At 35.6% G+C, this 461,373-nt stretch carries 435 protein-coding genes, 18 tRNA genes, 3 rRNA genes, 7 pseudogenes, 4 riboswitches and 1 other annotated feature (2 of these 468 cut by a window edge); of the genes and pseudogenes, 156 read left to right on the top strand and 307 right to left on the bottom strand.

Annotated features, from left to right (window positions below):
• From HUW50_RS14240 to HUW50_RS14220, 5 genes are all read left to right on the top strand, one after another.
• Positions 1–273: the 3' portion of a spore coat protein gene (locus tag HUW50_RS14240; RefSeq protein ID WP_066323637.1), read on the top strand. It extends 96 nt beyond the left edge of the window; only the last 273 of its 369 coding nucleotides appear in the window; the start codon falls outside the window, past its left edge; it ends in the stop codon at positions 271–273.
• 18 nt (positions 274–291) lie between these two features.
• Complete coding sequence (locus HUW50_RS14235; RefSeq protein WP_066323635.1) at positions 292–1,428, top strand: zinc-dependent alcohol dehydrogenase; 1,137 nt, start codon at positions 292–294, stop codon at positions 1,426–1,428.
• A gap of 17 nt (positions 1,429–1,445) precedes the next feature.
• Positions 1,446–1,661, top strand: a complete 216-nt coding sequence (locus HUW50_RS14230; RefSeq protein ID WP_066323633.1) for a hypothetical protein — start codon at positions 1,446–1,448, stop codon at positions 1,659–1,661.
• Between the two features lie 2 nt (positions 1,662–1,663).
• On the top strand, positions 1,664–1,963 hold the full coding sequence (locus tag HUW50_RS14225) for a spore coat protein (RefSeq protein WP_066323629.1): 300 nt from the start codon (positions 1,664–1,666) through the stop codon (positions 1,961–1,963).
• Positions 1,964–2,445: 482 nt separating this feature from the next.
• A complete protein-coding gene (locus HUW50_RS14220) occupies positions 2,446–3,015 on the top strand; it encodes a CBO0543 family protein (RefSeq protein ID WP_185652960.1) in 570 nt (189 codons plus the stop codon).
• A gap of 267 nt (positions 3,016–3,282) precedes the next feature.
• Here the strand turns inward: HUW50_RS14220 and HUW50_RS14215 are convergent, their stop codons facing one another.
• Positions 3,283–3,534 (bottom strand): hypothetical protein, encoded by a 252-nt coding sequence (locus HUW50_RS14215; RefSeq protein WP_066323623.1) that lies wholly within the window; start codon positions 3,532–3,534, stop codon positions 3,283–3,285.
• A 1,211-nt stretch (positions 3,535–4,745) separates the two neighbouring features.
• On the opposite strand from HUW50_RS14215, the gene HUW50_RS27545 reads away from it, so the two are divergent.
• Positions 4,746–4,871 carry a DUF3006 domain-containing protein gene (locus HUW50_RS27545; RefSeq protein ID WP_185652959.1) on the top strand — a complete coding sequence of 42 codons (126 nt, stop codon included), beginning with the start codon at positions 4,746–4,748 and terminating at the stop codon, positions 4,869–4,871.
• 171 nt (positions 4,872–5,042) lie between these two features.
• Here HUW50_RS27545 and HUW50_RS14205 read toward each other — a convergent pair whose 3' ends face one another.
• The 6 genes from HUW50_RS14205 to HUW50_RS14180 form a co-directional block, all read right to left on the bottom strand.
• Positions 5,043–5,693, bottom strand: coding sequence for a hypothetical protein (locus HUW50_RS14205; protein WP_185652958.1), 651 nt, complete (start codon positions 5,691–5,693; stop codon positions 5,043–5,045).
• Position 5,694: 1 nt separating this feature from the next.
• Positions 5,695–6,063, bottom strand: coding sequence for a hypothetical protein (locus HUW50_RS14200; protein ID WP_185652957.1), 369 nt, complete (start codon positions 6,061–6,063; stop codon positions 5,695–5,697).
• Positions 6,044–6,934: a ParA family protein gene (locus tag HUW50_RS14195; RefSeq protein ID WP_185652956.1), complete on the bottom strand. Its 891-nt coding sequence runs from the start codon at positions 6,932–6,934 to the stop codon at positions 6,044–6,046. Before HUW50_RS14195 ends, HUW50_RS14200 begins: the two co-directional genes overlap by 20 nt.
• A 1,116-nt stretch (positions 6,935–8,050) precedes the next feature.
• Positions 8,051–11,041, bottom strand: a complete 2,991-nt coding sequence (locus HUW50_RS14190; protein WP_185652955.1) for a type I restriction endonuclease subunit R — start codon at positions 11,039–11,041, stop codon at positions 8,051–8,053.
• Between the two features lie 12 nt (positions 11,042–11,053).
• Positions 11,054–12,352, bottom strand: a complete 1,299-nt coding sequence (locus HUW50_RS14185) for a restriction endonuclease subunit S (protein ID WP_185652954.1) — start codon at positions 12,350–12,352, stop codon at positions 11,054–11,056.
• The gene (locus tag HUW50_RS14180; protein WP_185652953.1) at positions 12,349–14,358 is read right to left on the bottom strand and encodes a type I restriction-modification system subunit M; all 2,010 of its coding nucleotides are present in this window, start codon (positions 14,356–14,358) and stop codon (positions 12,349–12,351) included. Before HUW50_RS14180 ends, HUW50_RS14185 begins: the two co-directional genes overlap by 4 nt.
• Positions 14,359–15,442: 1,084 nt before the next feature.
• Here HUW50_RS14180 and HUW50_RS14175 point away from each other — a divergent pair.
• The 4 genes and pseudogenes from HUW50_RS14175 to HUW50_RS14160 all read left to right on the top strand — a co-directional run.
• Positions 15,443–16,213 carry a rolling circle replication-associated protein gene (locus HUW50_RS14175; RefSeq protein WP_185652952.1) on the top strand — a complete coding sequence of 257 codons (771 nt, stop codon included), beginning with the start codon at positions 15,443–15,445 and terminating at the stop codon, positions 16,211–16,213.
• Positions 16,197–16,400, top strand: a complete 204-nt coding sequence (locus tag HUW50_RS14170; RefSeq protein ID WP_185652951.1) for a helix-turn-helix domain-containing protein — start codon at positions 16,197–16,199, stop codon at positions 16,398–16,400. Before HUW50_RS14175 ends, HUW50_RS14170 begins: the two co-directional genes overlap by 17 nt.
• Entirely contained in the window at positions 16,384–17,079 is a 696-nt protein-coding gene (locus tag HUW50_RS14165) for a hypothetical protein (RefSeq protein ID WP_185652950.1), read from the top strand. The genes HUW50_RS14170 and HUW50_RS14165 overlap by 17 nt, the downstream gene beginning before the upstream one ends.
• Positions 17,080–17,350: 271 nt before the next feature.
• Positions 17,351–17,719 (top strand): annotated as a pseudogene (locus HUW50_RS14160) (transposase); the annotation flags it as partial.
• Positions 17,720–17,910: 191 nt separating this feature from the next.
• Here HUW50_RS14160 and HUW50_RS14155 read toward each other — a convergent pair.
• Positions 17,911–19,275, bottom strand: coding sequence for a hypothetical protein (locus HUW50_RS14155; protein WP_185652949.1), 1,365 nt, complete (start codon positions 19,273–19,275; stop codon positions 17,911–17,913).
• A 464-nt stretch (positions 19,276–19,739) separates the two neighbouring features.
• Here HUW50_RS14155 and HUW50_RS14150 point away from each other — a divergent pair, with 464 nt between their 5' ends.
• Both HUW50_RS14150 and HUW50_RS14145 read left to right on the top strand, forming a co-directional pair.
• Positions 19,740–19,928 carry a hypothetical protein gene (locus HUW50_RS14150; RefSeq protein WP_185652948.1) on the top strand — a complete coding sequence of 63 codons (189 nt, stop codon included), beginning with the start codon at positions 19,740–19,742 and terminating at the stop codon, positions 19,926–19,928.
• A 7-nt stretch (positions 19,929–19,935) separates the two neighbouring features.
• Positions 19,936–20,940: a hypothetical protein gene (locus tag HUW50_RS14145; RefSeq protein WP_185652947.1), complete on the top strand. Its 1,005-nt coding sequence runs from the start codon at positions 19,936–19,938 to the stop codon at positions 20,938–20,940.
• Between the two features lie 494 nt (positions 20,941–21,434).
• Here the strand turns inward: HUW50_RS14145 and HUW50_RS27125 are convergent, their stop codons facing one another.
• Together HUW50_RS27125 and HUW50_RS27120 are read right to left on the bottom strand one after the other, a co-directional pair.
• Positions 21,435–21,626: a reverse transcriptase domain-containing protein gene (locus HUW50_RS27125; RefSeq protein WP_260445497.1), complete on the bottom strand. Its 192-nt coding sequence runs from the start codon at positions 21,624–21,626 to the stop codon at positions 21,435–21,437.
• Between the two features lie 44 nt (positions 21,627–21,670).
• Complete coding sequence (locus HUW50_RS27120; RefSeq protein ID WP_260445496.1) at positions 21,671–21,988, bottom strand: reverse transcriptase family protein; 318 nt, start codon at positions 21,986–21,988, stop codon at positions 21,671–21,673.
• A 773-nt stretch (positions 21,989–22,761) separates the two neighbouring features.
• On the opposite strand from HUW50_RS27120, the gene HUW50_RS14135 reads away from it, so the two are divergent.
• From HUW50_RS14135 to HUW50_RS14115, 5 genes are all read left to right on the top strand, one after another.
• Positions 22,762–23,997, top strand: a complete 1,236-nt coding sequence (locus HUW50_RS14135; protein WP_185652946.1) for an IS110 family RNA-guided transposase — start codon at positions 22,762–22,764, stop codon at positions 23,995–23,997.
• A 977-nt stretch (positions 23,998–24,974) separates the two neighbouring features.
• Positions 24,975–25,196, top strand: a complete 222-nt coding sequence (locus HUW50_RS14130) for a hypothetical protein (RefSeq protein ID WP_185652945.1) — start codon at positions 24,975–24,977, stop codon at positions 25,194–25,196.
• 1,308 nt (positions 25,197–26,504) lie between these two features.
• Positions 26,505–27,173, top strand: a complete 669-nt coding sequence (locus tag HUW50_RS14125; RefSeq protein WP_185652944.1) for a C1 family peptidase — start codon at positions 26,505–26,507, stop codon at positions 27,171–27,173.
• A 331-nt stretch (positions 27,174–27,504) separates the two neighbouring features.
• Positions 27,505–27,684, top strand: coding sequence for a helix-turn-helix domain-containing protein (locus HUW50_RS14120; RefSeq protein ID WP_185652943.1), 180 nt, complete (start codon positions 27,505–27,507; stop codon positions 27,682–27,684).
• Between the two features lie 22 nt (positions 27,685–27,706).
• Positions 27,707–28,828: a tyrosine-type recombinase/integrase gene (locus HUW50_RS14115; protein WP_185652942.1), complete on the top strand. Its 1,122-nt coding sequence runs from the start codon at positions 27,707–27,709 to the stop codon at positions 28,826–28,828.
• Positions 28,829–28,958: 130 nt separating this feature from the next.
• On the opposite strand, the gene HUW50_RS14110 is transcribed toward HUW50_RS14115, so the two are convergent.
• From HUW50_RS14110 to HUW50_RS14095, 4 genes are all read right to left on the bottom strand, one after another.
• Positions 28,959–29,030: transfer RNA gene (locus HUW50_RS14110), tRNA-Val, on the bottom strand.
• 192 nt (positions 29,031–29,222) lie between these two features.
• Positions 29,223–31,199, bottom strand: coding sequence for a TRAP transporter permease (locus tag HUW50_RS14105; protein ID WP_066323616.1), 1,977 nt, complete (start codon positions 31,197–31,199; stop codon positions 29,223–29,225).
• Positions 31,192–31,710: a DUF1850 domain-containing protein gene (locus tag HUW50_RS14100; protein ID WP_066323609.1), complete on the bottom strand. Its 519-nt coding sequence runs from the start codon at positions 31,708–31,710 to the stop codon at positions 31,192–31,194. The genes HUW50_RS14105 and HUW50_RS14100 overlap by 8 nt, the downstream gene beginning before the upstream one ends.
• Positions 31,711–31,803: 93 nt before the next feature.
• The gene (locus tag HUW50_RS14095) at positions 31,804–32,802 is read right to left on the bottom strand and encodes a TAXI family TRAP transporter solute-binding subunit (RefSeq protein ID WP_066323601.1); all 999 of its coding nucleotides are present in this window, start codon (positions 32,800–32,802) and stop codon (positions 31,804–31,806) included.
• 366 nt (positions 32,803–33,168) lie between these two features.
• Here HUW50_RS14095 and HUW50_RS14090 point away from each other — a divergent pair, with 366 nt between their 5' ends.
• A complete protein-coding gene (locus HUW50_RS14090; protein WP_066323594.1) occupies positions 33,169–33,606 on the top strand; it encodes a GNAT family N-acetyltransferase in 438 nt (145 codons plus the stop codon).
• Between the two features lie 635 nt (positions 33,607–34,241).
• On the opposite strand, the gene metC is transcribed toward HUW50_RS14090, so the two are convergent.
• From metC to HUW50_RS14060, 6 genes are all read right to left on the bottom strand, one after another.
• Positions 34,242–35,426, bottom strand: a complete 1,185-nt coding sequence (gene metC, locus HUW50_RS14085) for a cystathionine beta-lyase (protein WP_066323589.1) — start codon at positions 35,424–35,426, stop codon at positions 34,242–34,244.
• Entirely contained in the window at positions 35,413–36,537 is a 1,125-nt protein-coding gene (locus HUW50_RS14080) for a methionine biosynthesis PLP-dependent protein (RefSeq protein WP_066323586.1), read from the bottom strand. The genes metC and HUW50_RS14080 overlap by 14 nt, the downstream gene beginning before the upstream one ends.
• Before the next feature lie 406 nt (positions 36,538–36,943).
• Positions 36,944–37,044, bottom strand: a riboswitch (SAM riboswitch).
• A 69-nt stretch (positions 37,045–37,113) separates the two neighbouring features.
• Complete coding sequence (locus HUW50_RS14075) at positions 37,114–37,689, bottom strand: SCO family protein (protein ID WP_185652941.1); 576 nt, start codon at positions 37,687–37,689, stop codon at positions 37,114–37,116.
• A 9-nt stretch (positions 37,690–37,698) separates the two neighbouring features.
• Positions 37,699–38,706 (bottom strand): aliphatic sulfonate ABC transporter substrate-binding protein, encoded by a 1,008-nt coding sequence (locus HUW50_RS14070; RefSeq protein ID WP_066323580.1) that lies wholly within the window; start codon positions 38,704–38,706, stop codon positions 37,699–37,701.
• 149 nt (positions 38,707–38,855) lie between these two features.
• On the bottom strand, positions 38,856–39,611 hold the full coding sequence (locus HUW50_RS14065; protein WP_066323573.1) for an ABC transporter permease: 756 nt from the start codon (positions 39,609–39,611) through the stop codon (positions 38,856–38,858).
• Positions 39,595–40,383: an ABC transporter ATP-binding protein gene (locus HUW50_RS14060; RefSeq protein ID WP_066323570.1), complete on the bottom strand. Its 789-nt coding sequence runs from the start codon at positions 40,381–40,383 to the stop codon at positions 39,595–39,597. Before HUW50_RS14060 ends, HUW50_RS14065 begins: the two co-directional genes overlap by 17 nt.
• A 328-nt stretch (positions 40,384–40,711) precedes the next feature.
• Between HUW50_RS14060 and HUW50_RS14055 the strand changes: the two genes are divergently transcribed.
• From HUW50_RS14055 to HUW50_RS14045, 3 genes are all read left to right on the top strand, one after another.
• On the top strand, positions 40,712–41,437 hold the full coding sequence (locus HUW50_RS14055) for an alpha/beta hydrolase (protein ID WP_066323567.1): 726 nt from the start codon (positions 40,712–40,714) through the stop codon (positions 41,435–41,437).
• 82 nt (positions 41,438–41,519) lie between these two features.
• Positions 41,520–42,038, top strand: a complete 519-nt coding sequence (locus tag HUW50_RS14050) for a YjcG family protein (RefSeq protein ID WP_066323565.1) — start codon at positions 41,520–41,522, stop codon at positions 42,036–42,038.
• Positions 42,039–42,464, top strand: coding sequence for a GNAT family N-acetyltransferase (locus HUW50_RS14045; protein WP_066323560.1), 426 nt, complete (start codon positions 42,039–42,041; stop codon positions 42,462–42,464).
• 62 nt (positions 42,465–42,526) lie between these two features.
• Here HUW50_RS14045 and HUW50_RS14040 read toward each other — a convergent pair whose 3' ends face one another.
• On the bottom strand, positions 42,527–43,543 hold the full coding sequence (locus HUW50_RS14040) for a DUF3231 family protein (RefSeq protein ID WP_066323555.1): 1,017 nt from the start codon (positions 43,541–43,543) through the stop codon (positions 42,527–42,529).
• Positions 43,544–43,697: 154 nt separating this feature from the next.
• Here HUW50_RS14040 and HUW50_RS14035 point away from each other — a divergent pair, with 154 nt between their 5' ends.
• Entirely contained in the window at positions 43,698–44,372 is a 675-nt protein-coding gene (locus HUW50_RS14035) for a YetF domain-containing protein (RefSeq protein ID WP_066323549.1), read from the top strand.
• Positions 44,373–44,442: 70 nt separating this feature from the next.
• Here HUW50_RS14035 and HUW50_RS14030 read toward each other — a convergent pair whose 3' ends face one another.
• The gene (locus tag HUW50_RS14030) at positions 44,443–44,670 is read right to left on the bottom strand and encodes a hypothetical protein (protein ID WP_066323545.1); all 228 of its coding nucleotides are present in this window, start codon (positions 44,668–44,670) and stop codon (positions 44,443–44,445) included.
• 177 nt (positions 44,671–44,847) lie between these two features.
• Between HUW50_RS14030 and HUW50_RS14025 the strand changes: the two genes are divergently transcribed.
• Entirely contained in the window at positions 44,848–47,127 is a 2,280-nt protein-coding gene (locus HUW50_RS14025; RefSeq protein WP_185652940.1) for an ATP-dependent helicase, read from the top strand.
• 226 nt (positions 47,128–47,353) lie between these two features.
• Here the strand turns inward: HUW50_RS14025 and HUW50_RS14020 are convergent, their stop codons facing one another.
• The 5 genes from HUW50_RS14020 to HUW50_RS14000 form a co-directional block, all read right to left on the bottom strand.
• Positions 47,354–48,010: a GTP pyrophosphokinase gene (locus HUW50_RS14020; RefSeq protein WP_185652939.1), complete on the bottom strand. Its 657-nt coding sequence runs from the start codon at positions 48,008–48,010 to the stop codon at positions 47,354–47,356.
• 159 nt (positions 48,011–48,169) lie between these two features.
• Positions 48,170–48,424, bottom strand: a complete 255-nt coding sequence (locus HUW50_RS14015; RefSeq protein WP_066323523.1) for a sporulation-specific transcription regulator SpoVIF — start codon at positions 48,422–48,424, stop codon at positions 48,170–48,172.
• A gap of 129 nt (positions 48,425–48,553) precedes the next feature.
• Positions 48,554–48,679 (bottom strand): YjcZ family sporulation protein, encoded by a 126-nt coding sequence (locus HUW50_RS14010; RefSeq protein ID WP_026561090.1) that lies wholly within the window; start codon positions 48,677–48,679, stop codon positions 48,554–48,556.
• An 82-nt stretch (positions 48,680–48,761) separates the two neighbouring features.
• Positions 48,762–48,974 carry a hypothetical protein gene (locus tag HUW50_RS14005; RefSeq protein ID WP_066323520.1) on the bottom strand — a complete coding sequence of 71 codons (213 nt, stop codon included), beginning with the start codon at positions 48,972–48,974 and terminating at the stop codon, positions 48,762–48,764.
• 15 nt (positions 48,975–48,989) lie between these two features.
• The gene (locus HUW50_RS14000) at positions 48,990–49,682 is read right to left on the bottom strand and encodes a DUF421 domain-containing protein (RefSeq protein ID WP_066323518.1); all 693 of its coding nucleotides are present in this window, start codon (positions 49,680–49,682) and stop codon (positions 48,990–48,992) included.
• Between the two features lie 434 nt (positions 49,683–50,116).
• Between HUW50_RS14000 and HUW50_RS13995 the strand changes: the two genes are divergently transcribed.
• Positions 50,117–51,859 (top strand): phospho-sugar mutase, encoded by a 1,743-nt coding sequence (locus tag HUW50_RS13995; RefSeq protein ID WP_185652938.1) that lies wholly within the window; start codon positions 50,117–50,119, stop codon positions 51,857–51,859.
• A gap of 789 nt (positions 51,860–52,648) precedes the next feature.
• On the opposite strand, the gene HUW50_RS13990 is transcribed toward HUW50_RS13995, so the two are convergent.
• The 6 genes from HUW50_RS13990 to HUW50_RS13965 form a co-directional block, all read right to left on the bottom strand.
• Complete coding sequence (locus tag HUW50_RS13990; RefSeq protein ID WP_185652937.1) at positions 52,649–53,266, bottom strand: hypothetical protein; 618 nt, start codon at positions 53,264–53,266, stop codon at positions 52,649–52,651.
• A gap of 193 nt (positions 53,267–53,459) precedes the next feature.
• Positions 53,460–54,662 (bottom strand): glycosyltransferase family 2 protein, encoded by a 1,203-nt coding sequence (locus HUW50_RS13985; RefSeq protein ID WP_185652936.1) that lies wholly within the window; start codon positions 54,660–54,662, stop codon positions 53,460–53,462.
• Positions 54,663–54,724: 62 nt separating this feature from the next.
• The gene (locus HUW50_RS13980; RefSeq protein WP_185652935.1) at positions 54,725–55,912 is read right to left on the bottom strand and encodes a glycosyltransferase family 2 protein; all 1,188 of its coding nucleotides are present in this window, start codon (positions 55,910–55,912) and stop codon (positions 54,725–54,727) included.
• A complete protein-coding gene (locus HUW50_RS13975; protein ID WP_185652934.1) occupies positions 55,902–56,696 on the bottom strand; it encodes a sugar phosphate nucleotidyltransferase in 795 nt (264 codons plus the stop codon). The genes HUW50_RS13980 and HUW50_RS13975 overlap by 11 nt, the downstream gene beginning before the upstream one ends.
• Complete coding sequence (locus tag HUW50_RS13970) at positions 56,696–57,784, bottom strand: glycosyltransferase (RefSeq protein WP_185652933.1); 1,089 nt, start codon at positions 57,782–57,784, stop codon at positions 56,696–56,698. Before HUW50_RS13970 ends, HUW50_RS13975 begins: the two co-directional genes overlap by 1 nt.
• An 847-nt stretch (positions 57,785–58,631) precedes the next feature.
• Complete coding sequence (locus tag HUW50_RS13965; protein WP_185652932.1) at positions 58,632–59,402, bottom strand: cytidylyltransferase domain-containing protein; 771 nt, start codon at positions 59,400–59,402, stop codon at positions 58,632–58,634.
• 126 nt (positions 59,403–59,528) lie between these two features.
• On the opposite strand from HUW50_RS13965, the gene HUW50_RS13960 reads away from it, so the two are divergent.
• On the top strand, positions 59,529–60,554 hold the full coding sequence (locus tag HUW50_RS13960) for an N-acetylneuraminate synthase family protein (protein WP_185652931.1): 1,026 nt from the start codon (positions 59,529–59,531) through the stop codon (positions 60,552–60,554).
• 4 nt (positions 60,555–60,558) lie between these two features.
• Here HUW50_RS13960 and HUW50_RS13955 read toward each other — a convergent pair whose 3' ends face one another.
• The 5 genes from HUW50_RS13955 to HUW50_RS13935 all read right to left on the bottom strand — a co-directional run bounded on the left by HUW50_RS13955 (position 60,559) and on the right by HUW50_RS13935 (position 65,688).
• Complete coding sequence (locus HUW50_RS13955) at positions 60,559–61,218, bottom strand: acetyltransferase (RefSeq protein WP_185652930.1); 660 nt, start codon at positions 61,216–61,218, stop codon at positions 60,559–60,561.
• Between the two features lie 10 nt (positions 61,219–61,228).
• Positions 61,229–62,389 (bottom strand): DegT/DnrJ/EryC1/StrS family aminotransferase, encoded by a 1,161-nt coding sequence (locus HUW50_RS13950; RefSeq protein ID WP_185652929.1) that lies wholly within the window; start codon positions 62,387–62,389, stop codon positions 61,229–61,231.
• 29 nt (positions 62,390–62,418) lie between these two features.
• Positions 62,419–63,573 carry a UDP-N-acetylglucosamine 2-epimerase gene (gene neuC / locus HUW50_RS13945; RefSeq protein ID WP_185652928.1) on the bottom strand — a complete coding sequence of 385 codons (1,155 nt, stop codon included), beginning with the start codon at positions 63,571–63,573 and terminating at the stop codon, positions 62,419–62,421.
• A complete protein-coding gene (gene neuB, locus HUW50_RS13940) occupies positions 63,570–64,607 on the bottom strand; it encodes an N-acetylneuraminate synthase (RefSeq protein ID WP_185652927.1) in 1,038 nt (345 codons plus the stop codon). The genes neuC and neuB overlap by 4 nt, the downstream gene beginning before the upstream one ends.
• A 76-nt stretch (positions 64,608–64,683) precedes the next feature.
• Positions 64,684–65,688 (bottom strand): UDP-N-acetylglucosamine 4,6-dehydratase family protein, encoded by a 1,005-nt coding sequence (locus tag HUW50_RS13935; protein ID WP_185652926.1) that lies wholly within the window; start codon positions 65,686–65,688, stop codon positions 64,684–64,686.
• 82 nt (positions 65,689–65,770) lie between these two features.
• Here HUW50_RS13935 and HUW50_RS27690 point away from each other — a divergent pair.
• Positions 65,771–66,407: pseudogene (locus HUW50_RS27690) on the top strand (transposase); the annotation flags it as partial.
• A 166-nt stretch (positions 66,408–66,573) separates the two neighbouring features.
• Here HUW50_RS27690 and HUW50_RS13925 read toward each other — a convergent pair.
• Positions 66,574–68,010, bottom strand: coding sequence for a capsular polysaccharide export protein, LipB/KpsS family (locus HUW50_RS13925; protein WP_185652924.1), 1,437 nt, complete (start codon positions 68,008–68,010; stop codon positions 66,574–66,576).
• Positions 68,011–68,526: 516 nt separating this feature from the next.
• On the opposite strand from HUW50_RS13925, the gene HUW50_RS13920 reads away from it, so the two are divergent.
• Positions 68,527–69,432: a hypothetical protein gene (locus tag HUW50_RS13920; RefSeq protein WP_185652923.1), complete on the top strand. Its 906-nt coding sequence runs from the start codon at positions 68,527–68,529 to the stop codon at positions 69,430–69,432.
• 942 nt (positions 69,433–70,374) lie between these two features.
• Here HUW50_RS13920 and HUW50_RS13915 read toward each other — a convergent pair.
• The 9 genes from HUW50_RS13915 to gmd form a co-directional block, all read right to left on the bottom strand.
• Complete coding sequence (locus tag HUW50_RS13915) at positions 70,375–71,322, bottom strand: GDP-L-fucose synthase family protein (RefSeq protein ID WP_185652922.1); 948 nt, start codon at positions 71,320–71,322, stop codon at positions 70,375–70,377.
• A gap of 355 nt (positions 71,323–71,677) precedes the next feature.
• Positions 71,678–72,241 (bottom strand): dTDP-4-dehydrorhamnose 3,5-epimerase, encoded by a 564-nt coding sequence (gene rfbC, locus HUW50_RS13910; protein WP_185652921.1) that lies wholly within the window; start codon positions 72,239–72,241, stop codon positions 71,678–71,680.
• A gap of 388 nt (positions 72,242–72,629) precedes the next feature.
• Positions 72,630–73,841, bottom strand: a complete 1,212-nt coding sequence (locus HUW50_RS13905; RefSeq protein WP_185652920.1) for a glycosyltransferase family 2 protein — start codon at positions 73,839–73,841, stop codon at positions 72,630–72,632.
• Between the two features lie 90 nt (positions 73,842–73,931).
• On the bottom strand, positions 73,932–74,792 hold the full coding sequence (locus HUW50_RS13900; protein ID WP_185652919.1) for a hypothetical protein: 861 nt from the start codon (positions 74,790–74,792) through the stop codon (positions 73,932–73,934).
• Positions 74,793–74,969: 177 nt separating this feature from the next.
• Complete coding sequence (gene rfbG / locus HUW50_RS13895) at positions 74,970–76,055, bottom strand: CDP-glucose 4,6-dehydratase (protein WP_185652918.1); 1,086 nt, start codon at positions 76,053–76,055, stop codon at positions 74,970–74,972.
• Positions 76,040–76,813: a glucose-1-phosphate cytidylyltransferase gene (gene rfbF / locus HUW50_RS13890; protein ID WP_185652917.1), complete on the bottom strand. Its 774-nt coding sequence runs from the start codon at positions 76,811–76,813 to the stop codon at positions 76,040–76,042. The genes rfbG and rfbF overlap by 16 nt, the downstream gene beginning before the upstream one ends.
• Positions 76,814–76,863: 50 nt before the next feature.
• On the bottom strand, positions 76,864–77,781 hold the full coding sequence (locus tag HUW50_RS13885; RefSeq protein ID WP_221629136.1) for an NAD-dependent epimerase/dehydratase family protein: 918 nt from the start codon (positions 77,779–77,781) through the stop codon (positions 76,864–76,866).
• Positions 77,778–78,338, bottom strand: coding sequence for a dTDP-4-dehydrorhamnose 3,5-epimerase (rfbC, locus tag HUW50_RS13880; RefSeq protein ID WP_185652916.1), 561 nt, complete (start codon positions 78,336–78,338; stop codon positions 77,778–77,780). Before rfbC (HUW50_RS13880) ends, HUW50_RS13885 begins: the two co-directional genes overlap by 4 nt.
• A gap of 240 nt (positions 78,339–78,578) precedes the next feature.
• Positions 78,579–79,544, bottom strand: a complete 966-nt coding sequence (gmd, locus tag HUW50_RS13875; protein WP_185652915.1) for a GDP-mannose 4,6-dehydratase — start codon at positions 79,542–79,544, stop codon at positions 78,579–78,581.
• 302 nt (positions 79,545–79,846) lie between these two features.
• Between gmd and HUW50_RS13870 the strand changes: the two genes are divergently transcribed.
• Entirely contained in the window at positions 79,847–81,058 is a 1,212-nt protein-coding gene (locus HUW50_RS13870; protein ID WP_185652914.1) for a glycosyltransferase family 2 protein, read from the top strand.
• Positions 81,059–82,501: 1,443 nt separating this feature from the next.
• On the opposite strand, the gene HUW50_RS13865 is transcribed toward HUW50_RS13870, so the two are convergent.
• Positions 82,502–83,533: a mannose-1-phosphate guanylyltransferase gene (locus HUW50_RS13865; RefSeq protein ID WP_185652913.1), complete on the bottom strand. Its 1,032-nt coding sequence runs from the start codon at positions 83,531–83,533 to the stop codon at positions 82,502–82,504.
• Positions 83,534–84,140: 607 nt separating this feature from the next.
• Between HUW50_RS13865 and HUW50_RS13860 the strand changes: the two genes are divergently transcribed.
• Together HUW50_RS13860 and HUW50_RS13855 are read left to right on the top strand one after the other, a co-directional pair.
• The gene (locus HUW50_RS13860) at positions 84,141–84,515 is read left to right on the top strand and encodes a hypothetical protein (RefSeq protein WP_185652912.1); all 375 of its coding nucleotides are present in this window, start codon (positions 84,141–84,143) and stop codon (positions 84,513–84,515) included.
• 163 nt (positions 84,516–84,678) lie between these two features.
• Positions 84,679–85,353 (top strand): sulfotransferase family 2 domain-containing protein, encoded by a 675-nt coding sequence (locus HUW50_RS13855; protein ID WP_185652911.1) that lies wholly within the window; start codon positions 84,679–84,681, stop codon positions 85,351–85,353.
• Positions 85,354–85,940: 587 nt separating this feature from the next.
• Here the strand turns inward: HUW50_RS13855 and HUW50_RS13850 are convergent.
• Complete coding sequence (locus HUW50_RS13850) at positions 85,941–86,819, bottom strand: glycosyltransferase family 2 protein (RefSeq protein WP_185652910.1); 879 nt, start codon at positions 86,817–86,819, stop codon at positions 85,941–85,943.
• Between the two features lie 308 nt (positions 86,820–87,127).
• Between HUW50_RS13850 and HUW50_RS13845 the strand changes: the two genes are divergently transcribed.
• Entirely contained in the window at positions 87,128–87,922 is a 795-nt protein-coding gene (locus HUW50_RS13845; protein WP_185652909.1) for a CsxC family protein, read from the top strand.
• A gap of 57 nt (positions 87,923–87,979) precedes the next feature.
• On the opposite strand, the gene HUW50_RS13840 is transcribed toward HUW50_RS13845, so the two are convergent.
• The 3 genes from HUW50_RS13840 to HUW50_RS13830 all read right to left on the bottom strand — a co-directional run bounded on the left by HUW50_RS13840 (position 87,980) and on the right by HUW50_RS13830 (position 92,758).
• Positions 87,980–90,739, bottom strand: coding sequence for an ICP22 family protein (locus HUW50_RS13840; protein ID WP_185652908.1), 2,760 nt, complete (start codon positions 90,737–90,739; stop codon positions 87,980–87,982).
• A 79-nt stretch (positions 90,740–90,818) separates the two neighbouring features.
• Entirely contained in the window at positions 90,819–91,601 is a 783-nt protein-coding gene (locus HUW50_RS13835; protein WP_185652907.1) for a CsxC family protein, read from the bottom strand.
• Positions 91,602–91,996: 395 nt separating this feature from the next.
• Complete coding sequence (locus tag HUW50_RS13830) at positions 91,997–92,758, bottom strand: CsxC family protein (RefSeq protein ID WP_185652906.1); 762 nt, start codon at positions 92,756–92,758, stop codon at positions 91,997–91,999.
• Between the two features lie 203 nt (positions 92,759–92,961).
• Between HUW50_RS13830 and HUW50_RS13825 the strand changes: the two genes are divergently transcribed.
• Positions 92,962–94,158, top strand: a complete 1,197-nt coding sequence (locus HUW50_RS13825; RefSeq protein WP_185652905.1) for a ParM/StbA family protein — start codon at positions 92,962–92,964, stop codon at positions 94,156–94,158.
• 5 nt (positions 94,159–94,163) lie between these two features.
• Positions 94,164–94,535 carry a hypothetical protein gene (locus HUW50_RS13820; protein ID WP_185652904.1) on the top strand — a complete coding sequence of 124 codons (372 nt, stop codon included), beginning with the start codon at positions 94,164–94,166 and terminating at the stop codon, positions 94,533–94,535.
• 409 nt (positions 94,536–94,944) lie between these two features.
• Here the strand turns inward: HUW50_RS13820 and HUW50_RS13815 are convergent, their stop codons facing one another.
• Complete coding sequence (locus HUW50_RS13815) at positions 94,945–95,511, bottom strand: CotY/CotZ family spore coat protein (protein ID WP_185652903.1); 567 nt, start codon at positions 95,509–95,511, stop codon at positions 94,945–94,947.
• Positions 95,512–95,937: 426 nt separating this feature from the next.
• On the opposite strand from HUW50_RS13815, the pseudogene HUW50_RS13810 reads away from it, so the two are divergent.
• Positions 95,938–96,171 (top strand): annotated as a pseudogene (locus HUW50_RS13810) (hypothetical protein); the annotation flags it as partial.
• 532 nt (positions 96,172–96,703) lie between these two features.
• Here HUW50_RS13810 and HUW50_RS13805 read toward each other — a convergent pair.
• Complete coding sequence (locus HUW50_RS13805) at positions 96,704–97,057, bottom strand: DUF1360 domain-containing protein (protein ID WP_185652901.1); 354 nt, start codon at positions 97,055–97,057, stop codon at positions 96,704–96,706.
• A gap of 325 nt (positions 97,058–97,382) precedes the next feature.
• On the opposite strand from HUW50_RS13805, the gene HUW50_RS13800 reads away from it, so the two are divergent.
• The 5 genes from HUW50_RS13800 to HUW50_RS13780 all read left to right on the top strand — a co-directional run bounded on the left by HUW50_RS13800 (position 97,383) and on the right by HUW50_RS13780 (position 100,201).
• On the top strand, positions 97,383–97,793 hold the full coding sequence (locus HUW50_RS13800) for a spore coat protein (RefSeq protein ID WP_066336256.1): 411 nt from the start codon (positions 97,383–97,385) through the stop codon (positions 97,791–97,793).
• Positions 97,794–97,953: 160 nt separating this feature from the next.
• Positions 97,954–98,235 (top strand): hypothetical protein, encoded by a 282-nt coding sequence (locus tag HUW50_RS13795; protein ID WP_185652900.1) that lies wholly within the window; start codon positions 97,954–97,956, stop codon positions 98,233–98,235.
• A 93-nt stretch (positions 98,236–98,328) separates the two neighbouring features.
• Positions 98,329–98,799, top strand: coding sequence for a spore coat protein (locus tag HUW50_RS13790; RefSeq protein ID WP_185652899.1), 471 nt, complete (start codon positions 98,329–98,331; stop codon positions 98,797–98,799).
• Positions 98,800–99,142: 343 nt separating this feature from the next.
• On the top strand, positions 99,143–99,625 hold the full coding sequence (locus HUW50_RS13785) for a CotY/CotZ family spore coat protein (protein WP_066336260.1): 483 nt from the start codon (positions 99,143–99,145) through the stop codon (positions 99,623–99,625).
• A gap of 177 nt (positions 99,626–99,802) precedes the next feature.
• Positions 99,803–100,201, top strand: coding sequence for a CotY/CotZ family spore coat protein (locus HUW50_RS13780; RefSeq protein WP_066336261.1), 399 nt, complete (start codon positions 99,803–99,805; stop codon positions 100,199–100,201).
• Between the two features lie 117 nt (positions 100,202–100,318).
• On the opposite strand, the gene HUW50_RS13775 is transcribed toward HUW50_RS13780, so the two are convergent.
• A complete protein-coding gene (locus HUW50_RS13775; RefSeq protein WP_185652898.1) occupies positions 100,319–100,843 on the bottom strand; it encodes a CotO family spore coat protein in 525 nt (174 codons plus the stop codon).
• A gap of 539 nt (positions 100,844–101,382) precedes the next feature.
• Here HUW50_RS13775 and HUW50_RS13770 point away from each other — a divergent pair.
• A complete protein-coding gene (locus HUW50_RS13770; protein ID WP_185652897.1) occupies positions 101,383–102,330 on the top strand; it encodes an EAL domain-containing protein in 948 nt (315 codons plus the stop codon).
• 135 nt (positions 102,331–102,465) lie between these two features.
• Here HUW50_RS13770 and fabI read toward each other — a convergent pair whose 3' ends face one another.
• The 10 genes from fabI to mgtE all read right to left on the bottom strand — a co-directional run bounded on the left by fabI (position 102,466) and on the right by mgtE (position 112,554).
• Positions 102,466–103,239 carry an enoyl-ACP reductase FabI gene (gene fabI, locus HUW50_RS13765; RefSeq protein ID WP_185652896.1) on the bottom strand — a complete coding sequence of 258 codons (774 nt, stop codon included), beginning with the start codon at positions 103,237–103,239 and terminating at the stop codon, positions 102,466–102,468.
• Positions 103,240–103,454: 215 nt separating this feature from the next.
• A complete protein-coding gene (thiE, locus tag HUW50_RS13760; protein WP_185652895.1) occupies positions 103,455–104,108 on the bottom strand; it encodes a thiamine phosphate synthase in 654 nt (217 codons plus the stop codon).
• A gap of 296 nt (positions 104,109–104,404) precedes the next feature.
• A complete protein-coding gene (thiD, locus tag HUW50_RS13755) occupies positions 104,405–105,214 on the bottom strand; it encodes a bifunctional hydroxymethylpyrimidine kinase/phosphomethylpyrimidine kinase (protein ID WP_066336275.1) in 810 nt (269 codons plus the stop codon).
• Positions 105,215–105,234: 20 nt separating this feature from the next.
• Complete coding sequence (locus HUW50_RS13750; RefSeq protein ID WP_185652894.1) at positions 105,235–106,251, bottom strand: thiazole biosynthesis adenylyltransferase ThiF; 1,017 nt, start codon at positions 106,249–106,251, stop codon at positions 105,235–105,237.
• Complete coding sequence (locus tag HUW50_RS13745) at positions 106,251–107,018, bottom strand: thiazole synthase (protein WP_185652893.1); 768 nt, start codon at positions 107,016–107,018, stop codon at positions 106,251–106,253. The genes HUW50_RS13750 and HUW50_RS13745 overlap by 1 nt, the downstream gene beginning before the upstream one ends.
• A gap of 4 nt (positions 107,019–107,022) precedes the next feature.
• On the bottom strand, positions 107,023–107,226 hold the full coding sequence (thiS, locus tag HUW50_RS13740; RefSeq protein ID WP_066336283.1) for a sulfur carrier protein ThiS: 204 nt from the start codon (positions 107,224–107,226) through the stop codon (positions 107,023–107,025).
• Between the two features lie 5 nt (positions 107,227–107,231).
• Entirely contained in the window at positions 107,232–108,350 is a 1,119-nt protein-coding gene (gene thiO / locus HUW50_RS13735; RefSeq protein WP_185654016.1) for a glycine oxidase ThiO, read from the bottom strand.
• Positions 108,334–108,954, bottom strand: coding sequence for a thiazole tautomerase TenI (tenI, locus tag HUW50_RS13730; protein WP_066336288.1), 621 nt, complete (start codon positions 108,952–108,954; stop codon positions 108,334–108,336). Before tenI ends, thiO begins: the two co-directional genes overlap by 17 nt.
• Before the next feature lie 92 nt (positions 108,955–109,046).
• Positions 109,047–109,157, bottom strand: a riboswitch (TPP riboswitch).
• Between the two features lie 82 nt (positions 109,158–109,239).
• Positions 109,240–111,087, bottom strand: a complete 1,848-nt coding sequence (locus HUW50_RS13725; RefSeq protein ID WP_185654064.1) for a monovalent cation:proton antiporter family protein — start codon at positions 111,085–111,087, stop codon at positions 109,240–109,242.
• A 99-nt stretch (positions 111,088–111,186) separates the two neighbouring features.
• Entirely contained in the window at positions 111,187–112,554 is a 1,368-nt protein-coding gene (gene mgtE, locus HUW50_RS13720; RefSeq protein ID WP_066336291.1) for a magnesium transporter, read from the bottom strand.
• A 371-nt stretch (positions 112,555–112,925) separates the two neighbouring features.
• Between mgtE and HUW50_RS13715 the strand changes: the two genes are divergently transcribed.
• Together HUW50_RS13715 and prpE are read left to right on the top strand one after the other, a co-directional pair.
• Complete coding sequence (locus HUW50_RS13715; protein WP_066336294.1) at positions 112,926–114,095, top strand: FtsW/RodA/SpoVE family cell cycle protein; 1,170 nt, start codon at positions 112,926–112,928, stop codon at positions 114,093–114,095.
• Positions 114,096–114,357: 262 nt separating this feature from the next.
• Positions 114,358–115,095 carry a bis(5'-nucleosyl)-tetraphosphatase PrpE gene (prpE, locus tag HUW50_RS13710; RefSeq protein WP_185654063.1) on the top strand — a complete coding sequence of 246 codons (738 nt, stop codon included), beginning with the start codon at positions 114,358–114,360 and terminating at the stop codon, positions 115,093–115,095.
• A gap of 87 nt (positions 115,096–115,182) precedes the next feature.
• Here the strand turns inward: prpE and HUW50_RS13705 are convergent, their stop codons facing one another.
• The 4 genes from HUW50_RS13705 to HUW50_RS13690 all read right to left on the bottom strand — a co-directional run bounded on the left by HUW50_RS13705 (position 115,183) and on the right by HUW50_RS13690 (position 118,085).
• Positions 115,183–116,073, bottom strand: a complete 891-nt coding sequence (locus HUW50_RS13705) for an RluA family pseudouridine synthase (protein ID WP_066336299.1) — start codon at positions 116,071–116,073, stop codon at positions 115,183–115,185.
• Positions 116,074–116,093: 20 nt separating this feature from the next.
• Positions 116,094–116,897: an NAD kinase gene (locus tag HUW50_RS13700; protein WP_066336301.1), complete on the bottom strand. Its 804-nt coding sequence runs from the start codon at positions 116,895–116,897 to the stop codon at positions 116,094–116,096.
• A 66-nt stretch (positions 116,898–116,963) separates the two neighbouring features.
• On the bottom strand, positions 116,964–117,599 hold the full coding sequence (locus tag HUW50_RS13695; RefSeq protein ID WP_185654015.1) for a GTP diphosphokinase: 636 nt from the start codon (positions 117,597–117,599) through the stop codon (positions 116,964–116,966).
• 108 nt (positions 117,600–117,707) lie between these two features.
• Positions 117,708–118,085, bottom strand: coding sequence for a UPF0738 family protein (locus tag HUW50_RS13690; RefSeq protein WP_066336310.1), 378 nt, complete (start codon positions 118,083–118,085; stop codon positions 117,708–117,710).
• 195 nt (positions 118,086–118,280) lie between these two features.
• Here HUW50_RS13690 and HUW50_RS13685 point away from each other — a divergent pair, with 195 nt between their 5' ends.
• From HUW50_RS13685 to HUW50_RS27110, 5 genes are all read left to right on the top strand, one after another.
• A complete protein-coding gene (locus HUW50_RS13685; RefSeq protein ID WP_066336312.1) occupies positions 118,281–118,865 on the top strand; it encodes a CYTH domain-containing protein in 585 nt (194 codons plus the stop codon).
• A gap of 12 nt (positions 118,866–118,877) precedes the next feature.
• Positions 118,878–119,516, top strand: coding sequence for a lytic transglycosylase domain-containing protein (locus tag HUW50_RS13680; protein WP_066337308.1), 639 nt, complete (start codon positions 118,878–118,880; stop codon positions 119,514–119,516).
• Between the two features lie 405 nt (positions 119,517–119,921).
• Positions 119,922–120,347, top strand: coding sequence for a globin domain-containing protein (locus tag HUW50_RS13675; RefSeq protein WP_066336314.1), 426 nt, complete (start codon positions 119,922–119,924; stop codon positions 120,345–120,347).
• The gene (locus tag HUW50_RS13670; RefSeq protein WP_185654014.1) at positions 120,334–121,227 is read left to right on the top strand and encodes a ClpXP adapter SpxH family protein; all 894 of its coding nucleotides are present in this window, start codon (positions 120,334–120,336) and stop codon (positions 121,225–121,227) included. The genes HUW50_RS13675 and HUW50_RS13670 overlap by 14 nt, the downstream gene beginning before the upstream one ends.
• Positions 121,228–121,695: 468 nt before the next feature.
• Complete coding sequence (locus tag HUW50_RS27110) at positions 121,696–121,854, top strand: hypothetical protein (RefSeq protein WP_232329067.1); 159 nt, start codon at positions 121,696–121,698, stop codon at positions 121,852–121,854.
• A gap of 298 nt (positions 121,855–122,152) precedes the next feature.
• Here the strand turns inward: HUW50_RS27110 and pepF are convergent, their stop codons facing one another.
• The 5 genes from pepF to mecA all read right to left on the bottom strand — a co-directional run bounded on the left by pepF (position 122,153) and on the right by mecA (position 128,078).
• Complete coding sequence (gene pepF / locus HUW50_RS13665) at positions 122,153–123,979, bottom strand: oligoendopeptidase F (protein WP_066336317.1); 1,827 nt, start codon at positions 123,977–123,979, stop codon at positions 122,153–122,155.
• Positions 123,980–124,117: 138 nt separating this feature from the next.
• Positions 124,118–124,291 (bottom strand): hypothetical protein, encoded by a 174-nt coding sequence (locus HUW50_RS13660; RefSeq protein WP_185654013.1) that lies wholly within the window; start codon positions 124,289–124,291, stop codon positions 124,118–124,120.
• Positions 124,292–124,365: 74 nt separating this feature from the next.
• Positions 124,366–125,553 (bottom strand): competence protein CoiA, encoded by a 1,188-nt coding sequence (locus HUW50_RS13655; protein WP_066336318.1) that lies wholly within the window; start codon positions 125,551–125,553, stop codon positions 124,366–124,368.
• A 130-nt stretch (positions 125,554–125,683) separates the two neighbouring features.
• Complete coding sequence (gene cls, locus HUW50_RS13650) at positions 125,684–127,195, bottom strand: cardiolipin synthase (RefSeq protein ID WP_066336321.1); 1,512 nt, start codon at positions 127,193–127,195, stop codon at positions 125,684–125,686.
• Positions 127,196–127,406: 211 nt separating this feature from the next.
• Positions 127,407–128,078 (bottom strand): adaptor protein MecA, encoded by a 672-nt coding sequence (mecA, locus tag HUW50_RS13645; protein ID WP_066336324.1) that lies wholly within the window; start codon positions 128,076–128,078, stop codon positions 127,407–127,409.
• A 347-nt stretch (positions 128,079–128,425) separates the two neighbouring features.
• Here mecA and HUW50_RS13640 point away from each other — a divergent pair, with 347 nt between their 5' ends.
• Positions 128,426–129,100 carry a TerC family protein gene (locus HUW50_RS13640; protein ID WP_066336325.1) on the top strand — a complete coding sequence of 225 codons (675 nt, stop codon included), beginning with the start codon at positions 128,426–128,428 and terminating at the stop codon, positions 129,098–129,100.
• Positions 129,101–129,395: 295 nt separating this feature from the next.
• Here the strand turns inward: HUW50_RS13640 and spxA are convergent, their stop codons facing one another.
• From spxA to HUW50_RS13625, 3 genes are all read right to left on the bottom strand, one after another.
• On the bottom strand, positions 129,396–129,791 hold the full coding sequence (spxA, locus tag HUW50_RS13635; RefSeq protein WP_066336328.1) for a transcriptional regulator SpxA: 396 nt from the start codon (positions 129,789–129,791) through the stop codon (positions 129,396–129,398).
• Between the two features lie 266 nt (positions 129,792–130,057).
• Complete coding sequence (locus tag HUW50_RS13630) at positions 130,058–130,636, bottom strand: GNAT family N-acetyltransferase (RefSeq protein ID WP_066337310.1); 579 nt, start codon at positions 130,634–130,636, stop codon at positions 130,058–130,060.
• 294 nt (positions 130,637–130,930) lie between these two features.
• On the bottom strand, positions 130,931–132,142 hold the full coding sequence (locus HUW50_RS13625) for a putative glycoside hydrolase (RefSeq protein ID WP_083964711.1): 1,212 nt from the start codon (positions 132,140–132,142) through the stop codon (positions 130,931–130,933).
• A gap of 404 nt (positions 132,143–132,546) precedes the next feature.
• Between HUW50_RS13625 and HUW50_RS13620 the strand changes: the two genes are divergently transcribed.
• Complete coding sequence (locus tag HUW50_RS13620) at positions 132,547–133,824, top strand: IS110 family RNA-guided transposase (protein ID WP_185654056.1); 1,278 nt, start codon at positions 132,547–132,549, stop codon at positions 133,822–133,824.
• Positions 133,825–134,357: 533 nt separating this feature from the next.
• Here HUW50_RS13620 and HUW50_RS13615 read toward each other — a convergent pair.
• The 5 genes from HUW50_RS13615 to HUW50_RS13595 all read right to left on the bottom strand — a co-directional run bounded on the left by HUW50_RS13615 (position 134,358) and on the right by HUW50_RS13595 (position 140,149).
• Positions 134,358–135,296 carry an ABC transporter ATP-binding protein gene (locus tag HUW50_RS13615; RefSeq protein WP_066336331.1) on the bottom strand — a complete coding sequence of 313 codons (939 nt, stop codon included), beginning with the start codon at positions 135,294–135,296 and terminating at the stop codon, positions 134,358–134,360.
• A gap of 1 nt (position 135,297) precedes the next feature.
• Complete coding sequence (locus tag HUW50_RS13610) at positions 135,298–136,341, bottom strand: ABC transporter ATP-binding protein (RefSeq protein WP_185654012.1); 1,044 nt, start codon at positions 136,339–136,341, stop codon at positions 135,298–135,300.
• An 18-nt stretch (positions 136,342–136,359) separates the two neighbouring features.
• Positions 136,360–137,382, bottom strand: a complete 1,023-nt coding sequence (gene opp3C / locus HUW50_RS13605; protein ID WP_066336338.1) for an oligopeptide ABC transporter permease — start codon at positions 137,380–137,382, stop codon at positions 136,360–136,362.
• Complete coding sequence (opp3b, locus tag HUW50_RS13600) at positions 137,382–138,311, bottom strand: oligopeptide ABC transporter permease (RefSeq protein WP_066336340.1); 930 nt, start codon at positions 138,309–138,311, stop codon at positions 137,382–137,384. Before opp3b ends, opp3C begins: the two co-directional genes overlap by 1 nt.
• A gap of 146 nt (positions 138,312–138,457) precedes the next feature.
• On the bottom strand, positions 138,458–140,149 hold the full coding sequence (locus tag HUW50_RS13595) for a peptide ABC transporter substrate-binding protein (RefSeq protein WP_066336344.1): 1,692 nt from the start codon (positions 140,147–140,149) through the stop codon (positions 138,458–138,460).
• A 392-nt stretch (positions 140,150–140,541) separates the two neighbouring features.
• On the opposite strand from HUW50_RS13595, the gene HUW50_RS13590 reads away from it, so the two are divergent.
• Positions 140,542–140,901 carry a DUF3899 domain-containing protein gene (locus HUW50_RS13590; RefSeq protein WP_066336346.1) on the top strand — a complete coding sequence of 120 codons (360 nt, stop codon included), beginning with the start codon at positions 140,542–140,544 and terminating at the stop codon, positions 140,899–140,901.
• A 58-nt stretch (positions 140,902–140,959) separates the two neighbouring features.
• Positions 140,960–141,166 (top strand) — a binding site (T-box leader).
• Between the two features lie 214 nt (positions 141,167–141,380).
• Complete coding sequence (gene trpS / locus HUW50_RS13585; protein WP_066336349.1) at positions 141,381–142,370, top strand: tryptophan--tRNA ligase; 990 nt, start codon at positions 141,381–141,383, stop codon at positions 142,368–142,370.
• Between the two features lie 223 nt (positions 142,371–142,593).
• Here the strand turns inward: trpS and HUW50_RS13580 are convergent, their stop codons facing one another.
• From HUW50_RS13580 to HUW50_RS13565, 4 genes are all read right to left on the bottom strand, one after another.
• Entirely contained in the window at positions 142,594–143,349 is a 756-nt protein-coding gene (locus HUW50_RS13580; protein WP_066336351.1) for a YjbA family protein, read from the bottom strand.
• Positions 143,350–143,521: 172 nt separating this feature from the next.
• A complete protein-coding gene (locus HUW50_RS13575) occupies positions 143,522–144,301 on the bottom strand; it encodes a DUF2268 domain-containing putative Zn-dependent protease (protein ID WP_066336354.1) in 780 nt (259 codons plus the stop codon).
• A 117-nt stretch (positions 144,302–144,418) separates the two neighbouring features.
• On the bottom strand, positions 144,419–145,660 hold the full coding sequence (fabF, locus tag HUW50_RS13570; protein ID WP_066336357.1) for a beta-ketoacyl-ACP synthase II: 1,242 nt from the start codon (positions 145,658–145,660) through the stop codon (positions 144,419–144,421).
• A 173-nt stretch (positions 145,661–145,833) separates the two neighbouring features.
• Entirely contained in the window at positions 145,834–146,766 is a 933-nt protein-coding gene (locus HUW50_RS13565) for a beta-ketoacyl-ACP synthase III (protein WP_066336359.1), read from the bottom strand.
• 215 nt (positions 146,767–146,981) lie between these two features.
• On the opposite strand from HUW50_RS13565, the gene HUW50_RS13560 reads away from it, so the two are divergent.
• Entirely contained in the window at positions 146,982–147,281 is a 300-nt protein-coding gene (locus tag HUW50_RS13560; protein WP_083964713.1) for a hypothetical protein, read from the top strand.
• A gap of 24 nt (positions 147,282–147,305) precedes the next feature.
• Here the strand turns inward: HUW50_RS13560 and HUW50_RS13555 are convergent, their stop codons facing one another.
• The 4 genes from HUW50_RS13555 to HUW50_RS13540 form a co-directional block, all read right to left on the bottom strand.
• The gene (locus HUW50_RS13555) at positions 147,306–147,467 is read right to left on the bottom strand and encodes a ComZ family protein (RefSeq protein ID WP_066337317.1); all 162 of its coding nucleotides are present in this window, start codon (positions 147,465–147,467) and stop codon (positions 147,306–147,308) included.
• Between the two features lie 335 nt (positions 147,468–147,802).
• Entirely contained in the window at positions 147,803–148,756 is a 954-nt protein-coding gene (locus tag HUW50_RS13550; RefSeq protein WP_066336362.1) for a BMP family ABC transporter substrate-binding protein, read from the bottom strand.
• A gap of 88 nt (positions 148,757–148,844) precedes the next feature.
• Positions 148,845–149,642, bottom strand: a complete 798-nt coding sequence (locus tag HUW50_RS13545) for a Rossmann-fold NAD(P)-binding domain-containing protein (RefSeq protein ID WP_066336365.1) — start codon at positions 149,640–149,642, stop codon at positions 148,845–148,847.
• 218 nt (positions 149,643–149,860) lie between these two features.
• Entirely contained in the window at positions 149,861–150,598 is a 738-nt protein-coding gene (locus HUW50_RS13540; protein WP_066336368.1) for an alpha/beta fold hydrolase, read from the bottom strand.
• 250 nt (positions 150,599–150,848) lie between these two features.
• Between HUW50_RS13540 and HUW50_RS13535 the strand changes: the two genes are divergently transcribed.
• Positions 150,849–151,040 carry a YjzD family protein gene (locus tag HUW50_RS13535; RefSeq protein ID WP_066336371.1) on the top strand — a complete coding sequence of 64 codons (192 nt, stop codon included), beginning with the start codon at positions 150,849–150,851 and terminating at the stop codon, positions 151,038–151,040.
• A gap of 78 nt (positions 151,041–151,118) precedes the next feature.
• Here HUW50_RS13535 and HUW50_RS13530 read toward each other — a convergent pair whose 3' ends face one another.
• From HUW50_RS13530 to HUW50_RS13485, 10 genes are all read right to left on the bottom strand, one after another.
• Positions 151,119–151,298: a YjzC family protein gene (locus tag HUW50_RS13530; protein WP_066336374.1), complete on the bottom strand. Its 180-nt coding sequence runs from the start codon at positions 151,296–151,298 to the stop codon at positions 151,119–151,121.
• Positions 151,299–151,593: 295 nt separating this feature from the next.
• Positions 151,594–152,538 carry an ornithine carbamoyltransferase gene (argF, locus tag HUW50_RS13525; RefSeq protein ID WP_066336377.1) on the bottom strand — a complete coding sequence of 315 codons (945 nt, stop codon included), beginning with the start codon at positions 152,536–152,538 and terminating at the stop codon, positions 151,594–151,596.
• Entirely contained in the window at positions 152,535–155,624 is a 3,090-nt protein-coding gene (locus HUW50_RS13520; RefSeq protein ID WP_066336381.1) for a carbamoyl-phosphate synthase (glutamine-hydrolyzing) large subunit, read from the bottom strand. The genes argF and HUW50_RS13520 overlap by 4 nt, the downstream gene beginning before the upstream one ends.
• On the bottom strand, positions 155,617–156,687 hold the full coding sequence (locus HUW50_RS13515) for a carbamoyl phosphate synthase small subunit (protein ID WP_185654011.1): 1,071 nt from the start codon (positions 156,685–156,687) through the stop codon (positions 155,617–155,619). The genes HUW50_RS13520 and HUW50_RS13515 overlap by 8 nt, the downstream gene beginning before the upstream one ends.
• Positions 156,688–156,818: 131 nt before the next feature.
• The gene (locus HUW50_RS13510; protein WP_066336386.1) at positions 156,819–157,979 is read right to left on the bottom strand and encodes an acetylornithine transaminase; all 1,161 of its coding nucleotides are present in this window, start codon (positions 157,977–157,979) and stop codon (positions 156,819–156,821) included.
• Positions 157,976–158,758, bottom strand: coding sequence for an acetylglutamate kinase (gene argB / locus HUW50_RS13505; protein WP_066336389.1), 783 nt, complete (start codon positions 158,756–158,758; stop codon positions 157,976–157,978). The genes HUW50_RS13510 and argB overlap by 4 nt, the downstream gene beginning before the upstream one ends.
• Positions 158,759–158,768: 10 nt before the next feature.
• Positions 158,769–160,025 (bottom strand): bifunctional ornithine acetyltransferase/N-acetylglutamate synthase, encoded by a 1,257-nt coding sequence (gene argJ / locus HUW50_RS13500; RefSeq protein ID WP_066336390.1) that lies wholly within the window; start codon positions 160,023–160,025, stop codon positions 158,769–158,771.
• 191 nt (positions 160,026–160,216) lie between these two features.
• Positions 160,217–161,254 (bottom strand): N-acetyl-gamma-glutamyl-phosphate reductase, encoded by a 1,038-nt coding sequence (argC, locus tag HUW50_RS13495; RefSeq protein WP_066336397.1) that lies wholly within the window; start codon positions 161,252–161,254, stop codon positions 160,217–160,219.
• A gap of 349 nt (positions 161,255–161,603) precedes the next feature.
• A complete protein-coding gene (locus tag HUW50_RS13490; RefSeq protein ID WP_066336399.1) occupies positions 161,604–161,912 on the bottom strand; it encodes a metal-sulfur cluster assembly factor in 309 nt (102 codons plus the stop codon).
• 97 nt (positions 161,913–162,009) lie between these two features.
• A complete protein-coding gene (locus tag HUW50_RS13485; protein ID WP_066336402.1) occupies positions 162,010–162,777 on the bottom strand; it encodes a prolyl oligopeptidase family serine peptidase in 768 nt (255 codons plus the stop codon).
• A gap of 258 nt (positions 162,778–163,035) precedes the next feature.
• Between HUW50_RS13485 and HUW50_RS13480 the strand changes: the two genes are divergently transcribed.
• From HUW50_RS13480 to HUW50_RS13470, 3 genes are all read left to right on the top strand, one after another.
• The gene (locus HUW50_RS13480) at positions 163,036–163,848 is read left to right on the top strand and encodes a Cof-type HAD-IIB family hydrolase (protein WP_185654010.1); all 813 of its coding nucleotides are present in this window, start codon (positions 163,036–163,038) and stop codon (positions 163,846–163,848) included.
• Positions 163,849–163,952: 104 nt separating this feature from the next.
• A complete protein-coding gene (locus HUW50_RS13475; protein WP_185654009.1) occupies positions 163,953–164,105 on the top strand; it encodes a hypothetical protein in 153 nt (50 codons plus the stop codon).
• A complete protein-coding gene (locus HUW50_RS13470; RefSeq protein WP_066336410.1) occupies positions 164,106–164,300 on the top strand; it encodes a DUF3813 domain-containing protein in 195 nt (64 codons plus the stop codon).
• A gap of 40 nt (positions 164,301–164,340) precedes the next feature.
• On the opposite strand, the gene HUW50_RS13465 is transcribed toward HUW50_RS13470, so the two are convergent.
• A complete protein-coding gene (locus tag HUW50_RS13465; protein ID WP_066336412.1) occupies positions 164,341–164,817 on the bottom strand; it encodes a BsuPI-related putative proteinase inhibitor in 477 nt (158 codons plus the stop codon).
• Positions 164,818–164,830: 13 nt separating this feature from the next.
• Positions 164,831–165,673, bottom strand: a complete 843-nt coding sequence (locus HUW50_RS13460) for a YitT family protein (protein WP_066336414.1) — start codon at positions 165,671–165,673, stop codon at positions 164,831–164,833.
• Positions 165,674–165,893: 220 nt separating this feature from the next.
• On the opposite strand from HUW50_RS13460, the gene HUW50_RS13455 reads away from it, so the two are divergent.
• Positions 165,894–166,751 (top strand): DegV family protein, encoded by an 858-nt coding sequence (locus HUW50_RS13455; protein WP_066336417.1) that lies wholly within the window; start codon positions 165,894–165,896, stop codon positions 166,749–166,751.
• Positions 166,752–166,815: 64 nt separating this feature from the next.
• On the top strand, positions 166,816–166,947 hold the full coding sequence (locus HUW50_RS13450; protein ID WP_083964714.1) for a DUF3941 domain-containing protein: 132 nt from the start codon (positions 166,816–166,818) through the stop codon (positions 166,945–166,947).
• 66 nt (positions 166,948–167,013) lie between these two features.
• Here the strand turns inward: HUW50_RS13450 and HUW50_RS13445 are convergent, their stop codons facing one another.
• Positions 167,014–167,193 carry a hypothetical protein gene (locus HUW50_RS13445; RefSeq protein ID WP_066336420.1) on the bottom strand — a complete coding sequence of 60 codons (180 nt, stop codon included), beginning with the start codon at positions 167,191–167,193 and terminating at the stop codon, positions 167,014–167,016.
• 238 nt (positions 167,194–167,431) lie between these two features.
• The gene (locus tag HUW50_RS13440) at positions 167,432–168,292 is read right to left on the bottom strand and encodes a CvfB family protein (protein ID WP_066337319.1); all 861 of its coding nucleotides are present in this window, start codon (positions 168,290–168,292) and stop codon (positions 167,432–167,434) included.
• A gap of 181 nt (positions 168,293–168,473) precedes the next feature.
• Here HUW50_RS13440 and HUW50_RS13435 point away from each other — a divergent pair, with 181 nt between their 5' ends.
• Complete coding sequence (locus HUW50_RS13435; RefSeq protein WP_185654008.1) at positions 168,474–168,965, top strand: YajQ family cyclic di-GMP-binding protein; 492 nt, start codon at positions 168,474–168,476, stop codon at positions 168,963–168,965.
• Between the two features lie 165 nt (positions 168,966–169,130).
• Here the strand turns inward: HUW50_RS13435 and HUW50_RS27540 are convergent, their stop codons facing one another.
• Entirely contained in the window at positions 169,131–169,184 is a 54-nt protein-coding gene (locus tag HUW50_RS27540; RefSeq protein WP_369094754.1) for a hypothetical protein, read from the bottom strand.
• Positions 169,185–169,212: 28 nt separating this feature from the next.
• A riboswitch (SAM riboswitch) is annotated at positions 169,213–169,483 on the top strand.
• 102 nt (positions 169,484–169,585) lie between these two features.
• Here HUW50_RS27540 and HUW50_RS13430 point away from each other — a divergent pair.
• From HUW50_RS13430 to HUW50_RS13405, 6 genes are all read left to right on the top strand, one after another.
• Positions 169,586–171,439: a bifunctional homocysteine S-methyltransferase/methylenetetrahydrofolate reductase gene (locus tag HUW50_RS13430; RefSeq protein ID WP_066336431.1), complete on the top strand. Its 1,854-nt coding sequence runs from the start codon at positions 169,586–169,588 to the stop codon at positions 171,437–171,439.
• Complete coding sequence (gene metH / locus HUW50_RS13425; RefSeq protein ID WP_066336434.1) at positions 171,432–174,854, top strand: methionine synthase; 3,423 nt, start codon at positions 171,432–171,434, stop codon at positions 174,852–174,854. The genes HUW50_RS13430 and metH overlap by 8 nt, the downstream gene beginning before the upstream one ends.
• A 5-nt stretch (positions 174,855–174,859) precedes the next feature.
• Complete coding sequence (locus HUW50_RS13420; protein ID WP_185654007.1) at positions 174,860–175,291, top strand: hypothetical protein; 432 nt, start codon at positions 174,860–174,862, stop codon at positions 175,289–175,291.
• 348 nt (positions 175,292–175,639) lie between these two features.
• The gene (locus HUW50_RS13415; RefSeq protein ID WP_185654006.1) at positions 175,640–176,266 is read left to right on the top strand and encodes an FMN-dependent NADH-azoreductase; all 627 of its coding nucleotides are present in this window, start codon (positions 175,640–175,642) and stop codon (positions 176,264–176,266) included.
• 124 nt (positions 176,267–176,390) lie between these two features.
• Positions 176,391–176,816 (top strand): MarR family winged helix-turn-helix transcriptional regulator, encoded by a 426-nt coding sequence (locus tag HUW50_RS13410; protein ID WP_066336442.1) that lies wholly within the window; start codon positions 176,391–176,393, stop codon positions 176,814–176,816.
• 216 nt (positions 176,817–177,032) lie between these two features.
• Positions 177,033–177,905: an SDR family oxidoreductase gene (locus HUW50_RS13405; RefSeq protein ID WP_185654005.1), complete on the top strand. Its 873-nt coding sequence runs from the start codon at positions 177,033–177,035 to the stop codon at positions 177,903–177,905.
• A 137-nt stretch (positions 177,906–178,042) separates the two neighbouring features.
• Here the strand turns inward: HUW50_RS13405 and HUW50_RS13400 are convergent, their stop codons facing one another.
• Entirely contained in the window at positions 178,043–179,563 is a 1,521-nt protein-coding gene (locus HUW50_RS13400; RefSeq protein ID WP_066336445.1) for an alpha-amylase family glycosyl hydrolase, read from the bottom strand.
• Positions 179,564–179,721: 158 nt separating this feature from the next.
• Between HUW50_RS13400 and HUW50_RS13395 the strand changes: the two genes are divergently transcribed.
• Positions 179,722–181,482 (top strand): alpha-glycosidase, encoded by a 1,761-nt coding sequence (locus HUW50_RS13395; RefSeq protein WP_185654004.1) that lies wholly within the window; start codon positions 179,722–179,724, stop codon positions 181,480–181,482.
• 3 nt (positions 181,483–181,485) lie between these two features.
• On the opposite strand, the gene HUW50_RS13390 is transcribed toward HUW50_RS13395, so the two are convergent.
• The gene (locus tag HUW50_RS13390; RefSeq protein WP_185654003.1) at positions 181,486–182,358 is read right to left on the bottom strand and encodes a helix-turn-helix domain-containing protein; all 873 of its coding nucleotides are present in this window, start codon (positions 182,356–182,358) and stop codon (positions 181,486–181,488) included.
• Between the two features lie 122 nt (positions 182,359–182,480).
• On the opposite strand from HUW50_RS13390, the gene HUW50_RS13385 reads away from it, so the two are divergent.
• Positions 182,481–183,839, top strand: coding sequence for an MATE family efflux transporter (locus tag HUW50_RS13385; protein ID WP_185654002.1), 1,359 nt, complete (start codon positions 182,481–182,483; stop codon positions 183,837–183,839).
• A gap of 196 nt (positions 183,840–184,035) precedes the next feature.
• Here HUW50_RS13385 and asnB read toward each other — a convergent pair whose 3' ends face one another.
• Positions 184,036–185,886, bottom strand: coding sequence for an asparagine synthase (glutamine-hydrolyzing) (gene asnB / locus HUW50_RS13380; protein WP_066336462.1), 1,851 nt, complete (start codon positions 185,884–185,886; stop codon positions 184,036–184,038).
• Positions 185,887–186,100: 214 nt separating this feature from the next.
• On the opposite strand from asnB, the gene HUW50_RS13375 reads away from it, so the two are divergent.
• Positions 186,101–186,661, top strand: coding sequence for a DUF2777 family protein (locus HUW50_RS13375; protein WP_066336466.1), 561 nt, complete (start codon positions 186,101–186,103; stop codon positions 186,659–186,661).
• A gap of 65 nt (positions 186,662–186,726) precedes the next feature.
• Here HUW50_RS13375 and HUW50_RS13370 read toward each other — a convergent pair whose 3' ends face one another.
• From HUW50_RS13370 to HUW50_RS13305, 14 genes are all read right to left on the bottom strand, one after another.
• Positions 186,727–188,589, bottom strand: coding sequence for a sensor domain-containing protein (locus tag HUW50_RS13370; protein ID WP_185654001.1), 1,863 nt, complete (start codon positions 188,587–188,589; stop codon positions 186,727–186,729).
• 204 nt (positions 188,590–188,793) lie between these two features.
• The gene (locus tag HUW50_RS13365; protein WP_066336476.1) at positions 188,794–189,153 is read right to left on the bottom strand and encodes a YisL family protein; all 360 of its coding nucleotides are present in this window, start codon (positions 189,151–189,153) and stop codon (positions 188,794–188,796) included.
• A 335-nt stretch (positions 189,154–189,488) separates the two neighbouring features.
• Positions 189,489–190,340 carry a CPBP family intramembrane glutamic endopeptidase gene (locus HUW50_RS13360; RefSeq protein WP_066336481.1) on the bottom strand — a complete coding sequence of 284 codons (852 nt, stop codon included), beginning with the start codon at positions 190,338–190,340 and terminating at the stop codon, positions 189,489–189,491.
• A 248-nt stretch (positions 190,341–190,588) separates the two neighbouring features.
• Positions 190,589–192,091: a class I adenylate-forming enzyme family protein gene (locus tag HUW50_RS13355; protein WP_185654000.1), complete on the bottom strand. Its 1,503-nt coding sequence runs from the start codon at positions 192,089–192,091 to the stop codon at positions 190,589–190,591.
• Positions 192,092–192,104: 13 nt separating this feature from the next.
• Positions 192,105–193,397, bottom strand: coding sequence for an amino acid racemase (locus HUW50_RS13350; protein ID WP_066336486.1), 1,293 nt, complete (start codon positions 193,395–193,397; stop codon positions 192,105–192,107).
• Positions 193,394–193,960 (bottom strand): hypothetical protein, encoded by a 567-nt coding sequence (locus HUW50_RS13345; protein WP_185653999.1) that lies wholly within the window; start codon positions 193,958–193,960, stop codon positions 193,394–193,396. The genes HUW50_RS13350 and HUW50_RS13345 overlap by 4 nt, the downstream gene beginning before the upstream one ends.
• Positions 193,961–193,974: 14 nt before the next feature.
• Positions 193,975–195,333, bottom strand: coding sequence for an ABC transporter permease (locus HUW50_RS13340; protein ID WP_185653998.1), 1,359 nt, complete (start codon positions 195,331–195,333; stop codon positions 193,975–193,977).
• Positions 195,334–195,365: 32 nt separating this feature from the next.
• Complete coding sequence (locus HUW50_RS13335) at positions 195,366–196,307, bottom strand: ABC transporter ATP-binding protein (RefSeq protein ID WP_066336492.1); 942 nt, start codon at positions 196,305–196,307, stop codon at positions 195,366–195,368.
• Positions 196,304–197,575, bottom strand: a complete 1,272-nt coding sequence (locus tag HUW50_RS13330) for a phenylacetate--CoA ligase family protein (RefSeq protein WP_185653997.1) — start codon at positions 197,573–197,575, stop codon at positions 196,304–196,306. Before HUW50_RS13330 ends, HUW50_RS13335 begins: the two co-directional genes overlap by 4 nt.
• Positions 197,576–197,600: 25 nt before the next feature.
• Entirely contained in the window at positions 197,601–198,716 is a 1,116-nt protein-coding gene (locus HUW50_RS13325) for a 3-dehydroquinate synthase II domain-containing protein (RefSeq protein ID WP_185653996.1), read from the bottom strand.
• 5 nt (positions 198,717–198,721) lie between these two features.
• Positions 198,722–199,507 carry an amidohydrolase family protein gene (locus HUW50_RS13320; RefSeq protein WP_066336498.1) on the bottom strand — a complete coding sequence of 262 codons (786 nt, stop codon included), beginning with the start codon at positions 199,505–199,507 and terminating at the stop codon, positions 198,722–198,724.
• A 50-nt stretch (positions 199,508–199,557) separates the two neighbouring features.
• Complete coding sequence (locus HUW50_RS13315) at positions 199,558–200,919, bottom strand: phenylacetate--CoA ligase family protein (RefSeq protein ID WP_232329064.1); 1,362 nt, start codon at positions 200,917–200,919, stop codon at positions 199,558–199,560.
• A gap of 27 nt (positions 200,920–200,946) precedes the next feature.
• Complete coding sequence (locus tag HUW50_RS13310) at positions 200,947–201,777, bottom strand: class I fructose-bisphosphate aldolase (protein ID WP_066336500.1); 831 nt, start codon at positions 201,775–201,777, stop codon at positions 200,947–200,949.
• A gap of 920 nt (positions 201,778–202,697) precedes the next feature.
• Positions 202,698–203,597, bottom strand: coding sequence for a fumarylacetoacetate hydrolase family protein (locus HUW50_RS13305; protein ID WP_066336503.1), 900 nt, complete (start codon positions 203,595–203,597; stop codon positions 202,698–202,700).
• A gap of 626 nt (positions 203,598–204,223) precedes the next feature.
• On the opposite strand from HUW50_RS13305, the gene HUW50_RS13300 reads away from it, so the two are divergent.
• From HUW50_RS13300 to HUW50_RS13270, 7 genes are all read left to right on the top strand, one after another.
• Positions 204,224–204,394 (top strand): aspartyl-phosphate phosphatase Spo0E family protein, encoded by a 171-nt coding sequence (locus HUW50_RS13300; protein ID WP_083964717.1) that lies wholly within the window; start codon positions 204,224–204,226, stop codon positions 204,392–204,394.
• A 237-nt stretch (positions 204,395–204,631) separates the two neighbouring features.
• Positions 204,632–204,853, top strand: coding sequence for a spore germination protein (locus HUW50_RS13295; RefSeq protein WP_066336505.1), 222 nt, complete (start codon positions 204,632–204,634; stop codon positions 204,851–204,853).
• A gap of 12 nt (positions 204,854–204,865) precedes the next feature.
• Positions 204,866–205,096 (top strand): spore germination protein GerPB, encoded by a 231-nt coding sequence (locus tag HUW50_RS13290; protein WP_066336507.1) that lies wholly within the window; start codon positions 204,866–204,868, stop codon positions 205,094–205,096.
• A 189-nt stretch (positions 205,097–205,285) separates the two neighbouring features.
• Complete coding sequence (gene gerPC / locus HUW50_RS13285) at positions 205,286–205,882, top strand: spore germination protein GerPC (RefSeq protein ID WP_185653995.1); 597 nt, start codon at positions 205,286–205,288, stop codon at positions 205,880–205,882.
• Positions 205,883–206,145: 263 nt separating this feature from the next.
• On the top strand, positions 206,146–206,322 hold the full coding sequence (locus HUW50_RS13280) for a spore gernimation protein GerPD (RefSeq protein WP_066336512.1): 177 nt from the start codon (positions 206,146–206,148) through the stop codon (positions 206,320–206,322).
• Positions 206,319–206,684 (top strand): spore germination protein GerPE, encoded by a 366-nt coding sequence (locus tag HUW50_RS13275; protein WP_066336514.1) that lies wholly within the window; start codon positions 206,319–206,321, stop codon positions 206,682–206,684. Before HUW50_RS13280 ends, HUW50_RS13275 begins: the two co-directional genes overlap by 4 nt.
• A 126-nt stretch (positions 206,685–206,810) precedes the next feature.
• A complete protein-coding gene (locus tag HUW50_RS13270) occupies positions 206,811–207,029 on the top strand; it encodes a spore germination protein (protein ID WP_066336516.1) in 219 nt (72 codons plus the stop codon).
• Between the two features lie 122 nt (positions 207,030–207,151).
• On the opposite strand, the gene HUW50_RS13265 is transcribed toward HUW50_RS13270, so the two are convergent.
• The 5 genes from HUW50_RS13265 to addB form a co-directional block, all read right to left on the bottom strand.
• A complete protein-coding gene (locus tag HUW50_RS13265; protein WP_185653994.1) occupies positions 207,152–207,463 on the bottom strand; it encodes an HNH endonuclease in 312 nt (103 codons plus the stop codon).
• Positions 207,464–207,478: 15 nt separating this feature from the next.
• On the bottom strand, positions 207,479–210,880 hold the full coding sequence (locus tag HUW50_RS13260) for an AAA family ATPase (RefSeq protein WP_066336524.1): 3,402 nt from the start codon (positions 210,878–210,880) through the stop codon (positions 207,479–207,481).
• Positions 210,877–212,058 carry an exonuclease SbcCD subunit D gene (locus tag HUW50_RS13255; RefSeq protein WP_066336528.1) on the bottom strand — a complete coding sequence of 394 codons (1,182 nt, stop codon included), beginning with the start codon at positions 212,056–212,058 and terminating at the stop codon, positions 210,877–210,879. The genes HUW50_RS13260 and HUW50_RS13255 overlap by 4 nt, the downstream gene beginning before the upstream one ends.
• A gap of 120 nt (positions 212,059–212,178) precedes the next feature.
• Entirely contained in the window at positions 212,179–215,898 is a 3,720-nt protein-coding gene (gene addA, locus HUW50_RS13250; RefSeq protein WP_185653993.1) for a helicase-exonuclease AddAB subunit AddA, read from the bottom strand.
• Entirely contained in the window at positions 215,891–219,382 is a 3,492-nt protein-coding gene (addB, locus tag HUW50_RS13245) for a helicase-exonuclease AddAB subunit AddB (protein WP_185653992.1), read from the bottom strand. Before addB ends, addA begins: the two co-directional genes overlap by 8 nt.
• 393 nt (positions 219,383–219,775) lie before the next feature.
• On the opposite strand from addB, the gene HUW50_RS13240 reads away from it, so the two are divergent.
• Complete coding sequence (locus HUW50_RS13240; RefSeq protein ID WP_066336536.1) at positions 219,776–220,912, top strand: MFS transporter; 1,137 nt, start codon at positions 219,776–219,778, stop codon at positions 220,910–220,912.
• A gap of 23 nt (positions 220,913–220,935) precedes the next feature.
• On the opposite strand, the gene HUW50_RS13235 is transcribed toward HUW50_RS13240, so the two are convergent.
• The 3 genes from HUW50_RS13235 to HUW50_RS13225 form a co-directional block, all read right to left on the bottom strand.
• Positions 220,936–222,108 (bottom strand): thiolase family protein, encoded by a 1,173-nt coding sequence (locus HUW50_RS13235; RefSeq protein WP_185653991.1) that lies wholly within the window; start codon positions 222,106–222,108, stop codon positions 220,936–220,938.
• 273 nt (positions 222,109–222,381) lie between these two features.
• Positions 222,382–222,888: a signal peptidase I gene (gene lepB / locus HUW50_RS13230; RefSeq protein WP_066336545.1), complete on the bottom strand. Its 507-nt coding sequence runs from the start codon at positions 222,886–222,888 to the stop codon at positions 222,382–222,384.
• An 18-nt stretch (positions 222,889–222,906) separates the two neighbouring features.
• Positions 222,907–223,524 (bottom strand): TVP38/TMEM64 family protein, encoded by a 618-nt coding sequence (locus HUW50_RS13225; protein ID WP_185653990.1) that lies wholly within the window; start codon positions 223,522–223,524, stop codon positions 222,907–222,909.
• A gap of 143 nt (positions 223,525–223,667) precedes the next feature.
• On the opposite strand from HUW50_RS13225, the gene HUW50_RS13220 reads away from it, so the two are divergent.
• The 4 genes from HUW50_RS13220 (at position 223,668) to HUW50_RS13205 (ending at position 226,856) form a co-directional block, all read left to right on the top strand.
• Positions 223,668–224,027, top strand: a complete 360-nt coding sequence (locus tag HUW50_RS13220; protein ID WP_066336549.1) for a YhjD family protein — start codon at positions 223,668–223,670, stop codon at positions 224,025–224,027.
• Positions 224,028–224,597: 570 nt separating this feature from the next.
• Positions 224,598–225,398, top strand: a complete 801-nt coding sequence (locus HUW50_RS13215) for an amino acid ABC transporter substrate-binding protein (protein ID WP_066336557.1) — start codon at positions 224,598–224,600, stop codon at positions 225,396–225,398.
• A 15-nt stretch (positions 225,399–225,413) separates the two neighbouring features.
• Complete coding sequence (locus HUW50_RS13210) at positions 225,414–226,097, top strand: amino acid ABC transporter permease (RefSeq protein WP_066336563.1); 684 nt, start codon at positions 225,414–225,416, stop codon at positions 226,095–226,097.
• Between the two features lie 12 nt (positions 226,098–226,109).
• On the top strand, positions 226,110–226,856 hold the full coding sequence (locus tag HUW50_RS13205) for an amino acid ABC transporter ATP-binding protein (RefSeq protein WP_066336566.1): 747 nt from the start codon (positions 226,110–226,112) through the stop codon (positions 226,854–226,856).
• 220 nt (positions 226,857–227,076) lie between these two features.
• Here HUW50_RS13205 and HUW50_RS13200 read toward each other — a convergent pair whose 3' ends face one another.
• On the bottom strand, positions 227,077–227,655 hold the full coding sequence (locus HUW50_RS13200) for a competence protein ComK (RefSeq protein WP_083964719.1): 579 nt from the start codon (positions 227,653–227,655) through the stop codon (positions 227,077–227,079).
• Between the two features lie 398 nt (positions 227,656–228,053).
• Between HUW50_RS13200 and HUW50_RS13195 the strand changes: the two genes are divergently transcribed.
• Both HUW50_RS13195 and HUW50_RS13190 read left to right on the top strand, forming a co-directional pair.
• Complete coding sequence (locus HUW50_RS13195; protein ID WP_066336577.1) at positions 228,054–228,287, top strand: IDEAL domain-containing protein; 234 nt, start codon at positions 228,054–228,056, stop codon at positions 228,285–228,287.
• A gap of 199 nt (positions 228,288–228,486) precedes the next feature.
• Entirely contained in the window at positions 228,487–229,095 is a 609-nt protein-coding gene (locus HUW50_RS13190) for a general stress protein (RefSeq protein ID WP_083964720.1), read from the top strand.
• 180 nt (positions 229,096–229,275) lie between these two features.
• Here HUW50_RS13190 and aceA read toward each other — a convergent pair whose 3' ends face one another.
• Both aceA and aceB read right to left on the bottom strand, forming a co-directional pair.
• Positions 229,276–230,556: an isocitrate lyase gene (gene aceA / locus HUW50_RS13185; protein ID WP_066336586.1), complete on the bottom strand. Its 1,281-nt coding sequence runs from the start codon at positions 230,554–230,556 to the stop codon at positions 229,276–229,278.
• A 109-nt stretch (positions 230,557–230,665) separates the two neighbouring features.
• Positions 230,666–232,255, bottom strand: coding sequence for a malate synthase A (gene aceB / locus HUW50_RS13180; protein WP_066336589.1), 1,590 nt, complete (start codon positions 232,253–232,255; stop codon positions 230,666–230,668).
• Between the two features lie 271 nt (positions 232,256–232,526).
• Between aceB and HUW50_RS13175 the strand changes: the two genes are divergently transcribed.
• Positions 232,527–232,979 (top strand): DUF2269 family protein, encoded by a 453-nt coding sequence (locus tag HUW50_RS13175; RefSeq protein ID WP_066336594.1) that lies wholly within the window; start codon positions 232,527–232,529, stop codon positions 232,977–232,979.
• Between the two features lie 123 nt (positions 232,980–233,102).
• Here HUW50_RS13175 and HUW50_RS13170 read toward each other — a convergent pair whose 3' ends face one another.
• The 4 genes from HUW50_RS13170 to HUW50_RS13155 all read right to left on the bottom strand — a co-directional run bounded on the left by HUW50_RS13170 (position 233,103) and on the right by HUW50_RS13155 (position 236,113).
• Positions 233,103–234,374: a M48 family metallopeptidase gene (locus HUW50_RS13170; RefSeq protein WP_066336597.1), complete on the bottom strand. Its 1,272-nt coding sequence runs from the start codon at positions 234,372–234,374 to the stop codon at positions 233,103–233,105.
• A gap of 125 nt (positions 234,375–234,499) precedes the next feature.
• Positions 234,500–234,802: an AzlD domain-containing protein gene (locus HUW50_RS13165; protein ID WP_066336602.1), complete on the bottom strand. Its 303-nt coding sequence runs from the start codon at positions 234,800–234,802 to the stop codon at positions 234,500–234,502.
• On the bottom strand, positions 234,795–235,520 hold the full coding sequence (locus HUW50_RS13160) for an AzlC family ABC transporter permease (RefSeq protein WP_066336604.1): 726 nt from the start codon (positions 235,518–235,520) through the stop codon (positions 234,795–234,797). The genes HUW50_RS13165 and HUW50_RS13160 overlap by 8 nt, the downstream gene beginning before the upstream one ends.
• A 41-nt stretch (positions 235,521–235,561) precedes the next feature.
• Positions 235,562–236,113 (bottom strand): helix-turn-helix domain-containing protein, encoded by a 552-nt coding sequence (locus HUW50_RS13155; RefSeq protein ID WP_066336612.1) that lies wholly within the window; start codon positions 236,111–236,113, stop codon positions 235,562–235,564.
• Positions 236,114–236,254: 141 nt separating this feature from the next.
• Between HUW50_RS13155 and HUW50_RS13150 the strand changes: the two genes are divergently transcribed.
• Positions 236,255–237,004 (top strand): SIS domain-containing protein, encoded by a 750-nt coding sequence (locus tag HUW50_RS13150; protein ID WP_066336615.1) that lies wholly within the window; start codon positions 236,255–236,257, stop codon positions 237,002–237,004.
• Positions 237,005–237,219: 215 nt separating this feature from the next.
• On the opposite strand, the gene HUW50_RS13145 is transcribed toward HUW50_RS13150, so the two are convergent.
• Together HUW50_RS13145 and nagE are read right to left on the bottom strand one after the other, a co-directional pair.
• Entirely contained in the window at positions 237,220–237,945 is a 726-nt protein-coding gene (locus HUW50_RS13145; RefSeq protein ID WP_066336619.1) for a GntR family transcriptional regulator, read from the bottom strand.
• A gap of 147 nt (positions 237,946–238,092) precedes the next feature.
• Positions 238,093–239,550 (bottom strand): N-acetylglucosamine-specific PTS transporter subunit IIBC, encoded by a 1,458-nt coding sequence (nagE, locus tag HUW50_RS13140; protein WP_066336627.1) that lies wholly within the window; start codon positions 239,548–239,550, stop codon positions 238,093–238,095.
• A 366-nt stretch (positions 239,551–239,916) separates the two neighbouring features.
• On the opposite strand from nagE, the gene nagA reads away from it, so the two are divergent.
• Together nagA and nagB are read left to right on the top strand one after the other, a co-directional pair.
• Complete coding sequence (gene nagA / locus HUW50_RS13135) at positions 239,917–241,107, top strand: N-acetylglucosamine-6-phosphate deacetylase (protein WP_066336628.1); 1,191 nt, start codon at positions 239,917–239,919, stop codon at positions 241,105–241,107.
• A gap of 61 nt (positions 241,108–241,168) precedes the next feature.
• Positions 241,169–241,915, top strand: coding sequence for a glucosamine-6-phosphate deaminase (gene nagB, locus HUW50_RS13130; protein ID WP_066336634.1), 747 nt, complete (start codon positions 241,169–241,171; stop codon positions 241,913–241,915).
• Positions 241,916–242,260: 345 nt separating this feature from the next.
• Here nagB and HUW50_RS13125 read toward each other — a convergent pair whose 3' ends face one another.
• The 7 genes from HUW50_RS13125 to HUW50_RS13095 all read right to left on the bottom strand — a co-directional run bounded on the left by HUW50_RS13125 (position 242,261) and on the right by HUW50_RS13095 (position 249,675).
• The gene (locus tag HUW50_RS13125; RefSeq protein WP_066336636.1) at positions 242,261–243,055 is read right to left on the bottom strand and encodes an ABC transporter ATP-binding protein; all 795 of its coding nucleotides are present in this window, start codon (positions 243,053–243,055) and stop codon (positions 242,261–242,263) included.
• Entirely contained in the window at positions 243,030–244,025 is a 996-nt protein-coding gene (locus HUW50_RS13120; RefSeq protein WP_066336640.1) for an ABC transporter permease, read from the bottom strand. The genes HUW50_RS13125 and HUW50_RS13120 overlap by 26 nt, the downstream gene beginning before the upstream one ends.
• Positions 244,026–244,037: 12 nt before the next feature.
• Complete coding sequence (locus HUW50_RS13115) at positions 244,038–245,042, bottom strand: ABC transporter substrate-binding protein (RefSeq protein WP_066336645.1); 1,005 nt, start codon at positions 245,040–245,042, stop codon at positions 244,038–244,040.
• 250 nt (positions 245,043–245,292) lie between these two features.
• Positions 245,293–246,849: a fatty acid--CoA ligase family protein gene (locus HUW50_RS13110; protein WP_066336651.1), complete on the bottom strand. Its 1,557-nt coding sequence runs from the start codon at positions 246,847–246,849 to the stop codon at positions 245,293–245,295.
• Positions 246,850–247,069: 220 nt separating this feature from the next.
• Positions 247,070–247,789, bottom strand: a complete 720-nt coding sequence (locus HUW50_RS13105; protein WP_066336653.1) for a YebC/PmpR family DNA-binding transcriptional regulator — start codon at positions 247,787–247,789, stop codon at positions 247,070–247,072.
• 142 nt (positions 247,790–247,931) lie between these two features.
• On the bottom strand, positions 247,932–248,924 hold the full coding sequence (locus HUW50_RS13100; RefSeq protein ID WP_066336669.1) for a lipoate--protein ligase: 993 nt from the start codon (positions 248,922–248,924) through the stop codon (positions 247,932–247,934).
• A gap of 13 nt (positions 248,925–248,937) precedes the next feature.
• Positions 248,938–249,675: an MBL fold metallo-hydrolase gene (locus HUW50_RS13095; protein ID WP_066336677.1), complete on the bottom strand. Its 738-nt coding sequence runs from the start codon at positions 249,673–249,675 to the stop codon at positions 248,938–248,940.
• Positions 249,676–249,967: 292 nt separating this feature from the next.
• Here HUW50_RS13095 and yhfH point away from each other — a divergent pair, with 292 nt between their 5' ends.
• On the top strand, positions 249,968–250,102 hold the full coding sequence (gene yhfH / locus HUW50_RS13090) for a protein YhfH (RefSeq protein WP_066336679.1): 135 nt from the start codon (positions 249,968–249,970) through the stop codon (positions 250,100–250,102).
• 175 nt (positions 250,103–250,277) lie between these two features.
• Here the strand turns inward: yhfH and HUW50_RS13085 are convergent, their stop codons facing one another.
• The 7 genes from HUW50_RS13085 to HUW50_RS13055 all read right to left on the bottom strand — a co-directional run bounded on the left by HUW50_RS13085 (position 250,278) and on the right by HUW50_RS13055 (position 261,254).
• On the bottom strand, positions 250,278–251,297 hold the full coding sequence (locus tag HUW50_RS13085) for a LacI family DNA-binding transcriptional regulator (protein WP_066336687.1): 1,020 nt from the start codon (positions 251,295–251,297) through the stop codon (positions 250,278–250,280).
• A gap of 197 nt (positions 251,298–251,494) precedes the next feature.
• A complete protein-coding gene (locus HUW50_RS13080) occupies positions 251,495–253,717 on the bottom strand; it encodes a YhgE/Pip domain-containing protein (protein WP_066336691.1) in 2,223 nt (740 codons plus the stop codon).
• Positions 253,718–253,791: 74 nt separating this feature from the next.
• Complete coding sequence (locus tag HUW50_RS13075; protein ID WP_066336693.1) at positions 253,792–254,364, bottom strand: TetR/AcrR family transcriptional regulator; 573 nt, start codon at positions 254,362–254,364, stop codon at positions 253,792–253,794.
• Positions 254,365–254,622: 258 nt separating this feature from the next.
• The gene (locus HUW50_RS13070; protein WP_185654061.1) at positions 254,623–256,092 is read right to left on the bottom strand and encodes a protein adenylyltransferase SelO; all 1,470 of its coding nucleotides are present in this window, start codon (positions 256,090–256,092) and stop codon (positions 254,623–254,625) included.
• Positions 256,093–256,471: 379 nt separating this feature from the next.
• Positions 256,472–257,410, bottom strand: coding sequence for a ferrochelatase (gene hemH, locus HUW50_RS13065; RefSeq protein WP_066336699.1), 939 nt, complete (start codon positions 257,408–257,410; stop codon positions 256,472–256,474).
• Positions 257,411–257,475: 65 nt separating this feature from the next.
• Entirely contained in the window at positions 257,476–258,528 is a 1,053-nt protein-coding gene (gene hemE / locus HUW50_RS13060) for a uroporphyrinogen decarboxylase (protein ID WP_066336708.1), read from the bottom strand.
• Positions 258,529–259,115: 587 nt separating this feature from the next.
• Positions 259,116–261,254 (bottom strand): transglycosylase domain-containing protein, encoded by a 2,139-nt coding sequence (locus HUW50_RS13055; protein ID WP_066336715.1) that lies wholly within the window; start codon positions 261,252–261,254, stop codon positions 259,116–259,118.
• A gap of 141 nt (positions 261,255–261,395) precedes the next feature.
• Between HUW50_RS13055 and HUW50_RS13050 the strand changes: the two genes are divergently transcribed.
• Together HUW50_RS13050 and HUW50_RS13045 are read left to right on the top strand one after the other, a co-directional pair.
• Entirely contained in the window at positions 261,396–261,890 is a 495-nt protein-coding gene (locus HUW50_RS13050) for an antibiotic biosynthesis monooxygenase family protein (protein ID WP_066336720.1), read from the top strand.
• Positions 261,891–262,409: 519 nt separating this feature from the next.
• Positions 262,410–263,798, top strand: coding sequence for a hypothetical protein (locus tag HUW50_RS13045; RefSeq protein ID WP_066336723.1), 1,389 nt, complete (start codon positions 262,410–262,412; stop codon positions 263,796–263,798).
• Between the two features lie 90 nt (positions 263,799–263,888).
• Here HUW50_RS13045 and HUW50_RS13040 read toward each other — a convergent pair whose 3' ends face one another.
• The 12 genes and pseudogenes from HUW50_RS13040 to allC all read right to left on the bottom strand — a co-directional run bounded on the left by HUW50_RS13040 (position 263,889) and on the right by allC (position 278,330).
• Positions 263,889–264,419, bottom strand: a complete 531-nt coding sequence (locus HUW50_RS13040; RefSeq protein ID WP_066336737.1) for a chromate transporter — start codon at positions 264,417–264,419, stop codon at positions 263,889–263,891.
• A complete protein-coding gene (locus tag HUW50_RS13035; protein WP_066336746.1) occupies positions 264,416–264,991 on the bottom strand; it encodes a chromate transporter in 576 nt (191 codons plus the stop codon). Before HUW50_RS13035 ends, HUW50_RS13040 begins: the two co-directional genes overlap by 4 nt.
• Positions 264,992–265,454: 463 nt before the next feature.
• Positions 265,455–265,904 carry an Lrp/AsnC family transcriptional regulator gene (locus HUW50_RS13030; protein ID WP_066336748.1) on the bottom strand — a complete coding sequence of 150 codons (450 nt, stop codon included), beginning with the start codon at positions 265,902–265,904 and terminating at the stop codon, positions 265,455–265,457.
• Positions 265,905–266,008: 104 nt separating this feature from the next.
• The gene (gene ggt, locus HUW50_RS13025; protein WP_066336750.1) at positions 266,009–267,589 is read right to left on the bottom strand and encodes a gamma-glutamyltransferase; all 1,581 of its coding nucleotides are present in this window, start codon (positions 267,587–267,589) and stop codon (positions 266,009–266,011) included.
• The gene (locus tag HUW50_RS13020) at positions 267,586–268,833 is read right to left on the bottom strand and encodes an MFS transporter (protein ID WP_066336758.1); all 1,248 of its coding nucleotides are present in this window, start codon (positions 268,831–268,833) and stop codon (positions 267,586–267,588) included. The genes ggt and HUW50_RS13020 overlap by 4 nt, the downstream gene beginning before the upstream one ends.
• 391 nt (positions 268,834–269,224) lie before the next feature.
• A pseudogene (locus tag HUW50_RS13015) lies at positions 269,225–270,792 on the bottom strand (IS1182 family transposase).
• Between the two features lie 189 nt (positions 270,793–270,981).
• Positions 270,982–271,965, bottom strand: coding sequence for an aldo/keto reductase (locus HUW50_RS13010; RefSeq protein ID WP_066336760.1), 984 nt, complete (start codon positions 271,963–271,965; stop codon positions 270,982–270,984).
• Positions 271,966–272,140: 175 nt separating this feature from the next.
• A complete protein-coding gene (locus tag HUW50_RS13005; protein WP_185653989.1) occupies positions 272,141–273,523 on the bottom strand; it encodes an allantoinase in 1,383 nt (460 codons plus the stop codon).
• Positions 273,524–273,555: 32 nt separating this feature from the next.
• Positions 273,556–274,419, bottom strand: coding sequence for a fumarylacetoacetate hydrolase family protein (locus HUW50_RS13000; protein ID WP_185653988.1), 864 nt, complete (start codon positions 274,417–274,419; stop codon positions 273,556–273,558).
• 141 nt (positions 274,420–274,560) lie between these two features.
• A complete protein-coding gene (locus HUW50_RS12995; RefSeq protein WP_066336779.1) occupies positions 274,561–275,724 on the bottom strand; it encodes an amidase in 1,164 nt (387 codons plus the stop codon).
• A gap of 105 nt (positions 275,725–275,829) precedes the next feature.
• Entirely contained in the window at positions 275,830–277,071 is a 1,242-nt protein-coding gene (locus HUW50_RS12990) for a pyridoxal-phosphate-dependent aminotransferase family protein (protein ID WP_185653987.1), read from the bottom strand.
• 14 nt (positions 277,072–277,085) lie between these two features.
• Positions 277,086–278,330 carry an allantoate deiminase gene (allC, locus tag HUW50_RS12985; RefSeq protein ID WP_260445687.1) on the bottom strand — a complete coding sequence of 415 codons (1,245 nt, stop codon included), beginning with the start codon at positions 278,328–278,330 and terminating at the stop codon, positions 277,086–277,088.
• Positions 278,331–278,544: 214 nt separating this feature from the next.
• Between allC and HUW50_RS12980 the strand changes: the two genes are divergently transcribed.
• Positions 278,545–280,182, top strand: coding sequence for a PucR family transcriptional regulator (locus tag HUW50_RS12980; protein WP_185653986.1), 1,638 nt, complete (start codon positions 278,545–278,547; stop codon positions 280,180–280,182).
• 214 nt (positions 280,183–280,396) lie between these two features.
• Here HUW50_RS12980 and uraH read toward each other — a convergent pair whose 3' ends face one another.
• The 9 genes and pseudogenes from uraH to HUW50_RS12930 form a co-directional block, all read right to left on the bottom strand.
• Positions 280,397–280,750 carry a hydroxyisourate hydrolase gene (gene uraH / locus HUW50_RS12975; RefSeq protein WP_066336807.1) on the bottom strand — a complete coding sequence of 118 codons (354 nt, stop codon included), beginning with the start codon at positions 280,748–280,750 and terminating at the stop codon, positions 280,397–280,399.
• A gap of 12 nt (positions 280,751–280,762) precedes the next feature.
• Positions 280,763–282,249, bottom strand: a pseudogene (gene pucL / locus HUW50_RS12970) (factor-independent urate hydroxylase).
• Between the two features lie 147 nt (positions 282,250–282,396).
• Positions 282,397–283,704, bottom strand: a complete 1,308-nt coding sequence (locus HUW50_RS12960; RefSeq protein ID WP_066337331.1) for a nucleobase:cation symporter-2 family protein — start codon at positions 283,702–283,704, stop codon at positions 282,397–282,399.
• A 342-nt stretch (positions 283,705–284,046) separates the two neighbouring features.
• Positions 284,047–284,769 (bottom strand): hypothetical protein, encoded by a 723-nt coding sequence (locus tag HUW50_RS12955; RefSeq protein ID WP_066336815.1) that lies wholly within the window; start codon positions 284,767–284,769, stop codon positions 284,047–284,049.
• Positions 284,766–285,521 carry a hypothetical protein gene (locus HUW50_RS12950; protein ID WP_185653985.1) on the bottom strand — a complete coding sequence of 252 codons (756 nt, stop codon included), beginning with the start codon at positions 285,519–285,521 and terminating at the stop codon, positions 284,766–284,768. The genes HUW50_RS12955 and HUW50_RS12950 overlap by 4 nt, the downstream gene beginning before the upstream one ends.
• Positions 285,499–286,404, bottom strand: coding sequence for an ABC transporter ATP-binding protein (locus HUW50_RS12945; protein ID WP_311774049.1), 906 nt, complete (start codon positions 286,402–286,404; stop codon positions 285,499–285,501). The genes HUW50_RS12950 and HUW50_RS12945 overlap by 23 nt, the downstream gene beginning before the upstream one ends.
• On the bottom strand, positions 286,401–286,784 hold the full coding sequence (locus tag HUW50_RS12940; protein WP_066336823.1) for a GntR family transcriptional regulator: 384 nt from the start codon (positions 286,782–286,784) through the stop codon (positions 286,401–286,403). The genes HUW50_RS12945 and HUW50_RS12940 overlap by 4 nt, the downstream gene beginning before the upstream one ends.
• 137 nt (positions 286,785–286,921) lie before the next feature.
• On the bottom strand, positions 286,922–287,341 hold the full coding sequence (locus HUW50_RS12935; RefSeq protein ID WP_185653984.1) for a hypothetical protein: 420 nt from the start codon (positions 287,339–287,341) through the stop codon (positions 286,922–286,924).
• 67 nt (positions 287,342–287,408) lie between these two features.
• Complete coding sequence (locus HUW50_RS12930) at positions 287,409–288,053, bottom strand: phosphatase PAP2 family protein (protein ID WP_066336831.1); 645 nt, start codon at positions 288,051–288,053, stop codon at positions 287,409–287,411.
• Between the two features lie 177 nt (positions 288,054–288,230).
• On the opposite strand from HUW50_RS12930, the gene HUW50_RS12925 reads away from it, so the two are divergent.
• Complete coding sequence (locus tag HUW50_RS12925) at positions 288,231–289,436, top strand: M20 family metallopeptidase (protein ID WP_185653983.1); 1,206 nt, start codon at positions 288,231–288,233, stop codon at positions 289,434–289,436.
• A gap of 122 nt (positions 289,437–289,558) precedes the next feature.
• Here HUW50_RS12925 and HUW50_RS27105 read toward each other — a convergent pair whose 3' ends face one another.
• The 4 genes from HUW50_RS27105 to HUW50_RS12905 are packed head-to-tail and all read right to left on the bottom strand — an operon-like array spanning position 289,559 to position 292,670.
• Positions 289,559–289,960, bottom strand: coding sequence for a hypothetical protein (locus HUW50_RS27105; protein ID WP_260445686.1), 402 nt, complete (start codon positions 289,958–289,960; stop codon positions 289,559–289,561).
• A 36-nt stretch (positions 289,961–289,996) separates the two neighbouring features.
• Positions 289,997–290,707 (bottom strand): EcsC family protein, encoded by a 711-nt coding sequence (locus HUW50_RS12915; protein ID WP_066336838.1) that lies wholly within the window; start codon positions 290,705–290,707, stop codon positions 289,997–289,999.
• Positions 290,708–291,937, bottom strand: a complete 1,230-nt coding sequence (locus tag HUW50_RS12910; RefSeq protein WP_066336842.1) for an ABC transporter permease — start codon at positions 291,935–291,937, stop codon at positions 290,708–290,710.
• On the bottom strand, positions 291,930–292,670 hold the full coding sequence (locus tag HUW50_RS12905) for an ABC transporter ATP-binding protein (protein ID WP_066336846.1): 741 nt from the start codon (positions 292,668–292,670) through the stop codon (positions 291,930–291,932). Before HUW50_RS12905 ends, HUW50_RS12910 begins: the two co-directional genes overlap by 8 nt.
• Before the next feature lie 1,227 nt (positions 292,671–293,897).
• On the opposite strand from HUW50_RS12905, the gene HUW50_RS12900 reads away from it, so the two are divergent.
• The 3 genes from HUW50_RS12900 (at position 293,898) to HUW50_RS12890 (ending at position 296,498) form a co-directional block, all read left to right on the top strand.
• Positions 293,898–294,320, top strand: a complete 423-nt coding sequence (locus HUW50_RS12900; RefSeq protein WP_066336849.1) for an HIT family protein — start codon at positions 293,898–293,900, stop codon at positions 294,318–294,320.
• A gap of 294 nt (positions 294,321–294,614) precedes the next feature.
• Positions 294,615–295,700: a 3-phosphoserine/phosphohydroxythreonine transaminase gene (serC, locus tag HUW50_RS12895; RefSeq protein ID WP_396652634.1), complete on the top strand. Its 1,086-nt coding sequence runs from the start codon at positions 294,615–294,617 to the stop codon at positions 295,698–295,700.
• A gap of 273 nt (positions 295,701–295,973) precedes the next feature.
• A complete protein-coding gene (locus HUW50_RS12890; RefSeq protein ID WP_066336859.1) occupies positions 295,974–296,498 on the top strand; it encodes a tryptophan transporter in 525 nt (174 codons plus the stop codon).
• 87 nt (positions 296,499–296,585) lie between these two features.
• Here the strand turns inward: HUW50_RS12890 and HUW50_RS12885 are convergent, their stop codons facing one another.
• On the bottom strand, positions 296,586–296,777 hold the full coding sequence (locus tag HUW50_RS12885; protein ID WP_066336862.1) for a membrane protein YhzF: 192 nt from the start codon (positions 296,775–296,777) through the stop codon (positions 296,586–296,588).
• 378 nt (positions 296,778–297,155) lie between these two features.
• Between HUW50_RS12885 and HUW50_RS12880 the strand changes: the two genes are divergently transcribed.
• Together HUW50_RS12880 and HUW50_RS12875 are read left to right on the top strand one after the other, a co-directional pair.
• Positions 297,156–297,509 (top strand): YtxH domain-containing protein, encoded by a 354-nt coding sequence (locus tag HUW50_RS12880; RefSeq protein ID WP_066336865.1) that lies wholly within the window; start codon positions 297,156–297,158, stop codon positions 297,507–297,509.
• A gap of 255 nt (positions 297,510–297,764) precedes the next feature.
• Positions 297,765–298,355 (top strand): HTH-type transcriptional regulator Hpr, encoded by a 591-nt coding sequence (locus HUW50_RS12875; RefSeq protein WP_066336874.1) that lies wholly within the window; start codon positions 297,765–297,767, stop codon positions 298,353–298,355.
• Positions 298,356–298,365: 10 nt separating this feature from the next.
• On the opposite strand, the gene HUW50_RS12870 is transcribed toward HUW50_RS12875, so the two are convergent.
• Entirely contained in the window at positions 298,366–298,695 is a 330-nt protein-coding gene (locus tag HUW50_RS12870) for a DUF1878 family protein (protein ID WP_066336880.1), read from the bottom strand.
• 356 nt (positions 298,696–299,051) lie between these two features.
• Here HUW50_RS12870 and HUW50_RS12865 point away from each other — a divergent pair, with 356 nt between their 5' ends.
• Together HUW50_RS12865 and HUW50_RS12860 are read left to right on the top strand one after the other, a co-directional pair.
• Positions 299,052–299,588, top strand: a complete 537-nt coding sequence (locus tag HUW50_RS12865) for a DUF3267 domain-containing protein (protein ID WP_185653982.1) — start codon at positions 299,052–299,054, stop codon at positions 299,586–299,588.
• 196 nt (positions 299,589–299,784) lie between these two features.
• Positions 299,785–299,964, top strand: coding sequence for a hypothetical protein (locus tag HUW50_RS12860; RefSeq protein WP_046586239.1), 180 nt, complete (start codon positions 299,785–299,787; stop codon positions 299,962–299,964).
• 68 nt (positions 299,965–300,032) lie between these two features.
• On the opposite strand, the gene HUW50_RS12855 is transcribed toward HUW50_RS12860, so the two are convergent.
• Entirely contained in the window at positions 300,033–300,116 is an 84-nt protein-coding gene (locus HUW50_RS12855; RefSeq protein ID WP_066336888.1) for a YjcZ family sporulation protein, read from the bottom strand.
• A 110-nt stretch (positions 300,117–300,226) separates the two neighbouring features.
• Complete coding sequence (locus HUW50_RS12850) at positions 300,227–300,310, bottom strand: YjcZ family sporulation protein (RefSeq protein ID WP_083964725.1); 84 nt, start codon at positions 300,308–300,310, stop codon at positions 300,227–300,229.
• A gap of 347 nt (positions 300,311–300,657) precedes the next feature.
• On the opposite strand from HUW50_RS12850, the gene HUW50_RS12845 reads away from it, so the two are divergent.
• A complete protein-coding gene (locus HUW50_RS12845) occupies positions 300,658–301,545 on the top strand; it encodes a peptidylprolyl isomerase (RefSeq protein WP_066336892.1) in 888 nt (295 codons plus the stop codon).
• Between the two features lie 93 nt (positions 301,546–301,638).
• On the opposite strand, the gene HUW50_RS12840 is transcribed toward HUW50_RS12845, so the two are convergent.
• The 6 genes from HUW50_RS12840 to HUW50_RS12815 all read right to left on the bottom strand — a co-directional run bounded on the left by HUW50_RS12840 (position 301,639) and on the right by HUW50_RS12815 (position 309,726).
• Complete coding sequence (locus tag HUW50_RS12840; protein WP_066336895.1) at positions 301,639–301,872, bottom strand: sporulation YhaL family protein; 234 nt, start codon at positions 301,870–301,872, stop codon at positions 301,639–301,641.
• A gap of 116 nt (positions 301,873–301,988) precedes the next feature.
• Entirely contained in the window at positions 301,989–302,933 is a 945-nt protein-coding gene (yhaM, locus tag HUW50_RS12835; protein WP_066336898.1) for a 3'-5' exoribonuclease YhaM, read from the bottom strand.
• Positions 302,934–303,087: 154 nt separating this feature from the next.
• The gene (locus tag HUW50_RS12830; protein ID WP_185653981.1) at positions 303,088–306,072 is read right to left on the bottom strand and encodes an ATP-binding protein; all 2,985 of its coding nucleotides are present in this window, start codon (positions 306,070–306,072) and stop codon (positions 303,088–303,090) included.
• Positions 306,069–307,328 (bottom strand): metallophosphoesterase family protein, encoded by a 1,260-nt coding sequence (locus tag HUW50_RS12825; protein ID WP_185653980.1) that lies wholly within the window; start codon positions 307,326–307,328, stop codon positions 306,069–306,071. Before HUW50_RS12825 ends, HUW50_RS12830 begins: the two co-directional genes overlap by 4 nt.
• 252 nt (positions 307,329–307,580) lie before the next feature.
• Positions 307,581–308,834: an ABC transporter permease gene (locus HUW50_RS12820; RefSeq protein WP_066336929.1), complete on the bottom strand. Its 1,254-nt coding sequence runs from the start codon at positions 308,832–308,834 to the stop codon at positions 307,581–307,583.
• Positions 308,827–309,726: an ABC transporter ATP-binding protein gene (locus HUW50_RS12815; protein WP_066336935.1), complete on the bottom strand. Its 900-nt coding sequence runs from the start codon at positions 309,724–309,726 to the stop codon at positions 308,827–308,829. The genes HUW50_RS12820 and HUW50_RS12815 overlap by 8 nt, the downstream gene beginning before the upstream one ends.
• Before the next feature lie 131 nt (positions 309,727–309,857).
• On the opposite strand from HUW50_RS12815, the gene HUW50_RS12810 reads away from it, so the two are divergent.
• On the top strand, positions 309,858–310,043 hold the full coding sequence (locus HUW50_RS12810) for a YhzD family protein (protein WP_066336938.1): 186 nt from the start codon (positions 309,858–309,860) through the stop codon (positions 310,041–310,043).
• Between the two features lie 165 nt (positions 310,044–310,208).
• Here HUW50_RS12810 and HUW50_RS12805 read toward each other — a convergent pair whose 3' ends face one another.
• The gene (locus HUW50_RS12805) at positions 310,209–310,346 is read right to left on the bottom strand and encodes a hypothetical protein (protein ID WP_157094465.1); all 138 of its coding nucleotides are present in this window, start codon (positions 310,344–310,346) and stop codon (positions 310,209–310,211) included.
• Between the two features lie 147 nt (positions 310,347–310,493).
• Here HUW50_RS12805 and HUW50_RS12800 point away from each other — a divergent pair, with 147 nt between their 5' ends.
• The gene (locus tag HUW50_RS12800) at positions 310,494–310,799 is read left to right on the top strand and encodes a hypothetical protein (RefSeq protein WP_066336940.1); all 306 of its coding nucleotides are present in this window, start codon (positions 310,494–310,496) and stop codon (positions 310,797–310,799) included.
• Positions 310,800–310,896: 97 nt separating this feature from the next.
• Here the strand turns inward: HUW50_RS12800 and HUW50_RS12795 are convergent, their stop codons facing one another.
• Entirely contained in the window at positions 310,897–311,673 is a 777-nt protein-coding gene (locus tag HUW50_RS12795) for an enoyl-CoA hydratase (RefSeq protein ID WP_066336945.1), read from the bottom strand.
• 265 nt (positions 311,674–311,938) lie between these two features.
• Between HUW50_RS12795 and HUW50_RS12790 the strand changes: the two genes are divergently transcribed.
• A complete protein-coding gene (locus tag HUW50_RS12790) occupies positions 311,939–312,814 on the top strand; it encodes an AraC family transcriptional regulator (RefSeq protein ID WP_066336948.1) in 876 nt (291 codons plus the stop codon).
• A gap of 77 nt (positions 312,815–312,891) precedes the next feature.
• On the opposite strand, the gene HUW50_RS12785 is transcribed toward HUW50_RS12790, so the two are convergent.
• Complete coding sequence (locus HUW50_RS12785) at positions 312,892–314,391, bottom strand: coproporphyrinogen III oxidase (RefSeq protein WP_066336951.1); 1,500 nt, start codon at positions 314,389–314,391, stop codon at positions 312,892–312,894.
• 271 nt (positions 314,392–314,662) lie between these two features.
• On the opposite strand from HUW50_RS12785, the gene HUW50_RS12780 reads away from it, so the two are divergent.
• Entirely contained in the window at positions 314,663–314,992 is a 330-nt protein-coding gene (locus HUW50_RS12780) for a hypothetical protein (RefSeq protein ID WP_066336957.1), read from the top strand.
• A gap of 207 nt (positions 314,993–315,199) precedes the next feature.
• Here the strand turns inward: HUW50_RS12780 and HUW50_RS12775 are convergent, their stop codons facing one another.
• Complete coding sequence (locus HUW50_RS12775) at positions 315,200–316,114, bottom strand: phosphatidate cytidylyltransferase (RefSeq protein ID WP_185653979.1); 915 nt, start codon at positions 316,112–316,114, stop codon at positions 315,200–315,202.
• Positions 316,115–316,217: 103 nt separating this feature from the next.
• Here HUW50_RS12775 and HUW50_RS12770 point away from each other — a divergent pair, with 103 nt between their 5' ends.
• Positions 316,218–316,763: a hypothetical protein gene (locus tag HUW50_RS12770; RefSeq protein ID WP_066336962.1), complete on the top strand. Its 546-nt coding sequence runs from the start codon at positions 316,218–316,220 to the stop codon at positions 316,761–316,763.
• A gap of 95 nt (positions 316,764–316,858) precedes the next feature.
• On the opposite strand, the gene HUW50_RS12765 is transcribed toward HUW50_RS12770, so the two are convergent.
• The 3 genes from HUW50_RS12765 to HUW50_RS12755 all read right to left on the bottom strand — a co-directional run bounded on the left by HUW50_RS12765 (position 316,859) and on the right by HUW50_RS12755 (position 320,066).
• A complete protein-coding gene (locus HUW50_RS12765; protein WP_066336966.1) occupies positions 316,859–317,728 on the bottom strand; it encodes a Cof-type HAD-IIB family hydrolase in 870 nt (289 codons plus the stop codon).
• A gap of 312 nt (positions 317,729–318,040) precedes the next feature.
• Positions 318,041–318,388, bottom strand: a complete 348-nt coding sequence (locus HUW50_RS12760) for a YlbF/YmcA family competence regulator (protein WP_066336969.1) — start codon at positions 318,386–318,388, stop codon at positions 318,041–318,043.
• Between the two features lie 544 nt (positions 318,389–318,932).
• Positions 318,933–320,066: a DUF445 domain-containing protein gene (locus HUW50_RS12755; RefSeq protein ID WP_066337332.1), complete on the bottom strand. Its 1,134-nt coding sequence runs from the start codon at positions 320,064–320,066 to the stop codon at positions 318,933–318,935.
• A gap of 287 nt (positions 320,067–320,353) precedes the next feature.
• Here HUW50_RS12755 and HUW50_RS12750 point away from each other — a divergent pair, with 287 nt between their 5' ends.
• From HUW50_RS12750 to HUW50_RS12715, 8 genes are all read left to right on the top strand, one after another.
• Positions 320,354–321,718 carry a YheC/YheD family endospore coat-associated protein gene (locus HUW50_RS12750; protein WP_083964727.1) on the top strand — a complete coding sequence of 455 codons (1,365 nt, stop codon included), beginning with the start codon at positions 320,354–320,356 and terminating at the stop codon, positions 321,716–321,718.
• A 69-nt stretch (positions 321,719–321,787) separates the two neighbouring features.
• The gene (locus HUW50_RS12745) at positions 321,788–322,891 is read left to right on the top strand and encodes a YheC/YheD family endospore coat-associated protein (protein ID WP_066336973.1); all 1,104 of its coding nucleotides are present in this window, start codon (positions 321,788–321,790) and stop codon (positions 322,889–322,891) included.
• Positions 322,891–324,264: a YheC/YheD family endospore coat-associated protein gene (locus tag HUW50_RS12740; protein WP_066336975.1), complete on the top strand. Its 1,374-nt coding sequence runs from the start codon at positions 322,891–322,893 to the stop codon at positions 324,262–324,264. Before HUW50_RS12745 ends, HUW50_RS12740 begins: the two co-directional genes overlap by 1 nt.
• Entirely contained in the window at positions 324,251–325,312 is a 1,062-nt protein-coding gene (locus HUW50_RS12735; protein ID WP_066336982.1) for a YheC/YheD family endospore coat-associated protein, read from the top strand. The genes HUW50_RS12740 and HUW50_RS12735 overlap by 14 nt, the downstream gene beginning before the upstream one ends.
• A gap of 44 nt (positions 325,313–325,356) precedes the next feature.
• Positions 325,357–325,566 carry a YheE family protein gene (locus tag HUW50_RS12730; protein WP_066336984.1) on the top strand — a complete coding sequence of 70 codons (210 nt, stop codon included), beginning with the start codon at positions 325,357–325,359 and terminating at the stop codon, positions 325,564–325,566.
• Between the two features lie 57 nt (positions 325,567–325,623).
• Entirely contained in the window at positions 325,624–325,815 is a 192-nt protein-coding gene (locus HUW50_RS12725; RefSeq protein ID WP_066336987.1) for a hypothetical protein, read from the top strand.
• A 206-nt stretch (positions 325,816–326,021) separates the two neighbouring features.
• Positions 326,022–326,921, top strand: coding sequence for a PucR family transcriptional regulator (locus HUW50_RS12720; protein WP_066336989.1), 900 nt, complete (start codon positions 326,022–326,024; stop codon positions 326,919–326,921).
• Between the two features lie 128 nt (positions 326,922–327,049).
• Entirely contained in the window at positions 327,050–328,162 is a 1,113-nt protein-coding gene (locus HUW50_RS12715) for an ABC transporter ATP-binding protein (protein ID WP_066336992.1), read from the top strand.
• Positions 328,163–328,226: 64 nt separating this feature from the next.
• On the opposite strand, the gene HUW50_RS12710 is transcribed toward HUW50_RS12715, so the two are convergent.
• Positions 328,227–328,469 carry a hypothetical protein gene (locus HUW50_RS12710; protein ID WP_066336996.1) on the bottom strand — a complete coding sequence of 81 codons (243 nt, stop codon included), beginning with the start codon at positions 328,467–328,469 and terminating at the stop codon, positions 328,227–328,229.
• Between the two features lie 378 nt (positions 328,470–328,847).
• Here HUW50_RS12710 and HUW50_RS12705 point away from each other — a divergent pair, with 378 nt between their 5' ends.
• Together HUW50_RS12705 and HUW50_RS27100 are read left to right on the top strand one after the other, a co-directional pair.
• Positions 328,848–329,066, top strand: a complete 219-nt coding sequence (locus tag HUW50_RS12705) for an alpha/beta-type small acid-soluble spore protein (protein ID WP_066336997.1) — start codon at positions 328,848–328,850, stop codon at positions 329,064–329,066.
• 229 nt (positions 329,067–329,295) lie between these two features.
• A complete protein-coding gene (locus HUW50_RS27100) occupies positions 329,296–329,418 on the top strand; it encodes a hypothetical protein (protein WP_260445685.1) in 123 nt (40 codons plus the stop codon).
• Between the two features lie 72 nt (positions 329,419–329,490).
• On the opposite strand, the gene HUW50_RS12700 is transcribed toward HUW50_RS27100, so the two are convergent.
• A complete protein-coding gene (locus HUW50_RS12700) occupies positions 329,491–329,808 on the bottom strand; it encodes a YbjQ family protein (protein WP_066337000.1) in 318 nt (105 codons plus the stop codon).
• A complete protein-coding gene (locus tag HUW50_RS12695; protein WP_066337002.1) occupies positions 329,789–329,992 on the bottom strand; it encodes a hypothetical protein in 204 nt (67 codons plus the stop codon). Before HUW50_RS12695 ends, HUW50_RS12700 begins: the two co-directional genes overlap by 20 nt.
• A gap of 213 nt (positions 329,993–330,205) precedes the next feature.
• Here HUW50_RS12695 and HUW50_RS12690 point away from each other — a divergent pair, with 213 nt between their 5' ends.
• The 5 genes from HUW50_RS12690 to HUW50_RS12670 all read left to right on the top strand — a co-directional run bounded on the left by HUW50_RS12690 (position 330,206) and on the right by HUW50_RS12670 (position 336,963).
• On the top strand, positions 330,206–330,523 hold the full coding sequence (locus HUW50_RS12690) for a hypothetical protein (RefSeq protein ID WP_066337004.1): 318 nt from the start codon (positions 330,206–330,208) through the stop codon (positions 330,521–330,523).
• Between the two features lie 206 nt (positions 330,524–330,729).
• Positions 330,730–331,236, top strand: a complete 507-nt coding sequence (locus tag HUW50_RS12685; RefSeq protein WP_185653978.1) for a universal stress protein — start codon at positions 330,730–330,732, stop codon at positions 331,234–331,236.
• A 286-nt stretch (positions 331,237–331,522) separates the two neighbouring features.
• Complete coding sequence (gene nhaC / locus HUW50_RS12680) at positions 331,523–332,896, top strand: Na+/H+ antiporter NhaC (protein ID WP_396652633.1); 1,374 nt, start codon at positions 331,523–331,525, stop codon at positions 332,894–332,896.
• Between the two features lie 172 nt (positions 332,897–333,068).
• Positions 333,069–333,248: riboswitch (cobalamin riboswitch) on the top strand.
• A 142-nt stretch (positions 333,249–333,390) separates the two neighbouring features.
• Positions 333,391–335,676 (top strand): ribonucleoside-diphosphate reductase subunit alpha, encoded by a 2,286-nt coding sequence (locus HUW50_RS12675; RefSeq protein WP_066337024.1) that lies wholly within the window; start codon positions 333,391–333,393, stop codon positions 335,674–335,676.
• Positions 335,677–335,916: 240 nt separating this feature from the next.
• The gene (locus tag HUW50_RS12670) at positions 335,917–336,963 is read left to right on the top strand and encodes a ribonucleotide-diphosphate reductase subunit beta (RefSeq protein WP_066337026.1); all 1,047 of its coding nucleotides are present in this window, start codon (positions 335,917–335,919) and stop codon (positions 336,961–336,963) included.
• A gap of 70 nt (positions 336,964–337,033) precedes the next feature.
• On the opposite strand, the gene HUW50_RS12665 is transcribed toward HUW50_RS12670, so the two are convergent.
• Positions 337,034–337,138, bottom strand: coding sequence for a YhdX family protein (locus HUW50_RS12665; protein WP_185653977.1), 105 nt, complete (start codon positions 337,136–337,138; stop codon positions 337,034–337,036).
• A 246-nt stretch (positions 337,139–337,384) separates the two neighbouring features.
• On the opposite strand from HUW50_RS12665, the gene sda reads away from it, so the two are divergent.
• Positions 337,385–337,549, top strand: coding sequence for a sporulation histidine kinase inhibitor Sda (gene sda / locus HUW50_RS12660; RefSeq protein WP_083964728.1), 165 nt, complete (start codon positions 337,385–337,387; stop codon positions 337,547–337,549).
• A gap of 89 nt (positions 337,550–337,638) precedes the next feature.
• Here the strand turns inward: sda and HUW50_RS12655 are convergent, their stop codons facing one another.
• Positions 337,639–338,058 carry a universal stress protein gene (locus tag HUW50_RS12655; RefSeq protein WP_066337029.1) on the bottom strand — a complete coding sequence of 140 codons (420 nt, stop codon included), beginning with the start codon at positions 338,056–338,058 and terminating at the stop codon, positions 337,639–337,641.
• 262 nt (positions 338,059–338,320) lie between these two features.
• Between HUW50_RS12655 and HUW50_RS12650 the strand changes: the two genes are divergently transcribed.
• Positions 338,321–339,790 (top strand): SulP family inorganic anion transporter, encoded by a 1,470-nt coding sequence (locus tag HUW50_RS12650; protein WP_066337033.1) that lies wholly within the window; start codon positions 338,321–338,323, stop codon positions 339,788–339,790.
• 118 nt (positions 339,791–339,908) lie between these two features.
• Here the strand turns inward: HUW50_RS12650 and HUW50_RS12645 are convergent, their stop codons facing one another.
• The 7 genes from HUW50_RS12645 to HUW50_RS12620 form a co-directional block, all read right to left on the bottom strand.
• Positions 339,909–340,073 (bottom strand): transcriptional regulator SplA domain-containing protein, encoded by a 165-nt coding sequence (locus tag HUW50_RS12645; protein WP_157094466.1) that lies wholly within the window; start codon positions 340,071–340,073, stop codon positions 339,909–339,911.
• Positions 340,074–340,402: 329 nt separating this feature from the next.
• The gene (locus HUW50_RS12640) at positions 340,403–342,031 is read right to left on the bottom strand and encodes an MDR family MFS transporter (protein ID WP_185653976.1); all 1,629 of its coding nucleotides are present in this window, start codon (positions 342,029–342,031) and stop codon (positions 340,403–340,405) included.
• A 301-nt stretch (positions 342,032–342,332) separates the two neighbouring features.
• Positions 342,333–342,929 (bottom strand): undecaprenyl phosphate transporter UptA, encoded by a 597-nt coding sequence (locus HUW50_RS12635; RefSeq protein WP_066337041.1) that lies wholly within the window; start codon positions 342,927–342,929, stop codon positions 342,333–342,335.
• A 155-nt stretch (positions 342,930–343,084) separates the two neighbouring features.
• Complete coding sequence (locus HUW50_RS12630; protein ID WP_066337042.1) at positions 343,085–343,981, bottom strand: YitT family protein; 897 nt, start codon at positions 343,979–343,981, stop codon at positions 343,085–343,087.
• Positions 343,982–344,190: 209 nt separating this feature from the next.
• The gene (locus HUW50_RS27095) at positions 344,191–344,322 is read right to left on the bottom strand and encodes a hypothetical protein (protein ID WP_260445684.1); all 132 of its coding nucleotides are present in this window, start codon (positions 344,320–344,322) and stop codon (positions 344,191–344,193) included.
• 111 nt (positions 344,323–344,433) lie between these two features.
• On the bottom strand, positions 344,434–346,038 hold the full coding sequence (locus HUW50_RS12625; RefSeq protein WP_066337043.1) for a catalase: 1,605 nt from the start codon (positions 346,036–346,038) through the stop codon (positions 344,434–344,436).
• Positions 346,039–346,196: 158 nt separating this feature from the next.
• Positions 346,197–347,180 (bottom strand): Gfo/Idh/MocA family protein, encoded by a 984-nt coding sequence (locus tag HUW50_RS12620; RefSeq protein ID WP_066337047.1) that lies wholly within the window; start codon positions 347,178–347,180, stop codon positions 346,197–346,199.
• A 214-nt stretch (positions 347,181–347,394) separates the two neighbouring features.
• Between HUW50_RS12620 and HUW50_RS12615 the strand changes: the two genes are divergently transcribed.
• Positions 347,395–348,255: a Cof-type HAD-IIB family hydrolase gene (locus HUW50_RS12615; RefSeq protein WP_066337050.1), complete on the top strand. Its 861-nt coding sequence runs from the start codon at positions 347,395–347,397 to the stop codon at positions 348,253–348,255.
• A 1,450-nt stretch (positions 348,256–349,705) separates the two neighbouring features.
• Positions 349,706–350,029, top strand: a complete 324-nt coding sequence (locus HUW50_RS12610; RefSeq protein ID WP_066337336.1) for a YnfA family protein — start codon at positions 349,706–349,708, stop codon at positions 350,027–350,029.
• 77 nt (positions 350,030–350,106) lie between these two features.
• Here HUW50_RS12610 and HUW50_RS12605 read toward each other — a convergent pair.
• A pseudogene (locus HUW50_RS12605) lies at positions 350,107–350,322 on the bottom strand (SpoVR family protein); the annotation flags it as partial.
• Between the two features lie 39 nt (positions 350,323–350,361).
• The gene (locus HUW50_RS12600) at positions 350,362–350,859 is read right to left on the bottom strand and encodes a GNAT family N-acetyltransferase (RefSeq protein WP_185653974.1); all 498 of its coding nucleotides are present in this window, start codon (positions 350,857–350,859) and stop codon (positions 350,362–350,364) included.
• A 138-nt stretch (positions 350,860–350,997) separates the two neighbouring features.
• Here HUW50_RS12600 and HUW50_RS12595 point away from each other — a divergent pair, with 138 nt between their 5' ends.
• The 3 genes from HUW50_RS12595 to HUW50_RS12585 all read left to right on the top strand — a co-directional run bounded on the left by HUW50_RS12595 (position 350,998) and on the right by HUW50_RS12585 (position 352,618).
• The gene (locus HUW50_RS12595; protein ID WP_066337061.1) at positions 350,998–351,321 is read left to right on the top strand and encodes an ArsR/SmtB family transcription factor; all 324 of its coding nucleotides are present in this window, start codon (positions 350,998–351,000) and stop codon (positions 351,319–351,321) included.
• Positions 351,322–351,586: 265 nt separating this feature from the next.
• Positions 351,587–352,453: a permease gene (locus HUW50_RS12590; RefSeq protein ID WP_185653973.1), complete on the top strand. Its 867-nt coding sequence runs from the start codon at positions 351,587–351,589 to the stop codon at positions 352,451–352,453.
• 18 nt (positions 352,454–352,471) lie between these two features.
• On the top strand, positions 352,472–352,618 hold the full coding sequence (locus HUW50_RS12585; protein WP_185653972.1) for a hypothetical protein: 147 nt from the start codon (positions 352,472–352,474) through the stop codon (positions 352,616–352,618).
• 298 nt (positions 352,619–352,916) lie between these two features.
• On the opposite strand, the gene HUW50_RS12580 is transcribed toward HUW50_RS12585, so the two are convergent.
• The 23 genes from HUW50_RS12580 to HUW50_RS12470 form a co-directional block, all read right to left on the bottom strand.
• A complete protein-coding gene (locus tag HUW50_RS12580; RefSeq protein ID WP_185653971.1) occupies positions 352,917–353,192 on the bottom strand; it encodes an adhesin in 276 nt (91 codons plus the stop codon).
• A 21-nt stretch (positions 353,193–353,213) separates the two neighbouring features.
• Positions 353,214–353,642, bottom strand: a complete 429-nt coding sequence (locus HUW50_RS12575) for a protein-tyrosine phosphatase family protein (protein ID WP_185653970.1) — start codon at positions 353,640–353,642, stop codon at positions 353,214–353,216.
• Between the two features lie 14 nt (positions 353,643–353,656).
• The gene (trxB, locus tag HUW50_RS12570) at positions 353,657–354,604 is read right to left on the bottom strand and encodes a thioredoxin-disulfide reductase (RefSeq protein ID WP_185653969.1); all 948 of its coding nucleotides are present in this window, start codon (positions 354,602–354,604) and stop codon (positions 353,657–353,659) included.
• 18 nt (positions 354,605–354,622) lie between these two features.
• Complete coding sequence (gene arsA, locus HUW50_RS12565; protein ID WP_185653968.1) at positions 354,623–356,395, bottom strand: arsenical pump-driving ATPase; 1,773 nt, start codon at positions 356,393–356,395, stop codon at positions 354,623–354,625.
• Positions 356,396–356,416: 21 nt separating this feature from the next.
• Positions 356,417–356,776, bottom strand: coding sequence for an arsenite efflux transporter metallochaperone ArsD (gene arsD, locus HUW50_RS12560; protein WP_066337101.1), 360 nt, complete (start codon positions 356,774–356,776; stop codon positions 356,417–356,419).
• A gap of 94 nt (positions 356,777–356,870) precedes the next feature.
• Positions 356,871–357,290, bottom strand: a complete 420-nt coding sequence (gene arsC, locus HUW50_RS12555) for an arsenate reductase (thioredoxin) (protein ID WP_066337105.1) — start codon at positions 357,288–357,290, stop codon at positions 356,871–356,873.
• Positions 357,291–357,315: 25 nt separating this feature from the next.
• A complete protein-coding gene (locus HUW50_RS12550; RefSeq protein ID WP_185653967.1) occupies positions 357,316–358,614 on the bottom strand; it encodes an arsenic transporter in 1,299 nt (432 codons plus the stop codon).
• Positions 358,615–358,629: 15 nt separating this feature from the next.
• Complete coding sequence (locus HUW50_RS12545) at positions 358,630–358,974, bottom strand: ArsR/SmtB family transcription factor (protein ID WP_066337109.1); 345 nt, start codon at positions 358,972–358,974, stop codon at positions 358,630–358,632.
• Between the two features lie 170 nt (positions 358,975–359,144).
• Positions 359,145–360,560, bottom strand: coding sequence for a SpoVR family protein (locus HUW50_RS12540; RefSeq protein WP_185653966.1), 1,416 nt, complete (start codon positions 360,558–360,560; stop codon positions 359,145–359,147).
• A gap of 159 nt (positions 360,561–360,719) precedes the next feature.
• Positions 360,720–361,580: a PHP domain-containing protein gene (locus tag HUW50_RS12535; RefSeq protein ID WP_185653965.1), complete on the bottom strand. Its 861-nt coding sequence runs from the start codon at positions 361,578–361,580 to the stop codon at positions 360,720–360,722.
• Positions 361,581–361,608: 28 nt separating this feature from the next.
• Positions 361,609–362,322 (bottom strand): phosphonate C-P lyase system protein PhnL, encoded by a 714-nt coding sequence (gene phnL / locus HUW50_RS12530; protein ID WP_066337117.1) that lies wholly within the window; start codon positions 362,320–362,322, stop codon positions 361,609–361,611.
• Positions 362,323–362,346: 24 nt separating this feature from the next.
• Positions 362,347–362,955 carry a DapH/DapD/GlmU-related protein gene (locus HUW50_RS12525; protein WP_185653964.1) on the bottom strand — a complete coding sequence of 203 codons (609 nt, stop codon included), beginning with the start codon at positions 362,953–362,955 and terminating at the stop codon, positions 362,347–362,349.
• Positions 362,956–362,972: 17 nt separating this feature from the next.
• Positions 362,973–364,163 carry an alpha-D-ribose 1-methylphosphonate 5-triphosphate diphosphatase gene (locus HUW50_RS12520; protein ID WP_185653963.1) on the bottom strand — a complete coding sequence of 397 codons (1,191 nt, stop codon included), beginning with the start codon at positions 364,161–364,163 and terminating at the stop codon, positions 362,973–362,975.
• 22 nt (positions 364,164–364,185) lie between these two features.
• A complete protein-coding gene (locus HUW50_RS12515) occupies positions 364,186–365,043 on the bottom strand; it encodes an ATP-binding cassette domain-containing protein (RefSeq protein WP_066337126.1) in 858 nt (285 codons plus the stop codon).
• Positions 365,040–365,900, bottom strand: a complete 861-nt coding sequence (locus HUW50_RS12510) for an alpha-D-ribose 1-methylphosphonate 5-phosphate C-P-lyase PhnJ (RefSeq protein ID WP_269748987.1) — start codon at positions 365,898–365,900, stop codon at positions 365,040–365,042. The genes HUW50_RS12515 and HUW50_RS12510 overlap by 4 nt, the downstream gene beginning before the upstream one ends.
• A gap of 37 nt (positions 365,901–365,937) precedes the next feature.
• Positions 365,938–367,059 carry a carbon-phosphorus lyase complex subunit PhnI gene (locus HUW50_RS12505; RefSeq protein ID WP_066337129.1) on the bottom strand — a complete coding sequence of 374 codons (1,122 nt, stop codon included), beginning with the start codon at positions 367,057–367,059 and terminating at the stop codon, positions 365,938–365,940.
• Positions 367,060–367,692 (bottom strand): phosphonate C-P lyase system protein PhnH, encoded by a 633-nt coding sequence (gene phnH / locus HUW50_RS12500; RefSeq protein WP_066337132.1) that lies wholly within the window; start codon positions 367,690–367,692, stop codon positions 367,060–367,062.
• Positions 367,679–368,116, bottom strand: coding sequence for a phosphonate C-P lyase system protein PhnG (gene phnG / locus HUW50_RS12495; RefSeq protein WP_066337136.1), 438 nt, complete (start codon positions 368,114–368,116; stop codon positions 367,679–367,681). The genes phnH and phnG overlap by 14 nt, the downstream gene beginning before the upstream one ends.
• 175 nt (positions 368,117–368,291) lie before the next feature.
• Positions 368,292–369,158: a PhnE/PtxC family ABC transporter permease gene (locus tag HUW50_RS12490; RefSeq protein ID WP_066337138.1), complete on the bottom strand. Its 867-nt coding sequence runs from the start codon at positions 369,156–369,158 to the stop codon at positions 368,292–368,294.
• Complete coding sequence (locus tag HUW50_RS12485) at positions 369,158–369,940, bottom strand: ABC transporter permease subunit (protein ID WP_066337143.1); 783 nt, start codon at positions 369,938–369,940, stop codon at positions 369,158–369,160. Before HUW50_RS12485 ends, HUW50_RS12490 begins: the two co-directional genes overlap by 1 nt.
• Positions 369,933–370,721 carry a phosphonate ABC transporter ATP-binding protein gene (gene phnC / locus HUW50_RS12480; protein WP_066337146.1) on the bottom strand — a complete coding sequence of 263 codons (789 nt, stop codon included), beginning with the start codon at positions 370,719–370,721 and terminating at the stop codon, positions 369,933–369,935. Before phnC ends, HUW50_RS12485 begins: the two co-directional genes overlap by 8 nt.
• 18 nt (positions 370,722–370,739) lie before the next feature.
• Positions 370,740–371,774, bottom strand: coding sequence for a PhnD/SsuA/transferrin family substrate-binding protein (locus HUW50_RS12475; protein ID WP_185653962.1), 1,035 nt, complete (start codon positions 371,772–371,774; stop codon positions 370,740–370,742).
• An 89-nt stretch (positions 371,775–371,863) separates the two neighbouring features.
• Positions 371,864–372,592, bottom strand: a complete 729-nt coding sequence (locus HUW50_RS12470; protein ID WP_066337157.1) for a GntR family transcriptional regulator — start codon at positions 372,590–372,592, stop codon at positions 371,864–371,866.
• A 636-nt stretch (positions 372,593–373,228) separates the two neighbouring features.
• Between HUW50_RS12470 and HUW50_RS12465 the strand changes: the two genes are divergently transcribed.
• On the top strand, positions 373,229–373,696 hold the full coding sequence (locus tag HUW50_RS12465; RefSeq protein ID WP_185653961.1) for a DUF2243 domain-containing protein: 468 nt from the start codon (positions 373,229–373,231) through the stop codon (positions 373,694–373,696).
• A 26-nt stretch (positions 373,697–373,722) separates the two neighbouring features.
• Complete coding sequence (locus HUW50_RS12460) at positions 373,723–374,184, top strand: hypothetical protein (RefSeq protein WP_066337167.1); 462 nt, start codon at positions 373,723–373,725, stop codon at positions 374,182–374,184.
• Between the two features lie 50 nt (positions 374,185–374,234).
• Here HUW50_RS12460 and hmpA read toward each other — a convergent pair whose 3' ends face one another.
• Entirely contained in the window at positions 374,235–375,458 is a 1,224-nt protein-coding gene (hmpA, locus tag HUW50_RS12455; RefSeq protein ID WP_066337171.1) for an NO-inducible flavohemoprotein, read from the bottom strand.
• A 176-nt stretch (positions 375,459–375,634) separates the two neighbouring features.
• Between hmpA and HUW50_RS12450 the strand changes: the two genes are divergently transcribed.
• Entirely contained in the window at positions 375,635–376,084 is a 450-nt protein-coding gene (locus HUW50_RS12450; protein ID WP_066337338.1) for an RrF2 family transcriptional regulator, read from the top strand.
• Positions 376,085–376,173: 89 nt separating this feature from the next.
• Here HUW50_RS12450 and HUW50_RS12445 read toward each other — a convergent pair whose 3' ends face one another.
• Both HUW50_RS12445 and HUW50_RS12440 read right to left on the bottom strand, forming a co-directional pair.
• Entirely contained in the window at positions 376,174–376,527 is a 354-nt protein-coding gene (locus HUW50_RS12445; RefSeq protein ID WP_066337173.1) for a DUF3889 domain-containing protein, read from the bottom strand.
• A gap of 74 nt (positions 376,528–376,601) precedes the next feature.
• Positions 376,602–377,576, bottom strand: a complete 975-nt coding sequence (locus HUW50_RS12440) for a M14 family zinc carboxypeptidase (RefSeq protein WP_066337343.1) — start codon at positions 377,574–377,576, stop codon at positions 376,602–376,604.
• Positions 377,577–377,740: 164 nt separating this feature from the next.
• On the opposite strand from HUW50_RS12440, the gene HUW50_RS12435 reads away from it, so the two are divergent.
• Positions 377,741–377,980 carry a YhdB family protein gene (locus HUW50_RS12435; RefSeq protein ID WP_066337175.1) on the top strand — a complete coding sequence of 80 codons (240 nt, stop codon included), beginning with the start codon at positions 377,741–377,743 and terminating at the stop codon, positions 377,978–377,980.
• Positions 377,981–378,121: 141 nt separating this feature from the next.
• On the opposite strand, the gene HUW50_RS12430 is transcribed toward HUW50_RS12435, so the two are convergent.
• Genes HUW50_RS12430 through HUW50_RS12420 form a run of 3 tightly spaced genes read right to left on the bottom strand, consistent with a single transcriptional unit; the run spans position 378,122 to position 380,447 of the window.
• Positions 378,122–378,649, bottom strand: coding sequence for an NADPH-dependent FMN reductase (locus HUW50_RS12430; protein ID WP_066337184.1), 528 nt, complete (start codon positions 378,647–378,649; stop codon positions 378,122–378,124).
• A 16-nt stretch (positions 378,650–378,665) separates the two neighbouring features.
• Positions 378,666–379,316: a response regulator gene (locus tag HUW50_RS12425; RefSeq protein WP_066337186.1), complete on the bottom strand. Its 651-nt coding sequence runs from the start codon at positions 379,314–379,316 to the stop codon at positions 378,666–378,668.
• Positions 379,317–379,319: 3 nt separating this feature from the next.
• Positions 379,320–380,447, bottom strand: coding sequence for a GAF domain-containing sensor histidine kinase (locus HUW50_RS12420; RefSeq protein WP_066337188.1), 1,128 nt, complete (start codon positions 380,445–380,447; stop codon positions 379,320–379,322).
• A 190-nt stretch (positions 380,448–380,637) separates the two neighbouring features.
• On the opposite strand from HUW50_RS12420, the gene HUW50_RS12415 reads away from it, so the two are divergent.
• Genes HUW50_RS12415 through HUW50_RS12405 form a run of 3 tightly spaced genes read left to right on the top strand, consistent with a single transcriptional unit; the run spans position 380,638 to position 382,524 of the window.
• Positions 380,638–381,009, top strand: coding sequence for a GntR family transcriptional regulator (locus HUW50_RS12415; protein ID WP_066337189.1), 372 nt, complete (start codon positions 380,638–380,640; stop codon positions 381,007–381,009).
• A gap of 14 nt (positions 381,010–381,023) precedes the next feature.
• Positions 381,024–381,881, top strand: a complete 858-nt coding sequence (locus HUW50_RS12410) for an ABC transporter ATP-binding protein (protein ID WP_198165161.1) — start codon at positions 381,024–381,026, stop codon at positions 381,879–381,881.
• Positions 381,865–382,524: an ABC-2 transporter permease gene (locus HUW50_RS12405; protein ID WP_066337200.1), complete on the top strand. Its 660-nt coding sequence runs from the start codon at positions 381,865–381,867 to the stop codon at positions 382,522–382,524. The genes HUW50_RS12410 and HUW50_RS12405 overlap by 17 nt, the downstream gene beginning before the upstream one ends.
• 10 nt (positions 382,525–382,534) lie before the next feature.
• On the opposite strand, the gene HUW50_RS12400 is transcribed toward HUW50_RS12405, so the two are convergent.
• The 5 genes from HUW50_RS12400 to HUW50_RS12380 all read right to left on the bottom strand — a co-directional run bounded on the left by HUW50_RS12400 (position 382,535) and on the right by HUW50_RS12380 (position 388,137).
• Positions 382,535–382,885, bottom strand: coding sequence for a VOC family protein (locus HUW50_RS12400; protein ID WP_066337203.1), 351 nt, complete (start codon positions 382,883–382,885; stop codon positions 382,535–382,537).
• A 286-nt stretch (positions 382,886–383,171) separates the two neighbouring features.
• Positions 383,172–384,917: a phospho-sugar mutase gene (locus HUW50_RS12395; protein ID WP_066337204.1), complete on the bottom strand. Its 1,746-nt coding sequence runs from the start codon at positions 384,915–384,917 to the stop codon at positions 383,172–383,174.
• A gap of 405 nt (positions 384,918–385,322) precedes the next feature.
• On the bottom strand, positions 385,323–386,867 hold the full coding sequence (locus tag HUW50_RS12390; protein WP_066337206.1) for a bifunctional GNAT family N-acetyltransferase/carbon-nitrogen hydrolase family protein: 1,545 nt from the start codon (positions 386,865–386,867) through the stop codon (positions 385,323–385,325).
• A gap of 45 nt (positions 386,868–386,912) precedes the next feature.
• Positions 386,913–387,572: an HAD family hydrolase gene (locus tag HUW50_RS12385; RefSeq protein WP_066337208.1), complete on the bottom strand. Its 660-nt coding sequence runs from the start codon at positions 387,570–387,572 to the stop codon at positions 386,913–386,915.
• Positions 387,573–387,711: 139 nt separating this feature from the next.
• The gene (locus HUW50_RS12380; RefSeq protein WP_066337210.1) at positions 387,712–388,137 is read right to left on the bottom strand and encodes a CBS domain-containing protein; all 426 of its coding nucleotides are present in this window, start codon (positions 388,135–388,137) and stop codon (positions 387,712–387,714) included.
• A 246-nt stretch (positions 388,138–388,383) separates the two neighbouring features.
• Here HUW50_RS12380 and HUW50_RS12375 point away from each other — a divergent pair, with 246 nt between their 5' ends.
• Complete coding sequence (locus tag HUW50_RS12375; protein WP_066337212.1) at positions 388,384–388,815, top strand: disulfide oxidoreductase; 432 nt, start codon at positions 388,384–388,386, stop codon at positions 388,813–388,815.
• A gap of 1 nt (position 388,816) precedes the next feature.
• Entirely contained in the window at positions 388,817–389,287 is a 471-nt protein-coding gene (locus tag HUW50_RS12370) for a thioredoxin family protein (RefSeq protein ID WP_066337214.1), read from the top strand.
• A 111-nt stretch (positions 389,288–389,398) separates the two neighbouring features.
• Here HUW50_RS12370 and HUW50_RS12365 read toward each other — a convergent pair whose 3' ends face one another.
• The gene (locus tag HUW50_RS12365) at positions 389,399–389,803 is read right to left on the bottom strand and encodes a DUF5365 family protein (protein ID WP_066337219.1); all 405 of its coding nucleotides are present in this window, start codon (positions 389,801–389,803) and stop codon (positions 389,399–389,401) included.
• A 235-nt stretch (positions 389,804–390,038) separates the two neighbouring features.
• Here HUW50_RS12365 and HUW50_RS12360 point away from each other — a divergent pair, with 235 nt between their 5' ends.
• The 3 genes from HUW50_RS12360 to tatC all read left to right on the top strand — a co-directional run bounded on the left by HUW50_RS12360 (position 390,039) and on the right by tatC (position 392,370).
• On the top strand, positions 390,039–390,947 hold the full coding sequence (locus tag HUW50_RS12360) for an RluA family pseudouridine synthase (RefSeq protein ID WP_185654059.1): 909 nt from the start codon (positions 390,039–390,041) through the stop codon (positions 390,945–390,947).
• A 349-nt stretch (positions 390,948–391,296) separates the two neighbouring features.
• Positions 391,297–391,527, top strand: coding sequence for a twin-arginine translocase TatA/TatE family subunit (tatA, locus tag HUW50_RS12355; RefSeq protein ID WP_066337223.1), 231 nt, complete (start codon positions 391,297–391,299; stop codon positions 391,525–391,527).
• A 108-nt stretch (positions 391,528–391,635) separates the two neighbouring features.
• The gene (gene tatC, locus HUW50_RS12350; RefSeq protein WP_066337225.1) at positions 391,636–392,370 is read left to right on the top strand and encodes a twin-arginine translocase subunit TatC; all 735 of its coding nucleotides are present in this window, start codon (positions 391,636–391,638) and stop codon (positions 392,368–392,370) included.
• Positions 392,371–392,451: 81 nt separating this feature from the next.
• Here tatC and HUW50_RS12345 read toward each other — a convergent pair whose 3' ends face one another.
• The 15 genes from HUW50_RS12345 to HUW50_RS12275 all read right to left on the bottom strand — a co-directional run bounded on the left by HUW50_RS12345 (position 392,452) and on the right by HUW50_RS12275 (position 410,814).
• A complete protein-coding gene (locus HUW50_RS12345) occupies positions 392,452–393,030 on the bottom strand; it encodes a class D sortase (RefSeq protein ID WP_066337226.1) in 579 nt (192 codons plus the stop codon).
• A gap of 132 nt (positions 393,031–393,162) precedes the next feature.
• Positions 393,163–393,741, bottom strand: a complete 579-nt coding sequence (locus HUW50_RS12340) for an NAD(P)H-dependent oxidoreductase (RefSeq protein ID WP_066337229.1) — start codon at positions 393,739–393,741, stop codon at positions 393,163–393,165.
• Between the two features lie 194 nt (positions 393,742–393,935).
• The gene (locus HUW50_RS12335; RefSeq protein ID WP_185653960.1) at positions 393,936–396,011 is read right to left on the bottom strand and encodes a GAF domain-containing protein; all 2,076 of its coding nucleotides are present in this window, start codon (positions 396,009–396,011) and stop codon (positions 393,936–393,938) included.
• Positions 396,012–396,235: 224 nt separating this feature from the next.
• Positions 396,236–397,204: a magnesium transporter CorA family protein gene (locus HUW50_RS12330; RefSeq protein WP_066337236.1), complete on the bottom strand. Its 969-nt coding sequence runs from the start codon at positions 397,202–397,204 to the stop codon at positions 396,236–396,238.
• Between the two features lie 232 nt (positions 397,205–397,436).
• Entirely contained in the window at positions 397,437–398,483 is a 1,047-nt protein-coding gene (locus HUW50_RS12325; RefSeq protein WP_185653959.1) for a siderophore ABC transporter substrate-binding protein, read from the bottom strand.
• Positions 398,484–398,923: 440 nt separating this feature from the next.
• Entirely contained in the window at positions 398,924–399,691 is a 768-nt protein-coding gene (locus HUW50_RS12320) for an iron ABC transporter ATP-binding protein (RefSeq protein ID WP_185653958.1), read from the bottom strand.
• Positions 399,688–400,644 (bottom strand): iron chelate uptake ABC transporter family permease subunit, encoded by a 957-nt coding sequence (locus HUW50_RS12315; RefSeq protein WP_185653957.1) that lies wholly within the window; start codon positions 400,642–400,644, stop codon positions 399,688–399,690. The genes HUW50_RS12320 and HUW50_RS12315 overlap by 4 nt, the downstream gene beginning before the upstream one ends.
• Positions 400,631–401,587, bottom strand: coding sequence for an ABC transporter permease (locus tag HUW50_RS12310; protein WP_185653956.1), 957 nt, complete (start codon positions 401,585–401,587; stop codon positions 400,631–400,633). The genes HUW50_RS12315 and HUW50_RS12310 overlap by 14 nt, the downstream gene beginning before the upstream one ends.
• A 433-nt stretch (positions 401,588–402,020) precedes the next feature.
• Positions 402,021–402,410 (bottom strand): ribbon-helix-helix protein, CopG family, encoded by a 390-nt coding sequence (locus HUW50_RS12305; RefSeq protein WP_185653955.1) that lies wholly within the window; start codon positions 402,408–402,410, stop codon positions 402,021–402,023.
• Between the two features lie 270 nt (positions 402,411–402,680).
• Positions 402,681–403,673, bottom strand: a complete 993-nt coding sequence (mgrA, locus tag HUW50_RS12300) for an L-glyceraldehyde 3-phosphate reductase (RefSeq protein WP_185653954.1) — start codon at positions 403,671–403,673, stop codon at positions 402,681–402,683.
• Positions 403,674–403,789: 116 nt separating this feature from the next.
• Positions 403,790–405,121: a hemolysin family protein gene (locus tag HUW50_RS12295; protein WP_066337256.1), complete on the bottom strand. Its 1,332-nt coding sequence runs from the start codon at positions 405,119–405,121 to the stop codon at positions 403,790–403,792.
• A 221-nt stretch (positions 405,122–405,342) separates the two neighbouring features.
• Complete coding sequence (gene yhbH / locus HUW50_RS12290) at positions 405,343–406,518, bottom strand: sporulation protein YhbH (RefSeq protein WP_066337258.1); 1,176 nt, start codon at positions 406,516–406,518, stop codon at positions 405,343–405,345.
• A 291-nt stretch (positions 406,519–406,809) separates the two neighbouring features.
• On the bottom strand, positions 406,810–408,705 hold the full coding sequence (locus HUW50_RS12285) for a PrkA family serine protein kinase (RefSeq protein WP_066337259.1): 1,896 nt from the start codon (positions 408,703–408,705) through the stop codon (positions 406,810–406,812).
• Between the two features lie 403 nt (positions 408,706–409,108).
• The gene (gene trmL, locus HUW50_RS12280; protein WP_157094468.1) at positions 409,109–409,591 is read right to left on the bottom strand and encodes a tRNA (uridine(34)/cytosine(34)/5-carboxymethylaminomethyluridine(34)-2'-O)-methyltransferase TrmL; all 483 of its coding nucleotides are present in this window, start codon (positions 409,589–409,591) and stop codon (positions 409,109–409,111) included.
• A gap of 341 nt (positions 409,592–409,932) precedes the next feature.
• Positions 409,933–410,814 (bottom strand): amidase domain-containing protein, encoded by an 882-nt coding sequence (locus HUW50_RS12275; protein WP_260445706.1) that lies wholly within the window; start codon positions 410,812–410,814, stop codon positions 409,933–409,935.
• Between the two features lie 184 nt (positions 410,815–410,998).
• Between HUW50_RS12275 and mscL the strand changes: the two genes are divergently transcribed.
• On the top strand, positions 410,999–411,358 hold the full coding sequence (gene mscL / locus HUW50_RS12270; protein ID WP_066337267.1) for a large-conductance mechanosensitive channel protein MscL: 360 nt from the start codon (positions 410,999–411,001) through the stop codon (positions 411,356–411,358).
• 118 nt (positions 411,359–411,476) lie between these two features.
• Here mscL and queG read toward each other — a convergent pair whose 3' ends face one another.
• A complete protein-coding gene (gene queG, locus HUW50_RS12265; protein WP_066337269.1) occupies positions 411,477–412,616 on the bottom strand; it encodes a tRNA epoxyqueuosine(34) reductase QueG in 1,140 nt (379 codons plus the stop codon).
• 96 nt (positions 412,617–412,712) lie between these two features.
• On the opposite strand from queG, the gene HUW50_RS12260 reads away from it, so the two are divergent.
• Positions 412,713–413,375, top strand: a complete 663-nt coding sequence (locus tag HUW50_RS12260) for a B3/B4 domain-containing protein (protein ID WP_066337273.1) — start codon at positions 412,713–412,715, stop codon at positions 413,373–413,375.
• Positions 413,376–413,479: 104 nt separating this feature from the next.
• Here the strand turns inward: HUW50_RS12260 and HUW50_RS12255 are convergent.
• Positions 413,480–413,553: transfer RNA gene (locus tag HUW50_RS12255), tRNA-Gly, on the bottom strand.
• Positions 413,554–413,802: 249 nt separating this feature from the next.
• Between HUW50_RS12255 and manA the strand changes: the two genes are divergently transcribed.
• Positions 413,803–414,750, top strand: a complete 948-nt coding sequence (gene manA / locus HUW50_RS12250; protein WP_185653952.1) for a mannose-6-phosphate isomerase, class I — start codon at positions 413,803–413,805, stop codon at positions 414,748–414,750.
• A gap of 208 nt (positions 414,751–414,958) precedes the next feature.
• Here the strand turns inward: manA and HUW50_RS12245 are convergent, their stop codons facing one another.
• The 6 genes from HUW50_RS12245 to HUW50_RS12220 all read right to left on the bottom strand — a co-directional run bounded on the left by HUW50_RS12245 (position 414,959) and on the right by HUW50_RS12220 (position 423,084).
• Positions 414,959–416,539, bottom strand: coding sequence for a response regulator transcription factor (locus HUW50_RS12245; RefSeq protein WP_185653951.1), 1,581 nt, complete (start codon positions 416,537–416,539; stop codon positions 414,959–414,961).
• A complete protein-coding gene (locus HUW50_RS12240) occupies positions 416,517–418,340 on the bottom strand; it encodes a sensor histidine kinase (RefSeq protein ID WP_185653950.1) in 1,824 nt (607 codons plus the stop codon). Before HUW50_RS12240 ends, HUW50_RS12245 begins: the two co-directional genes overlap by 23 nt.
• A gap of 116 nt (positions 418,341–418,456) precedes the next feature.
• The gene (locus HUW50_RS12235; RefSeq protein WP_066337283.1) at positions 418,457–419,743 is read right to left on the bottom strand and encodes an ABC transporter substrate-binding protein; all 1,287 of its coding nucleotides are present in this window, start codon (positions 419,741–419,743) and stop codon (positions 418,457–418,459) included.
• Positions 419,744–419,843: 100 nt separating this feature from the next.
• Positions 419,844–420,671 carry a carbohydrate ABC transporter permease gene (locus tag HUW50_RS12230; protein ID WP_066337285.1) on the bottom strand — a complete coding sequence of 276 codons (828 nt, stop codon included), beginning with the start codon at positions 420,669–420,671 and terminating at the stop codon, positions 419,844–419,846.
• Positions 420,671–421,567, bottom strand: coding sequence for a carbohydrate ABC transporter permease (locus HUW50_RS12225; RefSeq protein ID WP_066337345.1), 897 nt, complete (start codon positions 421,565–421,567; stop codon positions 420,671–420,673). The genes HUW50_RS12230 and HUW50_RS12225 overlap by 1 nt, the downstream gene beginning before the upstream one ends.
• A 392-nt stretch (positions 421,568–421,959) precedes the next feature.
• The gene (locus HUW50_RS12220) at positions 421,960–423,084 is read right to left on the bottom strand and encodes an ROK family transcriptional regulator (RefSeq protein ID WP_066337287.1); all 1,125 of its coding nucleotides are present in this window, start codon (positions 423,082–423,084) and stop codon (positions 421,960–421,962) included.
• A 215-nt stretch (positions 423,085–423,299) separates the two neighbouring features.
• Between HUW50_RS12220 and HUW50_RS12215 the strand changes: the two genes are divergently transcribed.
• The 3 genes from HUW50_RS12215 to HUW50_RS12205 are packed head-to-tail and all read left to right on the top strand — an operon-like array spanning position 423,300 to position 427,021.
• Entirely contained in the window at positions 423,300–424,076 is a 777-nt protein-coding gene (locus HUW50_RS12215) for an SDR family oxidoreductase (RefSeq protein WP_066337291.1), read from the top strand.
• A 42-nt stretch (positions 424,077–424,118) separates the two neighbouring features.
• Entirely contained in the window at positions 424,119–425,642 is a 1,524-nt protein-coding gene (locus tag HUW50_RS12210; protein WP_066337293.1) for an FGGY-family carbohydrate kinase, read from the top strand.
• Between the two features lie 32 nt (positions 425,643–425,674).
• Complete coding sequence (locus HUW50_RS12205) at positions 425,675–427,021, top strand: glycoside-pentoside-hexuronide (GPH):cation symporter (RefSeq protein ID WP_185653948.1); 1,347 nt, start codon at positions 425,675–425,677, stop codon at positions 427,019–427,021.
• 124 nt (positions 427,022–427,145) lie between these two features.
• On the opposite strand, the gene HUW50_RS12200 is transcribed toward HUW50_RS12205, so the two are convergent.
• From HUW50_RS12200 to HUW50_RS12090, 23 genes are all read right to left on the bottom strand, one after another.
• On the bottom strand, positions 427,146–427,598 hold the full coding sequence (locus HUW50_RS12200) for an SRPBCC family protein (protein WP_185653947.1): 453 nt from the start codon (positions 427,596–427,598) through the stop codon (positions 427,146–427,148).
• 238 nt (positions 427,599–427,836) lie between these two features.
• The gene (locus HUW50_RS12195) at positions 427,837–428,160 is read right to left on the bottom strand and encodes a hypothetical protein (protein ID WP_066337298.1); all 324 of its coding nucleotides are present in this window, start codon (positions 428,158–428,160) and stop codon (positions 427,837–427,839) included.
• Between the two features lie 794 nt (positions 428,161–428,954).
• A complete protein-coding gene (locus HUW50_RS12190) occupies positions 428,955–429,959 on the bottom strand; it encodes a DUF3231 family protein (RefSeq protein ID WP_066337303.1) in 1,005 nt (334 codons plus the stop codon).
• A gap of 210 nt (positions 429,960–430,169) precedes the next feature.
• Positions 430,170–430,251, bottom strand: a tRNA-Leu gene (locus tag HUW50_RS12185).
• Between the two features lie 20 nt (positions 430,252–430,271).
• A tRNA-Leu gene (locus tag HUW50_RS12180) sits at positions 430,272–430,357 on the bottom strand.
• Positions 430,358–430,373: 16 nt separating this feature from the next.
• Positions 430,374–430,447: transfer RNA gene (locus HUW50_RS12175), tRNA-Cys, on the bottom strand.
• A gap of 11 nt (positions 430,448–430,458) precedes the next feature.
• Positions 430,459–430,533 (bottom strand) — tRNA-Gly (locus HUW50_RS12170).
• A gap of 63 nt (positions 430,534–430,596) precedes the next feature.
• Positions 430,597–430,671 (bottom strand) — tRNA-Gln (locus HUW50_RS12165).
• Between the two features lie 41 nt (positions 430,672–430,712).
• Positions 430,713–430,788: transfer RNA gene (locus HUW50_RS12160), tRNA-His, on the bottom strand.
• Between the two features lie 15 nt (positions 430,789–430,803).
• A tRNA-Trp gene (locus HUW50_RS12155) sits at positions 430,804–430,877 on the bottom strand.
• An 8-nt stretch (positions 430,878–430,885) separates the two neighbouring features.
• Positions 430,886–430,969 (bottom strand) — tRNA-Tyr (locus HUW50_RS12150).
• Positions 430,970–430,984: 15 nt separating this feature from the next.
• Positions 430,985–431,057, bottom strand: a tRNA-Thr gene (locus HUW50_RS12145).
• Positions 431,058–431,089: 32 nt separating this feature from the next.
• A tRNA-Phe gene (locus HUW50_RS12140) sits at positions 431,090–431,162 on the bottom strand.
• 158 nt (positions 431,163–431,320) lie between these two features.
• Positions 431,321–431,397, bottom strand: a tRNA-Asp gene (locus tag HUW50_RS12135).
• 3 nt (positions 431,398–431,400) lie between these two features.
• Positions 431,401–431,477: transfer RNA gene (locus HUW50_RS12130), tRNA-Met, on the bottom strand.
• A gap of 28 nt (positions 431,478–431,505) precedes the next feature.
• Positions 431,506–431,581, bottom strand: a tRNA-Val gene (locus HUW50_RS12125).
• Between the two features lie 3 nt (positions 431,582–431,584).
• Positions 431,585–431,659 (bottom strand) — tRNA-Glu (locus tag HUW50_RS12120).
• An 18-nt stretch (positions 431,660–431,677) separates the two neighbouring features.
• A tRNA-Ser gene (locus HUW50_RS12115) sits at positions 431,678–431,769 on the bottom strand.
• A gap of 4 nt (positions 431,770–431,773) precedes the next feature.
• A tRNA-Asn gene (locus HUW50_RS12110) sits at positions 431,774–431,848 on the bottom strand.
• Between the two features lie 16 nt (positions 431,849–431,864).
• Positions 431,865–431,980, bottom strand: a 5S ribosomal RNA gene (rrf, locus tag HUW50_RS12105).
• 124 nt (positions 431,981–432,104) lie between these two features.
• Positions 432,105–435,036 (bottom strand): 23S ribosomal RNA (locus tag HUW50_RS12100).
• Between the two features lie 363 nt (positions 435,037–435,399).
• A 16S ribosomal RNA gene (locus HUW50_RS12095) occupies positions 435,400–436,949 on the bottom strand.
• Together the 16S, 23S and 5S rRNA genes with 16 tRNA genes alongside form the textbook arrangement of a ribosomal RNA operon.
• Positions 436,950–437,214: 265 nt before the next feature.
• Positions 437,215–438,087, bottom strand: coding sequence for a nucleotidyltransferase-like protein (locus HUW50_RS12090; RefSeq protein WP_066336082.1), 873 nt, complete (start codon positions 438,085–438,087; stop codon positions 437,215–437,217).
• 264 nt (positions 438,088–438,351) lie between these two features.
• Here HUW50_RS12090 and HUW50_RS12085 point away from each other — a divergent pair, with 264 nt between their 5' ends.
• Positions 438,352–438,711 carry a YgzB family protein gene (locus tag HUW50_RS12085; RefSeq protein ID WP_066336079.1) on the top strand — a complete coding sequence of 120 codons (360 nt, stop codon included), beginning with the start codon at positions 438,352–438,354 and terminating at the stop codon, positions 438,709–438,711.
• A gap of 211 nt (positions 438,712–438,922) precedes the next feature.
• Here HUW50_RS12085 and perR read toward each other — a convergent pair whose 3' ends face one another.
• From perR to HUW50_RS12050, 7 genes and pseudogenes are all read right to left on the bottom strand, one after another.
• Positions 438,923–439,360, bottom strand: coding sequence for a peroxide-responsive transcriptional repressor PerR (gene perR / locus HUW50_RS12080; protein WP_066336074.1), 438 nt, complete (start codon positions 439,358–439,360; stop codon positions 438,923–438,925).
• 426 nt (positions 439,361–439,786) lie between these two features.
• A pseudogene (locus HUW50_RS12075) lies at positions 439,787–440,895 on the bottom strand (aminopeptidase).
• Positions 440,896–440,911: 16 nt separating this feature from the next.
• A complete protein-coding gene (gene bcp, locus HUW50_RS12070) occupies positions 440,912–441,379 on the bottom strand; it encodes a thioredoxin-dependent thiol peroxidase (protein WP_066336068.1) in 468 nt (155 codons plus the stop codon).
• Between the two features lie 67 nt (positions 441,380–441,446).
• Positions 441,447–441,848 carry an ion channel gene (locus HUW50_RS12065; RefSeq protein WP_185653946.1) on the bottom strand — a complete coding sequence of 134 codons (402 nt, stop codon included), beginning with the start codon at positions 441,846–441,848 and terminating at the stop codon, positions 441,447–441,449.
• Between the two features lie 373 nt (positions 441,849–442,221).
• A complete protein-coding gene (locus HUW50_RS12060; protein WP_066336066.1) occupies positions 442,222–443,007 on the bottom strand; it encodes an ABC transporter permease in 786 nt (261 codons plus the stop codon).
• A 4-nt stretch (positions 443,008–443,011) separates the two neighbouring features.
• A complete protein-coding gene (locus HUW50_RS12055; RefSeq protein WP_066336064.1) occupies positions 443,012–443,803 on the bottom strand; it encodes an ABC transporter permease in 792 nt (263 codons plus the stop codon).
• Positions 443,804–443,811: 8 nt separating this feature from the next.
• Positions 443,812–444,828, bottom strand: a complete 1,017-nt coding sequence (locus HUW50_RS12050) for an ABC transporter ATP-binding protein (RefSeq protein ID WP_066336058.1) — start codon at positions 444,826–444,828, stop codon at positions 443,812–443,814.
• A 162-nt stretch (positions 444,829–444,990) separates the two neighbouring features.
• Here HUW50_RS12050 and HUW50_RS12045 point away from each other — a divergent pair, with 162 nt between their 5' ends.
• Complete coding sequence (locus tag HUW50_RS12045) at positions 444,991–446,280, top strand: glutamate-1-semialdehyde 2,1-aminomutase (protein ID WP_066336056.1); 1,290 nt, start codon at positions 444,991–444,993, stop codon at positions 446,278–446,280.
• A 556-nt stretch (positions 446,281–446,836) separates the two neighbouring features.
• Positions 446,837–447,904 (top strand): FUSC family protein, encoded by a 1,068-nt coding sequence (locus HUW50_RS12040; RefSeq protein WP_066336053.1) that lies wholly within the window; start codon positions 446,837–446,839, stop codon positions 447,902–447,904.
• A gap of 134 nt (positions 447,905–448,038) precedes the next feature.
• Here HUW50_RS12040 and HUW50_RS12035 read toward each other — a convergent pair whose 3' ends face one another.
• The 5 genes from HUW50_RS12035 to fabL all read right to left on the bottom strand — a co-directional run bounded on the left by HUW50_RS12035 (position 448,039) and on the right by fabL (position 452,662).
• Positions 448,039–449,781 (bottom strand): ABC transporter ATP-binding protein, encoded by a 1,743-nt coding sequence (locus HUW50_RS12035; RefSeq protein ID WP_066336044.1) that lies wholly within the window; start codon positions 449,779–449,781, stop codon positions 448,039–448,041.
• A 533-nt stretch (positions 449,782–450,314) separates the two neighbouring features.
• On the bottom strand, positions 450,315–450,845 hold the full coding sequence (gene ntdP, locus HUW50_RS12030) for a nucleoside tri-diphosphate phosphatase (RefSeq protein WP_066336031.1): 531 nt from the start codon (positions 450,843–450,845) through the stop codon (positions 450,315–450,317).
• Between the two features lie 146 nt (positions 450,846–450,991).
• Positions 450,992–451,246: a YgaB family protein gene (locus HUW50_RS12025; protein ID WP_066336024.1), complete on the bottom strand. Its 255-nt coding sequence runs from the start codon at positions 451,244–451,246 to the stop codon at positions 450,992–450,994.
• Positions 451,247–451,616: 370 nt separating this feature from the next.
• A complete protein-coding gene (locus HUW50_RS12020; protein WP_066336014.1) occupies positions 451,617–451,826 on the bottom strand; it encodes a gamma-type small acid-soluble spore protein in 210 nt (69 codons plus the stop codon).
• An 80-nt stretch (positions 451,827–451,906) separates the two neighbouring features.
• Positions 451,907–452,662 (bottom strand): enoyl-[acyl-carrier-protein] reductase FabL, encoded by a 756-nt coding sequence (fabL, locus tag HUW50_RS12015; RefSeq protein ID WP_066336011.1) that lies wholly within the window; start codon positions 452,660–452,662, stop codon positions 451,907–451,909.
• Positions 452,663–452,798: 136 nt separating this feature from the next.
• Here fabL and HUW50_RS12010 point away from each other — a divergent pair, with 136 nt between their 5' ends.
• The gene (locus HUW50_RS12010; RefSeq protein WP_066336008.1) at positions 452,799–453,023 is read left to right on the top strand and encodes a cytosolic protein; all 225 of its coding nucleotides are present in this window, start codon (positions 452,799–452,801) and stop codon (positions 453,021–453,023) included.
• 11 nt (positions 453,024–453,034) lie between these two features.
• Here the strand turns inward: HUW50_RS12010 and mutY are convergent, their stop codons facing one another.
• Positions 453,035–454,135: an A/G-specific adenine glycosylase gene (mutY, locus tag HUW50_RS12005; RefSeq protein ID WP_066336000.1), complete on the bottom strand. Its 1,101-nt coding sequence runs from the start codon at positions 454,133–454,135 to the stop codon at positions 453,035–453,037.
• 234 nt (positions 454,136–454,369) lie between these two features.
• Here mutY and HUW50_RS12000 point away from each other — a divergent pair, with 234 nt between their 5' ends.
• Entirely contained in the window at positions 454,370–455,350 is a 981-nt protein-coding gene (locus HUW50_RS12000; RefSeq protein ID WP_066335998.1) for a metal-dependent hydrolase, read from the top strand.
• A 131-nt stretch (positions 455,351–455,481) separates the two neighbouring features.
• Here HUW50_RS12000 and HUW50_RS11995 read toward each other — a convergent pair whose 3' ends face one another.
• Positions 455,482–455,751 carry a YfhJ family protein gene (locus HUW50_RS11995; protein WP_066335996.1) on the bottom strand — a complete coding sequence of 90 codons (270 nt, stop codon included), beginning with the start codon at positions 455,749–455,751 and terminating at the stop codon, positions 455,482–455,484.
• A gap of 111 nt (positions 455,752–455,862) precedes the next feature.
• Between HUW50_RS11995 and HUW50_RS11990 the strand changes: the two genes are divergently transcribed.
• On the top strand, positions 455,863–456,027 hold the full coding sequence (locus HUW50_RS11990; protein WP_066335991.1) for a small, acid-soluble spore protein K: 165 nt from the start codon (positions 455,863–455,865) through the stop codon (positions 456,025–456,027).
• A gap of 29 nt (positions 456,028–456,056) precedes the next feature.
• A complete protein-coding gene (locus HUW50_RS11985; RefSeq protein WP_083964705.1) occupies positions 456,057–456,212 on the top strand; it encodes a YpzG family protein in 156 nt (51 codons plus the stop codon).
• A 33-nt stretch (positions 456,213–456,245) separates the two neighbouring features.
• Here HUW50_RS11985 and HUW50_RS11980 read toward each other — a convergent pair whose 3' ends face one another.
• Both HUW50_RS11980 and recX read right to left on the bottom strand, forming a co-directional pair.
• Positions 456,246–456,563: a YfhH family protein gene (locus HUW50_RS11980; RefSeq protein WP_157094448.1), complete on the bottom strand. Its 318-nt coding sequence runs from the start codon at positions 456,561–456,563 to the stop codon at positions 456,246–456,248.
• A gap of 23 nt (positions 456,564–456,586) precedes the next feature.
• Complete coding sequence (recX, locus tag HUW50_RS11975; RefSeq protein ID WP_185653945.1) at positions 456,587–457,387, bottom strand: recombination regulator RecX; 801 nt, start codon at positions 457,385–457,387, stop codon at positions 456,587–456,589.
• A 99-nt stretch (positions 457,388–457,486) separates the two neighbouring features.
• Here recX and HUW50_RS11970 point away from each other — a divergent pair, with 99 nt between their 5' ends.
• From HUW50_RS11970 to HUW50_RS11950, 5 genes are all read left to right on the top strand, one after another.
• Positions 457,487–458,386 (top strand): TIGR01777 family oxidoreductase, encoded by a 900-nt coding sequence (locus tag HUW50_RS11970; protein WP_066335987.1) that lies wholly within the window; start codon positions 457,487–457,489, stop codon positions 458,384–458,386.
• A 283-nt stretch (positions 458,387–458,669) separates the two neighbouring features.
• Positions 458,670–459,800, top strand: coding sequence for an amidohydrolase (locus HUW50_RS11965; protein ID WP_066335983.1), 1,131 nt, complete (start codon positions 458,670–458,672; stop codon positions 459,798–459,800).
• 451 nt (positions 459,801–460,251) lie between these two features.
• The gene (locus HUW50_RS11960; protein ID WP_066335975.1) at positions 460,252–460,809 is read left to right on the top strand and encodes a GNAT family N-acetyltransferase; all 558 of its coding nucleotides are present in this window, start codon (positions 460,252–460,254) and stop codon (positions 460,807–460,809) included.
• A gap of 137 nt (positions 460,810–460,946) precedes the next feature.
• Positions 460,947–461,075, top strand: a complete 129-nt coding sequence (locus tag HUW50_RS11955; RefSeq protein ID WP_232329061.1) for a YfhE family protein — start codon at positions 460,947–460,949, stop codon at positions 461,073–461,075.
• Positions 461,076–461,320: 245 nt separating this feature from the next.
• A protein-coding gene (locus HUW50_RS11950; protein ID WP_066335972.1) for a YfhD family protein crosses the window boundary here: on the top strand, positions 461,321–461,373 show its 5' portion. It continues 139 nt past the right edge of the window; 53 of the gene's 192 nt are visible here — the first part of the coding sequence; the start codon lies at positions 461,321–461,323; the stop codon falls past the right edge of the window.

The raw sequence follows: 461,373 nt of genomic DNA, 5'->3' as shown, positions 1-461,373 counted from the left end.
GCGGTAAGAAATACGGCTGTGGCTTTAACCGAAACCTCTTCACCTGACTTAAGAGCCATGTTGCGAAAGCAATTAATGCAGAGCATCGCCATGCATCAAGAAATTACTGAGCTTATGGTTGAGAAAAAATGGTTTCATCCACATGATTTAAAAGAGCAATATAAATTGGATCAGCTTTCTGCCAAAAACACAATTATGGTTGGAAACATGAATCTATTTCCTATTGAGACCAATCGAAAAGGTATGTTTGACCGTACACCCGATGAACATTAATATTGGAGGTTATACAGTATGAAGGCCGTAACATATCAAGGCATCAAAAATGTTGAAGTGAAAGAAGTTGAAGATCCAAAAATCCAAATGCCCGATGACATGATTATTAAAGTAACAAGTACGGCGATTTGTGGATCTGATTTACATTTAATCCATGGAATGATTCCAAATATGCAAGAAGACTATGTGATAGGGCATGAACCAATGGGGATCGTTGAAGAGGTTGGTCCAGAAGTAACTAAATTGAAAAAAGGAGACCGCGTCATTATTCCCTTTAATATTGCCTGTGGTGAATGCCAATATTGTAAAAACAACCTTGAGAGTCAATGTGATAATTCAAATGATAATGGTGATATGGGGGCCTATTTCGGTTATTCGGGTAATACAGGTGGTTACCCAGGTGGTCAAGCTGAATACTTAAGAGTCCCTTTTGCAAATTTTACTCATTTTAAAATACCAGAAACCTGTGAAGAACCTGATGAGAAATTAAGTGTTATTGCCGATGCAATGACAACTGGCTTTTGGAGTGTTGATAATGCAGGTGTAAAAGACGGAGATACTGTCATTGTTCTAGGATGTGGACCAGTTGGCCTTTTTGCTCAAAAGTTTTGTTGGTTAAAAGGAGCAAAACGAGTAATTGCTGTAGATTATGTCAAATACCGTTTAGAACATGCGAAACGTACAAATAAAGTAGAAATCGTTAATTTTGAAGACCATGAGAATGTAGGAAGTTACCTTAAGGAAATCACAAAAGGCGGAGCGGATGTTGTCATTGATGCAGTTGGCATGGATGGAAAAATGACCGAAATGGAGTTCCTAGCTACGGGATTAAAGCTTCAAGGTGGTGCCATGAGTGCAATTGTTATGGCTTCCCAAGCCGTTCGTAAAGGAGGGACCATCCAAATTACAGGCGTGTACGGTGGTCGATATAACGGATTCCCACTAGGAGATATCATGCAGCGTAATGTAAATATACGCTCTGGACAAGCTCCGGTGATCCACTATATGCCATACATGTTTGAATTAGTTTCCACTGGCAAGATTGATCCAGGTGATGTTGTCAGTCACGTTCTGCCACTAAGTGAAGCTAAACGTGGTTATGAAATTTTTGACACAAAAACAGACAATTGTATTAAAGTCGTATTAAAACCATAAGGAAGGAGAATATAAGTATGGATTATGCTTTACATGAAGTGCTTGAGGTTCAGGAAATAGCCTCATTTAAAACAACCTGTTTAACAAAGTCCAAAACGATGAGAGCTCTTGTATCCGATCAAGAGTTAAAAGACATCATGCAGCAAGACATTACGATATCAAGTCGTCAGTTAGATGAATATTCTTCTATTTTATCTAAAGCACAAGGAATGCATTATTTAGGAGATGAATAAACATGAACTCAATCGTAGAAAATTTTACTGGCATGAATGCAATGTCTGATCAAGTCATAGCCACTGACTTATTGATTTCAGCAAAAAGCGGTGTTAGAAACTATGCAATGGCAGTTACTGAAGCAGGTACGCCTGAGATTAAACACACTCTTACTCGCCACCTAGAGGAAGCCCTCGACATGCATGAAAAAATATCGAACTATATGGTCTCAAAAGGATGGTATCATGCTTATGATACCAAGGAACAAATTCAACTTAATTTACAAAATATTAATACAGCAATGAATTTACCGACCCTATAACCTAGTAGAGGAACTATTTTTATTAAAGAAAACAGTTCCTCTATTATCATTATAGTTTGAAGCGATTAACGAGCCCATTCAACTCATCAGCCATGGATGATAGACCTTTTGCAAAAGAGCTAATTTCTTCCATTGAAGCAAGTTGTTCCTCAGTTGAAGCAGCAACTTCTCCTGTGCTAAAGGAATTAACTTAATTAGGTATAATAAATGGTCATGGTATTGGAGTTTTATAACAATGTATATGAGTTATTTTCTTTCGCGTATCTTTCAAAGATGGTTTTTCAGAATAAATACAAAATAGGATTACACAAACGTTACTTCTCCAGACCTTCACCCGTTTCAATTTGATACTGGTCTTTTTATCCACCCTCTACTTTTTTTGTGAACTCCGTAGCAATGCAAATTCGCTCGAAGTAATAATAAGGAAAATTTTTTGGGGTTATACTAAATGTATAATTAATAAAAATAAGGAGGAACCATTATTGGATCGTTTACATGAATTTGACAATATTCTTTATGGTAGAAAAGAGAATACAGATTCATTAATTAATTATTGGGTAGACTACTCTAACCCTCTTACGTGGCAATTTTGGATTCTGATTGCTATTCTTTTAGTCCCCTTGATAATTCTTTACTTCAAAATTGATCGGAGCAAAATATTTCTAATAGGTTTTTTTGGGTATAACGTTCATGTTTTTTTTACATTTATCGATCTTTACGGCATAAATAGAGGTTATTGGCATTACCCTTATCAAGTAATCCCTGCTTTGCCAAGCATTTCATTAGATACCGCCTTAGTTCCAGTGGCTTTCATGCTTATCTTTCAATTGACATTAAACCATCAGAAAAATTATTACATATACGCTATAATAATGGCTGCTATATTTGCATTTATTTTAAAGCCGATATTAGTAAATATTGGTCTTTTTAGAATGTACGGTAGTATAAATTACTTTCATTTATTTATCGGTTACATATTTGTCCTATTAATATCAAAATGTATAACTTGGATATTTCATAAATTATATAAACCTAATTTTTCAGCTGAATAAGGATTAGTAAAGTGCTCATAAAATCTGGGTACTTTCTTAATTTGTTATTCTTTATATCACTATTTTTGCAATTTTTGTCAATTCAACAGTAAAAGACGCTTGCTTTTCTAATTAATAGTCCGATTGTATAAACCATTATTGAAGGAATATAGTTGATGAGAAGGTAAATTCCTTTTAAATTGCTTACGAGATGATTAAGTAACAATTTCTCCCTCCCTTTAATAAAAAAGAAAGCATAGCTAGTTGTCATATACTTCATCTTCATCTTTAAATATTTTTATAGTTAAATTTAACAATTTCCCAAAAGTGTTCCATTACATGCGGCTCAAATTGACTACCCACACCAGATACCATTATTTTAAGTGCAGCTTCATGTGACATTGCATCTCTGTAGGGTCTTTTGGATGTTAATGCATCACAAACATGTGCAATTTTCTCATTCGAGGGCTTTTCGAAAAATGGTAGTGAAAAAGAAAATAAGCTCCAATCCCTTATCCACCAAGGGGTTGAAGCTTCCAAATTTGATGATCCGAGAGGGATTCGAACCCCCGACCCCTACCCTGTCAATTCCTATCAGTAAATGTCCTGCCGTTATCTCTAAATTCCTAAATGAGTCATAGCAAGGATACTAGCGGAATCACACTTTCCGCTTGTATCCTCTTTTATCCGCAAATTATTTCGAGTGTGTGACCAGATGCGTGACCAAACACTTAGTTATGGTGTGTGGAGTGTTGACTGTAGGTAAAATAAAAATAGCAGATGTAGCAGTGTTCCCCTTAAATAAAAAGTCTAATACGATAAATAGCCCTTTGGTTTACTGGCTAGAAACTACATCAGTGATACCGAAGAATGATCTTGTAGTTGTCATAAAAAATGCTTACTTTTATTGGAGACAAGCGCACAAGAAGATTTACCTTATTAATGGAACCTAAAAATCACACTACCCACTTTATCCTTTACATATAGTGAGACTTTTCAAATGGAATAAGCTCAAACACTTGATACATATATATTTGGACCTTGTTTATATGTTAGCTGTGAGTGATTAGACAGCCGCCCCTAACCCTGTCAAAGTCTACTAATATATTATTCACCGTCATCTCTTGTTACCGATAGTGTCTATAAATCCTAGTATTTTCAGTCACTTTTATATTCACACTGAAATTTTTGATTATATCAACTTAGGCCCTCTAGGGGTATTTTTTCACTTAAAAGCCAAGCCAACAAAGTGCTTCGAATCGGCGGCAGTGAGCCAATTTTATTCCTCTCACTCCAAATCTAGACTTGTGTCAACTGATAACGGTTAACTTGATTAACAATCAGGTTCTATATTTGATCCCGCCATATCAACTTCTTGGACTAATTAAACCATTTTCAGTTAAGTAGCTATTATTCGGCTAATCAACAAAATTGAAACTGACTGGAGTATAATAGCTTTGTTAATCTTACTTCCTCAATCTGCTTGTCCATCCAACATATCATAAAACTATTATTTTGAGATGAAGAATCCACAATCATTCCAGATTTGCATATTTCACCTTCATGGTAAACAAGTTGCACTCCTTGTAAATTCACTGATACGTCATAGGACTTAATCATTTTTTCAGCACACTAATTTTAACTATTAAGTCATCTACAATCCGGTGAGCTGTATCACGATAACGACCTACCCCATTACCATTTACTAAATTCAGCAATAGAATCTGCCTACTTTTGAATTTGATCATGAAATGATAGATATTCCAAAGAATAAGCTTTCTAAAGGAGCAAAAGTTGGGGTTGTACTTTTATTTGATGGTGAAACGATAACGATTGCCTCAGAGGAAACCCAAAAGTTAAAAAAAGAAATAGGATGATTTATTTGAAGATTTATAGCACATTATAGCCTTCTTCACTAAATGGCGATGGCGAATGGTATTCAAAAGTAATTTGGAAAGATCGTTTCGACTAGGATATGGATGAATCATATTGTAGTAAGTAAAAACCTTTCTATTTTTAAATAGAAAGGTTTTTACTAATAGTTTATATTAAACTAATGAATCACTAAATATTTGATAATTTTCTTCGGATAGTATTTTTTTTAAGATTTCTTTTTTTCTATAGAAACAACTATCTACAGTTTGCGTATGGCTAATTAAAAAAAGTTTAACAGAACTATTTAATAAAGAGTTAAATTTCAATAATGAATTATTTACTTTAAATGGTTCGTCAAAATCATTTCTTGTAAGTATATTTTTTAAAAATTCACTTATTTCATCATCTGCTTTAATATTACTATGAACGAATAAACTACATTCATCATACTGTTGTTCCATCTGGTCAAAAATTAGAGACGCACCTTCAAATTGCTCTAATAAACGTTTAGTATTTTTAAAAAGTTTCATGACTCCCATCGCATCATCATCTTTAAGCTTAAGTAAAACCCTTAAAAAATTCTCTATATAAGATCGTAATATAAAATAATAATACCTTTGGGATTTTTGACATAAAGAATCTATTACAGATAATGCATCCTGTACCAGGGATTTTATATAATGAGTGTCGGATGTACTATCTTCAATATACTTAAAAAACATTGTACTACAAGCTATATTTTTGAGAATTTCTTCATCCCAACCTCTTTCTTTAGCATTAATTAATGTTAAAAATTTCTCTACATCGATATATATAGAATCCATATTATAAACCTTTCAGCCAAGAATCTAATTTTTCATTTGCATTCTTTTTTTGTTTCTTTTTATTAACATTATTTGTTGTTTCATTTTGACTATTTAGCTCGAAGTAATTAAGTAAATTTTTATTTATAATTCTAATTTCATTTTCTTCTTTGTTATATAGCTCTCTTGCTAATTTAGCACATATCAATGTTCTGCTTTTTATTACATATGGTAAATAAGAGACATTAAAAACTGCATCTAGAAATGGAATAATATCTTTATTATTTTTAAATATTTCTGTTGAATATATCAATAGAGTTATCGTACCTATTGTATAATTTTTGTTTGATTGTTTTACATGGTCGTTAAATTCACTTAATAATTTGTTCACTTGAATCATCCTCAGAGATCTTTTCTTCTGTTAAATTCGACAAGAATTCATCCGAAACTTTTTCAATATCTTCACGAGATTTTAGATATTTTGAAGAGATATTTCCTTGATATCCCACCATTAAGTCATTTACAATGGATGTTGAATTTTCAAATATGCCTAGTTCTGATACATCTGAATCTGATTCAAATCGGTTTCTGATTTCTGCTGTCTTCTTAGTTTCTTCATCTTTTCTCATGGTATATATGATACCTAGAGGTTTTATATGTATATCTTCATCATACATTAAATTCTCGATTACAGTCTTTAACATTTTCACTCCTAGAATTGAATATCTATCAACTTTCGCTGGAACAAGATAATAATCAGACGCAAATAAAGCTGCATCAGTATAAAATGAAATTGTTGGAGGACAATCTATAAAAATAAAATCATATAAATCTTTAAGATTATGTTCTGCAATAAATTTATTAAGCCTTTTGAATAGTGATTTGTTTGAAGTATCATCTTTAATGATATCAATTGTTCCACATATTAAATCTATATTTTGTTCATTCTCAAACTTTAAAATAACATCTTCTTTTTCTGGAATTCGTGGTCTCTCAGATATTGTTTTAGTATCTTCAAATATTTTTCTTACTGTTATTCTATGACGATAATCATCCATATAATTATCTTCATTATCTGTTAAATCCATTAAAGATTGTGTAGTATTAAATTGTGGATCCAGATCAATAAAAAGGACTTTTTTCCCTCTATAATTTGCTAAAAATTCTCCTAATCCTAAACATAAAGTAGTTTTTCCTACCCCGCCTTTCATATTAATAAAGGATATAACTTTCCCATTTTTCTCATCAACTGGAATACTCATTTTCAATCTCCTTATTAAAAATTGTTAACCAAATATTGTAATACATTTAAGTTAGATTAAAATCATCACATTATAATTATACCATTTGAGAATAAATATTCTAAAAAATATAAATTCACAAAAAAATATAGTATTTAATTAATAATTCTGTAAGAACTACATCTCTGTTTTTAATCCACTAATAATTAAGTCTCTTAAATACCATCAATGTTCCCATATTGACTACTTTGAGTAAGTATTAATCCAAAACAATCATGTAAACACTCTGGGCCAAAACTTTCCACACAATACTGATTTGATGCAATTATTCTTAAACTTTTGGGTATATCCAGTAATTTGCTAGTTAGGTTGCCATTTTTATTAAACAGGAGTGCCTCGTACCTAGACAAAGGGAAAGATAAAATTGTTAAAAAGGGTGTATCACATGTGGTCAGGTGTCCACATGACCAGTTTGCTGACAGGAGATAAAATATTAATTCAAAAGATTTTTCAAAATTTCATTTAACTTAGAAAACCCCCAATGCCTTAAATACCCATCAGCATAAAATACTGGTTGCAAATTAAACAATAAACGGCGTAACAGGTTGCAAATCCATTACCGAATCTGAACCTTCTTAACCCAGACTCTACACATACTTACAAGATATTTGCAATTCTTCTACTTTCGCAATCGTACCACCGACTGTTATGTTGCCAATGACAATCATACTTTCTTGTACAGGCTTATCTAAGCACCCTGAGCAAATTCCAATCAACTCAGCAACATCTAAAATTCCCCTCAGTCAATAAATCTAAATCACGGAAGTCCACACGACCTTTCGCAGTTAAATAAATACCTAACAGTTCACTGATGTGCATAAGGTAATCTTTCGGCATCGTATTAATGATATTACTAATGCCTTTGATATTGGAAGAGAACATCGAAGGCTGTGTCCAAAATTCCTTTGACTCCTCATGAAAAATCTACTCCTGATTTATTAACTTCCCTATACCACAAACAGCTTGACTTTAAGCTTATATACTCCAATCAAGCCTGAAATAAAAAAGATATCTAAACTCTATTAGAGTAGTTTAGATATCCTTACAGTTTACTGTTAAATTTGTAATCTGTTATATTCAAGAATTAACTTCCTCATAAACCTCATTCATCATATCTTCCATGATTAAGCTCTTGAACTCTTCATTCTCCAATATCTTCATAAAGAACTTCTCGTTACTGCCCATGCGGTCGATAACGAAGTCCATGAATGATTTTTCGAATGCAAATTTGAAGTTATCTTTGGTGTTATTTTTTGCTTTTTGCTTTATGTCTTCACTATTCAGCATGTCTTCTTTTACTTGGTCACGTGATAAGAAGTCCGTTTCTGTGAACTCTGTGCCGAAACGTTCATTCAATTTATCAAGTATAGAAGATAATCGAACTTTTTCTTCCTCTTGCACACCGCTTGTGCCATGCGCAGTCGGCTTTAATTCTGCACCACCTGTTACTTCAAGATCAATACTACCTTCAAATACTTTTTGGTTGCGATAATATTGCAGTGCCACATCATCTGCCATATAAATGTCTTTATCCTTATTGTTCCGAGGAAGCTTGCGTACTAGATAATTTAAGTAAATGTACTGTTTATGCAGCTCAACATCAATAAACGTCGCAATCTGTAATACAAAGGCATACGTACGTGTAAATTTCGTTACAGATGCTTTAAATGCTTCTTGTTCCTCAATAGATAAGTCACCTTTAAAACGCTCTACACCTTTATCAATCCATGCATTGAGTTCTGTTTGCTCTTTTGCAGATTTGTTGAAACCACCTTTAATTTCAAGTTCATTGACTGCACGTACTTCTTCCTCTGTATACACTTGGTACGGTGCAAGCTCAGCTTGTAAATCATATAGAATATTCGGGTCTGTTACTTCCTCAAGCCCTGTTGTTTCATAGTAAGGCTGGAAAGACGCTTTAATATCTTCTGGATCATTCACAAAATCCAGTACGAATGTGTCATCTTTACCAGGGCATGTACGGTTTAAGCGAGATAGTGTCTGAACTGCTTTTATCCCACTTAATGGCTTATCAACGTACATGGTATGAAGCAATGGCTCGTCAAAGCCTGTTTGGTATTTTTCTGCAACAAGTAACACCTTATATTCATCTGAGTTGAATTTATCAGGAAGTTCCTTTTCACTAAAACCATTCATATCAGGCTCTGTGTAAGGAATGTCGCCGTCTTTTACAACGCCTGAGAACGCAACAATCGTTTTTAAATCATCGTAACCCAGCTTGTCGATGTACTGGTCAAATGCAATCTTATAACGAACTGCATGCAAACGACTTGCTGTTACAACCATTGCTTTTGCACGACCACCGATTTTATGACGTGTGAAATTGAGGTAATGCTCAATGATAATTTCCGTTTTCTGCGAGATATTATGTGGATGTAACGACACATATTGTGCCAGCTTTTTTGTTGCCTGCTTTTGTGATACTAGCGGATCATCATCTACATGTTTTGCAATTTTATAAAACGTCTTATACGTTGTGTAATTACTTAATACATCTAGAATAAAACCTTCTTCAATCGCTTGACGCATCGTATATTCATGAAACGCATGTGGCTTTCCATCTGTACCAATCGTACCAAACTTTTCAAGTGTCTTTGGCTTAGGTGTCGCAGTAAAAGCGAAGAACGATACATTATCTTGTTTACCACTTTTCATAATCGTTTCCACGATCTGTTCATCAAGATTATCCATATTTTCTTCTGCAATTCGATCTTCTTCATATGCATCTTCTAATGTCTTATCCGATAAAATATTTGTTAATGCTGTTGAAGCTTTTCCACCTTGTGAAGAATGGGCTTCATCAATAATAACGGCATATTTCTTACGCTCAAGACCCGATACTTTTTCCATAATGAAAGGGAACTTTTGAAGCGTCGTAATAATAATACGTGTTTCACCTGTGATCGCATTTGCGAGTTGGCTGGAGTCTTTATTAATACGTTCAACCATACCAGCTTTATGCTCTAGCTGATACACGGCATCTTGCAATTGCTTATCTAATACACGGCGGTCCGTAATAACGATAACACTACTAAATATTGCTTCATTATCTTCATTATGCAGCTTTGCTAAACGGTGTGAGAGCCAAGAAATCGAATTCGTTTTCCCACTACCTGCACTATGTTGGATTAAATAGTTTTGCCCAACATTCTTATCTTTTACATCCGTTTCAAGTTTACGTACGACATCGAGTTGATGGTACCGAGGAAAGATTAACATCTTCCGCTCGCCAATAATTTCATTATTAGAATCTAAAATATCGTCTTGTTTTACAAAGACAAAGCGGAATAAGATATCTAACAAGCTGTCTGGTAGTAAAACTTCTTCCCATAAATAATGCGTGCGGTAATTATTATAGACAGTTGGATTTCCTTTACCACTATTATTACCTTTATTGAAAGGAAGGAAGTATGTTTTCGATTTTTTCAGCTCTGTCGTCATGAACACTTCATCTGGATCTACCGCAAAGTAGACAATGACACGCTCATTAAATTTAAACAGCTGCTCTTTTGGATCACGGTCTTTTTTGAATTGATTCATTGCATGCTCCACTGTTTGTCCTGTGAATTGATTTTTCAATTCCATCACAACAAGCGGTAAGCCGTTAATAAACACAACCATATCCAAGCTATTATTATGCTTGTCGCTATAATATACTTGGCGACTGACCGTGAAAATATTCTTTTGATACAGCTCATTCATAAGCTGATTCATCGTTGTTGGTGGCTTATTGTAAACAAGCTTCAACGTCACACCACGGTCTTTAATCCCGTGACGTAAACAATGTACAACCCCATGCTTTTTTAAGCTATCACATATACGGCCAAGTACTTTTTGTTTATAGTCCACACCATATGATTTCTCTAACACTTTAAGTTGCTTGTCCTGAGTCGCTTCTAAAAACTCAAACAACTTCTCTACATCAAGTACATACTTTTTAAAAAGACGACTCGCTTCGCCCTCTAACACACGCTTCTCGTAACCATTCATTACAAGGGAAGTTTCAATATTCGTCTCAAACCCTTTTTCTGATGAATCAATTGCCATGCACTCACCCCATTACTGTTCTATTTCAAAATCACGAACATCAATTTTACCTGTTACTGCTTCGTAAATTAAAGACTGGCGGTATTCTTTTAATTTTTGGATTTGATTTTCTATACTCTCAATTGTAGAAAACATTTTAATATCTTTTATTTGTAAATAATTTGCTATTTCAATCTGTTCCTTATAATCAGGTATTGCCCAAATATCATTTTCTACATCTGTTCCAACAATACTTGGCAAAGCAGTCTGAGTCATTATTAAATCCCAGGGATAAACTTTCAACATATAGTAAAACCATTTAGGGTAAGAGTTACTGTTGAACTTTGTAAAGTACATTGTATCTACAGCCCAAAATAAATCATTTACATACATTGGTTTTCCAATAGTTCCCTTACGACCAAATAACACTGATTCCCCACTAAATAAATGTCTATCCGTTTTCTTAAAAATACCGCCAGAACCATACACATTTATTCCATTTTCATCATTTTTCTCTAATTCAATTTCAATTTCTCTTCCATTACATACTTTTAAAGCTCTTTTCAACTGTTTAACTTCCCAATGCTCAGGTATTTCACCAATCCATTCCACACCAGAATCTTTCATTTTTACATTTGGATTTAAACCTTTTGTTACCGCTTCTTTAATCACTGCTTGGCGTTTTTCTTCTAACAATAAGACTAATTTTTTCTTTTCATCAATTAATTTATCTATTTGTCCAACTTTATTATCTAGATATCTAATAATACATTTTTGTTCGTCTATTTTAGGATAGATAAACTCAACACTTCTAAAGTCTTCCTTATTTAATTTAGGTTGAGCACTTGAAGCAGTTGCTTTTAAGAGAAGTTGCTTTTGAATATACTCACTATTAGATATATATACCATAAACTTCACAAGAACTTTTTTTTCATCAAATCTAGCCATCATCATATTCGGTCCAAGAGTTGCTACTCCATCATATTTGGGCATTTGAACAACTAATCCTGCATAAGCTCCAACGTTAGCAATTAAGTATTCTCCACCAAATAAAGCTGATTTCTTCAAAAAATTATAGGAATCTTCATTAACATAAATTCCATCATTACTTAAATTTGAACGTAAATCTGTTAAACGAATTAAACGGGCATAATCAGGTTCACTTAAATATTCAACATTATCTGCCAATGATTTAAACGAACCATTGGCTGTGTAATCCGTTAATACGTCGGTAACGTATCTAAATTTCGACTCTACCCAATGAGATGGAATTTTATTTATACCCATAATTGATGTGGGCTTATATTCATCATATTCTTTTCTTTTACTCATCCCAACACCTTCTTCAACTGATCAGCAATACTCACTTCTAGCTCTTTAATTTCAGCCATGATTTCTTCTGAACTGCGTAGTGCTGTGTATTTGTAAAATTGACGTGTGAATGGAATTTCATAACCGACTTTTGTTTTACTGTGATCAATCCATGCATCTGGTACATGAGGTAACACTTCACGTTCAAAGTATTCGTAGATGTTTTCTTTTAGTGGTACATTTTCTGTATCACGTAAGTCGGCATCTGCTTCGCTTTCATCTTTTTTCTTCATGCATGCATCGGCTGTTTCATCCTTTTCAGAAAGGCTAGCTAAGATTGCTTTTAGTACAGGTGCACCGATTGTAAGTCCTGCTTCTTTAAAAGCTGCTTTTAATTTCTTTTCAAAGTCTTCACGATTTTTATATAGTGTATCGCTTTCAAGGCTACGTAACACTTCGGTAATTTTCACTTGTAGCTCTTTGCCGGCTTCAATTTCAGCAAGTCCGTTATCGCCTTTTTTCTTCGATGTTGCAAGGTTTTGGAAGGCTTTTTGTTCTGCTACTTGCCCGATACGTTCTTCTGAAATAAGGAAGTTTAGTCGTAGTGGGCGTTCTACGGTAATTTTGTGATAGCCGAAATCTTCCTTATCGAAAATCTTTACATAATCGCTTGGTTTGAAGGAACCGTATAAACGAACGATTTCATCAATTTGCTCCTGTGTAATTTCGTTACGTTTATTACCCATACTTTTCTTCATTTTTTTTGAGAAGTCTACAGCATTGATTAATTGAACTTTTCCTTTACGAATGGCTGCTTTGTTATTTGTTAAGATCCAAATGTATGTTGAAATACCCGTGTTATAGAATAAGTCATTTGGTAATGCAACGATTCCTTCTACTAAATCATTTTCAAGTACATATTTACGGATTTCACTTTCACCTGAACCTGCATCACCTGTAAATAGTGGCGATCCATTCATAATAATCGCTAGCCGAGAGCCTTGTGGATTTTCAACTGTTACTTCCTTCATTTTTGAAATTAAGTGCAATAAGAATAAAAGCTGTCCGTCACTTGTACGAGGTGTACCAGGGCCGAACCGACCGTTAAGGCCTTGTTCCTCATGCTCTGCTTTAATTGGCTTTTCATATGACTTCCAGTCCACACCATATGGAGGATTTGAGATTAGATAGTCGAACTTTTCGCCTTTAAATTGGTCATTCGATAAAGTATTTCCTCGACGAATGTTACGAGCATCTTCACCTTTAATTAAGATGTCGGCTTTACAGATTGCATACGATTCCCCGTTGATTTCTTGTGCAAAGAATTCCAGGTCTGCATTTGGGTTTAATTCATGTAAGTATTCTTGTGCAACAGAACCCATACCACCTGTACCAGCAGCACAGTCATATAAAGTTTGGGTTAGACCATATTTCGTTAAAATATCATCATCACGCATGAATAAAAGACTAACCATTAAACGTACGACTTCACGAGGTGTATAGTGATCCCCAGCCTCAGCATGTTCTGAGAAACGGCGGATTAATTCTTCAAAGATATACCCCATCTCTACATTGGAAACAACTTCTGGATGAAGGTCCAATTCACTGAAACGCTTAATCGTTAAGTACAATAAATCATTGTCATTCATCTTGTCGATTTGTTTATCAAACTCAAAATACTCCATAATATCACGTGCTGTTTTTGAGAAACCATTGATATAATCACGTAAGTTATCAGCGATATTATCCGCATCGCTTAATAAGTTTTTAAAGTTGTAGTTACTTGTATTGTGGAAATTTTGCTTGGCGATACGATTTAAAATCGGCTCACGTGCATCTTCATTGATAGATTTCAAGTCAGCAAATTTTGCTAACACATCATCCTTCGTATCTTCTAATACGCAGTCAAAACGGCGTAAAACCGCTAATGGTAAAACCACCTTACCGTAGTCCTCTGGTTTATAAGGTCCACGCAAAACCTCTGCGATTGACCAGATGAAACTTACTTTATCTTGAAAGTTAATCATTGATGTATCTCCTCTTTATTGAAAATGAATTTTATCTTCTTTAAGAATACCGAAATCTATGATAACAAGGAAGTCAAAGAAGGATTTTCCTTAAATACGACAATTAAAAAAGTGCGTGTCTAAACACTCTCTTATACTTATCCTAGTGACTTTTTCAGTTCACTTAAATTTATTTTCATCATGTCCCGAAACGTGCTAATCGCTACCAATCGCTCTTGGATTATAGTCTTTAAATTCTCAAACTAAGATAGCCGATACACCTTCAAAATGCTCTGGTCTGAGCTTTCTCATATTAGGATATATCTCTTATACTTTACTAAAAGCAATTGGCCATAATCTTACTAATAACTCTTTTTCCACTTTATTCACCTTTAATGACATTATTTCTTAAAGTTGCATTATGATCTGCCTAATAAAAAATGTTATACCTTTTATATTCTTTTTCCATACTGCCGATATCTAATTTTATACCCGGTTGCTACTTTCCGATTTTTTCTATTAATTCATTGTCCGAAAAGTAATTAAATGATTGATTTATTTTTCGTTAGATCATTTGTTTCCTTGTATACTTCAAGACCAAATATCCCTTGATGATTTAGTTCTGATGCCTCAACAAAAACTCTTAATAACTTCTTTAGCAAAAACCATTTCCTCAACTCTCTTTTTGGCACCTTCAGGTGGATTTTTATCATCTCTCATTAAATTTTGCTTGTATATACCTTTATAGTGATTCCACTCCTTATACATTGAAAAAACCTTCTAAAAAACACTTCCACAATTTAACATAACGCTGTAATGAATTACATTCTATCTAATTTTTAAGAATTTCAACGTATTTGCAAGTAATTCTAACTATCTAAAAAAAAAAGTAGTGTAATTTCTCTAGTAATAGATATTCATGAGTATATACGGGGAATGATCGAATTACCTTTGAGGAGTCATTATAAGTACAATAAGAGAATGTAAAATTAATCTAAAATACATCAATGTAGACAAGTTTATAAAAGGTACCTTATTAATATAATCTAGATAAATAGGGATTAATTTGACGAAAATCAGGATATTAGAAAAGGAGTATAAACAGATGCCAGGATATACAAAAGTAATAATAAGTAACAAACTAGTAGAAGTGATTAAACAAGAATACTTACCTCTAGATAGAAGAACTTACTCAGGAGGACGTAAGACTTACCCCATTCAAAGTATTGAGGATCATGATACCAATGTAAAAAGAGGGATAAATCGTGCACGAAATCAAATTAGGAGATTGCTAGAGTGCAATTTTACTGATCGTTATGCATTTATCACCCTAACCTTTAATCCAACTGAAGATATTGATGTAACTAATATAAATATCTGTAATAGGTTGTTTGCAAAATTCAAAAAAAGGCTCGCCTACTATTTAAAAACAAACAATTTACCAGATTTTAAGTACCTAGGCGTTACAGAGTTCCAGGATGAGAATCGTCAAGGAACTATTCACTTTCACATTGTTTGCAATCTAACAGAAGTTCCTGTAATAACAATTCAAAAGCTGTGGCAGTACGGTTGTGTTCACAAAGCACTTACAACTTCAGAATCTACAGAAAACGAAAAAATTTCCTTCTATTTAAAGAAAGGGATTGCTGATCCTAGATTAAATGGTCACAAAAGGTACTTCCATTCACACGGTCTAAAAAAACCTATTACCATAGAGGTTATGAATCTTGATGAGTTTTACAATTATCTTATTAAGTGCCAGCCAACTTTAAAACACGACGATACATATCAATCACAGGTTACTGGTGAGACAAAATATGAACAATACTATTTAGAAGATATAAAGGAGTTAATCAAATATGTACAAGAACTATAATGATTACCCAGATATTCTAAATGTATCAGACATTCAAGAAATACTCGGTATTGGTAGAAAACAGGCCTATGAGCTAGTACATTCTGATAAATTTCATGTAATAAATATAGGAAGACGCATCAAAGTTTCAAAAAATGTTCTATTAAAATGGATTGAAGGAGAAAACTATCATGACTCAACAAACTAAATTAGTTCATTGTGGATCTACAACATTTGTATATGATTTCAACAGTAGAAATATTATAAAAAATCTTGGATTTGAGAAGGATAATTTTAAAGGAAGTATTACACATCTAAGGAGATTACTATTAACAAATTTTATTGATGAAAGAATTTTAGTTACATTTAGTCTTACAGTATCACTTAGTGATTATAACGAAATTACTAAAAAGTTATTTAACTTTATTCATGAAATTAAAGAACTGAGTGGTAAGAACCAGATCAAATACTTGGCCTTATTAGAACTTCCTTTAGAAGAAGATAATACCTATGGACAAATAAAACTTGTTACAGATATTGAAATTCTTGAATTAACAATTGCTTTAGAAGAGGTACTGGGAGAGGAATTGGAATATGGATACTTTAAATTAAAATGTGGGGACGATGTGTCTTATGACGTATATTCTCCTAAAGAATTACTAAATGCTTTTTCTTTGGCTTATAGAAACTCATTAACATGTAACCATTTTAAGGGATATCCTAAATTATTTAAAAGCCAACTTCAAGAACCTTTGATTCTTTGGAATGCAGAAGCCGACACTTTCATAAAGGAACAAAATTTAATTAACTGTCCAAAGTACAATTCAGATGAGATTTATGATAACATAGCCGGCTTTGTAATCATAAATGAATATTCTTTATATTAGACTACCTCTTTTACAGAGGAACTACACAATATTAGTCACATAAAATTAAGCAGAATTACCCCATGTTTAAAACAAGGAAATACGAACATTACTTGTTTTTTTAATCTTTACTAGATGCACTAAATTATCATTGAATTACAAAAATCAGGATAACATATATTATCTTCTTGCTAGGTTAAATACATTGTACAAACATATAATGACTTTTCCTTCTCCTTTAAGAGGTTCCCTTTATGGCAAGGGTGTGGCACAAATCTCCAATAGCCGAAGGCTTGGTGAGATAGAACGGTTTAATGATGCCAAAAAGCTAGTTGCATTCGCAGGAGTAGATCCTAGCGTTTACTCTTCTGGAAAGTTTACCGCATCAGTTAATAGGATAACCGAACGAGGTTCTTGTAGACTCCGCCATGCCCTATATATGGCTGTTCAAAGTGGTATTCGTGGTGCCCGTTAAAAGAAAACGACTGATGAGATCATCGCACGCAATAAAAGATTAAGAGAGTTTTACGATAAGAAACGTGAAGAAGGAAAACCATTCAGTGTAGCAGTTATTACATGTGTTAATAAGCTCTTACATTGGATTTTTGCCTTACTAAAAAGCCGAACTTCTTTCCAAGATATAGCTAAAAACTGTATCTAACTAAATACAACAAAACCTTCCAATTACAATATAGAGGAAGGTTATTTGGCATGAACATTTTTAGTATATCATGATGTTATAAATCTTTTTATTGAAAAATGTTGACAACCTATTAGCTGGTTTAGTTGAGGAAGGAGTGTACATTTATAATCAAAAAAAAGAAATTACAGCAAGATAGAAATTTAGGATTTCTACAATTCACCAAGTTTATAACGCATGCTTGAAGGGACGTATGGAGAGATAACCTCTATCATTTGTTTCATCCCTTCTACCGTGATATAGATACACTGATACTTTTTATTATATTTTTTCGAATAGATCTCGCTAACATAACATTCAATTCCAAATTTATCCGACATATGAGCGGCAAGAAGTTCATTGTCCTCCCACGAGAAGTTGAGCGTAAACAGCTTTCCCATTTTTTTCTTCATGTAATGGCCATCATCACACCAGAGTATGGCTAGTCCAAGTGAATCAAGTAGAGGAATAATATCACGTATTACCCGCACTCCTGAACAGTATGTTAAGGTACGAATCTTTTTAATATACATATTAGGGACCGAACAGACATATACTTGCTCAAATGTTTTTCCGTTTGCATCCGTTTCTGTCTCTACCATTCCCGCAAGAGCAATGTATCCACCCAAGATCCCTTTTTTATATTCCAAGTATTCCCTTTGCCCTTCTTTATGCTTCATACGAAGATAAGCACCCATAGCCTGATCATATAGAGTACCGTCGCCCATGGCACTTGCAATAACCAATTGTTTTTGTTCATAAGATAGCTCTGCCTCCAATAAATGAGGCTTGGAAAGATTCCACTCCCAGTTTTCTCGCATCCTTACGCCTTTCCTTTTTAAATGATAAGTTACTGGAAACTTACTGACTCCATACAAGGAGGCTATCTCTCTTGTTGTAAATCCAGCTTTATACAATGCAGTCCATTCATCATATATCTCTTCGGTAAAAGTATTTCCGTTTCTTCGTTCTATCCCTCGAATTTCGAGATGTTTAGCTACGGTTGAAATAGATACGTCAAATTGATCCGCTATTTCTTGTAGGCTCGCCCCATGTTCATATAGCTCCACCCATATAAGATAGGTTTCCTCTTTAAATATTTTTTGACTAGCTCGACTAGGAATCCCCATCTTATTTTGTAGATAATACCTTACAGTTTCCTTGCTTACTTCATATTGTTTGCCAATATACTCATAAGAAAAATCCAACTGGTACTGTTCCGCCCAATCTTGATACACTTCCTGGGGGAAATTTTTAGGTGCGGTAAATCTAATTTCTACACCTAACTCTTTCAATCTGTATGAAACCAGTCTGCGTTCAACGCCAAACTCCTCAGCTATTTCAGAGAGACTCATCCGCTCAATTAAATACATAACCTTCATTTTCAATACATCCACATCTTTTCTTTGTGCTACAGGAGCAATACTTACCCCCAAAGCCTTTAACTCCTTAGAGAGCTTATTTCGATTAATATTCAACAGCTTGCTCAGTTTAGTAACCGATCCATGTTTTTTGTACAATTCTTCAACAGTCTCCAAATGAATCAATCCTTACGGTTTTTTTTATATTTACCGCAAGTAAGGAAAAATACTCCAACAATTCTTAAATAAGGATTTTAAAAACAGGAAAGTGCTGGATTAAAAATTCGATATTACTAGTACGGTAACACATACTGATTTTCCACTAATGAAATATAATAAAACTAACCATCTCCTTTACCTTTAGATGAAGAAGGAAAAAGAAAAAAGGCTGCCGCAGAAACCCCTATCTTTAACTCTTGCACTCGTTAGCTTAACAACGTTTAAGGTTGAATTACTTTCTTATATTCCTCGAGAATACGTTTAAAATGCCATTTAACATTATGCAATTTTTCATTTTTAAATTGTAAAAAAGTGCGAAAAATACAATTTTACTAATTTATAATATTTTGGACTTGTCACATAAAACAAATCCGATAAAACTATACTATTACTAATTTCCATTTATAAGGAGGAGTGAGTCCTTGGGTAGTCTTAAAAATATTGGTAAGAAGCTTTCAAAGGCAGGGAATGAAATAGCTGGTGCAACAGCCAACTTGATTAACGGCACCGTACAAGATTTTCATGTTCTATCATACGGCGCAAGATTGTTTGTCCTCGACTACGGATTGTTCTGTAAAAACGTACCAGAAATACGAGAAATTTTTGATTAATAGTAGGTTGAGAACATTACAACATCATATAGCAATGAACCAGATTCTATTCGAAATGGGTACTATACCACTTGATTTAATTCAGGAAGTATTTGATAAAGTTCAAAATGAGCTTAGAAAAGAGGTTAAACCGGTTATTTACAAAGTAAAAAATCCGAAAGCAGCAGTTTGGGAAGGAAATGTAGAATTAGATGAAATAAGCCTCCCATTTCCATTTCCAGAAAATAGGAGACCTTTTATTTTTATACATGGTGCCTTTAATAAACAAAATAAAGAAACGGCTTTTGACTTTTTTAAACCCTTTGAAAATGAAGTAAAATTGTTTTATGATCCAAATCTTGGCTATTCAGATGTTGATGTTTACATATTAAGTTATGACACCGAATTAACAGATGAGTACGAATGGTCTATCCGAAAAGGGTTTGAAATGATTCTAGGCCCTATTACCGATCCCGAACCTAACCCAGCACCAGATTTATTTGCAGCAGTCTTCTGGCATGAGTTAATGAAGCGTGCGGAGGAAGTAGGTGCAGCTTTGGTACCATTCTTGAAAGGGATATCGGAGTCAGTTTTAATCAACAAGATTGGCAGAGGGACAATTGTTACTCATTCATTAGGTTGTCATGTGTTTGCTCATGCTGCTCAATCGTTTATAAACGAGTCGTCAGGAACAACCGATATTTTTTCGGAATGGCTCTGTATGGCTGCAGCTATACCAATGGGAGCTTTATCTCCAGGTGGAAAGTATAGCGATGCAAATAAAGTATTGAATATATACGCCGATTCATTAGAAGTCTATTATTCAAAGTTGGATAGTCTTTTATCTACAGTTTATTTTGCTGCTACAGGAACCTTAGCCATAGGACAAACTGGTGCATTAGCGTATAACAGTAATATCAATGACATTGATGTAACAATAGATGTGAATGTAACACATAGAGTTAAAGATGGATATTTCGAAAAACTGGGGCAGTTGCTCTACTATAAATTCCACCCTGGGGATGGGGCTTGAAGTTTCTATAACAAGAAGGTTTCAAACTAAAAATTTCCACAAATTGCGCTTGTTTGTTGAAGAGTTACTCTTTTTAGCTGTTTGTATTAAGAACCTACTTACGTTAAATGTAAGTAGATTTTTATTTTTTTATACACTGTTTTGTGTGGTATTAAAGAATTCAGTCTGATCTTTTTTGTCCATTTTTCCATCAGATTCATAACTTAATCTCTCCGGAACTTTTTATTCTTTTCCATAACTTTCCCCTTTCAAAACTAGTTTGTCTATTCACTTTTCTAGATATTTATAAAAGCACCCATCACTATCAGCACTTTCTTCGTAATTTCTCTGCATTTATAATTACATAATTCATCCTTATGTTAGATAAGGCTCATTGACTAAAATAAAAAGCCATTCTTTAGATTCTTTGAGTTTGCCTTGGACTTTCTTCCTGCTCGATTTCCGTTTCACCCGAAATTCCCATTGTTTACTTTTCCCACAATAATGTGTGAACCCTAGAAAATCAAAGGTATCCAGTTTCCTTTAAGAAACCTACCAATTATTCTTAGTAAGTTAGGGTCAGCAATTCGCAGTTTTAAGAACTCCATCATCCATTTGTGGTCAACGTTGTCAAAGAATCCTTTAATATCGACATCAACTACATAATTTACTGATCTCTTTTCAATATAGTAGTTCAGTATTTTCAAAGCATCATGACAACTACGGTTTGGACGAAAACCAAAGGAACAATCTAGAAATCATTTTCATAGATGGTATCTAGTATCTTTGTAATGCCTTTTTGAACAATCTTGTCTTCATGTTCCGGTATTCCTAATGGTCTTTTCTTGTCTGAATTAAGCTTCGGAATATACATTCTCCTTACTGGAACAGGACGATAGCGTTTACTTTTAAGCCTACTTACTAACTCCTCTATGTTTTCTTCTAAATTTTCACCGTATTGCTCTTTAGTAGTACCATTAATCCCGGTTGCTTTCCTATTGGGTAGTTCATGATGACATTGAGCTAGTGCTTGCTTATTTAATAAATATGCAAGTGATGTGAATTTCATTTTAGGATCAGACTTTGCTAATTCTGCTATCCTTAGTAGTTATGTTTCCATTTATTATCCCTACCTCTGTGTGTAGTAAATGTGTCCCTAGTAAGGGTGATAACTGGTAGCTAGCCTTTCCTACATCGGCATTTGGTTTCCTTGCTTGTTATCGCTTGTACACCATACTCTTCAAAAAAAGAAAAGACCGGTAGGGTCACCCGAGTTGCCGTATCATATCAATGTGTAACGTGCCAAGGTCTCTGACTCCAGAGAGGTTTTATCCTTCTTGCCACTATCGAAAGATAAAATGTAGCTTTCTGTAGCGCTTAAAGCATCAGCCCTCTCGTATTACTAACATTATGGAGGTCAATCCCTTCAACCATTTGGCTTTCGGCCCGCCACCTAACTGTCTACGCTTAAAAACTAAAGTTACCTTTAGTCCTCCAAGACTCGCTACGAGCGAATGGCTAATTCTTACTCGACGGGAATCCCACCCGTTATATGATACGACCTAAGCTCGGCCACACAAGCACCCATTCGTATTATAAGGTTAGCCAGAATGCTAAATATTTCTGGTTGACCTTTTTTTATAGGGTCTTATTATAGCAGTAGCCAGGGTAGAACGTAAGCACCCGTGGGACTTAGATCCCGTCAGCTAAACCGTTCACCCCCTACTGGTAGAAACATGTTTGAGGCTGGTTGGGACCGAGATCTCGTATAACAAGCGAAGCTATGATACTACTAGGAGGAATAGGGGTTACTGGCAAGTACATTTGAGTAGGAGATTTAGAATGAATCCAGTCATTGGTCTGGATGTTTCAAAAGGGGAAAGTGAAGTTCAGGCATTTTTAGATAAGGGAAAACCTTACCGTAAAAGCTTTAGTATCAAACATGATCTTGATGGGCTAGGATCATTACTTGAGTTTCTGAAAGATATAAAAGATAAAACAGGTCTCCAACCTTCGGTAGTTTTAGAAGCGACTGGACATTACCATGCACCAGTTGTTCAGTTTCTAGAGGAACATCAGTATTTATTAATCATTGTTAATCCTTTGATCTCTCATAGAGCCAAAAGCTCTAGTTTACGAAAAGTAAAAACTGATGCCATTGATGCCTATCGTCTTTGTGAGCTTTACTACAAAGAGGATTTAGAGCCATACAAGAAACGTGGGATTCAACTCTTGAACCTTCGTAATCTTACAAGACAACATGAGAATATTACAGGAATGTACGTGCAAACCAAACTACAATTTCAAGCAGTACTAGATCAAATATTTCCTGAATATAGAGGCGTTTTTGGTGACTTATATTCTGTTGTGTCTTTGCATATTCTACAAGAGTACCCAGTATCAGAAGATATTTTAGCAGTTAGTGAAGATGCGTTGGCTGATAGAATAAAGGAATTATGTAAAAGTCGTTCGAAAAGATGGGCAGTAGAAAAGTCTCAAAAACTAAAGGCAGCAGCTGCACGGAATCCATTTCAAAAGACACTATATCAGAGTCATTTACTGAGTCTGAGTATGTATATAAATATGCTTCTTCAATACAAAGAGCATCTATCAGAGTTGGACGCTGAGATAGATACTCTAGCAAAGGAAATTGAAGAATATAAGATTATCCAATCTATCCCTGGCATTGGAGAAAAAATCGCGGCAACGATTATTTCTGAAATTGGGGAGATAGATCGGTTTAATCACCCTAAAAAGCTTGTCGCATTCGCTGGAGTTGATCCAGAAGTATTTGAGTCGGGAAAATTTAAAGCTACTCTCGTTCGTATTACAAAACGTGGATCAAGTAGGTTGCGGCACGCCTTATATATGGCTGTTCGTTCTGGCATTCGTGATTGTCGTAAACAGAAAACAACGGATGAAATCATCCCTAGAAACAAGAGATTAAGAGAGTTTTACGATAAGAAGCGTGAGGAAGGTAAACTTTACAAAGTAGCCGTTATTGCTTGTGTAAATAAGCTCTTACATTGGATTTATGCCATATTAAAAAACAGAACCACTTTCCAGGATATAGCCTAATTAAGATTTTTAAGTAAATAAGACAAAACCTTCCAATGATTAGTTAGTGGAAGGTTATTTGGCATCCATATTTTTAGTATATCATGGCTAATTTATATTTTTTATTGAAAAATATTGACAAACTATTAGCTGGTTTAGTTTCAGTACAATACTTGACATTCTCTTCTAATTGACTTGGAATATATGATGGTAATAATACACAAATACTTCATTTGATTTTTATTGGAATTGCTTAATTTTAATATTAAAGCACCGACCTTTCTAATGGAAGAAGGTCGGTTTAAGTTAAGTTCAATTATGCTTCATTATAGATCCCTTTACCGATTGATTTAACCCCCCACTAATGGTGTAGCTGGACGCACAAGAAGTTGTGCAAAATCGTGGCTCTCGACATCAAGGGTGTATTCGAATATATATATTGCAATGAATGCTGTTGATGCATAACTAGTACTTCATTAAATCGAAATCATTCTCTTTAGTTCCAGTAAAAAGATTATTAAAGCACCTATTGTAGAGATATTCCTAATTTTAAATCTAATTAATTTTTTAAAACCTGGACACTATACATTCTTTTTCTTTTTTTGCTTAGTTTAAACTATGCCCTCTAGCTGACATTTCCCTTCTCTACCCTGTATAGATGCAACAAGGGGTGGGGCGCAAAACACCAATAGTCGAAGGTGTGATAATAGCTACAACCTCTCAGAAATTTTTTTATATTTTTTTATATAGAGGGTTAATCTTTTTAATTTTTTCAATCAACTCTTTTATAAAAAAGATTTACTAAAAAATTCTTCTCTACCTACATTATGAATAGATAGAACGCATGAAGATTAAATGAATTTACATTGCATGTAAAAGTGTGAAAAGTTAGGTTTTAGTAAGATTTTTGTTATTATGGTATAAATTTGTTATATATAAAACTCAAATGAATTATGCTTATATTTTATTTTCTTATTCTGTACTGGGAGTGAAGATCAATGACGAATAATAAATATATCTCTTGTAAACGAGAAGAAGCAACACACGTAAAAATAATAAAAAAAGATATACCTAATTTAACTTTTGGTGGAATATATGAATATTTGTATGACAATGATCCTTCAGAGGAAACACACTATATTATAGTGGATGATGGTTTTCCATTTTATGATTTCGAATGTGTAATAGAAGTAGAATATTTAAAAATCATAAATGAATAACATTATGTATTAATAAATTGAAGCAAAATTCCTTCATTCCTTTCCCAGGGATTAAATACCATTTTTTCTAATTCCATCTATTTTCTTGTAAAAAAACATGGGATTTACAAATATTAAGAAAGTATCTGCTTCTAACCTAAAAGGCTAATATTGGTCGTATATATTTAGAATCAAACTATTACTGATCGGAAGTATCTGTTAAAGATGTAATTGTTAAAACGAAATCTAACTAACTTGTAATAGCGGGTACTGTTAATCCATTCTTAATGCACTAATAGAATCTTATTTCTTATTATCTGCATTAATAAAACATATAATCATAAATGGTAAAAGATAAATTATATTTTCAAAAAATAAGAAATAAGAAATAAATCTTTTTTAATAGATTATATGTTTTATCTTTTATTTAAGCAAAAAGTAAGGAGTCATCATTATTGTGATGGCTCTTTCTCTTTTATCTATATTGTGAAGGGAATGGTATTGATAGTGAATGAATTACAAGTGATCATTAATAGAGTTGGATTATTATATGTGCAGTCTACAGCAAGCGGGAGCGTGCTCTTTGTACGGTGTGTGGTAGTTTTTTCATTTGGCGTGCACAGGATTGAGTGATCCACTGATCGAAGATGATGCGTGGTGGACTGGTGCAGTAATAGTAGTCTACTAATGAATTGTGGTCTATTAGTGGTTTACTGTTAATGGAGTATTACTTTTATACAGCGCTCAAACTCCTCAGTTTTGTCGTGGTTGCATTTTAGTAGATAACTCTAATCTTATATTTTGTGATTCCTGATTAATTTGGAAAATCTGTGGCTTGTGATCTACTAATCGCCTCCGGCTAGTGGGTGTGAAACTCTATCGAGTGTGTTATTTAGAAGATAGTATGATTCCAATTGGTGGATATAGCTTATTAGATAGATTATATCTAAATGTACAATACCCCAGTGAATAGAAAGGTTTTAAACTTTGTTTTGATCTTGAAGTTTGTAACAGAAGGGCTCTTTCAAAAAGGACAGACTTCCCCCAAAGGTGCTATAGCATCTAGCACTGTTTTCCTTCTTCTTAAGATTCCTTTCTTGTAAGATTTTTCTTTCTTAGGGTGATTCTAAGCTATCGCCTCTTTAGTATCTGTGGTGCTTTCTTATATGTGAGAAGCTATCTTGATAATGTTTTTATTTTATTGCTCTAAATGCTTACTGTTTAATATGTCAGTATACTTTTAACTAGGGGCAATCCCTTCACCTAATTATGACAAGATAGTTGATGTGAATAAGGTAATACCTTCCAGCGATAGACCATACCCCTAATATGCTACCTGTAAGAAATCAAGGTCAAGAAAATTCTTGTGTTGGTTTTGGTGTATCTGCTTGTAAGGAGTATTTTGACAAAAAGGAATATAGTAAAGATATAATCTTATCTTCTAGATATGTTTATGAAGAAGCTAGAAGAACTGTTGGTATACCTGATGAACAAATAGGAACACCTATCCCTGCTGCTTTGGATACCCTAGTAAAACAAGGTATCTGTGAAGAATCATTTTGGCCTTATACTGAAAACAATAAGGGGACACCTAACAGTGATTATAATGAAAATGCAAAAAAGTATCGCATTAAATCTTATGCAAAAATTACGTCAACTATGGATGCATTCAAGTTTTTAACAACTCATGGTCCTTGTGTAATGTTAGTTCCCGTTTATAAGAGTTGGAGTGAAGAACCTGCCCAATCAACAGGGAAACTCCCTATACCTCCTCTGAACCTTGAATTAGTTAAAAAAGAAAAGTTTCCTGTCTCAGATAAGGATACTCCTGAGGGAATGCATTGTATTTGTATCGTTGGATATAACGATGAAACACAAACATTGAAATTCAAAAACTCATGGGGAAGTTGGGGAGACTGCGGATATGGATACTTACCATATGAATATTTCAGTTTAGATACCATAGAGTGCTACACCATGATTGATATTGTAGGATAAACATAACTAAAAAGAGATAGGACTCCATTTCCATAGGATGGGGCATCGAACTTCACTAATCCCCTTCACCATACAAGGTGCTACCTCCAGAAAATTTTCATAAAAAACCCCACTTTATATGAGCATTTCGCAGGAAAGTAGAGCATACCTAAGATTAATAGATGTGCTCCCCTAATTTAATAACATTTCGAACCTCAAATTTGCTGTATTTCATATGAGATCGGTTCTGAGCAACTTTGTTTAAAATCTTTAATCCTCGTACACTTAAATTATAAGACACTAAAGGATACAACATTGTCAAAAACATTTATAATAAAGGTAGGAATTAGAGATGACAAATTTAGAACTTCAAAATCTAGAACTATTAGATGTTAAAGATGTACAGGCTATTTTACAAATAGGAAGAAGGCAAACATATGAGTTAGTACACTCAAATGTTTTCTACAGTGTAAGGGTCGGTCGTCGAATCAAAATATCAAAACAATCATTTCTTAAATGGTTAAACGGATAATATTTGATCAGGAGGACTCCCAATGGCACAAGGTTCTATTAAGAAAGAAAACAATAACTGGTACTATGTATTCGGCTATCAAGATCCAATTTCAGGAAAACGAAAACAAAAGAAAAAACGTGGCTTTAAAACGAAGAAAGAAGCACAGGCTGCTCTGACAAAAGCACTTAGTCAAGTAAACGAAGGTACATATATCGAGCCTTCTAAGATGGCACTGAATGAATTTCTAGATATTTATATTGAAAATAAAAAGCGTACAGTGAGCATAAACACACAACAAAAATACTACTATACTATTGAAAATCATATTCGACCTTTTCTAGGGCATATGCTAATTGCAAACCTTAAGCCTCTGCATATGTCTCAGCTGTACACTACACTTCATGAAGAAAAACGTAGTGCCGCTACAATTCAGAATGTTCATAAGGTATTAGTAAACATTTATAATCAAGCAGTTAAGCTACAAGTTGTGCCACATAATATTGTTTTAGCTATTTCTACACCTAAACATAAGCCTCAAGAAATGAACATCTGGACACAGGAGCAAGTCCAAATGTTTCTTAAAACAGCTGAGGAAACTCCCTATGAGTTAGTTTATGTATTAGCTCTAAATACTGGTATGCGTCAAGGGGAACTAATAGGCTTATTATGGGATGATATTGATTTTGAGAAGCAAGTCATTAAGGTACGTCACACAATTATTAATGGCTCGAAGAAAATTCAAGAATCCACAAAGACTACCTCTAGCCGCCGTGTAATTGAGCTTTCTAATACGATTATTCGTCTACTAAAGAAACATAAGACAGTACAAGCTGAGCAACGTTTAAAGCTTGGCAACGGTTATCAGAACATGAATCTAGTGAACGCTTCATTAGAGGGTACTCCTATTAATCCTAGTAACCTTCGACGTAACTTTAACAATTTGATTAAAAAAGTAAATGTCCCTAAAATTCGATTTCATGATTTACGGCATACACATGCTTCACTCATGCTCCAATTAGGTGTGAACGTGAAAGTAATCTCTGAACGTCTAGGACATGCTAGCACGAAGATTACGCTAGATCGTTATAGTCATTCATTACCAACAATGCAAAAAGAAGCCGCAACGATATTCGACCAATTCATATATGCAGGTAGAAAATAGGCTGTGTGACCAGTTTGTGACCAGAACACATAATTTCACAAAAAAAGACCATCTGTAGCTACTTTCTACAAATGGTCTCTCTGCCTCACAAACCTTGATACAACAAGATTCATACACTATTTTGTTTTGATGATCCGAGAGGGATTCGAACCCCCGACCCCTACCCTGTCAAGGTAGTGTTCTCCCACTGAACTATCGGATCGATATATTATAAAACTACATTTTAAATTATATTCAAAAGATCAATAAAAGTCAATATAGCAATTAAAAAATGAATCTCCTAATTACGACTACAGTACCCGTTTTAAATCTACACAATTCTCACCATTCGACTTATTTCCCAGAAAATAAATAAACCTGAATACCTCATGTCGAGGATCAGGTTTATTTGACATTATGCTTGAGCTGATATTTTAGGTTTACTATTATTATTACGTTTCCACACATATTGTAAAGTTAGTAACACCACAAACATGATGATTCCTGTGATATCTGATATGCTCTCAGGATAAATTAATAGCAAGCCAACAATAACAGCAATGATTCTTTCCAACCAGTGCATGCCCCTCATCCAATATCCAATAACACCTGCGCCAATTGCGATCATTCCAACCATAGCTGTAAAAACAACCCAAATGACTTCCAACCATGTTGTATCAATCATGAGTAGTTCTGGTGAGAGAACAAAAATGTATGGAATGATAAACGCTGCGATCGCGAGTTTTGATGATTCAATTCCCGTGCGTATCGGCTCGCCTCCTGAAACACCTGCGGCTGCAAATGCCGCTAATGCAACTGGTGGTGTAATATCTGCAATTATCCCAAAATAGAAAACAAATAAATGGGCTGGTAAATCAGGAACACCTAATAAAATCATTGCTGGTGCAGCGATTGTCGATGTAATAACATAGTTTGCTGTTGTTGGTGAGCCCATTCCAAGAATGAGAGCTGCCACCATTGTCAGCATAAGTGTTGGAATTAGATATCCCCCTGACAATTCAATTAAACCATTTGCTAGCTTTAGACCTAAACCTGTTTTCGTTACGATTCCGACAATGATTCCTGCTGCGGCTGTAGCTGCTGCTACAGCCAGTGCAGTACGTGCTCCATCAACTAATGCATAAATAATATCGATGAATTTCATACGCGCCGCTTTATTAATAAATCCAACCACGATTGAAATTAGAATTGAATACAGAGCAGCATGTGTCACCGTAATGTTCGACATAAGTAACAAAACAATTGCCAAGATTGGAATTAATAAATAAATCTTTCCAAACACTTCTTTTCGACTTGGCATTTCATCTTTTGTTAAACCGCGTAATCCAAGTCGTTTTGCCTCAAAATGCGTCATAATCCAAATTCCTGCGAAGTAAAGAATCGCTGGAATTGCTGCAGCTTTAGCTATGTCCCAATAGGTAATCCCGTTTCCAATAAATTCAACCATTAGAAATGCTGCAGCCCCCATAATTGGTGGCATTAATTGTCCCCCAGTTGAGGCTGATGCTTCTACTGCTCCAGCAAATTCCTTCTTATAGCCTAATTTTTTCATCATCGGGATCGTAAAAGCCCCCGATGTTACAACATTGGCTACGGAGCTCCCACTAATTGTTCCTTGAAGGGCACTAGAAAAGATAGCGACCTTTGCGGGCCCCCCAATACTTCTCCCTGCAATAGCGATTGAAAGATCGTTAAAGTATTGGCCAACTCCTGTTCGAATTAAGAAAGAACCAAATAATAAGAATAGGAAGATAAATGTTGATGAAACAGCTAAAGGTGTTCCTAAAATTCCCTCTGTTGTAAAAAACATGGTCTGCACTAGTCTGTCCAAGCTCAACCCTCGATGGGATAAGAATCCTGGCATATACTCCCCGAATATCCCATAAAGTACGAAGATTATCGCGATAATCATAATTGGTAGACCGACTGCGCGTCTAGTAGCCTCTAAAACTAGAAGGATTGCTATTAAGCCAACTGCAAAGTCCAAGTTGGTCAAACGACCAACACTCATGACAAGATCCTCAAAGAATAATGGCCAATATGCACCTACACCAATACTTAAAACAGCTAGTATTCCATCATACCACGTAATCTGAAACTTCCCTTTTTGCCTTTTCTTTCTGTTTCCTGGAAATAATAAAAAGATTAAAGATAATGCAAAGCCTAAATGGACGGTACGTTGAATTTGTGCTGTAAACACTCCAAAAACTGCTGTATATAGCTGAAATAATGAAAAAGCGAGAAGTCCAAAAAAAGCGATGTAACCCAATATTCCAGTTAGTTTCCTTGTCCCTGCTTCAGGATCATATTTTTCTATTAGTTCCTGTTGCTCTTCTTCTGTTAAATACTTAATTTCCTCTTTATCAGCCATTAATATTCACTCCTTTCAATTGTTGCCATATCGTAATTTTTTTCTGCGATATTCTGACCCATGTTCCAGGTTTAATATAATTAGATAATGAATATGTCTTATTCTGATAGATTAATCGATGATTCGCTCTCACTTGTCCAATTCTCAAATCAATAAAAGGGAATGAACGACTCATATTTTTTATATAGTATGTACCATCAATTTCCTCAAATACCTCGTCACCTTCAGCATTAGAAGGCATCCCGACAGCAAAGTCCTCGTATGCAAGCTCTGTTTGGTTGATTTGATTGTCGGATAAACGATACGATTCAAGCACATCTGAGAGATGAATGGAGTGTGTATACTTTATTTGAAAGGTTTTCACCTTTTCTAACGACAAATACGCAAGTAATTTCTCTTGATCTTCGTATGTGAAGGCAATTACTTGTTTATAAGGAAAAAAAAGAAGAAAAATGATGAAAAGTAGTAGAGGAAAACACAGTAATACAACAATAGTCTTCCTTTTCTTCATTAATACCCCACCGATCAAGATAGAATTCTATCTTATTTCAAAATTGAAATCGATAGACCGCAAAAAGCGATCTATCGATTCCTTAATAAATTTTTATTGTGTAATTCCTTTTTCTTCAAAATACTTTGCTGCACCAGGATGCAACTCCATATCACCTAAACCTTCTAGTGCCGTTTCAGGGGTAATGAACTCACCTTTTGCATGAGTAATTTTGTCAGTGTTCTCATATAAAGCTTTTGTCATCTCATACACTAGATCTTCTTTAAGGTCATTTGTGACAACGAGCATTGCTTTTACGGCTACAGTATTAACATCAGCCTCAATATTGTACGTTCCAGTAGCAACTTTATCCTTCGAATAATGTGGATATTGCTTAATTAGCGCATCGATTTTATCATCAGCTATTGGAATAATCACAACATCATTTTGTGCGGATAACGCTTCGACTGCACCAGTTGGTGTTCCTGCAGTAACAAATGCTGCATCAATATTACCTGATTGGATTCCATCTGTAGACTCGTCAAATGAAAGATTTTGTGCTTTAATATCTTCTTTGGTTAAACCATAAATTTCTAGAATTTGCATGGCATTTATATATGCTCCTGATCCAGGAGCACCTACTGAAACTGATTTTCCTTTTAGGTCTTCAACAGATTTAATTCCGCTTTTCTCTGTAGTTACAAGCTGTACCGTTTCTGGATAAATAGAACCGATTGCTTGAATATTGTCAATTGGGTCACCTTCGAACATCTCTTTTCCTTCAATTGCATATGCTGCGATATCAGTTTGTGAAAAGGCAATCTCCGCCTCTCCTGCTCTTAGAGTTTCCATGTTTTCAGCAGAAGCACCTGATGTTTGCGGTGTAATATTCGCGTCTGTGTTATCAGAGATAATTTTTCCAATTTGTCCACCAAGTGGATAATATGTACCTCCTGTTCCCCCAGTTAGAAGACTTAAGTTTTGCTTTTCACCGCTGCTATTTCCACCTTCATCACCAGCAACATCTTCATTACCAGCATTCCCACATGCAGCAATAATCATCGTAAGTATTAACATCATTACAAATAAAAAGCTACTACGAATTTTCTTCATAAATTTTCCCCCTCTGTAATTTTGTGTAAAATTATACAAGTTTATATTAACATAAAAAACAACAAAATTGTTAATTGTGAAGATTCTGAAATCTGTATATCCTAAGTCATACTCTTCTATTTCAATCGTTTTTCTAACGATTTCCAAGTAATAGCTTACTTATTTAAGTATATATGTTTTAGAGTTTCAGTACATGCATAGAGTGGTAAGGAAATAGATTAACTAAATGGATTCTTAATAAAAATCTTATATAAAACATCAAGATAGCACCAATAAGAATTTCTTATATGCTTTCAAAAGTTTTCCGTATTTTTAATAATGAAAATAATTATGTATAATTTTAGCAGAATAGGTAGGGGGAATTAGATGTTAGAAATTAGACAAATTAACCCAGAAGATACATATCTAATAAGACATAAAGTTTTACGTCCAAATCAATCGATTGAAGCTTGCAAATATGAGAATGATCATCAAAAAGACTCATTTCACTTAGGAGCATTTTTTAGAGAGACGTTAATTAGTATCGCCTCTTTTCACAAAGAAAAGCATCCATGTTTTGATGAAGAACTTCAATTTCGCCTTAGAGGAATGGCCACACTACAAGATCACCGCAAACTAAAAGCAGGTAGTTCTATCCTATTACATGGTGAAGAATTACTAAAGGAAAAGAATGTTGAAATATGGTGGTGTAATGCGCGGATTTCAGTGAGTGATTATTATAAAAAATTGGGTCTACATGAATTTGGTGAAGTGTTTACGATCGAACCGATCGGCCCACACAAATTAATGTATAAAAAAATTTAGACTCGGAACAACTTGTTCCGAGTCTTTTTTAAAGGCTCTTTTCTAAAAGATTGTTGTTTTTGAACAAAACTGATTAGGTTGATTGGTGCGGAAAGTGCGAAACTCCTGTGGGAGTAGCGGGACAGATGAGACCCCGCAGGCGCTTCGCGCTGAAGAGGCTCATCGCCCGCCCCACGGAAAGCGAGCATCCTGGAGTGCCAATCAACCAACCCAATACTATTTTAAAAGCAACAAAGTTTGGCGAGTCAGCCTTTCTAAATTATGCAAATCGATAGTAAATAAGCAAAAATGTACTTAACACAAACAAAAAATTCAGTGAGACAAAGATCATTTGATCAAGACGAGTTTTATGAATTTTAATCGGCGGATGATAAATGAGATCCCTTCGATAATAAAAATGAATAGGACTATAATTTTGGAGATTATCTTCTCTATGAACAAAAGCACAGGGCGCCATGATCAGCCCCAGGCAAATAAGATGTTTTAGAATAGAAGGCGTCCTTTGCCTTCAATTCTAAATAAGCTAGACCCTAGAGGGGCTAAGCGCTGGAGCTGGATGTCGTGCTCTTATCCACAGTTCAACGAATTTTATAATTTCCTGGACAACAAAAGAAACTGACCCAAAAGGATCAGTCCTAACGAACACTTTCTTTCTTATTAACTTGTGGTAGCTTCTCTAATGCTTCAGAAAAATCTTTAATTAGGTCATTAACATTTTCTAAGCCGACACTTAATCTAAGTAATCCATCTGAAATTCCTCGTTTTTCACGTTCCTCTGGAGGCATTGCTGCATGTGACATTTTTGCAGGGTAGGATAAAATTGATTCAACCGCACCTAAACTTACTGCAAAAACCGGCAGTTTAACTTGTTGAACAAGCGTCTTCACTGCTTCACCATCAGCAAGCTTGAATGAAAGAACGGCACCTGCTCCATCTGCTTGGTATCGTTGAGTTTCATGTCCTGGATGAAAGCTTAATCCAGGATAATAGACTTCTACAACCTTAGGATGTTCACTTAGAAACTCAGCAATTTTCAGAGCTGATTCAGAGGATTGCTTCAAACGAACATGTAATGTTTTTAATCCTCTTAACACAAGCCAAGCATCTTGAACACCTAGTACTGCTCCAAATGCATTTTGCAGTTTGTATAGGCGATCACCTAATTCAGTATCCCTCACAACAGCAAGACCTGCAAGGACATCACTATGACCTGCTAAAAACTTTGTCGCACTGTGTAACACAATATCTACACCTAACTCTAAAGGTCTTTGTAGCTCTGGTGTCAAAAATGTATTATCTAAAAACGTTAGACAGTTATTTGCCTTCGCAAGGTTCACAATTCCTCGAATGTCTGTAACTTTCAACAACGGATTTGAAGGTGTTTCCATGTAGATTACTTTAGTATTCGGACGAATCTTTGATGCTACTTGATGAAGATCTGTCATATCAACAAAAGTGTGCTCAATCCCGAATCTAGTTAGAACATCTGTTATGATTCGAAAGGTTCCACCATATACGTCCTCAGTCACAAGGACATGATCACCTTGGGAAAGAAGCAGGAATGCTGTTGAAATAGCAGCCATTCCTGAAGAAAATGCCAAGCCTTTTGTTCCACCCTCTAATTCTGCGATCGCTTGCTCCAACGCTTCTCTTGTAGGGTTACCAGAACGCGCATAATCATATTTCCCAAATTCATCTATATCAAATTGATGGAAAGTTGATGAATGGTGAATTGGAACACTAACTGCTCCTGTACCTCTATCTACCTTTGACTCATTATGCAAAAGTTTTGTTTGAAACGACCAATCATGATTGCTCAATTGCTTCAGCCCCCTTCATTTGTTTAAAGCTCTGAGCTAAATCTTCGATAATATCCTCAGCATGTTCTACACCTACTGAGAAACGCAGTAGTCTATTACACACACCATTTGCCATTCTAATTTCCAATGGAATGTCCATATGTGTTTGGGTTGCAGGATAGGTAATAAAGCTTTCGATTCCACCTAAGCTTTCCGCAAAGGTAATCGTCTTAAGACTTTTTAGAAATGGATTCACCAATGTTTCATCCTGCAAACGGAATGACAGCATTCCACCTTTTCCTGGATATAAAACATCGAGAACATCTGGATGTTCTTCTAAAAATTGTGAAACGGCTTGAGCGTTTTGCTCATGCTGTCTCATGCGAAGTGATAATGTCTTCATTCCTCTCATTAAGAGCCAGGAATCAAACGGTGATAAAACCGCGCCGATCGCATTTTGATGTTGGAAAAACTCATCGCTTAATTGCTCACCCTTTGTAACAACTAGACCCGCAAGCACATCATTGTGTCCACCTAAATATTTTGTTGCACTATGGATCACAATGTCAGCTCCATCAAGGATTGGTGTTTGAATAACAGGTGTATAAAATGTGTTATCAACAATCACTAATAAATTATGTTTCTTAGCTAACGTCGCAAGCTCTTTAATATCAGCTTCCTGCATTAATGGATTTGTCGGTGTCTCGATAAATATCGCCTTTGTTTTTTCAGATATTAATTTTTCTGTTTCTGCTGGGTTTGTGAAATCATCATATTGAAATGATAAACCGTACTTTTTCCATTCTCTTTCAAATAAACGATAAGTTCCACCATAGAGGTCAGATGATACGATAAGTTCATCACCACTTTGGAATAATGCCATAATCGTTTGAATAGCAGCCATCCCTGAACTGAATGCAAATCCACGATCACCATGTTCTAAATCGGCAATGGCCTTTTCAACTAATAGTCTTGTAGGATTTCCTGTTCGAATATAATCAAAGCCAGTTGATTCTCCGATTCCAGCATGTCGATAAGCTGTCGAAAAATAGACTGGCGGATTTACCGTACCTGTAACATTTTCACTTCGATTTCCAATTTGCGCTAACTTCGTTTCAATTCGTTGACTCATGTCTGTCACCATCCTAAGTTAAGGTTATTTTTCTTGATTATGCACATGAGAGGAAGCACATTTTTAGACTTTCAAAACAAATTAAAAAGCCTTCCCCGGTAAGAAGAAGACTGTGTATTTGAGTGCGCTTCTTCTTATCTCTCAAGCATAATGCTGGTGTGGCTTGCTGGATTTAGCACCTTGGCACTTGTAGAAGATCTTGGGTGGAGCTTAAGAAATAGTTGATTTGCGGGTTGAACTTAGGAAACTCTATAAGTAGTGTTGTTTGGTTTTTTACAGCACGCAAGTGCTTGCGGCTTGCGTTGCAAGCCTGCGACGGATAAATCAAAATGCCTCGAACAAACAAGGACGCTTTGTTCGATGCATTTTGATTTATCCGTCGGTGCTGTAAAAAACTACCTAAGGTTTCTCAAAAATACGCAAATCAACGGTTACGAGATCTTCACTCGTTTTGAACCGGTTGCTGAGGCTTCATAGGGCCAGTCCCTCTGCCTCTCTTGATAAGAAATGTATGAAATTTTTAAGGTTTACTATTTTTTACTACTTTACATGATTCGAGTGGAGATTGCAACACAATTATTGTAATAGTTTGATATCTTCGACAATTTTTTCATTCGGTACTTCTGACACACCTTCATATTGTTCGAGTATCGTGTTGCCTTTCATAAGATAGATCGATGTGCTGTGAACGAATTGGTTTGAACCTTCTAGCTTTGCAGCAGGTACAAGAAAGCTCGTGTTTGAGAAGGATTCAATTTCTGCTTGTTCATAGCCAGTGAGAAAGTTCCAGTTTTTAAAATCGGCACCGAATTGTTCTGCAAATCCCTTTAACACTTCAGGTGTGTCATGTTCTGGATCAATGCTAAAGGAGACGAGCTCAACATCTACTTTTTCGTCTTGTAATTGCTCTTGAAGTGTTGCGATATGTGCGGTCATTGGTGAACAAACAGTATCACAATTTGTGAAAATGAACGTAGAAAGCCAGACTTTATCTTCATAATCTGACATTTTTACTTTTTCTCCAACTTGATTAACAGCATCTAAAGGCTCAACTGTCCCATTTAAAGAAAAATGCTCCTCTAGGTTGATAGACTGTGAACAGCCTACCAACACTAGAACAGCAAGGAAAGTGATAAAAACAAGTTTTTTCACGATTAACGCCTACTTTGTTAAGAAATGAGTATCGATTAGATCACTAAATTCAGGTTTTTCTTTAAGAAATTTAAGCTCAAATGAAGAATTTGCAAATTCTTGTACAACCTCTGCATTTACTTCTGTTGTGTACGTTACACGCTCCCAAGCACTGTCAACGATTGCTGGATCAAGCTCTTGATCTGTAATATCTTTGATCGCTTTAATTGCAATATCACGTGCCTCTTCACGGTTTTCATTAATAAAGTTAACACCTTTTTCATGTGCTTTTACAATGGCTGCAACTAGTTCTTTGTCTTCTTCAATTAACTTTCCGCTTGTTACTAATACAGTATTAGGAAGTGTTGTTCCGTAAGAAATTTCATCCGTATCAACGATCACTTTCGCTCCATCATTTACAAGCATAGATGCCCATGGTTCTGGAACTGCAGCAAGATCAACTTTTCCTGATTCAAACATTGCTCCATATTGAGCTGGGTTACCAGTTACATGCTTTAATGTTCCACCAATACGTGCTGATGTAATGCCAAAGTCTTGAAGGAATGTCTCCATTTGAACATCATGTGTGCAGCCTACACCAGGTGTAATAAATGTTTTACCTGTTAAATCATCAATTGATTGCACACCACTTTTTTCAGATGCAACGATAACTGTTCCACCTGAAGATGCTCCTGCTAGAATCTTCACATCTGCCCCATTTGCATAGTTATTCATAACAGGGCCAGGGCCAACTAAACCTGCATGGATATCACCTGTTTTTAACGCAGTCATAAATGCTGCTCCATCAGGAAACGTTTTATACGTTACTTTTACATCTTCCCCTAATGCTTCTTCAAAATACCCTTTTTCCTTGGCGATCATCGCAGGTACGTGATCAATATTAGGAAAATAACCAATTACTACTTCCTTTTTACTATCACTTCCACTACCATTTGAACCTGTATTAGCCGTCCCACATGCTGCCAATACACCTACTAATAAAACCGATATAAGTGCAAATAATATACCCTTTTTCATGTTTAAGCCTCCGTCTCTTTTTAATTAGTGTCTAGCTCCAGCGCCTAGCCCCTCGAGTCATAAGCCACTCATGAATTGAAGGTAAAAAACACCTTCATTTCATGAGCGTCTTAAGCTATTCGGGGCTGATCAAGGCGCTTCCGCTTTTCTTAATTATCTAAACCCCATTTTTTCATAACACTTTTTTCTACTCTTTGGAAAAATAGTAAATCGACAATAACTCCGATCACCATAATCATCATCATGATCGCGATAACTAAACTCATATCGCCAAAATCTGACGCGAATTTCAGTTTATAACCAAGTCCTGGTCCAGTACTTAATAATTCACCGGCCATCAATGCTCTCCATGCAAACGCCCACGCTAATCTAGTTCCTGTTACAGCATAAGGAATTGAGGCTGGAAACATGACCTTCCAAAACAAGCTAAATCCTTTATAATCCATCGTTTGTGCCGCTTTTATATAAAGTGGTGGCACATTTTTTAAACCTGTTCTCATGTTGATTGTCATCACCAAGGTTGCACCTAACACGATAATAAACGTTACTGCTGCTTCATTAAGGCCAAACCACATGATTGCAAGTGGCAGCCACACAATACTTGGTACAGACTGTAATGCGATGATAAGTGAGCCTAATGTTTCATCAGCTGTTTTTGATTTAGCTAAGAACACACCAAGGATAAGACCTAGCGCTAATGCAATGGCTAAACCTATCGCTAATCGTCTAAAGCTTGCCACTAAATCGTAAACAAGTGTTAAATCAGCAAAGCCTGTGTAAAGTGATGTAAACACATCTGTTGGTGCAGGCAGCAATGCAGGTGATATTTCTAATACAATCACTGCAACCTGCCAAACAACTAACAGAATTCCGTAAAAAAGTATTCGTTTAACGACTGGTTGCATACTGCTGCTCCTTTTCTATTACTTTATCAATCTCAGACTTAAGTAAGCCCTTAATTCTGTCTTCATATTTCACGAGTTCCTCACGCGCTTGTTCACGTGGTCTTGGAAAGTCAAGCTCAATAACATCTAGTATCCGTCCTGGCTGTGTTCCCATAACAACGATGCGATCTGATAGTTTAAGTGCCTCATGGATACTATGTGTAACAAACAAGATTGTTTTCTTTGTTTCTAGAAAAACTTCTTCTAACACCTCATGTAATCTTGAACGTGTTTGTTCATCCAATGCACCAAATGGCTCATCCATTAGTAACAAGGCTGGATCCATTGCAAGTGCACGAGCAATCGAAACACGCTGCTGCATCCCACCTGATAACTCGTGTGGTGAATGCTTTGCATAAGGACTTAATTGTACGAGAGATAAATATTTATGTGCTCGTTCCAGTGCATCTTTTTTCGATAGCTCCTTGCGTAGTGGAAACATCACATTCTCTTCTACTGTTAGCCATGGAAATAATGCAGCCTGCTGGAAAACCATTCCTCGTTCTTTACCAGGGCCCTTTAATTGCTTTCCCTGTAAAATAAGTTCACCCGTAGTTTGCGGTGTTAACCCAGCAACAATTGAAAGCAAAGTGGATTTCCCACAACCCGAAGGTCCTAAAATCGAAACAAACTCGCCTTCCTTTACTTGTAAATCTATATCAGTTAAAACAGTTTCAGCTTTATTTTCACGGTTTTTAAATTGTTTTGTAACCTTTTCAATTGATAAAAACAATTCCCTCACCTGCTTTTCTTTAATTCTCATCTTTTTTATCGGATTAATATGATTATTATATAAAGATCTGAGAAAATGTCAATGGATTGAATTGGATATCCACAATTTGTTCATAACGTTCAGGTTTCTTTCCTTTATATAATAAGGACTTTATCGAATGAAAGTAAATAATCAAAAGAAGAGGATCGTTTGGACAATGGAAAGGAAACAATATATTAGTCATTAGTTGTGATTGCCAAGTAATCTAGGATAAAATAGAAAAGGGTTACACATCTTTTTATTTTATCCGTGTATTCTCGGTTAACGTTACTGCCTCAGGAGGTTTAACATGAGCAAACAAACAGGTATGATTAAGGAACATCTTTTTTATTCAACTGCGCTTCAGGAAGAATTAACATTACTAATTTATCTCCCAGAAAATTTTTCACCACTATATAAATACAGCTTGCTTATTGCACAGGATGGCCAGGATTATTTTCGGCTTGGACGTGTAGGGAGACAGGTCGAAGCTTTAATGAAAAATGAAGAAATTGAAAATGTTATCGTTGTTGGAATCCCTTATAAGGATGTAGGCGACCGCAGGGAAAAGTACCATCCAGATGGAGCAAAATTTTCAGGCTATGTTCGATTTTTAGCACATGAGCTTGTGCCATTTCTTGATCAAGAATTCCCAACCTACCAGGTAGGCTACGGGCGAGCTCTTATTGGAGATTCACTAGGTGCAACGGTTTCATTACTTACTGGCTTAGCATATCCAAACACATTTGGAAAGCTAATCCTACAATCACCATATGTGAATGATGCAGTGTTACAGGCTGTGAAAGAATTTTCTTCACCTTCTCGTCCAACTATTTTTCATCAAATTGGGAAAAATGAAACAAACGTTAAAACTACCGATGGAGAAATTCTCGACTTTATTACACCAAATCGAGAGTTGAAAACAGCTATTGCTGAAAAAGGTTTTTCCTATACATACGAGGAATTTGATGGTGACCATACATGGAAGTACTGGCAGCCTGCTTTAACACCGATCTTACGGGAAATGTTTGAGTAAGAACTGCTATCATTTCGTACGTATGTTTCTTTTTAAAAATTTGATATACTATCCTTAAAAGAATCGATTAGGAGGGAATGACATGAACTACGGAATTGCCCTTTTTCCATCAAAAAAATTACAAGATTTAGTGAATTCTTATCGTAAGCGCTATGACACAAATTATGCATTAGTTCCACCACATTTAACACTTAAAACAGCTTTTGAAGCGACTGTTGAGAACTTAGAACAGATTACAAAGGAACTTCGTCAAATAGCTGATAAATCTGCACCTCTAACCATTTCGATTAAAAAGGTTAGTTCTTTTTCACCGGTTAATAATGTAATCTATTTAAAAGTCGAGCCAACTGAAGAATTACAAGAATTACATGAGAAGCTTCATACAGGCTCACTAGAAAGTCAGCCAGAATATGCTTTTGTCCCACATATTACAATTGGACAAAATTTATCTGATGATGAACATTCAGACGTATTAGGTAGTCTTAAAATGTTAGAAATGAAGCATGAGGAAGTTGTTGATCGCTTCCACCTACTATATCAACTAGAAAACGGATCTTGGACCGTATATGAAACATTCTTACTAGGAAAGGATTGCAATTAATTGAACGTTAAGCAAGTTACAACTAAAGACCAACTCGAGGATGCCTATTCAGTAAGACGCACAGTATTTGTTGATGAACAACAAGTTCCCGAAGAAGAAGAAATTGATCAATTTGAAGATGACGCTACACATATTGTCTTATATGACAATGAAGTGCCAGTTGGTGCCGCTCGTCTTCGTGTATTAGATGGGATTGGGAAACTTGAAAGAATTTGCGTTCTTTCATCCAGCAGAAAAAATGGTGCTGGCAAATTACTTGTTAACAAGTTAGAAGAAATTGCAATCGAACAAGGTGTCAGCAAACTTAAGTTAAATGCACAGACACACGCAATTCCATTTTATGAACGATTAGGGTATGAAACTGTATCTGATATTTTTATGGATGCTGGTATCCCACACGTTACAATGATTAAACATGCTAATTGATTAGCTTTTTCACATACTAAAAACGAGCTTGGATAACCAAGCTCGTTTTTACGTTTTTCACATTAGCTTTCTTCTTTTCTCGCCAATTTTTCCCGATCCTTCATTCCTGGTGGCTCCTCAAGCCACTGATTTTTTATCATGATTTCAGCTCCAGATTTTGCAAATTGACCTATTTCAACTGATAGACGTTCATAATTAACAATAAGGTCATATCTTTGACTTGCCGCAGCTGCCGTAGCGTAGTTACCCGTACCAGCAGCACTTAACTGAGCCATGTGAAACATCATTAGTTTCTCTGAAAAAATTTGTGATGTTGAATCCGTAATACTAATATTCGGCGAGCCAGGTGAAACAAGATTGCTTTCTGCTAAAGCTGATGTAAAGATCTGAACATGCTTATATGAAATTTCTTTTCCTCTTAACATATACTCTTGAACATCTTTATTTTGTGATGTTTGTGCAAAGCTTAAACATAATCCAATTCCAATCGAATTGGTTTGGATATTCAAAAACAGATGCGAAATTTCGATTGCATTTAGCGGTCTTTCCTTTGTAAATGGATTTATACCACCTAAATACTTCTTATTATCTATATAATCTGTTTTAGCTGGTACATCTATATAAGGGGCTCTAACAAAAATCCCTTTCGAAAGGGCAATTTCTATTGTCTGATTATATAAGTTTGAAACGTCAGAAAGTCCATTGGTAAACATTGTTCGTATATCATATCTTACACTGACAGAAACGAAGCCACTAAACGCAAGCATCGCTAATTTCGACATATGGTTCACATAGATAAGACAAAATGAATCAGAAAATATCTTTGGTGCATCCATTTTTACATCATCATTTGTAAAACCGTTTGGTATTGCAAAATTATCCTTTTGAAAAATATCTGAAAGGATTTTTAGATTCTCATTAAATATGTTATACGTAGTCTGAATCGCTTTTTTTATTTCTGGATCCTCAATATGTTTCAACATATGTCCTACAACACATACACTCATACTTGTATTTAAATATGCAGTCCAGAGAGAAGCAATTTCTGGTGCTGTAAGCTGTGTATGACTCTCTGACATGTTTTTTCCTCCTAAGATAAATAAAATAGTTAGAAATATTCTTACCCATTTTGGTTCAAATTATTTATTTGTTAAAGTTCTAATAATTGATCATAAAAAAAGCTGAACTGGAAAAAACTATTTCATGTGTTAATGATATCGGAGGTTATATTACATGCATTATGCACAAATTTCCATTGAGTTAGTTTTAGGGTTCATTGCACTTTTTGTAATTACAAAAATATTAGGTAAAACACAAATTACCCAAATTACTACATTTGATTTTATTTCGGCATTAGTTTTAGGAGAACTTGTCGGTAATGCAATTTTTGATGATAAGGTTGGAGTTGTCAGAATCATTTATGCGGTTGTAATCTGGGGACTGCTCATTTTCATTTTGGAAATGATTACACAAAAGTGGAGTAGTACACGAGGCTTATTAGAAGGTAGGCCTACGATTATCATTCATAAAGGGAAAATTTTAAAAGAAAGTCTAAAAAAGAGTAAGCTAGATGTCAATCAGCTACAGCATCTAGTTAGGTCCAAAGGTGTATTCTCTATCCGCGAGCTAGAGTACGCAGTTCTTGAAACAGATGGAACGGTCAGTATATTAAAAAAAGCTCCTTACGAAACACCTTCCAAAAAAGATCTACAAGTGATTCTTGAACAAGTTAATCTTCCAATCACCTTTATTAGTGATGGCAAGGTCATTAAAGACAACCTTATAGAAGCTGGTTTTAATATGACCTGGTTAGAACAACAGCTAAAACAACACAACATTTTTCGTGTTGAAGAAGTCATGTTCGCTGAATGGCTAGAAGGTTCAGGTTTGCACGTTCAATCCTTTTAAGTAGGTAAAGGCTGACACTTTTTTCTGTGTCAGCCTTATCTATACTACTAATAGACCCATTTCAACTAGTTTAAGCATATCTGTCTATATACTTCCCTTTTACTATAAATGATTCGGAATTTTTATTCGTTTTCATTGATCTCATTTTATAATCTAAAATATCTTCAAATCTCTGTTTTTTCATGTCCGATTGAACAGCGGTAGGTCGGAGTGTATGTGAATAATGATTTTGAACGGGGACATTTCGATTCGCATATTGAATATACGTATACTGTTGAATTGGCAAAATATAACCCATTTTTCTTCTCCCTTTCGTTATTCCTCAAATTTCCTCGCTTGAACCGAATAACTTAAGCTTTTCGATATGTATCCATTCTGTTAAGATAGATTTTGTCGCCTATTTTTAATAACGTTGTTTATAATCCTTTATTTACATATACGTACGAAGATAATTCTTTATGGGAGGAGGATCACCATGAAAGTTGCAAAAATGAATGAATTTGATCTATCTTTAGAAAATTTGCCTCGAGAAGATTATCAGCGTATCTATGAAGCTAGCCTTAAAGACAACGTAAGTTGCAAAGCTTGTGGGTTGCCAGTTAAATTATATCTTGGATTGAACAAGCCACCCTTTTTCTACCACACGAACAAAGAAGATAACCTAAGGTGTACGGATATCGTTAGCAGTCCTCCTATTCAATCGATTTCAACACAACAACCTAACTTAGAATGCGAATATTCTGAACAAAACGGTTTTCGAATTCCTAAATCTAGGTCGATTGCAACACTTGAAAAGCCCACTGTAACAGAATGGCAAGAGCCACAGGTTCTAAAAGGGCGAACACCTTTCACACTCAAAAGCAAAACACCTTCATCACTACTCGGGATTCCTCTCGATGTTGAACAAAAAGAAGCTGTAACGACAATAGAGGGGCCACTTCTAATCCTAGCTGGTGCAGGAAGTGGAAAAACGCGTGTCCTTACAACAAGGGCGCTATATATGATGGAAGAAAAAGCAATTGATCCAACCTCAATGATGCTTGTTACCTTTACAGCAAAAGCAGCACGAGAAATGCATGAACGCCTTATCAAGCACACAAGGCTAACAGCAAACCAACTAAACCAGCTTGTCATTGGAACCTTCCACAGTATCTTTTACAAAATGCTACTTCATGACAACAGAGAAAAGTGGAATGGACAGCATTTACTAAAATGGGATTGGCAAAAGGAAAGCTACCTTAAACAAGCATGCAGAGAAATGGGTATTGATGAAAAGGATTTTCCTTTTGACCAAGCGATCCAACAAATCGGGTATTGGAAAAATACGATGAAAACTCCTACCGATATCCATCCTGCTGATGAGTGGGAAGAAAAGGCATTATCTCTCTACAATTATTATGAAGAGCAAAAGCGTGAGCGTGGCCAATTCGATTTCGATGATATGCTAGTAAAATGCTATGAAATGTTAAGAGAAAATCCTAGTGTACTAGAAGCCTATCAGAAGCGATTTCGCTATTTTCTAATCGATGAATTTCAGGATATCAATCCAGTTCAATATAAGCTTATTAAGCTATTATCCAATCATACAAATAATATATGCGGTGTTGGCGATGATGATCAAACAATTTATAGCTTCAGAGGAAGCGAGCCATCCTTTATTCTGAATTTTAAAGAGGAATACCCTGAAGCTACTATTATTACGCTTTCCTCAAATTATCGATCAGATCATCATATTGTTTCCTCTGCAAATGAAGTGATTTCGAAAAATAAACAGCGCTTAAGCAAAAAGATGTACGCTCAATTCCAGACAGATCAATTACCTGTTTGTTTTTCTCCATATGATGAAGAAGAAGAAGCAACCTTGATTGTCAATGATATTAAAGAAAAAATTGAAGCTGGTGCATTGCCTAAAGAGTTTGTGATTTTATACCGAACACATACTGGCGGACGAGCAGTTTTTGAACGATTTGTTCAATCAAGTATCCCATTCGTCATTGAAAAAGAGCAGAGTTCATTCTATGAACGAAAAATGGTTCGTGGTGTTCTAAGTTACTTACGACTTAGTGTCGATCCTGATGATTCATCGGCATTAACCGAACTAATTCGCGCTTTATTTTTAAAACAATCTGTTCTTAATGATGTGAAGGCCTTATCCATTCTTCATGATTGCTCACTTGTTGATGCTTTATTATATTTAAATGGGCTTCATGCATTTCAAATGGCAAAGCTCAAAAAAATTGTTCCAAAAATCAGCGCTTTGACAAAAGATAAGCCTGCTAGCGCAATTCAAACCATCGAAAAAGAACTTGGTTTCAATGACTATCTTAAAAAACTAGGTAATGAAGGCAATACAATCGACAAAGGTTCGGATGATCTTAACGATTTAAAAGTAGTCGCGAAGAAATTTTCTACTGTTACAGAATTTCTTCAACATACTGATCATATGACCTTAACTCAAAAAGCATTAAAAGGACAAAAACAGGCAACCGAAGCTGGTGTTCAGCTTATGACGATTCATCGATCAAAAGGTCTAGAGTATAAATATGTATATATCGTAGGGGCTGTAGATGGCTCTATTCCTCATGATTTTGCACTAGAGTCTGCTAGAAAAGGAAACTATGAATTCCTAGAGGAGGAACGTCGCTTACTATATGTAGCGATGACACGTGCAAAAGAACATTTATTCATCTCGACTCCTTCTAAAAGACGAGGAAGAAAAGCTGTAGCTTCAAGGTTTCTTAAGACTTTATTTTAAAAATTTACGCTAGCCTAATAAATTATAAGAAATGCTTAGTAGAACCTCACTTTACTAAGCATTTTTTGTAAGGCTCTTTTCTAGAAGATTGTTGTTTTTTAAATAGTTTCTTGAACAAAAACAATTTTAGGTTTATTGGAGCGAGCATCCTGAAGCGGAAGTCAACCATTCCCCATACTTGTTATATAGCACAAATTTGCGAATACAGCCTTTTGTAAAAAATCCCCTAGATAATAACTCGAGTTATCTCTAGTTTCTCCTTCACTTTATACACCATCATTTCATCGTGAATCCTCTTCATTTTATGATCCAAAAACTGGGCCATTTCCGCAGCTTCTTTTAGTTCATCTTTTACATGCACAGGTACTGATTTATCATATTTATAATAAATTTTATGTTCTAGGCTTGCCCAAAAATCCATTGCGATTGTGCGAATTTGGATTTCAACTTTAACTTGTTCAGTTAGATTTGATAAAAAAACAGGAATTTCAACCAGTAAGTGTAGACTTTTATATCCATTTGGCTTTGGTTCCTTAAGATAATCCTTTACTTTTAAAATTGTAATATCATCTTGACCAGAAATCATGTCATAAATCTTATAAATATCAGATACAAATGCGCAGATGATCCGTACACCAGCAAGGTCATGAATATGTTTCACCGCTTTTTCTTTCGTCAAAGTAAGACCCTTCCTTTGCAGCTTTCTTATTATACTTGCTGGATCTTTTATTCTAGATTTAATATGTTCAATTGGATTATGCTGATGTACAAATTTAAACTCCTCATTAAGGATTTTCAATTTCGTATTGATTTCATCCAATGCAAATTTATAGATTAATAAGAAATTTCTCCATTCTTCTAACCCAGTCCTAACTTGTCTCAATTTTATGATCACCTCTTTTTTATTCCCTTTAACGATAGAATAGATTAGTGAAATTCAGATGAAAATAAGGTGGAAGGGTTTAACACTATTAGAATGATTTCAGCAAAAAACCAGCTAATCAGGTTGATTTAGCTGGTCAACAACACAATTAATATGTGGTTACTTTTTGTTTATCATTTTTGAAATTGTATTAAAATCTAACTTTTCATTACCATTGACAATGGAATTAACAATTTTATCTTCCATTTGCTTTGAAACTGGTTTGTTGGCAATTTGAGAAACTCGTTGGATCACATTTCGGACAGTTTTTTCATCTTTAAAGTTTGCACCCTGTAAAGAATTAGCCAAAGAAAAAACATCATTCATGTTTACTCCTGTTTTATTCTCAAGGTTTTTGAAAAATTTATTATCCATTTTCTAAGCCTCCTTAATTCATGATATATCCTATGACCTTCTAGGCAAAATGTGATAACAATCTCTTGGAAAAAAGAAAGTACGAGCAAAGATTGCTCGTACTTCCAACACACTTAATTGGCTATAACATTAGTTATAGAAAGATGCACCTACAATGATTAATAAGATGAACAATACAACAATTAACACAAATGTGCTGCCGTAATAACCGCCACCACCATAACCATAGTTACCACCACCGTAACCGTAACCCATGTGCTAAGCACCTCCTCTTTGCTATCATCCCTACACTATATGATGAAAGAAGAGGTTTTGTTTGGACGTTTTTTATGGTGAATTATTTTTCTATCTTATTATTTTTTAATATCATTTGTTCCATTTCAGAAGCAGCCAGGTCCATCCTTTGTTCAAATGACTCAGCAAGCTCGTCAATCTGCTTCAAGCCAATCTGTATTTTGCGAAGTCTTTCATCTTCATTCCTTTGAATCCTATCATGCTGGCGATAATTTCTTTCCAATACCTCACTAAACATTTTTTCAAGTAAACTCATACTTTCCCCCACTCTCTACTGTTGCTTGTCGTCATCATAGTAATCTAAATATAAATTCCCAGACGAATCAACCTGACCTAAAAAGACATCTTCTACATTTGCACATTTAAGTTTTAGCTTATTTCTTATCCAATCTATACTATATCCCGCACTATATATTGTCTCATTTAGATAAGTTCCGTCCATAATTACTGTTAGTGGGACCTTATCAGAGGAACCATCTGGAAAGAGATCTCCCCATTTCACAGCTTGCATTTCTTTTTTTAACAGGACACTTAATTCACCATTTGTTTCAAGAATAGCAAACTCGACATCTGAAACGTTAAAAACATCTCTTTTGCGAAGTTGTTCAAGTAATTCATCTGTACTATATTTTTCATTCCTGAGATTTTCCTCCAGTATTTTCCCATCTTGGATAAATGTCGTTGCCTTTCCTTCAACAATGTCTCGAAATTTTTTACTTTTTAATGAAAAGATCGAAATAATAATTGGAAATAACGTCCAGATAAGAATTGAGACTACACCATTTATTACATGTAATTCAATATCCATTGAGAGTGTTCCAGCAATATCACCTACTGTAATTCCTAAAATATATTCAAAAAAAGACAGCTTCGATAACTGCTTTTTCCCCAAAAGCTTAGTAATGAAAAAAAGCCCTAAAATTAGTAGGGTCGAACGAATGATTACCTCAATCCAACTCGGCATAAACCTTCTCCTTCAAACATTCATGATTACGTATCATTTAGTATGAAACATCCGATGTCTCTTTATGTAAAAATATATAATGTTTTATAAATTTGAAAGGCATACCTTAATTCGTTTGCTACCAAATATTAATAAGGGAATTGACCTTTAAGTCAGTCCCTTGGATACTCTTTGTTACACTTAGTTAAAGGAGAAGGATTTCCCCTATGTCCTCTAGCTTTAAAAAGATGAAGATATAATAATCTTTGTTCCCCAATATTTTGTTCTACATATAATAAATGGTGTTATTCTTTTGGTGAAACTAGAACACGGGGATTATTAAATCTATCAATTTTATAAGCTTGGATTATTTTACAATATGATATAAATTTCTACATTAGGGAATAATCCGCTTAAAGAATCACAATCAACGTCAATCAAAAGGAGGAATTAATATGACATGGAAAAAGAAAGTTGAAAATTGGCTTTCTTATAAACTATTGGATAAAGAATTAAGAGAGTTATTACTAGAAATGCAGAATGATGAGAAGGTATTAGAAGACAGTTTTTACAAAAATTTAGAATTTGGTACAGGCGGTATTCGTGGAGAAATAGGACCTGGGACAAATCGTATGAATATCTATACAGTCCGTAAAGCGGCTAAAGGCTTAGCTGATTACATTGTTGAGCAAGGCGAAGAAGCAAAAAGACGTGGTGTGGTCATTGCGTATGATTCCCGGCATAAGTCACCTGGATTTGCGCTAGAAGTAGCAAAAACAGTTGGCCAACAGGGAATAAAGGTCTGCATTTTTGATGAGCTGCGTCCGACACCTGAATTATCATTCGCAGTTCGTTATTTAAACGCTTATGCAGGTGTCGTTATTACTGCAAGTCATAATCCACCAGAATATAACGGTTTCAAAGTGTATGGAGAAGATGGAGGGCAAATTCCTCCAACAGCAGCTAACAAAATCATTCAGTTTGTCGAAGGAGTTGAAAATGAGTTAACAGTTGAAGTAATAGAAGAAAAAGAATTATTGATTAGTGGTTTATTATCTTACATTGGTGAGGATATTTACACTGCTTATCTTGAAAAGCTGATGACTATCCAATTGAACAGCAATATGGTTGATAAATTCAAAAGAGATTTAAAAATTGTTTTTACTCCACTTCACGGTTCATCAAATAAACCTGTTATTGCAGGTTTAAAAGCATTCGGTTTTGAAAATATTACAGTTGTTAAAGAGCAAGAAAAGCCAGATCCGAACTTTTCAACTGTGACTTCACCAAACCCAGAAGAACACGCAGCATTTGAATTGGCTATTCAATATGGAAAACAAATTGACGCTGATATTTTAATGGCGACCGATCCAGATGGTGACCGCCTAGGTGTTGCTGTGAAAAATGAGAAAGGCAATTACGTCATTTTAACCGGTAATCAAATGGGAGCCTTAATGCTTTATTATATGTTGTCTCAAAAAAAAGAAAGAGGGATACTACCTAAAAACGGTGTTGTAATTAAAACGATAGTGACTTCAGAAATTGGACGTGTCATCGCTGATGATTTTGGATTAAAAACCGTCGATACTTTAACTGGCTTCAAATATATTGGCGAAAAAATCAAGGAATTTGAACAAACAAAAAATCATATATTCCAATTTGGTTATGAAGAAAGCTATGGCTATTTAATCAGTGACTTTGTTCGTGATAAAGATGCTATCCAATCTGCCGTTTTTGCAGCTGAAGTCGCTGCTTACTATAAAGGACAAGGCAAATCATTATATCAAGGGCTTATTGAAATTTATAAGAAATACGGTTTCTACAAAGAGTATTTAAAATCATTAACATTAAAAGGAAAAGAAGGTAAAAAGCAAATCTCCAACATTTTAACTTCATTTAGAAAGAATCCGCCAGAAGAAATTGCTGGACTTACAATATCTGTTATAGAAGACTATCAATCAAGTAAACGTTTAAACCTTTTGACTGGAGAGGAAGCTTTTATAAAACTCCCCTCATCAAATGTATTAAAATTCCATTTAGCGGATCTTTCATGGGTTGCTATACGTCCTTCTGGAACAGAGCCAAAAGCTAAGTTTTATTTTTCAGTTAAAAGCACTTCACTGAATGAAAGTGAAAAGTTATTGATGAGACTAGAAAACGATGTGATGAAGATAGTAAAAGATATTATTTCTTTTTGATTCTAGTAACCCAAAAATGTGCAGCGGATAAATTGGAACTTTCACAAGTAATGGATTAGAGTTAATTCATAGAGCTGGCGGTGTAGCCGTTTTAGCACATCCTTTACTCATTCACGGTGATACGATCGTTGGGGAGTTAATGCAATTTCATTTCGACGGAATAGAAATATGGCATCGAAAACAAGGCAAAGAAGACTTAAAACAGTATAAGAGTATAGCAAAAAGGTATAGTAAAATAATGACAGGTGGATCTAATTTTCATACTGGGGGTCATGAAATAGGGAAGTTTGAATTGAGTCATAATCTGGATAGGGGAGAAAGCTAATCTCCCCCCTCAAATCATTCTGTAATAAAAACTATGTATCTTTTGGAGAATCTAATTTGCCACTCGATTTCCCATATGAAGCCCTAAGAAAAAAAGTTGAAAAATGAAGAAGTACGCATTAAGCTTTTAGAAGCAGAAAATGAGTTCCTAAGTTAGAGGAACTTGAAAGGCAGCGTTGATAAAGAAACGTTAATCCCTAGATTCATTTGGAGTGACGAATATAATATGCATTATAGTGCAAGTAGAGTATCATAAAGCTATCCTTGACTATATTAGTGTGATAAAGGTCTAAAATTTATTTTCTTAGGTTTCATTATTTTTTATAATGTTAATTTTTTAACAATTTTGGTCACATACTGCCTTTAGTATATCGTATATTCTCTATCTCAGTTGTATCCTTTTAACTCTGTTAATATCATTTTTAGTCACTAATGATTATTCTTATTTGCACTAATTACTGGCTATTACGGAATCTTTTCAATATTATATTCGTATAACTCACAAAGATTTTCCAACTGTGACATTAAATTTTTATTGCAATTGGCTTTTAAAAAAGAGTAATCCATATCAGGGTGTGATCTTGCGTTTACTTTTTCCTTTATCTTTACATTTTGAAAAATTAATTCCTTATTTTCAAACCGCTTTAAGAAATAAAATAATTTTTCTTCTGGATTTTTATCAATACAGACTTTTAATATAGGTCTTTGTAATTCAATTCGTTTATACCACTCAAGAACACTTTTCACAGCCATTTCTACTTCATTTAGACCATCGAAATTTATATATTTTTTACGATATTCCAAACTTTCCTTTGCTATATTTTCTGTGTAATATGTGCTACATACAATATCAAAAGGGTGCCTAATATTCATAATAATATAATCAAAAATGAAATCTTGCCTGTTAAGTGTATTGTCACAATATACTTGATAATCTTCTACTGCAAACATCCAGCTACTAATTCCATCCTTGCCCATCTTTTCATGTCCAATATCATATCCAAATAACTGAAATAATTTCACCATAAATCCGGTACCACTTCTTGGATGTCCTAAAATTAAAAATTTCCTTTTCTCCACCATTTAAGTTCTACCTTTCAAGAATGATAATTTATTAAAACGACTTTGCTGAACAGCATCCAATTTATTATCAGCATCGATTGCAAGTAGTGTGTCCTGTATAAACCGATTGTTCCTACGAGTTTCCTATTATGATTACGAAGCCAAATAAGGCCCCAACCTATTACCGGAGTTCTTTAATACTTGTGTGTTATTCTTATAATAAAATAGAAATGTTATCAAATACTTGAATTAAGTGAGGATATTGGTTAAGAGATTTAATTTTATTTCGTTCAGAAAGCAATAAATGTTTCCATTTTATTGGATCTTCAATGTCCAATCTATTCAATAATCGATTAATAGGTTTTTGATCTGCCATTAGAACAGCCAGTTCTTTTAACACTGTTAGAAATCCATTTTTAAAATGTTGAAAACTGTCCGGAAAACTTTGACATAGTAATTTGTAGTCACCTACCACAAGATTTTCTTGTATTCTATTTATTTTATTCATTAGAAACAATACATGTATACAGACTTCGAAACTTTGATGTTTTCTTTGGTACCGAAGATAGTTTTTGTACAAATCCCTGTAAAGTTCGTCATATGAAACGGGGTGCTCCTGGTGATAACCAGAAACATTTGAATCGCAACGGAATGTTGCTCCAGCCTGATAAAGTCGATATCCAAGCTCCCAATCCTCAAATCCCCATCCTTTAAACCCTTCGTCAAACCCTCCGACTTTTTGAAGAAGGTTTCGTGGGATTGAAACAAAACCACTCAAAAATAAAACCCATGGTAGATTATAACCATTTAATTTATCACCATATTGTTTAAAAATTTCTGATAAATATGGTGATTCGAATGCTAACAGCTGATATTTCTTAGATAAAATGTCCTGTTTTGATAACAACTGAACCAGATTACCATTCTTTAAGGAAAGCACTTTTTCAGAAAGGGGAATTTTTGCTTTTATTATATTTTTTAGTAAAGACTTAATTTGGTGATGTTGCTCTTTTGTAAATTCAGGATAAAAGCATGAATACACACGTTTATGATACGGCCCACCTGATAAAACCAAATTTGTGTTATTCTGTTGATAATTATAATGATTTTGTACAAAATCAGGATCAACAATCATTTCAGCATCTAAAAATATAATTGTTTTTCCTAATGATCTCTCGATACCGACATTCCTAGCTCTGGATCGCCCGTAATTTTCCTCGTTTCGTATATATTTGAATAAGAAAGAAGGTTTGAACTGCTTAGGTATTTCAGGAGTTTCGTCTGTTGAACCATCATCTATAAGTATGACTTCCATTTTTGATGAATCAAAGGTTTGGTTCTCTAATGAGTATAGTGTTAGTAAATTTTGAGGATAACGATTATAGGAAGGAATAATAATACTTATTTCTATCTCCAAAATAATACACTCCTTATCTATCACATAGTGGATCCAGTAAAACACAACTAACAATCAGCTTTTTATAAACAGATTAAAAAATCAAAAGCATTGACCAATTTATTGAATTCCCCTAAGGAATGAACAGCATTTCGATCAGACTGTGCATGCTTTTTTCTATGATGATTGTCTGCTGCTACAAACAGATTTTCAAGTGGTTTCTCTTCTACTAAAAGTTTAGAAGCAGCCTTCAATAACGATAGAATACTATCTTTAAAATCGAAAAATTTGTCGGGATATTCCTTTTCCAATCTTTTATATTCTTTTAAAATCTCATGGATTTCCAATCGATCATATTGACCCATTAAAATGAATGCAATGACCAAAACATCAATATCTTTATGCTTTTGTTGGAATAGATAAAAGTTTTTTAGGGAAGCTTGCCAATTATGATGATTTGTTACAGGATGTTCTTGGTGATAACTTGCTACATTTTGTTTATAGGAAAATGTAGCTCCGCATTTATATAGCCGATATCCAAGCTCCCAATCTTCGAACCCCCATCCAATGAATGTCTCGTCAAAATGACCAGCAGTCTGTAGTAGCTCTTTTCGTAACGAAACATTTCCAGTTAAAAAGGCTATCCAAGGTAATTGAAATCCAGTCAATTCTTCACCAAACAATGAAATCGTTTTTTGATCAAGAGACGATTGGGAAAAATAAGAAAGCTTTTGAAATCTTAACGTATCAATATCCTCTTTAAAAATCATTTGAATTGGACGCTTGGTTTTAGAATAGGTTCGAAATCGTTTTAAAAAAACTCTATCACCCTGTACAAATCTAGCAATTCGATTTAACTCTTCTTTATTAAATTGTGGAAAAATAAATGAAAACAAAGAATGGTACCCAAGAGCTCCAGTTAATACCAATTTTTTATTGATTTGATGATATTGATAATGGTTTTGTACAAAATCCGGGTTCACAATCATTTCAGCATCTAAAAAAACAATGATTTTCCCATTTGCTTTCTCAATACCAATATTTCTTGCCTTAGAACGACCCATATTATTTTCACATTTGAAATATTTAAATGTAAAAGGAGGATGAAATTTATTGGGGATTTGAAATGTCTCATCGGTTGAGCCGTCGTCAATTAAAATAACTTCCATTTTAGATGGATCAAAAGTTTGGTTTTGTAATGAATAAAGAGTAAGCATGTTTTGTGGATACCGATTATAAGATGGTATAATGATACTTACTTCAATTTCCACTTAAAAATCCCCCCTGATCATTCATTTTTGTAATAGCCCTTGAAAGATCTTCTATTGTTCCGGTATCTAAGTAGTATTCTCCTTTAACTGCACCAATTCGAAATCCGTTTTTTATTGCTTCTCTAAAAACATCCCCTAATACTAATTCCTCTTTTTTTGAATAATTCTTTGTATACTGAGTAAGGAAATCCTGAAACCTCGATTTCCATACAGCTGCCCCCCAAGCATAATCTGTATCTGGTTTTGCCTTCGGTTTATCGATGATTTCTACAACTTGAACGTTACCATCTTTATCCTCTTTTAGTGTTGTCATTCCGAGTTTGTGCCAAGCCTTTGTAGGAAAAACACCTAAAACAATATCCATATCTTCGCTTTGTTTTATTTTTTTCACTAATAATTTGAGCAACGTATCAGGTTTAAAAAACGTATCAGGCATTCCAAACGTAACAAGGTATTCTTCTTCTTTTGGAAGCCAAGGTGTCACTTGAAGAATAGCATCTACCATCCCTTTTGGTTCCATTTGAATTAAATAAGAAAAGTTCATTTCAAACCGATAACCGTTTAAATAATAAGACAGGATATCCGTTTTAGATGAGTTAATAATGAAGAAAACATTGTATATTTCAGCCTTTTTCATAGCTTCCACTAAATATTGCGAAACCGGACAAGGACGAAGCTCCCCTTTATACATTTGATAGCCAACAGGAAACATTTCTTTTGAAAACGCTAATGGCGCTAACCTCGTACCTAAACCAGCAGCTGGTAAAATTCCATACATTTTCATTAACTTCTCCTCCATTTTTTATTACTGAATATTAATTGATGAAGAAAAAATACCAGTTGCCGGTACTGTTTTTTTATTTGTAATCTTCTAATATCTTTTTTCAAATAATACGAACTTGATGTGCGAGTTGTAATCCCTTGGCTATAAAGAAGGAATTCATTCAAACAATTCTGCTCAAAGGAAAGTGATACTACTTTTTCTTGAATTGCCCGTTGAATATCCTGTAACAACCTACTTTTTTCGATGAGATCTACGAAATGGATGTGATAATACATGATTGGATTAAGGTCTTGATGTTTTTGAATAATATAATTGATACTTTGATTACTGTCACTGCCTTGATTACCAAAACGTTTGTGTTCTTGATGATGATTTTTTATAGAAGGATCGACGATTCCCTTTAAACCACCTTTCCAAAGGCGGTAGCCCATTTCCTCATCTTCCCCGCCATACCTTCTTTGAAACTGTTCATCGAATAACCCTATTTGTTTTACATGTTTGGATTTGACAGAACAATTCATCACGATAAAATACATCCATGGAAATTCAAACCCATTAAGATTACTTCCATATTGATTCAGATACCTTTCATAATGCTGAGCAAAGGGCTGTTTGGTTGAAGCATCAAAAAATTTTTCATGCATAATTTCTTCTGGTGTAATAGGGGGAGTATACTCACCTTTTTGTTCATTATAGCGTTGGTCTATTTTATTCCAAAAAGAACCTCCAACAAAAATTTCATTGTTTTTTTCATGATGAAGAACATGTTTCGATATAAATGTTGGTTCAGCAATCATGTCACTATCACTAAAAATAATGACTTCCCCAGAGGCTTCTGCTATACCACTATTCCTAGCACATGCCCTTCCTAGGTTATTAGGGTGGCGAATATATTTTAATGAAAAATCAATATCAATCTGATCAATAAGTTTAAACGTTTCGTCTTTTGATCCATCATCAACAACAATAACTTCAAACTGCTCTTTCGGGAAGTCCTGGTGTTTATAAGAAGAAAGAGCTAAGAATAGTCTATCTTTCGCATTATAAGAGGACAGAATGACACTGGCTTTTTTCTGGTTTGTTTCCATAAAATCAAAAGCTCCTAACTTACTTTTTTAGGGGAAAATATTTTTATTATTATGAGCGTTCCATTTTATATCCTTAAAGGCGGTTGCATCGACTTAGTTTTTAACACAATAACAACGTTAGTAATTTTTATAAAAAATTAGTTCAAAATTAATTTATGCTACTTTCATAAAATAGTTCAAAGGTAATGAATTAAGATTAATATTTCCCTTAAATTAATACTTTAAGAGATCCAAAGTGAAGAAACATCAAGGAATAGACTAGCTTTCTCAAATATGACATTTTTTTTAATAGTGATAATACATTTGATAATCCATTTTTGTTAAAACCACTATCTTTCAGTTATTAGTATTATTAAATAATTAAGTGTTCAAGTATGTATATGTATATATAGAAGGCGAGGTGAAACTTGAAAAAAAAATAGACTGCAATGTTAATAGCAGTCTCAGATTGACGACAAAAGGGGTTTGGAATGGTTTTATTCCGAACCCCTTTTGAGATTTTCTATGAATTTCGCTCAATATTAACGAGAATAGAATGGATCCTTCGAGTCAATTATTTTAGGCCATTTCTGAACCTCGCCATGTCATGATAGCAGCCTCCTTATTCAATTTTCACCTTCCATATATTAGGAGAATCATAGTATCCCACTACACCATAGTAGTTACGGTCCTTTATACTGTGGTTCCAAGTCATGTTAAACGTAGTTGTTCGATTGTGCACTTATTTGGATAATAGAATCTTTGGTTTCTTATTATGAGAAGGGGAACTAAATGGTAGAGGATGTAAAGAATTAATATTTACTTTCAATAACTTCCCCCACGAATATCTAATTTCATAAACCACTTGTCAATCTCCATTCTTTTCTCCTCCCCTAAAAGGATCTAACATTTTCCTTTTCTCTTCTACTGATAATGTTTTTTGCTGAATATGATTATTAATCTTGATTATTTCAGAATTATTTTTTAAGGAATTTATGATGGATGTATAACTATACCATTCATTTTCTTTCAAAGAGTCCGCAAGCTTTGTAATGAACTCAAAATCCTCTGGAGTATCAATCGTTAATCTTGCATGAAATTGATCTCTTGTTTCGGCTTGTATTTCTTTAACTGAAAATATTTGCTCATTTTCAAAAAAAGGCCCCCATATCTCTGTATCAACTACTTGCTTACTATCACATACTTTTTTTAATGCATGATAACTAAGTCCATAGGTAAAGCATCCAATAGGCAACCCAGTTATTTTAATGAAATCTGGTTTTTCCTTTAATGCTTCATTAATAATTCTATGAGTATATTCAATTGAAAAGAATGGGTTATCAGCTGTTACTGAAATAATGTAATCCAATTGATAAAAAGTTGCCGCCTTATATAATCTGAATAAGACATCGTCCGGCTCCCCCATAAAGTAATAAATCCCCAAGTCCTTCGCTCGATCAACGAGAGGCTTATCTTGTGGATAATCAGACGTACATAATATGATTTGATCAACATACTGAACCCTTTTTGCACGCTCAATTACCCAATCAATAATTGGACGGTTTTTTAGCATGAGAATAGCTTTTAACGGCAGTCTTGAAGATTTCAACCTCGCAGTAATTAAGAAACCTATTTTCATAAATTGTTATTCCTCCTCCTCTTTCATTATTTTTACCGTTTAACACCTATTCACCTCATTTCACTCACTTTTTTGCTTTTTAAACATAAATTATTCTTATGAAGGAAAGGAACAGGTGATGTCATTATGAAGGTTAAAGATCTTATAAATAATCATGAGCCATATATCATCGCAGAAACAGCTTATACTCATGAAGGAGATTTTGATTACATTATTCGAATGATTGAAACAAGTAGGAATAACTGCAATGGAATTAAATTCCACCTTTTAACCAATATTGACCAGTATATGAAAAAGCAACACCCTATTTATCAAAAATTAAGAAACTGGACATTTACCAAAGAACAATGGCTGAAAATATTATATCACGCTAAAAATCATGGTTTAGAGACTTTATGTTTAGTAGATGATTTGGATAGTTTAGAAATTCTTGATCAAAGTAACTGTAATGCAATTTGTCTTCATGGTACTTCTATAAACGATGTTTTATTACTGGATAAAATAAGAATGACTGATTTTCCTGTTTTTATTAGTCTGAGTGGCGTTAATACTTATGAACTAGAACGTACGCTTGATTTTCTTACTAAAGAGGACAAGAGCAAAGAAATCTATTTAATGTATGGTTATCAAAACTATCCATCCGATTTTAATAAGTTAGAACTGTCAAAAATAAATAAGCTAAAAGAATACTTTAACCTTCAAATTGGATATGCGGATCATACTGAATGGGATAAAGAAGTGGATATTAAGCTGATGGAATATGCGTATTTATTTGGAAGCAGGATTTTTGAAAAACACATTACTCTTAACCCAGGGATATTACGAACAGATTATGAGTCGGCAGTTCATCCCGATTACTTACCTAAAATCAAAAACTCATTACACTTAACAAAAAAAATAATCAGTCAAAATCATTTTATTAATACTGATCAGACATCACAAAGATTGATCGGACCGATGAAAAAAGCTTTGGTAGCAAGAAGGGATATTCCAAAGGGAGAAATCATAAAAAGTAAAGATTTGCTCTTTAAACGAACAGATTCACTTACTGTCAATGATCCATTCAATTTATATTTTTCAGTTCTTAATAAAAAAGCAAAAGAGGATATTAGAAAAGATGAGATTTTAACATTAGAAAAAACGGTAAATTAATTCTTTATAAATATTTTTCTCCCTTTTCTCTATATCTAATTACTTTAGCTGGTGTTCCATATGCTACAACTTGAGAATCAATATTGTTTAACACCGTTGCTCCAGCACCTACAACAGAGTGAGCACCTATTTTTTTAGAATGAATAACATTAGCTCCTAATGAAATGGCTGAATAACTTCCAACACATACATTTCCACCAAGAGTTGCCCCAGGAGCTATAGATACATAATCATCTATAAAACAATCATGGTCAACTGAACTCATGGTATTTAGGATACAATGTTCTCCTATTTTTGTATGACAATTCACAACAACACCAGCCATTATAACGGTTCCGTCCCCTATTTCAGTTTCCCCCCCTATAACAGCTGAGGGATGAATCACGGTCACAAATTTAAAGGAAGGAAAATCCCCCTTGATTTTTGAAACAATATTACTTCTTATCCAATTATCACCAACTGCAATAACTCCACCATAGATGTTATTCATGATCCCTTTTAGGGAAGCGTGATCCCCAATGTACTTATATTGTAAATCAACTCTATTATCATTATAATAATCATCAATGAACCCATAAATTGTATACTGTCCAGATTTTTCAATAGCGTCCATTACTACTTTTGAGTGTCCACCAGTTCCATATATAATAATTTTCTTTTCCATCACACACCTCTTAATCCTCATTTACATTTAATATATTCTTTATACATTTTATAACTCTATCTTGATCTTTTATTGATAAGTCAGAGCCGGAAGGTAAACAGATTCCTTTATTAAAAAGGTCTTCACTTACACTCCTATTTTTACTATGAGGATAGTATGCATGATTTATAAATAATGGCTGTAAATGTAGAGGTTTCCAAACTGGACGTGCCTCAATATTTTCTTTTTCTAATGCATTGATGATTTGATTAGCATTAATATTCGTTTCCAAAGGATCTATCGTTAATGCTGTTAACCATCTAGTCGCCTTACCAAAATGGGCTTCTGGCATAAATTGAATTCCTTTTATATCAGCCAAATTCTTATAATAGTAGTTGTATACTTTTCTTTTTTTCATAATATGAGTTTCTAAAATTCGTAACTGCCCTCTTCCAATTCCTGCTAAAATATTACTTAATCGATAATTGTATCCCATCTCACTGTGCTGATAATGCATTGCCTGATCACGTGCCTGTGTTGCTAAAAAACGGGCTTTTTCGGTTGCTTCCAAATTGTTTGATACAAGCATTCCGCCGCCAGAAGTAGTAATGATTTTGTTTCCGTTAAAAGAATAAATACCGAATGTACCAAGCGTTCCACTCGCTTTTCCTTTATACGTTGCTCCTAAAGATTCAGCAGCATCTTCTATAATAGGAACATCATAAATTGAACAAATTGCCTTTATTTCATCATAATCTGCACTTTGTCCGTAAAGATTAACCACAATAACTGCTTTCGGTAATTTCCCTATTTTCGCAAAATCTTCAATAGCCTGTTTTAAAGCAACAGGTGACATATTCCAAGAGCTTGGCTCTGAATCTATGAAAACAGGTTCAGCTCCCATATATAAAATGGGATTAGCACTTGCAACAAATGTTAGTGATGAGCAAAAGACGACATCACCCTGTTGAATCCCCAGAAGCCCTAATGCAATATGAATAGCTGCAGTACCGCTGCTTAATGCACATGCCCCTTTTGCTCCTACATACTCAGATAATTCTTTTTCAAAAGCATCCACTTGGGGTCCTAATGGCGCAATCCAGTTCGAATCAAACGCCTCTTTTACGAATCCCCTTTCTTCACCACCCATATGTGGAGGAGAAAGGAAGATTCGTTTGTTTTTTTCTTTCATTTACCTCACGAACCCTTCCTTGATATATTTTAATATGTCAACTTTTTTTGAAGTAAACGATTGTTTATGGAAACATGCCTCAAAACATTTAATACTCGCTCACTTGTATTTCCATCTCCATAAATATTTGATATGAAGTTTAACCTGTTTTTAAAGGTTGCTGATCTGATTCTTTTTAATGCTTTTTCCAATTCTTCTTTATTTGGAAGGATATTAATGGTATTTTCTGATATTTCCCTCCCATTCTGTCTGCTTCCAATATTTATGACGGGTAAATGAAAAGATGCTGCTTCTATAATTCCAGAAGAAGAATTGCCTATTAACGCTGCTGCATTCTTTAAGATAGCTAAATAATCTAAATGTTCAAAGTTTGTTACTAATTGAAGATTTATATTGTCCTCATATTTTTTGTAAACTGTCATAATTTGATTTGTTCCTGCATCTGAATTTGGCAAAATACAAATGATGTCTTTTTTTTCATTTAATAGTACTTCAAGAACAGTAGAAACTTGCTCCTCTATTGAAAATATTTCAGTAGTTACGGGATGATAAACGAATAAATAATAATCCTTAACTCCTGACAAACGATATTTATTTTTAACAAGATCTAATGATGGAAGTCTGGTGTTTATAATCGTTTCAATTCGAGGAGCACCCACACAATGAATTCTCCATTTTTCTTCTCCCATTTTTTCAAGTCTTTTAGCATTGTTCTCTGTGGATACAAAATGGAGATGAGCCATTTTGGAAATAGAATGGCGAACCGACTCATCAATTGATCCCGTTACTTCTCCTCCATGAAAATGTACGACTGGAATATTCATATAGGCACCTGCAATCGCGGCAGCCAGCATCTCCCCTCTATCCCCTAAAACAAAAATAAAATCTGGATTTAGATTTTCAAATGCTTGACTCATTCCTAGAATACCTATTCCTATCGACTTAGCCATATTTGCACCTGTATCACCCTGAAGGAGCATATCAACTGTTGCACCTATATGGAAACCGTCTTTTTTTATCTCATCAATGGTCATACCATATAATGGAGATAAGTGCATTCCTGTAACAAGTAAATTCACATCAAAATGAGGGTCATCATGAAATTTTTGAAGGATCGGTGTATAAATTCCATATTCTGCTCTTGTGCCTGTTACGACAGTTATTCTTTTTACTTTTACTGTCATAATAAGTCTTCCCATGATATTATTTGATCTTCTTTAATTGAGTTTTTTACCTTTCTTCCTATTAGCACATCAATATTTTTAGGAGCAATGCCTCCTCCCGGTCTTTTAAAAGTCATATTATCTTTAGTTAAGATTTCTCCCTTATTAATACATTGATTGGCTACTATGCTTTTTCGAACAATCATTTTATTTTGTTGTTCTGAAGGCATGCATTTCTTTATCCCATTTCCTAAGCTTTTTTCTACGTTTCTGATGCTTTTTACGAGATTGGAGAATTCTTGTGGATTTAAGGAGGATTTATGATCAGGACCTGGGAGTGATTTATCAATAGTAAAGTGCTTTTCGATGATTTTAGCACCTAATGAAACCGCACTGATAGAAACTTCAATTCCTACTGAATGATCGGAATAACCTATTATTTTTCCAAAAGCATTTTTCATGGTAATAATGGCGTTTAAATTTATATCTTCATAAGGTGCAGGATAATTTGACGTGCAATGAAGCAAAGCGACCTCATTGTCTTCTAAAACATTTAGGGCATCTTCAATCTCGCCCAAACTGGCCATACCAGTTGAAAGGATGATGGGCAATTTGTACTGACTAATTTTTTTAAATAAGTGGATATTCGTTAATTCTCCTGATCCAATTTTTAATACATTTACCCCAATATTTTTAAGGAATTCTGCACTATCTTCATCAAATGGAGATGATAAAAATTCTATTCCCTTGTCATCGCAATAATTTTTCAAAAAAATAAAATCGTTAGCCGAAACCTCTAATTTCTGAAGCATCTCGAATTGCGTTTCTTCATCTTGTGTATTTTCTTTTTGATATTGAGCCTTTTCAGCATACTTCGATACTAGTTTGTTACTTTTATATGTTTGAAATTTAACTGCATCTGCACCTGCCTCAAATGCTGCATCTATAGACTTTCTTGCAATCTCTACATCTCCATTATGATTAACTCCTATTTCAGCAATAATATAAGTAGGAGATTTCTTATTAATGATATGATCCTTAATTTTAAATTGCATTTTCTTCACTCCAATAACAATTAAGAGTAAATGATAATAAAAGGAGAAGCTCCTTCTACATTCAAATATTTCCTTGTTAAAATAGTAATTTTTGATCTGATAATAACTTGTAAATATCTTCTTTTGTAAGAAGGGGAGAATTTTTTGATGAGTAACCCTGTTTCTTTACCTTTGTAAATCCTTTAGGAATTTGCCAATCTTTCTTTATTAATGAAGGGATAATATATAAGTTCTCATTTTCATAGGCACGTTCTGATTCACTAATTGTCATTAATTCTTCATACTCTTTTTCACCTGGCCGTACACCGATATTAACAATTTTATTGGTATATTTATTATGATTTTTATGATTATAATCGTGAATTAATACTTCCGCCATATCTTTAATATTTAATACAGGCATTTTTAATACAAATATCTCACCGCCAACAGAGTATTCCATAGCATCAATAATTAACTTAACTGCCTGGGGGATCGACATCATGAATCTAGTCATATTATTACTCGTAATCGTGACAGGTTTATTTTCTTCAATTTGCTTTTTAAATAATGGAATAACAGATCCTCGAGATCCCATGACATTGCCAAATCGAACACATGAGAATGTAACGGGTGAATAGCCTTTATATAGCTCACCTGCCAACAAAAGCTTTTCGGATAATAATTTCGTAGCTCCCATCGTATTTGTTGGATTTACAACTTTATCAGTACTTACTCCAACTAGCTTTTGTACATTGGAATTAATAGATACATCTATAATATTTTGGACTCCAATTACATTTGTTTTAACTGCTTCGAAAGGGTTATATTCACAAGCTGGTACATGCTTTAAAGCCGCTGCATGAAAAATATAATCAATATTTTCACATGCATATTTTAGTCTTACTCTATCCCTAATATCCCCTATTAAATATCTCACATTATCGAAATTGCTTAGTTCTTGTTTTAATTCAAATTGTTTTGACTCATCTCTACTATATACCCTTAAAACGTTTGGATTATAGGATAAAAGTTGCCTTACAATTTCACTACCTATTGAACCAGTTCCACCTGTGACTAAAATATTTTTCCCTCTAAACATATTTATCAATCACCTTTCAAATTTCAAAGAGTGGATTTTATCAAAACCTAATTCTTTTTATTAATTACTTACCACTCTAAAATCCTATTTGTTTCAGCTTGTTTTCTGTCTGATCTTTCATCAAAAAAATTGGTTTGCCATTGTCTCATATAAGAAGAAAGATTGCCTTCCAGGCAAAGATACTGTCTATCTTTTTTTAAATCATTCCAAGTTTGCTTTGAGAAAATCTCTTCTGCATTTTAGTATAGCGACCATTCAAAAGATCAGCATTATTAAGGCAAAGGACCGTCCAAAAGTGCTCAATATCGACGACCCTACGTTTGATCGCAATCGTAGTAAACAGGTATAGTTGCTTTCCCGTTGTTTTGATCATGCTTCTCTTAAAATGCGATTCTATAAAGGATTTGGAATGCTTACATTAGGCTGGTCAGACGGGCATACTTTCGTACCGATTGACTTCTCTTTACTAAGCTCAAAAACGTCTTCCATTAATGGGATCAATGAAGAGGTTAATAAGCGCTGTTCTGGTTATAAGCGTCGTACCAAAGCGCTCCAATCTGCTCCTGACCAAACAAATCCCGGTAATGATTGAACGAGCATTGTCCAAGGTAATTGAAGCCTCTTATGTCTTGATGGACACGTGGTTTACTCAACAACCTCTTATTCAAGCTATCGTCGAACAAGGACTTGATGTGATCGGAATGGTGAAGAATGCCAAGTAACGCTATCAGGTAAATGGACGGTTAAAGATATACCAGAAGAAAGGTTTGATAAACTATTCTATTCTAAATGGCTTTTTAACAGATAGCATTGTTTTAACTGGCTAACAATTAAAAGAGCAAATATCCTTTTTCGTAATGGAAAGTAGATTCATCATTTAGAGACTTAATTAGTGGGCTTAATATATCGGTTGCCAGTTAATTTAAAGATTAGGTCTGAGATTGTTTGAAAGGAATATTCATTTGGGTACCTATTTGAAACAAATTTATTTCTAATATTGTTGTATTCTGTTGCAATTGGGCTTTTATTTGAAAATAATTGCCCAGCCAAATGATTAATACTTTTTGGATCAGAGCTGACAAAACGACCCATATCATCAAAATAATCAAAATGTGAATAAAAATACAGATCAGGACGAATATGATCCTTTGTTTTTAAAAATAAAACGATTGGTTTTTTGAACATCATAGCCTCTAGACCCATCGTTGAATTTGCCGCTACTATTACAAGATCGATATTATAGAGTAGATGATACAGATCAATTTCCCGGGGGACGATTTTTATAGATTGGTGAGCAGAGAGTATTGATTCATATTTTTGAAGTGTATTTCGTGCATATTCATGCGGGTGGGGTTTTATAAGAATTTCAAAGGACGAGTTTTTAGACAGAATTTGAATTAAGTTGGATAATAGATCTATATCGGAATGCGGTTGAGTGGCTACTACAACGGACTTTTTTTGGGCGTTCAATCCCAATTTCTGTTGTAGTGTCGATTTAGGCATTTGGGGTCCCATGAAGATACGATCATGTCTCGGGTGACCTGTTACCTCTATTCTATCTTCGTCAACTCCTCGAGCAAGATACCATTCCTTTTCGTAATTACCAAAGACACAGTTTTTAGTTGCAAATACTGGCATAAATTGGATTTCACCAAATAAACCATGCTGTAAACAAAGACTTGGTATCCCTTTCTTGCCAGCCATAATGGTTAATATTCGGCTAAAAGTATCAGTGGTTGTACCGACAATAACACAGGAAATAGGTACTTTTTCAAAGTAATTGTCAATTTTACCTAATACATTTAATAAAACCGGAATACTCCTTAAAAACATATTCTGAAATCCGGGATTTGAATAAATTGGATGGGATTTGAAATTTCCAAAGATCTCTTTTGCTTTCATGACCAGTTTATCCTTCATTTGGTTCATGTCAACTTCATAATTCTTAAATGTTTCACCTGCATTCACGTGATTCATCATATGAATTTTTGAAGGATCTAAGTACTGTGCAAAAGAGTATGCATGTAGGACAAAATCGTAAAGCATCAATTTGCCATTTTTCTGTTTATTCCCAGTTTTTCTATTCACTAGTGGATCCATTATTAAATTATATTGTTTTTGAATCTCACCTTTCTGATTTATTTTCACTTTTAATTGATCTTTAAATGATGGTTTCGATAATTCAGGATGCAGATTACACCGAGTAAAATAATTTTCTACTTTTATTAATAATGGTAAAGGAATTCCTTTATATTCTATTTCACGAAACTGATGGATAAAATCTAAGTGAAAAGAATAAAAATTTATAAAATATTCTTCCATGGCCTTTCCCCCTATAAATGCAAGAACGATTCTCGCAAATAAATTATTTCCCATTGCCATTTAAACAAGATACATTAACTGAGGTCAAAAGTGTAAAGTATTAATGGACCGAAATATAATGCACCAAGACAGACACTTAAAAGGATTAATATATATTATTACAAGACTATCTTATTGGTCACGTCTAGTGTCATAGTTGATTCAAATTCATTAAATAAAAACATTTAAGTAAATCACATTTTTCAACTATAATTTTCTCCTATCACAATATCGTTTTTCACTTAAATTTATTGACTAAAAATCAAATAAAAAGGGCCTATTTTGATGATTTCACATCACTTTTCAAAAACACTTAAATCAATGGAAACGTAGGTTGAAGCATCAATTTCATATGTTTTATGCAAAAATGTGCTCAATGATAAAGCAATTGTTTTGATTCATACATATTGTATTTAATAAATAATAAATTTTAATATTTAATTCATTGTTTATAAACTAAAAATAGGGGGATAAGTGATGAAGATAAATATTTTTGGAGTTGGCAGATCAGGGACAAAGGCAATACAATTATATCTTTCCTATTTGTTAATAAAAAAAGAAGGCAAGGTTAGAATTAATTATGAACCATATTATTGGATGAACAGAAAAACGCAGCAATTAAATTTTGAAGGGATTTTTCATCACATAACTTCAAATTTATCATTAAATGAGGGGCAACTTTCTAAACAACATACAAACTACTTAAACAGTCTTATCAGTGGTAATAAAAGCGTTGTTACAAAATTCATCAGGGCAAATGGAAGAATCAAAGCAATAAATCAGATCATGCAACCAGATTTAACCATAGTCGTTATAAGAGACTTACATGGGGTTTTAAATTCGTTATCTAAACATGGATGGGATTTGTTAGGGGAAAACTTAGTATACCCCAATGATTGGAGCAGATTTCTACAGGAGATTAAAGAGAAAAATATTATTCCTAATCAAGAATTAGAATATTGCCTAAATCATATCACAGACAGGATGGATCGCAATGCCTTTTACTGGTATATCATGAATATACTTGCAATTGACAGTCATAAATATGTTAACTACTATATTGAATACTCAGATATAAAATTAATAGAAAAAATAGCTACTCAATACAATCTTTTAAAAAAATACTATTCTATCCATGATAAAAGATTCACTGGTTCTAATATCTATAATGAATCTTTCATTACCGAAGTCCATGATGTTCATAATAGTAGGTCTATTCCCCAAATAGGAAGTTATGATGTATTAAGTAAAAATGCTAAAAATATACCCCTAAGTAAGATAATCAATACTAAAAATTTAAACAAAGACTCAAATGATTTTTACGACTATTTAAATAATAATATAAAGAAGAAATTGCTTGAATTAAACAGGAATCAACTGTAACCAGAATACCATCATTACAAAGTTTCATGTAATAAGGACTATGAGTAACTTCATACTAAGAATTTTTGAAGGGATGAAAGTAATACAGTCTTATTTTGGAAAAGATAACCACAACTAGCAGTCACAACGTTCTTCTTTCATACTATAAAAAGAAGCTAGAGCGCTTCAAACCCTTGATGGACTTGAAATGTTCGTAATAAAAAATTACGAATACCATCAACCTTCGTTCACCTATAATAATTGTAATAGAACGAACTGGATTAAATCTTAAAGAAAGGAATTCTAAGGCTGTGCTCCTATTTAATCTATCGTTTTATCTCCTATACTGATTACCCAAAGACTTTTTGTGAACTTCCAAGATATTGTGCCATGACAAAATCTTTGGCATAGTACAAGGGTGGAATCCTCTTAATCGGGTTAGATATTGCATTGGAACATTAGTTCAATATCAAAAAAAGAACTTTTACTATTAACCGTTAGAAGAAATTTCTAGAGGAAGGGACTAATAAGATTAGCAAAAACCATCAATGAATGATTGCATGCGATGCCGATGTTACTAAAAGTGTATTCTCTAAGGAGCGACTGCTAAGTTGACCAAAAGATCGCTACTAGAGTACCCAATGAAGTTGAATACACTTACATTTCTTTCTTATTAAATAGCATGATAAATCCTCTACTAGGATATTTGCTTTTTGCTTACAAGAGCATGTTGTTATCTCTTGTTACATCTCGCATTGTCTTACTTACTTTTTCCATTTCATGCTCTGTTTGCTTATCTTTCTTTGTTTCAATTGAAATCTTTATATACCTAATTAACGTCTTATGAGGGTGTTTATCTAATAGAAGTTATCATTTCATTTTATTAATCACAATTGGTTAATACAAACAACTCTTACAACTTGGTTGTAAGAGTTTGGTACCAACATAATAAAATACATACGTTTAATATTTATTCCGAGACTCAAGATACCATTCTATAGTTTTTTGAAGTCCAGTATTTAAATTAGTTTTTGCTTCAAACCCAAAATAATTTTTCGCCAATTCAACATCCAGCTGTCTACGAGGTTGCCCGTCTGGCTTGCTGTCATCCCAAACAAGTTCCCCTTGGTAGCCTGTCATTAATTTAATTTTTTCCGCTAGATTCCTTATGGAGATCTCCTTACCAGACCCTATATTTACAGGTTCGGATTGATCGTAATTCTTTGTAGCTAAAATAATACCTTCAGCCGCATCCTCTACATAAAGGAATTCTCTGGTTATATTTCCTGTTCCCCAAAGAGAAACACTTGATTCACCTTTAACTTTCGCTTCAATGCATTTCCTAATTATTGCAGGAATAACATGAGAGGATTCAAGATCAAAATTATCACCAGGCCCATAAAGATTTACAGGTAATAAAAAGATAGAATTATAACCATATTGTTCACGATAAGCTTTAGATTGTACAAGCATCATTTTTTTTGCTAAACCATATGGGGCATTCGTTTCTTCGGGATATCCATTCCATAAATCCTGTTCTTTAAAAGGAACAGGTGTGAATTTAGGATAGGAGCAAATTGTTCCAATCGCAATAAATTTCTCAATTTGGTATAATCGGGATTGTTCCATTAATTGAATTCCCATTATGAGATTATCATAAAAGTATTTTCCTGGGTTCTTTTGATTTGCTCCAATTCCTCCTACAGAGGCCGCTAAGTGAATAATTATTTCTGGTTTGAAGGTTTGCAACATCATATCAATATCTTTTTCTTTTCTTAAATCAAACTCTTTGCTTCTTGGAATAAAAATCTTTTTACACCCTTGCTTCTTTAACAAATCAACTACATGCTGGCCTAAAAACCCTGCCCCACCAGTAACTACAATTCTTTTTTCTGATATATCGAGTCCCATGAAATAACCTCCTATATTTTTCAAATCATTTCAGCAAGGAAGAAAGTTTCAAGCATAGCTCTAATCTGGATCAAAAACTTAACCACATAAAAGGTTCTAACTAACTTTAGGAAAAGAGTTATTACCAGTTCAAATCTATTTATATTCAATATTAAGCTATTTCGTTTTCTTGTCCTCGTTAATTCCTACTCTATTTTTTAAAGCAGAATCCTTAATACCTAGGTTGTCAACCTGATTGGTTAAAAAAGTGGTGATAGGATCAAACCATTTAGATGCTGCAATCTTTAAGTTACATTCATTTATCAATACTCACTCTGCAAAACATTTATTAAGGAACCTCCCTAAACATTAGTTACTACAATACTTCTTCTGTAAAATGAAATGGACTATTAAATTGGTTAAATATAGGAAGCTTACTGTCTTTTTCTGATATTTTTGGTGTTTTATTAGGCCAAGGAATATCCAACGATGACCAATGAATTCCATGGTCATATTCAGGACTGAAAACTGTGGAGGTTTTGCAGAGCATGATTGCAGGTTCCTTGCAAACATAAAAACCATGTGCTAATCCTTTGGGGATATATACCATACTTGCTTTTTTTGCTGACAAATGAAACGTCTCAAATACTCCATAAGTAGGAGAACCCAACCTTAAATCTACTACAACATCAAACACCTCACCTGAAATACAACTTACTAATTTCACTTGATCTTTTGGCGGTAGTTGAAAATGTAACCCTCTTAATACATCCTTATCCGAGATTGAATAATATTCCTCAGCAAATTCAACTTCTAGGTGTTTTTCAAGAAAGATATCTTTATGGAATACTTTAATAAGTGTCCCTCTCTTATCTTCAAATTTATCCGGAATAATTTCAAAACAACCCGGCAACTTAGTTTTCTTAATATTAAAGTTCAAGTCGTTCACCACTCTTCTATTTGATTCTCATCTGATTAATTGGGTTTAGGCATATTTTTAATCCAACCAAAAAGGACGGTTAAGCGATGGATGCTTGCTTTTCATACAAATCCTTTTCAGTGAAGAAATCTTCAGCTTTTGAAACATAGCACTATATTAATAAATATAAAAACTCTTTTTATTTCATTCAAAGTTTGAGTTAAAGAAATGAACACTATCAATTTAACTTTTTGCTAATCTATAAATAAAATTTAGAAGGTAAATGTAATGCTTTCAAGGATAAATTTCTTTTTAAATGGAAGGATGTAATTCTATAATCGGAAGCTGTCAAAAAGAGCATCTTTTTCGTTAAAAATGCGCAAAATTAGTTAGTTAGTTAGTTAGTTAGTTAGTTAGAATAATTTGGTGCTGGGAACCTATTTGCATACAACCAATTTTGTATTTGGTCTGGTCCCTGTTTTAAAAGACAGTAAAAATCATACTCTTCCTTTGAAAAAGGAAGAATGTTGTCAACTTGAAAGTCAACGTCTCTTAAATTGAAAGCCCATGGTTCCGTTACCAGCTTAATATCCACGTTCTGTTCATTTGATTGGATAGGAATTTCAATTTCTAAAGATTTTCGATTTTGTTTTATTTTCATTTGATAACGGTCATTTATATAAACATAACAATTAGGAAAATAACTTTTGATTTTTATAACCAGAGTATGCAAAGGAAACCTTTTATCAGTTTCTATTTGAATGTGAAACACTGACGGGGCCAAATCATCTTGATGTTGTTTTCTTGTAATTATTTTTGGAGAGGGACTAAAAATAGAATGGGTTTTAAGTTTTTCCATTAACCAAATTCGACCTTTGGGAAAATTATTAACTGCAAAAGCCCAAACCCAATGGTTTGACACTGTACCAAAGTTCCTATTACTTACTTCAAAAATTTCTAAAAAACCAGTTTCATTCATAACTTTAACGGTTTTCGCATCCGGGTGTAATCTAGAATTAGCGAGAATTTCATCAATATATCCAATCGGATATTTTTTAGCAATTCTCATCCATAAATCATAATCCATGCAAAAATGTAGTTTTTCATCAACTCCATCTACATCCTTAAATACCTTTTTTTTAATAAATGCAGCAGGTTGACATATAATACATGCTTTAAATAAGTTTTCTATCATAAAGGGTTCAACAGGATAAGGATCAGTGGGTTGATTCCGTTCATTTGTAAAGTTCGCTTTTCCATATACCAATGCCCTGCTATCCTGTTCGTTAAAAGAATGAACAGCCTTCTCAATAGCTCCTGGCAAATATGTGTCATCAGAATTTAACCAACCTATAATCTCACCCTTTGCCATATTTAGCCCTTTGTTAATGGCGTGTGATTGGCCACGGTCTTTTTCTGATACAAATCTAAAATTTGCTGCTTGGAGACTGTATCTCTTCAATATGTCCAGAGTACCATCAGTTGAGCCACCATCAATGACAATATGTTCAATATTAGGATAATTTTGGTTTAAAACACTCTCGATTGTTTCTTTAATGAATTGTGCTTGGTTGAAAGAAGGTGTAATCACGCTTACCAAAGGATATTCATCTAGTTTCAATAGCTACACATCCTTTTATATTTCTTTGAAAATATGAAACTGTCGTATCAATGAATAAATAGTTAGTAGTTATTAATAATTTGGGAATTATTACACCGTTGTCTGCTTCCACTGGTTTGTTTTGTAATCCAAAAAATAAGCTCCCTTATTTTTTGATGCTGTATTTGGTGAGTAACAACGCTCAATAAACTTTTTATTAGCGGTTGTAGTAAAATGTACCGAATTAAGTTTATAATATTGATTGGAACCTGTTTTTTTACAACAAAGAGTCCCATCAATTAAATAGATTTTTTTCTTGTCATCTAACATTTCAACTCCTGGAAACGAAAGGTGTAAATTATTATCAAAAAAAGAATTTGAATAAATTCCATGTACTCTATTTCCTTTAAGATGCCTTTCAAAAAATAGCCTTTGAGTTACCATATCTGATACTAATAGATCTCCGTTACTAAGATGATGTCCTGTTTCTTTAGTATAAATCTTGAGATCTTCGTACAACTTGGGATCACTAAAATATTCTTGCTGTAATTTACAAAGATCTTCAATATCTTTTAATGTGGTTATAGTAGTCCATGTAAATTCATATGAAAAATTTCTATATTCTTGCTTGTTTATATTTGTATATAACATAACGTCTGAATCAAACACCCAGCATTCAGGAATTTTATGTTTCCTCATAAAATCTCTTAAAACAAACCATCTTTGGAAGCAAAATAAGTTATAATAATACTCATTAGAACTTAAATGTTTATAAGCTTTGGCAAAATTCGATGCTCCTTCGCTATAATCATCTATCATAAAGTGCTTAGTATCGTTTGAGATATATTTAGCATTTGATTCACTTCCAAGTAAAATTACATCAGAATCTGGATTAGACAATTTGGCCTGTCGTAAAATATAATATAGATAAGCATCATCTGTTCGATGTATAAATATAATTGGTAAAGTCATTTAAAAATACCTCCATATAATGATAAATTTATTTTTATTTACAAAGCAATCTTTTATGGGTCATGCAAAGATCATAGATATACTGCTGTAATGATCCTATTAACACGTTGGGCTTTTTCTTTTCTACTTGTATGAGAATCCACCCTTTTTTATCTTTGTTTTCACACTTTTTGAAATTTAAATATATTCAGAAATTTGATTCAAACAGATTTTTTTTATTTCTTGACCATCTCTATAGGCAATAGCCCACTCAATCACTTTGTCAATCGCCTGATCAATATTCCATCTAGGATGCCAACCTAATTCTTCAATTGCTTTTGAGCAATCTAATTTTAAATTTTTTGCTTCATGAAGGCCACTTGCTTGTTGCAAATCATAAGAAATATCATTATCCCATTTTTTAATCATTTTTTTAATGATCCATTCCACAGACTTTGTGTCATCATCAAATGGTCCAAAGTTCCATGCTTCTCCGTATGTTCGTCCTTCCGAATACAATTTTTCCGCTAACATCAAATAACCACCTAAAGGTTCCAAAACATGCTGCCATGGTCTAACAGCTCCAGGATTCCGAATCTTCAACTTTTCCCCTATCAGAAAAGATCTAATACAGTCCGGTATTAATCTATCTTTTGCAAAATCTCCACCGCCGATTACATTTCCAGCTCTGGCTGTTGCTAACCCAATACCATGAGATTCATAATTGTCAGGGTTAAAAAAAGAGTTGCGATAAGAACAAGTCACCAACTCCGAACAAGCCTTGCTGTTTGAATAAGGATCATAACCACCCAACCGGTCAATTTCTCGATAGCCCCAGTTCCATTCTTTATTTTCATAACATTTATCAGAGGTTATATTAATCACTGCTCTGATCCGATTAGTATTAACCGCCAAACTTTTCACTGCTTCTAAAAGATGAATTGTTCCCATTACATTGACGGCATAAGTTTCTACTGGTGTTTGGTACGATTGATTGACAAGTGGTTGCGCAGCCAAGTGAAAAATTATATCTGGATCTGCTTGGATTAGTACTTTCCGCAACTTCTCCTCATCTCTTACATCTCCAATGACAGAATGTATCGATTTGCTGAGCCCGCAAAGTTCAAACAAGCTAGGTTTAGTTGGCGGATGCAAAGCATAGCCGGTCACATCAGCTCCTAAGGAAAGTAACCAGAGAGATAACCAAGATCCTTTGAATCCCGTATGCCCCGTTATAAATACTTTTTTCCCCCTCCAAAAATTATCAATTAACTTTGCAGCCATGGTGCATTCCCCGATTGCCAAAGAGATTCCAAATATTTCTTATCTCTTACTGTATCCATAGAATACCAAAATCCTGAATGTTTATAGGCCATTAATTGTCCATCTTTTGATAAATTTTCTAATGGATCCTTTTCTAGTACTGAGTCATCTCCTTGAATATATTCAAACACTTCCGGATTCATAACAAAGAATCCTGCGTTTATCCATCCGCCATCCCCTTGCGGCTTTTCTTGAAATCCTTCTACTTGACTATTATCATTTATTTGTAACGCCCCAAAGCGTCCAGCTGGCTGTGTCGACAATACTGTAGCCAACTTTCCATTCGACTTGTGAAATTCTACAACCTTTTGTATATTAGCATCAGTAACACCATCACCATATGTTAATAAAAAAGGTTCATTCCCTATATAATCTTGTATTCGTTTAACCCTACCACCCGTTTGCGTATCAATTCCTGTATCTACAAGAGTCACTTTCCATGCCTCAACTTTGTAATTATGAATAATTCTCTGATTCAAATTTCCAAAATCAAAAGTCACGTCCGATTGATGTAAAAAATAATTAGCAAAATAATCTTTAATGCTGTATCCTTTATAACCCAGACAAATGATAAAGTCATTGAAACCGTAACGTGAATAAATTTGCATAATATGCCAAAGAATCGGCTTATCTCCAATCTCGATCATGGGTTTTGGCTTTAGAATTGATTCTTCACTTATTCTTGTTCCATATCCCCCAGCCAGAATAACAACTTTCATTTAACATCCTCTTTCCAATAAAGAATTTTTTATATCGGTCTATAAGGTTATTAATCTTCAGAACCTAGTTCCATTCTTTTAATTCCTTCTTCTAGGGAAATCTTTGTCTCCCAGCCTGGAAGGCACTTCCCCTTATTCCAAGGTATCATCACCTCATTGTGTCTATAGAGACGTTCTCCCCAATTTATTGATAGACGCTTTCCAGTCACACTCCCATAAATACTAACAATTTCTTTCAAGGGAATCGGGTTGCCAGACGAAACAGCGTATTCTTCCCACTGATTTGATTTACCTTTTTGAAAACGCTCGGCAGCCTTCATAAAAGCATCTACTACATCATCAATATAAACTAGATCAATTAATTGTTCTCCAGGTGACATAGCTAGAGTATTATTTTCATTTGCTGTCTTTCGCAACAGTGTAAATAATTTCGGTCTCGGATCATTCGGACCAAAAGTATCAAATAATTTCAAAGTAATGACCTTTAATAAAGTGGTCTGTGTATAAAAAGTTAAAATTGATTCAAATGCTTGTTTCGTTGCTGCGTATAAACAAACAGGGTTATATTTCTTATTTTGAAAATGCTGCCAAGATGTTCCTGTATTAATCATGCAGCTTGATCCGATAGCTGTCATAGCATCTACCAATTGTGTCCCAAAAGTTATATTGCTCTTTATCATTTCCTCAATATGCTTAGTTTGATGATGGGCCAAGAACAGCGAAGCCAGATGAAAGACAATATCAGGCTTTATTGATTTTAAAATTCCCAACATATTTTCTGCTGAACCATCGTGATAATGAAATGTAACATTGTTTTTAAGATTATCCAATAATGTGAGCTTTGATTGAGGCCGTAAAATAACATGGACACGCCATCCATTCTCAACCAAACGCTTTGTAACATTTGATCCTACAAATCCAGTCGCTCCAGTCACCAGTGCAGTTTTATTAATTTTACTTCTGCTCAAGAGTTTAATTCTCCATTATATACGAATGGGGAAGAAAATTTTGATAACGAGACAAATCCCATGTCTCTATTTGAAAGTATTGGCTGACTAGTTGGCCATGGGATACCTGCAGAGTCCCAATGAATTCCAGTGTCATGTTCTGGTGAGTGACTGCTAGTGACATTGTATACAAGAATTGCTGTCTTACTTAAAACATAAAAACCATGTGCCAAACCGCGAGGAATATATAGCATGTTTCCTGTGTCAGCGTTTAGATTAAAAGTTTCGTATTTTCCATAAGTTGGTGAACCTTTACGTAAATCGACTACAGCATCCAATATATTACCCGTAATCACATATACCAATTTTTCATGATCTGATGGAGGAATTTGAAAATGCAATCCACGTAATACTCCCTGATGAGAAATTGAATAATACTGTTCGATAAAATTGGTTTCTAAATTATATGACTCAAAAAGATTAGAAGAGTAGATTTTAACAAATGCTCCCCTTTTATCTTTAAATTTATCCGGCACAATTTCATAGCAACCGGGAATACTCGTATCTTGAATTATCATATCTTTGTGCACTTCTCCTTTTATATGCTAATATCAAGCACTGTTTTCACTCCAATAATTCTCTTGTTTTATTAATTCATTTTCATAGTATGCTTTATGAATAATATAGGAACGCAGTCATTCCCCCAATCCTCTACCACTTCCATATGGATGAATTAAAAGTTCAAAAGTTTATAAATTTACTGTCTCTCCTAAGATAACTTGATAGATGATAGAATAAATTAACATCAGTATTTAACTTTAATTACTATTCGCAAACCTATTCAAATCACTGTCAACCATCATTTTAATTAACTCTTCAAAAGAAACTTCAGTCTTCCATCCAAGTTTTTCTTTTGCTTTATGAGGATCTCCTAACAGAATATCAACCTCCGCAGGTCGCATAAGTTTAGGATCTTGAACAACATATTTTTTCCAATCTAAACCAACATAGCTAAAAGCAATTTCTACTAACTCCTTTACCGAATGTGTTTCACCTGTTGCAATTACATAGTCATCAGGTTTCTCCTGTTGAAGCATCAGCCACATTGCATTAACATAATCACCTGCATATCCCCAATCGCGCTTTGCATCAAGATTTCCTAAGCGAAGCTCTTTTTGTAAGCCTAATTTAATTCTTGCTACAGCCTTTGTTACTTTTCTTGTAACAAATTCTAGACCTCTTCTAGGGGATTCATGATTAAATAAAATTCCGGAACATGTATACATCCCATAGCTTTCGCGATAGTTGACTGTGATCCAATGACCGTATACTTTTGCTACTGCGTACGGACTTCGAGGGTAAAAAGGAGTCGTTTCTTTTTGCGGAATTTCCAACACTTTTCCATACATTTCACTACTTGAAGCCTGATAAAAGCGGATATTCGGTTTTGTTAACCTGACAGCTTCCAACATATTTGTGACACTTAATCCTGTGGCCTGGCCTGTATAAATGGATTGAACCCATGAATCAGCAACAAAAGATTGAGCGGCTAAATTGTAAATCTCATCAGGATCGGAAATTTTTATTGCGTTAATCAACGAGGGAAAATCTAATAAATCACCAGAGATTAATTCGATTTTATCAAGTAGATGGTTGATGTTTTCAAAATTAGGTGTTGCTGTCCTTCTCTTTAACCCGTATACTTTATAGCCCTTGCTTAATAAAAGTTCAGCTAAATATGATCCATCCTGGCCCGTTATGCCGGTAATCAATGCTTTTTTCATTTTACCAACTCCAGTCACTTCTTTAGACACAAACACAACATATTATAAAGTATGCATTTACTAATACATTGTCTGTATGATTGACCAGTCTTTACTTTACTAGTTTCGTTTTATCTGTTTTTTTCACGATTAGTTCAATTAATACATATAAGTAAATAACGGTACAATTCGTTTTATTGGTGTCTAACCGGAAAAATTAAATCACCCCTTTAAACATGATGAAGATAAAAGAACATTATCTTTATTTGTCATAATTTGAATCGTACATTTACTTTGTTGATTTTAGCACTAGAGGAGGTTGAATGATGATGAATAATAACCTTCCATTAGTTTCCATTATTACCCCATCCTATAATCAGGGGAAATTTATTCGAGAAACGATTGAAAGTGTATTAAAGCAGGATTATATGAAGTTAGAACATATTGTAATCGATGGGGGATCATCTGATGAAACCTTACAAATATTAAAGGAATACAGCAATTTAGATTCAAGATTTCGATTTGTGTCTGAACCTGATAATGGGCAATCCCATGCCATTAACAAAGGAATAAAGTTGGCAAAAGGGGAAGTTATTGGTTGGCTTAATTCTGATGATACTTATCTACCTGGAGCTGTAAATCATGTTGTAAATGGTTTTTTACAGAATCCTAATTGGTCAATGGTATACGGAAGTGCAAATATTACGAATGTAAATAATGAAATTTTATCAAAATTCGTTGCAAGACGGGTCAGGTTAAATGATTTATTCACAAGCTGCCCTATATGTCAGCCAGCAGTATTCCTTCGTAAAAAAACATTAAATGAATTAGGAGGCATTGACGAAAGCTTAGACTTTTGTATGGATTACGATTTATGGATTCGAATTGCAATAAGAGGATATGAGATGGGAAATCTAAATGTTTTTTTAGCTAATTCAAGATACTATCCTGAAAGCAAGTCTGGATCAAAATATGCTGATGTCGGCTTTCCAGAAATAATCAGGACAAGTAAGAAACATTTCGGTGTTGTCTCAGCTACTTGGCTTAATTTATTTTTAAAACATTATCGAAATAAAGGAGTATTTTGGTTTATAAAATTATTTAAATCATTCTCAATCTTTGATAATAGTCCCAACATAAAAGAAACAAATTTAATAGAGAAATCATGGGCACCGCAAAACCTTCAAATCAATATACAAAATATTCCAAGTAAACCGTTGCATTCCATAATTATTAAAGGAATTCAAGAAAAGTTTGACAACATATCATGCAGTTTTCTAATAAATGATCTTTTGATTCAAAAAATAAAAATAAATAAAGGACCTTTTGAATTTCAAATTCCCCTTACTTCAAAAAACACTACAAATAGATTTTCAATTATCTGCGATAAAAGTATAAATGTGGGAATGGAGCATAAAATTTATAAAATTTCCGAAATTCTACCTCTTTCTAAAGAAGAGAACGAATTTATGGAGGAATTTGAAAAAGGAGAGTTATATGTTAAACGCTGGATAAAACGATATTTTATTTACTAGCATCTATTGGAGTGAACAGGAATTTAATAATTTTTCTAGCTATCATTTCATAAGACTTCACTACTTTTTTATCACTATTCATTACAATTGAAGTTGAATACTATTATTTAAAAAGTGCAGAGATAATAATGGTATTTAGCTCTGCGCTTTTTGCAATATAACGTTCTTACATTACATTCACTTTCTTATTAAAGACATTCTCCCCAAAAGCTTTCTGCATTAAAAATAATGATTGTTCAAACATTTCATTTATTCCATAATATCAAAAATTGTTCCAAGTTTTTTAGCCAACGTAAGGTCGTGCAGTATAGGCATGAGCGGTTTCAGTTTCTAATTTTGATTCTGTGAATGCCTTTTTCTTAACTTCACGGATGCCACGAAGTTCCTTTTTAATATTTGTTTTTAAATTGCGATCTTTTTCAAATGATCCAAAAAACCCTTGAGAAATGCATGGATAAAAAAGGGACTCCTTTACTTGAAAAACTGTTCAGAATAGTCAGGATTGTTGATAACTATAAAAGGGATTATCGTCAGGTAGTAAGGTTGTCCACAAGTTTAGGAAGAATTACATATCATTAAACCCTCGAATCGGAAAATAAGTAAAAAGTTGAAAATAGGCTCTCAAATTAAATAAAAGAAATCGAGAAAAAATTGACCAAGGAAGAAGATCTGGAATTCGTGGATAACTTCAAATGTTTTGGGAAAGGGTTATTTGCCTGTTATGATCACCCCATTTTGCAAAGGAACAATAATGACCACGAACTCTCCTTTAAGTAAAACGAAGACATCGCCGGATAACTTGACTATGATCACCGAATCGCTACATTATGTGCCATGGTGAGTATCTTTTATTTGCCGAGAATGCCATAGATAATCCCACTACCATATCTCGGTTAACATCAGTTTCTTACGGTAATTACAAGAATGAAATGGAAAAGTAGGGCGAACCAAACGAGTAAATATTAAACGATTTCAATTTAAACGGGATCATGATCATTTCCTTAAAGAATTGGGAAAAAATAGCTTAACAAATAATTGTGTTAGTTATGCCGTTTTTTTGAAGTAACAAAGTCCTGAATTTTACTATACTATTTTGTGTGTGATCTTTTAATAAAATAATATATGGATAATTCATAATTAATCGGGTTACGAAGTATCGTTATATAAGAAGATGGCTTTTGTATTTGTCGTGAATACCAAACATAAAATGCCCGCTATACATTTAAGTTGAGGATTTTGCTTAATTTTTCTATATTAAATAATTTACAAATTGATTATTAACTTCCTGGAATAATTTATTTTTTCTCTAATAGTACAGTTATTATCCAAAATCCTGTTTTGAGTAGTTCCTACTGTTTTAGGTATGTGAAGAAAAGTATAATACTGTCTTTAAATGCCATTTGTTCACCTCTATCTTAAAATAACCATTAAGATACGTTTATTTTACTGTTTATCATTTAGTATGTCTTTTATTTTATGCTCCAGTGATTTATGACAGACTAACAACCCATCTTCTGTTGAGGCAATGATTAAATCTTCCACTCCAATTACTATTGCTTTTTTGTCCTCTGATTTAATAACGCAATTTTTTGTAGTTAACAGATGGATATCATCACCTTGAACGAGGTTCTCACCATTTTTTTTATTGTTGAGGCGGTCCCATGCACTCCAGTTCCCTACATCATACCATTGCAGATTTACCGGAATCGTATAGATGGTATCCGCTTTTTCTAATATGGCAAAATCAATGGAGATTTTAGGAACAAGAGAATATTGAGTTTTAGAAACTTGTTCACAGTTTTTAAGTTTCTCCCATATATCAGGTCGGAATTTTTCCATATAATAACCAATTGTTGAAGGTTTCCAAATAAATATGCCGCTGTTCCAATAGATATTATCTGTTTTCAATAATTCTACTGCCTTTTTCATGGATGGTTTTTCAATAAAAGCTTTAACCCTAAGTACTTCATTTTTGCTTACTTCATTGTTGCTTACTTCATTCCTCTCAGCTTGAATATAACCGTATCCTGTTTCTGGACGTGTTGGTTTTATACCTAATGTCACAATTGCACATTTATTCTCAGCTATCTCTTCTGCGAGCGAAAATATTTCTGGAAAGACATGATCGTCAGGAATATAATGGTCTGCAGGTACAGCAGCAAAAGCCTCATTGTCATTATCTTTTAAAAAGTGTAAAGCAGTTAATGCAAGACATGGCGCAGTATCCCTTGGTAAGGGTTCCATTATAATCTGATTGTTGTTAATCGAAGGTATCTGCTCTTTAACTAAAGAAAAATATTCCTCAGTTGTTAAAATGTATATTTTTTCAGACGGAAGCCACTTTCTAAATCGATTATACGTTTGTTGCAGCATTGTTTCATTCGACATTAAAGACAAAAACTGTTTTGGTTTATCTTTTACGCTCCAAGGCCAAAATCGGGTTCCCTGCCCTCCTGCCATAATTACAACTTTCATTATTCAACACCTCGACATTCTTATTTACATATCCGACACAACATACTTTACAATATGTGTTTTGATAGAATATCGCGTGGAGTGATGACTATGTTGGCGAAATTGTGTTCTTGTCCTAATGACTAAACTAAAAAAAGAGAAAAGCATCGCTTTTATAAGGGACAGTTAAAGATAGAAGAACGATTTAAATAATGGAAGGTTCAAACTTATTTTCATGTGTGCTCTGCAGTCACACAATCTAGGTGGTTAAAATCCACTCGGTAACTTTACCCTTTAAATAACCGTAGCCGCAATTGAAGAGTTACTTTATGTACAAATAATAGAAGTCACTATGAATAAATGTGTACAAAATCTCCCTTATACATTGAAATGTGTATCAAAGACCTATATAGAAAAATACCTCAATGAAATGTGAAGTGTTCAATTTCCGAGAGCATCATATGTTATGTGAATTGGAGTGAAAAAAAAAAAATGATTCGATAGAGTCATTTACCGTTTCATTTACCAATTCTATCAATATATTACATTAGGTATGAAAATAATTGTTAAGTAGGGAGATTATTTTCGTATACTACTATGGTAATGTTAAGAAAGGAGATTGTTTTCTATGTTTATCCATTCCACAGGACAAATAGGTTCACCACTATTAAATCTTGGCTCTGTTCGCGTTGATGTTATGAATAAGGTTGAAGAGACCACGCAAATAGTGAGTATTTTGTTTTTTAATACTGCAACCTCACCTAAAACTCTTGTAAGTCAGGATACTTTTTCAATTCCTCCAAGTAGTGGTGCATCCCGAACCTTTACTCCTCCAATCTTTCCGAATAACTACGAAATCGTAGTACGAACAAATAATCAAAGAGTAATCCCTTATATTACTGGGATAGATGCCCTTGGGCTAAATCTCAATCCTAGTGTAACATTTAAGTATGGGGACTTATTTGTATATGAAATTCCAGGTACTATTGGATTGGGAAATTAAAGTAACTAATCTAAACAGTTTATATACGAATACTTTTTGATTTTGAACAGACTTTACTCTTTGGTAAGTCTGTTTCTTTTAATTATATGTATAGCTTCCATATCACTTAATTTACATTTATATAACTATATGACGAGTATTACACTTAAAATAGGAGGAAATTATGATTATATCTCATAAACATAAATTTATCTTTATAAAGACTAAAAAAACGGCAGGAACTAGTATAGAGATTAGTTTATCACGATTTTGTAGTGAGGAAGATATCATAACGCCAATCTACCCAACAGAGGATGAAAATATAAGAGCTGAATTCGGGAAATTTCCACAAAACTACGTAATCGAAATTCACGAGAATAACCAAATAGAGAAAAAAGAATTTTATAATCATATTCCTGCTGATGAAATTAAAAAGTTGATAGGAGAAAATATATGGAACTCTTATTATAAATTCTGTTTTGAGAGGGATCCCTGGGATAAAGTTATTTCCGCCTACTACTTTATAGCTACAAAAAAATCAAATGAGAAAATAACTTTTGAACAATTTCTGGATACTTACGTAACATTCCCTTATAACTATCCCTTATATACGATAGATGATCGTGTAGTTGTTGATTTTGTCGGTAAATATGAAAACTTAGAAGAAGATATAATGAAGATTTGTAAAGAAATTGGATTACCATACGATGGGTGGCTCCCAAAAGCTAAAGGAAATTATAGAAAGAACCGAGACCATTATACTAAATTTTACACATTAGAACAAAAACAAATAGTAGAAAGATATTATAAAAAGGAAATTGAGTTATTCGATTATCGTTTCGGTTCTGGTGTTATTTAGAACAATCCATAATCGTAGTTCAACGAATAACTGATTTAATTTCTTCTCTAACGCCTTGAGATTTCCTCAAAAAGCCTATCCCAAGAAATTATAGGTAATTTTTTTAGTATTATCCCTATTCTCTTTTAGATGGGGAGTCTAACTTTGATTCCCATCTTTTTTGAATTTCTAAAGTGTTGATAAAGTCAATATTGGACATGTTAACATCTTTTCCTAATCTCCCCTGTTTGGCTTCTGAAACTTAAAAGTCGAGGGACTTAAAGTAACTGGGAAAACCTTTCTTTATGGTACTAAAAAAGTAAGAAACTCCGCAAATTCATTGCAATTGTTTACAATTTTTTTATCGTTATTATTAAGTTTTTATTCCGGCCTAAATTAAGGGGGATATCATTTTTCTATTGTCCACTAGAATCTTTAGTTGATGATTTCCTATTAATTTCTTCTAAAGAGTAAAGTAATAAAGAGAAAAGACTCTAAACACGATAAAGAATAGTTACTGATTAACAAAATTTATTTTAGGAAATATTATAGAGAAGCTTAAATTAATAAAATGATTTTAAAATTACTTTTATCATAGTGGACATAGTCTAAAAATCTATATGAAATTTCTTAAAATACCAGTCATCATTATATTTTCGTTTTTGAAAATAGCTTTCACGTTGCTTAATAACACCGTCTTGCAGTACTTGTGACTCAATAATTTTTGCTTTACTATTAGTAATGAACATCTTGCATTTTTGTATACGTACATCATTAAAATGAGAAAACGCCATTCTTATTAAATTGTAATAAACATCATCGCTTCTAACTTTATATGGATGGATTCTTCTAAATAAGTGTAAAATTGTTACGTCAGGTAATACATGACAGCGATAACCAAAAAGCCATAGCTTTATCGACAGTTCCACATCTTCATGGCCCCACGTTTTAAAGCCAATCTCAAAGCCGCCGACATCATTAAATACTTTTCTTGAGATGACGAAGCAACCTCCAGGCAATACAGCTGTTTCAAATAAATTGTTTTGTTTAAGATTCCATCCTGTTTCAAGCTTAGGAGATAGAGTTTGCCCGTATCCAATAGCTTGTGGATTTTCCATATCCGCTATGCCTGGTGTAACAGCATCAGATTTCCCGCTAACTAGTGGTTCTAATAATCGGTCGATCCACCAATTCTCAAACTGCAAATGAGCATCACAAAAGATAAGATATTCTCCTGATGCTTTTGCTGCTCCTAAGTTTCTTGCGTTAGCAGCACCGATCCCCTTGGTTTGAACCAACTTTACACGAGCTTTATTTTGATAAGTTTCAAGAAAATTACAGCAGCCATCCGTTGATCCATCGTCAACAACAATTGTTTCAAACGCATAGTTTGTTTCTATTGAAAATAACGATTCAAGTGTTGATCTAACATTTTCTCCCTCATTTTTAACGGGGAAAATTATAGATATTGAGGGTTGTGATTTCATTCTTTTTGTCGCTCCTTTAAAAGATTTCCATTATTAATTTATGATTATTATGAAACATTGTGAGGATGAATTTGTTTTGTATATATGTAAAGGGCGTGAATTAGACTGAAATAGAAAATTTATGGGGTTAATCACTAAAAACTTCAAAAATTATTAAAATTAGTAAATGTATATCGACATGAGTCCATTCCTATTTGTACGTTCAGACATATACAATAGTATGTCAAAAAGAAATCAGTTATAAAAACTCTAGAACGATTTGGAACATATCGTTTCTTTTGACAAAAATAACTTTAGGAGTGAAAAGAATGAAGAGAAATACAGGTTGTGGTTGTAATGATAACCACTCAAAACAACACGGCTGTCCTCCTGGTCCATCTTGTGACGTAGCACATTCAACATCAGGGGAGTGTACAGTTACAGAGTTTCCGGTAGTAGCTGATGAAGAAAGAACGGTTGTTCTTACAGATATTACATTACAAACTATTGTCAAAGCGGATATAAAGCTTCCAACGTTTGCAAGGGAAATTAAATCTATTAGGAAGAATGTTTCATTAACACAGTGTAGAGCTGTCCCTTCTTTCCTAGACCCTTCATTAACTGTTAAATTATGGGTGGAAGGTATTGTACACAAAAATATTCAATATGTAGAGGATTGCAATGGATGGATTAAAGATTATAGCGTAGATGTTCCATTTGACTGTTTTATAGAAGTTCCACTTGAAAACCCTATTTTCTTCCCGTTTGGTCAGTTTAGTCGAAAAAGTTCTGTTGATGAAGTTAGAGAACTTTCTAAGGATGGTCACGGAGCAGACCGTTGTTCATTTGGAACAGTAACATTCGAGGTATTTAATGAACCAATTGGATGTAAATTGCTTTTTGCTGCTGTCAACGAACTAGACGAATTAAGCAATTTTGACAACTGGGGTAGATTTGACAGAGTTACTGAGAAAATGGAAGTCTTACTTGCACTTAAATTATTCCAAAAACAACAGAATTTCACACCTCCAACAATTGCACCAACTACACCACCTATTACTGGAGGAGCTACTTTCGCAGGATCTACTATTTACGACAGTATCAGAAATGTAATGCGTCGCTAATAAAAATTTTGAAAGGGTGTCTCATAAACAAGACACCCTTTCTTATTATTTATGTGTTCAAAGAAAGCTCCCTGCTGAATTAAGATCAATATACTGCTGCTGCAATAGATCGATAGCAAGTTTGGCTCTTCCTTGAATAGAGACCTTTGGCGTCTCTGCCTGAGATCCTACTTCATCATGCCATACAAAGTTGATACTTCGTAAAGAATATTCAATTTGATCTGTAATTTTCTGACAATACTCGTAATGTGAACTAACCTCTCCAGCATCATGTGATCCAAACATAAACTCTCTTTGACTGCTGCTTGATAAGACAGGAGGGTAAAGCCAATTAATAGTAATAATTTTCTCCCATGGAACTGGAACTTTTACTGTATGAAGTGTGTGTGTAAGGTTCTCGTTTACATATTGGATATCTGCTATCAGTATCCCTTTCAAGAAAACAGTAGTTGAAGGTAATAGCACACGGCATTCTAAAGAATCAATCGCCCACTCAATTTTAGTTATATTTGCTATTGGCAATGAAAATTCTAACGAATTAAAAATATCGATATCAATGTTCGTTTTAGCAAGTAAAACAGGAAGTTTTACTATTGGGAGGTGCGATTTTTGTGAACAATTTTCAGAAAGATTTTGCTTTAAAGGAGTTTTGCAAGATTCGTCCTCCCTATTTTCCTCCTTTAAAAGCTCTCTTTCAAAACCATCCTGACTAGAAGCATGCTCATGCTCATCTTCAAGCATTAAAGAAAATTTATCTAGTAAAGAGTCAAATCTATTTAGACTTGAAGTAGCATCTTCAATAAACTCATCCTGAACTGAAGAAGATTCATTCTGTAGTGATGAGACTTCTTCAGCGGTAGGAGCAAACTCATCAAGTACGGAAGAGGTTTCTTCAAGCTTCATTGAAAACTCTTCTTCTAGTGAGTTATCTGCTTCTTTGGTTGATTCAGACTCATCCCACTCGGGAGATCCTTCTTCAAGCATTTCTGAAAACTCTTTTTCTAATGAAGAATCTTCTTCTTTGATTAATTCAGACTCTTCACATTCAGGAGATCTTTCTTCAAGCTTGGCTGAAAACTCTTCTTCTAATGAAGTATCCTCTTCTTTGATTGATTCAGACTCTTCACATTCGGGAGATCTTTCTTCAAGCATCCCTGAAAACTCTTCTTCTAATGAAGAATCCTCTTCTTTGATTGATTCAGACTCTTCACATTCGGGAGATCCTTCTTCAAGCATCCCTGAAAACTCTTCTTCTAATGAAGAATCTTCTTCTTTGATTAATTCAGACTCTTCACATTCGGGAGATCCTTCTTCAAGTTTCTCTGAGAACTCTTCTTCTAATAAAGGATCCTCTTCTTTGATTGATTCAGACTCTTCACATTCGGAAGATCCTTCTTCAAGCATCTCGGAAAATTCTTCTTCTAATGAAGAATCCTCTTCTTTGATTGATTCAGACTCATCCCGTTCGGGAGATCTTTCTTCAAGCATCTCGGAAAACTCTTCTTCTAATAAAGAATCTTCTTCTTTGATTAATTCAGACTCTTCACATTCGGGAGATCTTTCTTCAAGCATCTCTGAAAACTCTTCTTCTAATGAAGTATCTTCTTCTTTGATTAATTCACAATCATCCCATTCGGGAGATCTTTCTTCAAGCATCTCTGAAAACTCTTCTTCTAATGAAGTATCTTCTTCTTTGATTAATTCACAATCATCCCATTCAGGAGATCTTTCTTCAAGCATCACTAAAAACTCTTCTTCTAGGGTTGTGACTTCCTTGTTCATTGATTCAGACTCATCCTCGGGAGATCTTTCTTCAAGCATAGCTAAAAACTCTTCTTCTAGTGATGTGACTTTCTCGTTTATTGATTCGGACTCATCCCATTTGGTAGATCTTCCTTCAAGCATCGCTGAAAACTCTTTTTCTAGTGATGTGACTTCCTCGTTCATTGATTCAGACTCATCCCATTCAGGAGATCTTCCTTTAAGAATCGCTGAAAACTCTTTTTCTAGTGATGTGACTTCCTCGTTTATTGATTCAGACTCATCCCATTCGGGAGATCTTCCTTTAAGAATCGCTGAAAATTCTTTTTCTAGAGATGTGACTTCCTCGTTTATTGATTCAGACTCATCCCATTCGGGAGATCCTTCTACAAGCATCGCTGAAAACTCTTTTTGTAGTAAAGTATTTTCTTTATTGCTTGATTCAGGCTCATCTAGTAAAGAAGTTCCTTTTTCAAGCTTGCTTGAAAACTCTTCCTCCAGCATAGAGGATTCCTCACTGTCAGATGAAGACTTTTCACTAAAGGATGAAGATTCCTCGCGCTTAACAGAGAACTTATCCTGGAAGGAAAAGGATTCTTCGAGCATTGAGGAAAATTGATTCATCATCGAAGAGATTCTTTCCTTCCTTTGAATAAGTTCATCTTCATTCAACTCTTGCTTAATTTTGTTACCTGCTTTACTTAAATTTAAATTAGATGATGTTTTTGGGTGCATGAATTCATTCACATGCTCATTTTCAAATTCTTCTTGTATATTTTTCTTTAGTTTAATCTTTTGTTCCTCCAACTTTGGTCGAGGCAAAATTAAAGGAACTGAATTAATTTGTTTATCTATATTGCTAGTTGAGGATACCTGGTTATTAGTTGCTCCTGTATTCTTATACTGTTTGTCATCTACATTCAAAATTTGTTTGTTACTGTTCTTTTGTCGATCTTCTCCACGATCCATTATGCTGTTTGTAAGATCGCTTGAATTTCTATCTCTTTTCCGACGAAATGGGTAGGATCCTTCATATGCATATCTTTTATTATCCATTTTCTCTGAAAGGTGCTGCTAAGCATCCTCTCCAATCCCCTCCCTGCTACTCAATTCTCGTAGAAACTAACATCTAGTTTTAATCACAATCACAGTCATGGTCATGGTAGCAATCATCATTTGTTGTAGAAGAAACACGAACCTGTTGATTTTGCAGTACCTTTAAGGTAATATCAACAACCATTTTTTCTTCTACTTTAGTAAAGTACCCTTCGCCAATAGGTGCAGAGTTTGGAAGATGAACTCTATCTATTGCTTCATCCCATTCAATTATTTTGCTGGAAATTAATTCACAGAATGGGAGCTCATTAAAAAATTGGGTACTTTCCTGGTGAAACTGAGATAAATCACTTGATAATAATTCATCTTTTTCCGGAAAACCTGAAGGCAATGATTTTGAAACAAAGAAATCAAACTCCTGACGTTTGTTTAATTCTGGCATCACTGGCTTAGATAAAAATTTCTTGATTTCTGTCACACATTGGAACGGAATATCGACAGTATAAGAATGTAGATCTGATGCTACAGTTTTTGACGTACTTTGTTCAATGTCTTTGCTTGGACTAGCATATTGAATATTTTTGCGGACAAATCCTTTTACAAATAGTTTGTTTGTAGGCAGAAGCAATCTACATTGAGTTATTTTCACCTGTTTTTTAATATCTTTTATCTCTAATACTGGCTCTGGAAAATCAATAAGTGCATCTACATTCACCTGTAGAGTAAGCTCTGCTAAAACGACAGGTACCTTTGCAATGATTTTTCCAATACTAACATGTGGTCGATGAGGCTTATTATCACATTCACATTGATTTGTTGAAACCTTACAGCAGTCATGCATTTTTTTATTTGTATCAGACATTTGGTCTCCTCCTAAATTCAAGATAGGGCATCATATGCGTGATAAATGACTATGTTACTGGGCACTTGCCTATAGGCATCACTCTGAACAAGTGATAAATGCCTATAAACTTAAGGTTCAGGTGAAAAAAAAAAATATATAAACTTGAATTTTTGAGCGCATATAAGTCAGAAAAATACATTAAGTAAAAAAAATTAAAAAACTTTTAAGACTATGTTTAATTACACAATCAATTTTTATGAACTTGGAATATGTATATTAGTAGAGGATTACTTGCTTTATAAACAAGAAAGGACAATGCCATGCTTCCTTCCTAGAGGAATTGCCATGATATTGCCTTCCGCCCGAATCCTATCACCACTCGCCAAAGTAAGAAGGATTCAGTTGTTTTCAGTCTATAAAGCTGTAATCCTTACTTGCTGTTTTTGCAAGATTTTAATTGTAAAGCGTAAGAACATTTTTTCTACTATTTCCTGGAATGTTCCTTCTTCGAACGGAGCATTGCCAGGAAGTGGTTTACGATCTATTGCTTCATCCCATTCAGTTATACTGCTTGATAATAACTCGCAGAATGGAAGTTCATTATAGAACTGAGTGCTTTCCTGATGGAACTGGGAAAGATCGCTCGAAAGAAGATGATCTTTTTCAGGGAAACCGTGCCCTAACTTTTGTTCTCTAAAGAAATCAAATTCTGTTCGAGTACCTACTTGCGGCAATTGAACTGGTTCATCTAATGTAACAGTAGTCACACATTCAAACGGAACATCAACCGTAAGAGACTTGATTTCGGAAGACACACACGATCCTGAAGAATTCGGGCAAGGTGTCGCGTATTGGATATTTTTACGAACAAATCCTTTTAAAAATAATTGAAAAGGCCCGGCAGAGAATGTAGGCTCTGCAGTTGGAGCTGGTGGTGTCAAAAGACGACACTGAACAATTTTCACCCTCTTTTTAATATCTTTGATTTCAAGTACAGGGTCTGGAAAATGAATATTTGCAACAAGACTAGAACTAATTTCTCTTTCCGCAAGGGTAACAGGAACTTTTATTATTGTTGTTCCAGCTGGTGCAGTAGCCGGTGGAACAGCAACATTATCACAATGGCTTACAGAAGCAGATTGATTAACATCTACACAATTTTTATCTTTATTCATTTGTTTTTTCCTCCTATTAATTAGGTTTAATTTAACCGAACCTCCTATTGTTTTAGGTTCAAGTTATCCTATGCGAACCTATGGATAAATGCAGTAGTACAAATGTGGAATTTTGGGAATAAAAAAAAGCCCAAATATATTTATAAGTACTTGCACAATGTAACGCCCAATCTGCATAGGATTCAAGAGGAAGGAGTGAGAAAATGGAAAGACTAAACTTTCTTGCCGTTGATTTAGGAAACAGTTGGTATAAGGCTTTGGCTTCTGATCAGGGAATGGTGTGCGAATATCAAATTCCAAATGCCATTGCACAATATGATGGAGAGTTTTATGAAAAACCTTATGATGATGAGGATGTAGTCTTTGAAGAAAACCTTATTGTAGAGGTGAAAAGTCCGGCAATAGTAGATAAAAGGGAAATATTTTATATTGGTAAGGCGGCTGCTAAGCAACGAGATGTAAGTTTAACGACTATTAATAATCAGAAAGTAGATGAGGATCGTACTTACATTCTGCTCTTTGCCCTTGCAGCTTATCATGCAGTGCTACTAAACCCCGAAGAAACTGTGCTATCCTATACGATTGACCAATTAGCTGTTTCTTTACCTACCACTCAATACAAAGAAAAGAAAGACAGCTTTAAGCAGCGTTTAATTGGTACTCATTCCGTTATTTTTCATAAGGTACCAGGCACTGCAGAGCCAAAGGAGTTAGTTGTCAAACTACATGTAAAAGATGTAATTGTTGGTGCAGAAGGAGCATGCGCATATTTAGGTCTTACACGTGACCAAGCAACGTTAGGAATTAAAGATGAATCTCTTATTAGTGAATCACGTAAAGGAATCATTATTGGGGACCTTGGGGGAGATTCAGTCGATTTTGTAGGCATTAAGAATAATAAACCTGTAGCTTCTGTCGAAGGAGAACAGTTCGGAATAAATCAATTTCTAGATAATATCATTCAAAAAATCAGTAAAAATGAACTGTATAAATTCGATTCGAGGTCTGAGCTTGAAGAAAAATTATCAGCAGGACAGTCGGAATGGTTTGTTGAACCGTTTGCAGGCGTAAGAAAAGATATTAGTAAATATATTATTCCACAGTTAAAATCAATGGCAATGAAATACCTTGAACATTTCGATCGAGTCCGTAGCAGTTCAAATGAAGTCAAAGGTGCAGCCCGGTATATTGCAGTTGGTGGGGCTGCAAAATTGGCCCAAAGAGAAATTCAAGAAGCTGCAGTGAAATGGTCTGAAAGAGGGCGCCCGATAGATTTATTATTTCCAGAAGATATGGAAAAGCTTAATGTTCTTGGACTGATGGTCCTGGCGAAAATGAATCAATTCAAGAAAGAAAATGGGATTAATGTTGCTCATGTTGCCGCAAAGGTTAAAGGGTGATCAAGATGGCTGAAATTTTCACCGATTATATAAACAAAACTATTTTAACTCTTCCTGACAAATTCATCGATGTCAAAACAGGAGAGTCACATATTGTATCCCAAAAAATGCAGGAACAAATCGAATACCATACTAATAACAATACACTTATTCACCTTCTGTTATCAGCCCTTAATAGTTACCTTCATCCTAAACTAATACATGGGGGTAACGAGGAAATTTTGTTTGAGTTATCAGAAATAAAAAAAATGATGCAACAGGGGTATACTCAAAAAAATAATTTCCAAGTATCAAACCCTACTAACCATCGACATCATGCACCAATAGACTTAGAGATGAGTGACATAAAGGATGTTCTTGAAGCTTTTGGAGGATAGCTTTAAGAAAAGCGCAAGCGCCTTGTTCAGACTAAGGCAGGCATAAGACGCTCAGGAATAGAAGACGTTCTTTGTCTTCAATTCCTGAGTGGCTTAGACCTAAGAGGGTCTAGGCGCTGGAGCTAGACACCAAAACTAAGTACAAAATTTTATACTATCTTAGCTATTTAAAAAGGTGAACTCAAAAACTACGGTTCACCTTTTTTTATGAAAAACACCCATAATGGTGTTAGTTACTACTTCCATTTAGCTATGATTCTAGCCCACGTTTTTTTTAATAACTAAAGGCATGAAATTGAATTTAAAATGCAACAGTGAAGGCTGTCCCATATAAAGTCATTTTTCTATTTATAGATTACACCTAATATAGAGCCTAGCTTTCTTACTAGGCTCTATATTTTAACCTGATCTATAAATGTACTGCCGGTAAGCATGTTACGGCACAGAAGCAGGAAAGGTCAACATTTATACAAATTCCAGTTTTAACTAAATCATCTACATCTTTATGATCAATTTGACAACATGGTGAACATGTTTCGTCACATCTCTTATATGAATCTTTTTCGCATTTCTTATCAGATTTAAATGTTAATAGTTCAAGAACAGCACAACTATCTTTGATGTCCTTAATTCTAAAGATGAAAGAAGTGATACAAACAAACTTTTTCTTTTTATGATGGGTTAAAATTGTTGTTGCTCCAGATGCTTTGAATGGTGCACAATCACCGCAGTAAAGAATAAAAGGAATCGTGTTTTTCGTCCATTTTTTTGACTCTCCTAATAGTTCTTTAATTGATTCTTTACATGAAGTTCTGCATCCATCATCTCCATCTGCTTTCCTTTGTGCCTTCAGTATTGCCTCCAAAATTTCTTCAACACAACTTTCATGACATTTATCGTGATCTTTGTGGTGATCTTTGTGGTCGCATTTATGGTGATCTTTATGGTGATCTTTATGGTCGCATTTATTACACATAACCGTATTTTCACTCCCTTTAAATTGATTCTTCGAAAACAGTATACGAAGTAAGACTTTTTTTGACTGAGAATTCTGCCTAGGTGAAGAGAAAAACTTCCAGTAGTTTGTAGTTGAACGGAAGGGGCTAAAGAATGTGACTCATAAGTTCTAATTCCTCTAACAATACCTATATAAAGCTTTTGGTTTAATCAAACCATAAATATATTCGGTTGAGGGGTCTGAACCTTAATTTTTAGTCAGCCAGGATGAATTAAAATGCGCATTTAATTTCACTAACCTAATATTAAGATATTCTAGAATCTATTAAATGATTGGGTTGATATATTAGTTAAGAATAAAATGTGTACTAGTTTAATATGGTCAATAACTGGAATTGATTATAATGAAGTAAAGTCCAATATTTTATAAGCATTTGTAACGTTTGCTAAGAAAATGAACTGTGAATTCATTGCTGAAGGTATTGAAACAGAGGCTGAACTTCAAAGGGTTATTGATTTAGGAATTGATTATGGTGAAGGATTTTTTATTGTAAAACAAAGTAATCCAATTCCTTCAATTACTGAAACCGCGAAACAATATATCGACTTCTTGGAACTAAAAAGTAAAAGTAGGTCTGTAACATTTGATATTTCTGATAAAATCATTATTGGGAACTAAAAACAAGTAAGTATAAAAAACCTAGTCCATAAAGGATTAGGTTTTTTAAAAGTTATAGTTCTCGGAATTCGCTTGCACACCCTAAATCAGATTCCTAATTGTTCAATATATTTTTTAATACCTGAATTTGCTCTGACCCGAAAACTCAGTTCAAATGTTTATAAAAAATAAGTGACTTCCACTCAAAGTAAGAGTCACTTCTTCCAGTATATAAGCTTGAAACGTTTTATCCTTAGTAAATGCTGAACAAGCTATTGATTATTAACGCTTCTTGTTCTTTCCGCAACCACAGCCACTTTTTTTAACTTTTTTGGATTGAGAAGTTGAAGTCGAATAGACGGATTGATTTGAGTTACTTGGTCTTAGGGATGAATTCAAGTTAAGTTTACTCATTCCTTTTCCCACCTTCCTGCGCAGTTTTTATAAGTAAGAAAATGTGCGCTAATTCTTTTGCCTCTGCACTATCTTAGTAAAGCTGTAGCCCTATATCATATTTTATGTGAACAATAGTAATTGTTTCTAAGTGAATTGCCTAATCTATAAGCTTCATCACTAGGGTCTCAATCAAACCAGCAACACCTGCAATTGCTAAAATAACGAGTAGTGGTTCCCCTCCTTGAGGCCAAAAAATCCATATTCCATACAAAAATGAAGAACACCACACACCGGTACACCAATAGCAGCTCAATAATTCACCAATCCACGCCCTCAAGCCCGATCCTTTCATTTCGATAAAGACTTCAACAGCACCATCATCACCAATTTCTTCTATTTCCTTATGGAAAGGGCGACGAATAAATTCAGTTATCTTATCAAAGACAAGTAGTCTTGTTAATCGAAAGGACGCGAATGCAAAGATGATAAGTTGTAGCCAAGTTGCCAACAATCTCCCCCCTCTAAACCATGATCCTTATACAGTATGGAAAAGATTCCTTAAATATGAGTAGGTACAGGTCACCTTTAGCAAAATATTTCACCTAGCTGTGTGTATGTCTTTAGATTATGTTCGTCTTGGAGCATTTGCTGAAAAATGGGTGTACATCTGTATGTTTTACTCATTCAAAAGATAGTGAATCTGCATTATATACAAGTAAAGGGAAACACGGCTTTTATATATCTCCTTCACTTGATCCTTCGCGTCCTTAATAGAATGAAATGGCAAAAGCGTGTTTCTCTTCTAACCTCTTAATTAACGAAAGGAGTGAGTTTTTATGTCTACTAGATGGTCTGCTTTAGATGACTGCAAAAATGAAAATACAACACAAGATGCTGTTCAAGTAACTGAAACACTTCAAGCTTCAGAGGAGCTTATTGTTATTAAAGACTCTTGCAATATCGAAGTGAAAACAACTGAAACTCAAGTCGCTGTTTCCTTACAAGCAGCAATTCAAGTTGCAATCGCCTTAGTTATTAATTTAACAATCGCTGATAGTAATCAAGCTGAAAAGGTTACCCAACAACTATTGCAAAACTCTGTTATTAAACAAGCAAACAAACAAAAACTTATTATCGAAAACTCTCGCGACGTTAAAGTAACAACTACTGACACAGATGTTGCAATCTCTCTTCAGGTTCTTATCCAAATCTTACTTGCACTATTAGTTCAAATTGACATTTTATAATATTCATACTTTTGTTTTAGAAAATCCGTTCTAGTTCAACTAGAGCGATCACTTTGTATTCATCAAGACATGCATGATAACCGAGATTGTTTATGGAATTGGGGTACGACCTAACAGATCTACTTGCCCCATTACCATTAATAAAGTGAGGTGAAAAGAAATGGCTAACGAAAAACTAAATCTACAAGAAATTTCATCCACTATGATGCAGCTCTTTGTTCAAGACGTTTTAAGTAAAAATAATATCTCAAACGAAAACAAAAAAACGCTATCAGATGAGCAAAAAGCGCAACTAAAAAAAGTAGTAGAAGACCTTCAAGCACAAGTAGACGAGTTTGTGAAAGGTTCTAAAGAAAAGAAAGTGGAAAATACAGTTGAAAAAGTGGAAGCACCTAAAAATATGACATTACGTGAAATGTTAAAAAATAGAAAAGACAAATAAACTAAAAATGGGTTTTAGTACCAAGATGTTTGTCTTATACAATAATAGATTTTCAGCATTTAATAGTAGTACATTGAAAGGAGGAAAAAAACTATGGAAGCAAGACCATATGAATGGGTAGCATTAGATCGTAATTCTTGTCATCCAACTGAATCTGACGAGGTGGCTGGAATAAATTTCTTTAACAACGATGCAACAGTACAACAAAATGCAGCACAAGTGAGTGAAACTGAACAAATTTCATCAGAAACAATTATTATTAAAGATTCTTGTGACATTAACGTTCATACTACTGACACACAAGTAGCTGTTTCTTTACAAGTTGCACTACAAGTTGCTATTGCTCTTGTTATCAACTTAACAATCGCTGATAGCAATCAAGCTGAGCAAGTTACACAACAATTATTACAACAAGCTGATATGAAGCAAGTAAACAAACAAAAACTTGTCATTGAAAACTCACGCGATGTAAATGTTACAACTACTGATACTGATGTAGCGATCTCTCTACAAGTTCTTTTACAAATCCTTATCGCATTAGTAGTAAACATTGACATTTTCTAATGACCAGATAGAGGCAGGGGAAGCCCCCTGCTTTTTTTGTAGTATCAGAATTTATAACTTTTCTTACTCAGTTTTGGTGTCTAGCTCCAACGCCTAGACCCTCTTAGGTCTAAGCCACTCAGGAATTGAAGACAAAGAACGTCTTCTATTCCTGAGCGTCTTATGCCTGCCTTAGTCTGATCAAGGCGCCTTTAGCTTTTCTTATCATTACATACCATTCACCTAAATTCTTTTCTTAATGATTCATAAACAATAGACTATAACCCACACCAACTAGTCATTACACACATAGTCTGTTAAGGACTAAAGTCAAATAACTATTCTTTAAGGAGATGACTTATCAATGGGTTGCAAAGATAAAAACCGCGACAATAATTGTGTATGTGATGCTGTAGAACAAATTTTAGCGGAACAAGAAGCTGTAGAAGAAATCAGCTGTCCGACTAGCTGCTACAGCAACTTATTAAGTCCTGTAGCTGGACCAACTAGAGATACAATTCCTTTCATCTTAACGAACAAAAAAGGTGAGCTTTTCAAGGCGTTCGGTAATGTTGGTGGATTTACAGGTGACATGACTTGCTTCAAAACAATCTTCTTCCGTGTGGAAGCTGTAGAAGATTGCTGTGCAACATTGTCATTACTACGTCCGGTTGATATGGATGGTAACACAGAAAGCGTATGTGATCCTTGTGATGAAGGATTCTTCGGTCTAGAAAAAACAGACTTCTGTATCGAAGTAGACCTTGATTGCTTCTGCGCTATTCAATGCCTATCACCAGAATTAGTTGACCGCATCGCTGACAGAAAACATCACCATCACAAATAATCCAACATGTAAAGACTGCTGCCATACAGCAGTCTTTTTTTATATGGAAGAATTAAATTAAAACCGTAACGTAATTTACTTTCTGCCCCAATGTTAGAAGATAGGCTAATGACCTAACACCTTTTTTGACCTTGCTACTTATATTAATAGTAAGAATGTTAAAAGGGAGGGAAAAAGATGCGAAATAATAATTGTGTATGTGATGCAGTTGAAAACATTTTAGACCAGCAAGAAGCCGTTAACGAAAAGTGCTCTACTAGCTGTTATAGCAACCTCCTTAACCCTGTTAAAAGTCTTGGAGATACAATTCCATTTATCTTATTCAATGAAAAAGGATCTCTATTTAAAGCCTTTGGCAACGTCGGTGGCGACTGCTTTGAAACTACTTTTTTTAGAGTTGAAAACATAAGAAATTGTTGTGCAACACTGCGACTCTTACTGCCTCTAGATTGTCACGGTCACCTTGCACATGATGTATGTGATGTTAAGAAACTAGTAAAAACAAAAAACTGTGTTGAAGTTGATCTAACATGTTTTTGCGCAATTCAATGCTTATCACCTAGACTTGTTAACTAAAGCATTTGTGGAGCGAATTAGTTGGTCTATTACCTCACATTCTCTCCTTAACAAAGAGGATAACCCATAGCAAAGGCCTCCCCTAAGTCATCCTCTTTTTTATGTTTTAAGTATTATTTAAAACCCTAATAAATTTATTGCTTTAATGTTTTCTAAAGGTAATTCAATAGGTTTGGCATGTGTTAGCGAACGAATTGTAACAATCCCATTTACCTCCGAAATAATGACACCGCGATATTTTTCCTCTGTTGATTCTATTTGACAGAGTGTCCGTGGCATATTCTTAGGTAAATTTGTGAAAAATTCAATCTTCTCTTCAATACTCATTTGTGTTATTGGTTTTCTTTGTTTTCGATATTGTTTCGCTGATTGCTCTTTTTCGACTGGATTTTCTTGAACCGGATTTTCTTGAACAGTTGACGAGATCTCTTCAGGAATTTCTAAAATTTCATTCTCTTCAGGAATTGCCTCCCTTACCAAAGTTTTCGCTTTAGTATCTACACTATCAACTCGTGGCTTTGACTTTGGTTTTGCTTTCTTCACAACAAAGGATTGCATATTGACATTAATGTCTTGATTGTCTGGCTGGACAATATACATAAGAGGTTGCATACGGTATTTTTGTTTTTGCTTATTGCTCATTTCTTTACCTCCAATTATTAAAGAATGTGCACACTCAATATGTTATGCACAAAAAGTAGGTAATGTGCCTAATTCCATTAATGATTAGTGATAAATCATCAAACCTGATTTCAATATCCAAAATCATATTCACTGCAACTAATGACATTTTTTGAGTGAAAAGTGTATTAAAATAACCGCCCCACTAAAAACATTTAATATTTACATTAAATTTACTCTCACTTAACAATTTCTTGTTATTGTCGTATTACGTAGAAATTTAAGAGGAGAAGCCGTTACTGCTTTTAAGAACTTCCCTACATTTTTTCATCTATAAAAATAACATAACAAATACATATTACTTTCCAATCAAAAGAAAATGTATGATTCCTTACAAACCAAACTTTTAGAGAGCGACTTATGCTTTGCTATTTTTACATTCGTCGAATATCGATATATGGATGGTTATCTTAATAAATTTTGTTAGTTCTTTCCCATTTCCTACGTCATGACTAAATATACAATAACCTTCAGTAGTGATGGATCAAAGGAGAAAAATCATGAACAATGTACATACAGACTTTATCAGTGAAAAGGTTTCTTTAAAGGATGAATTTATGGATATCCTTAGGAAGAAACAACTCAGCATTCATTTTCAGCCAATTGTTCATTTTCATAGCCATCAGACATATGGGTTTGAGGCTTTATCAAGAGGGCCACTAAAAAGTTCTTTTTATAGTCCTTCACGTTTATTTCCTTATGCAGAAAAAGAAGGATTGTTATATACACTGGAAAAAATCGCAAGAGAACGTGCATTTGAGGAGAGCAAAGGTATTTTACAAGGTAAAAAACTGTTTATTAACCTAAATTCACGAGTGATTTATGATAGCAAGTTTAATCCTGGTCATACCATTTCTTTACTACAAAATTATGGAATCAACCCTAATAATGTTGTTTTTGAAATTACAGAAAGAAATGCGATTCATGACTTTGCTGCATTTAGGAGTGTATTAAATCATTATCGAGAACAAGGCTTTCAAATTGCAATTGATGATGCTGGGGCTGGTTATTCTTCTTTACAATCGATATCTGAATTGATGCCAGACTATATTAAGGTTGATCGTTCGTTAGTAAGTGGAAGCGATCCAAATGAGGTAAAGTCTAATATTTTAGAAGCATTTGTTATGTTTGCCAAGAAAATGAATAGTGAAATTATCGCTGAAGGTATTGAAACTGAAGCTGAACTTCAACATGTAATTCAACTAGGAATTGATTATGGTCAAGGCTTTTTTATCGCTAAACCCAATAATCCAATTCCTTCTATTACAAATTCAGCCCAAAAATGTTTTGACTTGTTGGAACGTAAAAGTAGAAGTAGGTCTGTAACTGTTGATATTTCTGATGAAATCATTCTTATACAAAACGGGATCGTAATTAAGCGTCAGCCCGCAAGAGAGCTTATGGATGAAAGTAAGATAAAACTTGCAAAGGTTGTTGAGGCATTTTAACAAACGCATGAACTAGGTAGCAATACAGCCATCAAAAATAATACCGCTTTAATCAAAACATTCCTCTTCTTATATAAAACAAAAACCTAAGCCATAATGGATTAGGTTTTTGTTTTAACGTTAAATTAGATTCATTTATCCTAAAATATGATAGCCTGAATCAACATGTAAATTTTCGCCTGTCATACCTCTTGATAAATCACTAAATAAGAATAAAGCTGTATCGCCAACTTCTTCTGGCGTTGTTGTTCTACGTAATGGTGAACGTTCTTCAATTTCTTTTAGGATTGAATTGAAATCACTAATTCCTTTTGCTGAAAGTGTGCGAATTGGACCAGCAGAAATCGAGTTAACGCGAATTCCATCTTTACCAAGGTCACTAGCTAAATATCTTACACTTGCTTCTAATGAGGCTTTTGCTACACCCATTACGTTGTAGTTAGGTAGAACACGCTCTCCACCAAGGTATGTTAATGTAACTATGCTTCCGCCTTCAGTCATAAGACCTCTTGCTTCTTTTGCAACAGCTGTTAAAGAATAAGAACTAATATTTTGCGCTAGTAAGAAACCATCGCGAGTAGTATTTAAATATTCGCCTTGCAATTCTTCTTTGTGGGCAAATGCGATACAGTGTGCAACACCATGGATCACACCTACTTCTTCTTTAATTGCAGTAAAGCATGTTTTTACTTCTTCATCATTTGTTACATCACAAGGTAAAACAATTGAATCATTACGCTCTAACGATTCAGCTAAGTCACGTACAGATTTCTCTAAACGTTCCCCTGCATATGTAAAGATTAGTCTAGCACCAGCATTATGTAAAGAACGTGCAATCCCCCATGCGATGCTACGTTTGTTCGCTACTCCCATAACCACAATATTGCGTCCATTAAGTGATAAGCTCATGTACATCCTCCTAATATTAATACATGTTATTAGTACCTGGTTATAATTATAGCATTAAATTACTCGAAGTGCTAGGAATGAAAAGTAATGGCACCTATTATTAAATGAGACGATGATTTTGCAACTTTGAAGTAGAATTTTGAAACTTTTAAGTGGAATTTTGCAAATCTAAAGGATAATCTTGCAACTATTTGATGGAATTTTGCAACTTCCCACTAAAATCTTGCAAACTCACCTATTTTACGAAAAGCAGCAGCTGCTTGCTTTGGTGATTCTGCTTGACTAATACCACTTATAATAGCAATTCCATTTGCACCAGCCTTGTAAACATTCGTTGCATTATCTAATGTAATCCCACCAATTCCTACAATCGGTAAATCCCTAATTCCTGATGTTCTAATTTGTGTGATAAGTTCAGGTCCTACGACAGCATGTGCATCAGTTTTCGTTTTTGTTGAATACATTGGACCTACCCCGATATAGTTAGCCCCATCCTTCACAGCTAGTTTAGCCTCTTCAACTGAATGTGTAGATATTCCTAACCACTTATCTTGTCCAATTTGCTTTCTCGTAAGTAATGGATCACGGTCATCTTGCCCAATATGAACCCCGTCTGCCCCTAGCTCTATCGCAAGCTCAATATCATCATTCACTATAAAAGGAACTTTATACTCTTTACAGAGCTTTCTTAAGCTGTTTCCTAAATAAATACACTCCTGGCCAACTAAACATCCTACACCCTTTTCTCTAAACTGAAAAAGCGTGACCCCGCCCTCTAATGCCTCATATAACGTTTTCTCAGGATCAAGATCACGGCAATTTGTTGAACCCATAACAAAGTATACCTTTAATGCCTCCACAATGTTCATATCGATTAACTCCTTTTTAAATAGGCTCTTTTAAATTTGACTGTTGTTGCAGCGAGAGGCGTTCGCTTTCTGCGAGCGGTCTGGGAGCGTCCGCTGCGTCTTGCGATTGTAGGGTCTCCCTTTTGACTGGCATTTCAATGCAGAAGTCTCACTCATCCACATTATGCAAAAAGCAACAATCAGCTTTTTACATAGCCTTTAAATAAGAAAAACTGGCTCTAGTACGCATAAACTTTACACAAACTGACAAAAACAAGTCCAATTTGTGTAGAAAACGCAAAAGCCAGTCTTTTTCATTACCTATAAACGTTCCTTTTATTAAAAGCCCAATGATTCGTTGGACCATGACCACTACCAAATCCTAATTGATCCTCTATTGCGGATTGAATAAAGGCCTTTGCTGTTTGGATCGCGTCAAGTACGTTGTTTCCCTTGCTGATTTCAGCAGTGATTGCAGCAGCAAATGTACATCCTGTTCCATGTGTGTGCTTCGTCTCTTTTCGTTCTCCCTCAAAAAGGTGAAATGTATGACCATCATATAGGAGATCAGTAACCACATCATTTGTTGAATCATGACCACCTTTTACCATGACATTCTTTGCGCCAAGATCAACTAATCTTTTAGCCGCATCTTTTCTGTGATCCAGCGTGCGAATCTCCATTCCTGTTAACACCTCAGCTTCAGGAATATTAGGAGTAATCACTTTTGCTAAAGGTAATAAACTTGTAATTAATGCCTCGACCGCTTCTTCTTGTAAAAGCGATTGTCCACCTTTTGCTACCATTACTGGATCGACAATTATATTTTCCCAGCCGTAATGAACGATTTGCTGTGATACTAGACGAATCATGTCAGCGTTAAAAAGCATTCCTGTTTTTATAGCATGTGGTGATAAGTCCTCTGCCACCGAATCAATTTGCGTTTTTAATGCCTCTAAAGTCAGCGGGTATACACCTTGAACACCTAGTGTATTTTGAGCAGTAACAGCAGTAATAGCAGTCATTCCAAAAACACCTAGCTCTTGAAATGTTTTTAAATCAGCTTGAATCCCTGCTCCTCCACCAGAATCAGAGCCTGCAATTGTCAATGCACGAGATACAGTCATCTTAATTTCCTCCTTGCAACTTAACCGATGTAGCGATGATAGATCGTTTTGGCCTCGGCAATATCCTTTGTCCCATGGATAAGTGCGCGTCCATCCTTAAAAAGGACAACTCGATGCTCTCCAAATGTAAACGACATTAAAAATGGATTTTCTAAAAATGCATCTGCTATTGGTTTAATACGTTCAGAAATATTCTCAAATGAGATCTGCTTTCCATTTGTTGGCCTAATCTGAACAGTATCTCTTCCACATAAAACCGCAGCTTTCGTTTCTTTCTCAGCTGTTAAATATGGGTATACTGGATTTGTCCCACAAGTAGGACATGCATCATTTTTTAAACGATCCATATTAATCGAAGAATATTGATTTTTCCAAAGGTCAAATGATACTAGCTTACTGCGAAGATTTTCTTCATCTCCGACAAGTAGCTTTAACACCTCTGCAGTTTGATGTGACGTAACCATGCTAACAATAGGTGAGATGACACCAACAGTATCACAAGTCATCCCATCAAATGGGATATGCTTTAATAAACAATGAAGACACGGTGTTTTCTTCGGGATCACGGTAAAGGATAGACCATAGCTCCCAACACATCCACCGTAAATCCACGGGATGTCATGTTTTAATGAAACATCATTGATCAATAGCCTTGTTTCGAAATTATCAGTTGAATCAACGATGACATCGACTTCATCCAACCACCCTTCAATGTTAGCGGAGGTTACATCTTCAACAAATGCTTGAACTTCAACCTCTGAATTGATTTCATGTAGATGGTTTTTAGTAGCAATCGCCTTCGGAATACGATTGCTTGCATCTTTTTCAACGTATAGCTGTTGTCTTTGTAAATTGCTCCACTCCACATAATCACGGTCAATAATCGTTAATTTTCCGATCCCAGCTCGTGCAATCATCTCAGCATTAGCCGTGCCTAGCGCACCTGCACCAACAATTAGCACATGCTTATTCTTGATCTTTTCTTGACCACTTTCTCCAATTGGAGCAAATAATTGTTGTCTTGAGTAGCGTTCCATTAAGTTGTCATCATTCCTTCTGTTGGACTACTAGCTGTTGCATACTCCTTTTTAGGAATTCTACCAGCTTCAAAGCCAAGTCTGCCGGCTTCAATTGCAAGCTTCATCGCAACCGCCATTTTTATTGGGTCCTGTGCAGCAGAAACAGCTGTATTTAATAAAACTCCATCTGCACCAAGCTCCATAGCTAATGATGCATCAGAAGGTGAACCAATACCAGCATCCACGATAACAGGGACCTTTGATTGTTCAATAATAAATTGAAGATTCAACGGATTGAGTATTCCTTGACCAGATCCAATTGGTGAAGCACCAGGCATAATCGCGTGTACACCTAATTCCTCTAATTTTCTTGCCAACACAACATCATCTGATGTGTAAGGTAATACGATAAACCCTTCATCTAATAACATTTCACTTGCTTTTAATGTTTCTACTGGATCAGGAAGTAATGAACGCCAGCAGCCAATTACCTCTACTTTTATCATGTCACATAAGCCTGATGCTTTTGCAAGTCTAGCAATTCTTACTGCTTCTTCAGCTGTTTTAGCCCCAGCAGTATTAGGTAGTAAAGTATACTTTGAAACATCAAGCTGTTCTAAAAAGTTTGGTTGTGATTCTTCAAAAATATTCATTCGACGAACAGCAAAGGTTAAGATTTCAGACTCAGATTGTGCTACAGCTTCCTTTTGAACCTCAAATGATGGATATTTACCTGTACCTAATAATAATCTTGATTGGAATGTTTTATCAGCAATTTTTAACATGTTATCATCCTCCTCCTACAAAATGAACAAGTTCAACTTCATCACCGTTCTGTATATCAGTTGATTCATATTGGTCTTTTAAAATAATTTCTCGATTATGCTCGACAATGACAAGTCGATCCTCTAGCTTATAAAAAGCTAATAGCTGTTGAATCGTCTGAATGTCACCACTTAATTCTACGATTTCACCATTCAATTTAATGCTCATCTTTTTCACCTCATTGTTTGCACTTGAAGTCTATTAACTGAAAATGCCTTCACATAGTCTTCATTTTGTTTCCTATTTAAAATAAGATCTCTAATCATCAACCCTGTTTTCGGTGCTAATAGGATACCATTTCGATAATGGCCAGTTGCAAAATAAATATTTTCACCTTCAGGATGTTGACCAATGTAAGGTTTTCCATCAATTGGTTGTGGCCTTAAGCCTGCCCATGTATCAATAAGTTGTGCTGAAGAAATGCTAGGTATAATCGGTGTTACTTTTTCTATGAGAGATTGGATTCCACCAATTGTTGGCACTGTACTCCAATCATCCTCAACCATCGTCGCACCAATGACAAATCTCCCATCACCTTTTGGTACAATATAGCAATGATCATAAAAAATTGTTTTTTCCAAGCCTATATCATTGCTTTTAATAGACAGACATTCCCCTTTTACAGGATTTATTCCAGCATCTAAACCTAATTTCTTAAAGAAATGTCCACTCCAAACTCCATTTGCGATGACAATGTTTTTACATACAAAATCAGTTACCGGAGTAGATAGAGTGTACTCATTCGTTACTGTTTTCTTTATTTCATGTACTGGTGTATTCTCTAAAATCGTTGCTCCTAGTAATCTAGCAGACTTGGAAAATGCTGCACAAACATGGTATGGTGACACATGCCCGTCCTCTGGTATGTAAAGTGCACCTTTAATTGTTGCTGATAGAGTTGGTTCACTCTCTAGTACTACCTCTTTTGAGTGCCATTCCACTGATTCATGATACTTCACAACATCTTTTAAAGCAGAAGCCTCAGCATCTGTCATCGCTAGCTTATACATCCCTTTATCTACAAACTGAATATTAATCTGTGATATTTGTGAAAGTTCATCACGTAATACATGGTAGTGTTGTTGACTCTCTTTAGCAAATTGAAAAAATGCATCATTATTTTCTAACTCAGAATTTGCACCAAGCATACCAGCTGCAGCACTTGTCGCACCATTCCCTATCTTATTACTTTCTAAAATAAGGACAGATACGCCTTCTTTTGCTAATTGATAGGCGATCGATTGACCAATGATACCACCACCAATGATTCCTACCTCAAACTGTGTTTTCACGGTTTCTCACCTCTACTAAACTCAATCTTAATTCTTGTAATGCATTCTTTGGATTGTCACTTGCTATTACATAGGACATAACCGCTATGCCACTTAAATTCATCCCTGATAGCTTTGGTATGTTATTAGGAATAATTCCACCGATTGCAATAACAGGAATTCTTACACTTTGACATATTCCAGCTACTTGTTGTACCCCTCGAGGAGCTAGGTTTGGTTTTGAATTTGTTGGAAAAACATGCCCAAATAATAGATAATCCGCACCTGCTTTTTCACATTCAATTGCTTCTTGCAGAGAATGCACAGATCGACCGATCCTTAAATCAGGGTTCATTCGTCTTACCTTTTCGATAGGAAAGCTATGTCCTGGTAAGTGAACATTAGGAATTTCGTGCAAAAGTGCTACATCAAGTCGATCATTAATAACTAGCTTACTCTTTGGTACTCCGTTATTTAGTAAGATCGAGACAATCTCCAGTATTTCCGATACTGATTTCGTTTTTTCACGTATATGGATATAATCTACTTCATCGTGAATCATTACTATTCGTTTTGTTAATTCACAAACTGTCTGTTTCCCGTCAGATATGACATGAATCTCCAACTTTTTCACCTTAATTCATTTTCTTATGCAATTCCTTAAAATATAAAAAAACCACTTTCCGGGTAAGAAAGTGGTTTACATACATAGTTGTTTTATGCCGTAATCCACTTCCCTACGCTGGTACAAACCAGATCAGGTTATAAGGGTTTAAAAAGAAACACTTTCATCTCAGCCCCTTTATTGGGGATCCCCTAGCGGTCTTATTATTGACTTACATCTATCATACCAAATGTTTTTTAACTTTCAAGGAAAACTTCTTAAACATTCAGATAATACATTTGAAAATCAGATAAGCTCAAGCTCTCGTTTTAATTCCTTCACATACTCTCTTGAGCCTGTAACAATTAGACGATCACCAAGCTTTAAATCAGTATCCCCGTGAGGAACAATCGAATCCTTTCCTCTAAAGATTCGAACGAAAATGATATCTCCTGTGAACGGGAAGTTACGTAACAAGATATTATCATATTTTGCATTGTTTAAGTTTATTTGATAAAGCATTGTTTCTTGGTTTGTAATAATCCGCATTACACTTGGTGCTTCAATAAGCGCTCGTAACATTGTTTTTGTAGATAGAAATGTAGAGAAAACATCAATACCATGTTCCTTCATTTTTCCATCTAATTCAGGTGAAGCCACACTGGCAATGATACGATTCACTTGTTCATCTTTTGCAAACATAGCGATTTCAGCATTTCTTTCTTCATCACCTGTTGCAACGACTATCAGATCAACCTCAAACGCATTTTGTTCCTTTAACGTCTCAACCTGAAAATCTTTTAATTCTTTTATTTCAAATAATGATTCAGAAATTTGTTTATCAAGTTTATCTTGCTGAATATGATAAATCGTTGTTTCATATAAATCTGGGTTTAGCTCTCTTGTTACAGGTAATGACATTTGATTCGCACCGATAAAAGCAACTTTAATTTTTGGATTTTCATTTTTGTGCACTGGAAAGAGCTTTTTAAAGAATATCGGTGTGACTATACTCGTGATAACGGCAACTAATATGAGAGCACCTGACATCTCAGAAGTAATAATCTCCATCCTTTCCCCAATTGTTGCTGCAGCGATCACTAATGAAAGTGTTGAGGTTAATAGAAAACCTGATGCAAGAGTTGTTTTCATATCATACCAACGTTTTAAGTAAAGCACTGGAACAATCTTCGAAATTAGCAGGGCAATAATAAGTAAAGGAATTAATAAAAAGATCTTCGGATCCTTAAATAATGCCCAGATGTCTAAGTCTACTCCAACCATTACAAAAAATATTGGAATTAAAAATCCATAACCAAAGGAATCAAGCTTTTGAACCATTTCCTTATTAGGTGATAAAAGTGAAACTAATACACCGGCTAAGAAAGCTCCTAGGATATTTTCAGCACCAATTGTTTCAGAGATAGCTACTAACACAATAATAAGTGTGAATACAGCTCTCGTGCCAATTTGAATTGTTCCTTTTGACATCGTTTCAATAAATGAACGATTCTTGAAGGATTTCCCTAAGAAATATAGTAAAACACCCGCTCCAAACAGAATTAACAATAACCACGTGTTACTGTCTCCTCCACCATAAACTGACGCAAAGACAGCGAGTAAAACCATCGTTACTAAATCGGCAATAACAGCGATTAGAAGGATAATTTGCCCGATATTTGATTTCATAATTTGGGCGTCCTTTAAGGTCGGTACAACAACTCCTAGTGAAATCGTCGAAATAATCAGCGTCATTAAGAAGGCATTATCCATTAGGCCGATCAAGACAAAGAAATAGGAAAGCAGTAATGATAAAACAAAAATCCCTGCAAAAATGACACTCGATACTAAAAATGTATTTGGAGCATTTTTTCCTGAAGGAAGCTTTTCCTTCTTCTTACCTCCAGCGAATGCTGAAAAGTCAATTTCAAGACCACTTAAAAACATTAAGAAAATAAAACCAAGCATTGACAGTGTTTCAAGCCACATATCCTCTGATACGGCATTGAAGCCACTTTTACCAATTATTAATCCGACAATGATTTCAGCAACAACAACTGGCATAAAGTTCATTTTTAAGCGGTGTAACAAAATAGGTGTTAGAAATGCCGCAAGGATAACTATTACTAATGAAGTTACGGATGCACCATGCATCATATCCCTCCCTTATCTATTTGATATCGTTCACCAAAAGTGTTTCTTTATTAAAACAAAGTAAAAGCTTCATGTAAAATGTTAACTCTTCTATAACCACTAAATTAAATATTGCATAAACAAAGTAGCCATGCCAAAGTAAATTAAAATACTAATGATATCATTAATTGTTGTAATAAAAGGACCTGACGCCACCGCTGGATCTACCTTTAATCTGTGCATGATGAGCGGGATAAAGGCCCCTGCAATCGTCGCAACTGTTAAAGTAGCTAAAATTGAAATCCCCACTAAAATTCCTAAAAAGATATCCCCTTGCCAAACAAAAACGACGAGTGTAACAACAATTCCACATATCGTTCCTGTTATCAGACCTGTTCCAGCTTCTCTTAAAACCATTTTAAATGTACTTTGCTCCTGGGCATCTCCAACTGCTATTCTTCTTACTGCAACAGCTAGAGCTTGTGTACCAGTATTTCCTGCCATCCCTGCTATTAATGGAATAAAAACAGCTAAAATGGCTACCTTATCTAAAGTCTCTTCAAATCTGCCAATAAGACTAGCAGTAAACATTCCTAAAAACAGAAGGATAATTAGCCAAGGAAGTCTTTTTTTTGCTGCTGAAAATGGACCACGATCATTTGAATCAACATCTGAGATAGCTGCTAGCTTTGAGTAATCATCACTGGCTTCTTCATCGATTACGTCAACAATATCATCTACTGTAATGATTCCAAGTAAGTGACCTCTAAAGTCTATAACAGGAAGTGCTAAGAAGTTATAATCCTTCATTTTTCGGGCTACCTCTTCTTGGTCTTCTGCAACACTAACGGTATAAACACGTTCATTCATTACCTCAGATATCATTGTATCTGGTTCATTAATGATTAAATCCCTAAGAGAAATGACCCCTGCTAGTTTTTTATCCTCATCAATGACATAAATGTAATAAATGGTCTCTGCATTAGGTGCCTCATTTTTCAAGATCTGCATGGCAGAGTGTAATGTCTGATTTGCATGAATGGAAATATACTCCGTCGTCATAATACTTCCTGCAGTATATTCCTCATAATGGAGAAGCTCGCGGATTTCTTCAGCAGCTTCATCATCCATAATCGTTAAATAGCTTGCAACTTGATCCTTGTCTAGCTCATTTAATACATCTACAGCATCATCAGCATACATTTGTCCAAGCATATGTGCTGCAAATGTAGGATCCATCTCAGACAAAAACATTTCATACTGGTCATCATCATCTTCAATATTTTCAAAAACAGCCGCCATTTCCTCTGGAGACAGATATTTATAAACAGTATTACGGTCTTCCTCTTCTAACTTCACAAAAAGCTTTGCTTGATCATATGGATGCTGCTCTAAAAAAATCTCACGGAATTCATCCATATTCTGACTTGATAACGCAGCTAGTAATGATTCTTCTTCCAATTCTACTTTTTCTCTTTCATCTGACACTATAGGTCCTCCTCTCCATTTAGTCTCTCCCGCTTAGACTATTTCATAAATTACCTGAGGCTTGAGTCATAATTACTTCCATATAATATGGGATAAATAAAATGAAAAAGTAGTGTAAAATAGAGATATACCATTTATTCGACACATTCTTCATCCATTCTACATATTGCGCTACATCTAATAAATACTATAATATTCTATATGAAATAAGTGGCGCATTACAATGAACAACGAAACATTCATAAAAAATTTACATTTTCATATTCTGTGACAAAGGGTTCTTTGCAAATCGTTCACAATCGATTAAGATGGTTAATGATACAATGACAATGTAGAAATTTTCAAGTTTAAAGATTAGAAAGGGATCAACTATGACAACTGAAAAATTCCCTCAACAGCAAATAGATTATACGTTAATTTTTATTATGTTTTTATTAGCGATTATTAGTACATTCGCTATTAACAGTGCAGAAGAAACACTCCCTTCAGTACTTCAAGGTATTAATTTTTCAATGAAACAACTTCAATGGTATGTGATAGGTACAGTAGCTGTTTTCGTAACAATGCTTATAGATTACGATCGCTTTAAACAGCTTTCATGGTATTTATACGGATTTGGAATGCTGCTACTACTCGGTTTAGAGGTTTTGCCTTCAGGAATTGTTCAAACAATTAAAGGTGCTACAAGCTGGTATAAGCTTGGGCCTTTAGGAAACTTTCAACCTTCAGAATTAATGAAGATTTTTATGATCATCGTACTGAGTAAGATTATTGCTGATCACAGAGAAAAATACCCTAATAATACCCTAACAGATGATTTTCTTTTAATAGGAAAGCTTGCAGCTACTGCAGCACCACCTGTTCTTCTGCTAGTTAGACAACCAGATATGGGTATGACAATGGTATTCTGTGCAATAATTGCATCACTTGTTTTAGTATCTGGAATTAAATGGAGAATCATTTTAACAGCAGTTACTTCTGCACTCCTTGCAATCGGAACAGTCTTGATTATCTTTTTTAAGTTTCCTGACTTTTTCCACAAGTATATTTTAAAAGAATATCAACTCGACAGATTTTACGGCTGGTTAAACCCTTACGAATATTCTGGTGAACAAGGCTTCCAGCTCGTAAAATCCTTACTTGCAATCGGTTCTGGGGAGCTTAGAGGAAAAGGTTATGCAAACCTTGAGGTCTATTTACCTGAAGCCCATACAGACTTTATTTTTGCTATCATTTCTGAACAATTTGGTTTTATCGGAGGAAGTATTGTCGTTTCACTCTTCTTCTTATTAATTTACAGAATGATTCATATTTCATTAGAAAGCAACGATCCATTTGGTAGCTATCTATGTACAGGGATCATCGGTATGATCACATTCCAAGTATTCCAAAACGTCGGAATGACAATTGGCCTTCTACCAATCACAGGCCTCCCATTACCATTCGTAAGCTACGGAGGAAGCTCACTCGCAACCTACATGGTCGCAATCGGCATTGTCCTAAACGTAAGATCCCGCACACGAAAATACATGTTTGATTGAAAAGATGGTACCCTAATTAGTGGGTACTATTTTTTTTGAGATGGGGACATTTGAGATGGGGACAGTCCCCATTTGGACACCTTACATATCATCCATCAAAAATAACGACCATTGGGGACAGTCCCTTCAATTGTTGAAACCTTTGTAAGTCTTGAAATTTAATCATTGTAAACTGGTTCTTATACATTTGGGACTTCATTAGGGGACTGTCCCCAAAAAAATGTCCCCAAAAAAAGTTCAAAAAAATATCAGAGGTGATAAAGTGCAAATTGATGTTGTTGGAGATATCCATGGTTGTTTTAATGAATTTGAAGCTTTAACGAAAAAGCTTGGGTATAATTGGGCTTCAGGAATTCCTGTACATCCGGATGGTCGTAAGCTTTCATTTGTTGGAGATTTAACTGATCGTGGTCCAGCTTCTTTAAGAGTAGTTGATGTAATTTATCGCTTAGTCAAAGAGAAACATGCCTTTTATTCACCTGGAAACCACTGCAATAAGCTATATAGGTTTTTTCTTGGTAATAAAGTTCAAATTACACATGGTCTTGAAACAACTGTTGATGAATATGAGGCACTTTCCCATAGCCAACAAAATGAGGTTAAAAAGCAGTTTATTTGGCTTTATGAATCATCACCATTATATCAAGTTCTTGACAAGGGAAACTTAATTGTTGCACATGCAGGAATTCGAGAGGACTATATTGGAAAGGAAAGTAATGCTGTAAAGACCTTTGTCTTATATGGTGATATTACTGGTAAAAAGAATCCAGATGGGACGCCTGAACGTCGAGATTGGGCTCAGCATTATGATGGAAAAGCTCTAATCATTTATGGTCATACTCCAATAAAAGAACCGAAGCGATTAAAACGCACGATTAACATTGACACTGGTGCTGTATTTGGCAACAAGCTTACCGCTTATCGTTATCCAGAGGATCAACTAATTTCAGTCGACTCCACGCTTCCATATGATGAATCAAGATTCCGAGATAGAGGGTAGATCATTCTTTAGTTAATGCCTCTCTTCATTTTTGCTTTCCTTTAAGCTATAGTCTTCTCTAAAACACAAATGAACCCACTAACTCAATTAGTGGGTTCTAGCCAATCTTTCCATATCCTCAGGCAATTCAGATGCAAACTGTACTTCCTTTTCTAACAAAGGGTGCCAAAATGATAATTGGGCACTGTGGAGTGCTTGCCGGTTAATTTCTATAACATCCCCGCCGTATAAAGTATCACCACAGAGCGGATGACCCATTGACGAAAGATGTACACGAATTTGATGTGTTCTTCCAGTTTCAAGCACTAGCTTGATATGTGTTTTGTTTTTAAGAGTCTGAAGAACTTGAAAATGAGTTACCGCTTCCTGGCCATCCTCACGAATTTCCCTCTCTATAATGCTGTCTTTCTTACGGCCAATTGGGCTTGTAATTGTTCCCGCTTGCTGTTCGATCACTCCATGAACAATCGCTTCATATGTACGATGAATTTCCTTTTTCTTTTGCTGATCTGAAAATAATGAGTGAGCAAAACGGTGCTTTGCTACAAGCATTAATCCGGAGGTATCTTTATCTAAGCGATTCACTATATGAATCGTTGAAGGAATTTGCTGCTGTTGATAATAATTTATTAATCCATTTGCTAATGTTCCCTTTACATGGTCGCGGGATGGAATGGATGGTACAAAGGCAGGTTTATCAATTACTAAGCAATGATCGTCTTCATAAACAATTTTAAATGGGACATCATCAGCAATAAGACCTGCCCCTCTTTCTTCCTTAGGAAAAATAACAGTGAGGATATCGTTCTCTTTAAGATTGTAACGTACCGTCACATGATGAGAATTAACTAATAAATCTCCTCCGTTAAATTTAATATCCGTTAAAGCACGCTTTGAGATTTTCTTTTCTTTCACAAAATCCAAAACAGTTTTGCCAACATCTTCACTTAAAATCTTCCAATTTAGTTGAAATGTCATGTTATGAAACCTTCCTACTTTTATCTTCCTATATCCCCTACAAAGGAATCGCGTACCCTTTTCCAAAACGGGAAAGGTTTAAAGCGAGCAAATCTTACATTTTCATTTGCCACTCGACATTGAATCGATTTAACATCCTTATGTAAAAGAGTTAAATGATCAATCGTAATTTGAAAATCAACATCGTTCACTGGCTTCAACATACAAGTGTGATGTTCAGGTAAGATAAGCGGTGATCCGATTGTACGGAACACTCGATTATTGATGGATGCCATTTCGGCCAGCTGAATTGCTCGTAATGAAGGATGAAGAATCGCACCACCTAATGCTTTATTATAGGCAGTACTACCAGAAGGTGTAGACATACATAGCCCATCACCACGGAACGTTTCAAAGGTTTGTCCCTTGATTTCAACATCCATCACAAGAGTACCTTCAATACTTTTCACTGTACATTCGTTTAGCGCTAAATATCTCGCTTCACGACCACCATCATTATGACGAATAATAACCTCTAATATTGGATATTCCACAACCTGGTATGGTGTCTTCGCAATGGCGATAACGAGTTTTTCAATTTCATCAGGTACCCAATCGGCATAAAATCCAAGATGACCTGTATGTACACCAATAAAAGCAGTCTTATCCAATCTGCTACGATAACGATGAAACGCATATAAAAGGGTACCATCCCCACCAACAGAGATAACAATGTCTGGACGATCTTCATCATATTCTAATTGAAAATCCAATAAATAGGTTTTCATTTTTTGCATTATAGAGTTTGAAACAGGATCTCCCTTTGATGAAATGGCAAACTTCATTCAATTCTACCCCTTTATATTTTAGATTCTTTTCCTTCAAACAAGACTTTCAAATAACGCCGACCATTATGTACGATCATTTTCGGTTTTTCTTGAGAAGATAGCTTGAGCCTCTTGGACCTCTCCTCTAATTTGGGACATTTCTTCATCTAAAGAATATGCCGCTTCTGCTGCTCGTTTTAAACGAACCTTTATGTCTTCAGGAATATTCCCACTATATTTATAATTAATTGAATGTTCAATAGTTGCCCAAAAGTTCATTGATAATGTTCGAATTTGGATTTCTACGAGCAGTTTCTTTTCTCCTGCTACTGTTTGAACAGGGTATCTTGCTACTACATGATAGGAACGATAACCACTATCCTTTTTACTCGTAATATAATCTCGTTCTTCAACAATCTCTAAATCATTTCTATTTTTTAGCATATTTACCACTACTTTTATATCATCAACAAACTGACACATCATTCGAATTCCTGCTATATCCTGCATATCATCTTCCAAATTTTCAATTGGAATACCTTTACGTTTGGACTTATCAAGTATACTCGCAATTGGTTTAACACGACCAGTTACAAACTCAATTGGAGAATTTGAATGCTCTAGTTCATATTGTGATCTAATTCCTCTTAATTTTACCTTTAATTCCTCAACAGCTTGGTTGTAAGGAGCTAAAAATAATTTCCATTGTTCGCTTTGCATGTAAAATCCCCCTTAAGCCACCACACAATAAAGCCTAAAAAATGCAGACACTGGTGCTAGACAAGAATACAAAGTATAAAATCTTTGTAGTTACTCATTGTCTATGGATTATGTTAAAGAAAATAACTCAACAACCTTTTTCTCCATCTCTTCACCATAGTTTGCATTTCCCTTGATATTTTCTAACAGATAATCAAGTTCATCAAATAACTCGACTAATTCTAAATTTTGTTCTTTTATTTGTAAGATTACCTTAAGGCCTTTATCTTTTGCTTCTCTTAATTCTGTCCAAATTGTATGTGGTAATCCAGCATAGACAAACTCATCAGCAGTTTCTAAAATATAGATAAATGCCAATTGATCAGAATCAACAAGCATCTGTCCTTTTGCCTGTAATCCTTGCATTTCGATTGAATTGGATTCAGGATGCAGAATTAGGCTATTATTGTCTATCATTGCTTTCGTTAGTTCAACTCTTTTATTCATAAAAAAATCTCCTTCCATTACACGTTCCATGATTATTTTACCATATTAAAAACTCACATGATAACATTGCGAGATGATTAGATTCAGGAGATAATAAAAGAAATGTAAATGTGCAAAAGATCAGTCTTCTCTGAGCTGATACGAGATACAAATTCACGAAACTATAAAATTCATCTATGAGAGGATTCACTTGATATGTCACAGGAAATAGAGATAGAATTCAAAAATTTACTTACCGAAATAGAATTCCGAAAAATAAAAACTGCTTTTCATATAGAGGAACATGAATTTATCAAGCAAGAAAACCACTACTTTGATACTCCTCAGTTCTCTCTAAAAGAGCTTGGAGCAGCCCTTAGAATTAGAAAAAAGCAAGAACATTATGTTATGACATTAAAGGAACCAGCAAAAATTGGTTTGTTAGAAACACACCAAACAATCACAAAGGAAGCTGCTACTGAAATGATTAAAACAGGTCAACTTTTGGCTGGACAAATTGTTGATCAGCTTCGAAAATTAGGTATTGATGACAAATCGATAACTTATTTTGGAACCCTTACAACGATGCGAGCGGAAAAAAATCATCGAAATGGTTTACTCGTCCTTGATCATAGCCGATATTTAACTGTAGAGGATTTTGAAATTGAATATGAAGTACAGGATGAAGCAAAAGGGAAAGTGATTTTTCAAGAAATTTTAAATGAGCTCGAGATTCCAATTCGCCATACAAAAAATAAAATTCGCCGTTTTTATGAGCAAAAATATAAAGAGATGGGGTAAGGTAGCTTGGATATAAAATTGAATTACTATAAAACGTTATTAGAGCTACAAGCATTGCGCAACTTTAATGACAAAACAACTGGTAATCAAGCTTCGGTGTTTGAAACAGATTTCCAAGAATTATTGCAATCATTTTTAAATTCTTCATCTGTTGAGACACCAGTAAAACATTCAGCAACTTCTTTGAATACCTTATCTAATATGTTGGGTAATTCTTCTCAATTAGTCGGATTATCTGCTATTAAAGATGTAACAACACATTCAGTCAAAATATCTGGAAGCATGGACGAGATGATTACGAAAGCTGCAGCGAAATATGGAGTTGATGAAAAGCTTATTCGAGCAGTGATCAAACAAGAATCTGGATTTAACCCTTCTGCAAAAAGCCATGTTGGTGCTGTGGGGCTTATGCAATTAATGCCAGCTACAGCTCGATCATTAGGTGTACAAGATCCTTATGACCCTGCTCAAAACATTGAGGGTGGAACAAATTATTTAAAACAAATGCTTACACGTTATAACGGTGATGTGTCATTAGCGCTTGCAGCCTACAATGCTGGTCCAGGTAACGTTGATAAATACAGCGGAATCCCTCCGTTTAAAGAAACACAAAATTATGTACGTAAAATTACATCTACCTATAATGTTTGAGTCTCACTCTTAAAGTGAGACTCAATTAGTGTCGGGATTTTTTTATCCCTTTCCTGTAGCCCTACTACCGCAGGTTATGGAAAAAGTAGTCTATGTACCACCATCACAATTTAGAGCATATCAATTAATCAAAGCTATATATTGTGATCGGGAGCCTGACCCTTTTTCATGAGACTTAAGGTAACTTTTAGCAGAATTCAATGCCCTTTTCCTTCATACATAGCTGTCTTAAACATATAATAGGACTAAATTATCAAATTCGATAGAGCGGTTTGTTTGAGATATCTATTATCGCTTGTTAAAATAAATACATTGTTAGATTTTGTTTCAAAAAATAATTTTATGCTTTAAGGATGAATCTGGTTCTTTAATCAACATTAAGCAAACGTTAAAGGAGTAATCAACATGACTGAACAAAACATAACACCATATGAGGCGATTGGAGAAGAAACTCTTTCGCATCTTGTTGATTCCTTTTATGGAAAGGTACAAAAACACCCATTACTGTCTCCAATCTTCCCTGATGACTTAACTGAAACAGCTCGTAAACAAAAGCAATTTCTCACACAATACCTAGGCGGGCCACAAATTTATACGGAAGAACACGGACATCCTATGCTAAGAGCACGTCATCTTCCATTTGAGATTACGCCTACTAGGGCAAATGCTTGGATCAGCTGTATGAAGGAAGCTATGAAGGAAGTTGAGCTTGAGGGTGAACTTAGGGATTTTCTTCTCCATCGACTTCAGCTGACTGCACATCATATGGTAAATACTGCAGAGAACGCTGAAATTGGCAATGTTCAGAAAGAGGTTAATGACAATGAATAACAGTCATGAGAAAAAGGACATCTCCCTCTTTTTCTCGCATTGTAGTGGGCACCCAGATAAACCTTTAGAAATCTATATGTTTGTTGATCCACTTAGCCCTGAATGCTGGGCACTTGAGCCCATGATTAAAAAACTACAAATTGAGTACGGACGTCTTTTTACACTAAAACATATTATTAGTGGCCGTCTTGCAACCTTAAATATCACTAAGAGAAAAAGACCTGATAGATTAGCTCAAGCCTGGGAAAAGACCGCTAGTCGAACAGGTATGTCTTGTGACGGTAAGATTTGGATGGAAAATCCTTTATCAACCCCTTACACTGCTTCACTAGCAATAAAATCAGCTGAACTTCAAGGAAAAAAAGCAGGTCTTCGTTTTTTAAGAAAATTACAAGAGCAGCTATTTATCGAGAATCAAAATGTTTCAGATGAAGAAATGTTAATGAAAATTGCAGAAAAAGTCGGATTAGATGTTGCAGAGTTCCAAAAAGATTTACATTCACAAAGTGCTGCCAAAGCATTACAATGTGATTTAAAAATCACTTCAGAGATGGACGTGCAGGAAATCCCAACACTTGCATTTTTTAGTGAAAATGTTGAAGAAGAGGGCTTAAAAATAACAGGCATTTATTCATATGATATGTATGTACAAGTATTACAGGAAATGATCGGAGATGCTATTAAACCGTCCCATACACCTCCATTAGAGATCTTTTTAAAGCATTATCAATTTGTAGCTTCTGCCGAGATTGCTACAGTTTATAATATGACAATGACAGAAGTAGAAAAAGAGTTAAAAAAACTCGTCCTATCTCAAACTGTTGAAAGAATCCAAGCTAAGCACGGTACGTTTTGGAGATATATTGGTGATCATAAATAGACAGAACAGGAAATGACTCGGAAAGTGGTCATTTTCTTTTGTTTTAGTTCACCAATTTATGTAAATAACACTAGACTATCAAGAATACGATATAAATTATTTTCGACAATAAAAAAGACCCTATACAATGTAAAGGGTCTTCTTTTTTATGTCTTAACGACAACAAAGGGGATGGGAGAAATTTTTCACGGTCAAACAAAGGGGTAAATGTTTGTTTGTGATTAACTTCACATCTCTACTATATCAAATCTTGTCGACAATTGACAAGTAGGTGATAGGCTTTTCACAAAAATGTCACAATAGATTCCGCTCAATTCCCGCACTCTTGAGAGTAATAGAGAGACTTATCGGACTTTTACGAGCAGTTTTTTCTTTATTTACTGCCCGTTAAAGTGGGATAAAAGGACATCCTTCATCATATACAATTAATATAGAATACTTTAGGAGGGTGTCTCGAAATTGAAATGGATTATTATCGGAAGTACCGCTACCTTAGTATTGTTTTTTCTTAATTTATTAAGCTTTATGGATATTTTCCCAATTTATATTACATCACCCCTATTATTTATCACTCTTTTCATCACACTTTATCTCATAAATCATCGGAAAACGTTTAAAGGGTTTTAGAGTCAATGGATATCTTTAAATAAGGATGACTCGCCAAACTTTGTTGCTATTACCTAGGAGAACGGTGTGGTTGATTTCCTCTCCAGTTGCTCGCTTTCCACGGGGCGGGCGGTGAGCCTCCTCGGCGTAAACGCCTGCGGGGTCTCACCTGTCCCGCTACTCCCGCAGGAGTCTCGCACATCCGCTCCAATCAACCTAAAAAGTTTTCGTCAAAGAACCTATTTTAAAACAATAATATCTTAGAAAACAGCCATATATAAAAAGGAATGCGCAGATAATCTGGCATTCCTTTTTATTATTAATTATTCATTTTTGTTAAAAGCTCTTCCATCTCATTTAGCTTCTCTTCGAATACTTTACAAGCTTCTTCAATTGGAGCAGAGGATGTCATATCAACGCCAGCTTTTTTAAGTACTTCTATTGGGTAATCAGAGCTACCTGCTTTCAAAAATTCAAGATAACGATCAACTGCTGGTTGACCTTCTTCTAGGATTTGATTGCTTAAGGCAGTTGCAGCACTATAGCCTGTTGCGTACTGATATACATAGTAATTATAGTAGAAATGAGGAATTCTAGACCATTCAAGACCTATTTCTTCATCAACTACAATGTCATCACCGAAATATTTTTTGTTTAACTCATAATATGTTTGTGTCAATAACTCAGGTGTTAATGGTTCTCCATCTTGAGCTTTTTGGTGAATAATATGTTCAAATTCTGCGAACATTGTTTGGCGGAATACTGTGCCTCTGAAGCCTTCAAGGAAATGATTTAATAAGTAGAGACGTTCTTTTTCATCCTCGATAGTATTTAATAAATAATGATTTAACAAAGCTTCATTACATGTTGATGCAACCTCTGCCACAAAAATTGAATAGTTACCATATGGATATGGTTGAGTTTTGCGAGTATAGTAGCTATGAACAGAATGACCAAATTCATGTGCTAGTGTAAATAGATTATTTACATTATCCTGCCAATTCATAAGGATATACGGATTCGTCCCATAAGTCCCTGATGAATAAGCACCACTTCTTTTCCCTTTGTTCTCATGAATATCAACCCAACGATTTTCAAAACCTTCTTTTAAAATAGAGGTATACTCTTTACCTAATGGTTCAAGACCTTTTAATATATAATCCTGTGCTTCATCATAGCTGACTTCCATCTTTACATCTTTAATGAGAGGTGTATAAAGATCGTACATATGAACTTCATCCAGTTTTAATACTTCTTTACGCAGCTTTACATAACGTTGCAGAAGATCTAGATGCTTATGAACTGTACTAATTAGGTTTTCGTAAACAGACTCTGGAATATTATCACTGCTTAATGCAGCTTGTCTTGCTGATTCATAATTTCGAACCTTCGCGCTGAAATTATCCTTTTTCACAGTACCGCTTAAAGTACTTGCAAATGTATTTTTAAACCCACCATATGTTTTATATACAGCTTTAAATGCTTCTTCACGTACTCTGCGGTCTTCACTTTCTAAGAAACGAATGTAGCGGCCATGAGTTATTTCAACTTCCTCACCATTTTCATCCTTAATGCTTGGGAAAGTTAGGTCCGCATTATTTAACATTCCAAATGTATTACTAGAGGAGCCAAGAACCTCAGATGCTTGTGCTAATAATTCCTCTTGTTCAGCAGATAATACATGTGGGCGTTGACGGTTAATTTCATCGAGAGAATGCTCATAAAGCTTTAATTCTTCTTTTTCCTCTAAAAATTGTTTAATCTTTGCCTCATCAATTGTTAAAAGCTCTGGGACAATATATGAACTTATGCTTGATGCTTGTGTATATAAATTTCTTGCACGATCATTTAAAGCTTGATAGCTTGAGTTTGTCGTGTCTTGATCATATCTCATGTGTGCATATGTATAAAGTTTGCCAAGACGCTCCATTACCTTATCTTGATACGTAAGTGCTTCAAATAACGTGTTCGCACTTTCACCAAGCTTACCTTTAAATTCTGCTAGCTTTGGCAAAGCCGCTTTTATTTCTTCATATTCTTTCTCCCATGCTTTGTCGCTTTCAAAAATGTCCTCTAATCTCCACGTATCCTCTGTTTTAATTTCGCTTCTAGTTGGTAGTTTTTTTACTGCAGTTTGTTCTGCCATTGCGCTTCCCCCTTTAGAATGAATTGCAAATGCGGAGCTGGTGCTGATCGAACTTATAAGTGTAAATGCTGTAATGAGAAGTAGTTTTCTTTTGCGCCTCATACTCTTCCTCCGATAGTTTTTCTCCGCATTAGCCATCTATAAATCATTCAGACGATCATCTATCGGATTATTAGAAGAGTATGAATTTATGGTACTATCACTATCTTCACCCTGTATGGCTTCTTTTGTCAAATAGTAAGCTGCAGCACCCGCTCCAAGCAACGAAGCTGTAAACATAAAAGAATTACTTTTTCTTTTCTTATTAAACATATGATCACCTCTTTGTTAATATCTCCCTTTTAATTTGTTCAAAAAATTAATTGCTATTCACCTGAGTTTTTTTGCTAGTCATATTTATATCTAAGTTTTGCATCCGAACGATATAATTCTTCAATCCTTCTCGACCATTCAATGGTACTTTGCTTAATAAATAGATTTTTTTGTTTTTGCTTTAGGATCGAAAAATGGCAGAGCTGAATTAAATACTCTTTAATGACAAAGGAATAATGCACTTCCACACTTAGTAAGTTTCGAATAGAAATAATTCCTTCTTTGACTTTCTCTGCTATATAATGATAAACATCCTGAAAAGTAAATGTGGTATTCAATGATAATGCCTCAATATATAATAAGATCCAGCCTTGCCATACATAAACAGGTGATTCTATTAAGTAATTCGAATTTAAGGGAAAAAAAGCTAGAGATGGCAAATATGTTAAAGGCAATTGTTTAGCCTGATAAAGAAAGAGATTTAAAGCTCTCGTGTCTTTTGATTGAAATCTTAACGCTTTTTGTCGAAATCTTCTGATCTTATCAATCCAAGCTGCCATAATTGTTTTTTTATTTGGTTGTTGGTTGACCAAACTATGATAGGAAATTGATTGAATTTGGTATGTTGAATGGTTAGTAATAACAGAGCGTGGAGAAAAAGGAATGATCGAATGAAGGATGATAAATGATTTTAAATCTGGGCAGTATGAATATAAGGAAAGTGGATCTCGCAAATTTGTCGAACGTGCGAAAAGCCAATGAAAAGAGGAAAGCTGAAATGACATCGTTCCTGTTCTTTTTAGTGATTTTGCTCCTAATATCCACAAGACATTCATATCAAGCTTTCGATACTGTAAAGATCTCTTTATCAATAAATTTGAATCAATTGTAGAGCATTGAAATTCAATCGGAACGACTTGATCACCATTCGAGAACAAAATATCTGGACGCTGTTTAATTGTACTTATATACGGTTCAAGTTGCACATCTGTAAGTAGTGATTGCTTTTGCAGCCATTCGAATAAATCTACTTTCCCCTTCATATGATACTGCGTTTCAGGCTCTCCTTTCATCGTACAACCTGTTAACTTTTTATGTGCAAAATGTGCTGTTATGATTGTACCGATTTTTAACTCTACTTCATTAGAACAAGTAGGACAAACAAAATTATTACGCTCTCTCAGTTTTACTAATCCTTGCTTAGTCCACTTTTTTTCTGCTACATTTACTAAGATTCCTTTCTCATCATAAGCTACAAACAAGCATCATTACCTCCCCCTTTTATACAATTTATTATCCATAGTTTTTTCCTTCTTTCAAATTTAAGAAATCGTGTTTTAGAAGTTAAAAAATAAAAAATAGGCTGACTAATTTACATTAGCCAACCTTCAATTAAAGCAATGGAGACAACAGTCTAGCCGTTGATTCAAAAAGCTTTTTATAAAATGGTCGCTTTGAAAACTCCTCTATGTTTATTGCTCTAGAAAGCTCTATATCCTTCACATACTCATTTACAAGCTTTTGGGTGCTTCCTGTCCGATAAAGGAATGCATTTACCTCAAAGTTTAAATGAAAGCTTCTCATATCCATATTAGCCGTACCTATAGAAGCGAGCTCATAATCAACGATAATGATCTTACTATGCAAAAAACCTTTTTCATATTCATACACTTTTGCACCTGCCTCAAGCAGTTCAGGAAAATAAGAACGAGATGCATAATAAACAATCTTTTTATCAGGTCGCATAGGAACTAACAGTCTTACGTCAATTCCACTAAGTGCCGCAACCTTAAGTGCTGAAAGAATATCCTCATCTGGTACGAAATAAGGTGAGGCAATCCAAATTGATTCTTTCGCAGAAATAATCATTGAAAAAAACAAATTTTTTATGACATCCCACTTATTATCAGGCCCTCCAGCTATAAGTTGCACACCTCCAGTATGCTCAGGCTGCTCAATTGTGGTAGTTAAATATGTATGTGATAACAATTTTTCATCGGTCATGTAATACCAATCCTGTAAAAAGATAATTTGTAGTGTTCTTACAGCCTCACCTTTAATTAAAAGATGGGTATCACGCCAATAACCGAAATAGCTGTTTTTCCCCAAATATTCATCACCTACATTTAATCCCCCAACAAACCCAACAGATCCATCGATCACAATAATTTTTCTGTGATTACGAAAGTTGATTTTGTTATTTAAGAAAGGAATCCGGACAGGTAGGAAGGGAACCATTTCTATACCAGCCATACTTAGTTCCTTAATATAATCTTTTGATAACTTCCAGCAACCAACAGCATCATAAAGAAAACGGACCTCTATACCTTCCCGTGCCTTTTCAATTAATACATCCCTTAATTTCCGGCCTACCTCATCATGCCTGATAATATAGTATTCAAGATGGATATGATGTTTTGCCTTTTTTAATTCATTAAAGATATGGTCAAACGTTTCAATTCCGTCGGTTAGGGCTTTTGTTTTTGTCCCAAACGAGATTGGACTATGTCCTAAACGATGGGCTAGTTTAAACAATAATTGCTGATGATCTCCCATATGCTCCATTTTATCTTGATAGGAAGATCGGTTACCCTCAATTTCTAAAAATGCCTTTTCATCTGTTAACGCTTTTTTCTCAAATAAACGTCTCTTTTTAATATTTCTTCCAAAAAGTAAATAGATAAAGAAACCAACTAACGGAAAGCCACCTAAAACAACCAACCATGTAATGGTATGTGACGGATGACGATTTTCAAGAAATATGACAATACATATAGAAATAATTGATAATGTAAAGAGGACACTTACGGTACCAACTACCATATCCCCCCATAGGTTCTTGGTCAGTAAAATAACGGAAGCAATAACTGCGATAAATAATAAAAAACGAAATGTATTCTTCATTGGTTTCACCTTGACTTTTCTTATTCTTACTTCCCTTTTTCAGATGAAACGAAACCTTTAGGTCGTCTTCCGACATCATCCTGTTGTTTTTAATTTTTCTTAAATATTAAATGCGGTTTCACATATTTTATTACTATGTACGTAAATTAATCCATATATATTTTAATCCCAGATCAAAAAAGCCGATTCCAAATGAAATCGGCTTTCCTAGTTATGAAAAATGCTTTTTAATGACGTTCAATGCATAGTCTTTCGCAATGACATTCCCATATTCTTCAAGACGATGTATCGTCACCTTTGATTCTAATCCATACTCGAGTATTATACTCAATGTATTCTCTATTTCTTCATCGATTACCTCATCATCAAACTCGATATATAAAAAATAGTTTTGGTCAAGTGAGTATAAATGATTCGTCATCTCAGCAGATAACCGATATTTAGACAAGGAAATTAGGTTTTCTAAATCATTAAACCTAAAGACAAATTGTAACTGTTGCTCAAAATCTTCCGTTTGATCATCTTTTGAGTCATCAGGTTTATTAAAATGATGTTCCATCAATGTTTCGATATTTTCATCGATCGGTAGTTCTTTTAATTTATCATCTGAGATTGAAAGTTCCAGCTTTTGTCCATCTTTAGATACTTGAGCCTTTGTTACGATGACTTCCAAGCCTTTATCAAGCGCCTGCACTTGAATCCAAAGAGGACCTTCAACCATAAATTCCTCTTCCTCATGAACTTCATCCATCATTTCCCAGAATAGTTCCTCACTGCGATCACGATTATACCAAATTTCATCACGATCAAAACCACGCTCTTCTATATCCATATACGAAATGTAAAACTTTACGGTATTTTCGTTAATACGTTCAATTTCCATTACTCAACCTTCCCTTCTATTTAAGATGTTGAAGGGACAACCCCCCTCTAGGGTAGTTGTACTTTACTTTACTACACTTTACCCAAAATATTCTATATTTAATCGTGGATAAAGAGAAAGTGTTAGAATTCATCCTCATAAGACATGAGGCGATTCAACACCTTTTTAAAACCTTCAATGATGAAAGAATCTTGTACTCCTATTTTATGATAAAACGTTCTTAAAGGAAATAAAAAAACTCTGATTTTACAAAAACAGTTATTTACCTATATGTTTCTTTAATCATATTTTATGATTGATTTCATATACATGTACGAGCAGTCATTAAGCTGAAAGAGGGTTTATAAATGGAACAAGAGTTTCTATTATCACTATTGGTGATCATCGGAATTGATCTAATACTTGGGGCTGATAATGCAGTAGTTATCGCAATGGCATGTCGTAATTTACCCGTTATTCAGCGAAGTAAGGCAATCATATTCGGAACTATGCTAGCAATTATCTTTCGCATCTTTATAACACTAATTGCTGTTTATTTGTTAGAAATACCTTTTTTACAGCTTGTTGGTGGAGTCTTCCTCATGTATATCGCTTATCATTTACTTACTGGCAAAGATGATGATACAAATAACATAAAAAGTCATGGATCACTTTGGAAAGCAATAAAGACAATTGTGATTGCAGATCTATTAATGGGATTTGATAATGTTATTGCAGTTGCAGGTGCAGCACAGGGGCATATGGTTTTAGTTGCTTTAGGATTATTAATCTCAATACCTATTATAATTTGGGGAAGTAAAATCATTCTTACTTTACTTACAAAATACCCAATGCTCATTTATGTTGGTGGAGGACTGCTCGCATATACTGCTGGAAAGATGATTACCCAGGAGCACCAACTTCAATCCATCTATATGTCACATCCCCTACTAGCACAAAGTATACCTTACTTAACAACAGCGTTCATTCTTTTTGCAGGTGTCTTATATCAACAAATAATAAGCTCACAAGTTGACAAGTGAATCTTAAACGCATTATTTGCTCACATAGATGACTATAAGAGTAGCACAAGCGCCTTGCCTTGTGAAGCTCATGAATAGAGGCGTTCTTTGTCTTCAATTCATGAGTGGCTGTAGACCTAAGAGCGTCTAGGCGCTGGAGCTAGACACCAAAACTAAGTACAAAATTTTATACTTTCTTATCTTTTAAAATAAGCAGAGGCAGACTCTAATGAATACCTATAATTAACATGATGTATTGATATAATCATGTTAATTATAGGTGTATATTTAGAATCTGCCTCTTATATATTTCCGTTTAGTTAACTAAACGCTGTGCTTCTTTAAGCTGATAAGTACGCACACGGCGTGGAAGAAAACGGCGAATTTCATCTTCGTTATAACCTACCTGAAGTCTTTTTTCATCAATAATAATTGGTCGACGAAGCAGACCTGGATTATCTTGAATAAGATTATATAAATCTTGCAATGGCATTGACTCTAGGTTGATATTTAATTTTTGGAAAGTCTTTGAGCGAGTTGAAATAATTTCATCTGTGCCATCTTCAGTCATTCTTAATATTTCTTTTATTTCTTGTTTCGTCAATGGCTCTGAAAAAATATTTCGCTCAGTGTATGATATATCATGTTCTTCCAACCATGCTTTCGCTTTTCTACATGAAGTACAGCTTGGTGATGTATATAATGTGACCATTCATCCTTCACTCCTCTATTATAGAATGAGTTTACAATCAAACCAAAACGTATATTAAAATTAAAATTACTTTAAATAAGAAATCATATTTTGATTATACTATAAAAAAGTAAGTATGCATATAGAAATTAAATTAAAAGTGTGACAAAACCATTACAAACATTAAGAAACCTTAAATATTAAGGATGTTCTTGAAAGACATATTTTTTAAACAATGAAATTTATGTAGCCATTTATTCCATTATCCTTTAGGTATTCATTCTCAATTAACTTAACTCATCGAAAATGTTTTTGTTTTTACCTTCCATATCCAATGACAAAACTTCGCTAACAGGCTGGTACGACTCACCATATAACTCTTTATCTTTGAAGGTATGGATCATGTTGTACGTCTCTTTCATTGCTTCATAAATATGTTCTTCTGATTCATCATTTGGGGCCCAATAAAGGATTTCCATTTTGTTTACTTCATTAGTAGCAAGAGAGCGCCGCTCATAGCCTATGGTATCAGCATGTTTAAAGTCCTCTCTTTGATAAAACTTTAATCTTTTCTCTGAATCTGTGTCTTCATAGTTAACAGGCTCTACTTCCAGGATAATAGGTTTCCCTTTTTTCTTTAACTTTTCTAAAAGCTTATGGCCAAGCCCTTCACCACGAGCATCTTTAGAAACAAAAATGTAGTCGATGAAAATAAAATCATTAAGCTCTGCATACATCATCACATGGTGTTTCCCTTCATCCTTATGATAAATGTCAGCTCTTTCTTTAAGTAAAGCTTCCATATGTGCCTTCGATTTCATTTCTTCAATGGGAAAATACTGATTCAACTTCTCATACCAGTTCATTGATCTACTCCCTTTTGTTTTCATCTTTAATAAATTCTCCCATGTTTTGATATACCCTTCTTTTTTCAGGATAAACATGGTAAATTTATCATTTGTAGCGTTAATAAGTAAGTATGGTGGTAACAAGTAGATGAAGTCGTGATTGCTCCACTTTTTGCATATATTGAACTGCTCTCCAAACTTATTGAGCCCCACTCACTTATTTTTAAACAAGACTCACTTTTTTACTCTTTATCTTGTACAAATTCACATAGAAAAAAGGCTAGATATTTCATCTAACCTAGAGTCTATCGGTCATTTAGTTAAAGGCGTATAGTCAACACCTTGTGTATATGTATTACCAGCATTCCATAAAAGAAACTCGTTAATTCCTTGCTCATTTAAAGCTTTAATTTGAGCTTCAACCTCTTCTTTCCCGTATTGTTGATAATTACCTTTTCCTAAATAGGATGCAGTAAAATCTTGAATCCAAGGTCTGGAAATTGGTTTATTTTTAATTAGTGCAAGTTTTTGACTTTCTAATTTTGCATATTCTGTAATCAGTCGATATGGTTCCAGATCAGGCTTTGCTATTCCAAAATAAGATGTCCAATGACTAGGGTAAATCATTGAGGATATAACATCTACATGCTCAGAAATTTTAGAGAAGTTTTGCCCTATTCCTGGTGCTTCTGGGAGAGTTGCTGTATAGCCAAATATATCAACAGAAACTTTTATTCCATATGGTTTTAATTTTTCTTTAGCATATGAGACAAAATCTGTAACAGCTGTTACTCGTTTTTGAACATTATCTTGATCGGATTTAGCGTATTTTCCTTCATTAAACGTTAATTCATCATCTCTTCGCTCAAAGCCTTCCGGAAACCGAACATAATCAAATTGGATTTCTTGAAAACCAAGCTTCGCTGCCTCTATTGCTATATTTACATTATAGTCCCAAACTTCTTGTAGAAACGGGTTTACAAATGACTCACCTCTGCCATTTTTCCAAACCTTTTCCCCGTCTTTAAACGACCATTCAGGATTTTTAGTCGCTAAAACAGTATCCTTAAAAACAACAACTCTAGCAATCGGATAGATTTGTTCCTTTTCTAACGTTTTAAGAACTTTTTTGGGATCTTTTATATAATTTTTACTTATTGGATAAAAGGGTGATGACTTCTCTGGCAGGTAGGTTAAATTACCATAGTCATCCTTGATATCAATGACCATTGCATTTAAATCTGAACTTTTCACCAAGGAAGTAAGTTTTTCAAACGTTGTCCCCCCTGCTGAATGCCCTGTTACATAAACACCACGAACCGCATCAGGATATGAAAAGGAAAAACCAGAATCAAAAGCAAACCTTGGGATAGGCTTTGGAAGAGTCTTAACTTCTAGAAGTAATTTGTTTTGTACATGTTGTTTAATCCCTAAGTTAGTCTCTGCATGAGAATTTATTGGCAATAAGACGATATATATGAAAAAAATTGTGATGATCATTTGAACCTTAATATAATAACGCATTAGTAATCCCCCATTTTAATTTCTATTTTTATTATATAGAAAATAATCAAGCCTATATAGATTAGTAAGTAGGATTTCTATTACGGATTAATGTAACGGTTTAAAAAAGCTTGTCATTTAGTATATGCAACATGTCCTATGAAGATAAAGAAAACTTTTAGGTTTTAAGTTAGGCTCTTCTCTAAAAGATTGTTGTTTTTGAACAAAACTGATTAGGTTGATTGGAACGGATATGCGAGACTCCTGTGGGAGTAGCGGGACAGATGAGACCCCGCAGGCGCTTCGCGCTGAGGAGCATTCCTGTTTAATATCCTTAAGGCTTCTTGCAAAACAAAAAGTCCTCTTGTATGATGCTTGAGTATCAACGACTAAATTGACTCATCACCATACAGGAGGACCATATGATGAATAGTAATATGAATACCAAAATTAATCAAGTATCTGAAAAAACACTTGTTATTGGAATAGACATTGCGAAGAAAAAACATTACGCATGCGCTATCGATGATCGTGGACGAATTTTGCAAAAACCGTTTCCGTTCATACAATCCCTTGATGGGTTTGAGCAACTACACAATATGATTCATTCTCTACTAGAATCACATGAAAAGACAGATGTCTTAGTCGGCTTTGAGCCCACAGGGCATTATTGGATGAACTTAGCTGCTTATTTAGTCGAAAATAATATTCAATTTGTCATGGTTAACCCTATGCATGTGAATAGAACGAAGGAATTAGATGATAACCTTCAAACTAAGAATGATCAAAAGGACGCTCGCGTTATCGCTTCTTTAATCCGCGATGGCCGGTTCAACTATACACGAATTTTAGAAGGGACAGAAGCCGAACTTCGTAATGGGGCGAGTTTTCGGACTAAAATGCAGGAAGACATCGTATCACTTAAGAATCGAATGATTCGGTGGACAGATCTTTATTTCCCTGAGTTCCATCATGTATTCAAAAGCTTCGGTAAAAACGCATGCGCTGTTCTCGAGGTGACACCTTTGCCAATCGATTTTGATGGGAAAAATGATGAAGAACTTATCTCACTTTACAAAAGGGTTGAAGGAATAAAGTGTCTTTCCGTTTCTAAAATACAAAAGCTAAAATCAATAGCCGGTCAGTCCATTGGTTTAACTGAGGGGCTAGAAATGGCCCGATTTGAAATGGATACATTACTTTCTCAGTACAAAGCTCTTTCAAACCAACTGGAGGTCTTATCATCAAGGTTAAATGACCTCGCTCAACAATTGACAGACTATGAGTATATTTTATCTATTCCTGGTTTAGGCGAAAATACTGTTGTTGAACTACTCTCTGAGATAGGTTCTCTTAGGCAATATCAGCACCCACGCCAATTAATTAAATTAGCGGGGCTCACGCTTAGAGAAAACTCTTCTGGCCAACACAAAGGTCAAAAGAAAATTTCCAAAAGAGGTAGGAGGAAGTTACGGGCTATATTATTTAGAGTCATCCTCCCTATAATTCAACACAACATAGCGTTTAAATCTTTGTACCATTACTATACGACTCGTACTGTCAATCCATTAAAGAAGAAAGAAGCCATGGTTGTTTTATGCGGGAAATTACTAAAAATTCTACACGCTTTGTGTACAAAACGAGTGCACTTTAATGTAAATCATATGTTAACAGATCTCCATTGCCTCAAAGAGGCAGCCTAAGCAACTTCCTAGTTTGTAATCTAGACAATAGGATGACACGGAGAAGTTGGCACGAAATGAGCCATTAGACTAAGAGTCCCTCGAGGAGCATAGCCAGCCTCTGCCTTATGAATAGACCGAACGAAGGAATGTACGCGTTAGACGCCAAGAGACATGGGAGGGTACGTCATCATAAGATTCGCAGAGATCCGAAGTGCATCATATAAGCACTTAGAGTTAATCATTTCCAATTAACTCTAGCGAAGCGTAACCTCAGAATAACAATATTTTGAACTTTTGGAAATTGATGATAATCTGTAGTGAAAATCAGTAAGTGAAAATTTTTTTTCTGTCTATTAAAACAGTTTTAAGCGTTGATATACCAACATTTCTAGAGGGAGGCTCATCGCCCGCACCACGGAAAGCGAGCATCCTGGAGCGTCAATCAACCAACCAATACTATTTAAAAGCTACAAAGTTTGCGAAAACAGCCTTAAGTTAAAATACGACAAAAAAAGATTGCCCCTTTAATATCAAAGGCAACCTCAAATTGTTTATGAATACTGTTTTTTATATTGAGCAAATTCGATTTGTGAACACATGACAAAATGACCTGGCTTCACTTCACGGAATTCAACTTCTTCATCTGGCTTGTAATTGTGCATACTTGGATTATATGTCTTCCTAACACGGGTGCGTTCATAATCGGGATCCGGAAGTGGAATTGCCGATAATAACGACTGTGTATATGGATGAATCGGATTATTGTAAAGTTCATTAGCATCGGCAAGCTCTACTAGCTTTCCAAAATACATAACCCCAATACGATCACTAATGTACTTAACCATTGAAAGGTCATGGGCAATGAATAAATAAGTTAGCCCTTTTTCCTTTTGAAGTTTTCTCATTAAGTTTACAACCTGTGCTTGGATGGACACATCAAGAGCCGAGATTGGTTCATCAGCAATAATAAATTCCGGTTCCACAGCAAGAGCACGAGCAATTCCAATTCGTTGACGTTGTCCACCACTAAACTCATGTGGGTAACGATTTGCATGCTCTTTGTTTAAACCAACTGTTTCAAGAAGTTCGATTACGCGATTCATACGTTCTGTTTTAGATTTAGCAAGACCATGAATATCAATACCTTCAGCAATAATATCTGAGACCTTCATTCGCGGATTCAACGATGCTTGGGGATCCTGAAAGATCATTTGCATTTTTCGGTTGAATTCCTTTAGCTGTGACCTTGATTTTTTCCCATGAACATCCGTTCCATCAAATATGACTTCACCATCTGTTGCATCATATAAACGAATAATTGTTCTTCCAGTTGTTGATTTTCCACAGCCAGATTCACCAACTAATCCTAACGTCTCACCTTTATAAATATCAAATGAAATATTATCAACCGCTTTAACTTCGTTAGGTTTACCTACGTTAAAGTATTGTTTTAGATTTTTTATTTCTACTAGTTTTTCTTTATTCGCCACCTTAGTTTCCCTCCTTTTTTTCAGGGATTTGACGTTGACGTCGCTTTACTGCAGCAGGTGGTTCTACCTTTGGTGCGTCAGGGTGAAGTAACCATGTTGCTGCATAATGTGTATCAGATACTTTAAACATTGGTGGCTGCTCTTCCAAATCAATTTTCATCACATACTCATTACGAGGTGCGAAGGCATCACCTTTTGGAGGATATAATAAATTTGGTGGAGTTCCAGGAATTGCATATAATTCTTCATCTTCACTATCAAGACTTGGCATTGAACTAATTAATCCCCATGTATAAGGATGTTGTGGATTATAGAATACCTCGTCAACTGTACCAATCTCAACAATTTTTCCACCGTACATAACCGCAACTCGATCAGCTACGTTTGCTACCACACCAAGGTCATGTGTAATAAAAACAATTGATGTATCAATCTTTTTTTGTAGTTCTTTCATAAGCTCTAAAATTTGCGCTTGAATCGTTACATCCAATGCTGTTGTTGGCTCATCAGCAATTAAAACCTTTGGATTACATGCAAGTGCAATGGCAATAACGACCCTTTGTCTCATCCCACCAGAGAATTGATGTGGATATTGATTGAAACGAGCTTCTGGTTGTGGAATCCCAACTAATCTTAACAAATCAATCGCACGCTCTTTTGCAGCACTCTTACTTAAATTTTGATGCTTAACAATCGGCTCAATGATTTGCTTTCCAATTTTCATTGTGGGATTTAATGATGTCATCGGATCTTGGAAAATCATTGAAATATCTTTACCACGGATTTTTTGCATTGCTTTATTAGATAACTTGGCTAAATCTTTGCCTTCAAAAAGGATTTCACCGTTCTTAATTTCAGAGTTTGATTCAGGTAACAAGCGCATAATCGCTTTTGTTGTTACAGATTTACCTGATCCAGATTCACCAACAATTGCTAAAGTCTCACCTTTGAGTAAATCAAAATCGACACCTCGAATTGCCTGTACTTCTCCTGAAAACGTATGGAATGAAATGTGCAAGTCTTTAACCTCTAAGATTTTTTCCATTATTATTCACCTACCTTTTTAGTCACGCATTTTCGGATCCAAAGCATCGCGTAGTCCATCTGCAATCATGTTAAAACAGATCATAATTAAACTGATAACCACTGCCGGAATTATCATTTGATAAGGGTATAATTGAAGTACTTTAAAGCCGTCATCAATAAGTGTACCTAATGAAGCTAATGGTGGCTGTAACCCTAAACCAATGAAACTTAAAAATGCTTCGAAGAAAATTGCATTTGGAATTGTAAACATCGTATTAATGATAATTACACCTGCTAAATTGGGAAGTAGATGCTTCCAAATTATTTTCCCATTTGCAAGTCCCAGTGTTCTAGCTGCTAAAACATATTCTTGTTGCTTTAATTTCATTACTTGAGCACGTACTACCCTTGCCATTCCGACCCATCCAGTAATCGTTAATGCAATGGTAATAGATAAAATACCTGGATCTAATACAATAATCATTAGGATTACGACAACAAGGTTTGGAATCCCAACTAATATTTCTGTAATACGTTGCAAAATATTATCTGTTCGTCCACCTACGAAACCAGAAATCGCACCATATATAACACCAATAACCATGTCTATAACTGCAGCTAATACAGCGATATATAAAGAAACTTGTGTTCCTTTCCATACACGTGTAAAGAGATCACGACCTAGACTATCAGTACCTAACCAATAATATTCGTCAACATTCTTTTGCTCATAGGCATTGTAAACATCGCCATTTCTTCTTTCTAAATCACCATCAAATGGTAACCAACTAACATTTTCTAACACTGGAATTCTTGGTGGTAAATTATTGTGTTTTAAATTTTGATCATCATATCCATGATCATTAATGTGTGGACCTACAAGAGCCATAATTGTTAATAGGACTAAGACAACTAAACTAACTATCGCTCCTTTATTTTTCCTCACTCGTAACCATGCATCTTGCCAATAATTAAGACTTGGTTTTGAAATCTCTTCACTTTTGTTAGCATCTATTTGAGCGGGAGTAAACAAGTCTTTTGTTATTTTTTCTTGTGCCATTATTTTTTCCCTCCCGCTAATCGAATCCGCGGATCAATAATTCCATATAGTATATCTACAATTAAGATAACAACAACGAATAGTACCGCAAAAAGGATAGTAGTACCCATGATGACAGGATAATCATTTACTGTAATAGATTTAACGAATTGTTCACCAAGACCTGGAATACCAAATATTTTTTCAATAACTAGTGAGCCCGTCATTAAACTTACAACCAACGGCCCTAAAACAGTGATAACCGGAATTAATGCATTTCGAAGCGCATGCTTAAATGCGATATCAAACCAGCTTGCACCTTTTGCCTTTGCCAGGGTAATGTAATCAGATTCTAACACCTCTACCATTTCGGTTCTAACAAATCTGGCTGCAGTAGCAATCGGGAACATCGCTAAAGCAATTGTTGGTAACACCGTATATTCTGGTCCTCTCCAAAACGCAACAGGGAACCAACCTAATTTTACACCGATATAATATTGCAATAGTCCCGCAAATACGAATGAAGGTATTGATTTCCCTAAAACTGCGATAAATGTTGAGCTATAATCAACCCATGTATTTTGTTTTAACGCTGAGATAACTCCCAAAATAATTCCAAAAATTGTTCCAAATAGAATTGCTTGAAACCCAAGTGTTGCCGAGGGACCAATACTATTTAAAAGAATTTCAGTAACACCTACATTATCGAATTGAAAGGAAACACCTAAGTCTCCTTTCAACATATTCACCATATAGTTCATATATTGAACTGGCATTGGCTCATCTAAACCATACTTGTCTTTCATGATCGTAAGCTGTGTTTCAGATAATTTACCAGCATTCGTAAAAGGCGTACCAGGGATAATTTTCATGAGGAAAAATGTAAACGTGGCAATTAAAAATAGAGTAATGATCATATAAAATATACGTTGAGTTAAGTATTTCACCATATGAGTGCACCTCCCGAAGATTTTGAATTTTCTACAAAGTTCGACAATTTTCCAGCAAGGGAAAAGAGAGTATATTGACAATCAACATACTCTCTTTCAACCAAGGTAGTCATTGTAACAGTTAGACATAGTTAATTAAAAACGTATTATTTTACAGATGTCCATTTAAAGCTATATTCTGGACCTACTAAATGGTAAGTGAATCCATCAACCTTCTCATTTACTAATACGTTTGAAGAACGTTGATAAAGTGGTGCAATCGCAGCGTCTTCTTCAAGTAAAATTTTCTCAGCTTGAGCAAGAGCATCATAACGCTCTACTGGTTGCTGAGCTAAAGTTGTTTGAGCATCTTTTACTAACTTATCGTATTTCTCATTAGAGTAATCCATCTTATTGTTTCCTCCGCCAGTTAACCATAAGTCAGAGAAAGTCATTGGATCTAAGTAGTCAGGACCCCAACCAGCTAATTGGATATCATAATCCTGAGAATTTTCACGGTCTAAACGTACGCTAAATGGTACACTTTCAACTTTAAGTTTTAGACCTGGAAGATTTGTTTCTAATTGGTTTTTAATGTATTCAGCTGTTTTCTTAGCACTTTCAGTATCATCACCTAAGTATCTAACTTCAACTGTATCTGTTCCAATCGCTGCTAAGCCTTTTTCCCAAGCCTTTTTCGCTTCATCTACATTATAAGGTAATAATTCATCACCATTAATTTCTCGGAAATCTTTCCCAGTTTCATCGTTTTTAGCGAATTCTTTAGGAACAGCATAGTTCGCAACAATTGAACCATTGTTTAATACACTGTTAACGTAATCTTCTTTGTTAATTGCTTGTGCAATTGCTTTACGAATATCTGGATTTTTCAATGCATCATTTTCTTTTTGGTTAAATTTAAGCCAGAAAATAGTTGGCTCTAACCAATTAACTAATCTTTCATCACCCTCATATTGAGGAACAATGTCAGAAGAAAGTTTTCCTGTAACGTCAGCTTCACCAGTTTCAAATGCATTTGCAGATGACTGTGAATCCTTCAATACATTCCATTGAACTGTTTCTAGCTTAACTGTTTCTGCATCCCAATAATCTTTATTTTTAGAGTAAGTCCATTCAGATGCTGTACTTCCACCCCAGTCAGATAAAACGAATGGTCCGTTATATACTAGGTTTTCCGCAGTTTTTGCGTAATTTTCACCTTGCTCTTCAACAAACTTTTGGTTTTGTGGATAGAACGTTGGGAACGCCATTAAAGATTTAAAGTAAGGAATTGGTCTTTCTAATGTAACTTCAAGTGTTTTTTCATCAATTGCCTTAACACCTAAAGTGTTAAGATCATATTCTTTTTTCGCTGCTCCAGCTGCAGAAATTTCAGCAGCACCTTTAATTTTCCCATCCATCATGTATGGACCATAAGGTGAAGCATTTTCAGGATTAATTGCTCGTTGCCAAGCATAAACAAAGTCGTTAGCGGTTACAGAATCGCCGTTAGACCATTTTGCATCTCTTAATTTAAATGTGTAGACTGTTCCGTCTTCACTAACTTCAGGATCACCATCAGCCATACCAGGTACTACTTCTTGGTTAGGATCAAGACGATATAATCCTTCCATTACATTGTTCATTGTAGTGAAACTAACTGTATCTTGGGCCATAACGCTATCCATTGATGGAATCGCTTGTGATTCTAATGCTTTAATTTCTTGTGTTGCTTCTTTACCTTCATCAGCACCAGTATCTGTCTCTTTCCCAGTATCCCCGCCACCGTTACATGCTGCTAAGAACATACTGAGTACTAGTGTTAAAGCTAAAAGTAGAAAATATTTCGACCTTTTCACTAATAGACCTCCCTTTTATTTATACAAGTTGTACTTACAACGTTATTATACAAGTATTCAAACAATTGTGCATTTATTTTTTTAATAAAATTTACACAAATGCAACAATATTAAGAATTCAAGAGAAAAAAATAGTTCTAAATACCCACTTAACTTTACATAACCTTTATCATTTTACTTACAAACGCTTTAACGCGTTGACTTGTAAAGGGTTACATAATCTAACAAATATTCTCCCTATCCAAATGCAATTTACTACACAATTCGACAACTATCTTGTGAATATTCATTCAAATTGCATTATCAGAATAACTTTATTTCTATTTTTAGCTCCACCACCTTTCATTTGATATAATGGTTATTAACGTATATTGGAAAGAGAGTGGTTTAAATTGCTCCAAAAAAGAACATTTACTCTATTTATTGTGTCTCTATGTACAACAATCTTACTTTCTTTTTTCATTTACCAAAAATTAACTTTACTATCATTCATTAATATTTCATTTATTATAGCTGGTTCTTTATTATTCTTATCACTTTTAACCATGACTGTTAAAGGTGGCTTCTTTGATGGAATTTCTTATGGATTTCGCAGAATGTTTATATCAAAGGGTCAAGAGCTATCAAAAAAGGAAATTAATGAAATGACCCCTGTCTCTGAGTTATTGAATTTCGATCATTCTCCGATTCTTTTTTGTGGTCTTCTCATGACAGCTATCATGCTAGTAGCTCTTTTTATTTACTATTTATAGCCCTTTTCTTGAAAAGATTTGCAAAAATTCACTCCATTTCTTATAATAAGAAAAAAATAGTTAAGCTATGACAAAGAATAGTACATACAAGATTCATTTAAAGAGAGCCTGTGGTTGCTGTGAACAGGTACTGAACAGTATGGAATGGACTTTTGAGCTTCTGTGCAGAAAATAGTACGTGCAGACGTAATCTTGCGTTAAAGATTGAAGTGATTTCTACTGTTTAGAAATAAGTAGGGTGGCACCGCGGTCCATCGTCCCTATCAATTGGGTACGAGTGGGCTTATTTTATTTGAAAAGCGGAAGCGCCTTGTTCAGCCCCTACAAGCACAAGACGATTATCACAGAAAGGTGTTCGTTACCTTTCAGTGATAATTGGCTTGTGACCTCGAGGGGCTAGGCGCTGTAGCTAGACACGAATACTAAGTACAAAACTCACTTGATTAAAACTTAATACTAATTAAATCAGGAGGATAAACATGAAAACAATTTTTTCAGGTATTCAACCGAGCGGATCAGTTACATTAGGGAATTATATTGGGGCATTGAAACAGTTTGTCGATTTACAAAATGAATATAATTGTTACTTCTGTATCGTTGATCAACATGCAATTACAGTTGCTCAAGATCGACTCAATTTAAGAAAAAACATTAAAAGTCTTGCCGCACTTTATTTAGCTGTTGGCTTAGATCCTGAAAAAGTGACACTTTTCATTCAATCAGAGGTTCCGGCTCACGCTCAGGCAGGATGGATGTTACAATGTGTCGCTTATATCGGTGAACTCGAAAGAATGACACAGTTTAAAGATAAATCTCAAGGTAAAGAAGCTGTTTCAGCCGGGCTTCTCACATACCCACCATTAATGGCTGCAGATATTCTGCTATATAATACTGATCTAGTACCTGTAGGTGAGGACCAGAAACAACATTTAGAATTAACGAGAGATCTAGCTGAACGATTTAACAAAAAATATAATGACATCTTTACAATCCCTGAAGTACGTATACCAAAAGTAGGTGCTCGAATAATGTCACTTGCAGAGCCTACCAAGAAAATGAGTAAATCAGATGCAAACCAAAAAGCATTTATCACATTATTAGATGAACCAAAGCAAATCGAAAAAAAGATCAAAAGTGCCGTAACCGACTCAGATGGAATTGTAAAATATGACAAAGAAAATAAACCCGGTGTTTCAAATCTCTTGTCTATATATTCCATCTTAAATAATGAGTCTATCGAGCAAATTGAAGCAAGGTATGAAGGTAAAGGCTATGGAGATTTTAAAAATGATGTTGCAGAAGTGGTTGTAAACACATTAACACCAATTCAAGAAAGATATAAACAACTAATGGAATCTGATGAATTGGACCGAATATTAGACCAAGGTGCTGAAAAAGCGAATGCTGTTGCAAATAAAATGGTGAGAAAAATGGAAAATGCTATGGGATTAGGTCGAAAAAGGAAATAATGACATAACAATATAACAGCCTAAAGAAATATCAGATCATTATAGTTCCTATCTCAACTTAAGATAGGAACTATTTTTTACAACTGCCCCCAAAACTTTATCATCATGATTTCTCTTTCATAAGTCCTTCAACTATATCCTACATTAAAAACGATGTGAGCTGAACGTTAATCAACATTCAGCTCACATCGTCTTTTTTATATGGTTTCTTAGCTTGTCCACACTAGTTAACCTTTGATTCATGCTCCATATCCCAGAGCTTTTCAAAGAAGGGTTGTCCCTTAATTAAGCGTTCACAAAGTTGAATATGCTTATGAGACCATCCATTCAATGTTTCTTCATATAGCTTTTGCCATACTTCATTAAATTCTCTTTCTTGAATGTCACCATACTTCGTTGGGTTCCATTCAGTGTACCAGTACTTTACCTCTGCTGCATTTTTCGTCCCTTGTAATTGATCAAGAGCCATAAATAAGAGCTGTTTTAATTGTCGTTCTTTTCTTGTTAAACCACGTACATACTCTGGTGCCAACGACAAAATATGATAGTCCTTTTCTTCTGATCCATTTTTAATGAATTCAGTCGAATATTCTTCAGGCTCAATATCCTTGACCATTTCAAATACAAGCTGCTCCTGACGTGGAATAATCCGACTTTTGCGAATTGGAATGGTATATCCAATTGTGTCTACTGCTAATATTCCAATTCCGTCTGTAACAATAAAGCAGTAATCTAGTTGAATTCTCTCATGGTTTTTTCTTATATAAGCCTTTTGAAAAATATCTTTTAATAGACCAGGTGGTAACTCCGATAAGTTATTTTCTATGTAGTCAAAAAGTAAGGAATTAACCTTTAAAAGGGGGACCTGATCAAGGAGTTCAACGCTATCATCCTTTCTCCATTCATGAAAATGACAGACGTTGTACCCGTTCTCTTCACCTTCAAACCAATTTACCCAAACATCATGAAGAAATAACATATTTTTACCCCTCACTTCAGTACCATTTGTCAAACAGTATAGGCAAAAAATAAATAATTTATTCCAATCAATGCAGATAATACATAGATTTATTTCACTTATTTTGTATTTTAACCTTGTCCTTAATTATCACTATGATGCATGTCATGAAGATATGATTAATAAAAAGAGATTAACGTTTTGAATGAGTTAAAAATACTTCAGCAGGTGTACCTAATAGCTCTTTTGCATTTTCACCTGAATGTTTCATATAGTTTTTAACAAGATAATAGCCTACTGCATAGCCAAGCATAGTAGGGTATAAGCCTGTTCCAAACATAAGTTGTGTAAATTTGTGATTTTCTCTAGTTACATCTCGTTGTGGATTTATAATCCTTTCAAGAAATCGTTCACACTGATTATCTGAATAGAGATTTGTCCATGAAGATACATTGCGTTCCCCCATCTTTTCACGAACTGCATTTTCTGCTAGCCCCTCTAGAATCATCGTATCGATTATCGTGAACTTTGTTTCTTGCTTTTTTAAGGCTGCAAGACGACAAACATGATGATATTCATGAATGAATAATGACCTAATATCAATTTTTAATGTCTCCGATGATAAAAACAAAAACAACTTATCCTTAAAGGCTAAGCCCGATCTTCCTTTATATTCTGTTTCGATTTTCCGATTATTCTGATCACAAGGAAAAATGAAAATTGGAATATTCGGCCCATTCCATTCCATTTTCAGCTTTCTTTCTTCTCCTCTTACGAATGAAAAAACTTTTTCTTTTTCCTGGAAATCTATCCACTTATCATGTTGCTGTTTTCCTTTATACATCCCAAATGAATGTAAGTATTTTGCGATCTCACTTTCATTACTATCCGTAAAATAAGTGCTTAATTTTTTACAGATATCTATTTGATTTGGACTTTCCTTTAACCACTCAATTGTATTGATAACACTCATCGTAACACCCCTTCCTTTGTTATCGTATGTGAACTTTAGAAGGAGTGTTCTTTTTTATAGGCTCATCCTTTTAATATACGAAAAAGGACCTAACAAAGGTCAGGTCCCGGATTTTTCTTATGCATCATATTTTTTAAAGATAATCGTTGCGTTATGTCCACCAAAGCCTAATGAGTTACTTAAAGCTGCATTCACTTCTTGTTTTCTAGCCTCATTAGGAACATAATCTAGATCACATTCTGGATCAGGTGTTTGATAATTTATAGTTGGAGGAATAATTCCTTCTTTTATTGCTAAAATGCTAAAAATTGCTTCAACTCCACCGGCTGCACCTAATAGATGACCTGTCATCGATTTTGTTGAGCTAATCGCCAGTTTGTTGGCATGATCTCCAAATACTTCTTTTATTGCTAATGTTTCAAATTTATCATTGTAAGGAGTACTTGTTCCATGTGCATTGATATAATCAATATCTGTAAGGTTAAGTCCACTACCCTCAACAGCTTGCTTCATCGCTCTTGCACCACCCTCACCATTTGGGGCTGGAGCAGTGATATGATGAGCATCACCTGTTGCACCATATCCAACAATTTCAGCATAAATTTTTGCACCACGTGCTAGAGCATGATCTAATTCTTCGAGTACAATAATCCCAGCACCCTCTCCCATTACAAAACCATCACGATCCTGATCAAATGGTCTGCTAGCTGAGTTTGGATCAGGATTTGTCGATAATGCTTTATTTGCAGAAAACCCTGCAAAGGACATTTCTGTCAGCGGGGCTTCTGCTCCACCTGACACCATTACATCGGCTTCGCCTCTTTCAATGACACGAAAAGCATCGCCAATTGAATTCGTTCCTGTTGCACATGCTGTAACAGTACATGAATTAAAACCTTTTGCACCTAATGCTATTGAGACCTGTCCAGTAGCCATATCAGGGATTAGCATTGGTACGAAAAACGGACTTACGCGTCGTGGTCCTTTTTCCAATAAAATTTTATACTGTTGTTCAAATGTCTCCATTCCACCAATACCAGAGCCAATCCAGACTCCAACACGAGGAGCATTTTCGTCCGTAATTTCTAACTCAGCATCCTTCACTGCCATTAATGAAGCAGCTACAGCATACTGTGTGAAACGATCCATTTTTCTAGCATCTTTTTTATCCATAAACTGCTCAACATCAAAATCTTTTAGTTCTGCTGCAACTTTAGCTGGATAATCATCTGGGTTTACACGTGTAATTGGTCCGACCCCTGATACACCGTTTATTGCATTTTCCCAAGTTGTTCGAACATCGTTACCTATTGGTGTTAATGCTCCTAAACCTGTTACAACAACTCGTTTCTTTTCCATAAAAATTGCACCTCACCTTTATAGATAGTTCTTTTAATATGTAAAGATAGACGAAGCAGTTCTCGTCATTCTTCATTTTCTTTTACCATAGCTGTCCTTCATTCCAAAATGAAATCAAAACAATTGTTTATTAGTATAAACATAAGTGAATCTTATTAATAAGTTATTTCTAATTAGCGACCCCAACGAATTGCTATCGCACCCCACGTTAATCCTCCGCCAAAACCAACCATAACAATTACATCGCCATCTTTGATTTTGCCTGCTTCTACTTCTTCTACTAACGAGATTGGGATTGAAGCAGCAGAAGTGTTTCCATATTTATGAACCGTTTTAGACATTTTTTCAACCGGAAGGTCTAATCGCTCCCTTGCTGCTTCCATAATACGAATGTTTGCTTGGTGTGGGATTAAGAAATCAACATCTTCTTTACTTAACCCAGCCTTTTCAAGAACATTTACACTTGATTCACCCATTTGTCTAACAGCAAACTTAAAGACTTCTCTACCATTCATGATGATGTACTCATCTTGATATAGGTGTTTACCACCTGTACCATCTGCTCCAAGTTCAAAGGATAAAATCCCTTTCCCATCGCTAACAGGGCCGATGATTGCTGCTCCTGCACCATCACCAAATAATACAGCAGTGTTACGATCGTTCCAATCTGTAATTTTTGATAGTTTTTCAACACCTACTACTAAAACATGCTTATATGCACCTGTTTCAATAAACTGCTTAGCAGTAATCATTCCGTACATGAATCCGGCACAAGCAGCACTAATATCCATTGCCGCTGCTTTTTTCGCTCCTAATTTTTCTTGAAGCATACAAGCAACAGATGGAAATGGTTGGTCTGGTGTGACTGTTGCAACTAGAATTAAATCCAAGTCCTCAGCAGCAATTCCTGCATCCTCAAGAGCTTTCTCAGCAGCTAAAATGCCCATTTGTGATGTATCCATTGAATCATCTGCAATACGACGTTCTTCTATTCCTGTTCTCGTACGAATCCATTCATCAGATGTATCCATTACTTTTTCTAAATCTGCGTTTGTAACAATCTTTTCAGGTGTGTATCGACCGATACCAATAATTCCTGCATTCATATTTGCAACCCCTTTAAAAAAGTTAGGTATTTTATTCAAAAATTATCTTGTAGTAAACCTACTACTTAAAGTTTATATCAATTATTATGACTTGGTACTAATTTTATCTTATCCAGTTTTTTTTTTCAATATTAATGTTTTAGTATAACCGACTAGAACGAGAATCTTATGTGAACATAAACTAATAGTAATAAAATGTCCATGGGGGTGACATCGTGGAGAATAAAGGACAGTTTGAGAAAAAGGAAGAACATGTAAATAACGAAAAAGATGTAAACTCACCACATATTGACCGTTTTAGTGAGTTTATGTTTGGAGCTAAAGCTTCATCAAGAGAAAAGAAAGAAAACAACCATCAACAAGGGGATTCCGTCCATGATGAAAATAAAACAGCTGAAGTGAATTATTTTACACTTATGGAACAAATCGATGATATTATGAGTTCACTTGAAAATTTAAAACCAATGTTAAAGCAATTCTCTCCAATTATGGACTATATTAAGAAGAAAATATAAAAGCTGCCAAATGGCAGCTGCTTTTTATTGCGCGTCTTTCTTCCCTAATTCATAAGCCTCTCCCATAACCTTTGTGAAAAGCTCCATCATTGGTTGAATAGTTTCCATCGATAATTCAATACCTGAACTTTCTAGCTTTTGTTTAGCCTCTGGTAAATACTTCATTGCAATTTGCATAAATTCCATTGTTTTAGGATGTTGTTCCAATTTATTCACTCCATTTGTTTTTATAATTTCTCTCTCTTAATTTGGTTGTTGATTTACGCTTTGGCGTTCGCTTTCCGCGGGCGGTCCGGGAGCCTCCTCGGTGCTTGCTTTGCACCTGCATGAGTCTCCTTTTGACCCGCACGCAATCCGCAGGAGGCTCACGTATCTGCTCCAATCAACAAAGTGCCAAAATTTTAACAGTGAGTTTTTAACACAGCCTTAATTTATATAAAAGGAAAGAGGACGGAAGCCTCTTTACCATGTTAATAAGAAAGGGTAGTTGTTATCGGTTTGCAATAATAGATATACCCTGTTTATAATTGATTTGGCAGTAGTCCAGTTTTTTTATATTCTTCGATTTGGTCTTTAAGCGATGCTTGAAATTCTTTGTCTACAAGAGGACTAAACTTCCCTAGAGAAATCACGCCGTCCTGAAAATCAAAAAATAATTCTCCACTTTCAAGCTCACCTTTATTAAAGGAATTTGCTACAACCTCATATAAGACATCAACATGTTGAACGGTACTTGTTAACACCGTACCTTTTCCTAAATCAGATTGGTCGGATACAAAACCAATTGCGTACAAGCCTTCCTCTTTTAGTCTTTCAATGACTGAAACATTATATCCATCTCCAGCTACATACACGATGTCAACACCATTTTTGATCATTTCATTAAGAAGTGGAATAGCAATCGATGTATCATTCCAGTCTTGCACATATTGAATTTCTACATGGACATTTTCATTTTGATAATAGGCTCCTTCAAAAAAGCCATCTACCTCAGGTTGCCACTCAAAGGCCGCTAAAACACCAACTTTATCAGACTTTGACATTTCCCCTGCAACCATACCACCAAAAAACCCCATTGCATTTGACTTAAAATTTAAGCTCGTAACATTTTTTCCGTCAGCTTTCCCATTAAATAGCACGAAATGGATGTCAGGATATTCACTACTGATCGTATTAAAAAAGTTAGCATATTCACTTCCATGACCGAAGACAAGATTCACATCATTTTGCTTAAATTCATCAATTGCAGCACGAATTTTGCTCTCATTATTCACTCCTTCTTTATAAAATACATCAACCTTTAGCTCAGATTGAATTTTAAGAAGGCCCATATAGCCCTTCGTTCCCCAAACTTGATCATCAATGGTTTCAGGTACAAGCAGACCTACCTTTTGAAGTTTCCCTTGTGCTGTAGGTTGTCCACAACCGAAAAGCGAAAAAAGTAAAATAAGGACAAGACCGAGCTTTTTGTACATGGGCAACCCTCCTTTTCATTATGTACCTATTATACTTATCCTTTTTATTTTAGCCTTTCCTTATTTAATTGTACAAGTAATAACTGCTTTACGTCTTAAGAATCTCACTATACTTTTCAATAAATTCCTTCTGTGCTTTTAACCCTTTTTCAATACTTGTAGGTTTTTTGATCAAGTACTTTTCGGATCTACAATCATTAAAACATTCCGGATTCACCTTTAATTTTATTAAAAAGGCTGACTTTAGGTTTTGCTTTAAATCATTATGTATAGAATAAGTTTTACCTTGTTGAAAATTCGACAACAAGTCAAAAATAGCATTAACTGCATCTTGAATAAATAGGATAGGCTCGTCTATAATCAGAATTTCATTTTCTTTATTATCTTTGACTAAAAATTGGTGGATTTTTTCTGTTGGAGGTTGAAATGGACCAAACAATATTGGAAGGTGAACCAACATTCTTTTTTCTTTATTTTCGGAAAGATATTGTTCACAAAAAGATACATGCTTATTTCGCAAGTCTTTGTCTACCCTTTTCATTGTTGATATAAAGACATGTGGAACATGTAATTCATTTGAAACTTCTACCGATTGATGCAAAAGTTTACGATCTTGGTCTATCAAAGTGGTTTCTTCACTATCATCACAACAATGTATGATCATATCTACCGTGTTCTCATAATCAGATCTTTCATAGGTTTCTGTTGTTTGAAACAATGCATTTCTCCCAACCATCATCAATCGTTCATCTATTAACCGCTTTTTAATTAAGTCACTCGATTCTAAAAGTACACCTTTCACCTCAATACCTTCATTAACGATCCGTTCACATAGTGCAAAACCAATAAATGTGTGTGCTCCAAAGACAATTACTCTTTTTAACATGCTTTTCCTCCTCATAGACAGATATTCTATCGTATGCATGTCGGTTTGAATTTAGTATTTAGTGAAATAATACAGGATTGAACACGCTGCAATCAACCACACCGCACTACTTGTAAATAGCAACAAAGTTTGGCGAGTCAGCAAAAAAAACACCAAAAATTGAAGGAAACTCCCCTTGCCTTTTTGGTGTTTTTATCTGTACGAAATACCGTTTCATGTTACAAAACCTTCTCATTCTCTTTATAGAATTTAATAATAGTTTGGTTCGTTCGGTAAGGGTTATCTCCAAGATGATAAATGAGATGAATTGGACTGCCCATACTTTTTCTTATCTCTTCATATTTTTTACTATGATCTTGCGGTGGGTATGTGTTAAAATTCATTCTTTGCCAAATCCGAACAGGCTTTTGAGAGGTTATATTATGCATTGAAGGTAAATTTAATGATGATTTTATCATTTTTCCATCAATACCATAGGCTATCGATATTTCCTTTATTAAACGCTTATAAAAGAATTTATGCTCTTTTTCTTTTTCTAGATGGGCTTGGAGGTCAAGGCAAGGATTCATCATTGCCACAGAGCGGATCTTATCAGGTATGGTCTCCATTAATTGTAATGCTGTTAATCCACCCATTCCTTCCGATAACAAATGAACCCGTTCATTTAAAATTTCTTTTTTCATTATCATGTGATAAAGCTGCTTTGCCATTGTTACTGCTCGAGGACTCCCCCAGTTACTACCATATAAATTTGAATGAAACAGTGTGTATCCTTGATTCATTAATTCAGCTATAAGTTGATTTCGTCCATAATGCTGATGCCAAAAGCTTGAGGATTCATCGACAAAATCTGATCGATCTCCTAATATTAAAATTCCAAACCCATTCGGTTTTGTCGGTAAATGGACGACATTCCATTCCGTTTCAAGCTGAAAAAAGCGCTCCGTAATCATCACTTGCCCACCACCTTTCTCTTTTTAGACTTTTAAATAAGGAAAAGAGGTTGTGAAAATATCATATTCCTTTCCCGTTTATATAATGTATGTATACTATGTTAAAAAGAATGGGACTCTATCACAGATCTCGAAAATATAGACCTTTGTCATGTATGGAAAGTTTATGAACAATTCAAAAAGATACTTTTAAAAATGAATTAATATGTGATAATATATAGTGAGATATTGTCTGGAAATAGAGGTGAATGCAGTGCGTTTCTTTTGGACATTTTTTTGGGGCTTTTTATTAATCCACATGGCATCATATGTTGTTAATTCTATGACTGGTGGTCATTACGACTTTATGGCTGCAACTATTTTATCTGTCGTTGCAATCGTTGTCATCTTTATTATCGCTGAAGTTATCCCTAACGAACCAGTAGCGAAGCATGATCATCATTAATAAGTGATTTTCGACTAAAATTCAAAAAACCCTACTTAAAAGTAGGGTTTTTTGAATTTTTTTTGTATTTAGGTAGGTTTATGGTTTTCTTTTATATGTCCATTGGCGATTATCGTTAGCTGTTTCAGGGAAACGATCTCCTGCCTTTAATCTAATTTGACCAGGATTTTTTACATTATCGCCAGTTTCACCTATTTCTACATAAATTCCATTGTTAGGTGCTTTTTGACCTGATCTAAAACGATGCTGTTGGCCCATCCGTATCCCCCCTCTCTTACTTGCTTAGTATCTCCAGACAGGCTATTTTCATGAGTTCATACATAGTTATTTACACAGTCACTTTTTTTGTATTTAATGGTAATTAGAAAAGCGCAAGCGGCTTGATCAGACCCGACAGGCATAGGATGCAAATGAATAGAAGACGTTCTTTGTCTTCAATTCATTTGTGGCTGTAGACCCAAGAGGGGCTAGGCGCTGGAGCTAGACACCAAAACTTACTAAGCAAAGTTAGTACAAAAAAACCTGACACTATTTTGTGCCAGGTCGTAAATTATTATGCAAGTAGTTCCTTCAGCAAAGCTTTTTGAACATGTAGACGATTTTCTGCTTGTTCAAATACTGCTGAGTGTTCTCCATCTATAATCGATGCTGTTACTTCCTCTTCACGGTGTGCTGGTAAGCAATGAAGGAAATGGTAATCTTCCTTCGCATGCTTGACTAACTGATCATTTACTTGGAAGTCTTTAAAAGCAACTAAACGTTTTTGTTGTTCACTTTCTTGCCCCATGCTAGCCCAAACATCTGTATAAATAATATCAGCATCTTTAACCGCTTCAATTGGGTCATGCGTAATCGTAATAGTTGCTCCAGTTTCTGCCGCTAGTTTTTGTGCTTCTTCTACAACAGATTGGTTTGGTTCATAGCCCTTAGGACAACCTAATGAAAAGTCCATTCCAACCTTTGCAGCAGCGATCATTAGTGAATGTGCTACATTGTTCCCATCACCTAAATAAGCTGTTTTTACGCCAACGAACTTTTCTTTTAAGCGATAAATTGTTTTTAAATCAGCAAGTGCTTGGCATGGGTGGAATAGATCGGTTAATCCGTTGATAACAGGAATACTTGCATGCTTAGCAAGTTCTTCTATTTTATCATGACCAAAGGTACGAATCATAATCCCATCAACATATCCAGACAATACCTTTGCTGTGTCAGATACAGGCTCACCTCTACCTAATTGGAGATCCTGACTACTCAAGAATAGTGCATGGCCTCCTAATTGAAGCATACCTGTTTCAAAGGAAACACGAGTTCTAGTTGACGATTTTTCAAAAATCATTGCTAATGTTTTGCCCTTTAATACGGGCTGAAGTGGGTTCTCCTCTAATTTAAATGCTTCGTCAATTAGGTTCAGAATTTCTTCCTTACTATAATCAAGGAGTGTTAAAAAGTCTCTTTTTTCTACTGTTTTTTTCTCTTTTAATTTTACATTACTCATTGCTTAACCACTTCCTTCTTTGTAAGCTGTTGTATTGATAGTACAGTATCGTCACTAGTTGCGATCGCTTGTAAACATGCGTAGTAAGTCGCAAGGTTTGTAAATAGAATCATCCCTTTTTCCAATGCTAATTGACGATCTAATTTCGCCTCATCACTGTCAATTAGTGAAACAAAGATTCCTTTATTTCCTTCAATCCAAGAAGAATACCCACTGGTGTTTACTTGAAGACCCGCTTGCTTTGTTGCTTCAATCGCTTCATCATTCTCTATATCAAAATAAACACTTGTTATATCTTGTAAGTCTTTATAAAAAATCTTACGATACACACTTTGAAGATTTTGTCCTACACACATACCTTCACCTGTTGCCTTCATCTCCGGCCCTAGTGTAATATCGACATCATGTAGAGCATGGCTAGAAAATACAGGGTATTTAACTGCAACCCAGTCGCTTATTTCAGCTGGCTTTATCGTAAGTTCACTTAATGCTTTTCCACATAATAAATAAGTGGCGTGCTTAATAATTGGAATACCCGTTACTTTACTTATAATCGGCGCTGTTCTGCTTGCACGTGGATTTACTTCAAGTATATAGATTTGATTTCCGTTTACTAAAAATTGAATATTCATTATCCCACGGTAATTAAGCTTTTTCACTAATGCATTCGCATATTCTGCTATTACCTGTTTATTGTTGTCAGTTAAGCTTTGAGATGGGAGAATCGCTAGACTATCCCCTGAGTGAACACCTGCTGGCTCTACATGTTCAATATGGGTTGGAATAAAAGCTTCCTTACCATCTGAAATGAGATCAATCTCCCCTTCAAGACCTTGAACGAATTGATCAATAAGTACAGGATATATCATATTTACACTTTCAGATAGTAATTGAGTTAATGTTTCTTCATTATGAACAACTACCATTCCTTTTCCACCAATTACATATGAAGGACGTAAAAGAACTGGATAACTTATTTCATTTGCGCCTTTTACTGCTTCATCTGCATTGTTTGCTGTTAACCCAACAGCATGTGGAATTGAAAGCTCATCTAATAATTGATAAAACTTATCGCGATCTTCTAACCAATCAAGAGTGTCAGTATCCGTTCCTAACAATGTCACACCGGCTGCTTCTAATTGTTCAGCGAGATTAATCGCTGTTTGACCACCGTACTGAACGATGACAGAATCAATTTTTTCTGACTCGACAATATTTAGGACATGCTCAAGAGTAATTGGTTCAAAATAAAGACGATCCGCTGTTTCAAAATCAGTACTAACTGTTTCTGGATTATTGTTAATCATGATTGCTTCATAGCCTAATTGCTTCAAGGCTTTAATTCCATGAACAGCACTATAATCAAATTCAATTCCTTGGCCGATACGAATTGGTCCAGAACCTATAATTAATATCTTTTTCTTATTTGATAATGTAGGCTGTTCATTTTCACCGAAATATGTTGAATAAAAATAATTTGTGCGTGCTTCAAACTCTGCTGCACATGTATCAACATATTTATAAGCAGCCTTTACCCCTACTTCCAGTCGAAGTTTTCTTACATCTGCCTCAGGTGCATGAAGTAACGATGCGATTGTCCTGTCTGAGAAACCCTTCTCCTTTACACTAGCAAGTAATTCACCATTTAGAGTTGAAATTGTTTGTTGTTTCAATTGTTGCTCAAGAGAAACAATCTGTTTAAAGCTTGAGAGAAAATACAGATCCATTTCTGTCAGTTGATGTATTTCTTCAATCGGCATTCCTCTTCTAATTAGCTCCATTACAGCAAAGAAACGACGGTCATCTGTTTTATTCATTAACTCGACAATTGCATTTGTTGATAATTCCGCGAGCTCTGGCAAATGCGTTCCGATATTGTCTAGTTCAAGTGAATCACAAGCCTTTTGGATGGCTGCTTCAAGATTCCGTTCAATTGCCATGACTTCACCAGTTGCCTTCATTTTCGTCCCTAGCTTGCGATCTGCTTTATTGAATTTATCAAATGGCCATCTTGGAAACTTTACAACTACATAATCAAGTGCTGGTTCAAAGCTGGCATACGTACTCATTGTTAATGGATTTTTTAATTCCTCTAATGTATAACCAACTGCAAGCTTTGCTGCGATTTTTGCAATTGGATAGCCTGTTGCCTTTGATGCTAGAGCAGATGATCTGCTAACCCGTGGATTTACTTCAATGACATAATATTGCTTGCTTTTTGGATCTAATGCTAATTGTATGTTACAACCACCGACAACCCCAAGCGCAGAAACGATCTTTACTGCAGCACTTCTAAGCATATGGTAATCCTGATCTGTCAGAGTTTGCGATGGAGCTACAACAATTGAGTCACCAGTATGAACTCCAACTGGATCAATGTTTTCCATATTACATACAGAAATACATGTACCATTTTGATCACGAATCATCTCATATTCAACTTCTTTAAAGCCTGCAATACTTTTTTCTATTAAACATTGGGTAATCGGACTAGCTTGTAATCCGCTTTTTACTAGCTTTTTAAATTCTTCCTCATCATTTGCAATTCCTCCACCTTTACCACCTAGTGTATAAGCAGGACGAATGATAATTGGGAAGCCAATTTTATTCGAAAATACAAAGGCTTCTTCTAGAGTTGTTACAATTGAGCTTTCAGGAATTGGTTCATTTAAATCGTACATTAATTGACGAAACTCGTTGCGATCTTCCCCTTTTCGGATCGATTCAATTGATGTACCAAGTAACTGAACACCATATTTTTCTAAAACTCCTGCTTCATGAAGTTCCATAGCTAGATTTAGTCCTGTTTGACCACCTAATGAAGCGAGTAGTCCATCAGGTCTTTCTTTTGCTATAATTTTTGTTACACTTTCTATCGTTAACGGTTCAAAGTACAGGACGTCTGAAAATTCTTCATCTGTCATAATTGTTGCTGGATTGTTGTTCACTAACACAACGGTGTAGCCCTCTTCCTTTAAGGCTAAACATCCTTGTGTTCCAGCATAATCAAATTCTGCTGCCTGACCAATTATGATAGGGCCAGAACCGATGACAACTATTTTTTTAATTGATTGGTTTTTAGACATAAAGAATATCTCCTTTTGTAGCAGCGACTAAATCTAAAAATTCATCAAAAATCCATTCACTATCTGAAGGTCCTGGATGTGCCTCTGGATGAAATTGTGCTGTTATAATTGGTAATGTTGAATGTGCTAGACCTTCTATTGAGTCATCATTAATATGATAAAACCGAGTTTTCAAATCCGTTGCTTTTAAACTATCCCCGATTACAACATAACTATGGTTTTGCGAAGTCATAAATACTTTATCTGTTTTCAAATCATAAACAGGCTGATTTGCCCCTCTATGCCCAAACAAAAGTTTTTTCGTTTTTGCACCAAAGGATAAGGCGATCAACTGATGTCCTAGGCAAATACCTAGTGTTGGATAGGTGGAAACAATTTCTTTTATTTGGGAAAAGTAGCTTGATAACTGCTCAGGATCCCCTGGACCATTTGATAGTAGAACACCATCGGGTTTTAACTCTGCAACTTTATCCATCATCTTCAATGGAACAGTTGTAACTTTGCATCCACGATTAACTAAAGCTGTTAAAATTGATTTCTTATAGCCAAAATCGATTAAAGCAATATGCTTCTCACCCTCGCCATAAGATTCCAGCTTAGATGAGGTAACTTCAAAAACTCCATCCTCATAAATTGCACATGGCTTAGCTTCCTGATTAAGAGTTGGTGAAATGGTTGCCGCCATAGAGCCATGGCTACGAATTTTTTTTACAACTGCACGTGTATCAATATGATGTATAATCGGAATGTTCCATTTTTGCAAATATTCCTTAAAGCTATATTGTGCTTCATAATGTGAATAGGCGGATGTACATTCATAGATCACCACTGCTTTTACTTGTGGCTGCTTACTCTCGTCATCTGTAATATTGATACCGTAATTCCCAATAAGAGGATACGTAAAAACCACAATTTGATTCTTATATGAAGGATCTGTTAACACTTCCTGGTACCCTGTCATTCCTGTAAAAAATACAATTTCTCCGTTGATGTCTTGTGTTGATCCATGTTCAAGTTCTCCTGTATATACCGAACCATCCTCTAAATGGAGATATCCTTTCATCTGTTCGCACCTCGTTTGCTAAAGTGATACTTCTAAAAGTAGGTCTATATTTCCTACTAACAACCCTTTAATTGGATAAATATTAAAAACTTAGTATTTTTATTCAACACTTTGTAAAAAAAATGCTCAAATTAATGAGCGACCGCAGATTGCTTTAATGTAGAGAATGTCTGATCAATGATTCCAAGTGCCTCGTCAATCTCTTCATATGAAACCGTTAATGGTGGAAGCATACGTATAACATTTGGACCCGCTGGTAAAACAAGTAGGTTATTGTCTCTTAACTGATCGACCATCATACTAACTTGTTCCTTACATTCTATACCAATCAACAAGCCTTTTCCACGTATTTCCTTCACAAGTGGATGATTTCCTATTATACTATTCAACTTATTAACTAAGTATATATTTTTTTCAGTAACTTCGTTTAAAAAATCATCCTGTAGAATCTTCGTCAATGTTGCTTTTGCAGCAGCCATTGCAATCGGGTTTCCCCCAAAGGTAGAACCATGGCTTCCTGCTTGAAAGGTTTCAATCAATGATGATGCACCAATCATCGCTCCAACTGGCATCCCACTTCCTAAGCCCTTTGCAGAGGTTATGATATCTGGGGTTATTCCATAATGTTGATAGCCAAAAGGTTTTCCTGTTCGGCCGATACCTGTTTGAACCTCATCGATTATTAACAAGGCGCCAACACGTTTACAGGTTTCAGCAACTTTATCAATAAATTCTTGCTCTGCCGGAACAACTCCACCTTCACCTTGAACTACTTCAAGCATGATTGCAGCTACATCTTCTTCTAGTTCCTCTAAAGCTTGCGTTTGATTATATGGTAGATAAGTGAACTTTTCGAGAAGAGGACCAAAGCCTTGTTGTATTTTTTCCTGCCCTGTTGCTGACATTGTTGCAAAAGTTCTACCATGAAATGATTGAAGAAATGTCACAATTTTCGTTTTCCCTGTGTGTTTTCTCGCTAATTTAATGGCTGCCTCATTCGCTTCCGCTCCACTGTTACAAAAGAACACTGCTTCTCCATCGCTATGCTCCACTAAAAGCTTAGCTACCTCCTCTTGGATTGGCTGATGAAAAAGATTAGATACATGCCAATATTTTTTAAGCTGATCTTGAACACCCTGCATTACATCATCATCTGCATGACCCAAATTGCATACAGCGATTCCTGATACAAAATCAAGGTACTTCTTATCATTTTCATCTGTTACCCATGATCCTTTTGCTTCTTTAACTGAAACATTCCATCTAGCATAAGTCGGAAATAAATAACTCATGATGACAAGACCTCCTGTTCTCTCACGATTTTTGTTCCTTTAAAACTGTCATTTTCGATAAATGCTTGTTGCCCACTTACAATCATCACTTCTTGACATATGTCTGAAAGTGTTGCCATCGCTGATTGAACTTTTGGAATCATTCCACCTGTAATTACTTCTTTTTCAATGTGTGACTGTATCTCAGAAGGTGTAATTTTTTCGATTACTTGTTTTTCTCCGTCCAATATCCCAGGGACATCTGTTACAAATAAAAACTTTTCTGCCCCTACTGCATGAGCGATTGCTGCAGCAGCTAAATCTGCATTAACATTAAGAGTTTCATATGTCACAGTACGTGCAAGTGGCGCAATCACAGGTATATACCCATTATCCATTAGTAATGAAACACTGGATGTATCTACTGATGTTACTTTGCCAACCAAGCCAAGATTTTCCTTATCTAAATAGCTCGCTTGTAAAAGTTGCCCATCACTACCTGATAACCCAATTGCTTTAAGTCCTTTTTGTTGCAAAAGATTTGTTAGATGCTTATTTATCTTCCCTGCTAAGACCATTTCAGCAATCTCTAACACAGCCTTTGTTGTTTTACGTTGCCCGTTAAAGAACTCTGTTTCAATATTTAAAGCTTTTAGCATGTTTGTTATATCTGGACCACCACCATGAACAATCATGACCTTCCAGTTATTTTCAATCAATACATTTAAACTTTGAAAAAATGATTCTGACAATTGGTGTACTGTACTTCCGCCACATTTTAAAACGACTGTTTTTGACATATCGATCTCCTTATGTTCTGTAACTTGCGTTTATTTTTACATAATCATAGGTTAAATCACAGCCCCACGCCTTACCAGCTGCATCTCCAACTCCTAGATTAACTGAAATTTTCACTTGATCGTTCTTTAAATATTCACTAGCAGCTTCCTCTGAAAACGCCTGTGGGCTATTATTAGTAAAAAGACAAATGTCTTCTAGATAAATATCAATCTTTTCGGGTTCTACTGAAGCTTCACTATATCCGACTGCACATATAATTCTTCCCCAGTTTGCATCAGCACCGTAAACAGCTGTTTTCACTAAGCTTGAACCAACAATTTTCTTTGCAACTACATTTGCTTCCTGCTTCGTTTTTGCACCTGTTACTTCGACTTCAATTAACTTTGTTGCCCCTTCACCATCTTTAGCGATTTGTTTCGCAAGCTCCTCACTAACCATTTGAAAGGCAGCCTTAAAGTCATTCCACTGTGGATGATTTTCATTTAATTGCTTGTTTCCAGCTTGACCATTTGCTAAGACAAGAACCATATCATTCGTTGATGTATCACCATCAACTGTAATTTGATTATATGTTTTATCAGTAATTTCTTTTAAGGCTGATTGTAATGATTTAGAATCAATATTTGCATCTGTTGTCACAAAACCAAGCATTGTTGCCATATTCGGATGAATCATTCCTGAACCTTTTGCAGCCCCACCGATTGTCACTTTTTCCCCATCAATCACTACTTCATAGCATGAGGTTTTCATCACTAAGTCGGTTGTAAGAATTGCTTGTTGGAATTCTACTGCAGCTTCCTTCGAAGCTTGTGGTTTTAGCTCCTCAATCCCTTGACGAATTTTATCCATTTTCAAGAATTCTCCGATAACACCAGTTGAAGCAACAGCTACAAAGTGTTTTTCTATATTAAATAGATCCGCACAGCGCTCTCTCATCTCGTAAGCATCTTTAAGACCTTGTTCACCTGTGCATGCATTTGCATTGGCACTGTTTACTATGATCGCTTGCAGACGCCCTTCTTTTGCAATACTTTCCTGAGTTACTTTCAATGGTGCTGCTTGGAAGTGACTTTGTGTATAGACAGCCGCACAGTTTGCAGGTACTTCACTATAAATAACACCTACATCATTTTTAGAATATCTTAAACCAGCGTGAACACCATCAGCTGAAAATCCTTTTGGTGTAACGATAGATCCATCTTCAATTTTTGTATAGCAAGTGGTTGCCTTTGTTTGTAACACTGCCTTTTCCTCCCCAGTGGTCATTATAGATGGCCCGTTTCGCGATAACATTGAAATATAATGGTGTTTCGCCGATTCCTTATTTTCCCATCTTTTATTTTTTGTTGTGTTAAACTTGATTGATTTCCGCTGCAGGCGTTTGCTTTCCGCGGACGGTCCGGAAGCCTCTTACGTGCTTAGCACCTCCGGGGTCACCCTATTATTCAAAAAAAGCCTTATGGATAAATAGGTGCATGATATAATCCTGTTGTTTCTTCAAAACCGTTCATTAGATTAAAGTTTTGAATCGCTTGACCTGCTGCACCCTTCATTAAATTATCAATTACTGATACGATCGTAACTCTTCCTGTTCGTTCATCTACTTTTAAACCAATATCACAAAAGTTTGATCCGTAAACTTCTTTTGTAGAAGGAAATTCATTTTGCTTTCGAATTCGTACAAATGGAGAATCCGCATAAAAATCCTTATATAAGTCTAGTAATTTTTCAGTTGAATACGTATCTGTTAAACTTGCATAAATTGTTGCCATGATTCCTCGTGTCATTGGCATTAAGTGTGTGTTAAAGGAAATACATGTAATCGCATCATTTAACGTATGAAGCGCTTGTTCGATTTCTGGTATATGTTGGTGCTCATGTACTTTATATATTTTTACATTTTCATTTACTTCTGAGAAATGAGTTGTCTGTGATGCATTACGCCCTGCACCAGACACACCCGTTTTTGCGTCAACAATAATTGATTGTTCGTTAACAAGTTTATTCTCTACGACCGGTGCTAGCCCTAATATGGTTGCAGTTGGAAAACATCCTGGATTTGCGAGTAATTTAGCCTTTGTTATGTCCGCTTTGTATATTTCGGGAAGACCATATACGGCTTTTTCGAGAACATTTTCATCTACACATGGGCGTTTATACCACTCTTCATATTCACTTTTATTTTTTAGCCTTAAGTCCCCAGACAAATCGATAATCTTTACATCTGAATCAATAAATTGAGGTGATAAAGTCCTGGATACACCAGGAGGAGTCGCAAGAAATAAAACCGTTACATTGCTTTTTATTTCTTCAACATCAATATTTTTCAAAATATGATCACTTATTTCAGTTAAATGTGGAAATGAGTTACTATATGGGACATCCATTTCTGAAGATGAATATAATATACATTCATCTACATGTGGATGATTAGATAATATTCGATATAATTCGACCCCACCATAACCAGTGGCTCCGACAATTCCGACCTTCACTAAATCACCTTCTCTTGTTAAATTCGATATCTTCTAAATTATTTCTCATTATAAATATGTATAAAAATAAAATCAAGTGTATAAATAATGTTTTTATAGATTTTTCAAAAAAATCCTTTAATTATAAGAAAATGAATATGGAACAAACAAAATACCATGTTATATATCTATACAGAAGATTGCATAAAAGAATTGTAAAAATGTATATGTTAAGTAGCTTTTTGTTGAGGATTTTAAGAATAGACTAGTAAAGTCATTGATTTTCTACTCTTAGAAGAAAAAAAATAGGTGTAATATGGGTATAAAAAAAATCATCAGCGGAGCATGTACCCACTGATGATTTTGTCTTTTATCGAATTCCTAATGCGATTTTGGCCATTCTGGACATTTTGTCCTTCGTCCACGGTGGACTCCAAACGATTTTAACCTCAACATTTTTCACTTCTGGAATATCATATAGAGCCGCTTTCACTTGATCAACGATTGTTCCTGCTAAAGGACACCCCATTGATGTTAATGTCATTGAAACCACTGTATTTCCTTGCTCATCCATTTGAACATCATATACTAAGCCAAGATTTACGATATCTACACCTAATTCTGGATCTTCAACCGTTTCAAGTGCACCGTAAATATTTTCTTTTAATAATTCATCCATAAATGTTATTCCTCCAACTTTTAAGATTCAACGTCTATTTCTACCTTGAGTATAGTAAAGTAAATAATTTATTTAAAGGATTCTGCTTGAAGTACATCTACAAGTAACGTTCAAACCATTCTGTCAAAGCCAATGCGCCTTCACGGGATACTTTATGGCCTGCTAATGGATCTACAATAAACTTTAGTCTTTCAGGTGTTTTTTCATACATTGGTATAATGTCCTTGTAAAATTGATACGTAGGAGCAAATGGCACCATATCATCACGTTCTCCATGCCAAAATAATAGTGGTCTATTTTGAAGTTTTTCTGTATGAAGACTTAAATCAAAAGGCTCTAAAAGAGAAAGCTGTTCATCAATCTCATCATTGGACAATGGAATTTTCACACCACTTTGCTGCAAAGCAGAAAGCTGACCTTTTAATAATGTTGTATAACAAGGGCTTCCCATTAGACTAACAGCTGCTTTAATCCAATCATACTGTGTTAATGCCCCTAATGTAGTGATGCCACCCATTGAGGTACCTGCTAGACCAATACGTCCTTGATCAATTAAATCATTTACTTCAAAATATTCTTTAATTGTATTCACTTCTGCAATCTCATTTATAACGATTTTCCAAAACCGAAAGCTTAATTCCTTTGTATTGTAATCCTTACTTCTTTCTCCATGATCGAGTGCCTCTGGCAGAACGACTCTTATCCCTTTTTCTGCAAGATAATAAGCATAATGTAAGTTATTTTCCTTTGCACTCGTAAAACCATGAACAAAAATTACAACAGGGGTTTTTTTATCCCTAAGTGAATGATTTACAATATGTAATAGCGGAATGTCTGCTATATTTATTTTTTCAACGATAACCAAACGAAACGGCCTCCCTAACTATTTTGCCACTAATTAATTGTAACATGTAGACATTAAACTTGGAAAAAAGATACACTAAGAACAAAAGCGCAAGCGCCTCGTTCAGCCCCGACAAGCATAAGACGATTTAGAATAGAAGGCGCTCTTTGCCTTCGATTCTAAATTGGCTTATGACCTCGAGGGGCTAGGCGCTGAAGCTGGATGTCAAAGCGCTTATCCACGGTATGCCAAAATCTAACAAGACGAAAAGGAGACTTTATGGAAACGAAACCTTTCTTAATTGCTTTAGACTTAGATGGAACTCTTTTAAAGGACGATAAAACCATTTCATCGTATTCAAAAGAGATAATTGAAAAAGCAAAAGCAGCCGGACATATCGTTTGTATTGCGACAGGAAGACCCTTTCGATCAAGCTCCATTTATTATGATGAATTACAACTTACTACACCGATTGTTAATTTTAATGGTGCATATGTTCATCATCCTAAAAATAATGAGTGGGGAACATATCATACAACACTTGAACTAAACGTAGTAAAGGAAATAATTGAGGTTGCTGAAAAACATAGCATACATAATATGTTAGCTGAAATCATTGATGACGTATATTTCCATTATCATGACGAAAAGCTTTTAGATGTATTTAGCATGGGGAATCCATCCATTAAAATTGGCGATTTACGAGAAAATCTGGGCGATGATGTAACAAGCATCCTCATACATGCAGCAGAAGAAGATGTTGAAAAAATAAGAACTTATTTATCGGATGTACATGCTGAAGTGGTTGATCACAGAAGATGGGCAGCACCTTGGCATGTTATTGAAATAATTAAAGCAGGGATGAATAAGGCAGTTGGTCTACAAAAAATCGCATCCTATTATGACATTCCCGTTGAACGGATAATTGCATTTGGAGACGAGGATAATGATCTAGAAATGCTTAAATATGCTGGCCATGGAGTTGCAATGGGCAATGCAATAGACCAACTCAAAGCTGTTGCTAATAAGGAAACACGGTCAAATGAAGAAGACGGTGTTGCTCTATATTTAAAAGATGTATTATCCCTTTAAATGGTGTTAAATCAGCAACAAATTGCCATTAATATATTCATTTATTTCGTACACAATAAGACAGACGTAAACAAACGTCACCATTAAAAAGGGGGGCTTTTTCAATGGGTAAACGTAACAAATCAAAACGTTTTGTTCAACAAGGCAAAGATACAGTTACTAAGCACGATGAGAGGTTCCCTTACCATACAACATTATCAGAATCAGAAGAACGTAAAGCAAATAATGCCGTAGATACCTCACTTGGAGGGATATAAATGGGAAATCAATTGTTTCAACAAGCTAGAGAATCTGTTGCTTACGCTAGTTCTGTTGCAGGTGGGGCTGTTCAAGGTGATAAGCATGAAGCGATTATGAAAGCAAAAAATGCACTGTCATCTGCATTTGTCAATTCAACAGATGCCGAACGTGCTCAACTTCGTGAGTTTCAGCAAACAATTGAGTCTATTTAAGAAAAGCAAAGCTTTATGAAAAGGAGCTGACTCTCATGAGTCAGCTCCCTTCTTCTGTAACGTGAATAGTCTTCTTTTTTATTAACCCTTCGGTATCTTGCGATAAAATAGATACTTCAACTTCATATTCACCAGGTTTTATACCTTCCCATATTTCTTCCCACTTTATGCTTTCAGCTGGCTTAATTAAGGTAGACTCTAGGGCTTGAGCAAACATCTTTCCTTCTGAGTAACGATATACCTCTTGATTATTTTGCTCAGTAACGATAATTTCATATTTTTGACTCGAAGAAAAATCAAGTTTTTTCGTTTCACTTGAATTGTTTATTAGTGTAATAATAAATTCCGCTTGATTACGTAAGACGTTCACGTCAACCATTAATTCGAGTTCATCAATCTCCACTTTTACCTCCCCCTCTTTTTCTTCAACAAGTGTATTTGCAGTATTCTCATTACCACCTGTACAACCAAATAAAAACATAATCATCATGCTAAACAGTATGATAGATCGTGCCATTCAAAACACCTCATTAATCTTTCCTGAAGAAGCCAAATATCCCTGTTGTTTGGATTATATTAGTAAATGCATTCGGATCTACTTCTTTGATTATTTTTTCTAAATCATACAATTCATACCGAGTAATAACAATAATCATCATATCCTTTGATTCATTCGTAAAAGCACCCTTAGCTGGAATCATCGTAATACCTCTTACTAGTTTCGAATGGATGGCTTTCTTTAAATCATCTGCCTTTTTTGTAACAACCATCGCAGTAAGCTTCACATGTCTAGTATGGATTACGTCAATTACCCTTGTTGTAGCATAAAGCGCAACTAAAGTATATAATGCCTTCTCCCAACCATACAAAAGACCTGCTGTAAAAATAATGACAGAATTCAACATGAAAATATAGGTTCCAACAGGCTTATCTTTCATTCTAGACAGCACCATTGCGATAATATCTAATCCCCCTGTAGAGGCACCATATTTCAATGTGATTCCAACACCAACAGCAAGTATTACCCCACCGAAAACCGCATTAAGTAAAATATCGTTTGATAGAGATTGTAGTGGAATTAATTCTAAAAATACAGTTGTTGCTGCTACACTTAAGAAGCTATATAACGTAAAGGTTTTCCCTACCTTTATCCATCCCAAAATTGCTACTGGAATATTTAGTAGTAATAATAAGATACCTGTGGAAATATAAAAAGGTGTATATTCCTCTAGTATGCTAGAAAGCAGTTGAGAAAGCCCTGTAAAACCACTTGAATATACGTTTGCAGGAATTAGAAATAAGTTCAAACCTATTGCATTTAATAATGCACCAACAAGCACAACAATAATTTTTACTACCTCACCTTTAATCATGAAAAGATAGACCTCCTTTACAATCTAAGTCCCTATATTCTTTGTTCTTCCCATTTTCATGTAAAATGAATACAAAGATTGTATTTTAATTTGGTCATGATAAACTAAAAATGAATTAGACTTATTAGCATGACTGCTTTTTGAAGGAATATAGATATCTTATACTTTCGTATTTAATTGGAAATTTTAAAAAATGAGCAAATACAAATGAGGTGTTTAAATGAATGTACATATCCTAGCAGATAGTGCTTGTGATTTACCCCTAGATTATTTTGAGGAACATTCTATTTCATTTCTTCCGCTTAGCGTAGATATTAAGGGTGAGCAACTACAAGATCAAATAGAAATAAAACCTAAACAGTTATATAATGCAATGCGCGAAGGTGCTGTTGTTAAAACATCACAACCTTCTCCTCTTTTAATAAAGGAATCATTTACAGACCTTGCAAATAAAGGAATACCAAGTCTTTATGTAGCTTTCTCGTCGGAGCTATCCGGAACGTATCAGACAGCGATGATGATTCGAAATGAGGTACTTGAAGAATTCCCCTCATTTGAATTAGCGATTATCGATACAAAGTGTGCCTCGCTTGGACATGGTCTTGCTGTTAGATATGCAGCCGATTTAGCTGAAAGTGGAAAAAGCCTAAGTGAAATTGAGACAGCTGTTAAAAACTATTGTTTAAAGATGGAGCATATCTTTACTGTAGATAATTTAGAATACTTAGCTCGTGGAGGCAGAATTAGCAAAGCATCTGCATTTGTTGGGGGACTTTTAAATATCAAGCCTTTACTTCATGTAGAGGACGGAAAACTTATTCCTCTTGAAAAGATACGCGGACGCAAAAAAGTTTTTCGACGCATTATTGAAATTATGAGTGAACGTGGTGTTAACTTACAAAACCAAACCATCGCCATCAGCCATGGAGATGATGAAGAAGCTGCTTATGAAATGAAAGCATTGATCGAGAAAGAATTTTCACCTAATGAAGTGTATATAAATTATGTTGGGGCAGTTGTTGGAGCTCATGCTGGTCCTGGTACTCTTGCGATATTCTTCTTAAATGACGAGTTGTAGTAACACATATTTAAAGCTCGGAAAGGGCATGATAAAGCTATATTCGTTTGAAAGGAGTTTTTTCATGCCACATACTAGTGATAACGATAAAAAGGCACAAGATAACAATGCTAAGCGCCATGAAAAAAACATGATGCGTGATAAAAATCGCAAGCAAGGTGAACGTCAATATTCTAAGAGAACAGATCATAAATGAACAAAAGGTCTTTTACTTAGGCATGCAACTCATGATAAGTGAAAGACCTTATTGTTCTATAGGTTGTTATTTTTCTGGTTTTACATATATCGTTAGACAATTCGTTTGTAGGTCCATTCTCCCATAATGATATACTTGATCACCAAGCGAAAAAACATTCTTATCTTTTAGATGTGCATATTGCTCTCTTGATAGCTTTAACTTATTATGAATTCCATCTTCAACTGCAAGCACTTTTATTTCCATCCCATACCAATCCTTTATACTAAACATTCTATAAAATCAGTATATTTTGTAGCTTATGAAAGCGTCAAGATTTTGGTTTGAAATGAAAATGAATATACTTATAAAAGTAAGAACCTGTATGACAGGATCTTACTTTTAAATTATCTATCTTATTACGAAATCAACCATCGTCATATTCATATCGCCAATAAAAAACGTCCTCCATTTCTAAATAGAAATGGAGGACGTTTTGTTATTTTTATTGATCCTGCTGTTCTTTAAAATATGTCCAGCCATCTTTTTGATAAACTCTACCATTTTTCATTAAATGCCCTAAAGCTCGTTTAAACGCACCTTTACTTAGTTCAAATCGTTCATATATATCATCTGGATCACTTTTATCATTGAAAGGCATAGCTCCGCCTCTTTCTTGCATATAACCATAAATTCGTTCTGCATCACCACTCAATGCCTCATGCTTACGAGGCAATAAACTGACGTTAAGAGTCCCATCTTCCTTCACGTCAATAACTCGTCCTGTTACTGTTTCACCTAAACGCGGCTCAACGGTTCGCTGTGAGGAATGGATAAAACCTTTATAGCCTTCTTCAGTTAATATGAATGAACCTGCTACAATCATTCTGTAGACAGTTCCTGATATTTCTTTATTAAACAACGAACGATCAGCATCTTTAAAGAGAGGTTCAACAATTTCCTCTGTCGCTAGGCGAACAAAAAAACGGCCATTTCCTGAAACCTTTAATGTACAATAAAGCTTGTCCCCTGGTTTAGGCCATACTTCTCTTAAAAACGGGAGGTGATCCATTGCAACAAGAGCATCCTTACTCAAGCCAATATCCACAAATGCCCCCATATCATCTACTACATCTACCACTTCGACCCAACCATATGATTGATCCGTAATCAGTGGTTTTTTCATTGTTGCATACAATCGTTCTTGAGCATCAATCACGAAAAAGACCTCAATTTTTTCTCCAACCTCGATTTCTCCTATCACTTCGCTTTTATGTAATAGTACACGCTCATCTCCATCTGTTAAGAAGTATCCATAATCAACCTTTTCATCTATCGTTAATATTGCAAATGTGCCTGGCATCATATCATTTATCGTTCCTTTCATCATTTAAGTGAAAATATTATTAGTTCTCACTTTCTCATCATTTATACGTCGTTTTCAGCAAACAATTATACTCAATAATCACCTGAGCGTTTAAAAAGTTGTGAACATTGTTTTATTTTACTATAATCTAACCATATTATATACGTAATGGAGGATTAATATGGCGAAAGATAGTTCATTTGATATTGTATCCAAAATTGAATTCCCTGAAGTGACAAATGCAATTAGTATAGCAATGAAAGAAATTGCTACTCGTTATGATTTCAAAGGGAGCAAAAGTAATATATCATTAGAAAAAGAAGAACTAGTTTTAGTCTCAGACGATGAGTATAAGCTAGACCAACTAAAAGATGTCCTATTATCAAAACTTGTTAAACGAAATGTACCAATTAAAAATATTTCGTATAAAAAAATTGAGAATGCCTCAGGTGGAACAGTTCGTCAAAGAGCAGAATTAGTTTCTGGGATTGATAAAGACAATGCCAAAAAAATAAATACGCTTATTAAAAACGCTGGCTTAAAGGTGAAAACTCAAATTCAAGATGATCAAATTCGTGTAACAGGAAAAAGCCGAGACGATTTACAACAAGTCATTGCTGCAATAAGAGAAGCTGACCTGCCAATTGACGTACAGTTTATTAATTATCGCTAAAAACAAAAGCGCTGGAGCTGGATGTCAAAGTTCCTACCCAAAGTAATCTTATATGATTTTCCCAGGCAGTTCATCAAACAAATCGTTGTCACATGAACTGCCTTTTTTACGTTTCAAAACTTGATTACCACCTTTTCCCACACTTAATATTATGAAAAATATCATTTAACTATTGATATTTTTCATAATATTAGATAAATTAGTTGTAACACTTTTCAATATATTAAAGTAAATACAATAATTTCATATCTTATCAAGAGAAGCTGAGGGACTGGCCCTATGAAGCTTCAGCAACCGGTCCATAACGAGTGAAGACCTGGATTTTAGTTGATTGTTCAAAGAAGAAAATAAACCTTAAGTTGTTTTCTATCCGCATCTACAAAGCTTGCAGGTGCGGATAGAAAACAAACAACAGTATGGTTTACAACCTTTCTAAACAATTTAATCTATCCTACTTATCCTCCGAGTGCCAAGGTGCTAATTCCAGCTAAGCATGTAAGATGCTTGAAAGATAAGGGGAAGCTTTGAATCATTCAGCCTTCTTCTTAAGAGGGCTTTTTTTATTATTATTTCGATTCATCTTTTCTCCTCACACTACTACATAGATCGGAGGCTTTTCTATGAGCTTTTTGGAAGACTTAAAAAGTAAGATTTTAATTGGGGACGGTGCAATGGGAACAATGCTTTATTCCCATGGTGTTGATCGTTGTTTTGAAGAATTAAACCTATCAAAACCTGATGATGTCAAGCGCGTTCATCAAGCATATATTCAAGCCGGTGCTAACCTAATTCAGACGAACACCTATGGGGCAAATGATATTAAACTCTCACGTTACGGCCTAGAGGATGAAATTAGACAAATTAACAAAACTGCTGTTGAAATTGCCAAACGAGCAGCTACTTCTTCGACGTATGTATTTGGAACTATTGGCGGAGTTCGTTCCTTCAAAAAAAGTGCCCATACACTTGAAGAAATTAAACGCAATTTTAGAGAGCAGTTGTTTATCTTACTAAATGAAGATGTAGACGGCCTATTACTTGAAACCTACTATGATTTAGAGGAAATGAAAACAGTACTCCAAATTGCAAAAAAGGAAACAAATAAACCAATCATTGCCAATGTATCCCTCCATGAAGCAGGTGTTTTACAAGATGGAACAGCATTAACAGATGCTTTTTCAACTCTCGAAGAGCTTGGTGCAAATGTAATTGGCTTAAACTGTCGTTTAGGTCCATACCATATGATTCAATCTCTTGAGGAGGTTCCGCTTCTTGAGTCAGCCTATCTATCTGTATTCCCGAACAGTAGCTTACCTGCTTTAAATGAAGGTCGTCTTGTTTATGAATCTGATGAAGGTTACTTTAAGGAGAGCGCTCTGAAATTTAGAGACCAAGGTGTTCGCCTAATTGGTGGCTGTTGTGGAACAACACCAAAACACATTCAAGCAATCGCTGAAGCTGTAGGGCATCTTGCTCCTGTTACAGATAAAAAGGTAAGAGTTCCGAAGCAAGTACAAGTAAATATCACATCTAGTAATACTGACACACTTCCTCCACTTCAGGAGATTGTAAAGGAAAAACGTTCAGTTATTGTTGAGCTTGACCCACCGAAGAAGCTTGGAATGAATAAATTCCTTGAAGGGGCACAAGCGCTTCATCATGCAGGTATCGATGCTTTGACTCTTGCAGATAACTCGCTTGCTTCTCCACGGGTAAGTAACCTAGCTGCCGGAATACTCGCAAAAGAAAAAACAGGTGGCAGAGCATTAATTCATATTACATGTCGTGATCGAAACTTAATTGGCTTACAGTCTCATTTAATGGGTTTACATTCATTAGGACTATCTGATGTACTAGCAATTACTGGTGACCCTTCAAAAATTGGTGATTTCCCTGGGGCAACTTCTGTTTATGATGTCTCTTCGTTTGATTTAATCAGTTTAATTAAACAATTCAATGAAGGTGTCTCTTACTCCGGTAAACCATTAGGTGAAAAAACCAACTTCTCAGTTGCGGCTGCCTTTAATCCAAATGTTCGTCACTTAGATAAGGCTGTTGTCAGACTTGAAAAGAAAATTGCCCATGGTGCAGATTATTTTATCTCACAACCTCTTTATTCAAGTCAGCAAATTGTCGATGTATATGAGGAAACCAGAAACTTAAAAGCACCTATTTACATCGGGATCATGCCATTGACATCAAGCCGTAACGCAGAATTTATTCATAATGAAATTCCTGGAATTAAACTTTCAGATTCGATTCGTGAAAAAATGGCAGCAGCTGGAACAGATAAGGAACAAGCCCGCCAAGAGGGCTTAGCCATTGCAAAGGATCTTATTGATACAGCATTTGATTTATTTAATGGAATTTATTTAATAACTCCATTTTTACAGTACGACCTTACAGTGGAGCTAACCAATTACATCCATGAGAAGGAAAAACAACTGGCTGAAAGGAAGATTACACATGTGTAGCATCAAAAATGAAATAAAAAAACGGATACTTGTACTTGACGGTGCAATGGGTACAATGATTCAAGCTGCTGATCTTACACCTGATGATTTTGGTGGTGAAGACTACGAAGGCTGTAATGAATATTTAACTTTAACAGCACCGAAAACAATTGAAATGATTCATGAAGCCTATCTTGAAGCAGGCTCAGATATCATTTCAACAAACACATTTGGAGCTACTAGTCTTGTTTTAGATGAATACGACCTAGGTTCTTTCGCCCTTGAACTTAATATTGAATCAGCTAAAATTGCAAAAAACGCAGCTGATAAATTTTCCACACCTGAAAAACCAAGATATGTTGCAGGAGCAATGGGTCCAACAACGAAAACGTTATCTGTAACTGGTGGGACAACATTTGATACTTTAGTCGATAACTATGAAGAACAAGCAAGAGGATTAATTATCGGTGGCGCTGACTTACTTCTCCTTGAAACTAGTCAGGATATGCTCAATGTAAAAGCTGGATTCTTAGGCATCCAAAAGGCATTTGAAACAACAGGTAAAGAGCTTCCACTTATGGTTTCAGGAACAATTGAACCAATGGGTACAACATTAGCAGGACAGGATATTGAGGCTTTTTATGTCTCATTAGAGCATATGAAACCAATTTCGGTTGGTCTTAACTGTGCAACAGGTCCTGAATTTATGACAGACCATATCCGTACATTATCCGGATTAGCGAATACAGCTGTAAGTTGTTATCCGAATGCTGGCTTACCTGATGAAGAAGGAAATTACCATGAATCACCTGAGTCACTTGCCAAAAAACTTGTTGGCTTCGCTGAACAAGGCTGGCTAAATTTTGTAGGCGGATGTTGTGGAACAACTCCTGAACATATTAAAGCCATCTCTGATGCTGTAGCAACGATCAACCCACGGAGCATCGAAGACGTTTCAAGTGGTCACACTGTTTCTGGAATCGATGCCCTTCTTTATGAAGATGGCATGCGTCCACTATTTGTCGGAGAAAGAACAAACGTTATCGGTTCTCGTAAATTCAAACGGTTGATTGCAGAACAAAAATTTGAAGAAGCCTCTGAAATTGCTAGAGCACAGGTGAAAAATGGTGCACATGTTATCGATATTTGCTTAGCAGACCCTGACAGAGATGAACTTGAAGATATGGAAGCATTCATTCAAGAGGTTGTTAAAAAGGTAAAGGCCCCTCTTGTTATTGACTCAACAGATGAAAATGTCATCGAAAGAGCATTAAAATATTCTCAAGGTAAAGCTATCATCAACTCAATAAACCTTGAGGACGGTGAAGAACGCTTTGATGCAATTGTTCCCCTTGTAAAAAAATATGGTGGAGCTTTAGTTGTAGGGACCATCGATGAAATTGGGATGGCATTAACAGCTGAAAAGAAGCTTGAGGTTGCGATTCGTTCACATGATTTACTTGTCAAAAAACATGGTCTTAAGGCGAGTGATTTAATCTTTGATCCACTTGTTTTCCCAGTTGGAACTGGTGATGAGCAATATATTGGATCTGCAAATGAAACAGTACGTGGTATTCAACTGATAAAGGAACACTTACCAGAATGCTTAACAATCCTTGGTGTAAGTAATGTATCCTTTGGCCTTCCTCCTGTTGGACGTGAAGTATTGAATGCAGTTTATTTATACCATTGCACACAAGCAGGACTTGATTATGCGATTGTAAATACCGAAAAATTAGAGCGTTTTGCCTCAATTCCAAAGGAAGAAATCAAGCAAGCAGAAGATCTATTATTCAAAACAACTGATGAAACACTTGCTGCGTTTACAGCATTTTATCGAGGAAAGAAAAAGGAAAACAAAAAGCCAGTAAAATCTCTTCCATTAGAGGAAAGACTAGCTCTTTATATCGTTGAAGGAACAAAGGAAGGTCTTCTTCCAGATTTAGAATTAGCTCTTAAAAAGTACCCTGATCCCCTTTCGATCATTAACGGACCCCTAATGGCTGGAATGGCCGAGGTTGGTGTCTTGTTTAATGACAATCAATTAATCGTTGCTGAAGTATTACAAAGTGCTGAAGTAATGAAAGCTTCGGTATCTTATTTAGAACAATTTATGGACAAGAAAGACGATAGTGGAAAAGGTAAAATTTTATTAGCAACTGTTAAAGGTGATGTTCACGATATCGGTAAAAACTTGGTGGACATTATTTTAAGTAATAATGGTTATAAGGTTATTGACCTGGGAATTAAAGTAACACCTCAAACACTTATTCAAGCAGTCAAAGATGAGAATCCCGATATTATTGGATTGTCAGGGCTCTTAGTAAAGTCTGCTCAGCAAATGGTCATTACTGCTCAGGACTTACATGAAGCTAATTGCAACGTACCAATTTTAGTAGGTGGGGCTGCCCTTTCAAGAAAATTCACGAGAATGAAAATCTCTCCACAATATACGGGTCCAGTTGTTTACGCAAAAGATGCAATGGACGGATTATCATTGGCAAATCAATTGCGGACTACTCCAGAGCTGTTTGCTGAAAAAGAAGCGGCAGTTACTGAAGAATCGAAACCAAAAAGTGCACAATCGAAAGCTGTTACTGAGCTATTAGAAAAGCGTGGCAACCTTAGTGAAGCACCAATCTTTACACCAGTTGATACAAAACGTCATCTGCTTAAAGATATTAACCTAACTCAAATTATTCCATATATAAATATGCAAATGCTAATCGGACACCATCTTGGACTAAAAGGAAAAATCAAGGAATTAGTGCAAAAGAAAGATCCAAAAGCATTAGAATTAGTTGAGTTAATTCAAGACCTATTAAAGGATGGCGCCAAAAAGAATTGGTTTAAGCCAGCTGTTGCTTATCAATTCTACCCATCTTATAGCGAAGGGAATAAATTGCATATTTTAGATCCAAATAACACAAATTCAATTTTGGAAACATTTGATTTTCCAAGACAAGAAAAACTACCATACCGTTGTATCTCAGACTATGTTCGCCCTAAGCAGGAAGATGGATTTGATTATGTAGCCATGTTTGCAGTTACAGCAGGTAGCCAAATTCGCGAGTTAGCACAAGGCTTTAAGGAACAAGGCGATTATTTAAAAAGCCATGCTGTTCAAGCTCTTGCTCTAGAGCTTGCAGAAGGACTAGCCGAACGAACACATCAGCTTGTTCGTGATCGTTGGGGCTTCCCTGATGCCCCTGACTTTACAATGGATCAGCGCTTTTCAGCTAAATACCAAGGTCAAAGGTATTCATTTGGCTATCCAGCCTGTCCTGACCTTGAAGATCAAGAAAAACTCTTTAAGCTATTGAGACCTGAAGATATTGGAATTCAGCTAACAGAAGGCTTTATGATGGAGCCTGAAGCATCTGTTACAGCAATCGTCGTAGCCCATCCGGAAGCAAGATATTTTAATGTAATGTAATACTTTTGAAGAAAAGCCCCGAAACTTTACGTTTCGGGGCTTATTCTAATGAATTTATAAAAACGAACGAGAGGTTTGCTGTTGAAAACAGTTGGCTCAAGCTTGATTCATTTTTGCCCAGAACTGGTTCATTCTTTTCTTTAAATGGTTCAATCTTTAGATTTTCTGGTTCAATTATTTGTTCTAGTGATTCAATCCAAGGTGCTCAGCTAAGCTATGGTTCATTTTTGCTCAGAACTGGTTCAATCCTCGCTTCAAATGGTTCAATCTTTAGATTTTCTGGTTCAAATATTTGTTCTAGTGATTTAATCCAAGGGGCTCAGCTAAGCTTTGGTGCATTTTTGCCCAAAACTGGTTCAATCCTCGCTTCAAATGGTTCAATCTTTAGATTTTGTAGTTCAATTATTTTAATCGGTAAACCCAAACCCATGTATTGACCTTGACCTACATCAAAAGTCTTAAGTCTAATTAATGAGCAAACTTCCGACAATCACATGAATTCATTTCTGAAAATAACAGTTATACTATTCCTTAGAAGTTAAGGACTCGTTCAATTGTGGATATTGTTTTGAACTCGAGCTAAACAATTGACATAAAGAGTTTAACTAACTAAAATCAAGGATGTTAAAAAGAAAGTGTAGCAACTTCTTTGATGAACAAAAAAATAACATGAAATTAAACAACCGGTTGCTATAGCAACCAATTGCCATCTTCTCTGTTTTCTCTAAGACAGAGTTCTTATTTTAAAATAGTTGCTATAACAACAAAAATTGGAGGAAACAATTATGTCAAACGTATTATTTATTAAAGCAAATTCACGTCCTGTATCACAGGCTGTTAGTGTTCAATTATATGAGGCTTTCTTACAAAGCTACAAGGAATCCCATCCAGAAGATTCAATCACAGAGCTTGATTTATTCAGTGAAAACTTACCTTATTATGGAGCAGATATGATCAATGGAATGTTTAAATTAGGTAAGGGTATCGAGTTATCTTCTGATGAACAAGTTGCTACAGTCACTGTCAAAAAATATCTAGACCAGTTTTTATCTGCAGATAAAATTGTATTAGCATTTCCACTTTGGAACTTTGCTGTCCCTGCTGTTTTGCATACGTATATGGATTATCTATGCCAAGCTGGAACAACGTTCAAATATACGCCAGAGGGACCTGTTGGTTTACTATCTGATAAAAAAGTCGCTCTTCTTAATGCAAGAGGTGGTGTTTATTCAGAAGGACCTGCTGCTTCAAAAGAAATGGCTGTTAACTATGTCACAACAATTTTAGATTTCTTTGGTGTTAACAATGTTACAAACATCATCATTGAAGGACATAATCAATTCCCTGAACAAGCTAGTGAAATTATTGAAAATGGAATAAGAGAAGCTGCAACAGCTGCAAATACTTTTTAATCAGTTCTTCCTCAGACCAAAAGGCTTACTTTTTGGTCTGATTCTATTTTCCTACAAATTGATATAAGGTATACTTGTAAGTAAATTTATTCATAACAAGTAACAATTTAGGAGATTAGATGTAATGAAGCTATTTTTAGATGATTATATAAGTATATTTATCCATCATTCAGATCTAATGTTTACAAATTATGTGAAAAAGAAATTAGCCCCCTTTAACATTGCACCAGAACAAAATTTAGTCATGATGTTACTTTGGGAACAAGATGGACTCAGCCAAAATGAAATTTCAATTAAGCTAAATAAAGATAAAACGAATATTGCTAGAATGTCGCAAGGTCTTGAACAAAAGGGGTTTGTGAAAAAGGTAATCTGTCCAAAAGATCGTCGCGCGCAAAGGTTATATCTAACAGAAAAAGGTAGGAATCTAAGTGAACATGTCCTGCCTATTGCAGAAGAATTTCACGAAATTCTTTGTGAAAATATATCTGAGGAAGAGCTTATTCAATTAAGAACGATTCTTTCTAAAATGAGGGAGAATTTGCAATAGTATTAGACCTTCATACTAAAAGAAATCTGAAGTTTAAGAGGCAGGTTTCTTTTTTCATTTGCACAAAGTATTCCCTCGTTATTACCATTACCTCATTTCTACTATGTGTTTACCCCCTCCCTTTTTCGGGAATATCAAAACCACTTCACTAGAACATACTTTTAGATGTTTTTTCACATACTACTATACGGCAGTTAATTCGAGGAGGTAATTATATTGAGTAACAATCAAAATCAACCGAAACAAACAATGCCGCCACAGCATCAAGATGTACAGCCAGGTCATGAGGATATGATGAATCCAACACCTAAATTTGATGATTCAACCTATACCGGTAGTGGGAAACTTAAAAACAAGGTAGCGATTATTACTGGCGGGGATAGTGGAATTGGACGAGCTGTTGCCGTATTTTTTGCTAAAGAAGGCGCAGATGTTGTTATTTCCTATTTAGATGAACAAAAAGATGCAGACGAAACAAAAAAGCATGTTGAAGAACAAGGACAAAAGTGCCTGCTTATTTCAGGTGATATTGGTGATGAAAAGGTATGCCAGCAAATCGTTTCAGAAACAATGAACACATTCGGAAGATTAGATATTTTAGTAAACAATGCCGCTGAACAGCATCCACAACAAGGCATTGAAGACATAACAAGTGAGCAGCTTGAAAGAACATTTCGTACAAACATCTTCTCTTTCTTTTATTTAACAAAAGCAGCACTTTCACATTTAAAGAAGGGTAGTGCGATTGTAAATACCTCATCTGTCACTGCTTACGCGGGTAATGAGCAGTTAATTGATTATTCAGCTACAAAAGGTGCTATCACAACCTTTACAAGATCTTTAGCCCTCTCTCTAGCAGGTAAAGGGATTCGTGTAAATGCTGTTGCACCTGGTCCAATTTGGACTCCATTAATCCCTTCTACTTTCCCGGCTGATCAAGTAGCTACATTTGGAGCAAACACTCCAATGAAACGACCTGGACAGCCTGAAGAATTAGCTCCAGCTTATGTTTTCTTAGCAAGTGATGATTCTTCTTACATGTCAGGCCAGATGATTCATGTGAACGGTGGAAAAATAGTTAACGGGTAATAATCTAAAGCGCTAGTTTGATCGAAATCAAGAGGGTCTGAACCATCCAACTGTTCTTTTAACTCACCAAAGAGATGGATGGTCTGACCCTTCTCTTGCAGAACTAAAAGAGCTGATTTATTATCAACTCTTTCCAGTTATGAAATATTCTTTTGTCCACGTTTCTTTGCAGCAATTAAAAATAAAACAAACAAAACTGGCACAACGATAAATACACTAATTAGCGGTAAATTCAGGCCCTGTTTTTCTTTCAATTCATAAACCTCAGCTAATTCGCGGTCGATAATAAACTCATATTCTCCATTTTGCTCTTCAAAGGAATCACCTGTCACTAAGCCTTGAAGCTCCTTATTTTCTGCAATTTCAGAAGCTGGAATTATAACATTTTGTGAAGAAGAAGTATTATTGATGACGACAATAACTGTCTCATCTTCAAATGTCCTTTTAAAAAGAATCATTCCGTCCTTTTCATACAAAACTTTATAATTACCGTTTGTTAAAGCTGGTAAACTCTTTCTAATTGTTGCTAGCTTAGCTATATAATCAATCAGTTCTTCATCCGATTGAAAGTTCATTAATGGTCGATTTTCTGGAGGGTCTCCCCCATCAATTGCAATTTCAGAACCATAATAAACAACAGGGGTGCCCGGAATTGTGTACATATAGGAAAATGCTATTTTTAATCTAATTCCAGGATGTTGTTGATTTTCAATTGATTTTCTTGTAAAACGAACTGTGTTATCACTATCTATAAATGTACTAAGCTTTTTTGATGATTGCTCTACTACTTTAGATACGTCTGTAAAAGGCTGATCAATATTTGCAAACATGTCTGAAGCTTCTTTAAAAAAGCGTTCATTTAAGAGGGAATGGAACCCTGCCTCTTTGTAAACAGATATTGTTTCTTCCCGATTATCTAGCAGTGAACCCAGTAAATAAAAGTTCTTGTTTACCTTTTCAATCTCACCATCAAATATCTGCCAGAATTCCGGTTCAATCGTATCAGCATGGTCAATATAATAGCCATCAATCTTTGTTTCTTCCACCCACCACTTCGCCGTATCAATTAAGTAGGCTCTAGTTTCCGGATTTTCAGTGGCTAAATCAGGTAAACCTTTATACCATCCCTTTAATCTGTTCTCTTCATTCTGCACGTCTGTTAATTCTACTTTGTCATGAAACCATTGCAGTTTTTTTTCGTCCTCTACCCACGGGTGATTAGGTCCAACATGATCTGCAACAAACTCTAGCATAATCTTCATATCTCTTTTATGTGTTTCATTAACTAAATGCTTCAAATCTTCTAAGCTTCCGAAATGCTCTTCTACTTTATTGTGATCCTCTATTAGATCTCCTGCATAGCCGCTTGCCTCATTTGCGAAAATTGATGATAGTGCAATTGTGGTAAAACCCATTTCTTGAAGGTAATCTAATTTCTTTATTATTCCTTCTAGATCACCTCCATGATAAGCATCGGGGTTATCTGGATCAAGATCATCCCCATCATTATGGGGGTTCCCATTATTAAAACGGTCGACTACAACATAATAAATTAATTCTTCCTGCAATGTTTTTTCTTCTTTTTCATCTGCACTTACTGGTAAGGAGTAAAAAAGAAGAAACGGAATAAGTAATAGTTTTAAAGCTTGCCTTCGCATATTCTTCCGTTCCTCCAATAATCGCGAATATTTTGTCTACAATGTTAAGAGTAGCGTTTTCACTCATAGCACGTCAAACTTAATTGGTTATTTTTTTAAATATGTGTCGATTCTATAATAGATCTTAAAATCTGTGAATGGATTGTGAAGGAGGAATTATGCTTAAAGAGGCCATTTACCATCGACCAAAAAATCAATTTGCCTATGCATGTAATGACGATATGATACATATCCAAATACAGACAAAACGTAATGACATAAATACTATTTTTCTTTACTATGGTGATCCTTTTGAATTTGAAGGAAATAAATGGAGACATTCCTTTATTGAAATGCAGAAAAGTGGCAGTGACAATTTATTTGATTATTGGGTTGTAGAAATCATTCCACCACAGCGGCGGCTGCGCTATGCATTTCATTTGAAAAGTAATGAACAAGAGAGTTTTTATACGGAAAGGGGATTTAGCAATACTGTTCACGATGACTTTTCGGCTTATTTCTGTTTTCCCTTTCATCATCCATCAGATCGTTTTACTGCCCCAAGCTGGGTTAAGGACACTGTTTGGTATCAAATTTTCCCTGATCGATTTGCAAATGGGAATTCTCAAAATGATCCAAGCGAAACTCTTCCTTGGAATAGTTCTGATCCAACAACTACTACGATCTTTGGTGGTGACTTAGAAGGTGTAATCCAACATCTCGATTATTTAGTTGATTTAGGAATTAGCGGGATTTACTTTACCCCGATTTTCAAAGCTCGTTCAAATCATAAATATGATTCGATCGATTATATGGAAATTGATCCTCAATTTGGTGATAAGCAAACCTTTAAGCGCTTAGTTTCTGAATGTCATAAGCATGGAATAAAGGTGATGCTCGATGCAGTATTTAATCACTGCGGTGAAGAGTTTCCCCCTTTTCAGGATGTATTAATTAATGGAGAAAGCTCTGCCTATAAGGATTGGTTTCATTTTTCTTCAAATCAACCGGAAGATGAACCACTTCAATATCATACATTTGCATTTGAAAAGTCAATGCCAAAGTTAAACACGCAGAACCCTGAAGTAAAAAAGTACTTGATTGAGGTAGGTCAATACTGGGTAAGCGAGTTTCAAATTGATGGCTGGAGACTGGATGTTGCAAACGAAATTGATCATCAATTTTGGCGAGAATTTAGACAGGCTGTGAAAAAGGTAAATAAAGATGTGTACCTTGTTGGAGAAGTATGGCATGATGCTATGCCATGGCTTCAGGGTGACCAATTTGATGCTGTAATGAATTATCCTTTAGCAAATCACCTGCTTCGCTTTTTTGCTTATGATGCGATCGGTGCTGAACAATTTAGTCTTGATCTTCAAGCCTATTTACACCAATATCAAAAAACTGTTCAGGAGGCGGCGTTTAATCTAGTTGGGAGCCATGATACACCTCGCCTTTTAAACCTTGCACGTATGAATAAACAAAAAGTAAAGCTACTAACCGCTTTTCAGCTTAGCTTTACTGGCTCACCCTCAATTTATTATGGTGATGAAGTTGGACTTACAGGTGAGCAGGATCCCGGATGTAGAAAGTGTATGGTGTGGGATAAAGAGGAGCAAGATCAAGAAATGCTAGAATTTTTTAAAAAGCTACTAAATTTGCGAAAAAGCTATCCAATTCTAGCAAACGAAGGAACTTTTAAAGTTTTGGAAGCTAGTAATGAACATAATTATTTATGTTATAGCAAAGAAAATGACAAACAGCTTTTCCTTGCTGTTATGAATAATCACCCTACTAAGCAAACTCTTCCATTACCACTTGATTTACACGATCAAACCATACTTGATTTATGGAAAATGGAAGAATTCTCAGCACATACTACCCATGTTTCAGTCACGCTGGAGCCATATGATTTTACGTTTTTACTAATAAATAAGTAGTCTTTACCCTCTTCGTTCTCGTCGATGGATCACTTTTCTGTACTCTAATGGGCTTAAGCCCTCTATTCTTTTAAAAAGTTTTGAAAAATAAGTGGAATCGATAATCCCTATCTCTTGAGAGATGCTGGCAACTTTGTCATCTGTTGTTGCCAACATTTTTTTCGCTTCATTCATTCGATACTGGTTTAAATACATATTTGGTGTGACACCAATAACTTTTTGCATACAGCGTGTAATATAATCTGGGTGAAAGTGAAGGTATTTTGCAATATCCTCCATTTTCACTTCTTCTTTAAAATGTTCCTGTATATATTTTACTGTTTCCTCAACAACTCGTTCAGCAGCAGTTGGGATTTTACATGCTTCTTTTTGCAGATGGAGAAGGAATTCTTGAAAATACAGTTGTTGTCTCAGCTGATAATCTGGTGTTTGATGATTCATACTCATTAAGTTTTCAAATATATTTTCTACGAACTTCACATTCTCAATCTCTCCAAAACAAGGCAGACAAAATCGATAGCTTGATGGGGTAACAAGATCGCCCTCCGATTCTTGAATATCAGCCCAATTCTCAATACCTTTTTCAACAAGATCATAATTTGAAGGCATTAAAAAATGAAGCCAATAGTATTCCGTTTTTGTTTGGCTGCCTTTATGACCAAAGTGTTCAAATCCTGGAACTAATATAATGTATTGCCCCGCGCCAACTGTATATGGAATATCATCCTCAGTCATATACAATTCTCCAGACTTAACATAGATCAAGTCAAATACCGTGAAAACCCGTCTAAAGTGTTTTGTTCCCTTCTCAAATACCGCATACCCTCCAGTAATTAAAGTAGGAAATGGTGGAACTTTAAATTCAATATAGGACATTTTTGATCTTCCTTATAGTCGTATTTCTCCAAAAATTATCGTTTTACTCCCTTTCTATTATACTGCAATCTCTGTAAACTAAGTAAGGATTAATAACGTATAAATTAAAGGAGTTGAGAAATATGTCATTAACAAGACAAGATCGTAAAATGACATTATTTGCTCTTACATGGCCTATTTTCATTGAAGTAATGCTCCATATGTTGATGGGGAATGCTGATACACTTATGCTGAGCCAATACTCTGATAACTCAGTGGCTGCTGTTGGTGTATCAAATCAAATTTTATTTCTGTTAATTGTCATGTTTGGATTTATTGCAACAGGAACAACTATCCTTGTTTCTCAATATTTAGGTGCAAATAATTACAAGGATGCAAAAGGGATATCATCTGTATCACTCTCTGCAAACCTTTTAATAAGTATCATAATTAGTGTAGTCATTGTAATTGCAAGTGAAGATATCCTTTTGCTTATGAATCTACCTAGGGAGCTCTTACCCGAAGCAACTGTCTATTTACAGCTTGTTGGTGGATTTTCGTTTATTCAAGCATTGATTATGACTGCTAGTGCTATTCTTAAGAGTTACGGCTATACAAAAGATACGATGTATCTTACCATCGGAATGAACCTAATAAATATTATTGGTAACTATTTGTTCATATTTGGTCCTTTTGGTTTCCCAGTACTCGGTGTTCAAGGAGTTGCGATTTCAACTGTAGTCTCCAGGATAATCGGTTTAATCGTGATCCTTTATATGTTAAAACAACGTGTTCACTTTACAATCAATCTTAAAGAACTTTTCAAGCTACCAACACATCATTTAAAAAACCTATTGCATATCGGGGTACCTACTGCAGGTGAACAACTTTCATATAACACTTCACAAATGGTGATTACGTTCTTTATCACAATGATTGGTACCGAAGCATTAACTACCAAAATCTATACGCAAAATTTAATGATGTTTATTTTGTTGTTTAGTATGGCTGTCAGTCAAGGAACACAAATTATGATTGGATATTTAATTGGTGCCAAGGAATATGATTCAGCTTATAAACGTTGTTTAAGAAGTTTATATTCGGGAATTGTTATCTCGACTCTTATGGCGATTATTTTCACCATTTTTTCCGACCCTCTTCTTGGAATTTTCACTTCCAATGAAAGAATTCTAGAAATTGGTGGGACACTCATCCTCCTAACCATACTACTCGAACCTGGAAGGGCGTTTAATATGGTGATCATCGGGTCATTGCGGGCTGCAGGAGATATTAGGTTCCCGACTTATATGGGAATCCTTTCAATGTGGGGCATTGCTGTACCAATTGCATATATTTTAGGGATTCACTATGATTTAGGCCTTGTTGGGGTCTGGATCGCTTATATTTGTGATGAATGGGTCCGAGGGATCATTATGCTTTATCGTTGGAAATCTCGTGCATGGATGACAAAAAGCTTCTCTCATCGCCCTGCTGTATCCTAAGAAAGGCGGAAGCGCCTTGCTCAGCCTCGGGCAATAAGACGCAAGTGAATAGAAGACGTTCTTTGTCTTCAATTCACTTGTGGCTTAGACCCAAGAGGGGCTAGGCGCTGGAGCTAGACACCGACACTTAGTTCAAATATTTATACTTTATTCTTTAAATTAAAAGGGACTGCTTATTAGCAGTCCCTTCATCTATTTATCTTTCATCAATATTTATCGAATAGTTTTCAAACCATACATGAATCTGAGCTAAGTGTGCCAATAGCTGCGGTCCAGACATTAATTGACCAAACCAAGGTACCTGAAACGCTCTACCCTCTGATTCAATAATGTTAGTTAATGCTTGTTTATTTAAGAGCACATGTAAGATCGAGTCTTTATTGTTGACTAATGATTGAAGCCAATTTTTCACCAATCTTGTATACTCTGGATTATGTGTTTTCGGATATGGGCTTTTCTTACGATACAGCACTTCATCCGGAAGTAACCCTTCTAACGCTTTACGTAAAATACCCTTTTCACGGTCTCCGTGCATTTTCACATTCCATGGGATATTCCAAACGTATTCCACGAGACGATGGTCAGCAAATGGTACACGAACCTCCAAGCTTGCGCCCATACTCATACGATCTTTACGATCTAACAAGTTAGCCATGAACCAATGGATGTTTAAATAAAAGAGTTGTCGTCTTTGCGCCTCTATTTCTGACTCACCTTCAAGTAGTGGTGTTTCATTGACTGTTTCCTGATATCGTGCTTGCACATACTCGTTTAACTTTAATTTATCCTGCCATTCTGGCTTTAACAACTTTATTCTTTCATCAGTTGAACGCATCCATGGAAAAGCTGTTCTTGCTAGATCATCTGGTCGATGGAACCATGGATATCCTCCAAAGATTTCATCAGCACATTCTCCTGATAAGCCAACAACAAAGTCCTTTTTAATTTCTCTGCAAAACCAAAGTAAGGAAGAATCAACATCAGCCATACCTGGTAAATCACGAACAGTTGTCGCCTCTATTAAGTGATCCACTAGTTCTTGTTGGGTAATAATGCTTCGATGGTGAACAGTATTGAATGTTTCACTCATTTTGTCAATCCAAGGAGCATCTGAATTTGGTTGAAACTCATTCGCTTTGAAAAACTTTTCGTTATCCTCATAATCAATCGAATAAGTATGAAGACTTCCTTTTCCTTCTTTTTTATAATGTTCTGCTGCAACTGCTGTTATCGCACTTGAATCTAACCCACCAGATAAAAATGTACATAATGGCACATCAGATACGAGCTGTCTTTGTACGGCATCTGTAAATAAATAACGAACTCTTTCGGCTGTTTCCTCTATTGTATCTTCATGCTGCTTACTTTCAACATTCCAATAGCGCCACTTTTTTAGTCCATCCTTGGTATAAATAAGAGCATGTGCCGGACGTAGTTCGTCAATCCCTTTAAAAACACCAACACCAGGTGTTCTTGAAGGACCAACACCGAAAATTTCAGATAAACCAGTTTTATCCAACACAGCCGAAACAGATGGATGGGCTAATATTGCTTTTAATTCGGAACCAAAAATAAGTGAGCCATTTTCTTCTTTGTAAAATAAAGGCTTCACTCCTAAACGGTCCCTTCCTATGAATAACTTCTGCTTAGTGGAATCCCAAACAGCAAATGCAAAAATCCCATTAAGATGATGCACACACTCTTCTTCCCACTCAATGTAGGATTGCAACAGTACTTCTGTATCTGAATGACCTTTAAACGTGTACCCCTTTGCTAAAAGGACCTTTCTTATATCCTCTGTGTTATAAAGCTCACCATTATAACAAATTGTATAGGAATTCCCCTCTTTCGTGCGAGTCATCGGTTGGATTCCACATTCCGGATCCACTACAATTAAACGTTTATGACCGAATAACACGCGATTTTCTCCCCATATGTTCGTATCATCTGGGCCCCTTTTTGCTAACGTTTCTGTCATTTTTATCACTGTATCTTGTGCAGTGCCTATATTCTCCTTAAAATTAATCCACCCTGTAATCCCACACATTGAAGCATCATCTCCCTAGTGTAATTTTCTTAAGCTTTATACATCACGTCCTATTACCTATCGCAGATTTTATTGTATGCCCAACAAAATAAATTGTTGATTTGTCCTAAGAAAATTTGATCATGCATAAACATTGCTAATTTTGTCTAAAACGAAGAATAAACCACTAAAAAACTCTTGTTACATGTTTCACAATCACTGGAGGGTAAAATGAATGTGTCCTTATAAACGAACAGATCTGTTATTAAATCAAAAACGTTCGTACTTAATTGGTTTGATTGAAGTAACGAACGAACAATATGTTATATATGATGATATGAATGATGAACTTCATTTATTAGAAGAGATTCGAGATTATGATTTTGAAATTCTTAGTCCACTTGGGTGGAAACCTGGAAAATGGATGGGATTGGGTAAGGTGAAAACAGAGCTTGGTTTATTTTCACTAAATTCAGGGGAAACCATACGGATTAGAAAAAGACTTCCTGTTGCACTAGATGAAATGTTAAAGGAATTACGTGACGAGACATTTAACCAGTTTATCAAACATCTTAACTCCTTATCATTTTCACCATATGATTGTGTTTATTCCTACAATCAACATCTATTTTTTGAAAACAAGGTTCATAAAAAAGGCGTATCCTTCTTTCAATTTGATAATGAAGATTGTATTTGTGCAGTTCAACATCACTTTGAGCGGGGAGTTCACTCCTCAGATCGAATAGAATTTACTACTAGTTTAGATGATAGAAGCCTTATTATGTCTAAATATTAACTGAGGACATCATTATTAACTTGAGGTATGAAGCTTGAAACCAGTGATGGGTTTTCAAGCTTTCTTTATTTTAAATTATTTTTTATAAACGCTTCAGTTACATTCACATCCATAGGTTTACAAAAGTAATACCCTTGTCCAATATGACATTTTTTTTCTTTAAGAATCATTAATTGCTCCTTACATTCTATTCCTTCTGCTACTAATTGTAAGTTCAAATTATTGCCCATATCAATAATTGGCTGGACAATGTTTTTCTCATTTGAGTAAAGATCATCTACAAATGATTTATCAATCTTCAAATAATCAATTGGAAGGTCCTTCAGCACACTTAAAGAAGAATATCCCGTTCCAAAATCATCAATCGAAATCTTAACGCCAATTTCTTTTAATTTTTTTAACAAAAATAAAGACTCATCAATGTTCATAAACACACTTTCTGTTATCTCTAAATTTAAATACTTAGGATCCAGTTTATTATTAGTTAAAATTTTTTCTAAATGATTTATAAAATCCTTATGACGAAATTGAATAGGAGAAATATTTACACCCATGGTTATATTTGAAAGTCCCTTTTCGTGCCATAATGTTAACTGACGACATGCTGTATCCAACACCCAATATCCAATTTGAACAATAAGTCCATTTTCCTCTGCTACCGGAATAAATAATACTGGAGAAAGTAAACCTTTTTTAGGGTGATTCCATCTGATCAAGCTTTCAACACCAATGACAGAACCCGTTTCGAGATGAAGCTGAGGTTGATAATATAGAATGAATTCATTTTTCTCCAGTGCCTTTCTAAGCCCATTTTCTAAAGTAAAATGATTATTTAGATCATCACGTAATAGTTGAGTAAATACTTTATATTTATTTTTTCCAGTCTTCTTAGCATAGTACATCGCTGTGTCTGCATTTTCAATCAGAGTGTCTACATCATCACCATCATCCGGATAACAAGTAATGCCAATACTAGGCGTTGTGTAAACCTCGTTCTGATCTATATGTATCGGCTGTTTAAACATCTCAATAATCTGCTGAGCAAATAAATGTGACTGCTCTTTTTTCATATAAGGTATAACAATGACAAACTCATCACCACCAAAACGGGCTACAAGTGCATCCTGATCAACAGAAGCCGACAATCTATTTGCAACTTCCTTTAGCATCTTATCACCGCTACTATGTCCCATTGCATCATTTACAATCTTAAACCGATCCATATCAATAAACATCACAATAAACGGGTAACCCTCTTCCATTTGATTCCCGATTATTTTTTCCATATAAGCATAAAGCTTATTTCGATTTGGCAAACCAGTTAATTCATCGTAAAAAGCTAGATAATTTATTTTCCCAATCGCTTTTTCTCTTTCCGTTACATCTCTGACTAATATATGGTTTGCAGTTTTTCCTTGATAGGTTGTTGCAAAACCCAAGGATTCACAAATAACCTCTTCTCCATTCAGACATTTATACGTGATAATAATAGGCCTTGATTTTCCAAGTGTTTTTGTTTCTTCTATTCTTGCAGTAGCTTTCTCTTTCTCATGAGTTGGAATAAAATCAAATACAGACTTACCTATAATTTGTTTTCTATTATATGCTTTAAGTAGATTTACACCTGCTTGATTAATATAAACAATTTCCCCATCGATATGGATAAGATTTGTTTCAAGAGAATTTTCAATAAGTTGTTGATAAAGTTCTTTTTTTTCGGCAACAATTTCAAAATTTCTTTGAATTAATTTATACAGTAAAAGAGCGTTAATGAATACAAATATCCAACCCTTTAGGATATTTACCCAAGTCATGGTTATATAGCTATTAATTAGAAGGTCAGAAGCAAGTACCCAAACAATACTAATGAATAGATAAATCAATGAAATTCTAATACCTACTCTTTTGCTTGTAGTAATGTCTCTCAATATCAAATGGATCCCCACTCTTTCCTTACACATAGTTCTACTAATCATTATTTAAAACTAGTTTCACCGATCTTAGTATAAATATGTTATATTCTGCTCCAAAAGTTAGAAAACGAATACCTTCCGTTTTTTACTAACGGAAATCAACAACAGAGTAAACAAAAAAGCACTCGCTCTAATAAAGAGCAAGCACTTCATTTTAACCTAGCGAAATAGCCAGAAACCCATAGGGAGGCGAAGTCCTAATAAGATTGTTAAAATAAGGACAACAAAGAATATGATCCAAAACACTTTTGTTGGTTGGCCTTTTTTCAACTTTCCTAAAACCATTTCCATCATACCAATTGTCAAAATACCTAAAATAATCTTACCAATATACTCTCCGCTAAATTTATAAATATCTGAAGCAATGATAATACCTGTTACAATAATTAAAACATAGAATAATCGTAATACCATGTGAACAATTTTAAATGGCTTCTCTTTTCCTGATTTAAATAGTGAGTTAGCTACGAAGAAAAGGATGATCGCTACTACCCATGTCGTAATATGTGCATGTGTCATAATTTTTTCCTCCTTAATAGGTTCAAACAACCCTATTTTAGCATGATTCACCCAAAATATTAATGCATTGCATCAAAGAATCATTTTCATGTGTCTAATTTTTGAAAACTTTTCATAGATTTAGGCTGACTCGCCAAACTTTGTTGCTATTAACCAAGAAGTGCCGTATGGTTGATTTCCACTCCAGTTGCTCGCTTTCCGCGGGGCGGGCGGTGAGCCTCCTCAGCGTAAACGCCTGCGGGGTCTCACCTGTCCCGCTGCTTCCGCAGGAGTCTCGCAATCCGTTCCAATCAACTTAAAATAGTTTTTGTTTTTTAAAGCAACAATCTCTTAAATTAATGGGTAATCGCACCACTCATAAACATCCAAAAGTTAAGTACAAAGTGAAAGATAATTACTGGTAGTAGTCCGTTAGAACGCAAGGTTAGACCAGCCATATAAATGCTTCCTATTGCAAAGCCAATACATCCTATCAAAGGTATCCCTAATGCATAATGATAGAAGCCAAATCCAACACTTGTAACAATTAAAGCAGAAACAGTTCCCATCGTGTCAACAAAACGGCTTAATATAAAGCCCCGCCACACGATTTCTTCTAAAGGTGCATTAATACAAGCAAATAACAAACTATACATAACAAGCTGGATGGTAAGAGTAGAGTCTGGTTTTATTGCAAACATGGTCACAATAAACATCACACTTGTAATGAGAGAAAAAATTGTGATAAACAGCCAAATTGGGGGATGATCAAATCCTTTCCATATCCAAGGAAAGGCTATACGTTCTCTAAAATTACCTATACGCCAATAATGCATTGGCTTTTTATGTTCAAAAGAAGCTGCTAGGAAAAGAAAGACTATATACGAGCATACTAATACTCTTCCTAAGATCACTGCGATTTCTAAAGGGAAATCTTGTTCAAGCATCCAAACCATTAAAGGCTGCTCAAGTAATTTAAAAACAGCGAATCCTCCTATAAATGCACAACATGTTAAAGCAGTCGTCTTATAGTTCGGAAAGATGAAAATACTACCAATCAAACTACATGCTAAAATCATCATATATAAATAGGAAGGATACATTTGCACAGATAACACACTACCTGCAAATAAAAGACAAATACTTAAATCGCGAAAAAATAACTTTCCTTTCAGCTCTGCGATCCTTAGCAGGAGGGAATGGCGCATAGAAATTAACTACTCCTCTCAGATGTAAGTTCCGTATGAAAAGCGCAAGCGCCTTGATCAGCCTCGGGCAATAAGACGCAAAAGAATCGAAGACGTTCTTTGTCTTCAATTCTTTTGTGGCTTAGACCCAAAAGGGGCTAGGCGCTGGAGCTAGCCACAGAAACTAAGTACAAAATTTTATACTTTCTTAACTCTGAAAAAAAATCTGCCAAGAAAAGTGACAGATTCCTCCTAAAACAAGATTACTTTTAAAATAGTACTTCCGAAGTTTTCTCCGTAAGGGATAACAATTTAAACCGATCTGGCTTTCTAGCGGAAGTTAGCGGAATCTCTGATAGAAAATGCCAGAAAACGGGCCTCTTAAACGATGGGAGTTGTTCTTCACACATTCTCTTAATCTCTTTCATCACTTTATGCTTATTTAATCGTTTATCAATCACAACATATGCGATAGGTTGTTGTCCAAATGTGTCATTCTTCTTACCTAGCACCACCACTTCTTTAACACCTGAATATCGGATTAAGAAATCTTCCACTTCTGCAGAATAAAATGAAAATCCACCATGATTTATTTCATCTTGTTTTCTACCTGATAGAAATAGATAACCATCATCATCGAGATACCCATAATCACCGGTACGAACCAAATTTCCATAAAACGTTTTTTTATTTAAGGCAGGATTATTCAAATATTCATCCATCGTATATCGCGAACAAATACTTATCTCTCCAATCTCACCTTTAGGCACTTCTTCCCCATTTTCGTCCACAACACGACAATCTACAAAAAAGGAGGGAATTCCGACAGAACCATGTTTATCAAGCCACTCTGTTTCATCAATAGAAGAAATCCCGCCCACTTCACTCGTCCCATAAAAATCTATGAAGCTAGTATCTGGCATCTGTTCCATTAACCGCTTTTTAAGCAAGTAGCTAGTAGGGTTACCAGTAGTCATGACTACCTCCAAACTTCCTGGCATCTCCTCATTACTCTCTTCCAACCAATCTACTAAGCTAGTGAGATCACTGGGACCAGAGATGATTTGATGAATGTTATATTTATGAGTTAATATCCATATATATTCTTGTGACTTACTAGTTGTCAATACCAGTGTTTTCCCCTCTTGTATAATTGAAATCGCCAATGTTAAATGTGAACGAAAAAACAGCGGCCGAATAATCAAATTGTACTCAGTAGTATCGCGATAATACTCAGCTGGAATTTGCAAGGTAAATGCTTCTGGACTTACAACAATCCCCTTTGGCTTTCCAGTTGTACCAGAAGTAAAAAAAAGGAGAGGAGAGGTAAACTCTTCCTTAGGAACTTCACACTTCGAATATTTGTTGAGATCTGTTTCATAAACATCTTCAATAAAAATAAGTGAATTCCTTCTCCCTTGAAAACTTTCTTTCACTAAACTAGTAAAAGAATTTTCCGTAATCATATAAGCATTCTGATTAAGTTCCATTAAATACTCAATTTCAGATTGTTGATAATGAACGTTTACTGGAATAATTTTAGCATTAATCGTCTCTAAAGCTAAGAACACCTCTAAATAACCAACCTGGTTATTCATAAAAATCATGACAGAATGACCAGAATCTACACCTTTTTCTGTTAGAAAACGGCTCCATTGATTCACTCTTTCAAATAATTCCTTATATGTTAGCTCTGTCTTATCATCGATCACTGCAGGTCGATTTGGATGAGAACGTGCAAAATTTTTTAAAACAGTTGTCAAACGATCCATCTAGTCCCTCCAATTAAAGAACTTCTAGCATCTCTAGATGTTTTTTAGCTAGCTTATGCTCAGGGTTTAGATGTAATGATGAATGTAATGCCTTTCTGCCTTCTTCTACATCCTTTAATTTGATATAAGCTTGTGCTAAAGAAAAATACAGCTCATCATCCTCAAGTCCCTTTTGTAAGCAGTACTGAAACTCTGCTATCGCTTTTTTTACGTTACCACCAAATGCCTCTGGTGTATTTAACAATCTCATTCCATTTACTTTTCGCGCCAATAATAAGTCTGGCGCAATTTCCAATGCCCTGAGCGTTTCTCTTTCAAAGATAGGTAATAATCTCATTTTATTAAGTACGCTTGAGTTTTCAATCAATCTGCCCAATGCGATCGCAAACCATGCATGTGCTTCAGGAGAAACTGGCTCCTGTTTTACTGCATCTTCCATCATGTTTTTTGCTTGTTTAAATTTTCCCTGATCTAGAAGTAGTTTACACTCACTAATAACCTTATCAACGTTATCACTAGAAGTTTCCCTAATTCCTTCGGACATTTGCTGATCATTTTCATACATTACTTCAATTTCAAAACCTGCTGGTATCTGATCGCTTCCTTTTAATTGCTCACTTTCATCCAATTGATCTGCAGCATACATTAACGTCTTTTCTGCTAATAACCGAGTAGTATCGATACAAGGCAATACCGAGTTATGATCATTTATTATGATCGGTAATTCGGTACAAGCTAAAATAACAAGTTGACTCCCTCTATCTTTTAATCCTTCGATCATGAGTTGGGCTTCCTTTACAGTATCTGAATCTACATGATCAAAAAGTAATTCTTCTGCTATTATCGCATCTAATCTTTCCTTCTCCTCTTGAGAAGGCTCAACTAGTTGGATTCCTGCATTTTTTAACTTATCTCGATAAAGGGAAAATTGCATCGTTGGGAACGTCCCTAACACCGATACTTTACTTACCTTTCTTTTAAGACACTCATTAATTGTTAGATCAATGATACTAAGTAAAGGCAGTGGGGAAACAGCTTGCACATCTTCGAAAACGTAATGGGCTGTATTTGCTGGAATAATCGCAAATTCTGCACCAGATCGTTTTACATTCTCAATTGATTCTAAAATTAAACTCGTAATCTTGTTAAAGTCAGCTACATCAAATTCATTTTGAGGGTGAGCATGAATGGAAATTTCCGGGCAGTGCTTGAACCGTTTTATCCCTTCGATTACAATTTCCTTGTAACATAATGCTGCACCAACAGCTGTTACCCCAACAATTCCAACATGTTTATAGGCTTTCATACTAATCCACCGACCTTTTCAGCTCTGATCTCATCTACTGGTGATTTTAGAAAACGATTTTTTTGCAATCGATAATGAATTAAATTTGGATTAAAGTACTCCACTAGTTTTATCCCTGGTTTTTCATTAGATTGGAAGTGTAATTTATACTCCTTAAAAGGAATCATTCCACCATTAAGTTCCTCAGCAAAGATTAATTTTTTCGGATTTCCTGACAGGTCTGAAATTTCAGTTGGTAGACACCAGCCATTTTTCGTGATAATCCGATTTGACAGCACTTCATCATTTTTTAATATCTTGCCAATCACTTCTTCTTTTTCTAAAATCCGCTGATAAAATTCACTTGGAACATGTTCTGGATAAAGCATCATAAAGTTGTGAGAAACAAATAAATTTTGATTGACGGTGTAAAGAAATGATTCTCTATAAATTGTATTATCATGTTTTTCTTGATTAATAACCTCAACATACACCCTTTCACCACACAGTGTTTCTAGCATATCGGTTGTACGTCCATCCGAAACCAACAATAATTCAAATAGCACTTTACTAAGCTCTTCCATTTGTTCACCTCTATTCACTTAACATAGTTCATTTTCCATAAAGAAATAAGCAGGAAGCATATGCCAAAGCCAAGTAACACAATTGAGTTAACAAGAACGTGTTCGAATCCAAGTCCTCTTACTAAAATATCCTGATATCCTGTTAGAGCCCATGCATGTGGTGTAATTAATGCGATATTTTGCATGATATCTGGCATGATGAATAAAGGGACCATCGTTCCACCTAATGCAGCCAATGTTAAGGCGAGCAAAACAGACCATCCTGATATTTGCGAATCTGTCTTAAAAACGGCAGCAATTAACATACCTAAGCAAGAGCTTGCCCATACAAGCGAAAGTGTCACAACGATTAAACCAGTAAAGGATGAACCAAGTGACATATCAAAGACAAAATGTCCGAAAGCAAAGAGAACGACTACTTGAACAATACCGATTAAATAATTTGGAATCATTTTCCCCATAAATAATTGCCAACGATCAACTGGTGCCGCTAAAATTCTTCTAAACGTACCGTCATTTCTTTCATTTAAAAATGAGCGACCCGCATACATAATAATGAAAAACGCATACATGACCGTATAACCCGGTACATTTTGCTGAAAGGCATCGGGTCGTTCGATTACCTCACCCTCTGTAGCGGAGTAGGTTCCTATAGTAATACTTGGGTTACTAAGAGATTCGCTCGCAGTATTTACTAAATCTTCCTTCATTCCAGTAAGGTCTGGCGCCGTTTCTTCTTGTGAGTCTACCTCCACTGAAGCTGGTACAGCTGCATTGTTTGTCAATTGATTTAATTGAGTTGTCAATGCTTCAATTTGATCCTGATACGCAAGTTCTACTTGCTCAATTTCATCAGTAACCATTTGATTGATGTCTGCAACCTGATTATCAACCATTCGACTAACGATATACTCTACCTCAAATGCTTGTGCTACCCCTTCTATCGCTCTTCCGATAATTGAGGTGATATTGGCTTGTGCTGGGTCTTCATACGATACTAACTCTAGTTTTTCACCGTTTTTAATCTTACTACCAAAACCCTCTGGAATAATTAATGCAAAAGGAAATTCTCCATCCTTTACTGCTTGTTTCGCATTTCCCTCGGTATATTCGGTACCATCTTCTTTAGCAAAAGTTAACTTTACACCTTCGGTAGCATCCAATAATTCAATTAATTTGTCAGAATCGTTCGTTTGATCTAGATTTACAATAGGAAGAGTGATTTCTTCACCCTCTCCTCCTTGAAATACTGGCATTAAAGCAAAACTCATAATGGTCATGAGCATTAATGGAAGCATGAACAAAACAACGATTGCTCCAGGATCTTTTAACATGATCCTTAAATCTTTTTTAGCAATTGCCCACCATTGCATAGTAAAATTCTCCTTTTTCAGCTAAATGACTTCTATGAATCTCTTAATTTTTTCCCAGTCTTATATAAAAATAATGTCTCTAAAGAGGGATGCATAATATTTGTAACGCGTGCACTACTCTCTTTACGATTCAACTTTTCAAGTAACACTGCAACGTTTTGATTAATATCCTCAACAACTAATTCGAGCCTTTTTTCCGATATCCGAACATTTTTCACAAATGAGATATCACTTAAGTTTTCTGATAAACCAATAGCTTCTTCATCATTTTCACAAGTGAGCTCTATTACGCCTCCATAAACTTGAGCCACTAACTCTTCTACAGTTCCCAAAGCAATGATTTGACCACCATCAACGATCGCTACCCGGTCACATAACACTGTTGCTTCTTCCATATAATGAGTAGTGTAGACAACTGTAATACCTTGACTTTTTAATAACCTAATCAAATCAAATATTTGATTTCGGGACTGTGGATCAATTCCGACAGTTGGTTCATCCATAAATACGACCAAAGGATTATGAATTAATGCAGCTGCGATATTAATTCTACGTTTCATCCCACCAGAGTAATTTTTTATCGGTTCCTTAGCACGATCTGTCAGACCAACTAACTCTAGTAATTCAGATACCTTTTCTTTAAGTGGCTTCCCTTTTATGCCATATAACTCTCCAAAGAACTTTAAATTATCAATGGCACTTAGCATCGGATAAAGAGCAATATCTTGAGGAACGATTCCAACTATTTTTTTGACTTGTTTTTGTTTCTGTTGAGCATTAAGATCATTAACTATAATATTTCCATCACTTGGAAGAGATTGTGATGTCATCATAGAGATTGAAGTTGTTTTTCCTGCACCATTTGGACCTAATAATCCAAATACCTCTCCTTTTTCTATGATTAAATTCAAATCCTTCACAACATGACGTTCACCATAGCGTTTATTTACTTTTTCACATGTAATCATACTCATAGAGATAGCTCAACTTTCGAATTTTTTTCCTGCAGTTTTATGTATACTGGTTTTAGGCTAATTGTATTTTCAGTAAATAATTGTCGGTTTATTAATTCACCTTTATTAGCCAACCTTACGATTACAGGTAGATCTAAAAATTCTGTTAAATGTTGCTCCATGTTACGTATCTCTGTTACTGATAAAGAGTCGTCTCCAAAATCAACGATTGCAGTTAAATATTCATCTGATTCAACAATCTTCCAAATCAATGGGACTTTTGGTAAACGATAAATAGCTTCGTGAATATCTAAACCTTCTAAAATAGTTCCTTTAGAATTTACAATTCTCTCTTTTGCACGACCATGGACAATGATTTGCCTTCCACTATGTCCACATCGACACTTCGTTTCTTTTACTGTTACGATATCCTCATTTACATACCTGAGCATAGGTGACCCTTGATGTGATAATGTTGTTACAGCTAGTAGACCTTTTTCACCTATCTTTTCTGGCTGCTTCGTCTGTTCATTAAGCACTTCGATCACGAAATCTTCTTCCGAAATGTGCATGTTTCCATATTCACACATTGAAGCAATATTTGCTGTTTCGGTAGATCCATAAAATCCGTACACAGGCACCCCTAGTTTACTTTCTAAATATTTCTTCCTATGATCTCCAAGTAACTCTCCTGCTACACAAGCGGCTCTTAAATTCGGAAAAGCCTCCTGCATACTCAATCCCATCATTTTCGCTGTTTCTATTAAATATTCCAATTCTCTTGCCAAACCCGCAAATACTGAAACATTTAGTTTTTGCATGAGCTCTAACACTTTTACATATGGTGTGATTGTAGTACGGCTACTTGCTGGAACCATTCCTGCAGAAGCTTGCATACATGCCTGTTGCATTAAAAATGCTGTACAGGATAAAGCAAAGGGAAATCGAATTAATACCAAATCTTCATTACTAAGGTTTACCCCCATTTGATTCAACTGATTTCCAGCTGTCTGTAAATCTTCAAGTGTAAACCAGGATGAACTACTTATTCCAGTTGTGCCTGATGATTCATGATAATGAGCGATTTTTGATACCGCCACACCTACTAAATCATAGGGTTCTGCTAATCTTAAATCCTCTTTTGTCGTTAATGGAAGTGAAGGTAGATCATAAAGGGATACATTGTTTAGATTGTAAGTTTCAAGTTTGTTTCTATAAAAAAGGGACTGATTCTTTGACTCAAGCAAACGTGCAAATTTTTGTTCCCTTACTTTAGAAAGTTCTGTCACGATCACAACCTCCTTGGCATATTGTTTACTGTTCCGTTATTGTTTCTAAAATCTTAACGCCCATGTGTCGACCAGGCTCACACATATAAGCCATAATTTTGTCTCCCGGTTTAAAGGTTGTAGCACTTTTTGGATTTCCATCACCATCAAATATTCTAATATGCCAGTCATCCTGAACAATTGCGTTTATTTTCATGCCTTCGTATTCACATTCGATAAGTAACAGTGGTCTAACCTCTATTTTCATTCGTCCCACATTAACCGACCGGCAATTACCATTTAGGTCAACGACTGTGACTTGGTTTCCTACTCGTAAATCAGTTATATATTCTGTTGTATCATTCGGACACCACACATAGGAATGGACAGCACCAGCATTGACACGGAATGGACGAGTATTCATATAAGGAAGGTAATGTGTTTCACTACATACCATTAAGCCGCCTGATGAGGTCGACCCAATTATCATTGCTTCTTCCTTTGTTAATAAACTTGTAGTATCAATACATGCTCGTTCACCGGCATCCAAATGCTCTACTTTGGTTACTGTTGCGCTCACAATATCTAACTGAGTATTGCGCGATTGCTGCATGAATTTATTCATATCCAAAATTTCCTCCATGTTCGTTGTGGTAAGCAGGATTCCATCTGCTCCCACTTCCATTACATCTGAAGATACCCTTCCATCCTCCGTACTCACAACACGCTTAATAATCTCAATTTCATAGTTTTGTAGTTTCGCAATGACTAGTTCTAACGGAATATTTGTTTCATCTTTAAAATCTACAATCAAAATCGGGTTTTCCATTCCATACTCAACAGCTTCAAGCATTGTTTCTTGGTCGATTACTCGAATATACCAACACGTTTTGTACCCCTCTTCTCTTGCAAGCTGGAGCACTCTCAAGTTGGTTGAAACAATTGTCGTTAATGCTTCCTCAGAGCCAAACATTCTACATTGGTCCATATTGTCAACAACGATATGTTTTTCCAAACGAGGTGAAATAGGTAAATGTTCAACCTGGTCATATGTTAATAGGATCCCACGGAAAGAAATACTTTGGTTTACAGTCAATAGAGTCGATTCTATCTGTTCTTCAGTTATATTTCTTGCATCAAATAAGGCCTTCTTAATATTCATATCCGTCACGTCCTTTGTTCAATTGGTATAGTTAATGTTAAAAGTCTTGCAAAGTTCCCACCTAAAATCATTTGTTTCTCTTCGTCAGAAAGTGAAAGGCGATTAATCTTTTCACGTTCAACTATTGCATCTGAAAGTGGAAACTCAGTCCCAAACAATAGTTTTTTTACCCCTGCCTGTTTGATCGCCAATTTAAGCGCGAGGATTGGTGCTAAAGATGTTTCTAAGTAAACATTCGGAAACTCACTTGCCAAATTAATTGCGTGTTGATCAACATCCCCTATCCCCATATGACCGATTATGATCGTCGTGTTAGGATGTTTTGCAACTAATGATTCTAGTGCAAATGTGTTAGTCTCTTCATTGACAGTGACATGCGTGTATAAAGGAATATCATAAGTACTACATAATTCAGCGATCCAATTGACATTGCCCTCTAGGAATGACATTGGGTGGACAAGAGGTGCAAGTTTTATTCCTTTAAACCCCTTTTGAATAGCGAGTTTCACTTCGCTTTCGATATCACGAGCATCTGGCAATGGATTTATACAATAAAATCCAATAAATCTTTCTGGGTATAAGGCAACACAGTGTTCCACATATTCGTTATCTGGTTGAACTGGCTCAGGTCTCTCTCTCAAGGTTGTATATTCTGACATCTTCCGAATATCGAGCATACCACCTGGTACTAGGACAGCTTTGTCTATACCGGCAAGATCCATATCTTGGATTAGTATTTCTGGTTTTGCAGCTGTTCGCTTTGAAATATGTGCATGAGAATCAATGATCATATGAATATTCACCTGTTTCTAAAAAATTGATATTAAAATATGATTTTTATTTATTCAAAAAAGACTCTTTTTGCTTTTTCAAACGTACGCTCGATATGATGATTGATGATAACCTTGCAATTAAATTCAAGAGTGTTGTAAAGATGTGAAGTCACTTTATCTATTAATTGTTCATCTGTAAGTTCAGTTTTGAACGGTTCAACTTCAACTGTTAACTCTTCATTGGATACGATGAACTTGAACCACATGCCTACTTCAGGTATTTCTAACAGAATATTTTCTAATAAAAATGGTGAATAGTCCTCACCATAAAGGCGAATTTGATTTTCTTTTCTACCGCGTAAATGGAGAATATCTGAAGTTATCTCATTTCCACACGAGGATTTCATTAGGTAGCCCATATCGCCTGTTCTGTAACGAATGATCGGCATTCCTTCTCTCATAAGTGTGGTAACAACAATCTCACCAATTTCACCATATTCTAAAACGTCTTCTGTCAGTGGATTAATGATTTCTACTTTCACATGACCAGGTACTACATGGTAACCATGTTGTTCTGAGCACTCGACACCAATCATCCCGCATTCTGTAGAACCATAGAAGAAGGTGGCTTGGCAACCATAAAGCTCTTCAAGACGAGTTCTAAATTGTGGGGAACACCCTTCGCCTGTTAAAATCAAACGACGCAATTTTATATCCTGTCCTAATTTATAACCTAATTTTTCACTCTCTTCTGCAAGTAAGGCCGCATATGATGGTGTTGTTGCTAAAATAGTCGTTTGATATTCTTTCATTAGTTCTAAAGATTTTTCTACTGGGGCCATGTAGCCACCTTTTCCAATCGATATAACCGTCGCTCCAAATACAAATTGATAGACGCGCTGAAATCCTAATCCTGGCTGGGCCACCTCATATGGCAAAGCAACAGCTACAACATCTTCATCACTATCTGGAAATAAGACAGGATACTTCGGTATCACATCATATTTAAATTGATCTGCTAAAGTATAGGATAAGTACATCGGTTTCCCTGTCGTCCCTGAAGTCGAGTGGACTTGTCCAATCTCACTAGTGGGACAGCAAAGTAGCTTCGTCCGGTCACCTGCAATTTCCGCCTTCTTTAAAAAAGGTACATTTGCTAATTCTGATAAATCATTTATATGAGGAGTAACCATTCCAGCTTGCTGCATTTTTTCTCTATAAAAGTCATTCTTGTTCCAAGCATGGTTCAGCGTTAAATTAATTGCTTTTACATGAAATGAATCAATTACCTCACGCGGCAAAGTCTCGATTGTTTGCTGTTGATTATCCAATTGTTCGAAAAAAGGAATAAGTTCCTCTAAATGTGATTGATGTCCCTCAACAAGAGTCGTCATTTTTCTTGGTCTTATCTTGAATTTCGTCATTTCCATATTCCTATTCACCCCTGTTTATTAATTTTAATTAAAAAGCGGTAAAACTTGATGTCCCCTGTATATTTCATATGCTTCACTGCCTGATTGACGCTCATGAACTAGTGCATTTAGTGCTAGTCCCATCGCTAGTGGATTTTCATCTTCAAATACATTTCTACCAATACATAAGCCTTTTGCACCAGCCTCTAAACAATCATCAAGAGATTGAAGCCAATCTAATTTTGAACTTGATTTAATCCCTCCTGCAATTAACACAGGAATCTTAAAGGCAGACATTATTTCAGGTAGCACTTCTAGATGGTCAGGGCACTCTACTTTAACCATGTCAGCACCTAACTCCCCTGCCACTCTAACTGCATGAGCAATTCGTTTCCCATGGTCTAATAAGTTGGTTGTGCGTTCAGCTTTTGTTACATTCATCATGACTAATAATGGTAGTCCCCAATGATAAGCTTGATCACATAATTCTCCTAATTCTTTTAACATTTCAGGCTCATGTAAAACACCAAGATTAGTATGAACAGAAATTCCTGTTACTCCTAATCGCAAAGCGTGCTCTACACTAGTAACCTGTTGCTTAAATGCAGTGTCAGGTCCCATTGATGTTGATGCACTCAAATGTAAAATATAGTCCATACCAGATAAATCTTGATTTTCGGACATCGCCCAATGAATGATGCCTTTATGGGCAATGACTGCTTGATACCCACTATCCTTAGCTTGTCTAATCAAATCAGGAATGTTAAGTAGACCAGTTAACGGTCCCATCGTTGTTCCATGATCTATTGGAAGTAATAGTGATCGCTTTGAACTAGGATGGAAAAGTCGGTGAATACGTAATGTTTTACAATTCATTGAATTACCTCCGATTTAATAGATTTGTTTTGTCCGTTAACGCACTAAATAATCGAATAATGGCAAGCAACACCTCCTTTAGTTGTTTACTTTATGACTTATTAAACATAATTAAATAAACTATTCACATGTGTATACTTGGTTATAAAACCTTAAAATATTACTGTTTTATAATCATTTTTTTATAATAGTTGAGGGTTTTTCGTCCTTATTAAACTGAATGTGTATGGATATAGAAAAATGTATGTACTCTTGATGATGGTTTTTCTGATGCATTGATAAACGATTAAACTAAGTTAACAATGGTAGTGACCTATATTAATCATTCAAGGAGGTATGTCTTAAGTGTGACACAATGATTGATGACAAACTTCATGAGGTAATTTTCCTACAAAATTGTGTTGGAAATGAATTAATTGTTTAATTTTCTGATTTTTTTCTCTTTGTCACTTACAAAATTAACATAAATGAGTAATATTTTGTAAAAACTTTTGCCGAAATTTGAAAAACAAGCAATTATTCCTATTTTTTAAGAATAATAAATTTAATTGTTTTTTATGTGGATTTTACTATTTCATTATATTTCTTAACTAGTGTGTTTTTATTTAGAAAGTACATACTTGTTTTATATATTACATACGAAAGTGCACTATTCCATCCTAATTGAGAAGCTATAAAATCAGTATTTAAAAAAAGTTTATTTCACTTATCTATTTTCTTTACATATAGACCAAAAGACACAGTCAGAATTTTCTCTATCTTATAAGGGTTTTAATTCATTAGGCAATTATTCTTGTACTATTTTCTTACAGAAGTGAAGCGGATATAACTAGTAATATTTAAGCTTGAAAAATACCATTTATTGTGAAAAGATTCAAAAAAAAGAAGCCATCAATATAGCTTCTTCCAATAAACGACCTCTACATTATTCGATTCCTTAACTTCCCAATCCCTTCAATCTCAACCTCAACTGTATCACCTGGTTTCAAAAACTTAGGCGGATTAAATCCTTTCCCAACCCCTGCAGGAGTACCAGTTGCAATAATATCGCCAGGTTCTAGAGTTGTTCCTTGGGATAGTGTTGAAATGATATGTTCGATTGAAAAAATCATATCCTTTGTATGTCCATTTTGTCTTACTTCATCATTGACTCTAGTTGTAACAGTTAAATCATAAGGGTCTTCGATTGCAGATTTATGAACGATATAAGGACCAATTGGACATGAAGTATCTAAGCTTTTCCCTAGTAAAAATTGCTTGTGCTGATTTTGGAGATTTCTAGCTGTAATATCATTAACAATTGTGTAGCCAAATACGTAATCCATTGCAGCTTCTTCGGTTATTTGTTTACCCTTTTTTCCAATCACAACTGCAAGCTCACCTTCATAATCAAGCTCTTTTGTAAGATGTAAATGCGGATCAATTTTATCCTCATGTCCTATAACCGCAGTCGGGGCTTTAGAGAATAGCATGACGTGTTCTGGTACATCTGACTCGCTTCCCATTTCAATTGCATGGTCACGATAGTTTTTTCCTACACAAAAGATATTTTTAGTTGGTCTCGGGATAGGTGAATGTAGTTTCACATCGGTTATTTGGTATAGATAGCTTTCTGATCCCTCTTCAACATTTATTTTATCAACAATCTGCTTAACATCCTGAACAAACTTATCACCTAAGGGGATACAATCAAAAAGGGACTTCGGAAAGGATGTTAACTCAAAAATGTCTTTCTCTGCTTTTTTCAAATCAATGATTTTATCACCGTGTACAAGGCCAATAAACTGGTCATTATGTATTGTAGCTGTTACAAATTTCATAAAAAGCCTCCATTATAAAGATTATTTCAATTACTGGTTAATTTTGCATTTAGCTGATCATTAGGGATAGTAAGAATATTCGATAAGCACTCGCTTATTTCCTTTAGTAAAACATGATTATATTGGTCAAGGTGGATATAGGCATCAATCTTCTATGTTCCTCCTTATTTACTTGCTAAGAATATTATATAGTAAATCAAAAGCTTCATATAATGTGTTAGCTTTTAGTTTTTGGCTCTGTTAAACTTGATTGTTGATTTACGCTTTGGCGTTCGCTTTCCGTGGCAGTCTCACGCCTTCCGCTCCAATCAACAAGGTTCCAAAATCACTAGTGAGCTTTAACAGAGCCCAGTTTTTAAGATCTAACAACTAATCCGTTAAGTTAATAACAAGTTACAAATAACACCATTTACCTAATTTTAGAATTTTTTACTAATATTTTTTACTAGTTAAGCAAAAGTTTTCGTGTAATTCCTGTAGAATTTTGTATCTTTTTTTGTTATTTTAGCGAATATGATATTTTCTAAAAAATCCATTGTATAATAAGCTTGTCCCTATAAATAAGGGTTTTCATTACTTCGAGGACGTTAAAAAATTTAAATATTGAATAGAGATGGAGAAAGTTAATGGTTATTAATGAAATTGAATTAAAAAGAAAAGCATTAATTAAAACAGCAATGCAGTATGGCTTGAACTCTAATAAAACAATTGAATGCAGTCAAGAACTTGATATCTTACTGCTACAGGAAATTAAATGGAGCAAAGATATAACAAAACAAAAACAAGTTACTAACTAATTTTTCACCATGGTAGAAGCTACTTTAAAGTAAAATAAAGTTAATACAACTTGATAATTCATATTTTCTAACTTAACCTTTACGAATGCTCTTCTACTCATTTGAATCTTCTTACCGTGATCTGATTATTCCGCATTTATCACACATTTTTCTATTATTCATAAGGTATATAACATCAGTTCAAACACATTAAATTTTTACCGTGTTTTGCCAAACTTGACAAAAGGGATGTTCAAAATGCCAGCAATTGTAGGTGCCATTAAAGTAAATAGTGTAGGAACAAGTAGTATTGTTCATATTGGAGATGTAATTACTATTTCTCCATATAGTGAAGTTAAAACCTTTGCTGGTGCTGGCTCCTTTAACACCGGTGATGGACTTAACATTTACAATCAAAACTCAGTTACAAATACGTATGACAATGATGTAATCGATCAACCAATTGCAGGAAATCTATAGGGAGTGTTGACGATGAATTTCTATATAAATCAAACAATTTGTATTAATTATTTGCGGGTCGATGCTGTAAGCAATTCTTCTGTCCTACAAATAGGGAGTGCGGGAATCATTAAACCCCTATCAAACCTCTATAATACAGGTAGCTTTACAGAAGCAGCACCACAGATTGAGACAGCAGCGCCTACAGGAGTATCTGAAGAGGAAGGATCATTCGTTGTTCCTCTGACGTCACCGACAGCTTAATAAATCGAGACAAATCGAATATTTACGGCAGTTTCCACCCACCTTCGCTTCCTTGACCCACTTAAGCTAAAGGCAAGGGGGGTGACTTCTTAGTTTGTGTGGAATAAATAGGCATTCACCTATCTCTTGTACCTTGCATATACATTAATTATCAACTATTGTGCGAAGAACTAGAGGTGGGTGATGAGTTTGTATTACGACACTATGAAATACTTACAGCAACTTCATCAATATATCCAACATCAGGATAATAGAATTCAACAATTAAATGAATTGCTAGAAAATATTAGGTCAGAGATTGACCAAATTAAAAATCAACCATTCACAAATATTGAAAAAATAGAATATAAGTTTGACCAACTAAAGGTGGAACATCTTGATGGAACGTTGAATATCGGTTTAAATCCGACGAACCCTGAGCAAATTGATAACTTCGACGTTCAGCAAAAAGGGATGAATGTAAACGGGGTTCAACAACAATTACGAGAACAACTTCTTCAGCAATGTAGTGAAGAAATAAATCAGTTTTTAAATACGGATTGTGTCAGCCTTATCGAGCTAGCCGAGAAACAATATGATCTACGTATAGATGATCCTCACCGTAGACATATCATTGAGGATATACGAAAACAAATCGATAGCCGAATTCAATATTATATTAATGGTCAACCATTAACAGAACATGATTCCCTCTTAGATAAAAAACAAGAAATCCTGATACAAGTTAAAAAAGATGTAGAAAACTCAATTAATCACTTTTTAAATCATTTACCAAAAGATTCATAATAAGAAAAGCGTAAGCGCCTTGATCAGACTAAGGCAGGCATAAGACGCTTAGGAATAGAAGACGTTCTTTGTCTTCAATTCCTGAGTGGCTGTAGACCTGAGAGGGTCTAGGCGCTGGAGCTAGACACCAAAACTAAGTACAAAGTTTTAAACTTAAACTTTCTTAACTAAGAACAAAAGCGCAAGCGCCCGTTTAGCGCCAAAGAAAAAAAAGCACTCTGTATGAGTTTAAGATTAGTTTACGTTAAGGATGTGAATCACATATGAATTTCACAGTTGTTAATCACAATTTGCAGGTTGGTGCAGTTAAAATAGTCGGTGTCTCAAGTTCTTCAGTTTTTTTAATAGGTGATACAAACACAATTTCGCTTTCATCAGTATTTGATACACCGCCTGAATCAATGATTATTGGTGCTTATGTGCCACTGGCTCCACAATGATTAGTCGGTACTCTAACGTAAATACAGCGTATGTTAATTCAGTTGGAATTAGCTCTGTTATTAATATAGGAGATTCTATGGAAATAACTCCTTCTGTTAAAGTATTGGCTGTTCAACGGGAAGAAGAGCGGTATTACGGGTCAGAAGGCGACCTTTCCCAATATGAAATTTTTGAAGAAGAATTCCCTCAGCCTATCTTATATGAGCAAGTGACAACGAATTTTTTCCATAAAAACCCTAAAATCACAGTACACACAATAAATATTACCGCCATCTCAAGCTCAGCAGTTTTTCAGATCGGCTCAACAAAAGATATTGTGTGTGAAACTCGTACAAAACATATTCGTCATTTTAAAGATTGATTAGAAGGCTAAAGGCAAGGAACCCGCTTTATCAAGTTATCTTCTCCTTTTCAGTTAGATCACGAACAAACATGAAAATATATGCATAAAGTAAAGTACCATCGAAAACGAAAAGGATGTTTTTATATGCCCGCAATCGTAGGACCAATAAAGATTAATAGTGTAGGTGGCGGAGTTGTCAACTTCGGAGATTCCTTTTATCTATCTCCAAAAAGCCAGTCAAAAAGTGCCTCTGGCTCTGGAGGAGGAAGCACAGGAGATTTTCATATTATTAACAACGGTATAAGTGCAACAAATATGATTGATCCTGATGTTACAGATCAAAATATGGTAGCAAATAATTAAGTGAATAACATGAAAGCAGGAGTGATATTCTCCTGCTTTTTGTATTTAAAATTCCCCAATTAACTCATTGTCTTTTTCTTCAGAATAAGAAAAGATCTAGCATTCATATGCTAGACCTTTCCTTACAAGTAACGACCTTTTCGCTTTCGTTCATTTGATTTTTTCGTCTTAACTAATTTGCTTGCTGCCTGTTTTCTAATCCATTTTACATAGCTTTTTAGTTTTTCATTCTGCTTTAACTCTTCTATCGTGGATAACCTTGCTGCTAGTTCTTCATTTGTGTAAACTGCATGTATTTGCTTATGACATGGAATGCACAACTTTGCTGTTGGGAGGAATGTGCCACCCATTTCTTTTGGGGTTAAATGATGGATCGTTGTTTCAACTTCTTTTCTGCTACATAATTCACATGTTCCAATTTCTTTTTTCGCCACGGTCTCTACCCTTACCTATAAAGATTCTAAATAGACAGTTGACCCTTTCCCTGATGGTTCAGCAGGTTCTACAATGAGCTTTCTTGGTAATCTTGCCCGAAGTTCTCCAACATGGCTAATGACTCCGACGGATAGGTTTTGAGCTTGGAGTTTTTCAAGCGCCGTCACAACCGTATCGAGAAGATCTACATCTAAAGTTCCGAAACCTTCGTCAAGGAAGAAGAATTGCAACGGATATTCACCTCGTAGTTGAATTTGCGTCGATAATGATAGAGCTAATGCAAGTGATGTTAAAAAGGTTTCCCCACCAGAAAGTGTTGATACAGGCCTTCTAACGCCTCCATTTGCATCATCTCTCATAATAAATCCACCTTGAGAGTCTACTTCAATTGCATATCTGCCACGTGTTAGCTGCCTTAATCGTTCAGAGGCATCACGGCTTACTTGCTGAAGCTGTTCTTCGGCTACATATTCAACAAAGGTATTTCCCTTAAATACAGATTGGAGCTTTTCAAGCTTTTGTAGCATGTCATCAAGCCCTTTTTGTTCATTTTCAATTACCATGAAACGCTCATGTTTCTCCACTAGCATTTGTAGTGTATTATTAGCAGCCCCCTTGCTAGCAACAGCTTCGTCAACCTGGTCTTTCATTTCAGCCTTTATTTGTTGGATTTGCTCCCACTCAGCTAATGTTAACTGTTTACCCGAAAGCTTTTCTTCAATACGATGTAAGTCTGTGTAAAGCTGCTTGATTTTATCCGTATAGAACTCTATTTTCGCCTTCATTTGCTGTTTTTTATCAGCTGGTAATACAGCAGCGAGCGTTTCTTCAATTGTCTTAAAGGAAGTTTCTTCACTGGCTGTAATCCATTTTTGCTCTGCTTCTGCAAGCTTAAGGTTTGTTTGATCATATGACTTTTCAATAGCCACAAGCTGACTTTGAAGCTGGTGAAGTTGATTAGACTTCTGCTGCCATGACTGATACAACTCATTCTCTCTTTCAATTAACAGCTTTAATTGTGTCTCTGTTTCTTCAATTTGCTGACTAATTTGTTGATTTTGATCAACTTCTTTTAGTTTTTCTTGTTTTTCAGCGATTAGCTGCTCACGATTTTTTATCTCAGCAAGTAATTCTATTTCTTGCTCTGTTAGTTTTTGATTTTGTCTCTCCTGCTCTTTTACCATCTCTTCTTGCTCTTCAATAAATGAAATACTTTTTTGAATACGTTCATTTAATTGCTCAAAAGCTTCGTCTTTATCTACTATTTCTTTTTGAAGCTGTTCTAGCTTATCTAAAGGCATTGAGGAGAAACGTTCAGAATAAGATGATAACTCCTGATCATACTTTTGTTGATATGCTTGTTGTTTGCGGGACCATTCATTTGCATCCTGTGTTGCTGATGATATAAAATCAGACCGTCTAATCTCTTCCTGCTGTAGCTCGCGTACCTGTTTCATTAGCTTATCTAAAGTATTTTTTATTTGTAAATAATCCTGATCGATCGCTTTAAACCCAGCATGGAATCTACTGTATCCTTGTTCATGAGTCAGCTCTTGACCGATCGTTATGACTCTATCTATATTAGTTTCGTCTATTTGCTTGAGCTCACGAAGAAACGGAAAATCTGAGACTACTTGTTGTGATAAACTTTCGAGCTTGATCTTTAGTGCATGACTCTCCTGACTTAGACTTTGTAAACGATCAAGCTGGTCCCTTATCAAATCTGATTGTTTTTCAACTTCAGCAGGATTCACTTCATCAAGATGAACAGGACTTGGGTGGCTACTTGATCCACATACTGGACATGGCTCGCCATCACTCAACTGCTTAACAAGCTCTTGGGCCAGCTTTTGACTCTTCGCTTTTTCCTCCTTAGCTAACAAAGCATCAAATTGTTCTTTTACAGAATGAATATATGTTGCATGCTCTCTTTCTCTCTCAGAAACGAGAAAATATAGCTGGTTTAAGCTGACAAATTGCTCTTGAAGCTGTGTTTTGCTATTGGTTACCTGTTCGGTAATAAGGTTGAGCTTTTGCTTTTCCTGATCGATCGCTGTTAGTTTGTTGTTTACTAGTTCCATCGTTTCCATTAAGATCTGCTGTGATTGCTTGACTTTATGTTTTGCTTCTAGGGCTCCCCGAACATGTTCTCGTTCTTTTGCTGTAATTGTTTTTGTTTTTTGTTCTTCTTTTAATACCTGCTGCTTAGCCATAGCCTTTTCAACAAAATGCTGTGCTTTCTTTAATAGAGCATTGCTTATTTCACGTTGTTCCTGAAGTTCACTCTTTTTATGTTGAAACTCCCTTAATAGCTTTTGATCATGCTTCATATCTTCTTCTACTTTTTGCAAATGAAGAAGTTTTTCACGTTTAGTAACTAAACGTGGCTCCTGATCTGCTTTGTTCTTACGAATTTCTTCATAGGAACGACTGATGGTTTCATACTGTTCCTTTATTTCAAGAAACTGTTTTTTTGCTGTAGCAAGATTGATTTCAGCCTCTTGTTTCTCTTGCTTAAGTGCTTGTAAAGACTCTGCATAAGGTTGTAATTCTTTAGCCTCTTCGGCCTCTTTCAACTGATCTTGCAAGTTTTTAATAGAATCTTCTTCTGCTTCTATTCTTATTTTTTCTTTTTCAATATCAGCCCTTTGCTGTTGAAGCTGCCAAATCCCTTGCTTTTCCTCATAGTCTTTCATGACAATTTCTAATTCTGTACTTCGTTTTTGCAAAAGCAATTCGGCTGCTTTAAGTCGTTCTTCAGCCTCTTTCACTGCTTCGGATGAGGCATCCCCTAAGCCTGTCTTCTCTGCTTCTAGCTCATTGCGTTTTATTTTCGTTGTTGTTAATCTCTTTTTCAATTTTTTCATTAACTGATCGCCATATTGCTCTAGATGAAATAAGCGTTGAAGCATTTGTCTTCTTTCTGCACCCTTTAATGACAGGAACTCAGCAAATTTACCTTGTGGAAGAACAACGGCACGAGTAAAATCATCAATTGTTAAACCAAGTAATCCATATACTTGTTCATTCACATCTACCGCCTTATCGGCAAGGACAATTTTCTCTTCACCAGCTTCAATTAAACGGCAAATCGCAGTTTTCACCCTTATTTCATCTGTTCGTTTAAATACACGTTCCACTGTATATTGTTTCTTAGCAGAGGCGTTCTCAAGTTCGAAGGTGAAGGAAACAGTAAGCTGATCTTCTGCATGGTTTAATATCCCATGCGTATTATTCATCGCTCGTTCCACTTTTCCGTATAACGCTAATGTCATCGCATCTAAAATGGAAGATTTTCCACTTCCTGTCGGACCAAAAATCCCGAAGATTCCTCCATCACATAACGAATCAAAATTAATAATCTGTTTTTCTCTGAAACTATGCAACCCAGAAACAGTTAGCTGTAACGGCCTCATTCTTCATCACCTTCCTCAAGATCATCATCCTGTTGGACTAGCTCTAAGAATAGTTTGACTAACTCCTGCTCTGGCTTTGCTCCGCCTGTTTGCTTTTCATAAAACTGTGAAAATAATTGATCAATCGGTAAATTGGCTTGCCTTGTCGTAGCAACCTCCAACTCTTGCTGAAAAACAGGGCGAATATGAATAAAGCCTGGATGCCATTTTCGCAAACGATGAATCTCTTCGATCGATAGAGTTGTAGTTAGATGAATTTCTAAATCAATCCATGCCGAAGAATCACGACCTTCCTCTAACCAGCTGTGAACCTGATTTATCCCTTCATTCGCTTTCCATTTCACAAGCGATTTTCCAGAGGATAACGGAATTTCCTTCATGACAACCGGCTGATTTGGTTCAGCATCTAAAATTGTTACTGACTTCGCATAGCCTATTTCTGAAAAACTATAGGCAAGCGGTGAACCTGAATATCTCGTTAATGTACTCGCTCGGTTTATGTTTTGGGGACGATGCAAATGCCCTAACGCAACATATTGTGCTGCTTCAGGCATACTTGTTGCTGCAACTGTATACGCTCCACCAACCTCGATCGGACGTTCAGAATCAGATGAGCTCCCTCCAGCAACATGAATGTGACTCATTGCCATATTTACCGTATCTGGCTGGAATTGTTTGCTCATAATCGAAAAAAGCTCTCTAATTCTTTCATCATATTTATTTCTTAACAGCACTTCATCATGTGCTTCTGAAAGTACTTGCTCAAGTCTCGCTTCAGATGGATACGCTAATGCAGCAACCATCATTTGTTGTTGCACACGTGGCACATCAATTTTTAGAACCTCGTGACTTGGATATCCGATTAAATGGATTGAATGATTACCTGCTAATGGCGATGCAGCTGATAGGCGATCAGGATTATCATGATTTCCAGCAATTACAATGATCGGACGTTTTCCGTAATCAGATAATCGTGATAGTCCATCGTAAAACAGTTGCTCCGCTGCGGCTGGTGGATTAACTGTATCGAACGCATCACCAGCCATTAAAATAGCATCCACTTTTTCCTCTTCGACAATCTTAACAAGCTCATCGATAAATTGTGCTTGCTCTGCTAAGCGACTGCGACCTTCTAGTGACCGACCTAGGTGCCAATCTGCTGTATGCAATATTCGCATTCGTTCTACATCCTTTCAAATTGAAATGTGCAAGCACTTGACTACCCTCAGGAAATTATACACTTCAAAATAGAAGGCTTTTATGCCTTCTATTTTTATCTAATCTTCCTAATAACGTTTTTACATCTCGATTACATATCCGCCATCAAAGAAAAATAAATATTTTTCAGTAAGAGGTCGGTGAATAATGTCCTCAATTGCTTTTGTATATAAATCAATTTGAACACGATAACGATCTTTTAGTACCTGTTCTGCATCAGCAATACCGTTAGGAAAAAGACCTTTGATTGTATCTGTCTTATAATCCAAAAGTACAGTACCTTCCTCATCCTCAAATAAACAATCAATCACACCTTGTACTAAGACAGGCTCATTTTCCATATCATCATACAGCTGCTCCGCTTCGAGCGCGTAACTAAATGGTACTTCGCGATAGACCTTTTTAGCATGAAGGAGTCTTGCTCCAATAGGTGAAGAGAAAAACTCAACAATTTGAGAAATATTAATAACCTCAGCTAATTCCTTTGTAAGAACTTCTTTACTAACTAGCTCTTGAACTTTATCTATCACATCATCTTTCCTAATCGGCTCACTAAGCGTCAAATGCTGCATAACTGTGTGCATTGCTGTTCCGCGTTCAGCTGCTGAAATTGACTTGCTTTGCATAAAGCTTGGTCGATTATATAAAAGGGCTTGCGATGCCTGCTTCCTAATCAGCTGCTGATCACTATATTCATCTTGAATTTCTCTTTGTCTTTTTAATTCGGATACTGATTGCTTTGATCGATTTCGTGTGGCAGATTTGTAAGGATAGACCCATGTTAATTGATCATTCACCTGTTGCTTTTGTTCACTTTCGATTGCTACTGTTTCACCTTCACTAATTGCCGCTAGAATATCTTGATTAAACTTCTGCTCAGCCTCAAAGGTTTCTTGAAGCTCCTCACTTTTCACGGATTCAATTGTCCATTTTGAAGGATGCTTTGTGATTTCGTCACTTATAGACATTTGCCCATCACTAAGGATTACACAATCTTGATGACGAATTAATGCAGGTCCGATCCAGTCTAAGTAGGTTTTCGCTTTCGCACGTTCGAAGTCTGGTAATAACCACTCTGAATGAGAGAGGTGATTTCGCCAATTAGCAATCGATTTATCAGGATCCTTCAATGTTCCAAGTAAATAAAGCTTCTCTTTTGCCCTCGTCAAAGCAACATATAGCACACGCATTTCTTCTGCGAGAAGTTCCATTCGCATTTTCTTTTTAAGGGCGATATAAGGCAATGTTGGGTAGCTTACACGTAATTTTGAATTGATCAATTTTGTGCCAAATCCTAGTTCCTTATCAAGCAAGTATTTTTTATTAAGATCCATCATATTAAACTGCTTCGAGAGCCCTGCAATAAAGACGATAGGGAACTCTAGACCTTTACTGCTATGAATTGTCATTAACCTGACAACATCCTCCTGCTCGCCAAGGGCACGGGCTGCACCAAGGTCATCACCACGCTCTTGCATTCGTTCAATAAAGCGTAAAAACCTGAATAAGCCTCTAAACGATGTTGCTTCATATTGACGTGCACGATCATATAGCGCACGTAAATTTGCTTGACGCTGTTTACCACCAGGCATTCCACCAACAAAATCAAAAAACTTTGTATCACGATATAGCTGCCATATTAAGTCTGATACAGATCCTTGTCTTGCTTGCTCACGCCAGCCTTGTAAAAGCTCTACAAACGAGCTTAGTTTAATGAAAAGGTTTTGATTCTCTATTGAACCTTTTTCTAATAAAGCTTTAACAGCATCAAAATACGTTCCTTTTTTATCAAAAGTACGTATGTGTGCTAGCTCGTTTGCATCTAAACCAACAACTGGAGATCGCAACACTGATGCTAATGGAATGTCCTGGAAAGGATTATCAATTACTTTTAACAACGATAGCATAATCGCTACCTCTGTCGCTTCAAAATAGCCATTTGAAAGATTCGCATAGACAGGTATTCCCGCCTGTTTAAACTCTTCCATAATTTGCGGTGCCCATGGCATCGAGCGAAGAAGAATTACAATGTCGCGATATGTTACAGCACGAGTACCATCGATACCACGATCATAAATTTGGAACTGTTGATCGATAAGTGACTTTGTTTTTTTTGCCATAAGTCTTGCTTCAAGCTGAACGGTTTCTAGTTCTTGTTCGTCAAAAACTCCTGTTTCTTCATCTTGTTCAGCATCTTCACCATTTCCTCGTTCAATTAACAAAAGCTCTGTTTTCATAAGTTCACTTTCAGGATATGTCGCGCCTAGTTTTAACTCTGCATCATGATCGTAAACAATCTCTCCAACCTTCTCACCCATGATTTGTTTAAATAAATAGTTTGTTCCATCAAGTACTTCTGTTCTGCTTCGGAAATTTTTCGATAAATCAATCCGCATCCCTGTTTGTTCTGCTGTTTGTGTAAATCGCTTGTACTTGCTTAAAAATAAAAACGGCTCAGCTAGGCGGAAGCGATAGATTGATTGCTTTACATCGCCAACCATAAATAAATTCCCTGTTGCTTCTTCATCCTTTGTTACTAACTTTAAAATCGATTCTTGAACAAGGTTTGTATCCTGATATTCATCCACTAATACTTCAACAAACTGTTGTTTATAAAATAATGCCGCTTCACTTGGCCCATTTTCTTCTGTTTGTAAAATTTGTAGGCAATAATGCTCTAAATCTGCAAAATCTACAATACCTTTTTCTTTTTTCATGCCTTCATAAAGGTCAGCGAATTGTTTCACAAGAGAAACAAGCTTTGTGACAACCGGCTTTAATTGATCAAAGTCTTGTAAGTAATTCTTAAGTGTTCGTGAAAACATTTCATCGCGCAGCTGCTCAATTTGTTTCTTTGCAGCATTTCGTAACGATGTCACTTGATCTGTTAAGGCTTTATCATATTGATCACCTTTAACCGTTTTTGCACGAGATAATTTAAACGTCTTAATTTGCTCACTAAGTTCATCCCATGAATTTTTCAATCTCAACAACTCTGAAACTTGTTTTAAATCATCAACTAGGTTTTCTGCACGAGGTGCGGGACCTGCCGGACGTTTTGTTAGCTCCATTGCCTGTTCAAGCTGATCCATTGCACCTAATAGCTGCATTTCAATATCCTGCAGCAAATATTGAACAAAGGGTAATGACTCAATATCCTCTGCATTTTCAAGATCAAACATAGATGTGAGCTGATCTAGCCACAAACTTGGTGTCGGATGCGATCTAGAAAAAAAGTAAAGCTCTCGAATTAATGTTTGTAGCTCAATATCATTTCGATCAGATGTATAACGATCAACAAGGTCAAAAAACTCTACATTGTCCTCACGACTATACTCCTCCTCAAACATCTCATCAAGAACTTCATCAATCAGTAATTGGCCTTCGGTTTGATCAGCTATTCGAAAGCTAGGATCAATATTGATTAAATAATAATACTTCCTTACTACCTGCAAACAGAAGGAATGCAACGTCGAGATCGATGCCTTGTTTAATAATGTTAGCTGTCTACGTAAATGGAGAGAGGATGGATTTTCCTTTAATGCTTTTTCTAACGCTTCTCCGATACGGCTTCTCATTTCAGCTGCAGACGCATTTGTAAACGTCACAACGAGTAAAGCATCGACATCTACGGGATTTTCTTTTGAAAGTATTTTTCTAATGATCCGCTCAACTAAAACGGCCGTTTTCCCAGAACCCGCAGCTGCAGCGACTAAAATGTCCTGTCCACTTGCAACAATCGCCTTCCACTGATCATCTGTCCATTGACTATTTTCAGGCTTTGAAATGATCTCACTCATCACCTCTTACCTCCTCTCTCATACGTTTTAACACCTCTTCATTTTTTTCACTTTTTAATACTCTAAAATTATTTTCTTGTAGTGATTCATCAAATTGGCAAACCGATTTATATTCACAGAACGTGCATGGCATTTTGTCCTTTAGCTTATACGGACTAATATCAATGATTCCGTCCGTGATATTCGTGCCGATTCTTTCAAAAGAAGAGCGGACATGATTTCTTAACAAATCGAATTCATCTTCACTGGCTACACTCGAATTTGCCCGGAATCCACCTTCTTTTTTCAAGCCTGCTGCGATAATATTTGATGTACTTCCTTCACTTAGACTGTTGTCCATTAAACGGACTGCTTCCTCGTCTCCAAGCAATAACCCCTTCATTTTAAACTTTTTAAAAATCTCATCATCAAGCTTGTCCTCTGACAACATTGTATTTGCCTGAATCATCGGATCATGCACATGGAAATATAAAACACCAGCAGGGGTCGCTTTTTCTCCAAGCCACATACTTGAATTAGAGATAATGACGTCTAAATAAGTAAGCATTTGTAGGGCTAATCCGTAATACACCTCAGTTAGTTGAACATTTTTATCACTAGATTTGTAGTCAACGATACGCAGCAGGACACCGTTTGATCCTGTTGCTTTGTCCACTCGGTCAATCCTACCAGCTACCTCCATCGTACAGCCATTTGGAAGAGTAAAACGAATTGGTGGAAGCTCGCCCCCCTTCCCAAAGGCAAGCTCTAAGCCAACAGGTGTAAAGCCACTAGCCTTTGCGTGTTCACTTAAAATAGCTGAAGCGCGAGCAAGAATTTTTTGCAGCTTATGTTTAATATAATGAAATCGATTTGAACTAAGTAGGATCTCTCTTTGCAAGCGCGGGGCAAGTTTTTCAACTGCATCATTTGATAACCGCTCACATTGATCCTTCGTTAGCTCCTTCCAGTCTAGGTTTAACTGCTGTAATCGATCAGATATTAGCTTTAACGCTGAGTGGAACATTTGCCCGATATCAGGTGCTTCTAGCTTGAAAAATTTTCTCTCTTTCAGCTTTAAGCCGTGTGAGGCAAAGTGTGAGAATGCGCAGCTATTAAATTGCTCCATTCGCGAGACACTTCCTTGAATATGCTCACCATATAGCTCACGGCTTACGGATGTTTCTAATTGCTCTGGCTTATTTTGATAGGATAGACTGCTTAATACCCTTTTGGTTAGCAGTTGATATTCCGATGTTATAAAGTGATTATAGGCATCCCACCAAATTGGATGAACTGGATACCCGCGCTTCCATGATTGTAGCTGTGACGTAATATAGGATAAGGTTACATTCTTATTCACAATAAATGAAAGCTGCTCTTCTAAAGATAGCTGTTCAGGCTCATTTAAAAGTCGTTGTTTTTCAACCTTTGGAAACATCTCTTCAATCCGTTTAACAATAACAGAAGGAAGCAATGCTTTACCCTCATCATCTGCCATTGGGTAAGATAAATAAAGATGTTCAGATGGACTAGACAAAGCCATATAAATTGTAAAGTTCTCATCAAGAAGCTGCTGTCTTGCTGTTGGCGCAAGATTTATGCCTTGAAAATGCAGTGCTTCACGGTCATCCTCTGTTAAAATCCCTTCCTCTTTCGGTCTTGCCGGAATCACACCGTCATTTACTCCTACGATAAATGAGCACTTCACATGGAAGAATCTAGATTTTTCAAGATCAGCAATTAATACTTGATCAATTGCTGGTGGGACTAATGAAAACTTCATAGATTCAAGCCCTGTTTCAAGAATTTCAGCAAACAATTTCAAGGAAACATTTTCATCTGAAAGCATTTCAACAAATTCATCTAATAAGTTGATCACTGCCTGCCATACTTGATCATGCTCCCTCGCCTCTAATAAAAGGCCCTTTTCTTCAGCGTTAATACGAAGACTCTCTATTTTTTCAGGTATTTGTAATTCTTCTAAATAAAGATACAAACTTTGAGCAAGATCCCTTCCTGTTTTGCTGCGTTTTATTCTTTTTTGTAAAGCTAAGATCGGCTTAACAACAATAGAACGAAGTTGGTTAAGCTTGTCCTCCATCTGCTTTTCTTCATCTGTCACAACAAAGTCATCGTCAAGTGAATAAAATCGTCGATAGTGCCATTTTTCATCCTTTGTCCACTTAGAACCTTGAATACCATATGATAAACAATAGTTTTCTAATAAGTCCATTTCCTCACGCATTACTTGCCTTTTCATCTCAAATGGAAATAGCAACTCTGTTTTTACAGCTCGGAAAACCGCCTCATGACGCCAATGCCCATTAATGATCTCTAAAGTAGAACGAATGAATTCAACTAATGGATGGTTAAGCATAGATTGCTTTTGATCGATAAAAAACGGTATCTCATAATCACGAAACACTTGTTCAATCACGTCACGATAATCGTTTGCATTGCGGATAAGTAATGCTAGATCACGATAACGATAGCTTCCCTGTCTGATGAGTGTATGAATTTGTCGTGCAATTCCTTCTACTTCTGAACGACGATTTGCCGCTTGAAAGATTGTCAAGCTAGTTTTTTTCTCATAAACACTAGTTGGTCTAGTATCATAAAATTTCTCTAAATGCCCGAGAGAGAGATTACCAGTAAATCGATGCTGCTCTCGCAATACGATTGGCTCGTCAACTTCTTTCCCCGCTTCTAAAGCAGCTTTTAGAATTTTATTGTAAGTTTTTCCAGTCATATGAAATAAATGTAACTCATGAGGTAAATGCTCTTCATATGGCTTATCAGCTGTAAGGGCTATTTTCACATTTGCTGCATTTTTCATTAAAGCTGCAACAACCTCGTATTCCTGAGGAGTAAAGCTATGAAAACCATCAATATAAATATCCGCTGATCGCAAATAGTCTGACTCCTGTACCTTTTCAGCAAGCAAGTGTAAATAATCCTCTGAGTCTACATATTGATTACTAAGTTCAATTTCTAACTGTTTATAAAGTAATGCCATATCATGAAGCTTGTCTGTTAATGACTTTTTATCTAATTCCGTTGTAGCACCTGCCAAGTATTCATCTAACTCTTGTGGTGATAAACAATAACGTTTAAATTCAGTCAGCATAGCTTCAAGTTGCTGGATAAAACCGTTCTTATCACTAGCCTTCGTGAACACTTTAAATTCCTGCTTATATTGTTCAACTAGCTTTCGTAACATCATCTGAATGCCTGTGCTTGAAAGATGATGACGAGTCATCCCACCTGTTTCCTGGAGAATTCTCCATGCTAACCTACTAAAACTAAACGTTTGCGCACGGATCATTCCACCTAAATTCGGTGTCTTTATTAATTCATACTCTGCCCCAAACGTCATTTGATCTGGTACAAGGTAAATGATTGGACGGCCGATTGGTTCTTCAAATAGCTTGTTTCTTATTTCATTTAAGATGGCTTCAGTTTTCCCGCTCCCTGAACGCCCTAGAATAAATTGAATGCTCACGTTTATTCCCCACTAACGTTTTTATTTAGGCGCTGTTAAACTTGGTTGTTGATATACGCTTTGGCGTTCGCTTTTTGCGGGCGGTCCGGGAGCCTCCTCGGTGCTTTGCACCTGCAGGGTATCCCTTGGACTCGCACTCTAAGCAGGAGTCTCACGTATCCGTTCCAATCAACAAGTGCAAAAATCAACAGTGCGCTTTAACAGAACCTATATTAAAAAAGAAATACCACAACTAAAATAGTGTGGCAACAATGTGTGATTTATTTCTACATCTTTATTTATATTTTACTTTACTTTTAAGCGAAATTCTATTTATAGGACATGCCAAGTTTTGTATGGATAAAACACAGATTCTTTAAAATAAACATAATGATATATGAGGAGGTGAGTTTCATGAAAAATCGAGCCATTGACTTGTTTATGTGGATTGCAGCGACTAGTGTGGCAAGCAATATTTATTTGCTCATTCCAATTTACTCAGCTGTTGCAGAAGGATTATCAATTACATATGAAGAGGTTATATTTTCAAGTACATTATTTACATTTTGTTACGCTCTAGGTCTTTTAAGCTTTGGTCCTATTTCTGAATACTTCTCAAAGAAGAGAGTGTTATTTTTCGGAATGCTTGCTTCTAGCCTCTTAACATTTGTTATTACTTTTTCCAATTCATTATTAAGCTTTTATCTTATAAGAAGTTTCCAAGGCTATGTATTAGGTAGTTTTGCACCCGTTGCCTATGCATATTGCTTTGATGTATTTCATGCAAACCGCAGATCCTTTGTCATTGCAGTTATCAACATGGGATTTTTAATGGCGGGTATCCTTGGTCAGCTAATCAGTTCTTCTTTGGTAGCTGCTTATGATTGGAGAGGGATTTTTTATTTTCTTGGTTGTATTTATATTCTTCTAGCTTTTAGCACATTATTTACACTTCCTTCGGTTCCCCACTCTTTTACCAAGAGCTCTTCAAAAGAAACGTCTATTTTTTCTAGCAAACTGCTACAGCCCTCCATTATTTTAGGATTATCCATCACCTTTGTTACTTTAATGTCCTTTGTTGCTTTTTATGATGAATTAGCCCAGCACTATACTGGGGAAGAAGAAGCACTTTTTTATAGTAGATGTATAGGTTTGGTTGGGACACCCCTATCCTTATTATGCGGAAACTGGCTAAAAAAGCATAAAGCTAAAAAGATGCTTCTTATCTGCTTGTCTATTATTATCATTTCACTTTTATTGATGTTACTAACAAATAATCTTGTTATGATCACTTTACTGTCTACCTTATATGTATCGGCAATCGCTGTCTTCATCCCTTCTCTTATTACATTTATTGGAGAAGCGGCTGCTAAAAAACGAGCGGCTGCAATCTCTCTATACTCCTTTACATTACTAATAGGGGCAAGTCTCGGGCCAATCGTTGCAAATGTTTTATCCTTCCAAAGCGTCATTTCTTTATTTTCCATTTTATTTGGATTGGCTTTTATCTTACTTTTATTTACTAAAAATCATCTAATACAAAGAGGCTGACATGAACGCCAGCCTTATGTTTCCTACCCTCTTTCAACAAACAAAGCGACACCAATCCCTCCACCAACACAAAGGGAAGCAAGGCCTTTTTTCACATTTTGTCGTTTCATTTCATGTAAAAGACTTACAACAATTCGGGATCCTGTACAACCAATTGGATGCCCTAGACTGATACCACTACCATTCACATTGACCTTTTCTCGATTTAAATTCAACTGTTTTTCAACAGCTAAATACTGTGCGGCAAAGGCCTCATTGATTTCAATTACGTCCAAATCATCAATCGTCCAATTTAACGAATTTAGCCCCTTTTGAATTGCAGGAACAGGGCCAATCCCCATAACCTTTGGATCGACTCCAGCAACTGAATAATTTGAAATCTTCGCTAAAATAGGCAATCCTCTATTTTCAGCCTCTTCTCTCGCCATTAACACTAGCGCTGCTGCCCCGTCATTTAGAGATGAAGCATTTCCTGCTGTAACGGTTCCATTTTCTTTAAAAATAGTAGGTAATGATGCAAGCTTTTCACTCGTTACCTTTCTAGGACCTTCATCTTGAGAAACAATTACCTCTCCCTTTCTAGATCTTACTGTAATCGGGAGAATTTCTTCTGTAAAGTTTCCATTATTAATTGCAGCTAACGCACGATTTTGACTTGTTAAAGCAAGTTCATCTTGCTCTTCTCTCGAAATCGTAAATTCCTCTGCAACATTTTCCGCTGTTTCACCCATCATAATATGATGGATCGGATCTTCCAATATCTCCCATACACTATCAGTTACCTGTCCATGCTGAAGCCGAGAGCCAAAACGGTGCTGCTTAAGTAAATAAGGACTTGAACTCATTGCTTCCACTCCACCCGCGATCACGATATTGGAGTGGCCAGTTTGAATTTGCATTGCAGCAGATATGATTGCTTGTAGTCCTGATGCACATTGTCTTTGGATGGTGTAACCTGTTGTTTTGTCAGGAAAATCCGCTAAAAGCGCTGACGTACGTGCAGTATTTGGTTCATCTGTTCGTTGAATACAATGACCTAGAATAACTTCCTCTACCTCTTGCTTTTTTAGCTTACTTCTTTTAACAACCTCATCTAATACAGGTACCACTAATTGAGAAGGCAACAACTCCTTGAAAGCGCCACCAAATAAACCGATAGGTGTCCTTACCGCAGCCGTTATGACAACCTCACGCATTTCCCATCCCCCTTATTAAACTCACTATTAATCATAAGAGCTCGTAATTTCATTATAGTATAATTATTTGAAATTATTGCAAAAATTAGCTTTATTTCGGGGACTTATCTTCGATTCCTGGAATTTATCTTCGATTTTTGAAATTTATCTTCGATTTTTCACTTTTATCAACTATTAGACGTAATTCGACAAAATAATCACTCAAAAAAGCGCTAACCCAAAGAGTGAAAACTTCTCCAAATTCCAGAAGTTAGCCCTATTGCGAGTTAGCACCTATTTTCGATCTCCAACTGTCCCGATCAAATTATCCATTTCCACTAAACCAAAATGACGACTATCTCGACTTTGAAGGCGATTATCTCCAATAACAAACATATACCCTTTAGGAATTCTTGTTTTATCTGTAATTTCTTCAAGCGTAAAGTTTCCTGTTTGCTTCGTTACTTCGGGATTCTCCTTCGTTGGTAAAAAAGGCTCATTAACCGCCTTTCCATTTACATAAAGCTGATCGTCCTTGTAATAAAGTTCATCACCAGGTAAGCCGATCACCCTTTTAACATAAATTTTTTCACTATTAGGTGGATGAAAAACAACAACATCAAACCGATCAAGTGAATTAAAATAAATTCCCAACTTATTTATTGAAAGCAACCTTCCTTCCTCATACGTCGGTTGCATTGAAACTCCCTCTACTTTATATTCCACAAAGATAAGGTTCTTTAATATAATAGCCATTAAACAAATTCCTACTGTTGTAAAAGCTATTCCCCGCTTTTTCATGATAACCCCCTACAACGATTAATCGCCTCTTTTTTTTACTGTCATCGATACATTTAAGCGCCTTTCGACTCTTTTACCAATAAACCATAATAAAAAAATGACAATTGCTACAATAATGGATCTTGTTGGCTGTGTAATAAGTGCATGTAAATCCTGACCGATAAAACTCACCATAAAAATCATGACAAACTTTCCAGATAAAACCGCTAAAATAAATTGCCAATGACTTATTCGCGAAAGCCCTGCAACAACATTAATTGCCGCAGATGGCGTAAATGGAAAACACAAAATGAGAAATAACGGACTAAAACCTCTCCGTTCAATCCAAGTTAACAATTTTTTTATCGCCTTTTTCTCTTGTAAGCGTTTAAAAAATCTCCACTCGCCAAGCTTTCTCATCATAATAAATACTATAATAGCACCAGAACAAGCTCCAATCCAAGATAAAAAAAATCCCATCCAAAGACCAAACGAATTAACGTTTGCAACAATGAATACAACAAGCGGTAAAAACGGAAAAAAAGCCTCTAACATTGGTAATAATATCGCAAAAAACGGACCGAACGACCGATACGTTTCAAATAGCTCCATTAATTGTTTTAAAGAAAAAAAATCCTGTAGTGTCTCCGGGCTCATATTATACTCCTCTGATAAATCCTTTGGTATCTATTTTACACATTTATGTCAAAACTTGAAAGATCAAGGTGCACTTGCGAAGTTTAATTTAATCGTGTATGATAATTACGAACAAATGTTCTGTTTAAGAAAGGAGCATTTCTGTGACCAGAATACCGAAAGACATTCGAGCTACAATCGAACAATCCATCTATATACCGATGGTTGTTTCGATCTTAAATCGTGACCTAACAGTGATCGAAAAAAGTCCGTTCAAACTACATCGGCCATATTTAGCACTGGTTGAGGAATCCCTAAAACTTGCACAAAAAGATTTGGCTGTGATTAGACAAGAGCTTCATAGACGAAATATAAAAGTACATGAAGTTGAACGAGATGAGGCTTTTACACTTTACTCCTTCCTCTATAATGGCTATGAAGAAAAACACAATTATTTTAATCCAAGAATACGTAACAAAGTATGTGAACTAATAGAAATATATTTATTTAAGCCACAAAAATAGCCCTACTTCATCCATTCCCACTTTATCAGGGATTTAAAAGAAGAAATCGATTATTTAATTGCTACTTGTCTATGCAATGGAAATAAAAGAGACACCTCACTAATTTTAGCAGGTGTCTCCCCCTTACTTTCTTATGTCCAATCAAAAACTCTTATAATGAACCTGATGGAGTACCAAAGCAGCCTAAACGGAAACAAAATAATTTCAGGAAAGTAAAATAACGCTTCTGTGAGAAAATCAGTAAACGTAAACCTCCCATCCTTCTTTTTTATCTTTCTTTTCTGTTTATATTTCTCTCTCCGTTTATGAAAAGACATGATTTGCCTTCTCCCTTCGTATCTTTTTCTAACCCTGCATAATCTTTAACATTCTGCAAAAAATAAAAAAGCATTCTAATTTAATATTTATACGAATCACTTAAATATTTTGTTTCATTATTATCTTTCTAATGTATTAAGGCATTTTGATTTTCAACTATGAGAAACAACTTAATTGACAACGCTCCTTTTGTTGATTATTCTAGAAAAGTTATTTTTAATAAAACCTATAAACTTACTGGGGGATAACAGCATGAAAAAAACATACATTTCATTCCTGACAATTCTATTTGTTCTCGTTCTATCCGCATGTGGTGCTCAAAAAGATGAGAATACCACTGGGGATACCGCTTCCCTTTACGATCAAATAAAGGAAAAAGGTGAGATTACAATCGGAACAGAAGGAACATATGCACCATTTACATTCCATGACAAATCAGATAAATTAACCGGCTTTGATATCGAAATAGCTGAAGAAGTATTCAAGCGACTTGAGATAAAACCTACTTTTATTGAAACAAAATGGGACGGGATGATTGCTGGTCTTGATGCTAAACGTTATGACCTTGTTGCTAACCAGGTAGCCATTCGTCCGGAACGTTTAGAAAAATATGATATGTCTGAGCCATATATTGTGTCAAAAGCAGTACTAGTTGTTCATGAAGAAAACAACGAGATTAAAAGCTTAGAGGATTTAAACGGGAAAAAAGTTGGACAATCTCTTGATAGCAACTACCGAAAAATTGCAGAAGAGCACGGTGCAACAAATACAGTTGTAGTTGGCTTTAACCAAGCAATCGATCTAATTGTTTCAAAGCGTATTGATGGAACAATTAATGACAGCCTTTCTTACCTTGATTTAAAAAAGCAACGACCTGATCTTCCTATTAAAACAGTATATGAGGAGCCAGATGCAACTAGTAATGCTTTCCTTTTCCGCAAAGGTAGTGATGAATTAGTTGAGGCAGTCAATGGGGCACTTGCAGATATGAAAGAAGATGGTACGTACTTAAAGATTTCCGAAAAATGGTTCGGAACTGATGTATCTAAGTAAAGGAATTGATGTGTAATGTTTGCAGATGAACGAACAGAAAGAATTATAGGAATCCTCAGTGATTCCTTTTTTCCTATTTTAAAGGCCGGTTTATATTTTACCATTCCATTAACATTAATTGCATTTGTATTAGGTCTTATACTGGCATTTCTAACAGCTCTTGCTCGTCTTTCAGGATTTAAGCCTTTGGTGGTTCTAGCAAAATTATATGTATGGATATTTAGGGGAACGCCTTTGCTAGTTCAATTATTTATTCTGTTTTACGGATTGCCGAGTCTTGGAATAACACTGGATCCTTTTCCTGCTGCTGTCATTGGCTTTACTTTAAATAAGGGTGCTTACAGCTCTGAAATTATCCGAGCAGCCATTCTTTCAATTCAAAAAGGCCAATGGGAAGCAGCCTTCTCAATTGGAATGACAAAGTCACAAGCAATGAGAAGAGTCATCCTTCCACAAGCTGTCCGGGTAAGCATACCACCACTTGGGAATTCCTTTATTAGTCTTGTGAAGGATACATCACTTGCAGCAACAATTACTGTTACAGAGCTTTTTCAAAAAGGCCAGCAAATTGCAGCTGTCACGTATGAACCGTTATGGCTTTATATAGAAGTAGCCTTTATTTATTTAATGTTCAGTACGGTTCTCTCATATGCGCAATCAAAACTTGAACATCGCTATGATCGAACAGTTGCTAAGTAATGGAGGTTTACAATGATTCACATACAAAATCTTTTCAAAAAATTCAATGATTTAGAAGTGTTAAAAGGAATTGATTTAACAGTAGAAAAAGGTAACACAGCAGTTATTATCGGCCCATCAGGCTCTGGAAAAACAACTTTCCTTCGGTGCTTAAACCTCCTTGAACTGCCTGAAAAAGGCTCAATATCCTTAGGAGAAAAAGAAATCGAGTTTAACGAAAAGAAGCGACTTTCCTCTTCACAGATTACTTCCTTTCGAAAACAAACTGGCATGGTCTTTCAAAATTATAACCTCTTTCCGCATTTTACGGCTCTGGAAAATGTCATGGAAGGGCAAATCACAGTATTAAAAAGATCAAAAGACGAGGCTCGAAAAAAATCACTTCAACTTTTAGAGAAAGTTGGGCTCAAAGACCGATCTGATATGTATCCACACCAATTATCGGGAGGACAGCAACAACGTGTTGGTATTGCTAGAGCCATGGCAATGGATCCAAATGTGCTACTCTTCGACGAACCTACATCCGCTCTCGACCCAGAGCTAGTTGGAGAAGTCCTTAAGGTAATGAAGGAGTTATCAGAAGAAGGGATGACGATGGTCGTTGTCACTCATGAAATGCAATTCGCACGAGATGTAGCTGATCAAGTCATTTTTATGGACAATGGAGTTGTCGTCGAAAAGGGCACTCCTGATAAAGTGTTCGGTAACACACAAAACCCGCGCACATTGCAATTTTTGAACAAAGTCAATGCTAGGTAATAAGAAAAGCGTAAGCGCCTTGTTCAGCCCCGACAAGCATAAGACGCAAATGAATAGAAGACGTTCTTTGTCTTCAATTCATTTGTGGCTTATGACCTCGAGGGGCTAGGAGCTGGAGCTAGACACCGAAACTGAGTAAGAAAAATTATTAATTCTAATACGAGACAAAGGCTATCCAACAACTGGATAGCCTTTGTTCTGAATAAATAATCATTCAATCTCACCAAGAGAAACGATCCAATTCCCTTATCATCTGTTCATAAATAGCATTCTTCTCTTTCTCATCTTTTGGAATGAGAAACATGTTCAATTTTCGTTGCTCTAATTCAATTCGTGATGATATCATTGTGCGAAGCTGTGCTGTGCGATAGTATTGGTTTTTAAATGATCCAATAGACATTGGTAGAGTGATTTGTTTATCATTTGAAAAGGTTACAATCGTATTATCATGTTCTACTTTTGCGCTATTTTTTATAAAATAATGTGAAAGCCATGCACATTGTGGTCTCGTTGAGGATGTAGTCGGGAAAAAGTAAATCGAATTTGCTGGGTCAATAACGATAGGTGATTTATGGGTAATTCCCATTAGGTTTTTGGTCCCATCCTTTCTTCCAGAGTAACTGCTTCCGAAATATCGACAGCTTTGATCAATTACTTCCATTGGACGTTTTTCGACAACAAACTCTTCCTCATACTCAAGGATTCTAGTACTCATCTTGTTTGAATCAGGTAAAATAGCCATTGTAAAACGATTGATAATGTAATCCTCTACAGTCTTTTTCGTTGCAATCATCATCATTCACCTCTTCTAATTATTAGGTAATATATCCCATACCAAATCTAGCATGTACAAAAATGAATTTCTATAAATTTACAAAAAACACACAAAAAAAGTGACTTCCTTAACATTTCTGTAAAGAAGTCACTCCTCGTTCATTTGTTCAGTTATTGTCTCAGTCTCAATTTTTTCATTGTAGCTGTCAATTCCAACAAGAGGATTTAAAGCAGTTGGTAATAGCTCTAGTTCTTTGTCTTTATTCATTCAAATCACACCCTTTTGCCATAGCTTTTCCAACTTGTTGTATTTCATACTTACTAAAAATATTCCTGTTAAATTTTTTAAAAATTTTAACTATTCGGTTGATTTTCAGTTGTTAATTCCATACAATATAAAAAAGGCATCAGGGGTGATCTTAAATGAAAAATAAAAAGTCGTCTTACACTGAGATCATGAAGTCCCGTAACACAAAAAACGTTCCATCTGAGCATCCTGTATTAGACATGTATATTCAAATGGTTCTAGACGAAGCGTTGTTTAACAGGAAAAGAGATTTGCTAGAAGAACGTATTAATGATGCACTTGACACAAAGAACAAAACATTATTTATGACATTATCAAAAGAATACAAGGTTTTACGTTTGTTAGGATAGAGACTGCCAATTGGCGGTCTTTATTTTTTTCATTTTAACTCTTTTCTTAAACATTAATGCTATTTGTCTTTCGATAACAAACGTGCAGAATTTTTCTACTTCTAAAATATTGAACAAAAAATATGAGTTTATAGATCTGCACTTCGGGTACTTAATTAATAGAAACATCAATACGAATAAGATGAGGAGGAGTTAAAAAGTGGACAACCATAAGAAAAAGATTGTAGGTATTTATGATACAGAACAGGAAGCTATTCTAGCTGTAGAGGATCTTAAAAATCAAGGATATAACACCGAAGACATCTCCGTCATCAGTAGAAATCGTGAAGATGTAGATTATATCTCAGAAGAAACCGGTACAAAAGCAGGCAAAGGGGCTGCTACAGGTGCTGCAGCGGGTGGTACACTCGGTGGGGTAACTGGATTATTAGCTGGAGTAGGGGCATTAGCTATCCCAGGCATTGGACCGATTATAGCAGCAGGACCAATTGTAGCTGCATTGACTGGTGCTGCAGCAGGTGCAGGAGTAGGTGGATTATCAGGAGCGCTCATAGGGATGGGCATTCCAGAAGATGAGGCAAAGCATTACGATGAATCTGTAAAAGATGGTAAGATCTTAGTTCTTGTTGATAAGAAAGATGATTTCATTGACAGAGAGCAAAACATTCCTCCAGAGCTGGATACAACACCAATTGAAGGTAGTAGCGTACGTGAAAATGACTACAATAATTATAAAGATCGAGATCCTTCTTTAACCGATAACAATCATAAAGTGAACACCGGGACCAATACTAACAGGAACTGGTAATTAACACCAACAAAATTGGTCATAATTTTGCATGTGCAGCTTAATATATTATATGACATGAGTCCTTAGATTTTAGGGGCTCATGCTACATATTAATAATTACTTCGAAGTTAATATGTCCAAAATAAATGAATAGAAGCTTGGATTACAGTCATCCAAGCTTCTATTTTTTGAATACTATTAAGCCTCGGTAAACTGAGCCGCCTCAGTAGATCCTTTTAAAGCAGTGGTCGAGGATGTTCCCCCGGAGATTGTTTGCGCCACTTCATCAAAATACCCGGTACCAACCTCACGTTGATGTCTAGTTGCCGTGTATCCATAAACCTCACTTGCAAATTCTCGTTGTTGAAGCTCAGAATAGGCTGCCATACCATGGTCGCGGTAGCCACGTGCAAGCTCAAACATACTGTGATTAAGTGCATGGAATCCTGCAAGTGTTACAAATTGAAACTTATAACCCATTTTAGCAATTTCTTTTTGGAACTTAGCAATTATTTCATCGTCTAGTTTCTTCTTCCAGTTAAATGATGGTGAGCAGTTATAGGCTAATAATTTTCCAGGGAAGCTTTCATGAATTGCATCTGCAAATTTTTGCGCTTGCTCAAGATTTGGTTCTGATGTTTCACACCAAATTAAATCAGCATATGGTGCATAGGATAGTCCTCTGCTAATCGCTTGGTCAATGCCAGCTTTTGTACGGAAGAATCCTTCTACAGTTCGTTCTCCTGTTAAAAATTCATGATCAGCAGGATCAACATCACTTGTAATCAAATCAGCTGCATCAGCATCTGTACGAGCAATAATGATCGTTGGTGTTCCCATTACATCTGCTGCTAAACGTGCTGAGATAAGATTTTTTACAGCTGTTTGTGTTGGTAATAAAACTTTCCCACCTAGGTGGCCACATTTTTTCTCAGAGGATAATTGATCTTCAAAATGAACCCCCGACGCTCCTGATTCAATCATTGATTTCATCAGTTCGAATACATTTAACTGCCCACCAAAGCCCGCTTCTGCATCTGCAATAATCGGTGCAAACCAATCAATAATTTCCTCCCCTTCAAGATGTTGAATTTGATCTGCTCGTTGAAGCGCTTGATTAATTCGTTTAACAACATTAGGAACACTGTTTGCAGGGTATAAACTTTGGTCAGGGTACATATTTCCTGAAAGGTTTGCATCTGCAGCAACCTGCCAGCCACTTAAGTAAATGGCCTTTAAGCCAGCTTTAATTTGTTGCATAGCTTGATTTCCAGTTAAGGCACCTAGTGCATGGATGTAATCCTCTGTTTGAAGACTGTTCCAAAGCTTTTCAGCCCCTCTTCTTGCTAACGTATATTCTATATCGATTGAACCCCTCAATCTGATTACCTCTTCTGAAGAATATGGACGAGTAATCCCTTCCCAACGCTTATCTAGCTCCCAGCTTTCCTGTAATGCTTTAATTCTTTGACCGTTCATTTCCCAGTCCCCCATGTTTACAATTTTAAATGTACTTTATCAATGCGAAAAGTCGGATATTATAATTGTTCGAACCTAAGATAAACCGCTCCCATTATTCCTAAAATAGTCAAAGCTTTTCATAGCTCGGAATTGTTAAGAAATCAATAAATTCATTACGCTTTACTAGCTCATCAAATACTTCAATTGCCTTTTCAAAATTCCCCTTTTGAAAGGCTACTTCACCAACTGCTTCACGTATATTTCTAACCTCTTCCTCTCTCATTTGGTCATAAAGTCCAAATGTGAGCTTACGACCATCCTCAAGTATGCCACGTGGATGGCGAATCCATTGCCATAACTGTGCTCTTGATATTTCCGCTGTTGCAGCATCCTCCATTAAGTTATGGATTGGTGCAGCGCCCCGGCCACTTAGCCATGATGCAAGATAACGGATGCCAACATCGATATTTGTTCTTACTCCCTCCTCTGTAATTGTCCCGTCTGGTACTTCTAATAAATCTTCAGCTGTAACTTCAACATCTTTCCGTTTGCGATAAAGTTGATTAGGTGTTTTCATATGCTCATCAAATACATCCATTGCTACCTTTATGAGTGCAGGATGTGCAACCCATGTACCGTCATGACCTTCTGTTGCTTCTCTTTCTTTATCAGCTCGCACCTTCTCGTATGCTCTTTCATTTTTTTCAGGATTGTTTTTGACAGGAATTTGCGCAGCCATTCCTCCCATTGCATGAGCATTTCGCTTGTGACAAGTTTTGATTGCAAGCAATGAATAAGATCTCATAAACCCAACAGTCATCGTGACCTGTGCGCGATCAGGTAGAATGACAGATTCACAGTTTCTAAGCTTCTTTAAATAACTGAAAATATAATCCCAACGCCCACAGTTTAAGCCTGCAGAATGCTCTTTTAATTCATATAAAATTTCATCCATTTCAAATGCCGCCATTATTGTTTCAATTAGAACAGTTGCTTTAACCGTCCCTTGTGGAATATTTAATTCGTCTTGTGCAAAGCAAAATACCTCATTCCAAAGTCTTGCTTCAAGATAACTTTCCATCTTAGGTAAATAAAAGTATGGTCCGCTTCCTCGTTTAATCAGCTCCTTGGCATTGTGAAAAAAGAATAATCCAAAGTCTACTAAACTGGCAGACATTCTTTTTCCATCTAGCTCAATATGTTTTTCTTCAAGATGCCAGCCTCTTGGTCTTACCTTTAAGATAGCAATTTCTTCATTTAGCTGATACGCTTTACCACTTTCATTTTGATATGAAATCGTTTTGCGAACAGCATCTCTCAGGTTAACTTGACCACCTATTATATTGTGCCAGCTTGGTGAAGTCGCATCCTCGAAATCAGCCATAAACACTTTTGCACCTGAGTTTAGTGCATTGATCACCATTTTTCGATCAACTGGGCCGGTGATTTCAACACGACGATCTTGAAGATCTTCAGGAATTGGCTCTACTGTCCAATCTCCATTACGTATGTGTTCTGTTTCAGGTAAAAAACCAGGTAACTTACCTAAATCGATATCCTGCTGTCTTTCCACCCTTTTCTGTAACAATTCTCGCCTACGTGTGCCAAAATTTCTTTCAAGCTTTTCAATAAATTGCAACGCTTCTGGTGTTAACACTTGTTGAAATTCATGCTTCATTTCCCCAACTATTTTACAACCTGTCATTTGTGTTGCCATGTTTGAAAGAACACCCCACTTTTATTGTTATAACACAGTTTGTTATTACTAAAACTAATATATAACAGAGTGATTAAAAATGGAACAATTTTCTTTAATAAATTTCAAAAAAAGTTTTGACAAGCTTTTTACTATGGTGATAGGCATCCCTATGAGGCATAAGCCACCATAATATAAAAGTCAAAAATTATAGATTTTCTTACTAAAAGGGTTACCTTCACTTTGTAATATCTGTTACTATTAACTCATAAATTTATAGGAGGAAAGTATTATGAGTATTTATGGTTTTATTGTACTAATACATATCATTTCAGCAGTATGTGGATTGGGCGCAGCATTTGCATTGCCAGTCTTAATGAAAAAGCCTGAAACAGTAACCCAAGCCAAATTCGCTTTCAAGGTAAATGCGGGAATTGAAAAGATCGTTAAGATTGGCAGTATTACTCTTTTAGTTACAGGTCTAATTTTGGGTGCACTGAACCCAAGTCTATTTACCCAAATATGGTATATTGTTTCTATTGTTATATTTATAATGGTTCAACCTGTAGTTGCTGTCATTCTTCCAAAGAAACTAGCTGAACTAGAGAAATTATTAAATAGTATTAAAGAAGATAAATTGCCAGATTCATATTTTCAGATTAGTAAGCAAATGGCTCCTTACAATGGTTTTACTCATTTAGCTGCCATCGTCTTAATTATACTAATGGTGCTAAAGCCTTTTTAGTCCATATAAAAAGGACTCTGCGAATACTATGCAGGGTCCTTTTAAAAATATGAATACTAATAAAGTAATGACTAGTTATAAAAATATTTACTTGCAATTCCCTCATGCTTTTAATTAGAACATTTATTCACTACCCGATTCTTTTTCCCCATGCTCTTCCAAGTAAAGAATTCGCTCAAACATTGTAGGATGAGTATAGCGAAATATTTTTACTAAAGCAGGTGGATTTACCTCACTTAACCCAGCTCTTGATAACTCTTGGAACGAGCTTATTGCCGCTTCGTTGTTATTTGTCATTTCAATTGCATACATATCAGCAGACTTTTCTTGATAGCGTGCAACAGTATTTGCTAATGGACTAGAGGCAAATGTCAGCACCCCTAGCAAGATTAAAAATAATGGAAATGCAGTTAACTCTCTAATTGAATTAATTTTCAGCAAAGATCCAAACTGCTTAATCATGAGTTTCATTAAAAGATGAATGATGAATAATCCGAATAGGCTTAAGAATAAATAGCCTGCGATCCCGACATAAATATGATTCATCACGTAATGCCCCATTTCATGGGCCATGATAAACAAAATTTCCTCTTCACTGAGTCTATTTAACGTAGTATCCCAAAGAACAATTCTAGAATTTGATCCTATTCCGGTTACGTACGCATTTAGTGCATTTGTCTTTTCAGACATATTCACTTCATATACATGTTCAGCAGGTATATCTGCCTCATTAGCGATGGCTAAAATTTTTTCTTCCAATTCCTTGTTTTGTAACGGATAAAAATCATTATATAAAGGGTCAATCAAAACTGGTTGAACAAACATTAAAAACATTGAAAATGGGATTGACAGTAACCATGCGTACAGCCACCATCTTTTTTCAAACCTCTTGATAAGCCAATACAGTACAATGACTATTACTGTCATCAAGGCATAATTCACCCAAAAATCAATTAATTGATCCTTCATCCACGCAGAAAATGTTTGTGTTGTGATATTATACGATTTCGAAATTCGAAATCCTAGCAACTCTACTGGAAAAGAAATGACAGATATTAATAGCGATAACCAAAAAAAGTAGACAGCTGATTGTAAGCTAAAAAACCTTGACGTCACATTAGACCATTCTTGCATTTTTCGTGAAATCCCAGTGATAAGAATGACAAATAGTAAAAACCATTCAAATGGTACTGTTACAAAAAAAAGGAAATTTTTTATTGTTGAATATTCCTGAGATAGCAGCAGTTCCCTACCGGACATAAAAGTGGATGGATCTGCAGAAGAGCCCTCATATGGAGCAGGAACACCTGTCCCCGAAAAAATGAATAGATACCAATATACTAATAAACCATATAAAAAATAAAGAAAAATTGATCCTGTTAACCATTTCCTCAACTAGCCATCCCTCCTTGAACAAGCTCTTACTTCTAGTGTAGTTTCGAGCCCTTTTAAATAGAACATGAAAAGGAAAGGCTTTTCTTATCACCATTAAATAGACTCACACTGTTTAATTCTAACACCTACAACATACTATATAGAACAAGCGTACCAATTGCCCCCATTACAACGACAATAACATTTGCTCCGGTAAATGCAATTAAGGTTGCGGCAATAGCTCCGATTATACCAAACATAAGATCCTCACTAATAAGAAAAACACCTGGTACGATCAATGCTCCTAAAGTGGCAAAAGGAACATTCTTTAATACATTCTGTACAAAGACCGGCAGTTTTAATTGACTTAGTGCAACAAGTGGAATCATCCGCGGTATATATGTAACAAGTCCCATTCCAATTATCATAAACAAAATGGTTTTATCCATGCTGATCCACCTCTTTTGTAAATTTCGAATAGATAAGTTCAACAATGACTGCAGACACCAATGTTGATAAAACAATCGACCAACCAGTTGAGATCATCCCTGTTATATAGCAAAGTGAATTAATTATTGCGGCCAATACTGCTAAAAAAAGCACCTTTCGATGTTTTTTCAACGATGGAATTAATAATCCAATAAACATTGCGTATAACGCGATTCCCATACTTTCTTGCACAGTGGTTGGGAGACTGGCACCAATAACAAAGCCAATTCCTGAATTCACAACCCAACTAGCGTATGAAATAAACATTAACCCAAATAAATAGCCTGAATTTACCGCTCCCTCTCTCGTTGATGCAACTGAAAAGGTTTCATCTGTTAAACCAAATGAATAAAGTGCCTTTTTCCATAGCGAGTCGTCTTCAACCTTTTCACTTAATGAAGCAGACATTAAAAAATGACGTATGTTCACAATAAACGTTGTAAAGATGATTTCAATAACACCAGTTCCTACAGCTATTAAGCTTAACGAAATATATTGAGAAGCGCCTGCAAAAACAATTAAACTCATAAGCACTGTTTCTGAAAGGGATAACCCAGTTGACTTCGAAAGGAGCCCAAATGTTAAGGCCACAGGTAAATAGCCAATTGCTATACTGGCACCTCCTTGTATTCCTTGGAGAAAACTAGATTGTTTTTTTACAAGAGTTGTTGTTGCCAACTTCCTTCCTCCTTAACTATGATTGAAAATCTACTCACTATTTAAGGATAGTAAATAAGTAAGTAACAGCTTGTTGTAACTTCTGTATGATTTGCATATGTATGTGATTGATTTGCCTGAAACTTCATTGAATCACCCTTTTTTAACACATACTCCTCACCATGGATCGAAATTGTTGCTTCACCTTCGCATACAAGGACATATTCTTCAACACTTCCGTGGTGTCGCTCAGACGTATGGACACAGCCTGGCTTAAATTCCATAAAATAAATTTCAAACTTTTTCGAAGAATCAAATGGAAAATAAGGATATACTTGAAATAGCTCATTATTTTCTGAAACCGCAGTCTTCTGATTTAAACGTACAACTGATATAGTTGGTTCTGTTTCCTCCACTAATGATGAAAAAGAAACTTGAAGGCCGTTGGCAATTTTCCATAATGTATTTACAGTAGGACTTGACTCCCCCTTTTCGATTTGCGATAACATCCCCTTACTAACTCCTGTTACCTGAGCAAGCTGATCATAACTATAACCTCTAAGCTTTCGAATATTCTTTAAGTTTTCAGCAATTTGCGTTTGAATTGATTTCATAATTTCTCCCATTCCCTCACGATGTATAATATAGTATACATTTGTATTATATAACTAACAACAGCGTTTTTTCACTACTTTCATTTCATTCCTACATAAGGTACATTGATTATAGAAATCTTGTTGATTTGAGGTGAAAACATGTTAACAACATATTTTACAAAATTACAGGAAAAATTGCAGCTAGTTATGGAGAATGAGGCCAAATCAATGGAGATGGTTGCAGCTAAAATAGCTGAGAGCATCCAACAGGGTGGAATTATCCAATTATTTGGATGTGGTCACTCACACATCCTTACTGAAGAAGTGTTTTTTCGAGCAGGTGGACTTGCCCCGATAAAGCCAATTTTAGTTGAACCGCTAATGCTTCATGAGGGTGCAGTAAAATCTTCACAGTTGGAAAGAACAAATAACTATGCTGTTTCATTTATGAAAAAACAGGATATCAAGCCAAAAGACCTCGTCATTGTTATTTCCACTTCAGGCATAAATCCAGTACCAATTGATGTCGCTCTTCTTGCAAAGGAAAAAGGAGCATTTGTAGTGGGGATTTGTTCTTTTAACTATACAAAAGACCAGACCTCCAGACATAAAAGTGGAAAATTCCTCGCTGAAGTTGTCGATATCGCCCTTAATAATTTTTCCGTAAAGGGTGATGCGATTCTTACTCATGAGAAAGTTGGGGTTCCTTTTTCATCATCTTCTACCGTCATCGGGGCTGCTATGTTAAATGGGATATTAGCAGAAGCGATTAAAAAGATGGTGGAGGACGGATTTGAACCACCTATCTTTTTAAGTGGGAATATCGCTGGTGCTGATGAACATAATCACTTATTAATTCAAAAGTATAGTAAACGTATCGAGTTATTAACAATGGGAATTGATGAATAAGAACAAAAGCTCAGGGCGCCTTGACAGCCTCAGGCAAATAAGATGATTAAGAATAGAAAAGAATGCGTTCTTTGCCTTCAATTCTTAATTAGCTAGACCCTAGAGGGGCTAGGCGCTGGAGCTGGATGTCGTGCGCTTATCCAAGTACTAGAATTTTATAGTTTCCTGAATAATATAAAAAGCTCCACCTGTAAATATAGTAGGTGGAGATTCCTTTACTTTCGCTCAATGTCAATTTTAAACTTATATTTATCCGCTCGATATGAAGACCTAACAAGCTCAAGTGGTGTGCCATTTTCTAAAAATGTCTCTCTTTGAATGAGTAAAACTGGAACACCCTTTTTAATCTTTAGATGTTTAATGTCCTCATCATTAACAAGCGCAGCTTCAACTGTTTGAGTTGCATGACCGATGTTTAAATGTAGTTCATCCTCAATATACGTATATAATGACTCCTCTAAAATCTCTGGAGTTAATCCAGGAATCAATTTAACTGGTAGATAACTCGTCTCTAAAGCAATCGGTTCTTCATTGGCTAAACGTAGTCTCTTTATTTTATAAATAAGCTCTTCTTCTCCGAGATCAAGGCGTTCTTTTATATCTTGATCAGCGGGGAAAATTTCAAAATGTAATAATTTATTTCCTGGCACTAATTTACGAGCTTTCATATCTTCAGTAAAACTTGTTAGTCCTTGTAAATTTTGTTCAAATTTTTGATTTGAAACAAAGGTTCCTTTCCCTTTTTCTCTAAAGAGGTATCCCTTATTTACCAAGTTTGTAATCGCTTGTCGGACTGTCATCCGGCTTATTTGATAGCTTTCCGAAAGTTCTCGTTCTGAGGGCAACGAATCACCGGGCATCAATTCCTCAGATTCAATTGTTTGTTTTATATGCTCTTCTAACTGATAGTACAAAGGAAGAGGAGAATTTTTGTCAATCACATATAGATCTCCTTTCAATTTCGCTAATATTCGCTAATGCCATTATAGTAATAGTCCTACTTTTATACAATATTATCTCCTAGAACGTAAACAAAAAACTACCTGTATTTATATACTTACCAGGTAGTTTTTATGTTTTTTTATCTATTAACTTTTACGGATTTTTTCCATTTCATCTGCTACAAATTGAACCTGTGTTCCTACAATAACTTGAATGCTTTGTGGTCCAACAATGTTGATACCAGGAATACCTGTAGATTTAATCTTATTCTGATCAACTACATCCATGTCTTTTACTTCAATTCTTAAGCGTGTAACGCAATTGTCAACAGACGTCACATTTGCATCTCCGCCTAAGCCATCATAAATCTTTGCAGCCATTACAGCAAATTTATTCTCTGTTGTTACTGAGCCTGTAGATTCGCCTTCCTCAAGATCTTCATCAGTATCTGCCTCTCTACCAGGAGTTGCTAAGTTAAACTTCGTAATTAAGAAGCGGAATAATACATAATAAATTACTGCAAAAATTAATCCTTGAAGCAATAGCATAAATGGTTGGTTCGCCAATGGAAGTTTTGAACTTAAAATAAAGTCAACTAGACCAGCACTGAAGCTGAAACCTGCAGTCCAATGAAAAAATGCTGCAACCGCTAAAGAAATACCTGTTAATGCCGCGTGAACTACATAAAGAGCTGGTGCTAGAAACATGAAGGAAAATTCCAATGGTTCAGTAACACCTGTAAAGAATGAAGCAAAACCAGCAGCTAATAATAAGGACGCAGCTTGTTTTTTTCTAGTTGTTTTTGCAGTATGATACATAGCTAGGGCTGCTGCAGGCAATCCAAACATCATCACAGGGAAGAATCCCGCTTGATACATTCCTGTTATTCCCTTTGTTCCAGTCCCAGCCCAGAAGTTACCAATGTCATTAATTCCTGCAACATCAAACCAGAACACTGAATTTAGGGCATGATGTAAACCTGTTGGTATTAATAGTCTATTAAAGAATCCATATAACCCAGCACCTATAAACTCCAATTGACTAATCCATGTACCAAATGTAACTAATCCTGTAAAAATCACTGGCCATGCAAAGAACAATACTGCGGAAACGAGTAACATTGCTATAGCTGTCATAATTGGAACTAGGCGTTTACCACTAAAGAAGGACAATGCAGCTGGTAATTGTACATGACTAAAGCGATTGTACATAATAGAAGCGATGATCCCAGATAGTATTCCAATAAACTGATTTTCTATTTTTATAAAAGCAGGATTTACATTTTCTGCATCAATACCTTGCAGCATCGCTACAGAGTCTGTTGAGAGTAGCGTTGTAACAACTAGAAATGCAACCAACCCACTTAATGCTGCTGATCCATCTTTATCCTTAGACATCCCTAATGCAACACCTACTGCAAATAAGATTGCCATATTGTCAATTACTGAGGAACCAGCTTTAATTAAGAATGCTGCTAAAGGACTACCTGCGCCCCAACCTGCTGGATCAATCCAATAACCAATCCCCATCAAAATTGCCGCAGCTGGTAATACTGCTACTGGTAACATCAATGAGCGACCAATTTTTTGTAAATATTTCATCATTTCCCTTTCCTCCAATCAATTATGCATAATCTAGATGAGACTAAATATAAATCGAATTTTTTTATATTTTAAAACGTAGTAAAAATGTTGGTGCAGGAAATACTGCTATATGAAGCATTTATCACTCTAAACTCTTTGTTAATAAATATGTGTTCTTATCTCTCCCTTCATAGTTGGAAGCGTTTAACACAATCATAGTAACATTTAATAATATAGATGTCTATACCAATTTTCTTGTTTTATATAAGATTTTAGTCCTATTTCTATGAAAATTGCGTATCACTTCCTAAACTGGTATAGACAACTATATATTTTGATGCTATTCTTTAATTATCAAATTAGAAGAAAAAGAAGGAGTACATGGCTATGAATTCATCTTCGAAAAAGGTAATGCTTCAACATGGAACAACTTATGCAGAAAATCAAGTAATTAAAAATAGCTATATTAAAATAGATGATGGAAGAATTACAGAAATTGGACCTACGAATGATCTTTCAGATTCATCAGATTATCAAATAATTAACATACCTGATGGTTTTAGTATTATACCCGGAATGATCGATATTCATATTCATGGAGCAAATGGTGCTGATACAATGGATGCTACGCAAGAGGCTCTTGATATAATGTCATCCACTCTTCCAAGGGAAGGCACTACAAGCTTTTTAGCGACGACAATGACTGAAGATCCTAGTGCCATTGCGAATGCTCTAAGGAATGCTGGAGAATATATCGACTCTTTTCAATCAGAAGGTAATGCAGAAATTTTAGGTATTCACTTGGAAGGACCTTTTATTCATAAGGATAAAGCTGGTGCACAACCAATACACCATATTTTAGATCCTAATTTAGAAACCTTTAAATTATGGAAAGAATTGTCTAATAACCATATTAAGCTTGTTACGCTTGCTCCTGAACTTCCAGGAGGTGGTGAGGTGCTCCAATATTTAAAGAATCAAGGAATTATTGGCTCTATCGCACATTCTCAAGCAACATATGATCAAGTTTTAGAGGCGATCGAAAATGGACTTAATCATGTTACCCATCTTTTCAACCAAATGACAGGTCTTCACCATCGAGATCCTGGAATAGTAGGTGCTGCATTTTTAAGAAATGAATTAATGGTTGAAATAATTGTTGATGGGATTCATGTTCGTCCTGAAATCGTTGACCTTGCCTTTAATCAAATTACCGACGAACGAATGATTTTGATTACAGACTCTATGAGAGCAAAATGGCTTAAAAATGGGGTATATGATTTAGGTGGTCAAATGGTAACAGTGAAGGATGACCATGCATTACTAGATGAAAACACTCTAGCCGGCAGTGTATTGAAAATGAAAGATGCCTTTAAAAACATACAGGAATATGCAGGCTGTGATATTAAAAGCGCCATTAAAATGGCGTCTGAAAATCCTGCAAAGCATTTAAAGGTCTTTGACCGAAAAGGAAGCATATCGATTGGTAAAGATGCGGATATCGTTGTCCTTGATGATCAAATGGATGTTTTTATGACTATGTGTAAAGGGAAAATCGCCTATTCAAAGCAAATGTGATGTTTTCACTTTACCTTTACCGGGGACTGTCCCCTTATCTTTTACACTGGAGTTGACACTAATGAAAATAATTGAAGTTAAAAATTATCAAGAAATGAGTCTTGCAGCTGCACAATATATCATTAATATGTTAAAAAATACTTCCAAATTAACATTAGGTCTAGCGACTGGAGGTACACCACAAGGAGTTTATCAACACTTAATTGAAGATTATAAGAAAAACGGTACTTCATACGCACAGGTCACTAGCTTTAATTTAGATGAATATATTGGTTTATCGAAGGATGATCCAAATAGCTATTATCGCTATATGTATGAAAATCTGTTTAAGCATATCAATATCTCTCTTCAGCAAATAAATATCCCAAGTGGAATGAACACTAATTTACAGTCTGAATGTGAAGAATATGAAAACAAGATCCATCAACATGGCGGTATTGATTTACAGCTATTAGGAATTGGTAGTAACGGGCATATAGGATTTAATGAGCCTGGAACCTCCTTTCAATCAAAAACACATGTTGTGGGCTTAACTCAATCAACAAGAGAAGCAAATGCTCGTTACTTTACAAGTATAGAAGAAGTTCCAACACAAGCTATTACGATGGGAATTCAATCAATCTATAAAAGTAAAGAGATCTTGCTTTTAGCATCCGGTAAAGCGAAACAAGATGCCATGGTTAAGCTTCTAAATGGAGACGTAACTGAAAGCTTTCCAGCCTCTATATTAAAACAACATCCAAATGCAACGATAATCGCTGATGAGGAAGCTTTGTTTGGTGTGAAGGATGTTAGTTTATTTAGGTAAGGTACAAAAGCGCAAGCGCCCGTTTAGCGACGTAGAAAAAAGAGCACTCCGTATGAGATAAAGCGAGACTTCCATCAGTGGGTTATCTGATGGATAGTGAGACTTATCGGACCTTTACGGGCAGTTATTTTCATTTACTGCCCGTTAATGTGTGGCAAAGGAAACACGAAGAGCACGAGCGTTCGATGTTGACTTAGCGTATAAGGAGTGTGAAGTTCATTAGTCGCTGGGCGCTGGAGCTAGATGTCAAAGCGCTTATCCTTAGTACTAGAATTTTATTAATTTTCTAAACGAAAAAAAATCCTGCCCCCAATCACTTTGATGTTGATGTTGGGGCAGGCTTTTTTATATGAGTAACGCCTTATCAGATAAAGAGCTATCAGTCTTAATTTTAGAGAATTCTTCTAACAGAGATTTAACTGTTAATCCCTGCTTTTCTTTCCCCTCTGCTTCAAAAACAATATTTCCTTTATCCATCATGATTAGTCGATTTCCTAGGTCAACTGCTTGCTGCATATTATGGGTAATCATTAATGTCGTTAGATTTCCATTATCAACAAGCTTTTTCGTTAGGTTTGTAATCAACTCAGCTCGTGATGGATCAAGTGCTGCTGTATGTTCATCTAACAGCAAAATATCAGGCTTGGTGAAGGTCGCCATTAATAATGAAAGAGCTTGCCGCTCCCCACCAGACAGTAAACCAACCTTTGCTGATAATCGATTTTCAAGACCTAAACCAAGTAGTTCTAACTGTTCCTTAAAAAACACTCGTCGCTTGGATGAAACACCAGGCCTTAATGTACGTTTGTGTACACGAGAATAAGCAATCGCTAGATTCTCTTCAATTGTAAGTGTAGGTGCCGTACCAGCCATTGGATCTTGAAAAACACGGCCGATGTATCTTGAACGTTTATACTCACGAACATCAATCATTGATTTATCCTTGATGAGGACATCTCCATCATCTGGGGTTATTCGTCCAGCAATAACATTGAGTAAAGTTGATTTTCCCGCACCATTACTTCCTATAACTGTAACAAAATCACCTTCATTTAATGATAATGACAAATGACCTAATGCCACTTTCTCATCAACAGAGCCTTCATTAAACACCTTATAAATTTGCTTTAGTTGTAGCAATGCCTACACCCCTCTTTCTGCGTAAGCTTTTTTTACGTTTATCCTTTTGCTTATCAATAAGTTGTGGAATGACGAGAGCACCCATTACAATACATGCTGTAATTAGCTTCATATCACCGGTTTCAAAGAAGTTAATTCGCAACGCCATTGCCACGATTAAACGGTAAATAACTGCTCCGATAATAACAGCTATCGTCGCACGTACAATCGTTTTTGTACCAACCAATGCTTCACCGATAATAACTGAAGCTAAACCAATTACGATCATCCCAATCCCCATTCCAACATCACTAAATCCATTGTACTGAGCAATAAAAGCACCAGAAAATGCAACAAGTGCGTTTGAAAGGCCTAGACCAACAATTTTCAGCATATCTGTATTCGCTGAAAAGCTTGTGATCATATTTTGATTGTCCCCAACAGCTCTAATCGCAAGACCAAGTTCTGTTTTTAGGAAATAGTCTAATAGATATTTCATAACGAAAATCAGGATCAACATAGTTATCACAACAGACCATGTTTTAGGAACAAATCCTTCAAGACCTATTGAAATGAACATCTGTTTGAGGGCAGCATCGATACCCAGCTTATTCCAGCCCTCTAAAAGCTGCGAAAATACTGTTTCTTCTTGCAATAGTGGTACATTTGATTTCCCCATAATTCTAAGATTGATCGAATACAAGGCAATCATCATTAAGATCCCTGATAAAAGTGGGTTAATATTTCCTTTTGTATGCAGTAACCCTGTCATACAGCCAGCCAAAAAACCTACGAGTAATGCAATTAATGTGGCTACAAAAGGATTAACCCCGTTAACAATCAGTACAGCACTTACTGCTGCACCTGTTACAAAGCTACCGTCAACTGTTAAATCTGGGAAGTCTAATATTCTAAATGATAAATATACTCCAAGAGCCATAATCGCATAAATTAAACCTGACTCTACTGATCCAAATAGGGCTGTAAACATAGCTTCTCACCTTTATTCAAGAATTTCTGCTGCTTCTTTCCATTCTTCCTTAATCTCAATTCCCATGGCTTCAGCTGCTTTTGCATTAATTTGCAATTTAAGCTTTTGTGGGTATTGAACTGGAATTTCACTTGCCTTTTTCTCACCAGTTAAAATGCTAGCAGCCATTTCTCCTGCTTCAAAACCAATATCATAGTAATCAAAACCGTAAGCAGCAAAGCCACCTCGTTTAACAGAATCTAATTCTCCAACAAATAACGGAATATCAGAATCACTTGCGACTCCAATAACACTTTCAAGTGCAGAAACAACTGTATTATCTGTAATTACATATAAAGAATCAACTTTACCAACTAATGATTCTGTTGCTTGTTTAACTTCAGCTGATGTTGAAACAGATGCTTCAACAACTTCTAGTTCTGTTCCTTCCATTGCCTTTTTAACAAGATCAATTTGTGCAACTGAGTTTTGCTCACCAGAGTTATAAATCATCCCTACTTTATTTCCTTCAACATTTTCGTCTATAAATTTAACTGTATTAGGAATTGCATCCGGATGTGTATCAGTCGTACCAGTAATATTTGCGCCAGGCTCATCAAAGCTTTTCACTAAGCTTGCTCCAATTGGATCTGTAACAGATGTAAAGACAATTGGAATCTCAGTAGTTGCATTTAATGCACTTTGGGCACTTGGCGTTGAATTAGCAAAGATTAAATCTACATTATCTCCAGCAAAATTATTTGCGATTGTTTGACTATTATTTTGATCACCTTGTGCAATTTGAACATCATATTCTACATCTAAGCCCTTTTCTTCTAACGCAGCTTTGAAGCCTTCTAATGCAGAATCAAGTGATTGATGCTCAACAATCTGGTTTACCCCGATTGTATATGTTTTCTCACTCTCTGAACTAGAACCCTCAGTACCATCTGATGTATTTTCATTACTACCACAGCCTGAAATTGCTAGAAAACTAGCTAACATCATGCCAACTCCTAATTTCCAACCCTTTTTCATTACTTAATCCCCCTTTTAATAACTTTTTCACGGTTATGCTTTTATGCTTTTATTGATTAAATTATACAGGAACAAGAAAATAGTTCAATATTTTTTGAATATTTTAATACTGATTTTTCTGCAAATTCAAATTTTCCTTTCTTCTAAATAGCGAAAAAACACAGATACAATAAGGGTATCTGTGTTTTTTAAAAATATTAATTTTCATTAATTACTAGTTTTTAATCCATGCAATAATTCTATCAAAATACTATTTCTGTAAAACTTGATCTTTAAGCGCTCTTCGTAAAATTTTCCCTGTAGTATTTTTAGGAAGCTCTTCCAAAAACTCAATTGAACTTGGGACTTTATACTTCGCTAAATGCTTTTTACAATAGTCAAGTAGCATCTTTTCTGTCACTTCAGCATTACTTATCACCACAAAGCACTTTACAGCCTCACCAAAATTCGGGTCTGGAACTCCTAATACAGCGACCTCAACAACAGCTTCATGATCGTAAAGAACCTCTTCCACTTCACGTGGATAAACATTGTAACCACCTACAAGAATCATATCCTTCTTGCGGTCAACAATATAAAAATAACCATCCTCATCTTTTCTCGCAAGATCACCAGTAAAAAGCCAGCCATCACGTATCGTATGAGCTGTTTCCTCTGGCATTTTATAATAGCCCTTCATTACATTTGGACCTTTTACAATTAATTCACCAACTTGGTTCGGAGGTAACTCTTCACCCAGTTCATTTACTACTTTATTTTTTACATTCATAATCTCTGTTCCGATAGAACCTGGCTTTCTTGGGCGATCTAGTGGATTAAAGCAGGTGACAGGTGACGCTTCAGATAATCCATAGCCCTCAGAGACTACAACTTTGAATTTTTGTTCAAAGCCCTTAAGTAAAGCGATTGGCATAGAAGCTCCACCAGAAATACATAGCCTTAGTGTACTTAAATCAGCTGGATTTGCATCTTCATGCTGAAGCAAGAAGTTATACATGGTTGGAACACCAGCAAACACTGTTGCACCATGTGTTTTAGTTAATTTAAAAATCGCATCAGGGCTAAATCTTGGGACAATTAGCAAAGTAGCCCCATTCATTAATGGTGCATTTAGTGAAACAGTTAAGCAGAAAACATGGAACATAGGTAATGTTGTGACAACTATATCTTCCTTTGAAATTTTTAAATAATTCGCTGTATCAATTGCATTACTATATAAATTTTTATGTGTCAGCATTGCCCCCTTTGGTTTTCCTGTTGTCCCTGAAGTATAGAGAATAACTGCAATATCTTCTTCATCAAGCTCAGGTTCTATAAAAGAAACAGATCCTCTTGAAAGCATGGTTGCAAACGGTTTCACTTTTCTGTAAATTGATTGCTTTGTAATATCCACTTTCCCTTCGCTTTCGCTAGAAGGTGTTTCACAAATAATAATCTGCTCAACCTTTGTAAGCTGAGCATCAAGCTTATCAAATAATGGGATAAGAAGATCTAAGGTTACAACGGTTTTCACATCACCATTATTAATAATATAAGCAATCTCATCCATTGTGTAGATTGGGTTTATTGGAATGACTGTTGCTCCAGCTCTTAATGCCCCATACAAAGAGATTACATAATACGGAGTGTTGCCTAATATTACAGCTACATGATCCCCTTTTTTAACTCCTAAGTCATGTAAGCTGCTTGCAAATTGATTTATTGCTTCTTCAAGTTGCAGATAGGACATTTCTTTTCCTTCAAAAATAAACGCTGGTTTGTCACCAAAATCTTTTACAGTTTGTGATAGCCGTGAAGATAAATTCATTCTCCCACCCCTTAGTTAAAATGAATGAATAGCCATTCATTTTTCTATTAAAAAGATCCTTTCTTTATTATATTGAATGTTCAAAGATTATACAATCTATGAGAAGGATTCCACCTATAAGGTCATTTAAGTATTTCTTTCATAGTTATATAGTAAGGCAAAGGGTCAGCACCCCGTTGATTAAGAAAAACAATACGAAGGAGAGTGCTGACCCTTTTGTTTATTCACCTAAATCCACATTGTGGTACACTTGCTGAACATCTTCTAAATCCTCTAATACGTCTACTAATTTTTCAAATTGTGCTTGAGCATCTTCTGGAAGTGATACGTCATTTTGTGCAAGCATTGTTAATTCAGCTACTGTAAATTCAGTAATGCCAACATTTTTGAATGCTTCTTGCACCGCACGGAACTGGTCGGGTTCAGCGTAGACGATAACTTGTTCATCTTCTTCTAAAATATCACGGACCTCTACATCTGCTTCCATTAATAGTTCAAGCACTTCATCCTCAGTTTTCCCTTCAATTCCAATTACTGCAGTAGCATCAAACATATATGCTACAGAACCACTTACACCCATGTTTCCACCATTTTTACCAAATGCAGCACGCACATCTGATGCAGTTCGGTTCACGTTATTAGTTAGTGCATCCACGATAATCATTGAACCACTAGGACCGAAGCCTTCATAACGTAACTCATCAAAGCTTTCCTCCGATCCGCCTTTTGCCTTTTCAATTGCACGGTCAATGATTGTTTTCGGTACACTATACGTTTTTGCACGCTCAAGAACGATTTTCAATGCCTGATTTGATTCCGGATCTGGTTCACCTTGTTTCGCAGCTACATATATTTCTCGTCCAAACTTTGCATAGATACGACTTGTATTTGCATCTTTTGACGCTTTTTTTTCCTTAATATTATTCCACTTACGGCCCATAATGAACACTCTCTTTCTACTTTGAATCTAAGATTAAAGATTACTTTTCACTAGGATATATTATACCTTAATTAATGCATCTTTTGCAGTGATAATCAACAGACAAGTTTAACAGAGCCTTTATATAAAGTAGGCCCTGACCTTAATAAATAAGATTTATAAAATCTGCTTTTTCGATATTTCCAAAGTATTTCTGTATATCTAAATCATCTAATGCTTTTTCGAGGTCTGCCTTTTCGTATCGAGTCCCCATCAACGTCTTTTCAACCTCATCCACATCACCAACTCCAAAAAAGTCACCATAAATCTTACAGTTTTCGATTATGCCCTTTTGAACTTCTAGTCGAACATCAATTTGTCCAACAGGGAAGCGGTGTGAATGTTGATAGTTAAACTTTGGAGATTTCCCATAGTTCCAATCCCAGTTTTGGTAGCGTTCTTTAGAAATTTCATTGATTTTCTTCCAATCTTCCTCTGTTAAAACATAGGTTGGTATCTGATCAACACCTTCAAATATATTAAGAAGTAATAGCTTTCTAAATTGTTCAATTGTAATTTTCTCATCTAAATACTCAACTATATTTGCAACACGACTTCTTATTGATTTAATACCTTTAGACTCAATTTTGTCTTTCTTTACTTTCAATGCGGAAACGACACTATCTATTTCTGAATCAAATAATAGCGTCCCATGAGAAAACATTCGTCCCCTAGTGGAAAATTGCGCATTTCCAGAAATCTTGCGACCGTCCCCTGCAATAATATCGTTTCTTCCGCTCATTTCAGCTTTCACACCAAGCTTTTCAAGTGCCAGGACCACTGGTTCAGTAAATTTTTTGAAGTTATGAAAGCTTTCACCATCATCTTTCGTAATAAAACTAAAATTCAAGTTGCCTTTATCATGGTAGACAGCACCACCACCTGAAAGCCTTCTTACAACATGGATCTTTTGTTCTTCAACGTAAGTAGTATTAATTTCTTCAATCGTATTTTGATTTTTTCCAATGATGATAGATGGTTCATTTATGTAGAATAATAAATAGGTTTCATTTGGATTTAAATATTTAACTGCATATTCCTCAATTGCTAAATTTATTCTAGGATCTGTTATGCCGTTATTATCGATAAAAAGCATGTAAATTCCTCCATTACTTTATGCTCCACTCATATCCTGAGCTTGCGAGTACAACAATTCCAGAGTACAGTTCTTTTGCTTCTTTTACTAATTGATCGTGTTCACCGAAATGTGGCAAATGAGTTAATAGTAATTGCTTAACTCCAGCACCTTTTGCAATACTTGCTGCCTCTTTACTATTCATATGGCCGGCATTAGTTCCATTTTGATTTCCATAAAAGCTCGATTCAGCAATCAGTAAATCGGCACCCTTTGTAAATGGAATAAACGCTTCTTGAAAGCTTGAATCAGCCGTATATACAATCGTTGATTGCTGATCGGTAATCCTCATCGCAAAACAAGGAGCCGGATGGATTGTACGTAAAAAGGTTATCGTAAATGGCCCAATTGTTAATGACTGATTAGGGTAATATTCTATTCCCGTTGTTGCATTCTTATAGGTAAGCTTCTCAAATTCCTCCCGCTCTAATGTATGAGCATAAATTGGTATGTTTTTTTGGAATCCCTTAATGAATGATGAAACATAGCTTGCATATTGTAATGGTCCAATATCTGCAACATGATCATGGTGATAATGAGATAGAATAACAGCATCTAAATCATCTATTGCAATTGTCTCCTGAAGCTTTGACAAAACAGCACTTCCACAGTCAACTAATAATCGAAAGCCGTTTGATTCAACTAAATATCCTGAGGTTGCTTCATTTACTCCTGGAAACCCACCCCAGTAGCCTATAACCTTAAGATTCATGTGCTCATCTTCCTTTCAAATTCCCTATTTCCCTCAATATCCCCATTATACTAAACGACTATGACGAATTCACTTGAACGACCTTAGAAATAACTATTGTAATGTTCTTTCTGGCTGTTTATATTATCAAGCTATTGCAGAAAATTGTTCCACATTGTATAAAGTGCAAAATACCTTTTTTAAACACGAAAAAGTTCCTTTCTCCTCGAAAAATTGTTACAAAACAGTTATTGACTAACTAATGCTGTTATAATACAATAAGGGTAACAAATGACAACGGAGGGGATTCCAAATGATCATGAAATTAACTGAATTTTTCAGAAACTTACCGAAAAAACAATGCAAAGAGTGTGGAAATGAAATTGAAGAACAGCACGAATGCTATGGTAACACATGTAATGAATGTCTACATGTAACAGATCTTTAAAAAGATGATCTGTACTAATACAATTTTTAAAAAAAGTTAGCACACACGAAAAAAGATTGCCTCAAAAACAAAGGGTCTGACCCCTCCAACATGGTATATAGCCTTTCAATTTGTTGAAAGTTACTATATACAAGTTACGTTTGGATGGGTCAGACCCTTTTGAGTCAACCTCTTTTTAAAATGTCGCAACTAGCTTTCTTTTCATCCTTGTTGAGTCACGTACAGCTAACTTAGAAAAAAACTCATACTTTTCGAAGGAACGGTATTGTTTTTTATGTATTTTCTCATAAATTACCTCCATCGATTTTAATGCCATTTCTTCAACAGGCTGTATAACTGTAGTAATCATCGGATCCAAAAGCTCTGTAATTTCCATGTCATCAAAACCAACAACAGCTAGTTCCTTTGGAATGCTCCATCCTTGTTTTTTAGCTTCAGAAATAATTCCTGCCGCAACATGATCGCCTCCGGTAAAGATTGCTGTTGGAATAATCTTCATGTTTGCTATCTTTCTAAAAATTCGTTTACCGTCCTCAACACTAGAAACATTTTCAAAGTAGAATTTCTCTTCAAAGAAGCAACTTGCCTCTGCTAACGCGCGTTTAAATCCTTGCTCCCTTGCCTTCATTCCTTCACTTACAATTCCATTTGAACAATAAGCAATATGTCTATGACCCCTTTCAAGCAAATGCTTGGCCACGATATAGCCACAATTTGCTTGATTCATATACACCGTTGGAATTTCAGCATTCTCTACAATCTCATTGCAAAGCAAGATTGGACCATAATTTAAATAAGACTCAATAATTGACCAGTCATTTTCAAATGAAGTCATGATAACACCATCAACTTGCTTTGTTTTAAGGAGATTTAAATAGTTTCGTTCCTTTTGTTTTGAGAATTGTGTTTGACAAATGATTAGTTGATAGCTTTTTGCAGAAGCAGCCATTTCTAGTCTTTCGAGAAGTTGACTGAAAAACGGTGTAGATATTTTCGGAATTAAGACAGCGATAATGCCTGTTTTTTGATTCCTTAAGCTTCTTGCAGCAGAGTTTGGTACATACCCCAAATGTTCCATCGCCTGCTGAACAAGCCTCTTTTTCTCAACTGAAACATAGGGATGATCATTTAAGACTCTTGACACAGTCGTCCTTGATAACCCTGCTAGTTTCGCGACATCTTCTATGGTAGACAAATTTCTCCCTCCCCATGGCTCTATATTGCCCACCTTGTTCGACACCTGAAAACGTTTTCATATTAAAGTATATGAAAATATCATTTATTTTTCAATCCTTTTTTAATGACAATTTAAACTTACTACTAATAGTCTATTAATTTTATCCTAAAAAAGAGGTGATGATCATTATTATTCACCACCTCTACTTGTATTGTTTATCTAGTTTCTGCTGTTAGTTTTGTATCAGTTCTTTTAAGTTTCAAAGTAAAGTAAATGATTGTTCCTATCATTGTACATAATAAGAATCCGACTAAAACAAGAGCCTGTGACCACATAAAAGCAAAATCACCACTAGAAATAATTGCTTTAAACCCAGCTACTGAATACGTCATTGGTAACCAATGATTTATTTTCTGAAATACATTTGGAAGTAACTCTAAAGGAAATGTCCCTGCGCTTGTTGTTAATTGAAGAATTAACACAATAATTGCAATAAATCGTCCTGGATCAGCCATTGATGTTACCAATAATTGAACGATTGAGATAAACGTTAAACTTGTCAACATACTAAAGAGAATAAATAATCCAACACTTTGCACCTCAATACCTAATCCGTATAAAAGAATAAGATCGGCAAGTATTGCTTGGATCACTGCCACACTAAATAAAATACTAAATTTGCTTATAAACCAAGAAAATCCAGATTTAGGTACATCTGATGGTTTTCGTAGTGGAAAGACAACTGTTAAAAGCAGTGATCCAACAAATAATGCTAACGATAAGAAATACGGTGCAAGACCAGTTCCATAGTTGGGTACCTCTGTTAATTCTTCTGTATTCAACTTAACTGGATCTGCGACCATATCATATAATTCGTCAGAGCCTTTAGCATCCTTTGTATCTTCAGATGCTTCACCTAGCTTCGTTGAAAGCTCGCTTGTTCCGTCTGAAAGCTCTTTTAAGCCTTTATCGACTTGATCAGCACCATCTGCTAGTTTCATAGACCCGTCTTCTAAGGCAACAGAACCATCAGCTAACTGACTAATGCCATTTTCGAGCGCTACCCCTCCATTTTTCAGCTGAGTTGTTCCTGCTTTTGCTTCAGTAATTTTATCACCGAACACACTAAGACCATCAGTGATTTGTGATTGCCCCTCTTGTACCTGAACTGCACCATTGTATAGCTTTTCTTGACCCTCAGTTAATTGATTTACTGCATCCTGTACAGAAGCAGTACCTTCATAAAGCTTTGCAGTACTAGCTGGTAACTGAGCAACATTCTTGTTGAGATCATCTGCTCCTGCAGATAATTCACTTAGATTTGCAGATAGTTCTTTCCCGCCTTGATCTAAAGCATTGAGAGATTCTACTAACTTTACTAATTCTTGTTTCTTTTCTTCTGGAAGAGTCATTGTCTGCAATTCTTTGAGCATATTATTTACTTCATTTGTTACTAGAGATAAATTTTGTGACAAAGCAGAAGCACCGACACTTGCAGAATTGCTTCCATCTGCCAGCTGTTTTGTGCCTTCAGCTAGTATAGGCGCACTACTCTTTAGAATCTCCGTACCATTTGTTAAATTTGGTAGAGCTACTTGTAATTCCTTCATTCCTGATAGAGAATCATTTAACCCTGTTACTAATTGTGATGACCCAGATTCTGCTTTAACAGATCCGTTATATAACTTCTCTTGTCCTTGTTTCATCACACTCATTCCATTATCTAAGCTACTTACACCATTTGCTAGCTTCGAAGAACCATTTGATGCTTCTTGTAGTCCTTCCTTAAAGGTAACAGATTTTGTCACTAATTCATGAAGGCTCTCATCAAGCGTGCTGGAGCCTTCTTTTAGCTCTCCAACACCTTCGTTAATTTGATTGGCACCATCACTTGCTTCATCAATTCCGTCTGCCATTAACTCAATGTTGTCAAAAATAGTTTCGGCATATGTTTTTGTTATAGAAGAGGCAACCTCTTCTTTTATTTTTGCAATAGCACTTTCACCAATTTGCCCTGAAATAAAGTTATAGCCTTTATTCGTTTTGAAAGAAAGCTCTAGATGCTGTGGTTGTTCATCTTGTAATGTTGTCGCATTGCTAGAGAAGTTTTCAGGTATTTCAATCGTCATATAATAATCATGGTTTTTAAGACCTTTTTCTGCAGCTTCTTTATCAACAAAACGCCATTCAAACTTAGCACTTTCCTTTAAGTTCTCTACAAGTTCATCCCCAACATCAAGCTCTTCCCCTTCATATGTTGTTCCAGTATCATTATTTACAACAGCCACAGGTAACTGATCAAGCTTTCCATAGGGATCCCAGAAAGCACTAAGATATCCGCCACTGTACATTAATGGGATAAATAGTACCCCTATTACCGCAATAAGAACCTTTTTATTTTTAAAGAGCGCATTCCACTCTTGTTTAATTAATGACATTTATACCAACCTCCTATATTACAAAATGACCAAATCATTCATTTAGTCATTAAGTTTCAAAAAAGATAGGATTATCAGATCGACAATCCTTTCAGTAAATACTGTTCAAAAACTTGAGCAATTTTTTCTTTTTCTAGTGGTTCATGCTGTTTTTCCCAATCAAATATTAGTGATACATAAAGCTTTAATAAAATAAATGCTGTTAGCTCTGGATCACATGGTTTGATATCCTTATTTTCAATAGCAACGATAATTTTTTGCTTAATATAGTTTAAAACCATCTCTTCCACCTTTTGGACACCCTCATTAACCGTTGGTGTTCCTAGCTCATTGCTTTCTTGAAAAATTTTAATTGTTAATTGGTGCGTTTTCCGAAAATCCAAGATACTATATAACGCTCGGTGTACATTTTCTAAAAAAGGGAACTGTGGATCAAATGCACTCTCTGCAACTTCTTTCATATCAAAGAGTAGTCCTTCAATAATTTCAGAAAATAATTCTTCCTTGTTTTTATAAAAAGTATAAATAGTTCCTTTTCCTACATTAGCTAGCCTCGAGACATGATCCATTGTTGTTGCTTTGTAACCAAATTGTGTAAACGATTTAGTTGCAGCATCAAGAATAAGTTGCTTACGATTTATACTCAAATGATTCACTCCTATAGATAAAATGACCAAATGAACATTTTAGTCATTTTTATAAAAGTAATATATCATGATATTACCTTATTTACAATAACTGTCTCCAATTTAAAAATAGTCTTATTTTTAAGTTGGAGACAGTTATTCAAGAGCTTGTAGCTAATTAGTTTGCTGATGGAAATATCTTCGAATTAAAATAATGCTACCAATGGGTAGCATTATTTTAATTAAAAAACAGAAAGTGCCATCCCTACTCCCCTTATATTATGTACCACAAAAGGTTCGGTAAGGAGTGGTTGTTTGCGCAGGCAGTGTGGAGTACTCAGCCTGTTCGGGGGAGTGCGCATAGGGACTTGATAGAACATCAAGTAGCTTCTCCATAACGCTGTAGTCCCCTTTATTCTCTGCTGCCTCTAGTGCAGCTTCTACTCGGTGATTCCGAGGAATTAGTGCCGGATTGCTGTTTTGCATCAACTGCTGCTGTGAGTCCTTCGATTCCTGCTGCCTACTTAGTCGCGCCTGCCACTGCTCATGCCACCTAGCAAATTCTTGGCTCCCAAACATGTCTGTTTCCTCATGACGATCAAAAGTTAATGCGCGGAAAGTATTCGTATAGTCCGCACGATATTTCTGCATCAAACTTAGAAGATCTTCAATAAGTGATTCATCCTGCCCATCCTCGTTGAATATTCCTAATTTTGCTCTCATACCAGTGAGCCAATTAGTTTGATATAACTTAGTAAAATTTGAAATCGCATCCTGGGCTATTTTGACTGCCTGCTCCTGATCGTCATGCAGCAACGGCAATAAGGTTTCAGCAAATCGTGCGAGATTCCATCCGGCAATATAAGGCTGATTGCCATAAGCATAACGACCTTGAGTGTCAATGGAACTGAATACCGTTTCCGGATCATAGGCATCCATGAAAGCGCATGGACCATAATCAATGGTTTCTCCACTAATAGTCATGTTGTCCGTGTTCATCACTCCGTGAATAAAGCCAACTAGTTGCCACTTGGCAATCAACTCAGCCTGACGCTTGATTACTTCTTGAAGCAGCGTAAGGTATCGACTCTCACCAGCTTCAACATCTGGAAAATGGCGCTTTAGTGTATAGTCAGCCATGATCTGGAGATCCTCGACTGTACCCCATTGTGCAATATATTGAAAAGTACCAACGCGCAGATGACTAGAAGCTACACGGGTCAGAATTGCCCCAGGGAGTTCCCTTTCACGGATTACTCTATCACCTGTTGTTACCACTGCTAGACTACGGGTGGTAGGAATACCGAGTGCATGCATTGCTTCGCTGATAATGTATTCTCGTAGCATTGGTCCAAGCGCCGCTCGACCATCACCCCCGCGGGAATAGGGCGTTCTACCTGAACCCTTGAGTTGAATATCAACACGCTCACCTAGCGGAGTGATTTGTTCGCCAAGCAGCAGAGCCCGGCCGTCTCCCAACATATTAAAATGCCCGAATTGATGCCCCGCGTAAGCTTGAGCAAGTGGTGAAGTACCTTCTAGTATTCGGTTTCCACCAAGCACCGCTACTTCATTCTCACTTCGCAACGCCTGAACGTTCAACCCCAGAGATGTTGCCAACTGATCATTAAGAATGATCAACTTCGGTGACTGCACAGGGGTTGGGTTATGGCTAGTGAAAAATAGTTTCGGAAGACGAGCATAACTATTCTCTAAGTTCCATCCCGTATCAATTATTTCTTTTGTCATCGTATCTCCTCTTCTACTTTTGTCTTTTTTGTCTCCTAGTTTTTCATTTACATAAAACAAAAATAATTGGCATTTTAAACTTTTATACATTCGATTAATTAATAACAAGGCATTTATTTTAGTGTCAACTTCTGCCACTTTATTATACCCTTTCTACAAAGAATGCCCCCTTTATATATTTTGGGTATGTAGGTAATATATTGAGATATAAACTGTTAACTTAAAGTTCATGTTATAAAGCAATTTCACCGTTGTAATATAATAATCTCCAGCACCTATAAATAATTATAAACAGAAAAGGCAATAGATTCTCAATAGAATCTACTGCTTTTTCCTTTAAAATATTTACGAACTTAACTTAGCAAGGCATTCTTTTAATTTAAACAATAGTACTCTGCTTCAACTGTTTCAAAACAACAGTCCCAAGACAAGAAATAAATTCTTGTCTTGCATTTGGCATTTCCGGGCGATAATAACTCGCTCCTAGTTCATCTGTTACAACCTTACATTCATAATCATTGTCAAATAATACTTCAAGATGATCTGCAACAAAACCAACTGGAATATACACAAATGTTTTGTGACCATTCTTATATAAATCTCTTGTTAAATCTTGAACGTCCGGTCCTAACCATGGCTCTGGTGTATTACCAGCACTTTGCCAGCCAATGACATAATCTTTTACTCCTGCCGCTTCTGCGATTAAGTCTGCTGTTTCTTGTAATTGCTGTGGATATGGATCACCATGAGCAATGATTTTTTCTGGAAGACTATGCGCTGAAACAACAAGTACAGCTGTTTCTCTTTCAGAAGGCTTCATGCTTTCGTATGTTTCTTTTACCCTGTCTGCCCAATAGGTAATGAATTTCGGCTCAGTATACCAGCTCTCAACAGAAGTAATTGTTATACCCAGCTTATCTGCTTCTTCTTTCGCACGCCCATTATATGATTTAACACTAAAGGTTGAAAAATGTGGAGCCAAGACGATGCTCACTGCTTCAGTGATCCCATCTTCATGCATTTGCTTTACAGCGTCTTCGATAAACGGTTCGATATGTTTTAAGCCAATATAGAGCTTAAATTCAGTCTCATCTTGGATGTTGTTTAAGTGCTGCTCTAGCTTTTCTCCTTGTTCAACTGTGATTTTTGCTAGCGGAGAAATTCCACCTATTGCCTCATAACGATCTTTTAAGTCCTGAAGCATTTCAGGCGCAGGTTTGCGACCATGTCGTATATGTGTATAATAACGTTCAATGTCTTCCTCTTTATAAGGCGTTCCATATGCCATAACTAATAGTCCCATTTTTTTCTTACTCAAAATGATTCACCTCTAGTTTGTTTCTTATTCCTCATATCATTAAGTTATTAATTTCACAAAAAATATTAAATGCTTACTTTTGCTTTCTTAGAATAGTCATGAATAAAAGTTGTTAATTTCTTAAGATTTTCAGGATTCACTTGGGGAAAAACACCATGTCCAAGATTAAAGATGTATCCATCCTGCTGCATTCCTTGATCTAAAATCTCTTTCGCTCTTTCTTCAATGACTTCCCATGGAGAAAGTAAAATAGCAGGATCAAGATTACCTTGAAGAGTTTTCGTTAGACCCATCGTACGTGCTTCTTGGATAGGAAGTCTCCAATCAAGTCCAACAACATCTAAAGGTAAATCATGCCATTCTTTTGCTAAATGACTTGCACCTACTCCGAACATAATTAACGGTACGTTTTCATTTTTTAACTCACTAAAAATTCGTTCCATCGTTGGCTTAATATAATAACGGTAATCTGCTACATTAAGTGCACCAACCCATGAATCAAAAATTTGAATTGCTTTTGCTCCTGCATTGATTTGTGCTTTTACATATGTAATGCTCATTTCAGCTAGCTTATCCATTAACGCAAACCAAGCTTTTGGCTCTGCATACATAAATGCTTTTGTTTTGTTGTAATTTTTTGAAGGACCACCTTCAATCATATAGCTAGCTATTGTAAAAGGTGCACCAGTAAATCCAATCAAAGGTACTTGAAGCTGTTCCTTCGTTAAGAGCTTGATCGTATCTAGTACATATGGAACATCGCTCTCAGGATCAATTTCTCCTAACTTTTCAACATCACTTAATGAACGAATTGGGTCATCAATGACTGGTCCGATCCCAGATTTAATTTCAACATTTACACCAATCGCTGGAAGTGGAGTCATAATATCTTTGTAAAGAATCGCAGCATCGACATCATACTGTTCTACAGGCAACCTCGTTACATAAGCACATAGCTCAGGCTGATGTGTAATTTCAAAGAGGCTGTATTTTTCCTTTATCGTACGATATTCAGGCTGTGATCTCCCTGCTTGTCTCATATACCAAACCGGAACATAGTCCGTTTTTTCCCCACGACACGCTTTTAAAAACGTATCATTGATTTTCTTTTCAGCCATCCAAAAAGTCCACCTTTCTATTAGAAAAACTTGGCTTATCGCCAAGTCCTAATGGCGAAAGCCTTAGTTTTACTTATACTATCAACCATAAGATATAAATTTTGATAGTTTAAAAAAAGGAGAAAAGCCCCTTTATCAAATAATACTAATTATAATGTAATACTAATTCTATATTAATTCTTCAACACTTTCAACTATAACGTTTTCAACTAATGTTGTATAGCTTAGATGAGCAAATGTCGAAAAATAGTCGAAATAACGTTTCAAAGCAATTTCCTTAACAAATCTTATTTAAAGGCTCTCTCTTTTCTAAGAGCTTGTTGTTTATTAATAGGTTCTTTGACGAAAACTGTTTAAGGTTGATGGAGCGGAAGTGCGAGACTCCTGCGGGCGCAGCGGGACAGGTGAGACTCATGCAGGCGTTTACGCAGAGGAGGCTCACCGCCCGCCCCGCGGAAAGCGAGCATCTGGAGCGGAATCAACCACTCCGCATTACTTGGTAGTTAGCACCTTTCGAAAACAACCTTTATTAAAAAACAATCATCAGGGATACAGACCCCTTCATAAGAATACCTTACTTTATCTCATTAATTAGAAGTAAACAAACTAGGTTTAATGAATTGTTTAGGCTCCCCTTCTTCATGTGTTTGGACATTATATGGTGCAACCTTATACGTACTGTTTGAAAACACATTGACATAAGGAATTTCAAAAACTCCTTCACCCGTAACCTTTCCAACAAGCTTTTGCTCTTTTTCTGTTTGTTCATAGATTCGATATTCAACCCGTTCATCTCGCTGTGCTTCCCATTCTAATGTTAACGTAATTAATCCAAGTGGCTTAAACGTATACCTTGCATCAACCTGTTCTATATCTTTGATACGGATTGGACTATCTAAGTCATTTACACCCTCTGGGACTTTAAATGCTACGTTTTGATCCCACTTTGCCTCTGTTAAGATATCTTTAAACAACTTAGTAGCATATGAACTTCCATTTTTCAGATAATGGTTTTGATCTGTTTTATCGTATCCCATCCAGAGTGCCCCAACTACATTTTCAGTAAACCCAACAAACCATGCATCCTTTGCTGCTCCTTCTATTGCAGAATATGAGGTCGTCCCTGTTTTCCCTGCTATTTCACCTTGAAATACACCATTTTTTGCTGTACCATCACTTACAACATGCTGAAGCATTCTTGTCATATCCCATGCAGTTTGTGGGGAGTACACTTGTTTAACATCAGGAAGGTTTTCAGCGATTATCTTTCCTTCTCTATTCGTTATTTTTTGAATAATGTGATGCTCACTGAAGTTCCCACTTGATGTAAACGTTCGATAAGCATTTGCCATTTGAATTGGTGTTACACCTTCAGATAACCCACCTAGCGCAATTGCTAATCCTTCGTCTTTAATCGATATCCCAACCTCATTTAAATACTCCTTACTTTTTCCAATTCCTAATTCAGATAAAGTCCATACAGCAGCTGCATTTTTAGAGGAGACAATTGCATCAAACATCGATACCTTTCCAGCATACTGATTATCATAATTTTCCGGTTCGTAATCCCCATACTTAAGCCTTTCATCCTTTAGCATAGAATAAGGATGAAATAATTTTGTTTCGATCGAAGGTGCATAAACAGCAATTGGTTTAAATGTAGAACCTGGCTGCCTTGTCACATTTAGTCGGTTCAATCCTTTTGGAACATAATCACGCCCACCGATTGCAGCTATTACTCCCCCCGTTTTATTATCAAGAAGAATAAACGCACCTTGAGCAAAAGCATCTGTACCAGGAAAGTATTCCTTCTTTTGAAACAATTCATATGCAGACTTTTGAATATTTACTTGAAGAGGTACTGTAATGGTGTATCCTCCCCTTAATAATTCTTCATTAGATAGAGCATACTTTTCTTTTGCCTCATCAAAAACCATATCAATATAGGTTGTTAACCATGGGCTTTCCTGTTTCTTGTTTACTTGCAATTTCACCGTTTTCCCTTGTGTTCTTACTACTTCTTCATATGTTATATATTTTTGATCACCCATTAAACTTAAAATGACATTCCTACGGTCCTTACTTTTATCTACATTGGCAATTGGTGAGTAGTTTGAAGGTGCCTTAGGTATACCTGCTAATAAGGCTCCTTCCTCAAGTGTTAGCTCTGACACATCCTTATTAAAGTACAATTTAGCTGCAGACTTAATTCCATATGCCCCATGTCCAAAGTAAACTTGATTCAAATACATTTCTAATAACTTTGATTTACTATACCTTTTCTCCAAATTAATCGCGATAATCGCTTCTTTCGTTTTACGTAAAAGCGTTTTGTCATTTGTCAAAAAGATATTTTTAGCTAATTGCTGAGTAATTGTGCTACCACCTTCAACCTTCCCCCCTGCAAGGATATCCTTATAAAGGGCTCTTCCGATGGCTTGAACATCAATTCCATAATGCTCATAGAAGCGTTGGTCCTCAACAGAAATAAACGCCTGCTGCACATAGTCTGGAATCTCAGAAATATCAACAAGTTCACGATTCTCTATGTAAAGCTTTGTAATCTCATTACCATCTATGTCAGTTAGTTTTGAAGCTGTATCCATCACTAATTTTTCTTCATCCAGCACGTAATTCCCCATGAAAATAATAAATAAATAACCTAAGAAAGCGCAGATTACTGTTAGTAATAAAGTTAGTCCTGATAATAAAAGTTTCTTTTTCATACAGATCACCCCTTTATATCTTTTAGTATTGTTAATAATAGCCAGGTATATGTGTGAAAAACACTAAAATCGGGAAAGGTTGAACAGTAGTTGGTATACTGAAGGGGTCAATAAGCATATTTAATGATGAGGTGATGAGTGATGAAGCTTTACATAACCTATGGAACTGTTGATTATTTAGCTAAACTTGCGAAAGCACATATCGACAAAAACCTGCGACTTATGGCAAACACTGATACTGGAGTCTTATTTCACGAAACTGAGCAAAAGTCTATCTTTAAGGAACCAAAAACTTACGATGTATTAGATTCCACCGGAAAACTTTCAAATGGAAAATATGCTGTACTTAACAATATCCCTGTTTCATATGAAGGAAGACCACTTTTTGAAAAACGATTTAGTGATCGAGCACGCCTGATCGAAAAAGAACCTGGCTTCTCCGCTATTAGAGTGCTACGTCCTTCTAAAGGTGACACCTATATCATTTTAACATTATGGGAAAACGAACATTACTTCACTGCTTGGCAGAAATCTAAATCCTTTGATACTGGTAGTATAAAAAGTAGTGTTGGAATCCCTCAACCATTTTCACATCCACACTATGTCACAAAGTACACTTCAGTTGAAATTGACTAATCATTATCATTCCCTCTGCAAATAATTTGCGGAGGTTTTTTCATTTTTAGCATGATTCTTAGATTTTCATGAAAGTTCCTTTTATTAGGCTCTTTTCTAAAAGATTGTTGTTTTTGAACAAAACTGATTAGGTTGATTGGAACGGATATGCGAGACTCCTGTGGGAGTAGCGGGACAGATGAGACCCCGCAGGCGCTTCGCGCTGAGGAGGCTCATCGCCCGCCCCACGGAAAGCGAGCATCCTGGAGTGCCAATCAACCAATCCAATACTATTTTAAAAGCAACAAAGTTTGCGAAAACAGCCTTTTATTAACATTACTAATATTAGACATCTTGTGCACATCTGACAATATTTCCTTGGAAATGACAACTTGTTTCTACATAACATTACCCTAAAATTCCACAAAATCTCACCATATGTAGGAGTGAAAATTATTTATCTAAACTCATCACATCCTATTTCACTCATTCATACAGTATTAAAAATCTACAATAGGCGTTTGCTGAGGAGTGATACAAATGGAGGTAGATATTACACTCATACATTGGATTTATGTAGCTTTTATCATTGCGATCATAGGTTTTATGCTCTTTCGTCGAGATACAACCATTGTATGTATTGTTGGGATTCTTTCACTTGCGGCAGTATCAACGTTTTCTTTAAATGATTCTATTAGCAGTTTATTTAATAGCTTTATCTTTGCAATAACAGAACTATTACCAACCATTCTCGTTATTTCAATTATTGTCGCAATGAGTAAAATATTAACGATTTCAGGAATTAATGAGGTGATGATCTCACCTTTCTCCAAAGTAATTAAAAATCCAACCACTGCATTTTGGACCACAGGACTGTTAATGATGATCATCTCATCTTTCTTTTGGCCATCACCAGCTGTTGCTTTAATTGGTGCAGTATTATTACCAGTTGCGGTTAGAGCTGGTCTCCCAGCATTAGGTGTTGCAATTTCGATGAACTTGTTTGGACATGGGATCGCTCTTTCAGGTGATTTCATTATTCAAGCTGCACCAAAACTTACTGCTGATGCTGCTGGAATTCCAGTTGGAGATGTTCTTAATGCGAGTATTCCCCTTGTGCTTACAATGGGAATTGTAACGACAATATCTGCTTATTTTATATTAATGAAAGATATTAAGCTTAATAAACCATTTTCAAGTGTCTCACCAACTTACCAAACACAAGAATCTGCTCTTCAGCTATTATCTACAACATCAAAGAAAATCCTCGCTTTGTTGATTCCACTTATTTTTCTATTAGATGTGGTAATAATGTTCACGCTTAATTTACAAGGTGGGGATGCAACAGCATTAATTGGAGGAACTGCACTAATCATTTTAATTATCACCACATGTTTAGCACACAAAAAGCGAGGGCTTGAAGAATCTACTAACTACCTAATCCAAGGATTTCAATTTGGCTTTAGAGTATTTGGGCCAGTCATTCCAATTGCCGCGTTTTTCTATCTAGGGGACGCAGGGTTTTACTCAATAATCGGCGAATATTTACCGCAAAATTCTCAAGGGATTGTGAATGATCTAGGTGTTGCTCTCGCAAATGTAGTCCCACTAACTCCAGAGGTTGGAGCAGTTACATTAACAGGTGTAGGAATTTTAACAGGACTCGATGGCTCAGGTTTCTCAGGCATTTCTCTTGCCGGCTCTATTGCACAATTGTTTTCAACAGCGATCGGTGTAAGTGCCGCTACCCTCACAGCGTTAGGTCAAGTTACCGCTATTTGGGTTGGTGGAGGTACATTAATTCCTTGGGCATTGATCCCTGCAGCTGCGATTTGTGGTGTCGACCCATTCGAATTAGCAAGGAAAAATCTTCTACCTGTTTCAATTGGTTTGGTAGTGACAACGATAGTGGCGATGTTTTTGTTATAATAAGGTTTAACAAAAAAAATCTAACAAAGACTTTTAATTAAGAGTTTGTTAGATTTTTTCTATATATATTTTTAATATGACGAATTCATTTCACGTAATAAAAATGGCTCCATACCCCATCGCCCCAACAATGACAAGAGCTGGGTGTACCTTCCATTTCTCTAATAATAAAAAACTGATAATAATTAAAAAGAGTGATTGCCATAAACCCGAATCCATGTAAGAAGTAGAAAAGAAACTAAAGGCCATGACCCCAAGTAAGACAGCAATGGTCGGTCTAATAAAAGTGGTCATTCTTTTAACCTTTGGTGAATCTTTAAATTTATATAAGAAGCCTAAAAGTAAAATCATTAAGATAAGTGACGGAGCTACAGTTGCAAAAATCCCTACTATTCCTCCAAGGATACCACCTTGTTGATAGCCAATATACCCTGCCATCTTTGTTGCAATTGGGCCTGGAAGGGCATTTCCTAAGGCAAGCACTTCACTAAACTCATTAAGATTCATCCATCCATAGTGATCGACAACCTCATTTTCAACTAAAGGTATTGAAGCTGGTCCACCACCATATCCAAGAATTCCAGGGATAAAAAAGGCGAGAAAGATTTCCCAATAAATCACGAAGCATTACCCCTTTCAATCTTACGTTCTTTTTTAGGATCTTTATCCTTCTTTATGATAGCTGCGAGTAAAAGCCCACCAATTAAAATGGCTGGATGTAATCCAAAGATCTCCATTAAGAAGAAACTAAAAATAATGAGTATAGAAGACTTTAACCATCCTAAGGATTTCTGAGATTTTTTAAAAAAGTCCCATGTTAATGTAGCCAACATGACGCCTACTACCGGTACTACTGCTGCTGTCATTCCCTGAACCCAAGGATAGTCTTTTACTGAAGAGATTGTTGTCAACAAGAAAATCATTAAAATAATTGTAGGTACGATAGTGGCAAGAGTCGCATTAATTAGTCCTACAATTCCCGCTACTCTGTAGCCAATATAACCAGCCATCTTTGTTGCAATTGGACCTGGTAATGTATTACCTAAGGCTAGTACGTCTGCAAACTCATCATCACTCATCCATTTATATTTATCCACTACTTCTTTATGTACAAGTGGAATAGAGGATGGTCCTCCACCATACCCTAAAATTCCTACACGAAAAAAGGCTAAAAATAACTGTAGATGTTTCATATTATCCCCCTTTGCTTTTCTTTTCTATAATTCAGGTAAATAACTAGTAAGATTAAAACATACTTATTATTCCCCTAATTCTTTTTCAACTTAGTTTTAAATTCACATCTAAGATCATTATATTTCCGATTGTTAATAATATTCATAAAAACAACTAACAAAGTAAGGTTAAACTAATTATTTATGATTATATAGTAAATACAATTGATTTTCTAGATACTAAATAGAAAAAATATAATAAATCTCATTTGGAAATAAACAAATAGGCTACTTCTACAAGATTATTGCTTTTACAGAACTCTTTTGGATAAGAAGTAAAGACGAAAGTTCTCTGAAAACAGCCAAAAAATAAGATTGACTCAAAAGCCCCCCTCTCCTTCTCCTATATAAAACAGGAAAATTAATGGAATTTAGCTTTAAGCCAACCTTTACATAAGTCATGTAACTTGAGAGTACTATATGTCTATAATTTCATTCCACTTCTGCTTTTGAAGCGGCGAAGCAATATATGACTTTCTACCCTTGTGATTCCTTCAAGTGAATACAACTCATTATTTATAAACTTTTCTAATGCAATAAAGTCATCAACTAAAACATGCATATGTAATGTGCTCGGGCCTGTCATTTGATAACAACTTGATACACAAGGATTATCAGCAAGCTTTTGGGCAACTTCTACTAAGAATGAAGGCTCACAATCAACTTCAAAGAAGGCTGAAACATTCTTCCCCATTTTCTCTGAATTAATAACAACACTAAACTTCTCAATAACATCATTTTTTATTAATTGATTAACACGTTCACGAACAGATACTCTGGATAAATCTAGCTCTTTCCCTATATCAGAGTAAGACATTCTTCCATTAGCAGTAAGTAGCTCAAGTATTTTCCTGTCAATATTATCTATTTTCAAATTAGACCCATCCTTTAAGAATTTATAGTATGAGTATAATATTAACAGGTAAATGATGAAAGCCTTCCAAAAATATCATGTGTAAAAATATCCTTCAGATAGTTTTACCTTCCAACAGCTGCACCATCACTTCTGGGATCAACACCACCGTGTAAAAAGCCCTGATCGTCTATTAAAATTGCATTTGCATGTCCCATAATACCATCTAGATCATTTACTCTATTTACACTATGTCCAGATTTCATTAGTTGCTCGATTACCTCTAGGCTAACTCGCCCTTCAATTTTAAGTTCTTGTGTTTCTTCACCCCAAGTTCTTCCCCAGACGAATCTAGGCTCACTGATCGCTTGCTGAGGATTCATACCATAGTCAATCATCCTTGTAATCATTACCGTTTGTGTTTGCGGTTGCCCTTCACCACCCTGTGTACCGTAAAGTATCCGCGGTCGTCCATCTTTTAACGCCATCGCTGGCATTAGTGTATGGAAGGTTCTCTTTTTAGGTTCAAGGCAGTTAGCACGTGATGAGTCTAGAGAAAAGAATGATCCTCTATTTTGCATAATGATCCCTGTATCACCTGCTACAACTCCTGATCCAAATTCAAAGTATAAACTTTGAATAAAGGAAACCGAGTTGCCTTCATCATCAACTACAGCTGCATGCGCAGTATCACTTCCTACAGATTGAGTCTGAATATCCTTTGCCCTATCAAATTGAATTGAGTTGGCCATTTCTTCGGCATAGGATTTGCTTAGTAGGTTATCTAATGGGATAGAGTGGAACTCCGGATCAGTTAAAAATTGATTTCGATCTTGAAAGCTTCTTTTTAATGATTCTACTAATAAATGATAATATTCATAAGAACCTTCTTGTATAGATGCAAGATCAAAGTTTTCTAATATATTAAGAGCCATTAATCCCACGAAGCCTTGAGAATTAGGTGGAACCTGATACATATGATAACCTCGATATGTCGTTGAAATCGGTTCAATCCATATACCCTGATGTTCAGCAAAATCCTCCTCGGTGAGCAATCCACCTTTTTCTATTAAACTTGAAATAATTCGCTTTCCCAACTTACCTTTATAAAAACTATCTCTTCCATTTACTGAAAGACCTTTCAAAGTGTTGCCTAAATCTTTTTGGACAAATTTTTCATTTATATTAGGTACTGTTTCATTAGGTAAGAAAATTGCAGCTGAATCTATATCTTTTTGCAGTATATCAATATTTTTCACTGTATTTTCATGCTGATCTATTGAAAAAGGAAACCCTGACAATGCATACTCTATAGCTGGTTCAAGTACTTCCCCTAATGATAATCTTCCATACTCTTTCAGGATAGCATCCCAGCTGTCTACCATTCCGGGTACAGTTATGATACTTTCTATCCCTCTATTTGGAATAGAACTCTTTCCTTTATATACGTCACGCGTTACTTTTGATCCCGAACGACCACTTCCATTATAAGCACGCACCTTTTGATCATTGACACTATAAGTAAGCCAAAAGGAGTCACCTCCAAGACCTGTCATATGTGGATAAACCACAGCAAGACATGCACTAACGGCTACTGCAGCATCAAAGGCATTCCCTCCTTTTTGAAGAATTGTATTTCCAGCTTGTGATGCTAAATAATGGGGACTCACCACCATTGTCTTACTCCCTACAATTGCTTTATTCATCCTATTTTCTCCTCCGTAACTAAGTTACTTTTTATTACGTTTGTTTTAAAATTGGTTGTTGCCTTTACTTTATTGTCAGTAAAGATAAACATAATTGCCCCAATGATCAAAAGTCCTCCAGAAAGGTAAAAACCGAATTCTAGACTTCCAGTTTGATCAGCAAAATATCCTGTAATATACGGTGCAAAAATGGAAGAAAGCATACCACTAAAGTTAAAAAACCCATATACTCTTGAATACATTGAAGATGGTGTAATATCAGCCATATATGATATTAATACTGGATCAAGTGCTAATTTCCCCAGTAATCCATAAAGGCATAATCCTACAAGAAGTAAAGAATAGTTTTCTATATATGGAATGGCAAATTGACACAACGCTCCAGCAAATGCTAATACGATAATTAGTGGCTTTTTGCTTTTTATTTTGTCTGACAAGAACCCAAAGATAATTGCTCCTGGTATGGATGCCCATGGTACTAATGATGCAATGACTCCAGTTTGCGAAGCTTCAACTCCACGCGCCGTTTGCAAGTAGTAAGGAAGCCATGTCAGCATTCCAAAAAATCCATATAATGAACAAAAGATTAATATGTAAACTAAAATATGATTCTTGGTAAATAGCTGTTTGATGCTGCCTTTTTCCTGTATTTCCTTTCCTTGTTTCGGCTCTTTATCCCGATTATCTTGGACAAAGATTCCAATTAAAATCGCGACAATGATAGTTGGTACTGCAAAAACGTAAAATGGAAATTGCCATCCTTTATTTAATGTGTAAGTAAAATAACTAGATGAGATAAAACCAAGAGAAATACCGAACGCCATTCCACTATTAATAAGAGCCGAGACTAGCCCTCTATATTTTTTAGGAGTGATGCTCGAAGAAATTCCATATTGTGAACCATAATATGTACCTTCACCAAGACCAGTCATTGCTCGCATCAATAAGAAAAGACCAAAGCTTGCAGCTAATCCACTCATATATGTTGCAATTCCAAATAAAAGATATCCAACAACTAAAACTTTTACTCTTCCAAACTTATCTGCTAAAAACCCAGTTGGTATCTGCATAAAAGCATAAGCAGCGAAAAACACTGTTGACATTAAACCTAGCTGAGCATTGTCTAACCCCCACTCTTCACCAATGCTCCCCATAACTGGAGATAGTATATTGCGATCTGCATACATAAAGACCCAACCTAAAAAGAACAGAAAAATGACAAAAGCCGGATGTGTTTTTCTCATTATTAAAACTCCCTTCTATTATCTGAATATTGAGATCATTATAGCAACATTTTTTTCAGAGAAGGGAGTTATTGTCATATATTCTCACATGGTTTTTTTACATTTCGAAATCCACTTAACTATTTTTCATTCGTTTCGTAGTTCATTTTCAATTATTTGTTTCGAAATGAAAATATTCATTTAAATCAAATTAGTTTATAAAGTCTATCATGTTAGATTTAGCTACACCGTTCCGCACTGAGCTTGCTACAAAAAGCGAACAATAAACTATATATCTTTTAATTGACAAAAAGAGGCTGGGACATAACTAGCTTCAGATAGTGAGAAAGGTGAATTTGAGGGTACTCAAATTCACCTTTCTCTACTTTTGTGTATAAATTCTTCTATTGCCTTAGTTTCTGGCAGTGAATTTTCTTATATTCACTGCCATTAACGCAAGGCCCATTTCGTTTTCTACCCTCGATTTTCCTCGGACAGAAAATCGAGTGAAACGCAAATTAGCCTTCAAGAATCCAAAAACTGGTTCCACATCGATTTTGCGTTTTCGATAGATGGCACTCGTTTCCTCTTCTGAAAGCTTCACTCTTACATATTCTTTTTGCTGTTCCCATTTTTCATTCACCATTAGTTTTCGATTATTGCCTTCTTTTGCTTTTGTACATGATGAACGGAATGGGCATCCCGAACAGTCTTCGCACTCGTAGATTTTGAAATTCCGTTGGAAACCTGTACGGTCATTACGGACAGAATGATATTGAAATTCAAGACGTTTCTGATTAGGGCATGTATATGTATCTGTTTCTTCATCATACTGCCAGTTGTCGGGATTAAATTTGTTTTGTTTGTACTTTTTCTTTTGTTCCTTCAAATACATGTTATAGGTAATAAGTGCTTCTCGTTTTTGTTCGAAAGGATATCATTAAAGTTTTGTTCACTACCATAACCTGCATCTGCGACAAGGTGTTTCGGTAACTCGAAATAATGCTGCTCGATCTCATCTAGAAATGGAATTAACGTACGCGTATCTGTTGGGTTAGAAAATAAACTATAGGCAAGCGAGTATTGACCTTCCGTTGCGATTTGTACATTGTAACCAGCTTTCAATTGTCCATTTTGCATATGATCATCTTTCATTCGCATAAATGTTGCATCCGGATCTGTTTTAGAATAGCTATTCCGCGTGCCAAAGATTTCAAAGTCTTGTTGGTATTTCTGTTTTCGTAAGACAAAATCAATCAACTGTTTACGGACTTGTTTCGGGTATTTGCGTTCATTTCTTAAGGCTTTTCGTTCTGTCACGTCTGATGATACTTCAATTTGTTTATCATACGCGGTTACGACATTGTCCACTTTTTGAACCAATTGAGTGAGCTCTTCTAATGATAACTGCTCATCGCTTTCACGCTCAATTTCAGGTATGATTTCGTTCTCAAGTAGCTCATTGTATAGCTGGTTTGACTTTTCAATTAAACTTTGATGATATTTCTCAATTGATTTCTTCCAGACAAACGTAAATTTATTCGCATTCGCTTCAATCTTTGTACCATCAATAAAAATCGCTTCTTGATCGATAAGTTTTTCTTCGATTAATCGGCAACGGAATTGGACGAAACATTGGCGAATTATTTCTTTCACTTCAGGTTGCACACGGAATCGGTTGATTGTACGGTAGCTTGGTTCATACCCTTGAGCTAACCACATCATACGGATACTATCATTTAATAAAGCTTCAATTTTGCGCCCTGAAAAGACAGATTGTGTGTAGGCACATAAGATAATTTTAAGCATCATGCGTGGATGGTAGGCAGGACAACCCTCATTTCGAAGAAATGGTTCGAACGCTTCATGAGGGATACTTTCAACTAAATGATGGACATGGAAGGCGATATCATTATTTTGTAATTTTACTTCTAAATCTAAAGGCAAAACTAATTGATTCATGGTATAATTTTTAAACATAAGGACCCTTCTTTCGGATGAAATTTTGTGTGGTAACTTTATTTTATCAGAAGTGGTCCTTATTTTTATTCAAAAAATAATCAAAGCCGGTGAAATTTTACTCGTCGTAAAATTTCACCGGCTTTTTCATCTAAGAGGTGGGTTTTGTCCCAGCCTCTTTTTCAAGTTTATGATTAGGAAAAGTCCTTACTACCTACGAAACTTTTCAAGAAATCTTGTCGGGTATTCACTAGGTAGCTTACTAACTTTGTCAAGGTTATCCCAATGTTCTTCACTTAACTTCCAACCTACACTTCCCATATTTTCTTCAAATTGATCTAAACTGCTTGCCCCAAATATAGGTGATGTAATTTCCTCTTTGTTTAATAACCAGTTCAATGCTACTTGAGCAGGCGTCTTATCAATTTCATGTGTCACTTCTTGTACAGCTTGTAATATTTTAAAGTTCTTTTCATTGGATCTATTTTCCCAACTTGATTCCCCAACACCATTTGAAAGCCTGCCACTTGTCGGGACCTCACCTTTACTATATTTTCCTGTTAAAAACCCTCCACCAATAGGTGCCCAAGGAATCACACCAACGTTTTCTTCTTTACAAAGTGGAAGTACTTCTCTATCCATTTCACGGTTTAATAGACTATATTGCGGCTGAATCGAAATAAATCGGACAAGGTTATGAAAATCACTATAAGATAAAGCCTTCATCATTTGCCAAGCTAAAAAGTTTGAACAGCCTATGTATCTTACTTTTCCTGAGCTAACGAGGTCATCTAACGTTCTTATTGTCTCTTCAATAGGAGTAATATTATCCCAAACATGAAGCTGATATAGATCAATATAATCTGTATTTAAACGCTTTAGACTCTGGTCAACTCCCTCTAAAATACGACGACGCGAATAACCAAAATCATTTGGATGTGGACCTACACGCATTCTTACCTTTGTTGCTAATACAACTTCTGAGCGTCGGTCTTTAATTGCCTTACCAACAATACGCTCAGATTCCCCACCTACATAAACATCTGCTGTATCAATAAAATTCCCACCCTGGTCTAGAAAGCGATGAATCATTTTAGTGGAATCTGCTTCATTTACTTCCTTCCCAAAGGTCATTGCCCCTAAACATAACTCTGACACTAACAAACCACTTTTTCCTAATACTTTGTATTCCATTTTTTACTCTCCCATCTCTTTTTTACTGCCTATTCATTTTTTATATTCGAGATTAGGGTGTTTATTCCTTTAAATTATTAAAATGTGAAATAGTTAAATTTATTAGTGAAAAAAATTTACAAAAGTAAAAAACCTTTCTCTGTTCGAAGAAAGGTATTTTCGCTATCAATAGAGCCTAGACTGATTTAATTGATGCATTTTCACATGGCTTTACCCAACGGCCATTAGGAATCGGAGCCACTATTACTCCCTCTTTAAATACCAAGTTGCCTCTATTAAGAGTTCCCACGATTCGGCATGGGAAAGTATGTCCCATATACAAGCTTTGTTTATGCTTTGCATAAAAGTTTTCTTCCGTAACTGTATGTGATTCATTTAATGTGATAATTGCTAAATCAGCGTCAGCACCTATAGCTATTTTTCCCTTTCGATCCGCTAGTCCGAATCTCTCTGCTGGGGCTGATGCTGTCCATTTTGCGACAGTATCAAATGGTATTTTATACTTTAGGGCAAGCTCAATCATTGATAACAATGTAAACTGTCCGCCACTAATTCCACCCCACGCTTGAAACATATTATACATATTAGGATCTTTTAATTCATAAGGACATGGAGAATGATCTGATGAGATCATATCAAATTTATTTTCTATTAAAAGAGAAATTAATTTTTGTTGCTCTTCTTTTTCACGTAAAGGTGGAGCACATTTAGCAATGGTGCCTAATCCTCTTAAATGTTCATGGTTATATAATAAATAATGAGGACAAGTCTCTACCGTTATATTCATTCCTTTTTGTTTTGCCTGCTCAATCACTTCAATCGCTTTAGCAGAGCTTATGTGTACAAAATGTAGAGGACAGCCAGTAAGTTCTGAATAGTAAATGGCACGTTCTACGGCCTCAACCTCAGCGATAATCGGACGTGATTCTAAATAATCATCAGCACTATATTTGCCTTCATTCTCTTTCTCTTCCTTTAACCAGTTCGTAATTGCATCACTTTCTGAATGAAGAGCTAACACCTTACCCAATTTTGCGATTCTTTTCATACCATTCAATAAAGTTAGATCATCAACTGCCTCAAACTCTTTATTTCCTGTTGAAGAAAGAAACGCCTTAAAGCCTATCACACCAGCTTCAGCAAGAGCTTCTAAATCCTTTTCATTTCCCGGAACAAGACCGCCCCATAAGCTAAAGTCAATAAAGGATTTTCCATTCCCAATCTCTGCTTTTGTAGATAATGCCTCTAGATTTATGGTTGAAGGAATTCCATTTAACGGCATATCAAAATAAGTCGTACATCCTCCAGCCGCCATCATCATTGAACCTGTATGGAACCCTTCCCAGTGTTCTCTCCCTGGTTCACTAAAGTGTACATGTACATCAATCATTCCCGGAAAAATATATTGATTTTCAGTATCCCATTCTATAGCTGCTTTATTCATTATTCCTTTTTCCACAATGGCAATTTTTCCATCTTTTATTCCAATATCAGTTTCTGTTACACCTGTAGGAAGAACAGCTTTTCCATTTTTAATCAGGATATCTAAATGTTCCATACTCACTCTCCTATGATTAATATATGTATTATCTAAGAAACTACCGATACTGGGTTTCGTAACGGTTTAAATCCCTGAATATGACATTCAACCACATCCCCGTCACGAATCACCACAGATCCAGGAGTGCCAGTCATAATAATATCCTCTGGATGTAAAGTCATAATATGAGAAAAGAAGGATATAATCCACCAAGGTTGATACATCATATTCGCAACGACATTACGGTGATGTACTTCTCCATTTAAAACAGTTTCTACAGAAAGATCCTTTATATGAGAAAATTCATCAACAGTTATAAAATATGGACCAAAGCTGAAAAACGTATCAAAGCTTTTTGATCGCTGCATATAACGGGGGTTTTTAGCATGAATATCCTTTGCAGTCATATCTAAAGTAGTAGTAAAGCCAGCGACAACTCTAGAGGCATCCTTAACATTTACATCTTTGCAGGTTTCTCCAATAATGATTGCAAGCTCCGCTTCAGCTGTAACTTCACTAGACTGAGAAGGTAGCATAATGGATTCCTCTGAACCAATTAAGCTAGTATCTGGCTTCATAAAAATGACTGGTTCTTCTTCCGGCGGCTTTCCTGACAATTCTATTGCTTTTTCCATATAGTTCATACCGACTCCCCAGATTTTCCCCGGATTTCGGTAGAGTGGTGCATATTTTATTTCTTCTAAAAAATGAGGGAATTGATCCAATTTATTCCCTCCCTCTTCTTTATACCAAATAGTCATTTCAGCTAATTCGCCCTTTTGTAAAATACTAAAAAGGTCTGTACTCCAGCTTTTTCCGGCTATCTCATTTATCGTATTAATTGTTAGAACTTTATCACCAGAAATAATTGCAGCGACCTCTTCTCCTTCTGCATACACAGTTGCTAGTTTCATATCAATTCTCCTTATATTAATCGTTATATCACTTTATGCCTTTTCACAAGTAATTAAGAGCTTGATTAACAGATTAACTAGAAGTAAAAGGTAGGTAGAATAAGACTATGTGTTCTTTATGAATTTTCAGACATTCATTTTCTAAAAAAATTCTTTCACAAAGCTCAATAATTTCAAGTCTTGATTGTGATTAGCGATAAAAGATAATCCTATCGGCAGCCCATTCACTTTTGTTAGAGGAAGCGTAACCTGTGGTAAGCCAGCCAAGCCAGCAATACATGATAGCTGCATGGTTTTTGCTCGATATTGCTCTGCTTTTTCTCCATGTAAATGAACCAATGGCGCTGCTCCAGGAGCAGTTGGAATGACTAATAACCCTTCTTCTCCTAAAAGGTTTGATAACGATTCGCGAATTTTTTCTCTTAAATCATATCGGGATTTGTTCTCACTCTTTTTCAATGTACTTGTCCAGTGGAATCTTTCTGCAATACCAGGGCCAAATGTTGGATTCTCCTTACGAATCCATTCACCATGTTCTTCCCATATCTCAATTCCTTGAATGATACGAAACGTATTCGCCCATTCTGCTAAACCTTCTTCTGATATATGTATCCACTCACTGTCTTCCATTCTCTCTTCAACTGAAGAAATATAAGCTAATATTGTCTCTTTGTTTTCTTTATCCAACAGCTCCCAAGCATCTTTCCCTAAGAAAATCTTATTAAAATTCCCCTTCCCACTTTGACCCTCTATAAGAATATGACCGACATCAAGTAACAACTTTGGTTGCCTAGCCATCCAGCCAACAGTATCAAAGCTTTTCGCTAAAGGAATAACGCCTTCAATTGGGACTGTACCGAAAGTAGGCCGAAAGCCATAGATCCCACAATAGGATGAAGGGATACGAACAGATCCGCCTGTATCTGTGCCTAGAGAAAAGTCTACGAGCCCAGAAGAAACGGCAACGGCCGATCCACTAGAAGATCCTCCTGGAATATGACCAGGTGCCTCAGGGTTCATAGGTGTACCATAATGAAAATTCTCACCATTCAAGCTGTACATAAGTTCATCAGTCTGTGTAGTCCCCTTAAGCTTTGCCCCATGATTGAGGAGGCGTTTTATAGCCGGTGCATGTTGTTTTGCTGGATCATGTGTTCGAAGCCAATCAGGATTCCCTGCTCCACTTGTATAATCTTCAATCGCAAATACATCTTTTACCGCAAACGTTAAACCGTCTAACTTTCCAGACGCTGTTTGTTCAATGACCAAATCCTTATCTACGAATGCATTCCATTTATCAATCATCATCGTTCCTCCACATGAACAGAAATTGGCTTTCGCTTCAAATCATCTTCCTAAATTATCTCTTGACTCAGACATTTATTTTTATTGCAACCATCCATTTTCACACTACTTCACTATTAAATGAGGTAACTCATATACATTAAGTGCCGCTTGTAATCCTTGCCCTACCTGGACTGAAGCACCGTGACGAATAAGGACACCCTCAAGAGCAGCCAGAACAAACAAGATATTTTCTTTTCGGCAGCTATATCCCATCGTCCCGATCCTCCAAATCTTCCCTTGAAGAGGACCGAATGAACTAGCAATCTCAATTCCAAACTGCCTGAGCAACATCATTCTTACTGACTCACCATCGATACCTTCAGGAATGTTAATGCATGTGACCATAGGCAGCTTCCAGGGAACATCATTAAATAACTTCAAACCCATTGCTTTAATTCCTTCTACAAGTGCTTTTTCATGTAGAAGATGTCGTTCAAATCGTTCTTTTAGTCCTTCTTGTAAAACAATTCGTGTTCCTTCTCGTAATGCATAAAGCATTGAAGTTGCTTCTGTATGATGATTCAATCTTCTAGGTCCCCAATAATCTTGCAGTTGACTTAAGTCAAAATAGTTGCTGCGAATTGGCTGCTTGACATCTAATAAATCATCCTCTGTCGCAATCCCCTTTTCTACTTTTTTCCTTACATTGATGACTTGTTCGATACGATCATTATACGAAATCGGTGCCATACCTGAAGGAACAGACAAACACTTTTGAGTTCCACCTATTACTGCATCAAGCTGCCATTCATCTACTTTTACTTCTGTTCCGCCGATGGTTGCAACTGCATCAACGATACATAACACATTAAGCGCTCGGCAGGCAGGCCCAATCTTATCTAAAGGCTGCATACAACCAGTTGAGGTTTCACCATGTACTATTGCTACTACTTTTGGTTTCACCCTTTTTATCTCATTTATAATTTCCTCTTGATCGAAAACATCTCCCCATTCACATTCCATAATGTGAATATCAGCACCACTTCGCTCAGCTATTTCAGTTAACAAATGTCCAAATCTACCATAAATCGGGATTAACACTCTATCTCCCTGTTCAATAACGCTGCACAACACAGCTTCAATACCCGCACGAGATGTTCCATCGATTGGAAATGCCCATCTGTTTTTTGTTTGGAACACTTGACGAAGCATTTCCATTGTTTCATTCATTATCTGTGTAAAAGCTGGATCAAATTGCCCGAGTACCGGCGTACTCATAGCACGCAAAACTCTAGGGTCCACTTCAACAGGTCCAGGAGTCATTATGGTGCGTAATGGGGTATTTATTTCATTAAAAGCAAACATTGTCTTCTCCTCCTTTAATAAGCTAATTCATATAAAAGCTTTATTAATAGTCGAATTCCTTTTTCTAAATCCTCTGTTCTAGTAAATTCATGCGGCGAATGACTTATCCCTTTATGACTTGGTACAAATAATAAAGAAGTTGCACAAAATGGACTAAACATTTGTGAATCATGACCTGCCCCGCTCGCCATTTTTTTATATGGTATTTGATCTTTCGTTAATATCAACTCAGAAATTTCAATCAACTTCTCGCACATTTTAGTTGGCTTTTCATCCATCCAATTTTTAATTTTTAAATCAGTAGTATGTCTATCAGCAATAGACTGGAACTCCTTAAACAACTTCTTTGAAAATTGGTCAATAACATCCTCATCACTATGGCGAATATCTACCGTAAATGTCGCCTTTCCTGGTATAACATTTGCTATATTCGGCTCTAAATTCAGTTGACCAACTGTTGCTACTAAATCTGAATTTGTTTCTTTTGCTCTCTGAATTAGTAATTGTATAAGCCCAGATGCCACATACATTGCATCTTTACGCCAAGCCATCGGTGTCGTACCCGCATGGTTGCTCTCCCCAATAACTGTGATTTCATATCTTTTCTGACCAACAATATGACTTACAACTCCAATAGGCATTGCTTCTCTTTCTAATACCTCACCTTGCTCTATGTGTAGTTCAATAAAGCAGTCAAGGTCATTCCGCTTAGGTTGTCGATACTTACCTTGACCAAACCCTGAATCCTGCATCGCTTTTATAAAAGAAATATTTTGTAAATCCACTAAATTTTGAACATCTTCAATAGTTCTTACACCAGTGATACTACCAGATCCCCAGTATGTCATCGGGAAGCGACTTCCCTCTTCTTCACATAATGAAACAACTTCTATATTCTTTTTAGGAAGCCCATAAGTTTCATATAAATACTGCAAAGCTATCATACCCGCAATAACACCATATGCACCGTCATACTTCCCACCATCAATGACAGTATCAATATGAGATCCAGTTAAAATAGTTGTTGTATTTTCTCGACTACCTGTTAATCTACCAAATAGATTTCCGACATCATCAAAATAGACATCTAATCCAATTTTGTTCATCCGTTTCTCAAGTGCTTTTTGTGCACATCGCCACTCAGTTGAATACAATTGTCTTGTAACACCATTACTTTTGCTTTTTCCGAATGAACCTAACCATTCCACCATCTCTTCAATTTGTCCAAATAAGGCAGGTGACTTCTCGTTAATTACCAACCTAACCCCCCCTTAGTCCATTCATTTTTTCTATCATAAATTGTTATAAATAATAACATGATTAGTTATATATATTGATTTTAGAATAAACATCCTTTAAAATCATTCACATATATGTAGAACATTTACTAAATTCATTGTTTATAGTATCTAAAAAAATTTCATTATTAATATAAGTAACTTGTAAACATCCAAATTAGCAGGAGGAGAAAACATGAGATTAAGTGAATTATTAGATCTTCCCGTGTTTAATGGCACAGTTTTAATCGCAGGAAAATATGGTGTTGAACGCGAAGTAAATACAGTAAATATGATGGACGCTCCTGATATTATTTACTTTTTAAAAAAGGATGAATTACTCGTTACAACAGCCTTTCATTTCAAGGATGATCTCGATTCACTTTTACTGCTTATTAGAGAGATGAACAAGCAAGGATGTTCAGGATTAGGAATTAAAACAAAGCGTTTTTTACAGGAAATACCAGAATTAGCTATCTCACTTGCAAATGAACTCCACTTCCCACTTTTAGAATTACCTATTCACACTTCACTAGGTGATATTGTAAATAAGTCACTCAGTTACATCCTTGATATTCGCACGAATGAACTGCATCATGCCATGCAAACACATCAACAATTTACAAATCATATTATGAGTGGGCAAGGAATACATAAAATCCTTGATAGTTTATCCTCCCTTATAGATTTACCTGTTGTCCTACTCAATCATCAATTACAGTTAACCGGAAGAAAACAGTTTCACAATCTTCCTTTTTCCGAAAACCTTGAGTCGTTAATATCCACAGGTCATTATTTTCATTTCCCTAAAACAACGATGACCGCTTTTTCATTCGTAAACGGAACTCGAGAGACAATCACACTTTTTCCTGTTTATACACATAAACAGTATAGTTACCTATGTGTATTAGGGTCCGTACAATTATCAGATCGCTCAACGATTTTAACCATTAAACAAGCAACAAATGTTATTGCTTTTGAATTAATGAAAGAAAATGCGCTAAAGCAAAATACAAGACGAATCCAAAATGAGTTTTTCACTAACTTTATTAAAGGTGCATTTACCACCACCGAAGAGGTAATCAGCAGGGCTAAAGAGTTTAAACTAGCAAACGAACAGCGATATATTTGTGCAGTTGGTAAAATAGAAGATGAAGATAAGAATCTTACATTGCTGCAATACCAGACCGAGGAGGAACTGATTCATGATACAATTGAGTCAGAACTTCAACGATTTCACCAAAAAATACACATTTTCACAATTGATCAATCATACCTCTTACTATTGGAAATGAAAGGCGGATGGAAAGAGATTATTCAACCGTTCCTTTCACTCTTAAAGAAAATACAAATGAAAATTCACTCTCACTTCCAAGAGGACCTTTCATTTGGTATTAGTAATTACGCCGAACAACTCATCCATGTACCCGTTTCGTACAAAGAAGCAATTGACGCCCTTTACTACGGAAATATGTCAGGTAAAAAACAATTTATTGACATATACCAACCTAAGGAGGTTCCAGAAATTCTCCGTATGGTTCCATTTGATCAATTAAAAAAGTTTTATACTGATACTTTCCAAGCATTTGCCAATGAACCAAAAAGAGATCATCAAGTACTACTTCAAACATTGGCTGTTTATTTAGAAACACATTGTCAAATGTCCGAAACAGCAAAACGGCTTTATGTACACCGTAATACTGTGATATATCGTTTAGAAAAATGCGAGGAGATTATCGGCAGAAGTTTGAAAGAACCAGAAGAAACATTACGATTGCGCTTAGCTTTTAGAATTAAGTCTTTAATTCAAGGGAACAGCCAGCTATTTCAATAGTAAGGAAATACAATCGAATAAGTGAGGCTGTACTCAGAAAGGGCCAGACCGCGCCAACACAATATATAGTCTCTATAATGAGTTGTAAGCTACTATATAGAGTTACGTTAGGATGGGTAGCCCTCTTTGAGTCTCGCCTCCTCTTTCGGTCAAAAAGTTCAGTAAACACATCCAAAAACTTAAAAGATATTTAATTAATGAGTTGAGATTCTAGTTAACTCCCTCTATAAACTTGATATCCCCATGGCGAAACAAGTAATGGAACATGATAGTGCGCACTTCGATCTGCAATACCGAACCGAATTGACACCTTATCTAAAAACGCAGGCTCCAACAAATCCATACCTTTAGTTCGAAAATAGTCACCAATGCTAAATAAAAGTTCGTATTCTCCCTCTTCGATCTCATCTTCCAATAGAAGCGGCTCTTTTAATCGACCATCCTCATTTGTTGTCGTTGTTTTTAAAATGAAAGTGGATGAGCCTTCAAACCTCGATAATTGTACGGTAACATTCGCTGCCGGGATACCGTGGGTTAAATCAAGAATATGTGTCGTAAGACCTGCCATAGTATCAAATCCTTACTTCGATAGATTATTTGTTGTTGTGACTTCTTGTTTATTCTTTAAGTCTTCCTTCGTCACAGAAAAACGCTGAAAGCCAAATGGTGGACGAGGTTCTGTATAGACTTTTCCAGAAGAGTTTGGAATATCTTCTACAACTGAATCCCAAGTATGATTTTGCGATCGGAAATTCACTTCCTGTAATTGCGGGAATCTCTCTAGCACCCGACAACCAATTAAATAAATTAAATATTGGATCGATGGTGTTTCAAGATCATGGAAAACAGATGATGCAATATCACGGACCTGTTCAGCAGAAACGTAGACAACTGGATCTAACCCTGTTGAATCTTCAACATTCTCATATTTCCAACCGATATTTAAATAGATAAATAGTGGTCGATTACTATCTTCTGGGAGTGTCGTATATTCATCTCGGATAAATCCCACAAATGAATTCCCACGCACTTTGATTAATTGCAGATCTAGTAAACCACTACTCTGATTTACAATTTCAAAGTCTGTACCATTGCGGACTATTTCAACTGATGCTTGCGCTTTTTCATTTCGAGAGTTTTTAAATACGAGATCGCTTTCTGTTAATCCACTAGATGATACTCTGTTTATCGATTCAAACGGAACTTCGTCACCAATTAGTTTAATGGAATCAATATGGTCGTATTTTTTTAAGAATTCTTCTCCAACATAGTGTAAAAATCCTTCAATTGTTGAACCTTCGTAGCTCCCTAAATGTCTTTGAATAAAGTTTTTCATCGAGTCTGTTGCAATCACAAGGCTATTATCACCTTCTGTAAAAGAAGTAAGTAACTGATTCCCAGCAATCTCAACTTTAACATTTACACCAAATACAACATTACTTCTCCCACAAAAAGCAGATTCAGGAATTTGTCTTACTCCTGTTAATGGGGTTAAAAATGTTCGATATGCAAACACATTACCTTTCCCATAAGAAAATACTCGTTTTTGTTTCATAAATCCATCTCCTTTTACTTGTTAATAAGTTCTTTTAAACGAAAGAGGGCTATTTTATATACTTCTGATAGCGCCTTTTCAAACTCGACTGCTTTTTCATTATTAACTCTAAGTTTCATAGCTGAATATATATCCCCTTTTGTCTGACCTCTCACAGCCATGATAAACGGAAAGCTAAACTTCTCCATATATTGTTTATTTATAATGGAAAAACTCTCATATTCTTCAGGTGAAAGCTGATTTAATCCAGCACCCATTTGCTCTTTGACAGAGGATGAACTCATCTCTATACGTGTCCCTAAGTTAGGGTGGGCTTTTATTAGTGCTAGCTTTTCCTCATATGGTGCATCAATCACAATTTGCACCATCTTGTCGTGAAGATCTTCCAATGAAGAAAAAGGGCTGTAATGCAATACTTTTTTAGGAATCCAGGGAGAGTGTTCAAAGATATCTTTAAGGATTTCAACAAAATCTGATTCTTTACATTGATTAAGCTCATTTATCGTAACCATCTCAATTTTTAACTCCTTTTGAATGAGTTTTATAAATTACATTTGAGAATATTTTTTCATGAATTTCTTCTATCTATATTAAATCAATTTAATACCCTCTGATAAATCCAGGGAGGGACATTGAAGGAACTAAATTCCCCCTTCTAGTCATGAAGCAGATCTGTTTTCTTCAAATGTTGCAACATTTTTCTTTGTACGAATTACAAAAAACAAATTTAATAGTATAGCTGTTAAACTACCTGTAATAATCCCATCACTGACAATAATACGAATAGCTTGAGGTAAACCAACAAATAAGTCTGGTACAACTGTAGCTCCTAATCCTAAAGAAAGTGAACAAGCAATAATAAGTAAGTTATGTTGATCAGCAAAATCAACTGCAGCAAGCATTTTGATACCAGATGAAATTACCATCCCAAACATAACAACTGTTGCACCACCTAACACAGCAGGCGGGATAATTGTTGCAAGTCCAGCAATCTTAGGTATAAGCCCTAACACAATTAAAATGAAACCAGCTGCTATTACAACATTTTTTGTTTTTACCTTTGATAATTGGACCAGACCTACATTTTGAGCAAATGTATTATACGGAAAAGCATTAAAGAGTCCACCTAATGTAATAGCTAACCCTTCAGCACGATAACCTCGCACAAAGTCTTTCTCAGTAAGTTTTTGATCACAAATTTCGCTTAATGCTAAAAATACCCCTGTTGATTCAATAATGATAACTACACAAACAATAATCATTGTTAAGATAGGGCCAATTTCAAATGTAGGTGTCCCAAAGTAAAAAATTTCAGGTAGGTGCACCCAAGAGGCATCTGCAACACTTGAAAAATCTACTTTCCCCATAAAGATAGCCACGATCGTACCAGCAATGATGCCAAATAGTACAGATAATGCTTGGGCAAAGCCACTAAAAAAACGATTCATTACCAAAATAATTGCTAATACACCAAATGATAATAATAGATTAGCAGTGCTTCCAAAATCGGGATTTCCAACTCCACCAGCCATATTTTTAATACCTGTTGGCACAAGGGAAAGTCCAATAATAGTTACAACTGAACCTGTAACAACTGGGGGAAATAATTTAGTTATTTTCCCAAAAAAAGATGCAAACACAAAAATGAATAAGCCACCAACAATGATCGATCCATAAATCGCAGAAATACCATATTGTGATCCGATCGCAATCATTGGTGTCACTGCAACAAACGAACTACCTAAAACTACAGGTAACCCAATACCAAGATATTTATTATTCCAAGCTTGCAATAAGGTGGCTATACCACAAGTTAATAAATCAATTGCGACCAAGTATGCCAATTGTTCTGATGTTAAATTTAATGCTCTTCCAACGATCAACGGAACTAATATCGCTCCAGCATACATAGCAAATACATGTTGTAGGCCAAGCGAAAAAATTTTCAACCTTCCTCTATCCCCCACCACACTAATCCCTCCTAATTATGTAAAATTAAATAACACCAAATGTTATAATTTCTTACATGATAATATATTTATTTTAGATTGTCATTGTATATTCTGTTAAAAATGATTAAAAAGTTTGTGCAATTTGTATAAAAAATTAGAAATGTATGGAAAAGAGATTGATTACATTGAGTTTTTTAGAATATCAGGGGTTGTTCGTGGAAAAAGAGGAAAAAGTATATGTTAGAAAACATAACACAAAAAACCCTTTTTCGATATTACTGGGAAAAAGGGCATTTCTAATAGGCTTTTTTTCTAGAGGGTTGTTACATGCTACTGATAAAAGCGAAATAAAAGATCTTATTGAGTGACAAACTGAAAGTCACCTTCTACATTTACATCCTTCGGAACACGAATATAAAGTACATTCTCACCCCAAATATGATCTTCATCTATAAATGAATCTTCTATGCCCTTTTCTTCAGTAAACTGAGTGATTGTAAATTCTTTATCGAATTTCCCGAAATGAATATCTACAGAATGTGTGTTTCTAATCGTTAATTCACCTTCCACTAATTCTAAAGTTAAGGGGGGAATATCATCCGTAATATCAAGGTTTTCAATAATTGTTCTTGTATGATATTGCATTACCTCTACTCTTTTATCATTTACATTTTTTCTTTCTACTAACGTAAACAACGTTCCAAGCTGGTCATCTAATATAGTGACATCAAGCTGTTTTTCTTCGTAAGTAAAATCCCAATGATTTTTTATCTCTACGCCCTCAATGTTTTCCTTGCTTATTTGTTTTCCTTCAGAAGCAGCCATCGTTAATAATCGTCTTGCATTCTCGACTTTCACAAGTTCATCCTGATTATCGACAATTTTATTTGAAGGTCTTTCATTCGGAAGCACATAAAATAATCCAACAGCTACAAGTAACAGAACTCCATAAATACTAAGCATCCATTTCAAGTTAAGCTTTTGTAAAAATGGTACCTTCTTAATAACATTAACCATTTTATAAATTGCTACGATTATTAATAATAAAAGTACTATTGGAATAATTGACGTTAAAATCATTGTCTCACCTCCATCTTATTTGACAGAATAATAGAAACATAAAATAAAAAGCTAGCAGCTACGATTACCTTTAAGAAAAATACGAGTAATGAGGATTCCTCTATAAAAAATTTCCCTATCTCCAATATAAAGGTTGGTTCTCCGTTCATATTCACTCCTAAAAATAAATAACCTATAAATAAAGCAGGAAGGATAATAGTAAACCACTTACTTAATTGCACAAGCATTCCAATAACATATCCTATGGATGCTAATAAAAACATATAAAAGATGCTAGCAATAATCCCTACCATTAATTCTTGAAAACCAATAAATGTTGCCGTCACATTTCCATCATCTAGAATAAAGTTCATGATAATCTTGAAAAAAATTCCAGAAAGCATAGCTGTAATTCCTCCGATGATACTAGCAAATAGTAAAAATACAATATTTGAAAGGTTACTACTTAATCGATTAGACACAAAAACAAAGTCATCGTTTCGATAGGCTTTTGTCGTAATAATAATTGCACTTATCAAAGCCCATATCATTGTAAAAATAATGATTATATCTCCTGTATAATAGCTAACATTCAGTGAAAAACCATTAGAACTAGTACCCATTGAAATTGAACTGCTACCGGTCGTTGATAATAGAATTCCAATGATTTGTATGGTTAGCAATGAACTAAATACACTTAAGTATGCTTTTAGCTTATACATAAACTGTTTCTTCACTATATCAACTAACTTAACCTCTGTTAAAAACATCATCAATCCCCCCATTCGTTTTACTCGTTAAATATGTACATAAATCGTCTGAAGCAACTGAGGTCATTTCAACACCTTTCAATCTATAATTTTCAGTCTCAAACTCTGTAAAGTTATTTTCTACCACAATATAGATACCATCTTTACCTATCCGTTTTTGATGAAGAATTTCTCTGTTACGAACAACTTCCATTACAATATCTTCTTTACCATTTATCCCAATTGCATATTCCTTTAAATCCGCAACTGGTAGATGCAAGCGCTTTTCACCGTCCTTAATAAGCAATACATCCTCTATTAGATCCTCGATTTCATTTAATAGATGACTAGATAGGATGATCGTTCGAGGGTGATCAATATAATCCTTTAGCAAGGCTCTATAAAAATCCTTTCTTACGGAAGAATCCATACCTGTTGTTGGCTCATCTAAAATTGTTAATGGACATCTTGCAGCCAAGCCTATGATCATATTAAAAGTACTCTTCATACCTTTAGAAAGAGTATAATAGTGCTGCTTTGGATGAAAGGAGAAATAGTCAAAGAGACGATCAGCAAGCTCTTTATCCCAATTCGCATAAAATGTACTAGCTGATTGGAGAATGTCTTTTAAGGTTAACGAGTTTGGGAAGTATTGCTGATCATCAATATAGATTCTGTTAGAAGAAACCTTCAAATTGTTAAACGGTTTTTCTGAAAAAACGTGTACATCTCCAGAAGTTTCATGGATAAACCCAGCGATTAATTTCAACAGCGTTGTTTTCCCAGCACCGTTTCGACCGATAAGTCCCGTTATTTTATTTTTTTCTATCGAAAAGGACAATTTATTTAGCGCTTTTTTCTGCCCATATACTTTTGATACCTCATTACAAACGACGACCTTCATCATACATCCCCCTTGTCTTCATTATTTGCTGCTTTAATCATCTGTAGCAGTTCATCTTCACTCACACTTAAACGCTCTGCTTCCATAACAATTTCCCTAACTAATCTTTTTAACGTTCGACTTTTCCGTTTGTTGAGAATATTGAATTTTGCATCAGTAGAAACAAACATTCCAAGGCCCCGCTTTTTATATAAAATCAATTCATCAGCCAAAATATTTAATCCTTTCGCAGCAGTTGCCGGATTAATATTGAACATGTCTGCAAGCTGATATTGTGAATAAATTTTTTCATCCTGTTTGATGTTACCACTCAAAATCTCTGTTTCTAGCCATTCTGCTATTTGAACATAAATTGGTTTTGTACCATCTGTATTTAAAATCAAGCGCAAGCCTCCTTTCAAACCTCATTCCACATAGTGCATTACTGTTGTAATGTACTATATATTAATTTCCAATATAATGCAATAGTTAAACTAATATAAAAAAACCCCTACAGTTAAGTAGGAGTTTTTTTATCGTCCTATTCCATCATATCCTCAATCTTCCCAGAGTCTTTCGTAACCGTATACCAACCATATGTGGCGGTATGTGAAATATCATCATGTGCCACAACCTCATAAACATGAACCACATACCTATTCCCGTCTTCATGATCAATTTCCACATGCAATGTAGTATGTTCTTCCAAACCAAGATGTTCACGAATTAATCTAACAGCGTCCTTTTCATTTACAGGGGGAAGCTTCTTAGCTTTTGACTCCTTTTGATCTTGATCATTTTCATTTGTCAAATCCATTTCAATCTTATCTGTTTGCCCAGATTGTTCTGTTTCTTCTTGGTCGCTAACATTATCTAATGGCTGTCCAGCCATTTCATAAGAACAAGCTACAACAGTCTGTGTCAAAACGATTAGTAAAATAAGACTTAACAGTTTTTTCATGAAGTGATCATCTCCTTGGATCTTCATTTACCAACTTATGAACCTACGTGTTAATATAAAAACGACGTTATAGAGCAACGTCGTTCTTACCTTTTCTTCGTTCTATTTTTGTATGTAAGACCTGATCGATTGAGATCATCCCCATTAATACAAGTCCCCCAGTTATGAAACCACCTATAACGTCAGTAAGAAAATGTTCTCCTTCTAGCAGTCTACTGAAACCAATTATCATCAGTAACAAACTAGTACATATTAGAATTGTTTGTTTCACTTTTATTGTTTGACTTACTCTCACTAAATAGTATGCAATCATGCCAAATAATAGTAGTCCAACCATTACATGTCCACTAGGAAAACTAAAGCCGTCCTCTATATGTTCAGGAAATGTCGGACGTTCTCTTCCAATAAGAGCTTTTAGAAGCTTGTTCCCTACATTCCCAATCAAAACAGATAAAAACAGAATGACTGCTGCTTTAACATTTCTTTGAAAAATGATAAATAATAACATGGATACAAAAAGAACTGTTACAATCCCTACAGTAGAACCTAGCATACCAACCCAATTTATAAAGCTGACTAAAGGTTGATCATGTAAGGTATACAATCCCTTCCCGATAGCTGTGTCAATCACACTGATTGTATTCGCTTTAATAAAAATAATTAGTAGAATTAATGCCAGTGTTAACAAAGACGCAAAATAATATTTTTTCATAATATTCCTCCTACCCTCATTAAATTCTTGTAATTTTCAAACTTTTTAACTACAATCGAGCTAATATAAATTCCTTTTTTATTTTAATACATTTCAATTTCAAGACATATGCTTTTTACACAACTTCTAGATATACAACCATATTATTTACACACTAAATCAATAAGGAGGAAAATTATGCTTGATCATTTATGGTCGTCACTAGATATCCATTTTCCAGAAATGGTAGAGATCCGTCGTTTTTTACATATGCATCCTGAAGTATCCTTCAAGGAAGTGAACACAGCGAGGTATATAGAGGAGTATTATAAGAAACTTGGTGTTGAGGTAAGGTCAAATGTAGGTGGTAACGGTGTGGTGGCAACAATAAAAGGGGATTTACCAGGTCCAACAGTTGCATTAAGAGCAGACTTTGATGCTCTGCCAATTCAAGATGAAAAAGAAGTTGAGTATAAATCAACTGTATCTGGTGTAATGCATGCTTGTGGCCATGATGGTCATACAGCAACACTACTTGTATTAGCCAAAGTTCTGTTCAGCAATCGCCATCTGCTAAATGGTAATATTGTTCTTATTCATCAGCATGCAGAAGAATATGCACCAGGTGGAGCAAATTCAATGATTAAAGCTGGTTGCTTAGATGGAGTAGACGTCATCTTTGGTACCCACCTTTGGGCAAGTGAGCCTGTTGGAAAAATCCAATACCGAGTAGGACCTTTTATGGCCGCGGCTGATCGCTTTGAAATCAATATCTTAGGTCAGGGTGGCCACGGAGCCCAACCTCATAAAACAAAAGATGCAATTCTCATTGGTTCTCAAGTAGTTACCAACTTACAGCAAATTGTTAGTCGCAAGGTTGATCCCATTCATTCAGCAGTCGTAACTGTTGGCTCATTTGTTGCAGAAAATGCCTTTAATATCATTGCAAACTCAGCGACATTAGTTGGAACTGTTCGGACATTTGATGAAGCTGTGCGTTTACAAATTGAACAAGAGATCGAGCATGTCGTGAAAGGTACTTGTTTAATGAATGGTGCCCAATACAATTATCAATTTACTAGAGGATATCCTGCTGTTGTGAACCATCCTGTCGAAACGGCTTTTCTTAAAAACGTTGCCGAGGAAGTACCTGGTGTTTATGAGGTTGAAGAAAGTCCATTACAAATGGGTGGTGAGGATTTCGCTTATTATTTACAGCATGTGAAAGGTACTTTCTTTTTTACTGGTGCAATGCCTGCAAATAAAGATAATGCCTACCCACATCATCACCCAAAGTTTGATATCGATGAAAAAGCACTTCTCATTGCTGCAAAAACTTTATGTAAAGCTACAATTCAGTATCAACTAGATTCAGTGAATAATAAGCCTGTTTCAATATCTTAACTAAATGTTTTAGCACATATCCCAAAATAAAACAGGCGCTTTCTAATTAAAGAGAGCGCCTGTTTTTTGCTACTATTTTATGAGTTTAAGAGATTGTTCGTACCACAGTAATCCCATTTGTTTTAAGATCCCATACTCTTAAGATCATCATCTATTGTTACATCTTCTACTTTGCTATTATCTGAAGTCTCAGTAGCTGTGACTGTAGGTACACCTTGATTTTGATTGCCATTTGACCTTGAAACATATGATTTTAATAATTGAGCTACATCAATTCCTGTCATTTCCTTTAAAGGCTCTTGCATGTCTACCATCGTTCTTGTAATGCTCTTCCCAAAGGATGGGACACCCTGTCCGTTACCTGAATCAATAATCTTAACTGAATCAATATTGTTAAGTGGTTGAGCAATTTTTTCAGCAAATACTCTGGCTAAAATAGAAAAAAAAGGCGCAACACTTATAAATGGTTTACGCCTGTTTATGAAAGAATATATAGTTGACAAATCAATTCCATAATTAAGCAATTTTGCTACGTCATGACAAATTCTCTTTAGTACCATTCAATGATTCGAGAAAATCCTCAATCGATAGCAATTCATCGCGCATTCACCTAACTGCTGAACTAAATGGTAATTAGCAACCCCTCCAACTACCGCTCCGATACCTGGGAGTATTTGCATAAGCTTTATGACATCAATGTAATCCCTATACTCTTGCTGAAAAATACGCCAATCTAAATCCTTTACTTCGTGCTTTTTCGTTTCCCATTGTTCAATTAGGCCAAGAAGTTCTTCTTTATGTGTTTCACTTGAAAAGGCAAGCTGAAAAATGTATAAAAGAAACAATCTTTCCTCATATTCCTTTGTGCTATAACCATATATACTTGCTACCTCGAATAAAAATTTCATTTTAATACTTAGGAATAGTGGAAAATCTGCTAACCCTAATAGAATACCACCAGCACCTGTTGATGCACCTTCTATCGCAGCTGTTTTCTTAAATGTATCGATTGATTTTAGAACTAATTGTTCACGTTCTTCAAATGTTAGGTTTTCAATTTTCTTCGGAAATGTAGTGATATTAGAACCTACAAGTGTGGCCTGAACCATCTTCTTAATACTTTCAGTAATGGTATGATGGACCTTTTCCGGAATAAATTGATTAAACTTAACCTGTGCCTTTTTAGAGGATCTCTCTAAAAATGAAGGCTTTCTCATCAGCTTTTGTTTCCATAATCTAGCCTCTTCAGCCATTTGCGTCTCATAAGTCATTTAGTAGACATCCTTTTCACTCTTATTTAAACGATTTTTCATATAAACAAGAACGAACACACTAACAAACAACACATCCGCACATAAAGTCACCACAAAAATGTAAAGTGTTGATGTAATAAAATTAACAACAGCATATATAATTGTTTGTACAATTAATATCCTGAAAATAATTTTAATAAAACTACGTAATCTATTCTTATCAGCATGTGGATATAGATTTGGTAGTTCCAGTAATTCAAAGTGCTTATACAAACTCATAATTTGAATCCCCGTTAAAAACGTAAACACAACCATAACAATGGAACTCCCGACGAGCTGTTCATTAATAAAAGTTAGAATGAAACTTCCGATAATTGTAAGTCTAATTATTATTCCGAAATAATCGCCTGAACGCAGTAGTGCTCGAAGATATAAATACTCATACACATTTTCTTGATGATAGTTAACTTGCTTCAATATCCAATCAAGATATTTTCGTCGTTTTGCTCTTTTCTTCAATTTCGGAACATCTGTAAACAAATTCGCTATTTTATAAAAGGATTGTTTCTTTTCTTCTTCTTTTTTGATTAACTGATTCCATTTAATTGCTTTCGGCTTCACGAGCTTTGAAAAATAACCATCATATCCAGCCATTAATAGCAATAGGACGAGCACAAATACGTATTGTTGGGAAAGGATAAAAAAGATGACACAAACATTCATTGCAAATCTAACGAGAAGATCACTCCACTTAGCCGCCCAATCTGTAAAATATCCCATTTTCCAGCTTATGCGCAAATTCCAGTACTTAACAATAAGCAACAAAATTAAGCTAATAAGTAGCACACGTCCATTTACATGAGCTACTTTAAAATACAATGGTGAAAACAAAATAATTCCAACAATAATGATAAAGCTTTGAGTAATCAAACTATAGGAAAAAGCTTTCTTAAAATAACTTTTCATTTTATGTTCCATAGGTAGTAAGAAAACCATATCAGCTTCTATTAACAGAGTACGGACATTAGAGGAAATCACAATTAACGAAAATATAATCGTCATGATTAGTATGGCTGGAAAATTTGGAGACAATGTCTCAAGCCATTTTTGATACGTTATTGCCCCACCTGCCGCTAAAAAGATAAAGACAAAAAGAAGGTGGTCATTTAACATATACTTTAAGTATGCCCTTGTTTCATTTATATGGTGATTAACCCTTGTTTTCCAGATTTCATCAATGCTATTCATCTTGATCTTCCTTTGTTAACTGAATATAAAGATCGTCAAGAGTAGCTTCCTTCATTCCAAACTGCTCTCTTAGCTGCAACAATGTTCCCTTAGCGCGGATCTCACCATTATGTAAAATAATAAACGAATCACAATACCTTTCTGCTGTAGCAAGAATATGAGTTGACATTAGGATTGCTGAACCTTGTTTTTTTGCCTTTTCCATCATTTCTAGTAACGAATTTATAGCAAGCGGATCTAATCCTACAAATGGCTCATCAATAATATATAATGAAGGCTCAATTAAAAACGCACACATAATCATAACCTTTTGCTTCATACCTTTTGAAAAATGAGCCGGAAACCACTTTAATCTCTTTTCCATTCTAAATTCCTTAAGAAGCGGTTGAAGTCGTTTTTCAAACGTATCTTTATCTAATCCATATGCCATTGCAGTTAATTCCAAATGCTCACGAAGCGTTAACTCATCATATAAGATTGGTGTTTCAGGAATAAAGCTAAATTGGGAGCGATATGCAGCTGCATCATCAGCAAAGGTGTTATCATTTATTGAGATTTTTCCCTTTTGTGCTTCCATTAATCCAATGATATGTTTGATCGTTGTACTTTTTCCAGCACCATTTAATCCAATTAATCCAACTATTTGTCCTTTATCTACCTCGAACGAGATATCCTTTAAAACCGGATTTCGAGTATATCCACCAGTTAAGTGATCTATTTTTAACAACGTCATTTTTATGTTGTTCTCCTTTTTCTTTTAGCTCTGTTAAACTTGGTTGTTGATTTACGCTTTGGCATTCGCTTTCCGCGGGCGGTCCGGGAGCCTCCTCGGTGCTTTGCACCTGCGGGGTCTCCCTTGGACTCGCACTCTAAGCAGGAGTCTCACGCCTTACGCTCCAATCAACAAAGTTCTAAAATCAACAGTGAGCTTTAACAGAGCCTTTCTTTTTATCTTATCAAAATCAAATACACTTGTCCTAATTGAGATAATTTTTTCGCATAATTAACTCAAGGAGGGACATTATAATTAGTGAGGAAGGGATAGCTTGTCAAACGAAAACCTTAAAAATGAGGTGTTTGTTCCAGACAACAATTTTTCTCAAAAGGGAGTTAACATTCTTAACCATTGAAAGTAAACACTTACGAAATGAGGTGTCTACGGGCCGCAATTCTCTGAATTAGACGCTTGTATTACAACCATTTTGTGAATGAGGTGTTTGTCAAAGACAATTTCTCATATTTGTTAAGCCTATTTCATCACTTAACAAGGGGATGGTCGTTTTGAACAATGGTGATTACCACATCAGATAGCATTTAAATAAATGTTAAATGAGGTGTTTATCAAACACAATTTACTTCTTTAATTGAAGTTATATTGTAACCATTGATTGATAAAGCAACACTTACGAAATGAGGTGTCTACGGGCCGTAATTCTCTGAATTAGAAGCTTGTAATTTACAATCATTTTGTGAATGAGGTGTTTGTCAAAGACAATTTCTCATATTGTTAAGCTTATTTAACCACTTAACAAGGGGATGGTCGTTTTGAACAATGGTGATTTTCACATCAGATAGCATTTAACAAAATGTTAAATGAGGTGTTTATCAAAGATAATACCCAATACTTTGAGTTTTAACTTCCCTTCTTCAGGAACAGGGTGATCATTCGATTCACCCTGTTCTTTTTTGTATTCTCGGAATTTTTAACTTTCCTTACTTAGTTTTGGTGTCTAGCTGCAGCGCCTAGACCCTCGGGGGCATAAGCCACTCAGGAATTGAAGACAAAGAACGTCTTCTATTCCTGAGCGTCTTATGCCTGTCGGGTCTGATCAAGGCGCTTCCGCTTTCCTGTGTAACTATGGTAAAATACGGTTATAATTGAAAAAATAACATACTAGCTATACAAATGATGTTGAAAATTGTTCTTTGGAAAATTTTTTATGAAGGAAGTGTGAAAAACATGGGTGATTGTATTTTTTGTAAAATCATTAACGGAGAAATCCCTAGTGCTAAAGTGTTTGAAAACGAGCACGTCTATGCTTTTCTTGATATTAGTCAAGTAACAAAGGGACATACACTCGTTGTTCCAAAGGTACATACAGAAAATATTTACGAGTTAACACCTGAAATTGCTAGTAAAGTATTTGAGGTAGTACCACAAATTGCGAATTCAATTAAAAATAACTTTCAACCTGAAGGTTTAAATTTACTTAACAATAACGGTGAAAAAGCTGGACAATCTGTTTTCCATTATCATATGCACATTATCCCAAGATACGGAAAAGGTGATGGATTTGGTGCTGTTTGGAAACCTCACACAGATGAATATACTCCTGAACAGCTTAACGAAATTGCCACTTCTATTAAAGACGGGATCTCTTAATTAATGATCAAACCAAAATTGCGAAGCAGTTTTGGTTTTTTGTTTAGGACGATTCTAACTAGACCATGGATTTTTATCGATCGTAAAGAGAATACTTATTTTTGGGTTTAAAAAAGTAGAGAAACAGTCAAATTTCCTATCTCATTTTAATGTGATATGTTTATTTTCTCCCTTTACAAATGTTGTTATCGTTTTCATAATTAACATTCACAAAGATGAAAATATTCAGTCTATATTTCCTTATCTTTTCATGATAGGATATGAGTATTATTTTACGTACAATCAAGGAGGGCAATTAAATTGCGAGCTTATAACTTTAATGCAGGACCAGCAGCTATTCCATTACCTGTGCTAGAACGTGCACAAAAAGAACTAGTGAATTTCCAAAATACTGGAATGTCTGTTATGGAGCTTAGCCACCGTAGCAAAGATTATGAAGAAGTGCACAATCGTGCAAATACTTTATTAAGAGAGCTGCTAGGAATACCTGATACGTATGAAGTATTATTTTTACAAGGTGGAGCAAGTTTACAATTTTCAATGATTCCAATGAATTTTCTTCAAGAAAACAAAACTGCCCACTTCATTATGTCAGGCTCTTGGTCTGAAAAAGCTTTAAAAGAGGCGAAAGTTTTTGGAGAAACACGCATTTTAGCATCAAGTAAGGAAGATAAATATGCTCATATTCCAGGAGATTATTCTTTAGAAGAACTTGAAGATGGAGCATACCTTCACATTACATCTAACAATACAATTTACGGGACGCAATGGAATGAATACCCAACAAGTCCAATTCCATTAATTGCAGATATGTCTAGTGATATTTTATGTAAGGAAATCGATGTTGAGAAATTCTCACTAATTTATGCTGGAGCTCAAAAAAACCTTGGTCCTTCAGGTGTTACTGTTGTGATCGTGAAAAAAGACTTTCTAGAAACGGCGCGTTCGAATGTTCCAACGATCCTAAAGTATTCAACACATGCTGAAAGTAACTCTTTATATAACACACCGCCAACCTTTGCTATCTATATGCTTTCACTAGTATTAGAGTGGGTTAAGGAGCAAGGTGGCGTTAAGAATATACAAAAAATCAATGAAGAAAAAGCTGGCTACATCTATTCTGCAATTGACGAAAGTGAAGGCTTTTATAAAGCCCATGCTACAGAGGACAGTCGTTCTTTAATGAATATTACCTTTACCTTACCTAACGAAGAATTAACGAAGAAATTTCTTCAAGAGGCGAAAGATCGTCAGTTTATCGGTCTTGCTGGCCATCGCTCCGTTGGTGGTTGCAGAGCTTCTACTTATAATGCAGTTCCAAAAGAAGCATGTGCAGCATTAGCTAAATTTATGACTGAATTTAAAAATCAAAATCAGTAAATAATCCTTTTTTAGAGGTTGACTCAAAAGGGTCTGGCCCATCCAAACATAACTTGTATATAGCATCTTTCAAATCACCTTAGAGACTATATATTTTGTTGGATTGGTCTGCTCCTTTGATTTTGAGTCAACCTTTTCGTTTTTTCCATCCAGAAAAGATCTGTACGTTCTTTATTTTTACTGCTATAATATGAAATAACTTCTCTTGCAATAGGAAAATAGTTCACTATTGGAGGGAAAAAAGCTAAGAGATTAGAAGAGGAGAGTTGAGAAATGAATACAAGAGTTTTAGTTACATTATCGTTATTTGCTGCAATTGGGGCTGTGCTCCATATGGTCATGCCGCCTTTCTACAATGGAATGAAGCCGGATATGATGTTGATCATGATGTTTATAGGAATTTTGTTATTCCCAAGTCTGAAAAATGTAACATTACTAAGTATTGTTACAGGGATTTTATCTGCGTTAACCACTACGTTTCCAGGTGGGCAAATTCCTAATATTATTGACAAATTCATTACAGCATTCGTGTTTTACGGATTATTCTTAGTAGTAAAGAAAATTGCACAAAAGGTAGCTACAGCAACTGTATTAGCAGTTATTGGCACAATTGTTTCAGGAACAATATTTTTATCTGCAGCTTTAATGATTGTTGGATTACCAGGCGGTGTCGCCTTCACAACATTGTTTTTAACTGTTGTTCTTCCAGCCACATTATTTAATGGAGCAGCGATGATTGTGATTTTACCAATTGTTCAGGCTATTTTTAAACGCTCTAACCGAATAACAATCGCGTAAAAAACCTATAGCACACAATATTAACCCGACCCCTAAGGATCGGGTTTTTCTATTGTCTATCCAGTCTTAACGCAGAACCGATTAAATCTATTGAAAATAGATTAGCAGAATACCAATCAGCAAAGCTCCCCCTCCTGCTGAAGCAAGAACCGTTACCTTCTGCTTTATTACCTTTTTTGGCGGATAAGATGCTGATTGCTGTAAAAGTCTAAAATAATGAAAAGCTCCAATAAAAAGTAATAAACTTATCACAAAAAATAAAAAGATAACACCTGACATACTCATCCCCCTTTTTAGTGAAATGTGGAAGCTCCTTGGTCAGCCTTTGACAAACAAGACATTATTACAGATAGATACACTTTTCCTTTCAGTGTTTACTGGCTTGTGTCCTTAGGCTGTTACTAGAGTTATACAACCTCTTTTGGATCACTGTGGCAGCAACTAGGGTACAACACTAAAATGACAACCTGTCCCAATGATATCTATCGCTAATTTCCCGAAGAAGAATCCTTCCAAGTCCTATATAAATATTTATGCTCTCAAGCATTTATCTATGTATAATGTTTAATGAAGTCATGTTTGGGTAACTTGTTAAGAAGGATGTTTTAAATTTATGTAGAAAAGTACATATATCTAGTAATGATTGGAGTTGTGAATATGTCAAAAAACAAATCATTATTTTGCGGACTTATAGTTGGTGGAATAATTGGCGGAATAGCAACGTTATTGGCTACCCCATCATCAGGAAAAGAGATGCGAGGTCAACTTACTATCAACCGTAAAATGCTCGAAGACACAATACAACAATTAAAGGCCGAGAGCATCGCATTAAAAAATCAAATTGTGATTACGGCTAAAGAAAGTTCAGGAGTTGTCAAGGAAGTTTCAACCGACTTAAAAAGAACCATAAATCAATTTCAGAAAGAAATTGAACCACATAAAAAAGATTTGCAAAAAGAAATTGAAGAAGTTGAGCTAAAAATTAAACAGCTAGAGAAAACTTTGCAATAAAACTTTTTTCATAGATGAGTGAAATCAGAAACCGGACCCGTTCCCTTCTACAATTTTTGAAATAAATGTTTTTGTTTTTCAGTAAAAAGTGTGTTGGAAAATTCTTTCCACACACTTTTTTTATGCCATGAAGTCTTGGTAAATAAGGAGTTGTGAAAATATTTAAAAATTTCGTAAATTTATATCTTTATTAATCTTTATTTTATTGGCATAATAGAGAATAATACATTCTGGGAAGAGCAGGGGTGACCGGTGATGAAACATAATGAAAAGGAATATACAATGAAAGAAGCCTTATTATTTAGTCAACGCGTTGCGCAGCTAAGTAAAGCATTATGGAAAACGATCGAGAAAGATTGGCAACAATGGATAAAACCGTATGACTTAAATATCAACGAGCACCATATCCTTTGGATTGCTGATCATTTAAATGGGGCTTCCATTTCAGAGATTGCTAAATTCGGAGTAATGCACGTATCTACTGCGTTCAACTTTTCGAAGAAGTTGGAAGAAAGAGGATATTTAGAGTTTTCTAAAAAGGCTAATGATAAGCGAAATACGTATATTAAGCTTACAAAGCAAGGGGAAGACGTACTTTCACAGCTTTTAGAAGATTTTAGTCCAGACAGGAATTCTGTATTTAAAGGGGCTCTCCCACTTCAAAATTTGTATGGGAAGTTTCCTGAAATGATAGAAATGATGTGTATCATCCGTAACATTTATGGCGATGACTTCATGGAAATCTTTGAACGCTCCTTTAATAACATTGAGGATTCATTATATGAGGATAACGGTACTCTTATAAAAAAAGAGAATAAGTCTGAACAATTATTATCCTCAAGTTGATGAATACTTACTACATTAGGGCTATGAAGTCATTCATGAGAGATTTATATAAGCCCTGTTTTGACAATGCTTGAACAGTTTCTACTATTTCAAGCTTTTCATTCAATTGACCCGCAAACTGCGTAAGGAGATCTGTAAAGATCACTAATCCTTGCGCTTTTTGTTCTTCATGAAGGTAAGTCAATTCATCACATATTGCATAAAGTTCTTCTATCTCCTCTCGAGTTAACCCTCTTTCCATGACTAGATGGTAGAAAGGAAATCGATTTGGCTCAATCATTTGCAGCATCAATGTATGATAATATTCTAAAGTAGCCAAACGTTTTTCTAAAGAATCCATGTCGAACCTTCTTTCTCAATACACATTATTGTCCTTTATTGTATAGTATTTCCTTGTTTAAGAAAAGCCAGATCTTATCTCACTTGCAATGAATCCTTGCTAAATAGATGGGCACAAATTCTCCCTCTTCTATGATTCTTAAATGTCTTATTTTCCAATTCTTGAATTATTGTCAAAATGGCCATTAAATTAGCGAAAATAAGAAGATCTTTGACCTTTCGACAAATAAAGACATACTTTCTAAAATTCTTTTTTATTAATGCGCTTCCAACTACTTTTTTCGTATTGATTTTTTTATCACACCGTCGTAAAGTATGGTAGTACTCAGAATTAACAATAGTTTGGACGGTGAGAAGATGAACTGCTGGAAAACCATAAATCTTTCAAAGGACATTGGTATACACAGAATCCTTTTAATATCAATGCTAACAATGATAGTTGTTTTTATTTTAACCTATTTACCTATTAATTTACTATTACCAAACGTTCATCTTGAAGACGAACATTTTTTAATGTTTGTTTTATTATTGGTTACTATGATTCCAATTCATAAATTACTGCATGCCTTTCCTTTACTAATAAGTGGATGTCGCGTTTCATTAAAAGTTAAATTTTATTACCTGTTACCTATTTTCCAAATAAAAGCATGCAATAGTATTAAAAAAAGTAACATGCTATTATCTTTACTTGCACCTTTCATTTTTATCACAACCATTCTATTTTTAGGCAGTCTTTATTTTCCTGCGTATATACACTATTTATGTATCGCTATGGCTTTCCATATTGGCCTTTGCGTACCAGATTTTATTTTTATTAAACATTTATTGTTCGCACCTAAAATGTGTCTTGTTGAAGAATTTGAAGATGGCTATGAAGTACTTGTACAAAAATAACCCTTATAACAATAGCGCAAGCGCCTAGACACCAAAACTAAGTACAAAATTTTATACTTTCCTAACTGTTAAAAAAGTGACGTAAGATCCTTGTCACTTTTTTACATTTGTTTCAATTTACTGAGAGTTTATTGCTATCTTTTTCATAAATAGTTTGGTAATCTAATATGTATAATGAGGGAAGGGGGATCTCCATATGTTAATTTTCTTCATTCTGTTTGCAGTCTTTATCTTGTTTTATATAAACAAGCTTACAAATGCTTTGTGCTTAGTACGTGAGATTCCTGAAGACCGTCAAACAAAGGTTTTTAGAACAATAAATGTTCTTATCACGATTTTGCTAATTTCTTCATACATAGAAATCTTGTTTACTTAGAAAGATTGCTTTTCGGTATTTTTCAAAAATGATAGCTGACAGGAATTCCTGTCAGCTATTTTTTTAGCTTATAACCACGCTGCACCAACGATAATTAACAAGATGAACAATACAACGATCAACGCGAATCCACCTGAATATGTTCCGCCCATTATGACACCCCCTTTACATGTTTACAATATCCTATGCTGTAAAGCCTACATTCGAATAGGCATATGCCACAATAGTGGAGAAATTTATGCACTCGGTCGCTACTTTTTAATTAAAGATAAGAAGCTCCAATGATGATTAACAAAATGAACAATACGACAAGTAATGCAAAGTCGTTTGAAAAACCTTGACCCATAATAAATTACCTCCTTTATCTTTTCCAAATATCCTATGGTCATTTGTTCTCTAATGATTGGACGTTCGCCCAATCTGATGCATTTCTTATAATAAGTGTTGTATTCTTTAATCATCCATCGTTATTATGCGAGACAAATTAAGCTTATAACGCTTTAAATAGCGAACCATCTTGAAAAAACTTTTTGAATTTGTCACATTATGGTATAGTATTTCATGTACTATCCGGATATTTCACTCCAGATAGTATTAGAAAACTGAGTCTTTCGCCATTAGGACTAGGCTTTAAGCCAAGTTTAATCTAATGAGTAAATTTCTAAATATCATAACTAGGAGTTGTATTAGAAGATGAAAAAGGTAGCAATTGCACTAGCAGCAGCAACAACCCTATTCGCATTAAGCGCTTGCAACAATGCAGATTCTGAAGTTGTTGTAGAAACAAAGGCAGGAAATATTACAAAAGATGAATTTTACCAAGCAATGAAGGATCGTTTTGGTGAAGACACGTTAACAGAGCTAGTTCATGAAAAAGTACTAAGTGAAAAATATGAAGTTTCTGATAAGGAAATTCAAACAGAGTTTGATAAATATAAAACACAATTGGGCGCCCAATTTACAAGCATGGTTGAAATGCAAGGTGAAGATGTCGTTAAACAAATTCTAAAAGTAGATCTATTAAGAAAAAAGGCAGCTGAAGAAGAAGTAAAAGTTACAGATGAGGATTTAAAAGCATACTATGACACGCTAGAGGGAAAAGTCAAAGCGAGCCATATATTAGTTGCTGACGAAGCTACAGCAAAAGAAGTTAAGGATAAGCTTGCAGCTGGGGAAAAATTTGAAGATCTAGCTAAAGAACTCTCAACAGATACAGGATCTGCCCAAAATGGCGGTGAATTAGGCTGGTTCGGTAAAGGTCAAATGGTGAAAGAATTTGAAGAGGCTGCCTTTAAGTTAAAAGAAGGCGAAGTAAGTGCACCAGTTAAGACTGATTATGGCTATCATATTATAAAAGTAACCGAAACAGTTAAACCGTTTGATGAAATGAAGGAATCATTAAAAGATGAAGTTCTTAACCAAAAATTGCAGCTACCAGAGACAATCCAAACTGTTCTAGATAAAGAAATGGATGATGCAAACATTGAAGTTAAAGATGAGGATTTAAAAGATCTGTTTAAAGAACCTGAAGCTGAAAAGGAAACTGACACTGAGACAGAAGCTGACACTGAAGAAAAGTAAATTCCAGTGTGTTTCTACAATACAAGCACTTGCTGAAATAGAAAGAAGAGGCTGATGAATCAGCCTCTTCTTTTCTGTTTATATAAATAGATTTTAGCTTGCTGAAATCTTTTCTGTTTCTGGTTGATCATTTTGAACTTTTTGTTGTTCTAACATTTCTTGCTTCTTTTGACGTTCCTGTTCAATTCGTTCAATAAATACTTGGCCTTCCTTCTCGATAAACTCATGATCAACGAGTTTATCCTCACGTGCTGTTTTGAAGGCCATGTATCCACTAACAAGTATTCCGATAATACACACATATATCCACCATGGTAATAAAAGCATCTATTCTCCCCCTTTTAAAACTTGTACACAATGAATGAAACAAGCCCTTTTACAGATACTTATGAAGGAAAAGCAAATAATATTCCATATGAGATAAATGTCAGTTATTTCGGATCTCACTCATGAAAAGTTGGCTTATAAAATGCTCGGTTGTCTAAAGCGAATACTCTCTCTGTATATTCACCAGGCTTAACCCGCTCAAGTGCTCGGTCAAGCATGTTCATCTTAGCATCAAGGTTATCAATGTAGTGGAGGATTTCTGCCTCTTTTATCATTGGCGGTTTTGGACTTCCCCATTCAGCTTTACCATGATGACTTAGAACTAAATGCTGTAGAACTACCACTTCTTCTCCTTCAATTTGTAAATGCTCCGCTGCTTTCGCAATTTCATTCACCATAATTGATATATGTCCTATCAGGTTGCCTTCAACTGTGTAGGTCGTACTAATTGGGCCTGACAACTCAATTACTTTTCCTAAATCATGTAGAATGACACCTGAATATAGGAGATCGGTATCAAGACTTGGATATAATGTTGCGATTGATTTAGCTAAATCAAGCATTGATACAACATGATATGCTAATCCAGATACAAATTCATGATGATTCTTTGTTGCTGCTGGATATTCAATAAAAGCAGCCCCATGTTTTTTCAACAAATATCTTGTTAGTCGTTGAATATTTGGATTTTTCATATCGAATATATATTGTGTGATTTTATCATTCATGACATCCTTCGCAATTGGAGCCGTTTCTAGAAAGTCTGCAATGTCTACAGATTCCTCCTCATGCTTTGGACGAATGTTACGAATTTTTAATTGATTGCGTCCACGATAGTGGTGAATATCACCAAAGATTTTAACGATACTTTGTGGCGAATAGGTAGCTTCATCATCTTGGGAAGCGTCCCAGAGCTTTGCTTCAATTTCACCTGATGTATCTTGTAAGATTAATGTTAAAAATGCCTTCCCATTGCTTGCAATCCCCTTTGTAGAAGATTTGATAAGCAGATGTACATCTACTTGTTCACCTACATCATAATGGAGTATACCTTTTGCCATAAACAAAGCTCCTCTCAGTTTTTTAAGCTACTATTTAAGTTAATTAATGTCTTCATGAACGATATAAGGGTCTTATTCGTTTTGTATGGATAGTATAGCATAGTTATTCGGCCTACGGTTTTATAACAAATTAAAGGTTAAAAAATCTTTATCTCTATCCTACATATAGTTCTGATAAGTTGACCATATTGTTAGAATGGTAGGTTTTTGAGATATGCTGATGGCATGTAAAATAAATGACTTGGTTATCCTGCTTTAGCTCTTGTAAAAGCTGCATAATATTTGCGGTTCGATGATGGTCGAAATGAACAAAACTATCATCAATCATAATTGGTAAGTGAAATTGTTCATTTATTGTTTTTACAAGCGCTAACCGAATGGATAAGTACAATTGCTCAGCTGTTGCTTGGCTTAACTCTTCAGCAAAAAACCTCATTCCATCAGATCGCTCAACAATAAATGATTGCTTATTATTTGGCAAAAACACATGTTTGTATTTATTAGATGTTAATTTTTTAAAGTACTTTTCTATATAAGCTAACAAAGCAGGTAATCTGACTTCACGATGTCGTTCAACCGTTTGATTTAATAGATCCTTTGCAAGCGCTCGTACTACCCATTGCTCCGCATATTCTCTAACTACAGCCTTTTCATTTTCAGTTGCATGTCTAAGCTTTGAATATGTTCCACTTTGCTCGATCTCATTTATTTTGTGTAACACACTAGAATATTCTTGTTGTGTTTTCTTTCCATCCTGTTCACTAAATTCAATTACTTTCTCCAGCTCGAATAGTTTTTCATCAATATCCTCATATTCATCAACTGGTATCGTTTCAAGATTTACATTCATTTCTGTAGTTAGCTGCTTCTCTACCCACATCTTCTGTTTAGTTAATTCTTCTCTTTTGAGATGATTTTTTGCCATTTTACGAAATTCATCTTCATTTTCGACACCAACTCTAATTAATAATTCTTCTTTTTCATCTTTCAAAAAGTTCATTTTATTCGTTAAAGTGTCTATCGCTTCTTCTGTTTCACTTTTTCTATCCATAATTTTCAAGAGCTGATCATTTTTTTCCACCTCTAAGCTAGATAGCTTGAATAACTCATAAACTGCCTCCTCTATTGAATCCTTTTCCAACCCACAAGCTTGCAATGTCTCATTTACTGTATTTTCATACTGAACTATTTCTTGATTAATAATTAGTAACTCCGCAAGATTTTGCTGTCTTTTCAACATGATCTGTTGGATATGTTGCAAAAGATCAAATGCTTCTAATAAAGCGTCAGGTGTCGTACTTTTCTCTAACTGAAGCAGTTTTGCTAATCGTGAGGAACTTTCTGTACTTTTAAAATAATCATCTTCCCATTCCTCATACAGCTTTAAAACTCTATCATACGTTCTTTCATGCTGTTTATGTAAAAGCTGCTCGTGATGTAATGCTTGAATTATTTTATTGTCTTTATCAAGTATCTTCATCAGTTCGGACAATGATTGATAATCTTCTCCACTTTCCTTTAATGATATGATTTCCTGCTCAAGAATTTTCTGCCGACTTGTTAAATGATCAATAAGCGGGTCTTCTTTTGTAATTACCCGTTTTAGTTGTAGTAAAGCTACAATCAATCCAATTATCAGAATTCCAGAAATGAGCCAATCTTGTTCACTAATGAACCAACAAGAACCTATCAATAATAAAAGAGCTAATCCTCCGACTAGGAGTACACGTTGTTTTTTCTCTTTCTTATGCTCTCGTCTTCTACCTTGAATTTGTGATAAGATTTGCTGATGTTCTGCCTTTATATGTGCTGGATTTAATGCTTCTTTTCTAGATACTTCATTTTCCAATGCCTTTCTTTCTTCAGCAGATAATACATTCTTTTGTAGATCACTTATTTTCCATTCCGTTTCTTCTAAAGATTTCTTTGCTTGCTCAAATTGCTCGTCTACCATTTTTTTTCGTTGGTTTAAATGCTGGTCGTCTGCTAAGGCCTTTTTTATTGACTCCTTAATTGGAACTGTCGCATGAATCTTACTTACTTCTTCATCATTTAATTGCGGATATAACCTTTGTTTATATAGATTGATTTCATGTTTAAGCTGTTCAATTCTTTGTTCCTTTAAATGTTCGTTATGCTTTTTTTCTTTATAAAGTGGTAGCTGCTCTCGTATTGAATGTATAGTCGGAAGCAAAGTTAATACTTTATGATTAACTGTAAGTTCTTCTGCTTCTACTTCGTACTGCTGGTTTTTACTTCGTAATGAATGTAGCTGTGCCTCCATCGGCTGGAGAGTTAAAACAAATTGATCAAGTTGTTGTAAGCCATCTTCTGGGAAGCCTGTTGTATCGGGAAGCAGACTCAATTGATCAACACACCAATTTCTTTCCCTGATAAGTGGAAGAATCGCTTTTACCTTTTCAAGTTTCTTTTGCTTTGTAATCTGTTGCTTTTTATTTAAATCTAATGATAAGAGTCGCTCTTTTAAAGAGTCTTTTTCAGTTAAAAGCTGTTGATACTCATTGTTTTTTCCTTTAGCCTCAAGTAATTGTCGATTGCTCTCTTTTAACTTTGATAGTGCCTCATTCAATACCGGCCTTTTTCCACTAGGTTTAAAAAGCATGTCTTGCTGCTTTATAAGTGTATGTTCAATTGTAAATAGCGCTTCCGCTCCATAGATGCTTGAAAGAAAAAGAAACTTTCCAATTTGATCTGAGTTCATCTTATGAATCTGTTGAAGTCCATGAATATCAAAAGAGAAAATTGACTTATATGTTTCCAGGTCAATCCCGCCTAGGATTGTTTGTAAATACTCCTCTTTTTGAACAGTTCCTCCCTCTAATTCAACAATTACCTCTCCCCCAGCCTTTCCTGGACGTCTTTCTATTTTTAATTGTTGATTTTCCTCTGTTCGTATCATAAGATAACCACCATATGCGGATCCTCTTTTTGGCTCATAACGATTTCCAGTTTGTTGTTTAGTTGGAAAACCAAATAAGATGCTGTGAATAAAGGACATAATGGTCGATTTACCAGCTTCGTTTTCTCCATAGATAATCTGCAGTTTTGAATCAGTAAATTCAATGGTTTGATTTTCAAATTTTCCATACCCGTATATCATAAGCTTTTCAATCTTCAAATCTTTTTCACCCCACTTTGTTGCTGCAAAAGTTCACTATGTAAAAGTTGCTCTGCTTCCTTTAGAAGCTGTTGTTGTTCTTCTAACGTAAACTCTGAAATATATTTTTTATAAACAGGGTGCTGTTCAAGCGGTCGTATGACCTCAGAAAATGACTGATAATTTTCTACTGTTGTATGTAAGTCGGTTAAAAATGATACAAGGTTAGGATTATTTTGACTAGGTTCATATGTTTTATTTAGTATTTTAACTACCCAAACAAACTGATCATTTTCACTTTCAACATCATTAAGAGCCTCTAATAAATCTTGGATCGTTTGTGGAGTTTGTAGGAAACTTGATATGTCCCCAGTACCAGTAAAGGCAAATGTTAAACAAGTAGAGCAACCTGTTTGACGAAATTGTTCAATACTATGCTCACACTTCTTAATTAACTCTGAAACACTAGTGAGTCCTTCAATGGAAAGCTCGACTTCTTCCCAAATGACTTCTTCAGTCGAGATAAACGTAGTAGAAGCAGTATCATCTTGCATTTCAACTAGATAACACCCTTTTTTACCTGTTTCTTTACGGTGTCGTCCTTGAATATTTCCTGGATAAGCAATGATTGGATTTTTTTCATGCAGTATTTGACGCTTATGAATATGCCCTAACGCCCAGTAGTCAAACTCTTTATTGATAAGCTCATTTACTTTAAATGGACAATACACATCATGGTCCTTATTTCCCTCTATTGAACCGTGGAGCATTCCTATATGATAAACACTGGAATTCCCCGAATTCCCCTGCTTTTTATACTGTTGTGTCATATTTTCTTGTACGGACCGAGAAGGATAACTATAGCCATAAATATGGGCAACAGGTATCTCGTTTTTAAGATATGTTTTCATTTCTACTACCTTGCTAGAGAAAACATGAACATTGTCTGGCCACTGTAAATCAATCCATTTCCCACCAGTATGATCGTGATTACCATGTATTACGAACACTTCGATACCTACTTCAGCCAATCGATCAAATTCTTTTTTCAACTTCAATTGTGCTTTTAGACTCCTTTCTTCACCATCATATAAATCTCCAGAGAGCAACACAAAGTCAACCTTCTCATTGATCGCACTTGTTATTACTTTAGAAAATGCTAGAAAGGTGCTTTCTCGGATTTTCTCAAATAATTGAGGAGGTAAATACTTTAAACCAACAAACGGACTATCCAAATGTAGGTCGGCTGCATGGATAAATGTAATTGAATTTTTCATAATGATCACCCTTTGTTTAAGTCCCTAACTAGTTACTTACATTTATTTTACCACCGTCAGCATACGAATGCACGTTCCCAATATTATTAAAATAGAAGTAGAACAATAAAAAAAATGGAACTAACATATTTTTAATGTTAAGCCCCATTTTCAATTAAGATATAACCTGACCTATTAGCTTGCACTATATTATTTCCTTATCTTGCAAAACATATTGCTGCTTCACCTTGCAAATAGGTTTATAAAGATAAACTACTTATCCTTCGACATCGTCAAAGCCCTTTTTATATCCTTAATAGATGAAGATTTTCCATATATCAGCACTCCACCCTTATAAACACGAGCACCAAAGATAGCTAGCAGGGCAATTGAAACTAGCAATAAAGCAATTGATAGACCAATTTCCCAAGGTGGAATATTCAACATTCCAACTCGTAAAAACATAATCATTGGCGTAAAAAATGGAATATATGAGCTAATTGTAATAAACGGTGTTTCTGGATTTGTCAATCCAAACATCGCAATCATAAATGCTCCAACAATCAAGAAGATCATTGGTGAGATTAATTGCTGAACATCTTCTATTCTACTTACTAGTGATCCAAGGAACGCAGCTAGGGTCGCAAATAAAAAATAGCCTAGAAGGAAGTAAATGATTGCATAAATGAACGTAGATGTCGGAATGTCACTAAATCCTAAAACCCCACCTGTCATTGCATTCAAATTATCAATTTGCGATTTAATGGATGCATAGCCTACACCAAGGATTACAAACATTTGAGTCAAGCTAAGTAGTCCAATCCCGATTAATTTGGCAAACATTTGTTGCACTGGAGATACACTAGAAATTAAAATTTCCATGACGCGTGAAGACTTTTCCGTTGCTACCTCTGTTGCAATCATACTTGCATAAAAAATAACAGAAAAATAAATGACAAACAATAAAACATATACTAGCCCTCTTGCTTGGTTTAACTCTTCTTCTGTTTTCGCATTATCTTCTAAGGCCACTTTACTGAGTTCAACAGGTGTAAACAATTGGTTTAACTCATCTGAATCTAACCCTAGTTTCTCTCTTCCAAATTCGAGCTTTGTCTGTTGGAGTACTTGTTCGATTTGTGTAAAAACCTCACTATCTGTCATAGATAATGTCTTCACTGTTGCTGTTGGAAGCTGATTTTCATCAAGCTTTAGGATGATCAAGCCGTCCAACTCTTCTTCCAACACTTGTTTATCAAGTTCTGATTCTGAAAGAGTTGATTTTTCAAGTTCAATTTGGATTTGGCTTTCAACAAGATTTTTTTCAAAGGTTGTATAGAATTTATTCGTTTCATCGAGGACAGCAAACGTTTTTGCTTCATCTTTTTTGTCAAAAGCTTCGATAATTGTAGAAATATTTGATAGTCCGAAGATAAGCAATACTGTTATTAACGTAGTAATAAGAAATGACTTCGTTTTTATTTTACTTAAGTATGTGTGTGCTACCATAATCCAAAACTTATTCATAGGAAGCACCTACCTTCTCAATAAAAATATCATTTAATGACGGTTCTTCTAGTGCAAATTTACGAACAAACCCCTTATTTTGTAGCTCCTGAAAAATAACCTGGGCTACATCTTCATTATTAATTTGAAGCTCGGCACCTTCAGAAATTTTCTTATATTTTGTCACACCAGGTACTTCTTCTAAAAAACTCATATCGAAGTCACCTTGGACAAAGACATTCTTCTTTCCAAAGGATCGTTTAATCTCTCGGAGTGAACCATGTACAATTGGCTTACCTTTGTGCATAATACACAAATGCTGACAGAGTTCCTCAACATGTTCCATTCGATGACTAGCAAACACGATTGATGTGCCGGCATCCTTTAATTCAACAACAGCTTTTTTTAATAGCTCTACATTAACTGGATCCAATCCACTAAAGGGTTCATCCAGTATTAAAAGCTTAGGCTTATGAATAACAGCTGCGATAAATTGAATTTTTTGTTGATTCCCTTTTGAAAGCTCCTCAACTTTTTTATTTGCATATTCAGGTACCTTAAATCGCTCAAGCCAATGATTCATTTCTACCAGCACTTCATGTTTTGACATTCCCTTTAATCTACCTAAATAGATAAGCTGCTCCTTTACTTTAAGCTTTGGATAAAGTCCTCGCTCCTCAGGGAGGTAACCAATTTGATCACTTGTCTCATATGAAATTTTTTTATCATTCCATGTAATTACCCCATCTGACGGATTTAACAATCCTAAAATCATTCGAAATGTCGTCGTTTTACCCGCACCATTCGCACCAAGAAATCCAAAAATTTCCCGTTCAGGAATAACGATTGACAACTGATCAACAGCTGTATGTACACCAAAGCGCTTTGTAACACCTTCAATTTTCAAACTCATACTCATCCTCCTTACCTTCTTGTATTACGGATATACTAAGAAAAGGTTTCATTATCATGCAGGAAAATAAATGTGGAGTAAGAATTATAATCATATAATGATAGTATTTAACTACAGGAAGGAATGGGAGAATGGGTTTGTACTATTTAACGGTTTTCGAAAAAAATGGAGAAAAACTTTTAGATGAAAGCTTTGAAGCTCAAACAGAGCAGGAAGCAAAGGAAATAGGGCAACGTAAATTGGAAGAAAATAATTGGATAGACAAAACACATCGGTGTACTTCTGCTGCAGGGAAGCTTGTTTTATTTGGACGTTAAAAGGAAATGGCTAATAAACACTTAAGAATAGAAGGTATCCATTGTCTTCAATCCTTAGGTAGAAGTAGATCCAAAAAGGCAAAGGCATCCGTTTTTTGAAGACATAGACATAACTTCTTCATCCAGTGTAAAAGATAGAGAGTGTATTGACACTCTCTCACTCAATTATGAGCCATTTTTTAGATTTTTTAAAACCAGAGGCATTTTCTTTTCCTCTTTTTTTTCCCTGTTTTGACCTTTATTTTGATTAGGGGCATTTGATCTAAACCTTGCTTGATCCATTCCATCAATAATATTTGTCACTACATACACCTCCTCCTCGACGTTAGTATCCCTTTATTTAAATGATAAAAGTACAGAACATGAAAATAAAACTCATCCGCTTTTATGTTTAAAATGATAGGGAAATACCAAAATAAGAATGATGGATGTAGAAAAGGAGGTTTTACAATGGAAAATACAGAAATCATCGAGAAAATAAATAATGTTAGAACCAAAGAATCTACTCACGAAATCTTTTTTAAAGTAAGACCACCTGAGGAATTTGGTGACGCAGTGAAACTTTTATTAAACAATGACGGAAACACTTTCAGAGCAGTTGTTTTTGATCCAGATACGCTTACTGAATTTTACGAAAAGACTTTAACAGACCAAAAAAGCGCCTATTCATTTATCTCACAAACTCTAGAAGGAAAAAAGACTCAAGCTGAAAAAGAACATGAGTCAGGACAAATAGAGTATATAAATTTAAACTAGGCCTTCAGGAAATATTAACGAAAAATTTTGGTGCGGTGCGATGCCTAGATAAGGGCATCGCTTACTTTAAAGGCTTCAGCCCTTTTCACTTTGTATATTATTCACCTGTAAACTGTGCAGCCCGCTTCTCTAAGAACGCTGCTACCCCTTCACGATGATCATCCGTTCTGCGCATCTCAAGCTGATTCATCGTTTCTAGATTGAGCGTATCCAATAATCGAGGTAATTCTTGCTTACTAAAAATAAGTTTTGAAGCAATCATAGCCTTTAATGGTCGCGCTTCCATTTTCCGCTTCACAAACTCAAGCTGTTCCTCAGTATCCCCTTCATACACCCTATCAACAATACCAACTTGAAATGCTTCATTAGCAGCTATTGATTTTCCTTCCCAAATAACTTGTTTTGCTCGATGCTCACCAAGTCTTTTCTTTAAGAAGAAATGCCCCCCTCCATCTGGAACAAGCCCAATATTAATAAAATTCATAGCTACCTTTGATTGTTTTTCTGCCATTACATAGTCACAAGCTAATGCCAAGCTTAGTCCCAATCCAGCGGCTGCTCCATTTATTAAGCTAACAGTTACAGCAGGCATTGTGTAAAGTGTCACAATCAGGTTTTTAATATTTTCCATCACAGGTTGAAATCCTGTGTCATCTTTATTGGATAACATCGTTTTTAGGTCTCCCCCAGCTGAAAATGCTCGACCTCTGCCAGTGATAAACAAAAGCTTCACTTCAGATGCTGATACCTCTTTCAATACGTTTGTTAACTCCTGAATCATTTGTACGTCCATTGCATTTAATGACTCCACTCTGTTCAAATATAATGTAGCTGTTTTCCCCTCTGTTATGAGTTCAACTGTTTGATATTTCATCCCAATCACCCCTTAATTTTATATCAAAATACCAATTTCGGAGAAACTATAGCAAAATCCTTCTTTTTTTTAAATATCATAAAGGAAATAAGTTTCTTAATGTGCTAAATCGTGTGTATTTTGTTTGCTGCAACTATTACATTTGTTATGTTGTATCATAGCTAACATACTTTGAAAGTGAACGAGCCCTTCATAATTGTGCACGAAATGTCGGGTAGGTACTTACAACACCTGCTATTCTATTGTTGAGAGGGAGGTCATTTATATGGATTTGCTTGAAAAAATGAATGGAGCATTAACCTATATCGAAGAAAATCTTACGAATGATATTGACTTCAAAGAAGTAGCAAGGCTAGCATTTTGTTCGGAATATCATTTTAAAAGAATGTTTTCTTTCCTTGCGGGTGTTACATTATCGGAGTACATCCGCCGCAGACGCCTCACACTTGCGGCATTTGAGCTTAGTAATAGTAACTTAAGAATTATTGATGTCGCGATAAAATATGGATACAGCTCACCTGACTCTTTCACAAGAGCCTTTCAAAGCTTACACGGCGTAACACCGTCAGAAGCCAGAAATAAGGGTCAATCACTAAAAGCCTATCCACGAATGACCTTTCAACTTTCAATTAAAGGAGGAAGTGAAATGAATTACCGGATAGAGGAAAAAGATGCTTTTCACATAGTTGGTATTAAGAAAAGGGTCCCAATTATTTTCCACGGAGTAAATCCTGAGATTGCCGCTATGTGGGGAAATTTAAATAATGAGATAATAAATAGACTTAAGAATCTTTCTAATGTTGAGCCTTTGGGACTTCTTCAAGCATCATCGAATTTTTCTGAAGGACGAATGGAGGAAAAAGGGGAACTCGATCATTATATCGGTGTTGCAACAACTAATGAGTGTCCTGATGATCTTACACACCTTGAAGTTCCTGCTTTAACATGGGCTGTATTCGAATCAGTGGGACCATTTCCTGAAACGTTACAGGATATCTGGGGACGCATCTATTCTGAATGGTTTCCAACAACAAACTATCAACAAACAGAAGGTCCAGAAATCCTATGGAACGAGCATAAAGATGTTTCCTCACCTACTTTTAAAAGCGAAATCTGGATACCAATTTTAAAAAAAGAATAAATAAATTCCAATAACCTAAAATAGCAGTGTAATTCTCACTTAAGAATCGCACTGCTACAGTCTTAAACCAACCTTATTTATTCCTTTATAAATAGCTCTTCTAATATTTTTATTTTTTCATCAGTATAATGCTTAAACCCATCGTTATAGGACTTAGGATCTTTAGGATTCGCAAAATGAGTAATCTTCATCGTTTCCGGGTGAACAAACTTGCTTGCCGCACCACAGCCAATACCAATAATCGTCTGCTGTTCTTCCATAATCATAATATTGTAGATGCTATCCTGTCCTTTAAGTGCATAACCAACATTTTCTAGGTTTCCAAGAATATTTTTTTGACGATATAAATAGTATGGAGCATAACCATGATCGTTTGTCCATGTTACTGCATGGTCCATCATCGTACTAATTTCCTCACGACTTGCTACCTTATATTTATGCTTGTTTTTAGTCATTTCAGATGCGCGTTTAAACGATAAAGTATGGACAGTTAATGATTCAGGCATAAGCTTAGCTGATTCTGATAGAGTATAATCAAATTCTTTAACACCTTCACCAGGTAAACCTATAATCAAATCCATATTAATATTGTTCATTCCCATAGTTCTAGCTAGATGGAATTTTTCAATTGTTTCTTCCACAGTGTGGTGACGTCCAATTGCTTTTAAAGTATCTTGTATATAGGATTGTGGATTAATGCTTATACGGTCAATCTTCCATTTATTTAGAACATCCAGCTTTTCCTTTGTAATGGTGTCAGGTCTTCCGGCTTCAACGGTAATTTCTCTTATGTTTTCAACATTTGGGAATGTTTCGGACATTTCTTCATAAAGCATATCCATCTCCTCTGCCGTAATACTTGTTGGCGTTCCGCCACCATAATAGACAGTTGTAATCTTTATTCCTTTTTCTTTTAACCAGCGCCCTATTTCCTTCATTTCATAATGCAAGCCACCTAAAAATGAAGTAACTGAGCCTTGACGACCGTTGATTGCATAAGCTGGAAACGTACAATAAGCACATTTAGTTGGACAAAAGGGGATCCCTATATAAATACTGACTTCATTTGACAATGAATCAATATCAGGAATAACCTGTAATTGTCGCTCAACGATTTGCTTCATCAGTTGAATCTTTTCATCAGCAAGCAAATATTCCTCTTTAAACATTCGGTGAATCTCACGCTCTGGCATACCCTCTTGTCTTTTTTTATGATAGAGCTTCGTAGGTCTGATACCAGTGAGGATCCCCCACTTTTGAGTCATTCCTGTATAATCCTGAAGCATAGTCAAATAAACATAAGATAGTGTATTTTTCACTTGTCTTAAATGATCCTTGCCCTCAATATGTGAAGCTATTTGTTGGTCTTTACTTGCTACAAATTCTTCTCCATCTTCCGTACGCAAAAAACCTTTTATCGAAACACCATCGTTGTTCTCTTCAATGAAAAACTCTGCCTCAAGGGTTGCATCACCTTCTGTAAAGCAGAGTTCCGTTTCTTCAAAAAACAAATTACCGATTAAACGAAGTGGCCTATGGAAACGTTCGTCATCTATCCCTTTAATATATATTTTCATTAATAATCACCTTATCTTTTTTTCAAAACTTCTTTAAGTGTACAGAAAAGTCTCCGTGCAGGTCAATGTTAGATGTTAGGAGTGTATAAGTAATAACAATGGATTTATTGATTTTGATTTAACGATAATGAGATTGAGTCTGGCTTTGAATAAGGATAACTACCATTCCATAGCCAGGCTTAATTCACTTTTTCAACTAACAATAAGGCATATTCCCACATAGGACAAACATACAATGGTGATAACCAAATTAATTAGGAGGCAACAACTGTTGAAAAAATTTGCTCCTATTTTTATTATTGTTACTACAATTGCCATCATTGGTTACTTTGATTCTGCTCTCTTTGCCGAAAAAGAAGATGCGATTGCAAGTTTTCCTTTACCAGAAGAAGAAATAGCCTCAGCCACCTCTTCATCTGAGCAGGAAAATAATCAGCCTCAGCAAATAGCTTCTCTAGAAACAAAACTAGTTGATGTGACAGAGGATGACGGCTATGTCGTGGAGGTTTATCGCGAATATGAGGTTTTTAAGGATGAAGCAGGCAACATCGTTGAAAGTATACCTACAGAAAATTATCAATATTTGCGGTATAAAGAATAAAAGCGCAGGCGCCTTGATCAGACTAAGGCAGGCATAAGACGCTCAGGAATAGAAGACGCTCTTTGTCTTCAATTCCTGAGTGGCTTATGACCCCGAGGGTCTAGGCGCTGGAGCTAGACAGCAAAACTAAGTAAGAAAAGTAATAAATTCTGATACCTTGAAAAGGGGTTGACTAGTTAATTCTGTCAACCCCTACTCTACATCTACTTACATAAAATCAAAAAAGTATCGAATGACATGAAAAAATACAGGAGAAGTGTATGTTAAGCTATCTACTCTAGTTAAATAGCTTTTTTTCAATGTGTTTAATTTTTCATTATCACCAATCAATAAATCACGCTTCAATACTGAAATAGTTAAACTTCCAAAAAATCCACTTAAGCTAATAAGCACTCCTGACAAAATACCAAACGTTAAATCAAGTGGAGTTAAATAAGAATAAATAAAGTAAGAAATAATCGTTGTAATGAAAGCAGCTCCGATAAATCCTTCCCACGTAATACTAGGATTTGCAGAAGGAACTACTTTTCTTTTACCAAGATAAATCGAAATCAGATAATGAACTACATCGTTTATTTGCGTTAATACGACGAGAAATAGTACTAGATTTGCTCCATATTCCGGTGTTGCAAATTGATAGTAGGCTAAGTGGCTTAGTCCAAAAACCATCAACATTAATCCCCATTGTGTCGAGCTCACTGAACGTAAAAAACCACTTGTTCCTTTTCCTATTAGCCTAGGCAATGGTAAAAATAAGAAGACATAAACAGGAATGAATACGATAAACATGCCATACCATCCTATATAGATCCAATAAAATTGTAATGGAATCGCAAGGTAAGACCAAAGGAATAAACGCCGATCAGCTTTCCTTGTTTTCATCATTGAAAAATATTCTTTTAATCCAAAGAAACAAAGAATCATTAACGAGAGCAACGATACAGCTGGATTAAATAATGTTGCCATACAAAAAACAACAAACATCCCCCACCAAGTTTTTATCCTTAAAGAAACTGCTGAAAAATCCTTGTTTGGCTCTTTCCTTTTCAAAACAATAAACAGAATACTAACGAAAGATAAACCTAGCAAAATGACTGAAAGTGTCCAAATAGTAGTAACCATGTTCTACACCCACTCAAAATAAAATTAGTATGATCATATATTAAAGCATAATGTATAATTAAGAATAGAATAAAATGGAAAAATGTTAAAGAGGGATTTCTAAATGACATCTAAAAGCTATGTTTATCTATTACTTACAGACACTGGAACATTGTTTACAAAGTCGATCAAAAAGTACACGAAGGCACCTTATAATCATGCCTCGATCGCTTTTGATGCGGAATTAAAGGAAATGTATAGCTTCGGTAGAAAAAACCCTAATAATCCAATTAATGGGGGATTTGTAAAGGAAGATATTTTTACTGGAACCTATAGTAAATACCCTAATACAACTTGTGTGATTTATAAGCTCGAAGTATCTGAACGCGAAATTGAAAAAATGAAGCGCGTTTTAAATGTGTTTATAAAGAATCAAAAGAAGTTTCTTTATAATCTTATCGGTGTACTAGGCGTGTCCATAAATGAGCCTGTGGAATTTAGCAATTCCTTCTTTTGTTCACAATTTGTTGCAGAAGTACTTCATCGCTCAGGAATTAAACTCTGGGATAAACTGCCGGCATTAGTTACTCCTGATGATTTTAGAAAACATAAGGAACTAATTTGCGTTTACGAAGGTAAATTATTTGATTATGGGCCTATAAAAAAGTAAGAAGAGGAAGCAATTTCATTCCCCTTCTTACTTTTGCGTTAGCTTTTAACTATGCTTCCTATTTGTCCGAGTCTATCAAGGTTCTTTCGATTTTTTTATTTATCAACCTTAATTTTACGCAAAAAATCTAATCTTTGTTGTTTTCGAAAATGCTCCTTTACCATGTAAGCTACACCTTGTTGATTGTTAGAACGAGTCACCCAATCTGCTGCTCTCTTTACATCAAATGGAGCATTCCACATCGCTACACCCAGCCCTGCTGAAGTAATTATTCCTATATCATCTTCGCTATCTCCAATCGCGACTGTTTTTTCGATTGGAATTTTCAAATGGCTAGCTAGTGCACGTAATCCATTTTCTTTTGAAGCGCCTTTTCTTACGATCTCAAGCTTTTTCGCTTGATTCACTCTAACATCAACTTTATCAAAAGCTTCAATTACTAATTCAGCAGCTTCTTCTTTTTCTTCCTCACTAGAAAAATGCACGTCAATCTTTGTTGCTCCAACTGGCTCATCTCTTAACGAATCTCCTAATGAATCAACAAATTGCACAGGATAAAACATCGAATCTGATGTGTTTAGAATTGATTTACTAAGCAAATTTGAAGCAATTTTTTTTCTATTTCCAATTGAAAAGCGTTCATGCGTAATGCGAATATTACATTTGAAATTTTCAAGCACTTGAACGAGATTAAACGTCATCTCTTCGGAAATTCTTTTTTCAACTATAGGCTCATCAAGATTATCTGAAATAAATGCTCCCCCGTGAGTTACTAATAATGAGTTTAGCTTTAATGCCTTTGCAAGCTTTTTCGCTGATTGAAAATGCCTGTTTGTTACAAAAGTAACATAAACCCCTTTATCCTTAACATACTCAATAGCTTCTTTCGTTGACGGCTGGAGGCGACCATTCGAACGAAGCAATGTTCCATCGATATTTAATGCTAGCAACCGATAATGAGTCACTGTGGTTCCCCCTTCTACTGATGTAAAAAACCTATTAAGAGGTTATGTCCCCCTCAGCAAAAATAGAACAACAGTATGATTTATATATGAGACAAAATAAGAAAAGCTCAGGGCGCCTTGAACATCCTCGGGCAATAAGATGATTTAGAATAGAAGGCGTTCTTTGCCTTCAATTCTAAATTAGCTAGGCGCTGGAGCTAGACACCAAAACTGAGTAAGATAAGTTATAAATTTTGATAATACAAAAAAACAGAATGATAAAAGATCCATTCTGCTTACTTCGTACAACAAATATTATGTATTTTATGCTACTTAGAGACTTCCATACATTTCTTCAAGTGGCTTCATGATGATTTTATTTAACTCTGTTACGACCATGCTTAATCGTTGCTCTGCTGCCATTAGTTGAGCAATCTTTTCATGTTGTTGAACAAGTTGAACAGATTTTTGCGCTTGTTCAATTTCTTCTTGTGTGATTTCTTCTCCAGACATTTGCTTTTGCTGAAGATTTAATTGAATATTACGGAAGCTTTCAAACATTTTGCTTGCTGACTCATCTGCATTAACTTCTTCATAAAGTCGTTTTAACGCTTTAAAATCGTCACTTTCACGTAAGGCTTTCTCTAAATTGTATGCAACATCATATAAATTGTTAGACATATGATGAGCCTCCTTTCAAGTTTTGACCCATGTAGGCTCTTCCTCCACTATAACAAACTATTATTAAATTTGCATTTAATTAAGAAAAGCTCAGGGCGCCTTGGTCATCGCCGTACAAACTGGAGGAGCATCGACTGAGATAAAGCGAGACTTCCATTAGGGCCTCATCCTAATGGATAGCGAGACTTATCGGACTTTTACGGGCAGTTAACTCACAAGTTATTGTTCTTTGATCATTTTTCTACTGCCCGTTAAAGTGGGGCAAAGGAAACACGGTAAGCGAAACGAACCGATGTTGACTTATCGTAGGGAGATGATCTGAAGTTTGATAGGCGATAGGCGCTGGAGCTAGACACTTAGAAAAGCGCAGGCGCCTTGATCAGCCCCGACAAGCATAAGACGCAAATGAATAGAAGACGTTCTTTGTCTTCGGTTCATTTGTGGCTTATGATCTCGAGGGGCTAGGCGCTGGAGCTAGACACCAAAACTAAGTACAAAGTTTTATATTTTCTTACATGTTTACAAAAGTCAAACAATAGATTACTTATAGAAACATCACAACAATAGCTTGTAATCCACCAATAATCCCACCAAGAAGCGCACCTAAATAGGTAATCATTTTAAATTCTCTTCGTGATATTGAAAGAATCATATCTTCTAGTCGTTCTACAGGGAATGATTCTACTTGTTCACGCACTACTTCTTCTAATTTAAGCTGTTTTAGCATTCCATCTAAATGTGTAACAAGGTAACCGGTTGTTATTTCAACAACCTTTGGAAGCCATTCTCCAAGGATTGTTTCCTCATTTGGCTTTAAATAAACGGAAATCGGAGTAGTTAACAGCTCATCAACATTTAATTGCTCAACAATTGTCCCAACCATTTTTGATCCCTTTTGTGCAATTTCCCACTTCTGATCAATATCCTCAAGCGTCATCTCTTGAATGTTATTCCACTCTTTTGCGATTAACGTACTTACAAGGTTTTTCGTTTCTTGATTTTTCAAAAACTTAAGGACTTCTGGTTGAACTTTATCAATGAGACTATCGTTACCTAAAAACATGCCAATCATATTTCCAAGCATTCCTCTTGTTGAAAGAAAATCTTCAATCATTTTACCTAGGCGCTGCTTACCTTCCTTACTCTCAAAATAAGCAATTCCTTTAACTGTAATAAATTCTCCAAGCTTAGGAATAGCTATGTATACATCATCAAGGATTTCCTTCGGTAACATTTCCTGCAGTGATTTATCCTTATTGCCTTCCACTATACCTACAAACTTGCTTTGCAAAAACTTTTTCAATTTAAAGTTTACTAGCTCAGAAGGATTTCCATCTTGAAAAGTAGCAATAAGCTGTGAAGCTGTTTTGTCTGAGTTTGTAAGCTTTCTAACTTGAGTTTCTCCCCAAGAAATTAGCTGTTGCTGAAATTGCGTCTGCATAAACTTACGCTTAATCCCTTCAACTGTTAACAAATGCTCAACAACCATTTTACCCATTTGGTTTGCAAGTTCCTGTCTTCTTTTTGGTATAAGCCCAGGTGTAAAAGGAATTCTCTTCCCAAACAAATATAGCGGCTTATAAGGATGGAAAAGCATCTTAATTGCTAAATGGTTTGTTACTCCACCTATGGCTGCACCCACTACAATCATTACTATTGTCATTGTTAAATTGTTCATATTCATCTACCTTCCACTACTTCACCAATTTTATGCACTAAACTCCTATAGCTTATTACCACACCTGAAATGAATGGATGATTAAATGTTTTTAAAAACCCGTTAATCTAGAGCTAGACAATTTTTTATTGTCATACTAAATCTATTTACGATCTAGTTTGAAAGTACAATTAAAATTAAGCTAGTTCCGTCCCCATTCCTTCATAAAAAACATACGATATTTATAGAACATCTGCCTATGAACATTATAGAGCTTGTCCGTACGGCGATCAAATGAGGGGTTTACCATGAAACAAAAAATCATCGAAATAACACCTTTATTAAATACTTCTAAGCCTTATTTATGTGAAATGAGCGAAAAACTTAGGAACTATTTAGGTCTACCCAAAAACCTATATTCATTGAAAATTGTCTGTGGAATGCATACTGTGAAATGTCCAATCGTATTTATTAATGAGGATAGTCTAAGTTTGTCTCTCAGTGAACAACTTTTAACTGATATTCACCTACCTTTACATTCCTTATCACTTCAAGGAAAGCTAATCAATTACGATCAACTCCAGCTTGGACCTGTGATCGGTCTGTTAACCGAAATAAAAAAAACCGATAAAGACGTAAGCTTTGGGTCTATTCATGAGTTTTGCAAGGAGCTTGCTATATGTTGCGAAGCAATTGGCGCTTTCTTTTATATTTTTTCTCTATCAACTTATAACAAAGAACAAATAAAAGGGTACTACTTCAATCAAAATCAGTGGCAGGAAGCGATCGTTCCATATCCAGATGTGGTACACAACCGTATCCATTCGAGAAAAGTTGAACACTCTAAAACATTTTTACATGTTACGTCTGATTTTATTGAGAATAAGGTCCCTTATTTTAACGATCGCTTTTTAAATAAATGGGAGGTTCATCAAATTTTAGCTGCTAGCGAGCATCTCAAACCTTTTTTACCTGAAAGTCATTTATTAGAATCAAAATCCAATTTTGAGAATATGCTCAAAGATAAAAAAGATCTGTTCATTAAACCGATAAATGGTAGCCAAGGAAAACGAATTTTTCGAGTAAAGGAAAGAGAAGATGGGACCCACCTTCTTGACTACACTACTTTCTCCGGTGAAATGAATAATGAATATGAGAGCTTTCAACAACTATTTTCCGCCCTTTATCCTCGACTAAAAAGAGAAGGCTTTTTGCTGCAAGAGACGATCCACTTAAAAAGGTATCAAGATCGGACACTTGATTTTCGATTCTTATGCCACAAGAAGGATTTTCATCAATGGAAAGTTTCCTCAAGCATAGCTAGAGTTTCAAGCGTAAACCAGTTTGTTGCGAACTTAGCACGAGGTGGTGAGCTTTACCAAATAAAGAGTATTTTAAATGAACTGTATGGAAAAAGTGAAAGTCTTCATCTCAGGAAACTGTTAGCCGAACTTTCACTGGAAATTGTAACTTGTATCTGTCTTCATGCTGGTGGAGAGTTTGGTGAGTTCGGGATTGACCTGGCATTAGATCAAGATGGTCATCCTTGGATCATTGAGGTAAATACAAAGCCATCTAAATCAATAGATGATCAGAGAAAGTTGAAAATCAGACCTTCAGCACATGCTGTCATTAATTATTGTTTATTTTTATCTCACTTTAATGGAGATTGAGAAGACGTTAGTTATTTAACCATGAAGCCTCGCTTTATCTAAGTTAGAGGAGTAAGGAGAAATAAGTGAATGGAGTTGACCAAATTGGAACAACCGACTTTAGGCTTTTTAGTCGTTAATAAACATCATGAGAATGGATATGCGACTGAAATTGCCAAACGTAGTGCACAATTTAACATTCAATTCGTTAGATTTGAGCCTACTTCAATTGAACCTTCCACATTAATGATTAATGGTGAGAAATATGATCAACAGACACAGAGTTGGAAAAATGAGGTGTTCCCTATCCCTTCATTTATTTATGATCGTTGCTTTTATCACCAAAAACAAGCGATTTATAAATGCAAACCAATTGTTGAATGGCTTAAAAAGAATCCACAAACAACCTTTTTAGGATTTGGGTTACCAGACAAGTGGAAAATCTATCAATCTTTACAGAGTGATCCGATTATTAGCAGCTACCTTCCTCACACAGAACTAGTACGAGAACCAAATCAAATTCTCCACCGTTTGAAGGTTGACACCACTTGTTTATTAAAACCTATTAATGGTTCGAGAGGGAACGGGATCATTGCAGTGAAACATCATACTAAAGCGATTATGATCACCTACCATAAAGGTAAAGATAAAAAAACAAAGGATTTTCAATCAATAAAGGAGTTTGCGAGTTGGTGTGAAAAACTTTTAAAACAGCAAACCTATCTACTTCAACCGCTACTTCCACTCCTAGATAATCAGGGATATCCGTTTGATATTCGTTTGTTTCTCCAAAAAAATAAACATGGAAAATGGGGTTTAGTTGGGAAAGGAGTTCGCAAAGGCTATTATGGCTCCTTTCTATCAAACTTAAATAGTGGTGGTGACGCACTAACATACAGTGACTGGTCCTCCACCTTATCATCAAAGCAAAAAGTACTACTCGAGGATGAACTTCGAACGATTAGTACGCACTTACCTACTTCACTCGAAGAAAAAGTAACTCGTTTATTCGAAATCGGGGTTGATATTGGTTATGCAAAAGATGGTTCAGTATGGATTTTAGATATGAACTCAAAACCAGGTAGAAAAACACTTATCGAAACAAATCCTAATGCAGCAGAAAATCTATTTGAAGCTCCATTAGCCTATTGTCATTTTTTACGAAACCAAGCAGCTATAAAGGAGTCGAACTAATGAGTACAACATATTCCATTAAAATAACAAACTCTACAGATCATTGCATTCACTTACCGATTTCTACAATGAAATTCGGACACGTTAATACACTATCATTCGGAACTCTTATGCTTCCTTGTGAGGTTCAATACAGTAAAGAGCTAGAGGAGAGTATCTTATTACCGCTCGTGATGGCAAATCAACTAATGCTTCCTACTAATGGAAAAACACATCTCTTCTTTAATGATGGTACCCTTCATTTAGGACCCTTAATTGGTATTTTCACTGCAGGGTTTACTGAATCTATACTGCGTCCGATTGGTGAACGCTCCTTATTTTTCGCTAAATTTTTATCTCTTGATCAATCGCTAGGACTTTACACATTTGTATTTGGTGCCCACCATATAAATTGGGAGGAAGGCACTATAGATGGCTTTACCTATGGAAAGAATGGCTGGAAGCAAGTAACTTTTCCGTTTCCAAATTCTGTATACGACCGTTTACCGAATCGGCGAATCGAAAATCATCAAGCATTGAGACTCGTAAAAAAACGCCTAACTGAGGAATACTCCATACCTTGGTATAATCCTGGATTTTTTAATAAATGGTCAATCCATAAGCTTTTAGTTCATGACACTCAAGTAGCAAAGTATTTGCCAGCTACTTACCATACTCCTTCCATTAGCAAAATGGAAGAAATGCTCGCTTCTTTCCAAAGCATCTATTTAAAGCCTGCAAACGGCAGTTTAGGTCTAGGAGTCTATCATCTTATGTATTCACGTGAGGATAATCAATATTATTCTAGATATCGAGATGAAAAGGAAGTTAATCGATTAAGAAAATATCCTTCCATTGAACATTTCTTAAAGGCGTCCTTTAAAGACAGACTTCTTTCTAGTTATCTCGCTCAACAAGGCATTAAATTGATTCGTTTAGATGGGAAGCCCATTGATTTTAGAATCCATACAAACAAAGATGAAAACGGCGTATGGAAAGTCACGGCTATTGCAGCAAAGGTTGCGGGAAAAGGGAGTGTTACCACACATTTAAATAGTGGAGGTGCTGTTAAAACACTCGAAGAAATATATCCTGAGCCACAGGATCGAGTAAAAGCCTTTCATGACCTAACAGAGGCAGCAATTATTTTAAGTAATGTCATTGATGACAAGATACAAGGCTTTATCGGTGAGATTGGCTTTGATTTGGGAATTGATCAAAACGGAAGGATTTGGATGTTTGAGGCAAATTCAAAGCCTGGCAGATCGATTTTTTGCCACCCAGAACTAAAAGATGCAGATATTCTCTCACGTAAGGCATCTCTGGAATACGGATTATATTTATCCAAAAAGGCCATTTTTAATCCTGAGGAATTGATTCATGAAGAAGTTTAATTACTCCCCTCTTGTTGGAATTCTAACAAGTAAAGGCAAACTAGAGGATTCCTTTCGCGGTGATCACTCAGTTTTTAAGTCGATCCAAAAGGAACTCATGAAAGTTGGTGGTCTATCCTTTATTTTCACAACAGAAGGCGTCCATAGGGACTATGTTTCTGGCTATATCTATTTGCATCATGATCAAAAATGGGGGAAGCTTTCCTTCCCCTTTCCTGACCTCATCTATAACAAAGTTTCTTCTAGAATAGAAGAAACACATGCCCCATTTTTAGCTCTTAAACAACTATATAAAAAAGAAGGAAAGTATTTTTTCAATCCCTGTTTTTTTAATAAATGGGAAAGCTATTGTTCTCTATCAAAATCAAAGCAACTATCAGCTTATTTACCCAAAACTTGGATTTATACAAATATAAACGATTTACTTTCTAAATTAAGCACCTATCATGCCCTTTACGTTAAGCCTGTAACGGGTCATAAAGGAAAAGGCATTTATAAGCTATCTTTTGATGGATTACATTTCTACCTCCATAGAAAAAATAAAAGGATAAAATATTTCCACTCAGATTTTGTGCAGGACATAGAGACGCTTTTAAAGAACAAGCAGTACCTCATACAAACAGAAATCCATACTGATAAAATTGACAAATGCAAATATGATTTAAGAATCCTCTGCCTATTTGACAATGGTATACATAAAATCTTCGGGGTTGGGGTTCGAAAAGCAGCAGCTCACTCAATTATCACTCATGTTCCAAATGGTGGAGATATTATTTCATTTCAACGTATTGAGCATAAATGTTCTATTTCGCAATTAAATTGGTTAGCTCAAACAGTTGGTGCTCAACTAACAGAAAGCTACGGATTTATCGGTGAATTTTCAATGGATGTTGGGTTAACCCCTCAAGGAGATCCAATGCTATTTGAAGTTAATTCAAAGCCTATGATATTTGATGAAATGACTATCCAAAAAAACCGAATAACCCAGTTAGTAGAATTGTTTACAAAATTAACAAATGTTACCACATTTGTTCAGGAGGATTTTTGAGCATTTCGCCGTATTAATCCTAATATAGGAAAGGGGCGATAAGGTTGATTACACATTTTCAATATAAACCTTTGTTTAAGCAAGTAAATTTACCAGGCTGGCGAATCTCCTTTTACTTTAGAGGAAATCATTACGACGGAACCTACCATAAAAATGGACAAATTGAATGGGGCGTTATGACACCCCCTAAGGAGGTAGTAACAGATATCCAATCGCAAATTCACGAACTAATGCTTTTCCATGTATACGAATAATTATGAATGATGATAGCACCTCCAGCACAAACTACCGTGTATGAGGAGGTTTTAAAAATGACAAAAAAAGATGATGCTGTAAAACAAGATCTGAATTATGAAGGGAAAGACAAAGCTTATTTGGATATTGACCGAATAATAAATGAAGGATTATCTGGCGGTTCTGTTCATATGAGAGAAGACACGACTAATATTGAAGAAGCAAGGGATCTAGTAAAAGAAGAACCACCACATCAAATTGAGGAATAAGGCTGCAATTATTATTGCAGTCTTTTACTTTTCACTTAATTATAGAAAGCAGCCCCCCCTCTAATACTCTAAGCTTAACCACATTTTATCGTTCCTAAGGTTTACAGATAATATTAAGACGTAAACTCACAATACTTAGGCTTTCATGCTTACGCTATCTTTTCTATAATGGATATAAAGAATCCATGCACTAAAGGAGCATTCCGATGTTAGAAAATCTTATGCAACATTATAAAGAAGCCATGACGATTACATATAATCCAAATGATACAAGATTTAAATGGTTCCGAACTGAGATTGGGCAAATCTTTGGTATTCTTAAAACTACCTTAGCAGAAAAAGAAATAGATCTACTCACTTCTCTATTTCAACCAGTTGAATTGCTGAATGAAGATCACTTTACAGTCTCTCAACGTAAATGGTTTGATTATCTATTTACTGAGAGTAAAAATGGTGAATCCCCCCTTCCATCAGATCATGTGACACTCCGGTTTTATTACTTTTATTTAAAACAACCAATAGAGGATAAACAGAACTTTGAAGCAGCAGTTCAAGGTATTATTAACTCCGAACTTGTCATTTGGTTAAGTAGTTCTCATGGTATTATTATCGAGGAAAAACCGACTATAACCTTTGAAGTTGAATCCCTAAAGGATCTAAGTGATACATTAACGACTGATTTTTATGTAGAGCCATATTTTTATATTGGACAACTACAAAAAAATGATCATGCTTTGAGAGACAAATTTTCCTTAGAGCAAAGCTGCTTCCAAACCTTGCACCGTTCTGCTAATCGTGAAAAAGCATTAACCTTTTATGAGGGATTACCCTTACTGATCATGAAGTCTCCATCAAGTGTTAAAAAGGATATTCTATCTAATCATTTAATAGAGGCAATTGAAGATAATGAGCTTCTTTATACGATTGAGGCCTTTTTACAATCAAATTTAAATGCATCATCAACGGCTAAAAGATTATTTATTCATCGTAATAGCCTCCAATATCGATTAGAAAAGTTACTAGAAAAAACGGGTTTGGACATCCGTACGTTTTCAAATGCTACTTTTATTTTCCTAGCAATTATGCTAGTTCGTCATGAAAACTAGCATAGCATTTACAAGTTGCACAAAAGAGCCTAATTTTTTTCGTGCAACTTGTACGTTTACTTCTTTCTATGAAATCCCTTACAATGAAAACAAGTTAAAACGCTTTCAAAAATGGGGAGGAATTAAAAATGGCTGAATTAAGACTAGATAATATTTACAAAATCTATGACAATAAAGTAACTGCAGTAGAAGACTTCAACCTTCATATCCAAGATAAAGAGTTTATCGTATTCGTTGGTCCATCTGGTTGTGGTAAATCTACTACACTTCGTATGGTAGCAGGATTAGAAGAAATCTCAAAAGGTGATTTCTTCATCGACGGAAAACGTATGAACGATGTAGCACCTAAAGATCGTGACATCGCGATGGTATTCCAAAACTACGCTCTTTACCCACATATGAACGTATATGACAACATGGCATTCGGATTAAAGCTTCGTAAACTACCAAAAGACGAAATTGAGCGTCGTGTAACAGATGCAGCTAAAATCCTTGGACTTGAACAATACTTACAACGTAAGCCAAAAGCATTATCAGGTGGGCAACGTCAGCGTGTTGCACTAGGTCGTGCGATCGTTCGTGATGCAAAAGTATTCTTAATGGATGAGCCTTTATCTAACCTTGATGCTAAGCTTCGTGTACAAATGCGTGCTGAAATCACAAAATTACACCAACGCTTACAAACAACAACAATTTATGTAACACATGACCAAACAGAAGCGATGACAATGGCTACTCGTCTTGTTGTACTTAAAGATGGTTTAATCCAACAAGTTGGTTCACCTAAAGAAGTATATGACAAGCCTGAAAATGCATTCGTTGGTGGATTCATTGGCTCACCTGCAATGAACTTCTTTAAAGGTAAACTTACAGATGGTAAATTCTCATTTGGTACTACTTCAGTAGTTGTTCCAGAAGGCAAAATGAAATACCTTCGTGAGCAAGGCTATGTAAACAAAGAAATTCTTATGGGAGTTCGTCCTGAAGAAATTCATGATGAGCCAGTATTCATCGATGCTTCTCAAAATACAAAAATCACTGCAAAAATTGAAGTTGCTGAGTTAATGGGTGCAGAAACTATGCTTTACTCTGAAATTGATGGTCAAACATTCGTAGCGCGTGTTGACTCTCGTACAGACATTAAACCAGGTCAAACACTTGATTTAGCTTTAGATATGAACAAAGCTCACTTCTTCGATACTGATTCTGAACTAAGAATTCGCCCTGCTGGTGAGAAATAAGAAATGGACAAAAAGCCTCGTTCTAATGAACGGGGTTTTTGTTTTTTTCTATAGTGAAACAAAGTCACTCATTTATAGCATTTGTTTCTTCATGCTGACACGTAGGACAATAAAAATAATGAATACATTTATGTTCTTCTAAGGAGTTTGCATTTCCATCAAACAGCTTCATTATATCAATATCCATATATGCACTATAATCATCAAGATAATCAGTGATCTTCCCTCTATCCTCCATGATCCTCTGGCAATTAGGACATTGGATAATTCGCGTCTCCAATCCATTACATAAAGGACACAATTCCATCGACCCATCCCCTTTATTAACTACATATTTTTAGAATCTCTAAACATCATTATTTTATGTAAGAAATGCGGAATACATTGGGCAGCCTTGAGATAAAAGATGATGTGATCACTTTGCATTCAAAACAAGACATCCTTTGTTTCAAACTACAGTTCTTGAAGCAAGTTATTAAGAAAAAATTACCACCTTTTCTTTGAATATTAACGAAAGAATTATCCATAATACTTAGTAACATCAAGCAACAACGCAAGCGCAAGCAACACTTTTTCATGAATGGGTTACGCCAAGTGAGGCAATGAAACCAATAAGGTCTTCATATGTTTGGTGCAATTCCAACTAACCCAACCAATACAACTTTTATGAGGAGATGAATGACAGATGGCACAAAACAGTTCAAACAGCAATTCGTCTAATCAACTTGTAGTACCAGGAGCTTCACAAGCGATTGATCAAATGAAATATGAAATCGCTTCAGAATTTGGTGTAAACTTAGGTGGAGAAACAACTTCTAGAGCTAACGGTTCTGTAGGTGGAGAAATCACTAAACGTTTAGTATCTATGGCTCAACAATCTATGAGCGGTTATTCTCAACAATAACAATTTAATAAATTGGCTAAAGAGGTTGGCACTTTGTGTCAGCCTCTTTACTTTTTAGAAAAGCACAAGGATAAATACCAGTCCCTGATTTAAAACTCAAGGCAATTTACCATGTATCAAACAAGTCTATCTGACCATATATTATAAAAACGTACATGTAATGTTCCCTTTACTAAGCACTTAAATTTTCCATCATGTTCGTTTCACACAATAAAGGGGCTGATCGTTTATGTTTGATGCAGTAGATTGGAAGCTCGTTGGTTTTATCAGCTATACTCTATTCCATGAATATGTTGTTCATATACGCTTTCCGCAATTGTATTATTGGGAGCAAGCAAAGAAGAAGCTATAATTTATAGAATTCCCTAGAAGGCTGACGATGTCAGCTTTTTACTTTTATAAATTTTTATGCTTAGGATAAGTATTATTCTTCGATCAATACTGCGGTTCCATAGGCAATAATTTCAGAAGCATTTTGCATGACAGCAGAGGATTCTAATCTCATACATACTACTGCATTAGCACCTTTTGCCTTTGCATCCTCTACCATCCTTCCAATCGCTTTTTGTCTCGCTTCATCCATCATTTCAGTGTATTCTTTTAGCTCACCTCCAACAATTGTTTTTAATCCAGCCATAATGTCTTTTCCAATATGTTTTGATTGAACTGTACTTCCTTTTACAAACCCTTTGAATTCCTTTGTTTCTTTACCTGGTACTGATTCAGTAGTCACGATAATCATTTTTATCATCCTCCTTTTTCTCATCCATTCTAGTTTTTATAAACACAAAGAGCAACACAAGCAAAGAGAAGAAATAAACATAAAACAGTCCAAATGCAACTTTTATGTTTATAAATAAAAAAATAATACCAGTAATCTGAGTGAAGATTGCAGTAACCATACTAATGTACTTTACTTTTTCCATCTTCAACTTCCTTTCTCACTCACTACTTTTACTATATCTTCATTTAGAAAAAAGATGAACGCTTTTTAACATTGATTCAAATTTTTTAAGTAATAGGTAATAAATAACATAGGGACTATATAACCATTTTCGCTTCTTTGTGTTTTCATTTCAAGTCACAGAGGTATTTAACCATTAACAAATAATACTAACATTTACACTTTGGAGGTATATATGAATAAATTAATGAAGATAAACCTACGTATGAAAAGACAATTAAGAATTGATCAAATATTAAAAATGACTCAATTGGCAAAATCTTATTCAGGAAAAATATATTTTCTTTCAAAAGGTAAAAATGTTATTGATGCTTCTAAATTCCCGTCTTTAATTACCTATTTATTAACTGTAAAAAATGGACAAGCTTTAAATGTCATTATAGATGGGCCTCTACCACATCTAATCGTAAATGATCTCGAAGAAATTTGTTCTTCAACTGCTATAAAACAACGTCAGCAAGTTTTACAGCCTGCCATGAAAATAAAGCTTTAATTGCAATAGATTCCGAATAAAACATCTAGGAGGTGCATGTGACATGCTGAGAACGATATTTATGGTTGTGGGTGCTATTGTGGTCATAGGGTTTTTACTTAATTTGATATTCTAATAATAAATTGCATATAGAAAGGTTACGAACGATTACATTTTTTTAAAATGGGTATTGAAATAACATCAAAGCTTTTGAAAGGATGATCGAAATGAAAGAATTTCAACATTTAGTAGTAGCTTTTGATGGAACTGAAGATAGTAAAGATGCTCTTGAGCTAGGAATTCATATAAGTAAGCAGTTACATTCAGAAATTTCAGTTGTTCATATTCATAAAAAAGGGATCTTCAATGGAGATTCTATTGAAGATAACATGGTTTTTCCAGGAACAAATAGCAGTTACCAAACAAATGACATGAGGCACTATCCAATTATGCCCGTGCCAACCGAACATGAAGACACAGAAGAGCATAGTAAGGAAACACAGGCTTTGGAAAGTGAAGCAAGACGAATATTGGATCATCATAATATTAAAGGAAATGTAAATGTTACCTACGGTGAACCTTCCGAAGCAATTGTTTCATTTGCAACTGAACATAATGCTGATTTAATCGTTGTTGGCAGTCGTGATATTAGTGGATTAAAACGTTTATTATTTGGTAGTGTTAGTGAAAAGGTTTCACATCGTTCTAACATTCCTGTATTAATTGCTAAATGATTATATATGAGGTAGACACTTATGATGTCTATCTTTTTTTATTTAGCAGAATCAATCCCCAACTGCTATTTCAAAAAAATAGCTCTCTTCTTACTTTTTGTTAGTGAAGTGTGAAAATTCAAAACAATACATCAAAAACCCCATATAATCAATGATCAAACAGCACACATTAACATTAAGAACCTTTAGTGATTGACATATATTATTAGATTGATATAATATTTTGTGGTGTACTTTTGTGCAAAAAAGCATAAAAGCGTTTAAGCCATAAAGGAGCAAGTATATGATTAGTGATAAAAAGACTTTTCAGTTTAAAGAAGCAGTTTCAATTTTATTTCTTATTTTGGCCATCATCTTTACCAGTCTATTTGTATTAAAGACAGAACCACATCTTGCCTTACTTAATTGTTTAGTTGTTGTGGCTTCTCTTGGGTTAATAAAACGTTATACATGGAAAGAGTTAGAAACAGGAATGATTAAAGGTATTCAGAGCGGAATTCAACCAATAATTGTGCTCGCATTAATTGGAATCTTAATTGGTGCATGGATGAGTAGCGGAACGATACCTACAGTAATGGTATATGCCCTAACAGTAATTAATCCGAACTACTTACTAATTACTTCATTATTTTCTTGTATGGTTATCTCAAGCCTTGTTGGAAGCTCATTTACTACAGTTAGTACTGTTGGCGTAGCTCTTATGGGTGCTGGAATCGCTATTGGCATACCTGCCCCATGGGTAGCAGGTGCTATCATTTGCGGTGCTTGCTTTGGTGATAAGATGTCTCCAATGTCTGATACAACAAATTTTGCATCAGGTGTTTCATCTGTTGAGCTTTTCACACATATTAGACATATGACCAAAACAACTATTCCTAGCATTCTTATTACAACTTTAATTTTTTTCATAATTGGGAGAATCACTCCTATCCATTCAGCATCACTGTCTGAAATGACAAACATGATAAATATAATTGAAACCCATGTCCAAATAAGTAGTCTTACACTGCTTTCACCAGTATTAGTTATAATTTTAGCCATTCGAAAGGTACCAGTCGTACCAGCATTAATCGTTGGAATTATTACAGCAGGGATAACAGCTATAGGATTTCAAGGAGTAAAATTAAGCGAATTCCTTCATGTTTTACAAAACGGTACAACTTTCACAATTGAAAATGCACAGGTTGTCAATATGATGAACCGTGGTGGACTTCAATCAATGATGTGGTCGATTTCACTCATCCTGATTGCTTTTGCTTTTGGCGGATTACTCGATATGTTAAACATCATTCCGACCCTCTTAAATGGATTGATAGAGCGCGTTAAAACAAAAGGTCAGCTGATTCTATCAACAGCAGCATCTTCGTTTGGGGTGAATTTATTAACAGGTGAACAGTACTTATCAATTCTCATTCCAGGCCAATCTTTTAAAGGCATATATGACAAAATGAAGCTTGAGCGTAAATACTTGTCACGAACACTTGAAGATGCTGGAACTTTGATAAATCCACTGATCCCATGGGGCGTAAGTGGTGCTTTCTTTGCTCAAACACTTGGTGTTCCAGTAATCGCCTTTTTACCTTTTGCTTTCTTTTTGTATCTATCACCTTTCTTTTCGATCCTTTTTGGATTTTTTAGTAAAGTAAAAACCACTTCTTAACGGATCTGACCTAGTAAGTCAGATCTTATTTTTTTCTTCCAAAATTCTATTGAAGTAGATAAATTTCGACAATTAGAAAGTATTGGTTGATTAATTTGCAAGTGTGCCTTATTATGTAAATAGAACAATTAACTACATATTGACAGAATCACAAACGTAAAAACTATATATTGTATCTTTGCAAGCGATAGGCGCCTATAAGGCTGAAAAGGGAATCTGGTGTAAATCCAGAACTGTCCCCGCAACTGTAAGTGTGACGAACTGAGATAGCCACTGTACATTATCATGTATGGGAAGGCCTCGTAGTAGGACGAGCACAAGTCAGGAGACCTACCTAAAGCTTGCTAAAGTTTCAATTTCTTCGGGGACTGAGAAGATGAAACGATAGTAAGTAATTATGGGCTTAACTATATTCCTGCCCTTCTTATCTGTCGTTTTATCCGCTCATTCTCGAGCGGTTTTTTTATTTACCAAAAGATTATGGAGGAATTAACATGAGTACGACAACAACTACACCTATCATTATTGATAGCTTAAATGAAGAATCATTTAACGCAACAAAACTTACTACATTTATTAGCAGTATCCATCAACAATTCCCTTCACTATATATAGATAATTATCTTAACAGGATCAATAACACCCTTCTCCAGAGAGATTCCTATACGACTGAACAGCTCACAAATTTACTTATTTTAGAGGGATTATCTAATATTAATGAACAAGAGCCAGAATGGACTTACTTTTGCGCTCAAATTTATTTAACAAAACTCTACAAGGAAGCAGCAGCTAACCGTGGATATGACAAAAATCAAAAATATGGTAGTTTCAATAATTTAATTGAGATATTAGTTTCAAAGGGTCTTTACCACTCTAAGCTGCTTGATCTTTATACAAAAGAAGAAATTGAACAAGTTGGCTCATTTATCCAACCTGAAAAGGATCAGTTATTCACATATATTGGGCTTCGAACCTTAGCAGATCGCTACTTAACACGTGATTTTACAAAACAAACCTTAGAGCTTCCACAAGAAAGGTTCTTAATTATCGCAATGACACTTATGGCCGAGGAGCATAAAGAAAGACGCCTAGAACTTGTTAAACAAGCCTATTGGGCCATGAGTAATCTTTATATGACTGTAGCCACTCCAACATTATCAAATGCCGGAAAACCTATAGGGCAATTATCTAGTTGTTTTATTGATACGATTGATGATAGCTTACAAGGAATATTTGATAGTAATACCGATATTGCTAATCTTTCAAAATCAGGTGGTGGGATTGGTGCATACCTAGGAAAAGTCAGGAGCCGCGGAAGTGATATAAAAGGTTTTAAAGGTGTTTCATCTGGAATCATTCCTTGGATGAAAATGCTTAACAACACAGCAGTTAGCGTAGACCAACTAGGACAGCGAAAAGGTGCAATCGCTGTTTATTTAGATGTTTGGCATAAAGATATCTACTCATTCCTAGATTCTAAACTTAATAATGGTGATGAACGAATGCGTACCCATGACTTATTCACAGGTGTTTGTATTCCAGATATATTCATGGAGCAGGTTGAAGCCCGCGGGGATTGGTATTTATTTGATCCACATGAAGTTCGAAAAGTAATGGGATATAGCATTGAGGACTTTTACGACGAAGAAAAAGGAAATGGTAGCTTCCGTCAAAAGTACTGGGAATGTGTCGATAACGAACAACTTTCTAAAGAAAAGATTCCAGCTATTGAGATAATGAAACGTATTATGATCAGCCAATTAGAAGCAGGTACACCATATATGTTCTATCGTGATGAAGTGAACAGACAGAATGCTAATTCTCACAAAGGAATGATTTACTGCAGCAATCTTTGTACAGAAATCACTCAAAATCAAAGCGCTACAACTGTTGAGGAGCATTATACAGAGGACGGAAAAATAATTACCGTTAAAACACCTGGTGATTTTGTCGTTTGTAACCTCTCCTCTATTAATCTTGCAAAGGCTGTTACAGATGATGTTTTAGAAAGACTCATCCCTATCCAAGTAAGAATGCTAGACAATGTCATTGATTTAAATACGATTCCGGTTCTGCAAGCAAAGCTAACAAATGAAAAATATCGCGCAATCGGTCTAGGTACATTCGGATGGCATCATTTATTAGCTCTTAAACAAATAAAGTGGGAGCATGAAGAAGCTGTTAAGTTCGCTGACGAGCTATATGAGAAAATATCCTATCTTACAATTAGAGCAAGCATGGAGCTTTCAAAGGAAAAAGGCTCTTATTCCGTTTTTGCAGGTTCAGAATGGGAAACTGGTTCGTACTTCAAAAAAAGAGGCTATCAATCAAAGGAAAGCATATTCGATTGGGACTTATTACAAGAGAATGTAAAAAAGTTCGGAATTCGCAATGGATACTTAATGGCAGTTGCACCAAATGCATCGACATCGATTATCGCAGGAAGTACTGCTAGCATTGATCCAATTTTCCAAAAGGTTTATTCAGAAGAAAAGAAAGACTATAAAATTCCTGTTACAGTTCCTGATTTAAATGCAACAACAACCTGGTTTTATAAATCAGCTTATTTTATTGACCAGCTATGGAGCATAAAGCAAAATGCTGCAAGACAGCGTCATATCGATCAGTCTATCTCCTTCAATTTTTATGTACAAAACAACATTAAAGCCAAAGACTTATTAGATCTGCATATGACTGCATGGAGTGAAGGGTTGAAAACAACTTATTACGTACGCTCAACCTCTAGTGAAATTGAAGACTGCGATTCATGTGCTAGTTAACTTAGAAAAGCGCAAGCGCCTGTTCAGCCCCGACAAGCATAAGACGCAAATGAATAGAAGACGTAATTTGTCTTCAATTCATTTGTGACTTATGACCTCGAGGGGCTAGGCGCTGGAGCTAGACACCGTCACTAAGTACAAAATAAATAATTTCTGGTGGATTAAAAATCCGAAGCTGACCTTACGTAAAAGATCAGCCTCTCTATCTTGATAAATCAAAACGTTAAAAGGAGTCCCCAAATGGAAAACACAGCTTTAATTAAACGAAAAATCATGGATGCTTCCGCTCCAAATCGTTCAACTGCAATTATTAATGGCGAAAGCTCAAATGTTTTAAACTGGGATGATGTCACATACCCATGGGCATATCCACGCTACAAAAAGATGCTAGCAAATTTCTGGACCCCATTTGAGATCAACATGGCTCAGGATATCAAACAATATCCCAATCTAACAAATGATGAAAAAGATGCATTTTTAAAAATCATTGGACTTCTTGCTCTTCTAGATAGTATTCAAACTGATTATGCTGGAAAAGTTTCTGACTACATTACAGATTCCAGCGTCAATGCTTTAATGATTATTCTTGCTCAACAAGAGGTTATTCATAATCATTCCTATTCCTATGTACTCTCAAGTCTTGTTCCTAAGCAGATACAAGATGAGGTATTTGAATATTGGAGAAATGAACCTATTCTAAGAAAACGAAATGAATTTGTAACAGATGGGTATCAAGCCTTTTCTGAACAACCAAGCATTGAGAATCTGTTAAAATCAATCGTATATGATGTCATATTAGAAGGACTTTTCTTTTATTCAGGATTTGCATTCTTTTACAACCTTGCACGTAATCAGAAAATGGTTGCAACGAGCACAATGATTAACTATATCAACCGTGATGAACAAATACATGTCGACTTATTTGTTCAAATTTATAAAGAAGTTTTAAATCAATACCCTGACTATGATACAAAAGAACTTGCTACATTTGTAAAAAATACATTTATTAAAGCTGCTGAACTTGAGATTGAATGGGGAAAATTCATTATTGGAAATAAAATGGATGGGATTAATATGCAGGACCTTGAAGATTATATTAAGTTTTATGCAAATGTCCGATGCCATCAACTAGGCTATGACCGCCCTTTTGAGGGGTACCGAACAAACCCTCTAAAATGGATTAAAGCTTACGAAGAAGTAGATCTAGGTAAATCTGATTTCTTCGAACAAAAATCAAGACAATATACGAAAGTAAACCATGTAGATAATGGCTTTGACGATCTTTGATCACCATTTAGGAGACGGAGAGTGACTAATAAGGGTCTACGCCCGTAGTATTATGTCACTCTCCACTTCTTTACTCTTTGTCTTTTTCTTTATCAACTATTAGCTTAGCTTCACTAATTTCCTTATCTGTTTCTACCTTAATACTTTCTTCCACTCGGATTCGACCTTTTCCCATCAGAGTTCCCTCCTCCCGAAAGCTTACCTACATTATAAAAAAATCATTGTATATGTAAACATAACGAAAGTACTAAATTAAAAGAATTTTCTCAATAGTATATTATTTCCGTCTTATAGAATCTTCTATTTTCTACATTTTATTACAAACTTCAGTTTAGATTCTTTTACTTAGTGGTATGTAAAAGGAAAGTGGTTGAAACAACCATAATATTATAAAAAGCATTAAATTAAAGGATGGTTTTCAATGAGATTTACAAACTTGTCAGATGAAACTTTATTAGTAAGTTTTCGTGAAGCTTGCAAATTACAAATAAGCTCTGACTTTATTAGAATGCTAGAAAAAGAGATTAATGAGAGAGGACTTTCTCTTCCGAACGTCTTTCATAAACAGTTAAAGAAGGTAGATTAGCTTTTTTTGGTTGACCATAGTTAAGGTGATGAGAATTTACATCTTACACTCTCTAGGTCAACCAAATATATAAAAATTCTGAAATTACTTTATTTCACAATCATCACCGGACATTCAACACGTTTCGCAACTTTATGACTTACACTCCCTAAAACCATTTCCTGTAAACCATTAAGACCACGACTTCCTACAACAACTAAATCAAAGTGCTGTTTATTTGCATACTTTACAATCTCTGGACCAGGCTCACCCTTAAGCAATTCCACCTTAAAATTCACACATTGTTTTCTTAGTATTTCCTCAGTTGGTCTTAGCTTCCTCAAACGCTTTTCTAGAACTGCTTCCTTGTTTCCTTCAGATAACATATCGGATTTAGATGTTGATCCATCGATTACATAAACGACTGTAATGATTGCATCTGGATTCATTTTTGCTATTTCAGACGCTTTAATGGCTGCACGTAATGCATGCATCGATCCATCTGTTGCTAATAATATGTTTTTGAACATGTTTCCCCTCTCCAAACCCTTTACTAATATTTTACAACAGCAATTGCTTCATTAATATAAACTTCTTTTTACAAATTTCTGCTTAAAACGGCGAATTTTAAAGATATTAAAAGAAAATAGATGATTAATACGCTTACATAGGACTATTATAATTTATTATTCGGTGGTATAATCATGACCGTTAATAACGGACCCGACTTTCATGAGAGTTGAAAGTCACATATCTTTTCACACAAATTAATATGAAGAAAGAGGTGTTGTTTTGAACACACAAACATTAAAACAACAGTGGTTTGGGAACATACGCGGAGATATTCTCTCAGGTATTGTTGTTGCATTGGCACTAATTCCTGAGGCAATTGCGTTTTCGATTATCGCCGGTGTCGATCCAATGGTTGGACTGTACGCTTCATTTTGTATCGCTGTCGTAATTGCCTTCGTAGGAGGAAGACCGGGGATGATTTCAGCTGCTACAGGCGCAATGGCATTAGTTATGGTTACTTTAGTAGCTGACCATGGGCTACATTATCTTCTTGCAGCGACAATTTTAACTGGAATAATTCAAATTCTACTTGGCGTTTTAAAAGTGGGAAGGCTTATGAGGTTTATCCCTCGCTCTGTTATGGTGGGCTTTGTAAACTCACTAGCTATCCTTATCTTCAGTGCACAATTACCACACTTTGTTGGTGAATCATGGGTAATGTACGCAATGGTAGCTGGCTCACTAGCGATCATTTATATACTACCAAGATTTACGAAAGTCGTTCCTTCACCACTTGTGGCAATCATCGTGATGACAATCTATGCAATTATGTCAGGAGTTTCGGTGCGCACTGTTGGAGATATGGGTGAATTAACGCAAGCTTTACCATTATTTTTAATTCCTCAGATTCCTTTTAATCTTGAAACATTGCAAATTATTCTACCTTATTCAATCGCTTTAGCTTTTGTTGGGTTACTAGAATCACTATTAACTGCACAAATCGTTGATGATATGACAGATACTGAAAGTGATAAAAACAGAGAAGCAAGAGGACAAGGTATTGCTAACATTGTAGCTGGTTTCTTTGGAGGAATGGCTGGCTGTGCAATGATTGGTCAATCTGGTATTAATATTAAATCTGGTGGACGCGGCCGATTATCTACACTTGTTGCCGGTGTTTTTCTAATGGTGCTAATTTTACTACTGAACAACATTTTAGTACAAATCCCGATGGCAGCTTTAGTTGGTGTTATGATCATGGTATCTATTGGTACATTTGATTGGTCTTCCCTAAGAAAGCTAAGAGTAATGCCTATAACAGATTCTTCTGTTATGATTGTAACAGTTGTCACTGTTGTACTTACACATGATTTATCAAAGGGTGTATTAGTAGGTGTTTTACTAAGCGCAATCTTCTTTGCCGCTAAAATTTCAAAAGTACATGTCGAATCAAAACTTGATGAACAAAATCACAAAACATACAGTGTAAAAGGGCAATTGTTCTTCGCATCAGTTACAGATTTAGTATCAGGCTTTGACTTCAAAGAAGATATCCAGGAAGTTGTTATTGATTTTAGTCATGCACACTTATGGGATGATTCCGCCGTAGGAGCTATCGATAAAATCGTCCTTAAATTCAAACAAAATGGTACAAATGTTAGTATCTTAGGTCTAAATAAAGACAGTTCAACACTTGTAAAAAAACTTGCTGTTTACGATAAAGCAAATGCTAAAATGGCAAATCATTAATAAACTAATTTGAAAGAGCCTGATCAAGTTGATCAGGCTTTTTTCGACTTATTTTGCTTTTAGACCTCACAAAACGATAAAAAACACTCAGTTTTAGACCGAACGCTCCTTAGTTAATTTAATCCTTTGAAGAGTTGTCGCCAGATGTTAGGTCATCATTGGACAAAAGATGGTACGATTGCGTCAAGATTAATGCAGACCGATTTTCTTCTTTAGGATGTGGAACAACTTCTGCCTGAGCAAAAACCTCGTTATCATAAAATTCTTCATCTTTAGGGAACATTTTTTCATTCCTTTCTACTTTAGGCAATTACTATCGCTTACATTTTATCCATGTATTTGAGGCTTTATGTAAGAGATAGTATGGCACTTCATTTTTCATTATGGATCGAACCACTTATTTTAAGCGGATAGAACCTGTTTAATCATTTATTGAACCATTTTCTTAGATAATTGAACCTCTTTTTCAAATAATTAGTCCTTCTATTTCTTAAATTGAACCACAATTCTCATTTTTTAAACCAACTGCAATTTATACCTCTCTTTTTATTGCGATTGACAATTTTCCTTGCGTAAACCAAAAAAGTTGAGAGGCATCATCCTCTCAACTTTTTAAACAGGTTGTTTTGTTAATTTTTCTTTCTCATGCTGTTTTCGATGTGTATCGGGAAGGGCATCACTTGAACTTCTTAAAGGTATTTCTTTTAAGAATAAAGTTAAAAAGACCGCTAGGATCATGATAATTGCTGCAGTCATGAACACACCAGATAATGCAAAACTCAATGAGTCCTGAAGCATACTTACAATCTTTTCAAAAAAGACAATCATTTCTTCCGGTAGGCTTTGTTGGATTTCCGCTAACTTCGCATGATCCAATAATAGTTGTGGATTTTGTAGCTCTGCCAGCTTATCTTGCATTTCAGGTGGTACAGCAGCTGCCTGCTTACTGACCTCTGCAAACGATTCAGCCATTTTGTCACTCATTCGCTGATTTAAAACTGTTCCCATTATTGCTACTCCAACTGTTCCTCCAACAGAACGGAATAGCTGTGAAGTTGCAGTTGCCACTCCTAAATAACGCTGATCAACAGCATTTTGCACAGTTAATGTAAAGACAGTCATTCCGACACCAAGACCAAGTCCTACTAATACTAAATAAAAAATCAATAACCACTGAGACGTTCCAGCATTCATTGTTGTAAATAAAAACATTCCAACTGTTGTTACAATTAAACCGATAATTGCTTGTAGCTTATATTTCCCTGTTTTCGTAATAATCTGCCCGCCAACGCCACTTGCAAAAACTAAACCTAATGTCATGGTCATTGTAATAAAACTTGAATGAGTTGCTGAAAATCCTAATACTCCTTGAACAAAATAAGGAATATACATAACACCACCAAACATCGCAACGCCAATTGCAAAACCGATAATATTTGAAATCGTAAAAATACTATTTTTAAACAAATAAAGCGGGAGAATTGGACTCTTTGCTTTTCTTTCTACTAAAATAAACAAAATCAATGAAAAAATAGCACTAGCAAATAAACTAATAATTTGCGTAGAATTCCAATCATATTTTGTACCAGCCCATGAAAATGCTAATAATGCAGGAACAATAGTAGTAGTTAAGAAAATCGACCCTAAATAATCGACAGACTCTCCTTCTTTCTTCTCCGCTTTAGGGAAAAGCTTCCATATTAGAATAGCAGCTACAATTCCTAAAGGTAAGAACACCCAAAATACCCATTTCCATTCTAAGTTATCAACAATATATCCACCAAGAGTTGGACCAAATACACTCGAAATTCCAAATACAGCCCCCATCGCTCCTTGCCAACGGCCACGTTCACGCGGTGCAAAAAGATCGCCAACAGCTGTAAAGGCTGTGGACATAATCATTCCTGCGCCAAATCCTTGAATACCTCGATAAGTAATGAGCTGAATAATATCCTTTGACAAGCCAGATAAAAAGGCACCAACCATAAAAATAAAGATCCCGATTAATATAAATGGCTTACGTCCATATATATCTGATAATTTACCAACTAAAATCGTTGTAATAGCTGATGTTAACATATAGATTGTAAAAACCCAGCTATAGTAATCTAGTCCTCCCAGGTCTGCAACGATCTTAGGGAGAGCATTCCCTACAATTGTTTGGTTAACCGCAGCAAAAAACATTGCGCCAATAATTGCAATCATAATTGTAATTTTTTCTTTCTGACTTAAATGCTCCAATATTCGTTCCCCCTATTCTTTATTTATTCCTCATAATGTTAACTAAATGAAGTATTAATTGATTTAAAAAGTGGAGATCATCTGAATGATTCCCACTTTCGACAGAGCTTTTACCTATTCATTTGTTGGGTTCAACTCATATTTATTCTTCATGCAATAAATACTTAACTTAAATAATATTTCATATAGAAAAATAATAGCAATACTGATTATATTCTGATTCCCTCTAAAATGCAATAAGATATATTTATATTCAAAAAAGGCTTACCATAAAGTAAGCCTAACATAAGATTTACTATCATTAATTTGTCCGTGGAGCTTTAAACTTTTTCACTAAATAGTAAACTACAGCCATTAATAGTGCAAAGCTTATAATTGGTATGAGGTAAGGACGAGCAACCTCTTTTATATACATCCAATTACTCCCTAGCTCAATCCCTAAATATAAAAAGAAAAGTGTCCATGGGATCATCGCTGCAACAGTATATAAAGTGAATTTCCATATTGACATTTTTGCGATCCCAGCAGGTATACTAATTGCATGTCTTACTACTGGGATAAACCTTGCTCCGAATATAACACCAGAGCCATACTTTTCAAACCAGGTTTCTGCTAAATCTAAATGGTGCTTTTTTAAAAGCAGGAATTTGCCATACTTCTCAAGAAAGGGCCTACCCCCGTAGCTACCGATCCAATATAAGATTAATTGAGCAATTGTTCCGCCAATTACACCTGCAGCAAATGCTCCTATGAAACCAACCCTTCCAAGCACTATTAAGTATCCACCATATCCAAGAACGATTTCACTCGGAATAACCTCAAGCATTAGCCCTAGTGCTATACCTACATATCCAAGACCTGTTAGCCATTCTAATATGTTCAGAATCGCTTGCTCCATTTGTTCACACCCTTACCTTTTTAAAGTCCAAGCCATATCTTGTCCTTATAAAGGTATGAAGAAGGATAAGAAATTAGCCCAAAATAGGACCAAATTATGTCATGTAACCTAAAAAAAACTCTGTAGGATACGTTCTCCACAGAGCTGCAACATTATTAATGAATATCCTTTTTCTTAAATCTTCCGCCTCGCACTTCTGCGATGTTTGCAACTGCTAAAAACGCAGACGGATCTAAGTCTTCAACTATAGATTTTAATTTCGCTTCCTCTAGTCGAGTAATGACACAGAAAATAACCTTCTTATCATCTCCTGTATACGCTCCTTCTCCATTAAGGTATGTTACACCACGGCCTAATCGAGCTAAAATAGCGTCTCCAATCTCACGATATTGCTCACTAATAATCCATGCAGATTTTGATTCATCGAGTCCTTCAAGAACAATGTCGATTGTTTTAAATGCTACGAAATAGGCGATTAACGAATACATGGCTCTGTTCCAGCCAAAGACAAAGCCCGCGCTTCCAAGAATAAAAATATTAAAAAACATAATGATTTCACCAACAGAAAAAGGTAACTTCTTATTCGCAAGGATTGCTAAAATTTCAGTTCCATCTAACGATCCTCCATAACGAATAACAATTCCTACACCAACTCCAAGAATAATCCCGCCAAAGACTGTTGCTAGAAGGATATCTTCAGTGAAAGCTGGAACAGGGTGAAATAATGCTGTCGCTATTGATAACACGGTAATTCCAAACAAAGTTGATAGAGCAAATGTCTTTCCAATTTGTTTATAACCTATGAAGAAAAATGGAATATTTAATAGGAATATAAACAAACCAAGACTCATTCCTAGTAAATGGGATAAGATAATGGATATTCCAACAATTCCCCCATCAATAACCTTATTTGGGACTAAAAAAATCTCTAAACCAACAGCCATTAAGATTGCACCAATAAAAATGAAAAAAGCTCTTTTAAATATTTTCGCTTTCGTTAAACCCTGATGTTTTTTTATTTCCTTTTGTACTACCATCGGAATTTCTGTCATAAATGTCCCCCTTTTATTCAAATTTTCTTTCTATCTATTAAGTAGAAAATATCTACTTATTTAAAGTATTATTACTCTATTATAACGTAAACATAGTGAATAGTGGACTAAAACGCTTAAAGCAAAGCAATCTGAGAATTTGATTCCACAAAAAACTTGGATTTGTTCATTTTCGAACAAACCCAAGTTTTTGCTGTTTTTTTAACGCACTATTTTTTTGACCTTTTCTCGTTATGGTTTTTTTCAGCTAAATCATTTCCAAAGTCTTTGTCTGTATTGATTGCGTCACTTGCCTTTTTCATTTTCTTTTGTTGATTTTTGTGACTATCTCGTTCAGCCATATTAATTAGCCCCTTTATAGTTTAGTTTATTGACTAGCATTAAAAAATAGTATGGCCATATTTTTAAAAAATCATTATGTTTAGGCCTTATAATTTTGAAGTGGTCCTCCCTTAATAAGGATCTGCATCGTGACCCTTATCCACAGCTGTTTTAGTTGCTTGATTCCCGTTTTTGTTTCCAAGAGGTTTTTGACTTGATCCTTCCTTAGAAGCGTGAGCCAAACCTTCTCTTAATAGGCGACCGTACTCTTCATCAGCTTCTTCAGCGAGAGCAACCATTTTATCTTGAATTCTTTGGTCACATTTAGAAAGATCTCCTACTAGGTTTGAAATGAGTTCATCTTTTTCCCATTGCTCAAATCTACGATATGTTTCACCCGCTTGTTTTGTATTACTTTGGCGATCAATTGACTCACGGACTAGGTTCCCTTCGACTTTCGGAGTATGCTCTTTTCCATATTGTTTAGCTTCCTTTAATCCACCCAATATTGATGGCTCATAGTTAATATGAGGGTTTTGGTTAGGTGCGCGGTCTACTTTGTATTGCATTTGTCCCCCGCTTTGATTAGTCGCTACTCGTTTTTTAGGGGCATTAATTGGCAGCTGTAAGTAATTTGCACCTACTCGATAACGTTGAGTATCAGAATAAGAGAACGTTCGACCTTGAAGCATTTTATCATCAGAGAAATCAAGCCCATCAACAAGAACCCCTGTACCAAATGCAGCTTGTTCGACCTCTGTAAAATAATCTTCAGGGTTTCTATCTAACACCATTTTCCCTACTGGTAGCCAAGGAAACTGATCTTCCGGCCAGAGTTTTGTATCATCAAGAGGATCGAAATCCAATTCAGGATGTTCGTTATCGCTCATAACTTGGACAAGCAACTCCCATTCAGGATAGTCGCCACGCTCAATTGCTTCATATAAATCCTGGGTAGCATGGTTAAAGTTTTTCGCTTGAATTTCCTCAGCTTCCTTTTGTGTTAAGTTTTTAATCCCTTGTTTTGGTTCCCAGTGATATTTTACAAGAACCCCTTCACCATCACTATTTACCCATTTGTATGTATTAACGCCAGAGCCTTGCATCATACGATAGTTAGCTGGAATTCCCCATGGTGAATAAACAAATGTGACCATATGGAATGTTTCGGGAGAATTACAGCAAAAGTCAAAAAATCTTTCACTATCTTGAATATTCGTAACTGGATCTGGTTTAAAGGCATGAATCATATCAGGGAATTTTATCGCATCGCGGATAAAGAAAATTTTTAAGTTATTCCCAACTAAATCCCAGTTTCCATCTTCGGTATAAAATTTAACAGCAAACCCGCGAGGATCACGGAGCGTTTCTGGAGAATGCCCCCCATGGATAACAGATGAAAAGCGGACAAAAACAGGAGTCCTTTTTCCCTTTTCTTGAAATAATTTGGCACGGGTATATTTCGAAACATGCTCGTTTCCTGCTGTTCCATAAGCTTCGAAATAACCATGTGCACCAGCCCCACGCGCATGAACAACTCGTTCAGGAACACGTTCTCTATCAAAGTGGCTTATTTTTTCAATAAAATCGTAATTTTCCAAAGTTGCAGGTCCACGATTTCCCACTGTTCGCATATTTTGATTATTTGTTACAGGATGCCCCTGCCTGTTTGTTAAGCTATCTTCTCTTTCTTCATTCGTTTTTGAATTTTCATGATTGGATTGATCCTTTGTCATGCCTCGACCTCCTTAGTATGAATGTATACACTGGTATTTTATGGTTTTTCGCTATTTTCATCTTTACTATGTCCCCTTTTTAATAAAATATTCAGTATTAAAAAGGGGACAGTCCCTCACTGCTTTAAAGCAATGAGGGACTGTCCCCAAAAATAGTTTTATTTATCCGCTGGAAAAACCAACCCAATTTGTTTTCTAGTATCCTCTAATATTTTTGCTGTTATTAAGGAATTTTGGTGTGAATTCATTTCTGATTGCTGCTTTTTATGAGTAATTAATTCAACGAATTCTTTTGCCTCATAATACATGCTATCTGAGTCTTGAGTTCTTGTTATGTCTTCAACCGTTCCATCTTTATACTGAATTTTCACACTTTGAGGTGTATTCATTTGATCGATGATGATGCTACCATTTTCACCTTGGATTTCAGATGGCACATATGAGTTTGTAATCTTAGAATACATAATAACCGCATCCATCTCCTCATACGTTAGCAGGATACTCCCCTCACCATCAACACCCGACTCAAGCATATAACTTGAAGCTTGAATTTGCTTTGGCTCTCCAAATAATGCAACAGCAGGATACACACAATAAATACCAATATCCATTAATGCTCCATTAGAGAATTCTGGATTGAAGGCATTTAAAACGATACCTTCTTTATATTTATCATAGCGAGAAGAGTATTGACAATAGCTTGCAAAATAGCGACGAATCTGTCCAATCTTATGTAGATTTTCTTTTATTGTTAAAAAGTTTGGTAGTAAAGTTGTTTTAAGAGCTTCCATTAAGACAACAGTATTTTCATTAGCAACCTTAATCATTTCACTAATTTCCTTCGTATTGGAGGCCATTGGCTTTTCACAAATCACATGCTTCCCATTTTTCATGCATAATATTGCTTGAGAAGCATGAAGTGAATTTGGGCTAGCAATATATACTGCTTCAAATTGGTTGCTACTAGCAAATTGTTCTAAATCAGTATATGTATGTTCAATATCATATTTGCCGGCAAACTCCTCCGCCTTTTCACTTGTTCTAGAATAAACAGCTGTGAGTGAAAAGCCCTCTACTTTACTTGCCGCTTGAATAAAGCTCTCTGTAATCCAGTTAGTTCCGATAATTCCGAAGCGAACCATATTTTATCCCTCCATATCTACTCTATTTCTATTGGTCAGTATAACTTTTTTTTGAATAAAGAAAAAGGGAAGTATTATCTTTTTGTAAATTTATTATTATTTCAATCCTTTTTATAATTAAATAACTGATAATATGTCATAATAGATAATTGAGTTAACATGTACATCATTTACATATATATTGAATCGAAAAGTAGCAAAGGAGACAATTAGTATGAAAAAATTAATTGCGATTGACCTAGATGGAACGTTGTTATCATCTAACATTGAAATTTCTGAGGAAAACGTTCAAGCTATTCAAAAGGCTCAAGAAGCAGGTCATGTTGTCATGATTTGTTCTGGCCGTGCACCAGAGGATATAAAAACAGTTATCGCTCAAACTCCACTTAAATGTCCTGTTGCGGGAAGCAATGGTACAATGGTGCTTGCAGACAATAAGTTATTAAGCCAAATTTCTATAGATAAAAATAACGTAAAAAGTGTTGCAAATATTCTTAATCAAAAAAAATACCCATTCAAAATTTATTCTAGCCAAGGTATTTTGGTTGCTTCAACCTGGACTGAACGCATGCTTGCATTCTTAGAACAAAATCCAGAAGTAAGTAAAGGCTTAACACCTAAGGAATATAAATTTATGACTGAACAACCTAAAGAAACAGATTCTATTAAAATATTCGATCACATTGACGACGTTTTAAATAAAGAGAATATAGCTATTCAAAAATTCTTTATCCCAACCATTTCAGGAAAAACTGAACTCATTTCCACACTAAAAGAAATTGATGGTATTTCAATTACAACTTCAGGTCCATTCAATATCGAAATTATGGACACAAATGGACATAAAGGCAATGGTATCAAAGTAATGGCTGAGTACTATAATATTCCTATCGAAAACACGGTCGCAATCGGTGATAACTTCAATGATGTTCCAATGCTAGAAGTAGCTGGTCTTTCAGTTGCGATGGGAAATGCTGATCCCTCTGTAAAAGACATTGCTGATGTTGTAACCTTAACAAACAATGAACATGGTGTTGCTCACGCTATAGAAAAGTATGTATTAACAAATAACTAAACTATAACGAATCAAGAACTCTTCTTCCTCAAACGAAGTAGGGGCTATAGTGAAATTTGAAGCTAATTTTGGTCGCTTATATTTATTCTTATATCTAACACATTCCCTTCATACTAAAAGCTAACAAGTTCAACTAAGACTTTGTTAGCTTTTTTAACTGCTAATTTAAACACTTTCACTAAAGAAATAAAAGGTAATAGCCAACAATTACACGTTGTCTATTACCTTTTCTGAGTCACCGGCATCCTGATTATAAATCATATTAAATAGTCGATTGGAAATAAAAAACATAAAGAGATGGATTGGAAATAGTAGGTATACGGTTTGTTTGTTTTTGAAAACATTAAATCGATATAATAGATAATCCAATATTGTAATAAAGAAAATTCTGAGGAGCTGAGAATATTTAAATCTAATTTTATATGTTATCAATAATATTGCCGATATTATTAAAGAGTAACACGGAATAATAATAAAGTGCTCTTTCCAAGTATGAACCATTCCTAAGCCTAATTTAAACCTCATACTGAAAATTGAAAGTATAAATAGAACATTCACACTAATAGAAGTAAAAGATAAATATGAGGTGATCCCCCGTGCAATCGGGTTTTTCCCTTTTAATAGCCGATGCCAAATGTCACTCACATTAAAAAATAGGAGCAAAAAAAAGAAAGTATAGAAAGTTTCCCACCATCTTTTCCTAAAGATCTTCCAATGAATAAATAACCGCTCTATTAGGCTGAAATAAATGGTAAATAACAGCTTCCACTTCCAGCCCAAATGAAAAGCTGTAATTGTCGTACCTATGATTGGTATATATATTGCCTGTGAAAATACGGCACCTAAAATATTATCCAATTCTCGATTCTTTAAGATATTGGGCTTGTATGTATATCCCTGGAATAAATTAAGGACAAAATATTCAAAGAGATAGGCAAATCCAATGTTTGACAATAATAATTTACGGTAGATTTTGTCTCTTTTTTTATAAAAAGTAAAGGCTAAAATAAGCGCATGGACGATTAATAGCACAACAAATGGTACTGAATTATTTTTTATCTTTCTCTTCAATCTCATTTTCGCAATCCTACTCCTATTAACTAGATAGTATTTATCTTTCGTATTTTATGTAAATATTATACAAAATGTCTATAAGTCCAAATGAAAGTGAAATTGTAATGTCAAAATCGAAGAAGTCAAAGAGAGCAATACCGCTACCTCTGAAGAAAGTTTAAATGAGGACTTAAAAAAAGTTTGCTGTTCACAGCTGATGCTAAGAATGATTGCTGTTAGACAGCTAAGGTAGAATTGGTTTAAAATCGAAAGGTCTTGTTAAAACGGGACCTTTTATTTTATTTAGGTGGTTCATAAATTGGCATTTAGTTAGTAAAAACAAACTATACATGTATTTATTTCTTTAGAGAAAGAGAATGGTAGGTGTGGATGAGTGATTCTTATTATTACATTATTTTTATTAGCAGGACTAGCGGAAATTGGTGGAGGTTATTTAATTTGGTTGTGGTTACGTGATGGGAAACCATTTTATTATGGGATAGCTGGAGGTGTAGCCTTAGCATTATATGGGGTGATAGCCACCTTCCAATCATTCCCATCATTCGGAAGAGTCTATGCTGCGTATGGTGGAGTTTTCATTATTCTTTCAGTACTTTGGGGTTGGGGAGTTGATAGGAAAACACCTGATACATACGATTTGATTGGGGCAGTAATTTGCTTAATAGGAGTCTCAGTTATGCTCTTACCGTCAAGGGGATAACAAAATCACATGCTCCTTGTTCAGCGACATAGAAAGAAGAGCAATCCTTAAAATTAAGGATTGCTCTTCTTTCTATAGTTGATCTCGGACCGCTTCCCACTCATCTCTTCTGTTGGATTGTTATAGCGCTCCTCAATATCTTCAAAGATTTTTAATCCTAAATAGTAAGGATTAATACTAGTTTTAGATGGCTGAACTACACCTGCGTTTAATTTTGCAAATTCGATTGATTCATCAGATGTTAAATCAAGATCACGGATGATCCGTTGATGCCAATACGAAGCCCAGCCATCCTTTCGCAAAGATGTTCCTGTTAAATATTTTATTATTTATTAACTTACTCCTTGTATATCACTTCTTCTTTCGAGTAAAACAACATCTCTCCATGTACCATTTATCTTTCCAATTCGTTTTCTAATCCCTACTTCTCTGAATCCATTTTTCTTATGTAATGCCAAACTTGCTTTATTTTCTGGAAAAATCCCTGCTTGTAACGTCCAATACCCATCTTCTTCGCTTGCTTTGATTAACGCTTGAAGTAATGAATTCCCAATTCCTTTTCCTTTATCATTCGAATTAACATAAACACTTACCTCAGCAACACCTGCATATACACATCGGCCTGAAACAGGACTTAATGCTGTCCAACCTACTACTTGATTATCAATAGTAGCAATTAATCGGCAATTTGCTATATGTCCAGTATCCCAATCCTCCCATGTCGGTACTTCTGTTTGAAAGGTTGCGTTTCCTGTTGATATTCCATCTAAGTAAATTTTCATTACTTGATCCCAATGTTCTTTTCTCATACTTTGAATAGTTACGGTCATTTTTTCTACTTCCTTTCCATCAAAAAAACCCAAATATAGATAAAATCAATTTTTATTGATTAAATGAGTTGACAATAGAAAATATTGGATATATAGTTAAAATATCAAAAAAAATTGATTTAGAAAAGGTGTTTTTTCATGAATCAAGAAATTAACCTACAAGATGTATCTTTAGAAAAAGTCTTTGAAATGTATGAAGGAAAGTTTAAGGCCATCGCAGATAAAAAGAGACTGCAAATTATGAACCTCCTTACACAAAAAGGCGAAATAAATGTTAATGACCTAGCTCCAATGGTAAACATGACACAATCTAAGTTATCGTATCATTTAAAAATACTTTTGGATGCGAACCTCATTATTAGAGAGACTAGAGGTACATGGAATTACTACAAACTTAATTTAGATGAAGTGAACCACTTATTGTCAGCAGAACTCTGTTGTTTATTTAGACCTACTTGCTGATAAAAATTTTTAGGATAAATATCAATTTTTTTTGATTAATATATCAAAATAATTTGTTTTAGAAGGAGTGACATAATGTTTAATGAGTATGAATTTTATTTGCTTTCAAAATTAAAGAAGGAGGAAATGCTGGATTCCAATCTTCGAAAATCAAATACTTCAAAACAAGTTTTCAAATCCAATGTCAAAGCCGAAGCAAAAACGATACCTTTAGATTCAACACTTTGCTGCGAAATACCTTGCTGCTAAAAGGAGAAGATAAACAATGTGGATCGAGACATTAAAAGATTTTATTTATATCGCTTTAGAGTTAACAGTTTTATTTATTGTTATTTCCTTTCTCATTAGTCTTTTACAAGGGTATATCCCCTATGAAAAGATCGAGAAAAAGTTGGCTGGCAAAAATCGAATAGTAGCTGCTTTAGTGTCCATTGTTTTTGCCTTTATTACACCATTTTGTTCTTGTTCCACCATACCAGTAGTTGTAAATATGTTGAAAAAGAAGATGCCTTTTGGGATTGTCATGATCTTTTTATTTGCCTCTCCAATATTAGACCCAACGATATTAACCATTATGGGTGTGGTACTTGGTTGGAAGGTAACGATTATTTACACTGTTGTTACAAGCATTTTCTCAATCATTATTGGAGTTGTACTTGAAGCACTTGGCTTTGAAAAGTATGTAAAAAATGTTGTGATGTCTGGATATGAGGATAGCAACAAAAAGTTTAACCTTAAACTAGCCTTTAAAGAAACGATGGATTTAATGAAAAGTGTATATCCCTACTTAATCATCGGTGCAGCTATTGGTGCAATCATTCATGGATTAGTTCCGACTGAATGGATTTCATCTGTTTTCGGTGAAGATCATTGGTGGTTAATCCCAATAGCTGCAATCATTGGAATTCCATTATATATACGCCTTTCAAGTATGATTCCTATCTCACAAATTTTAATTATGAAAGGGATGGCGTTAGGTCCTGTTATGGCAATGATGATAAGCTCAGCTGGTGCAAGTTTACCAGAAGTCATTTTATTGAAATCTATTTTTAAAAAAGAATTAGTTGTTACCTTTGTATTATCTGTGGTAGCAATGTCCACAATTTCAGGCTTTATCTTTTATCTAATTTAAAGAAATGGAGATGTTCTTATGTTAAGTTTTTTCAAAAAAGGTTCTAAAAAGGATTCAAATTGCTGTAACGTGCAAATTGAAGAAGTAAAAGAAAGCAATACTTCTACTTCTGTAGAAAAGAATGTGTCTAGTACAAATGAGGACGAAAAGAAAAATTGTTGTTAGAAAAACAAAAAACAAATTGGTTGTAAGGTTTACTGATTAAATAACTTAGAAAGGTCTCATTAAAACGAGACCTTTTATTATTATTAAGGGGTTGTAAATCTTTTACTGTAATTCATGGAGGAACACTAGGAAAAAGTTATTTTCATCTTATATTATTTACACCATTTAGCCATCCATGATGCATATTATTTTTTACTTGTATCACTATAATGCCAGCGTCCTGACTTTGTAACGATTATCGAGAAAATTTTAACAAAGGAAGTCACTGACTCCCTTTGTTAAAAAATAAATATTTCTTTTAACAGCATTCACTAGCCCCTAATAAAACTAATCCTGTACCATTTTCATTTTGTTCTTTATCTAATGTTAATTCATCCGTTCCAGTAATTTGTGAATCGATAGCCACTTTGATTCCGTTAATTGATTTTACGATATCAGATTCCTCTGGTGCATCTAAAGAGATCGTAAATTGAGGACCACAGCACCCAGCAACAGAAGTAAGTCGAATTCCTTCTGCACCTTTTTCATTTAAAAAGTTTTCTAACAATTCTTTCGCTCCATCAGTAATTTTCATTACTTTTCCCCCTATACTTTATTATGCATTTGGATAGATTCTTTTTAACGTTTCTTTCATTTCTGGTTTTACATTAATCTTTGGTCGTGCAGTTTTTGCAATACCTTCTGCTTCTTCGATTGTCTTTGCTTTTCCTAAAGCTAAAAGTGTGCCAATTGCAACAGTACCTGTACGGTTACTACCTCCTTGGCAATGAAAATACACATTTTTCCCTTCATTATATGCATTTACTACATGATCAATCGATTTCTTAACCGATACATCCTGTTGATCAGCGTCATCCACAATTGGACTATGCACACGATTATACGGTGATTCTTCTTTTGGTGCCTCTGCTCTTAAATCATATGCTACATCGACCTTTTCATTTTTCATCACATCATGAATATCATCTGCACCACCGATATAAATACGATCTTTCAATAATTCATGGTAATTCTTTGTTGTCATATTAACTCCTCCTATTACAATGATTTGCTCCAATCATGAACTGCATTTCCTTCTAAATATCTTTCAGCATCTAGAGCTGCCATACATCCAGTACCCGCAGCTGTTATTGCTTGACGGTATTTTTTATCTTGTACATCTCCACAAGCAAAAACACCAGGTATATTGGTTTCAGTTGTTCCAGGTATAACGTTTATATATCCTGTTTCATCGGTATCAATTTGACCATTTAAAAATGATGTATTTGGCGTATGACCGATTGCAACGAAAATACCATCAGTTTGAATAATTTTTTCCTCATTGGTTTCATTATCTTTTACTTTTAATCCTGTAACACCATTTTCTCCTGCCGTTACTTCTAGCGGTGTTTGATTAAGTTCCCAAGATATTTTTGGATTCTCTTTTGCACGATCCTGCATGATTTTTGAAGCACGAAGCTCATTTCTTCTATGAACTATAACAACTTCACTTGCAAACTTCGTTAAGAAATTTGCTTCTTCCATCGCAGAATCTCCACCACCAACAATAATAACTTTTTTACCTCGAAAGAAAAATCCGTCACACGTTGCACAGGTACTTACACCTCTACCTATGTTCTCTTTCTCTCCTGGTATATTCAAAAGTTTTGCGGAAGCACCTGTTGAAAGAATAAGTGATTCTGTCTCGATTTCACCTATACCATTGACTTGTAAGCGATATGGTTTCTTAGATAAATCAACTTCAGTTACCCATCCTCTTTTAAATTCTGCTCCAAAACGCTCTGCTTGCTTTCTCATGTTATCCATTAGTTCTGGTCCCGTAATACCATCAATAAAACCAGGAAAGTTCTCAACCTCAGTTGTTAGTGTTAATTGTCCCCCTGGTTGATCCCCCTCAATAACAATAGGATTCATATTTGCTCTTGCTAAATAGATTGCAGCAGTTAACCCTGCTGGTCCAGTTCCTAAAATGATGACTTTCTCCATAGTGATCCTCCAAATATGTTATGATCTGACATACTCTTTGATTTCGTCATATCCTATCTTCTCTTCGCTAATCCAAGGAATGATGGCAGAACGAGTTGCTAATTCCTCGTTAACCTTTTGGATCCATTTTTTTTCAGATGAAGCTCTACCCATTAAAATAGGATCTTTGGTTTTTGTAGCAAATAAACTTTGATTAATTACCCACCATACTGGTTGAATTTCTGCACGTTTTAAATCCTCTTGAAGTCTCGCAGCTTCTAAAACAGGTGTAGTTTCAGCTAAAGTAACAATTACTACACTCGTTTCTTGTGGTTTTTTTAACCTTGGAAGCAATTTGCTCACACTTTCAGGTACTTCTCCAGTCGAACGAGCAAGTTCTTTATGGTAATTCTGTGCAGAATCTAATAACAACAAAGTGTGTCCTGTCGGTGCTGTATCAATCACGACAATTTCTTGTTCTGATTTTGCAACAACCTCGGCAAATGCTCGAAATACAGCAATTTCTTCTGTACAGGGTGAATTTAAGTCTTCTTGTAAGTAGGCAAGACCCTCTTCATCTAGCTCTTCACTTGCTTTTGAAAGAACTTCTTTCTTGTACTTTTCAACTTCCTCAATTGGATTAATGGCACTAATTGTTAGATCATTATTAATATCACTATTTTCAAACATGTAATGAATATGGGAGGCAGGGTCTGTTGTTGTTAAATGGACTTTATGTCCTTTTTCTGTAAGTCCAACTGCAATTGCTGATGCAACTGTTGTTTTCCCTACACCCCCTTTTCCCATGGTAAAAATAATTCTTTTGTTTGTGCTTGATAAATCATCAATTACATCATTTAGTCTATTTAAGGAGAGGTTGGAATCTAAACCACTTACCTCTTCTGACTCAGATAAAGAATACTGTTTAAATAAATAACGAAGGTTTTGAATACCTGTTAAGGGATAGGACACAAATGGTAACGAATAGATCGGCACTTGTTTTAATTCATTAGGAATTTGTTTCAATGCATTTTGCTGACGATGATAAAAAGCAGAAGAGACCGCATCGTCCGAAATATGAGTTTGTAACACACCATTCATAATAAGCGTTTGATTTGTTATTCCAATTCCCTTTAATTCAACTGATGCTCGCTTTGCTTCATTAATGGATGAAACTTCAGGTCTTGAAACCAAACATAATGTTGTTTTTATGGGGTCAGATAATACATCAACTGTTTTTGAATACAAATCTTTCTTTTCCCCCAAACCAGATAAAGGACCTAAACAGGAAGCACCATGTGTACTTTCTTCTAGAAATCCAGTCCATGCAGTTGGCAATTGGAGCAGTCTTAATGTATGTCCAGTTGGTGCAGTATCAAAAATAACATGGTCATACTCGCTTACAGTTGAATAATCTGCTAACAAATTTGTAAATTCATCAAAAGCAGCAATTTCAACCGTACAAGCACCAGAAAGTTGCTCTTCCATTGTGGCAACCACCGATTCAGGTAATTTACCACGGTATGGTCCTACTACCTTTTCGCGATAATTTATCGCAGCTTCTTCTGGATCTAAATTACAAGCAGAAAGATTAGGTACGTTTGGAACGAACTTAGGTGTATTCGTTAATTCAACTTCTAATACATCCTGTAAGTTTGAAGCTGGATCTGTACTGACCAGCAATACTTTTTTCCCTGCATCAGCTAAAGCAACAGCTGATGCACAAGCAGTAGAGGTTTTTCCAACCCCACCTTTACCTGTAAAGAATAAATATGGAGTCTCGATACTTTTTGGATTAAAAGGCTGATACATTATATCCCTTCTTCCCTTGTATTACAGTTGCTTTAAATCAATCGATAATTTAACCTTAGGTTTTTCTTTTAATTCAGCTGTCTTAACACCAAACCATTCGGAAAGTTCTTCGTTTGTTGGATATTCTCCTACTTTTTTAACTTGGTTATTAACTAGTGTTACAGGAAGTGCATCAGGACCCTTTTCATTTAGTATTCTGGTTATTTCATTATTCTCTGCAAACGCATTAGGTTCGCTTGTTAGATTGTATCGGTTAATTTCAAAACCCTTTTTTCCTAGAGAATAAACGGCTGATGCTACACGAGTTAATTCAGGATCAACACTTGGTCCACATACACCTGTTGAACAGCACATCGCAGGGTCAAATATTTCAACTTTCATATCTTTTCATCCCCTTTATTAAGATATAAGAATTTACTTATACATTAGTTAAAGTGAAAGCCGAGAGGGTTTCTCACGGCTTTCGTTTTTCTTATTATTCTCCAGTTTTTCCGAAACGTTCAATTCTTTCTCCAATTTCATCACGAACACGTTGGAAAAATGCCCATTTTTCTTCTTCTGTACCTTCAGCTTTTGCTGGATCATCAAAGCCCCAATGTACACGTTTAATATGTGGAGGAGTAACTGGGCAATTGTCTGCCGCATGACCGCAAAGTGTAACAATTAAATCAGCATTATTTAAAATTTCAGGATCAATCACATCAGATGTTTGATTCGAAATATCGATTCCTGTTTCTTTCATTGCTTTAACTGCATTCGGATTTAAACCGTGTGCTTCTAAACCAGCACTTTTCACTTCCCACTCATCACCTAAGTGTTTTTTCGCCCAGCCTTCTGCCATTTGGCTTCTGCAAGAATTCCCAGTACATAAGAAGTAAATTGTTTTTTTAGACATGTTAATTGCTCCTTTTTAAATAAGATTAATGGATGATAAGTAACCAAATATATAGACCAACAAGTGTAATAAATAATGTTGGGATGGTTAAGATAATTCCTGTTTTAAAGTAAGTACCCCAAGAGATTTTCACATCTTTTAATGATAAAACATGTAGCCATAATAGAGTGGCAAGTGAACCAATTGGTGTTATTTTTGGTCCTAAGTCAGAACCAATCACATTGGCATAAATAAGTGCTTCTCTTATTACACCAGTTGTATTTGTATCAGAAATGGCAAGTGCATCGATCATAACAGTTGGCATGTTATTCATGACAGAAGATAAAATGGCAGCGATAAATCCCATTCCCACTGTTGCTACAAATAAACCTTGATCAGCTGTCACTTGGATTAAATCTGCTAAAACATTTGTTAAACCAACGTTTCGCAAACTGTAAACAACTACGTACATTCCAATTGAGAAAAATACAATTGCCCAAGGTGCTCCTTTAACAACTGTTCTTGTGTTAACCGCAGGACTTCTTTTTGCCATAAATAGAAAGAAGATGGCAACAATACCTGCGATAAACGAAACAGGAATTCCAATAAACTCACTTGCGAAATATCCAACAAGTAATATACCCAAAACAACCCAAGACAATTTGAACATCTTTTCATCACGAATTGCTTCAACAGGTTTTTTTAATTGAGATATATCGTAATTACTTGGAATGCTCTTTCGGAAAAAGAGAAATAAAACCAAGATACTTGCACCTAAAGAGAATAAATTTGGAATGATCATTCTAGATGCAAACTCAACAAATCCAATTCCAAAAAAGTCAGCTGATACGATGTTAACTAAGTTACTTACAACCAATGGAAGAGAGGTAGTATCTGCGATAAATCCACTAGCTATAATAAATGGAAAGACCATTTTTTCACTAAAGTTTAAATTTCTTACCATTGCTAAAACAATTGGTGTAAGTATTAAAGCAGCTCCATCATTTGCGAAGAATGCAGCTACAATAGCTCCAAGAATACTTACATATACAAACATTTTAATACCATTACCTTTAGCTGCTCTAGCCATGTGGAGAGCCGACCATTCAAAGAAGCCAATTTCATCTAGTATTAGAGAAATAATGATAATGGCTATAAAGGCTAAGGTCGCGTTCCAAACAATTGATGTTACATCGATTACATCTTTAAAATCTACAACACCTACTAGTAAAGCTAATATGGCACCACTACAAGCAGACCAGCCAATTGATAATCCTTTTGGTTGCCATATGACTAGTGTAAGTGTGAGTAAAAAGATGACTGATGCTAAAATTACTGATGTCATTTGTTAACCCCTCCATTATTCACACGAGATTCGTAATCCTTGCTCCTCTAATTCTTTTATTCGATAATCTTGGTTAGGAAGGTGTTCAAGTATATTTTGAACTAGTGAATAGTAATCACTATTTTTATTTAACGAGTAGATGATCCACTGCCCTCTTCTCGTTTCTTTCACAATCCCTGCATCTTTTAGTTTACGAAGATGTTGACTAATTGCCGGCTGACTTGCTTTAAAGATTTCAACAAACTCACAAACACAACAATCATTTGAATCTAACATTTTCACCATTGTTAGTCTTGTTTTATCACCTAAAAGCTTTAGAATTGTTGCAGCCTTTTCTATTTCAATCGTAGTTTCTAGCATTTAATACACCTCCAATGATTATCCGTATATTAATATATAATAATTTACTTATATATTCAATAGAAATGATGTGTTTTTATTATTAGAAGCATCTTCTTAATTTATGCAGATAGACAGCTATAATTTTATACCATTAAAAAAGCCACTGAAATCTCAGTGACTCTCTCCACTTATAGATATTTTCTAGAAATACTTTTACCATCATACGTAAACAACACTGGCTTATCCTCTAGCACACTTTCCATATGAACTGGTCGCCCCCATAGCTGATACACATAAGGTAGAACCTTCTCCAAATACTTAAGATCCAACTCAATATCTTCAAACCAATGTTTTAAATAAAGCTCATTATTTTTCAAGTAGTCTCCATCATTTACAGTAATGTATGGAAATCCACCATTTACACGCATACTTACGAGCTGGTCTCGGACCGCTTCCCACTCTTTATCAACAATTTTATAATCACGCCCCTGTTTCTGGAACAAATACATATCTTCTCGCATGACAAGGTCCTTCGTTAAATAATTACGAATAAACGATATATCTGATTCAACTTCACGTACTTCAAACATTTTGTCTCGACCAGATCCTGGTGTTGCCCCAAACATTTTCATCTCTTCTGTTGGGTTGTTGTAGCGCTCCTCAATATCTTCAAAGATTTTTAATCCTAAATAGTAAGGATTAATACTAGTTTTAGATGGCTGAACAACACCTGCGTTTAATTTTGCAAATTCGATTGATTCATCAGATGTTAAATCAAGCTCACGGATGATCCGTTGATGCCAATACGAAGCCCAGCCCTCGTTCATGATTTTTGTTTCTAGCTGTGGCCAAAAATACAGCATTTCTTCACGCATCATCGTTAATATATCACGCTGCCAATCCTCTAGCTCACGACTATATTCCTCGATAAATAAGAGAATATCTTTTTCTGGAGATGGTGGAAGTTTACGTTTTTTCTTTTTAATTGAACGATTTAGATCTTGTTTTTGATCAAGCTTCCAAAGGTCATCATAAGGTGTGATTGTTTTCATCTCTTCTTCTTCGATATCAATATCATCAATTGTCCATGCAAGTTTCGGACGTACTAGTGAGGGATCAATATGCTCTTGAATAGAAAGAACAGCATCCAAAAATGTTTCTACTTCATGTCTTCCATACTCAATCTCATAATTTTTAATTCGTTCTGCTGTTGCTGCCATGCTTTCAACCATTTCTCGTTTTGTATTACTAAAACGAGCGTTATTTTTAAAGAAATCACAATGCGCTAATACATGGGCGACAATTAATTTATTTTGGATCAGGGAGTTTGTGTCTAATAAGAAGGCATAACAAGGATCAGAATTAATGACTAGCTCATAAATTTTACTTAATCCAAGATCATATTGGAGCTTCATTTTATGAAATTGTTTACCAAAGCTCCAGTGTGAGAACCTCGTTGGCATACCATATGCGCCAAATGTATAAATAATATTAGCAGGACAGATTTCATACCTCATTGGGTAAAAGTCTAGCCCAAATCCTTTTGCAATCTCAGTTATTTCACCAATTGCATATTCAAGGGCCTTTTGATCAGCATCTTTCATGGTCTCCCCCCTAAGCTATTCTTAACATAGTGTATGAGCGGTATTAGCGAAACATGAGGTTGTATTTTTCAGATGAATAAGTTTTTATCTTTAAAAATGAAAAATAACAAAATGAAAACCCTCCTCATGCATCTACATCAACATGGGAGGGTCTCGTTATTATTTCATTTGCAGAACTTTTTTTCGTTCAAGCAATTGATTGAAATGCTCAAAGCCAATACTTTTAGATCCAATGTAGTTATTTGAAGATTCTCCATAAAATCCATGAAAATCAGATCCGCCTGTTTGAATAAGATTCAATTTCTCAGCAATAGTTCTTGCTTTAATTTCATCTTTATTATCGTGCAATGGATGTAATACTTCTATTCCTTCAAGGCCTGCACGGGCCCACTCATCGACAGCTGAAAAATTATCAAATTGTCCAGGATGGGCTAGGACCGGAATTCCTCCCGCTTCTTTAATCACGCGAATGGCATCTAATACGTCAATGTAATCAATTGAAACAAAGGCTAACCCTTTTTCCTGTAAAGTTCCCCCTCTTTTAAATAGCTTTTGATATAGATCACCATAGATTTTGTCCGTATAGCCTTTGTTTAATAATGCATGCATAATATGTTGTTTATACACCCCAGTTCCACCTTCACATAGGGCATTAACCTCTTCCCATTTAATATCATATCCAGCATTTTTAATCAGTTTCACCATTTGCCATGATGCCTCATGCCTTTTGGCTACTAATGGTCCGCACAATTCAGCTATCGATGGATGGTTAGGAGTAATATACAAACCTAATATATGTGCACGTCTGTTTCGCTCGTAATCATAAGCAGAAATCTCGATTCCGGGAATAATTTCTACGCCTAAGGTTTGTCCAATTTGGATGGCTTGAAGAAGACCTTTTGTTGTATCGTGATCGGTAATGGCTAAATGCTTAACACCTTTGTCTTTAGCAAGCCCAATGACTTCCTCAATTGAAAAAGAATTGTCCGATATATTTGTATGACAATGTAAATCGATCATATGTAGATCAGCTCCATTAGAAAAATTTTCAAACAACCATTTTTTTGTTCAAGACACCATTTTCCAGATGATAATGTGAGTCTACAACCGATTCCATAAATTCAAGATCATGAAAGATACCAATCATACTCGTTCCTGACTGTTTGAGCTGTTCAATCATTTCTTTTACTGATCGTTTTGATGCCTCATCTAATGAAGCAGTTGGTTCATCAAGCAACAATAACTTGGGTTTTTTCACCATTGCTTGAGCTAAATTTAACCGAAGCTTTTCTCCACCACTGAATGTCTTTGGAAATGAATCCCACAATGATTCTGGTAAACGAAAATGAGCCAACATATTTTTTGCCTTTTCTTCTGCTTCATATGCACTAACTCCCATTTCTAAAATGGCATCCATGACAACTTCTAAAGCAGTCACTCTCGGCATCACATTAAGGAATTGAGAAACATATCCTATTTCCTTTTTACGTAATGCGATCATTTCACGCTCGGTAGCTGTGACAAGATCAATTGACCCATACTGATCAGAGTGAAAAATGAGTTTTCCTCCTGTCGGTAAATATGTACGGTAAATTGTTTTTAATATTGTTGATTTTCCTGCACCGCTTTTTCCTGTAATTCCGATAAATTCGCCCTCATTCAAATCAAAACTAATATTCTTACAGCCTACTACATGTTCCCCATGTAAATAATGCATAATGAATGTCTTTTCTAATTCCTTCATACTTAGCAGCTCTGCCATTTATTTCCCTCCTTTTTAACTACTTTACGAATATTTCAAAATGAAATTCTCTATATTATTGAGATCACTAAATCGTTCTTCAATCAGTCTTCTATCCCAATTCCACCATTCTATTCTCATAATCTTGTCTGCTACTTCCTCTGAAAACCGCCTTTTAATTGGCTTTGCAGGCACACCAACAGCAATGGTATAAGCAGGGACATCTTTTGTGACAACTGATCCTGCACCAATTACAGCGCCTGTTCCAATCGTGACTCCTGGCATAATAATCGCTCCATGACCAATCCATACATCATGTCCCACATTAACATGATGTTCTCTTCGCCAGTCAAAAAAATCAGTATCGTCATGATCTGCCAGATCATATTGAGTTAATCGATAAGTAAGATGATGTTGTGTTACTCTCCACATTGGATGATTCACTGGATTTATTCGAACATGAGAAGCAATTGAACAAAACTTTCCAATAGATGAATATATAATCTCTGCATCTCCTGCAGTGTAACTATAATCTCCAAAATATGATTCTTCTATTTTGGTATTTGGACCAATTTCAGTCCACTCTCCTATGAAACTATTTTCTACTTGTGCACTAGCATGGATTGTTGGTTTTACCCCTAATTGCTTTATCATATGACATAATCTCCTTCTTACACTCTTCCGCCAACAGTTAGCGGCATTTGATAGTTCATTTGACAAACTACTTTCCCATTAACAAGTACTGTCTGTAGCACTGGACGTGACTGCTCCTCGCTCACAATAAGTAAATCAGCTTTTTTTCCAACTTCAATAGAACCGACCTCATGATCAATATATAAAGCTTTTGCAGGGTTCAATGAAACCATTTTGATTGCTTCATAGATTGGAGTGCCTTGACTATGTAATTTAAAAGCTGCATGCAGTAATGATGATGGATAATAATCTGAGCATAAAATATCGACAAGTTTATGTTCTAATGCTTCCATCGCTGAAAGATTGTTACTATGGGATTTGCCAAGCAAAGCATTAGGTGCACCCATCACAATAAATAGTCCCATTTCTTTTGCCTTCTTCGCTATTTGAAGCTCAATTGGAAACTCACTAATTGTTGCATTCCATTCTTTTACAACCTCGAGTTTTTCTAATGTGTCATCATCATGTGATGCAATAGGAATTCGATGTTCATGTGCTAAATCAGCCAATTCCTTTACTACATGCTCCTCTAACTTAACTTGTTTTCTACTATGCTCAATAATTTCCATTGCTTCTTCTTCAGAAAAACGACGGTGGTCAATTAATAGCTTTTTATGAATTTCAATATCACGAAATTGTCCTTGTCCAGGAGTGTGATCCATAAAAGAAAGCTGATCGATTTTCTGTTTTTTTATCAATTCCTTTACCTCATTGACTGCACTTAAATTTGTAATCTCGTACCTTAGATGAGTCTTATGACGAATAAGATACGCTCCTTGTGACAATCGATTAATATCTTCTATAACTGATAAAACTGTTTTATTTTGTCTTACAAACTTTTTTGCGTTTTCTTCAAGCAAAGAGAGAGAATGATAGATTGTGGTAATTCCTTCTCCAACAAGCTTTTTCTCTAGTTCATAAAACGAAACCTCAATCGGAAAAGTACTGCTTGGACGAGGCTCAAGCTCCATTTCAATTGCATCACTATGTGAATCAACTAATCCTGGTAGGACCCAGCTTCCTTTTGCATTAATATCCTCTGGTTGTAACTGCTCAGGGAGACCATCTAAAACTTCAGTAATTTTGTCATCTTTAATGACAACAGTGCCGTTATAAATGACCTTTTCAGGTGTGACAATATTTGCGGAGTATATCTTAAGTGTGTTCATCTTTTCTATCACCTCACGTTTTTTATAAAAGAGAATGCACTAACTGCTGTGTATATGGATGTTGAGGGTCCTCTAGTATTTGATCCGTAAGTCCTCTCTCAACGACTCTTCCATGTCTCATAACCATTGTGCGATCAGCAAGCATCCTAATAACACCTAAATCATGCGAAACAACAATCATAGCCACTCCTAAATCCCTTTGGATTTTTCGAATTAAATCTAATACTCTTGCTTGTACGGAAAGGTCTAAACCAGTCGTTACTTCATCAAGCAAAAGGATCGGTGGATTATTGGCTAAAGCTTTAGAAATTTGCACTCTTTGTTGCATCCCTCCGCTGAAATTCTTCGGAAGTTCATCCATCCTTGCTAACGGTATTTCAACATGTTCCAATAACTGCCTTGCTCGATCACGTATCGAACCAACGTGAAAAGTACCTGATGCTATTAATTTTTCTGCTATATTTCCACCACTTGAAAAGGACATTTTCAACCCCAAATATGGGTTTTGATAGACCATGCCCATAATGTAATTTCGAATATAACGCTTTTGTTGTGCAGATTCTGTAAAAATATTCACCTCGCCATTTTTATATGTAGAAATGGTCGCACTTCCAGATGAAATAGCATCATCAAAATATAAGCTCTTGACTAATGAACTTTTTCCAGAACCACTTTCTCCAACTATTCCTAAAATTTCACCTTTATACAATTCAAAATTCACATCAATACAAGCCCAAACACTTCCACAATGTTGACAACGATTATCTTTTACATGAAGCATTTCAGGTGTTTGACAATTTGAACACCCTTTTCCATACCTCTTATTTAAGCCCTTCACTTCAAGTTCAGGTTTTTTCAATTGTAGCTGCTGAGTCTTCATACTAAATACCCACTTTCCTTTTGCCTCGTTTGACAGTATCCAGTGTCAGAGCATTGGAATCGTTTCTTACCAGTATCAGCATCATAAATCTCATCAAGGAACACATCTTTACTGCCACATGAATGGCATGTTAACCCATCAAATTTTTCTACCTCAAATGGATAATCATCAAATTCCAATGGCTTTACATCTGTAAAAGGAGGAATAGCATAAATTTTCTTTTCTCGACCTGCTCCGAATAAAAATAATCCGTTTGCTTGATGTAATTTTAATAAATCATAACGAGGAATTGGACTCGGGTTAAAGATATACCTTCCGTTAACCATACTCGGATAATCAGCACCAATCGTGATTTTCCCCCATCTCACAATGTCCTCATATAATCTTAGCCAGATACTGCTGTAATCCATTTCTGCATGAAGCCTTTTTGTATCTTTTTCTTTCGCTTCTACTCTTCTTAAAGGTTCAGGAAGTGGAACCTGTAAAACTAATATTTGATCATCTCTTAAAGGAATTTCGGGAATTCTGTGCCTTGATTGAATGATAGAAGCATCCTCTGAATTCTCTGTTGTGCTCACATTCGAGCAATTTTCTACTAAACGTTTAATACTAACTGCATTTACACTGTCATCGTGACCCTGGTCAATTACTTTTAAAATATCTGTTTCACCTATTAACGAAAGAGTGATTTGTAACCCTCCTGTCCCCCATCCCCTTCCGATTGGCATCTCTCTTGATGCAAATGGAACTTGGTATCCAGGAATCGCAACAGCTTTAAGTACTGACCGTCTTATTTCCCTTTTAGATCCTTCATCTAAAAAGGCATAATTGTAAGTTTGTGTAACTTCCATATTCATTTCACATTTCCTCACTTTCTATTGAGTTACAGTTTGCTTAAAACGGACTAAACGTAACAGGTTGTTCTTGTTGTATTTCACTTTGTTTTTTATTTTTTGCTTCTCTTATTCTGTCTAGCTTAGATTGAAATGTTATATAGTGAGGTAGCTTTAAATGTGAAACAAAGCCATGTGCTTCGACACTATCTATATGTAATAAAACAAATTCCTCGTCTTGTGTTGGAGAAGTCCCTTCTGTTTCTAAACTTCTTTCTAGAATAGCCATTGCAATTGCCTTTACTTCGTTTTGTCCAAACGTTAAACCATAGCCTAGTAAAAACTCGACATTCCCTTGTTCGTTTTGTGAAAAAGAATTAATCGTTTCTACCTCGGTTACCATTACTTCTCCAATGTATATTGAATCATCTTCATCTCCAAACGGATACGGTATGTACACATCGGTATAGCCAACCCTTAATTCGCCAATTGTTGGATGGACAACTCCATATCCTCTCATACTGCTATAAGCGAAGGATGTCATTGCACCGGTTTCACCTCTAGATAAAATTTGCAGGCGAGCAGAACGTGATGCAGGAAACGTAAGCTTGTCTCTTGTTACATCAAAGGGTTCCACTTCTTCCTTTTTCGGATTACCAATCAAACCTTCTTGTTGAAGTAAATCTGCCACTTTTCCAAATGTAAATTCTTCATTTTCATCAATCTTTGAAGTCAGTTCAAAGTCTGATATAAATTGTTTAATCACTTCATTTTCTTCTTGATGCAATTCGAAGTTTAAGAGTCTATGTGTATAATCATAAGTAGGTCCTAATAATTGACCACCAGGAATATCCTTGAATGAAGAAGATATTTTACGTATGACTCTCATCTCGCTTGGTTCAACTGTCTTGGAGTAATAATTTCTTGGTAATGTTGAACGATAAGCTCTTAATAAAAATGCTGCTTCTGCTGGATCACCTTCAGCTTGCTTCAAAGCTAAAGCAGCATATTCAGGTGCGTAAAGGCCACCTTCACCCATAACACGGTCAATCAAAAGGCGAAACTGCGCTTCAATATCCCTAGTCTTTAGAACATGATCGGCATCTTTTAAGCGATAATATGTTGTGAGATCATTTGCATGTTCAATTGCCCTTTGACCTCCTGTAACTGCTACATAACCCATCTACAATTCCTCACTCTCTAGTAATGTAGTTCTAGGTACTGCCATGATGTCACCTTCATTGGTTGTTAGGATGAGATCAATCCCTAAGGGGAACTCACCTGTTGCAATATTTCGCTCTTCAATCCATTTGGCGCTTAAACCTCTGATATATACCGTTTTATTGGAAGCTATCCCTGGCCCACTCATAGTAAGTTTTAATGAGGAAGAATGTATGTTAGTGTTTGATATTCCTTCAACACAGAGAACAACTGTTGCACTATCATGAGGGTCTGAAAGAGTCCCTTTTTTTATCTGCTGCATAAATCCAGCAATATTTTTCACATTTTCTGGATGACTAATAAAAATATAATCGGCAGAAAGAATCGAACTAAATTTACTATACGTTTTCCATTCCAATGCTCGTTTGATTGTTTCAGAATGGTTTGCTAGAACATGAAATTGTACTTCTCGATCTATTAACGTAAAAGCAATTCCTTGTAGTGAACAAGGAAATCCCTCCATTGCTTCAATTGGAGCAATCTCTTCAGATATACTCTCAATTTCCCCTGGTTTTGCCATACAATCTAATAATTTCCTAAAAATACGTTGTGTTCCATGTACCATATCAAATCTAGTAAGATTAACTTTTTGCATTGTAATCCTCCATCGTATCAAATTCGACTCTAGTCTTTGTAATACGCGCGGCTTCTTCTCTCATTCGTTGCTGAATATAGGCTTCCTCCATATCCAATTCAGTGAGCAATTCCTTTGTAATCCCAAGTCCAGCATTAATAGCCGCATCAACGACCGCAATTTGATAAGAGCGGTTAGGTTCCTCGCCCATTACGATTCCTATTCCAACATGATGATCAATAGCAACCGAACACTCTGTGACAAGAACCTCTCCCATATAAAAGGGCTGTTTTGAAACAGAATCCCTCGTTTTTAGCATAACTAGCCCAGTAGAAGGAGCGCGATCAATCCTTACATCTGCTGTTTTTTCAATTAAGCCAGCCCATTTTGCAAGAAATTCAGGTCTACCTTCCACGAGGATTTTCGTTAACCTCGATTTTTTCATTTTGACAACCTCCTGTAATGTCGTTAAACATTTCCTAATAACTAAAAGGTAACTTATTGATAAGTTACAATGGTTAAGCTAATGTAAATATCATATGAAGAATTAATTAAGGTACGTTTTAAACATAATAAAAAGCACAAGAATCGTCCCTGTGCTTTAAAAGCAGAGTGCTATATTATATTTTCACCTGCAATTTAGATTTAATTGTTTGAGCTATAATTTCTAGTAGGATGGCAAAGAATAAAATGAAGTACGTAATAGACCCTACTTCACGCAAATCAAGGTAAAAGCTACTAGCCATAAACATATCAAAGCCAATTCCACCTGCCCCAGCTGCTGCACCCATTGCGATTGCGACACCAAAGTTGATTTCAAATCGTAAAAAGGTCCATGAGACTAGGTATGTTAGAGATGTAGGAATAACAGCCTGAAAAACTATTTGCCACCAGCTAGCACCACTTCCTCTTAACGCTTCTATTACACCTTCATCTAATTCTTCAAATGATTCTGAGTAAGCCTTTATTAAGTAACCTACCGAATGAAAGGTCATACCTATAATAGCAGCTACACTGCCTAACCCTGCTGCAACAGCAAATATCAGTACCCATAATACTGTTGGAACTGCTCTAATAAAAGCAACAAAACCTTTTATCATATTTGATACTCTTGCTGACGATAAATTCTGGGCAGCAAACAGTGCTAAGATTAGGGCAAAGAACGCGCCTATCAATGTCGTTAATAAAGCCAGCCCCATTGTTACCAATGCTTGATAGATTGCATCTTGAAATGAAAAATGAACAAAATGAGGCTCAAAGAACATCACCTTAAAGTTTGCAAGCGTAGAGAGAATTCCATCGAAGAGTTTAATATCCTTATAGTCAAATGTAAGAAATCCATAGATTGTCAAGATTGCAAGCATAATTATCGTCAATCGAATCGTAATCATAGCTTTATTTATCGGTTTTAACTTAGTACGTTTATTTATATTACCTAATGCACTACTTGTAGAATGAACTACCTTGCTAACTTCACCAACTTTCATTATAAAATCACCCTTCTTACATAATTTGAAATGAATTCAATTGTTAATATTATTCCAATAATTGTCAGTACAACTAAACTTGCTGCGTTATAATTTAAGCTTTTATAAAACAAATCGAAAGAAAAACCAATGCCTGTTCCAGTGAGGATCCCAACTAAAGTGGCACTGCGTATATTTGTTTCGATCATAAATAATACCCAGCTTAGGATTTGAGGGATGCTCGAAGGAATGACAGAATGAATAATAACTGAAGTGTAGTTTGCACCTGTTGAAGTTAACGCCTCAACAGCTTGAACGCCAATTTCATCAATTGTCTCCATAAAAGCTCTTGTTAAAAAACCAAAAGAAACAAAAAATAATGCAAAATATCCTGTTAATGAGCTCTGGCCAAATGAAAATAGCAAAATCATTGCCCATGCAGCCACATCAATATTCCGAAACAACGTAGCAATCCCGCGGCTAATTGTACTTAAGATACCGTTTACCTTCGTTGTCTTTGATCCAAAAATCGCAAACACGATAGCAAATACGGATGCAACCGAAGCTGCTGCTATTGAGATTAAGATCGTTTCTTGAAGTTTCGCTAAAATACTTGGGAGCTTCTCTAAGGATTCCCTGGTTGGATAAAAATTCGTGACACCCCAAATAATTGCATTTGGGATGGAATTTAATCCTTTAATTACATCAAATTCGGTAATCAAGATGGACCCATAGGAAATAACGATTAGTAATGACAGAACAAGAACTGATTGAGCTCTTTTTTTAAAAAAGAAATTATCCAACGTTTTTTCCTCCAAGTTCCATCATTAATTCTCCTGCTTCAGAGCCGTAAATTCTGTGGATTTCTTCATTTGAAATGTCTCTTGGGGAGCCATTATAGACCACTTTCCCATTACTCACTCCAATAACACGATCAGAATATTTAAGAGCAACGTCTACTTGATGCAAATTAACGAGAACAGTAATACCCATATTTGTAGAAATGTTTTTTAAATGATCCATAATAACCTTAGACGCATTAGGATCTAAAGATGCAATAGGTTCATCGCATAGCAACATTTTTGGGTCCTGTATTAGCGCACGTGCAATTCCTACACGTTGTTTTTGTCCACCACTTAATTGATCACATCTCTTATAAATTTGCTCTTCTAATCCTAGTATCTTTAATAGGGACATTGCCTGCCTTTTTTCGCCTTCACTATAAAAACCTAGAGCTCCACCAATAACAGATTTGTAGCCAAGTCTTCCATGCAGGACATTTTCAATTACACTTAGTCTGTTAACAAGATTATAATGTTGAAAAACCATCCCTATTTTCGTCCTTAACTTCCTAAGGTCTTTTTTCTTTAAATCTTGAACATTAACATTATCAAATAAAATATCTCCTCTGTTTGCATCAATCATGCGATTAATGCAGCGAAGGAGAGTTGACTTTCCTGCTCCAGATGGACCAATAATGGAAACAAACTCTCCTTCATTAACAGAGAAGTTAACATCTGATAACGCAAATGTATCACTACCATATTGTTTTGATACATTTTTTACCTCTAGTAACGTTGTCATAGTTAACTCCCCTATCGATTATTTAGATAATTCTCTAATCGGATCAAACCAAGCATCTTCTACTTCTAAAAACTGCTCTTTATCGGTTTTCTTGAACAATCCAGTTGCATCTTCAGGTACAAACACCTTCTCATTGTTTGCCATTTCATCTGAAGTAAAGGCATCAATTAGAGCTTGTCTATCTTCCTCACTAACAGTTTCCGTATTTAATGCGAAAGGCGCATTCAAAACTGGTGTTACTGATATTAGTTTAAATTCCTCACCTGGAACTGTGTTGAATGGTTCTGCAGCATCAGCTTTGACTTTATATGTTGATCCTGGAGTATTTTCTTCACCATCTGCTAATTCTACATAATTGCTTACACAAGTATCACAAAAAGCTGCAATATCTGCTTTATCAGTTAATAAGTTTACTGCGGATCCTTGATGTGATCCTCCGTAAAGAACTTCACTAAAGAATTTTCCTCCTTCAAGAAGATCTTCTGCAGTAAGGTCTTTGTACTCTTCTTTTTCACTAAAGTGAGTTACGATTCCATCAGAAGGAACTTTAAAGCCAGAAGTAGAGCTATTCGATACAAAAGAAAACTTTTTATCTACGATATTATCAATTGAAAAATCATCACCATTTTTATAAGCATCTTCATTTCCATTTTTCACTGCCAACCAGCTATGGTATACTGCATCATCTAATGTTCCAGAAGGACCGCTTGGTACGACTAAAGGCTGAACTTTATCATTTTTTGCATTTGCTTCAATATATCCTTGGGCTCCCATAAAAGCTAAATCAGCATTACCAGATGCTAATGATTCAATCGCAATAATATAATCTGTCGTTGTTTTATGCTCTACCTTTTTCCCAGTTGCATCCTCAATTACCTTACCAATTACGTCACGGGCGTCTTTCATATCAGCCCCTGATTCATTTGGGTACCACGCAATTGTTAAAGTACCATCATCACTTCCACCACTTGCTTTAGTGTCTCCTCCAGCTGAACAAGCAGCAGTTATTGCTGACATGATTAAAGCAATAACGATCAATAATGCCTTTTTCATTTGACCTTCCTCCTTACATTTTTATGTATTTTATTATCATCTTGGAAGATAGAAAAACTGCTTCCAATGTTGATTATTAAAAATCGTTCTCAAAATTCAACGAGACACTTATGCATATCGCCTCTTATTCTTGCAATACTGTACTCTATCGAATTACCAGTAGGATGATTCATTAAGCTTTCAATTTGAATTATTGGAATATTTTCTGGAATCTCAAGGACTTTTGCATCTCTAAGTAACGGTAAAGAAGCTTGAAATATTGACCTTGAACGAACTGGACGTAACTGATAATGATCTAACATAATTTGATAGAGTGATTTGAATTCTTGTAAGTAAATTTCAAGTTGTGGAACTTCTTCTTCAGGCATGACAGTTGTTGTAACAGAAAGGGGTTGACCCTCTATAAATCTGAGAATTTCCAATCGATAGACAGCTTGTTTTTCAGATAATAATAAATTTTTCATTTCAACTCGACTTGGCAATCCCTTTTCCCAACTCAATAATTTACTCTGATGCACAACACCTAAATTTTCCATATTATCAGAAAAGCGGGTGTTTGATGACAAGACATATTGAATAGGCTTTTGAAGACTATTTACATAACAGCCCTTACCTTGAAAAGGAGTAATCCAGCCTAAATTCGTTAACCTTGTCAGTGCTTGTCTAATTACATGACGATTCACATTAAATTTCAGGCAAAGTTCATTTTCCGAAGGGATTTTCTCATTTTCTCGAAAGATACCTGATTGGATATTTCGGATTAAGTACTCAGAAATTTCCAAATGACAGGGCATGTCCTCATTTAATTTCATTGTCATGTATGTCTCCTTTCTGTTTCTTTCGACAATTTAACTCTAACTTATCGACAAGTTCCTTAGGTTAAGCTAGAGTAAAAATTACATGAAATTTCTGCTCATTTGTAAATTTATATTTAATAATTAGCATCTCTTGAAAAATACTCTTTACATTTTTAACAAAGTCTACAAAATTACTGATATTAAGTTCTTTCATATTTCTTAACAACATTTGGATTAGTTCTCTTAGAAATTAAAAGAATAGCCTACCTCGCTTTAACAAAATAATACAAAAACCAAACCGCATGATTTTATTCATCCGCTACAGCTTTTCGAGATTTGTCTTTTAATATAATGATTTGTCGATGCTCCGCTATAGAGATAAATAGAAATCGACAGTTATGTTACTCATCTTCAAACCAATTCACCTTTATAAGTTTTTGCATGTTAAGAATGATTTACTACATCTTGACGAATCTCTAGAAATTGTTTTCTAACCTTCCCATTAAGATCGATCTATCTGACGAAACAAAAAAGATAGGTGCAAGTCAATCTTAACAAGTTATATAGTACAAACATTTTATTATTTAACAGTTTAATTTTGAATAATTCGGCAAAAATGTATTAATGTTCAGAATTGTATGAAAAGGAGAAAAAACGGTGAGGACAAAAATAAAAACAAGATTCATTCACATTGGTAGTTTTGTATTAGGATTTGGTTTTTTAGGTGCTTTGGATGGGATTATTTTCCACCAATTATTACAATGGCATAGTGTAATTATGGCAACGGATCGACCAGGACAAATTATCAGTGATGGGATATTTCATTTCGCTGTCACTATTACATTAGTTCTTGGTGGAATTCTATTGTGGTTAGCTGGAAATCCAACTAATCTTTCAAAAGGTATTAGATTGTTAGTAGGCGGTATTTTAATTGGCGGTGGTACATTCAATATAGTGGAAGGTATTATTAACCACCATATTCTTCAAATCCATCGTGTGAAACCAGGTGACCCGAATGCTTTAGCCTATGATCTTGGGTTCCTAGCAGTTGGATTACTTTTACTTATCATTGGTATTATCATTAAGCGAAGTGGAAGACCACAACTAACATCAATTAATGCATAGTAGAATTTTAAAAATGGGAGGACATAATGTATAGATTTTTTAGTTTTATTGTGATCTTTTCCTTTGTTTCAGTGATGCTATATTTCCATCATCAAAATGGGCATGATCATGCTTCCAGTAATTCTGAAATTCATAACCATAGGCTAATTGAAATCCCTCACTTCCAACAAGCTCCTTCGATAACAGGATCTGTTACACAAGACCCATCTGGAACCTGGTTGCTGGAAATCCAAACAAAAAATTTCAGCTTTACACCAAAAAAAATTGGAACAAATGATATTCGTTATGATGAGGGACATGCCCATCTTTATATTAATGGAGAAAAAGAGAATCGGTTATACGGTAATTTTTACAATTTGGATGTTCTTAAGCCAGGGACTTATTATATTAAGGTAACGCTTAATGGCAATAATCATGGGGTTTTTACTTATAATGGTGAGGAAATTGCATTTAACCAAACAATAAAAATTCCTAATGAAGCGAAATAAAACGAGGTTGACTTAGAACCTTTGCGTCAACCTCGATATTTTGGCTAAGATTATGCTTGTTGATACTCTTTTAGATTAATAGAAGGTCCAAAGAATTCAAAGTGAATATTTTCTGCTTTCACACCTAGAGTTTCAAGACCATCAATTACGTTTTTCATAAACGGAACAGGTCCGCATACATAAAAGTCTGCTTCTTTATCTTTTACGATTTCTTGAAGCTTTTGGTAATCAACATAGCCTTCTAAGTCAAATGTCTTTTTCTCTCTATCAGACGCTGTTGGATTTTCATATACATTATATTTTCTTGCATTTGGTAATAGGTTAATTGTCTCAGTTATTTCCTGATGAAAGGCTTGAACTTCACTATTTTTCGCTGCATGAATAAATGTTACAACTCGATCTGCTTGCTTATCGGCTACTCTTTTTAACATACTCATCATCGGAGTGATTCCTACACCACCACTTATAAGGTAAAGAGGGGATTCAGTCACTTCATTAAGCACAAAATCTCCTGCAGGAGCAGTTAACTCAATTTCTTCGCCTTCATTTACATGATCATGCAGATAATTTGATACCTTACCTAGTGTTGAAGGTTCAGCCCCTTCTCTTTTCACTGAAATTCTTAAGTAATTCTTTCCAGGTGCATCTGATAAACTATATTGACGATTTAGTAAATACTCTTCACCTGATACTGTAAGACGAACGGTTACATATTGACCTGGTTGGAAGGCAGGCACATCTGATCCATCTGTAGCCTGTAGATAAAATGAGGTGATCAATGAGCTCTCATCAACTTTTTTCATGACTTTAAAAGCTTTGAATCCTTCCCATTTATTTGTATTAGCTTCCTCATACATTTCATTTTCGATATCAATAAATACTTGAGCAATTACTTGATATGCCTCTCCCCATGCTTGAAGAACTTCTGGAGTTGCCGCATCACCTAGTACATCCTTAATCGCCTTCAGTAAAAATTCACCAACAATTGGGTAATGCTCTTTCTTAACATTTAGACTTCGGTGCTTATGGGCAATTTGTTTAACAGCAGGTAACAGGACTTCAAGTTGATCAATATACGTTGCAGCTGCGTATACAGTGTTTGCTAAAGCTGTTTGCTGACGTCCTTGCTTCTGATTCGCATGATTAAAAATATTCAATAATTCTGGATGTGCCTCAAACATTGTTTTGTAAAAATATGAGGTAATTTCGACTCCTCTTTCAGCTAAAACTGGTGCGGTTGACTTTACTATTTTAATCGTGTTTTCAGATAACATAATTCCAGCCCCTTAAAGATGTATTTAAAATATATCTTTATAATAGGCTTCACAATCAACAAAAGCAATATTTTGAATACATCTTTAATAAATCTGTCACAATTAAACGTTAGATACAATTTTTTAGAGGGATTATGGTATTATTAAGTGAATCTAAAATTGTGAGGTCTTCTCTTATGAGATTAACAAATTATACTGATTACTCGCTAAGAGTCTTGATATATTTAGCATCGAAACCAAGTGATGAGCTTTCAAATATTAAAGAAATAGCAGAAGCTTATAATATTTCTAAGAACCATCTTATGAAGGTTACCTTTGAGCTTGGTAAAATGAATGTTATTGAAACCATCCGTGGACGTAATGGTGGAATTAGGTTAGCCCATTTACCAGATCAAATAAACATCGGGGAAATCGTCCGTAAAACCGAAGAGGATTTTCATCTTGTTGAATGCTTTGACAATGAGCAAAACCAATGTGTGATATCACCAGTTTGCGGTTTAAAACATGCACTAAACAAAGCTCTACAAGCATACTTTGCCGTACTTGATCAATACACTTTAGCTGACTTAGTTAATAATCAAAATTCATTATTGGCTTATTTTTCTTTGAATAGTGAGAAGGAATAAGAACAAAAGCGTTGGAGCTAGATGTCGTGCGCTTATCCACCGTTCAAAAATTTTATTATTTCCTAAACGATAGGCAAAAGAAGACGCTCCTACATGCCAGGAGCGTCTTCTACTTTTTCAACATTTACTGTTATAAGCTTACCTGTCTTCGGATTAAACACAACGTCAACACTTGCAACAAAAAGCTTATCCTTTTCCTTCACTTTCACATGAAAAATGTCCTTAGATTCTTCTTCATTTACTTCTTCTCGTTTTACATATTTGTAATCGATAAGCTGTGATTCTGGGTACTTTTCTTTAACAGATGATAGAGCAATTCGACTCCACTTTTCGTAATCAACATTCTCTACATTCTGCTCCCCATATGCTTTAATTCCAGCGGTGAAAATAATTGTTAATACTACAAATGTGAATAGAATCTTTGATAGTGAAACAGTTTTCATTAAAGTTTCCTCCAAATTGCTTGAATATGAAGTTAATTTGTCCAATTTTTTTTATCCTATTCATCATCGTTGTATCATCTCAAAACTTCACTCTCTGCATATTTGGCCATAATAAGTCCAATTTCCTTATTTCGTTGCCACTCTTCCTCCAGAACAGAAAGAGGTGGGTTTGTTTCTTCTACTGGAAAGCTTAGTTCAATTGTTAATGCTGGTTTTTTATAAGTTTGAATAAACCAATCCGTATAACCTCCACCAATTGCATTTGCAGGTGGATATGATATTTCATATCCCGTCTTATTTGCAACCTGTTCAATAAGGTCATGATCACGTTGCAAATGCTCAATTTCATTAAAATAATACCAATAAATCAAACGACCAGAAGTATGGTACGAAGCAGATGCTAAGGGACGAACTTGTTCAGTAAAGGATGAAAGAGCCAATGTTTCCTTCGCCTCTAAAGGCTTTTGACCTTTATAATGCGAAAAGGCTGCATATCGTTGGCTTCCTTCAATTCTTTCCCACCCTGCTGGATACTGTCGGTTTAGATCAACACCTAAGCCATTTGCTTTCCATCTAGAAAAGTCCTCATTTCCTTTATTCATATCTATATATATATCTTGTAACAAAAGTGGTAACTCTTTTATCCCTTCTTGCTGTATCGTCACACCATCTGGATTAACCATAGGGACAAACCAAATTGAGATTTGATCCAATATATTTAGATTATGACCATATAATGATTGGTTTTCCTCATATGCAGATGCATATTGTTCAATCATGTTCATGATGACATGTGTTGTAAGCCATTCCCGTCCATGATGACTTCCAGTTATCAAAATCGAGTTCGAGCCATTCCCAACCTTAACAGCTAAAAGGTCTCTTCCAAATTCAGATTGACCAATTGTTTTCAATTCCAACTGATATGTTTTAGCTAATGAGTTTATTTGATCCTTCATTCGATCATATGTATACATTTCAGTTGTTGAGGCATGAGCATGGCTTATCCATAAAAAGAAAACGAGAAATAATGTGAAAATCCTTTTAATCATTAATTGTTTAACATCCTTTTTGTTTTTTATCTTTCCAACACATTGTTTTTTTATTAGGGTAATCACTTCCATACCTTATATAGCAACAACACCAAGTTTTACACAGTAAGAAAATGCTTTAGGAGACACACAATAATCATATCTCCTTAAGAAGGAGGGATTGAATGAACAGTGTTGATTATGATAAAGCATTGTATTACACTCATCGTTCACAGTGGGATAACTTGCTCATACTAATGGTCCGCACTAAGGACGATTTCTTGTCAAAGAAAATAGAGCAGTTTTTACATGCATATAACTTTGAACATGACTACAAAGAAGTCGAGAAACAGTTATATTCATTACTCAGATATATTGATCATGCTGTTGAATATCCAGAAATGGAATATGCACATCAGATGTAAATAAAAGCGGAAGAATGTGAAGTTCACTTCTACTTTTGCGCTGAAACTGGATGTCAAAGCGCTTATACACAGGATAAAAGATAAAAAAAGAGGCTGTCACATAGTTAGTATTTGTCATACTACCTAATGTCAGCCTCTTTCTTATTTATTTAATCCTTTGAATACATTGGTAAAAACTGTTAGTTCATCGATTAATTGTTTAACAAGCAATGCAGTCTCTGTTTTTATTTCATTCTTGTCATAATCAAAGCAAATCGGATCAAGTACTAATTGCTTTGGAATTGCATTCGCGTAAACCCCACGCATAACCGTTCTCATATTATTCAAGGCATTTATTCCACCTTTACCTCCACCAGCAACAGCAATTAATCCTACCGGCTTATGTGCGAACTGTTCACTACTTAAAAAGTCCAACGCATTTTTTAATGCACCACTCATACCACTGTGATATTCAGGTGATAATAAAATAATAGCATCTGCAGTTGATACTACCTGCTTTAAATCTATAACTACTTGCAGCTGTTTCTGTTCTTCTTCTCCATTAAATAATGGTACTTTTTTTTCACTTAAATCAAAGTATTCTGTATCATATGTCTTTGCAATAAATGATGCGGCTAATCTTGTTCTACCTGTTTTTCTTGGACTTCCATTAACAACTAACATTTTCAATTTTATCTACTCCTGACTATTCTTTCTCTATATACCCATTTTTCACTGCATATAATGCAGCCTGTGTTCGGTCAGAAAGCTGCAGCTTTGCAAGGATATTAGAAACATGTGTTTTCACCGTTTTTTCAGTTATAAATAATGACGAAGCAATTTCTTTATTGCTCTTCCCCTTAGCTAGCTCGTTTAAAACTTCTTTTTCCCGCTTTGTCAAATCACTTATTTTAGATGTCTTCTGATTCGCACCCAATGTTAAATGAGTCATTACATGTGAGGTAACCTTTGGGTGAAGCTTACTCTCACCCTTCAATACATCCCGGATTGTTTCAACTAACTCATCTGGCTCGATATCTTTGAGTTGGTAGCCAGAAGCACCTGCACGAATGGCAGGGATAACATGATCCTGATCTGCATAACTCGTTAATATAATAATTTTTACTGTCTCATTCATTTCTCGAATTGCTTTAGTTGCCATCACACCGTCCATTTCTGGCATAGATAAATCCATCAAAACAACATCTGGCTTTAGCTCAGTAACTAATTCTACTGCTTCTTTTCCATTTTTTGCCTCGCCAATCACTTCAATATCTCTTTGTGTTTTGAGAAAAAATAGCAAACCCCTTCGCACAACATGATGATCATCTGCTATTAATACTTTTATTTTTGCCATGTATTAACCTCCTTTTTGCAATGGAATCATAATTTCAATCTTGGTACCCTTACTAGGAGTACTACTTATGTTAAAGCTGCCATTTAATCTCATGACACGTTCTTTCATTCCTTTGAGACCTAAAGATGGAATCACAGCCTGCTCATCATAATGAAAGCCAATCCCTCGGTCACTAACAATCATTTTCACAATTTGCTTTGAACGCGTAATTGAAAGGAAAACCTCATTTGTACCGGCATGTTTTTTGCAATTATTTAATGCTTCTTGACCAAATCGCCAAAGCTCCTCTTCAATATGGCAAGGCAATGTATTAACACCAGAAATTTCCGATTCTATCTTTAATCCTAATACAGTAGCATAGTTTAACAGTGCTGCAGCGATTCCATTTTCTAAACCCTTTGGCCGTAACTGCCAAATAAGTGCCTTCATCTCTGTTAATGCTTCCTGTGAAAGCTCTTGCATATAGGTGAGCATTTCCTTAATATCATGCTGATCAGTCAATTCTTTCGTGCCTCGCGCAGTCAACATAATTGAAAACAACAGCTGATTAACTGAATCATGTAAATCCTGCGCAAGCCTATTTCTTTCTTCAATTAATGCATGTCTTCTTTCTTTTTTCACAAGCTCAATTCGCTTTATCGCTGTTCCAATTTGAAAGGCAACAGATTCTAATAAAGCGAGCTCTTCATTGGAGAAATGCGTTTTATTTGGAGCTGCAACATTTAGTAAACCAAACTTTTCATCTCCAGCTCGTAATGGTACTGTTGCATGATGAGTAATGCCTCTTGTTTCTCCCCAGTTATGCTCGATCACTTCTTCAATTCTTTTACATGAAATAATATTAGCAGCCTTTTTCAAACGTCCATCTTTATAACGATCAATACACCAGCATCCACCTTGGCACATTGGCTTTTTCCGATTCCAAGTTAAACCTTCTGGTAAGGAATAATCAGCAGCTAATTCATACTCACCCTGCTTATTAATTAAGAAAATCCATCCTGTATCTAGTTCTATCAATTGAAGTAATTCCTTCAATACTTCCTTTAACATATCCTCTACATCTGTTGCTTCATTTAATTTTTCTGCAATTATTTTTAACGTAGTTAACTCGTGTACTCGATTATCATTCATTAAAAGCCTCTCCCAGCCCCAATGGTTTCTTAATACCTATTATAACAACTTCTTACAACTGAAAACCTTCGCTATCAGTATGAATTTCCACTAAGACTTTTGAAGGAGTTTTTGTTATTTTACTTTTATTGACACAACTGTTTATACTGTGTATATTATATATTAACAGTATGGACACGGAGGTGAGACATTGAACATAATTATCGCTAATTCAAATGACCAACCAATTTATTTACAGATCAAAAATCAAATTAAGGAACAAATCTTACTTGGGGAACTTAACGAAAAAGAAAGTTTACCCTCAATACGTAAGCTAGCTAAAGATTTACAAATTAGTGTGATTACTACAAAAAAAGCATATGAAGAGCTAGAACGTGAAGGGTTCATCGAAACATTCCCTGGAAAAGGTTCATTTGTGACTGCACAAAATAAGGAGCTTTTAAAGGAAAGGCAGCTAAAGGTAATTGAGGATCAATTATCAAAAGTCATCAATGATAGCAAAGCATTTAATATTGGTTTGGAAGAGTTAATGAACATATTGAAACTGCTATATGAGGAGTGAGATAAATGGAAAACATCGTTGAGATACGAAGTCTAATGAAAAACAGACAGAACTTTAAGTTGAATAATATTAATTTGGACATAAAGAGAGGTTTTATTACAGGTTTAATCGGACCTAATGGTGCAGGTAAGACATCTTTAATTCGTTGTTTGATGAATTTAATGCATATTGATTCTGGAGAAATTAAGTTGTTTGGGAAGACCCATCTTGAAGCAACAAATGAAATCAAGCAGAAAATCGGATTTGTTTACGATGAGAATTATTTTTACGAGGATCTTTCAATAGAACAAAACAAACGAATTGTCAGCATGTTCTATGAAAAATGGGATGAAAGAAGCTTTTACTCATATTTAGAAAGATTTCAGCTCCCAAAGCATAAAAGAATTAAGGATTTGTCAAAAGGGATGAAAATGAAGTTTTCACTAGCCATTGCCCTTTCCCATCATCCAGTACTCATTATTATGGATGAACCAACTTCAGGTCTTGACCCTGTTTTCCGAAGAGAATTCCTCGATATTTTACTCGATATCGTTCAAGATGAGCAAAAAGCAATCTTCTTTTCAACACATATGACAAAGGATTTAGAGCAAGTTGCTGATTATATAGCCTTTATCAATAATGGAGAACTAGTTTTCAGTGATGAAAAAGAAGTTATTCTTGATCTTTATGTCCTTGTAAAAGGGCATAAAAAAGCATTAGAGGACATTGATTCCTCGAATATAATTGGCTTAAAAGAAACAGCAGTCGGATTTGAAGGTCTTCTTGCACGACAATATCAAATTAAACACGATGATCTTATCCATGAAAAGCCAACATTAGAGGATATTATGTATTACACAGTTAGGGGGAATAAACATGCAAGCACTTATTAAAAAGGATTTACTAACTCAGCCAAAAAAAGTATATCTGCTTTGTTTAATCTGGTTTATACCGCTAACAAATTTTTTCACAGATGGAACACCATTTAAACACGTATTATTAATGGCATTTTTAGCTTTTAACATGGTTCTTTATTCTAACTTTAACACGACAACCTCAGAAGAAAAGCAATCAATCTTCATTAATAGCTTACCGGTTACAAGGAGACAGGTTATTCTAGGGAAATATGTGACTGGCATTATTTGGTTCGCAACAGCTGCGATATTTGTCACACTTTATGTTTTGTTATTCTACATGCTCGCACCATTTCCATCACGAATGATGTTTCTTGAAGAATATGTGATCTCATTAGCAATCACGTATATATTGCTTTCTATCTTCTATCCACTTATGTACACAATAGGGTATAAAGTAGCATCAGCCCTAACCGCAATTGTCCTACTTAGTATTTTAATGGGTCTCCAAATCACTTTAAATACAGCTGAGAATCCAAAGTTCCCCTCGGTTAAGGATTTCTTAACTTTTCTTGGTCAGAATCAATGGATGATTGCGGGGATTCTAATTGTGGTAGCTCTACTAATTACGATTACTTCCTTCTACACTTCTTTAAAAATATATAATAAAAAGGATTTATGAGGATAACAATTCAACATTGACATACCATTAAAATATTTCCGTCAGGATCCTTGAAATTAAACCAATGATTGGATTCTATGTCAGTTAGTAGGTCTACATTCTTCATTTTCATATAGGTGTAGGCTTCCTTTATGTTATTCGTATTAAAATGAAATGCAGGTACTTTATAGACTGCATCCTTTGAAAATATTTTACTATCTAATACAATATTTGTTCCATCCATTGGTAGCACATATAAATGCTCGAATAGAATTTCTCCATCCTTAGGTAAACCTACAATGTCACAATACCAATCACGTGCCTTTTCAAGATTACTCACAGGAATAAAGATTGTACCAACTTGATTTAGAATTGGATTCATATAAATGCCCCCTTAATAATTTTAGGCTCTTTTCTAAAAGATTGTTGTTTTTTAACAAAACTGATTAGGTTGATTGGAACGGATATGCGAGACTCCTGTGGGAGTAGCGGGACAGATGAGACCCCGCAGGCGCTTCGCGCTGAGGAGGCTCATCGCCCGCCCCACGGAAAGCGAGCATCCTCTCGCTGCAATCAACCAACCCAATACTATTTTAAAAGCAACAAAGTTTGCGAAAACAGCCTAATTTTAAGAAAGCGGACAACAGCTATTGTCCGCTTCAATCATTTTACTTGCTAAGTGCAGCAATTAATTCATTTACCTTTTCCATTACACCAGCTTCAAGTGCTGCTAGTTGTTGTTCACTTTGTTCTAGAGTGTCACTCTTAACCCCAAAGTAAAACTTTGCTTTTGGCTCTGTTCCTGATGGTCTTACACAGAACCATGAGTTATCTTCTAGAATATATTTTAAAACATTTGAACCAGGCAAATCGATCGTATCTGTTGTGCCTTCTAATACGTTTTGACGTTCACTTGTTTTATAATCCTCAATTGTCGTAATTTTTTTACCAGCTACTTCAGTTGGAGGATTTGTTCTAAAGGAATGAAGAATGCTCTGGATTTGTTCTGCGCCTTCTTTTCCTTTTAATGTTAGAGATTGCAAGCCTTCCTTGTAATAGCCATACTCTTTAAAGATTTCAAGCAAGCCTTGATACAGGGTTAGCCCTTTCTTTTTATAAAAAGCACTCACTTCAACTGCTAATAATGCAGCTTGGATTGCATCTTTATCACGAGCAAAATCCCCAATTAAATAGCCATAGCTTTCTTCATAGCCAAACTGGAATTGATATTGTCCAGTTCTTTCATACTCGTTAATTTTCTCACCAATAAATTTAAATCCTGTTAACGTATCTATAGTATCTAAGCCAAATGATTTTGCAATATCACGGCCAATTTCAGAAGTTACAATTGTTTTTAACACAACGCCATTGCTTGGTAGTGATCCATTTACTTTCTTCTCTGAAAGTAAGTAATGAAGAAGAAGTGCTCCTGTTTGGTTACCAGTTAGGACAACATATTTACCTTCATTATCTTTTACCGCTACACCAAGTCTGTCTGCATCTGGATCTGTACCGATAAGTAGATCTGCATCAATTGCCTCACCGTCACGAATTGCAAGAGTGAAGGCATCATGCTCTTCTGGATTAGGTGATTTAACTGTTGAGAAATTTGGATCTGGTAGTTCTTGCTCCTTTACAACGGTTACATTTTCATAGCCAAGTGCTTGTAATCCGCGACGAACAGGTTTATTTGCTGTTCCATGTAATGGAGTGAACACTACTTTTACTTCTACCTCTTTTGAAAGAGTAGGATTAACAGAGATTGTTGTTAGTTTCTCTGTATAAGCTTCATCAATTTCTTCACCAATCATTTTGATAAGACCTTGCTCTTTTAATTCAGCCTCTTCCTTTACCTCTACTAGTAATTCATCCTCTACTTTATTCACATAGGAGATCACTGTATCAGCTGCTGCTGGCGGCAATTGTCCACCATCATCACCATATACTTTATAGCCATTATACTCTGGAGGATTATGACTTGCTGTAATCACAATCCCTGAAAATGCATTCAGGTAGCGTACTGCAAATGATAGCTCTGGAGTCGGACGTAACTCTTCAAATACGTATGTTTGAATTCCATGAGAAGCCAACGTCTTTGCAGCTTCCATTGCGAATTCTGGTGACTTATGACGAGAATCATAAGCAATAGCTACACCACGTTTTTTTGCTTCCTCACCAAAAGAATCTATGTAAGATGCCAAGCCCTCAGATGCTTTACGAACTGTGTATAAATTCATACGGTTTGTACCCGGTCCAATTTCTCCGCGCATACCACCCGTTCCAAATTCTAAATCCTTGTAAAAGCAATCTTCTAACACTTTTTCATTGCCTTTAATTTCAGTTAATAGAGTTTGTAATTCTTGATCTAAATCTTGTTTATTGTTCCAACGTTGATAGTTCTGTTCCCAGCTCATCTTTACCTCCTGGATTTGTTTTATCATAGTATTCTATCGAAATAACATTCCTATTTTAGCATATTCTAGGAATTTCAACATAATTGAATTTCTACAAAATCTGCAGTTATCGACTACCTTTTAGGGAGATTGTATTAAGAAGTTATTTTAGAACAATTTTGTAAAAGTAACTGAATATTGCTAAGTAGAATACTCTTTAGTTTTTACTTTCTTAACATATTAATTCATCGACAAAAAACGACTACTGCTTCTTGATATTTATTTAAGATTTTTTTCACTCTAGGGATAGCTTCAGAACAAAAGCGCTGGAAAGGTATTTCGTGCACCTAATTCACAGAACAAAAATTTAAAAGTTCTGCTAACGACAAAAAAACTGACCCAATCATGAGTCAGTTTACAATTTCATTAATTATTCTTTTTATAATTAATTGAGTAAATATCATTTCTTCGATCCTTTAATTGATTAACGGTACCAGATTGTCGTTTGCGTCTTAAGATTTCTAAATCTACATCACCAATGGCCACCATTTCAATATTCGAATTACATTCCACAACAATCCCATCTCGGGCAAATTCAAAATCAGATGGGGCAAAAATGGCAGATTGCGCGTATTGAATATCCATATTTTCTGTTTGTGGCAGATTGCCTACAGTTCCCGCAATAACAGTGTAAATTTGATTTTCCACTGCACGGGCCTGTGAACAATAACGAACTCTTAAGTAGCCTTGACGGTCCTCTGTACAGAATGGAGTAAAAATGATTCTAGCTCCCATATCAGTCGCAATCCTCGCAAGCTCAGGAAACTCAATATCATAACAAATTTGAATCGCTATTTTTCCACAGTCTGTATCAAATACATTTACTTTTTTACCACGGCTAATTCCCCACCATTTTCTCTCATTTGGGGTAATATGAAGTTTATATTGCTTTTCAATTGTACCATCTCGTCTAAATAAGTAAGCAATATTATAAATCCGTCCTTCTTCCTCGACAACATGTGATCCGCCAATAATATTTACGTTATATCTGACTGCTAACTCAGTAAATAATTCAATATAGTCTTCCGTATACTCAGTTAACTTCTGAATTGCTTTACTTGGCACCTTTTCATCGAGAAATGACATTAGTTGAGTAGTGAAAATTTCTGGGAACACTGCAAAATCAGAACCTGCATCTGAAGCAACATCTGTATAATATTCAACCTGCTTAGCAAATTCATCAAATGAGTTAATTTGTTTCATCATATATTGCACAACACAAATACGGACTGGATGAGATGTTTTGTAATATCTCTTTGTGTTTGGCTGATAATCGACATTATTCCACTCCATCAGTGTCGCATATTTATATGAAGCCAAATCATCGGATAAATAATTTGGATTTATTCTCATTAATGTAAATTCATTTAATAGCTGAAAAGAGAGAACTGGATCATATATTTTATGTAACGTCACTTGCTGCACATATTCTCTAGGTGTTAATTCATCTGCATATTTGTAATAATTAGGGATCCGTCCACCAATAATGATGCTTTTTAAGTTTAATCTTCTAGCTAAATCCTTCCTAGCCTCATATAAACGGTGTCCAATTTTCATGCGACGATAGTTGGGATGTACCATTACTTCAATTCCATACATATTGTATCCATCAGGATTATGGTTTGTAATATAACCATTATCGGTAATATCATCCCATGTATGACGATCATCGTATTCATCAAAGTTAATTAATAAACTAGAGCATGAACCAATGATTTTCCCTTCTAACTCCGCACAAAACTGACCTTCTTGGAAATGCTCTATATGACTTTCAAGATGTTCTCTCTTCCAAGGTGTCAAACCTGGAAAACATTTGCCTTGAAGCTTTAAAAGTTCATCAATATCACTCTCTTCGATATTACGTATAATCATTTTTTTCTCAAATTTAGATAAATCTAGCTCTTCTGACATGATGGTAGCTCCTTTGAAATAAATATCTCAATGATATATTACCCTTTATTGCTTTTCTAAAAACGAGATCAATTCCTTTAGTTCCATATTTGCCATTGATTCTAAGCTGTGATCTACTTGACAAAAAACTAAATCTTTTGTGACGGTGTTTGGTATAGTTACGCATTTCATCCCAGCACGCTTCGCAGCTAACGCACCATTTGCTGAGTCCTCAAAAGCAATGCACTCCTCAGGTTTTACCCCGAGACATTTCGCTGCTTCTAAATATAATGCAGGGTCAGGTTTTACAACTTCAACATGATCAGAAGTCCGAATACATTCAAAACGATCTAATAAATTAATCCTTTTTAAATGAGATGACACCCATTCGTAATTTGAGCTAGAAGCCAGCCCAATTTTTAGGTCCATTGTTTTGGCTGCTTCTAAATAGTCAATAACACCTGGCCTTGCTTTTTCTTGAGCAATTCTTTGCGAAAATCGCTCCTTTTGTAGGTTTGACAATTCATTATGATCAAGTGCTTTTTTAGTTTGTTCCTCAAGATAAGTAAAAGGACTAAAATCTGATTTTGTACCAATCAATTCCCCCCAAATACTTAAAGGTAATTCACATTCATGTTCTTCAAAAATTTCACATAGTACTTCATATTCATGTGTTTCTGTATCTAAAATCAACCCATCAAAGTCAAAAACAATCGCTTTTATCATAGATTTCATCACCTCTTAAGTATTATACAAAAATTGGATAACTTTTTCATTCTTCAAATCCTTTGTGCGTAGAGTATGTATTATTAGAGTTATGAGGCCATGAAAAAGAGGCAGACACAAGTGCCTACCCCTCCTTTGCTTAGGTTGTTTTATTTGGTTCAGAAATGTTTGTTAATGCTACTCCTGCTGCTTGGTCTGACATTTGGTTAGTTGCTAAGTCACCAAGCGCGACGATTCCTACTAGCTGATTGTTTTCAACGATCGGTAAGCGGCGAATTTGATGCTGTGCCATTACCTTTGCTGCTTCCTCTGCGGACATTGATGTATGTCCTGAGACAAGGTTTGTCGACATGACTTGTGAAATAGGTGTATTAATATCGCCACCTTGCGCAGTTGAACGAGTCGTAATATCACGGTCAGTAATAATTCCTTTAAGCTGACCATTATCTACAACTGGAATCGAACCAACATTATCTTGACTCATGATTTCTGCAGCTTCCTTAATCGTTTGATTAGAAGATACTGTTGCTACGTTAGTTGTCATACATTCTTGAATTGTATTCAAGATGATCCACCCCTTTCGAATCATAGTATGGGCAGTTGTTTGAACTTTATTTATAGAAGTTTTTATCATGGATAGTTTGTGAAATTTAAGTAAAAATTAAAAAGTAATCATGTTCTATTTCGTTCGATTATTAAGAATAAGGTAAATTCAACGATAATTTCCTGCAAATTCACAATCTATCCATTTTACAGTCCATTCTGGAACGACTATAATTTAAAGAAACACAAGTAATTGCGAGGGGATGTCATGTCGAGCTCGAATGAAAAGCGAGTTGAAAATTTATTGTCTATTGGCTGGATCGCTTCTTTTATTGCTACACTGGGAAGCCTCTACTTTTCTGAAATATTACAATACACACCATGTGAACTTTGTTGGTATCAACGAATATTTATGTATCCGTTAGTTATCATTTTAGGAATTGGCGTGTTTAAAAAAGATGCTTCGATCGCTCTTTATTCACTAATTCTATCAACGATCGGCGGATGTATTTCTATCTACCATTACAGCATCCAAAAGATTGACTTTCTAGGAGAAAAATCAATTTCATGTGGTATCGTTCCTTGCACTGGTGAATACATAAACTGGCTTGGATTTATTACCATTCCTTTCTTGGCACTTGTAGCATTTATCATCATTTTCATTACAAGTATACTAATTTTAAAAAAGGCAGGTCGTTAAGTTGAAAAAAATTCTTATTTTTGGTGCAATTATTATTGTTCTCTTTGGAGCTTTAGCATTTGTAACAACCTATCAAAAAAGTGAAAAGGCAGAAGGCAATGTATATGGAAAGGATGATTTACATACTGCAACAATTGATCAATTAGATGATCCTAATTATCAAAACATCATTCTCCCTGATGAGTTAGAACAAAAATTAGAGGATAAAGATGATATGATTGTCTATTTCTTTAGCCCTACTTGTGAACACTGTCAGGTTACTACACCAGTTCTAATGCCAGTAGCTGAAGAGGTTGGTGTTGAAATCAATCAATTTAACTTATTAGAGTATGAAGATGGTTGGAATCAATACCGTATTAATGCAACCCCAACTCTTGTCCATTACAAAGATGGAAAAGAAGTTGCTCGTAGTGAGGGATCTAATACAAAGGAAGCTTTCCAGACTCTGTTAACAGATTGGAAGGCTGAATAAAGAAATACTTGGATTGCGATCTGAAGTCTGAAGCTAATCTTTACTGATATTTCTACAATAAGTAAAAAAACGCGGTTCCATTACTTTCTAGTAAAGGGCCGCGTTTTCTATTTATATTATCAAGCTATTTGCAGGTTTAATAAACTCACTGAATTCCCCGTCCTGACTCTCAGCCTCTTTAAATTGAGAAAATGATAATGGAAAAAAGTATCCATATTCATTTAAATTATTGCAATTACGTTCAAACATTTCTTGATACTCCCGTTCATGCTTGCAATCGTTAATATGTTCCAGTACGGCAATGACAGCTTGGAGACTAGAAATAATATGAAAGGCATCTTTCAATGTACCATTATACATTTGATCTGAATCCTGGGGCTGTAACACCTTCTGCCCTTTTAAAGTTTTAATTTCAGTATCTGGGAAAAATCTTGGAAATACTTCTGTATATATTTGTTCAACAAGCTCATCTATATGACGTTCTTGTTCTTCTGTTGACGCAACAACAACCTTCATCTCTATCACCCTTTTTAGACGTCAGAATTTAAACTTTGTTAACTTTTAAAAAAAAACAATGCTATCGATAATCATCTATCAAACACTTTTTTTGTAACTATAGTTAGCATACCACACTCTATTTCGACATTGCAGAGGTAAGTGTTACCGGAACTAGATTGTACATCCATTATTAGTTCTGTATACTTTTTAAAAAGGAATGGCAACACACAGTATGTACATTAAAGGATTGGTGATCAGCTTGAAACAAATAGGCGAATGGCTAGAAATTGTAATTCCAAGTAAATGGACTCCTAACACAGTATTTCACTTCCTTTCAAAGGAACTTGGTGTATCTAAAGCTCTTATCCAGAAATGGAATAATGAATCAGCTATAAAAAAAAATGACAGCAAAGCAGACGTCAATCATAGACTTAATCTTGGTGACCGCTTATATTTACATATATTTAAGAATGAAGATTTCGGAGTAATACCTGAGTATCGACCTATTGACGTTCTATATGAAGATGATCATTTGTTAATCGTCAATAAAGATGCTGGGATTGACACGCATCCGAATGTTCCTGGACAAAAAGGAACTTTAGCAAATCATATTGCCTCCTATTATCAAATGAACGGTCTTCAAATAAAGATACGACATATCCACCGGCTAGATAAAGATACGTCTGGTGCGATCATTTTTGCTAAACATGACTTAGCCAATTCCCTTATGGATCAAGCTCTAAAGCTAAGAAATATTAAACGTACATATATCGCTTTTGTCGAAGGAAAATTACCTCATTTAAAAGGTGAAATTAACCAACCGATTGGAAGAGACCGACATCATGCTACACGGAGGAGAGTTTCCCCAAATGGTCAAACGGCGTTGACACATTATCAAGTAGAACAATATTTACCAGCTATTAACTTATCGATTGTATCACTTCAGCTTGATACAGGGAGAACCCATCAAATTCGTGTACATTTAAGCTCAATTGGTTTTCCGATTATTGGAGATGTATTATACGGTGGAAAACAAGGGATCATTAGCAGGCAAGCCCTCCATGCAGCTAAGGTTTCTCTTCTTCACCCAATAACAGGTGAAGAAATAAATGTTGAGGCTGGCCTCCCAAAGGACATGCTGCCATTAGTAAAGAAAGCATAGCACTACTAATTACCTAACTAAATCACGTTAAGCACTAGTATTTAAGGGACGTGTTATTACGTATAACCTACTTAAAGACTGGTGCTTTTTACTTGTTTTTCTCAGGTTAATAAAACATTAACATAACAAATACATTTCGTTAATATTCAATTGGTAGCTTGTACATAGGACTTACAGAATTGATACTCATCTCAAAATATTAAGGAGGGATCTTTATTAGTAAACCAAAAGGAGTTTCGAAACATGAATCGTAGGAACTTATAAAAGGTTGGAGGTATGAGGACAGTTGCATTCTCTTTAGAGCATGCCATCCTTTAAGTGAACTATTACTAATTATTGGAGGTTTCATATGTTACAAAACATAGGTATTCCCGGACTAATCATCATCCTAGTAATCGCATTAATTATTTTTGGCCCTTCAAAGCTTCCTGAAATAGGACGAGCATTTGGATCAACCTTAAAAGAATTTAAAAAAGCAACAAATGATCTAGTACATGGAGATAGTAAGGAAAAAGATCATCCAGAGGATGTAAAACAGCTTCAAGCGATCGATAATTCCAAAAGTAAAACGGGTAGCTAAAGAGCGAAAGATGTAAGTGGGTCAATTCAGTTTCCTGCTTACATTTTTTTCACTTATAAAGTTTAAAACTTGTGTTTTTGTTTTCTTTTTCAGAAAGGAGCTCTACATATGGATTTAACAGAAAAAAACGTTATTGAACATTTAGGAGAATTGCGAAAGCGAATCATTATTACCCTGACTTCCTTTATTATTTTTCTGCTTGTCTCCTTTATTTTCGTAAAGGATATTCATGACTTCTTAGTAAAAGACCTAGATGATAAATTAGCCATATTAGGTCCTGGAGATATTCTTTGGGTATATATGGCGATTGCTGGATTTAGCGCAATTACACTAACTATTCCTGTTGCTGCTTTTCAAGTATGGTTATTTGTCAAACCTGGATTAAAGAAAGAGGAACAACGTGTAACTTTAGCATTTATCCCAGGAATTTTTATATTATTTATTTCAGGAATTGCCTTCGGTTATTTTTTATTATTCCCAATCGTATTAGGCTTCTTACAAAGTCTAGCAGGAAATCAATTTGAAACATTTTTTACTGTTGATAAATACTTTCGCTTTATGATTAACCTTACATTACCTTTTGGATTTTTATTTGAGATGCCAGCAGTCATAATGTTTTTAACAAGACTAGGTATTATTAATCCACAAAAGCTTGCAAAGACAAGAAAAATTTCTTATTTTATCTTAATTGTGATATCCGTTTTTATAACACCGCCTGATTTTATATCTGATATTTTAGTTATTGTGCCTTTGTTGCTGCTATACGAATTTAGTATTACACTATCAAAAATTGTTTATCGAAAGAAGATTTCACTTGAGCAATCTTCATTACATGCTAGCTAAGGGGCATTTTTTATACAATAAAAACAATCAGCCTAAGTCCTTATTAAATCTGACTCAGGCTGATTATATTTTTACAGCGTATTAAACTGTCTTCTTTTTAGCATAAATAATATATCGTTGTGGAGCATTTCCGACGTAGCTGAATGGATAACATGTTGTGAGGAGAAGCTCTTCTGTTTCGTTTTGCAGAGTAATGATACTTAAATCATCAGACTCTACGATTTTCGTTTCAGTAATTTCATATTCAAAGTTGCCGTATGGTAGGACTATTTCAAGTGAGTCTCCTATTTCAAGTTCTCCCGCCTTACGAAACACCGTGTCACGATGCCCGGACAAGACAATTTGGCCCTTTTCATCAGGGTAATAGCTGCCTTTGTAGTGCCCAACCCCTTTTTCAAGATCATCAGGATCCGTTCCTTCAACAATAGGTAAATCAGCATTCAATCTTGGGATTTGTAAAATACCGACTGCTTCACCCATTGGTGGTTTAAATGTCCCGTCCTCTTCTTTATACACTTCTTTACTAGGCGGAGATTCAACAATAGCTTTTGCCTCATCTAAAGACTTAGAAGTTTGCATCTTTGTATCAGCAATTTCCCATACAGCATAAGCAACTATACAAAGACCAACAACAATCAATAAATATGATAGCTTCTTCATTACCTTCCACTCTTTCCTCTATTAATAGGTTCATTATATCACAGCTATAATCACCAATATTAACAGAGTACATAGATTTACACCTTTAATTGTTAAAATTTTGTAAATGGGGGACAGTCCCCCACTTTTCATTTATAAAATATCAACAATACCTTCTGCTTCTTTTAACATCTTTTCTCTTGATTCTTTATCAATATAGGGAACAGAGAAGAAGAATTTATGGGTGATAATATCAATTCCACAGTAATCAAAAATTCCAACATCCATCGCTGTTTCCATTGATGAAACAAGTTGATTAGGCTTCATAAACTCCTCAGTTTGGCTAGTTGTCTGAAAAATAACTGCCTTCTTGCCTTTAAGAAGTCCATCCACTTCACTTTTATCAAATCTAAAAGCGAATCCATTTGTAAATACACGATCAAAATACCCTTTCATCATCGCAGGCATACCACACCACCAGGAAGGGAAAATAAAAATTAGATTTTCCGCCCAAGATATCTCATTCTGTTCTAGTTGAATTTCTTTAGGAAGTTTCGTTTGGTAAAAGCTTGTATGATTGTCCTCTGTTAAAATAGGATTAAATTTCAGTTTATACAAATCCCTTACTTTAACCTCGTAGTTTTTATGTATTAGATGATTTCTCACTTTATCGCATATAGCATGATTAAAGCTATCCTCACAAGGATGTACCAGGATTATCAGCGTATTCATACATGCCTCCAAAAGTCACTTTTTCTTCTAGTATTTGATGTTTCTTAGCCAATATTCATTTAAACGAACGTTTATTTAAGCTACTCTGACCTTATTAAACGTGAGATAGGCTACATTAAAACATCGTACATATGCTCAAAAGCGTGCAAAAAACCCCTCTCAAAATAATTAAGAGGGACTTGTCTTTAAATAATTTAACATTCTATTGGTAATAAAACTTTCACCTTTGTTCCCTTGTTGAGCTGACTAGTAAATTCAATTCTACCTTGATGATTTTGGATGATATTATAGCTTATCATTAATCCTAAACCACTGCCTTTTTCTTTATTGGAGTAAAAAGGCTCCCCTAATTTCGTTAGTCTTTCCTTTGTGATTCCTATACCTTGGTCTTCAACTAAGACATACACAAACTGTTCCAATTCCGTTCCAATTTCAATAGATACCAACCCACCATCAGGCATCGCCTCAACTGCATTTTCAATAATATTTTGGAATGCCTGTTTAATCTGATTCCCATCACAAAGAATGGTTATTGTTTCATCATTCATTTTTAAGGAAAACTGGATTTCATGTAAGTTGGCTTGTCCTTTTATTGTATTCACAACTTCTTGCACTAACTTATCAATAGGCTTTTTCTCATAAGTTGTTTCATGATGAGGATTTGCAAGCATGAGAATTTCATTAATGAAATTTTCAATTTGATTAAACTCTGATATTAATATCTCTTTAAATGAACATTGTTCATTATTTATTAATTGCATAAATCCTTTAATACTAGTTAATGGATTTCTAATTTCATGAGCAATACTGGCTGCTAATTGTCCAACCGCTGCAAGCTTATCGGATTTTCGTAGTAATTCTTCATTTATTTTAGAATCGGTAATATCTTCTGCAACTCCAACTATTTTAGAGATTATTCCTTCTTTATTAAAAATTGGTACAATTCGATTACGAATCCAACGAATCGTTCCATTTGCATGAAACAACCGATAATCAAATTCTCCACTTTCTTTTATATCTTTAAAACGATTGACTGTATATTCAAGATCATCAGGATGAATAGCATTTAGCCACAACGTCGGATTTTGATTAAAATCTTCAAAAGTCATTCCAGAAATATCAAACCATGCAGAACTCATATATAGGAGTTTTTCCTCTTTTATATCAAACATCCAAAATGCTTCCTTAATATTATTAGCAATTTGCTGCAAACGCTCCTGACTTTCTTTTAGTTTTGTTTTAGATTGTAATCGTTCTAGTTCATTCCCAATCCACTGTGCCATTAATTGTAAAAACTCTAAATCTGAGTAAGTTATCGTTCGTACATCATGACTTCCTGATATAAAACAAAACGTCCCGTAAAATTGTTTATTTACAAATATAGGTGCTCCTATATATTCGTCTATCTTAAATCCATTAACCGTGTATTGATTATATGAATCTTTTATATGGACCGGCTCTAAAGAAGCAGCTACATTTGATGAACACGTATCTGTTAGCGGAATTAGATCCCCTTGCTTTAAGAAATCTGCTGATGCACCAATTGCTTCAAGAACCTCATACTGGTTATTCTTTATCCGTGAAACAACACCATTAGGGAAATTAAATCGCTTGCATCCTAGTATCAAAAGGTTTCTTAACTTATCTTGAAAACTTAACTCATTATTACTTGTCACCTCATAAAGAGTTCGAATGGATTGTTCACTAATTGTTCTCTCAATTAAATCAGCTTTTAGTTCTATTTCTGCCTTTACCCAGTTGCTTAAATCGATTAATGTGTTTAACTCCTCTTCACTAAATAAACGAGGCTTTGTATCTATAATACATAATGAACCTAAAACATTATTATTTTTCGTAATAATAGGAGCACCTGCGTAAAAGCGAATATTATATTCTTTTACAAAGCGATTATTAATAAATCTCTCATCCAATGACGAATCCTGAACAACTAATGGGTTCCCATCAGCAACTACACAATGACAAAATGCAGCACTTCGTTCAGTTGAGCGCGATTCCTTCAAATTGTCTGGAAGCCCAACACAAGATTTAAACCATTGTTTATCCTCGGTTATTAATGTTATAAGAGATATTGGCACTCCAAAAAGCCTACTTGCCAAATTTGTTATTTGATCAAATGATTTTTCCTCTGGAGTACCAATGAGATTAAGACTATATAATTCTGTTAATCTCCTCTGTTCCTTTTCTAAAAAAGAGGAGCTACCATCTTTGAATATACCCTCTAGATTAAAAATAGAAATCACTCCAAGCATTTTTTCACATTATAACATATGGGATATATGTGGTATAGAACGAAAGTTCGATATATTACATTAACAGATAAGTATATTTATTGTTCCATATCAGAAAATTACACCTCGAGGTACAAATGTACTATTGAGAAGCTATTTTACAAGTTAGAAAACCGAAAACAAGGTTGGGACTAATAAGGCATACACCAACCCCCAATATGAATAATCCTTTTTATTAATCATGATCATTTTGTTTTCTCAGATTCACCCTTTTTTCCCCACCAACCTTTATTTCTAAAATACAAAGCAATCCCAATCCCCAAACCAAAAATTAATAAAAGTACATATAAATATCCATAATCCCATTTCAATTCAGGTATGTATTCAAAATTCATCCCATATAATCCGGCAATAAAGGTCATTGGAATAAAAATCACGCTTACAAGCGTTAATGTCTTCATAATTGTGTTTGTATGATCTGATTTTAATGAAAGCTGCAGGTTGAAAATGCTTGCCATATTTTCTATAAACGTATCAAAGGCACTAATGATCCGAGCATAATTATGTTGTAAGTCCTGAAAATAGAACCCTGAATCTTCATTAATATAAGGAAATTCTGAGTGACCAATTGATTTAATAACGTTTTCTTGAGGTTCAATAATTTGCCTTAAATCATGTAATTTTGCTTTCCAGCGGTAAGCCTTTTTGCCAATCTTATTTTCAAATGGATCTTTAAATACACTTTTTTCTAAAGCTTGAATTTCATCGGCAATTTCATCAACTGCACGAAGAAACTCGATTGATACTTTGTCTATGATTCGATACAAAATATAACCAGTATGGGACATATGTTCTGGGTTTTCTTCAAAGTGTTTTATAATTTCTGAAAGTAAGTGAAGATTACTTTCTTGCTCACGTGTAATGATGAAATTAGTACCGACAAGTATGTTTATTTTTACAGGCTGAAAGTCCTCTTCAATTGAAAATACTGAGATAACAGCTTCATTCTTAAATATATTTACTTTTGGAAGATCACTAAACTCTTCCATAAACCGCTTTGCTAAAGGATGTATCTTTAACTGTTCAGTTATTGTATCAAGTGTTTTTTGATACGACTTATTTTCAATATGAAACCAAATAATCTCGTCAGTGGTAGGGAGTGTAAATGATTCAACTCTTTCTATACATTTAGTTTGTTTATTATACTTAAGCATGATGATGTTCCCCCTTTACACAAAATAATATGATGCTTGATATTATTTGTTAAAAAGGAATAATCATTCAAAAAAACACAATGCACCTTTTAGATTTCCTGTTAAACTCCGTTGTTGATTTCCGCTGCAGACATTCGCTCCAATCAACAAAGTACCAAAATGAAAAAATAGAATAAGAAAAGGCTGCCAGCGAGTCAGTTAATACTGACTTTCTGGACAGCCTTTATACAAGTTATTTACCTAATTCAGCTAATACTTCTTCAATTTTTGCAAGCTCAGATTGTAAACCGCCACCACTTAAGTACCAAAGTGGACCATCTAAGTATACGATTTGTTTGTTTTTGTAAGCTGTCGTTTGTTTAATAATATCGTTTTCCATGTCAGCTTCAATGTTAGATTCGTTACCATTAGTTGCTGCTGTACGGTCAATTACGAATAATACTTGTGGATCAAATTCTAAAATTGCTTCAAATCCAAAGTTTGAACCGTGAGAAGAAGCTTCGATATCTTCCGTTACAGGTTTGAAGCCATAAATATCATAAATGTAACCGAAACGAGATTCTTTAGCGAAACCAGATAAGTTACCTTCGTTATACATAGTAACTAATGAAGTTTCATAGTTACCACCTAATGCTTTGATTTCTTCTAATGCTGAATCAAATTTTGCAAGGTACTCATCAGCTTCAGCTTCTTTACCGAACATTTTAGCTGCGGTATCTACAGAAGCTAAGAATGTGTTCCAATAATCGTCTTCTTGAGTACCAACGAATACTACAGGAGCAATTTCTTTTAATTCCTCATAGAATGCAGATTGGCGACCAGAAATGAAGATTACGTCTGGTTCAAGTGCTGCGATATCTTCAAGTAATGGAGTTTTTAAGTTACCAATGTTTGCATACTCATCACTTGCATACTCTTCAAGGTGAGATGGTAAGCTTGAGTCTTTAGCAACCCCAACGATCCCCTCAACACCAAGGGTATTCAATGTATCTAACATACCATAATCAAATACTACAATTTTTTCTGGCATCTTCTCGAATTTAACATCTTCAAAGCTAATTGTACCTTTTTCTTCGCTTTCAGTTGAAGCAATTGTTGGAGATACAGTCATTGGATAAACAGGACCTTCCTCATCTGTAGCTCCATCAGTTTCTGTAGCTTGATCTTCTGCAGCAGTCGTTTCTTTTTGTTCTTCTGTTGAAGCTTCTTCATTGGAACCACAAGCAGCAAGCATTAACATCATAGCTAATAGTACAATAACTACATTCCATTTTTTCATGTGTCTTATTCTCCTCTTATCTATATGTATTTTTTATCGTAATTGATAATCATTATCAATGATAACCATTATCATTATAGAACCTTAAATTATGCTCGTCAATACCATTCTGGAAAATTTATTTAATTAAATTCAATACCTAGAGAAAACAGTTATACAAGAAAAAATTTTCTCTAGGCTTTCTTAATTAATGGCTATTTTTCTAAAAGATTGTTGTTTTTAACTGGTTCTATGCACAAAAACTGATTAGGTTGATTGGAACGGATATGCGAGACTCCTGTGGGAGCAGCGGGACAGGTGAGACCCCACAGACGCAAAGCGTCGAGGAGGCTCACCGCACGCCCCACGGAAAGCGAACATCCTGAAGCTTCAATCAACCTTACCAATACTTATTACAAAGCAACAAAGTTTGGCGAGTCAGCCTAATTAATAAAGTTAGCCTATGTATGTGAATTGAAGTATACACAAATGCGGCATCCATTTTGTTCTTGAATTGGAATATCCATATCATAAATTTCACGCAGTGCATCCGAATTAATAATCTCATGCGTTAGCCCATTTTTCACAAGCCTACCGTTTTTCAACGCGACAATACGGTCTGAATATACTGACGCGAAGTTAATATCATGTAGTACAATGATCACTGTTTTGCCAAGCTCATCAACAAGCTTACGTAAAATCTTCATAATTTGAACAGAGTGCTTCATATCTAAGTTATTTAAAGGCTCATCAAGTAATACATAGTCCGTGTCTTGCGCAATAACCATCGCAATAAACGCACGTTGTTTTTGACCGCCTGATAATTCATCTAAAAACTTATCCTGCATCTCTGTTAAGTTCATATATTCAACTGCTTGATCAACAAATTTTTCATCTTCTGCTGTAAGTCGTCCTTTTGAATATGGATAGCGACCAAATGCAACAAGCTCACGTACCCTTAATCGTACATTAATGTAGTTTGCTTGCTTCAATATCGATACGCGCTTAGCAAACTCAGCTGACTTCCATTTTTCTACATTATTTTGATCAAGTAATACTTCGCCTGTATCTGCATCCAATAAACGGCTCACCATAGAAAGAAGTGTAGATTTACCGGCACCATTAGGCCCAATAAACGATGTAATTGTCCCCGGTTCAATTGTTACAGATACGTCTTCTACAACAGGCTTTTTACCAAATCGCTTCGTTAACCCCTTGATTTCAATCATCCTGCTGCCCTACTTTCCTTTAATAATAAATAAATGAAGTAAATACCACCGATAAAGTTAATAATTACACTTAGCGTTGTACGTAATTCAAGAATATGTTCAACAAGGAACTGACCACCTACTAATGCAATAATACTTATTAAACTTGCACCTAAAATTAAAATAGAGTGCTTATATGTAACTAAATATTGATATGAAAGGTTCGCCACGATTAAGCCAAAGAAAGTAATTGGGCCAACAAGAGCTGTTGATGTCGCGATTAATACCGACGATAAAATTAAAATGTTCATTACCATACGATCATAGTTGACACCAAGGTTAATTGCATTTTCACGGCCAAGAGACATAACATCTAGCTTATCCATAATGAGATAACCGTAAATAAATGCAATGATTAATATTCCGAATGCAATATATAATAAATCAGCTTTTACGTTTGTAAAGTTACCGAATAGGCGAGTTTGCAGACTTAAATATTCCACTGGATCTATCAGTACTTGTAAAAATGTCACAAGACTTCCTAAAAGCGCACCTATAATCATCCCGATTAAAAGGAGTAAATAAATAGGATGCTTATCTGCGCGAAATAAGAAACGATATAAAAGAATTGCAAATAATACCATTGCAATAATTGCTACACCAAAATTTAGATATCTATTTAATACCCAAATTGACATTGACCCTGCAAAGAAGTAAATTAACGTTTGCACTACTTCGTACATTGAGTCAAGTCCCATTACAGATGGTGTTAAAATACGGTTATGTGTGATTGTCTGGAAAACGACTGTCGCATATGCAATCGCAATCCCTGTTATAACCATTGCCGTAACCCGAATCATACGTCTTGGGAAGGCGTAATCAAAACCACCTTTTATATCATAAAATCCATATAACAAAATACAAATAATTGCTAATACCCCTAAAAAAATCAACTTCGTACTATTTTTCCGCATATGCTCTCCCCCTAAATAACATAATTAAGAAGATCGCACTACCAATTACTGCCACAGTTACGTTAACTGGAATCTCATAAGGGTGAATAATAATACGCCCAATAATGTCACATGTTAATAGAAAGGCAACCCCTAATACTGCTGTATGTGGAATTGTTTTACGTAAATTATCACCTAAATAAAGAGATACAATATTAGGTACAATTAAACCTAAAAACGGAATAACTCCTACTGTTAATACGACAGTTGTAGAAATGATCGCAACAAGGATAAGACCTATATTTAACACAAGCTTATAACTTAAGCCTAAGTTCTTTGCAAAATCTTCACCCATACCTGCAACGGTAAATTTATTCGCATAGAGATACGCTAAAATGACCGCCGGTATACTTACATATAAGAGCTCATAGCGACCAGCTATAACTAATGTGAAACTCCCCATTAACCATGAAGAAATATTTTGAATAAGGTCTGCCTCGTATGCAAAAAACGTCGTAATAGATGACAAAATATTTCCGTACATAATCCCAATTAACGGAACGAAAATAACATCTTTAAATTTAATACGATCTAGAATTTGCGTGAAAATAAATGTACCCATTAAAGCAAATACGAAGCAAAAAATAATTTCTTGAATATACGATGTATTCGTAAAAAACAGCATTGAGATTAATATTCCTAGTTTTGCTGCGTCTAAGGTACCAGCAGTCGTTGGCGAGACGAATTTATTTCGACTTAAAGACTGCATAATTAAACCCGCAATACTCATTCCTGCTCCCGCCAATATAATCGCCAATAAACGTGGCACTCGACTGATAAAAAAGAGTTGTGTCTTATCAGAATCCCAATCCAGCAAGTCACTCACCTTAATATCAATCGCACCTATAAATAGCGATACACATGACAGGACTATAGTTACAATTATTAACATCCATAGTCTCATCTGTATTCCTCATAACGTGTTTATTCTCATCATGACAACCTGAAAACGTTTATCATTCCAAGTGCTAACTTTTCTAAAACTGCCTTTAAAAGTGATTAAAGGCTATGTTTGATAATCATTATCATCCATCACGAAAAAAATGTGCTTATTCTTAAGCAGGTTCGTTACTAATGAGATTGATTATCAACTACAGTATTTAATGTATCACAAAAAATAATTAGTGAAAAGGATTATTATTGAAATATTATTGCAAAATGGATTTTATTCACATATTATCCATATTTCTATAAAGATCTAAGAAAAAAAGCGCAAGCGCCCGTTTAGCTATGAAATGAATCAAAAAACCCCCCCAACGTCAATAGTTTTTCAACTGTCGACATTGGAGGGATTTTATCAATTTTACCTTTGGAGTGTTTTTTTCAAAAAATATCTTCTACAGTTCTCTTATCAATTGCCTTATAGCTTCTGATATATCAATATCTTTTTCTCGGCAATATTGGCTAAGCTTTTCGTATGCATCATCATCAAGTCTTACGTGAATCGAATGGTTAAACTTATCAGATTCAAGCTTTTTCGGCCTTCCTCTCGCTATTTTCCTTCTGCCTATTTCATCTTTCCACACCGTAATGACGACATACCCATGTTTTTCTATCCAATGATCACAATCATTTTCTTTCCACATTTTATTTGCTCTTTCTTTAAATTCCTTTTTAAATGTGGCAAGTTTTTCATCTTGCAGTCCTTTCATGACTGCCTTTTCCATTACCTTATGCTCAATAAATTGCTGAAATTGATCATATGACCTAAATGTTAATTCCTTCATATTCCCTCTCCTGAAACACCTGATAAGAAAATGATAACCCTTCTTTTTTAAGAATGCAAAAGGTAGTTTTGCGAGGTTATCTCGCCTTTTGGGATCTATCGCGTCTTTTTAGTAGAAGAACATCTTCTTCTCAAGCTAATTTAGCATACTCCCAGTTAGTTATAACTAGAATGAAGAAAAACCCGAAAAAGCTGACCAAAACAATTAGATCTTCAAAACTAGTGAAGTCTATGTATGATAGTCAGCTATTAATTAACTTATAGATTTAAATTAATTTTTAAGAATCTCTTCTATTCTTGCTAATTCTTCTGCAGTAAATTCAAGGTTATTTAATGCAGCAACATTTTCTTCAATTTGGCTTACCTTGCTTGCACCAATTAGTGCAGAAGTAACTCTTCCTTCGCGCAGGACCCAAGCCAATGCCATTTGAGCTAAATTTTGTCCTCTTTCTACAGCAAGCTCATTTAAATGTCTTACACGATTTAATACTTGGTCTGTGACTCTATCTTTATCTAAGAATGTATTTGCTTTGGCTGCTCGTGAATCAGATGGAATTCCTGAAATATATTTATTTGTTAATAAGCCTTGCTCCAATGGGCAAAATGCGATTGAGCCTACTCCATTTTCAGATAATACATCCTGCAAGCCATCTTCAATCCAACGATTAAACATGGAATAACTCGGCTGATGGATTAGTAAAGGTGTTCCAAGGTCGTTTAAAATTTTTACTGCTTCAGCTGTTTGGACCGCATCATAGCTTGAAATCCCAACATATAATGCTTTCCCTTGTCGAACAATCTGATCAAGGGCTCCCATCGTTTCTTCCAAAGGAGTGTTTGGATCAGGACGATGTGAATAAAACACATCAACATAGTCTAGTCCCATACGTTTTAAGCTTTGGTCAAGACTTGCAATCAGGTATTTTTTTGATCCCCATTCACCATATGGTCCATCCCACATGTGGTATCCAGCCTTCGTTGAAATCACCATTTCATCCCGATAGGGGGCAAATTCAGTTTTCATAATCTTTCCAAACATTTCTTCTGCACTACCTGGTGGTGGTCCATAGTTGTTTGCTAAATCAAAATGGGTAATTCCCAAGTCGAAGGCTTTGTGCAACATCGCTCTTCCATTTTCATACGTATCCACTCCACCAAAGTTATGCCATAACCCTAATGAAATAGCAGGCAATAATAAACCAGAATTTCCAACTCGATTATATTTCATATCACGATATCGATCTTTATTAGCTGTGTATGTCATATGTATCCCCTTTCATTTCTACGTCAATATTCATTTTACCTATGACTTAAGATTTTTACTATAAAAATGCTTAAAACCAACTCCATTTATCAGAAGTTGGTTTCAGGCATATTAATTTATTCAATTTCTTCTATTTCACCTTTTTCTAATTCTGAAACTCTCAAAAGCATGATTCGTTTATCATCCATTTTTTCGACTTTAAATAATATGTTTTCAAATTCGACTTCAGGCTTTTCATTCTCGCTAGGGATAAATCCTAACTGTCCAATAACAAATCCACTTAATGTATCAAAATCTTCCGTTGGGAAATTGATATTTAATAAATCTTCCACAACATAAAGATTTGTCATTCCAGGAATTAGATAGGTCTTGTCATCAAGCTCTATAATCTCTTCTTCATCTATGCCGCGATCATCATATTCATCAAAGATATTTCCGACAATCTCTTCAATAACATCTTCAATCGTTACGACTCCATCTGTGCCCCCATATTCATCAATAGCAATCGCCATATGAATATTATTCATTTGCATCTCTTTAAACAGTTCATCTATCCGTTTTGATTCTAAAACAAAATAGGGTTCCCTGAGTAATTCTTTAATGTTATAAGTTTGTTCATCACAATTTTCAACAAACTGAATTAAATCCTTAACATGTAATATCCCAACAATATGATCGATTTTATCTTCATAGACCGGAAACCTTGTGTATTTTTCAATATTCACTAAGCGTACAGTCTCTAGAAGAGAATAATTAAAGGGAATAGCAATAATATTTGTTCGATGTGTCATAATATCTGATACTGTTTTATTATCTAATTCAAAGATATTATTTATCATCATTTTTTCAGTTTCTTGGATGGTACCTCTTTCTTTCCCAACGTCGACCATCATCCGTATTTCTTCTTCCGTTACATTTTCATCATCTGCATTTGGATCTACACCAAATAGACGTACGATAAAGTTTGTTGATAAAGTCAATAACTTAACAAATGGTGATGATACTTTAGATAAAATCGTTAATGGCATTACTGCAAACATTGAGATTGCTTCTGCCTTTTGTAAGGCCAGTCGCTTAGGTACGAGCTCACCTAATACTAAAGTAAAATAGGACAAAACTAGTGTAATCACAATAACTGAAATAGTACCTAATAAATCCTCAGAGATTGGAACACCCATTTCATACAATGTATTTGCTAACCTTCCTGCAAAGCTTTCTGCTGCAAATGCACTAGCCAAAAATCCGGCAAGTGTGATACCAATTTGAATCGTAGCTAAAAAACGGCTTGGTTCTGATAGGAGACTATAAAGCATTTTCGCCTTTTTATCTCCGTTTTCTGCCATTATCCTAACTTTATTATCGTTTAATGAGATCAAGGCGATTTCAGATGCTGCAAAAAAAGCATTTAAAATAATTAGGATTCCTAATATCAATAGTTCTGTTGCCAAAAACACCAACCTCCGGAGTTAATAAAGAAAAATAATTTGTTATTTATTCCTAATATTTTTTATTATCATGCCCTAAAATCATCTTTTTTGTAAGGAAGATATTTCTGAGTTACTTTGAAAGGCAATGATTAAACTTTTGTCCTTTTTAACCCTTGCAACATCATTTCCGAAAAATTAAATAAAGCCCTGCTCAAAATAAAATGAGTCAGGGCCTTTTCTAACTATGCATATAGTTTATTCTCATCATCTTTTCTAAAGAAACTTTTCATTGCTTGGAAAACATCTGCTTTTTGCTTGAGGATGTAGTAGCGGAACTTCTCATCATTGATATTTTTATATGCGGACATTAAGGTTGAGTGGCGATTATACTGATTAACTTCACCATAACCAAAGATATTGGAAACCTTTATAAGTTCCCCGACTAATTTCACACATCTCGCATTATCCGAAGTTAAATTATCGCCGTCTGAAAAATGGAATGGATAGATATTATAGCGTGATGGGTTATATTTTTCTTCTATAATCTCAAGTGCTTTTCGGTATGCAGATGAACAGATTGTTCCACCACTCTCACCTTTTGAGAAGAAATCCTCCTCTGTGACAACTTTAGCTTCAGTGTGATGAGCAATAAACTCGATATCAACTTTTTCATATTTTGTTCTTAAGAATCTTGTCATCCAGAAGAAAAAGCTTCTTGCCATATATTTTTCCCAGAGACCCATTGATCCACTAGTGTCCATCATGGCGATTACGACAGCCTTTGATTCAGGCTTAACAACCTCATTCCAAGTTTTATATTTTAAATCCTCAGGAAAAATTGGATGGAAATTTGATTTTCCTGACATTGCATTACGTTTATATGCTGCTAGCATTGTTCGTTTTTTATCAATATTACCCATTAATCCTGTACGTCTAATATCATTAAATTCAATATCTTCAATAACAATATCGTCGCGTTCCTTTTGCTTTAAATTTGGAAGCTCTAACTCTTTAAAGAGTGCAGCTTCTAGCTCTAAAATAGATACTTCAGCCTCATAATAATCTTCTCCTGCTTGATCTCCTGCTCCTTGACCTTTTCCAGGCCCCTTCGCATCTGCCTGTGAACCATCTCTTGCTACAACATCGCCGACTTGACTTTCTCCATCTCCTTGGCCAACATGCTTATTCTTATCATAGTTATAACGAATTTTATATTCGTCCAGTGAACGAATAGGAATTTTCACAACATCCTTCCCATTAGACATTACAATACTTTCTTCTGTAATGAGATCTGGAAGGTTGTTGCGAATCGCTTCTTGTACTTTTTCTTGATGGCGTGTTTGATCATCCTGGCCTTTACGATGGAGGGTCCAATCTTCTTGTGAAATAACAAAATTTTGTTCTTCTTTACCTGACATATAAACAATTCCCCCTCCAATAATTTTTTTAAAAAAAGTGTCACATAACATGAATTTTTAGCATACATTAACGTGGATGAATAAATTCCGTACCCAATCAGTCTTGTATTTCATTGGATTACTCTATCCTATGCTAAGAAATCGATTTATTGACAAATAATTTAGAAAATAAATATGGAATCATCTAAAATGAGACAAGTCCCCATCCACCGATGTTCAAGAGTTCTTTCATTGCTTTTAACAGGAACAAAAAGCTGACAATCGTAAAATTGTCAGCAAGTCATTCCCTTTTTATCTATTTAATAAGCTTCCTACATAACGCAATAAATCATTAGCAGAGGTTGAGTTATAACCATGCTCATCAATTAGACGTGCGACAACCTCATTGATTTTCTTAAGCTGTTGTTCATCAGGTGTCTTCGAAGACGTTGTAATTTTAACAACATCTTTTAAGTCAGCAAATAGCTTCTTCTGGATTGCTTCACGTAATCGCTCATGTGAGTTGTAATCAAATCTCTTTCCTTTACGTGCATATGCTGAGATTCGAATAAGAATTTCTTCGCGGAACGCTTTTTTCGCATTTTCGGAAATACCTATTTGTTCTTCAATTGAACGCATTAGTTTTTCGTCTGGATTCATTTCTTCACCAGTTAATGGGTCACGAAGCTTGTTTTTATTACAATAAGCTTCCACATTATCTAAGTAGTTATCCATAAGCGTTTTTGCTGATTCTTCATAAGAGTAGACAAAAGCTTTTTGTACTTCTTTTTTCGCCATATCGTCATATAGCTTACGTGCAACCGAAATGAAGTTTAAGTATTTCTCACGATCCTCATTTGAGATTGATGCATGTTGATCAAGGCCTTCTTTAAGTGCACGTAATACATCAAGTGCATTAATAGAAGGGACTTCCTTACGAATAATTGTTGATGAAATACGGTTAATGACATAACGTGGATCAATGCCTGACATACCTTCATCATTGTATTCTTTTTGAAGTTCTACGAGATCAACAGAATTAAAACCTTCGACGCTCTCTCCATCATATAATCTCATTTTCTTAACGAGATCAATATCTCCACGCTTCGGATCTTTCAAACGTGTTAAGATCGTAAACATGGCCGCTACTTTTAACGTGTGTGGTGCAATATGAACATCTGATACATCACTTTCGTTTATCATCTTTTCATAAATGCGCTCTTCCTCAGTCACTTTTAAATTATACGGAACAGGCATGACGATAATCCGAGAATGAAGGGCTTCATTCTTTTTATTTGAAATAAATGAACGATATTCCGTTTCATTTGTATGTGCTACGATTAATTCATCTGCAGAGATTAATGCAAAACGACCTGCCTTGAAATTACCTTCTTGAGTTAATGAAAGCAAATGCCAGAGAAATTTCTCATCACATTTAAGCATCTCCTGGAACTCCATCATACCTCGGTTCGCTTTGTTTAACTCACCATCAAAACGATATGCACGTGGGTCTGACTCTGATCCATATTCTGCTATCGTTGAAAAGTCAATGCTTCCTGTTAAGTCAGCAATATCTTGAGACTTTGGATCTGATGGACTAAATGTTCCAATCCCTGCACGTTTGTCTTCGGAAAGAAATACACGTTCAACCCTGACATCTTCAATTCTTCCGCCATATTCTTCTTCTAAACGCATCACATTTAATGGTGAAAGATTCCCTTCAATTCGAATCCCATATTCATCATAAAAGTCTTCACGTAAATGATGTGGTATCAGGTGCAAAGGATCTTCATGCATTGGACAGCCTTTAATCGCATAAACAGCGCCTCTATCTGATAACGAGTATTTTTCTAATCCCCTTTTGAGCATGGTAACAAGTGTTGACTTACCACCACTTACAGGACCCATTAATAGTAAAATACGCTTTCTAACATCTAACCTTTTTGCCGCAGGATGGAAATACTCCTCGACTAATCGTTCTAATGCATTTTCTAACCCATACAGCTGGTGATCAAAGAACTTATATGTTCTCTTACCTTCGACTTCTTCAATTCCAGCATCTCTAATCATATTGTAAACCCTGGAATGAGCTGATTGTGCAACCCAAGGCTTTTCCTTAACAATGTCCAAATACTCTACGAAGGTTCCTTCCCACTTTAAACGCTGCTCATCTTCCCTGTACTTTTCAATTTTCTTTAAAATATCCATTAAGGACCTCCCCCATCATTGGTCGTAGTTGTAAAAAACTCGTGCAGATTAATACACTTTATGCGAGGATGTCCTTTAACATTCATCTAAGATGTTAAAAAGCTTCCTACAACCTACGACATGATAGATATTTTTTTCGAAAAAAGTTGTTACACATTCACATCACAAATCGAATGAGTTATAATGAAACTAGCTATGTAAGGGTACTCTACACATATACTCTTCATTCTTCTGAACTAGAAGTATTGAACGATTCTTAGGAGGTACATCAATGAACTTTTTATTAGTTATTGGCGTTAGCTTAGCGTTTTTAACAGCTATTTTCACTGCAGGATATGATAGCAAGCCAGGCGTAAAAAAATAAAAAATAGCCCCAAGTACCTAGTGTACAAGGGGCTATTTTTTATTTTAATCCAGGATATTCTTGTTGTCTTAATGCTTCATAAATTAATATTGCTGCTGTATTGGATAGATTCAATGAGCGGACATGCTCTGTCATTGGCAGACGTAAGCATCTATCCATATTTGCCTCAATTAAATCCTTAGGTAGTCCTGTTGTCTCTCTTCCAAACACGAAGAAATAATCCTTTTCTACATTACTATAATCAAATGTTGTATGTGGCTGTTGGCCAAATTTCGTTAAGTAGAAAAATTCTCCATCTGCGTAAGTTTCAAATAATTCGTCCAATGAATCATGATAAACGACATTTACATATTCCCAATAATCTAATCCTGCTCGTTTTAACATTTTATCATCCGTAGAGAAACCTAATGGACGGATCAAATGAAGAGTTGTGTTTGTTGCTGCACAAGAACGCGCAATATTTCCTGTATTTGCAGGAATTTCTGGTTGATATAATACTACGTGTAAAGCCAAATTTTTCACCTCAACTATTTTTTAGAAAAGCGCAAGCGCCTTGTTTAGCGACGTATGAACTGGAGCACTCCGTATGAGATAAAGCGAGACTTCCATCAGTGGGTTATCTGATGGATAGTGAGACTTATCGGACCTTTACGGGCAGTTATAATTTTACTGCCCGTTAAGGTGCGGTAAAGGAAACACGAAGAGCGATAGCGATTCGATGTTGACTTATCGTAAGGAGGAGGGTGAAGTTCACTAGTCGCTAGGCGCTGGAGCTAGACACCGACATTAAGTACAAAACATAAAAATTCTGATAGTATTAGAAAAGCGCAAGCGCCCGTTTTTACTACAATATTATACCATTGTTATTTCGAACTCGTATCATCAATGATTCGAAAAAATGTGTACTTTATATTTGGTGTATATGCAGTAGAATCTTCATATGACCAATAACGCATGCGACTATTATAAGTTTGCGCATTCACAAGCGGCATATTCTCCTGATCCTTTGCTACAACAAATGTTGTGTGATCGTAACGACCATCTCCTTGAAAATCATAACATATAACATCACCTGGCATTAATTGTTCAGCAGAATCGACCACTTCTGCCCTTAACCCAGCCTTTGAATGGATGAAAAAATTTCTCATTGCATTTGCTACAGACCAACTATAACTCCATTTGTTACTTTGCATCCACCATCCCGAAGAAGGATTTGGATACCCTCGCATTGAAGCACCACCTGCATGGAGACATTGAGAAATAAAGTTCGTACAATTCACTTCAAAATTTTTATAGATTGAATTGGTACTATTCCACCATCTCTCTGCATATTGAACTGCTGCAAGCCGATCATAAATAAAAGAATCCTTGCTTCGTGGTTCATCAATTTGAATGTTACATTCAACCTCATTAACATGATTATCAATAATTCGGTCTTCAACTAATTCATCTCGATAAAAACGAGCCATACGCTGCTCGATTCGTTCCTCTAAATAAAAAGAATCTTGTTGTTTATTTAACCATTTGAAGTGACATATATACAATGCGTCCTTTAGATCCTGGGATTGTTCTTCCACCTTGGCAATTCTTACGTGAGCACTTCCTTTTACAACTTCTGTTTTCCTATTTTCACTTGAAAGAAGCTTTCGTTCAATCGCCTGAAATTCATGATCATTTCGATCAGTATTTCGTATCTTTTTATTAATCAGCATCTGAAGCTTCAGTTCATTTAATTCTGAAAGCATTTGTTTCAACGTCCTCACCACCATCCTATATTTACTACAAGGTATGTAAATGATGAATAGAAATGTCCGATAAAATATTTTTAGACATTATTAATTTAGGAAAGGATATAGAACATTGGTCTGGTTGTCCTCACCCTTTTTTACAACTATACTAAGGATTACTAAATACTAGAGGTGAACTTAGATGTTTCAAGAATTTAAAAAATTTGCTTTAAAAGGAAATGTATTAGATTTAGCTGTTGCAGTTGTCATTGGAGCTGCTTTCGGTAAAATTGTTACTTCCCTTGTAAATGATATTATTACGCCAATTATTGGACTGCTTATGGGAGGGATCAATTTTAGCCATCTATCTTACTCAGTAGTTAAATATGGAGCGTTTATTCAATCAGTTATTGACTTTTTCATCATTGCCTTTTCAATCTTTTTGGTCGTTCGTTTCTTTAATCGATTTAAAAAGAAGGAAGAAGCTGCAGTTCCACCAGTAGATACTAAAGAAGAGCTCCTAAAAGAAATTAGAGATTTATTAAAGGAATCGAAATCATAAACATTTATAAAGGCTCAGGTACACTATTTCTGTAGACCTGAGCCTTTATATTTTAAAGCTAATTATTGTAAACAACTCCTGCAATAAAGATTGATCTCTTCCTTTAATTTAATTGGGCTCATTTTTTCTCAATAAAAGCTAATCCCTTGCTAATCTCTTCCTTCACTTCTTCATCCTTCTCAGTCATGTAAGCCTTATGCAGTTCTTTTGCAACATCTATATTATTAGCGATTTTCCCAATTGCCCATGCAGCAGTCCCACGAATTACGGGTCTTGAATCATTGTGCATCAAGTCGATTAAGTCTGGAAGTGCAGTTGTATCCTTAAAATGTGCTAGGGCTAAGATCGCATTCCGTTGCAATGGCTTTTTCCCTCTCCACGATCCAGAAATATGACCATATTTCTCTTTAAAATCCCGATTACTAATTTTGAGCAGTGGTTTTAATTTTGGCTTGGCGATTTCTGGATCTGGCTCCATTTCTTCGTGTAAATGAAAGTCCTTCCCCTTATTAACCGGACAAACCGTTTGACATGTATCACAACCATAAATACGGTTTCCTATTTTTGAGCGATATTCGTCAGGTAAAAACCCTTTTGTTTGGGTTAAAAATGCAATACATTTTGACGAATCAAGCTGCCCCCCCTGAACAAGTGCACCAGTTGGGCAAACATCTAAGCATTTTGTACAGCTTCCACATTGATCCTCCATCGGCTTGTCAGGAGGGAAAGGAAAATTCGTTATCATTTCTCCTAAATAAACATAAGAACCAAATTCAGGAGTTATTATGGAGCAGTTTTTGCCACTCCAGCCAATTCCTGCACGTTCTGCAACAGCTCTATCTGAAAGTTCACCTGTATCTACCATCGATTTAATTTGAATATTAGGTACCTTTTCTCTTAAAAAGTTCTCTAATTTACTAAGTCTATCACGTAATACAGTATGATAATCCTGTCCCCATGAAGCACGACAAAAAATTCCCCGTCTATCCTCTCTTGTACTTTTAGGAGCATTTTTCAACTTAGAAGGGTAGGCTAGAGCGATTGATATAATTGAACTTGCCTTCGGTAAAAGCTTTACAGGTGTGACCCGTTTCTCGATGTCTGACTCCTCAAATCCAGATTGATAACCTAACTCCTGCTGTGTCATGAGCCGTTGTTTTAGTTCTTCAAACATAGTTGCACTAGTAAATCCAATTTTATCTATACCAATCTCTTTACTATATTCAATGACTTCTTTTTTTAACTGCTCAGTATTCATAGCTTTCCCTCCCTTCTTGTTTTATCAAGCAGATCTAACGTTTCAACCCTCTCACTATGGTAAAATAACAGCACTACCATTGTGGAGGTTAAAATATTGGAAATTCTAATTAGTGATGAATTAAAGCAATTAATACCAGAATTTAAAATCGGAGTCGTTCAATATCAAGATATACAGGTTTCCGACTCTCCTCAAATGCTTATGGGTCGATTACGATTGTTTCAAGAATCCTTATACTTTGATTATGCAGATCAAAAAGTCTCTGATATCCCAGCAATAAATGAATGGAGAAAATTATTTAAAACAATTGGTACAGATCCAAACCGTTACCGCCCATCTAATGAGGCATTATATCGTCGTGTACAAAAACAACAATATTTACATACAGTAAACTCAGCAGTTGATATGAATAACTTTTTATCTCTTCAATATAAAATTCCTTTAGGTATTTATGATGTTAGTAATCTCGATGGTGATGTTGTAATTAAAATAGGTACCGAACAGGACTCGTATATTGCGATTAATGAGCGTGAGGTGTCTTTAACAAAGAAGCTAGTATCCGCTGATCAACACGGAGCTTTCGGAAGTCCTTATGTTGATTCAAAACGATCAGTTGTTACATCAGACACAACTCAAGCACTTCATCTTATCTATTTTCAGCCTTCACTTCAAAAGGATGAGGCATTAACTTTATTACAAGCATTATCAAATATGTTCACACAAATACATGGTGGTACAGCTGAGGTTAACGTCATTTAAGTGGGTGCTTAAAAGCATCCTACTTATCATTTTACTGCACTAAAAAACGCAATGCATCGTTTATCTAAGAAACGAAACACTGCGTTGCACACGATTATTATGTATGGAGCGGGTGAAGGGAATCGAACCCTCATCATCAGCTTGGAAGGCTGAGGTTTTACCACTAAACTACACCCGCAAGAACATGTTTTAAATTATAACAAGTTTCTCAACAATAATCAACATTATTCTAATATAAATTTGTCGAACGTTGTCGATGAAAGTCGGAAAAGTTACTTACCTAGTATATAACCTGTACAACCATTAATCAAGATGTTTTTTTAAATTCTTTTACAATCTACTAAGGTAAAGAACTAAAAAGATTATGCATTTTGATAGTTTTATCATAAAATAGACTAGGTAAAATGAATAAGGAGGAATAAACGTCTTGAGAAATGAACCACTTTTTTTTAAGCCAATTTTTAAAGATAGAATATGGGGTGGAACACAACTTACATCCTTTCATTATAATATCCCCTCTGAAACTACAGGTGAATGCTGGGCTTTTTCTGCACATCCTAATGGACAAAGTGTTGTAAAGAACGGTCAATATGAAGGTGTAACCTTAGGAGAACTTTGGGAGAAACACCGCGATCTATTTGGAAATATTGCTGGTGATCGCTTCCCGCTATTAACGAAAATCCTTGATGCTAACCAAGATCTGTCCGTTCAAGTTCATCCTAATGACGAATATGCTAGAATCCACGAAAATGGCGAACTAGGGAAAACAGAATGCTGGTATATTATTGATTGTGAAGAAGGCGCTGAAATTATTTATGGTCATCACGCACAAACAAAAGAAGAATTAATTAGTATGATTGAAAAAGGTGAATGGGATCAACTTTTACGAAGAGTAAAAATCAAGCCTGGCGACTTCTTCTTCGTCCCAAGTGGCACAATTCACGCAATAGGAGCTGGAACGATTATTCTAGAAACACAGCAAAACTCTGATACAACGTATCGTGTTTTTGATTTTAACCGTAAAGACGCTGAAGGAAATCTTCGTGAGCTACATATCGAAAAAAGCATTGAAGTAACCGAAACACCATCTTCACATACGGAAGTTTCACCAGAAACAAAACAAATTGATGGTGTGGAAATAACAACATATGTAGAATGTCCTTATTTTACTGTTCAAAAATGGAGCCTTTCAGATACTGCCACTCTAACACAAGAGAAACCATTCACTTTAGTTAGTGTTATTGATGGTGAGGGGGAATTAGTTCACAAAGGTAAAACATATAGCTTTAGAAAAGGTGATCATTTCTTGTTACCAAATGAGTTTGGTGAATTTAGCCTTAAAGGTAAAGCTGATTTAATTGCATCATATTTATAAGAAGAATAAAAACAATGGAGCAACTCTAAAGCTAGAGTTGCACCATTTCATTTCAAAAACACTATTTTATTAAGGCTCTTTTCTAAGAGATTGTTGCTTTAAAAACAACAACTGTTTGAGGTTGACTGTAGCGGAAATCAACCACACCGCACTACTTGGTAAATAGTAACAAATATTAGCGAGACAGCTTATATTAAATTAACACTGCCTACTTAGACATCATTGATACTCGGTATTCATTCGGTGTAAGGCCTACTGCCTTTTTAAACACTTTACTAAAATACTTTTCATTTTGATAGCCAACTTTAAATGAAATTTCATATATTTTCAAATGAGGGTTTTCTAAAAGCTCCTTCGCTTTTTCAATCCGAATATTCGTTAAGTAATTTGTAATTGTTTCGTTGTATTCCGCTTTAAATTTTCTAGAAATATACTCTCGACTTAAATAAAAGCGATCAGCAATTTCCTGTAGTGGAATATCTCTTTCATAGTTATTTCTTAAAAATGATTCAATTTCTTGTATACTATTCTTTTCCTTTTGGTATTTTACTTTATATAAAGAATGAATTAATTCATGAAATTCTTTTCTCTTCTCTTCTTTAAATTTCTCATATGAAAAAGAGCCATCATCTTTCCAATAATCCTTGCCATTATATTGGGATATCTGCTCGTTAATATTATATTCCTTTAGCCAATTCTTCCTTAAAAGTTCAAACTGATTTTCCCATACTTGTATTTGTTCAAATGATAGAATATGGGTTGATTGAAGTGAATGAAAGATCCGATTTAGCACATCATCCATTTGCTCAATACTCCCACTTTGCAATGCCCACATAATCTCCTGAGTATAATCTAAAATATGAAGCAAGGGACTTGAAGAGATGTCTTGATAAGAAACAATCTTCTTTTTATTCGCTTCTACGATATTATACTTAAGCATTGTTTGCAGTGCAGATTGATAGGTTTCATGTAACTGCTGTGAAGGTTTACCGACAGCCATTGTCAGTTTTATATAACAGTATTTAGAAATAGATATTTGAACTTTTTCAAGTAAATCGAATTGATTTTTATGAGTCCACAAGAGTATTACAATCTCATCTTCCTTGTTGACATTTCTAAAACAAAAGCCATTACGATTTGACCAGACTATTTCATTACATATGTTTAGCGTCGAAAAAAACGCTAAATCTTTATCTCCCTCGAAATACCTTGAAATAATCGAGTTAATCGATAGTAATGTAATTGTGCATTGGACCTCTGTAATATTTATTCCAAATTCTTTTTGAATCTTCTCTTTCGCATCAGAAGGAATTGTTGGTTTGTTCATAATACCTGTGAATAAATGATCCCAATATAACGGTTTAATTTCATTCATCACTCGTGTATTTTCTAGGGTAGACTCCCTCATTAAAGCTTGCTTCTTCCATTCCTTTGTAGCCCTTTCTAATGTCTCATTTAAAACATCTGGTTCAATCGGTTTTAAAATATAGTCAAAGCTTCCATAAGTAATCGCGTTTCTCATATAGTGAAAATCATCATACCCGCTTACCACAATAGTTTTGCTATTTATTTCCTTGTCATGCAGCCATTTTAACAGCTGAATCCCATCTAATTTAGGCATATTCATATCAGTAAAAATGATTTCAGGTCGCTGCTCTAGGATCAGTGTTTTCGCTTCTTCTCCATCTTTCGCCTCAAATATTTCATGAATACCAAAGCGGTCCCATTCTCCTAATAACAATAAACCATCTCTTACATGTTTCTCATCATCTATAATAATTGCCTTCAACCATCCCACCCCCTGTTTCTATCGGCAGCCTTAGTATAACAAGAAGTCCTCCATCCTGATGATTTTGAATGTGAAAATTTGCTCTTCCATCAAAATACAACTTTAAACGAAAATAAACGTTTCTTAATCCTATATTCGTTCCATCGGTATCAATTTTTTGTTTCTCTTTGTCAAATGACTGATAAATTTCATTAAGTCGATTTTCACTTATTCCTTTTCCATTATCATGAATAGTGATGACAAGCTGATTACTTTCTTTCCTTCCCATTATCATTAACTGGCCGATCGATTCATCACTACTATTAAAACCATGTTTAAAATAGTTTTCAATGATTGGCTGAAGGATCATTTTTGGAACTTCTATTGTTAATACTTCCTTATCAAACTGTAATGAATACTCAAATTGGTCTCCAAATCTTTCTTTCTGTAGTAATAAAAATGCCTTAGTAAAATCTATTTCCTTTGTTAAAGGTACCAAATCTTCATCGATATTCATTCCGTATCTCATTATTTTAGATAGATGTGTTACAAGTGTATACACTTGCGGTACATTGTTCTTCAAGGCCAAAGTACCAATAGATTGGAGAGAATTATATAAGAAATGCGGGTTGAGCTGTGACTGTAGAACCTTTAATTGATTTGTCTTATTCTCAAGCTCAAGTTTATATTCCCGATTAATGAGATGATTAATCTTTCCAATCATTTGAATGAAACGCTCCCCTAAAATACCTATTTCATCATTTCCTAATGAATCGAAATAAACATTCATATTACCTTCTTCAACCTTTTTAATATTTTGCAGTAGCACACGAATTGGTGATGTGATTTTAAAGGAAACAAGAAACGTTGCCATAATCACAAGGCATAAACCAATAACACCAAACATGATGTTAATTTTAGCTACACTTAATGCACTTTCAAATACAGATGTATAAGGAATACGTTTCACTAGTATCCATCCACCTGCTGATTCAGAAAGTTTATCATACATCATCAATCCACGAAATGAATCCTTTTCCCATTCCATTGTTCCGCTGGTTTCTGTAGACTTTAATACACTAGTTACCCATTCTTCAGTTTCAGATACTTCACTATTTGAACGAAAAATAAGTTCTCCTTCTGGACTTAGTATATAAAATTCTTCTTTGTCTTTTACATATAATTTTTCACTTATATCAATAATTTGATCAGGTGCAATATCTAATGAAATATAGCCCAGCAATTTATTTGAAGGAATGTCAATTAACGCTCGATGTAATCGAATTACTTCTTTTTTCTCCCTTTTATCTTTAACAGCACTATCCTTTTGAAGGACGTGCATAGGTTCAATATAAATAAAATTGGAATTATTCATTGCTTTCTCATAGCTTTCTTTATAAAGATTCTTTACTACTGGTGAGAACACTACACCCGACGTTTTTGAAACAGAGACATTTTGATTGTCTTCCTCAACAGCAATATTGACTCGATTGATATTTTTTTCTGCATAAAGAATCGTTAAAATGACATTTTTAACACTTTCTTTAGCTAAATAATCATCATCATCTTGACTTGGATTTCGTAAATAATTCATAAAGTCAATATTATTATAAAACGATAATGTTAAGTTCTTTAATTCTCCAACATACCCTTCTAAGTTTAATTTTCCTTGGTATAATAGATTCACATTTTCCTGTACGAACTCGTCCTTCAATGACTCTTTCGTATATAAATAAGTAATAACAATCGAGGTTCCAAATGGAACGATTGTTATGAGTAATAAAAGAACAATAAGCTTATTTCGGATACTCGTTTTAAACATAAGGAACCTCCCATCTGTTTGTATTCTCTTAACACTACTACATGACCTTTTTTTAACATTATTCATAGTATAGTAAAAAGCATGCCTAATATAGACATGCTTTCGTTCTTTTAATTTTACTTCATATTATCCCAGGTTGCTTGGAATTTTTCTAAAGCTGTATCATAATCAATTTTCCCTGCTGCATATTCTTGGATTGTAGCTGCAAGCTCTTTGTTTGCTCCATCAGGCCATCTGAACCAAGTCCAAGGAATAGTTTTTTCTGCTTTTGAATATTCCAAGATTGATTGACCTAAATCACCTAAACCCTTTGCTTCAATATTATCAAATGCTGGAATAAAGGCAAATTCTTCGGTAATATAGCGTTTACCAGTTTCAGAAGAAACCATCCAATTTAAGAATGTTTTCGCTTCTTCTAAATGCTCAGAATCTTTGTTAAGCACCCAGTTATTAGGTACACCTACAGGTAAAACGTCCATGCTAGCATCATCATTAAGTGGAATTGGTAAGAAGCCCATATTCATATCTGGATTAATTTCAGTAATCATATTCTCAGTCCAGTTACCTTGTTGTAACATTGCAGTTTCTCCAGAAGCAAACAATGTAACTTGAGTATTATAATCTGTTGTTAATGGGTTACCATTTGCATACTTAACTTCAGTATCAATAACTTCTTTAAATTGTTCAAATTGCTCATTTCCTACAAATGATGTTGATCCATCATATAAACCTTCAATAAATGCATCCGGATCTTTTTGTTGAGCGAAAGGAATATTTAATAAATGCTGTCCAATTACCCACCATTCACCATATCCTGCTGAGAAAGCTTTAATTCCAGCATCTTCAAGCTTTTTAGCAGCTGCTTTTAATTCAGTAAGAGTTTTTGGTGTCTCAGTAATACCTGCTTTTTCGAATAAATCCTTGTTATACACAAATCCATACCCTTCTAGATTAACAGGCATTCCATAAAGCTTACCATCTTCATCTGTAGTCGGAACTTTACCAATTGGTAGTACATGCTCTGCCCATGGCTCATTTGAAAGATCAGCTAAATGCTCCTTCCAAAGCTCAAGCTCTTTAAATCCACCGTTGTTAAAGATATCTGGCTCTTCTCCAGATGCAAACTTAGCCTTTAAAGCAGCACCATAATCTGCTCCACCGCCAACACTTTCAAGCTTAACCTTAATATTTGGGTGTTCCTTTTCAAATTCTTCGATCATTGCTTGAAGCTGATCAGCAATTTCAACTTTAAATTGGAACATATTTAATGTTACAACTTCACCATCACCTGAACCAGAATCTGATTCTCCACCAGTATTTTCAGTCTTATTATTTGAAGCACATCCAGCCATAATTCCTAAAACTAATAGCATTGAGAGACATAATAATAATAGCTTTTTCATTAACAATTGACCTCCTTAGTTTCTATGTTTCTTTTTCTATTTATATAAATTATTGTAACTAGTTATCTAGCTATAATAATTTTATATCAAATTCGTTTTCCTACTTAATAGATCCTGCAGCAATTCCTTTAATAATATGCTTTTGCAGAAATAGGAAGAATACAATAACTGGTGCTATCCCTAACACTAATGCTGCTAAACCCATATCCCACTGTTTTGTATACTGTGCGAAGAATGAACTAGTCGCTAATGGAATTGTTCTTAACTCTGCATCCTGTAATACGAGAAGTGGTAATAAGTAATCATTCCATATCCATAAAGTATTTAGAATGATGACGGTTACAGTAATCGGTTTTAATAATGGGAATACAATTCTCCAGAAGACACCAAACTGACTACATCCATCTACCCTAGCAGACTCTTCAATTTCCTGTGGGATTGTTTTTACGAAACCATGGTATAAGAATAGAGATAATGAAACCCCAAATCCAAAATACATGATAACAATACCAGGAATACTATTCATAATTCCAAGCATTCCACCAAGCTTCATAAGTGGAATCATAACTGTTTGGAATGGAATAACCATCGCAGAAACAAAGAAGATAAACAAAAACTTGCTTAGCTTGCCAGGTGTTCGAACCATCTTCCAGGCTGCCATCGAACTAATCACAACAATACCAGCAATACTTAAAACGGTTATAATTAAAGAATTAAGAAATGCATCTTGGAAACTAATAACTTCCCAAACCTTTGCATAGTTACTAAATAAAACTTCCTTCGGTAATGCAGCTGCATCAATTAAGATTTCAGAAAAACCTTTTACAGAGTTAATAAACACAAAGTAAAACGGTACAAGAAAGATTAAACCAAGCATAATTGCAAAGATCTCTAGGAGAAATGTGCGCTTTGAATAGTTCTTTTTCATTATGCTTCAACCTCCCTTTTCTTCGTAAACATAACTTGGAATGTTGTAAACAATGCTACAACAATAAAGAATAAAATTGATTTTGCTGTACCTAATCCATATCGATTGTTCATGAATGCCTCTTGATAAATGTTAATAGCTACTGACTCTGTTGAATTAAATGGACCCCCACCTGTTAATGAAAGGTTCAAGTCAAAGATTTTAAACGCCATTGATATTGTTAAAAAGAAACAAATCGTAAATGCTGGTAAGATTAAAGGAATCATAATTTTAGTTAATACATCCCAGTTTGTTGCTCCATCCATTTTTGCGGCTTCTAGCAATGAAGTGTCAACACCTTGAAGTGCAGCAATATAGATAACCATCATATAGCCACTAATCTGCCAAGCAAATACAATGACAATCCCCCAAAATGCAGTTGTCTCATCACCTAACCATGGTAGTTTAAAGAATCCTATATCTGTCATATTACCAATTGATGCAAATCCCTTTACAAAGATAAATTGCCAGATAAAACCTAGTAAGAGTCCTCCGATTACATTAGGTATAAAAAACACAGTTCGTAAAATATTCTTCGTTTTTAACGCTGCGTTTAAGATTAATGCTAATCCAAACCCAATCACATTACTGATTAAAACTGCGGCTAGCATAAACTTAGTCGTAAACAAAAATGAATTGAAAAACTTAGCATCATCTGTAAAGACAGTTATATAGTTTTCTAAACCAACCCACTCAACCGCCGAACTTACTCCATTCCAGGAAGTGAACGAATAATATACGCCCATAAAAAATGGAATAATTTGAACCAGTATAAAAAATAAAAGTGCAGGCCCTACGAAAGCTCCATAAGATAAGATCTTATTTAGCTTTACCTTTCTTTTTGCTTGTTTTTCCACATCTACATATCTTTCCTTTGTATCTAACTCTTTCACATTTAACTTTGCACTCACCTGATCTACACCACCTAACTGCTTATTTGCAAGCGCTTTCTTAGTTCTAATTATATAGCCCTAAGTAATTAGTTTCGATCAACTGAATTGACTAAAAAGGTGCACAATTTTGACCTTTGACTTTCCTTTAAACAAACAAGTATAAAAAAGACCTCACATTTTTGTGAGATCCAAGGTTTTGTTTGTCGAATTTTGATGAATTATGGCTAATCGTTGATTAATTTCTATAATCGAAGATAAATAATAAGAATAGAAGATATATTTGAATAATCGCAGATAAAATCATCAGAATCGAAGATAAATTATTCAGGAAGAAAAATTAGCAGGATCCCCGATGATTAAATCGTATTCAAAAATGATTGAATAAATGGAATGGCTGCACCTATAGGTACCCCATTCTCAGGTGAACGGCTAATCGATATAAATGGCTCATTTCCTGGAAATGCAGTTCTTTCATAAACCTTTTCATGTAGAGTTTCAATATCATTATTCTTCAAATAAGGAGAAATATGTCCACCCAGAATAAATTCTCTATTAATGACAAGATGTATATTGTTAATCGAAAATGCTAAATTACCTAAGAAACAATTCCATCTCTCCACATATGAAAGGGTACCATAGCGTAGCTGCTGAAAGAAAAAGTCCAGTGTTTCCCCTTCTTCTAAAAGCGCACTAACAGAGCAATATGTTTCCATGCACCCTTTCTTTCCGCAGTAACAAGAAGAACCATTAGGATTAATCGTCATATGTTCTACTGTACCACTATGTCCTTCCTTACCCATATAAATTTGGTCATTTAAGATAATTGCCCCCCCAAGATGCGTACCAATCGACAGATAAACAGCATCTCCAATATTATTACCTACCCACAATTCTGTTGTTGCCGCACACTTTGCATCATGAACAAACATACAAGGATAATTAAGATATTGTGAAAAAACATGAATATCCAATCCTGTACAGTTTAAAATTTTTCCATATGTAATCTTTTGCCCATCAATTGATGTTAATGCTTGAACTGCAAAACCGATACCTAGAATCTGTTCTTCTGCCACATTAAGAGAAGTGATGAACGTTTGTACAGCATGGCTTAACTCCTTGTAATAGCTGTCTACATTTGAATAACAAAGTGACAACTCCTCTTTCTTAAAGGCAATACCAAGTAAATCAACTGCTAAAATTCGTACTGTCTTTTTCAGAATTTCCACACCGATACTAATACGTGCCTGAGGACAAATTGCGTATGCAGTTGCGCGCCTACCAACTGAAGATTCAAACTGTCCACTCTTCTCAATCAACATTTCCTTTTCCAACCGAACTAGGTTTTGGGTTACAGTTGGTAAACTCAAGTGAAGTTGGTTCGCGATTTCCTGTTTAGAAAGCTTCTCATTTTGATAAATGAGATGGTAAATCAGTGAGTAATTATTCTTTTTTATATCTTTAAATGTGATGCTATGATCCATGAAAATACCTCTTTATATAAAGTAATTTTATAAAAATATTTCATTTAATTCTTTTTAAAATATATCACAGAAGATAATGCAATAACAACTTTGGCAAGATGTATTTTGCCAATTCTTAATTTTGTTTTGTTGACTATCGCAGAAAATAGTTTTAATATATAAATTAATTTTATAAAACCATTTTACAAAATGAATTTACTAAAGGAGAGATAAATATGGGTATTTTAGAAAAAATGAGACTAGACGGAAAGAAAATTTTTGTTACTGGTGGCGCAAGAGGAATTGGTAAAAGTGTCGCAACCGCCTTTGCTGAAGCAGGAGCAGATTTAGCGATTGTCGACTTAGATATCGAGGAAGCAAAAAAAACAGCAACAGAGCTTGAAGAAAACAATGGAATTAAAGCGATTGCAATCAAAGCAGATGTTACAAAACCAGAAGATGTTGATGCCATGATTCAGGAAATACTGAATGTGTTTGGACGTTTAGATGTAGCCTTCTGTAACGCCGGAATCTGCATGAATATTCCTGCAGAAGAAATGACGTACGACCAGTGGAAAAAAGTCATTGATATTAATCTTACTGGTGTATTTTTAACGGCACAAGCAGCTGGAAAAGTTATGTTAAAACAAGGTGGCGGTTCTATTATTAATACTGCTTCCATGTCAGGACATATTGTGAATGTGCCACAACCACAGTGCTCTTACAACGCCTCGAAAGCAGGAGTGATCCAGTTAACAAAATCACTTGCAGTCGAATGGGCAAAAAGAAATGTGCGCGTAAATTGTATCAGTCCAGGATATATTGGAACAGAACTTACATTAAATTCTCCAAGTCTACAGCCATTGATCCAACAATGGAATGAAATGGCACCGCTCGGGCGAATGGGTAAACCTGAAGAACTTCAATCCATTTGTGTTTATCTTGCAGGAGACACTAGCAGCTTTACTACAGGTTCTGACTTTGTAATTGACGGAGCTTTTACTAGCATCTAATAGATTGAAAGAATCTGATTTTTTGTGAAAAGGAGACTATCTATGAACTACCTACTCGGAACAGATATTGGAACATCTGGTACCAAAACCATTTTAATGGACACAGATGGCAATCTGATTGCTCAGGATTTACAGGAATATGATGTATTGACTCCAAAGCCTTTATGGGCGGAGCAATGGCCAGATGTATGGCTACATGCTGCGAAAACTTCGATAAAAAATACAGTTATGAATGCAGGAATTCCAGCGGAGAAAATTCGAGGGATCGCCATTAGTGGTCTGTATGGAGGTTCTGGAATTCCATTAGACGAAAAAATGGAACCTGTTAGGCCTTGTATGATTTGGATGGACCGCAGAGCAGAAGCAGAAACAAAGTGGGTCTTAGACCATATTGGAGAAGAAAAACTTTTAGAAATTACCCATAATGGGGCAGATCCTTATTATGGCTATACAAAAATATTATGGCTAAAAAATCATGAGCCTGAGAATTGGAAGAAGACAAAGCTCTTTCTCCCACCAAATGACTATGTCATTTATAAACTGACCGGAGAAATTGCCATTGATTATTCTTCTGCAGGAAATATCGGCGGCATATTTGATATGAATAATAGAACCTGGTCGAAAGAATTGATGGATGCGATGGGAATTCCTCTGTCAATGATGCCAGAAAAAATCGTAGAATCAACTGATATTGTTGGCAGACTTACAAAAGAAGTCGCAGTTGAGCTGGGTCTTTCTGAAGGAATGCCAGTAATAGCAAGTGGTATTGACTGTGGTGCAGCCAATATCGGCCTCGGTGTTTTTGAATCTGGTATTTATGCAGCAGCAATTGGTACGTCTATGTGTGCAGCATTAATTTCTGATAAACCTGTAAAAGGAAAAGATCTGATTGTTTGGCCATATTTATATGATGCCAAAAGACTGTCCTATTATTTTTCTGGTGGAGCTACAGCAGGGGCAATTGTGAAATGGTTCCGTCAAACGATGTGTCAATTTGAAATCGAAGCGGAAAAAGCTGGAGGAAAAAATGCCTATGATGTATTAAATGAACAGGCAACTAATATTCCAGCTGGAAGCGAAGGTCTGATAGTACTTCCTTACTTTATGGGAGAAAGAAGTCCTATTTGGGATTCAGATGCAAAAGGAACAATTGTTGGACTTTCATTGGCGCATACAAAAGCTCATATTTACCGTGCATTTCTAGAAGCTGTTGCGTTTTCCTTAAGAGATGCGATGGTTGCGACTGGGGAAAATCTAGGTGAATATATTTTGCTTGCCGGTGGTGTGACAAAGTCAAAATTGTGGAGACAAATTTTTGCGGATGTAACTGGCTATCCAGTAGTGTGTCCTGTTCATGATGTAGAAGCGAATATGGGAGATGTCATCCTTGCTGGAATTGGGACAGGTCTTCTATCTTATGAAGATGTGAAGAAATGGCAGGTTTTAGATGAAAAGATTATGCCAAATAAGCTGAACCATGAAAAATATAATGAATATTACACTGTTTACAAATCTATCTATCACAATTTAAAGCAAGACATGAAAACGTTAACAAGACTCAAATAAATATCAAATGCTTAATGAAGGGTTGTGATGCAATGAATATATGGAAAAAAAGAATCGGATATGGGGTTGGCGATTTAGGCTGCAACCTAGTATTTAGTACAATGGCGTCTTATTTAATGTTTTTTTATACAGATGTCTTTGGAATAACAGCAGCAGCTGCAGGTACGTTAATGCTAGTCACAAAAATTATTGATGCGTTAACAGATACCGGTATGGGAATATTGGTTGATCGTACTAACACTAGATGGGGGCAAGGAAGACCCTATTTTTTAATAGGAGCTATTCCTTTCGCTATATTTACTGTCATGACATTTATTGTTCCTAATTTCGATATGACAGGAAAACTTATTTGGGCTTATGTCACTTATTGCTTGTTATGTACCGCTTATACTGTGGTTAATATACCATTGAATACGATTGTACCGAGGTTAACCTCAGATAACCATGAACGAAACTGGTTAGTATCGACTCGAATGATATGTGCATTAATAGGCACAGCCTTAGTGATGTCCATTACAATGCCACTTGTCAATTTATTCGGTCAAGGAGATATACAAAAAGGCTTTTTAATTACCATGAGTCTTTATGGCATTATAGCGATGTTATTATTTGTCTATACATTCATGAACACGAAAGAGGTTGTCCCACCGTCGGTCAAACATGAGAAATCCTCTTTTAAACAAGATTTAAAAGGGTTGACGGATCAGAGTTACATTTTCTTTATCATTAATTTTCTTTATTTTGCTCTTTTTGTCATCCGAAATACAACCGTGATCTATTATTTTACGTATAATCTTGGACGTACCGACTGGCTAGTATTTGTGGGGCTATTCGGAATTCTATCGGGACTTCCGATGTTACTTATTTTACCTTGGCTTCAAAAGAAAATGGCAAAGAAGCATGTCATGCTATTAAGTTCTGCTATTTTTATTGCAGGAGATTTACTGATCTTTTTTGGAAAATCATCAGCTCCTTTGCTAGTAGCGGGACTCGCGATAACAGGACTTGGTATTTACGGTATCTTTGGCACAACCTTTGCCATTCAACCGGATATCATTGACTATTCAGAGTACAAAAAGAATAGAAGTATTGCTGGTATGATTGCTGCTTTTCAAGGATTTTTTGTAAAAGGAAGCATGGGACTTGCGAGTGCTTTTATAGGAGTTGTTCTTAGTATGGGTGGTTATATTCCAAACGCTAATCAAACTGCAACCGCTTTAACCTATATTGAAATCATCTTTATATGGGTGCCTCTAGCCATTTGTTTACTCATTGGACTTACAATGATGTTCTATAAGCTTGATGAAAAACGTGCAGTGATGGATGTAGAGCTTGAACGACGTCGTACAGTGTCAAACCAGGATGTTGCTAACTTTTAATAAAGTCGGAACATTAGACGGTCTTCCCTTTTATGAACGGAAGCTTCATTTAGAGTCCCTACCTATTGGGGTAGGGCTCTATTCACTACTAACTCCTATTCAATTTTTCCGTATACAATTATATTCATTTCTCCAAATAGCTTTTTAACGCATCCAAATCTTTTGCACAGGCACTTTTAAAGGTTCCTGCCATCATTTTCCCAAACCATTTTGCCAAGCCTGTAAGACCATTAATCTCACCATATAAAGTAATTGTTGTATGATCAGCCGATGGAGCGAGAATGTATGTAAACACAAATTCCCCTTTGCCCGTTGTTCCTTTCGTTCCATCACAACGTAGTACAATTTTCTCCTGAGCTTCAAGTCCAACAACTTCAAAATGTTCTGTGGCCTCTTTTCCAAACATTTTCCTTGTCTCTTTCCATTCGCTTCCAATATGCAAAGGTCCATCATCCAATCGCTCTATTTTGACTAAACCTTGCATCCAGTGCTTAGCAGCCTCAAGATCAAGCAGTCCTTTATATGCTTTTTCCTGGGATACATGAAAAGTTCTTTTCACTTCAAAACGGATACTCAAGCTTATATCCTCCTAAAAAAGTAGTATTTACAGCAATCATTTAAATTTGTTATTTAATCCTCATTTTAATTGTTCTCTTCTCACTTTAAACTATTTCCTGAAATTAATTTGTTCTTAATTATATTTAACATAACATACATCAAGTCCTGCTGCATTGCTATAACAGAGGCTATATGTAGTTAACAAGAATTATCGTCAGTATAAATAAGGCCCCGACTTAAACGTCGAGGCTTTTCTTTTATTTGGACATTTCGATTATGTCCGAATTTTTATCCTTACGTGCTGCATCAATAAGAATAAATACCGCAGATAACATGTGCATAAACATACCGACAATAGGAATCCATCCGATAGCTGAAGTTACAATTCCGAGAATATTACCATATGCTTTAACTCCGACCTTTTTGGAAAGTACTAATACTGCTATATGAAAAATAAGCATAACCCATAATGGCGTCCAACCTAAGCCTATTACAATACTTCCACCTATAATAGGTATACCTAGAATCGCTTCGATTCCACCAGATATCCATTTTAACGTTTTTACTGTTTGTTTGTTCAATGTATAACCATCACCTTTCTAGTTCGCGGACTTTCCGACTTCTTCGTATTAAGTAACATATTCTTAATAATTACTTATTACTAATACGTATTAAAGCCAAATAAGTTTCAAATATTCTTTGCACTTAACCCCCCGGAGTATTATTGTATCTTCAAATAAACTTTCCCGCACGGCATCGGCTATCAATACCGACTTCGTACCTTCAAATGTCCGCGTATTAAACTCGATTAGCTCAACGGCAATATCAATTTCTTGAGCATTTAACCGAGGAATTCGATTTTGAGTCGTGAGCGTCTGCCAATTCCGCCACACCGATAATCATAAAGTGTAAGTAGTGACAAGTTAAATAAAGGCCTACAACCATTGGCATATTTACAATCATGGTTAATAGGCTCTTTTATTTATGCTGTTACGTGTGTAATGAGCGGAAAAAGGCGAATAAATATAGCATTTTTTATGAAGTGTTAATATCATGATTTTTTGAATAACTATTCCAATCGATATTCCTCGAATCAAAAATAACATTGGCTAACCAAACAGGAACCAATAAGAATAAAACATCAACCACTGATAATCTGCATCTTTTATGGCACCACAAATTTCACCATGAAAACTTAGAAGTATTACCTGGTTAAAATTGGCTTGTACATTAATCAGAAATTTTAGTATCAATAAAACTGTGCCTTTAAAATACTTACCCTTTAAATACTCCAAATCCAGGAAGTGCGATGCTCCACATAAGTCTTTCAAATGGACTCTTATTCACTTATACATACCATGTAACAATGTATTTATTATTTTTCTTTTGCAATTTCTTTTCTATTAGGAGCAAGTGGTGGTTGTTCTAACCATTTATTTTTCACCATAATATTAAACCATTCTTTTGTTACAATTAGATTTTTAAGTATGACACCTTCATAAACCGTTGCAAGGTCTGTTCTCATGGCTGATGCTAAACCTGCCCCGTGATACAATTGTGCAGCTTGAAACAAGAAGCCCATATGATACAACATTAACTTATCAGAAAAAGGAGAGTCCGTTGAAGTTGTCACTTCTGTTTCCCACGACTTAGGAGCTGGTAAATTATCCTTGTGCATTATTTTTGTAAGGGATTGTATTTGACCATCAGCTGTTTTCTCAGACCTCTCTAAAAACTTTCTTACTTCTTTTGATTGAGAGACCTGACTAAATCCAATAGAAAGAGTTTTAGCCATAATACTCTTTTTAAGGTTGAAAGAAATACTGATGATTTCTGTTGCAGCTAAACGTCTCCCTTTTCCGAAAAATCCATCTGTGAAATCTTGGCTAGAAATAAATTCAGGGTTCCTCGAAGGATAAAATAAAGGGTCTCTTTGAAAATTCCCTTTCTCAAGCAACAATTCAATAGTTTGATGATACATTTTTTTTGCATCGTTATCGAATGAATCGTAATAATCTCGTAAGTCTTTTCTAACAGAAACACCTAATGAAGTGATATGACCGAGCAAACCATGTAAAGTCATGATATGTAAATAATTTAAGCAAAATATATCAGTAAACAGTCTTTCTGCACCTTTGTTGAGGTCAGATTCAGTAAATCCAATTGGAACTGGAAACCCTTCGTTTTCCATAATAATCACGATTTGTTTCTTTTGTTTTTCGAAGGTCTTGATAGCATCCTCAAAAATATTTTTTATTGACTCATCCTCAATTATAGAGAACATATATCTATTTACTACATCTGTCATTGTTCCGTTTACATATTCTCCCCACAATGTTCCTATTTCGGAAGATGTGAGTTTTAATTTATCTTTTTCCATATTATCACCTCTTAGATTATTATCCTCTAATAAAGCAATAGTTATGTGATTCTTATTTTTTAGTAAATGCTGCTTAAGTTATAAATTCGTATTTACGGGTTTGAATATATATCTACATTTATCATAGCCTTAAACGCAAAAAAGCGACGTTATTTCTGCGAATAATTACGCTGAAATAACGTCGCTATAACGTTCGAGAATTCCATTTGATACCAGTGGTCGGGGTCGAACCGACACTCCTCACGGAACACGATTTTGAGTCGTGCGCGTCTGCCAATTCCGCCACACTGGCAAAAAAAATAAAATCAAAAGTGCCGAGGACCGGAATCGAACCGGTACGGTAGTCACCTACCGCAGGATTTTAAGTCCTGTGCGTCTGCCAGTTCCGCCACCCCGGCAAGGGTGTAGTTTAAATGGAGGCGGCAACCGGATTTGAACCGGTGATAAAGGTTTTGCAGACCTCTGCCTTACCACTTGGCTATGCCGCCATTCATAAAACTGGAGCGGAAGACGGGATTCGAACCCGCGACCCCCACCTTGGCAAGGTGGTGTTCTACCACTGAACTACTTCCGCAATCTAACTTATTTAACCGTATACTCTAGCCTATGCAAGAGAAACGAAAATGTGTATAAGAAATGGCTGGGCTAGCTGGATTCGAACCAACGCATGTCGCAGTCAAAGTGCGATGCCTTACCGCTTGGCTATAGCCCATCGATGAATTTTCATGAGAGTTATTTTTAATATAAAATAAATGGGGCGACTGATGGGAATCGAACCCACGAATGCCTGAACCACAATCAGGTGCGTTAACCACTTCGCCACAATCGCCACTATATTTTAAATTGGCAGGGGCAGTAGGAATCGAACCCACACCAAAGGTTTTGGAGACCTCTATTCTACCGTTAAACTATGCCCCTATTTTAAATGGTGGAGGGGGGCAGATTCGAACTGCCGAACCCTAAGGAGCGGATTTACAGTCCGCCGCGTTTAGCCACTTCGCTACCCCTCCATATGTGTGAAACAGTGCCGGCAAGAGGACTTGAACCCCCAACCTACTGATTACAAGTCAGTTGCTCTACCAGTTGAGCTACACCGGCGTACTTAAATTTCAAAATCTTTTCTTTAAAGGTGGCTCGGGACGGAATCGAACCGCCGACACATGGATTTTCAGTCCATTGCTCTACCAACTGAGCTACCGAGCCATATTGAGTTTACGGCTTCCGCTAAACTTCGAACCTCTGCGTCAGCTCTTTCACTCACATCCTCACGTATTGACATACGCTCCGGTGATCGTTCAATCGCTTCCTTGATCTTCTCGTTTATCGAAACCCTTTTACTTGAGAAAAGTAACTTAAGAAAATGGCGGTCCGGACGGGACTCGAACCCGCGACCTCCTGCGTGACAGGCAGGCATTCTAACCAACTGAACTACCGGACCATTTGGTTGCGGGGACAGGATTTGAACCTGCGACCTTCGGGTTATGAGCCCGACGAGCTACCAGACTGCTCCACCCCGCGATAATAATAGTTGTTCTAGGTTTTAAAATGGTGGAGGATGACGGGATCGAACCGCCGACCCTCTGCTTGTAAGGCAGATGCTCTCCCAGCTGAGCTAATCCTCCATATGGTGACCCGTACGGGATTCGAACCCGTGTTACCGCCGTGAAAGGGCGGTGTCTTAACCGCTTGACCAACGGGCCATTATTTATTATAAGTAGTGGCGGAGAGCAAGGGATTTGAACCCTTGAGACAGCTTACACCGCCTACACGATTTCCAATCGTGCTCCTTCGGCCACTCGGACAGCTCTCCAAAATGGCTCCGCAGGTAGGACTCGAACCTACGACCGATCGGTTAACAGCCGATAGCTCTACCACTGAGCTACTGCGGAATAATATAATATAACAGCCTGGCGACGTCCTACTCTCACAGGGGGAAACCCCCAACTACCATCGGCGCTGAAGAGCTTAACTTCCGTGTTCGGCATGGGAACGGGTGTGACCTCTTCGCCATCATCACCAGACATTTGTGACAAAGACTATTATACTATTTTAGAAGAATATTTCAAGTGTTTTTTTAAACTTTTTATATTCCTTCAAAACTAGATAACGATTCACAATTCAATTCAATTCATTTAACGCTTTTATTAGGTTAAGTCCTCGATCGATTAGTATCTGTCAGCTCCACACGTCACCGCGCTTCCACCTCAGACCTATCAACCTGATCATCTTTCAGGGATCTTACTAGCTTACGCTATGGGAAATCTCATCTTGAGGGGGGCTTCATGCTTAGATGCTTTCAGCACTTATCCCTTCCGCACATAGCTACCCAGCTATGCCTTTGGCAAGACAACTGGTACACCAGCGGTGCGTCCATCCCGGTCCTCTCGTACTAAGGACAGCTCCTCTCAAATTTCCTACGCCCACGACGGATAGGGACCGAACTGTCTCACGACGTTCTGAACCCAGCTCGCGTACCGCTTTAATGGGCGAACAGCCCAACCCTTGGGACCGACTACAGCCCCAGGATGCGATGAGCCGACATCGAGGTGCCAAACCTCCCCGTCGATGTGGACTCTTGGGGGAGATAAGCCTGTTATCCCCGGGGTAGCTTTTATCCGTTGAGCGATGGCCCTTCCATGCGGAACCACCGGATCACTAAGCCCGACTTTCGTCCCTGCTCGACTTGTAGGTCTCGCAGTCAAGCTCCCTTGTGCCTTTACACTCTACGAATGATTTCCAACCATTCTGAGGGAACCTTTGGGCGCCTCCGTTACATTTTAGGAGGCGACCGCCCCAGTCAAACTGCCCACCTGACACTGTCTCCCAGCCCGATAAGGGCTGTGGGTTAGAATTTCAATACAGCCAGGGTAGTATCCCACCGACGCCTCCACCGAAGCTAGCGCTCCGGCTTCTCAGGCTCCTACCTATCCTGTACAAGCTGTACCAAAATTCAATATCAGGCTACAGTAAAGCTCCACGGGGTCTTTCCGTCCTGTCGCGGGTAACCTGCATCTTCACAGGTACTATAATTTCACCGAGTCTCTCGTTGAGACAGTGCCCAGATCGTTACGCCTTTCGTGCGGGTCGGAACTTACCCGACAAGGAATTTCGCTACCTTAGGACCGTTATAGTTACGGCCGCCGTTTACTGGGGCTTCGGTTCAAAGCTTCGCTTACGCTAACCTCTCCCCTTAACCTTCCAGCACCGGGCAGGCGTCAGCCCCTATACTTCGCCTTGCGGCTTCGCAGAGACCTGTGTTTTTGCTAAACAGTCGCCTGGGCCTATTCACTGCGGCTTTTCCGGGCTATTCACCCTAAAAAGCACCCCTTCTCCCGAAGTTACGGGGTCATTTTGCCGAGTTCCTTAACGAGAGTTCTCTCGCTCACCTTAGGATTCTCTCCTCGCCTACCTGTGTCGGTTTGCGGTACGGGCACCTCTCACCTCGCTAGAGGCTTTTCTTGGCAGTGTGGAATCAGGAACTTCGGTACTATAGTTCCCTCGCCATCACAGCTCAGCCTTATACGACAACGGGATTTGCCTCGTTGTCAGCCTAACTGCTTGGACGCGCATATCCAACAGCGCGCTTACCCTATCCTTCTGCGTCCCCCCATTGCTCAAATGGTGAGGAGGTGGTACAGGAATTTCAACCTGTTGTCCATCGCCTACGCCTTTCGGCCTCGGCTTAGGTCCCGACTTACCCTGAGCGGACGAGCCTTCCTCAGGAAACCTTAGGCATTCGGTGGAGGGGATTCTCACCCCTCTTTCGCTACTCATACCGGCATTCTCACTTCTAAGCGCTCCACTAGTCCTTACGGTCTAGCTTCACAGCCCTTAGAACGCTCTCCTACCACTGTTCTAAAAGAACAGTCCACAGCTTCGGTGATACGTTTAGCCCCGGTACATTTTCGGCGCAGAGTCACTCGACCAGTGAGCTATTACGCACTCTTTAAATGGTGGCTGCTTCTAAGCCAACATCCTGGTTGTCTAAGCAACTCCACATCCTTTTCCACTTAACGTATACTTTGGGACCTTAGCTGGTGGTCTGGGCTGTTTCCCTCTTGACTACGGATCTTATCACTCGCAGTCTGACTCCTGAATATAAGTCTTTGGCATTCGGAGTTTGACTGAATTCGGTAACCCGTTGGGGGCCCCTAGTCCAATCAGTGCTCTACCTCCAAGACTCTAAATTCAAGGCTAGCCCTAAAGCTATTTCGGAGAGAACCAGCTATCTCCAGGTTCGATTGGAATTTCTCCGCTACCCACACCTCATCCCCGCACTTTTCAACGTGCGTGGGTTCGGGCCTCCATTCAGTGTTACCTGAACTTCACCCTGGACATGGGTAGATCACCTGGTTTCGGGTCTACGACCACGTACTCTTTCGCCCTACTTAAGACTCGCTTTCGCTGCGGCTCCGTCTCATCAACTTAACCTTGCACGGGATCGTAACTCGCCGGTTCATTCTACAAAAGGCACGCCATTACCCATTAACGGGCTTTGACTACTTGTAGGCACACGGTTTCAGGATCTATTTCACTCCCCTTCCGGGGTGCTTTTCACCTTTCCCTCACGGTACTGGTTCACTATCGGTCACTAGGGAGTATTTAGCCTTGGGAGATGGTCCTCCCTGCTTCCGACGGGATTTCTCGTGTCCCGCCGTACTCAGGATCCACTCTGGAGGGAACGAAGTTTCAACTACAGGGTTGTTACCTTCTTTGACGGGCCTTTCCAGACCTCTTCATTTACTTCGTTCCTTTGTAACTCCGTATAGAGTGTCCTACAACCCCAAGAGGCAAGCCTCTTGGTTTGGGCTAATTCCGTTTCGCTCGCCGCTACTCAGGAAATCGCGTTTGCTTTCTCTTCCTCCGGGTACTTAGATGTTTCAGTTCCCCGGGTCTGCCTTTATTACCCTATGTATTCAGGTAAAAATACTACTCCATTACGAGCAGTGGGTTTCCCCATTCGGAAATCTCCGGATCAAAGCTTACTTACAGCTCCCCGAAGCATATCGGTGTTAGTACCGTCCTTCATCGGCTCCTAGTGCCAAGGCATCCACCGTGCGCCCTTAACAACTTAACCTTCTTCGACGAATGATAAGCTTCGAATTTCTTCGTTGACTTCGTGTTCTGCGGTGCTCATGTACACAAAACGTACATTCCGCTCCTCGACCACTCGTCGCCTCGAACTTATCGCTTCTCCTTCGTCTCAGGATATCAGTACTTACTGAATATCCGTTAATATTACTAAGAGAATCACTAAACTAAGCGTTTAAACTCAGTGAATTACTTGAATTGTTATCGTTATCTAGTTTTCAAGGAACATAAAGCACAGGATGTGCAAATGCTAGATGCATTTAAACTCCTATGTCTTTTCTTACATATTGAAAGATCAGTATGATCTCTCAAAACTAAACAAAAACCAAGTGTGCCTCATTTTCCTTAGAAAGGAGGTGATCCAGCCGCACCTTCCGATACGGCTACCTTGTTACGACTTCACCCCAATCATCTGTCCCACCTTAGGCGGCTGGCTCCTTACGGTTACCCCACCGACTTCGGGTGTTACAAACTCTCGTGGTGTGACGGGCGGTGTGTACAAGGCCCGGGAACGTATTCACCGCGGCATGCTGATCCGCGATTACTAGCGATTCCAGCTTCATGCAGGCGAGTTGCAGCCTGCAATCCGAACTGAGAATGGTTTTATGGGATTGGCTTGACCTCGCGGTCTTGCAGCCCTTTGTACCATCCATTGTAGCACGTGTGTAGCCCAGGTCATAAGGGGCATGATGATTTGACGTCATCCCCACCTTCCTCCGGTTTGTCACCGGCAGTCACCTTAGAGTGCCCAACTAAATGCTGGCAACTAAGATCAAGGGTTGCGCTCGTTGCGGGACTTAACCCAACATCTCACGACACGAGCTGACGACAACCATGCACCACCTGTCACCACTGTCCCCGAAGGGAAAGGTATATCTCTATACCGGGCAGTGGGATGTCAAGACCTGGTAAGGTTCTTCGCGTTGCTTCGAATTAAACCACATGCTCCACCGCTTGTGCGGGCCCCCGTCAATTCCTTTGAGTTTCAGTCTTGCGACCGTACTCCCCAGGCGGAGTGCTTAATGCGTTTGCTGCAGCACTAAAGGGCGGAAACCCTCTAACACTTAGCACTCATCGTTTACGGCGTGGACTACCAGGGTATCTAATCCTGTTCGCTCCCCACGCTTTCGTACCTCAGCGTCAGTTACAGACCAGAGAGTCGCCTTCGCCACTGGTGTTCCTCCACATCTCTACGCATTTCACCGCTACACGTGGAATTCCACTCTCCTCTTCTGTACTCAAGTTCCCCAGTTTCCAATGACCCTCCACGGTTGAGCCGTGGGCTTTCACATCAGACTTAAGAAACCGCCTGCGTACGCTTTACGCCCAATAATTCCGGACAACGCTTGCCACCTACGTATTACCGCGGCTGCTGGCACGTAGTTAGCCGTGGCTTTCTGGTTAGGTACCGTCAAGGTACCAGCAGTTACTCTGGTACTTGTTCTTCCCTAACAACAGAACTTTACGACCCGAAGGCCTTCATCGTTCACGCGGCGTTGCTCCGTCAGACTTTCGTCCATTGCGGAAGATTCCCTACTGCTGCCTCCCGTAGGAGTCTGGGCCGTGTCTCAGTCCCAGTGTGGCCGATCACCCTCTCAGGTCGGCTACGCATCGTTGCCTTGGTGAGCCGTTACCTCACCAACTAGCTAATGCGCCGCGGGTCCATCTGTAAGTGATAGCCGAAACCATCTTTCAATTCTGAACCATGCGGTTCAAAATGTTATCCGGTATTAGCTCCGGTTTCCCGGAGTTATCCCAATCTTACAGGCAGGTTACCCACGTGTTACTCACCCGTCCGCCGCTAACCTCTGGGAGCAAGCTCCCATCGATTCGCTCGACTTGCATGTATTAGGCACGCCGCCAGCGTTCGTCCTGAGCCAGGATCAAACTCTCCAATAAAGTGTTTGATATAGCTCATAAATTTGTACTATATAGTACGTTGTTTTGTTAATTAAAATTAACGTTGGCACGCTTGGTTTTGTTTAGTTTTCAAAGATCATTGTGTTGTCATTTCGTCTAGAAGCGACTTTATAAATATAACATTTTCGTTTTTCTCTGTCAACAACTTTTTAAAATCTTTTTAAGTTGAAACTGAGATGAGAGCCGCTGTTTACCTTTTCGGTAGCAGCGACGTTTACTAATATATCATCTCGAAAAAACTAAGTCAATACTTTTTCGCAACAAAATATGAACGATGAAAAACCTCTTTACCTTTTGTTTCAATTCGTTCTATTGAAACATAGTTTTTTTCAACTAAGAATTCTAATAGAACACTAAGATCTACAGAGTAATACTTTAGTTCCGGGTGATGGTATAACTCATTATAATACCACGATTCCTTTTCTGACATTATCGTCAGGATATGTGCTGCACCAACTTCTGTTTTAGAATGAATTAAGAAGTCACTTGCTAAAAACAAAAGCTCTAATCTCTTCTCTAACGATTCATCACTTTCTACTAATTCTTTATAAAGCTTATAAATTTGTGGTTCGATATGTTTTACTTGGTTCCATACTGTCACTTCAGGATAATATCCCCGATCAATGACTTCTAGTCTTGCTAAATGATGAAGGGCGTGAACAATATGGTTATAAGCATCTAATAGCTGCTTAGATTCAAAAAATACCTTTCCTTCTAAATATCTTCGAATTAATTTTCCATATTCAATCCCAATTTTCAGTTTGCGCTCTGAAAAGGGGAAGGTTCGCAAGCGATCAATAAGCCCTATTATGTATTCATTTCTATCAAATAGTATTTTCCCATTTAAAACCCAATCAACAATCCTTCTATTTGTTCCTAATAAAATGGATTCATTTAATTCATCTTTTGTCATGACTGTTAAAGATGCCTTTTTATCTTCATATTCATAATGTTTCACAAATGATGACTGATCTGAGTCATTTACAATTACTAACAAAGCAACATCTAAGTTATCTGTTAAAGGAGAAGTTTGATTTCTTTTTTCTATCATGATGATTGCTAATGTATTTGAGTGACTTGCTCTTTCTTGATATATAGGACGGAGAATATTTTCCATCATGATTCCTCCATTATATGGGCTATATTATTGTTTCTACATATAAAAGCAAAAACCCTTTTCAAAATTGCACGATAAAAATTGCCCAATGTCGAAAGTTTTGGTTTTTATTATACGATCCTTAAAATTTAACTCCTGATAGTATAAAGTAAGATCAACATATAAAACAATCATTAAACACTTATGGAAGTTTTATTAGGAAAATTAGTTAACAATTTATCTAAAATTCATCATGTGCTATATTAAACAAAGGAGGTTTATGTTATGGCGCGTAAATATAGTAGTAAAATAAATAAAATAAGAACTTTTGCCCTTAGCTTAGTCTTTGTAGGTTTTATAATTATGTATTTAGGTATTTTCTTCCGTACGAATATGTGGGTAATGACGATTTTCATGCTGTTGGGAATGCTTTCGATCATCGCTAGTACAGTTGTTTACTTTTGGATTGGAATGCTTTCAACAAAAGCTGTTCAAGTTATTTGTCCATCATGTGGAAAGCCGACAAAAATACTTGGCCGTGTTGATATGTGTATGTATTGTAAAGAACCTTTAACATTGGACAAGGATTTAGAAGGCAAGGAGTTTGACGAGGATTATAATCGTAAAAAGATGAAGACCAAATAGAAAAGAGGCTGACTCACAACTAAGTTCCCTCCAAAATTCATTTATACAGTATTCATTTGTTATGATGCTATATATCGAATTAGAGGGGGCTGTCCATAAGTGAGTCACCCTCTTTTTTTATTTTAGCCGTATTTTGCTCCAAAATTATAAAAACATCACAACAGAAAAAAATTTCACAAAAAAACAAGCTCTGGTTTAAACCTGAGCTTGTTTAATGAGTTTCTTTCTTTTCACAATTGCTGCACAATCCGTATATTTCCATACGGTGATGACTTACATTAAATCCTGTTACATGTGCAGCCAACGCCTCAACCTCATCAAGTCCGGGGTAATGAAAATCAACAATCTTACCACAATTTTCACAAATACAATGATAGTGATCAGACGTGACAAAATCGAACCGACTTGATGCATCGCCATACGTTAATTCCTTTACAAGTCCAACTTCACGAAATACCCTTAAATTGTTGTAAACAGTAGCAACACTCATATTAGGGAATTTCCCTTCTAATGCTTTATATATATCATCGGCTGTAGGATGTGTCATGGAATCGACTAAGAATTCAAGTATAGCATGACGTTGAGGTGTTATTCGAACTCCTGTTTGCTTCAATGTTTCTAACGCATCTTTTAATTGATGTTCAGACATCCGCCATGCACCTCACCTTAATAAATATTATTACTTTATAATGTTTATAAATAGTGTACATTGTGACTAAGACTTTTGTCAAACGTTCTTTATTAGTCATTCATTAACTAGTAGTAATATCACTCTTCAATATTAAGAATAACGGAAAAAATAGAGAAACCTGACTACCACAGCCATAATCTATGGTGACAGTTACTCCCCGTTTACAGTAGGTAGTACTTATCAATATTGTTTACTTTTCACAAATATTCATGCGATCATTATCTTTTATGTAACTTAACCACTTTTTCACACAAAAAAGAGTGCGGAACTCGTGTCCGCACTTAGTCCGGCGCTAACATTTGAGGAGGTAATGCCTTCCCTATAGATTACGCTTTAATTATCAAATTGGCTGGACGTTTGCCTTGCTTTTAAAAAATAGGCAGCCTATTTTAGGTTTTCCTGATTTAAGCTTTCAAGCTCTGGTAGGACAAACTTTCCATCTTTTCGTATTAGAACATCGTCAAAATAAATTTCTCCCCCGCCATATTCGGGTCTTTGTATTAGAACCATATCCCAATGGACAGCAGATTTATTCCCATTGTCAGCTTCCTCATATGCTTCACCTGTGTGAAATGTAGACTGCCACAGATTTTTTCATCAAATAAAATATCTCCCATAGGCTCTTCAATATGAGGATTAAACCCGATTGCAAATTCACCTATATATCTCGAACCTTCATCTGTATCTAGGATTTCATTTAACTTATCCGTGTTATCCGAAGTTGCTTCAGTGATTTTCCCGTTTTCAAAGGTTAATTTCACATTTCGGAAAGTTGTTCCATGATATGGACATGGTGTATTAAAAAGAATCGTTCCATTTACTGAATCTTTAATAGGAGCCGTGAAAATCTCCCCGTCTGGAACATTTGCTTCCCCTGTACAAGGTATGACAGGTATATCCTTAATGGAAAAACGCAAGTCAGTTCCAGGACTTACTAAACGTACTTGGTCTGTTTTCTCCATCAACCTTTTAAGAGGAGCAACTGCATTTGCCATTTTTTCATAGTCTACAGTACACACAGCAAATAAATAATCCTCGAATTCCCTTGTACTCATACCTGCCTTTTGAGCTAGCCCCTTTGTAGGGTAATTGAGCAAAACCCATTTTCGATTATTAACATAAAACTCAGAAACCGGCTTCATGATCTCACCACGTAATCGGTGCATTTCCTTAGGAATCCCAGCCATCTCTGCATCATTCTCTTCACCGATGATGACAATCACCGCATCAACATCTTTATACACCTGCATTTGCCAATTTGCTTGTGTTTCCAGTTGAGCCCGTTTGTAGTTTTTCGCTAAATGGAGATTAATTTCATCATCAAAAAGCTCTACATAAGGAAAGGCTCCCATCGAATAAGCTTGGTCAATTAACTCTGTAATAAGTGGCTTCGTAATTATAGACCCACGAATCAAGACTTTTTCTGCTTTTTTCACTTTGACAGAATGCGTTAATAAAACGGATGCTAACTTCTTAACTCTTTCGTCTCTCATCTATTCACCTTCTAAATTATGATATTTCCTTTATGTACTGAAGAGCTTCTTGGACATGATCCTTCACTTTTACCTTTCTCCATTCCTTAATTAAAGTGCCCTCAGGATCAATAATAAACGTGGACCTTTCAATCCCCATGTATTCTTTTCCAAAATTCTTCTTTAACTTCCATACACCAAATGCTTCTGCTAATATATGCTCATCATCTACCAATAATTGGAATGGCAGATCGTGTTTTTCTTTAAACTTTTGGTGTTTCTCCTTAGGATCAGGACTAACGCCTAGAATTACAGCATTAACATCTGCAAAGCTTTGATGTTGATCCCTAAAATCACAAGCTTCAGTTGTACAACCTGGGGTCATATCCTTTGGATAAAAGTATAGAACGATATATTTCCCTCTAAAATCAGCTAATCTCGTTTTTTCACCATTATCAGCAACTAATTCAATATCTGGTGCACTATTGCCAACATCAATTGTCATTGTTTTACCCTCCAATAAATATCTAATTAAACTAAGCCTAACCAACTTTAGCCTATCGTACAACTATTTACTGTTTTTCAATTCCAATCACCGTTCGCGCCAGAAATACCGCTGGAAGGATATAACCAATTAAAGCCTCAAATACTGCAAGAAATCGTCCAATTCCGATCGGCACAACATCACCGTAGCCTACTGAAAATAAAGTAACAGCACTAAAATAGAGCGAGGTAACAAGCTTATCAAAGTAATCTCCTGAGATAGGGGCTCCTGATTCAATTAATACATGCAGATTACTTTGAATGAAAATTAGATATATCATGCCGAAGCCGATAAGGAGAGATAAATAGAGATATGTAATCAAAATAACTGTTTCAAAAGATAGAAAGTTTTTCTGAAAACAAGCAACTACAACACTTTTAAAGCTCATGAAAATACAAACTACGATGAATACACAAAATAATAGTTCCAAATCAACCCCCACCCAACTGATACTGCTTTGTACAATATATACAAGCATGGAGGCTGATATGATATTCAAATGACTTTTGAACCTACTAAAAAAGTAAGGCTCTTTTCTAAAAGATTGTTGTTTTTGAACAAAACTGATTAGGTTTATTGGAACGGATATGCGAGACTCCTGTGGGAGTAGCGGGACAGATGAGACCCCGCAGGCGCTCGCGCTGAGGAGGCTCATCGCCCGCCCCAAGGAAAGCGAGCATCCTGGAGTGCCAATCAACCAACCCAATACTATTTTAAAAGCAACAAGATTTGCGAAAACAGCCAAAAGTAAAAAGAAGAACCAGGCTTCTTCCCTAGCTCTCCTTAAGATTCAATTCCACACCCTAATTCCCTGCTCCTCGATATCTTTTCACACCTGAATTCCATAGGAAGACCGATAATACAAAGAAACCTACACCCATTACTGGAGTTAAAAACGAGTAAACATACCATTCTTCTTTCTCTAGAAAGAATGCAGCCGGATATACGCCAACAAATGCAAACGGCAAAATCCACGTTAAGACAAAGCGAATCACTGAATTATATATATCAACTGGATAGCGCCCATAATTACCAATGTTATACATCATAGGCATTAAAGAGGTTCTGGCATCTGACCAAAAGCCAATACTGGCTAACGAGACGAAAATACCTGCATAAACAAGAGCACCACTAATGACAAATACAAAAAATAAGATAAAATCATACCATTGAAAAGTTAAATCTAATTGAATTGAGGCATACCCCATAATCAAGATTCCTGTTATTGCACCGAACAACGATTCGAGCTCCATCCGTTCTAAGATCACTTGGAACAGACTATGAATCGGTCTCGTTAAAATTCTATCCATTTCCCCCTTTACAATATAACGTTCATTAAAATCCCAAATATTAAAGAATGCCCCAAACACAGCGAATGGCACTAAGAAAAAACCATAAATAAAAATAATCTCATCACGTGACCAACCACTTAAAAATTGTGTATGCCCAAAAACAACAAGTATAAAAACAAGATTTGTTACTTGAAAAAGCATATCAGATAGAAGCTCTACAACCATATCTGCCCGATATTGCATTCTTGTTTTCATATATTGTCCGATATATTGAGTAAACATTGAAAAATAGAACATACCCTCACCCCCCCTGTATAATCATTCGTTTTTTCGCTAAGACCCACAGCAGTTGGATTGGAATGAGTAATACAATTGCCCAAAAACCTTGTAACAGAAGGGCTTGAAGCACTTCATTCCCTTTCATTCCCTCTGTAAAAATCATACTTGGAATATAACTAATTGCTTGGAAAGGAAAATACTTCATAACGTCTTGAGCCCACATTGGATAAAAGCTAATTGGCAGGAGGAGACCAGAAAACAAATCGATAATCACTCGTTTCGCCCTCATGAGACCATCATTATTAAATAAGAAAAATGTCAGCATGCCTGTAACCAAGTTAATTTGGGTATTAATAATAAAACTAAATAATAACGAAAATGCAAAAATAAACCACGTTGTCCCGTTTGAAGAAAACTCCATCGGGAACACCAGTCCGACAATAACCAATCCTGGAACAGAGAAAAACACTAAACGAAAGATACCTTCTCCAAATGCCTGCATTGTCTTCATCCCTAAATAGTTATAGGGTCTAATCAATTCAACAGCCACTTTACCTTCTTTAATCTCTAGTGCTATTTCACGATCAATATTATTAAAATAAAACGCTCTTGCCATCCATGAAACGGCCACATATGTTGTCATTTGAAGCGCAGACAAGCCTTCAATAGATTCTTTCCCACCATAAATAGCTGTCCATAAAAAATAATAAGCACCGATGTTAATACTATAAATTAAGATTCCGCTATAATAATTTGTTCGATATGCAAGCATCATTAAAAAACGAATCCTAATCATTTCTAAATATTTATCCATATTTCACCTCAGCTAGTTAATGCCTCTCCCTTTTCATAAATGTTTCGAATGACTTCTTCTGTGGAGATTTCCGTAACACTTAAATCCGTAATTTGATGAGCACCCACTACCCGACTAATTAGTTCAGACATTTGAGCTTCCTTATCACTTACAAGTGCAGTCCATTCATTCAATTTATCACCTTTTTGCCAAAAAACTTCAATATCAGCTGTTAAAAATGATAGCTGGTTTTCAACTACTGCTTCCGCGAATTGGAATTGAATTTGTTTTCCCTCTCCCCAGTGAGATCTTAATTCCTCTAATGCTCCATCATAGATAACCTTTCCTTCATCAAGCATTACAACGCGTTCACAAAGTGCCTCAATATCTGATAAGTCATGAGTAGTTAAAAGAATTGTTGTTTTGTATTTTTCATTCATCTCTTTTAAAAACTGACGAATCTTCAATTTCACTAAAACATCTAGCCCAATTGTCGGCTCATCAAGGAATAATAATGGTGGATTGTGAATAAGGGCCGCAGCAAGCTCACATCTCATTCTTTGTCCCAAAGACAGCTTCCTTACAGGCTTATCTAACAATGGTCCTATATCTAACGTGGTGATTACATGCTCCATATGCTCGTTATAATCTGCATCAGACACCTTATATACCTTTTTTAATAAACGAAATGATTCTTGTACCGCAATATCCCACCATAATTGAGAACGTTGACCGAAAACAACACCAATTGATTGAACAAACCGCTCTCGTTCTTTATGCGGATTCATCCCATTGACAAGAACCTCCCCTGAAGTTGGTGTTAAAATTCCAGTCAGCATTTTTATTGAGGTAGATTTCCCAGCACCATTCTCACCGATATACCCAACCATTTCCCCCTGCTTAACCGTAAACGAAACATCATTTACAGCTGGAATTGTTTTATATTGACGATTTAATAAATCGCGAAAAGCACCTTTTAAACCTTGACGACTAGAGTACGATTTAAATTCTTTGCGTAATTTTTTCACTTCAATAATGTTTGTCATTTTTTATCCCTCCATCTTTCACCACAACGAATAGTTTAACGAAACTTTAGGATTACAACAAATGCTATGTCTTTTCTATTAGGAGAAAATTAATAATTTTTTAAGGAATAAGCATTCATGATAAAATAAATTTTGATATTAGATACATACTAGGAGGCTATCATGCAATTTACAAGATCGAATGAATTACACGAAGAAGCATTACAACATATAGTTGGCGGGGTAAATTCCCCTTCACGTTCTTATAAAGCGGTTGGCGGCGGTTCACCAGTCGTAATGGAAAGGGCTAATGGAGCCTATTTTTGGGATGTCGATGGCAACAAATATATTGATTATTTAGCAGCATATGGTCCAATCATTACAGGACATGCTCATCCTCATATTACAAATGCAATCCAAAAGGCCGCCGAGAGTGGCGTGTTATACGGAACTCCAACTCCACATGAGGTTACATTCGCAAAAATGCTTAAGGAAGCGATGCCTGCTTTAGATAAGGTTCGTTTCGTTAATTCCGGAACAGAGGCTGTCATGACAACAATTCGTGTGGCAAGAGCTTACACTGGTCGTGACAAAATCATTAAATTTGCAGGCTGTTACCACGGACATTCAGACCTAGTCCTAGTTGCTGCTGGTTCTGGTCCATCAACATTAGGTACCCCAGACTCTGCAGGTGTTCCAAAAAGCATCGCCCAAGAAGTCATCACTGTCCCTTTTAATGAAATTGAACCATTAAAAGAAGCATTAGAAAAATGGGGAGACCAAGTAGCTGCAATATTGGTGGAACCGATTGTTGGTAACTTTGGAATCGTCGAACCAAAGCCTGGCTTTTTAGAAAAAGTGAATGAATTGGTACATGATGCAGGTGCACTCGTTATTTACGATGAGGTTATAACCGCTTTTCGCTTTATGTATGGCGGTGCTCAGGATCTATTAGGAGTATATCCAGATTTAACGGCATTAGGAAAGATTATTGGTGGAGGGCTCCCAATTGGAGCTTATGGTGGGAAAAAGGAAATAATGGAGACTGTTGCACCTCTAGGACCAGCATATCAGGCTGGGACAATGGCTGGTAACCCAGCATCCATTTTATCTGGAATTGCTTGCTTAGAAGTATTAAAGCAAGAGAAGGTGTACGAAAACCTCGATGAACTAGGAGCAATCCTTGAGGAAGGTATATTACAACACGCTCGTACATATAATATTCCGATAACAATTAATCGATTAAAAGGCGCATTAACGATTTACTTTACTGATGAAAAAATAACAAACTATGAACAAGCGGAAAATACAGATGGTGAAATGTTTGCCAGGTTTTTCAAACTAATGCTTCATCAAGGAATTAATCTAGCACCTTCTAAATATGAAGCATGGTTTTTAACAACTGCTCATACAAAAGAGGATTTATCAGAAACACTAAAAGCTGTGGAATACGCATTTAGCAAACTAATATAATAGATACTGTGAGCCCTCATTCATTGGGGGTTGTTTTACCTTTGAGACAAGTGTACAAAAGTACCTTGTCTTAAATTTTCACTACCTTTCTATTTTCAGAATATATTTACGTTTTAAATTTTTGTTAAAAAGGGAAATTGTACCTTGTATAAAGTAGCTAAAGCCTGTATAGTACGATATTGGTTTATAGGAAAAGCGGAAGCGCCTTGCTCAGCGACGCAGAAAAAAGAGCACTCCGTATGAGATATAGCGAGACTTATCGGACCTTTATGGGCAGTTTTCATTTACTTGCCCGTTAAGGTGGGGAAAAGCGAGACTTACATCAGTGGGTTTCTGATGGATAGCGAGACTTATCGGACCTTTATGGGCAGTTATATCAATTACTGCCCGTTAATGTGCGGCAAAGGAAACACGAAGAGCGAAGCGATTCGATGTTGACTTAGCGTATAAGGAGTGTGAAGTTCATTAGTCGCTAGGCGCTGGAGCTAGACACTAAAACTATGTACGATAGTTTAACGACTATATGATTTTAAGAAGGGAATGTCATTAAGCATACATGAAACTAGGTGCACGCATCCTAAAGACAGGGATTGCCATTACACTAGCTTTATTTTTAGCTACAGCCTTTCAGCTGCCATCTGCCGCATTTGCTGGAATCTCAGCGATTTTTGCGATACAGCCGACGATTTACCGTTCCTACTTATCGATTATTGAGCAAATCCAGGCAAATGTTATTGGTGCAGGATTAGCGATTGGTTTTGGCCTTATATTCGGCTCACACCCAATCATTATTGGTTTAACTGCCATTATTGTGATTGCAATCAATTTAAAGCTTAAGGCTGAAAACACGATTCCAGTAGCCTTAGTTACGGTTATTGCGATATTAGAAAGCCCAGGCGATGATTTCATTGAAGTAGCATTCGTTCGCTTTTTTACAATTTTACTAGGGGTTTTAGCTGCTTTTATTGTAAATTTAGTATTTATTCCACCAAAATATGAAACAAAGCTTTATATGAGAATCACAGAAAATACAGAGGATATTATTAAATGGATTCGAATTAATCTTCGCCAGGCATCAGAACATAATGTCTTAAAGGATGAAATCGTAAAGCTTAAAGAACACATGATAAAGCTCGATCAACTCTACTTGAATTATAAAGAGGAACGAAATTATTTTAAACGAGAATCATATGCAAAATCTAGAAAGCTCGTTCTCTTTAGACAGATGATTGTAACAACAAATCGTGCACTTGAAACACTAAAGAAGCTTCATCGCTTAGAGAATGAACTTCATCAAATGCCAGAAAACTTTCAAAAAGTGTTAATAAGTGAATTAGATTACTTACTTTATGTTCACGAAGAATCCCTGTTACGTTTTATCGGGAAAATTAAAACCCAACCTCCATCCGAACCGATGAGGGAAAATAAGTTTAATAAACAACAGCTTACTGAAGTGTTCATGGAATTTTATAAAAAGCAAGATTCATCCTGCTTTTATCACCTATTACCACTAGTATCGGCAATCATCGATTATAGTGAACAGCTTGAGCACTTAGATACGTTAATTAGTAGCTTCCAAAGCTTTCATAAAGAAGATAATGAAGTAAAGATTACGGAGGAATAAGGCTGGCATTTGCTAGCCTTATTTTTTTAGATCTTTTATTCTGATACTTTCCCAAAGGATAGCAAACAACCGTAATAATGCTGGTATAAAAAAAGCTATACCCACTTCATCTAAAAGTGAATATAGCATTGATTTCAGTCTAATTGTTGTATTTGAAATAACTTAAAATACTGACCTTGTTTTTCCATTAACTCTTGGTGTGTTCCTTGCTCAACAACTTTACCATCCTCAATCAAAACAATTTTGTTGGCATGTGTAATCGTTGACAGTCGATGAGCAACAATAAAGGTAGTACGATCCTTTGCTAGGTTTTCCAGTGCTTCCTGTATTAAATGCTCGCTTTCTAAATCTAAAGCTGAGGTTGCTTCATCCAAAATAAGGATTGGCGGGTTTTTCAAAAACACCCTCGCAATAGAAACCCTTTGCTTTTGTCCTCCTGAAAGCTTAACTCCTCGTTCTCCAACCTTTGTATCATAACCATTTGGTAATTTTAGAATAAAGTCATGTGCGTTTGCCGCTTTTGCTGCATGAATTACTTCTTCTTCGGTTGCATCTGGTTTCCCAATTAAGATGTTTTCTCGAACTGTATTACTAAATAAAAACGTATCCTGTAGGACCATACCGATTTGTCCACGTAAGCTTTGTGCTTGATAATCACGAATATCGATATCATCTAATAGAATTCTTCCGTCTGTCACATCATAAAAACGAGGAAGTAAACTAACAAGTGTAGATTTCCCGCCACCACTCATTCCTACAAGTGCGACTGTTTCCCCTCGTTTTACTCGAAGAGAAAGATCTTCTATAATAAGCTCTTCGTTTTCTTGGTAGCGAAAAGAAATGTTTTGAAATTCAACCTCTCCCCTTACATTACTTGCTACTACTGCATTCGGCTTATCAACAACCTCATAAGGAACATCAATAAACTCAAATACACGATCCATAGAGGCAAAGGCCTGTGTTAGTGTTGTTGAAGAATTAATTAATCTACGAAGTGGATTATATAGCTGTTCGATATAAGCAATAAACGCAACCATTGTACCAATTGAAAGCTGTCCATGAATCACCTGGTAGCCTGCATAGCTGATCACTACAAGTGGTGCAATATCTGTCAGCGTATTAACAATCGCAAAAGTTCGAGCATTCCAACTCGTATGATCTAAAGCACTTGTAAGAAAATTTGAATTTTCTTTCGCAAACTGTTTCTGCTCAAATTCCTCTGTAGCAAAGCTTCGAATAACAGGCATACCCTGAACACGCTCATGTAAGTGTCCTTGAACCTCTGCAAGTGCCTGTGATCGAACTCTTGTTAAATGACGAAGTTTTCCATAAAAGTACTTCACAGACAATCCGTAAAATGGAAATAAAACGATTGACACTAGTGTTAGCTTTACATCCATAGTCAACATAATCCCTATTGCGATTACAATCGTAACAACATCAAGCCAGACATTCATTAACCCAGTTATAACGAAATTCTTTGTTTGCTCAACATCATTTATTACACGTGAGATAATTTCTCCCCCTCGTGTATTTGCATAATAACGTAAACTCAATTTTTGTAAATGCGTGAATAACTGGTCACGAATATCATATAAAATTTTACTTCCTACCCATTGCGCATAATATTGACGGAAATATTCAATTGGCGGACGAATAACAACAAATAAGACAAACATGCCGCCCATAATAGTCAGTAAGGTTTTTGTCTTCTCATCAGCAGAACCTGTCCCACCAATAATGTCATCAACTACATATTTTATTAGTAAAGGCAAAAGAAGTGGGATTGAAAATTTAATGACACCAATAATAATTGTTCCCACAATCTGAAGCCTATAAGGCTTTACAAAAGCCATATACCGCTTTACAGACCCCAAGTTAACCCCTCGTTTCTCTCTATAAACGTTACTTACTATTTTTCCTTCTTATTTTATATAGATTCTGTTAAAGCTCACTATTGATTTTGGCACATTGTTGATTAAAGCGAACGCCTGTAGCGGAAATCAACAACCAAGTTTAACAAATAGACTTTATAGAAAGATAAAATTATTTCTTTAAATTGATATTATTTAATAAGGCTCTTTTCTAAAAGATTGTTGTTTTTGAACAAAACTGATTAGGTTGATTGGTGCGGAAGGTGCGGAAGGTGCGAGACTCCTGTGGGAGTAGCGGGACAGATGAGACCCCGCAGGCGCTTCGCGCTGAGGAGGCTCATCGCCCGCCCCACGGAAAGCGAGCATCCTGGAGCGCCAATCAACCAAACCAATACTATTTTAAAAGCAACAAAGTTTGCGAAAACATTCTTTAATAAAGATATCCTATTATGGACAGAAAAAAGGCTGACTCTTACATTTGTTTCAACTACTGCCAAAGTTGAAACGTTACCTGAGCCACCCTTACTTACACACTATTATTTTACATAGGTTAAATACCGTTCATACCATTCATCGATAAATTCAGGCGCAAATGGCCCCTTTTTCTGGCGAATCCACCGCAGTAAAGTTTCTAAATTATTCTTTAAGATAAGATCGATTACTTCTGGATAGTTCATAATCTTGCTATGCTGCTCGTATTCATCTTCATCCAATATCGTATAAGTCATATCCGGATACACCTTCACATCAAGATCATAGTCGATATATTTTAACGCTTCATCATCCCAAACGAATGGTGAGCTTATATTACAGTAGTAGGTAACACCATCATTCCTAAGCATACCGATAATATTAAACCAATGTCTCGCATGAAAATAGCATATAGCAGGTTCTCTCGTTATCCACGTTCTTCCGTCCGATTCTGTTACAACTGTTCGGTCATTACCACCAATAATACAATGCTGTGAACCTTTTAAAACAGTTGATTCTTCCCAAACTCTGTGGATGTAACCATTATGCTTATAACTATGAATTTGGATTTTGTCTCCTTCCCTGGGAAAGCCCACGTTTCTCCCCTTCTTTCAAATGGTCGCTTCGTGAAATCTCTTATCTCACAAACGTCGTCTCGTAATTTATTTGTTATCATTATACCGTTTGTGAATTAAAAAAGAAAATAAAAGAGTCATTTCGTAGGAAATGACCCCAATTGTATTCAAGAAACGGTTTCGAATTGTTGATTTTCGTAGGATCGAATAACCTCTTCTGTTTGTTTTTCAAATATTTCTTGAATTCTATTTAATTCCAGCTTCATTTGCTCAATCTCATCTTGCACAGATTGTATCTTTGCTTCGTCCTGCAAAGCAATCAGTTGTTTCATTATATCTTGGCACCGTTCAATTTCAGACTGCAAATATAATAATTTATCCATAGTTTTTAACTGCTCACCTACCAATTGATCAAAATTCATAGCAACACTCCTTTCTGTTAAAGAGAAATCATCAAAAATTGTGATAGTGTTTAATTCTCCGTAACATCGTTCTTTCCTTTGACTACTTATGTAGAGGAAACGGAAGTTTTGTCGTTTTGAGTGTTATCTTTTCATTTACAATGCTACTAGGTCAATTCTTATAACTATTTTTAATAGACTATTTCACTTTTTACATGGCTATTTTCGCAAACGTTGTTGCTATTTACAAAGTAATACGGTGGTTAATTTCCGATCCAATTAACCTGAAATAGTTTTTGTTTTAAAAGCAACAATCTCTTAAATTAAAGCAATTCCACCAAAAAAAGACACCTCTCCACGAATTGGGAAAGGTGTCTTTTGCATAGCTAACTTAAGAGTTTTGGTTCTTTTTAGCTTCAGCTTGTTGGTTTTGTTGTCTTACTTGTTGAGCATTCGTTTCACTAGCGAATTCAGTGCCAAATTGACCTGCACCCGCTTGAGCTCCAGCGCCTTGTGCTGATTGAGCGTTTTGTTGTCTCACTTGTTGAATGTTAGTACCTGCTGATGTTTTACCAGGTTGTTGGTTGTTGTTTTGTGCCATTTTAATATCACCTCCACGAAATATAGATTGTCCCGGAGATGATCTTTATATCCTAGAAATTTAAAATTTTTTTAAAAAAATTAAACGAGTAACGAACGACCACCATCTACTATTAGGGTTTGCCCTCTTACCATGGATGCTTTTTCAGTTAAAAGAAACTCAATTGCATTTACCATATCTTCAATCTCAACCATTCTGCCTGCTGGAGTATTTTTTCTTGCATCCTCTAAAAGTTCATCTCGATTTGGGAAATGCTTAAGTGCATCAGTGTCAACTGCACCACCAGAAACTGCATTTACAATTATATTTTTAGGAGACAATTCTACAGCTAAATATCTTGTAAGTGCTTCAAGTGCAGCCTTAGAAACACCAACAGTTGTGTAATTTTCCAGATAGCGAATAGAACCAAGCGAGCTTGTGCTAACAATAAATCCTCCGCCATTTCTCTCCATAAGCTTTGCTGCCTCTTGCGCACAGAAAAGAAGTGCCTTACTGTTAATATTCATTGTCCAATCCCAATGGTTTTCTTCAAGCTCCATGGCAGGCTTTTGCACACCTGAAGCGGCATTATTGACAAAAACATCGAGTCTTCCAAACTGCTCATCGATTTGTGCGAAGAGCTCTTTGATTTTTTCTGGCTTTCCAACATTTGCTTTTATAGCAATCGCTTTAACACCAAGCTTCTCAATTTCTTCTACTACTTCTAACGCTGCTGTTTTACTACGTGCATAATTAACAATGATGTCATAGCCTTTCTCAGCTAAACGTATAGCAACCGCCTTACCAATCCCACGGCTACTCCCTGTAATGAGTGCTACTTTATTCTCTTGGCTCATTTTGTCAGCTCCTTATATGTAATAAATCGTATAGATGAATTTATTGTATCAGATACTATAGTGAAACTACTATTTAGGGGTGTTTTTTCTCCTAATAACTTTAACGAACATCGTCCATTTCATAAGGAGGATACCCATGTACGTAGGCCGTGATATGACTGAACTATCCATGATGTCAAAGAAAGAGTGGAAGGATGAAGAACTTGCTTTTTTCCATCACTCTCTTCAACAGGTTGTACCTTACTTGAACGTAGAAGGACAAACAATTCATCGAGAAATTGTACAAGAAATAACATCCCGTGGCGGTCTTAACAGAAGTGAAGCCACTTATACCCAAGGGACAAGAACACAATATGATTGATTTTTTAGGGGTCAGGCTAGGTTCTGCCCCTTATAAATTTGATAAATTTTCTGATGTGATACTGGAAAAGCAAACTTGCTCAATTCTTCTGGTGATACTGCAACTAGATTTTCGTTCGGACTATTCTTTACTTCTGCAATGAAAATAGAGATATTCCAGATCAAATGAGAAAAAATATGTTCCACCGTACCTGCTAATTCAGATAACACAACCTTTGCTTCATATTCTGTTTGTAAATAATCAGCTAACTGTTCACGATAAGTTTTTCCTGTTGTTGCTACTATTTCAAAGTTCGGATGCTCCCACAAATTTGCAAGCAAGCCTGTAGATGGTCGTTTATGAATATAGAGATTTCCATCTGAATCATGTAAAACTGCTGCGGCCATCTGTAATGGTTTTGGCTTCTTTTTCTTACTTTTAATCGGTAATTCAGCTTGAACACCTTCTTCAAAAGCAGTACAATGCTCTCGAACTGGACAAAGTAAACAAGAGGGAGAAGTTGGTGTACATATTAATGCCCCTAGCTCCATAAGTGCTTGATTAAAAGAAGAAGGATCATCTCTTGAAATTAACTCATAGGTGACATCCTCAAAAGTCTTTCTTGTTTTCGGCTTAGCAATATCTTCCCAAATCGATAATATTCTCGAAAGAACTCTCATAACGTTCCCATCAACAGCAGGCTCAGGTATGTTATAAGCAATACTTAAAATCGCCCCTTTAGTATAAGGTCCGACGCCTTTTAGTTTTGATATTTCGTGTGGAGAATTTGGAACCACACCACCATAACTTTCTTTTACCTCTTTAACAGCTGATTGGAGATTACGTACTCGGGAATAGTAACCAAGCCCCTCCCAAGCTTTTAGCACTTCCTCTTCATTGGCATCAGCTAATGCTTCTATTGTGGGAAATTTTTCGATAAATGAAGTAAAATAAGGGATAACTGTATCAACTCTAGTTTGTTGAAGCATTATTTCTGAAACCCATACCTTGTAAGGATCTTGATCCTTACGCCATGGCAAATCCCTTTTTTCAGTCAAATACCAGTTAATCAAATCATCTTGAAATTCATGTATTGAAAAGCTTCTGAGTTTATTTTGTAAATCGTTATCCATGTGAATTTTCCTCCGGATGTTAATTTCCATAATAATCGGGAAAATAGAATATAAATAGTTTGCTTCTATTTTTGCAGTTTCACTTTTATCAGGATAGTATAAGACTAAATATTAATAAAGCCTTTATGTTTAAAAGTAATAAGAATTGAACACATTGGACAGTATTATGACATATAAATTCCTTAGTAATTAAAAAAAAACTCCTTTCGAGTAAAAACAAGGAGGTACATTTCGTTGGATACTGGAACACATGTCGTCATGGGAATTGCATTAGGAGGATTAGCAACATTAGATCCCGCTATAGGAGTCGATAATCCGACAGCACATGCAGTCATGCTTGGGGCGATCTTCGGCTCTCAAGCACCCGACTTAGATACCATTTTAAAACTTAGAAATAACGCAAAGTATATCCGAAATCATCGTGGAATTACTCATTCCATCCCTGCAATTTTTATTTGGTCTTTTTTAATTACAGGGATGATAACGATATTTATTCCTGAAAGCAATTTGCTTCATTTATGGCTGTGGACACTACTCGCGATTGTGCTCCATGTTTTTGTTGATATTTTTAATGCTTATGGTACCCAGGCACTAAGGCCATTTACGAAGAAATGGATTGCATTAGGCATCATAAACACATTTGACCCATTTATCTTTGTTGCTCACTTAGTTGGCATAGCGATTTGGTTAATCGGTGGTCATCCTGGTTACACATTTTTAAGTGTTTATATCATATTGATTGGGTACTATATTATTCGATTTTCTATGCAACGAAGGATTATTCATCGTTTACACAAGCTAGTACCTCAAATCGAACAAGTTATTATCTCACCAACAATGAGGTTTCGTAGATGGCATATTGCAATTATGACCGATACAAGCTTCCATGTAGCAAGAGCTGTTGATGGTGAAATTATGTTCCTTGATGAATTTGAACGAATACCTGTCCCACAGACAGATGTAATCAGAGCCGCAGAGCAAGATGACAACATATCAGCATTTTTATCCTTTTCCCCAGTTTATCGGTGGGAAGTCGATGAGTATACAGATCATTATGAGGTACGTTTTATTGACTTACGATACAGAAGTAAAGGGTATTATCCTTTCGTTGCAATTGTACAGCTCGATCAAGAACTAAACATCGTAAGCTCCTATACAGGCTGGATATTTAGCGAAGAAAAGCTTCGTAAAAAGCTGGAGCTCATACCTGAATGAACAAAGCATAAGCGACTTGGGTTCAGTCGCTTACGCTTGTTGTGATGCGGATTATTACAGTTCCCAAAACCAAGAAAAAGGCTGGATTCATAACTCATGAGCCAGCCTTTTTTATTTAAACAAACGTTTAATTAATGCTTTAAATAATCTTCATTATTCAACAAATGACTATATTTTGGATTTGTGGCGATAAATTCATGAAGCTTGTCACCATAATGAGTAATTAATTGTCTAACTACCTGTTCGGTCACTTCTTTACCACGATATTCCCTACCAGTTCTAGCTTGTGTTGATTCAAAGTCTTCCCAAAATAATTCAATCCACGTTCTTGCTTGTGCATATGAAAGGCTTGTGTTTTTACTTAACAACTCATTCGTTAATCGTTCAAAATATATTTCCATTATTCTCACCTCTAGGAAGGAATCGTTACTTATATTTTAATCAAAAGCACCCATACTATTAGTACGCTTCTTTTTAGGAAGCTAATGAATGATGACTTGGAGGGGATTGTGTTGCGTAACAAAGAAGCAGGATTTCCTAATATGAGCAACAACAAGTTTGAAGGCGAACCAAGAGCTAAAGCTGAATATGCTTCTAAACGAGCAGACGGTACCATTAACACTCATCCACAAGAACGGATGAGAGCTTCTGGAAGTCGAGAAAACCCTTACTCTTAATACGCTAAAACTTGTGGAGGTGCTTCCTAATGGGTACAAAGAAAAGATTCTATGACAATTTGTATTCTAATCCATTTAATCAGCCCTGGGCTAATCCAAAACATGCCCACGCTCAAGTAAATGGTCAAACCCAACAATCTCAAGACCTCATCATTCTAAAAAGACAAACAAGAAAACAATCTTAACTTGTAAGTTTGGACTGACAGCTTATATGCTTGTCAGTCCTTAATTAACATTGAAATTGGCAATGCTTCCTCAACATTTGGTGTTGACAGACGATAACCCCATGCAAAAATTCCATTCATATACGAAATTTTAAATGATTCTCCAGGTGCACCTTCCACTTCATATATTTCTTCTGGTTTATAATTGGTTGGATCCAATAAATAAGATTTTGCCATTGAAATTTTACGCTCTAAAACAGCAAATTCGTTAACAATTCCAAGCTGTTCTGCTTTTCTCGCCTTTTCCTTAAGGGACGCAATTTCGTTCTTTAGTTCATATTCAGTCATTTCACTATATCGTTTAGTATTCACTGTAATTTCCCCTAGTCATATAATTATTCTTCGTCTAAATATTGATCAATGATTTCAACGGAAAACCCTTTACGAAATAAAAATTGTTTCATCTTTAGTTTATAGTGATATGAATCCTCATTTTGGTATTTCTTTTTAGCCTTTTCTGCGTGTTTTAGTAATGCAGCCCATTCCTCTGATTCTTCCTGCTCTACATTCACTTCTTCTAATGCAATTGAAATAATATCATAAGAAAAGCCCTTCCTCATCAGATGCTGCTCTAATTTTTGCTTTAGCTGCACACTAGATAGCTTATTATTTTTTTTCAATACCTTTTCAGCATGGTTAACTGCCTCTTCAATTTGAGCAGCTTGCGTATATTGAATAAGGGCTTGTTCGATAAATGCTTGTTCGATTCCTTTACCTGCCATCTCTCGCTTTATCACACTTGGCCCTTTTCCATTCGTTTGCCACTGTGTTCTGACATAAGCTAAAGCAAATTCAAGATCATCAACATAGCGATATTCCTTAAGCTTAAATATGACCTCTTGAATAATCGCATCGTTATATTCCTTTTTTTGTAAGTGATCCTCCACTTCTTTTATAGAGCGCATCCGATAACTTAAAAATTCTAAAGCTTTATTATATGCCTTTTTAATTTCATCACCAAATTGGATTTCATTAATATCAAATTCATCAAGTTCTTTTCCTTTTTGAAGATTGTATTTAATAAACACATCTTGATCTACACTAAAAGCATATTTTTCTCCCGTTCCATCATCTAAAAAAATATTTAATCGATCTTCAGAATGCTTTTGCGCAGTGATTTTTGTAATAATAGCCATATTCTCACCTACTAATCGTTTTAAAAATATATTAAAAAGAGGAGATTTTTCATAAAAAGGGTATATAAGTAATAGAGCTATTTCAAAGGAAGTGATCAATTGAAAATTGCCATAGCCGGTGGTACCGGTTTTATTGGAAAGCACTTAACTCGTCATTTTTTATCTAAAGGTCATGATGTCTTTATTTTAACACGAAGTGAAATAACTTCTTCAGAAAAAAACCTCCATTTTGTTAAATGGTTAACTGATTCAGCAAAACCGTCTGCTAATTTGGCTGGTGTAGATGCTGTCATAAATTTAACAGGAAAATCAATAAATGACCGCTGGACTGAAAAAGCTAAAAAAGAAATAGTCGGGAGTAGAATTAGTTCAACTAATGCGATCTATTCTATGATTAAAAGCATTCCAAATAAGCCTTCTGTGTTTATTAACGCAAGTGCAATTGGCATTTATGGTACATCATTAGAAAAAACATTTACAGAACAAACAAAGGAAATTGGTACTGATTTTCTCGCTAAGACCGTGCAGCAATGGGAATCAGAAGCCGCAAAAGTTGCGGATTTATCCGTAAGAACAGTATACGCAAGATTCGGCATCGTCTTAGGTGAGCAAGGGGCCCTTCCTAAAATGGTTTTACCTTATAAATTATTTGCAGGTGGAAATCTTGGATCAGGACAGCAATGGATGTCATGGATACATATTGACGATCTCGTAAAACTTATTGATTATATCATTCACACCCCTGCTATCTCTGGTCCAATTAATGCTACAGCACCGAATCCAGTTAGAATGAATGAATTTAGTCAGACAATAGCTGATGTCTTAAAAAAACCTAATTGGTTGCGAGGACCATCTTTTGCTTTAAAAACATTATTAGGTGAGATGAGTATATTAATTTTAGAAGGTCAAAAGGTAATACCTGAAAAGGCTCTACAGCATCATTATCACTTTTTATTTCCAACTCTTGATAAAGCATTGGTAAATCTTCTACGCAGTTAATAAAGAAGTCTTATGCTCAAAACAAAAGGCTCTTTTCTAAAAGATTGTTGTTTTTGAACACAACTGATTAGGTTGATTGGTGCGAAAGGTGCGAGACTCCTGTGGGAGTAGCGGGACAGATGAGACCCCGCAGGCGCTTCGCGCTGAGGAGGCTCATCGCCCGCCCGCCGGAAATCGAGCATCCTCTCGCTGCAATCAACCAACCCAATACTATTTTAAAAGCAACAAAGTTTGCGAAAACAGCCAAACAAAAAAACAATCTTGATGGGAGCTTGACATTGTTATGAATTCAACACTTTTTAAACAAGCAACGGTTTATCCTGTTACCTCTGCTGTTAAGTACGAAACAGATGTACTTGTTGAAAACGGGAAAATAGTTGCAATTGGAAAGAATTTAGAAAGTACTGAAGATACGATCGTGATTAATTGTAAGGATCAGCTATTATTTCCTGGCTTTATCGATGTTCATACCCATTTAGGTTTATATGACGAAGGTACAGGCTGGGCGGGGAATGATGCCAATGAAACGATTGAACCACTAACTCCCCATATTCGTGCACTTGATGGTGTTCATTCGCTTGATCCCGCTTTTACGGATGCCATTAAATACGGGATTACGACAGCTCATGTAATGCCAGGAAGTGCAAATGTGATTGGTGGCACAACTTCTGTTATTAAAACCTACGGCGCAAACGTTGCAAATATGATTATCCAGGAAACAGCTGGGTTAAAGATTGCTTTGGGAGAGAACCCAAAACGGATGCATAGTCATGGAAATAAAGAATCAATCACAAGAATGGGAATTATGGGTATGCTTCGTGAAGCATTTTACAAAGCGAAATACAGTGATGAAACTGAGGATTTTCGATTAATTCCAATCAAGAAGGCTCTCCGCCGTGAAATTCCGGTTCGAATCCACGCCCATCGTGCAGATGATATTATGAGCGCTATACGCTTCGCCGAAGAATTTGAACTTGACTACAGAATTGAGCATTGTACTGAAGGGCACTTAATTGCAGATGAATTAATAGGCAAGCAAGCAAAGGTATGTGTTGGACCTACATTAACTAGAAGGTCGAAAATTGAACTCAAGAATAAAAGTTGGTCAACCTATCAAGCATTATCTGAAAGAGGTGTCGAGGTGTCAATTACAACCGATCACCCTTACACTCCTATACAATACTTAAATATTTGCGCATCAATTGCAGTTCGAGAAGGGTTTGATGAACAAAAAGCGCTAGAAGGAATTACCATAGCTGCTGCACGTAATCTAAGGGTCGATAAACGAATTGGTAGTATTGAGGTAGGAAAAGATGCAGATCTAGTTATATGGAATTATCACCCGTTTCATTATCTTGCAAAACCACAATTAACAATGATAGATGGAAAAGTAGTCTATGACGCAAAAGGATAATATTACCAAAAAGTTATTTTGGTATTGTATAGAACTAGATACTACTTGTTCCTTTAGTTGGTAGGAATCTCAATTTAAAAGCCCATTTACTATATTTGATTAACGCATTAAATTAGAAGATTAGCACCGTTTTTTTCTGTACGTAATTTCCACTAAAATAGTAGGATTTCAGTAATATCAACTACTATTTTAAGATAAATTATTTTTTTTGAAATTCGACAAAAAAGGAGTATCTTTTTCATTTAAAATGACGTATTATACTCCATGGAGCAAGTTAAAAAAACAATTAAATCTAGTAATGGGAAGGCAAATGGTGCGCCACCAGCTTTACTGGTTCTAGTGGGTTCGATTCCCACCCCGAAATTTTTTGAAGGTAATGTTTTTATAAAAAATTTCGAGGGTGGAGACGACCATATCACGTGGAGTCTGCCCTCATATTGGAGGGGTCCAGATGCTAAAAAAACGTGATATTCATGATAGTCATGCACTTTATGATCACATGGTTCACCCTGATGTTTTCCCATTTGTCCGTCATAAAGCAAATTCTTTTGAGGAATATCTATTCTTAACGAAACAAACAATTGAAGCTGAAGAACGTGGTGAGTTGATTTCACGTACCATTTTAGACGAATGGGGCTCTCCAATCGGAACAATTAGTTTGTTTGATATCCAGGATAACGCTGGCTTTTTAGGAACGTGGTTAGGAAAGCCATACCATGGAAAAGGCTATAATAAGCTTGCTAAGGATGCTTTTTTTCATGAATTATTTTATGAATTAGATATTGAAACAATCTTCTTACGAATACGTAAACAAAACGTTCGTTCAACAAGAGCAGCCGCAAAACTGCCGTATGTTGTTAATGCTAATGAAACAAGAGCAAGCTTACTTGAGCAAATAAACAAAGGTGAAGATTTATTCAATTTATTTGAAATTACAAAAGACCTTTATACATTCAACACGTACCACCAAACTTCAGAAGCGGATGACAATCAGCTTAAAGAAGCTTAATATACCAGGCCAGGTGAGATCATTGATCTCACCTATTTTATTGATTTAATATTTTTTAGCTAAGAGGTAAATTGTATGAATCCACCCTCATTTGTCAAAACTAATGATGAATACTATATTTTGGAAGGATGATTACATTGGCATCAGAAAGAAAGAAGCGAGATAAGACAAAAAGTACTCTATCTAGTATGCAAGAAGTTACTTATTCTAGAGAGTTTAAAAGTGCTGACCGTGCTGGTGGATACATAAGTAAATCAAGACACTAACTTCCAACATGAAATCATGAAAAAAAGCCATCCTAATCTTGTACGACAGTTACAAGTACAAAAGCTCAGGGCGCCTTGAACAGCCACGGGCAAATAAGACTCTCATGAATAGAAGGTGTTTTTTACCTTCAATTCATGAGCGGCTTAGACCCAAGAGGGGCTAGGCGCTGGAGCTGGATGTCAAGCGCTCATCCACTGTACAATGAATTTTAAAAATTCTTTAACAAACAAAGGAGGGCTTTTTCATGGGTCGTGGACATCAACATAATCATAAAGCTCGTGATAAAAATTCAGTAAC

Origin of the sequence: Metabacillus sp. KUDC1714 (assembly GCF_014217835.1) — a bacterium.
In the GTDB taxonomy this organism is placed as follows: domain Bacteria; phylum Bacillota; class Bacilli; order Bacillales; family Bacillaceae; genus Metabacillus; species Metabacillus rhizosphaerae.
Note: the sequence above shows the minus strand (reverse complement) of the source record. Positions and strands in the feature narration are given on the sequence as shown.

Coding starts and splice junctions, on each gene's coding strand:
- HUW50_RS14235 (WP_066323635.1), top strand. CDS start 292: ATGAAGGCCGTAACATATCAAGGCATCAAAAATGTTGAAGTGAAAGAA.
- HUW50_RS14230 (WP_066323633.1), top strand. CDS start 1,446: ATGGATTATGCTTTACATGAAGTGCTTGAGGTTCAGGAAATAGCCTCA.
- HUW50_RS14225 (WP_066323629.1), top strand. CDS start 1,664: ATGAACTCAATCGTAGAAAATTTTACTGGCATGAATGCAATGTCTGAT.
- HUW50_RS27545 (WP_185652959.1), top strand. CDS start 4,746: ATGATAGATATTCCAAAGAATAAGCTTTCTAAAGGAGCAAAAGTTGGG.
- HUW50_RS14205 (WP_185652958.1), bottom strand. CDS start 5,693: ATGGATTCTATATATATCGATGTAGAGAAATTTTTAACATTAATTAAT.
- HUW50_RS14195 (WP_185652956.1), bottom strand. CDS start 6,934: ATGAGTATTCCAGTTGATGAGAAAAATGGGAAAGTTATATCCTTTATT.
- HUW50_RS14190 (WP_185652955.1), bottom strand. CDS start 11,041: ATGGCAATTGATTCATCAGAAAAAGGGTTTGAGACGAATATTGAAACT.
- HUW50_RS14185 (WP_185652954.1), bottom strand. CDS start 12,352: ATGAGTAAAAGAAAAGAATATGATGAATATAAGCCCACATCAATTATG.
- HUW50_RS14180 (WP_185652953.1), bottom strand. CDS start 14,358: ATGATTAACTTTCAAGATAAAGTAAGTTTCATCTGGTCAATCGCAGAG.
- HUW50_RS14175 (WP_185652952.1), top strand. CDS start 15,443: ATGCCAGGATATACAAAAGTAATAATAAGTAACAAACTAGTAGAAGTG.
- HUW50_RS14170 (WP_185652951.1), top strand. CDS start 16,197: ATGTACAAGAACTATAATGATTACCCAGATATTCTAAATGTATCAGAC.
- HUW50_RS14165 (WP_185652950.1), top strand. CDS start 16,384: ATGACTCAACAAACTAAATTAGTTCATTGTGGATCTACAACATTTGTA.
- HUW50_RS27120 (WP_260445496.1), bottom strand. CDS start 21,988: ATGAAATTCACATCACTTGCATATTTATTAAATAAGCAAGCACTAGCT.
- HUW50_RS14135 (WP_185652946.1), top strand. CDS start 22,762: ATGAATCCAGTCATTGGTCTGGATGTTTCAAAAGGGGAAAGTGAAGTT.
- HUW50_RS14130 (WP_185652945.1), top strand. CDS start 24,975: ATGACGAATAATAAATATATCTCTTGTAAACGAGAAGAAGCAACACAC.
- HUW50_RS14125 (WP_185652944.1), top strand. CDS start 26,505: ATGCTACCTGTAAGAAATCAAGGTCAAGAAAATTCTTGTGTTGGTTTT.
- HUW50_RS14120 (WP_185652943.1), top strand. CDS start 27,505: ATGACAAATTTAGAACTTCAAAATCTAGAACTATTAGATGTTAAAGAT.
- HUW50_RS14115 (WP_185652942.1), top strand. CDS start 27,707: ATGGCACAAGGTTCTATTAAGAAAGAAAACAATAACTGGTACTATGTA.
- HUW50_RS14105 (WP_066323616.1), bottom strand. CDS start 31,199: ATGGCTGATAAAGAGGAAATTAAGTATTTAACAGAAGAAGAGCAACAG.
- HUW50_RS14100 (WP_066323609.1), bottom strand. CDS start 31,710: ATGAAGAAAAGGAAGACTATTGTTGTATTACTGTGTTTTCCTCTACTA.
- HUW50_RS14095 (WP_066323601.1), bottom strand. CDS start 32,802: ATGAAGAAAATTCGTAGTAGCTTTTTATTTGTAATGATGTTAATACTT.
- HUW50_RS14090 (WP_066323594.1), top strand. CDS start 33,169: ATGTTAGAAATTAGACAAATTAACCCAGAAGATACATATCTAATAAGA.
- HUW50_RS14080 (WP_066323586.1), bottom strand. CDS start 36,537: ATGAGTCAACGAATTGAAACGAAGTTAGCGCAAATTGGAAATCGAAGT.
- HUW50_RS14070 (WP_066323580.1), bottom strand. CDS start 38,706: ATGAAAAAGGGTATATTATTTGCACTTATATCGGTTTTATTAGTAGGT.
- HUW50_RS14065 (WP_066323573.1), bottom strand. CDS start 39,611: ATGCAACCAGTCGTTAAACGAATACTTTTTTACGGAATTCTGTTAGTT.
- HUW50_RS14055 (WP_066323567.1), top strand. CDS start 40,712: ATGAGCAAACAAACAGGTATGATTAAGGAACATCTTTTTTATTCAACT.
- HUW50_RS14050 (WP_066323565.1), top strand. CDS start 41,520: ATGAACTACGGAATTGCCCTTTTTCCATCAAAAAAATTACAAGATTTA.
- HUW50_RS14040 (WP_066323555.1), bottom strand. CDS start 43,543: ATGTCAGAGAGTCATACACAGCTTACAGCACCAGAAATTGCTTCTCTC.
- HUW50_RS14035 (WP_066323549.1), top strand. CDS start 43,698: ATGCATTATGCACAAATTTCCATTGAGTTAGTTTTAGGGTTCATTGCA.
- HUW50_RS14030 (WP_066323545.1), bottom strand. CDS start 44,670: ATGGGTTATATTTTGCCAATTCAACAGTATACGTATATTCAATATGCG.
- HUW50_RS14025 (WP_185652940.1), top strand. CDS start 44,848: ATGAAAGTTGCAAAAATGAATGAATTTGATCTATCTTTAGAAAATTTG.
- HUW50_RS14015 (WP_066323523.1), bottom strand. CDS start 48,424: ATGGATAATAAATTTTTCAAAAACCTTGAGAATAAAACAGGAGTAAAC.
- HUW50_RS14010 (WP_026561090.1), bottom strand. CDS start 48,679: ATGGGTTACGGTTACGGTGGTGGTAACTATGGTTATGGTGGTGGCGGT.
- HUW50_RS14005 (WP_066323520.1), bottom strand. CDS start 48,974: ATGAGTTTACTTGAAAAAATGTTTAGTGAGGTATTGGAAAGAAATTAT.
- HUW50_RS14000 (WP_066323518.1), bottom strand. CDS start 49,682: ATGCCGAGTTGGATTGAGGTAATCATTCGTTCGACCCTACTAATTTTA.
- HUW50_RS13995 (WP_185652938.1), top strand. CDS start 50,117: ATGACATGGAAAAAGAAAGTTGAAAATTGGCTTTCTTATAAACTATTG.
- HUW50_RS13990 (WP_185652937.1), bottom strand. CDS start 53,266: ATGGTGGAGAAAAGGAAATTTTTAATTTTAGGACATCCAAGAAGTGGT.
- HUW50_RS13975 (WP_185652934.1), bottom strand. CDS start 56,696: ATGAAAATGTATGGAATTTTACCAGCTGCTGGTTTAGGTACGAGGTTA.
- HUW50_RS13970 (WP_185652933.1), bottom strand. CDS start 57,784: ATGGAAACAAACCAGAAAAAAGCCAGTGTCATTCTGTCCTCTTATAAT.
- HUW50_RS13965 (WP_185652932.1), bottom strand. CDS start 59,402: ATGAAAATAGGTTTCTTAATTACTGCGAGGTTGAAATCTTCAAGACTG.
- HUW50_RS13960 (WP_185652931.1), top strand. CDS start 59,529: ATGAAGGTTAAAGATCTTATAAATAATCATGAGCCATATATCATCGCA.
- HUW50_RS13955 (WP_185652930.1), bottom strand. CDS start 61,218: ATGGAAAAGAAAATTATTATATATGGAACTGGTGGACACTCAAAAGTA.
- HUW50_RS13950 (WP_185652929.1), bottom strand. CDS start 62,389: ATGAAAGAAAAAAACAAACGAATCTTCCTTTCTCCTCCACATATGGGT.
- neuC (WP_185652928.1), bottom strand. CDS start 63,573: ATGACAGTAAAAGTAAAAAGAATAACTGTCGTAACAGGCACAAGAGCA.
- neuB (WP_185652927.1), bottom strand. CDS start 64,607: ATGCAATTTAAAATTAAGGATCATATCATTAATAAGAAATCTCCTACT.
- HUW50_RS13935 (WP_185652926.1), bottom strand. CDS start 65,688: ATGTTTAGAGGGAAAAATATTTTAGTCACAGGTGGAACTGGTTCAATA.
- HUW50_RS13925 (WP_185652924.1), bottom strand. CDS start 68,010: ATGGAAGAATATTTTATAAATTTTTATTCTTTTCACTTAGATTTTATC.
- HUW50_RS13920 (WP_185652923.1), top strand. CDS start 68,527: ATGAAGATAAATATTTTTGGAGTTGGCAGATCAGGGACAAAGGCAATA.
- HUW50_RS13915 (WP_185652922.1), bottom strand. CDS start 71,322: ATGGGACTCGATATATCAGAAAAAAGAATTGTAGTTACTGGTGGGGCA.
- HUW50_RS13900 (WP_185652919.1), bottom strand. CDS start 74,792: ATGACTTTACCAATTATATTTATACATCGAACAGATGATGCTTATCTA.
- rfbG (WP_185652918.1), bottom strand. CDS start 76,055: ATGGCTGCAAAGTTAATTGATAATTTTTGGAGGGGGAAAAAAGTATTT.
- rfbF (WP_185652917.1), bottom strand. CDS start 76,813: ATGAAAGTTGTTATTCTGGCTGGGGGATATGGAACAAGAATAAGTGAA.
- rfbC (WP_185652916.1), bottom strand. CDS start 78,338: ATGATAATTCAAGATACGAGTATTCCCGGTTGCTATGAAATTGTGCCG.
- gmd (WP_185652915.1), bottom strand. CDS start 79,544: ATGAAAAAAGCATTGATTACCGGCATAACGGGCCAGGATGGATCATAT.
- HUW50_RS13870 (WP_185652914.1), top strand. CDS start 79,847: ATGATGATGAATAATAACCTTCCATTAGTTTCCATTATTACCCCATCC.
- HUW50_RS13865 (WP_185652913.1), bottom strand. CDS start 83,533: ATGAAAGTTGTAATTATGGCAGGAGGGCAGGGAACCCGATTTTGGCCT.
- HUW50_RS13860 (WP_185652912.1), top strand. CDS start 84,141: ATGTTTATCCATTCCACAGGACAAATAGGTTCACCACTATTAAATCTT.
- HUW50_RS13855 (WP_185652911.1), top strand. CDS start 84,679: ATGATTATATCTCATAAACATAAATTTATCTTTATAAAGACTAAAAAA.
- HUW50_RS13850 (WP_185652910.1), bottom strand. CDS start 86,819: ATGAAATCACAACCCTCAATATCTATAATTTTCCCCGTTAAAAATGAG.
- HUW50_RS13845 (WP_185652909.1), top strand. CDS start 87,128: ATGAAGAGAAATACAGGTTGTGGTTGTAATGATAACCACTCAAAACAA.
- HUW50_RS13840 (WP_185652908.1), bottom strand. CDS start 90,739: ATGGATAATAAAAGATATGCATATGAAGGATCCTACCCATTTCGTCGG.
- HUW50_RS13835 (WP_185652907.1), bottom strand. CDS start 91,601: ATGTCTGATACAAATAAAAAAATGCATGACTGCTGTAAGGTTTCAACA.
- HUW50_RS13830 (WP_185652906.1), bottom strand. CDS start 92,758: ATGAATAAAGATAAAAATTGTGTAGATGTTAATCAATCTGCTTCTGTA.
- HUW50_RS13825 (WP_185652905.1), top strand. CDS start 92,962: ATGGAAAGACTAAACTTTCTTGCCGTTGATTTAGGAAACAGTTGGTAT.
- HUW50_RS13820 (WP_185652904.1), top strand. CDS start 94,164: ATGGCTGAAATTTTCACCGATTATATAAACAAAACTATTTTAACTCTT.
- HUW50_RS13815 (WP_185652903.1), bottom strand. CDS start 95,511: ATGTGTAATAAATGCGACCATAAAGATCACCATAAAGATCACCATAAA.
- HUW50_RS13800 (WP_066336256.1), top strand. CDS start 97,383: ATGTCTACTAGATGGTCTGCTTTAGATGACTGCAAAAATGAAAATACA.
- HUW50_RS13795 (WP_185652900.1), top strand. CDS start 97,954: ATGGCTAACGAAAAACTAAATCTACAAGAAATTTCATCCACTATGATG.
- HUW50_RS13790 (WP_185652899.1), top strand. CDS start 98,329: ATGGAAGCAAGACCATATGAATGGGTAGCATTAGATCGTAATTCTTGT.
- HUW50_RS13785 (WP_066336260.1), top strand. CDS start 99,143: ATGGGTTGCAAAGATAAAAACCGCGACAATAATTGTGTATGTGATGCT.
- HUW50_RS13780 (WP_066336261.1), top strand. CDS start 99,803: ATGCGAAATAATAATTGTGTATGTGATGCAGTTGAAAACATTTTAGAC.
- HUW50_RS13775 (WP_185652898.1), bottom strand. CDS start 100,843: ATGAGCAATAAGCAAAAACAAAAATACCGTATGCAACCTCTTATGTAT.
- HUW50_RS13770 (WP_185652897.1), top strand. CDS start 101,383: ATGAACAATGTACATACAGACTTTATCAGTGAAAAGGTTTCTTTAAAG.
- fabI (WP_185652896.1), bottom strand. CDS start 103,239: ATGAGCTTATCACTTAATGGACGCAATATTGTGGTTATGGGAGTAGCG.
- thiE (WP_185652895.1), bottom strand. CDS start 104,108: ATGAACATTGTGGAGGCATTAAAGGTATACTTTGTTATGGGTTCAACA.
- thiD (WP_066336275.1), bottom strand. CDS start 105,214: ATGACTGTATCTCGTGCATTGACAATTGCAGGCTCTGATTCTGGTGGA.
- HUW50_RS13750 (WP_185652894.1), bottom strand. CDS start 106,251: ATGGAACGCTACTCAAGACAACAATTATTTGCTCCAATTGGAGAAAGT.
- HUW50_RS13745 (WP_185652893.1), bottom strand. CDS start 107,018: ATGTTAAAAATTGCTGATAAAACATTCCAATCAAGATTATTATTAGGT.
- thiS (WP_066336283.1), bottom strand. CDS start 107,226: ATGAGCATTAAATTGAATGGTGAAATCGTAGAATTAAGTGGTGACATT.
- HUW50_RS13725 (WP_185654064.1), bottom strand. CDS start 111,087: ATGCATGGTGCATCCGTAACTTCATTAGTAATAGTTATCCTTGCGGCA.
- HUW50_RS13715 (WP_066336294.1), top strand. CDS start 112,926: ATGACAACTGAAAAATTCCCTCAACAGCAAATAGATTATACGTTAATT.
- HUW50_RS13705 (WP_066336299.1), bottom strand. CDS start 116,073: ATGACATTTCAACTAAATTGGAAGATTTTAAGTGAAGATGTTGGCAAA.
- HUW50_RS13700 (WP_066336301.1), bottom strand. CDS start 116,897: ATGAAGTTTGCCATTTCATCAAAGGGAGATCCTGTTTCAAACTCTATA.
- HUW50_RS13695 (WP_185654015.1), bottom strand. CDS start 117,599: ATGCAAAGCGAACAATGGAAATTATTTTTAGCTCCTTACAACCAAGCT.
- HUW50_RS13690 (WP_066336310.1), bottom strand. CDS start 118,085: ATGAATAAAAGAGTTGAACTAACGAAAGCAATGATAGACAATAATAGC.
- HUW50_RS13685 (WP_066336312.1), top strand. CDS start 118,281: ATGTCACAGGAAATAGAGATAGAATTCAAAAATTTACTTACCGAAATA.
- HUW50_RS13675 (WP_066336314.1), top strand. CDS start 119,922: ATGACTGAACAAAACATAACACCATATGAGGCGATTGGAGAAGAAACT.
- HUW50_RS13670 (WP_185654014.1), top strand. CDS start 120,334: ATGACAATGAATAACAGTCATGAGAAAAAGGACATCTCCCTCTTTTTC.
- pepF (WP_066336317.1), bottom strand. CDS start 123,979: ATGGCAGAACAAACTGCAGTAAAAAAACTACCAACTAGAAGCGAAATT.
- HUW50_RS13660 (WP_185654013.1), bottom strand. CDS start 124,291: ATGTTTAATAAGAAAAGAAAAAGTAATTCTTTTATGTTTACAGCTTCG.
- cls (WP_066336321.1), bottom strand. CDS start 127,195: ATGAAGAATACATTTCGTTTTTTATTATTTATCGCAGTTATTGCTTCC.
- mecA (WP_066336324.1), bottom strand. CDS start 128,078: ATGGAAATTGAACGTATTAACGAAAATACCGTAAAGTTTTACATTTCG.
- HUW50_RS13640 (WP_066336325.1), top strand. CDS start 128,426: ATGGAACAAGAGTTTCTATTATCACTATTGGTGATCATCGGAATTGAT.
- spxA (WP_066336328.1), bottom strand. CDS start 129,791: ATGGTCACATTATATACATCACCAAGCTGTACTTCATGTAGAAAAGCG.
- HUW50_RS13630 (WP_066337310.1), bottom strand. CDS start 130,636: ATGAACTGGTATGAGAAGTTGAATCAGTATTTTCCCATTGAAGAAATG.
- HUW50_RS13625 (WP_083964711.1), bottom strand. CDS start 132,142: ATGCGTTATTATATTAAGGTTCAAATGATCATCACAATTTTTTTCATA.
- HUW50_RS13620 (WP_185654056.1), top strand. CDS start 132,547: ATGAATAGTAATATGAATACCAAAATTAATCAAGTATCTGAAAAAACA.
- HUW50_RS13610 (WP_185654012.1), bottom strand. CDS start 136,341: ATGGAAAAAATCTTAGAGGTTAAAGACTTGCACATTTCATTCCATACG.
- opp3C (WP_066336338.1), bottom strand. CDS start 137,382: ATGGCACAAGAAAAAATAACAAAAGACTTGTTTACTCCCGCTCAAATA.
- opp3b (WP_066336340.1), bottom strand. CDS start 138,311: ATGGTGAAATACTTAACTCAACGTATATTTTATATGATCATTACTCTA.
- trpS (WP_066336349.1), top strand. CDS start 141,381: ATGAAAACAATTTTTTCAGGTATTCAACCGAGCGGATCAGTTACATTA.
- HUW50_RS13580 (WP_066336351.1), bottom strand. CDS start 143,349: ATGTTATTTCTTCATGATGTTTGGGTAAATTGGTTTGAAGGTGAAGAG.
- HUW50_RS13575 (WP_066336354.1), bottom strand. CDS start 144,301: ATGAGTGTTATCAATACAATTGAGTGGTTAAAGGAAAGTCCAAATCAA.
- fabF (WP_066336357.1), bottom strand. CDS start 145,660: ATGGAAAAGAAACGAGTTGTTGTAACAGGTTTAGGAGCATTAACACCA.
- HUW50_RS13565 (WP_066336359.1), bottom strand. CDS start 146,766: ATGAATGCAGGAATTATTGGTATCGGTCGATACACACCTGAAAAGATT.
- HUW50_RS13555 (WP_066337317.1), bottom strand. CDS start 147,467: ATGGAATTTATGCAAATTGCAATGAAGTATTTACCAGAGGCTAAACAA.
- HUW50_RS13550 (WP_066336362.1), bottom strand. CDS start 148,756: ATGTACAAAAAGCTCGGTCTTGTCCTTATTTTACTTTTTTCGCTTTTC.
- HUW50_RS13545 (WP_066336365.1), bottom strand. CDS start 149,642: ATGTTAAAAAGAGTAATTGTCTTTGGAGCACACACATTTATTGGTTTT.
- HUW50_RS13530 (WP_066336374.1), bottom strand. CDS start 151,298: ATGGGCCAACAGCATCGTTTTAGATCAGGTCAAAAAGCACCTAACAAT.
- argF (WP_066336377.1), bottom strand. CDS start 152,538: ATGAGTAATGTAAAATTAAAAGAGAAAAAAACAGTAGAAAAAAGAGAC.
- HUW50_RS13520 (WP_066336381.1), bottom strand. CDS start 155,624: ATGTCTAAAAACCAATCAATTAAAAAAATAGTTGTCATCGGTTCTGGC.
- HUW50_RS13515 (WP_185654011.1), bottom strand. CDS start 156,687: ATGAAAGGATATCTCCATTTAGAGGATGGTTCGGTATATACAGGAGAA.
- HUW50_RS13510 (WP_066336386.1), bottom strand. CDS start 157,979: ATGAGTTATTTATTTCCGACTTATGCTAGATGGAATGTTTCAGTTAAA.
- argB (WP_066336389.1), bottom strand. CDS start 158,758: ATGTCAAAAACAGTCGTTTTAAAATGTGGCGGAAGTACAGTACACCAA.
- argJ (WP_066336390.1), bottom strand. CDS start 160,025: ATGACCACTGGGGAGGAAAAGGCAGTGTTACAAACAAAGGCAACCACT.
- HUW50_RS13490 (WP_066336399.1), bottom strand. CDS start 161,912: ATGGATGAATTATTAAAAGAAAATATTTACGGTGCACTTGAAACGGTT.
- HUW50_RS13480 (WP_185654010.1), top strand. CDS start 163,036: ATGGAAACGAAACCTTTCTTAATTGCTTTAGACTTAGATGGAACTCTT.
- HUW50_RS13475 (WP_185654009.1), top strand. CDS start 163,953: ATGGGTAAACGTAACAAATCAAAACGTTTTGTTCAACAAGGCAAAGAT.
- HUW50_RS13470 (WP_066336410.1), top strand. CDS start 164,106: ATGGGAAATCAATTGTTTCAACAAGCTAGAGAATCTGTTGCTTACGCT.
- HUW50_RS13465 (WP_066336412.1), bottom strand. CDS start 164,817: ATGGCACGATCTATCATACTGTTTAGCATGATGATTATGTTTTTATTT.
- HUW50_RS13460 (WP_066336414.1), bottom strand. CDS start 165,673: ATGATTAAAGGTGAGGTAGTAAAAATTATTGTTGTGCTTGTTGGTGCA.
- HUW50_RS13455 (WP_066336417.1), top strand. CDS start 165,894: ATGAATGTACATATCCTAGCAGATAGTGCTTGTGATTTACCCCTAGAT.
- HUW50_RS13450 (WP_083964714.1), top strand. CDS start 166,816: ATGCCACATACTAGTGATAACGATAAAAAGGCACAAGATAACAATGCT.
- HUW50_RS13445 (WP_066336420.1), bottom strand. CDS start 167,193: ATGGAAATAAAAGTGCTTGCAGTTGAAGATGGAATTCATAATAAGTTA.
- HUW50_RS13440 (WP_066337319.1), bottom strand. CDS start 168,292: ATGATGCCAGGCACATTTGCAATATTAACGATAGATGAAAAGGTTGAT.
- HUW50_RS13435 (WP_185654008.1), top strand. CDS start 168,474: ATGGCGAAAGATAGTTCATTTGATATTGTATCCAAAATTGAATTCCCT.
- HUW50_RS13430 (WP_066336431.1), top strand. CDS start 169,586: ATGAGCTTTTTGGAAGACTTAAAAAGTAAGATTTTAATTGGGGACGGT.
- metH (WP_066336434.1), top strand. CDS start 171,432: ATGTGTAGCATCAAAAATGAAATAAAAAAACGGATACTTGTACTTGAC.
- HUW50_RS13415 (WP_185654006.1), top strand. CDS start 175,640: ATGTCAAACGTATTATTTATTAAAGCAAATTCACGTCCTGTATCACAG.
- HUW50_RS13410 (WP_066336442.1), top strand. CDS start 176,391: ATGAAGCTATTTTTAGATGATTATATAAGTATATTTATCCATCATTCA.
- HUW50_RS13400 (WP_066336445.1), bottom strand. CDS start 179,563: ATGCGAAGGCAAGCTTTAAAACTATTACTTATTCCGTTTCTTCTTTTT.
- HUW50_RS13395 (WP_185654004.1), top strand. CDS start 179,722: ATGCTTAAAGAGGCCATTTACCATCGACCAAAAAATCAATTTGCCTAT.
- HUW50_RS13390 (WP_185654003.1), bottom strand. CDS start 182,358: ATGTCCTATATTGAATTTAAAGTTCCACCATTTCCTACTTTAATTACT.
- HUW50_RS13385 (WP_185654002.1), top strand. CDS start 182,481: ATGTCATTAACAAGACAAGATCGTAAAATGACATTATTTGCTCTTACA.
- asnB (WP_066336462.1), bottom strand. CDS start 185,886: ATGTGTGGGATTACAGGGTGGATTAATTTTAAGGAGAATATAGGCACT.
- HUW50_RS13375 (WP_066336466.1), top strand. CDS start 186,101: ATGTGTCCTTATAAACGAACAGATCTGTTATTAAATCAAAAACGTTCG.
- HUW50_RS13365 (WP_066336476.1), bottom strand. CDS start 189,153: ATGACACATGCACATATTACGACATGGGTAGTAGCGATCATCCTTTTC.
- HUW50_RS13360 (WP_066336481.1), bottom strand. CDS start 190,340: ATGCGCCATTCCCTCCTGCTAAGGATCGCAGAGCTGAAAGGAAAGTTA.
- HUW50_RS13355 (WP_185654000.1), bottom strand. CDS start 192,091: ATGGATCGTTTGACAACTGTTTTAAAAAATTTTGCACGTTCTCATCCA.
- HUW50_RS13350 (WP_066336486.1), bottom strand. CDS start 193,397: ATGAAAGCCTATAAACATGTTGGAATTGTTGGGGTAACAGCTGTTGGT.
- HUW50_RS13345 (WP_185653999.1), bottom strand. CDS start 193,960: ATGGAAGAGCTTAGTAAAGTGCTATTTGAATTATTGTTGGTTTCGGAT.
- HUW50_RS13340 (WP_185653998.1), bottom strand. CDS start 195,333: ATGCAATGGTGGGCAATTGCTAAAAAAGATTTAAGGATCATGTTAAAA.
- HUW50_RS13335 (WP_066336492.1), bottom strand. CDS start 196,307: ATGAGTATGATTACATGTGAAAAAGTAAATAAACGCTATGGTGAACGT.
- HUW50_RS13325 (WP_185653996.1), bottom strand. CDS start 198,716: ATGAATATTAAGAAGGCCTTATTTGATGCAAGAAATATAACTGAAGAA.
- HUW50_RS13320 (WP_066336498.1), bottom strand. CDS start 199,507: ATGATCATTGATTCTCATGCACATATTTCAAAGCGAACAGCTGCAAAA.
- HUW50_RS13315 (WP_232329064.1), bottom strand. CDS start 200,919: ATGGAAATGACGAAATTCAAGATAAGACCAAGAAAAATGACGACTCTT.
- HUW50_RS13310 (WP_066336500.1), bottom strand. CDS start 201,777: ATGAATTGTAAAACATTACGTATTCACCGACTTTTCCATCCTAGTTCA.
- HUW50_RS13305 (WP_066336503.1), bottom strand. CDS start 203,597: ATGAAATTTGTAACAGCTACAATACATAATGACCAGTTTATTGGCCTT.
- HUW50_RS13300 (WP_083964717.1), top strand. CDS start 204,224: ATGGTTATTAATGAAATTGAATTAAAAAGAAAAGCATTAATTAAAACA.
- HUW50_RS13295 (WP_066336505.1), top strand. CDS start 204,632: ATGCCAGCAATTGTAGGTGCCATTAAAGTAAATAGTGTAGGAACAAGT.
- HUW50_RS13290 (WP_066336507.1), top strand. CDS start 204,866: ATGAATTTCTATATAAATCAAACAATTTGTATTAATTATTTGCGGGTC.
- HUW50_RS13280 (WP_066336512.1), top strand. CDS start 206,146: ATGAATTTCACAGTTGTTAATCACAATTTGCAGGTTGGTGCAGTTAAA.
- HUW50_RS13275 (WP_066336514.1), top strand. CDS start 206,319: ATGATTAGTCGGTACTCTAACGTAAATACAGCGTATGTTAATTCAGTT.
- HUW50_RS13270 (WP_066336516.1), top strand. CDS start 206,811: ATGCCCGCAATCGTAGGACCAATAAAGATTAATAGTGTAGGTGGCGGA.
- HUW50_RS13260 (WP_066336524.1), bottom strand. CDS start 210,880: ATGAGGCCGTTACAGCTAACTGTTTCTGGGTTGCATAGTTTCAGAGAA.
- HUW50_RS13255 (WP_066336528.1), bottom strand. CDS start 212,058: ATGCGAATATTGCATACAGCAGATTGGCACCTAGGTCGGTCACTAGAA.
- addA (WP_185653993.1), bottom strand. CDS start 215,898: ATGAGTGAGATCATTTCAAAGCCTGAAAATAGTCAATGGACAGATGAT.
- HUW50_RS13240 (WP_066336536.1), top strand. CDS start 219,776: ATGAAAAATCGAGCCATTGACTTGTTTATGTGGATTGCAGCGACTAGT.
- HUW50_RS13235 (WP_185653991.1), bottom strand. CDS start 222,108: ATGCGTGAGGTTGTCATAACGGCTGCGGTAAGGACACCTATCGGTTTA.
- lepB (WP_066336545.1), bottom strand. CDS start 222,888: ATGAAAAAGCGGGGAATAGCTTTTACAACAGTAGGAATTTGTTTAATG.
- HUW50_RS13225 (WP_185653990.1), bottom strand. CDS start 223,524: ATGAGCCCGGAGACACTACAGGATTTTTTTTCTTTAAAACAATTAATG.
- HUW50_RS13215 (WP_066336557.1), top strand. CDS start 224,598: ATGAAAAAAACATACATTTCATTCCTGACAATTCTATTTGTTCTCGTT.
- HUW50_RS13210 (WP_066336563.1), top strand. CDS start 225,414: ATGTTTGCAGATGAACGAACAGAAAGAATTATAGGAATCCTCAGTGAT.
- HUW50_RS13205 (WP_066336566.1), top strand. CDS start 226,110: ATGATTCACATACAAAATCTTTTCAAAAAATTCAATGATTTAGAAGTG.
- HUW50_RS13200 (WP_083964719.1), bottom strand. CDS start 227,655: ATGATGATGATTGCAACGAAAAAGACTGTAGAGGATTACATTATCAAT.
- HUW50_RS13195 (WP_066336577.1), top strand. CDS start 228,054: ATGAAAAATAAAAAGTCGTCTTACACTGAGATCATGAAGTCCCGTAAC.
- aceA (WP_066336586.1), bottom strand. CDS start 230,556: ATGAACGGTCAAAGAATTAAAGCATTACAGGAAAGCTGGGAGCTAGAT.
- aceB (WP_066336589.1), bottom strand. CDS start 232,255: ATGGCAACACAAATGACAGGTTGTAAAATAGTTGGGGAAATGAAGCAT.
- HUW50_RS13175 (WP_066336594.1), top strand. CDS start 232,527: ATGAGTATTTATGGTTTTATTGTACTAATACATATCATTTCAGCAGTA.
- HUW50_RS13165 (WP_066336602.1), bottom strand. CDS start 234,802: ATGGATAAAACCATTTTGTTTATGATAATTGGAATGGGACTTGTTACA.
- HUW50_RS13155 (WP_066336612.1), bottom strand. CDS start 236,113: ATGAAATCAATTCAAACGCAAATTGCTGAAAACTTAAAGAATATTCGA.
- HUW50_RS13150 (WP_066336615.1), top strand. CDS start 236,255: ATGTTAACAACATATTTTACAAAATTACAGGAAAAATTGCAGCTAGTT.
- nagE (WP_066336627.1), bottom strand. CDS start 239,550: ATGATGAAATATTTACAAAAAATTGGTCGCTCATTGATGTTACCAGTA.
- nagA (WP_066336628.1), top strand. CDS start 239,917: ATGAATTCATCTTCGAAAAAGGTAATGCTTCAACATGGAACAACTTAT.
- nagB (WP_066336634.1), top strand. CDS start 241,169: ATGAAAATAATTGAAGTTAAAAATTATCAAGAAATGAGTCTTGCAGCT.
- HUW50_RS13120 (WP_066336640.1), bottom strand. CDS start 244,025: ATGTTTACAGCCCTATTTGGATCAGTAGAGTCAGGTTTAATTTATGCG.
- HUW50_RS13115 (WP_066336645.1), bottom strand. CDS start 245,042: ATGAAAAAGGGTTGGAAATTAGGAGTTGGCATGATGTTAGCTAGTTTT.
- HUW50_RS13110 (WP_066336651.1), bottom strand. CDS start 246,849: ATGAATTTATCTTCACGGCTATCACAAACTGTAAAAGATTTTGGTGAC.
- HUW50_RS13105 (WP_066336653.1), bottom strand. CDS start 247,789: ATGGGCCGTAAGTGGAATAATATTAAGGAAAAAAAAGCGTCAAAAGAT.
- HUW50_RS13100 (WP_066336669.1), bottom strand. CDS start 248,924: ATGCTTTTTATCGATAATAACGGCATAACAGATCCTAGAATAAATTTA.
- HUW50_RS13095 (WP_066336677.1), bottom strand. CDS start 249,675: ATGAATCTTAAGGTTATAGGCTACTGGGGTGGGTTTCCAGGAGTAAAT.
- yhfH (WP_066336679.1), top strand. CDS start 249,968: ATGATCATGAAATTAACTGAATTTTTCAGAAACTTACCGAAAAAACAA.
- HUW50_RS13080 (WP_066336691.1), bottom strand. CDS start 253,717: ATGTCATTAATTAAACAAGAGTGGAATGCGCTCTTTAAAAATAAAAAG.
- HUW50_RS13070 (WP_185654061.1), bottom strand. CDS start 256,092: ATGACAAAAGAAATAATTGATACGGGATGGAACTTAGAGAATAGTTAT.
- hemE (WP_066336708.1), bottom strand. CDS start 258,528: ATGGCTGAAAAGAAAATCAATGATACGTTTTTAAAAGCGTGTCGTGGG.
- HUW50_RS13055 (WP_066336715.1), bottom strand. CDS start 261,254: ATGAAAAAGAAACTTTTATTATCAGGACTAACTTTATTACTAACAGTA.
- HUW50_RS13050 (WP_066336720.1), top strand. CDS start 261,396: ATGAAGCTTTACATAACCTATGGAACTGTTGATTATTTAGCTAAACTT.
- HUW50_RS13045 (WP_066336723.1), top strand. CDS start 262,410: ATGGAGGTAGATATTACACTCATACATTGGATTTATGTAGCTTTTATC.
- HUW50_RS13035 (WP_066336746.1), bottom strand. CDS start 264,991: ATGAAACATCTACAGTTATTTTTAGCCTTTTTTCGTGTAGGAATTTTA.
- ggt (WP_066336750.1), bottom strand. CDS start 267,589: ATGAATAAAGCAATTGTAGGGAGTAAGACAATGGTGGTGAGTCCCCAT.
- HUW50_RS13020 (WP_066336758.1), bottom strand. CDS start 268,833: ATGAGAAAAACACATCCGGCTTTTGTCATTTTTCTGTTCTTTTTAGGT.
- HUW50_RS13010 (WP_066336760.1), bottom strand. CDS start 271,965: ATGGAATACAAAGTATTAGGAAAAAGTGGTTTGTTAGTGTCAGAGTTA.
- HUW50_RS13005 (WP_185653989.1), bottom strand. CDS start 273,523: ATGGAACATTTAGATATCCTGATTAAAAATGGAAAAGCTGTTCTTCCT.
- HUW50_RS13000 (WP_185653988.1), bottom strand. CDS start 274,419: ATGAAACTAGCAACTGTGTATGCAGAAGGAGAAGAGGTCGCTGCAATT.
- HUW50_RS12995 (WP_066336779.1), bottom strand. CDS start 275,724: ATGATTGATAAATGGAATGCATTCGTAGATAAGGATTTGGTCATTGAA.
- HUW50_RS12990 (WP_185653987.1), bottom strand. CDS start 277,071: ATGTTTGCTTTTAATGAAATAAATACCCCATTACGCACCATAATGACT.
- HUW50_RS12980 (WP_185653986.1), top strand. CDS start 278,545: ATGAGATTAAGTGAATTATTAGATCTTCCCGTGTTTAATGGCACAGTT.
- uraH (WP_066336807.1), bottom strand. CDS start 280,750: ATGGCAGGTCTTACGACACATATTCTTGATTTAACCCACGGTATCCCG.
- HUW50_RS12955 (WP_066336815.1), bottom strand. CDS start 284,769: ATGATTTTAACGTCAATTATTCCAATAGTACTTTTATTATTAATAATC.
- HUW50_RS12950 (WP_185653985.1), bottom strand. CDS start 285,521: ATGATGTTTTTAACAGAGGTTAAGTTAGTTGATATAGTGAAGAAACAG.
- HUW50_RS12945 (WP_311774049.1), bottom strand. CDS start 286,404: ATGATGAAGGTCGTCGTTTGTAATGAGGTATCAAAAGTATATGGGCAG.
- HUW50_RS12935 (WP_185653984.1), bottom strand. CDS start 287,341: ATGAAAAAACTGTTAAGTCTTATTTTACTAATCGTTTTGACACAGACT.
- HUW50_RS12930 (WP_066336831.1), bottom strand. CDS start 288,053: ATGAAAAAATATTATTTTGCGTCTTTGTTAACACTGGCATTAATTCTA.
- HUW50_RS12925 (WP_185653983.1), top strand. CDS start 288,231: ATGCTTGATCATTTATGGTCGTCACTAGATATCCATTTTCCAGAAATG.
- HUW50_RS12915 (WP_066336838.1), bottom strand. CDS start 290,707: ATGACTTATGAGACGCAAATGGCTGAAGAGGCTAGATTATGGAAACAA.
- HUW50_RS12910 (WP_066336842.1), bottom strand. CDS start 291,937: ATGAATAGCATTGATGAAATCTGGAAAACAAGGGTTAATCACCATATA.
- HUW50_RS12905 (WP_066336846.1), bottom strand. CDS start 292,670: ATGACGTTGTTAAAAATAGATCACTTAACTGGTGGATATACTCGAAAT.
- HUW50_RS12900 (WP_066336849.1), top strand. CDS start 293,898: ATGGGTGATTGTATTTTTTGTAAAATCATTAACGGAGAAATCCCTAGT.
- HUW50_RS12890 (WP_066336859.1), top strand. CDS start 295,974: ATGAATACAAGAGTTTTAGTTACATTATCGTTATTTGCTGCAATTGGG.
- HUW50_RS12885 (WP_066336862.1), bottom strand. CDS start 296,777: ATGTCAGGTGTTATCTTTTTATTTTTTGTGATAAGTTTATTACTTTTT.
- HUW50_RS12880 (WP_066336865.1), top strand. CDS start 297,156: ATGTCAAAAAACAAATCATTATTTTGCGGACTTATAGTTGGTGGAATA.
- HUW50_RS12875 (WP_066336874.1), top strand. CDS start 297,765: ATGAAACATAATGAAAAGGAATATACAATGAAAGAAGCCTTATTATTT.
- HUW50_RS12870 (WP_066336880.1), bottom strand. CDS start 298,695: ATGGATTCTTTAGAAAAACGTTTGGCTACTTTAGAATATTATCATACA.
- HUW50_RS12865 (WP_185653982.1), top strand. CDS start 299,052: ATGAACTGCTGGAAAACCATAAATCTTTCAAAGGACATTGGTATACAC.
- HUW50_RS12860 (WP_046586239.1), top strand. CDS start 299,785: ATGTTAATTTTCTTCATTCTGTTTGCAGTCTTTATCTTGTTTTATATA.
- HUW50_RS12855 (WP_066336888.1), bottom strand. CDS start 300,116: ATGGGCGGAACATATTCAGGTGGATTCGCGTTGATCGTTGTATTGTTC.
- HUW50_RS12850 (WP_083964725.1), bottom strand. CDS start 300,310: ATGGGTCAAGGTTTTTCAAACGACTTTGCATTACTTGTCGTATTGTTC.
- HUW50_RS12845 (WP_066336892.1), top strand. CDS start 300,658: ATGAAAAAGGTAGCAATTGCACTAGCAGCAGCAACAACCCTATTCGCA.
- HUW50_RS12840 (WP_066336895.1), bottom strand. CDS start 301,872: ATGCTTTTATTACCATGGTGGATATATGTGTGTATTATCGGAATACTT.
- yhaM (WP_066336898.1), bottom strand. CDS start 302,933: ATGGCAAAAGGTATACTCCATTATGATGTAGGTGAACAAGTAGATGTA.
- HUW50_RS12825 (WP_185653980.1), bottom strand. CDS start 307,328: ATGAAAAATTCAATTACATTTATCCATGCAGCCGACCTACATTTGGAT.
- HUW50_RS12820 (WP_066336929.1), bottom strand. CDS start 308,834: ATGAATAAGTTTTGGATTATGGTAGCACACACATACTTAAGTAAAATA.
- HUW50_RS12815 (WP_066336935.1), bottom strand. CDS start 309,726: ATGAGTTTGAAAATTGAAGGTGTTACAAAGCGCTTTGGTGTACATACA.
- HUW50_RS12810 (WP_066336938.1), top strand. CDS start 309,858: ATGGGTTTGTACTATTTAACGGTTTTCGAAAAAAATGGAGAAAAACTT.
- HUW50_RS12800 (WP_066336940.1), top strand. CDS start 310,494: ATGGAAAATACAGAAATCATCGAGAAAATAAATAATGTTAGAACCAAA.
- HUW50_RS12795 (WP_066336945.1), bottom strand. CDS start 311,673: ATGAAATATCAAACAGTTGAACTCATAACAGAGGGGAAAACAGCTACA.
- HUW50_RS12790 (WP_066336948.1), top strand. CDS start 311,939: ATGGATTTGCTTGAAAAAATGAATGGAGCATTAACCTATATCGAAGAA.
- HUW50_RS12785 (WP_066336951.1), bottom strand. CDS start 314,391: ATGAAAATATATATTAAAGGGATAGATGACGAACGTTTCCATAGGCCA.
- HUW50_RS12775 (WP_185653979.1), bottom strand. CDS start 316,114: ATGGTTACTACTATTTGGACACTTTCAGTCATTTTGCTAGGTTTATCT.
- HUW50_RS12770 (WP_066336962.1), top strand. CDS start 316,218: ATGACATCTAAAAGCTATGTTTATCTATTACTTACAGACACTGGAACA.
- HUW50_RS12760 (WP_066336969.1), bottom strand. CDS start 318,388: ATGTCTAACAATTTATATGATGTTGCATACAATTTAGAGAAAGCCTTA.
- HUW50_RS12755 (WP_066337332.1), bottom strand. CDS start 320,066: ATGAACAATTTAACAATGACAATAGTAATGATTGTAGTGGGTGCAGCC.
- HUW50_RS12750 (WP_083964727.1), top strand. CDS start 320,354: ATGAAACAAAAAATCATCGAAATAACACCTTTATTAAATACTTCTAAG.
- HUW50_RS12745 (WP_066336973.1), top strand. CDS start 321,788: ATGGAGTTGACCAAATTGGAACAACCGACTTTAGGCTTTTTAGTCGTT.
- HUW50_RS12740 (WP_066336975.1), top strand. CDS start 322,891: ATGAGTACAACATATTCCATTAAAATAACAAACTCTACAGATCATTGC.
- HUW50_RS12735 (WP_066336982.1), top strand. CDS start 324,251: ATGAAGAAGTTTAATTACTCCCCTCTTGTTGGAATTCTAACAAGTAAA.
- HUW50_RS12725 (WP_066336987.1), top strand. CDS start 325,624: ATGACAAAAAAAGATGATGCTGTAAAACAAGATCTGAATTATGAAGGG.
- HUW50_RS12720 (WP_066336989.1), top strand. CDS start 326,022: ATGTTAGAAAATCTTATGCAACATTATAAAGAAGCCATGACGATTACA.
- HUW50_RS12715 (WP_066336992.1), top strand. CDS start 327,050: ATGGCTGAATTAAGACTAGATAATATTTACAAAATCTATGACAATAAA.
- HUW50_RS12710 (WP_066336996.1), bottom strand. CDS start 328,469: ATGGAATTGTGTCCTTTATGTAATGGATTGGAGACGCGAATTATCCAA.
- HUW50_RS12705 (WP_066336997.1), top strand. CDS start 328,848: ATGGCACAAAACAGTTCAAACAGCAATTCGTCTAATCAACTTGTAGTA.
- HUW50_RS27100 (WP_260445685.1), top strand. CDS start 329,296: ATGTTTGATGCAGTAGATTGGAAGCTCGTTGGTTTTATCAGCTATACT.
- HUW50_RS12700 (WP_066337000.1), bottom strand. CDS start 329,808: ATGATTATCGTGACTACTGAATCAGTACCAGGTAAAGAAACAAAGGAA.
- HUW50_RS12695 (WP_066337002.1), bottom strand. CDS start 329,992: ATGGAAAAAGTAAAGTACATTAGTATGGTTACTGCAATCTTCACTCAG.
- HUW50_RS12690 (WP_066337004.1), top strand. CDS start 330,206: ATGAATAAATTAATGAAGATAAACCTACGTATGAAAAGACAATTAAGA.
- HUW50_RS12685 (WP_185653978.1), top strand. CDS start 330,730: ATGAAAGAATTTCAACATTTAGTAGTAGCTTTTGATGGAACTGAAGAT.
- HUW50_RS12675 (WP_066337024.1), top strand. CDS start 333,391: ATGAGTACGACAACAACTACACCTATCATTATTGATAGCTTAAATGAA.
- HUW50_RS12670 (WP_066337026.1), top strand. CDS start 335,917: ATGGAAAACACAGCTTTAATTAAACGAAAAATCATGGATGCTTCCGCT.
- HUW50_RS12665 (WP_185653977.1), bottom strand. CDS start 337,138: ATGGGAAAAGGTCGAATCCGAGTGGAAGAAAGTATTAAGGTAGAAACA.
- sda (WP_083964728.1), top strand. CDS start 337,385: ATGAGATTTACAAACTTGTCAGATGAAACTTTATTAGTAAGTTTTCGT.
- HUW50_RS12655 (WP_066337029.1), bottom strand. CDS start 338,058: ATGTTCAAAAACATATTATTAGCAACAGATGGATCGATGCATGCATTA.
- HUW50_RS12645 (WP_157094466.1), bottom strand. CDS start 340,073: ATGTTCCCTAAAGATGAAGAATTTTATGATAACGAGGTTTTTGCTCAG.
- HUW50_RS12635 (WP_066337041.1), bottom strand. CDS start 342,929: ATGGAGCAAGCGATTCTGAACATATTAGAATGGCTAACAGGTCTTGGA.
- HUW50_RS12630 (WP_066337042.1), bottom strand. CDS start 343,981: ATGACAGAAATTCCGATGGTAGTACAAAAGGAAATAAAAAAACATCAG.
- HUW50_RS27095 (WP_260445684.1), bottom strand. CDS start 344,322: ATGGCTGAACGAGATAGTCACAAAAATCAACAAAAGAAAATGAAAAAG.
- HUW50_RS12625 (WP_066337043.1), bottom strand. CDS start 346,038: ATGACAAAGGATCAATCCAATCATGAAAATTCAAAAACGAATGAAGAA.
- HUW50_RS12620 (WP_066337047.1), bottom strand. CDS start 347,180: ATGGTTCGCTTCGGAATTATCGGAACTAACTGGATTACAGAGAGCTTT.
- HUW50_RS12615 (WP_066337050.1), top strand. CDS start 347,395: ATGAAAAAATTAATTGCGATTGACCTAGATGGAACGTTGTTATCATCT.
- HUW50_RS12600 (WP_185653974.1), bottom strand. CDS start 350,859: ATGACCGTAACTATTCAAAGTATGAGAAAAGAACATTGGGATCAAGTA.
- HUW50_RS12595 (WP_066337061.1), top strand. CDS start 350,998: ATGAATCAAGAAATTAACCTACAAGATGTATCTTTAGAAAAAGTCTTT.
- HUW50_RS12590 (WP_185653973.1), top strand. CDS start 351,587: ATGTGGATCGAGACATTAAAAGATTTTATTTATATCGCTTTAGAGTTA.
- HUW50_RS12585 (WP_185653972.1), top strand. CDS start 352,472: ATGTTAAGTTTTTTCAAAAAAGGTTCTAAAAAGGATTCAAATTGCTGT.
- HUW50_RS12580 (WP_185653971.1), bottom strand. CDS start 353,192: ATGAAAATTACTGATGGAGCGAAAGAATTGTTAGAAAACTTTTTAAAT.
- HUW50_RS12575 (WP_185653970.1), bottom strand. CDS start 353,642: ATGACAACAAAGAATTACCATGAATTATTGAAAGATCGTATTTATATC.
- trxB (WP_185653969.1), bottom strand. CDS start 354,604: ATGGAGAAAGTCATCATTTTAGGAACTGGACCAGCAGGGTTAACTGCT.
- arsA (WP_185653968.1), bottom strand. CDS start 356,395: ATGTATCAGCCTTTTAATCCAAAAAGTATCGAGACTCCATATTTATTC.
- arsD (WP_066337101.1), bottom strand. CDS start 356,776: ATGAAAGTTGAAATATTTGACCCTGCGATGTGCTGTTCAACAGGTGTA.
- arsC (WP_066337105.1), bottom strand. CDS start 357,290: ATGTCTAAAAAAACAATTTACTTCTTATGTACTGGGAATTCTTGCAGA.
- HUW50_RS12550 (WP_185653967.1), bottom strand. CDS start 358,614: ATGACATCAGTAATTTTAGCATCAGTCATCTTTTTACTCACACTTACA.
- HUW50_RS12545 (WP_066337109.1), bottom strand. CDS start 358,974: ATGCTAGAAACTACGATTGAAATAGAAAAGGCTGCAACAATTCTAAAG.
- HUW50_RS12540 (WP_185653966.1), bottom strand. CDS start 360,560: ATGAAAGATGCTGATCAAAAGGCCCTTGAATATGCAATTGGTGAAATA.
- HUW50_RS12535 (WP_185653965.1), bottom strand. CDS start 361,580: ATGATCGATTTACATTGTCATACAAATATATCGGACAATTCTTTTTCA.
- phnL (WP_066337117.1), bottom strand. CDS start 362,322: ATGGCAGAGCTGCTAAGTATGAAGGAATTAGAAAAGACATTCATTATG.
- HUW50_RS12525 (WP_185653964.1), bottom strand. CDS start 362,955: ATGATAAAGCAATTAGGGGTAAAACCAACAATCCATGCTAGTGCACAA.
- HUW50_RS12520 (WP_185653963.1), bottom strand. CDS start 364,163: ATGAACACACTTAAGATATACTCCGCAAATATTGTCACACCTGAAAAG.
- HUW50_RS12515 (WP_066337126.1), bottom strand. CDS start 365,043: ATGAAGACTCAGCAGCTACAATTGAAAAAACCTGAACTTGAAGTGAAG.
- HUW50_RS12510 (WP_269748987.1), bottom strand. CDS start 365,900: ATGAATATGGAAGTTACACAAACTTACAATTATGCCTTTTTAGATGAA.
- HUW50_RS12505 (WP_066337129.1), bottom strand. CDS start 367,059: ATGGGTTATGTAGCAGTTACAGGAGGTCAAAGGGCAATTGAACATGCA.
- phnH (WP_066337132.1), bottom strand. CDS start 367,692: ATGCAAAAAGTTAATCTTACTAGATTTGATATGGTACATGGAACACAA.
- phnG (WP_066337136.1), bottom strand. CDS start 368,116: ATGAAAAAATCGAGGTTAACGAAAATCCTCGTGGAAGGTAGACCTGAA.
- HUW50_RS12490 (WP_066337138.1), bottom strand. CDS start 369,158: ATGAAAGTTGGTGAAGTTAGCAAGGTAGTTCATTCTACAAGTAGTGCA.
- phnC (WP_066337146.1), bottom strand. CDS start 370,721: ATGACAACGTTACTAGAGGTAAAAAATGTATCAAAACAATATGGTAGT.
- HUW50_RS12475 (WP_185653962.1), bottom strand. CDS start 371,774: ATGAAAAAGGCATTATTGATCGTTATTGCTTTAATCATGTCAGCAATA.
- HUW50_RS12470 (WP_066337157.1), bottom strand. CDS start 372,592: ATGACAATGAAATTAAATGAGGACATGCCCTGTCATTTGGAAATTTCT.
- HUW50_RS12460 (WP_066337167.1), top strand. CDS start 373,723: ATGTATAGATTTTTTAGTTTTATTGTGATCTTTTCCTTTGTTTCAGTG.
- hmpA (WP_066337171.1), bottom strand. CDS start 375,458: ATGTTATCTGAAAACACGATTAAAATAGTAAAGTCAACCGCACCAGTT.
- HUW50_RS12450 (WP_066337338.1), top strand. CDS start 375,635: ATGAGATTAACAAATTATACTGATTACTCGCTAAGAGTCTTGATATAT.
- HUW50_RS12445 (WP_066337173.1), bottom strand. CDS start 376,527: ATGAAAACTGTTTCACTATCAAAGATTCTATTCACATTTGTAGTATTA.
- HUW50_RS12440 (WP_066337343.1), bottom strand. CDS start 377,576: ATGATTAAAAGGATTTTCACATTATTTCTCGTTTTCTTTTTATGGATA.
- HUW50_RS12435 (WP_066337175.1), top strand. CDS start 377,741: ATGAACAGTGTTGATTATGATAAAGCATTGTATTACACTCATCGTTCA.
- HUW50_RS12425 (WP_066337186.1), bottom strand. CDS start 379,316: ATGGCAAAAATAAAAGTATTAATAGCAGATGATCATCATGTTGTGCGA.
- HUW50_RS12420 (WP_066337188.1), bottom strand. CDS start 380,447: ATGAATGATAATCGAGTACACGAGTTAACTACGTTAAAAATAATTGCA.
- HUW50_RS12405 (WP_066337200.1), top strand. CDS start 381,865: ATGCAAGCACTTATTAAAAAGGATTTACTAACTCAGCCAAAAAAAGTA.
- HUW50_RS12400 (WP_066337203.1), bottom strand. CDS start 382,885: ATGAATCCAATTCTAAATCAAGTTGGTACAATCTTTATTCCTGTGAGT.
- HUW50_RS12395 (WP_066337204.1), bottom strand. CDS start 384,917: ATGAGCTGGGAACAGAACTATCAACGTTGGAACAATAAACAAGATTTA.
- HUW50_RS12390 (WP_066337206.1), bottom strand. CDS start 386,867: ATGTCAGAAGAGCTAGATTTATCTAAATTTGAGAAAAAAATGATTATA.
- HUW50_RS12385 (WP_066337208.1), bottom strand. CDS start 387,572: ATGATAAAAGCGATTGTTTTTGACTTTGATGGGTTGATTTTAGATACA.
- HUW50_RS12375 (WP_066337212.1), top strand. CDS start 388,384: ATGTCGAGCTCGAATGAAAAGCGAGTTGAAAATTTATTGTCTATTGGC.
- HUW50_RS12365 (WP_066337219.1), bottom strand. CDS start 389,803: ATGAAGGTTGTTGTTGCGTCAACAGAAGAACAAGAACGTCATATAGAT.
- tatA (WP_066337223.1), top strand. CDS start 391,297: ATGTTACAAAACATAGGTATTCCCGGACTAATCATCATCCTAGTAATC.
- tatC (WP_066337225.1), top strand. CDS start 391,636: ATGGATTTAACAGAAAAAAACGTTATTGAACATTTAGGAGAATTGCGA.
- HUW50_RS12345 (WP_066337226.1), bottom strand. CDS start 393,030: ATGAAGAAGCTATCATATTTATTGATTGTTGTTGGTCTTTGTATAGTT.
- HUW50_RS12340 (WP_066337229.1), bottom strand. CDS start 393,741: ATGAATACGCTGATAATCCTGGTACATCCTTGTGAGGATAGCTTTAAT.
- HUW50_RS12335 (WP_185653960.1), bottom strand. CDS start 396,011: ATGCTTGGAGTGATTTCTATTTTTAATCTAGAGGGTATATTCAAAGAT.
- HUW50_RS12330 (WP_066337236.1), bottom strand. CDS start 397,204: ATGCTTAAGTATAATAAACAAACTAAATGTATAGAAAGAGTTGAATCA.
- HUW50_RS12325 (WP_185653959.1), bottom strand. CDS start 398,483: ATGAAAAAATGGAATGTAGTTATTGTACTATTAGCTATGATGTTAATG.
- HUW50_RS12320 (WP_185653958.1), bottom strand. CDS start 399,691: ATGATTGAAATCAAGGGGTTAACGAAGCGATTTGGTAAAAAGCCTGTT.
- HUW50_RS12315 (WP_185653957.1), bottom strand. CDS start 400,644: ATGCGGAAAAATAGTACGAAGTTGATTTTTTTAGGGGTATTAGCAATT.
- HUW50_RS12310 (WP_185653956.1), bottom strand. CDS start 401,587: ATGAGACTATGGATGTTAATAATTGTAACTATAGTCCTGTCATGTGTA.
- HUW50_RS12305 (WP_185653955.1), bottom strand. CDS start 402,410: ATGAAGGAATTAACATTTAGGTCATATGATCAATTTCAGCAATTTATT.
- mgrA (WP_185653954.1), bottom strand. CDS start 403,673: ATGACATACACAGCTAATAAAGATCGATATCGTGATATGAAATATAAT.
- yhbH (WP_066337258.1), bottom strand. CDS start 406,518: ATGTCAGGTAAAGAAGAACAAAATTTTGTTATTTCACAAGAAGATTGG.
- HUW50_RS12285 (WP_066337259.1), bottom strand. CDS start 408,705: ATGGATATTTTAAAGAAAATTGAAAAGTACAGGGAAGATGAGCAGCGT.
- HUW50_RS12275 (WP_260445706.1), bottom strand. CDS start 410,814: ATGCTTTCAGAATTAAATGAACTGAAGCTTCAGATGCTGATTAATAAA.
- mscL (WP_066337267.1), top strand. CDS start 410,999: ATGTTTCAAGAATTTAAAAAATTTGCTTTAAAAGGAAATGTATTAGAT.
- queG (WP_066337269.1), bottom strand. CDS start 412,616: ATGAATACTGAGCAGTTAAAAAAAGAAGTCATTGAATATAGTAAAGAG.
- HUW50_RS12240 (WP_185653950.1), bottom strand. CDS start 418,340: ATGTTTAAAACGAGTATCCGAAATAAGCTTATTGTTCTTTTATTACTC.
- HUW50_RS12235 (WP_066337283.1), bottom strand. CDS start 419,743: ATGAAAAAGCTATTATTATTATGTCTCTCAATGCTATTAGTTTTAGGA.
- HUW50_RS12230 (WP_066337285.1), bottom strand. CDS start 420,671: ATGAAAAAGAACTATTCAAAGCGCACATTTCTCCTAGAGATCTTTGCA.
- HUW50_RS12220 (WP_066337287.1), bottom strand. CDS start 423,084: ATGGATCATAGCATCACATTTAAAGATATAAAAAAGAATAATTACTCA.
- HUW50_RS12215 (WP_066337291.1), top strand. CDS start 423,300: ATGGGTATTTTAGAAAAAATGAGACTAGACGGAAAGAAAATTTTTGTT.
- HUW50_RS12210 (WP_066337293.1), top strand. CDS start 424,119: ATGAACTACCTACTCGGAACAGATATTGGAACATCTGGTACCAAAACC.
- HUW50_RS12205 (WP_185653948.1), top strand. CDS start 425,675: ATGAATATATGGAAAAAAAGAATCGGATATGGGGTTGGCGATTTAGGC.
- HUW50_RS12190 (WP_066337303.1), bottom strand. CDS start 429,959: ATGGAAAAAGATAAATTAAAACTCACATCTTCCGAAATAGGAACATTG.
- HUW50_RS12090 (WP_066336082.1), bottom strand. CDS start 438,087: ATGGAAAATATTCTCCGTCCTATATATCAAGAAAGAGCAAGTCACTCA.
- HUW50_RS12085 (WP_066336079.1), top strand. CDS start 438,352: ATGGCGCGTAAATATAGTAGTAAAATAAATAAAATAAGAACTTTTGCC.
- perR (WP_066336074.1), bottom strand. CDS start 439,360: ATGTCTGAACATCAATTAAAAGATGCGTTAGAAACATTGAAGCAAACA.
- bcp (WP_066336068.1), bottom strand. CDS start 441,379: ATGACAATTGATGTTGGCAATAGTGCACCAGATATTGAATTAGTTGCT.
- HUW50_RS12060 (WP_066336066.1), bottom strand. CDS start 443,007: ATGTTCTATTTTTCAATGTTTACTCAATATATCGGACAATATATGAAA.
- HUW50_RS12055 (WP_066336064.1), bottom strand. CDS start 443,803: ATGGATAAATATTTAGAAATGATTAGGATTCGTTTTTTAATGATGCTT.
- HUW50_RS12050 (WP_066336058.1), bottom strand. CDS start 444,828: ATGACAAACATTATTGAAGTGAAAAAATTACGCAAAGAATTTAAATCG.
- HUW50_RS12045 (WP_066336056.1), top strand. CDS start 444,991: ATGCAATTTACAAGATCGAATGAATTACACGAAGAAGCATTACAACAT.
- HUW50_RS12040 (WP_066336053.1), top strand. CDS start 446,837: ATGAAACTAGGTGCACGCATCCTAAAGACAGGGATTGCCATTACACTA.
- HUW50_RS12025 (WP_066336024.1), bottom strand. CDS start 451,246: ATGAATTTTGATCAATTGGTAGGTGAGCAGTTAAAAACTATGGATAAA.
- HUW50_RS12020 (WP_066336014.1), bottom strand. CDS start 451,826: ATGGCACAAAACAACAACCAACAACCTGGTAAAACATCAGCAGGTACT.
- fabL (WP_066336011.1), bottom strand. CDS start 452,662: ATGAGCCAAGAGAATAAAGTAGCACTCATTACAGGGAGTAGCCGTGGG.
- HUW50_RS12010 (WP_066336008.1), top strand. CDS start 452,799: ATGTACGTAGGCCGTGATATGACTGAACTATCCATGATGTCAAAGAAA.
- mutY (WP_066336000.1), bottom strand. CDS start 454,135: ATGGATAACGATTTACAAAATAAACTCAGAAGCTTTTCAATACATGAA.
- HUW50_RS11995 (WP_066335996.1), bottom strand. CDS start 455,751: ATGGAAATATATTTTGAACGATTAACGAATGAGTTGTTAAGTAAAAAC.
- HUW50_RS11985 (WP_083964705.1), top strand. CDS start 456,057: ATGGGTACAAAGAAAAGATTCTATGACAATTTGTATTCTAATCCATTT.
- recX (WP_185653945.1), bottom strand. CDS start 457,387: ATGGCTATTATTACAAAAATCACTGCGCAAAAGCATTCTGAAGATCGA.
- HUW50_RS11965 (WP_066335983.1), top strand. CDS start 458,670: ATGAATTCAACACTTTTTAAACAAGCAACGGTTTATCCTGTTACCTCT.
- HUW50_RS11960 (WP_066335975.1), top strand. CDS start 460,252: ATGCTAAAAAAACGTGATATTCATGATAGTCATGCACTTTATGATCAC.